This window comes from Chelatococcus sp. KU-N122 (assembly GCF_055391085.1).
This window is the reverse complement of record NZ_AP043981.1, coordinates 2,562,501-3,023,873: the sequence shown is the minus strand read 5'-3', so window position 1 is coordinate 3,023,873 and position 461,373 is coordinate 2,562,501. Positions and strand designations below refer to the sequence as shown.

Annotated in this window: 387 protein-coding genes, 3 tRNA genes, 1 rRNA gene, 4 pseudogenes and 2 riboswitches (1 of these 397 cut by a window edge); of the genes and pseudogenes, 191 read left to right on the top strand and 204 right to left on the bottom strand. The window is 68.0% G+C overall.

Features of this window, described 5'->3' with window-relative positions; genetic code table 11:
• A protein-coding gene (locus tag ACZ5PO_RS13570) for an inorganic phosphate transporter (RefSeq protein WP_464194234.1) crosses the window boundary here: on the bottom strand, nt 1-32 show its 5' end (the start). It extends 1,579 nt beyond the left edge of the window; the window shows 32 of its 1,611 coding nt (coding positions 1-32); it begins with the start codon at nt 30-32; its stop codon lies beyond the left edge, outside the window.
• 175 nt (nt 33-207) lie between these two features.
• Between ACZ5PO_RS13570 and ACZ5PO_RS13565 the strand changes: the two genes are divergently transcribed.
• Together ACZ5PO_RS13565 and ACZ5PO_RS13560 are read left to right on the top strand one after the other, a co-directional pair.
• Entirely contained in the window at nt 208-699 is a 492-nt protein-coding gene (locus ACZ5PO_RS13565) for a hypothetical protein (protein WP_464194232.1), read from the top strand.
• Nucleotides 700-967: 268 nt separating this feature from the next.
• Nucleotides 968-2,632, top strand: coding sequence for an AMP-binding protein (locus ACZ5PO_RS13560; RefSeq protein WP_464194230.1), 1,665 nt, complete (start codon nt 968-970; stop codon nt 2,630-2,632).
• 74 nt (nt 2,633-2,706) lie between these two features.
• Here ACZ5PO_RS13560 and ACZ5PO_RS13555 read toward each other — a convergent pair whose 3' ends face one another.
• Nucleotides 2,707-3,945 carry an aspartate kinase gene (locus ACZ5PO_RS13555; protein WP_464194228.1) on the bottom strand — a complete coding sequence of 413 codons (1,239 nt, stop codon included), beginning with the start codon at nt 3,943-3,945 and terminating at the stop codon, nt 2,707-2,709.
• Nucleotides 3,946-4,522: 577 nt separating this feature from the next.
• Here ACZ5PO_RS13555 and rplS point away from each other — a divergent pair.
• On the top strand, nt 4,523-4,930 hold the full coding sequence (gene rplS, locus ACZ5PO_RS13550) for a 50S ribosomal protein L19 (protein ID WP_464194226.1): 408 nt from the start codon (nt 4,523-4,525) through the stop codon (nt 4,928-4,930).
• Nucleotides 4,931-5,227: 297 nt separating this feature from the next.
• The gene (locus ACZ5PO_RS13545; protein ID WP_464194224.1) at nt 5,228-6,769 is read left to right on the top strand and encodes a N,N-dimethylformamidase beta subunit family domain-containing protein; all 1,542 of its coding nucleotides are present in this window, start codon (nt 5,228-5,230) and stop codon (nt 6,767-6,769) included.
• An 8-nt stretch (nt 6,770-6,777) separates the two neighbouring features.
• On the opposite strand, the gene ACZ5PO_RS13540 is transcribed toward ACZ5PO_RS13545, so the two are convergent.
• Complete coding sequence (locus ACZ5PO_RS13540) at nt 6,778-7,176, bottom strand: hypothetical protein (protein ID WP_464194222.1); 399 nt, start codon at nt 7,174-7,176, stop codon at nt 6,778-6,780.
• A 398-nt stretch (nt 7,177-7,574) separates the two neighbouring features.
• On the opposite strand from ACZ5PO_RS13540, the gene leuC reads away from it, so the two are divergent.
• The 4 genes from leuC (at nt 7,575) to ACZ5PO_RS13520 (ending at nt 12,402) form a co-directional block, all read left to right on the top strand.
• Entirely contained in the window at nt 7,575-8,990 is a 1,416-nt protein-coding gene (leuC, locus tag ACZ5PO_RS13535) for a 3-isopropylmalate dehydratase large subunit (protein WP_464194220.1), read from the top strand.
• Nucleotides 8,991-8,994: 4 nt separating this feature from the next.
• Complete coding sequence (locus tag ACZ5PO_RS13530; protein ID WP_464194218.1) at nt 8,995-9,423, top strand: metallopeptidase family protein; 429 nt, start codon at nt 8,995-8,997, stop codon at nt 9,421-9,423.
• Nucleotides 9,424-9,500: 77 nt separating this feature from the next.
• Nucleotides 9,501-10,109: a 3-isopropylmalate dehydratase small subunit gene (leuD, locus tag ACZ5PO_RS13525; RefSeq protein ID WP_464194216.1), complete on the top strand. Its 609-nt coding sequence runs from the start codon at nt 9,501-9,503 to the stop codon at nt 10,107-10,109.
• Nucleotides 10,110-10,236: 127 nt separating this feature from the next.
• The gene (locus tag ACZ5PO_RS13520; protein WP_464194214.1) at nt 10,237-12,402 is read left to right on the top strand and encodes a hypothetical protein; all 2,166 of its coding nucleotides are present in this window, start codon (nt 10,237-10,239) and stop codon (nt 12,400-12,402) included.
• A 32-nt stretch (nt 12,403-12,434) separates the two neighbouring features.
• Here the strand turns inward: ACZ5PO_RS13520 and ACZ5PO_RS13515 are convergent, their stop codons facing one another.
• Nucleotides 12,435-13,628, bottom strand: a complete 1,194-nt coding sequence (locus ACZ5PO_RS13515; RefSeq protein ID WP_464194212.1) for a polysaccharide biosynthesis/export family protein — start codon at nt 13,626-13,628, stop codon at nt 12,435-12,437.
• A gap of 100 nt (nt 13,629-13,728) precedes the next feature.
• On the opposite strand from ACZ5PO_RS13515, the gene ACZ5PO_RS13510 reads away from it, so the two are divergent.
• Both ACZ5PO_RS13510 and ACZ5PO_RS13505 read left to right on the top strand, forming a co-directional pair.
• Entirely contained in the window at nt 13,729-15,060 is a 1,332-nt protein-coding gene (locus ACZ5PO_RS13510) for an alpha-amylase family glycosyl hydrolase (RefSeq protein WP_464194210.1), read from the top strand.
• 95 nt (nt 15,061-15,155) lie between these two features.
• Nucleotides 15,156-16,958 carry a glucan ABC transporter ATP-binding protein/ permease gene (locus ACZ5PO_RS13505; protein WP_464194207.1) on the top strand — a complete coding sequence of 601 codons (1,803 nt, stop codon included), beginning with the start codon at nt 15,156-15,158 and terminating at the stop codon, nt 16,956-16,958.
• Nucleotides 16,959-17,054: 96 nt separating this feature from the next.
• On the opposite strand, the gene ACZ5PO_RS13500 is transcribed toward ACZ5PO_RS13505, so the two are convergent.
• Genes ACZ5PO_RS13500 through ACZ5PO_RS13490 form a run of 3 tightly spaced genes read right to left on the bottom strand, consistent with a single transcriptional unit; the run spans nt 17,055 to nt 20,113 of the window.
• Nucleotides 17,055-18,344, bottom strand: a complete 1,290-nt coding sequence (locus tag ACZ5PO_RS13500) for an HlyC/CorC family transporter (RefSeq protein WP_464194205.1) — start codon at nt 18,342-18,344, stop codon at nt 17,055-17,057.
• Nucleotides 18,345-18,347: 3 nt separating this feature from the next.
• Complete coding sequence (aroB, locus tag ACZ5PO_RS13495) at nt 18,348-19,496, bottom strand: 3-dehydroquinate synthase (protein ID WP_464194203.1); 1,149 nt, start codon at nt 19,494-19,496, stop codon at nt 18,348-18,350.
• Nucleotides 19,493-20,113, bottom strand: a complete 621-nt coding sequence (locus tag ACZ5PO_RS13490; RefSeq protein WP_464194201.1) for a shikimate kinase — start codon at nt 20,111-20,113, stop codon at nt 19,493-19,495. The genes aroB and ACZ5PO_RS13490 overlap by 4 nt, the downstream gene beginning before the upstream one ends.
• 126 nt (nt 20,114-20,239) lie before the next feature.
• On the opposite strand from ACZ5PO_RS13490, the gene ACZ5PO_RS13485 reads away from it, so the two are divergent.
• The 8 genes from ACZ5PO_RS13485 (at nt 20,240) to ACZ5PO_RS13450 (ending at nt 30,655) form a co-directional block, all read left to right on the top strand.
• Nucleotides 20,240-20,383, top strand: coding sequence for a hypothetical protein (locus ACZ5PO_RS13485; RefSeq protein WP_464194199.1), 144 nt, complete (start codon nt 20,240-20,242; stop codon nt 20,381-20,383).
• A 35-nt stretch (nt 20,384-20,418) separates the two neighbouring features.
• Nucleotides 20,419-21,345: a site-specific tyrosine recombinase XerD gene (gene xerD, locus ACZ5PO_RS13480; RefSeq protein ID WP_464194197.1), complete on the top strand. Its 927-nt coding sequence runs from the start codon at nt 20,419-20,421 to the stop codon at nt 21,343-21,345.
• A gap of 162 nt (nt 21,346-21,507) precedes the next feature.
• The gene (locus ACZ5PO_RS13475) at nt 21,508-22,143 is read left to right on the top strand and encodes a TetR/AcrR family transcriptional regulator (protein WP_464194195.1); all 636 of its coding nucleotides are present in this window, start codon (nt 21,508-21,510) and stop codon (nt 22,141-22,143) included.
• Nucleotides 22,144-22,160: 17 nt separating this feature from the next.
• Nucleotides 22,161-23,426: an efflux RND transporter periplasmic adaptor subunit gene (locus tag ACZ5PO_RS13470; protein ID WP_464194193.1), complete on the top strand. Its 1,266-nt coding sequence runs from the start codon at nt 22,161-22,163 to the stop codon at nt 23,424-23,426.
• A 23-nt stretch (nt 23,427-23,449) separates the two neighbouring features.
• Nucleotides 23,450-26,599, top strand: a complete 3,150-nt coding sequence (locus tag ACZ5PO_RS13465; protein ID WP_464194191.1) for an efflux RND transporter permease subunit — start codon at nt 23,450-23,452, stop codon at nt 26,597-26,599.
• Between the two features lie 222 nt (nt 26,600-26,821).
• On the top strand, nt 26,822-29,428 hold the full coding sequence (locus ACZ5PO_RS13460; RefSeq protein WP_464194189.1) for a DUF3772 domain-containing protein: 2,607 nt from the start codon (nt 26,822-26,824) through the stop codon (nt 29,426-29,428).
• A gap of 69 nt (nt 29,429-29,497) precedes the next feature.
• Nucleotides 29,498-30,004, top strand: a complete 507-nt coding sequence (locus tag ACZ5PO_RS13455; RefSeq protein ID WP_464194187.1) for a CAP domain-containing protein — start codon at nt 29,498-29,500, stop codon at nt 30,002-30,004.
• Nucleotides 30,005-30,364: 360 nt separating this feature from the next.
• Nucleotides 30,365-30,655, top strand: a complete 291-nt coding sequence (locus ACZ5PO_RS13450) for a hypothetical protein (protein WP_464194185.1) — start codon at nt 30,365-30,367, stop codon at nt 30,653-30,655.
• An 18-nt stretch (nt 30,656-30,673) separates the two neighbouring features.
• On the opposite strand, the gene ACZ5PO_RS13445 is transcribed toward ACZ5PO_RS13450, so the two are convergent.
• Nucleotides 30,674-30,943 carry a BolA family protein gene (locus ACZ5PO_RS13445; protein ID WP_464194183.1) on the bottom strand — a complete coding sequence of 90 codons (270 nt, stop codon included), beginning with the start codon at nt 30,941-30,943 and terminating at the stop codon, nt 30,674-30,676.
• 72 nt (nt 30,944-31,015) lie between these two features.
• Between ACZ5PO_RS13445 and ACZ5PO_RS13440 the strand changes: the two genes are divergently transcribed.
• From ACZ5PO_RS13440 to ACZ5PO_RS13425, 4 genes are all read left to right on the top strand, one after another.
• Nucleotides 31,016-31,624, top strand: a complete 609-nt coding sequence (locus ACZ5PO_RS13440; RefSeq protein ID WP_464194181.1) for a J domain-containing protein — start codon at nt 31,016-31,018, stop codon at nt 31,622-31,624.
• Between the two features lie 173 nt (nt 31,625-31,797).
• Nucleotides 31,798-32,787, top strand: coding sequence for a cobaltochelatase subunit CobS (cobS, locus tag ACZ5PO_RS13435; RefSeq protein WP_464194179.1), 990 nt, complete (start codon nt 31,798-31,800; stop codon nt 32,785-32,787).
• Between the two features lie 145 nt (nt 32,788-32,932).
• On the top strand, nt 32,933-34,837 hold the full coding sequence (gene cobT / locus ACZ5PO_RS13430; protein ID WP_464194177.1) for a cobaltochelatase subunit CobT: 1,905 nt from the start codon (nt 32,933-32,935) through the stop codon (nt 34,835-34,837).
• A 328-nt stretch (nt 34,838-35,165) separates the two neighbouring features.
• Entirely contained in the window at nt 35,166-36,113 is a 948-nt protein-coding gene (locus ACZ5PO_RS13425; protein WP_464194175.1) for an esterase-like activity of phytase family protein, read from the top strand.
• Between the two features lie 176 nt (nt 36,114-36,289).
• On the opposite strand, the gene rpmB is transcribed toward ACZ5PO_RS13425, so the two are convergent.
• Nucleotides 36,290-36,583 (bottom strand): 50S ribosomal protein L28, encoded by a 294-nt coding sequence (rpmB, locus tag ACZ5PO_RS13420; RefSeq protein WP_464194173.1) that lies wholly within the window; start codon nt 36,581-36,583, stop codon nt 36,290-36,292.
• A 249-nt stretch (nt 36,584-36,832) separates the two neighbouring features.
• Between rpmB and ACZ5PO_RS13415 the strand changes: the two genes are divergently transcribed.
• Complete coding sequence (locus tag ACZ5PO_RS13415) at nt 36,833-39,121, top strand: NADP-dependent malic enzyme (protein ID WP_464194171.1); 2,289 nt, start codon at nt 36,833-36,835, stop codon at nt 39,119-39,121.
• Nucleotides 39,122-39,123: 2 nt separating this feature from the next.
• Complete coding sequence (locus ACZ5PO_RS13410) at nt 39,124-39,639, top strand: hypothetical protein (RefSeq protein WP_464194169.1); 516 nt, start codon at nt 39,124-39,126, stop codon at nt 39,637-39,639.
• A 107-nt stretch (nt 39,640-39,746) separates the two neighbouring features.
• On the opposite strand, the gene ACZ5PO_RS13405 is transcribed toward ACZ5PO_RS13410, so the two are convergent.
• From ACZ5PO_RS13405 to ACZ5PO_RS13375, 7 genes are all read right to left on the bottom strand, one after another.
• Complete coding sequence (locus ACZ5PO_RS13405; RefSeq protein WP_464194167.1) at nt 39,747-42,851, bottom strand: caspase family protein; 3,105 nt, start codon at nt 42,849-42,851, stop codon at nt 39,747-39,749.
• 254 nt (nt 42,852-43,105) lie between these two features.
• Entirely contained in the window at nt 43,106-43,444 is a 339-nt protein-coding gene (locus ACZ5PO_RS13400) for a hypothetical protein (RefSeq protein ID WP_464194165.1), read from the bottom strand.
• A 24-nt stretch (nt 43,445-43,468) separates the two neighbouring features.
• Complete coding sequence (locus ACZ5PO_RS13395) at nt 43,469-43,672, bottom strand: Trm112 family protein (protein WP_464194163.1); 204 nt, start codon at nt 43,670-43,672, stop codon at nt 43,469-43,471.
• A 73-nt stretch (nt 43,673-43,745) separates the two neighbouring features.
• Entirely contained in the window at nt 43,746-44,414 is a 669-nt protein-coding gene (locus tag ACZ5PO_RS13390; RefSeq protein ID WP_464196826.1) for an LON peptidase substrate-binding domain-containing protein, read from the bottom strand.
• Nucleotides 44,415-44,493: 79 nt separating this feature from the next.
• Nucleotides 44,494-45,390 carry a thioredoxin gene (trxA, locus tag ACZ5PO_RS13385; protein ID WP_464194161.1) on the bottom strand — a complete coding sequence of 299 codons (897 nt, stop codon included), beginning with the start codon at nt 45,388-45,390 and terminating at the stop codon, nt 44,494-44,496.
• Nucleotides 45,391-45,685: 295 nt separating this feature from the next.
• Entirely contained in the window at nt 45,686-47,362 is a 1,677-nt protein-coding gene (locus tag ACZ5PO_RS13380) for an acyl-CoA dehydrogenase family protein (protein ID WP_464194159.1), read from the bottom strand.
• A 106-nt stretch (nt 47,363-47,468) separates the two neighbouring features.
• Nucleotides 47,469-48,077 carry a TetR/AcrR family transcriptional regulator gene (locus ACZ5PO_RS13375; RefSeq protein WP_464194157.1) on the bottom strand — a complete coding sequence of 203 codons (609 nt, stop codon included), beginning with the start codon at nt 48,075-48,077 and terminating at the stop codon, nt 47,469-47,471.
• Between the two features lie 123 nt (nt 48,078-48,200).
• Here ACZ5PO_RS13375 and ACZ5PO_RS13370 point away from each other — a divergent pair, with 123 nt between their 5' ends.
• The 4 genes from ACZ5PO_RS13370 (at nt 48,201) to ACZ5PO_RS13355 (ending at nt 51,806) form a co-directional block, all read left to right on the top strand.
• A complete protein-coding gene (locus tag ACZ5PO_RS13370) occupies nt 48,201-49,001 on the top strand; it encodes an SDR family NAD(P)-dependent oxidoreductase (RefSeq protein WP_464194155.1) in 801 nt (266 codons plus the stop codon).
• A 197-nt stretch (nt 49,002-49,198) separates the two neighbouring features.
• Nucleotides 49,199-49,273, top strand: a tRNA-Gly gene (locus tag ACZ5PO_RS13365).
• 1,040 nt (nt 49,274-50,313) lie between these two features.
• The gene (locus ACZ5PO_RS13360; protein WP_464194153.1) at nt 50,314-50,982 is read left to right on the top strand and encodes a DUF1326 domain-containing protein; all 669 of its coding nucleotides are present in this window, start codon (nt 50,314-50,316) and stop codon (nt 50,980-50,982) included.
• Nucleotides 50,979-51,806 (top strand): DUF2182 domain-containing protein, encoded by an 828-nt coding sequence (locus tag ACZ5PO_RS13355; RefSeq protein ID WP_464194151.1) that lies wholly within the window; start codon nt 50,979-50,981, stop codon nt 51,804-51,806. The genes ACZ5PO_RS13360 and ACZ5PO_RS13355 overlap by 4 nt, the downstream gene beginning before the upstream one ends.
• A 64-nt stretch (nt 51,807-51,870) precedes the next feature.
• On the opposite strand, the gene ACZ5PO_RS13350 is transcribed toward ACZ5PO_RS13355, so the two are convergent.
• The 6 genes from ACZ5PO_RS13350 to ACZ5PO_RS13325 form a co-directional block, all read right to left on the bottom strand.
• Nucleotides 51,871-52,581, bottom strand: a complete 711-nt coding sequence (locus ACZ5PO_RS13350; RefSeq protein ID WP_464194149.1) for an HD domain-containing protein — start codon at nt 52,579-52,581, stop codon at nt 51,871-51,873.
• Nucleotides 52,582-52,732: 151 nt separating this feature from the next.
• Complete coding sequence (locus tag ACZ5PO_RS13345) at nt 52,733-53,569, bottom strand: SDR family oxidoreductase (protein WP_464194147.1); 837 nt, start codon at nt 53,567-53,569, stop codon at nt 52,733-52,735.
• Nucleotides 53,570-53,791: 222 nt separating this feature from the next.
• Nucleotides 53,792-54,673, bottom strand: a complete 882-nt coding sequence (locus ACZ5PO_RS13340; protein ID WP_464194145.1) for an NmrA family NAD(P)-binding protein — start codon at nt 54,671-54,673, stop codon at nt 53,792-53,794.
• 115 nt (nt 54,674-54,788) lie between these two features.
• A complete protein-coding gene (locus tag ACZ5PO_RS13335) occupies nt 54,789-55,385 on the bottom strand; it encodes a carbonic anhydrase (protein ID WP_464194143.1) in 597 nt (198 codons plus the stop codon).
• Between the two features lie 312 nt (nt 55,386-55,697).
• Nucleotides 55,698-56,648 (bottom strand): alpha/beta fold hydrolase, encoded by a 951-nt coding sequence (locus ACZ5PO_RS13330; RefSeq protein ID WP_464194141.1) that lies wholly within the window; start codon nt 56,646-56,648, stop codon nt 55,698-55,700.
• Nucleotides 56,608-57,231, bottom strand: coding sequence for an HD domain-containing protein (locus tag ACZ5PO_RS13325; RefSeq protein WP_464194139.1), 624 nt, complete (start codon nt 57,229-57,231; stop codon nt 56,608-56,610). The genes ACZ5PO_RS13330 and ACZ5PO_RS13325 overlap by 41 nt, the downstream gene beginning before the upstream one ends.
• A gap of 179 nt (nt 57,232-57,410) precedes the next feature.
• On the opposite strand from ACZ5PO_RS13325, the gene ACZ5PO_RS13320 reads away from it, so the two are divergent.
• The 3 genes and pseudogenes from ACZ5PO_RS13320 to ACZ5PO_RS13310 all read left to right on the top strand — a co-directional run bounded on the left by ACZ5PO_RS13320 (nt 57,411) and on the right by ACZ5PO_RS13310 (nt 60,049).
• Nucleotides 57,411-58,412, top strand: coding sequence for a GlxA family transcriptional regulator (locus ACZ5PO_RS13320; protein ID WP_464194137.1), 1,002 nt, complete (start codon nt 57,411-57,413; stop codon nt 58,410-58,412).
• Nucleotides 58,413-58,469: 57 nt separating this feature from the next.
• Nucleotides 58,470-58,874: pseudogene (locus tag ACZ5PO_RS13315) on the top strand (zinc-binding dehydrogenase); the annotation flags it as partial.
• A 362-nt stretch (nt 58,875-59,236) separates the two neighbouring features.
• Nucleotides 59,237-60,049, top strand: a pseudogene (locus ACZ5PO_RS13310) (alpha/beta fold hydrolase).
• Between the two features lie 184 nt (nt 60,050-60,233).
• On the opposite strand, the gene ACZ5PO_RS13305 reads toward ACZ5PO_RS13310, so the two are convergent.
• Nucleotides 60,234-61,157 (bottom strand): LysR family transcriptional regulator, encoded by a 924-nt coding sequence (locus tag ACZ5PO_RS13305; protein ID WP_464194135.1) that lies wholly within the window; start codon nt 61,155-61,157, stop codon nt 60,234-60,236.
• 236 nt (nt 61,158-61,393) lie between these two features.
• Here ACZ5PO_RS13305 and ACZ5PO_RS13300 point away from each other — a divergent pair, with 236 nt between their 5' ends.
• On the top strand, nt 61,394-62,272 hold the full coding sequence (locus tag ACZ5PO_RS13300) for an NmrA family NAD(P)-binding protein (protein ID WP_464194133.1): 879 nt from the start codon (nt 61,394-61,396) through the stop codon (nt 62,270-62,272).
• 564 nt (nt 62,273-62,836) lie between these two features.
• Here the strand turns inward: ACZ5PO_RS13300 and ACZ5PO_RS13295 are convergent.
• Nucleotides 62,837-63,859 carry a zinc-binding alcohol dehydrogenase family protein gene (locus tag ACZ5PO_RS13295; protein WP_464194131.1) on the bottom strand — a complete coding sequence of 341 codons (1,023 nt, stop codon included), beginning with the start codon at nt 63,857-63,859 and terminating at the stop codon, nt 62,837-62,839.
• A 104-nt stretch (nt 63,860-63,963) separates the two neighbouring features.
• Between ACZ5PO_RS13295 and ACZ5PO_RS13290 the strand changes: the two genes are divergently transcribed.
• Nucleotides 63,964-64,854: a LysR family transcriptional regulator gene (locus ACZ5PO_RS13290; protein WP_464194129.1), complete on the top strand. Its 891-nt coding sequence runs from the start codon at nt 63,964-63,966 to the stop codon at nt 64,852-64,854.
• Between the two features lie 372 nt (nt 64,855-65,226).
• On the opposite strand, the gene ACZ5PO_RS13285 is transcribed toward ACZ5PO_RS13290, so the two are convergent.
• A complete protein-coding gene (locus ACZ5PO_RS13285; RefSeq protein WP_464194127.1) occupies nt 65,227-65,658 on the bottom strand; it encodes a winged helix-turn-helix transcriptional regulator in 432 nt (143 codons plus the stop codon).
• 98 nt (nt 65,659-65,756) lie between these two features.
• Here ACZ5PO_RS13285 and ACZ5PO_RS13280 point away from each other — a divergent pair, with 98 nt between their 5' ends.
• Nucleotides 65,757-66,647, top strand: a complete 891-nt coding sequence (locus ACZ5PO_RS13280) for an NmrA/HSCARG family protein (RefSeq protein WP_464194125.1) — start codon at nt 65,757-65,759, stop codon at nt 66,645-66,647.
• A 30-nt stretch (nt 66,648-66,677) separates the two neighbouring features.
• Here the strand turns inward: ACZ5PO_RS13280 and ACZ5PO_RS13275 are convergent, their stop codons facing one another.
• Together ACZ5PO_RS13275 and ACZ5PO_RS13270 are read right to left on the bottom strand one after the other, a co-directional pair.
• The gene (locus ACZ5PO_RS13275) at nt 66,678-67,100 is read right to left on the bottom strand and encodes a DoxX family protein (RefSeq protein ID WP_464194123.1); all 423 of its coding nucleotides are present in this window, start codon (nt 67,098-67,100) and stop codon (nt 66,678-66,680) included.
• A gap of 2 nt (nt 67,101-67,102) precedes the next feature.
• The gene (locus ACZ5PO_RS13270; RefSeq protein WP_464194121.1) at nt 67,103-67,588 is read right to left on the bottom strand and encodes an SRPBCC family protein; all 486 of its coding nucleotides are present in this window, start codon (nt 67,586-67,588) and stop codon (nt 67,103-67,105) included.
• 125 nt (nt 67,589-67,713) lie between these two features.
• Between ACZ5PO_RS13270 and ACZ5PO_RS13265 the strand changes: the two genes are divergently transcribed.
• Nucleotides 67,714-68,196, top strand: coding sequence for a MarR family winged helix-turn-helix transcriptional regulator (locus ACZ5PO_RS13265; protein ID WP_464194119.1), 483 nt, complete (start codon nt 67,714-67,716; stop codon nt 68,194-68,196).
• Nucleotides 68,197-68,347: 151 nt separating this feature from the next.
• Here the strand turns inward: ACZ5PO_RS13265 and ACZ5PO_RS13260 are convergent, their stop codons facing one another.
• On the bottom strand, nt 68,348-68,929 hold the full coding sequence (locus ACZ5PO_RS13260; protein WP_464194117.1) for a TetR/AcrR family transcriptional regulator: 582 nt from the start codon (nt 68,927-68,929) through the stop codon (nt 68,348-68,350).
• Between the two features lie 195 nt (nt 68,930-69,124).
• Here ACZ5PO_RS13260 and ACZ5PO_RS13255 point away from each other — a divergent pair, with 195 nt between their 5' ends.
• Both ACZ5PO_RS13255 and ACZ5PO_RS13250 read left to right on the top strand, forming a co-directional pair.
• Nucleotides 69,125-69,523: a RidA family protein gene (locus ACZ5PO_RS13255; protein ID WP_464194115.1), complete on the top strand. Its 399-nt coding sequence runs from the start codon at nt 69,125-69,127 to the stop codon at nt 69,521-69,523.
• Between the two features lie 165 nt (nt 69,524-69,688).
• Nucleotides 69,689-70,312 carry a lysostaphin resistance A-like protein gene (locus ACZ5PO_RS13250; RefSeq protein WP_464194113.1) on the top strand — a complete coding sequence of 208 codons (624 nt, stop codon included), beginning with the start codon at nt 69,689-69,691 and terminating at the stop codon, nt 70,310-70,312.
• Here the strand turns inward: ACZ5PO_RS13250 and ACZ5PO_RS13245 are convergent.
• On the bottom strand, nt 70,197-70,529 hold the full coding sequence (locus ACZ5PO_RS13245; RefSeq protein WP_464196824.1) for an Rrf2 family transcriptional regulator: 333 nt from the start codon (nt 70,527-70,529) through the stop codon (nt 70,197-70,199). The two genes, ACZ5PO_RS13250 and ACZ5PO_RS13245, sit on opposite strands and share 116 nt — an antisense overlap.
• A gap of 223 nt (nt 70,530-70,752) precedes the next feature.
• Here ACZ5PO_RS13245 and ACZ5PO_RS13240 point away from each other — a divergent pair, with 223 nt between their 5' ends.
• Nucleotides 70,753-71,439 (top strand): class I SAM-dependent methyltransferase, encoded by a 687-nt coding sequence (locus ACZ5PO_RS13240; RefSeq protein ID WP_464194111.1) that lies wholly within the window; start codon nt 70,753-70,755, stop codon nt 71,437-71,439.
• A 259-nt stretch (nt 71,440-71,698) separates the two neighbouring features.
• On the opposite strand, the gene ACZ5PO_RS13235 is transcribed toward ACZ5PO_RS13240, so the two are convergent.
• On the bottom strand, nt 71,699-72,451 hold the full coding sequence (locus ACZ5PO_RS13235) for an MBL fold metallo-hydrolase (protein WP_464194109.1): 753 nt from the start codon (nt 72,449-72,451) through the stop codon (nt 71,699-71,701).
• Between the two features lie 85 nt (nt 72,452-72,536).
• The gene (locus ACZ5PO_RS13230; RefSeq protein ID WP_464194107.1) at nt 72,537-73,553 is read right to left on the bottom strand and encodes a DMT family transporter; all 1,017 of its coding nucleotides are present in this window, start codon (nt 73,551-73,553) and stop codon (nt 72,537-72,539) included.
• Between the two features lie 96 nt (nt 73,554-73,649).
• On the opposite strand from ACZ5PO_RS13230, the gene ftrA reads away from it, so the two are divergent.
• The 3 genes from ftrA (at nt 73,650) to ACZ5PO_RS13215 (ending at nt 82,498) form a co-directional block, all read left to right on the top strand.
• Complete coding sequence (gene ftrA, locus ACZ5PO_RS13225) at nt 73,650-74,633, top strand: transcriptional regulator FtrA (RefSeq protein ID WP_464194105.1); 984 nt, start codon at nt 73,650-73,652, stop codon at nt 74,631-74,633.
• 317 nt (nt 74,634-74,950) lie between these two features.
• Nucleotides 74,951-76,510, top strand: a complete 1,560-nt coding sequence (locus tag ACZ5PO_RS13220) for a hypothetical protein (protein ID WP_464194103.1) — start codon at nt 74,951-74,953, stop codon at nt 76,508-76,510.
• A gap of 9 nt (nt 76,511-76,519) precedes the next feature.
• Nucleotides 76,520-82,498 (top strand): RHS repeat-associated core domain-containing protein, encoded by a 5,979-nt coding sequence (locus ACZ5PO_RS13215; RefSeq protein WP_464194101.1) that lies wholly within the window; start codon nt 76,520-76,522, stop codon nt 82,496-82,498.
• Between the two features lie 105 nt (nt 82,499-82,603).
• Here the strand turns inward: ACZ5PO_RS13215 and ACZ5PO_RS13210 are convergent, their stop codons facing one another.
• Nucleotides 82,604-83,515, bottom strand: coding sequence for a LysR family transcriptional regulator (locus ACZ5PO_RS13210; protein WP_464194099.1), 912 nt, complete (start codon nt 83,513-83,515; stop codon nt 82,604-82,606).
• A 184-nt stretch (nt 83,516-83,699) separates the two neighbouring features.
• On the opposite strand from ACZ5PO_RS13210, the gene ACZ5PO_RS13205 reads away from it, so the two are divergent.
• Complete coding sequence (locus ACZ5PO_RS13205) at nt 83,700-84,446, top strand: SDR family NAD(P)-dependent oxidoreductase (protein ID WP_464194097.1); 747 nt, start codon at nt 83,700-83,702, stop codon at nt 84,444-84,446.
• Nucleotides 84,447-84,614: 168 nt separating this feature from the next.
• On the opposite strand, the gene ACZ5PO_RS13200 is transcribed toward ACZ5PO_RS13205, so the two are convergent.
• Nucleotides 84,615-86,405, bottom strand: a complete 1,791-nt coding sequence (locus tag ACZ5PO_RS13200; RefSeq protein WP_464194095.1) for a thiamine pyrophosphate-binding protein — start codon at nt 86,403-86,405, stop codon at nt 84,615-84,617.
• Between the two features lie 42 nt (nt 86,406-86,447).
• Nucleotides 86,448-88,079: a class I adenylate-forming enzyme family protein gene (locus ACZ5PO_RS13195; protein ID WP_464194093.1), complete on the bottom strand. Its 1,632-nt coding sequence runs from the start codon at nt 88,077-88,079 to the stop codon at nt 86,448-86,450.
• Nucleotides 88,080-88,106: 27 nt separating this feature from the next.
• Here ACZ5PO_RS13195 and ACZ5PO_RS13190 point away from each other — a divergent pair, with 27 nt between their 5' ends.
• Together ACZ5PO_RS13190 and ACZ5PO_RS13185 are read left to right on the top strand one after the other, a co-directional pair.
• Complete coding sequence (locus ACZ5PO_RS13190; RefSeq protein ID WP_464194091.1) at nt 88,107-88,862, top strand: TetR/AcrR family transcriptional regulator; 756 nt, start codon at nt 88,107-88,109, stop codon at nt 88,860-88,862.
• Between the two features lie 38 nt (nt 88,863-88,900).
• A complete protein-coding gene (locus ACZ5PO_RS13185) occupies nt 88,901-90,112 on the top strand; it encodes an ABC transporter substrate-binding protein (RefSeq protein ID WP_464194089.1) in 1,212 nt (403 codons plus the stop codon).
• Nucleotides 90,113-90,341: 229 nt separating this feature from the next.
• Here ACZ5PO_RS13185 and ACZ5PO_RS13180 read toward each other — a convergent pair whose 3' ends face one another.
• The 4 genes from ACZ5PO_RS13180 to ACZ5PO_RS13165 all read right to left on the bottom strand — a co-directional run bounded on the left by ACZ5PO_RS13180 (nt 90,342) and on the right by ACZ5PO_RS13165 (nt 93,986).
• Nucleotides 90,342-91,451: a serine hydrolase gene (locus tag ACZ5PO_RS13180; RefSeq protein WP_464194087.1), complete on the bottom strand. Its 1,110-nt coding sequence runs from the start codon at nt 91,449-91,451 to the stop codon at nt 90,342-90,344.
• A 133-nt stretch (nt 91,452-91,584) separates the two neighbouring features.
• On the bottom strand, nt 91,585-92,787 hold the full coding sequence (locus tag ACZ5PO_RS13175) for a low temperature requirement protein A (protein ID WP_464194085.1): 1,203 nt from the start codon (nt 92,785-92,787) through the stop codon (nt 91,585-91,587).
• Nucleotides 92,788-92,831: 44 nt separating this feature from the next.
• The gene (locus tag ACZ5PO_RS13170) at nt 92,832-93,110 is read right to left on the bottom strand and encodes a hypothetical protein (RefSeq protein ID WP_464194083.1); all 279 of its coding nucleotides are present in this window, start codon (nt 93,108-93,110) and stop codon (nt 92,832-92,834) included.
• Nucleotides 93,111-93,212: 102 nt separating this feature from the next.
• Complete coding sequence (locus ACZ5PO_RS13165; protein ID WP_464194081.1) at nt 93,213-93,986, bottom strand: SDR family oxidoreductase; 774 nt, start codon at nt 93,984-93,986, stop codon at nt 93,213-93,215.
• A gap of 143 nt (nt 93,987-94,129) precedes the next feature.
• Between ACZ5PO_RS13165 and ACZ5PO_RS13160 the strand changes: the two genes are divergently transcribed.
• The 3 genes from ACZ5PO_RS13160 to ACZ5PO_RS13150 all read left to right on the top strand — a co-directional run bounded on the left by ACZ5PO_RS13160 (nt 94,130) and on the right by ACZ5PO_RS13150 (nt 97,510).
• Nucleotides 94,130-95,041 (top strand): LysR family transcriptional regulator, encoded by a 912-nt coding sequence (locus ACZ5PO_RS13160; protein WP_464194079.1) that lies wholly within the window; start codon nt 94,130-94,132, stop codon nt 95,039-95,041.
• Nucleotides 95,042-95,344: 303 nt separating this feature from the next.
• On the top strand, nt 95,345-96,394 hold the full coding sequence (locus ACZ5PO_RS13155) for a linear amide C-N hydrolase (protein ID WP_464194076.1): 1,050 nt from the start codon (nt 95,345-95,347) through the stop codon (nt 96,392-96,394).
• A gap of 114 nt (nt 96,395-96,508) precedes the next feature.
• Nucleotides 96,509-97,510 carry a helix-turn-helix domain-containing protein gene (locus tag ACZ5PO_RS13150; RefSeq protein ID WP_464194075.1) on the top strand — a complete coding sequence of 334 codons (1,002 nt, stop codon included), beginning with the start codon at nt 96,509-96,511 and terminating at the stop codon, nt 97,508-97,510.
• A gap of 40 nt (nt 97,511-97,550) precedes the next feature.
• Here ACZ5PO_RS13150 and fhuB (ACZ5PO_RS13145) read toward each other — a convergent pair whose 3' ends face one another.
• From fhuB (ACZ5PO_RS13145) to ACZ5PO_RS13100, 10 genes are all read right to left on the bottom strand, one after another.
• Complete coding sequence (fhuB, locus tag ACZ5PO_RS13145) at nt 97,551-99,539, bottom strand: Fe(3+)-hydroxamate ABC transporter permease FhuB (protein WP_464194073.1); 1,989 nt, start codon at nt 99,537-99,539, stop codon at nt 97,551-97,553.
• Nucleotides 99,526-100,371 (bottom strand): ABC transporter substrate-binding protein, encoded by an 846-nt coding sequence (locus tag ACZ5PO_RS13140; protein ID WP_464194071.1) that lies wholly within the window; start codon nt 100,369-100,371, stop codon nt 99,526-99,528. Before ACZ5PO_RS13140 ends, fhuB (ACZ5PO_RS13145) begins: the two co-directional genes overlap by 14 nt.
• Before the next feature lie 39 nt (nt 100,372-100,410).
• Complete coding sequence (locus ACZ5PO_RS13135) at nt 100,411-102,813, bottom strand: TonB-dependent siderophore receptor (protein WP_464194069.1); 2,403 nt, start codon at nt 102,811-102,813, stop codon at nt 100,411-100,413.
• A gap of 167 nt (nt 102,814-102,980) precedes the next feature.
• Nucleotides 102,981-103,934, bottom strand: a complete 954-nt coding sequence (locus tag ACZ5PO_RS13130) for a FecR family protein (protein WP_464194067.1) — start codon at nt 103,932-103,934, stop codon at nt 102,981-102,983.
• Between the two features lie 197 nt (nt 103,935-104,131).
• Nucleotides 104,132-104,638: a sigma-70 family RNA polymerase sigma factor gene (locus ACZ5PO_RS13125; RefSeq protein ID WP_464194065.1), complete on the bottom strand. Its 507-nt coding sequence runs from the start codon at nt 104,636-104,638 to the stop codon at nt 104,132-104,134.
• Nucleotides 104,639-104,950: 312 nt separating this feature from the next.
• Nucleotides 104,951-106,957, bottom strand: a complete 2,007-nt coding sequence (fhuB, locus tag ACZ5PO_RS13120; RefSeq protein ID WP_464194063.1) for a Fe(3+)-hydroxamate ABC transporter permease FhuB — start codon at nt 106,955-106,957, stop codon at nt 104,951-104,953.
• Nucleotides 106,954-107,730: an ABC transporter substrate-binding protein gene (locus tag ACZ5PO_RS13115; protein WP_464194061.1), complete on the bottom strand. Its 777-nt coding sequence runs from the start codon at nt 107,728-107,730 to the stop codon at nt 106,954-106,956. The genes fhuB (ACZ5PO_RS13120) and ACZ5PO_RS13115 overlap by 4 nt, the downstream gene beginning before the upstream one ends.
• A gap of 167 nt (nt 107,731-107,897) precedes the next feature.
• Nucleotides 107,898-110,414 (bottom strand): TonB-dependent siderophore receptor, encoded by a 2,517-nt coding sequence (locus ACZ5PO_RS13110; protein ID WP_464194059.1) that lies wholly within the window; start codon nt 110,412-110,414, stop codon nt 107,898-107,900.
• A gap of 101 nt (nt 110,415-110,515) precedes the next feature.
• Nucleotides 110,516-111,508: a FecR family protein gene (locus tag ACZ5PO_RS13105; protein WP_464194057.1), complete on the bottom strand. Its 993-nt coding sequence runs from the start codon at nt 111,506-111,508 to the stop codon at nt 110,516-110,518.
• A 134-nt stretch (nt 111,509-111,642) separates the two neighbouring features.
• Complete coding sequence (locus ACZ5PO_RS13100; protein WP_464194055.1) at nt 111,643-112,161, bottom strand: RNA polymerase sigma factor; 519 nt, start codon at nt 112,159-112,161, stop codon at nt 111,643-111,645.
• A gap of 329 nt (nt 112,162-112,490) precedes the next feature.
• Here ACZ5PO_RS13100 and ACZ5PO_RS13095 point away from each other — a divergent pair, with 329 nt between their 5' ends.
• From ACZ5PO_RS13095 to ACZ5PO_RS13080, 4 genes are all read left to right on the top strand, one after another.
• Entirely contained in the window at nt 112,491-112,892 is a 402-nt protein-coding gene (locus ACZ5PO_RS13095) for a hypothetical protein (RefSeq protein ID WP_464194053.1), read from the top strand.
• A 37-nt stretch (nt 112,893-112,929) separates the two neighbouring features.
• A complete protein-coding gene (gene tolA, locus ACZ5PO_RS13090; RefSeq protein WP_464194051.1) occupies nt 112,930-113,730 on the top strand; it encodes a cell envelope integrity protein TolA in 801 nt (266 codons plus the stop codon).
• A 487-nt stretch (nt 113,731-114,217) separates the two neighbouring features.
• Entirely contained in the window at nt 114,218-115,084 is an 867-nt protein-coding gene (locus ACZ5PO_RS13085) for a MetQ/NlpA family ABC transporter substrate-binding protein (protein WP_464194049.1), read from the top strand.
• 2 nt (nt 115,085-115,086) lie between these two features.
• The gene (locus tag ACZ5PO_RS13080; protein ID WP_464194047.1) at nt 115,087-116,520 is read left to right on the top strand and encodes an amidohydrolase family protein; all 1,434 of its coding nucleotides are present in this window, start codon (nt 115,087-115,089) and stop codon (nt 116,518-116,520) included.
• A gap of 26 nt (nt 116,521-116,546) precedes the next feature.
• Here the strand turns inward: ACZ5PO_RS13080 and ACZ5PO_RS13075 are convergent, their stop codons facing one another.
• The 9 genes from ACZ5PO_RS13075 to ACZ5PO_RS13035 all read right to left on the bottom strand — a co-directional run bounded on the left by ACZ5PO_RS13075 (nt 116,547) and on the right by ACZ5PO_RS13035 (nt 126,087).
• Nucleotides 116,547-117,380 carry a nitroreductase family protein gene (locus ACZ5PO_RS13075; protein ID WP_464194045.1) on the bottom strand — a complete coding sequence of 278 codons (834 nt, stop codon included), beginning with the start codon at nt 117,378-117,380 and terminating at the stop codon, nt 116,547-116,549.
• 100 nt (nt 117,381-117,480) lie between these two features.
• Complete coding sequence (locus ACZ5PO_RS13070) at nt 117,481-117,750, bottom strand: hypothetical protein (protein ID WP_464194043.1); 270 nt, start codon at nt 117,748-117,750, stop codon at nt 117,481-117,483.
• A 7-nt stretch (nt 117,751-117,757) separates the two neighbouring features.
• Nucleotides 117,758-118,567: an ABC transporter ATP-binding protein gene (locus ACZ5PO_RS13065; RefSeq protein ID WP_464194041.1), complete on the bottom strand. Its 810-nt coding sequence runs from the start codon at nt 118,565-118,567 to the stop codon at nt 117,758-117,760.
• Nucleotides 118,567-119,565 (bottom strand): ABC transporter permease, encoded by a 999-nt coding sequence (locus ACZ5PO_RS13060; protein WP_464194039.1) that lies wholly within the window; start codon nt 119,563-119,565, stop codon nt 118,567-118,569. Before ACZ5PO_RS13060 ends, ACZ5PO_RS13065 begins: the two co-directional genes overlap by 1 nt.
• Nucleotides 119,566-119,574: 9 nt before the next feature.
• Nucleotides 119,575-120,603, bottom strand: coding sequence for an ABC transporter substrate-binding protein (locus ACZ5PO_RS13055; protein WP_464194037.1), 1,029 nt, complete (start codon nt 120,601-120,603; stop codon nt 119,575-119,577).
• Between the two features lie 327 nt (nt 120,604-120,930).
• Complete coding sequence (locus tag ACZ5PO_RS13050) at nt 120,931-121,593, bottom strand: TetR/AcrR family transcriptional regulator (RefSeq protein ID WP_464194035.1); 663 nt, start codon at nt 121,591-121,593, stop codon at nt 120,931-120,933.
• A 66-nt stretch (nt 121,594-121,659) separates the two neighbouring features.
• A complete protein-coding gene (locus ACZ5PO_RS13045) occupies nt 121,660-123,288 on the bottom strand; it encodes an AMP-binding protein (protein WP_464196822.1) in 1,629 nt (542 codons plus the stop codon).
• 280 nt (nt 123,289-123,568) lie between these two features.
• On the bottom strand, nt 123,569-124,789 hold the full coding sequence (locus ACZ5PO_RS13040; protein WP_464194033.1) for an acyl-CoA dehydrogenase family protein: 1,221 nt from the start codon (nt 124,787-124,789) through the stop codon (nt 123,569-123,571).
• A gap of 287 nt (nt 124,790-125,076) precedes the next feature.
• Nucleotides 125,077-126,087 (bottom strand): phosphotransferase family protein, encoded by a 1,011-nt coding sequence (locus ACZ5PO_RS13035; RefSeq protein ID WP_464194031.1) that lies wholly within the window; start codon nt 126,085-126,087, stop codon nt 125,077-125,079.
• 427 nt (nt 126,088-126,514) lie between these two features.
• Here ACZ5PO_RS13035 and ACZ5PO_RS13030 point away from each other — a divergent pair, with 427 nt between their 5' ends.
• The 5 genes from ACZ5PO_RS13030 to ACZ5PO_RS13010 all read left to right on the top strand — a co-directional run bounded on the left by ACZ5PO_RS13030 (nt 126,515) and on the right by ACZ5PO_RS13010 (nt 133,420).
• Nucleotides 126,515-127,486, top strand: coding sequence for an ABC transporter permease (locus ACZ5PO_RS13030; protein WP_464194029.1), 972 nt, complete (start codon nt 126,515-126,517; stop codon nt 127,484-127,486).
• A 53-nt stretch (nt 127,487-127,539) separates the two neighbouring features.
• Nucleotides 127,540-128,586 carry a sugar ABC transporter substrate-binding protein gene (locus ACZ5PO_RS13025; RefSeq protein ID WP_464194027.1) on the top strand — a complete coding sequence of 349 codons (1,047 nt, stop codon included), beginning with the start codon at nt 127,540-127,542 and terminating at the stop codon, nt 128,584-128,586.
• Between the two features lie 120 nt (nt 128,587-128,706).
• Complete coding sequence (locus tag ACZ5PO_RS13020; protein ID WP_464194025.1) at nt 128,707-130,830, top strand: ABC transporter permease; 2,124 nt, start codon at nt 128,707-128,709, stop codon at nt 130,828-130,830.
• Nucleotides 130,831-130,835: 5 nt separating this feature from the next.
• Complete coding sequence (locus ACZ5PO_RS13015; RefSeq protein WP_464194023.1) at nt 130,836-131,927, top strand: hypothetical protein; 1,092 nt, start codon at nt 130,836-130,838, stop codon at nt 131,925-131,927.
• On the top strand, nt 131,924-133,420 hold the full coding sequence (locus ACZ5PO_RS13010; protein ID WP_464194022.1) for a sugar ABC transporter ATP-binding protein: 1,497 nt from the start codon (nt 131,924-131,926) through the stop codon (nt 133,418-133,420). Before ACZ5PO_RS13015 ends, ACZ5PO_RS13010 begins: the two co-directional genes overlap by 4 nt.
• A gap of 360 nt (nt 133,421-133,780) precedes the next feature.
• Here ACZ5PO_RS13010 and ACZ5PO_RS13005 read toward each other — a convergent pair whose 3' ends face one another.
• Nucleotides 133,781-133,960: a hypothetical protein gene (locus tag ACZ5PO_RS13005; RefSeq protein WP_464194020.1), complete on the bottom strand. Its 180-nt coding sequence runs from the start codon at nt 133,958-133,960 to the stop codon at nt 133,781-133,783.
• 332 nt (nt 133,961-134,292) lie between these two features.
• Here ACZ5PO_RS13005 and ACZ5PO_RS13000 point away from each other — a divergent pair, with 332 nt between their 5' ends.
• From ACZ5PO_RS13000 to ACZ5PO_RS12970, 7 genes are all read left to right on the top strand, one after another.
• Nucleotides 134,293-135,636, top strand: coding sequence for an ABC transporter substrate-binding protein (locus tag ACZ5PO_RS13000; protein WP_464194018.1), 1,344 nt, complete (start codon nt 134,293-134,295; stop codon nt 135,634-135,636).
• Between the two features lie 9 nt (nt 135,637-135,645).
• Entirely contained in the window at nt 135,646-136,608 is a 963-nt protein-coding gene (locus ACZ5PO_RS12995; RefSeq protein ID WP_464194016.1) for an ABC transporter permease, read from the top strand.
• Nucleotides 136,608-137,456, top strand: coding sequence for an ABC transporter permease (locus ACZ5PO_RS12990; protein WP_464194014.1), 849 nt, complete (start codon nt 136,608-136,610; stop codon nt 137,454-137,456). The genes ACZ5PO_RS12995 and ACZ5PO_RS12990 overlap by 1 nt, the downstream gene beginning before the upstream one ends.
• An 8-nt stretch (nt 137,457-137,464) precedes the next feature.
• Entirely contained in the window at nt 137,465-138,469 is a 1,005-nt protein-coding gene (locus ACZ5PO_RS12985; RefSeq protein WP_464194012.1) for an ABC transporter ATP-binding protein, read from the top strand.
• Nucleotides 138,470-138,500: 31 nt separating this feature from the next.
• The gene (locus ACZ5PO_RS12980; RefSeq protein WP_464194010.1) at nt 138,501-139,334 is read left to right on the top strand and encodes an ABC transporter ATP-binding protein; all 834 of its coding nucleotides are present in this window, start codon (nt 138,501-138,503) and stop codon (nt 139,332-139,334) included.
• The gene (locus ACZ5PO_RS12975) at nt 139,324-140,745 is read left to right on the top strand and encodes an amidase (RefSeq protein WP_464194008.1); all 1,422 of its coding nucleotides are present in this window, start codon (nt 139,324-139,326) and stop codon (nt 140,743-140,745) included. The genes ACZ5PO_RS12980 and ACZ5PO_RS12975 overlap by 11 nt, the downstream gene beginning before the upstream one ends.
• Before the next feature lie 71 nt (nt 140,746-140,816).
• Nucleotides 140,817-142,088, top strand: a complete 1,272-nt coding sequence (locus ACZ5PO_RS12970; protein WP_464194006.1) for a P1 family peptidase — start codon at nt 140,817-140,819, stop codon at nt 142,086-142,088.
• A 33-nt stretch (nt 142,089-142,121) separates the two neighbouring features.
• Here ACZ5PO_RS12970 and ACZ5PO_RS12965 read toward each other — a convergent pair whose 3' ends face one another.
• Both ACZ5PO_RS12965 and ACZ5PO_RS12960 read right to left on the bottom strand, forming a co-directional pair.
• On the bottom strand, nt 142,122-142,631 hold the full coding sequence (locus tag ACZ5PO_RS12965) for a hypothetical protein (protein WP_464194004.1): 510 nt from the start codon (nt 142,629-142,631) through the stop codon (nt 142,122-142,124).
• Between the two features lie 106 nt (nt 142,632-142,737).
• Nucleotides 142,738-143,793, bottom strand: coding sequence for an aldo/keto reductase (locus ACZ5PO_RS12960; protein WP_464194002.1), 1,056 nt, complete (start codon nt 143,791-143,793; stop codon nt 142,738-142,740).
• 361 nt (nt 143,794-144,154) lie between these two features.
• Between ACZ5PO_RS12960 and ACZ5PO_RS12955 the strand changes: the two genes are divergently transcribed.
• Nucleotides 144,155-144,649 (top strand): Hsp20/alpha crystallin family protein, encoded by a 495-nt coding sequence (locus ACZ5PO_RS12955; protein WP_464194000.1) that lies wholly within the window; start codon nt 144,155-144,157, stop codon nt 144,647-144,649.
• A 52-nt stretch (nt 144,650-144,701) separates the two neighbouring features.
• Here the strand turns inward: ACZ5PO_RS12955 and ACZ5PO_RS12950 are convergent, their stop codons facing one another.
• A complete protein-coding gene (locus ACZ5PO_RS12950; protein WP_464193998.1) occupies nt 144,702-146,030 on the bottom strand; it encodes an adenylate/guanylate cyclase domain-containing protein in 1,329 nt (442 codons plus the stop codon).
• A gap of 172 nt (nt 146,031-146,202) precedes the next feature.
• Between ACZ5PO_RS12950 and ACZ5PO_RS12945 the strand changes: the two genes are divergently transcribed.
• Nucleotides 146,203-146,922, top strand: a complete 720-nt coding sequence (locus tag ACZ5PO_RS12945) for an SDR family NAD(P)-dependent oxidoreductase (protein WP_464193996.1) — start codon at nt 146,203-146,205, stop codon at nt 146,920-146,922.
• 47 nt (nt 146,923-146,969) lie between these two features.
• On the opposite strand, the gene ACZ5PO_RS12940 is transcribed toward ACZ5PO_RS12945, so the two are convergent.
• The 12 genes from ACZ5PO_RS12940 to ACZ5PO_RS12885 form a co-directional block, all read right to left on the bottom strand.
• Nucleotides 146,970-147,716: a maleate cis-trans isomerase family protein gene (locus tag ACZ5PO_RS12940; protein WP_464193994.1), complete on the bottom strand. Its 747-nt coding sequence runs from the start codon at nt 147,714-147,716 to the stop codon at nt 146,970-146,972.
• Nucleotides 147,713-148,645 (bottom strand): ABC transporter substrate-binding protein, encoded by a 933-nt coding sequence (locus ACZ5PO_RS12935; protein WP_464193992.1) that lies wholly within the window; start codon nt 148,643-148,645, stop codon nt 147,713-147,715. The genes ACZ5PO_RS12940 and ACZ5PO_RS12935 overlap by 4 nt, the downstream gene beginning before the upstream one ends.
• Before the next feature lie 9 nt (nt 148,646-148,654).
• Nucleotides 148,655-149,968, bottom strand: coding sequence for an MFS transporter (locus tag ACZ5PO_RS12930; RefSeq protein ID WP_464193989.1), 1,314 nt, complete (start codon nt 149,966-149,968; stop codon nt 148,655-148,657).
• 123 nt (nt 149,969-150,091) lie between these two features.
• Nucleotides 150,092-151,003 carry a LysR family transcriptional regulator gene (locus ACZ5PO_RS12925; RefSeq protein WP_464193987.1) on the bottom strand — a complete coding sequence of 304 codons (912 nt, stop codon included), beginning with the start codon at nt 151,001-151,003 and terminating at the stop codon, nt 150,092-150,094.
• Between the two features lie 127 nt (nt 151,004-151,130).
• The gene (locus ACZ5PO_RS12920) at nt 151,131-151,733 is read right to left on the bottom strand and encodes an SRPBCC family protein (protein WP_464193985.1); all 603 of its coding nucleotides are present in this window, start codon (nt 151,731-151,733) and stop codon (nt 151,131-151,133) included.
• Nucleotides 151,723-152,556, bottom strand: coding sequence for an XdhC family protein (locus ACZ5PO_RS12915; RefSeq protein WP_464193983.1), 834 nt, complete (start codon nt 152,554-152,556; stop codon nt 151,723-151,725). The genes ACZ5PO_RS12920 and ACZ5PO_RS12915 overlap by 11 nt, the downstream gene beginning before the upstream one ends.
• 3 nt (nt 152,557-152,559) lie before the next feature.
• On the bottom strand, nt 152,560-153,753 hold the full coding sequence (locus ACZ5PO_RS12910) for a vWA domain-containing protein (protein WP_464193981.1): 1,194 nt from the start codon (nt 153,751-153,753) through the stop codon (nt 152,560-152,562).
• Entirely contained in the window at nt 153,750-154,628 is an 879-nt protein-coding gene (locus tag ACZ5PO_RS12905) for an AAA family ATPase (protein WP_464193979.1), read from the bottom strand. The genes ACZ5PO_RS12910 and ACZ5PO_RS12905 overlap by 4 nt, the downstream gene beginning before the upstream one ends.
• Nucleotides 154,629-155,040: 412 nt before the next feature.
• Nucleotides 155,041-157,479 (bottom strand): aerobic carbon-monoxide dehydrogenase large subunit, encoded by a 2,439-nt coding sequence (locus ACZ5PO_RS12900; protein ID WP_464193977.1) that lies wholly within the window; start codon nt 157,477-157,479, stop codon nt 155,041-155,043.
• On the bottom strand, nt 157,476-157,976 hold the full coding sequence (locus ACZ5PO_RS12895) for a 2Fe-2S iron-sulfur cluster-binding protein (RefSeq protein WP_464193975.1): 501 nt from the start codon (nt 157,974-157,976) through the stop codon (nt 157,476-157,478). The genes ACZ5PO_RS12900 and ACZ5PO_RS12895 overlap by 4 nt, the downstream gene beginning before the upstream one ends.
• Nucleotides 157,977-157,985: 9 nt before the next feature.
• On the bottom strand, nt 157,986-158,849 hold the full coding sequence (locus ACZ5PO_RS12890) for an FAD binding domain-containing protein (RefSeq protein ID WP_464193973.1): 864 nt from the start codon (nt 158,847-158,849) through the stop codon (nt 157,986-157,988).
• Nucleotides 158,850-159,091: 242 nt separating this feature from the next.
• Nucleotides 159,092-160,276 (bottom strand): MHYT domain-containing protein, encoded by a 1,185-nt coding sequence (locus tag ACZ5PO_RS12885; protein ID WP_464193971.1) that lies wholly within the window; start codon nt 160,274-160,276, stop codon nt 159,092-159,094.
• 216 nt (nt 160,277-160,492) lie between these two features.
• Between ACZ5PO_RS12885 and ACZ5PO_RS12880 the strand changes: the two genes are divergently transcribed.
• Nucleotides 160,493-161,758 carry an FAD-dependent oxidoreductase gene (locus ACZ5PO_RS12880; RefSeq protein ID WP_464193969.1) on the top strand — a complete coding sequence of 422 codons (1,266 nt, stop codon included), beginning with the start codon at nt 160,493-160,495 and terminating at the stop codon, nt 161,756-161,758.
• 24 nt (nt 161,759-161,782) lie between these two features.
• Here ACZ5PO_RS12880 and ACZ5PO_RS12875 read toward each other — a convergent pair whose 3' ends face one another.
• Nucleotides 161,783-162,235: a nuclear transport factor 2 family protein gene (locus ACZ5PO_RS12875; protein WP_464193967.1), complete on the bottom strand. Its 453-nt coding sequence runs from the start codon at nt 162,233-162,235 to the stop codon at nt 161,783-161,785.
• A gap of 98 nt (nt 162,236-162,333) precedes the next feature.
• Between ACZ5PO_RS12875 and ACZ5PO_RS12870 the strand changes: the two genes are divergently transcribed.
• Both ACZ5PO_RS12870 and ACZ5PO_RS12865 read left to right on the top strand, forming a co-directional pair.
• A complete protein-coding gene (locus ACZ5PO_RS12870; protein ID WP_464193965.1) occupies nt 162,334-162,840 on the top strand; it encodes a winged helix-turn-helix transcriptional regulator in 507 nt (168 codons plus the stop codon).
• Nucleotides 162,841-162,915: 75 nt separating this feature from the next.
• On the top strand, nt 162,916-163,116 hold the full coding sequence (locus ACZ5PO_RS12865; RefSeq protein ID WP_464193963.1) for a hypothetical protein: 201 nt from the start codon (nt 162,916-162,918) through the stop codon (nt 163,114-163,116).
• 274 nt (nt 163,117-163,390) lie between these two features.
• On the opposite strand, the gene ACZ5PO_RS12860 is transcribed toward ACZ5PO_RS12865, so the two are convergent.
• Together ACZ5PO_RS12860 and ACZ5PO_RS12855 are read right to left on the bottom strand one after the other, a co-directional pair.
• Nucleotides 163,391-164,473 (bottom strand): zinc-binding dehydrogenase, encoded by a 1,083-nt coding sequence (locus tag ACZ5PO_RS12860; RefSeq protein WP_464193961.1) that lies wholly within the window; start codon nt 164,471-164,473, stop codon nt 163,391-163,393.
• A gap of 126 nt (nt 164,474-164,599) precedes the next feature.
• The gene (locus tag ACZ5PO_RS12855) at nt 164,600-165,388 is read right to left on the bottom strand and encodes a crotonase/enoyl-CoA hydratase family protein (protein ID WP_464193959.1); all 789 of its coding nucleotides are present in this window, start codon (nt 165,386-165,388) and stop codon (nt 164,600-164,602) included.
• Nucleotides 165,389-165,540: 152 nt separating this feature from the next.
• Between ACZ5PO_RS12855 and ACZ5PO_RS12850 the strand changes: the two genes are divergently transcribed.
• Nucleotides 165,541-166,116 carry a TetR/AcrR family transcriptional regulator gene (locus ACZ5PO_RS12850; RefSeq protein WP_464193957.1) on the top strand — a complete coding sequence of 192 codons (576 nt, stop codon included), beginning with the start codon at nt 165,541-165,543 and terminating at the stop codon, nt 166,114-166,116.
• An 87-nt stretch (nt 166,117-166,203) separates the two neighbouring features.
• Here ACZ5PO_RS12850 and ACZ5PO_RS12845 read toward each other — a convergent pair whose 3' ends face one another.
• The 6 genes from ACZ5PO_RS12845 to ACZ5PO_RS12820 form a co-directional block, all read right to left on the bottom strand.
• Nucleotides 166,204-167,250: a sulfate/molybdate ABC transporter ATP-binding protein gene (locus ACZ5PO_RS12845; RefSeq protein ID WP_464193955.1), complete on the bottom strand. Its 1,047-nt coding sequence runs from the start codon at nt 167,248-167,250 to the stop codon at nt 166,204-166,206.
• Nucleotides 167,251-167,254: 4 nt separating this feature from the next.
• Entirely contained in the window at nt 167,255-168,154 is a 900-nt protein-coding gene (cysW, locus tag ACZ5PO_RS12840; protein ID WP_464193953.1) for a sulfate ABC transporter permease subunit CysW, read from the bottom strand.
• The gene (cysT, locus tag ACZ5PO_RS12835; RefSeq protein ID WP_464193951.1) at nt 168,147-169,001 is read right to left on the bottom strand and encodes a sulfate ABC transporter permease subunit CysT; all 855 of its coding nucleotides are present in this window, start codon (nt 168,999-169,001) and stop codon (nt 168,147-168,149) included. Before cysT ends, cysW begins: the two co-directional genes overlap by 8 nt.
• A gap of 6 nt (nt 169,002-169,007) precedes the next feature.
• Entirely contained in the window at nt 169,008-170,003 is a 996-nt protein-coding gene (locus ACZ5PO_RS12830) for a sulfate ABC transporter substrate-binding protein (protein WP_464196820.1), read from the bottom strand.
• Between the two features lie 637 nt (nt 170,004-170,640).
• Entirely contained in the window at nt 170,641-171,054 is a 414-nt protein-coding gene (locus ACZ5PO_RS12825; RefSeq protein WP_464193949.1) for a hypothetical protein, read from the bottom strand.
• Nucleotides 171,055-171,250: 196 nt separating this feature from the next.
• Nucleotides 171,251-172,594 carry an APC family permease gene (locus tag ACZ5PO_RS12820; RefSeq protein ID WP_464193947.1) on the bottom strand — a complete coding sequence of 448 codons (1,344 nt, stop codon included), beginning with the start codon at nt 172,592-172,594 and terminating at the stop codon, nt 171,251-171,253.
• Nucleotides 172,595-173,440: 846 nt separating this feature from the next.
• Here ACZ5PO_RS12820 and ACZ5PO_RS12815 point away from each other — a divergent pair.
• The 3 genes from ACZ5PO_RS12815 (at nt 173,441) to ACZ5PO_RS12805 (ending at nt 175,344) form a co-directional block, all read left to right on the top strand.
• Nucleotides 173,441-174,412, top strand: a complete 972-nt coding sequence (locus ACZ5PO_RS12815) for an exopolysaccharide biosynthesis protein (protein WP_464193945.1) — start codon at nt 173,441-173,443, stop codon at nt 174,410-174,412.
• Nucleotides 174,409-174,843, top strand: a complete 435-nt coding sequence (locus tag ACZ5PO_RS12810) for a hypothetical protein (RefSeq protein ID WP_464193943.1) — start codon at nt 174,409-174,411, stop codon at nt 174,841-174,843. Before ACZ5PO_RS12815 ends, ACZ5PO_RS12810 begins: the two co-directional genes overlap by 4 nt.
• 210 nt (nt 174,844-175,053) lie before the next feature.
• The gene (locus tag ACZ5PO_RS12805) at nt 175,054-175,344 is read left to right on the top strand and encodes a DUF3592 domain-containing protein (RefSeq protein WP_464193941.1); all 291 of its coding nucleotides are present in this window, start codon (nt 175,054-175,056) and stop codon (nt 175,342-175,344) included.
• Nucleotides 175,345-175,411: 67 nt separating this feature from the next.
• Here ACZ5PO_RS12805 and ACZ5PO_RS12800 read toward each other — a convergent pair whose 3' ends face one another.
• Nucleotides 175,412-178,027: a P-type ATPase actuator domain-containing protein gene (locus tag ACZ5PO_RS12800; protein ID WP_464193939.1), complete on the bottom strand. Its 2,616-nt coding sequence runs from the start codon at nt 178,025-178,027 to the stop codon at nt 175,412-175,414.
• Nucleotides 178,028-178,366: 339 nt separating this feature from the next.
• On the opposite strand from ACZ5PO_RS12800, the gene ACZ5PO_RS12795 reads away from it, so the two are divergent.
• The 4 genes from ACZ5PO_RS12795 to ACZ5PO_RS12780 all read left to right on the top strand — a co-directional run bounded on the left by ACZ5PO_RS12795 (nt 178,367) and on the right by ACZ5PO_RS12780 (nt 184,898).
• Nucleotides 178,367-178,714 (top strand): hypothetical protein, encoded by a 348-nt coding sequence (locus ACZ5PO_RS12795; protein ID WP_464193937.1) that lies wholly within the window; start codon nt 178,367-178,369, stop codon nt 178,712-178,714.
• A 5-nt stretch (nt 178,715-178,719) separates the two neighbouring features.
• On the top strand, nt 178,720-181,335 hold the full coding sequence (locus tag ACZ5PO_RS12790; protein WP_464193935.1) for a heavy metal translocating P-type ATPase: 2,616 nt from the start codon (nt 178,720-178,722) through the stop codon (nt 181,333-181,335).
• 570 nt (nt 181,336-181,905) lie between these two features.
• Nucleotides 181,906-182,937: a sulfate ABC transporter substrate-binding protein gene (locus tag ACZ5PO_RS12785; RefSeq protein WP_464193933.1), complete on the top strand. Its 1,032-nt coding sequence runs from the start codon at nt 181,906-181,908 to the stop codon at nt 182,935-182,937.
• A gap of 122 nt (nt 182,938-183,059) precedes the next feature.
• Nucleotides 183,060-184,898, top strand: a complete 1,839-nt coding sequence (locus ACZ5PO_RS12780) for a SulP family inorganic anion transporter (RefSeq protein ID WP_464193931.1) — start codon at nt 183,060-183,062, stop codon at nt 184,896-184,898.
• 52 nt (nt 184,899-184,950) lie between these two features.
• Here the strand turns inward: ACZ5PO_RS12780 and ACZ5PO_RS12775 are convergent, their stop codons facing one another.
• From ACZ5PO_RS12775 to ACZ5PO_RS12765, 3 genes are all read right to left on the bottom strand, one after another.
• Entirely contained in the window at nt 184,951-185,718 is a 768-nt protein-coding gene (locus ACZ5PO_RS12775) for an SDR family NAD(P)-dependent oxidoreductase (RefSeq protein ID WP_464193929.1), read from the bottom strand.
• A 43-nt stretch (nt 185,719-185,761) separates the two neighbouring features.
• A complete protein-coding gene (locus ACZ5PO_RS12770) occupies nt 185,762-186,577 on the bottom strand; it encodes a glutathione S-transferase family protein (protein ID WP_464193927.1) in 816 nt (271 codons plus the stop codon).
• Nucleotides 186,578-187,046: 469 nt separating this feature from the next.
• Nucleotides 187,047-187,688, bottom strand: coding sequence for a TetR/AcrR family transcriptional regulator (locus ACZ5PO_RS12765; protein WP_464193925.1), 642 nt, complete (start codon nt 187,686-187,688; stop codon nt 187,047-187,049).
• A 104-nt stretch (nt 187,689-187,792) separates the two neighbouring features.
• Between ACZ5PO_RS12765 and ACZ5PO_RS12760 the strand changes: the two genes are divergently transcribed.
• The 9 genes from ACZ5PO_RS12760 to ACZ5PO_RS12720 all read left to right on the top strand — a co-directional run bounded on the left by ACZ5PO_RS12760 (nt 187,793) and on the right by ACZ5PO_RS12720 (nt 197,821).
• A complete protein-coding gene (locus ACZ5PO_RS12760; protein ID WP_464193923.1) occupies nt 187,793-189,301 on the top strand; it encodes an AMP-binding protein in 1,509 nt (502 codons plus the stop codon).
• The gene (locus ACZ5PO_RS12755) at nt 189,298-190,461 is read left to right on the top strand and encodes a thiolase C-terminal domain-containing protein (protein WP_464193921.1); all 1,164 of its coding nucleotides are present in this window, start codon (nt 189,298-189,300) and stop codon (nt 190,459-190,461) included. Before ACZ5PO_RS12760 ends, ACZ5PO_RS12755 begins: the two co-directional genes overlap by 4 nt.
• Before the next feature lie 4 nt (nt 190,462-190,465).
• Nucleotides 190,466-190,783 (top strand): Zn-ribbon domain-containing OB-fold protein, encoded by a 318-nt coding sequence (locus ACZ5PO_RS12750; protein ID WP_464193919.1) that lies wholly within the window; start codon nt 190,466-190,468, stop codon nt 190,781-190,783.
• Between the two features lie 81 nt (nt 190,784-190,864).
• Nucleotides 190,865-192,094, top strand: coding sequence for an ABC transporter substrate-binding protein (locus ACZ5PO_RS12745; protein WP_464193917.1), 1,230 nt, complete (start codon nt 190,865-190,867; stop codon nt 192,092-192,094).
• Nucleotides 192,095-192,132: 38 nt separating this feature from the next.
• The gene (locus tag ACZ5PO_RS12740) at nt 192,133-192,930 is read left to right on the top strand and encodes an enoyl-CoA hydratase/isomerase family protein (RefSeq protein WP_464193915.1); all 798 of its coding nucleotides are present in this window, start codon (nt 192,133-192,135) and stop codon (nt 192,928-192,930) included.
• Nucleotides 192,931-193,064: 134 nt separating this feature from the next.
• Complete coding sequence (locus ACZ5PO_RS12735) at nt 193,065-193,454, top strand: VOC family protein (RefSeq protein ID WP_464193913.1); 390 nt, start codon at nt 193,065-193,067, stop codon at nt 193,452-193,454.
• A 248-nt stretch (nt 193,455-193,702) separates the two neighbouring features.
• Nucleotides 193,703-194,038 (top strand): hypothetical protein, encoded by a 336-nt coding sequence (locus tag ACZ5PO_RS12730; protein WP_464193911.1) that lies wholly within the window; start codon nt 193,703-193,705, stop codon nt 194,036-194,038.
• A 139-nt stretch (nt 194,039-194,177) separates the two neighbouring features.
• Nucleotides 194,178-196,367: a TonB-dependent receptor gene (locus ACZ5PO_RS12725; RefSeq protein ID WP_464193909.1), complete on the top strand. Its 2,190-nt coding sequence runs from the start codon at nt 194,178-194,180 to the stop codon at nt 196,365-196,367.
• A 68-nt stretch (nt 196,368-196,435) separates the two neighbouring features.
• Nucleotides 196,436-197,821 (top strand): PepSY-associated TM helix domain-containing protein, encoded by a 1,386-nt coding sequence (locus tag ACZ5PO_RS12720; protein WP_464193907.1) that lies wholly within the window; start codon nt 196,436-196,438, stop codon nt 197,819-197,821.
• Nucleotides 197,822-197,844: 23 nt separating this feature from the next.
• Here ACZ5PO_RS12720 and ACZ5PO_RS12715 read toward each other — a convergent pair whose 3' ends face one another.
• Complete coding sequence (locus ACZ5PO_RS12715) at nt 197,845-198,726, bottom strand: MurR/RpiR family transcriptional regulator (RefSeq protein ID WP_464193905.1); 882 nt, start codon at nt 198,724-198,726, stop codon at nt 197,845-197,847.
• A gap of 114 nt (nt 198,727-198,840) precedes the next feature.
• On the opposite strand from ACZ5PO_RS12715, the gene ACZ5PO_RS12710 reads away from it, so the two are divergent.
• Together ACZ5PO_RS12710 and ACZ5PO_RS12705 are read left to right on the top strand one after the other, a co-directional pair.
• The gene (locus tag ACZ5PO_RS12710) at nt 198,841-199,620 is read left to right on the top strand and encodes a COG4280 domain-containing protein (RefSeq protein WP_464196818.1); all 780 of its coding nucleotides are present in this window, start codon (nt 198,841-198,843) and stop codon (nt 199,618-199,620) included.
• Between the two features lie 110 nt (nt 199,621-199,730).
• Entirely contained in the window at nt 199,731-199,949 is a 219-nt protein-coding gene (locus tag ACZ5PO_RS12705; protein WP_464193903.1) for a hypothetical protein, read from the top strand.
• Between the two features lie 30 nt (nt 199,950-199,979).
• Here the strand turns inward: ACZ5PO_RS12705 and ACZ5PO_RS12700 are convergent, their stop codons facing one another.
• Entirely contained in the window at nt 199,980-201,149 is a 1,170-nt protein-coding gene (locus ACZ5PO_RS12700) for a class I SAM-dependent methyltransferase (protein WP_464193901.1), read from the bottom strand.
• 406 nt (nt 201,150-201,555) lie between these two features.
• On the opposite strand from ACZ5PO_RS12700, the gene ACZ5PO_RS12695 reads away from it, so the two are divergent.
• The 12 genes from ACZ5PO_RS12695 to ACZ5PO_RS12640 are packed head-to-tail and all read left to right on the top strand — an operon-like array spanning nt 201,556 to nt 213,185.
• Nucleotides 201,556-202,272 (top strand): HAD-IB family phosphatase, encoded by a 717-nt coding sequence (locus ACZ5PO_RS12695; RefSeq protein ID WP_464193899.1) that lies wholly within the window; start codon nt 201,556-201,558, stop codon nt 202,270-202,272.
• On the top strand, nt 202,262-203,674 hold the full coding sequence (locus ACZ5PO_RS12690) for an aspartate aminotransferase family protein (protein WP_464193897.1): 1,413 nt from the start codon (nt 202,262-202,264) through the stop codon (nt 203,672-203,674). The genes ACZ5PO_RS12695 and ACZ5PO_RS12690 overlap by 11 nt, the downstream gene beginning before the upstream one ends.
• 7 nt (nt 203,675-203,681) lie before the next feature.
• Nucleotides 203,682-204,617: an arginase gene (locus ACZ5PO_RS12685; RefSeq protein ID WP_464193895.1), complete on the top strand. Its 936-nt coding sequence runs from the start codon at nt 203,682-203,684 to the stop codon at nt 204,615-204,617.
• 2 nt (nt 204,618-204,619) lie between these two features.
• Nucleotides 204,620-205,564: an alpha/beta hydrolase gene (locus tag ACZ5PO_RS12680; protein ID WP_464193893.1), complete on the top strand. Its 945-nt coding sequence runs from the start codon at nt 204,620-204,622 to the stop codon at nt 205,562-205,564.
• On the top strand, nt 205,554-206,720 hold the full coding sequence (locus tag ACZ5PO_RS12675; protein WP_464193891.1) for a GNAT family N-acetyltransferase: 1,167 nt from the start codon (nt 205,554-205,556) through the stop codon (nt 206,718-206,720). Before ACZ5PO_RS12680 ends, ACZ5PO_RS12675 begins: the two co-directional genes overlap by 11 nt.
• Complete coding sequence (locus tag ACZ5PO_RS12670) at nt 206,717-207,205, top strand: DUF2147 domain-containing protein (RefSeq protein ID WP_464193889.1); 489 nt, start codon at nt 206,717-206,719, stop codon at nt 207,203-207,205. Before ACZ5PO_RS12675 ends, ACZ5PO_RS12670 begins: the two co-directional genes overlap by 4 nt.
• Nucleotides 207,202-208,941, top strand: coding sequence for a sensor histidine kinase (locus tag ACZ5PO_RS12665; protein WP_464193887.1), 1,740 nt, complete (start codon nt 207,202-207,204; stop codon nt 208,939-208,941). The genes ACZ5PO_RS12670 and ACZ5PO_RS12665 overlap by 4 nt, the downstream gene beginning before the upstream one ends.
• Complete coding sequence (locus ACZ5PO_RS12660) at nt 208,916-210,292, top strand: sigma-54-dependent transcriptional regulator (RefSeq protein ID WP_464193885.1); 1,377 nt, start codon at nt 208,916-208,918, stop codon at nt 210,290-210,292. The genes ACZ5PO_RS12665 and ACZ5PO_RS12660 overlap by 26 nt, the downstream gene beginning before the upstream one ends.
• 8 nt (nt 210,293-210,300) lie before the next feature.
• Nucleotides 210,301-211,185 (top strand): MipA/OmpV family protein, encoded by an 885-nt coding sequence (locus tag ACZ5PO_RS12655; protein ID WP_464193883.1) that lies wholly within the window; start codon nt 210,301-210,303, stop codon nt 211,183-211,185.
• On the top strand, nt 211,182-211,541 hold the full coding sequence (locus tag ACZ5PO_RS12650) for a hypothetical protein (protein ID WP_464193881.1): 360 nt from the start codon (nt 211,182-211,184) through the stop codon (nt 211,539-211,541). Before ACZ5PO_RS12655 ends, ACZ5PO_RS12650 begins: the two co-directional genes overlap by 4 nt.
• The gene (locus tag ACZ5PO_RS12645; protein ID WP_464193879.1) at nt 211,538-211,924 is read left to right on the top strand and encodes an EamA family transporter; all 387 of its coding nucleotides are present in this window, start codon (nt 211,538-211,540) and stop codon (nt 211,922-211,924) included. The genes ACZ5PO_RS12650 and ACZ5PO_RS12645 overlap by 4 nt, the downstream gene beginning before the upstream one ends.
• Nucleotides 211,917-213,185 carry a DegT/DnrJ/EryC1/StrS family aminotransferase gene (locus tag ACZ5PO_RS12640; RefSeq protein ID WP_464193877.1) on the top strand — a complete coding sequence of 423 codons (1,269 nt, stop codon included), beginning with the start codon at nt 211,917-211,919 and terminating at the stop codon, nt 213,183-213,185. Before ACZ5PO_RS12645 ends, ACZ5PO_RS12640 begins: the two co-directional genes overlap by 8 nt.
• An 8-nt stretch (nt 213,186-213,193) precedes the next feature.
• On the opposite strand, the gene ACZ5PO_RS12635 is transcribed toward ACZ5PO_RS12640, so the two are convergent.
• The 5 genes from ACZ5PO_RS12635 to ACZ5PO_RS12615 are packed head-to-tail and all read right to left on the bottom strand — an operon-like array spanning nt 213,194 to nt 217,769.
• The gene (locus ACZ5PO_RS12635; protein ID WP_464193875.1) at nt 213,194-213,655 is read right to left on the bottom strand and encodes an OsmC family protein; all 462 of its coding nucleotides are present in this window, start codon (nt 213,653-213,655) and stop codon (nt 213,194-213,196) included.
• Nucleotides 213,652-215,025 carry an LLM class flavin-dependent oxidoreductase gene (locus ACZ5PO_RS12630; protein ID WP_464193873.1) on the bottom strand — a complete coding sequence of 458 codons (1,374 nt, stop codon included), beginning with the start codon at nt 215,023-215,025 and terminating at the stop codon, nt 213,652-213,654. Before ACZ5PO_RS12630 ends, ACZ5PO_RS12635 begins: the two co-directional genes overlap by 4 nt.
• A gap of 5 nt (nt 215,026-215,030) precedes the next feature.
• On the bottom strand, nt 215,031-216,110 hold the full coding sequence (locus ACZ5PO_RS12625; RefSeq protein ID WP_464193871.1) for an ABC transporter substrate-binding protein: 1,080 nt from the start codon (nt 216,108-216,110) through the stop codon (nt 215,031-215,033).
• Nucleotides 216,088-216,864: an ABC transporter ATP-binding protein gene (locus ACZ5PO_RS12620; protein WP_464193869.1), complete on the bottom strand. Its 777-nt coding sequence runs from the start codon at nt 216,862-216,864 to the stop codon at nt 216,088-216,090. Before ACZ5PO_RS12620 ends, ACZ5PO_RS12625 begins: the two co-directional genes overlap by 23 nt.
• The gene (locus ACZ5PO_RS12615; RefSeq protein WP_464193867.1) at nt 216,861-217,769 is read right to left on the bottom strand and encodes an ABC transporter permease subunit; all 909 of its coding nucleotides are present in this window, start codon (nt 217,767-217,769) and stop codon (nt 216,861-216,863) included. The genes ACZ5PO_RS12620 and ACZ5PO_RS12615 overlap by 4 nt, the downstream gene beginning before the upstream one ends.
• A 399-nt stretch (nt 217,770-218,168) precedes the next feature.
• On the opposite strand from ACZ5PO_RS12615, the gene ACZ5PO_RS12610 reads away from it, so the two are divergent.
• Entirely contained in the window at nt 218,169-219,443 is a 1,275-nt protein-coding gene (locus ACZ5PO_RS12610; RefSeq protein ID WP_464193865.1) for an FAD-dependent oxidoreductase, read from the top strand.
• 29 nt (nt 219,444-219,472) lie between these two features.
• Here ACZ5PO_RS12610 and ACZ5PO_RS12605 read toward each other — a convergent pair whose 3' ends face one another.
• On the bottom strand, nt 219,473-220,075 hold the full coding sequence (locus tag ACZ5PO_RS12605; protein WP_464193863.1) for a TetR/AcrR family transcriptional regulator: 603 nt from the start codon (nt 220,073-220,075) through the stop codon (nt 219,473-219,475).
• 224 nt (nt 220,076-220,299) lie between these two features.
• Here ACZ5PO_RS12605 and ACZ5PO_RS12600 point away from each other — a divergent pair, with 224 nt between their 5' ends.
• From ACZ5PO_RS12600 to ACZ5PO_RS12580, 5 genes are all read left to right on the top strand, one after another.
• Nucleotides 220,300-220,686: a DUF1330 domain-containing protein gene (locus ACZ5PO_RS12600; RefSeq protein ID WP_464193861.1), complete on the top strand. Its 387-nt coding sequence runs from the start codon at nt 220,300-220,302 to the stop codon at nt 220,684-220,686.
• A 67-nt stretch (nt 220,687-220,753) separates the two neighbouring features.
• Complete coding sequence (locus tag ACZ5PO_RS12595) at nt 220,754-222,238, top strand: amidase family protein (protein WP_464193859.1); 1,485 nt, start codon at nt 220,754-220,756, stop codon at nt 222,236-222,238.
• A 24-nt stretch (nt 222,239-222,262) separates the two neighbouring features.
• Nucleotides 222,263-223,105 carry a VOC family protein gene (locus ACZ5PO_RS12590; protein WP_464193857.1) on the top strand — a complete coding sequence of 281 codons (843 nt, stop codon included), beginning with the start codon at nt 222,263-222,265 and terminating at the stop codon, nt 223,103-223,105.
• A gap of 10 nt (nt 223,106-223,115) precedes the next feature.
• A complete protein-coding gene (locus ACZ5PO_RS12585) occupies nt 223,116-223,970 on the top strand; it encodes a fumarylacetoacetate hydrolase family protein (protein WP_464193855.1) in 855 nt (284 codons plus the stop codon).
• Between the two features lie 57 nt (nt 223,971-224,027).
• Complete coding sequence (locus tag ACZ5PO_RS12580; protein WP_464193853.1) at nt 224,028-225,680, top strand: bifunctional 3-(3-hydroxy-phenyl)propionate/3-hydroxycinnamic acid hydroxylase; 1,653 nt, start codon at nt 224,028-224,030, stop codon at nt 225,678-225,680.
• Here ACZ5PO_RS12580 and ACZ5PO_RS12575 read toward each other — a convergent pair.
• A complete protein-coding gene (locus ACZ5PO_RS12575) occupies nt 225,675-226,610 on the bottom strand; it encodes a LysR family transcriptional regulator (protein ID WP_464193851.1) in 936 nt (311 codons plus the stop codon). The two genes, ACZ5PO_RS12580 and ACZ5PO_RS12575, sit on opposite strands and share 6 nt — an antisense overlap.
• 154 nt (nt 226,611-226,764) lie before the next feature.
• Between ACZ5PO_RS12575 and ggt the strand changes: the two genes are divergently transcribed.
• On the top strand, nt 226,765-228,378 hold the full coding sequence (ggt, locus tag ACZ5PO_RS12570; RefSeq protein ID WP_464193849.1) for a gamma-glutamyltransferase: 1,614 nt from the start codon (nt 226,765-226,767) through the stop codon (nt 228,376-228,378).
• 152 nt (nt 228,379-228,530) lie between these two features.
• On the top strand, nt 228,531-229,739 hold the full coding sequence (locus tag ACZ5PO_RS12565) for an ABC transporter substrate-binding protein (protein ID WP_464193847.1): 1,209 nt from the start codon (nt 228,531-228,533) through the stop codon (nt 229,737-229,739).
• Nucleotides 229,740-229,745: 6 nt separating this feature from the next.
• Here the strand turns inward: ACZ5PO_RS12565 and ACZ5PO_RS12560 are convergent, their stop codons facing one another.
• A complete protein-coding gene (locus ACZ5PO_RS12560; protein WP_464193845.1) occupies nt 229,746-231,428 on the bottom strand; it encodes a porin in 1,683 nt (560 codons plus the stop codon).
• Nucleotides 231,429-231,888: 460 nt separating this feature from the next.
• Between ACZ5PO_RS12560 and ACZ5PO_RS12555 the strand changes: the two genes are divergently transcribed.
• From ACZ5PO_RS12555 to ACZ5PO_RS12545, 3 genes are read left to right on the top strand one after another with little or no spacing between them, the layout of a single operon-like run.
• Nucleotides 231,889-233,547, top strand: coding sequence for an MFS transporter (locus ACZ5PO_RS12555; RefSeq protein WP_464193843.1), 1,659 nt, complete (start codon nt 231,889-231,891; stop codon nt 233,545-233,547).
• A 47-nt stretch (nt 233,548-233,594) separates the two neighbouring features.
• Nucleotides 233,595-235,220: an AMP-binding protein gene (locus tag ACZ5PO_RS12550; protein ID WP_464193841.1), complete on the top strand. Its 1,626-nt coding sequence runs from the start codon at nt 233,595-233,597 to the stop codon at nt 235,218-235,220.
• A gap of 45 nt (nt 235,221-235,265) precedes the next feature.
• Nucleotides 235,266-236,069, top strand: a complete 804-nt coding sequence (locus tag ACZ5PO_RS12545; RefSeq protein ID WP_464193839.1) for an SDR family NAD(P)-dependent oxidoreductase — start codon at nt 235,266-235,268, stop codon at nt 236,067-236,069.
• Nucleotides 236,070-236,367: 298 nt separating this feature from the next.
• Here ACZ5PO_RS12545 and ACZ5PO_RS12540 read toward each other — a convergent pair whose 3' ends face one another.
• Nucleotides 236,368-237,999, bottom strand: a complete 1,632-nt coding sequence (locus tag ACZ5PO_RS12540) for an amidohydrolase (RefSeq protein ID WP_464193837.1) — start codon at nt 237,997-237,999, stop codon at nt 236,368-236,370.
• A 105-nt stretch (nt 238,000-238,104) separates the two neighbouring features.
• Here ACZ5PO_RS12540 and ACZ5PO_RS12535 point away from each other — a divergent pair, with 105 nt between their 5' ends.
• Nucleotides 238,105-238,908 (top strand): alpha/beta fold hydrolase, encoded by an 804-nt coding sequence (locus ACZ5PO_RS12535; protein ID WP_464193835.1) that lies wholly within the window; start codon nt 238,105-238,107, stop codon nt 238,906-238,908.
• A 19-nt stretch (nt 238,909-238,927) separates the two neighbouring features.
• Here ACZ5PO_RS12535 and ACZ5PO_RS12530 read toward each other — a convergent pair whose 3' ends face one another.
• Together ACZ5PO_RS12530 and ACZ5PO_RS12525 are read right to left on the bottom strand one after the other, a co-directional pair.
• Nucleotides 238,928-239,332, bottom strand: a complete 405-nt coding sequence (locus tag ACZ5PO_RS12530; RefSeq protein WP_464193833.1) for a RidA family protein — start codon at nt 239,330-239,332, stop codon at nt 238,928-238,930.
• 65 nt (nt 239,333-239,397) lie between these two features.
• Nucleotides 239,398-239,898 (bottom strand): 3-hydroxyanthranilate 3,4-dioxygenase, encoded by a 501-nt coding sequence (locus ACZ5PO_RS12525; protein ID WP_464193831.1) that lies wholly within the window; start codon nt 239,896-239,898, stop codon nt 239,398-239,400.
• Nucleotides 239,899-239,985: 87 nt separating this feature from the next.
• Here ACZ5PO_RS12525 and ACZ5PO_RS12520 point away from each other — a divergent pair, with 87 nt between their 5' ends.
• Nucleotides 239,986-241,077, top strand: coding sequence for a GntR family transcriptional regulator (locus tag ACZ5PO_RS12520; protein WP_464193829.1), 1,092 nt, complete (start codon nt 239,986-239,988; stop codon nt 241,075-241,077).
• 31 nt (nt 241,078-241,108) lie between these two features.
• Here ACZ5PO_RS12520 and ACZ5PO_RS12515 read toward each other — a convergent pair whose 3' ends face one another.
• A complete protein-coding gene (locus ACZ5PO_RS12515) occupies nt 241,109-242,665 on the bottom strand; it encodes an amino acid permease (RefSeq protein WP_464193827.1) in 1,557 nt (518 codons plus the stop codon).
• Between ACZ5PO_RS12515 and ACZ5PO_RS12510 the strand changes: the two genes are divergently transcribed.
• The 3 genes from ACZ5PO_RS12510 (at nt 242,664) to ACZ5PO_RS12500 (ending at nt 245,020) form a co-directional block, all read left to right on the top strand.
• Nucleotides 242,664-243,374: a hypothetical protein gene (locus tag ACZ5PO_RS12510; protein WP_464193825.1), complete on the top strand. Its 711-nt coding sequence runs from the start codon at nt 242,664-242,666 to the stop codon at nt 243,372-243,374. The two genes, ACZ5PO_RS12515 and ACZ5PO_RS12510, sit on opposite strands and share 2 nt — an antisense overlap.
• Nucleotides 243,371-244,066, top strand: coding sequence for a KTSC domain-containing protein (locus ACZ5PO_RS12505; protein WP_464193823.1), 696 nt, complete (start codon nt 243,371-243,373; stop codon nt 244,064-244,066). Before ACZ5PO_RS12510 ends, ACZ5PO_RS12505 begins: the two co-directional genes overlap by 4 nt.
• Before the next feature lie 153 nt (nt 244,067-244,219).
• Nucleotides 244,220-245,020: a phosphodiesterase gene (locus ACZ5PO_RS12500; protein ID WP_464193821.1), complete on the top strand. Its 801-nt coding sequence runs from the start codon at nt 244,220-244,222 to the stop codon at nt 245,018-245,020.
• Between the two features lie 18 nt (nt 245,021-245,038).
• Here the strand turns inward: ACZ5PO_RS12500 and ACZ5PO_RS12495 are convergent, their stop codons facing one another.
• The gene (locus ACZ5PO_RS12495) at nt 245,039-246,262 is read right to left on the bottom strand and encodes an LLM class flavin-dependent oxidoreductase (protein WP_464193819.1); all 1,224 of its coding nucleotides are present in this window, start codon (nt 246,260-246,262) and stop codon (nt 245,039-245,041) included.
• Nucleotides 246,263-246,502: 240 nt separating this feature from the next.
• Between ACZ5PO_RS12495 and ACZ5PO_RS12490 the strand changes: the two genes are divergently transcribed.
• A complete protein-coding gene (locus tag ACZ5PO_RS12490; RefSeq protein WP_464193817.1) occupies nt 246,503-246,889 on the top strand; it encodes a nuclear transport factor 2 family protein in 387 nt (128 codons plus the stop codon).
• 202 nt (nt 246,890-247,091) lie between these two features.
• Here ACZ5PO_RS12490 and ACZ5PO_RS12485 read toward each other — a convergent pair whose 3' ends face one another.
• Nucleotides 247,092-248,039 (bottom strand): NAD(P)H-dependent flavin oxidoreductase, encoded by a 948-nt coding sequence (locus tag ACZ5PO_RS12485; protein WP_464193815.1) that lies wholly within the window; start codon nt 248,037-248,039, stop codon nt 247,092-247,094.
• A gap of 81 nt (nt 248,040-248,120) precedes the next feature.
• On the opposite strand from ACZ5PO_RS12485, the gene ACZ5PO_RS12480 reads away from it, so the two are divergent.
• Nucleotides 248,121-248,519, top strand: a complete 399-nt coding sequence (locus ACZ5PO_RS12480) for a GFA family protein (protein WP_464193813.1) — start codon at nt 248,121-248,123, stop codon at nt 248,517-248,519.
• On the opposite strand, the gene ACZ5PO_RS12475 is transcribed toward ACZ5PO_RS12480, so the two are convergent.
• The 4 genes from ACZ5PO_RS12475 to xth all read right to left on the bottom strand — a co-directional run bounded on the left by ACZ5PO_RS12475 (nt 248,516) and on the right by xth (nt 252,792).
• Nucleotides 248,516-249,457 (bottom strand): alpha/beta hydrolase family protein, encoded by a 942-nt coding sequence (locus ACZ5PO_RS12475; RefSeq protein WP_464193811.1) that lies wholly within the window; start codon nt 249,455-249,457, stop codon nt 248,516-248,518. The genes ACZ5PO_RS12480 and ACZ5PO_RS12475 overlap by 4 nt on opposite strands.
• Before the next feature lie 5 nt (nt 249,458-249,462).
• Nucleotides 249,463-250,725 carry an MFS transporter gene (locus tag ACZ5PO_RS12470; protein ID WP_464193809.1) on the bottom strand — a complete coding sequence of 421 codons (1,263 nt, stop codon included), beginning with the start codon at nt 250,723-250,725 and terminating at the stop codon, nt 249,463-249,465.
• A 107-nt stretch (nt 250,726-250,832) separates the two neighbouring features.
• Nucleotides 250,833-251,759: a LysR substrate-binding domain-containing protein gene (locus ACZ5PO_RS12465; RefSeq protein WP_464193807.1), complete on the bottom strand. Its 927-nt coding sequence runs from the start codon at nt 251,757-251,759 to the stop codon at nt 250,833-250,835.
• 214 nt (nt 251,760-251,973) lie between these two features.
• Nucleotides 251,974-252,792 (bottom strand): exodeoxyribonuclease III, encoded by an 819-nt coding sequence (xth, locus tag ACZ5PO_RS12460; RefSeq protein WP_464196816.1) that lies wholly within the window; start codon nt 252,790-252,792, stop codon nt 251,974-251,976.
• A gap of 170 nt (nt 252,793-252,962) precedes the next feature.
• Here xth and ACZ5PO_RS12455 point away from each other — a divergent pair, with 170 nt between their 5' ends.
• Entirely contained in the window at nt 252,963-254,105 is a 1,143-nt protein-coding gene (locus tag ACZ5PO_RS12455; RefSeq protein ID WP_464193805.1) for a thiolase family protein, read from the top strand.
• A gap of 112 nt (nt 254,106-254,217) precedes the next feature.
• On the opposite strand, the gene ACZ5PO_RS12450 is transcribed toward ACZ5PO_RS12455, so the two are convergent.
• The 4 genes from ACZ5PO_RS12450 to ACZ5PO_RS12435 all read right to left on the bottom strand — a co-directional run bounded on the left by ACZ5PO_RS12450 (nt 254,218) and on the right by ACZ5PO_RS12435 (nt 258,794).
• Nucleotides 254,218-255,084, bottom strand: coding sequence for a sigma-70 family RNA polymerase sigma factor (locus ACZ5PO_RS12450; protein WP_464193803.1), 867 nt, complete (start codon nt 255,082-255,084; stop codon nt 254,218-254,220).
• A gap of 129 nt (nt 255,085-255,213) precedes the next feature.
• A complete protein-coding gene (locus tag ACZ5PO_RS12445; protein WP_464193801.1) occupies nt 255,214-256,434 on the bottom strand; it encodes an ABC transporter substrate-binding protein in 1,221 nt (406 codons plus the stop codon).
• 118 nt (nt 256,435-256,552) lie between these two features.
• Nucleotides 256,553-258,109, bottom strand: a complete 1,557-nt coding sequence (locus ACZ5PO_RS12440; RefSeq protein ID WP_464193799.1) for a sensor histidine kinase — start codon at nt 258,107-258,109, stop codon at nt 256,553-256,555.
• A 13-nt stretch (nt 258,110-258,122) separates the two neighbouring features.
• A complete protein-coding gene (locus ACZ5PO_RS12435) occupies nt 258,123-258,794 on the bottom strand; it encodes a response regulator (protein ID WP_464193797.1) in 672 nt (223 codons plus the stop codon).
• 433 nt (nt 258,795-259,227) lie between these two features.
• On the opposite strand from ACZ5PO_RS12435, the gene ACZ5PO_RS12430 reads away from it, so the two are divergent.
• The 8 genes from ACZ5PO_RS12430 to ACZ5PO_RS12395 all read left to right on the top strand — a co-directional run bounded on the left by ACZ5PO_RS12430 (nt 259,228) and on the right by ACZ5PO_RS12395 (nt 269,243).
• Nucleotides 259,228-260,514 (top strand): ABC transporter substrate-binding protein, encoded by a 1,287-nt coding sequence (locus tag ACZ5PO_RS12430; protein ID WP_464193795.1) that lies wholly within the window; start codon nt 259,228-259,230, stop codon nt 260,512-260,514.
• Complete coding sequence (locus ACZ5PO_RS12425; RefSeq protein ID WP_464193793.1) at nt 260,514-261,272, top strand: ABC transporter ATP-binding protein; 759 nt, start codon at nt 260,514-260,516, stop codon at nt 261,270-261,272. The genes ACZ5PO_RS12430 and ACZ5PO_RS12425 overlap by 1 nt, the downstream gene beginning before the upstream one ends.
• A 3-nt stretch (nt 261,273-261,275) precedes the next feature.
• Nucleotides 261,276-262,034 carry an ABC transporter ATP-binding protein gene (locus ACZ5PO_RS12420; protein ID WP_464193791.1) on the top strand — a complete coding sequence of 253 codons (759 nt, stop codon included), beginning with the start codon at nt 261,276-261,278 and terminating at the stop codon, nt 262,032-262,034.
• Between the two features lie 4 nt (nt 262,035-262,038).
• Nucleotides 262,039-262,920: a branched-chain amino acid ABC transporter permease gene (locus ACZ5PO_RS12415; RefSeq protein WP_464193789.1), complete on the top strand. Its 882-nt coding sequence runs from the start codon at nt 262,039-262,041 to the stop codon at nt 262,918-262,920.
• A gap of 3 nt (nt 262,921-262,923) precedes the next feature.
• Nucleotides 262,924-264,621, top strand: a complete 1,698-nt coding sequence (locus ACZ5PO_RS12410; RefSeq protein ID WP_464193787.1) for a branched-chain amino acid ABC transporter permease — start codon at nt 262,924-262,926, stop codon at nt 264,619-264,621.
• A gap of 126 nt (nt 264,622-264,747) precedes the next feature.
• The gene (locus ACZ5PO_RS12405; protein ID WP_464193785.1) at nt 264,748-267,069 is read left to right on the top strand and encodes a N,N-dimethylformamidase beta subunit family domain-containing protein; all 2,322 of its coding nucleotides are present in this window, start codon (nt 264,748-264,750) and stop codon (nt 267,067-267,069) included.
• Nucleotides 267,070-267,342: 273 nt separating this feature from the next.
• On the top strand, nt 267,343-267,876 hold the full coding sequence (locus ACZ5PO_RS12400; protein ID WP_464193783.1) for an N-acetyltransferase family protein: 534 nt from the start codon (nt 267,343-267,345) through the stop codon (nt 267,874-267,876).
• A 200-nt stretch (nt 267,877-268,076) separates the two neighbouring features.
• Nucleotides 268,077-269,243: an acetyl-CoA acetyltransferase gene (locus ACZ5PO_RS12395; RefSeq protein ID WP_464193781.1), complete on the top strand. Its 1,167-nt coding sequence runs from the start codon at nt 268,077-268,079 to the stop codon at nt 269,241-269,243.
• A 129-nt stretch (nt 269,244-269,372) separates the two neighbouring features.
• Here ACZ5PO_RS12395 and ACZ5PO_RS12390 read toward each other — a convergent pair whose 3' ends face one another.
• Nucleotides 269,373-269,603 (bottom strand): hypothetical protein, encoded by a 231-nt coding sequence (locus tag ACZ5PO_RS12390; RefSeq protein ID WP_464193779.1) that lies wholly within the window; start codon nt 269,601-269,603, stop codon nt 269,373-269,375.
• Between the two features lie 34 nt (nt 269,604-269,637).
• The gene (locus ACZ5PO_RS12385) at nt 269,638-269,871 is read right to left on the bottom strand and encodes a hypothetical protein (RefSeq protein WP_464193777.1); all 234 of its coding nucleotides are present in this window, start codon (nt 269,869-269,871) and stop codon (nt 269,638-269,640) included.
• 351 nt (nt 269,872-270,222) lie between these two features.
• On the opposite strand from ACZ5PO_RS12385, the gene ACZ5PO_RS12380 reads away from it, so the two are divergent.
• Nucleotides 270,223-271,890, top strand: coding sequence for an AMP-binding protein (locus tag ACZ5PO_RS12380; RefSeq protein WP_464193774.1), 1,668 nt, complete (start codon nt 270,223-270,225; stop codon nt 271,888-271,890).
• Between the two features lie 25 nt (nt 271,891-271,915).
• Here ACZ5PO_RS12380 and ACZ5PO_RS12375 read toward each other — a convergent pair whose 3' ends face one another.
• The 4 genes from ACZ5PO_RS12375 to ACZ5PO_RS12360 are packed head-to-tail and all read right to left on the bottom strand — an operon-like array spanning nt 271,916 to nt 276,606.
• On the bottom strand, nt 271,916-273,055 hold the full coding sequence (locus ACZ5PO_RS12375; RefSeq protein ID WP_464193772.1) for an epoxide hydrolase family protein: 1,140 nt from the start codon (nt 273,053-273,055) through the stop codon (nt 271,916-271,918).
• A gap of 19 nt (nt 273,056-273,074) precedes the next feature.
• Nucleotides 273,075-274,544 (bottom strand): AMP nucleosidase, encoded by a 1,470-nt coding sequence (locus ACZ5PO_RS12370; protein ID WP_464193770.1) that lies wholly within the window; start codon nt 274,542-274,544, stop codon nt 273,075-273,077.
• Between the two features lie 4 nt (nt 274,545-274,548).
• A complete protein-coding gene (locus ACZ5PO_RS12365) occupies nt 274,549-275,166 on the bottom strand; it encodes a hypothetical protein (RefSeq protein ID WP_464193768.1) in 618 nt (205 codons plus the stop codon).
• 45 nt (nt 275,167-275,211) lie between these two features.
• Nucleotides 275,212-276,606, bottom strand: coding sequence for a selenium-binding family protein (locus ACZ5PO_RS12360; RefSeq protein WP_464193766.1), 1,395 nt, complete (start codon nt 276,604-276,606; stop codon nt 275,212-275,214).
• A gap of 232 nt (nt 276,607-276,838) precedes the next feature.
• On the opposite strand from ACZ5PO_RS12360, the gene ACZ5PO_RS12355 reads away from it, so the two are divergent.
• The 6 genes from ACZ5PO_RS12355 to ACZ5PO_RS12330 all read left to right on the top strand — a co-directional run bounded on the left by ACZ5PO_RS12355 (nt 276,839) and on the right by ACZ5PO_RS12330 (nt 285,418).
• The gene (locus ACZ5PO_RS12355; RefSeq protein WP_464193764.1) at nt 276,839-279,211 is read left to right on the top strand and encodes a molybdopterin-dependent oxidoreductase; all 2,373 of its coding nucleotides are present in this window, start codon (nt 276,839-276,841) and stop codon (nt 279,209-279,211) included.
• 124 nt (nt 279,212-279,335) lie between these two features.
• Nucleotides 279,336-279,530: riboswitch (cobalamin riboswitch) on the top strand.
• Nucleotides 279,531-279,857: 327 nt separating this feature from the next.
• Nucleotides 279,858-280,601, top strand: a complete 744-nt coding sequence (locus ACZ5PO_RS12350; protein ID WP_464193762.1) for a class I SAM-dependent methyltransferase — start codon at nt 279,858-279,860, stop codon at nt 280,599-280,601.
• On the top strand, nt 280,598-282,760 hold the full coding sequence (locus ACZ5PO_RS12345) for a TonB-dependent receptor (RefSeq protein ID WP_464193760.1): 2,163 nt from the start codon (nt 280,598-280,600) through the stop codon (nt 282,758-282,760). The genes ACZ5PO_RS12350 and ACZ5PO_RS12345 overlap by 4 nt, the downstream gene beginning before the upstream one ends.
• Nucleotides 282,757-283,662: an ABC transporter substrate-binding protein gene (locus ACZ5PO_RS12340; protein WP_464193758.1), complete on the top strand. Its 906-nt coding sequence runs from the start codon at nt 282,757-282,759 to the stop codon at nt 283,660-283,662. Before ACZ5PO_RS12345 ends, ACZ5PO_RS12340 begins: the two co-directional genes overlap by 4 nt.
• Entirely contained in the window at nt 283,659-284,666 is a 1,008-nt protein-coding gene (locus tag ACZ5PO_RS12335) for a FecCD family ABC transporter permease (RefSeq protein WP_464193756.1), read from the top strand. Before ACZ5PO_RS12340 ends, ACZ5PO_RS12335 begins: the two co-directional genes overlap by 4 nt.
• Nucleotides 284,663-285,418: an ABC transporter ATP-binding protein gene (locus tag ACZ5PO_RS12330; RefSeq protein WP_464193754.1), complete on the top strand. Its 756-nt coding sequence runs from the start codon at nt 284,663-284,665 to the stop codon at nt 285,416-285,418. The genes ACZ5PO_RS12335 and ACZ5PO_RS12330 overlap by 4 nt, the downstream gene beginning before the upstream one ends.
• A gap of 74 nt (nt 285,419-285,492) precedes the next feature.
• On the opposite strand, the gene ACZ5PO_RS12325 is transcribed toward ACZ5PO_RS12330, so the two are convergent.
• The gene (locus ACZ5PO_RS12325; RefSeq protein ID WP_464193752.1) at nt 285,493-286,890 is read right to left on the bottom strand and encodes a carbohydrate porin; all 1,398 of its coding nucleotides are present in this window, start codon (nt 286,888-286,890) and stop codon (nt 285,493-285,495) included.
• Nucleotides 286,891-287,245: 355 nt separating this feature from the next.
• Here ACZ5PO_RS12325 and ACZ5PO_RS12320 point away from each other — a divergent pair, with 355 nt between their 5' ends.
• From ACZ5PO_RS12320 to ACZ5PO_RS12305, 4 genes are read left to right on the top strand one after another with little or no spacing between them, the layout of a single operon-like run.
• On the top strand, nt 287,246-288,154 hold the full coding sequence (locus ACZ5PO_RS12320; RefSeq protein ID WP_464193750.1) for a metal ABC transporter substrate-binding protein: 909 nt from the start codon (nt 287,246-287,248) through the stop codon (nt 288,152-288,154).
• Nucleotides 288,141-289,004, top strand: coding sequence for a metal ABC transporter ATP-binding protein (locus ACZ5PO_RS12315; RefSeq protein ID WP_464193748.1), 864 nt, complete (start codon nt 288,141-288,143; stop codon nt 289,002-289,004). The genes ACZ5PO_RS12320 and ACZ5PO_RS12315 overlap by 14 nt, the downstream gene beginning before the upstream one ends.
• Nucleotides 289,004-289,885: a metal ABC transporter permease gene (locus tag ACZ5PO_RS12310; protein WP_464193746.1), complete on the top strand. Its 882-nt coding sequence runs from the start codon at nt 289,004-289,006 to the stop codon at nt 289,883-289,885. The genes ACZ5PO_RS12315 and ACZ5PO_RS12310 overlap by 1 nt, the downstream gene beginning before the upstream one ends.
• Nucleotides 289,882-290,745, top strand: coding sequence for a metal ABC transporter permease (locus tag ACZ5PO_RS12305; RefSeq protein ID WP_464193744.1), 864 nt, complete (start codon nt 289,882-289,884; stop codon nt 290,743-290,745). Before ACZ5PO_RS12310 ends, ACZ5PO_RS12305 begins: the two co-directional genes overlap by 4 nt.
• 137 nt (nt 290,746-290,882) lie before the next feature.
• On the opposite strand, the gene metE is transcribed toward ACZ5PO_RS12305, so the two are convergent.
• The 7 genes from metE to ACZ5PO_RS12270 all read right to left on the bottom strand — a co-directional run bounded on the left by metE (nt 290,883) and on the right by ACZ5PO_RS12270 (nt 299,399).
• Nucleotides 290,883-293,240, bottom strand: a complete 2,358-nt coding sequence (gene metE, locus ACZ5PO_RS12300; RefSeq protein ID WP_464193742.1) for a 5-methyltetrahydropteroyltriglutamate--homocysteine S-methyltransferase — start codon at nt 293,238-293,240, stop codon at nt 290,883-290,885.
• Nucleotides 293,241-293,390: 150 nt separating this feature from the next.
• The gene (prpB, locus tag ACZ5PO_RS12295; protein WP_464193740.1) at nt 293,391-294,308 is read right to left on the bottom strand and encodes a methylisocitrate lyase; all 918 of its coding nucleotides are present in this window, start codon (nt 294,306-294,308) and stop codon (nt 293,391-293,393) included.
• A gap of 10 nt (nt 294,309-294,318) precedes the next feature.
• A complete protein-coding gene (gene prpC, locus ACZ5PO_RS12290; protein ID WP_464193738.1) occupies nt 294,319-295,506 on the bottom strand; it encodes a bifunctional 2-methylcitrate synthase/citrate synthase in 1,188 nt (395 codons plus the stop codon).
• Nucleotides 295,507-295,518: 12 nt separating this feature from the next.
• Complete coding sequence (locus ACZ5PO_RS12285; RefSeq protein WP_464193736.1) at nt 295,519-297,078, bottom strand: MmgE/PrpD family protein; 1,560 nt, start codon at nt 297,076-297,078, stop codon at nt 295,519-295,521.
• Between the two features lie 14 nt (nt 297,079-297,092).
• Complete coding sequence (locus ACZ5PO_RS12280) at nt 297,093-297,515, bottom strand: acyl-CoA thioesterase (protein ID WP_464193734.1); 423 nt, start codon at nt 297,513-297,515, stop codon at nt 297,093-297,095.
• A 1-nt stretch (nt 297,516) separates the two neighbouring features.
• Complete coding sequence (locus ACZ5PO_RS12275; protein ID WP_464193732.1) at nt 297,517-297,747, bottom strand: hypothetical protein; 231 nt, start codon at nt 297,745-297,747, stop codon at nt 297,517-297,519.
• 32 nt (nt 297,748-297,779) lie between these two features.
• The gene (locus ACZ5PO_RS12270; protein WP_464193730.1) at nt 297,780-299,399 is read right to left on the bottom strand and encodes an isocitrate lyase; all 1,620 of its coding nucleotides are present in this window, start codon (nt 299,397-299,399) and stop codon (nt 297,780-297,782) included.
• A gap of 183 nt (nt 299,400-299,582) precedes the next feature.
• On the opposite strand from ACZ5PO_RS12270, the gene ACZ5PO_RS12265 reads away from it, so the two are divergent.
• From ACZ5PO_RS12265 to ACZ5PO_RS12255, 3 genes are all read left to right on the top strand, one after another.
• Entirely contained in the window at nt 299,583-301,004 is a 1,422-nt protein-coding gene (locus ACZ5PO_RS12265) for a short-chain fatty acyl-CoA regulator family protein (protein WP_464193728.1), read from the top strand.
• A gap of 86 nt (nt 301,005-301,090) precedes the next feature.
• Nucleotides 301,091-301,292, top strand: a riboswitch (cobalamin riboswitch).
• A gap of 111 nt (nt 301,293-301,403) precedes the next feature.
• Nucleotides 301,404-304,283 carry a ribonucleoside-diphosphate reductase subunit alpha gene (locus ACZ5PO_RS12260; protein WP_464193726.1) on the top strand — a complete coding sequence of 960 codons (2,880 nt, stop codon included), beginning with the start codon at nt 301,404-301,406 and terminating at the stop codon, nt 304,281-304,283.
• Between the two features lie 23 nt (nt 304,284-304,306).
• Nucleotides 304,307-305,440: a ribonucleotide-diphosphate reductase subunit beta gene (locus tag ACZ5PO_RS12255; protein WP_464193724.1), complete on the top strand. Its 1,134-nt coding sequence runs from the start codon at nt 304,307-304,309 to the stop codon at nt 305,438-305,440.
• Nucleotides 305,441-305,700: 260 nt separating this feature from the next.
• On the opposite strand, the gene ACZ5PO_RS12250 is transcribed toward ACZ5PO_RS12255, so the two are convergent.
• The 7 genes from ACZ5PO_RS12250 to ACZ5PO_RS12220 all read right to left on the bottom strand — a co-directional run bounded on the left by ACZ5PO_RS12250 (nt 305,701) and on the right by ACZ5PO_RS12220 (nt 313,383).
• Nucleotides 305,701-305,988 (bottom strand): BMC domain-containing protein, encoded by a 288-nt coding sequence (locus ACZ5PO_RS12250; RefSeq protein ID WP_464193722.1) that lies wholly within the window; start codon nt 305,986-305,988, stop codon nt 305,701-305,703.
• The gene (locus ACZ5PO_RS12245; protein WP_464193720.1) at nt 305,985-308,474 is read right to left on the bottom strand and encodes a pyruvate, phosphate dikinase; all 2,490 of its coding nucleotides are present in this window, start codon (nt 308,472-308,474) and stop codon (nt 305,985-305,987) included. Before ACZ5PO_RS12245 ends, ACZ5PO_RS12250 begins: the two co-directional genes overlap by 4 nt.
• A gap of 75 nt (nt 308,475-308,549) precedes the next feature.
• Complete coding sequence (locus ACZ5PO_RS12240; RefSeq protein WP_464193718.1) at nt 308,550-309,110, bottom strand: hypothetical protein; 561 nt, start codon at nt 309,108-309,110, stop codon at nt 308,550-308,552.
• Between the two features lie 250 nt (nt 309,111-309,360).
• A complete protein-coding gene (locus tag ACZ5PO_RS12235; protein WP_464193716.1) occupies nt 309,361-310,770 on the bottom strand; it encodes a hypothetical protein in 1,410 nt (469 codons plus the stop codon).
• A 57-nt stretch (nt 310,771-310,827) separates the two neighbouring features.
• Complete coding sequence (locus ACZ5PO_RS12230; protein WP_464193714.1) at nt 310,828-311,241, bottom strand: PEP-utilizing enzyme; 414 nt, start codon at nt 311,239-311,241, stop codon at nt 310,828-310,830.
• A gap of 42 nt (nt 311,242-311,283) precedes the next feature.
• Complete coding sequence (locus tag ACZ5PO_RS12225) at nt 311,284-312,363, bottom strand: HAD family hydrolase (protein WP_464193712.1); 1,080 nt, start codon at nt 312,361-312,363, stop codon at nt 311,284-311,286.
• 3 nt (nt 312,364-312,366) lie between these two features.
• Nucleotides 312,367-313,383 (bottom strand): DUF7064 domain-containing protein, encoded by a 1,017-nt coding sequence (locus ACZ5PO_RS12220; protein ID WP_464193710.1) that lies wholly within the window; start codon nt 313,381-313,383, stop codon nt 312,367-312,369.
• A gap of 223 nt (nt 313,384-313,606) precedes the next feature.
• Between ACZ5PO_RS12220 and ACZ5PO_RS12215 the strand changes: the two genes are divergently transcribed.
• The 8 genes from ACZ5PO_RS12215 (at nt 313,607) to ACZ5PO_RS12180 (ending at nt 322,122) form a co-directional block, all read left to right on the top strand.
• Nucleotides 313,607-313,909 (top strand): EutN/CcmL family microcompartment protein, encoded by a 303-nt coding sequence (locus ACZ5PO_RS12215; RefSeq protein ID WP_464193708.1) that lies wholly within the window; start codon nt 313,607-313,609, stop codon nt 313,907-313,909.
• A gap of 73 nt (nt 313,910-313,982) precedes the next feature.
• Entirely contained in the window at nt 313,983-314,258 is a 276-nt protein-coding gene (locus ACZ5PO_RS12210) for a BMC domain-containing protein (protein ID WP_464196814.1), read from the top strand.
• Between the two features lie 67 nt (nt 314,259-314,325).
• Nucleotides 314,326-315,726 carry an aldehyde dehydrogenase family protein gene (locus tag ACZ5PO_RS12205; RefSeq protein WP_464193706.1) on the top strand — a complete coding sequence of 467 codons (1,401 nt, stop codon included), beginning with the start codon at nt 314,326-314,328 and terminating at the stop codon, nt 315,724-315,726.
• 15 nt (nt 315,727-315,741) lie between these two features.
• Nucleotides 315,742-316,563 carry an ethanolamine utilization protein EutJ gene (gene eutJ, locus ACZ5PO_RS12200; protein WP_464193704.1) on the top strand — a complete coding sequence of 274 codons (822 nt, stop codon included), beginning with the start codon at nt 315,742-315,744 and terminating at the stop codon, nt 316,561-316,563.
• Nucleotides 316,564-317,181 (top strand): hypothetical protein, encoded by a 618-nt coding sequence (locus ACZ5PO_RS12195; protein WP_464193702.1) that lies wholly within the window; start codon nt 316,564-316,566, stop codon nt 317,179-317,181. It begins immediately after the preceding gene.
• Nucleotides 317,178-318,446: a malate dehydrogenase gene (locus ACZ5PO_RS12190; protein ID WP_464193700.1), complete on the top strand. Its 1,269-nt coding sequence runs from the start codon at nt 317,178-317,180 to the stop codon at nt 318,444-318,446. Before ACZ5PO_RS12195 ends, ACZ5PO_RS12190 begins: the two co-directional genes overlap by 4 nt.
• A 5-nt stretch (nt 318,447-318,451) precedes the next feature.
• Nucleotides 318,452-319,495, top strand: a complete 1,044-nt coding sequence (locus ACZ5PO_RS12185) for an alcohol dehydrogenase catalytic domain-containing protein (protein WP_464193698.1) — start codon at nt 318,452-318,454, stop codon at nt 319,493-319,495.
• Nucleotides 319,496-319,890: 395 nt separating this feature from the next.
• Nucleotides 319,891-322,122 (top strand): helix-turn-helix domain-containing protein, encoded by a 2,232-nt coding sequence (locus ACZ5PO_RS12180; protein ID WP_464193696.1) that lies wholly within the window; start codon nt 319,891-319,893, stop codon nt 322,120-322,122.
• A 16-nt stretch (nt 322,123-322,138) separates the two neighbouring features.
• On the opposite strand, the gene mctP is transcribed toward ACZ5PO_RS12180, so the two are convergent.
• From mctP to ACZ5PO_RS12105, 15 genes are all read right to left on the bottom strand, one after another.
• A complete protein-coding gene (mctP, locus tag ACZ5PO_RS12175; RefSeq protein ID WP_464193694.1) occupies nt 322,139-323,614 on the bottom strand; it encodes a monocarboxylate uptake permease MctP in 1,476 nt (491 codons plus the stop codon).
• Nucleotides 323,604-323,798: a DUF3311 domain-containing protein gene (locus ACZ5PO_RS12170; RefSeq protein ID WP_464193692.1), complete on the bottom strand. Its 195-nt coding sequence runs from the start codon at nt 323,796-323,798 to the stop codon at nt 323,604-323,606. The genes mctP and ACZ5PO_RS12170 overlap by 11 nt, the downstream gene beginning before the upstream one ends.
• A gap of 257 nt (nt 323,799-324,055) precedes the next feature.
• On the bottom strand, nt 324,056-324,259 hold the full coding sequence (locus tag ACZ5PO_RS12165; RefSeq protein WP_464193690.1) for a hypothetical protein: 204 nt from the start codon (nt 324,257-324,259) through the stop codon (nt 324,056-324,058).
• 170 nt (nt 324,260-324,429) lie between these two features.
• Nucleotides 324,430-326,109 (bottom strand): GMC family oxidoreductase, encoded by a 1,680-nt coding sequence (locus ACZ5PO_RS12160; protein WP_464193688.1) that lies wholly within the window; start codon nt 326,107-326,109, stop codon nt 324,430-324,432.
• Between the two features lie 338 nt (nt 326,110-326,447).
• Nucleotides 326,448-327,434, bottom strand: a complete 987-nt coding sequence (locus ACZ5PO_RS12155) for a carbohydrate kinase family protein (RefSeq protein WP_464193686.1) — start codon at nt 327,432-327,434, stop codon at nt 326,448-326,450.
• Between the two features lie 13 nt (nt 327,435-327,447).
• Nucleotides 327,448-329,103 carry an FGGY-family carbohydrate kinase gene (locus tag ACZ5PO_RS12150; RefSeq protein ID WP_464193684.1) on the bottom strand — a complete coding sequence of 552 codons (1,656 nt, stop codon included), beginning with the start codon at nt 329,101-329,103 and terminating at the stop codon, nt 327,448-327,450.
• Nucleotides 329,104-329,113: 10 nt separating this feature from the next.
• Nucleotides 329,114-329,887 (bottom strand): SDR family NAD(P)-dependent oxidoreductase, encoded by a 774-nt coding sequence (locus tag ACZ5PO_RS12145; RefSeq protein WP_464193682.1) that lies wholly within the window; start codon nt 329,885-329,887, stop codon nt 329,114-329,116.
• A gap of 27 nt (nt 329,888-329,914) precedes the next feature.
• Nucleotides 329,915-330,685 carry an L-iditol 2-dehydrogenase gene (locus ACZ5PO_RS12140; protein WP_464193680.1) on the bottom strand — a complete coding sequence of 257 codons (771 nt, stop codon included), beginning with the start codon at nt 330,683-330,685 and terminating at the stop codon, nt 329,915-329,917.
• Complete coding sequence (locus ACZ5PO_RS12135) at nt 330,682-331,686, bottom strand: ABC transporter ATP-binding protein (RefSeq protein ID WP_464193678.1); 1,005 nt, start codon at nt 331,684-331,686, stop codon at nt 330,682-330,684. The genes ACZ5PO_RS12140 and ACZ5PO_RS12135 overlap by 4 nt, the downstream gene beginning before the upstream one ends.
• 20 nt (nt 331,687-331,706) lie before the next feature.
• Complete coding sequence (locus tag ACZ5PO_RS12130) at nt 331,707-332,537, bottom strand: carbohydrate ABC transporter permease (protein ID WP_464193676.1); 831 nt, start codon at nt 332,535-332,537, stop codon at nt 331,707-331,709.
• Nucleotides 332,538-332,540: 3 nt separating this feature from the next.
• Nucleotides 332,541-333,413, bottom strand: a complete 873-nt coding sequence (locus ACZ5PO_RS12125) for a carbohydrate ABC transporter permease (RefSeq protein WP_464193674.1) — start codon at nt 333,411-333,413, stop codon at nt 332,541-332,543.
• Nucleotides 333,414-333,525: 112 nt separating this feature from the next.
• Nucleotides 333,526-334,839: an ABC transporter substrate-binding protein gene (locus ACZ5PO_RS12120; protein ID WP_464193672.1), complete on the bottom strand. Its 1,314-nt coding sequence runs from the start codon at nt 334,837-334,839 to the stop codon at nt 333,526-333,528.
• A gap of 267 nt (nt 334,840-335,106) precedes the next feature.
• On the bottom strand, nt 335,107-336,054 hold the full coding sequence (locus tag ACZ5PO_RS12115; protein ID WP_464193670.1) for a sugar-binding transcriptional regulator: 948 nt from the start codon (nt 336,052-336,054) through the stop codon (nt 335,107-335,109).
• The gene (locus ACZ5PO_RS12110) at nt 336,055-336,714 is read right to left on the bottom strand and encodes an HAD family hydrolase (RefSeq protein ID WP_464193668.1); all 660 of its coding nucleotides are present in this window, start codon (nt 336,712-336,714) and stop codon (nt 336,055-336,057) included.
• A gap of 148 nt (nt 336,715-336,862) precedes the next feature.
• Nucleotides 336,863-338,074 carry an MFS transporter gene (locus tag ACZ5PO_RS12105; RefSeq protein WP_464193666.1) on the bottom strand — a complete coding sequence of 404 codons (1,212 nt, stop codon included), beginning with the start codon at nt 338,072-338,074 and terminating at the stop codon, nt 336,863-336,865.
• 137 nt (nt 338,075-338,211) lie between these two features.
• On the opposite strand from ACZ5PO_RS12105, the gene ACZ5PO_RS12100 reads away from it, so the two are divergent.
• The 3 genes from ACZ5PO_RS12100 (at nt 338,212) to ACZ5PO_RS12090 (ending at nt 341,570) form a co-directional block, all read left to right on the top strand.
• Complete coding sequence (locus ACZ5PO_RS12100; protein ID WP_464193664.1) at nt 338,212-339,003, top strand: AraC family transcriptional regulator; 792 nt, start codon at nt 338,212-338,214, stop codon at nt 339,001-339,003.
• 208 nt (nt 339,004-339,211) lie between these two features.
• On the top strand, nt 339,212-340,243 hold the full coding sequence (locus ACZ5PO_RS12095) for a MaoC family dehydratase (RefSeq protein ID WP_464193662.1): 1,032 nt from the start codon (nt 339,212-339,214) through the stop codon (nt 340,241-340,243).
• Nucleotides 340,244-340,463: 220 nt separating this feature from the next.
• Nucleotides 340,464-341,570, top strand: coding sequence for an alpha/beta hydrolase (locus tag ACZ5PO_RS12090; RefSeq protein ID WP_464193660.1), 1,107 nt, complete (start codon nt 340,464-340,466; stop codon nt 341,568-341,570).
• A gap of 157 nt (nt 341,571-341,727) precedes the next feature.
• On the opposite strand, the gene ACZ5PO_RS12085 is transcribed toward ACZ5PO_RS12090, so the two are convergent.
• Complete coding sequence (locus ACZ5PO_RS12085; RefSeq protein ID WP_464193658.1) at nt 341,728-341,919, bottom strand: hypothetical protein; 192 nt, start codon at nt 341,917-341,919, stop codon at nt 341,728-341,730.
• A gap of 359 nt (nt 341,920-342,278) precedes the next feature.
• Nucleotides 342,279-343,319 (bottom strand): helix-turn-helix domain-containing protein, encoded by a 1,041-nt coding sequence (locus ACZ5PO_RS12080; RefSeq protein WP_464193656.1) that lies wholly within the window; start codon nt 343,317-343,319, stop codon nt 342,279-342,281.
• A 431-nt stretch (nt 343,320-343,750) separates the two neighbouring features.
• Here ACZ5PO_RS12080 and ACZ5PO_RS12075 point away from each other — a divergent pair, with 431 nt between their 5' ends.
• Nucleotides 343,751-345,166 carry an MFS transporter gene (locus ACZ5PO_RS12075; protein WP_464193654.1) on the top strand — a complete coding sequence of 472 codons (1,416 nt, stop codon included), beginning with the start codon at nt 343,751-343,753 and terminating at the stop codon, nt 345,164-345,166.
• Here ACZ5PO_RS12075 and ACZ5PO_RS12070 read toward each other — a convergent pair.
• Entirely contained in the window at nt 345,163-346,125 is a 963-nt protein-coding gene (locus tag ACZ5PO_RS12070) for a helix-turn-helix transcriptional regulator (protein ID WP_464193652.1), read from the bottom strand. The genes ACZ5PO_RS12075 and ACZ5PO_RS12070 overlap by 4 nt on opposite strands.
• A 331-nt stretch (nt 346,126-346,456) precedes the next feature.
• Between ACZ5PO_RS12070 and ACZ5PO_RS12065 the strand changes: the two are divergent.
• Nucleotides 346,457-347,934: pseudogene (locus tag ACZ5PO_RS12065) on the top strand (alpha/beta hydrolase).
• 18 nt (nt 347,935-347,952) lie between these two features.
• Here the strand turns inward: ACZ5PO_RS12065 and ACZ5PO_RS12060 are convergent.
• Nucleotides 347,953-348,087, bottom strand: a complete 135-nt coding sequence (locus tag ACZ5PO_RS12060; RefSeq protein WP_464193650.1) for a hypothetical protein — start codon at nt 348,085-348,087, stop codon at nt 347,953-347,955.
• Between the two features lie 819 nt (nt 348,088-348,906).
• On the opposite strand from ACZ5PO_RS12060, the gene ACZ5PO_RS12055 reads away from it, so the two are divergent.
• From ACZ5PO_RS12055 to ACZ5PO_RS12035, 5 genes are all read left to right on the top strand, one after another.
• Entirely contained in the window at nt 348,907-349,497 is a 591-nt protein-coding gene (locus tag ACZ5PO_RS12055; protein ID WP_464193648.1) for a hypothetical protein, read from the top strand.
• A 71-nt stretch (nt 349,498-349,568) separates the two neighbouring features.
• Complete coding sequence (locus ACZ5PO_RS12050) at nt 349,569-349,787, top strand: hypothetical protein (protein WP_464193646.1); 219 nt, start codon at nt 349,569-349,571, stop codon at nt 349,785-349,787.
• Nucleotides 349,788-349,851: 64 nt separating this feature from the next.
• Nucleotides 349,852-350,229, top strand: a complete 378-nt coding sequence (locus ACZ5PO_RS12045; protein WP_464193644.1) for a PLDc N-terminal domain-containing protein — start codon at nt 349,852-349,854, stop codon at nt 350,227-350,229.
• 986 nt (nt 350,230-351,215) lie between these two features.
• A complete protein-coding gene (locus ACZ5PO_RS12040) occupies nt 351,216-352,346 on the top strand; it encodes an acyltransferase family protein (protein ID WP_464193642.1) in 1,131 nt (376 codons plus the stop codon).
• A gap of 19 nt (nt 352,347-352,365) precedes the next feature.
• A complete protein-coding gene (locus ACZ5PO_RS12035) occupies nt 352,366-352,692 on the top strand; it encodes a DUF5662 family protein (RefSeq protein WP_464196812.1) in 327 nt (108 codons plus the stop codon).
• Here ACZ5PO_RS12035 and ACZ5PO_RS12030 read toward each other — a convergent pair.
• From ACZ5PO_RS12030 to ACZ5PO_RS11970, 13 genes are all read right to left on the bottom strand, one after another.
• Nucleotides 352,664-354,118 (bottom strand): GntP family permease, encoded by a 1,455-nt coding sequence (locus tag ACZ5PO_RS12030; protein WP_464193640.1) that lies wholly within the window; start codon nt 354,116-354,118, stop codon nt 352,664-352,666. The genes ACZ5PO_RS12035 and ACZ5PO_RS12030 overlap by 29 nt on opposite strands.
• Before the next feature lie 3 nt (nt 354,119-354,121).
• Nucleotides 354,122-355,162 carry a patatin-like phospholipase family protein gene (locus ACZ5PO_RS12025; protein ID WP_464193638.1) on the bottom strand — a complete coding sequence of 347 codons (1,041 nt, stop codon included), beginning with the start codon at nt 355,160-355,162 and terminating at the stop codon, nt 354,122-354,124.
• A 37-nt stretch (nt 355,163-355,199) separates the two neighbouring features.
• The gene (locus tag ACZ5PO_RS12020) at nt 355,200-358,316 is read right to left on the bottom strand and encodes an efflux RND transporter permease subunit (RefSeq protein WP_464193636.1); all 3,117 of its coding nucleotides are present in this window, start codon (nt 358,314-358,316) and stop codon (nt 355,200-355,202) included.
• Nucleotides 358,313-359,374, bottom strand: coding sequence for an efflux RND transporter periplasmic adaptor subunit (locus tag ACZ5PO_RS12015; RefSeq protein WP_464193634.1), 1,062 nt, complete (start codon nt 359,372-359,374; stop codon nt 358,313-358,315). Before ACZ5PO_RS12015 ends, ACZ5PO_RS12020 begins: the two co-directional genes overlap by 4 nt.
• Before the next feature lie 315 nt (nt 359,375-359,689).
• Nucleotides 359,690-360,151 carry a phasin family protein gene (locus ACZ5PO_RS12010; protein ID WP_464193632.1) on the bottom strand — a complete coding sequence of 154 codons (462 nt, stop codon included), beginning with the start codon at nt 360,149-360,151 and terminating at the stop codon, nt 359,690-359,692.
• Nucleotides 360,152-360,285: 134 nt separating this feature from the next.
• The gene (locus ACZ5PO_RS12005; protein ID WP_464193630.1) at nt 360,286-361,914 is read right to left on the bottom strand and encodes a complex I subunit 5 family protein; all 1,629 of its coding nucleotides are present in this window, start codon (nt 361,912-361,914) and stop codon (nt 360,286-360,288) included.
• Nucleotides 361,911-363,401 (bottom strand): complex I subunit 5 family protein, encoded by a 1,491-nt coding sequence (locus tag ACZ5PO_RS12000; protein WP_464193628.1) that lies wholly within the window; start codon nt 363,399-363,401, stop codon nt 361,911-361,913. Before ACZ5PO_RS12000 ends, ACZ5PO_RS12005 begins: the two co-directional genes overlap by 4 nt.
• Entirely contained in the window at nt 363,398-363,748 is a 351-nt protein-coding gene (locus ACZ5PO_RS11995) for an NADH-quinone oxidoreductase subunit K (RefSeq protein WP_464193626.1), read from the bottom strand. The genes ACZ5PO_RS12000 and ACZ5PO_RS11995 overlap by 4 nt, the downstream gene beginning before the upstream one ends.
• Nucleotides 363,745-364,674, bottom strand: a complete 930-nt coding sequence (locus ACZ5PO_RS11990) for an MnhB domain-containing protein (RefSeq protein WP_464193624.1) — start codon at nt 364,672-364,674, stop codon at nt 363,745-363,747. The genes ACZ5PO_RS11995 and ACZ5PO_RS11990 overlap by 4 nt, the downstream gene beginning before the upstream one ends.
• Nucleotides 364,671-364,976: a monovalent cation/H(+) antiporter subunit G gene (locus ACZ5PO_RS11985; protein ID WP_464193622.1), complete on the bottom strand. Its 306-nt coding sequence runs from the start codon at nt 364,974-364,976 to the stop codon at nt 364,671-364,673. Before ACZ5PO_RS11985 ends, ACZ5PO_RS11990 begins: the two co-directional genes overlap by 4 nt.
• Nucleotides 364,973-365,269 carry a monovalent cation/H+ antiporter complex subunit F gene (locus ACZ5PO_RS11980; protein ID WP_464193620.1) on the bottom strand — a complete coding sequence of 99 codons (297 nt, stop codon included), beginning with the start codon at nt 365,267-365,269 and terminating at the stop codon, nt 364,973-364,975. Before ACZ5PO_RS11980 ends, ACZ5PO_RS11985 begins: the two co-directional genes overlap by 4 nt.
• Entirely contained in the window at nt 365,262-365,762 is a 501-nt protein-coding gene (locus ACZ5PO_RS11975; RefSeq protein ID WP_464193618.1) for a Na+/H+ antiporter subunit E, read from the bottom strand. The genes ACZ5PO_RS11980 and ACZ5PO_RS11975 overlap by 8 nt, the downstream gene beginning before the upstream one ends.
• Nucleotides 365,762-365,962 (bottom strand): hypothetical protein, encoded by a 201-nt coding sequence (locus ACZ5PO_RS11970; RefSeq protein WP_464193616.1) that lies wholly within the window; start codon nt 365,960-365,962, stop codon nt 365,762-365,764. Before ACZ5PO_RS11970 ends, ACZ5PO_RS11975 begins: the two co-directional genes overlap by 1 nt.
• A 336-nt stretch (nt 365,963-366,298) precedes the next feature.
• On the opposite strand from ACZ5PO_RS11970, the gene ACZ5PO_RS11965 reads away from it, so the two are divergent.
• Complete coding sequence (locus ACZ5PO_RS11965) at nt 366,299-367,210, top strand: polyphosphate kinase 2 family protein (RefSeq protein WP_464193614.1); 912 nt, start codon at nt 366,299-366,301, stop codon at nt 367,208-367,210.
• 191 nt (nt 367,211-367,401) lie between these two features.
• Complete coding sequence (locus ACZ5PO_RS11960) at nt 367,402-369,054, top strand: Na/Pi cotransporter family protein (protein ID WP_464193612.1); 1,653 nt, start codon at nt 367,402-367,404, stop codon at nt 369,052-369,054.
• A gap of 25 nt (nt 369,055-369,079) precedes the next feature.
• Here ACZ5PO_RS11960 and hisC read toward each other — a convergent pair whose 3' ends face one another.
• Together hisC and ACZ5PO_RS11950 are read right to left on the bottom strand one after the other, a co-directional pair.
• Nucleotides 369,080-370,138 carry a histidinol-phosphate transaminase gene (hisC, locus tag ACZ5PO_RS11955; protein WP_464193610.1) on the bottom strand — a complete coding sequence of 353 codons (1,059 nt, stop codon included), beginning with the start codon at nt 370,136-370,138 and terminating at the stop codon, nt 369,080-369,082.
• Between the two features lie 141 nt (nt 370,139-370,279).
• Nucleotides 370,280-373,027: a cation-translocating P-type ATPase gene (locus tag ACZ5PO_RS11950; protein ID WP_464193608.1), complete on the bottom strand. Its 2,748-nt coding sequence runs from the start codon at nt 373,025-373,027 to the stop codon at nt 370,280-370,282.
• 686 nt (nt 373,028-373,713) lie between these two features.
• Between ACZ5PO_RS11950 and ACZ5PO_RS11945 the strand changes: the two genes are divergently transcribed.
• From ACZ5PO_RS11945 to ACZ5PO_RS11935, 3 genes are all read left to right on the top strand, one after another.
• Nucleotides 373,714-373,938 (top strand): glycine zipper domain-containing protein, encoded by a 225-nt coding sequence (locus tag ACZ5PO_RS11945; RefSeq protein WP_464193606.1) that lies wholly within the window; start codon nt 373,714-373,716, stop codon nt 373,936-373,938.
• Nucleotides 373,939-374,214: 276 nt separating this feature from the next.
• Entirely contained in the window at nt 374,215-374,433 is a 219-nt protein-coding gene (locus ACZ5PO_RS11940; RefSeq protein ID WP_464193604.1) for a hypothetical protein, read from the top strand.
• Between the two features lie 173 nt (nt 374,434-374,606).
• Nucleotides 374,607-375,632 carry an AI-2E family transporter gene (locus tag ACZ5PO_RS11935; RefSeq protein ID WP_464193602.1) on the top strand — a complete coding sequence of 342 codons (1,026 nt, stop codon included), beginning with the start codon at nt 374,607-374,609 and terminating at the stop codon, nt 375,630-375,632.
• A 36-nt stretch (nt 375,633-375,668) separates the two neighbouring features.
• Here the strand turns inward: ACZ5PO_RS11935 and ACZ5PO_RS11930 are convergent, their stop codons facing one another.
• From ACZ5PO_RS11930 to ACZ5PO_RS11915, 4 genes are all read right to left on the bottom strand, one after another.
• Nucleotides 375,669-377,450 (bottom strand): PQQ-dependent sugar dehydrogenase, encoded by a 1,782-nt coding sequence (locus tag ACZ5PO_RS11930; protein WP_464193600.1) that lies wholly within the window; start codon nt 377,448-377,450, stop codon nt 375,669-375,671.
• Between the two features lie 255 nt (nt 377,451-377,705).
• Nucleotides 377,706-378,017: a hypothetical protein gene (locus tag ACZ5PO_RS11925; RefSeq protein ID WP_464193598.1), complete on the bottom strand. Its 312-nt coding sequence runs from the start codon at nt 378,015-378,017 to the stop codon at nt 377,706-377,708.
• A 511-nt stretch (nt 378,018-378,528) separates the two neighbouring features.
• The gene (locus tag ACZ5PO_RS11920; RefSeq protein WP_464193596.1) at nt 378,529-379,443 is read right to left on the bottom strand and encodes an SDR family NAD(P)-dependent oxidoreductase; all 915 of its coding nucleotides are present in this window, start codon (nt 379,441-379,443) and stop codon (nt 378,529-378,531) included.
• A gap of 330 nt (nt 379,444-379,773) precedes the next feature.
• Complete coding sequence (locus ACZ5PO_RS11915) at nt 379,774-380,661, bottom strand: LysR family transcriptional regulator (protein WP_464193594.1); 888 nt, start codon at nt 380,659-380,661, stop codon at nt 379,774-379,776.
• A gap of 124 nt (nt 380,662-380,785) precedes the next feature.
• Here ACZ5PO_RS11915 and ACZ5PO_RS11910 point away from each other — a divergent pair, with 124 nt between their 5' ends.
• Both ACZ5PO_RS11910 and rnk read left to right on the top strand, forming a co-directional pair.
• On the top strand, nt 380,786-381,256 hold the full coding sequence (locus ACZ5PO_RS11910) for a PAS domain-containing protein (RefSeq protein WP_464193592.1): 471 nt from the start codon (nt 380,786-380,788) through the stop codon (nt 381,254-381,256).
• 373 nt (nt 381,257-381,629) lie between these two features.
• On the top strand, nt 381,630-382,025 hold the full coding sequence (rnk, locus tag ACZ5PO_RS11905) for a nucleoside diphosphate kinase regulator (protein WP_464193590.1): 396 nt from the start codon (nt 381,630-381,632) through the stop codon (nt 382,023-382,025).
• A 218-nt stretch (nt 382,026-382,243) separates the two neighbouring features.
• Here the strand turns inward: rnk and ACZ5PO_RS11900 are convergent, their stop codons facing one another.
• The 9 genes and pseudogenes from ACZ5PO_RS11900 to ACZ5PO_RS11860 all read right to left on the bottom strand — a co-directional run bounded on the left by ACZ5PO_RS11900 (nt 382,244) and on the right by ACZ5PO_RS11860 (nt 396,125).
• A complete protein-coding gene (locus tag ACZ5PO_RS11900) occupies nt 382,244-383,446 on the bottom strand; it encodes an ABC transporter substrate-binding protein (RefSeq protein ID WP_464193588.1) in 1,203 nt (400 codons plus the stop codon).
• A 285-nt stretch (nt 383,447-383,731) separates the two neighbouring features.
• Nucleotides 383,732-385,372 (bottom strand): GMC family oxidoreductase, encoded by a 1,641-nt coding sequence (locus ACZ5PO_RS11895; protein WP_464193586.1) that lies wholly within the window; start codon nt 385,370-385,372, stop codon nt 383,732-383,734.
• Between the two features lie 194 nt (nt 385,373-385,566).
• Complete coding sequence (locus ACZ5PO_RS11890) at nt 385,567-386,832, bottom strand: alpha/beta fold hydrolase (protein ID WP_464193584.1); 1,266 nt, start codon at nt 386,830-386,832, stop codon at nt 385,567-385,569.
• 181 nt (nt 386,833-387,013) lie between these two features.
• Nucleotides 387,014-388,450, bottom strand: a complete 1,437-nt coding sequence (locus ACZ5PO_RS11885) for an aldehyde dehydrogenase family protein (protein WP_464193582.1) — start codon at nt 388,448-388,450, stop codon at nt 387,014-387,016.
• A 403-nt stretch (nt 388,451-388,853) separates the two neighbouring features.
• Nucleotides 388,854-392,015: pseudogene (locus ACZ5PO_RS11880) on the bottom strand (multidrug efflux RND transporter permease subunit); the annotation flags it as partial.
• Nucleotides 392,016-392,132: 117 nt separating this feature from the next.
• Entirely contained in the window at nt 392,133-393,314 is a 1,182-nt protein-coding gene (locus ACZ5PO_RS11875; RefSeq protein WP_464193580.1) for an efflux RND transporter periplasmic adaptor subunit, read from the bottom strand.
• A gap of 154 nt (nt 393,315-393,468) precedes the next feature.
• Nucleotides 393,469-394,098: a TetR/AcrR family transcriptional regulator gene (locus ACZ5PO_RS11870; RefSeq protein WP_464193578.1), complete on the bottom strand. Its 630-nt coding sequence runs from the start codon at nt 394,096-394,098 to the stop codon at nt 393,469-393,471.
• 406 nt (nt 394,099-394,504) lie between these two features.
• Nucleotides 394,505-395,443 carry an alpha/beta fold hydrolase gene (locus tag ACZ5PO_RS11865; RefSeq protein WP_464193576.1) on the bottom strand — a complete coding sequence of 313 codons (939 nt, stop codon included), beginning with the start codon at nt 395,441-395,443 and terminating at the stop codon, nt 394,505-394,507.
• 61 nt (nt 395,444-395,504) lie between these two features.
• Nucleotides 395,505-396,125, bottom strand: a complete 621-nt coding sequence (locus ACZ5PO_RS11860; RefSeq protein WP_464193574.1) for a TetR/AcrR family transcriptional regulator — start codon at nt 396,123-396,125, stop codon at nt 395,505-395,507.
• Nucleotides 396,126-396,272: 147 nt separating this feature from the next.
• Between ACZ5PO_RS11860 and ACZ5PO_RS11855 the strand changes: the two genes are divergently transcribed.
• Nucleotides 396,273-397,298, top strand: coding sequence for a DUF4424 domain-containing protein (locus tag ACZ5PO_RS11855; protein ID WP_464193572.1), 1,026 nt, complete (start codon nt 396,273-396,275; stop codon nt 397,296-397,298).
• Between the two features lie 16 nt (nt 397,299-397,314).
• Here the strand turns inward: ACZ5PO_RS11855 and ACZ5PO_RS11850 are convergent, their stop codons facing one another.
• Together ACZ5PO_RS11850 and ACZ5PO_RS11845 are read right to left on the bottom strand one after the other, a co-directional pair.
• Nucleotides 397,315-398,847, bottom strand: a complete 1,533-nt coding sequence (locus ACZ5PO_RS11850; protein WP_464193570.1) for a GMC family oxidoreductase — start codon at nt 398,845-398,847, stop codon at nt 397,315-397,317.
• 93 nt (nt 398,848-398,940) lie between these two features.
• Entirely contained in the window at nt 398,941-400,503 is a 1,563-nt protein-coding gene (locus tag ACZ5PO_RS11845) for an MFS transporter (protein ID WP_464193569.1), read from the bottom strand.
• A 174-nt stretch (nt 400,504-400,677) separates the two neighbouring features.
• Here ACZ5PO_RS11845 and ACZ5PO_RS11840 point away from each other — a divergent pair, with 174 nt between their 5' ends.
• The gene (locus ACZ5PO_RS11840; RefSeq protein WP_464193567.1) at nt 400,678-401,601 is read left to right on the top strand and encodes a LysR substrate-binding domain-containing protein; all 924 of its coding nucleotides are present in this window, start codon (nt 400,678-400,680) and stop codon (nt 401,599-401,601) included.
• 110 nt (nt 401,602-401,711) lie between these two features.
• On the opposite strand, the gene ACZ5PO_RS11835 is transcribed toward ACZ5PO_RS11840, so the two are convergent.
• A complete protein-coding gene (locus tag ACZ5PO_RS11835) occupies nt 401,712-402,797 on the bottom strand; it encodes a Hint domain-containing protein (protein ID WP_464193565.1) in 1,086 nt (361 codons plus the stop codon).
• 937 nt (nt 402,798-403,734) lie between these two features.
• Between ACZ5PO_RS11835 and ACZ5PO_RS11830 the strand changes: the two genes are divergently transcribed.
• From ACZ5PO_RS11830 to ACZ5PO_RS11820, 3 genes are all read left to right on the top strand, one after another.
• Entirely contained in the window at nt 403,735-404,163 is a 429-nt protein-coding gene (locus tag ACZ5PO_RS11830) for a hypothetical protein (RefSeq protein ID WP_464193563.1), read from the top strand.
• Nucleotides 404,164-404,849: 686 nt separating this feature from the next.
• Complete coding sequence (locus tag ACZ5PO_RS11825) at nt 404,850-407,963, top strand: autotransporter family protein (protein ID WP_464193561.1); 3,114 nt, start codon at nt 404,850-404,852, stop codon at nt 407,961-407,963.
• 839 nt (nt 407,964-408,802) lie between these two features.
• Nucleotides 408,803-409,111: a hypothetical protein gene (locus ACZ5PO_RS11820; protein ID WP_464193559.1), complete on the top strand. Its 309-nt coding sequence runs from the start codon at nt 408,803-408,805 to the stop codon at nt 409,109-409,111.
• A 188-nt stretch (nt 409,112-409,299) separates the two neighbouring features.
• Here the strand turns inward: ACZ5PO_RS11820 and ACZ5PO_RS11815 are convergent, their stop codons facing one another.
• The 6 genes from ACZ5PO_RS11815 to ACZ5PO_RS11790 form a co-directional block, all read right to left on the bottom strand.
• The gene (locus ACZ5PO_RS11815) at nt 409,300-410,889 is read right to left on the bottom strand and encodes a porin (RefSeq protein ID WP_464193557.1); all 1,590 of its coding nucleotides are present in this window, start codon (nt 410,887-410,889) and stop codon (nt 409,300-409,302) included.
• 428 nt (nt 410,890-411,317) lie between these two features.
• Nucleotides 411,318-411,926, bottom strand: a complete 609-nt coding sequence (locus ACZ5PO_RS11810) for a hypothetical protein (RefSeq protein WP_464193555.1) — start codon at nt 411,924-411,926, stop codon at nt 411,318-411,320.
• Nucleotides 411,927-412,436: 510 nt separating this feature from the next.
• On the bottom strand, nt 412,437-413,732 hold the full coding sequence (locus ACZ5PO_RS11805; protein ID WP_464196810.1) for a spinster family MFS transporter: 1,296 nt from the start codon (nt 413,730-413,732) through the stop codon (nt 412,437-412,439).
• Nucleotides 413,733-413,993: 261 nt separating this feature from the next.
• Nucleotides 413,994-414,821 (bottom strand): SDR family oxidoreductase, encoded by an 828-nt coding sequence (locus ACZ5PO_RS11800; protein WP_464193553.1) that lies wholly within the window; start codon nt 414,819-414,821, stop codon nt 413,994-413,996.
• A gap of 298 nt (nt 414,822-415,119) precedes the next feature.
• Nucleotides 415,120-416,016 (bottom strand): enoyl-CoA hydratase, encoded by an 897-nt coding sequence (locus ACZ5PO_RS11795; protein ID WP_464193551.1) that lies wholly within the window; start codon nt 416,014-416,016, stop codon nt 415,120-415,122.
• 257 nt (nt 416,017-416,273) lie between these two features.
• Nucleotides 416,274-417,068: an enoyl-CoA hydratase/isomerase family protein gene (locus ACZ5PO_RS11790; RefSeq protein ID WP_464193549.1), complete on the bottom strand. Its 795-nt coding sequence runs from the start codon at nt 417,066-417,068 to the stop codon at nt 416,274-416,276.
• Between the two features lie 381 nt (nt 417,069-417,449).
• Here ACZ5PO_RS11790 and ACZ5PO_RS11785 point away from each other — a divergent pair, with 381 nt between their 5' ends.
• Entirely contained in the window at nt 417,450-418,361 is a 912-nt protein-coding gene (locus tag ACZ5PO_RS11785; RefSeq protein ID WP_464193547.1) for a LysR family transcriptional regulator, read from the top strand.
• 131 nt (nt 418,362-418,492) lie between these two features.
• Here ACZ5PO_RS11785 and ACZ5PO_RS11780 read toward each other — a convergent pair whose 3' ends face one another.
• Nucleotides 418,493-419,719 (bottom strand): ABC transporter substrate-binding protein, encoded by a 1,227-nt coding sequence (locus ACZ5PO_RS11780; protein WP_464193545.1) that lies wholly within the window; start codon nt 419,717-419,719, stop codon nt 418,493-418,495.
• Between the two features lie 461 nt (nt 419,720-420,180).
• Here ACZ5PO_RS11780 and ACZ5PO_RS11775 point away from each other — a divergent pair, with 461 nt between their 5' ends.
• Nucleotides 420,181-420,978: an SDR family NAD(P)-dependent oxidoreductase gene (locus ACZ5PO_RS11775; RefSeq protein WP_464193543.1), complete on the top strand. Its 798-nt coding sequence runs from the start codon at nt 420,181-420,183 to the stop codon at nt 420,976-420,978.
• Between the two features lie 54 nt (nt 420,979-421,032).
• A complete protein-coding gene (locus tag ACZ5PO_RS11770) occupies nt 421,033-422,625 on the top strand; it encodes an AMP-binding protein (protein WP_464193541.1) in 1,593 nt (530 codons plus the stop codon).
• Between the two features lie 113 nt (nt 422,626-422,738).
• Here ACZ5PO_RS11770 and ACZ5PO_RS11765 read toward each other — a convergent pair whose 3' ends face one another.
• The 3 genes from ACZ5PO_RS11765 to ACZ5PO_RS11755 all read right to left on the bottom strand — a co-directional run bounded on the left by ACZ5PO_RS11765 (nt 422,739) and on the right by ACZ5PO_RS11755 (nt 427,484).
• Nucleotides 422,739-424,583 carry a flavin-containing monooxygenase gene (locus ACZ5PO_RS11765; RefSeq protein WP_464193539.1) on the bottom strand — a complete coding sequence of 615 codons (1,845 nt, stop codon included), beginning with the start codon at nt 424,581-424,583 and terminating at the stop codon, nt 422,739-422,741.
• 15 nt (nt 424,584-424,598) lie between these two features.
• The gene (locus ACZ5PO_RS11760) at nt 424,599-425,750 is read right to left on the bottom strand and encodes a serine hydrolase domain-containing protein (RefSeq protein WP_464193537.1); all 1,152 of its coding nucleotides are present in this window, start codon (nt 425,748-425,750) and stop codon (nt 424,599-424,601) included.
• A gap of 279 nt (nt 425,751-426,029) precedes the next feature.
• Nucleotides 426,030-427,484, bottom strand: coding sequence for an AMP-binding protein (locus ACZ5PO_RS11755; RefSeq protein WP_464193535.1), 1,455 nt, complete (start codon nt 427,482-427,484; stop codon nt 426,030-426,032).
• A gap of 536 nt (nt 427,485-428,020) precedes the next feature.
• On the opposite strand from ACZ5PO_RS11755, the gene ACZ5PO_RS11750 reads away from it, so the two are divergent.
• Both ACZ5PO_RS11750 and ACZ5PO_RS11745 read left to right on the top strand, forming a co-directional pair.
• The gene (locus tag ACZ5PO_RS11750; RefSeq protein ID WP_464193533.1) at nt 428,021-428,761 is read left to right on the top strand and encodes a spermine/spermidine synthase domain-containing protein; all 741 of its coding nucleotides are present in this window, start codon (nt 428,021-428,023) and stop codon (nt 428,759-428,761) included.
• 621 nt (nt 428,762-429,382) lie between these two features.
• On the top strand, nt 429,383-430,204 hold the full coding sequence (locus tag ACZ5PO_RS11745) for an SDR family oxidoreductase (protein WP_464193531.1): 822 nt from the start codon (nt 429,383-429,385) through the stop codon (nt 430,202-430,204).
• Between the two features lie 130 nt (nt 430,205-430,334).
• Here ACZ5PO_RS11745 and ACZ5PO_RS11740 read toward each other — a convergent pair whose 3' ends face one another.
• Nucleotides 430,335-432,059 carry a sigma 54-interacting transcriptional regulator gene (locus ACZ5PO_RS11740; RefSeq protein WP_464193529.1) on the bottom strand — a complete coding sequence of 575 codons (1,725 nt, stop codon included), beginning with the start codon at nt 432,057-432,059 and terminating at the stop codon, nt 430,335-430,337.
• A gap of 263 nt (nt 432,060-432,322) precedes the next feature.
• Between ACZ5PO_RS11740 and ACZ5PO_RS11735 the strand changes: the two genes are divergently transcribed.
• Both ACZ5PO_RS11735 and ACZ5PO_RS11730 read left to right on the top strand, forming a co-directional pair.
• On the top strand, nt 432,323-433,573 hold the full coding sequence (locus ACZ5PO_RS11735; protein WP_464193527.1) for an acyl-CoA dehydrogenase family protein: 1,251 nt from the start codon (nt 432,323-432,325) through the stop codon (nt 433,571-433,573).
• A 93-nt stretch (nt 433,574-433,666) separates the two neighbouring features.
• Complete coding sequence (locus ACZ5PO_RS11730) at nt 433,667-434,005, top strand: EthD family reductase (protein WP_464193525.1); 339 nt, start codon at nt 433,667-433,669, stop codon at nt 434,003-434,005.
• 165 nt (nt 434,006-434,170) lie between these two features.
• On the opposite strand, the gene ACZ5PO_RS11725 is transcribed toward ACZ5PO_RS11730, so the two are convergent.
• From ACZ5PO_RS11725 to ACZ5PO_RS11715, 3 genes are read right to left on the bottom strand one after another with little or no spacing between them, the layout of a single operon-like run.
• Nucleotides 434,171-435,055: an intradiol ring-cleavage dioxygenase gene (locus ACZ5PO_RS11725; protein WP_464193523.1), complete on the bottom strand. Its 885-nt coding sequence runs from the start codon at nt 435,053-435,055 to the stop codon at nt 434,171-434,173.
• 27 nt (nt 435,056-435,082) lie between these two features.
• Nucleotides 435,083-436,267 (bottom strand): maleylacetate reductase, encoded by a 1,185-nt coding sequence (locus ACZ5PO_RS11720; protein ID WP_464193521.1) that lies wholly within the window; start codon nt 436,265-436,267, stop codon nt 435,083-435,085.
• Nucleotides 436,264-436,587, bottom strand: a complete 324-nt coding sequence (locus ACZ5PO_RS11715; protein ID WP_464193519.1) for a Dabb family protein — start codon at nt 436,585-436,587, stop codon at nt 436,264-436,266. The genes ACZ5PO_RS11720 and ACZ5PO_RS11715 overlap by 4 nt, the downstream gene beginning before the upstream one ends.
• 108 nt (nt 436,588-436,695) lie before the next feature.
• Here ACZ5PO_RS11715 and ACZ5PO_RS11710 point away from each other — a divergent pair, with 108 nt between their 5' ends.
• Nucleotides 436,696-437,607: a LysR family transcriptional regulator gene (locus ACZ5PO_RS11710; protein ID WP_464193517.1), complete on the top strand. Its 912-nt coding sequence runs from the start codon at nt 436,696-436,698 to the stop codon at nt 437,605-437,607.
• A gap of 224 nt (nt 437,608-437,831) precedes the next feature.
• Here the strand turns inward: ACZ5PO_RS11710 and ACZ5PO_RS11705 are convergent, their stop codons facing one another.
• Nucleotides 437,832-438,467, bottom strand: a complete 636-nt coding sequence (locus ACZ5PO_RS11705; protein WP_464193515.1) for a TetR/AcrR family transcriptional regulator — start codon at nt 438,465-438,467, stop codon at nt 437,832-437,834.
• A 154-nt stretch (nt 438,468-438,621) separates the two neighbouring features.
• On the opposite strand from ACZ5PO_RS11705, the gene ACZ5PO_RS11700 reads away from it, so the two are divergent.
• The 7 genes from ACZ5PO_RS11700 (at nt 438,622) to ACZ5PO_RS11670 (ending at nt 445,286) form a co-directional block, all read left to right on the top strand.
• The gene (locus ACZ5PO_RS11700) at nt 438,622-439,818 is read left to right on the top strand and encodes an acyl-CoA dehydrogenase family protein (protein WP_464193513.1); all 1,197 of its coding nucleotides are present in this window, start codon (nt 438,622-438,624) and stop codon (nt 439,816-439,818) included.
• A 9-nt stretch (nt 439,819-439,827) separates the two neighbouring features.
• Nucleotides 439,828-440,376, top strand: a complete 549-nt coding sequence (locus ACZ5PO_RS11695) for a flavin reductase family protein (RefSeq protein ID WP_464193511.1) — start codon at nt 439,828-439,830, stop codon at nt 440,374-440,376.
• Nucleotides 440,377-440,572: 196 nt separating this feature from the next.
• The gene (locus ACZ5PO_RS11690; RefSeq protein ID WP_464193509.1) at nt 440,573-441,853 is read left to right on the top strand and encodes an ABC transporter substrate-binding protein; all 1,281 of its coding nucleotides are present in this window, start codon (nt 440,573-440,575) and stop codon (nt 441,851-441,853) included.
• Nucleotides 441,854-441,948: 95 nt separating this feature from the next.
• Nucleotides 441,949-442,668 carry an ABC transporter ATP-binding protein gene (locus ACZ5PO_RS11685; RefSeq protein ID WP_464193507.1) on the top strand — a complete coding sequence of 240 codons (720 nt, stop codon included), beginning with the start codon at nt 441,949-441,951 and terminating at the stop codon, nt 442,666-442,668.
• The gene (locus ACZ5PO_RS11680; RefSeq protein ID WP_464193505.1) at nt 442,661-443,365 is read left to right on the top strand and encodes an ABC transporter ATP-binding protein; all 705 of its coding nucleotides are present in this window, start codon (nt 442,661-442,663) and stop codon (nt 443,363-443,365) included. The genes ACZ5PO_RS11685 and ACZ5PO_RS11680 overlap by 8 nt, the downstream gene beginning before the upstream one ends.
• A gap of 5 nt (nt 443,366-443,370) precedes the next feature.
• Nucleotides 443,371-444,234: a branched-chain amino acid ABC transporter permease gene (locus ACZ5PO_RS11675; RefSeq protein WP_464193503.1), complete on the top strand. Its 864-nt coding sequence runs from the start codon at nt 443,371-443,373 to the stop codon at nt 444,232-444,234.
• On the top strand, nt 444,234-445,286 hold the full coding sequence (locus ACZ5PO_RS11670) for a branched-chain amino acid ABC transporter permease (protein ID WP_464193501.1): 1,053 nt from the start codon (nt 444,234-444,236) through the stop codon (nt 445,284-445,286). The genes ACZ5PO_RS11675 and ACZ5PO_RS11670 overlap by 1 nt, the downstream gene beginning before the upstream one ends.
• A 121-nt stretch (nt 445,287-445,407) precedes the next feature.
• Here ACZ5PO_RS11670 and ACZ5PO_RS11665 read toward each other — a convergent pair whose 3' ends face one another.
• Both ACZ5PO_RS11665 and alr read right to left on the bottom strand, forming a co-directional pair.
• Nucleotides 445,408-446,682: a D-amino acid dehydrogenase gene (locus ACZ5PO_RS11665; protein ID WP_464193499.1), complete on the bottom strand. Its 1,275-nt coding sequence runs from the start codon at nt 446,680-446,682 to the stop codon at nt 445,408-445,410.
• 40 nt (nt 446,683-446,722) lie between these two features.
• A complete protein-coding gene (gene alr / locus ACZ5PO_RS11660; protein WP_464193497.1) occupies nt 446,723-447,841 on the bottom strand; it encodes an alanine racemase in 1,119 nt (372 codons plus the stop codon).
• A gap of 128 nt (nt 447,842-447,969) precedes the next feature.
• On the opposite strand from alr, the gene ACZ5PO_RS11655 reads away from it, so the two are divergent.
• Nucleotides 447,970-448,434, top strand: coding sequence for an Lrp/AsnC family transcriptional regulator (locus ACZ5PO_RS11655; protein ID WP_464193495.1), 465 nt, complete (start codon nt 447,970-447,972; stop codon nt 448,432-448,434).
• Between the two features lie 18 nt (nt 448,435-448,452).
• On the opposite strand, the gene ACZ5PO_RS11650 is transcribed toward ACZ5PO_RS11655, so the two are convergent.
• The 6 genes from ACZ5PO_RS11650 to ACZ5PO_RS11625 are packed head-to-tail and all read right to left on the bottom strand — an operon-like array spanning nt 448,453 to nt 457,123.
• Nucleotides 448,453-449,169, bottom strand: coding sequence for a peptidylprolyl isomerase (locus ACZ5PO_RS11650; protein ID WP_464193493.1), 717 nt, complete (start codon nt 449,167-449,169; stop codon nt 448,453-448,455).
• Nucleotides 449,166-449,885 (bottom strand): respiratory nitrate reductase subunit gamma, encoded by a 720-nt coding sequence (gene narI / locus ACZ5PO_RS11645; protein ID WP_464193491.1) that lies wholly within the window; start codon nt 449,883-449,885, stop codon nt 449,166-449,168. The genes ACZ5PO_RS11650 and narI overlap by 4 nt, the downstream gene beginning before the upstream one ends.
• Nucleotides 449,886-449,910: 25 nt before the next feature.
• A complete protein-coding gene (gene narJ, locus ACZ5PO_RS11640; RefSeq protein ID WP_464193489.1) occupies nt 449,911-450,537 on the bottom strand; it encodes a nitrate reductase molybdenum cofactor assembly chaperone in 627 nt (208 codons plus the stop codon).
• Nucleotides 450,538-450,547: 10 nt separating this feature from the next.
• Nucleotides 450,548-452,080 (bottom strand): nitrate reductase subunit beta, encoded by a 1,533-nt coding sequence (gene narH, locus ACZ5PO_RS11635; protein WP_464193487.1) that lies wholly within the window; start codon nt 452,078-452,080, stop codon nt 450,548-450,550.
• Nucleotides 452,077-455,835, bottom strand: a complete 3,759-nt coding sequence (locus tag ACZ5PO_RS11630; RefSeq protein WP_464193485.1) for a nitrate reductase subunit alpha — start codon at nt 455,833-455,835, stop codon at nt 452,077-452,079. The genes narH and ACZ5PO_RS11630 overlap by 4 nt, the downstream gene beginning before the upstream one ends.
• A 22-nt stretch (nt 455,836-455,857) precedes the next feature.
• A complete protein-coding gene (locus ACZ5PO_RS11625) occupies nt 455,858-457,123 on the bottom strand; it encodes an MFS transporter (RefSeq protein ID WP_464193483.1) in 1,266 nt (421 codons plus the stop codon).
• 232 nt (nt 457,124-457,355) lie between these two features.
• Between ACZ5PO_RS11625 and ACZ5PO_RS11620 the strand changes: the two genes are divergently transcribed.
• From ACZ5PO_RS11620 to ACZ5PO_RS11600, 5 genes are all read left to right on the top strand, one after another.
• Nucleotides 457,356-458,063, top strand: a complete 708-nt coding sequence (locus ACZ5PO_RS11620; RefSeq protein WP_464193481.1) for a helix-turn-helix domain-containing protein — start codon at nt 457,356-457,358, stop codon at nt 458,061-458,063.
• 39 nt (nt 458,064-458,102) lie between these two features.
• On the top strand, nt 458,103-458,492 hold the full coding sequence (locus ACZ5PO_RS11615) for a hypothetical protein (RefSeq protein WP_464193479.1): 390 nt from the start codon (nt 458,103-458,105) through the stop codon (nt 458,490-458,492).
• Between the two features lie 793 nt (nt 458,493-459,285).
• Nucleotides 459,286-460,770 (top strand): 16S ribosomal RNA (locus tag ACZ5PO_RS11610).
• A gap of 175 nt (nt 460,771-460,945) precedes the next feature.
• Nucleotides 460,946-461,022, top strand: a tRNA-Ile gene (locus tag ACZ5PO_RS11605).
• A 35-nt stretch (nt 461,023-461,057) separates the two neighbouring features.
• Nucleotides 461,058-461,133 (top strand) — tRNA-Ala (locus ACZ5PO_RS11600).
• Nucleotides 461,134-461,373 lie beyond the last annotated feature (240 nt).

Here is a 461,373-nt window from a genome sequence, read left to right as displayed (position 1 = left end):
GCAGCGACGGACGGCGCAGTGATATCGCTCATGAGAGTGGCTCCCCTGCTTCTCGCCGCTTTGAAAACCTCTCGTGTTACATCCATGTGACCGGCCGCCGCTGGGCTGTTGAGCCGTGGTGCAACGGCCTCCTTTTGCAGCTACATTCTGCCGTCGATATCGCAGGCAGGCGATTCCTGTTGGAGAGGAGCTGCGGCGGAGATGGTGTTGACGCGTTGGCTTCCCCGCACATCACATACGCTGCTGCGCCAAGGCGCCAGCGTCTTCACGGGCCCTCTCGTCTGCCTGGCGGCGCTGGCCGCTATGGCCTTGGGGGCCGGTGGCGCGCTCGCGGGCCCGGCGGCGGCCGGGCCGCCACGCATCGTCGCCCCGTCGCAGGTGACGGTGGTGACCGGCTCGATCTTCCGGATCGGCACCCAGACCTATCAGATCTCGGGCATGCGGACGGCGCGCATCGTGCGTGCCCAATGCTTCTACGAGAAGCGCGTCGGCCGGACGGCGCAGCGGGCGCTCAGGCGGCTGCTGTCGCGCGGCCCGATCGAAGTGACGCCCGCCGGCGGCACCAACCTGATGGGCTTCCCCTTCGTCAACGTGAAGGCCAAGGGGCAGGACGTCCGCCAGCGCATGATCGCTCGCGGCTATGCGATTCCGCGTGCCGCCCTCAACGACCGCCGCAATCCCTGGTGCGTGCAGCCGTAGGCTGCGGCAGCCGCATCAATGGGCGGCCGGGCTGAGCCCTGCCCTGGCGAGGCATGGAGGCGCGTCCTCCTGCAGCGTGGCGGCCGGGCTCGACGCGGCTGCCCGACCACTAGAGCATTTCGCCATTCGATGCGGTCATCCAATGGCAGAGAAATGCTCATGACTTTTTGAATCTGGAGCGCTTCTCTCGCGGTTGGGTGAGTCCACCCATTCGCGACGCGCTCCAGACCAAAACGAGCCCGACGGGCCTTTCAGGGGAGAACAGCCGATGTCCACCTCACATCCGGCGTCGACTGCAGACTACGCCGGCTTCACGGCCGGCTTCCGCGCCGAGGACCTATGGGCCGAGATCGCGAGCCCCGGCCCGGTGCTCAACGCCTGCATCGCCTGCTGCGATCGCCACCCGGCCGATCGACTGGCGCTGATCTACGACGGCAAGGGCGGCGTCACCCGCGAGGTCACGTTCGGCGAGCTGAAGGAGCGGGCCGAGCGCTTCGCCCATGTGCTCGTGCGCCTCGGCGTGAAGCCGGGAGACCGCATCGCCGCCATGCTGCCACGCATCCCCGAGCTCCTGGTGGTCATGCTGGGCGCGTGGCGCGCCGGCGCCGTCTACGTGCCGCTATTCACCGCCTTCGGCCCCAAGGCGATCGAGACCCGCGTCAAGGGCAGCGACGCCAAGGTGGTCGTTACCGACGCCGCCAACCGGCCCAAGCTCGACGAGGTCGACGGCTGTCCGCCGGTCATCCTGGTCAACCGTGGCGGCGGCGCGGCCGGTGCCGGCGACCGCGATTTCGACGCCGAGCTCGCCCAGTCGACGGGCAGCTTCGCGCCGGTGGCACGCCAGCCGGGCGACCTCTTCCTCATGCTGTTCACCTCCGGCACGACAGGCTCGCCCAAGGGCGTCGGCGTGCCGCTCACGGCGCTCGCCGCATTCCTCGCCTACATGCGCTATGCCGTCGACCTGAGGCCCGAGGACCGCTTCTGGAACATCGCCGACCCGGGCTGGGCCTACGGCCTCTACTACGCCGCGACCGGGCCGCTGCTGATGGGCCACGCCACGCTGTTCTGCGAGGACGCGTTCTCGGTCGACACCTTCTATCGTGTGGTCAAGCAGTACGGCATCACCAACCTCGCCGGCGCGCCGACCGCCTATCGCCTGCTGATGGCCGCCGGCGACGGCCCGGCCGCCCAGATCAAGGGACAGCTTCGCGTCGTCTCCAGCGCCGGCGAGCCGCTGAATGCCGAAGTGATTCGCTGGTTCGCCCGCGCGCTCGAAGCGCCGATCCACGACCACTATGGGCAGACCGAGATGGGCATGGTGCTGTGCAACCACCACGCCCTGCCTCACCCCGTGCACGAGGGCGCCGCCGGACTGGCGCTGCCCGGCTACCGGATCGTCGTCGTCGACGACGACGGCCGCGAGCTCGGCGCCGGCGCGCAGGGCCAGCTGGCGATCGACCGCGAGAGCTCGCCGCTGATGACGTTCGCCGGCTATTGGCAGCGCGATCCCCTGCCCGCCTCCGACCGCTATTACCTCACCGGCGACACCGCCGAGCAGAACGACGACGGCACCATCAGCTTCTTCGGCCGCGCCGACGACGTCATCACCTCGTCCGGCTACCGCATCGGCCCGTTCGACGTGGAGAGCGCGCTGATCGAGCATCCGGCGGTGGCCGAGACGGCGGTCATCGGCAAGCCGGACCCGGAGCGCACCGAGGTGGTCAAGGCCTTCGTCATCCTGAGACCCGGCCACGAGGGCACGGCGGCGCTGGCCGAGGAGTTGCGCCAGCACGTCCGCCATCGGCTCTCGGCGCACGCCTATCCGCGCGAGATCGACTTCGTCGCCGAGCTGCCCAAGACGCCGTCAGGCAAGATCCAGCGCTTCATCCTGCGCCACGCGGAGGTGGCGCGCGGCGCGGGCGGGGCCTCCTGACGCCGAGGCCTCCTGACGCGCTGCGGCCGGGCTTGCCCGGCCGCGCCATCCGCTCTCGGCGGCGGCCGTCGCGCTCAGACCTTGTCCAGCCCGTAGAGCGAGTGCAGCGTGCGCACGGCAAGCTCGGTGTAGGCGGCATCGATCAGCACCGAGAACTTGATCTCGGAGGTGGTGATCGCCCGGATGTTGATGCCCTTCTCGGCGAGCGCCCGGAAGGCCTTGGCGGCGACGCCGGCATGGCTGCGCATGCCGATGCCGATGGCCGAGACCTTCACCACGTCGGTGGCGCCCTGCAAGGTGGCGTAGCCGACGGCGCCGTGCGCTTCCTCCAGGATGGAGCGCGAGCGCTCATAGTCGGCGCGCGGCACGGTGAAGGTGATGTCCGTCGTGGTGGTGTCGTCGGAGACCACCTGGATGATCATGTCGACGTTGATGTTGGCATCGGCGAGCGGCCCGAAGATGGCGGCGGCGACGCCCGGCTTGTCCGCCACGCGGCGTAGCGTGAGCTGGGCCTCGTCCTTGGAATAGGCGATGCCGGTGACGACCTGCTGTTCCACGATCTCCTCCTCGGCGCAGATGAGCGTACCGGACTTGGGGTCGGCCGGATCGTCGAAGGACGAGCGCACGTAGGTGCGCACCCCATGCACCATGGCGAGCTCGACCGAGCGCACCTGCAAGACCTTGGCCCCGAGCGAGGCCATCTCCAGCATCTCCTCGAACGAGATGCGGTCAAGCCGGCGGGCGCGATCGTCGATGCGCGGATCGGTGGTGTAGACGCCGTCCACGTCCGTATAGATGTCGCAGCGGTCCGCCTTGATGGCGGCGGCAAGCGCCACGGCACTGGTGTCGGAGCCGCCGCGGCCCAGCGTGGTGACACGGCCGGTGGCCTTGTGCAGCCCCTGGAAGCCCGCGACCACGGCGACCTCGTGGCGCTCCTTGAAGCGGGCGACGAGCTCCGAGCCGTCGACGCCCTGGATGCGGGCCGAGCCGTGCGCGCCGTCGGTGAGGATGGGGATCTGCCACCCCTGCCACGAGCGGGCCTGGATGCCCATCTCCTGCAGCACGATGGCGAGCAGGCCCGCGGTCACCAGCTCGCCCGACGCGACGACGGCGTCGTACTCGCGCGCATCATGCATGAGCGAGGCGTCCCGGCACCAGCCCACGAGCTCGTTGGTCTTGCCGGACATGGCCGAGACGACCACCGCCACCTCGTGACCGGCGTCCACCTCGCGCTTCACGTGGCGGGCGACGTTGCGGATGCGCGCGACGTCCGCGACGGACGTGCCGCCGAACTTCATCACCAGCCGGGCCATGGCACAACACAACGACTTTACGCCGCGGAACGGTCGCGGACTTGCGAAAGGAACCGCGCGTATATGGAGCGGGCCTGCCGGTGTCAACGTGGGCCGCCCGGCGCTGCCAACGACGACCGGAGCGCGGGCCTATCGCTGCGGCGCTGACGGGGAGCCGCCTGGCCGTCTTGCCTGCCGCGGCGCCAGCCCGGGCGCCGCAGGGGTGGAAGGGCCACCTCGCAGCGGCCCTCCCGGGGTCAGAATGCAAATCGCGTCACACGGCAACGACGTGTCAGGCGAAGCGGATCCCGGTCGAGGTCGAGACCCAGTTCACACAAGCGCGCGATTGCAGCTCTTGACGATCAGACACTGGATCACCTCCTTTCGGTTCGTTGACGACAGTGCGAGGATGGCAGCGTTGGCTCCATCTCGCAAGCGCAGCAGGACAGCGGTCTTTTCGCTGCGCTGCGCCGAAACGCCCCGGGACGGATACCTCGACAATGGGGCCGCGCTCGTGTATTGGCGCAGCTCCAACTCACAACAGCGTCGCCGAAACGCTTGTGGTTCCGCATGGACCGCACCGGCAGGAGTCATGGCCATGAACATCATCGAAGAGCTCGACCGCGAGCAGATCACCAAGCTCGCCGCCGCTCGCAGCGTCCCCGATTTCCAGCCGGGCGACACGGTGCAGGTCAACGTCAAGGTTCGCGAAGGCGAGCGCTCGCGCGTGCAGGCCTATGAAGGCGTGTGCATCGCCCGCGCCGGCGGCGGCATCAACGAGAGCTTCACCGTCCGCAAGATCTCCTACGGCGAAGGCGTCGAGCGTGTGTTCCCGCTCTATTCGCCGATGATCGACTCGATCAAGGTGGTCCGGCGCGGCAAGGTGCGGCGCGCCAAGCTCTATTATCTGCGCGATCGCCGCGGCAAGTCGGCCCGCATCGCCGAGCGCACCGACCGGCCGGCCAAGGCCGAGCGCGCTGCGGCCACGCCTCCCGCCGCCGAGTAAGGCCGACGGAAGCGTAAGCTTTCTTCTAAAGGCGTAACGCAAGCTGGACAGGCGCGCCGATCGGCCGGGCCGCCCGGCAGGGCAGAGCGCTGCGCGGTTCGGTGGCCGGATGAACCTTCCGGGGCGCCAATCTGCGCGGCGGCTCGTACTTCGGCGAGGTCGGCCTCGCCCCGGACGGCTTCGGCGCCGCCATCCTCTGCGGCACCACACTGCCGGACGGCCAGGTCGCCAACCGCGACTGCCCGCGCTAGGTTTTGCCCCGGCCGGGCCCTCCTCTCGCCCGGCGGGAGGTCATTCATGCTCGCCTGCTACGTCGACCGTCCGAGCGTGCAGCCGGGCGAGCGCTTCGCCATCCACGCCAGTGGCCACGGCCGTCCTTGCGGTCTCCGCATCAGCCGCGTCGGCGTCGCCGAAGAGCTCGTCCTCGAGCGGAGCGGCCTCGTGCCGCCGGCGGTCGACGTGCCCGCGGAGGCCGACCGCAACGGCTGCGGCTGGCCGGTGCTCACCGAGGTCGAGGCGGGCGCGGACTGGCGCCCGGGCTACTACGACATCGCCCTGGTGGCGGAGGATCGGACGGTCGCGCGGCACTTCGTCTGCGTGCGCTCGCATCCCGAGCGGCGTGCCGGCGCGGCGCTGCTCGTGCTCAACACCAACACCTACAACGCCTACAACTACTTCGGCGGCCGTTCGGCCTATTGCGACGTCGGCGCCTTGCTGGAGCGCCGACTGCCGCTGGCCGAGGCGATGGAAGGCGCCATCGGCGTGCTGTCGACCCAGCGTCCGTTCCCGCCCATGCTGCTGACACCGCCGGCCGACGTGCCCCGGCTGGTCACGCCGCACAAGCGCGGCCTCAATGAGCGCCCCCGGGGGCTGGACCCGGAGTGGGCCAGGGCGCACCGCACCTCGCCATACGATTTTTCGGCCGGGTTCATCCACAAATGGGAGCACGCCTTCGTCGCCTGGTGCGAGGCGAAGGGCATCGCGCTCGATTATGCGACCGACTACGACCTCGACGTCGACCCGCATGCCGTCGACGGCTTCCGCTGCGTCGTGCTGGCCGGCCACAGCGAATACTGGTCGGAGCCGCAGCGCGACCGGCTGGAGGCCTTCGTCGACGGTGGCGGCGGGCTCGCCATCTTTTCCGGCAACACCGCCTTCTGGAAAGTGCGCCACGAGAACGACGGCCGCACCATGGTCTGCCACAAATGGCGGGGCTTCGAGGCCGACCCGCGGGCGCTCGAGGACCCTGGGGCCGCGACGCACCTCTGGTCTCACCGGCGCTTCGGCCGGCCCGAAGCCGAGATCACCGGCCTCAGCTTCATCTTCGGCGGCTATCACCGCCTCGGCAACTGCATCTCGCGCGGCGCCGGCGGCTATACCGTCTACGACGAGCGGCATTGGGCGCTCGCCGGCGCCGACCTCGGCTATGGCGACGTGGTCGGCGCGGAGGTGCCGCTGCTGGGCTACGAGAACGATGGCTGCCGCTTCGCCTTCGGCAGCGACGGACGCCTGATCCCCCGGCCCGGGCTCGGCGTGCCGGCGTCGCTCGAGATCATCGCGGTCGCGCCGACCGCCTTCGGCGAGGATCCGGCGTCGCCCTATCGGCCCCTGATCCCGCCCGAGCGGACCGACGTCGTGCTCCGCGACGCCCTCGACGAGCACGATGCCGACGCCGAGCGCCGACTGCTGCGTGGCCATGCGGTGATGGCCTCGTTCCGCCGCGGCCGCGGCGAGGTGTTCAACGGGGGCACGACCGAATGGGCCCACGCCCTGGCGGCGCACGACCCGTTCATCGAGCGGATCACGGCGAATGTGCTGCGGCGCTTCGGGGCGCTCTGACCCGATGCCTACGCAGGCGCCACGGCGCCCTCGCGGCTGGCGGTACGCCGCGAGATCAGGTAGCCGGCGAGCACGTCGACGAGAATGATCACCGTGAGCAGCAGGAACACGCTCGTGCCGCACTTGGGCACGAGCAGGAACTCGGCGATGCAGACGATGAGCAGCACCAGCGACAGCGCATGGTTGACCATGGTGGCGGCCCGGGAGCCGATCGAGACCATTTCGACGAACAGCAGCGCCAGCGCGACGATGAGGATGGTGTCGCCGGTGGTGATGTTCCAGGCTACACCCGAGGGCAGCGGCAGATGGCCGACGATGGTGCCGAGCGTGCCCGTACCGAAGACGATCAGGACGTTGTACGCAATGACGACCAGCACCAGGAACGGGAAGGCAAGAAGAAGGCTCATGGCGTAGGCTCCCTTCGACCGCGGTCATGCCGTGTCGGGATGCGAAGCACAAGGGGCCCTTCACCCGATGGTGAGCCGCGGCGTTCAACGGTTTTGGCCGCAACGGGATTGATTGTCTGCGCCGTTTGGAGCGGCTATAAAGAATTGATGACGATCGTTGCAAATTCGCACGGACTGTTGCCGCATGCCGCCTCCATGGGCGCGGGCACGCCGGCGCGCGTCATTCTGCACGATCACACCCGGCTGCCGGGACGCTTCTTCGGACGGCTGACGGCGTCGGTACAGGCGGAGCTTAGGCGCTAGCGCGCGATCCCGCGCCGGCGCAGGTCGACGGCAGCTGCCGAGCCCGCCCTCGTTCCGCCCATCCCGCCTTCTCGGCCCACCTTTCTTTTCCATCCATGAGACCGGCCATGCCTCCCCGTACGCTCTACGACAAGATCTGGGACGACCACGTCGTCGACACGCAGCCCGACGGCACCAGCCTGCTGTACATCGACCGCCACCTCGTGCACGAGGTCACCTCACCGCAAGCCTTCGAAGGCCTGCGCGTCGCCGGCCGCAAGGTGCGCGCCCCGGCCAAGACGCTCGCCGTCGTCGACCACAACGTGCCCACCAGCGACCGCAGCAAGGGCATCGACGATCCCGAGGCGGCGACGCAGATCGAGACCCTGGCGCAGAACGCCAAGGATTTCGGCATCCTGTATTTCAACGAGCGCGACGTCCGTCAGGGCATCGTCCACATCATCGGGCCCGAGCAGGGCTTCACCCTGCCCGGCACCACCATCGTCTGCGGCGACAGCCATACCTCGACGCACGGCGCCTTCGGCGCGCTGGCCCACGGCATCGGCACCTCGGAAGTCGAGCACGTGCTCGCCACACAGACGCTGGTGCAGAAGAAGGCCAAGAACATGCGCGTCACGGTGGACGGCGCGCTGCCGCCGGGCGTGACCGCCAAGGACATCATCCTCGCCATCATCGGCGAGATCGGCACCGCCGGCGGCACCGGCCATGTCATCGAATACGCCGGCGAGGCGATCCGCGCGCTGTCGATCGAAGGCCGCATGACCGTGTGCAACATGTCGATCGAGGGCGGCGCCCGGGCCGGCCTGGTGGCCCCGGACGAGAAGACCTATGCCTACCTCGAGGGCCGGCCGATGGCGCCAAAGGGCGAGGCTCTCGCCGCCGCGCGCCGCTTCTGGGAGACGCTGCGCTCCGACGATGGCGCCCATTTCGACGCCGAGATCCGGCTCGACGCGGCGGCGTTGCCGCCGATCGTGACCTGGGGCACGAGCCCGGAGGACGTGATCTCGGTGACCGGCCGCGTGCCCGATCCGGAGCAGATCGCGGACGAGGCCAAGCGCCTCTCCAAGCACCGGGCGCTGGAGTACATGGGCCTCGCCGCCGGCACGAAGATCACCGACATCGCGCTCGACCGGGTGTTCATCGGCTCGTGCACCAACGGCCGCATCGAGGACCTGCGCGAGGTCGCCCGGCTGGTCGAGGGCAAGACGGTGAATGCCAACGTCAACGCCATGGTGGTGCCGGGCTCGGGCCTGGTGAAGGTGCAGGCCGAGGCGGAAGGGCTCGACAAGATCCTGATCGCCGCCGGCTTCGACTGGCGCGAGCCCGGCTGCTCCATGTGCCTCGCCATGAACGCCGACCGGCTGTCGCCGCACGAGCGCTGCGCCTCCACCTCGAACCGCAACTTCGAGGGCCGCCAGGGCTTCAAGGGCCGCACCCATCTGGTGTCGCCCGCCATGGCGGCGGCGGCGGCCATCGAGGGCCACTTCGTCGACATCCGCACCTGGGGCTGAGACCTTGGGCCGGGCGCAACCTCCGAGCATCGGCGCCGATGCTCTCGCGCCCGGTCTCGAGGATCTGGAGCGCCTCGCCGACGAGGCCTTCGCCGCGCTACCGGAGCAGTTCCAGGCGCTCTGCGAGGGCCTGGTGATCCGCATCGAGGACTTTCCGGACGACGAGACCCTGGATCAGATGAAGTGCGAGACCGCCTTCGACCTCCTGGGCCTCTTCCGCGGCCACGGGCTCGCCCAGCAGGGCGCCGGGCCGCAGACCGGGCAGTTCCCGAACATGGTGTTCCTCTACCGCCGCCCGATCCTGGACTACTGGGCGGAGAACGAGGAGACCCTGGGATCGATCGTGACGCACGTGCTGGTGCACGAGATCGGCCACCACTTCGGCCTGTCGGACGCCGACATGGAGGCCATCGAGGCGGCGGCGGGAAGCTAGAGCGTCCGCCGCTCTGGAGCATCCGCCCCGGAGCGCGCACCGGGTTTCGCTATCAACCTATCGATGGACCAACGGACATGGACAAGTTCACGACGCTGACCGGGGTCGCGGCCCCGCTGGAGATCATCAATGTCGACACCGACATGATCATCCCCAAGCAATACCTGAAGACGATCAAGCGCACCGGCCTCGGCAAGGGCCTGTTCTCCGAGATGCGCTACAAGGACGACGGCTCGGAGAACCCGGACTTCGTGCTGAATCAGCCGGCCTATCGCAAGGCCCAGATCATCGTGGCCGGCGACAATTTCGGCTGCGGCTCGTCGCGCGAGCACGCCCCCTGGGCGCTGCTCGACTTCGGCATCCGTTGCGTCATCTCCACGTCGTTCGCCGACATCTTCTACAACAACTGCTTCAACAACGGCATCCTGCCGATCGCCGTGTCGCAGGACGACCTCTACAAGCTGTTCGACGATGCCAAGCGCGGCGCCAACGCCACCCTGACCATCGACCTGGAGGCCCAGGAGATCCACGGGCCGGACGGCGGCGTGGTGCATTTCGACATCGACCCGCAGCGCAAGGCCAAGCTGCTCTCCGGGCTCGACGACATCGGCGTGACCACCAAGGAGAAGGGGCCGGCGATCGATGCCTACGAGCACAAGGCGGCCGAGCGGCGTCCCTGGCTGTGACGGCGTGCCGGGCCGACGGATGGATGGCCTGCCCCGGCTGTGATGAGGGCTGGAGTTAATTCCACGGATCCTTAACGTCCAGGTGGGACAAACCTCGATCTGCGTCCGCCGGATGGTGAGCTGAGCCGTGGCCCTCGTGGTCGACCAAACCGACGCCGCGCCGCAGCGCGCACCGCCGGCGCGTCGTTCGGTCGGCGAGTGGCTGCGGCGTTGCGCCTTCCATTGGCGTGCCTTCCTGTTCTGGCTGCTGCTGCCGATCCTGGCGGCGCTGCTGCTGGCATCCCTCCTCCCCACCACCTACGAGGCCGAAGCACGCCTGCTGGTCCGCGTCGGCAGTGACTATGCGGCCGCCGCCGGATCCAGCGGGACCGTCGATCCCGCCCGGATCGCGCGGACCGAGACCGGCATCCTGGCGGGCGACGCGGCGCGTCGTGCGGCGCTGCAAGCGGTCGGCCCGCGGACGGTCTATCCGCAGTTGGCGCTGGCGACGCCTGCCCCGGCGGGGGGGGTGCTCGACGAGGCGGTGCGCCTGCTGGGCGAGCAGCTGCGGGTGGAGAGCGAGCCGAACTCGTTCATCTTCCGCATCGCGTTCCGCCACGCCGACCCGGCCGTCGCCGCCGCTGTCGTGGACGGCGTCGTCAAGGCCTTCATCGACCAGCGGCGCCTCCTCTTCTTGCAGGACCAGAGCAAGGCGCTGGCCGAGGCGCGCGACCAGGTGAAGGCCGAGCTCGACGCTGCCGAGCGCGGCATCGCCGCCGTGCGCAAGACGAACGGCAGCTTGGAGCTCGGCGCCCGGCGCGCGGATCTGGCCGATCGCCGGCAAGAGCAGGAGGAGCTGTTGCGCCGGCTGGAGGCGCGTCGCGCCGGCCTGGACGGCGCCGCTGCGGCGAGCCGCGCGGCCCAGCCGGCCCCCAGCCCGCCGAAGCCCCCGTCCGCCGCAGAGCGGGCACGCTCGTGGGAGTCGGAGCAGCTCCGGCAGCGCCTGAACGAGGCGCAGGCCGACCGGGCGCGATTGATCAGCATCTTCGGACCGCAATCGACGGCCATTCTCGACCGCCAGATCGCCGTCCTGAGGAAGCAGCTGGACACTGAGCCGGCGCCCGCCGGCGTGCCGGACCGGCGCCCCCCGCCCCCGCCGCGCGACCCGCTCGCTGCCGACCGCAGCAGGCTCGATGGCGACATCGCCACGGCGACCGAGCAGCTCAGGGAGATCAGGGCGCAGTTGCGGGCCGCCGACGAGCGGCTCAGCGCGCTCGCGCAGTCGGACGAGCTCGCGCCGTTGCTGCGTCGCCAGGCGGCACTGGCCGAGCTCTACGGCGACTATGCGCGGCGGGCGGAGCAGGCGGCGCTCGACGACAGGACGCGCCCGGACCAATCCGCCAACGTCATTGTGATCGAGCCGGCGCGGGTCCCGACCCACCGGCACGACGGGCGGACCCTGCTTCTCGCCGGCGGGCTGGCGCTCGGCTTGCTGCTGGGGCCCGTCGCTGCCCTGGTGATGGCAGCGACCCGGCGCGCCCTGCTGACGCCCGGCGATGCGGCGCGCCTGGGCGTTCCCTGCCTCGGCACGACGGCGCCGCCCGGCCGTGGACGTCGGCCGCGGAACGGCACGGCTGGCCCTCGCGCTGCGGACCATCTGCCGCGTCTCAACGAGGTCCTGCCGATCGTGCACGCGCTGCGCGCTGCACAGGCGCCGAACGGGACGGCGCCCCATACGATCCTCTTCGTGTCCCTGCCGCCCGAGACCGGGAGCGGCCACGTCCTGGTTCGCGACGTGGCGACGGCGCTGGCCGAGGACGAGGGCAAGCCTGTGCTCCTCGTCGACGCGGCGAGCAACGTCCACAACAGCTATTTCGCCGCCGGGAAGCTGATCGCCGAGCCGATGGCGGAGGCGTTCATGGGGCCCGCCCAGCCCGACCCCGGCGAGACGCGCCTGCCGCCGCAGGCGGCGGCCACCGGCGCCCGGGCCGTGGTGCTGCGCGCCCGCCGGGTGGTCGGCGCGCCGCTCTTCGTCGCCCGCGCCGAGGATGCCCTGCCCGCGCTGGCTGCGCTGCGGGCGGCCAAGGGCGGGGTCGGCGACGACGAGCTGAGCCGCCGCTTCGTCCGCATCGTCATCGACGGCTCGGCGGCACTGAACGACTTCCGCATCCTGCGCGAGACGGCGAGCGCCGACGGCACCGTCGTCATGCTGACCGCGGCAGCCACGACCGAGGGCGAGGCGCGCCGCCTCGTCGACCGGATCGGCGCCCTGGGCGGGCACGTGCTCGGCACCGTGCTCCTGGACCAGCGTTAGAGCGCGGCGCGATCGGGGGGAATCAAGGACGCTCAGCCGGGCGTGCAGGGCACGGGTGCCGGTGGCGCGGCAGGCGAGGTCTGCTCCGGTGGCGCCATGCTCCGGCCGGCCGTCGTGACGACCTGCCAGATATCCGCGAACCGCGCCGGCGCCGGCGCGTAGGCGACGTAGATGAGATCGCGATCCCGCACCAGGGCCTTTCCGGCGTAGAAGAAGCCCAACGCGCTGCGCATGTCGAAACGGTAGACCGTCGCCGACGAGGGCGCCGCCGCCTCGAAGCGGTACAGGTAGACAGCGGCCGCATCGCCGCGCCCCTCGCCCAGGCCGCCGGCCCGCGCCAGCGCGTCCGCAACGGTCACGGTGGGCGCGTCGAAAACGAATCGGCCCGCCTGGCCCGACGCGCCGATGACGTTGTAGCTGCGCTGGCGGCGGTGCACGTAGACGGTGTCGCCGGGCTCGAGGGCGATATTGGTCGAGGGCTTGGCCACGAGCTCGTCGAGGCTCGTCGTGGTCGAGCGGCCGTGCCGCTGCAACGTCACGTAGGTCTCGAAGCCCTCGGCTTTCGGGCCGCCGGCCCGCGTGATGCCGTCGAGGATGCGCGTGGGCGCATTGCTCAGGGCAAAGCGCGCGGGCGCATTCACCTGGCCCAGCACGCTGACGTCGGCCGCCCGCCTGTCCTGCACGGTCACGATCACCTGCGGCTCGATCGAACGGGGCTTGAGCTTCTCGACGATGACGTCCTGCAGCTCGCCGACGGTGAGGCCCGCCGCCTTCACCGTGCCCGCATAGGGAACGGAGAGCCCGCCGTCGCCGTCGATGGCCTGGCGAGGCAGCTCGACGAAATTGCCGGGCCGCGCGCCCGCCTGGAGCGGGATGAACAGGCCGCCGGCGGCCGCCTCGAACACGGTGATGCTGACCACGTCGCCCTTGCCCAGGCGGAGACCCGGCGGCCGGCCCGCATCGGCGAAGCCTGCGGCAGGCTCCGGCGCCGACCGCGCGAGCCGCGGCAGGGTTTCGGCGTTGACGTCGACGAGGCAATAGCTCAACCCGTCCGGCGGCGCTGCCGGCACCCCGAGAGCGGGGCCGTTGCGCGGCGGGAAGCAGCCGGAGAGGCCGAGACCGATGACGGCGACGGCCGCGAACCGCGGCCAGCGAGGGCCTGCGGCACGACAAGCCGCGCGGGCGTCGCCCGCGTCCTCGTCTCGGCGCTGCGTGATTCGTGCCATGGTCCCTACCCGGAACCCAGGGCATCCATTTACGGTTAAGGGCCGGTTAACCGGACGGCGAAGACGCTGTTTCTCAACGTTTTAGCAAGGACGAGGCGACATGCCCGATTGGGTCAAGCATGCGGTGTTCTGGCACGTCTATCCGCTCGGCTTCGTCGGCGCCGAGGCGAAGGCGCCAGCCGCGGAGGGCGTCGTCCACCGTCTGGGGCATCTGGAAGCCTGGCTCGACTACGCTGTCGAGCTCGGCGCCAGCGGCCTGATGCTGGCGCCGATCTTCCGCTCGGCGACGCACGGCTACGACACCGTCGACTACTTCCGGATCGACCCGCGGCTCGGCGACGATAAGGATTTCGACCGGCTCGTCGCCGCCGCCCATGGGCGCGGGCTTAAGCTGGTGCTCGACGGCGTCTTCAACCACGTCGGCCGCGACTTCCCGGCGTTTCGCGCGGCGCTGGCGCACGGGCCCGGCGCGCCGGAGGGAGCCTGGTTCCGGCTCACCTGGCCCGTGGACGCGGCCGCCGGCGCCGAACCGGATTACGCGACGTTCGAGGGCCACCGGCAGCTGGTCGCGCTCGACCATGGCGAGGCGGCCGTGGCCGATCACGTGAGCCGGGTGATGATGCACTGGCTCGGCCGCGGCGCCGACGGCTGGCGGCTCGATGCCGCCTATGCGGTGCCGCCGGCCTTCTGGTCCCAGGTGCTGCCGCCCGTGCGCGCCGCCTTCCCGCACGCCTACGTGTTCGGCGAGGTGATCCACGGCGACTATGCCGCGATCGTGCGGGCCAGCGGCGTCGATGCGGTGACCCAGTACGAGCTGTGGAAGGCGATCTGGAGCGCGCTCAACGATCGCAATTTCTTCGAGCTCGCCTGGGCGCTCGATCGCCACAACGGCCTTCTCGACACCTTCGTGCCCCTCACCTTCGTCGGTAACCACGACGTCACGCGCCTGGCCAGCCGGCTCACCGACGACAGGAACCTGCCGCTGGCCCTGGCGATCCTCATGACGGTAGGCGGCACCCCGACGATCTACGCGGGCGACGAGCAGGCGTTTCGCGGCGTCAAGGAGAACCGCGTCGGCGGCGACGATGCGGTCCGCCCCACCTTTCCGGCCACACCGGCGGATCTGGCGCCCTACGGCTGGCCGACGTACCGCCTGCATCAAAACCTGATCGGGTTGCGCCGGCGCCATCCGTGGCTGGCCGAGGCCAGGACGACGGCCGTCCACCTGGCCAACGGCCAGCTCACCTACGAAACCCGCCGCGGCAGTGAGGCGCTGATCGTCGCGCTCAACCTCGCGGATACGCCCGCCGCGCAGCCGGCGCCTCACGCCGGCGCCGTGCTCGCCGGCGCGGCCCAGCTGCGCGATCCGCGGGGCCCGGCTTGTCGGGTGGAGCTGCCGGCCCACGGCTGGGCGGTCCTGAGCCGGGCTTGATCGCGCGGCTCGATTAAAACACTTGCTTGAGCCCGACGGACAAGGCAGAGCATGCGCGCCTGCGGCGGCTCGCCGCGGATCGCTGACGCTGCGCCATGAGCCTTCTGCGCCTCTATATCCGCATCCTATCCGAGTTGCGCGACGAGCGCGGATTGGTGCTGCTGCTCGCCTTCGCCAACATCCTGCTGGCGGTGGCGCAGTTCGCCGAGCCGGTGCTGTTCGGCCGCATCGTCGACGTCCTGACCAAGGCTCAGGCGGCCCAGGCACCCCCGACCTTCGCCACGCTGGCGCCGCTGATCGGCGCCTGGGTCGGCTTCGGCCTGTTCACCATCGCCGCCGGTGCGCTGGTGGCGCTCCACGCCGACCGGCTGTCGCACCGGCGCCGGCTCGCCATGGTCGCGACCTACTTCAACCACGTGCTGTCGCTGCCGCTCTCGTTCCATGGCTCCACCCATTCGGGCCGTGTGCTCAAGGTGATGATCGAGGGCAGCAACGGCATGGCGTCGCTGTGGCTGTCGTTCTTCCGCGAGCACTGCGCCTCCTTCGTCACCCTCGGCGTGCTGCTGCCGGCGAGCCTGATCCTCAACTGGCAGCTCGGGCTGCTGCTCGTGGTGCTGGTTTGTGTCTTCGCGGTCGTCACCTTCGTCGTGCTGCGCAAGACCGAGAGCCTGCAGGGCTCGGTGGAGCGCTACCACACGGATCTCGCCGAACGGGCCTCCGACGCGCTCGGCAACGTGCCGGTGATCCAGAGCTTCACCCGGGTCGAGGCGGAGGTGAGCGCCATGCGCGCCACCATCGACCGGCTGCTGGCGGCGCAGAAGCCGGTGCTGTCCTGGTGGGCGCTGGCCAGCATCGCCAGCCGCGCCTCGGCGACGCTCACCGTGCTCGCCGTGTTCCTGATGGGCACCTGGCTCAACCTCAACGGCCAGGCCACCGTGGGCCAGGTGGTGACGTTCATGAACCTGGCGACGCTGCTGATCTCGCGCCTGGAGCAGACGGTCGGCTTCGTCAACTTCATCTTCATGCAAGGCCCCAAGATCGGCGAGTTCTTCGAGGTGCTCGACACCACCGCCACGGTGGCCGACCGGCCCGGCGCGCGTCCGCTCGGCAAGGTCGTCGGCGAGGTGAGCTTCGACGACGTGAGCTTCTCCTACGACGGCCGCAAGCCCGCGGTGCTCGACGTCTCCTTCACCGCCAGGCCCGGCGAGACGATCGCGCTGGTGGGCTCCACCGGCTCCGGCAAGTCGACGACACTCGCCCTGCTGCACCGGACCTTCGATCCGCAGTCCGGCCGCATCCTCATCGACGGCACCGACCTGCGCGACACGACGCTGACCTCGCTGCGCCACGCCATCGGCGTGGTCTTCCAGGAGCCCATGCTGTTCGCCCGCTCGATCCGCGAGAACATGCAGGCCGGCAAGCCGGACGCGACGGACGCCGAGATCTACGACGCCCTCGAACGGGCCCAGGCGAGCGATTTCATCGCCCGCCAGCCGGACGGCATCGACACCATCGTGGGCGAGCGCGGCCGCTCACTGTCGGGCGGCGAGCGCCAGCGGCTGTCGATCGCCCGCGCGCTGCTCAAGAACCCGCCGATCCTGATCCTCGACGAGGCGACCAGCGCGCTCGACGCCACGACGGAAAGCAAGCTGCAGAAGGCGCTGGCCGAAGTCATGAAGGGGCGGACCACCTTCGTCATCGCCCACCGGCTGGCGACGATCCGCGAAGCCGACCGCATCGTCGTCTTCAACAAGGGCTCCATCATCGAGGCCGGCTCGTTCGACGAGTTGGTGGCCAAGGGCGGCGTCTTCGCCGGGCTCGCCAAGGCGCAGTTCATGGCGGGAGCGGCGCAAGAGCAGGCCCCCGAGGCCCGGCATGCCGCGGCTGCTGGCGGGTAGTCGCTCTGCGGACTGATTTGAGTTTTGAGTGGATGGATGGCCGGGTCAAGCCCGGCCATCCATCCACTTGGAAACTAAGTCCTGTGACCGCCCAGCTCAGGCCTGCCGGGCCAACGGCGTGACCCGCAGCAGGGTGATGCGGTTGCGGGCGCGGCGCATCACCTGGAAGCGGAAGCCGTGGAAGGTGAAGGCCTGGCCGGGCTCCGGGATCGTCTGTGCCTCGTGGATGACGAGGCCGGCGATCGTCGTCGCCTCATCGTCCGGCAGATGCCAGTCCATGGCGCGGTTGAGATCGCGGATCGGCACGCTGCCCTCGATGAAGACGGCGCCGTCCGGCTGCGGCCGCACGCCCTGCATGGCGATATCGTGCTCGTCCTTGATGTCGCCGACGATCTCCTCGAGGATGTCCTCGAGCGTGACCAAGCCCATCACCTCGCCGTACTCGTCGACCACCAGCGCGAAGTGGTTCTTCTTGGCGAGAAAGGCCTTGAGCTGGTCCTCCACCGGGTTGGTATCCGGCACGAACCAGGGCTCCGAGGCGATGGCGGCGATATCGAGCCTCGCCGCATCGCCATCGGCGGCATAGAGGGCGCGCAGCAGGTCCTTGGCGTGGACCACGCCGATGATGTTCTCCGGCGTGCCGCGCCAGACCGGCAGGCGCGTGTGGGGCGAGGCCAGCACCTCGCGCACCAGCTCCACCGGCGGCAGATCCGCGTTGAGTGTGCGCATCTTGGTGCGGTGGACCATGAGGTCGGAGACCTCCAGATCACCCAGGTCGAGCAGCCCGCCCAGCATGTCGCGCGTGTCCTTGACCACGCCGCCCTCGCGGTGGAACAGGTCGACCTGGCCGCGTAGCTCCTCGGAGGCGGACAGCACCGCCTTGTTCTCGCCCATGCGCAGGCCGAAGGGCCGCAGCGCGACGCGCACGAACCATTCAATGGCGAGCGTCACCGGGCCGAACAGCGCGACGAAGAATGCGACCGGCCGCGCCAGGATCAGCGCTGCACGCTCGGGCGAGTTGATCGCCACGGTCTTCGGCATGATCTCGGCGAAGATGATGACGAGCACCGACACGACGGCGGTGGCGTAGATGACGCCCGCATCGCCGAAGATCGCCACCATCACGCTGGTGGTCAAAGCCGAGGCGCCGATGTTGACGATGCTATTGCCGATCAGCATGGCGCCGATCAGCCGCTCCTTGATGTTCAGCAACCGGTTGACGATCGCCGCGCGCGCGTCGCCGCCCATCTCCAGAGCGTGCATCCGCGCCCGTGACGCGGCCGTCAGCGCCGTCTCCGAGCCGGAGAAGAAGGCCGACATGACCAGGCACAGCGCGACGATGCAGACGGCGATCCACAGATCCGGGGTCAGATCGATGTCGGCCATCGTCTACGCGGTCGCAAGCTCACCGGCGAGAAAGCCCTGCACCTCGGCCGGATCAATGCCCTTGGCGATGAAGCTCTGGCCGATGCCGCGGGCCAGGATGAAGGTCAGCGCCCCGCGCGCCACCTTCTTGTCCTGGGCCATGGCGTCCATGAGCTGGTCCACGCTGCCGGCACCGCCGGGCACGTCCTGCAAGCGCGTCGGCAGGCCGACCCGGGCCAGGTGCCGGGCGACCCGGTCGGCATCCTGCCCGGGACAGAGGCCGAGCCTGGCCGAGAAGCGGAACGCCAGCGCCATGCCGATCGCCACCCCCTCGCCGTGCACCAGCCGCGCCGGCGTATAGCCCGTCAGCCGCTCGAGCGCGTGACCGAAGGTGTGGCCAAGGTTGAGCAGCGCCCGGTCGCCGGTCTCGGTCTCGTCGCGCGCCACGACCGCAGCCTTGGCCGCGCAGCTCTTGGCCACCGCATATTCGCGCGCCTCGGTGCCCTCGATAATGCCGGCCCAGTGCGCCTCGCACCAGTTGAAGAAGTCCTCGTCGTCGATCAGGCCGTACTTGACCACCTCGGCATAGCCCGCCTTGAACTCGCGCTGGCTCAGGGTGTCGAGCAGCCTAGTGTCGGCGATGACGAGCGACGGCTGGTGGAAGGCGCCGATCAGGTTCTTGCCGTGGGGCGAGTTGATCCCGGTCTTGCCGCCGATCGAGGAATCGACCTGCGCCAGCAGCGTCGTCGGCATCTGCACCAGGCGCACGCCGCGGCGCAGGATGGCGGCGGCGAAGCCGGTGAGGTCGCCGACCACCCCGCCGCCGAGCGCCAGCACGAGGTCGCCGCGCTCGATCTTGGCCGCGAGCAACGCCTCGGTGATGCGCTCGAGCTCGCGCCAGCCCTTGGCGCCCTCGCCGGCCGGCACCGCAACGAGAGTGCTGTGCAGGCCCGCCTGGGCCAGGGAGCTCTGCACCGCCGCGCCGTAGAGCCTCTCGACCGTCGTATCGGTGACGATGGCGACGGTGCCGCCGGGGGCGAGCGCCGCAAGCTCGGTGCCGGCAGCGGCGCCGAGACCGCGGCCGATGCGGATGTCGTAGGCACGCTCGCCCAAGGCGACGGTGACGGTGCGAACTTCGCCGGCTGCGGCCGGCCGCGCTGGAGCGGTACTCATGAATGGGTCTCGTCGGCGGGAATGACTGCGGCACGCTCAGCCAGGGCCGCAAGGACGCTCTCGACCACGGTCTCGTGCGGCGCCTCGTGGGAGGCCACGGTCAGATCGGCCAGCGCGTAGACGGGATAGCGCTCCGCCATCAGGCGCCGCAGCGTGTCTTCCGGATCGGCGGTCTGCAGCAGCGGCCGGTGCCCACGCTTGCGGACCCGCCGCATCAGCACGTCGAGCTCGGCCTTGAGCCACACCGAGAGGCCGCGCGTGGTGATCTCGGCCCGCGTGGTCGGATCCATGTAGGCGCCGCCGCCGGTCGCCAGAACGCGTCCGCCGTCGCGCAGCAGGCGGGCGATGACGCGCCGCTCGCCGTCGCGGAAGTAAGCCTCGCCGTGCTGGGCGAAAATCTCGGGAATCGTCTTGCCGGCAGCGCTCTCGATCTCCGCGTCGGCATCGACGAAGGGCAGGTCGAGCCGCGCCGCCAGCCGCCGGCCGACCGTGCTCTTGCCGCAGCCCATGAGCCCGACGAGGACGAGCGAACGGCTACCGAGGTACCGGCGAATGAGAGCCGCGCGGGGGTCGCTCCTGTCCTTCCCCTCGTGAGCCGCCAGCTGATGCGTATCCATGCGGTGTCGATATCACGACTGAGCCGGCCATGTAATGCAGGGCTTGCCTTGGCAGCCCAGCATGGAAGATATGCTCGACCCAACACCGCGTGGACTGTTTAGGCGTGGACTGTTTAGGAAGGTGTCGTGCCGACGCTGTTTCGGTTCCTCGTCATCGTCGGCCTGATCCTCGCGCTCGTGTACGGCGCGATGATCGCCCTGGCGACGCTCGTCCAGCCCGATCTGCGCGAGATCGTCGTCACCATTCCGGCCGACAAGCTCGGCAAGTGAGCGGCGCCCCGCCGGGTGCTGCCGATGGAGCCACCATGGGCAACCAGGCGCTCGTCGACCTGTTCCTGGACATGCTGGCATCGGAGCGGGGCGCCGCCCGCAACACGCTGGAGGCATACGCCCGCGATCTCGGCGACTACGTCGCGTTCCTCGCCGGCCAAGGGCGCGATCCCCTCGACGCCGACGCGGCCACGGTCCGCGCCTATCTGGCCGACGTGCACGCCCGCGGGCTCAAGGCGTCCTCGGCGGCGCGCCGGCTCTCCGCGGTGCGCCAGCTGCACAAGTTCCTGTTCGCCGAAGGCGAGCGGGCCGACGATCCCACCAACGCGATCGAAGGCCCCAAGCTCGGCCGGCCGCTGCCGAAGATCCTCTCCATCGCCGAGGTCGACCGGCTGCTCGCGGTCGCCCGCGAGGGCATCGACGACGCGACGCGGCCACGCGGCGAGCGGTTGCGGGCGTCGCGGCTGAGCTGCCTGCTCGAACTGCTCTACGCGACGGGGCTGCGGGTGTCCGAGCTGGTCTCGCTGCCGCGGACGGCGGCCCGGACCCGCGACCGTTTCCTGGTGGTGGCCGGCAAGGGCGGCAAGGAGCGCCTGGTGCCGCTGACCGAGGTGGCGAAGGACGCCATGAACAGCTACCTCGCCCTGCGCGAGGCCGTCAGCCCCGACAGCGGGCCGCACCTGTTCCCGGCCGACAGCGAGAGCGGCCACCTGACGCGCCAGGCCTTCGCCCGCGATCTCAAGGCCGCGGCAGCGGCGGCGGGCATCGCCGGCCACAAGGTCAGCCCGCACGTGCTGCGCCACGCCTTCGCCAGCCACCTGCTGCACAACGGCGCCGATCTGCGCATCGTGCAGGAGCTGCTCGGCCACGCCGATATCGCCACCACGCAGATCTACACCCACGTCCTCGACGAGCGACTGAAGGCGATGGTGCGCGACCTGCACCCGCTGAGCGAGGATTGAGCCCCGAGCCGCCGACGCGCAGACCGGCGGTTGCGGCGACCTCATGCACCAGCGACACGCGACCTTACAAAATCCTCATTTGACACGGACTGAACTCATCAGTTCAATTCGGCCCGTAATTGTTGCAATTGCTACGATTAATGGGTCTCGAGGGCGCTGGGCATGGCCGCGGATTCACTTCGGCACGCAAGCGAGGATCGCCGCCGGCGCATCGTGGCGGCCGCCGTGCGGCTGTTCTCGTCCCGGCTCTACCATGACGTGCAGGTCGACGACGTGGCCCGCGAGGCCGGCGTCGCCAAGCCGACGCTCTATCGCTACTTCGCCACCAAGGAAGACCTGTTCATCCTGGCCATGGGCGAGCGCCTCGATGCGGTCGAAAGCTCGGTTCGCCAGCAGGCCGCGGCGGGCACCGCCGCCGCCGACACCCTGCGCGCCGCCATCGCGACGGTTCTCGACGCCTTCGGCCGCGATGCAGCGGCGCTCTCGGTCGCCGACGGCACCGACAACCGGATCGGCGAGCGCGCGCGCAGCGTGGTGCGGCGCAAGGTCCGTAGCCTGCGCAGCTGCTTCGCCCAGATCATCCGGGCCGGCATCGACGAGGGCTGCTTCGCCCCGCTCGACGCGGACGTGGCGGCCGACGCGGTGCTCGGCGCGATTCGCCTGCTGGCGGTCACCAGCCAACCCGACCGCCGCGGCGAGGCCGCCGCCGTCGTCGCCCATATCTTCACGAGCGGCCTCGCCCATCAGCCGGGAGCCATGCAACCGCCCTCGGCCGCCCGCCCGCCAGCCGCCGCCTGAAAGGACGACGACGTTCCATGCGCACGCGCACCCTCGTCTTCACCGTGATCGTCCTTGCGGCCGCGGCCGCCGGCACGATCTACCGGGATCAGCTCACCCCGGTGCTGCACACGGCGGTCGCGCGGCTGACGGGCCAGGCCGGGGCGCCGCCGCAGACGACCGCGGCCACCGCCGGCGACGCCGCCAACGGCGGCCCGCGCCGCGGCAACGGCGGCGGGGTCGCGGTGATGACGGCATCGTCAGAGAACGTCACCTTCCCGATTCGCCGCCGCACCATCGGCATCGTCGAGACGCCGGCGTCGGTGGTGGTGAAATCGCGCATCGACAGCCAGATTCTCGAGCAGCACGTCACCGACGGGCAAATGGTGAAGGCGGGCGATCCGCTGTTCACCCTCGACGACAAGGAGGTCAAGGCGGCCATCGCCCGCGACGAGGCGACGCTGGCGCGTGACCAGGCGCTGGCCGACCGCGCCCGCGCCGCCCTGGCGCGCACCAAGGAGCTGCTGGCGCGCAGCGCCGCCGCGCAATCGGCGCTCGACCAGGCGGTGGCCGATGCGAAGAGCGCCGACGCCAACGTCGCCGCCGACCAGGCGACGCTGGCCAACGACAGGATCCGGCTCTCCTATACCAAGATCGCGGCCCCCATGGCCGGTCGGATCGGCGCCGTCCGGGTGGCGCCGGGCAACCTCGTCAGCGCCACCGACCCCAACGGCACGGGCCTCGTCACCATCACCCAGGTCAAGCCGATCCGAGCCGCTTTCACGCTGCCGGAGCGGGAGCTGCCGCGGGTGCGCGCCGCGATGCTGCGCAAGCCGCCGCCGGCCGTCCGCGTGCTGCTGCCCGGCACCCAGACGGTGCTGGCGACCGGCCAGATCGACTTTCTCGACAGCTCGGTCGACACCGCCTCGGGCACCATCGTGGCCAAATCCAACTTTGCCAACGAGGACCTGCGGCTCTGGCCCGGCATGTACGTCGACGTGCAGGTCGACCTCGACATGAGGCCCGACACGGTCACGGTGCCCTCGCCGGCGGTGCAGATCGGCCAGAACGGCTCCTACGTCTACGTGGTCAAGGCGGACAAGACCGTCGAGGCGCGGCAGGTGACCGTGCTGGGCGCCGAGGGCGACCGCACCGCCATCGAGACGGGGCTGAAGGCGGGCGAGCACGTGGTCGTCGAGGGCCAGCTCCGCATCGGCCCGGGCAGCCGTGTCACCGAGACCGTGCGCAGCAACGCGGCGGGGTCGCAGAACGAAGCCGCGGTCCATGCCGACGACCACTCGTGATATGATGCCGCCGAGGAACGCCCGTGAACGTCTCTGAATTCTGCATACGGCATCCGGTCGCGACCATCCTGATGTCGGCGGCGATGGTCATCGGCGGCCTGTTCGCCTACCGCTTCCTGCCGGTCGCCGCTCTGCCGAACACGGATTTCCCGGTCATCAGCGTGACGGCGCAGCTGCCCGGCGCCTCGCCCGACACCATGGCCAACTCGATCGCGACACCGCTGATCAAGCAGTTCGCCACCATTCCCGCCATCGATTCCATGTCGGCGTCGAGCACCCAGGGCAACACCGTCATCAACATCCAGTTCGCGCTGAGCCGCAACATCGACGCGGCGGCGGCGGACGTGCAGTCGGCGATCACGCGGACGCAGAAGCAGCTGCCGATCGAGATGACGACGCCGCCGAGCTTCCGCAAGGCCAATCCGGCCGACGCGCCGGTGCTGCTGCTGACGCTGACCAGCGACGTGCTGCCGCTCTCGACGCTGGACGCCTTCGCTCAGCAGGTCATCTCGCCGGCCATTTCGACCATCGACGGCGTCGCCCAGCTGCTGATCTACGGCAGCCAGAAGTTCGCCGTCCGGGTGCAGGCCGACCCCAACGCGCTCGCCGTGCGCGGCATCGGCGTCGACCAGCTGCAGAGCGCCGTGGCCCAGGCCAATTCCTCGACCCCGGTCGGCACGCTGCAGAACCCCAACCAGAACCTGACCATCCAGGCCGATACGCAGATGCAGAAGGCGGCGCAGTTTCGCGACGTCATCGTCGCGTACAGCAACGGCCGCCCGGTCCGCCTGAGGGACGTCGCCAACGTCATCGATTCCGTCGAGAACAACCAGACCGCCAGCTGGTACGATGGCTCGCGCGCCATCATCCTGGCCGTGCAGCGCCAGCCCGACGCCAACACCGTCGACGTCGTCGACAAGGTGAAGGCGATGCTCCCCGCCTTCCAGGCGCAATTGCCGCCGTCCGCCAAGATTCAGACGCTGATCGACCGTTCGACCTCGATCCGCCATGCGGTGGAGGACGTCCAGCTCACGCTGCTGCTCACCATCGGGCTGGTGATCCTGGTGATCTTCCTGTTCCTGCGCCGGCTCTCAGCCACCATCATCCCGAGCCTCGCGGTGCCGATCTCGATCATCGCCACGCTCGGCGCCATGTATCTGCTGGGCTTCTCCATCGACAACATCTCGCTGCTCGGCCTCACGCTGTCGGTGGGCCTCGTCGTCGACGACGCCATCGTCATGGTCGAGAACATCTACCGGCACATGGAAGAGGAGGGCAAAAGCGCCTTCCAGGCGGCGCTCGACGGCAGCCGTGAGATCGGCTTCACCATCGTCTCGATCACCGTGTCGCTGGTCGCCGTGTTCATCCCGGTGCTGCTGATGGGCGGCGTGGTCGGGCGCGTCTTCCACGAGTTCGCCATCGTCGTCACCTGCTCGCTCGCCGCCTCGGCCTTCGTGTCGCTGACGCTGACCCCGATGCTCGCCTCGCGCATGCTGCCCAAGCCGCTGAGCCACGAGGAGGCCCGGCGCGGCATCGGCGGCCTGCTCGAGCGCGGCTTCGACGGCATGCTCGGCGCCTACGATTTCGTGCTGAAGGGGGCGCTCCGGTTCAAGATCGTGACCTTCGTGGTCTTCCTGGCGACCATCGGCGTGACGGCCTACCTATTCGTCACCATTCCGAAGGGCTTCTTCCCGATCGAGGATATCGATCAGCTGTCGATCTCGACGGAAGCGCGCCAGGACATCTCGTTCGACGACATGGCCAGGCTGCAAGGCGAGGTGGAGGCGACGTTCCGGCGCTCACCCTACGTGAAGCACGCGTCGTCGATCATCGGCGCCACCAACAGCACGGTCAATCAGGGCCGCGGCTTCGTGGAGCTCAAGCCCAAGACGGAGCGGCCGGAGCTCAACGTGGTGCTGGCCGAGCTCCGGCGGGAGCTGGCACGCATCCCCGGCATCCAGACCTTCATGATCCCCAACCAGAACCTGCGCTTCGGCACCACCCGCTCGAAGAGCCAGTACCAGCTGGTGCTGCAGGGCCTGGAGCAGAAGTCGCTCTACGACTGGGCCGTCAAGATGACGGACGCGATGCGCGCCGCCCCCACCTTCGTCGACGTCTCGTCCGACCTGCAGGCCAACGCGCTGCAGTCCACCGTGGTCGTCGACCGCGACAAGGCCACGGCGCTCGGCATCTCTGCCGACCAGATCCGCTCGACGCTCTACTCCGGCTTCGGCGTCCGGCAGATCTCGACGATCTACACCACGGGCGACAGCTACCAGGTGATCATCGAGTTCGATCCGCGCTACGGCTGGAGCAACAACCTGCTCGACACGGTGCGGATCCGCTCGGCCAACGGCACGCTGGTGCCGATCAGTGCCTTCGCCCGCATCGAGCGCACCAGCGGCACGCTGTCGGTCAACCAGCTCGGCCAGCTGCCGGCGGTGACGCTGTCCTTCAACCTGCCGGCCGGCAAATCGCTCAGCGACGCGACGGCCGGCATCGACGCGCTGAAGCTCAAGCTCGGCATGCCGCCGTCGATCACCACGACCTATTCCGGCGATGCCAACATCTTCCAGCAGTCGCTCGCCAACCAGGGCATCCTGCTGCTCGCCGCGGTCATCACGATCTACATCGTGCTGGGCATTCTCTACGAAAGCTTCGTGCATCCGTTCACCATCCTGACCGGCCTGCCGGCCGCGGCGCTCGGCGCGCTCGCCACGTTGCAGCTGTTCGGCCTGGATCTCAGCGTCATCGCCATCATCGGCATCCTGATGCTGATCGGCATCGTGAAGAAGAACGCCATCATGATGATCGACGTCGCGCTGCAGCTGCTGCGCGACGGCGCCGACCCGGAAAGCGCCATCTACCGCGCCTGCATCATGCGCTTCCGCCCCATCATGATGACCACGTTCGCGGCACTTATGGGCACCATCCCCATCGCCATGGGTGCCGGCGCGAGCTCTGAGCTGCGTCAGCCGCTCGGCGTCGCCGTCGTCGGCGGTCTGGTGGTGTCGCAGTTGCTCACCCTGTTCATCACGCCGGTGCTGTTCCTCTACATGGACCGGCTGAGCAAGGCACTGCTCGGCCTCGGGCGGCGTAAGCCGCAAGCCGTCGCCAAGCCCGCGCACGACGGCGCGCCGCCGCTGGTGCCGCAGGTCAACCCCGCCGAATAGCGCGCCGCACGGGCGCGCCGGCCGGCACGGACCGGCACGCCGGAGCGATTTCCGCGGTCGCGCAGGCCCCGCCCGGTCTGGAGGGGCTTTACGCCGTCGCGCCGCGACGGGCATGTTCTCGCCGCTTTTGCGCGCTCGAAGGCGTGTGCTTCCCTATCCTGGCTCGAATCGCGCCGCGGCCGCCCGATGTAAGCGGTGATGAGACGCCCCACAGGATCGCGCATGACCGGCTTCCCCGCCCGCCCCGCCGCCCGCATCGCCGCAACCGCCGTCCGGTGGCTGGCGGCCCTGACGATCGGGGTGGGCGTGGCCGCATACGCCCGCCAGGCTGCCGCCCAGACCCTGCCCGCGCCCGCCCTGCCGGCGCCGCCCGCCGCTGCGGCCACGCCCGCGGGCGAGGACGCGACCGCCGATGCCATGAAGGGCATGCGCGAGCGCTTCGATCAGCTGAAGTTTCGCTTGAACGAGGCCGAGGCAGCCCTCGCCAGGCCGGGCCTCACGGACGCCCAGCTCGTCGACCTGCGGGGCCAGGTGGATCCGGCCACGCAGGCCATCCAGGACGTCCTGAACCAGCTGACGCCGCGGGTCGCGGCCGCCAAGGCACGCCTCGACCAGCTCGGCCCCAAGCCCGAGGCCAGCGCGCCGCAGGAGAGCCCCGAGGCCGCCCGCGACCGCCAGGAACGGGAGCGCGAGTTCGCCGAGCTCAACGAGGTGAGCCGCGCCGGCAATGCCCTGCTCGTGCAGGCCAACCAGGTCAGCAGCCGCATCACCAATCGCCGGCGGACGCTGTTCACCAACACGCTGTTCCACCGCAACTGGAGCATCGTCAGCCCCGACCTGTGGCTGTCGGTGATGCAGTCGGCGCCGGGCGACCTCAAGGCGATCACGACGATCACGTCGGACTGGCTCTCGGCGCTCGCCGCACGCGTGGCGCAGGGCCGGGTGCTGACGCTGCTGGCCGCCCTGGTCGCCGCCCTCGCCACCTACATGGGCCGCCGGAGGCTGGCGCCGCGCCTGACCGCCCGCGACGACCGCATCACCGCGCCGACGCGCCTGCGCCGCGCGCTCGCCGCCGTCTGGCGCACCATCTTCGCCGCCCTGCCGGCCGCACTATCGGCGTACTTCATCTACATCGGCCTCGACGCAGCCGGCCTGCTGCCGCCCGGTATCGAGCCGATCATCCGCGCCGTCCTGATCGGTGTCCTCTTCGTGGTCTCCGCGCGCGCGCTCGCCGAGGCGATCCTGGCGCCCACCGCCCCCACCTGGCGCGTGGTCGACGTGCAAGATTCCGCGGCAGAGCCGATCTACCGCCTGATCTTCGTCGGCTCGACGGTCGTCGCAGTCAGCCGTGTCCTCGAGGTCGTGCTGCAAACCATCGGCGCGGCCCTCGCCACGTCCGCGGCGCTCAAGGGCCTGATTGCCATCGTGGTGGCGCTGCTGCTCGCCCAAACCCTGCAGCGCATCCGCAGCAACGACGATTGCGACGAAGCGAGCCTCGGGCCCTACGTGCCGACCGAGCCGACCTTCGCCGGTCCGCTGCGCGTCGTGGGATGGGCCGTGGTCGCCGTCCTGCTGTTCTCCGTTCTCGGCGGCTTCATCGCGCTGGCCTCGTTCACCATCCAGCAATGCATCTGGATCGCCATCGTCGGCACGCTGCTCGGCCTCGCCCTGACCATCGTCGACGAGACCATCGGCCGAACGCTCGTCGGCGACGGCCGCGTGGCGGTGGCGCTGCAGACCAGCGTCGGCCTGCGCAAACGCTCGCTCGATCAGCTCGCCGTCCTCGCCTCCGGCCTGCTCAGGGTGCTGCTGATCGTCATCGCCCTGCTACTGATCCTGGCGCCGTGGGGCATCGACTCCGCCGATTTCACCTCGTCGCTCGACGCGGTCCTGTTCGGGCTGCAAATCGCCGGCATCCGCATCTCGCTCGCGACGGTGATCGGCGCCGCCGGACTGTTCATCCTCGCGGTGCTGGCGACACGGGCGCTGCAGCGCTGGCTCGACGCCAAGTATCTGCCCGTGACCGGCCTGGATTCCGGCCTCAGGAACTCGATCACCACGGCGGTCGGCTATCTCGGCGCCTTCGTCGCTGTGGCCCTGGCGCTCGCCCAGCTCGGCCTCAGCCTGGACAAGATCGCCATCGTCGCCGGCGCCCTGTCGGTCGGCATCGGCTTCGGCCTGCAGTCGATCGTCAACAACTTCGTCTCCGGGCTGATCCTGCTCTGGGAGCGCTCGATCAGCGTCGGCGACTGGATCGTCGTCGGCGCCGAACAGGGCTACGTGCGCCGCATCAGCGTGCGCGCCACCGAGATCCAGACCTTCGAGCGCGCCTCCGTCATCGTGCCGAACTCCAATCTGGTGTCCGGCGTGGTGAAGAACTGGCTGCGCAACAACCGCACCGGCCGCATCTCGATCGTCATCACGGTGCCGTTCCAGCCGTCGCCGAGCCGCGTCGCCGACCTGCTGCTCGCCTGCGCCGCCGGCCATCCCGACGTGCTGCGCGACCCGAAGCCGACGGCCCTGTTCAACAAGTTCACCGACACCTCGCAGGAGTTCGAGCTGCGCTGCTTCGCCGACGTGGAAGCGAGCCTGCGCATCAAGAGCGAGCTCAATTTCAAGATCTTCGAACGGCTGACGGCGGAAAAGATCTACGTCGCTCCGGGAGTGCCGTTAAGCGAAGTGAAACTGCAGCTGCCGCAACAGTTCGAAGACCTGATCACGCGGTCGGGCCCCCGCGCCGGGGGCAACGGCGGACCAGGCGAAGCGGCGACCAGCGGCGCCCGGTCCGACGCCGCACGGCCGGACGGCGAGCCGGACGACCGGGATTGAGCGCCGGACGAGATTCGTCCGGCGCGAAGCACGCTGGGGCGCCGAGCCCAGCCGATGGGAACGGGGGCGATGGCGAGCACTCTGGAGCGTCTGTGCGTGCTGGCGCTGATGGCCATGATGCCCGGCTGCGCGAGCGAGCCGCGAGGCGGCGGGCAGGCGCCGCTGTTCTACGCCAGCCTGGCCGCGCCCGAGGCGCAGGTCGATCCGCAGACCGCCGCCGGCATGATCAACCTCTACCGGCGCAACAACGGCCTGGGACCGCTGACGGTCGATCCGGCGCTCGGGCGCGAGGCCCGCACCGCCGCCGCCGCGATGGCGGCGAACGACAAGCCCGCTTCGGCCGAGGCGCTGAAGCGGACGCTGAGCGCGGCCGGCGTCGCCTCGCCGGCCGTCAATGTCTCGGCCGGCTACCACACGCTGGCGGAGGCATTCTCGGGCTGGCGCGAATCGCCGGTGCACAACAGGACCATGCTCGACGCGGGCGGCACCCGCCTCGGCATCGCCACGGCCTATGCGCCGGGATCCAAGTACAAGGTGTACTGGGTGCTGATCGTGGCGGCCCCGGACGGGCGCTGACGCCGCTGCCGGCCTTAGAGCATTTCGCCATTGGATGAGCACACCCAATGGCGGAGAAATGCTCATAACCTTTTGAATCTGGAGCACTTTTGTGCTCGAGCACCTCGGCGAAATGCGACGCCGGGACAAGGACATAGGCCACGACGGCGGCCGCCGGGCGGTGACACGCCCCCCTCGGCAACGGGCTCGCAACCATGCACATGACGCATGGCTGCCCTTCCGCGGTCAGTGGGAAACGAAAGCATTTCCATCCCACATCGATCGCTATAGCGTGGCTGTTTGCTCCAGGCTCAAAAAGGTGGAGCAATTCTATCCGATCTGATGACCCCATCCGATCGGGACACGCTCTAGGATGGACGCATGTTCGACCTCTTCAACTCCTGGGTATCCCTGAGCTGCGATGCAGCCCGCATGGCGATCAGCGCGCAGAGCGTGATCGGCATGCGTATGGTCAAGATGGCCGCCGGCGGCACCCAGGCCGAGGTCGAGATGCAGCGCATGGTGGCGGAGAAATCGTCGGCCTTCGTCGAGGCCCAGCTCGCCATGATGCAGGCCGTCGCCACCGGCCAATCCCACCGCGTGCCGGCCGTGGCGCTCAAGGCTTACTCGCGCCGCGTCCGCGCCAACCATGCGCGCTTGAGCCGCACCTGAGCGGCGCGGCCGGCCGGCTCACTCGGCCGGCGTTCGCGCGGTGATCGCCAGGGCGTGGATGCGCTCCGGCACGAGCTCGTCGGCCAGCGCGGCGTTGACCATGCGGTGGCGCTCCAGCCGGCTCTTGCCGGCGAAGGCATCCGACACGATGTCTACGCTGAAATGAGTCTCGCCTTCCGGTCGCGCTCCCCGGTGCCCCGCGTGGCGGTGGGAGTCGTCGGTGACCGTAAGATCGACCGGGCCGAACGCCGTCCGCAGCCGGCTCTCGATCAGCTCTTTCCTCGACATGCGCGATCCTCGACGGCCCTGTGACCGATAAACCCTTGCCGGTACGGGCCAAGCAAACATAATCTGGCTGCAATGGATCTCAACTCGCCCCTTTTTGACCGTATCCGCGTCCGCAAGCCTGCGGCCGAGCCGCAGCCACAGCAGGTGCGCGCGTGCGATCATCCCGGTTGCGACGTGGCGGCCGGCCATCGCGCGCCGAAAGGACGCGGCAAGGAGGGCCAGTACTGGCACTTCTGCCTGGAGCACGTGCGGGCCTACAACCATTCCTACAATTATTTCGCGGGAATGGACGACGAAGCGGTGATGCAGCACCAGAAGGCCGATGCCGTCGGCCACCGGCCGACCTGGACCATGGGCGTCAAAGCGGGGTCGCGGACCAACTGGCGGCGGGGCGACGCCGTCCATGCCTCGTTCGATCCCTTCAATCTGTTCGGGCAGTCGGCCAGCGCCGCCCACACGGCCGCCGAGGAACGCAAGCCGCGCCTCAGCGTTTCCGCCGTGAAGGCGCTGGAAACGCTCGGGCTGGAGGAAGGCGCCGATACCGCAGCGATCAAGGCGCGCTACAAGGCGCTGGTCAAGCGCTTCCATCCCGACGCCAACGGCGGCGACCGCAGCTACGAGACGCGGTTCCAGGAGATCGTCCGCGCCTACGGCGTCCTGCGATCGCTCAATCTCTGCTGATCTGGCGCAGTTCGTGCTTCGGCCGGGAGACGCACGGACACCACGATCCGGCGGCGCGATCGCGCCGGCTGAAATTGCCGGCCGAGGCGGGCCGCTTTAAGGAAGAACAGGAGGCAGGCGCGCCGACAGCCGCGGATCGGCCCGGCACCGCAGGCTTCCGATAGCGAGGACCCATGCAAGGCCATAGCGAGACGACAGCCGCCCTCCCGGACATGAAGGTGTCCCTGCGCCAGGTATTCGGCATCGATTCCGATCTCGAGGTCCCGGCCTATTCCGAGCCCGATGAGCACGTGCCGGAGATCGACCCCGACTACCTGTTCGACCACGACACCACGCTCGCCATCGTCGCCGGCTTCGCGCGCAACCGCCGCGTGATGGTGACGGGCTACCACGGCACCGGCAAATCGACGCACATCGAGCAGGTTGCGGCGCGTCTCAACTGGCCGTGCGTGCGCATCAACCTGGACAGCCACGTGTCGCGCGTCGACCTGGTCGGCAAGGATGCGATCGTCCTCCAGGACGGCAAGCAGGTCACCGAGTTCCGCGACGGCATCCTGCCGTGGGCTCTGCAGAACAACGTGGCGCTCGTCTTCGACGAGTACGACGCGGGCCGCGCCGACGTGATGTTCGTGATCCAGCGCGTGCTGGAGGTGTCCGGCCGGCTGACGCTGCTCGACCAGAAGCGGGTGATCAGGCCGCATCCGGCCTTCCGCCTGTTCGCCACCGCCAACACCATCGGCCTCGGCGACACGTCCGGCCTCTATCACGGGACGCAGCAGATCAACCAAGGCCAGATGGACCGCTGGTCGATCGTGGTGACCCTCAACTACCTGCCGCACGACAAGGAAGTGGATATCGTGCTGGCCAAGGCGCACCACTACCGCGACAGCGAGCAGGGCCGCGACACGGTGAACCGCATGGTTCGCCTGGCGGATCTCACCCGCAACGCCTTCATGAATGGCGACCTGTCGACGGTGATGAGCCCGCGCACGGTGATCACCTGGGCGGAGAATGCCGAGATCTTCCGCGATGTCGGCTTCGCCTTCCGGCTCACCTTCCTCAACAAGTGCGACGAGCTGGAGCGGCCGCTGGTGGCCGAGTTCTACCAGCGCTGCTTCGGCCGCGAGCTGCCGGAAAGCGCCGCCAACATCGCCCTGAGCTAGCCGGGAGCATGTCCCGATCGGATGTCCTCATCCGATCGGGGCGAGCACTCCGGTTCCTTGAAGGCTGGAGCGCCTCGCCATCGGGAGGCGGTCCATGCGATCGGCGGCCGGTCCGTCCGCCGCCCAACCCGTGGATCGGACGTCCGTGACGATCTCAAACATCAAACCGCCCACCTCCAAGCCCTCGCCGACCGAGCCGTTGAAGCGCGCCGTGACCGGCTGCATGCGCGCGCTCGCCGGCCGCGCCGATCTGGAGGTCAGCTTCGCCTCCGACAAGCCGTCGCTGGTGGGCGAGCGCGCCCGGCTGCCGGAGCCGCCGAGGCGGGTGGCGGCCGCCGACATCGCCGTGCTGCGCGGCCATGCCGATTCCATGGCGCTCAGGCTCGCATGCCACGACATCGGCCTGCACCGTAAGTTCGCGCCGGAGGGCCAGCAGGCGCGGGCCGTCTACGATGCGGTGGAGCAGTCGCGGATCGAGGCCATCGGCTCCACGCGCATGCGCGGCACCGCCGCCAACATCACCGCGATGCTGGAGGACCGCTACCACCGCGGCAACTACCACGAGATCACCGACCGCGCCGACGCGCCGATCGCCGATGCGCTGGCCATGCTGGTGCGCGAGCGCCTGACCGGGCTCAAGCCGCCGCCGGCGGCGCAGAAGATCGTCGATCTGTGGCGCGACTTCATCGAGGAGCGCGCCGGCGCCGACCTGGACGGGTTGGCCAAGTCCATCGGCAACCAGCGCAGCTTCGCCCGCAGCGTCCGCGACCTGCTGTCCAGCCTCGACATGGCCGACGAGTCGGACATGGAGTCCGAGGAGGACGAGGACGACAGCCAGGACAACGCGCCCGACACCAGCCAGGACCAGAACCAGGGCGACGGCGAGGAGCAGGACAGCACCGAGCGCGGCGACGCCGAAGTGTCCGACGACGCCACCGACGACCTCGAAGAGGGCGCGACCGAGGCGGCGGACGCGCCCTCGGGCGAGATGCCGGACGACGCCGAGACCGGCGATTCCGAGAATTCCGGCGAGATGACGCGGCCGCCGACGTCCCGCTCCAACGAGCCGCGAGGCCCCGATTACAAGCCGTTCGCGGCCAAGTTCGACGAGGTGGTGGCGGCCGAGGACCTGTGCGATGCGGAGGAACTGGCGCGGCTGCGCGGCTACCTCGACAAGCAGCTCGCCAATCTGCAAGGCGTGGTCGCCCGTCTTGCCAACCGCCTCCAGCGCAAGCTGCTGGCCCAGCAGAACCGCGCCTGGGAGTTCGACCAGGACGAGGGCATGCTCGACCCGGCGCGCCTGCCGCGGGTGATCATCGACCCCTTCCAGCCGCTCTCGTTCAAGCACGAGAAGGATACCGACTTCCGCGACACGGTCGTCACCCTGCTGCTCGACAATTCGGGCTCGATGCGCGGCCGCCCCATCACGGTGGCCGCCACCTGCGCCGACATCCTGGCCCGCACGCTCGAGCGCTGCGGCGTCAAGGTCGAGATCCTGGGCTTCACCACGCGGGCCTGGAAGGGCGGCCAGTCGCGCGAGCTGTGGCTGCAATCGGGCAAGCCGCCCAATCCGGGCCGGCTGAACGACCTGCGCCACATCATCTACAAATCGGCCGATGCGCCGTGGCGGCGGGCCCGCAAGAACCTCGGCCTGATGATGCGCGAGGGCTTGCTCAAGGAGAACATCGACGGCGAGGCGCTCGACTGGGCCCACAAGCGCCTGCTCGGGCGACCCGAGCAGCGCAAGATCCTGATGGTGATCTCCGACGGCGCCCCGGTCGACGATTCCACCCTCTCGGTCAATCCGGGCAACTACCTGGAGCGCCACCTGCGCCACATCATCTCCGAGGTGGAGGAGCGCTCGCCGGTGGAGCTGATCGCCATCGGCATCGGCCACGACGTCACGCGCTACTACAAGCGCGCCGTCACCATCGTCGACGCCGAGGAACTGGGCGGAGCGATGACCGACAAGCTGGCCGAGCTGTTCGACGACAAGGCGCCGCCGTCCTTCGGCGGCAACTTGCGGCGCGCGGCCGGCGGTCGGCGTTGAGAGACGCTGCAACCGCCGCCAGCGTCATGGCCGGGCTTGACCCGGCCATCCATCAAAGAGCGAAGCATCAGCCCACCAGGGCCGGCCGAATGCCGTTGTTTTTCCAAGTAGATGGATGGCCCGGTCAAGCCCGGCCATGACGCGGCAGGCGATGCGCGCATTCGATCACCAGTTGCGGGGAGGGTTCGGTTTGCGCCTTGCGCAAGCCGGATAAGGGGCGATGCGGGTAACAGCTCGACACCATGCGGCGAGGCCCCCACACTCCGCTGCTCTCTTAGCCCTCGCCGCAGCAGCGGCCCTGCTGCTTGGCCTGCTAAGCAGCGCCGCGTTGCGGGCCGATGCTGGCCCACGCGCCGTCGAGGTCGCCGCACAACCGACCCGAGGCTTCGACCGGGCCGCGCCCGAGGCGACGCGGTTCGGCGCGCTCGAATTTCGCGGCGGCCTGGTGCTCACCGCCAAGGATCCGGATTTCGGCGGCTGGTCGGGGTTGTGGCGCAGCGCCGATGGGCGCGAGTTGGTCGCTATCAGCGACAAAGGCACCTGGATGACCGCGACGCCACGCTACGCCGACGGCAGAATCGCGGGGCTCGACGCGGTCCGGCTGGCGCCGGCCCTGTCTGCCAACGGCACGCCGCTGGGCGACACCGCCTCCTACGACACCGAGGGCCTGGCGATCGTCGACGGCACCGCCTACGTCAGCATCGAGCGCACGCACGAAGTCATGCGCTTCGCCTTCGGCAGCGAGGGCTTTGCCGCCCGGGGAGAGACCGTCCCGGTGCCGGCGGCGGTGAAGCGGCTGCCGTCGAACTCCAGCCTGGAGGCGATCGGCGTGGCGCCGCCCGCCAGCCCGATCGCCGGTGCCCTCGTCACCATCGCCGAACAATCCGACGGCGACGGGCCGACGCGCGGCTGGATCCTGACCGGGCCGGGTGCGGGAGAGTTCCGCGTGGCGCGCCACGACGGCTTCGACATCACCGACCTGGCATTCCTGCCCGGCGGCGACATGCTGCTCTTGGAGCGCTTCTACACGCGCGCCACGGGCGTGAAGCTGCGCCTACGGCGCATCGCGGCGGCGGAGGTGAAGGCCGGCGCGCTGCTCGACGGCCCGGTGCTCGTCACCGCGGACAAGGGCTTCGAGATCGACAATATGGAAGGGCTGGCGCTGCATCGCGGGCCGTCGGGCGAGACGATCCTTACGATCATCTCCGACGACAACTTCTCGTCCGAGCAGCGTACCATCCTGCTCGAGTTCGCGCTCGTCGACGACGGCGCGTAGCAAAGGCCGGGCGCAACCGCGGTATCTCGCCACCTCGTCCCCGTTGCGAGGAGAGGCCGGCTTGCGCGAAGCGCAAGCCGGGTGAGGGGCGCTTCAGGTGAGGCTCCAGGCCGGTCGCGCCGCGCGGCCAGCCCCCTCACCCCAACCCTCTCCCCGCAAGCGGGGCCAGGGAGAATTCAGCTGGCGGCGGCCGCGGCCTTCTTCTCGATCTCGCGCTTCAGCGCCAGCGCGCCGGGCGATAGATCGTCCGCCGCGGCCTTGACGAGGAAGCCATCCAGGCCGCCACGGTGCTCGACGCTGCGGATCGCCGCCGCGGTGACGCGCAGCCGCACGGAGCGCTGCAGGATATCCGACTGCAGCGTCACATTGCACAGGTTCGGCAAGAACCGGCGCTTGGTCTTACGGTTTGAATGGCTCACGAGATGGCCGGTCAACACCGCCTTCCCCGTCAGCTCGCAACGGCGGGCCATGATCTGAACGTCCTGCTGAACGGCGAAGCCGAGCGAGCCCGAAAGCACGGGCAGCGGGCTTCAACCAACGATGCCATGAAGGGACCGGTGTATAGGGTCGACGGCCGCGCCCGTCAAGGCGCAAGAGCACCGGTGCGCCGCGGCCACGGGACACCACGGCGTCAAAAGGTCCGCAAGCAATTCTGGACATCGGCCCTGCCGCCAGTCACCTTCCGGCCGCGAACAAGCGGGCGATGGCGGAGCGAAGCGGTGGACGACAACCTCTCCCAGGATCTGAAATCCGGTGCGCTGGTCTACCACAGCCATCCAAAGCCCGGGAAGCTGGAGATCCAGGCCACCAAGCCGCTCGGCAACCAGCGCGATCTGGCGCTGGCCTACTCGCCGGGGGTGGCCGCCGCCTGCGAGGCCATCGCCGCCGACACCAGCACCGCGGCCTTGTACACGGTCCGGCAGAACCTGGTCGCGGTGGTCAGCAACGGCACCGCCGTGCTCGGCCTCGGCGACATCGGCCCCCTCGCCGCCAAGCCGGTGATGGAAGGCAAGGCGGTACTGTTCAAGAAGTTCGCCGGCATCGACGTCTTCGACATCGAGCTCGCCGAGAAGAACGTCGACAAGCTGGTCGACATCGTTGCGGCGCTGGAGCCCACCTTCGGCGGCATCAACCTGGAGGACATCAAGGCGCCCGAGTGCTTCGAGCTGGAGGAGCGCCTGCGGGCCCGCATGGGCATCCCCGTGTTCCATGACGACCAGCACGGCACGGCGATCATCGTCGCCGCCGCGGTCACCAACGGGCTGGCGCTGGCGGGCAAGTCCATCGGCGAGGTGAAGATCGTCACCTCCGGCGCCGGCGCCGCGGCGCTCGCCTGCCTCAACCTGCTGGTCTCGATCGGCGCCAAGCGTGAGAACATCTGGGTCAGCGATATCGACGGGGTGGTCTACGAGGGCCGGCCGACGCTCATGGACCGCTGGAAGGCCGTCTACGCCCAGCGGACCGAGCTGCGCACCCTGGCCGAAATCATCTCGGGCGCCGACATCTTCCTGGGGCTGTCCGCCGGCGGCGTGCTCAAGCCCGAGATGCTGCAGGCGATGGCCCCCCGCCCGCTGATCATGGCGCTGGCCAACCCCTATCCGGAGATCATGCCCGACGTGGCGGAGACGGCCCGGCCCGACGCCATGATCTGCACCGGCCGTTCGGACTTCCCCAACCAGGTCAACAACGTCCTCTGCTTTCCCTACATCTTCCGAGGCGCGCTCGACGTGGGTGCGACCACCATCAATGAGCCGATGAAGGCGGCGGCCGCGAGCGCTATCGCCGCGCTGGCGCGCGAGACGCCGTCCGACGTCGTCGCCCGCGCCTACGGCGGCGAAGCCAGGCTGTTCGGGCCACGCTCGCTTATTCCCAGCCCCTTCGATCCCCGCCTGATCCTGCGGATCGCGCCGGCCGTGGCCCAGGCCGCAATCGAGACCGGCGTGGCGACACGGCCGCTGGGCGATCTCAAGGCCTATGCGGACGGGCTCGGCAGCTTCGTCTTCCGCTCCGGCTTCGTCATGAAGCCACTATTCAACCAGGCGAAGAGCGACCCCAAGCGCGTGATCTATGCCGAGGGCGAGGACGAGCGGGTGCTGCGCGCCGCCCAGGCGATCATCGAGGAGGGCATCGCCCGGCCGATCCTGGTGGGCCGCCCCTCGGTGATCGAGACCCGGCTCAAGCGCTTCGGCCTGTCGATCCGCCCGAAGGCCGATTTCGACATCACCAACCCCGAGGACGATCCACGCTACCGCGACTACGTCGCCACCTATGTGGAGGTGGCGGGGCGCCGCGGCATCACGCCGGACGCCGCCAAGACGCTGGTGCGCACCAACTCCACCGTCATCGCCGCGCTCGCGGTGAAGCGCGGCGACGCCGATGCCATGATCTGCGGGCTGGAGGGGCGCTTCCAGTCCCGGCTCAAGAACATCCGCGACATCATCGGCCTGGCCCCCGGCTCCCAGGACATGGCGGCGCTGTCGCTGGTCATCTCCCAGAAGGGCGCCTTCTTCCTGGCCGACACGCACGTGCGGCCCGATCCCAGCGCCGAGGAGATCGCCGACATGACGATCGCCTGCGCCCATCACGTCGAGCGCTTCGGCATGACGCCGCAGATCGCGCTGGTGTCGCATTCGGATTTCGGCTCGTCGGACTCGCCTTCGGCGCTGAAGATGCGGGCGGCGCTGGCGCTGGTGCGGCAGCGGGCGCCCGAGCTCGACGTGGACGGCGAGATGGCGGCCGACACGGCGCTGTCGCAGGCGGTGCGGGAGCGGGTCTATCCGGCCTCCCGCCTCGAGGGCGTCGCCAACGTGCTGATCATGCCGAACCTCGACGCGGCCAACATCGCCTTCCAGTTCACCAAGGCGCTGGCCGACGCCTTGCCGGTGGGGCCGATCCTGATCGGCCCGGCGCAGCCCGCGCACGTGCTCACCCACTCGGTGACGGCGCGCGGCATCGTCAACATCACCGCCATTGCCGTGGTCGAGGCGCAGGCGCTGCCGGGAGGGTGAGCATGACGGCCGCAGCCCAACCCCGCGCCTGCGGGACATGCGCCCTGTGCTGCAAGGTGATGGGGATCGTGGAGCTCGACAAGCCGCGCGGGCGCTGGTGCCCCAACTGCCGGCCGGGCCAGGGCTGCACCGTCTACGACACCCGGCCGCAGGAGTGCCGAACCTTCTCCTGCCTGTGGCTGACCCAGGATTTCCTCGGCGAGGAGTGGAAGCCGGACCGCAGCAAGCTGGTGCTCTACACCGAGCACGGCGCCAACCGGCTGGTCGTGCAGGTCGACACGGGGGCGGCCCAGGCCTGGCGGCGCGAGCCGTTCTTCAGTCAGATCAAGGCCTGGGCCCAGGCCGGTGCGGCCAGCCGCCGGCAGGTCCTGGTGGTCACCGGGGAGCTCACGACCCTGGTCCTGCCGGACCGGGAGGTGGCGCTCGGCAAGCTCGCCGAGGGCGACATGATCATCGTTCGGCCGCGGCTGGAGGCAGGCCGGCAAGCTTACGACGTGGACGTCGAGCGCAGCGGATAAGGCTGGCCTCCGCTGCGGCCTAAGCAGAGCGTTAGCGGAGTTTCGCGGACCGGAACCGTGTTCCGGTCCGCGTAACTCTGCTGAGCCGCAACGGGCCGCCACGCGGCTCAGCGGCAGGGCGGCTCGCCGGGATGGCCGCAGCTCGGCCGCCGCGGCCCGTGCTGAGCCTGCTGTGCCGCCCTTTGCTGCTGAGCCCGCTGCTGGCCCGCCATCTGCCGGGCCGCCTGCTGCTGTGCCGCCTGCTGGGCCCGCTGCTGCTGGACCTGGACGGCCCGCTGCTGGGCCGCCTGCTGCTGCATCACGGCACGCTGTGCCTGTTGCTGCGCCGCCTGCTGAGCCCGTTGCTGCTGGACCTGGACGGCTCGTTGCTGGGCCGCCTGCTGTTGCATGGCGGCGCGCTGCGCCTGCTGTTGCGCCGCCTGCTGAGCCCGTTGCTGCTGGACCTGGACGGCCCGCTGCTGAGCCGCCTGCTGCGCTTGTTGCCGGGCAGCTTGTTGGGCCGCCGCGGCTTGCGCGGCGTTGCGCTGCTGCTGCTGCGCGCCAGCCGCCGGCGGCGGGGGAGCGCCGGGCGTCACGCGGGGAGCGGAGCCGACGGCCGCAGGCGGGTGTGGCGCAGCGGCCGGAAGCGCTGCCGGCGACGGCGCCGGTCGAGCCCCCGGGGGACGTGCAGCCTCGGTGCTGGCCGGGGCGGGCGGCGCGGCCACCGTCGGCAGCGGCCGGCCGCCGGCGACCGGCGGCACGCCGGGCGTTCCGGAGGGCGGGAGCGAGCCGACGGTCGGTGGGGCCGGTCGAGCGCCGGCCGTCGCCGGCTGGTGTGACGCACCGCCGGGAACGGCCGGGAGGGCTGCGGGAGAGGGTTGAGGGCCCTGCGGCTGGCTGGCGGAGGGGAGGCCCTGTGGCCGTGCGGCCTGGGCATTGCCGGGGGCGCCCGGCGGCGTGGCTATCGTCGGTAGCGGTTGGCCGCCCGCGACCGGCGGCACGCCGGGCGCGCCGGCGGGCGGGAGCGAACCGACGGCCGGCGTGGCCGGTCGCGCGCCGGCCGCCGCAGGCTGGCGTGGGGCACCGCCGGGAACGGCCGTAACAGCTGCCGGAGCGGGCTGGGGCCCCTGCGGCAGGCTGGTGGACGGAGCCCCCGGTGGCCGCGCGGCCTGAGCATTGCCCGGGGCGCCCGGCTGCACGGGTATCGTCGGCAGCGGCCGGCCGCCCGCGGCCGGCGACGGCACGGCGGGCGCGCCGGCAGCCGCAGGCAGGCGCACGACGCCGTCGGCCGCGGCGGGCAGTCCGGCCGGCGCATTCAGCGGCCGCAAGCTCGGCGGCAGGCTGGCGGGCGACGGCCCCCGCGGCGGCGCGCCCTGAACGTTGCCGGGCGCGCCCGGCAACGGCACGCCCGGCAACGGCTGCGGGCCATGCGGCGGCAGCGGCTGCCCTGCGGGCTGATTCAGATTGGCCACCGGCGCCTGGACGGAGGGCAAGGGCTGGGCCGGCGGGCTCGCGTGCGGGCCCGGCGCGAGCTGATTGGGCGCCAGCGCCGCGGGAGCCACCGTCGGGCCGGGGGCCACCGGCGCCCCCTGCAGGCCGGCCGGGTTGGCCCGCTGCCTGGCGCGCAGGGCAGCCGCGGCCGGCAGCGCCACGGCAGCGGCCGCGATGGCTGCACTCGCGGCCGGATGCGCCTGAATGAACCCCGGTGCTCCCGGTGCCGGCCCAGGAGCCGGAGCGATCGGACCCGGTGCCGCGGCGGCCGGCGGCAGGCCGGCGGCGCCGGGCCCGACCTGCTGGCCGGCAGGATTGATGATGACGGTGCGCTGCGTCCGCTCGTCGATCATCACCGTGTTGTGGATGTTCACGCTGACGACGTTGACCGGGGGCGGAGCCACGTAGGCCGGGCGCTCGACCCACTGCGGGACGGGATGGTAGACCGGGACGGGCAGGATGAACGCCTCGACCGGCGGGGGCGGCGGCGGCAGGTCGACGAAATAGGCCGGGCGCGGCGGCAGGAAGACCACGGGCACCGGAGGCGGCGGGGGCAACGCGTAGATCGGATCGGCGAAGTAGACGACCGGGCGTTCGACGTAGACGACCTCTTGCGGCGGCGGCGGCGGTACGTCGTAGGCGATCGCGGCGAAGGCGGGCGGCGGCTCGAGCGCCACCGAGAAATAGCGCAGTCGGCGTCGCGCGTCGTAGACATGCGGGCCGTGCGGATAGCGCTGCAGATAGGACCAATAGGCGTCGGGCGTATCGATGACCGTGGTTTCCCGCCACGTCGTCGCTTCGCGCCGGGCGGCGACGATGGCGCGCACCCGCTGCGCCAGTGGATCGTCCGGATAGGCGGCGAGGAAATCGAGATAGCCGGCCAGCGTGTCACGCACCAGCGCCGCCGTGTAGGCGTCCCGCGCGTCGAAAGCGCGGATCGGCCTGGAGCGCAGCTCGGAGAACCGCTCCGGCGGCGCGGACGGCGGTGCGCTCGTCCGCTCGAAGAACAGGAACGACGCCTTGACGCGCGACGCATGCCAAGCGACTTCGGCGCCGTTCGTCAGCTCGCTGACGCGTAGCCGAACCCGCTCGAACAGCTCGTCGAGCTGGAGGCCGCCTTCCTTGATCATCTCGGACAAGGCGGTGGCATAGGCACCATAGGCCGTCTTGCTCTCCACCCCGATCGTTCCCGGCGCCGCATTGAAAGCGATCAGCATGCCGTCGTCGGGTTGCACCAGCGCCAGGCCGCCGGCCAGCGGCTGGCCGCCCGTCGCGAAGGGGTTGGCGCGGGCGGCGTCGACCACCACGACGCGGGCCTTCAGCGGCAGGGCGGCGAGCGGCTTGGTGAGATCGCTCAAACGGATCGCGGCCAGCGGCACGTCGCCATCACGCGCGATTCGGGCATCGACGGGCACGAGATAGTTCTCGCCGTCGACCTGCAGGCCATAGCCGGCGAAGTAGACGACGGCGACGGTGTCCGGCCCGGCGGCACTCGCCTTGTCGGCGAACTCGCGGACGGACGAGCGCAGCGTCGCGGCATCCAGATCGCGCGCGCCGACCACGTCAAAGCCGGCGGCCTGCAACGTCTGGGCGATCAGGCCGGCGTCGTTCGCCGGCGTCGACAGCGGCTCGGCCTGATAAGCGCCGTTGCCGATGACGAGCGCGATGCGCTTTTCCAGCTGCTGCGCGCGGCTCGCGCCGACGCCGGCGAGCATGCACAGCGCGATGACGGCCAGTCGCAAGGTTTGACATCCAGGCATCGGGCGCCCCCAGGCTAGACTCTGTCACTCAGCCGGATCATCACCTAGCGTTATGAACGACTGTTGAATGAACTGTGGCGCGAATCCGGCAGACGGATGCCGCCAATACTCCAGAGTCTAAAGCATCCGACCCAGATGCGGCGCACGGGTCCTGGGGCTCATCCGACGCCAAGACGAGAGCGATGGGGTGCGAGCTCCGATTTGCCCGGAGCGCTCGCCACGTGGCGCGGCCGACCTCAGGGGCAGCGCTGCAGCGGCCCGTTCCAGCCGTCGCGGTTGACCCGGTAGCTCAGCATGCCCTTGGCGAGGCGTGCGGTGACGGTGGCCTGTTCGCGATCGGCGCCGAAGGTGCACGGGCCGCGCCAGCGCACGGTGTTGCCTCGGCGCTCGACACTCCTGAAATCGCAGAAGAAATCCTCGCCGGAGAAGCCCATCGGCCGCACCTCCACGGTCGACAGCGGCCGGCCGCACCGGCCGGGCGTCGCCCAGGTGCCGACGAGGCTCTCGGCCGCATCGACCGGCGAGCAGATGGCGAGCGCGACCGTCACTGCCGACGCCCTCAGCGGTCGCACCATACCCCCTCCCCCCTGCGACGCCGCTCAATCGAGCGGGCGCGCCTCGTCCGGCAGCATGATCGGAATGCCGTCACGAATCGGATAGGCGAGCTTGGCCGGGTAGCTGATCAGCTCCTGCCGCTCGGCGTCGTACTCCAACGTCGCCTTGGTGAGCGGACAGACCAGCAGCTCCAGCAGCTTGGGATCGAGCCGCGTCGCTTCGGGCTGGGCGGAGGAGGTGTCGGCCATCGGGTGCTCGCTTTCGAAGGAAGTCCAACCTACGGGACCGCCGGCGGCCGGTGCGCGCCGGCGGCCGCCGAGGTCATTGCAGGGACGAGTCGGAATTGCCGGCGTCGCGCGCCAGCTCGATCTCGGTGATGGCGATCAGCATGTCGGCGCGGGCCTTCAGGTCCGGCGCCTCCAGCAACGCCTGCTTCTCCTTGGCGCCGTAGGGGCTCATCATCGACAGCGCGTTGACGAGGGCCTCGTTGGGCGCGTTCTGCACGCCGCGCCAGTCGATCCTGAGCTCGTTGGCCTTGACGAAGGCGGCGAGCGCCGCGATCACCCCCTCGCGGTCGACCTCGTCCTCGCCGGCGCGCGCGGAAAAATCGATGGTGAACGGGTAGTCCACCTTGGCCTGGCGATAGAGCGTGGTGACGGCGATCTCCTCGGCGAGGCTGAAGCGCGCCACCCCGGTGAGCGTGATGAGATAGCGCCCGTCGCCGGTTTCCGCCCACTGGGTGATCCGCCCGGCGCAGCCGACCTGGTACAACGCCGGCGGCGGCGCGTCCGGTGCCGCCTCCTCCGTCGGCTGGATGATGCCGATGAGGCGCCGGCCGGCGAGCGCGTCGTCGACCATGGCGAGGTAGCGCGGCTCGAAGACGTTGAGCGGCATCTCGCCCCGGGGCAGCAGCAGGGCGCCCGACAGGGGAAACAGCGGGATGGTCCTCGGGCAATCCTGAGGGCCCCGGTAGACGGCGTTCATCACCACGGCAGCCTCACCTTTCACAAACGCTCGGCCCGGAACCGGTCAAGCCGGCGGCGCGGCCCGCGCGGGGCCTGTGCCCGCCTCACGAGAACATCAGCGACGACAGCTTGCGGCGCCCGGCCACCGACAGCGGATCCATGGGGCCCCAGGCTTCGAACATCTGCACCATCTGCTTGCGCGCCGCATCCTCGTTCCACGACCGGTCGGCCTTGAAGATGGCCAGCAGGTGATCGAGCGCCGCCTCGCGCTTGCCCTTGGCGGCGAGCGCCAGCGCCAGGTCGAAGCGCGCCTGATGGTCGTTCGGGTCGGCCGCCACCTTGGCCTCCAGCTCGCCGCTGGAGCCGAGGTCGGCCGCCTGCTCGGCGAGCTCGACGGCCGAACGGGCGGAGGCGACGGCCGGGTGGTCCGCCTTGTCGGCCGGCGCCATAGCCAGGAAGCGCTTGGCGCCCTCCAGATCGTCCAGATCGAGGTGCAGCTTGGCCATGGCGGCGATGGCGTCCGGGTTTTCCGGCTCGGCGGTGAGGATCTCGGCATAGACCTGGGCCGCGCCGGTGGCATCGCCGTTGGCCACCAGCGCTTCCGCCTCCGCCAGCAGCTCCTCGATGGCCGTCGGCCCCAGCGGCCCCACCAGCCGCTCGATGAAGCCGCGGATCTGGGTTTCCGGCACGGCGCCCATGAAGCCGTCGACCGGCTGGCCGCGCTGGAAGGCGATGACCGCGGGGATCGACTGGATGCCGAGCTGGCCGGCGACCTGGGGATGGTCGTCGATGTTCATCTTGACCAGCTTGACCTTGCCCTGGGTCGACTCGACGACCTTCTCGAGCACCGGCGCCAGCTGCTTGCAGGGACCGCACCAGGGCGCCCAGAAGTCGACCAGCACCGGCTGCCGCATCGAATCGGCGATGACGTCCTGGGTGAACGACGCCGTGGTGACGTCCTTGACGGCGCTCGGCGGCGCGGTGGTCGTTTGTTCGAGCATCTTGGCAACCCTTGGGACCGCCCCTGGCGGCGGCGCATCTCGACCGGAATTGCGATCAAGATGGTGCGCGGCAAGGGCCCTGGCAATCAGCTTCTAAAGCAGGACGGGCCAAGTCGCACCCGGTTTTGCAGGGTGCGCCGCACGAGAGCCGGATCGAGCGGACGGCGGGCGGGCGAGGCCCCGAGCCCGCCGCATGGTTCAGCTTCGAAACCGGTTGCTTCGCGGCCGCGCGGGCGAAGCGGGCTTCGCGTATCGGCCGGACGGGGATGGGACCAACCGACGATGCCGGCGCGGGTCAGGCGACCTCGGTCCAAGCGCGGGCCAGGATCGCCGGCACGCGCGCGCCGGGCGGGAGAACGCCGTAGACGCCGGTCCGGTCCGCGTCGAGGCGCGAGCCGCAGAAGGCGTCCGCCACGTGGTGTGGCGAAAAGCGGACCAGCAGCGCCGCCTGCACCGCGAGGGCCATCATCTCGGCCACCCGCCGGGCGCGCACGTCGGCACCGCGGATCGCCTCCCGTGCCTCGTCGATCAGCTTGCCGACGAAGCGATCGAGGCGCGGATCGCCGCCGCGCGCGAGCGCGACCTCGTCGCATACGGCCTCGAGCGTGCCCGGCTCCTTGCGCAGCGCGCGCAGCACGTCCAGCGCGATGAGGTTGCCGGAGCCTTCCCAGATGCCGTTCAGCGGCGCCTCGCGATAGAGGCGCGCCATCGGGTGCTCCTCGACGAAGCCGTTGCCGCCATGGCATTCCAGCGCCTCGTGCACGAAGGCCGGCGCGCGCTTGCAGTTCCAGTATTTGGCGACCGGCGTCATGGCGCGCTCGAACGGCCGCGCCGCCGCGTTGCCGCGCATGGCTTCGTCCGTCGCCCGCGCCACGCGGAACGCGAGCGCCATGTCCGCCTCGCTCTCCAGCGCCAGATCCGCAAGCACGCTGGCCATCACGGGCTGATCGATCAAGGCCTTCTGGAAGGCTCGACGATGCCGTGCATGATTGAGCGCCAGGCTCAGGGCATGCCGCATCAAGCCGGCGCTGCCGACGGCAAAGTCCAGCCGCGTCAGATGCGCCATCTCGATGGCGGTCCGCACCCCCCGGCCCTCCTCGCAGAGAGCCCAGGCGAAGGTGCCGCGGAATTCGACCTCGGAGCTGGCGTTGCTCTTGTTGCCGCACTTGTCCTTCAGCCGCTGGATGAGGAAGGTGTTGCGGGTGCCGTCCGGACGCGAACGGGGAACGAGGAAGCAGGTCGGCCCAGCCTCCGTGTAGGCGGTGACATAGAACGCGTCGCTCATCGGGGCGGAGCAGAACCACTTGTGACCGGTGATCTCGTATGCGGCGCCCGGCCCGGTTCCGGCCGCCATCGGCCGCGCCCGGGTGCTGTTGGCCCGCAGGTCGGATCCGCCCTGCTTCTCGGTCAGGGTCATGCCGATCGTCGCCCCCGCCTTCTGGTCGATCGGCAGCGGCCGGGGATCGTACCGCGTCGAGTTGATGGCCGGGTTCCAGACGTCGCCGAGCGACGGGGTCTTGGCCAGGACGGGGATGGCGGAATAGGCCATGCCGGTGGGGCAGCCGACGCCGTTCTCCGCCTGGTTCCACAGGTAGCTCAGGGCCGCCCGGGCGACGTGCGCGCCCGGCTGCGGGTTGGTCCAGGCGAACGAATGGACGCCGGCGCCGAACGCGACGCGCATGAGCTCATGGTAGCTCGGATGGAAATCGACCCGGTCGACCCGATTGCCCCAGCGATCGTGCGTCCGCAGGACCGGCAGATTGGCGTTGGCCTGGTGGGCCCATTCCTGAACCTGCTCGCTCGCCACGGTGCCGCCGAGCGCGACAAGGGCGGGCTCGGCCCAACCGGCGCCTTCGCGCGCCACCGCCTCCTGCAAGGCCTGATCCGCGCGGTAGGCGTTGTGCCCATGCAGCGCGGGGGCCTGGTTGGTGACCTCGTGCGTCGCTACGGCAGCGATCGGAATGTCCAGCATGATCGTTCCCCTTGCGCGCCGACGCCACAAGCCGTCCGCGCGGCTAGGAATGAGCCGCCGTTCATATCTTCATGTCAAGCGGAAAGCGCGCCCGCCGCCGCTCAGGTCATGCCGAATCGCTCCGGCCGACGGCCCGCAGGCAGAATCGCTCAACGGCCTCGAGCAGCACCTCGGCACCCTCTCCCTCATCCGCGAGCGGCCCGATGAGCGCTTCCATGATGGCGCCGACGATGCAGGTTCCGGCCAGTCCCGCATGCTGCGGCGGGAAGCGGCCGGCCGCCACGCCGGCCTCGACGATGGCCGCGAACGCTTCGGCCAGGCTGCGCCGGTAGCGGATGCGAACCCCCTCGACGTCGGGATCGCTGGGCTCGACGATCAGCGCATAGGCGAGGCGGCGATTGGCGAGCGCGCGCTGGGCAAACAGCCGCACCGCCTGCCGAAGCCGGCCTTCCGCCTCACCCGGGCGCCCCGCGATGGCCGCCACCGTGCCGACCTCGCGCTCGCTTGCCCGGCTGACGACTTCGACGAACAGCGCCGACTTGCTGGGGAAGTAGCGATAGACCGTCCCGGTCGCGACCCCGGCCTCGGCCGCCACCGCGTCGATCGCGGTCTCGCGGAAGCCGCCGCGCGAGACCAGCCGGCGCGCCGCGTCGAGGATGCGGATCCGCTTGTCGGCCAGCTGCTCACGGACGCGTGTGGTTTTTCGATAGGCCATGGGGGCGATCTTCCGCGAAGCGGCCGCTCGCGTCACCATCACGCGGGGCTTGACAGCGCCGTATGAGCCTGTGTTCACTTCTTCAAGCCGAAATCGGCCGGATTCAGCGGGAGCACGACGTCGATGCAGGCAACCTCGAGCGACGCGGCGGGACCGTCAGCCGGGGCGAACAGGCGGCTGGAGGGCCGAGTCGCCCTCGTCACCGGCGGCGGCTCCGGCATCGGCGCGGCAACGGCATTGGCCATGGCGGAGGCGGGGGCCGCAGCGGTCGTCATCGCCGGACGCCGCGCGGACGAGGGGGAGCAGGTGGCCGACGCGGTGAAGCGCCGCGGCGCGCGCAGCCTGTTCGTGCGGACCGACGTGGCCGAGCCCGGCCAGCAGGAAGCCCTCGTCGGCACCGTGGTCAGAGAATTCGGCCGCCTCGACATCGCCTTCAACAACGCTGGCTATCAGGAGCCGCGCACGGCGCTGGCCGAGCAGGACGACGCCACCTACCAGCGCGTCTTCGACACCAACGTGCGTGCGGTCTTCCACGGCATGCGGCTGCAGATCCAGGCGATGCTGTCGTCCGGCGGCGGCGCCATCGTCAACAACGCCTCGGTCAGCGGCTTGCGCAACCCCAATCCCGGCCTCTCCCTCTATTCGGCGTCGAAGGCGGCGGTGATCTCGCTGACGCGCTCGGCGGCGCTCGAATATGCAGGACAGGGCATCCGCGTGAACGCGGTGGCGCCGGGGCGGGTGGTCACGGACATGATGCTGCGCTCGCAGATCGCCGATATGAGCGCGGTCGCGGCCGGGTTGCCGCTCAAGCGGATGGGCCAGGCGGCGGAGGTGGCCGAGGCGGTCGTCTGGCTCGCCTCGGACGCCTCGTCCTATGTCGTCGGCCACGTTCTGTGCGCCGACGGCGGCTTCATGGCCGGCTGAAGCCCGGTGCGCCGGATACCCTGCGGACGGCACGCCGGGACGGCCCGTCTACACCGCCCTCGCCTGCGCACCCACCGCCGCCGAGGGCAAGACGGCAGGATTTATGCACAGCCGCCTTGCAAAGACCTCTTGCGCCCGCCGCCCATTTGCGGCATGAAGCGCGCCTCGGTCGCGGCGACAGCCGGTGCCGAACGGATGCGGGTGTAGCTCAGGGGTAGAGCACAACCTTGCCAAGGTTGGGGTCGAGGGTTCGAATCCCTTCGCCCGCTCCAAATTCTCCTTCGGGAAATCAGCGCGTTATGAACGGGCCACCGCAAGGTGGCCCTTTGCTTTTGGTGCTTACATTTCTCGTCCTGAAAAATGTAAGCACCATGTAGGCGGTCGAGGGAAAACGTGGGGTCGCTCCAGCGTGCTGGGGCCGGCCGAACTCACCCTCCGACGCGCCCGTCATGTCCAGCGTGCGAAGGCCGCAACGCCTGTACGCGATGGTCAGATCGACCATCGCCCTCCGAAGGTAAGGGCCATAGTTCGGTCGTGTCGGGCGCCATCTATCGCAGCAGCTCAGCGCCGGTTACGCGACCCAGCGTCCGACGCGGTGCATAGACGCCTATCGTCGGCTTCCCTCGACAACGAATCGGGCTGCTCGATCGAGCCGCCCGCTCGGTCGGCCGTCATGGAGCCATGGTCCGGACAGGCCTGATGAACTCCTCGGGCCGTTTCTGATGCTTTCGCATCTGACGGACGGTCGCCGCACCGGTCACTTATCTGTTCGCATCGCCCGCTTCTCCCCGTGAACCAGGCGGCGCTCATAATGTCATTACGGCGATGACGCAGGGCAGGACGACGTTGGCAGAATCCGAGGGCTTAATGTCATTGCTGCCGACAGTTCGGGTTTCCTAATCTAATCACGAGTAATTTCGACGAGCTTCGTTGGGGGAAGTCTCGCGATCGCAGATATCAAAGCTCCCGGCAGTGCCGTTGTCCGCCACGCCGAGGAACTCGCGCGCTCAGTGTCGAGTGAAACGCTCTTCAATCACGTCATGCGCTGCTACTGCTTGGCGGCTCCGCCGTCCGGAGAGCGCTGCGGCCAAGCCGGTCGTTCTTCCGGAGCTTCGCTCCCCAACGGGGTTACCGTTGTAGAGGACGTGCAGGACTCACACTTGGGCGAGACCAGCACGGCACGGGCATCCTCGGCGCTCGATGGGCGGAAAGATCGCCCAGATCCCATCCGTGTCGGCGACGAGCGATCGGCTGCCGCTCGGCTTTCCTGTGCCCGCTGCGGCCACCTCCACATTTCGAAGGAGTAGAATTCATGACCGATCAAGTGAGCGCGGTCGCAATCCCCGAGTGGCACATCAAGGGCGATTGGTTCGACGAATGCACATGTAATTCGCCATGCCCGTGCACCTTTGCTCAGCCGCCGACCGGGAATCATTGCGAGGTATTGTGGGCCTACAGGATCACCGAGGGCCATTACGGCAAGACGCCAATGGCGGGTCTCAACGTAGTCGTGCTCTCCGGCTTCGACGGCAACCTCTGGGCCGACACCAAGATCGACTGCGGCTTCTTCTTCGATGCCGCCGCCGATGACGACCAGCGGGATGCGCTCGTTAAGATCTTCACCGGGCAGGTGGGTGGCTGGATGTCCCAGTTCGTGCCGGCCCACGTGAAGGGTGTCACCGGTATCGAGTTTGCCAAGATCGAGCTCGAGATCGAGGACAACCTTGAACGCTGGAACGTTCGGGTGGACGACCGGGTCGAAGCGGGCGGCGCGCCCATGAGCGGTCCGACCTCCGATCCGACGAAGCTGCTCCAAAGTTTCAATCCGCCCGGAAGCGAGGTCGGCCCGACCGAGGCGCCGGTAACGTGGGGCAAGGGCAAGGGCGGGCGCTGGTCGGCGCTGGGCTTTCAAGCGGCGATCCCGGCCGGCCAGGCGAGTAAGCATATCCCCTTCGATTGGCATGGGCCCAGCCGATCATGAGAGGCGAATTCGCCGCCTCGCGGTCGGTGGTGACAGCGCTCGGCCGAGGCTCGTCGACGCCGGGCTGGGCGATCATTGTGGTGGCACTCAGCCTTGCAGCTTGGCTCGCCGTGCTGGTTCTTATGGCCGGCATGGATCATGGCCCCGGCACACCACTTCACGACCTGCCAATGTTTCTCGCCGGGTGGGTGATCATGCTGACGGCGATGATGCTTCCGTCGGAGCTCAACTACATAGGGGCTTTTAACGTGTTGCTTCGAGGGCGAGGCAAGCTGGCCATCGAGCGGCAAAGGAGGATGCTATCCTTCATCGCCGGCTACGGCGTCGCCTGGATCGCTTATGGCCTGGCCGCCTATCTCCTGGACTCAGTCATTCGAGCGGCTGATCTGGAGATGATGGCCTGGAATCGCGCCGGGCCTTACTTCGCCGGCATGGTGCTGGTCGGCGCAGCCTTATACCAGCTATCTCCCCTGAAGCACGCATGCCTGAAGGGCTGCCGCTCGCCCCTTTCCTTCTTCGCCCGCCATTGGCGAGAAGGTGATCGGGGATCGGTAGCGATGGGATTCCGACATGGATTGGCGTGCGTCGGCTGCTGCTGGGCACTGATGGCTGTGATGTTCGCTGTCGGCGCGATGAGCTTGAGCTGGATGGCGTTGCTGACCCTGTTCATGTTCGCCGAGAAGATGCTGCCGAAAGGACAAAAGCTCACCACGCCGATCGCGACTTTTCTCGGGGCGATGGGGCTGTGGAGCGCCGTCTCACCCGAGACGGCCCCTCTCCTCAAGGATCCGATGATGTTCGCCAGCATCTGCACGGGGTTCTGAGGGATCGAGGCTCGCGCCGCCTGGCGCGAGCCGACCGGGTTGGGCTGCTCCCCCGAGCCGATCCCTACCCGTTGAACGGCGCGGGCGCCTTGAGATCGCAGAAGTTGGGCGGACTGAACCCGGGGACGGTCCGCTCCGCGATGTCCTTCTCAAAGGCGAGGTAGGCGGTATGCGGCTTCTTGCGGAGCACCGCGCCGATCGCCTGGATCATGTGGGCTGACGAGTTCAGACGAGGAAGCGCTTCGAAGACGTCCTGGAAGACGGTGGCGGGCAGCTTATCTGCGTTGAAGCCGGCGTCCATGAACGTGCCGATGTGGACGAGGGCCACCTCCGGGCATCGGCGTGCGGCAATCTCCATGCTCGCGTGGAGCGCAATCGCCTCCCAGACGATGTCGATCTTTGCCTCGGGGTAGCCACGGGCCCTGAGGATGCGGGCGGCGGCGTCGGCACCGTCGATCTCAAAGCGCGCGTCGGCCATGTATTGCTCGGTGAGACCGAGGTCGTGCATCATGGCGGCGACGAACAGCAGTTCCGGATCGAACTTCAACCCCTTGGCGGTTCCCAGCCTGCTCCCGAAGAGGAAGCTGCGGGCCACATGGTTGAACAGGGGGACGGGGCTGACCTCGCGGACGAGCGAGGTGACGGCCTTCGCCAGCTCGCTGTCCGGTATGCGTACGCCACCGACCTCGCTGGGCAGCTGGAATTCCGGCTGCGGCGAGCGGTCGTCTCCGGCGGGGGACCCATGAGCCGGGCGTTGGCAATGCAGACCAGACATCGTCGCTCTCCCATCGCGTCCGCCAGCCTGGAAGGCCCTGCGCTGGCGGGACGGCCGGAAGTGTGCCTCAGCGCGATATTGGCATAAATGACAATGAACCCTCGATTTTTGCCGAATTCGCGTAGGCGGCGATATCGCCACCACTGCCGAGCTAGGCATCTACGTCCGTAGAGTGCGCCAACTCCCGTTGGGCTTCGAGGGAGGCAAGCCGTTCCACAAGGGCTTCGTGGACGAGCGCATAGGCGTCGCTGCCTAAGGTTAGCCGCTTCGGTGCAGGGCTCAGCTCCGATGACGCGATTATTTCTGAGGCAACCTTGCGCGGGTCGCCGCGGAACATAGCGAGGCCGGCCGTCGCTGTCATGCGGCGAAAGTCCCCGGCAGGCGTCTGATCGTAGACGTCGAGGATCTGGCCGGCGTCCGCGCTCGATGAGGCGAAATTCGTGCGGGAGGCACCCGGTTCGACAAGCGTCACTTCGATACCGAACGGCGCTATTTCCGGGATCGTGCCTTCGTAGAAGCCCTCGATGCCCCATTTCGTCGCGGCATAGACCCCCATCGTCGGGTACGCCGCCTGGCCGACGGAGGATGAGATCTGAATGATCCTTCCACCGCCTTGCTGTCGAAGATAAGGGATTGCGGCCCGCGCCACCTGGATCGAACCGATCAGGTTGGTGTCGATCTGGCGCTTGATCTGGGCGTCCGACACTTCCTCCGCGGCGCCGAACAGGGCATAGCCCGCGTTACTGACAACGACGTCGATCCGCTGCAAGGCGGCGAATGCCCGGCCGATGACCTCGCATACGGCCGCGCTGTCCGTGATGTCAAGAATGCCGACCCAAAGACGTTCGCCGTATTTCTCCGTCAGGTCTCGGAGAGCATCGGGCTTGCGAACCGTGGCGGCGACCCGATCCCCCCGCTCAAGGAGAAGCGTGGCGAGCTCACGCCCAAACCCGCTGCTCGCACCGGTGATGAGCCAAGCCTTCGACATCGTATCCTCTCCGTTGTCCAACCCGCTCAAGGCCGTCCTGATCGGATATTGGGTGATACACAGGTTCGACGGTTCAATACTGGCAGCGCAAAGGCCGACGACCGCTCTGACAGCTGTCCTCCGGACAAAGCCATTGGCATTGATCGATCGTCAGCGGCTTATCGATCCGCGTCATTCGCCTCTCACGCCTCCGCCAAACGGCTCGGCCCCCGGGCGCCCCCGTTAAACGAAGGCGCTCCGGTACTTATCAATGAAGGCCGGCACCGACAGCGCGGGCGTCCCGGTGATCGTCTCGACGATGTCGTTCGTGCCCGCGAAAATGCCCTCTCGGTAGTCCTGAGCTACTTCGACGAGGTGCTGCACGAGGAACGGCGGAAACTTGTAGAGCTGCTCCATTTTCCGTTTGAACTCCTCGATCGACGTCGGCGCATACGCGATCTGCACGCCGAGCACCTGGCTCATCGCTGCGGCTATCTCCGTGTGGCTCATCTCGAGCGGGCCGTGCAGGGTGTAGATTTTCCCCTCGTGGCCTTTGGGCTTGGCGAGGATATGAGCGATGACCCGGCCCTGATCGTCGGTGGAGATCGGCGCGTGACGCCCGTCCTCAAAGGGAAATTCGATCTTCCTCTTCGCCCAGATCTCTTTCGCGAAGTGCGGGTAGACAAGCCAGTCAGCGAAGAAGGTTGGACGCAGATGCGTCGTTGCGACGCCGGACCAGTCGAAGACGCGTTCAGAAATCCAGTGGTCCTGCGCGGCGTGGCTCGTCGATTCTCGGCGCGCCGAGATTTGGGACATGTTCACGATTGCGGTAACACCGGCTTCCTTCGCGGCTTGGGCGAAATAGGCGGCGGCGCCGATGATCCCCGGCGCGATCGGATGGAGAAAATAGGCCGCGCCGACCCCTTCCATGGCCGCACGGATGTCGTCGATGTCGGTGAAATCGCCAACCGCGATGTCGACCCCGCGCGCCCGGAGATTCACCGCTCGCTCGTCGTCCGAGCGCACGTATCCCCGCACACGCTTGCCCATCTTCAGCAGCTCGTTGATAGCGGCTCCCCCGGTCCGTCCAGTAGCCCCGCTTATTAGGATGGGATTTTCGCTCACGGTGCCCCTCCTGTGCAGCCCGTCGCCATCGTTCGGCTGATTGCTAAACGGGCGAGCACGACCATGCGACCGCGCCGTTGCAATGCATGGACGCGCTCACCGATCCGCATCCGACCTACGCAGGAATATCCGTCACCACTTCGGTCAATTTCCCAGAATTGATCTCGTAGAAGAAGCCGTAGAGCTTTATGTTCTTCGGAACTGCCGGGCTTGCACGAAGCAGCGCGACGTCATGCTTGATCGATTCCTCGAAGTGTGTAATTGCAAGGCTGTCATGATCGAACATCGTCGAGATATCGGCGTGATGGTGATCGTGAAAGTCGCCGACGAGGGTATCGGGCGTAAATGCCGTCGCGCCGCAGAACGAGTGGTGCACCACGGCGACTTTCTGTACTTGGAAGAGATAGTCCATGGTGGCAACCGATTGCAACGCTGAAAGCGCGCGCCCACCCGCGTTTGATACAGCAAACAGCGTCCGCGTGTTGCCGATCCGATAGCCGTCCTCGTTGAGAATATTCTCGCCGGGATAAACCTCATCGCCGAAATAGTCGGCGACAGCCTGCGGGATCTCGGACGCCCGAGGGTCGAAGCAGTGAACCACGATGGTCTTCATCGGGATGAAGTGACTAAATCCCTGGAAGTTCGCCCGGTCAAACCATGCCGGGTCAAACCAGGGTTGCGTTCTGAACTCGAACTCGCTGTACTTCGTCACTTCCTTGCTCCACTGTTCGCTGCTTGCTGTCTGGAGACGGCGCCAGGAGCGCTGCGATCACCTCCAAGCCTAAGCTCATAGAGCAGCGGCTCAAATGACATTGTACCCTCGAATTCTGCCACAAGAGGTGGGCCGTCCCGTGCGGGACAACGGATGGCGGTCGATCCGACGTCACGTCCGCTCAATAAAGGCAGCGCCGCGAAACCGCGAGGCGTAACCGTCTAATCGTCCCGCGTTATCGGCGGCGAACGTTCCGTCCCATGCGCCGGCTACCCACTTGATGGCGCGGTGCGCCCTCTCGCTCCGGAGAAGTCACCCGCGAACGAACGCCAAAAGATCAGGATTGATCGTCTCGGCGTAGGTGGTGAGCATCCCGTGCGGAAAGCCAGGGTAGAGCTTCAGAGTCGCGTTCTTGAGGAGCTTGACTTGCAGTTCGGCGGCTCCCTTGTACGGAACGATCTGATCATCCTCACCCTGCATGCACAAGGTTGGCACTTCGATACTCTTCAGATCCTCGGTGAGGTCCGTCTCGGAAAACGCTTTAATACCGTCGTAGTGGGCCTTAGCGCCTCCCATCATCCCTTGGCGCCACCAGTTAGCGACGACGCCATCGACGGGCGGCGACCCCGGCCTGTTGAATCCGTAGAATGGCTTGGAAGCTATCTCGCGAAAAAATTGAGCGCGGTTGGCGGCCAAGCTTTTCCGAAATCCGTCGAACACTGCGATTGCAAGGCCGTCCGGATTATTCGGCGACTTGACCATGATAGGCGGTACGGCTGCGACCAGAACCAGCTTCGCAACACGCCCCTTGCCATAACGCGCTACGAAACGCGTCGCCTCACCACCGCCAGTGGAATGGCCGATGTGGATGGTATTATGAAGATCGAGATGCTCGACAACGGCGGCGGCATCCGACGCGTAATGGTCCATGTCGTGACCTTCGGATACCTGACTGGAGCGGCCATGCCCACGGCGATCGATACCGATCACACGATAGCCATTCTGGACGAAGAAAAGCATCTGGGTGTCCCAGTCATCCGAGCTGAGCGGCCATCCGTGATGGAACACGATCGGTTGCCCCTGCCCCCAATCCTTGTAGAAGATCTCGACGCCATCTTCAGTGGTCACCATACCCATCGTCATATCTCCGTTGGGATAGCAGCGGTGCCGCCATGTCCGAACGACGCACGGAGATGCGGTACCCATCACAAATTTCCGTCTCTTACTCGTCGAATGGAGCCATATCCAAGACAACCGGCGCATCCACGATTGTGAGCGCCGATCTATTGTGAGCAATGCGGGAGCAGATGTGGAACCAGTGCGGATATGGCTCCTTGCAGTCCAGCTCATGGTTCAGCATTTCGTTGAACGCACGCTTGAAATTCAGCCTCGGATACCGACGGACCACTTCGGCCACATCAGCGGGGTCGAGCTGTGCGCCCGGTACGCCGGCGACGTCGTAGGCGAGCCCACGCTGCATCAAGCGGCTTGTATCGCCCCTGAATTGATTCATGTCCCAGGTGTGCAGCGCGATGTTGTCCCAGACTCTCTGGGCCCGATCCTCCGACACGCCCCGGTCCACGAGAAATGACCGCGCCGCTGCTGCGCCTTCAATCTCGAAGCGGTGCGGCCCGGAAGCATGGGCGGTCAGACCGAGATCGTGCAGCACGGCCGAAAGAAACATCAGCTCGCTGTCGACTTTCTTTCCTTCCTGCTGTGCGAAGAGCTCGCCGAACCAGTAGCATCGCATCACGTGGTTGAAGAGGGTGTCATTGGACACGGAGCGTGCAAGCTCTTCGGCCTGGCGGGCGATGCTGGAGTCCGGAACCTTGATATCTGCGATCATCACAATGCCTTACAAGGACGCCCGTCCGACTTGCGCGCGCCGAGCATAGGAACCACCGCCTATCGGCGGCAATGACATTCAGACCTCCTATTCTGCCAAGCGGCGGTCCGCCTTTCCCCCAGAGCAAACCTCCCCCGCTCTCGGCTGGACGAGTTGCCGCCGGCCGCATAGGTTGGGGTATGCCCTCAAAAACTGCCAGGCCTGCCCGGGACGGCCAACGCAAGATCGTCATAGTCGCTTACGAGCGCGCAAAGCTGCTGGATGTATGCGGTGCGGTGCAGGCCTTCAGCGACGCCCGCCGGGAGGATGGTCACCCCGCCTATCAGGTAACTGTGGTGTCCGAGGCGGGCGGCCTCGTCGCTACCGATACCGGTCTGATGCTGGAAACCGCGCGGCTCGATGAAACCGCGCTCCGATCCGCCGACACGCTGCTTGTCGTAGGCTTCGACCCGGCACTGCCGCCCGTCACCACGGCTTCACTGCGAGATCGTCTCGCGAACTATCTGGACCGGCCGCGTCGGCTGGGCTCTATCTGCACCGGCGCGTTCATCCTTGCCGAGCTCGGTGTTCTGGACGGTCTTGAGGCAACGACGCACTGGATCGTTTGCAACCGGCTCAAGCAGGAGCACCCGGCGATAAAAGTTAACCCCGACGCGATTTTTGTGACCTCGGGCCGCATCTGGACGTCGGCCGGGGTTTCTGCCGGAATAGACATGGCGTTAGCGATGATCGAGGACGATCTGGGCCACCTCGCAGCGCTCCACGTAGCCCGTGGGATGGTTCTTTTTCTCAAGCGGCCGGGCGGCCAGTCGCAGTTCAGCGTCGAGTTGCGTCAACAGATGCGCGATGCGCGTGGCCGGTTCGAGGACCTTCATGACTGGATTCGAAACAATCTCGAAGCGGACCTGTCCGTCCCGGCACTGGCGGAAGTGGCCCGGATGAGCCCGCGCAATTTCGCTCGCGTCTATCTTCGCGAGACCGGGGAGAGCCCCGCACGGGCCGTTGAGAAGCTCCGCACCGAAGCGGCCAGACGCCTTCTCGAATCTGCACATGATCCAATCCACGTCGTCGCGCGTCGAACCGGCTTTGGCGACGACGAGCGCATGCGTCGCGCATTCGTCAAAGCCTACGGTGTGTCTCCACAGGATTATCGCAGTCGTTTCGGGCGCCTGCAGGATTGAGGCGCGATCTGCCGGAGATAGCCGCTCGACGCTCATCGAGCGACGGCGGACAAGGGTCGTCTCGCCGAGGAGCTCGGCGCTCACCACTATGTCGACGGCGCGGCGGTCGCGATCGCACCCGCATTACAGGAGCTGGGTGGCGCGCATCTCGTCGTCGCGACGGCATCGGGCGGGACCACGGCCGCGGACGCAGTGAAAGGGCTTCGTCCTCGCGGCCGAATCATCGAGCTCGGCGCTACCCCCGAGCCGGTCGAGGTCGCGACGGCGGACCTGCTGTTCGGCGGACGGTCGATCGAGGATGCGCTGACGGGCGACCCCGCATCGGCGGATGCCACGTTACGCTTCAGCGCGCTTGCCGGCGTCGCCGCCATGATCGAGACGATGCCGTTGGACCGCGCGCCGGAAGGCTATCGCAAGATGATGGCAGGCGAAGCCCGCTCCCGCATCGTCCTCACCATGTAGATGCGCGGCCAATCATCCGCGTCGGCTCCGTATAGGGCGCCCAAGAAAGAACGACCATATCGATCGAAACCGCAAGAGCGGAATACCTGAACGTCGGCGGTGTAAGCTTTACTCATCGCCGGTTTGGACCGGCGACCGGAACAGCTGATCGTCGGCGCCGATCTCTCAGATTATCGCTTCCAACGACACGGCCGCGCTCGCGGCCGACATCATCCGACGCATCCGGAAAATGGAGTTCCTGGCATGGGCATCATCAAGGTCGCCGACGACACCGAGATCTCCTACAAAGACTGGGGCCCTAGAGCGGATGATTTTCTTTGAATTATCATCTCGCTCTAAGTCTTTGTTTTGAGCATGATCTTATCCAAAAACCGAAATCCACTTTTTTGGGATCATGCTCTAGGGACGTACGGCCGATCGTCTTCCGCCGCGGCTGGCCGCTCAGCGCGGACGACTGAGACGCGCAAATGCTGTTCTTCCTTTCGCACGGCTATCGCGTGATCGCACACGATCGGCGCGGGCACGGCCGTTCGACTCAGACCGACACCGGCAACGACATGGATACTTATGTCGCGGACGTGATGAAGCTGGCCGACCGTTTGGACCTCGAGAACGCCGTTCATATCGGCCATTCGACCGGCGACGGCGAGGCGGCGCGCTATGTCGCCCGCGCGAAGCCCGGCCGCGTCGCCAAGGCGGTGCTCGTCGGCGCAGTGCCGCCGATCATGGTGAAGTCCGAGACGAATCCGGACGGCACGCCGATATCGGTATTCGACGGTTTCCGCGAGGCGCTCGCCGCCAGCCGCGCACAATTCTACCTCGATGTAGCGAGCGGCCCCTTCTACGGCTTCAACCGTCCTGGCGCGAAGATCTCCCAGGGCACGATCCAGAACTGGTGGCGGCAAGGCATGATCGGCGGCGCCAAGGCCCAATACGACTGCATTGCGGCCTTCTCAGAGACCGACTTCACCGAGGATCTCAAGGCGATCGACGTGCCCGCGCTGGTGATGCACGGCGACGACGATCAGGTCGTGCCGATTGCGGATTCCGCGGGGCTGTCGATCAAGCTGCTCAGGCACGGGCAGCTCAAAGTCTACAAGGGCTATCCGCACGGCATGCTGACCACGCATGCCGACGTGCTCAATCCCGACTTGCTCGTCTTCATCAAGGACTGACAGATCGTCCCTCCACGCTAAGGATGGAGAAAGCTCACGGCGAATTCCAGCTGCGTCGCCTCGTCAAGAGGGCGACGGCCGGCATCTTTGCGGACTGTGCTGCTTCGTGATCTTTTCCACATAAGCACAGTCGCTTACGTTGATTGCGCTGGCATTTTCTTATCATGGCCCGCCGTCGTCGATCCTACCGCTTTGAGGCGTTTCCAACCGCGTCGCGCCCGAGCTCCTGCACGAAGTCGAGGAAGGCGCGCACCTTGGCCGGCGGCAAGTGACGCGAGGGATGATAGGCGTAGAGCGGGAACGTTTCGTCAGACCAGTCCGCAAGAACCTCGACGAGCTCGCCGCCGATGAGCCACCGGTCGAGCCCGATTGCCAGGCTCTGGAAAATGCCCTGTCCCGACAGGCAAGCTTCCACAGCCGTCGAGGGGTCGTCGGTCGTCACCCGCCCACGCACATCCACCTCGAATTCGTCCCCATCCCTCCCGAAGCCCCAGGCGAACGGCAGGCCGGTGCGAGGGTCGCGGAACAGTATGGTTTCGTGATCGACCAGTTCGTGCGGGTTCGCCGGAACACCTTGACGCTCGATATATGAGGGCGACGCGCACGTGATCACGCGGGTGTCGAGAATCTTGCGGCTGATCAGCGAGGAGCCGTCTGCTGGGCCAAAGCGAACGGCAACGTCCACGCCAACCATCATCTCCTCGCGGTGATTGCTGACGATCAGGTCCAGCGAGAGCCTTGGATAACGTCCCAGAAAATCCTGAAGGCGGGGCGCCAGCACCATGCGGGCGAACCAGGGATCGACATTGACCCTCAACTTGCCGCCGACCGCAGCGGCCGCTCCCGCAGCTTCGCCGGCCGCCTCCTCGATGCCGGCGAGCAGCGGCATGACCTGCGTGTAAAAGCGCCGGCCTTCTTCCGTCAGTGTCGCCGTGCGCGACGTACGGTCGAACAGGCGCACGCCTATGCGCACCTCAATACGCGCCACGGCCCGGCTGACGCCTGACGCCGTGAGCCCGAGCGTCTCGCCCGCACGCGCGAAGTTGCCAGCCTCGACCACCGCGGCCAGCACGCCCACACCGGTCAAAATACGCGCATCAAAGCCCATTCGAATCCCGCACTGTGATTCCTTGGCACAGTAACAGTGACCTTTGTGCGCTCAAGTCATTCTCTGGGTCGGCTTATACGGATGTTCGTGCGCGACGCCCCTCACCCGCTCACGCTGGAGGGGACGGATCCCGGCCTCCGGCAGGGCTGATCCGGCATTATTTGCCGGCTCACCCCAGACCGCGTGCGTCAGTTGGCGACGCGCCCGGCCCAACCTCTGACATAAGGAACCGCCCCATGTATGCCATCACTGGAATTACCGGAAAGGTCGGCGGCGCGCTCGCCGATGCACTGCTGGACGCGGGCCTGCCGGTCCGCGCCGTTCTGCGCAACCTGGCCAAGGCTGGCCCTTGGATCGCGCGCGGCTGCGATATCGCCATCGCGGCGATGGACGATGCCGACGCGCTCGCCGTCGCCTTCGACGGCGCAAGCGGCGTATTTATCCTGCCGCCGGCCGATTTCGATCCCGAGCCGGGTTATCCCGAGGCGCGCCGCGTCATCGCGGCGGTGCGGCAGGCGCTGCAAAGGGCGCGTCCCCAGCGCGTGGTCTGCCTCTCCACCGTCGGCGCGGACGCCGAAGAGGACAATCTGCTCACCCAGCGCACGCTGATGGAGGAGGCGCTGGGGAGCCTGCCGGTGCCCATCGCCTTCCTGCGTGCGGCCTGGTTTCTCGACAATGCGGCCTGGGACGTCGCCTCGGCGCGCGACGAGGGCGTGATCCGCAGTTTCCTTGCCCCACGCGACAGGCGCATCGCCATGGTCGCGGCGAAGGATGTCGGCCGCACCGCAGCAGCCCTGATGCGCGAGCGCTGGACGGGCGTGCGCGTCGTGCGGCTGGAAGGGCCGGCTCGGGTGTCCCCCGATGATCTCGCCAAGGCCTTCGCGAGCGCCCTCGGCCATCCCGTCCATGCGGACATCGTGCCGCGCGAAGACTGGGAGGCGCTCTTCCGAGCCCAGGGCATGCGCTACCCGCAGCCGCGCATTCGAATGATCGACCGCTTCAATGAGGGCTGGATCGACTTCCCAAGCAACGACCCAGGCGTCCTCAAGGGCAAGACCCATCCAGTCGAGATGATCGCCGACCTCGTAAAAGCTGCAGCGCACACCGCTGAATAAATGTCATTTCCTCAAAAAGGATATGACCATCCGCAACGGCGAAATAGTGGCCTGAACATCGCATCGGGAGAAACGACATGGGGAAAGACAGTCCTTGTCACCGGTGCAGCCTCCGGGTGCGGCCGTGGTGTTGCCGTCGGCCTGGCTCGGCGAGACCATAAGGTGATCGCCGGCTGCCAGCTCTGGCCGCAGGTCTGGGAGTTGCGCAACGCGACCGAGGCCGACGGAGTAGAGATGCAGGTCATCAAGCTCGATGAACGAGTTCGACCGCGCTAAGGCGCTGGATCTGGACACGGACGATGCTTCATCATTGGATCGAGCCATTCTCCGCCATTGGTCCGAGGACAGTGGCGAGGCGGCCTTGCCTGAAGGTACTGCCGACATCTTCGAGCGAGAAGGCCGCCATCGGCCGATGGCTCGCTTTCTACGACCACCGGCGACCCCACACTCCTCACGGCAGCAGCCGCCGCCGTGAGTATCGGGAAAGCATCGAAGCCGATCAGCAGAGACAGAGAGCAGCTTAAATCAGCCGGAAACCTGTTCAGGAATCGGGGAGCAACTCACTCAAGAGAGCGTAACCACGATTTTTCTCCCTGAAACCCCGCCCTTCAGAGTTTCCAGCGCTTCTTGAAAGGCGCCGAGTCCGTTGCCAACGACCCTGGCCGGAGGGGCCGCGCGATAGCATTGGCTGGCGAGAGCTGCGGGCAGGAAGCCGCGATAGATCATATCGCCGATTTCATCGTCTTTGAGGCTGGTGCCATGAATATGCGTGGCGACAACCGATTCCGGCAGAACCTCACTAGTCCGCAGCGTCATTGCGACGACCCGTCGTCCTTCGCTGCGGCTCACAACGGCAACGCAGTCGGCGAGGTTTCCTGTCGCGTGCAAGGCGCCTGCGAGAGTCTTCCCCTGAAGGGCCTGCGAGACTTTGTCCACGACGGCCGGATCGCGGTAATCGATTACCTCGACAGCACCGAGCTGCCTCAACATGGCAGTATGGCGCGGTGAGGCAACCGCGATGCATTCATATCCGGATGCCACGGCGAGCTGGATGGCGTTGCAGCCAACACTGGACGCCGCACCCCAGACGAGGACAAATTCGCCCGTCGGCGACGGCGCGGCTGACGGATGCACCAGGCCGAGATGAGAATCCTGATAGAGGCCGCAGGCCGCAGTGCCGAGTCCTAGCGGCAGGACCGCAGCATCGACAAAGGACATGGTATCCGGGATTGGGGCCGTCATATGCTCAAAGACCGCCGTATATGTCTGAAAGGCGCCTTGTGACGGACGATTGATCGTCGTGCCGACGGCCTGGCCCAGTACGCGATCGCCGGGCTGAAAGCGTGTTACGTTGCGACCGACCGCGACGACTTCACCAGCTATATCGCTTCCGGTGATGGCTGGATATTCGAGCCAGGGCAGTATCGCAGCCTCCTGAAGCAGCCAATCAAGGGGGTTTATAGCAACAGCAGCGTTTCGGACGAGTATTTCGTTATCGGCAAGTTGCGGAACAGCGATAGGTTCTATGGTCAGCGGCTGCCCTGGCGCCTTTTGCCACGCCGCCTGGCCTTGTTTCAAGTTAGACATTCTAAACGTTCCTTGGCTCTGTTCAAGCCAAGGGTAGGCTCTTGGATTGTGCTCCACAATGCACCATATCTACAATGTGGTGTTGCTCTAGGAACAACAATCAAATGGATGCCGGCGAATTCAAAGAACTCACTGTGTTCATGGCAATCTTCAACGCCCGCGGCTTCCGCGGAGCCGCGAATAAACTTGGGATGACTCCATCTGCAGTGAGCCGAGCGCTAAACCGATTGGAACAGCGTCTGGGCATGCGATTGCTCAACCGCACGACGCGCAGTGTGAGTCCGACAGAAGCCGGTGAGTTGCTGCACAATCGGCTGTCCCCAGTGCTGTTGAACCTTGATGATGTCATTGAGCAGACCATCTCGGTCCAGGGCGCACCGGTCGGAACCGTGAGACTTAATTTGCCAAGACTTGCAGCGGAGCAAATTCTTGCTCCTCGTCTGGCCCAATTTGCCGCGGCCTATCCTGGGGTACGGCTCAACCTCGTGGTCGACGACGATTTGACGGACGTGATCGCGGCAGGGTTCGACGCTGGCATCCGCATCGGCGAACTCGTGGAGCAGGACATGGTCGCTATCAATCTGACCGGACCTTATCGCGTGGCGGTGGTTGGCTCTCCAGATTATTTTGCTCGACGTACCCGCCCCGAGACGCCACGCGACCTTCGTAATCATGCGTGCCTGAATTATCGTTGGGTTACATCTGGTAAGTTGTGCCGATGGCGGTTTGATGGGCCGAACGGCTCGCTGTATGTGGATGTTGACGGGCCACTGGTCGTCAACGACACAGGAATCATCCGTCAGGCGGCAATCGCTGGTGCGGGACTGGCGTATCTGCCCGAGGCGAGCGTCTCCGAAGAGCTTGCTACTGGCAGGCTGGTGCGGGTGCTGGAGTGCTGGTGCAAGCCGTTCCCAGGCTTCTATCTGTACCATCCCAGTCGTAAACAAACGCCGCCCGGACTGCGGGCTCTCATAACGCACCTCAAGAAAGCATAGTCCGTCCAATCGAAATATACATCCGGCGATGAGAGATTGTTGCTTGAGAAAAGACATCCTCCGGTGCGGCTAGTGTGGTGAATCTGAAGTTCCTGCTCCCCACATGGCATCCACGTTCAGGACCTTCAGATCCATTAAACCACACTCGAATCATAGAGTTGCTAGTGTGGCTTAGGAATCCGAAATTCGCTCCCAGCGCTGCCCCGAGGTGGTGCGAATTTCGGATTCGCCACACTAGAGCGGGCTTCGATCAGACGGAATCGGCCATGATCGAAAAGACGCGTCAAAATAAGAAATCAGCGTGGATCAGCGATCATGGCAAAAGCGAATCTGCTCTAGAAAAACGTCGATTCAAGTTTCATGCCCGATGCTTCAGGTCGCCTGTGGCAATAGCGGATTTTGCGGCTTGGTCTCGTCGTAAACGCGACGGCTCTCTTTAATGGAGTGCAGATTATCCCGAACCCAAAGGTTAAACCTCTCAAGGGCGAGCAACGCGCCGCCGCCCATCTCGGTCAGCTCATACTCGACACGCGGCGGCACTTCAGGGAAGTAGTGACGCGCAACGAGCCCGTCACGCTCGAGATTGCGCAGTGTGAGCGTCAGCATCCGCTGGGTGACTCCATCGACCTCCTTTCTCAGTGCTGAAAAGCGGAGCCGATTATCCTCCGCGAGCGAAAGACGCCAAAGGACCGGGACGGTCCACTTGTCGCTCAGCAGGGTGCAGACCCCGTTTGACGGGATCGGTCTGAACGACCGGTTACCCACCGATCCTCGCAGCGTGTCGCCATGGATCTGTTTGTCCAAGGGTATCCTCCTTGTGCCTGATGCTCAAAAATGTGCCGTCTTCCGGCGGTTTTCCAAAAGTATATATGGTCGCCCCGTGTTTAACACGAGGGTTTCCAATGGCTACTGACAAACACCCTACTCTGGTTTTCGGCGCCACAGGGCGACAAGGAGGGTCTGTTGCCAAGGCCTTGTTGAAGGCAGGATGGCCTGTTCGCGCGCTTGTGTCAAAGTCCGCTGATACCGCGTCGTTGCAACTGCGGAATGCAGGCGTAGAGCTGGTACAGGGCTCTTTCGACGACACGGATGCGATCCGTGCAGCCATGAAAGACACCTACGGTGTTTTCAGTGTACTGCCCGCCAACTTGGCGGCAGAGGACGAAATCCGATATGGGATGTCGATTGCGGACATCTCGGCAGAGACCAGTGTCGATCATTTCGTGTATTCTTCGGGCGCCAGCGTCGGAGATGAACTGACCGGCGTCCCGCGTTTCGATGCCAAGCCGCGCATCGAAGCGCACGTTCGCGAACTCCCGATCACCGCCACCATTATCCGGCCGACAATCTTCATGGAAATGCTCGTGCGACCTGGTTTCGGTTTGGATCAGGGTCGGTTGGTGTCTCTGATCAGGCCGGATCACTCAATTCAGTTGACCGCCGTGGAAGACATCGGCAAATTTGTTGCTGCGGTGTATGCCGACAAGACCCGCTTCGGCGGCATGACGTTGAAGATCGCCAGCGACCGCTTGACAGGCCATGAGCTTCAGTCCGCCTTTACCGAAGTCGCCGGACGTCCAATCACCTACGACCGCTTTTCCGATGACGTTCTCGCGGCAAACGTGGACCTTGCACACATGGCGAAGAGCCTGGAGGACGGTCCGCTTGCAGAGCGAATCGACCTGGATGCCATGCGTGAAATCAACCCGGAGCTGCTCTCGTTTCGCTCCTGGCTCGCAAGCAACGGACGCGCGGCGCTGTATGAAGCGTTGGTCGCAACCACCGCGCTGTGACCCAAACGCCGCCGCGCCTACGCCGGGTTTTCAGCTGGTCGCCTGGCCCCGAAGCAGCGAGACGAGACGGCGATCGCAGAGGAGCAAGGTGGCCCAAACAAGCAGGCCCAGATAAACGCCGAAGAGGGTGTGGGTGAAGAGGGGGCTCTCGACGCGCAGGTGGGTCGCGATGGCGCCGCCCAAATAGGCCGTGAGCAGCAGGCCGCCGAGCAGCGAGGTTCGCGGCACGGCGTAAAGCAGCGTCGAGACCAGCAGGACGAGGCCGAGGATCGGTGCCTGAGCCGCATCCCATCCCAGGCCCTTCGCCGCCTCAGGCATATCAGGCAAAACGAAGATCTTCACGAGCGCATCGAAGACGAGGAACAGCACGACGACCGTTTTCAGGACGATGCCGATGCGCCGAGCGCGCCGCCCCACCACCCGGGACGCCAGCAGCGGATTGGCAGCCTGCACACTCATTGTGTTTCTCCCTGCTTCGCGAGGAGCGCCGTGAGCTGGTCCGCGCACTGGTTCCAGCCGGCCTCGAATCCCATGCTCTCATGCGCAGTACGGTCTTCGGCCGACCAGTGCCGGGCCCGCGCAGTGTATCGCGTCTGCCCACCGCAGTCCTCGAATGTCACAATGATGGTCGCAAACGGCTTGGGTGAAGGCACCCAGGCCTCGGTATAGGCGTCGGTGAAGACGATCCGCTCATTCTCGATGACCTCGAGATAGACGCCGCGCGACGGAAAATCATTTCCGTCGCCATCGCTCATAACGATCAGCGACCTACCCCCGGGCCTCACATCGAGCTCAGCATTCGCTATGGTCCAAGGCGCGGGCGCGAACCATTGTCTGAGCAACTCGGGCCGTGTCCAAGCCTGGAAAACGCGCTTGGGTGACGCGTCCAACATGCGCGTGATCAGCAGCTCCTCCGGCGAACTCATATTGTGGCCGTTCATTTTTCTCTCCCTTCCGTGACGAGAAGTCCCTCATGCATGGACATCGCCAACCACCCTGTTATATTAGGCAATAAGAAACTTAATGAAATGTATCTTAGTGTCAAGATATTTTCGTGAGGACGAAGATGGATCGTGCTGCGATGGCCGTTGAGCAGTGGAGACGCGAACGCCCCGACCTTCCGTCGCTGCCGATGGCCGTGTTCGGACGGCTCTCCGAAGCCTCCGAAAAGGTGCTCCGCGACCATATGAACCCGCTATTCAGTCGAGCGGGGCTCCAGCCTGGCGAGTTTGATGTTCTGGCGACGCTTCGGCGCTCGGGCGCGCCCTTCATGCTGTCTCCGACGCGTCTTTACGAGGCCACGATGATTTCCTCGGGCGGCATGACCAACCGCCTCGATCGCCTCGAACGGGCCGGACTCGTCGAACGGCGCCCCGATCCCAATGACCGACGCGGAAAGCTCATTGCGCTCACCGACCGCGGACGCCAACTCATTGACGAGACGATCGGACAGCATGTCGCCAACGAGGAGCGGCTCCTCGGAGCGCTGACGCCGGCGGAACAGGAGAAACTCAACGATTTGCTGACCAAGCTGATCGCTGCACTCTGAGCGGAAACGCACGCTGCGGAAGCTGCAGATTCGATGGGCGGTGAGCGTGCCCCTTCCGGTCGGATGCAGGCGTCCCAACCAGGCTGCTCATCTGCCCACTGCGGCGGGAATTGAACGCATCACCCCCTGGAGCCGTCATCCGCCCGCCCTGTCATCGGCGCCGTGCGCGACGGCTCGCCAGCAAGCCTGCCGCCATCAGCTGGAATGCCTCGATGGCTTTGGGCAAAGCAGACCGCGGCTCTTTGCTGGCCGCCACCCACAGGGCTGCGTTCAAGGCCGCGCCGCTGAGAAGGCGAGCCGTGGCCTCGACGTCGACGGGCTTCATGATGCCTTCGGAGATCAGCTTGGCGACGGCCTGCTTCGTCATGTCCAGGCACGCGTTCTGGCTTGGCCATTGAGTCGGATCGCCCAGGACGGCGGGGCCGTCCAGCAACACGATCCGCTGCACTTCCGGGTCGACAGCCATCTCGATATAGGCCGCCCCCTCCGCAAGGAGCCCCTCCCAATCGTCGCCTGCTGCGGCGCCGGCCTCTCGCGCCCGGCTCGCCATCTCGCCATCGACCTGAGCGACAACGGCGGCCAGCAGCCCCTTCTTGCTGCCGAAGTTGTGGTAGAGCGCCCCGCGCGTCAGTCCGACATCCGCGGTCAACTCGTCCATCGACGCCGCGGCAAAGCCCTTCTCGGCGAAAGCCTTACGCGCTGCCGCGATCAGCTTGGCCCGGTTTTCCTCCATTGTCTCGATGCGGCGTCTTGCGGTCATGGCTCACCCTGATTTCAAATACGAGGCGTATCTGGGTTGACATTCGACTCGTATGTGAGATTATTCCACATACGTGACGTATATCAACCAACACCCCTTCCCGTGAGGCCTGAGCCGTCATTCATCGGCCGGCTTCACGCAGGACAGCGACATCTGAAGGACCACGACATGACGCAGCGCGATGCCGTCTTTCCCGCAAACCGCCACGCTCTTTACGAGGCGCATGGCTATTCGGCCGCAATTCGCTCGGGCGATCTGCTGTTTGTGTCCGGTCAGGTCGGTAGCCGGTCCGACGGCTCGCCCGAACCGGATTTTGCAGGCCAGGTCCGGCAGGCCTTCGCCAATCTGAAGGCGGTGCTCGCGGCCGGGGGCTGCACCTTGGACGATATCGTCGATGTGACGACCTTCCACACGGACCCCGAGAACCAGTTCGAAACCATCATGGCGGTGAAGAACGAAGTGTTCCCGCAGGCGCCCTATCCGAACTGGACCGCCATCGGCGTCAATTGGCTTGCCGGCTTCGACTTCGAAATCAAGGTCATCGCTCGCATTCCCGGCAACGTGTAGTTTGCAAGGCTCGACAGAGCCTGTAGGAACACTGGTGCGCAAGGGCTCTGCCTGTTCACAGGGATAATGATGGCAACATCTGCTCCGAAAAGCCCTTCAAATACCGACCACGATTTGCCTTTATCCACAGAGGCAGTCGCCCGACCAGGTTGGCCCGAAGTCGCGGTGGCGCTGATCACCTATCTGATCCTGATTGCCGCACTCGCCCTGTGGATGGTGCGGGTATCCGACGAACAGGCCGCCTTGCGGGGCATCGTTGGCATGGCAGTCAACGGCGTTGCCGGCACCATCGCCCTGCTCGCGGCATTCGCCCTGCGCATTCGTGATTTTCACGCCTTCGGCTTTCGCGCGACCGAACGGACATGGCTGCTCGCCGGAGCGGCGCTGGGCGTCCTCGCGTTCGGTCTGAGCTTCATTGTCGAGGGGATATACTTCCTGTTCATCACCGAGGCGAACACGCAGGCTGACTTCCAGGCCGCGGCATCCGGCCGTGCGCTTCCGCTGCTTGCTCTACTGGTCACGGGCGCCTTCTTCACACCGTTTGGCGAAGAGGTCGTGTTCCGAGGCGTCATCGCCAATGCGCTCAACCGATATGGAATGTGGGCCGGAGTGGTCGGCAGCGCCGCCATATTTGCCGTCGTTCACGGCCCGAGCGTTATCCTTCTGGATGCATTCATGGTCGGCATCCTGACGGGCATGCTGTTCCGCAAAACGAGCTCCCTGTGGCCCTCCTTGATGGTTCATATTGTGTATAATGGGCTTCACCTCCTGTATTACGCGACGCTTTGAACAGCCACTGCGAACGACCTTGAGATCTCCGCGCGAGTGTCCAGCGCGCCGCCGCGCCCTTTCCTGGTTGCACGTAACCCGCATTCCTCAGGCCGGCCATGGCGCGCTGGAACACTGCGGGGGTCGCTCCCACGCTGCGGGCCAGGACATCGGAGGGCATCGGCCCCTCTGCATGGTCGAGATGCAAGAGCACGTGCAGGACGTCCGAGAGTCGCATGTCCCTGTTCATGGCAGCCTTCGGGTTTGATGGGGCGGCGAACGTCGGATCGCTCAGACCCAGCGATTGACATGGGAAGCACCGATCACGTATCTTCAATTGATACGTGATACGCACTCCCTTTCGTATCGTCGTCAGATACAAACCCGGGGTTCAGGACGGTCGCTGATGGCGATTCTGCCCGAACTGCCGCACGCCACCCCTTCGTGTTCGGATGAAGAGCATGGCTTCATTCCAACCTTTTACCGATCCCGCGATGGTTGGCGGCTATGCCGATGTCACGCCACAGCGCGTGCCAGGCTTTGCCGATCTCCATCGAATGGCCCTGATCCTGCTTTCGGAGCGGGCACCAGCGGCCGCGGACATGCTCGTTCTCGGCGCCGGCGGCGGACTGGAGCTGAAGGCCTTCGCCGCAGCGCGGCCAAACTGGTCGTTCGTGGGCGTGGATCCGTCGCAGCCCATGCTTGATCTGGCGAGGCACGTTCTCGGCCCGCTCGGCTCACAGGTCCAGTGGGTGCATGGCTATGTCGAAGATGCTCCCCCGGGACCTTTCGATGGCGCCACCTGCCTGCTCACGCTTCATTTTCTGCCGCGGCCGGAGCGGCTACGCGTGCTGCAGGCGCTGCGCGAGCGGCTGAAACCCCGAGCGCCTCTCGTCGTCGCCCATCACAGCATCCCGGAGGGGGACGAGCCCGAACACTGGTTGACGCGATCGGCAGCCTTTGCAGCGGGCGCGCAACCCGATCTTGCGCAAGCAGCGGCGTCTGCTGCGGGCATGGCGCAACATCTGCCCCTTCTGTCCACCGGCGACGAGGAGGCGCTCCTGCGGGACGCCGGCTTTTCCGATCCCGCTCTTTTCTACGCCGGCTTCTCCTTCCGCGGCTGGGTCGCCTTTGCAGAGGCGGCTTGATCCTGGCGCACTTCGATCCGATCAGGAAGCGCTCGAGCCGCGGGCCGCCTCGCGCTATTCCGCAGCTCGCTGGTTACCCCTGCCGTTATGGTCGATCGATCCGCATGCATGGCCTTGATCGCGGCGCCAACCTTGCTCGGCGATGCTGGACGGAGCTCGCAGGAAGCTCTGGTCACGCCCGTCAAGGCCTGCGCTGGGCCGAGCGGAACGGAGCTTACGAACAGATATTCGCAGCGCTCAGCGGCGATCGATACTGTTTCTACACACCGAACTCCAGAACGTCTCCATCGTCCGGGATCCGAAGCCTCTCGGCGACGATGCCGTGTGACTGCGCATACTGCCGCAGGTCGGCTCGGCTCACCGTCGCATGATCGAGCGCATCGAGATGCGTCGCGACGACGATCGCACGGGGCGCAGCCTCGCACACAGCCACGGCCTGCCTGGCATCCATAGCGATAGGTTCGCCCTCCCAAAGCGCGCCGCAGGGATGAATGACGATGATATCGGGATCGGTGCTGCGGATTGTCTCTTCGACCGGCGGATAAAGCACGGTATCCCCTGACCAGTACAGCGTCGGCTCGCCCGGTGCTACTATGCTGAAGCCCATGACGGGGCCCATCTTATCGACGACAGGACCGAAACCGTGCTGTCCCTCGCGCCGCGTCAGACCTATGCCGCGCCAGTCCGTTCGGTCCACAAGCGGCGTCACATTCTCGAAACCGAATGAACGGATCTTGCTCTCATCTCCGTGTCGGCAGATCAGCGGCAGATGTTTGGGCACGAGCGACTGCGCAACGAGATCGAAATGGTCCGTATGCAGATGCGAGACCATAACAAGCTCGACACCATGAAGAATCTCATCCAGGCCGACGGTAAGATCGACGAGCGGGTTGGGCGAACGCCCCGCATAAGACGGCCTGCTATGTTTTGGCGCTAAGAACGGATCGATCAGGATCGTCCGGCCGCCGACATCCAGCTTCAGGGTCGCGTTGCGCAATAACCTCAGTTTCACGGGCGGGCTCCTGTCTCTGCCTGTCAGGATTGCTTGGCTCAATTGCTTGGCTCAATTGCTTGGCGTAGTGGACCTGGTGTTCCCATCAGGGCGGCGAGCCGCGCCGGGCTCGGTACTGCAGATGAAGGTTGTTCAGGATCAACGCACTGCCGGTGATACAGGCGCCGATGATCTGGGCAGGTGTCGCCAGGACACCGGTGATCGCCGAGACGATGAAGGCCGTGATCGGCACCACGTCCATGAACAGCACAGCGTTCAGCGGCGTGAGGATCTTGTTCCCGAGATTCCAGCACAGCACACCGGCCAGGCTTGCGATCAGGCTCATGTAGAGGACGTGAGGGACGATGAAGATAAAGTCTGCGGGCTGCGGCAAGACGATCGCATGTGCTGCCAGGAGGCTCAGGTTGATCGCCACGATCGTCGTCAGGCCGAGGCACATCGTCAGCGTGGTGTATTTGAGCGGGGACCATGTCGTGAACCGCGCCGCGCCGAACGTGTAAATCAGCCAGCAGATCATCCCGAGCACGATCAGCCCATTGGCGGAATAGTTCTGCGGCTCTTGCAGCAATCCGCCGATGTCTCCCTTGGTGACGACAAGCCCGACACCGAGCAACGACAGCAGGACGAGCGAGAGCGTATAGCGCGGCGGCAGGACACGGCGAGCGACGGAGTTGATCAGAACGCCCAGCAAGGGCTGGGTGGCTGCCATGATCGAAGCCGTCAAAGCCCCTTCGCCGCCGGCCAGCTGCTGACCCAGAAACACAAGGAAGCCGAAGCCGGCGAAGCCGATCGAGCCCAGGAACCAGGCGAGCATGATCGACTCCCCCCTTGGCCGCAGAGTGCCCGGTCCTTCCCTGACCCGGAGCAGGACGAGCGATGCGCCAGCCGCGATCAGGTAGCGCAGCGAGGTGAAGGTGAAGGGGTCGATGCGCGTGAGCGCACTCGCCATGACCGGGAACATGAGACCGAACGAGACCGTTGCGGCAAGGCAATACAGAACTCCCCTGGCACGGCCGCCCTGGCCGCGATCGTGCGACGCGCCCTGGACGGAGGCGCCGCTTGGAGAGGGCTGTACCAGCGTTGGCGGCGCGACTTCGCTCATGAACACTCCCCAAACGTGACGGTCGCCTCTGTCTACGATCGTCAGCGCCGCGGGCGTTCTTGACCAGTGGCACAGATGCCAGTTATCGTGAAAATCATGCCAAAGCAGTCCAACAGCAGGGGGCGGCAGAACCGGCCTGACAACAAGGCGGTCGCACTGCTGGCCTATGACGGGGTCAACGCGTTCGAGCTCGGCATCGCCCTCGAGGTCTTCGGCCTGCCCAACATGGGTCGCGACTGGTACTGCGTCGCCGTGTGCGCCGAGCACCCCGGCGTGCCGCTCGCCGCCAGTGGCGGTGTCAAGATCGTCGCGGACCTTGGCTTCCCGTTCTTGCGGCAGGCGGGCACGATCATCGTGCCGGGGTGGCATGACATCGACGCGACGCCGCCCGAGCCGGTGATGGACGAGCTTCGCCGCGCCCACGCGCGCGGCGTCCGGATCGCATCGATCTGTTCCGGCGTCTTTGTCCTGGCTGCCGCTGGGCTGCTCGAGGGACGGCGAGTTGCAGCGCACTGGGCCCATGCGGATGCCCTCATGCGGAGGCATCCCTCGCTGCATGTCGATGCCAAGGTCCTTTATGTCGATGAAGGCGACATCATGAGTTCGGCCGGTCGTGCCGCCGGCCTGGATCTCTGCGTCCACATCGTCCGCCACGATTTTGGGCCGGACGTCGCCAATGACGTCGCCCGCCGCCTCGTCATTCCGGCGCACCGCGAAGGGGGACAGGCGCAGTTCATCCCCAGTCCCGTCCTGGCCGAAGGCGATCCTCTTGCCGAGTTGCGGGCCTGGATGCGCGAACATCTCGCTCATGACCTGACCATCGACACTTTGGCTGACAGGGTCCGCATGAGCCGGCGGACGTTCATCCGACGGTTCGGGGAGGCAACCGGCGTGTCGCCCGGCGAATGGATCGTGCAGGAGCGCGTGGCGCGTGCGCGCAGCTTGCTGGAAGCGACTGCCATGTCGGTCGAGGACGTCGCGACGGCCGTTGGATTTGGATCGGCTGATGCCTTGCGCCATCATTTTCGGGCACGCTTCGTGACAAGCCCTGCTCGCTATCGCATGGGGTTTCGCGCTTAGCGGAACCAATGTCCGAACACGCCGGCGATGCGGTGGCGTGGTGCTCTGGCAGCGCGACGACGACCAACTCAACGACTGGAAAGGGACCTTCGTCGGGGCAGCGGGCAACGACGAGGACGCGCCCAAAGCTGTCGGCCAGCAATTCGGCAGAAGCCATGCCCACAAGCCTTACCGTGGCAGTGGCAATTCGCGAACCCTCCCCCAACCTGCCAAGCTCTGGGTTGCCGGCCTCACCGTTTCGCACGCAACCATCTTGCATGTGAAGAATAAATTACTTAGCCTCGACGCGACGCCTCTGGTTTTGGATTGGGTTTGCTATGCCAATTCAATCGCTCATGCCGCCGCAGGACATCACCTGGACGCGGATGGCGTTCGCGCCAGACATGATCGACACGAACTTCGGCGACATGGCGTTCAGTCCCAAGTGGCGTTCGTCGCTCGCTGTCTATTATTACGTCGTGCCGGACGAGGAGATTGCCGACACCTATCCCAACTCCCGGATCGTCTATCTGCGACTGACCTGCAGCCTCACGGGCTGGAACCCATCGGAGGCTCTGCGTGGGGCCCAGGTGCAGGCCCAGCAGGCCGGCAACTGGGACGACCTGCAGCGCACGCTGTGGCAGACGATCATCGCCAGCGGCTGGGCGGCGCAGTACTGGCCTTGCCTCGGCGCCATCATGCAGATCGCCGTTTATCCGCATAACGCCACCGGCGTGGCGCCCGACGACTATCCTTATTTCCTCGACTTCGAGCCCAAGAAGCGCGAGCTCTACGAGAGCGTCACCCAAGGGTCGGAGACGCTGTCGGCCTCGGCCGACACCACCAGCATCACCAAGGGCAACAGCTCGACCAACAGCCTCGAGGTCGGCGCCAGTGCAGGGTTCAGCATCGGGCCTTTCGGCGCATCCGGGAACGTCACGCAATCGTGGAGCGACACGACCGTGAACCAGAACACGACCGACACGTCGCGCGAAGCGCGCGAAACGCTCAGCCGCACCACCTCGACCAGCCAGATGTATCAGCTCTTCAATGGCTATCATCTTGGCACGAACAGGGCGCTATTCGTGGTGGCGCCGCGGCCGCACACCGTGTCGAGCTCGGCGCAGACGGAATTCAACCTGATCGACGGCGAGCGCAATCTCGAAGGCATCCAGGACGTGTTCCTGGTGGTGCACATGCCGCGCTCGCTCGATGGGCTTTGCATCCAGGCCGGCCTCGATACCGGCCATCAGGCGCCCGCGGTGGTGCCACACTACCTCGTGGCGGCCATGCAGAGGCAGCCCAACGGCAACGGCGACTGGCCGCCGCCCGATCCGCTGCCGCCTCCGCCGCCCCAGCCGCCGACGCCGACGACGCCCACCAAGCAGCTCGTGGTGACCCGCCGCGTGATTCAGAGCTGCGGGACCTTCGACGACAGCGGCAACCTGGTGCTGATCAAGCTGCGCGAGCCCGTGCGCCCGCCGATCGTTGCGGGCGAGCTCTCCCTGCCCGATCGCGCCACGGCCGCCTTGGCGCGCACGCAGGCCGGCGGCACCTCGCCCGAGGCGCGCGCTCAGACCCAGCGCGATCTGAACGTCGCGCAGAGTCAAGTGAGGCGCCTGATGCTCAACAATATCTCGGCAGGCACTTACCAGCCGCGGCCGTTCGAGCAGACGGGCGTCTTCCGCGCGCTCGTGGCCAATATCGCGACCGAGGCGAACATATCGCTGACCGACCTGGCCGCGAAGGGATTCATCGACCGGGCGCATTTGCCCGCGCTGCGGCGGACGAAGATCACGACGGTGGGCCAGCTCTTCGCCGCGACCGCCACCGACGCCGCGGCCGGCCAGGCCCAGAAGGATGTGCTCGACCGGCTTTTGAAGACCACCAAAGGGTGAGCCCCGGCCGTGCCCGACCCCGACACCACGACGCCCGATACCACCCCGGACGCGGGCGGCGCCGGGTCGGTGGCCACCGTCACCCCCGCCATGAGCGACGACCAGATCAAGGACGCGATCCGCAAGCGCTATATGGATCTGGCGGAGGATGCGGCCACGGTGCTGGCCGAGAATCCGCAATCGCAGCAGACGCTCGACGACTTCAAGAAGCTGCTGAAGTCGGCGCCGCTTCAACTCGACGTGCCACCGGATATGGCCGACCGGTTCGCTCGCCTCAAGGCGCAGGTGATCGACGAGGTCGCGCCAGCCATCATGCCGGCCGGCGACAGCAACGGCCTGTACGTGGTCAAGAGCCTCGACCCCGCCCCGACGAAAGACAACGTCGCCAAGGCCGCCGATCCGGTGAAGATGTTCAACGGCGAGTTCACCTACGCCGTCGCCGACTTCGAGCTGAACGGCGCCGGCCAGAATTTCGTCTTTCAGCGCACCTACTCTCAGTTGGTGGTCTACCAGGGCCCCCTGGGGTGCAACTGGGACCACAATTATAATCTCTGGCTCACCGTGCCGCCCGACCAGCTGGCCATCGTGCGGTCGAACGGTGCGCTCGGCATCGACGTCTTCACGCGCCATGAGATCCACGGCTATTGGGTCCCGCCGGATGGCGTGGATGCGATCCTCGAGGCCGACGGGAATTCGTTCACGCTGCGCCAGCCGGACGGCACACGCATCCACTACCAGCAGCATCCGACGCTGGGCCCGAGCATCCACGTGGTGGCGCGCATCGACGACCGCTATGGCAACTCTCTCTCCTTCGCCTACCAGAACGGACTGCTGGCGCATGCCGAGATCAACAGCAGCCAGCGCCGGGTCGATTTCAGCTATGACGACCAGAGCCGGATCGTCGCCATCGCTGATTTCACCGGCCGCACCTGGAGATACGGCTACGACGACATCGGCAATCTGGCGACGGTCACCTTGCCCGCCACGGAACCGCACCGCAGCGGACCGACGTCGTTCTACGATTACATCGGCGCGGCGAACGCGGACGAGAGCCTGCAACACGCACTGATCGGCATCTTCGACGGCAACGGCCGCCCGTTCCTGGAGAACGAGTACGGCACGCAACCGGGGCTGGTAAGCTACCGCCGGGTCGTCCGGCAGCGTCAAGCCGGCGGCGACACTCTGTTCGACTATGCCGATATCATCGAGGACTTCAATCAGCCCTACGACGACCACGAACGGCCCGACCGTCAGACCATCGTGACCGAGCGCGACGGCCGGCAGCTGCGCTACCTCTTCAACCGCTTCGGCAACGCCCTCTACAAGGAGGAGTACGCCTTCCTCGGCGGCCTGCCGAAGCTCATCGGCGCGCATTATCGCTACAACCGCGACGGCAAGCAGGTCGCGGCCGTCACCCCGATGGGCGTGACCACCCAGACCCTGTTCGGACGCGACTGGTACGAGCGCGTGCATCCGCGGACCGAAGACTACCGGCCCGAGGCGGATGCCGACCTCACCGCCGAGGCCCGCCTACAGTTCGCCAACGTCCTGGCGGTCGTGAGGCGCGGCCGCTTTCTCGCTTTCGCGCCGACAGGGCTCGCGCCCAGCCTGTGGTCGGCGACAGCGCTCCCTGACATTTTCGCGACCGACGCGTCCGACGCCATCCAGAAATTCACCTACGAGCCGGACTTCAACCAGGCGCTCACCGTGTCCGACCCGCGTTTCACAAGAAGCGCCAACCCGGCCTTTGCCGAGGACGCCGCCTACACCGGCGCCCTCACCCGCTACACCTACGCGCCCGGCAACGGCTTCCAGAATTTCTTTCTGCGGTCGGTGCAACGGCCGACGCCGACCTTGCCCGACGGCTCCGCCGGTGACCCGGTGGTCGTCTCCTTCAACCAGTACGACGCCAATGGCCGCCTGCTGGAAGCCGCCAACGCAGCGGGGCTGGGAACGCGCCATGCCTATTTCGGCGCGGCCGACGGCCCGCTCGACGGCCTGCTCAAATCCACCACCATCGATCCGACGGGCGCCGCGCTCACCACCGCGATGGACCGCGATCCTCTCGGCCGCGTGACCCGGCTCTATGGCCCGAAATTCACGGCGGGCGACGACCGCTTCGTGTCCGAGGCCGACTACAATGCGCTGGATCAGGTGGTGCGTCGCGTCAGCTCGCTGCCGGTCGGCGCCACAACCACCTTCGCCTATGACCGCGCCGGCAACCTCGTGCGCACCGAGCTCGGCCTGAAGGACGAAGCCAATACGCCCGCGGGCGTCTTCGTGACGCTGAGCCGGTACGGCGAGGAGCAGAATCTTGTTCGGCAAACCATCGGCGACGGCACGTTGGCGAAAGTCACCAAGGTCGTGCACGACCGGGCGGGACGGCCGGCGCTCACCATCGAGCCGTCGGGACGCCTGCGCAAGCTGACCTACAACGAACGGGCGCTGGTCGCCACGACGATCGACGACTATGCGCATACGCGCGCCGTCGTCCGCTACGCCTACGATGCCGACGGCCGCGCCATCCGCATCGTCAACCCGCGCGGCTACGCTACGCGCTTCACCTTCGACGCGTTCGGGCGGGCGGTGCGGACCGAGGATGCGCTGGGCAACGTCACGATCCGCCGCTTCGACAAGCTCGGCAATCTCCTCGTCGAATGCAGCCACGAGAAGCAGGCCGACGGCAGCTTCCTGCTGCTCGCCCGGCGACAGTTCACCTACGATGAGATCGGACGGCGCATCACGGCGTCGGCAAGCCGGTTCGATCATGCGCCGCCCGTCGCCGCGGCCGACCTTGCGACCGCCTTTCTCGACAGCGGTCCCGGTACGCTGCTCACGCTTCAGTACTTCTACGACAGCCTGAACAATCTCGTGCGCGAGATCGATCAGGACGGCCGCGCGTTTGTCACGCAGTTCGACATCCTGGGCCGCGCGGTCCGCCGGGTTGATCCCTACGGCAACGAGTGGCGCCTGGAGTGGGACAAGGAAGCCAATCTCGTCCGGCTCGACCGGCAGGAGCTGGTGAAGGACACGAACGGTACGACGCTCCGGACCCAGCACTACGCCGAGACCTGGACCTACGACGAGCTGAACCGCAGGATCGCCCATGCGACGCCCGGCGGCATCACGCGTTGCGCCTACAACAGCCGCGGCGACTGCGTGGCGATCACCGACCCGCTCGGCAACGTCATCCGCAACGACTATGACGTCTTCCGCCGCCTGACCCGCAACCGGCAGTTCCTGCCGCCCGCCTCGCCCGGCGGTACGCCGCAGGCGGTGGATGTGAGCTTTGCCTGGAATCTCGACGACCAGAAGGTCTCGCAGACCGACGCGCTGGGGCGCGTCACGGGCTTCACCTACGATACGGCCGGACGCCTCGCGTCGACCCTCCTTCCGGACGGCAGCGCGGATCTCGCCGAATACGATCGCGGCGGCAACATGATCGCCTACCGCGATCGCAATGGCGCCGTCCGGCGGCTCGCCTGGGATGCGCTCGGCCGCAACACGTCGCTGGAGGTCGACCGCTCCGGGCTGATGCCCGGCGTGACGCTCGGCGGCACGACCAGCCAGCACGCCGCCTATGATGGGCTCGGCCGCCTGCAGCGGGCCACGAACGACTTCATCGACATCGGCCTGCGCCACGACTCGCTCGATCACGTGATCGAGGAGAGCATCACCTTCGCGGGGGTGCCCGGTGCCGATGCGACACACGCCTTCGTCATCGGACGCCAGTTCTCCAACACCGGCGCGATCGACCGGTTGAGCTACCCGGCCGGCCGCGCGCTCAGCTACCAGCGCGACATCCTCGACCGCGTCACTGCCATCGCGCAGGACCAAGGGGGCGCGGCGTGGCCGGGCGACCCGGCGAGCGCGGGCGCCACGCCGCTGGCATCCTTCGCCTATGCGGGCCTGAGCCCGTCGCAGCTCAGTCGGGACGGGGGGCCGACCACCGACTTCCGCACCGACGCGGTGGCCCGCATCGACGAGGTCCGCCACTCGATCGGCGGCACCCCGGTGCTGACGGTGCAATACCTGCACGACGCGCTGGGCAACGTGCGCAACTGCGTCGAGACCGGCCAGGACTTCGCCATGCGGCTGGCGTTCAAGTACGATACGCTGTCGCGGCTGTTCGCGTGGGATGTTGCCAGGCCCGCGACCGCCCTCGACATGAGCGCAATCGCGCAGCCGGCGCAGCCGCTGCCCGACCCGCTGCCCAACTTGCAGGCGCAGATCGATGCGCGCTTCTTCGACCTGCCGAGCACACCGGATGGCAGCAGCTGGGCCTATGACGAGGCGGGGAACCGGACGAGCAGCACGGTCGGCAACGTCGTCACCTCCTATGCGGTGAACGAGCTCGACCAGCACGTGCAAGTCGGTGGCGCGACCCGCCGCTACGACCGCAACGGCAATCTGGTCGAGGACGAAGTCTGGTCCTACGTCTACGATTTCCGCAACCAGCTCGTGGCCGCGACGCGCAAAGCCGACAACCGGACCGTCGAGCGCCTCTACGACTGGCTCGGTCGTCTCCACGCCGAGCGCCAGGCCGGCGCGCTACGCCTGTTCATCCGCGACGGCCAGCAACCGATCGAGGAGTACGAGGCGGGCCAGCTCGTGCGCAGCACGGTGTGGGACACGCCCCGTTCCGACGCGCTGATCACCTCGGGCGGCGGGCACGACAATTTTCCGATGTGCGATGCGCGCCACTCGGTTCGTTACCTGTTCGACAGATCGGGCAAGCGCAACTTCTACGTCTACGATCCGTTCGGCGGGCTGGTGCAAGCCATGGTGCCGTCGGACGACAACCCGTATCGGTTCGCTGGCAAGCGCCCGATCGACGAGACCGGCAAGCTCGACTTCGTGTTCCGCGCCTACGACCCCGGCACCGGCCGCTTCCTGCAGCGCGACCCCAAGGGCCACACCGACGGGCCGAATCTCTACACCTTCGTGCGCAACAACCCGCTCGCCTTCGCCGATCCGCTGGGCCTCGAAAGCCGGCACGAGTTTGCCGGGCCGACCGCCACCCTCGGCGCCGAATGGATGTTTCGCAATCCCTCGGGCTTCACCCTGGCCGTCCCCAACAATTTCGACCGGGTCAAGATTCGCGCCTACAAGCAGCGCATCCGCGACCCGCTCGATCGCGGCATCGGCCTGCGCTCGCCGCTCGAGGGCCTGAGGAGCAAGACCGACGACATCCGCGCCGCCAACGAAACGCTCGCCGATCTCGCCGAAGTGAGGCTGCGGGACGAACAGGGCATGCGGCCGCGCAACGTCAATCTCGACCATACCGTCGAGCTGCAGCACATCATCCGCACGGGGGCGCCCGGCGCCGAGACCGTGCGTCCGCAAGATCACCGCTGGCAGGACGCCAGTCTCAACAAGTCACAGGGCTCGAGCGGAATGTGGGCCGACAGACGCTCGCGGGCGCGTGGCGACCCCTTCGACGTCTCGGCCGGCGGCGTCGCACGCGAGCGCGACCTCAACAAGTTCTGGAACCGGCCGGGCTGGCGCGGCCTCAACCGGGCCTGGGGCGCCTACAATCTGGTCGGCGGCACCTATGCGTCGATCTCGTCCTTGGGGGACGACATCCGCGACGGCAACTGGTTCGCCGCCGGCCTCGACGCCAGCGGCTTCGCCGCCGGTGGCCTGGAGATCGGCGGCATGCTGGCGGGCTCCAGCACGCTGCTGACCGCGGGGCGCTGGCTCGGTGCGCCGGGCGCCGTCATCAGCTCCGGCGTGATCGGCGTCCGCATCGGCACGAACCTCTACAACAACTACGTCGACAAGGAGAACGCGATGGACGCCGGCTCCTGGGTCGAAGAGCACACCGGCTCGCGCGTGCTCGGTGCCACCGCCGCGGCCGGTTGGGCCGTAGGCAGCGCGGTGTATCACGCGCCCGAAGCCGCCTACGACTATGCCAAGGAGACCTGGACGGTCGATCCCGACGAGATCGACTGGGACCGCACCCTCAAGCCCTGGAAATGGCTGTAAGCGGATGCGTCGGCGTGCGGCCGACGGACGTTCGGCGACATGCCGAGCGGCCCGCCTGGCACCAATACAGCCCTATGGCGAACGGGCGTCGTAGCTGTCCAGATCCTACGGCCCAGCAGAAGCGTATTTCGTGGCGAGTTTGAGATCGCCGATCCTCGATACGATCGCCTTGAGAAGCGGTGACGTGTTGGCGTCGTTATAGCCGAGCGACAGGTCGATCGTCGGCGGCACGCCGGCGAGCGGCCTGCTGACGACGGTCGGGGGCAACAGGTTGCGGGCATAGAGCGGCATCAGCGCGATGCCTCGGGTCGAAGCAACCAGCGACATGGCCATCGAGAGATTGTCGACATAATGGTGGGGCGTGAGATCGATGCCGAGCCTGGCGCCGTAGGCATCGGTCACCGCCCTGAGCGCCGGGGACTTGTCGTGGGGAACGCCGACGAGCTGCTCTGCGGCAATGTCCTCGGCAGTAATGGCGCCGCGCGCCGTCAGCTGGTGATCGGCCGGCATGAGCACGATCAGCGGTTCGTCGATCAGCCGTGAGAAAACGATCCCCGGCGCGTTGCGTTCATGCCGAAGGAAGGCGAGGTCGATCCTGCCGCGCATCAGCCCGTCAGCGAGATCGGGCGATGACAGGCTGAGAATGACGACCTCCGTGTTGGGCAGTTCGTCGCGCATGATGCGCATGACCGCCGGCAGCCAATCGAATTCGTAGCCGGTCAGGAAGCCGAGCACGAACGAAGCCTTGGCGGGTGCCGCCGCGCGCCGCGTCGCCTCCACCGTCGCCTCGACCTGCACGAGCACCGCACGCGCATGGTCGAGAAACACGCGGCCGGCGGCGGTCAGCTCGACGCCCTTGGCCCCGCGGACCATCAACTGGCAGCCGAGCTCCGCCTCGAGGTCCCGCATCTGCCGACTGAGGGAGGGCTGCGCCGTGTGCAACCGCTTTTCGGCGGCGACGGTCAGGCTGCCCTCTTCGGCGACGGCGATGAAGTAACGAAGGTGACGCAAGTCCACGAGCCATACCTTACAGGCATGGAAACCGACCAACAAAGTCTTTTTCGTGAGAGGCCGCGAAGCCTATTTCTCGTGCGGCGGCCAAGATATTCAGCCGGACTTGCTCGGATCGGGACGCTCCTCGCGTCGCCCGGCCAGACAAGTCAGGCATGAGCAGCAAGGCGCCGCACCGAAAGGAAATCACATGAATACGCCCGTGGTCCTGATCACCGGCGCCCTGACCGGCATCGCTCGCGCCACCGCGTTCGCCTTTGCCCGGACGGGGGCGAAGATCGTCGCGTCCGGTCGCCACGACGACGCTGGCGCCGCTCTCGTCGCCGAGCTGCGCGCCGCCGGCGCGCAAGCCGAGTTCGTTCGCGCCGACGTGCGCCACGAGGACAATGTCCGCGCGCTCGTCGATGAGACCGTCAAGCGCTTCGGCCGGCTCGACATCGCCGTCAACGCCGCCGGCACCGAGGGCAAGCCGGGCCCGGCCATCGAGCAGAGCGCGGAAAGCTATGCCGCGACCTTCGACACCAACGTCCTCGGCACGATCCTCAGCATGAAGCACGAGCTGCGTGTCATGCAGGCCCAGGGCAGCGGCAGCATCGTCAACATCTCGTCGACCTTCGGGCACGAGGGCGGGGCCAATGCCTCGATCTATGCCGCCAGCAAGCATGCGGTCGAAGGCCTGACCAAGTCGGTCGCGCTCGAGGTCGGGAGCCTCGGCATCCGCGTCAACGCGGTGGCGCCGGGGCCGATCCAGACCGGCATGCTCGACCGCTTCACCGGCAGTGAGGACAACAAGGCGCATCTCGCCACGCTCAACGCCCAAAAGCGGATCGGCCAGCCCGACGAGATCGCCAGCGCCATCCTCTATGTGGCCTCGGACGCCGCGAGCTTCGTCACCGGCCACATCCTCACCGTCGACGGCGGCAAGTCGGCGGGCTGACCACGGGCCAGGGCCGGAGACGGGCCGAAGCCCGGCCCCAAGGACGAGGCGCTGGTGACGCCGCATCGATAGCGCATCGCCGCGTTCTGCGCCGAACCTCCGTCCCGGCTGGACGGCATGTTCGGGCTTGCTCGATCGCATGAGGGACGGTCGCCGCTATTCCTTCGCCTAAGGCGCAACGGGATCCCGCGGGTGGAAGTAGGGATAGAACTTCTCGTGGTGAGTTCGTCGGGCAGGAGCCTCCACCTCATCTTTCGGAAGATGCCAGTTCATCTCCTTCACGTTGGACGAGTCGTACAGCGGATGCACCACGTCCCTCGTTGCCAGGACGTCGATGACGGCGGTCCGCCCCGAAGCGAAGGCGCGCCGGATTGCACCCTCGATCTGGTCGGGCTGCTCCACCCGCTCCACATGGCACCCGAGCGGCGCGTACATCAGATCGTATCTGACGTCCGTGAGGTGGAACCCGGATCGCGCATTGGGGCCGAGCACCCGGAAGTTCTTGCCGAGCGCATAACGCTCCACGCCCGCGCACAACGTGCTGTCGTTGTAGACCATGTAGACGACAGGCTGATTGTAGCGCACGGCCGTTTCGATATCGCCACCGCCAAGACCCATGCCACCGTCGCCCATCATGACGAAAACAGGCTTGCCCGGGCGCCCGAGCTGGGCGCCGATTCCCATGCCTACGCCATGGCCGAACGCTGCCGAGAGTCCCGCATCGAGGATGTGGGCCGGATGGGTGGCAAGCATCTGATCCGCAAGAAAGCTCGAGCCGGTAAATGAATCGAGCACCACGGTGGTGTCGGGATCCAAAGTCTCCGATACCACCTTGCCGAGCCAGCGCGGGTGGATCGGGCTCATGCCCGAGAGGGAGATCGCTTCGCTATCGACGGCAGCGGCATACGCGCGCTGCGCCGCCCGCGCCCGCTCGACCCACCGGTTCCGCGCATCGGTCTGCGGCTCGCCCTCTCCCCAGGCATCGACAAGCTGCTGCAGAACGGCGCCGGGCGGCGCCACGACCTCGACCTCGGTCCGCAGCATCGGCGAGATATGCTCCGCCACCTCGTTGATCTGAACGAAGGCCGCGTTGGCGCGCCATTTCCCGAAGCTCTCATAATAGCCAAGGTGGAGCCCCACGACGACGATGAGATCCGCATCCTCGAGCAGATCCTTCCGCGCGCCGGCGCTGACCGACAACGGATGGCGTTCGGACGCGGCCCCGCGCCCCAGGCGCCGGAGGTTGAAGGGGACATGCGCCCGCTCGGCAAGGGTCTCCAGGGCGCCTCCGCCGGATGACCAGTAGAGGCCTTCACCGGCGATGATGAGCGGCCGTTCGGCCTTCTTCAGCAGCCCGACGATGGCATCGATCGAGGCCGCGTCGGCCGAAACGCCGGCCCGGTGCTTGCGCCAGGCGCCCGGCAGGTAGCCGACCTGGTCTTTTTCCTCGATCGGCTCCCAGTTGAACTGATCGATGGGAAACTCGATGCCGACAGGTCCGTATGGTGGTGTCATCGCATCCCGGAACGCCTTGCGGATGAAATGCGAGGTCATGTCCGGATCGGTGCAGCGCACCGTCCACTTCGTGATGCTGCCGCAGACCTTCTCCGCGTAGGCTTCCTGCAGCGAGCCGCGGTGCGACTCCACCTCCTTGTGGCCTCCGAACAGACAGACCATGGGGGTGCGCGACAGATAGGCCATATGAATGCCGGTGACCATATTCAGCATCCCGGGTCCTGCCGTGGCGAAACAGACCCCCGGGCGGCCGGTGACGCGTGCGTAGCCGTCCGCGGCGTAGGCCGCGGCCTGCTCATGGCGCACCTGATAGACATTGATGCCGGCGCGGTAGGCATGATCCTGGATAGGCGAGATATGCCCGCCGAGAAGGCCGAACATCGTGTCGACCCCCTCCTCCTGGAGCGCCCTGACCGCAAGTTGTCCGGCCCAGAATTTAGCCATCAGATCCTCTCAAAATAGCGCTGGTGGATATTCGATTGAAACTCAGTGCCCGGGAGACAGGCGCTCCCGGATGATCCGCCGAAGTATCTTGCCGGTCGGGTTCCGCGGAATCTGATCCCAGAACTCCACGCGCCGCGGCCTCTTGTAGCCGGCCAGCCTGCCTTTGCTCCAATCCATCAGGGCTGCATCGCTCAGATCGCTTCCAGCGGCACGGCGAATGACGGCGCAGACCTTGTCGCCCCAGATCGGGTCCGGCACCCCGACCACGGCCACTTCCGCGACCTCGGGGTGGGCCAGCAGCACGGTCTCGACTTCAGTCGGATAGATGTTCTCACCACCGGAGATGATGAGATCCTTCTTCCGGTCCACCAGGTAGACGAAGCCTTCCTCATCCTGCCGCGCCATGTCGCCAGCGGAGAACCAGCCATCCTCCGTGAACCCGGACTCCGCGCCCTCCTCCGGCTTGAAATATCCCTCGTAGCCGACGAACACGCCGCGCGAGTAGATCTCTCCGACCTCCCCCGGTGCGCAGAGCGACCCGTCGGCCTTGCGCAGCGCCACCTCCGTGCCGGCGAACGTGTTGCCGACACAGCCGATCTTTCTCAGCTGATCGGCGGGCTTGAGGTGCGTGACGAACCCGCCCTCCGTCGAACCGTAGAATTCATGGAGCTGCGCGCCGTGCCAGAACGCCAGCATGTCGTCCTTGGTCTGCGGGAGCAGCGGGGCCGACGACGAAATCAGCGTCGTCCACGACGACAGATCAAACTTCCGCCGTGCCGCTTCGGGCAGTTCCAGGATCATCGCGTACATCGTCGGAATGAGCGACGCGGCCGTGATGCGACGCGTTTGAACGATCTGCAGCACCGCCTCGGGATCGAAGCCATCCATGATGACGATCGTCCCGCCGAGGGAGAGCTGCATCATCTGGAAGAAAATGCCATTCGAATGAAAGAGCGGCATGACGATAAGACTGGTATCGGCCTGGCCGATACCGAACTCGAGCCCGGCGTAGACTGCGCCGATCGCCGTCCGATACTGGGTCTTGATCGCTGCCTTGGGACGGCCGGTCGTCCCGGAGGTGTAACCCAGATACCACCAGTCGTTATCGCGGATGCGGGCCTCAGGCGTGCCGTCCGACGCTCTCGCCAGCCACGCCTCGTAGCCGCTTGCAGCCTGCGATGTGGCCGCCCCGCCGACGATATACGTCCGCAGGCCTCGGTTGACCTCGCCGTCCCGGTCGCCAAGGCGGCTCAAGAGCGCTTCCTCGACGATCAGGCCGGCGGCATCGCTGTGCGCCAGCACATAGGCAACCTCGCTGTCGACGAAGCGGGCATTGACGGGCACACAGACGACGCCGGCACGGGCGCACGCGAAGAGAATCTCGATCCACTCGATCCGATTGGTCATGAAGACCGCGAGCCGGTCACCGTGCCGGAAACCCGAGCCGAGCAACGCATTGGCCACCCGATTGACGCGACGGTCCAGCTCTTCGAAGGACAGGCTCCGATCCCGGTCGACGACGGCAACCTTTGACGGCGTCCGCCTCGCGGCCAGCCGCAGATTCCGATCCACATTGAGGCATGCACCCGGATCCAGCACTTGACGAACCTCCCCTGCTTCTTTCGGCTTTGACGCCTTCGCGCCGCCGCGGGCGCGTTTGCGATGGCTTGACACTCTGCCCATCTCCGGTCTTGAGTGTCAATGACACTGACGTCAGTTTCATTATCTGCGGAGGCGGCTCTGCCCAGACAACGCAAGGACGCGACAGGTCAGCGGAAGCGCGATCCGGAATCCTCTCGCAAGGCCATTCTCGACGCCGCCCGGGTGGTGTTTTCCCGGCGCGGCTTCTTCGACGCGACGATATCGGAGATCGTCGCGGAGTCGGGCCTCGCGCGCGGAACATTCTACCTGTACTACGCCGACAGGGATGCCGTCTTCGAAGATCTGTTCAAGGCGGTCATGACCGAGATGCATCTGGTCGTAAACCGCAAGGAGAGCGGCACGCACCGCGAACGGGTCGAGGCGGCGGTCCGCAGCTATCTGACCTTCTTCTCGGAGCACCGCGGAATCCTCGGCTGCATTCTGCAAACGGTTCGGTTCAAGCCAGAATTTGCAAAGCTTCACAATGAGATACGGTCGCTCAGTCTATACCGCATCGAGGCGCATCTTATCGGGAACATCGAGCGGGGCTTCTGCAACCCGGTCGATCCGAGAATAACCGCCTATGCCCTCGGCGGCCTTTTGGAATGGATGGCCTATTCGCAAATGTCGGTGGAGTTTCACCCTTGGGGCAGGCCGTTCAAGCTCGAAGACATGGTCCGGGAGATCACCGACCTCTGGTGCCGCGCCGTCTATAGCGGCGACGCCGCGGCGCTGGACCCCGACAGGCTCAGGCAGGAGCCGGAAGCGGCCCTGAACGCGAAGAAGCCGGGAACGACCGGGAAGCGCCTGAAGTAACGTTAAAACAACAAGCAATTGGAGTGGAGGGAACCTCAATGAAGATGAGAGCTCGCCGTGCGTGGGCCCTATGGGCAATGGGCGGCGCACTTGCCTGGAGCGTCGCGGCCGGCGCGGAGCAGGCGACGCCTGGTGTCACCGCCTCGTCGGTCAGGATCGGTCAGACGGTGCCCTACAGTGGACCTCTGTCCACGTTCGGCACGCACGGCCGGGCGAGCGCGGCCTACTTTCGCATGATCAATGAGAAGGGTGGCGTCAACGGCAGGAAGATCGAGCTGATCTCGCTCGACGACAGCTTCAGCCCGCCCAAGGCGGTGGAGCAGGTGCGGCGCCTGGTCGAGCAGGACGACGTGTTCGTGCTGTTTTCTCCTTTCGGCACGCCGACCAATGCTGCGACTCAGAAATACATCAACGCCAAAGAAGTACCGGCGCTTTTCGTAGCATCCGGAGCCGCGCGATTCTACGACCCGCAACACTTCCCGTGGACGCTTGCTTTTGTTCCGAACACGAAATCGGAAGCGACGATATACGGAAAGTATATCAAGAATAACGTGGGCGATGCCAAGATCGGGATCCTGTACCAGAACGACGACTTCGGTAGAGACTTTATCGCGGGGCTGAAACAGGGATTGGGCCCTGACGCTGACAAATTGATCGTCAAGCAGGCGAGCTATGAGCCGACCGATGCGACGGTGGACTCCCAGGTGATCCTGCTTCGATCGAGCGGTGCGAACGTGCTCGTAAATGTGGCGGGGCCGAAGTTTGCGGCGCAGATCATCAAGAAGGTTGCCGAGATCGGTTGGAAGCCGGTCCACATCGTCAGCAGCAGCGGCAGCTCGATCGCCGGAGTGCTGATCCCGGCCGGCCCCGAGAATGCGCTGGGGGTCATCTCGGCACGCTACCTGAAGGACCCGAGCGACCCGCGCTGGAAGGACGATGCCGGCATGAAGGCCTATATGGACTTCATGAAGACCTATTATCCCGAGGGTGATGTCAATGACATCAGCAATGTGCTTGCCGTCACGCTGTCGGATCTCTTTGTCCGGGTGCTCGAAAGGTCGGGACCCGAGCTGAGCCGCAAAGGCATCATGAAGGTTGCAACGTCGCTCCGCGACGTCGAGCTGCCGCTGCTGCTGCCCGGCATCAAGATCAATACGGGGCCGTCGGACTACAAGCCCGTGGAACAGCAGCAGCTCGTTCGCTTCAACGGCAAGGCATGGGAGCTCTTTGGGGATCTGATCGGCGAATAAAGTCGGAAGAACCCGCGAAGCCCGAAAGTGAGAATGCCGCAACCCTGCGGCATCCTCGATACCGGTTGCACAGAGAGGGACCGTTTGGGCCACGGCGACGGCTTGGCTTTTCAAGTGGGATGGATGGCCGGGTCAAGCCCGGCCATCCATCCACTCAAACGCCGGCGTCCATTTTGGGGATCGTGCTCTGGTCGCCGTGTCTCCCGCCAGGCAACGGCGCGCGACGCCGTCAGTCCTTGCGCATAGCCAGGCGCGCCACGATCCCGCGATAGGGCGCGAAGAGCTTGTTCTCATCCAGCGCGCCGTCGCCGTTCCAGGTCGCGATCACGCAGTGGACCCGCCCGTCCCGATCGGTGAGCCGGCTCGACAGATTGAGCACACCGACGTCCGAGCCGCCCTTGTAGGCGACGCTCCGCCAGTCCTTGCGCTCGACCGGTCCGCCATTGATGCCGACGCTCGGCAGGCCGGCGGTCGCGTCGAGCAGGCCGCACAGCTCCTCGGCCGTCATGAACCACTCGACATCCGGCGTGGGCGTCGGGCTGAGCGTGTGGGGCGGTGGCAGCGGGGCATCGGCGATACGCGCGAGGATCGCCCGGCGCCGGACGGCGTCGCCATCGCGCCACTGTGCACGAAGCTCGACGCTCTCCCCGGCCTTCAGGATGAAAAGCTCACGGGTCGTCAGGAACGGCGTATTGCGGGGCGAGAGAGCCTCCACGGCTTCGCGCCCGACAAGACGGATGAGCGCGTCGGTCGCGGTGTTGTCGCTCACCGAGATCATCAGATGCGCGAGCGTGGCGATGGTCAGCGGCGCGCCGTCCGGCCAGTCCTGCAGCTGGCCGCTCGCCAGCGATTTCCAGGTCGGATCGAGCGTCACCACCGTGTCCCAGGCGAAGCGCGATTGCTCCACGGCGCGCTTGACGCCGAGAAGAACGGCAAGCTTGGCGGCCGAGCCGACGGCGAGCGGCGTTGCCGCCTCATGGGCCACAAGCGGATGGCCGTCCCTCGTGACCAGGATCGAGGTGCGGCCGGGCAGCGCCTTGATCGCCGCCACATGAGTGTCGATGTCGCCCTCCGCCTCGGCCAGGCCGAACCAGAGGCCGATGATGCGCTCGTCCGCGTCGAAGGTGATGCGGGCCGGAATGCGGGCGTGCTCGAAGCGCAGCGAGAAACCATCGCCCGCGGCATCGACGCCGCCGAGCGGCCCGTGCTGCCGCCGCAAGCCGGAGACGATCTGCGTGACCTGCGTCGCCGGAGCCCGGGCCAGAAAGCTCGGCGCGAAACGGTCCGCGTCGACCGCCTCGGCCGCGAACAGCGCAGTAAGAATCGTCTCCGCCGTCATCTTCTCAGCTCTCACCGGCCGGCTCGGAAGGAGGATTATGGCCACTATCATCGCGCATGCGGCAGGTCACACCGCCCGCATCCATATCCTCAGCCTTGCGAACAGCCGCCCCGCCGCCACGCTGCTCGCGCGCTCAGTGCGCTGCCGGATGCGCACCGGTCGAGAACCGCCGCTTGCGCAGCATGCGCCCCTCCCAGAGGCTGACCGCGAGCATGACGATCGTCGTCAGCCAGCCCATGGCCAGGAGGTCGACGGCGAAAGCGACAGGGATCAGCACCAGCAGCGCGACGATGCCGACGAGGTGGGACGTCGGGACGACGCCATAGACGACCTTCTTGTAGACCGCGCTGCCGAGCAGGTAGATGGCCGGCCCAGCGGACAGGATGAGCGCATAGGGCGTCTTCAGCGCATCGTGCGGGTGCGCCAGCACCAGGTCGTTGCCGACGGCCGTGGCGATCATGCCGGCGACCAGGATGGCGTGGATGTAGTGGAAGTAGGCGCCGATGCGGCCGGGATCGTCGGAATGGGTGATGGTCTCGGTGGCGTCCTTGCTCGACGTGCCGAAATAGAGCCACCACATGGCGAGCGTGCCGAGGAAGGTGGCGAGCAGCGCCGACAGGATGGCGACGTCCCAACTGGCAGCTGCGGCCAAGGTGGCGCCGGTGGCGAGCAGGGTCTCGCCCAGCGCCACGATGACGAACAGCTGGCAGCGCTCGGCGAGATGGCCGCCTTCGATGGTCCAATCGCTGGTCTGCGAACGGCCGAGGCGAGGCAGCGGGAAGCCGAACATGGGCGAGACGTACTCGCAGGCGACGGCGATGATCCAGAGGATCGCCCGCCATTCATGCTGGGCGAAGCCGCCGGCGATCCAGAACACCGCCGAGATCGAGACCCAGCCGAGCATGCGCCGATAGTTGGCCGACAGCGGATGGTCGGAGCCGAGCTCCCAGACGATATAGGCCGTGCGCCCGACCTGGATCGCCACATAGGCGGCGGCGAAGACGAGGCCCCGCTCGCCGAAGGCGCCGGGAATGGCCGAGGCCATGACCAGGCCGAGCAGCATGATGGCGAAGATCAGCCCGCGGATGCGCGGCGTCTCGGGGTCGAACCAGTTGGTGACCCAGCAGGTGTATTGCCAGCCGAGCCAGACCGCGAACCACAGGATCAGCGTCTCGACCACGCCGGCGAGGGTGAGGTTGTGCAGCAGCTCGTGGCTGAGCTGGGTGACGGCGAAGACGTAGACCAGATCGAAGAACAACTCCTCGAAGGTCACCCGGGCATGATGGCCGTCGCGACGGCGCAGCAGCGGATGATGGTCGGCGGCCTGATCGGTCATGTCGGTCCCTTCACCGCGCTCGAGCGCTTCCCGATTAGCTGATTTCATCTGATCGGGACATGCCCCAGGCGCCAGATGGCGACACCGGCGATCGCCGCCGGCACGGCGAAGACGATGAAGAGTATCGGCAGTTCGTCGCGCACCGAATAGCCGGCCCGGTTCACCCCCACCCACATGTTGGTGAGCGACACCGTGAGCCAGACCGGAATGAAGGCCTTGGCGGCGAGGGCCAGGTCCGGATCGGCCCCGCCCCAGAGCTTGCCGAACAGGAGAAACAGGCCGAGCAGCACGATGCCGCCGCCAATCACCATGGCCATGTGCATGCCGAGCCCCTCCCGTGGACCACTTCCCTTTGCGATCGGGTAGGTCCACCCGATCGCGACGCGCTCGAGCGGCGGCCGGGGTCTCGCCCGGCCGCCCGTCGCTCACTTGGTGGTGTAGCCGCCGTTGACGAGGATGGTCTGGCCGGTCATCCACCAGCCGTCCGAGACCAGCAGGCGGATCCAGGGCACGATGTCCTCGATATCGGTGAGGCCGGTCTTGGACGACGGCGACAGGGCCGCCGCCGTCTTGTGGTAGGCGACGGCGTCCGCCCCTTCGGCCGGATAGAAGAAGGGCGTGTCCATCGGGCCGGGGCCGATCGCCGTCACCGAGATGCCGCGCTCGCCGAGCTCCTTGGAGGCCGCCCGGGTGAAATGCTCCACCGGCGCCTTGGTGCCGGCATAGGAGGAATAGAACGGCGTATAGGCGCCGAGCAGCGAGGTGACCAGCGTCACGATCTTGCCGTTGTCGTTGAGGTGCCGACCCGCCTCCTTGAGGAAGAAGAAGGCGGCCTTGGAGTTGACCGCGGTCATATCGTCGTACTCGGCCTCGGAGATCTCGGCCATCGGCTTCTTCAGCACCTTGCCGACGGTGTTGATCGCGATGTCCGGACGGCCGACCGCGGCCACCGCATCGGCGAACAGCTTCTCCATGGCGCCGGCGCTGGTCAGGTTCGCCTGGAAGGCCACGGCGTTCGCGCCGGCGGCCTTGACGGCGGCCACGGTCGCATCGGCATCCGCCTTCGTCGCGGCGCTGTTGTAGTGGATCACGACCGCCTTGGCCCCGTGCGCGGCGAGGTCGCGGGCGATGAGCCCGCCCAGGTTTTTCGCGCCGCCGGCGATGATCGCGGTCTTGCCCTTGATGCTATGGTCGGCCATGGCGTGAGCCTCCTGTCCAGAGATGCGGCCGCGCCGTGCGGTCGCTTGCGTGGCCCTTCCATATCGTCTGGAATTGGCTGATAAAGACGAACATTCTGACATCACCTGTCAGAAACCGCGCACAATCGAGATGGCTGTTCGCTTTGGATCGGGTCGACCTGTTCCGCATCTTCGCCCGCGTCGTCGAATGCGCGAGCTTCACCCGGGCGGCCGATACGCTCGGCCTGCCCCGCTCTTCGGTGTCGGCGGCCGTGCAGGAGCTGGAGGGCCGGGTCGGGGCGCGGCTGCTGCACCGCACGACCCGCAAGGTCTCGCCCACCCGGGACGGCGCCGCCTTCTACGAGCGCTGCCTTCGCCTCGTCGCCGACGTGGAGGAGGCGGAAAGCCTGTTCCGTCAGACGGCGGCCAAACCCTCCGGCCGGCTGCGCATCGACGTCCCCGGCCGCATCGGCCGGTTGATCGTCGCGCCGGCGCTGCCGGCGTTCTTCGATCTCTATCCTGAGATCGACATCGATCTCGGCGTCACCGACCGGGCGATCAATCTTGTCGAAGACAGCGTCGACTGCGTCCTGCGGGTCGGCACCCTCAGCGATTCCGGCCTGATCGGCCGCCCCGTCGGCCAGCTGCCGCTCGTCAACGTGGCGAGCCCCGCCTATCTGGAGCGCCACGGCGTTCCCCACACGCCTGGCGACCTCGCCGACCACTGGGCCGTCAACTATGCCTCGCCGTCGAGCGGCCGCGTCGAGGACTGGGAGTGGATCGAGGACGGCGCGCTACGCGCCGTCGCGGTGCGCAGCCGCGTCACCGTCAACGGCGCCGAGGCCTATATCGCCTGCTGCCTCGCCGGGCTCGGGCTCATCCAGATTCCGGCCTACGACGTCAGAGGACACCTGGAGGCGGGCGAGCTCGTCGAGGTGATGCCGGGCCACCGCGCCGCGCCGATGCCGATGACCTTGCTGTATCCCCACCGCCAGCACCTGTCCCGCCGTCTTCAGGTCTTCGCCGACTGGCTCGAGCAGATGCTGAAGCGAGAGCTCCTCACCGTCGAAACGTGAACGTGCGAAGGCTCGGCTCCGGTGCGCCCGCAACCACGCTCATCTCGGTCGATGGGTCCCGGATAAAGGCCCGGACAGCGTGCGCAGGGATCCGGCGTCCGCCCCGTAAACCGCGAAGGCATCAACCACAATTCAGCGTGATCCGGATAGTGTCCGGCGGCTCCGCCCGATATGGTCGCGCGGCCGGACGCCAGCTTGGCAACGGCAGGTGGACGTATGCCGTGATGTGGGGATCGCGGCCGGCTTGGCTTTGGGGCGACGAGCGCCAACGGCGCGAGCCTCGCGCATGACCTGGGGGGTGAAATGCGAGCAGATTCGGTGTGGGCCAAGGCGGTGGCCGCGGCCGTGGTCGCTTGTTTCGGATCCATCGAAACAGCGTCTGCGTGCACCCGCATTCTCTGGAACGACAACAAGCTTGCCGTGGTCGTCGGCCGGACGATGGATTGGCCGGAGAGCACCGAGCCCGTGCTCACCGTGCTGCCGCGCGGCATGCAGCGCGACGGCGGCCGGCTGGGACCGGACGTCCTCGTCAAGGACAACCCGGCCAAGTGGACGTCCAAGTACGGCAGCATGGTCACGACGATCTACGGCATCGGCACCGCCGACGGCTTCAACGAGAAGGGCCTCGGGGCCCATATGCTGTATCTCAACGAGACGGACCTCGGGCCGCGCGCTCCGGGCAAGCCGGGGCTGCAGATCGGCCTGTGGGCCCAGTACGTCCTCGACAACGCGGCGACCGTGAGCGAGGCGCTGGCGGAGCTCGAGAAGGTGCAGCTGGTGATGGCCGAGGCGCGGGGCCATAAGGCCAACGTCCACCTGATCCTCGAGGACGCCGGCGGCGACTCCGCCGTCATCGAGTACATCGGCGGCAAGCCCGTTATCCACCACGGCAAGGACTACCAGGTCGTCACCAACGATCCGGCCTACGACCAGCAGCTGGCGCTGCTGAGCAAGATGGATTTCAGCAAGCCGAGCAGCACCACGCCGGTGCCCGGCAACGTCAGCCCCGTGGATCGCTTCCAGCGCGCCTCCTACTTCAAGCGCATGCTGCCCCAGCCCGCCAGCGAGCGCGAGGCGATCGCCGGGATCCTGGCGATCGCCCGCAACGTCTCGGTTCCCTTCGGGGCTCCGTACAAGTCGTTCGGGATCTACAACACCGAATATCGTACGGCGATGAACCTCACCGACAGGCGCTACTTCTTCGAGCTGACCACCAGCCCGAACGTGATCTGGGCCGATCTGTCGGCGTTCGATCTGGCGCCGGGCGCGCCGGTGATGGTCCTGAACCCGGACAACATCGCGCTGTCCGGGAATGTGGACAAGGCGTTCCAGAAGGCCAAGGCTCCGTTCTGAGGCGCGCAGCGCAGGCTACGGCGCGCCGAGGACATTGCGGCGGGCCGAAGCGGATCGCCGCGGCCGCCGCGGCGGGCCGGTTTGCAGCCAAGCAAGCCGCACGTGGATAGCGGAATGCCGGACGATCCCTATGCACCCGCCCATTCGTTCGTCCGTCGTTTCGACGACCCCGATGCGTTTGCGACGACGATTCCGGGTGGAAGCTTTGGCGTGCTCCCGGTCGTGGGCGAGACGTTCGAGGCGACCGTCCGGATCACCAATCTCGGCGACGGTGTTGCCATCCGAGGCGTTGCGGTATCGAGCCCCGTCGTGTTCCGATCCGAGTTCATCGGAGCCGAAACATCGATCACCTACATGCTGCCATCGATCGGCGGCGCAACCGCGGTGTTCGACGGACACGAGGTGGACGGGCGGTCCCTGGTGTCACGGACGGCGGGCCAGACACCGCAGTTGCGGACCTTCGGCGCGCATGAGCTCGGCGGGCTGGTGTTGCTCCAGGAGCCTCTCCTGGAGGCTTCCGAGGCCATCACGGGCCGGCAGCGCCGCAAGCTGCTGCTCACGCCGACATCGCTCGCGCGCGCGAATCCGGTGGCGCTGGCACGGCTGCAGCAGGCCTACCTGAAGGCGAGCCGGCTGCTCGACGGCCATAGTGCCGAGGACATCGCCGATGCCGGCCAGCAGGGCTTCCGGGTGCTGCGGGACGAGGTGCTGGCCGCCCTGCTCTCGACCCTGGTCAGCGGTGAGGTGAAGCGCGACCATCTCGCGCGGCAGCGGCAGACCGCCTCCATGGCACGGATCGAACGCTTCCTCGATGATCATCGCGACGATCACGTCGGCCTCCAGCAGCTCTGCGAGGCCACGGGCATGGCGCTTCGCACGATCGAGGCGATCATCCGCAGCCGCACCGGCCTGTCCGCCCTCGCCTATCTTCAGCGCCGGCGCCTGGACACGGTCCGCCAAGCCCTCCTTCAGGCCGCCGACGGCACGACGGTGACGCGCGTCGCCATGCAGCACGGCTTCTTTCACCTCGGCCGGTTCTCGGTCTTCTATCGCCAGATCTACGGCGAATCTCCGTCGACGACGCTGCGGCGAACGCTGGGCTCGGCCTCCGCCTGAGCCGCACGGCTCCTCGCACGAGGCAGCGGCGGCGAGCGCCTCAGCGTGCGCGTCGCGCCATCGACAACAGGACATACGGCGCCCCGACGAAGGCGGCGAGCAGGCCTGCCGGGACCTGATAGGGAAACAGAATGTTGCGGCCGAGCCAGTCGGCGCAGACCATGACCAGCGCCCCGATCACCGCTGCGCCGTAGAGGTGCGGCATGGGCCGCTGCAGGCCCATGGTGCGGGCCATGTGCGGCGCCATCAGCCCGACGAAGCTGAGCGGCCCGACGATCAGCGTCGCGGCGGCGCTCGCGGCAGCGCTGACGGCGAGGATCGGCAGCCGGCTTCGCGGGATGCTCAGGCCGAGGCTGGTCGCGGTGGCCGTCCCGAGCGGCAGCAGCTCCAACGGCCGCGCCAGCGGTGCCGCCGCCATCATCAGCACCATCGCGACGATGGCGGCGAGCGCGGCGTCCGCCCCAGTGACACGATAGGTGGAGCCGGCCATCCACGCCATCAGGCCGGTGAAGGCTCGATCGCCGCTGGCGAGGAGCAGGGAGACGACACCGCTCATGAGCGCCGTCGCGGCCAGACCGGCGAGCAGAATATGCTGCGGATCGAGCGCAGATCGCCGGCCCAGGGCATAGGCGGCCGCCAGGACGACAGCCGCTCCGCCGGACGCGGCGGCGAATTGCATCGGACGATCCAGCGCCCCGAGGGCGAGCGTCGCGGCGATCACGCCCAGCACGGCCCCGGCCGAGACGCCGAGGAGCTCGGGCGAGGCCAGCGCATTTCCGGACAGACGCTGGATCGTCGCTCCGGCCAGCCCCAGCAGCGCGCCCGATGCCGCTGCGGCGACGACTCGCGGCCAGCGCAGCTGCAACAAGCCGCTCGGCCAGGCCGTCGGGTCGAAGAGCCATCCCTGCGTCCCGCGGCCGATGCTCACGGCGAAGCAGACCGCGATGAGCAGCGCGGCGAGCGCCAGGATGGCGAGCTTGGGCGACGTCGCGGCGCGTGGGACCGGCCGGCCGCCGGCGTCTTGCCGTGGCCGCGACGGCGGCAGCCGCTCGCGCCGGACCACGCCCAGCAGGAGCGGAGCACCGAGGACGACCGTGACCGCGCCGACGGGGATCTGCTCCACCCCCGACAGCAGTAGAGTGGCCTGATCGGCAATGCACAGCAGGCCGCCGCCGACCAGCGCCGCCCACCCCAGCTGGCTGCGGAACCGGCGAGCACCACAGGCCGCGACGATCGCGTTGGCGGCGAGCCCGACGAAGGCGATCACGCCGACCACCGACACCACCAGCGCCGCCAGCACCACGGCCGCCAGCACGACCGCGCTACGGGCCGGAAGCACCTTCAATCCGACGCCGCGAGCGACGCCATCGCCCAGATCGAGAATCTCGACGACGCGCGCCAGCGCGACGATGGCGAGGCCGAGACCGGATGTGGCTGCGGCAAGCGACGCGACTGCCTCCCACCCGGCATCGTTCAGTCGCCCTGCGGACCAGATGAAGACCGATCCGAGGCGATCCCTGTAGATGAGGGACAGCAACGCGCCGAGCGTCCCGCTGTAGAGACCGATCGTCATGCCGGCGAGGATGATCTCCAGCGGCGCGAAGCGCGAACGGCCGGCCAGCAGCAGAACGAAGCCGCCGGCAACGAGGCCGCCGACGATCGAGACCACGGGCCGAAGCTCTGCCGTGACGGCGGGGATCAGGATCATCCCGAGAAGCAGCGCGAGATGGGATCCCGCCGTCACGCCGATCGTCGTCGGGTCCGCCAGCGGATTGCGAAGGACCCGGCGGATCGCCGCCGCGGCCAAGGCCAGAGCGGCCCCGGCGACCAGTGCGAGCAGCACCCTCGGCAACCAGCTGTTGATCAGGAGGAACCAGCCCAGATCGAAGCCGGCGTCTCCGGCCGGAGCGGCCGGCGGGCGCGCGTGAAGGACGGCCCGGGCATTCCAGGCGCCGAGGCCGAGCGCGGCCGCCACGCACAGGCTGCCGACGACAGCGGCCGGCTTGCGGGCCGCGTCAGTCGCCCGCATGGGGCGCCTCGGCGAACGCCGCCACGAACCGGAGCGCGGAGGGGATCGTCCCAAACGCCCAGACCGGTGGAAGCTCGGTCATGCGTTGGCCCGCGTGCGGAAGCGCGCGCCAGAACGAGCTCCGCTCCAGCCTGCGCACGACGGCGCGTTCGGAGCCGATCGACACGAGGTGGGCCTCCGGGAACGCGGCCAGCGCCTCGACGCCGACGATGGCGTATCCCCAGGCGTTCGCCGGTCCGGTCCAGACGCAGTCCAGGCCAAGACGACGCAGCAGGCTCGAAAACAGGCTGTTGGCACCGAATACGATGGCGTGGCGTTCATCCAGGAACCGCAGCGGAATGACGCCTCGTCCGTCGCGCATGCCGGTCAAGCGCCGGGCGTCGGCGAGCGCCGCGGGGAGCCGGTCGACCAGTTGACGCGCCCGGCCTTCCGCACCGACCAGCTCGCCGAGCCGGCCCGTCGACCTGCTGATGCGCTCGATCGGATCGCCTTCGCCGCCATAGACGTCGACGATGTGCGTCGTTCCGAGTCGCCCGAACACGTCCACCATCGCCCGGTAGCCGAGAGGGAGCAGAATCAGCCGCGGCTTGAGCTGCAGCAGCACCTCGAGGTTGGGCTCCAGCCGTGCGCCGATGTCGATCGTATCGACCGGCAGCGCCGGCTCGACGACCTGGTCGCGATACTCCGACAGCTCCGGCGATGCCACCGGGCCCACCGACAGCGCGACGAGCGTCTGGACGATGCCCCAGTCGATCGCAGCGACCGGAGCGGCCGGTGCCGCGCTGGACAAGGCGGTGCCCGGCCGCCCGAGCGCTGCGGCGGCGGCAGCCATGAAATGACGCCTGCTCCACGGGACCACGGCGGCGCTCCGCTACCAATCGTACCTGACCTTCGCGAGCACGGTGCGTCCCAGACCGTAGTAGCAGCCACCGGCGTAGGTGCAGCCGGAGACATAGGTCTTGTCGAGCAAGTTCGTCGCATTGATGCTGACGCTCCAGCCCTTGAGATCCGGACGGGAGGCTCCGAGATCATAGCGGATCACCGCGTCGACAAGTGTATATGCGGGGACTTTGAACGTATTCAGGGCGTCGCCGAAGGTGGATCCGACGTAACGAACGCCGACACCAAGATCGAGGCCGCGCAGCGCCTTATCACTGAACGTATAGCTCGCCCAGGCCGACGCCATGTTGTGCGGGATCAGCACCGGCTCCTTGCCCTCAAGGCCACCATTCGCCTTCGTGTTCTCAGGATTGAGATAGGTGTACGAGGCGATGAGGTTCCAGCCGTCGGCCAGGCTGGCCTTGAATTCCGCTTCAAAGCCGGTCGTCCTCACCTCGCCGGTCTGCACCCTGAACAGGGAGCTGGTCGGATCGGCGGTCACGACGTTGCGCTGCGTGATGTCGAAGGCTGCCAAGGTGATGAACGCATTCCAGCCGAGGGGCTGGAACTTGACGCCGGCCTCGTACTGATCGGCTGTGGTCGGCCTGAAGGCCACGCCGAAGCGGTCGGTGCCGGGAACGGGCGAAAACGATTCCGTGTAGCTCGCGTAGGGCGCTATCCCGTTGTCGAACAGGTAGACCGCACCGGCGCGCCAGGTGAACGCGCGGTCGAACTGCGACGCCGTCGTCGAATTCATCCGGTTGCGGGTGTCGGTGCTCGCCCAATCCTCGCGCGCGCCGGCCACCAGCGACAGGCGGCCGAGCTTGATCTGATCCTGGGCGTACGTGCCGATCTGCTCCTGGGTCTGAATGATGCTCTGGTAGAGCGGCGGCCGCGGAATGAGCTGGTAGTAGACGGGATTGACGATATCCAGCGATTTCGTGGCGCCATAGTAGCGGACCTGGTCGAGCCGGCTTTGCGTGTAGTCGAAGCCCACCAGCGCCTCGTGTTGAAGAGGGCCGGTGCCGAACGAGACCTGCATGTTGTTGTCGGTGGTGAGAGCGCCGAAGGATTCGTAGGAATCCATCACGCTGCGCATCAGTGTGCGCTTGTTGGCGGCGAGCCCCTGTCCGAACACGCTCTCGTAGACCGAGTCGATATGCTGATAGCGAAGCGCGCTGTGGACGCGCACTGCGTCGTTGAACTGGTGGTCGAAGATGTATCCGATCTGGTATTGGCGGCGGGTGAACTTGTCGTGCGACGGGTCGCCATCGAAGAAGGTGCGGGGGATCCTGCCGTAGGGGTTGGCCTGCACGGTGCCCGATGCCGGCAGAAAGCCGAAATAGCCTCCGTAGGGATCGTTCTGATAGCCCGACAGGATCGTGAGCGTGGTGTCGGCGCTGGGCCGCCAGGTCAGGGACGGCCCGATATCGATCCGCTCCTGCTTGGTGAAGTCGATCTGGCCGTCGGCGCGGGAAGCCAGCCCGGTCAAGCGGTAGAAGAAGCGGCCTTCATCGTCGATCGGACCGCCGACGTCGAAGGCCGCCTGCGCCGCCCCGCGCGAGCCCGCTTCGATCTCGACGGTCCGCTGGGTCGTCAGCGGCGGCCGCTTGCTGACGAGGTTGATGAGCCCGCCCGGCAGGTTCTGGCCGTACAGGACCGAGGCGGGCCCGCGCAGCACCTCGATCCGCTCCAGGTTGTTCTGGCTGATCTGCGGCATGGCGAAGCTGCCGACCGGCATTCGCATGCCGTCCAGATATTGGGTCGGGCTCAGACCGCCGTAGCCGCGGATGTAGGGAAGATCGTAGCGCGAGACCGTGCCGCGGTATTCGGACATGACGCCCGGCGTGTACCGCAGCGCCTCCGCGACGGACTGCGTATTCTGCTCGTCCATCTGCGCCCGCGTGACCACCGAGATCGACTGCGGCGTCTCGATGAGCGGCGTGTTGGTCTTCGTACCGACGGAGCTGGAGCGGGCGACGAAGCCCTGGGTACCGCCGCCCTGCACGTCGATCGTGTCGAGCACGACGGCCCCCTCCGGGGCCGGGCCGACGGCAGCAGCGGCGGCCGTTGCGCCGTCGAATATGCGCACCGTGTTGGCGCCGGTGAACGTGTACCGCAGCCCCGTGCCGGCCAGGAGGCGGCCGACGGCCTCGTGCGGCGAGAGCCGGCCGCTGACGCCCCCGGTCTGCCGACCGCGGGTCAGCGTGCTCGGATAGAGCAGGCGCAGATTGGCCTGGCGACCGAGGGAGAGCAGGCCGCCCTCCAGCGAACCGGCCGGCACCGAAACGGCGACGGTCCGGGCCGGCGCCGAGGAGGCCTGCGCCGCGGCGGGCCGGATCTCGAGGGCGGCCGCACAGGCCAAGAGCGAGACGCCGGCGAGCGCCGCGCGCATCGACCGCTGCCATCGACTTCCGCTGACGTGCGCGACTCTCATCCAGTCCCCCGTGCCTTCCCGCTCCAGCCGGGGCGTGCGCCGCGCGCGCCCCTGTTGATCTAGAGTCGAAAGGCCGGGTGCCTCCTGACGTCGCGGCCGAAAGATTTTCGACGGCGACCGGCTGGTCAGCGCGAACGGACCACGACCACGAGATCCGTGAGCCGCGTCACGCGCACGGGCAGATTGTCCTCGATCACCCGCAGCGCCTGGTCGGTGTCGGCGAGATCGAAGACGCCCGAGACGGACTGGTCGCCCGCCGCCTGGTCGAGCACGACGATGCGCCCGCGGCGATAGCGCTCCAGCGTCGCCAGCACGTCGCGCAGCGGCCGGCCCGAGAACACCAGCTTGCCACTTCGCCAGGCCGTCGCGCTGCCGACGTCGGCGGCCGCGACCACAAGCCGGCCCTGCGGCGTCAGCGTGGCGACCTCGCCCGGACCGAGCTGCACCTGTCCGCCGGCCCCGGTCACCTCGACGCGCCCCTCCTCGACCTGCACGTCGCCGGGCCACGCACCCGAGGCGGTCCGCATGCTGTAGCGCGTGCCGATATCCCTGGCCTCGAGCGCCCCGTCGTCGACGACGAAGGGACGCGCCGGGTCGGGCGCGACGTCGAAGAAGGCCTCGCCGCGCAGCAGCTCGATGCGGCGCTCGCCGGCCGCATAGCGGACGGCGAGCGCGGTGTCGGTATTGAGGTCGACGCGCGTGCCGTCGGCGAGCGTCACTACGCGCACCTCACCGACTCCGGTGGAATAGTCGGCCCGCCAGCGGTCGAAGGTGCCCGTCCGGTCGAGCGCGAACGGCAGGGCTGCGAGCGCGGCGAGCACGACGATGCCGGTGGTCGTTCGCCGCCGTGACGTCCTGAGCTTGCCGAGCCGGCCCGGCGCGACGGGCACGTCCTTGAGCTCCGTCCAGAGGCTGCGGAACTCGTCATAGGCGGCCTGATGCGAGGGGTCCTTCTGCAACCAGGCCCGAAAGGCTTGCTGGTCGGACTCCGTCGCGTCCCGCGACTGCAGCCGCGCAACCCAGCCCGCCGCCTCCTCGGCGACCCGCTCCTCGACGCTCCGCTCCCGTTTGCCCGCCATGCCGACCAGCCACGCCTCAACCGCATCCCAGGCCTCGCTCGGCCAAGGATGGCTATACCGTCTTAGAGTCGAGCAAGGGGAGATGTCCTGACGTCGGGCTGGAGCTGTCGCGATCTAGTGCGCACGCCGGATCGCATGGCGGCTCGATAACCCTTTGAGCCTGAGCCACTTCTCTGCCGCTGCGCGCAAGGAGAGCGCTAAGGAAGGATATCGGCGCGCACGGTCCGGCAGTGGATCAGCGCCCGGATGATGTGCTTCTCGACCATGTTGCGGGAGATGCCGAGCCGCTGGGCGATCTCGCCGTTCGCCATGCCGTGCAGGCGGCTGAGGATGAACACCTCCTGGCAGCGGTTCGGCAGTTTCTCGATCGCCTTGGCCATCAGCAGCAGACACTGCCGGCCGTCGACGACGCGTTCCGGGCTCGGCGCGTCGTCCGCCCGATCGATGTCCGCGAGGTCGGGAAGGAACAGCTTTGCCTCGGCGGCGAGGCGCGCCGACGTCACCCGCGCCACCGACTTGGCGACCTGGAACAGATAGGCCTGCGGGTTCTCGATCACCGTCCGCTGCGGCGCCGCCAGCATGCGCAGAAAGGTCTCCTGGGTGGCGTCGGCGGCGTCCGCGGCGTTGCGCAGGCGCCGCAGGAAGAAGCGCCGGAGCCGGCCTTCCTCCGTCCGCTGCAGATCGTGGACCAGGACCCCAAGCATGCGAGCGCTCCTCGCGGCCTCGCGGGCGGCCCTGCCGCCCAACCGCCAGCACCCCATCCGCGGGGCGCTTCGCCAGAAAACCGCGAAATCCGTAGCCGACGCGGAATTCCTACGCAAACGCAATAGTTTAGATCTTGTCTAAGGTGGGCGGACCGCATCCGGTAAGTGCTTGATTTCCGGCCCGGCGTCCGGGCGCGTGGCGCAGGGGCGGGAGCCGATCCGCCAGCGCTGTGGCGCATCTGCCGCACGCGCGCGAGCGGCAGATTGTCCCAAAGCCGGCGTCCATTTCCGGGTCCGATGCTCCAGATCGCTTCAGCGCGCGCGTCGCGCCATCGACAGCAGGAAGTACGGCGCCCCGACGAAGGTCGCGAGCAGGCCTGCGGGCACCTGGTAGGGAAACAGGATGTTGCGGCCGAGCCAGTCGGCGCAGACCATGACCAGCGCGCCGATCACCGCCCCACCGTAGAGGTGGGGCATGGGCCGCAGCAGCCCCATGGTGCGGGCCATGTGCGGGGCCATCAGGCCGACGAAGCTGAGCGGCCCGACGATCAGCGTCGCGGCTCCGGTGAGCACGCCGGTGACGGCGAGGAGCTGAAGGCGGCTCGCCGTCGGCCCGAGGCCGAGCGCGCGGCTCTGGGCCCCGCCCAGCGGCAGGATCGCCAGCCAGCGGGCGAACAGGGGCAGAAGCGGCAGCAGCGCCGCGGCTGCGATCCCGGCGGCTGCGGCGTCCCAGGCGGTGACCTGATAGGTCGAGCCGGCGAGCCACGCGAGCAGCATGCCCATGCGCGGATCACCGGACGCGGTCAGGAGGGCGACGAGCCCGCCGAAGGCCGTGCCGACGGCAACGCCCGCGAGCAGCATGCGCTCAGGATCGAACGCGGCTCTGCGGCCCATGGCGAGCAGCGCCGCGAGCGTGAGCAGCGCGCCCGCCGAGGCCGCGGCGGTCTGCTGGGCCCTGTCGGGCGCCGCAACGAGAAGGGCGAGCAGGATCACGCCGCAGGCGGCGCCGGAGGATATGCCGAGGCTCTCCGGGCTCGCCATCGCATTGGCGGTCAGCCGCTGCATCAGGCCGCCCGCCGCGCCGAGCATGGCGCCGGCGGCGGCAGCCGCGGCCACGCGCGGCCAACGCCAATGACCGTAGCGCCATAGCTCGTCGCGGCTCCACCACCGCCAGCCGTCGACGCCCTGGCCGAGATCGAGCGCCGGCCATAGCACCAGCAGCAGCGCGAGCGCGATGGCCGCGACCAGCAGCCAGGGCCGCGAATGGCGGCGCTCGGAGGCCCCGGCCACGGCACGTGGCGCAACGGCTGCCGCCTTGAGCGCAAGCTGCATCCATAACAGGAGCGGCGCGCCGAGGATGGCCGTGCCGATGCCGGCCGGGACGTCCCGCGCGAAGGGCAGCACCTGGACCAGCTGGTCGGTGAGCCAGAGCAGCAGGCCGCCGACGACGGGGGCCCAGACGAGCTGCTGCCGGACGGAGCGTGCGCCGGACAGGCGGGCGATGGCCGGGGCGGCAAGGCCGACGAAGCCGATGACGCCGACGGCGCTGACCACGAAGGCGGAGAGCGCCACGGCCAGGGCAAGCGCCAGGAGGCGGATGCTGCGCCGGGACAATCCGAGGCTCCTGCCGCTCTCGTCGCCGAGCGAGAGAATGGCGAGCGGCCGGGCGATCGCGCACGCCAGCCCGAAGCCGAGGGCGAGCCGGGGCGACAGATAGGCCACGGCGCTCCAGTCGCTCTGGCGCAGCGTGCCGGCGTTCCACAGGAACACGCTCCGCAGCGCCTCGTGGTTGAACAGCGCCAGCGTGGCGCCGAGCGAGCCGATGGAGAGCCCGACGACGAGACCGGTCAGGATGAGCGCTTGCGGCGCGAGCTGGTGCCGCCAGGCCAGCCCGAAGACCAGGATCGTGGCAATGGCCGCTCCAAGCATCGCCACGCCCTCGCGTTCGAGGCCCGGCAGATCGGGAAGCCAGAGGGCGGAGACGGCCAGCGCCAGCGAGGCGCCGGCAGAGACGCCGAGCGTGCCGGGCTCGGCCAGCGGGTTGCGGAGCACGAGCTGGAAGATGGCTGCGGCAAGGGCCAGCGCTGCGCCCGCCAGCATGCTCACGCACAGCCGCGGCAGATAGCTGTAGTAGGCGACCCACAACGCCAGCTCGGAGCCGCCGGCGCCGCCCGTCACCATGGGCCAGCTGTGCAAGGGCGCCTGCTCGAGGAGGCCGCGCAACGACAGCGCGGCGGCCGCGAGCGCCAGCCCGAGAGCGAGGCGGCCGGGGGTCGCGGTGGGGCCGCTCGCCGCCTGCCGCGGCGCGGCCCCGTTCAACCGGCGGCCTCCTTTGGCAGGCGCTCGGCCAGCGCCTCGGCGAACCGCTTCGCCGTCGGCAGCGCCCCCCAGCTGTAGAGCTCGGGGATGGCCGTCGTCAGCCCCTTCCGCACGGCAGGCAGGTGCGACCAGAGCGACGGAGCCAGGAGCAGACGGCGGGCCTCCTTCGGCACGGGATCGACGTAGAGGATCCGCGCATCCGGGACGGCCGCCAGCGCCTCGATCCCCGTCGTCAGAAACCCCCAGTCGTTCGAGTTGGAGGCCGCCGGCGTCAACCCGAGACGGATCAGCACGTCATGGAAGATGCTGCCGTGGCAATGGATCATGACATTGCGCGCATCGATGAGGCGGACGACGAAGACGGGCCGGCTGCGGCGATCGGCGAGGCTGGCGTGAGCGCGCTCCAGCGCAGCCTCGCAGCCCTCCAGGTAGGCATCGGCGCGCACCGGCGCCGTCAAGCGATCTCCGAGACGAAGCGTCTCCCGAGCTGCAAGCGCGTACGGGCGCCGCTCCGGCGTATAGATCGCGGCGGCGAGCACCGGGGCGATCTGCTGCAGCCGGGCGATCCAGCTCGCCTGCAGGCGACGGTCGACCAGGATGAGATCGACGCGCAACTGATCGAGGAGCTCGAGGTTGGGTTCCCCGGCCAGGCCGAGGTCACGGATGCCGTCCGGGAGCCGCGCCGCCTTGCGGAGCGCCGGCCGCGCCAGCTCCGGCAGCGCCGTGGGCACGAGCCCCAGCGCGAGCACCGTCTCCTCGAGCCACCACGCCATCACCGCCACCGACGGAGGTCGCCGCGCCCCCGTGTTGCCGTCACCGGTGATCTGCGCCGCGGCCGGCCGCGGCCATGCGGTCGCGGCGGCCGCGGCGCCCCCCTGAAGGAAGGCGCGCCGGGACGTTGGCGGCGGACGGGACCGGCTTGGAGCCGACCGCAGGCTCATCACCATCTATACTTCAGGTTCGCCAGGATCGTCCGGCGGATACCATAAGAACAGTTGAGCTCGCTGCACCGCGCCAGGTACACCTCGTCGGTGAGGTTGTTGGCGTTGACCGAGACCTCCCAGCCGCGCAGGGCGCGGTCCGCGGCGCCGAGATCGTAGGTGATGGCCGCGTCGATCAAGGTGTAGCTCGGAACCGTGTATTGCTGCTTTGGTCCGTTGTAGGCGGAGCCCACGTAGCGGACGCCGCCGCCCACCCTCAGGCCCGTGAGCAGGCCGGTCTGGAAGGTGTAGTCGGCCCACGCCGACGCCAGCTGCCGTGGATAGTACCAGGGCACGCGGCCGGTCGGATCGAAGCCCGTCCCGTCCGGATTCGCCCTCGTCGTCTCCACGTCGTTGTACGTGTACGAGGCGATGAGATTGAAATTGTCCGTCAGAGCCAGGGTCGTGCTCAGCTCCACGCCCTTGACCCGCACTTCGCCCGTCTGCACGCTGAAGCCGAAGTGCGCCGGGTCGGTCGACAGGACGTTCTGTTGCGTCAGGTCGAACAGTGATACCTGCACGAAGCTCAGGAGACCGGCAGGCTGATACTTCAGGCCGACCTCGTACTGCTGCGCTGTCGTGGGCTGGAACATCGCGCCACTGAAGTCGGTCCCGCCTTGAGGCTGGAACGACGTGGAGTAGCTCGCGTAAGGCGCCAGACCGTTATCGAACAGATAGACGGCACCTGCGCGCCACGTGAAGGCGTCGCTGTCTTGCGTCGTCGTCGGGTTGACCTTGACCATCAGGTTCTTGGTCGAGTTCTCGGCCCAGTCCTGGCGCCCGCCGATCAGGAAGCGCCAGTTGCCCAGCGCGATCTGATCCTGTGCGTAGAGGCCCGTCTGCTCCAGGCGCCCATCCGTGTTGGCGAACATCGGGGGAAACGACACCGGGACGCCGTAGACCGGATTCACGACGTTGAGCGGCGGCTGGCCGACGCGGCTCCAATAATTGGCGTTGTGGGTCCATTGCGACCTGTAGTCGAGCCCGAACAGGACGGTGTGCCTGAGCAGACCGGTGGCGAACTGCGCCTGGGCCTGGTTGTCGACGGCAACCGCGTCGAGGCGCCCGTCGGTCGCCCAGTTCGAGCGGTTCATGACGGTATTGGCCGCACTCGCCCACCCGGTCGGCTGGAGCTCATGGTACGTGCCGTCGGCGTGAAGATATCGAAAATTCTGCCGGACCGTCCAAACGGCGTCGATGCGGTGCTCGAACTCGTAGCCCGCCGACACCCACCGGCGATCCAGGTTGGCATAGCTCGGCTCGCTGAAGTTGAGCCGCGTCGGAATCGGGCCGGTACGGCTGGGCAGCAGCGTTCCGACCAGCGGCAGCGATTGAAAGCCGATGCCGTCCGGATCGCGCTGATAGGTCGTCAGAATGGTGAGCCGCGTGTCGGCCGACGGGCGCCACGTCAGGGACGGGGCGATCGAGATCCGCTCATAGGCGGTGTCGTCGATCTGCGTGCCGGTGCGATAGCCGACGCCGCTGACGCGATAGAGCCATTGCCCACTGCCGTCGACGGGGCCGCCGATATCGAAGGCGCCATAGGCCCGGCCGTAATTGCCCGTCCCGACGATGACCTCGCGGATGGGGGTCGCCGACGGAAGCTTGGAGCGTGCATTGATGATGCCGCCGGGGCTTGCCTGGCCGTAGAGAACGGAGGCCGGCCCGCGCAAGACTTCGATACGCTCGAGATTATAGGGTTCGAGCGCCGGTGAATTGACGTACAGGTCTGACGGGAGATAGAGCCCGTCCCAATAGAGCGGGCTCGTCGCGTCGTCACCGAAGCCCCGGATGTAGACTTGGCCCTTCGTCAGTCGATTGTCGGCGCCGAAGAAGCCCGTCGCCACGCCGGGCGTGTAGCGCAGGGCATCGGGGAGAGATTGCGGGTTCTGGATCTCGAGCTGCTTGCGATTGACGACCGACACGGAAAACGGTGTCTCGATGATCGGGGTATTCGTCTTGCTTCCGGCAACGGCATCTTGCGAGATGAAGCCATTCGTCGGTCCGTATTCGCCGTCGCCCTGCACGTCGATCGTATCGAGCACGATGGCGCCGGGCGCGGCCCCGGCGGACACCGAAGCCTGGGCGCCCATCAGCGTGGCGACGCTCGCGCCGGTCATCCGCACGCTGATGCCGGAGCCGGCCAGAAGCGCCTGCAAGGCCTGCTCGGGCGTCATTGCCGCCGACACCGGCCGGGAGAGAACGCCGTCGGCGAGGCGGCTGGAATAGCCCACCTGCCACCCCGACTGCCGGACGAAGGCGTCGACCGCGTTGGTCAGCGGTTGGGCCGGAATCGAGAACTGAACGGGCCGGCCGGGCTCGTCGGCGGCCTGCTGCGCCTCGGCGAACGGCACCCGCAGCATCGTCGCGCCCGAGAGAAACGTCGTCGCCAGCAGGAGACGCGACAGCCGTCGGCGCGTCCTCCCGGCGGTCCGCCCCGTCTGTCGCACATCGCCTGTCGCCACCCCACTCGCCATCCGCGGCTCCCATCCTCTCCTCGGGGGCGCGGCGGCATGGCCGTCCGCGCCCTTGTTGTTGAGGACGGAGCAGGCCGGCCGATCTCACAAAAAAAGTCGTATCAGCGCACGACGAGGATGCCGCCGGGCAGCGTGGTGACGGTGGCGCCGGCGGCCTCCGCCAGCGAGCGGATCGCGACCTCCGGCCGGTCGAGCTTGTAGTTGCCGCTGACGGACACCTGGCCGACGGTGCCGTTCGCCACGAAGATGCGGCCGGGATAGTAGCGGCGCAGGTCGTCGATCACCTGGCTCAGCGGCCGGTCGACGAAGCTGATGCGGCCGTCCACCCAGGCCAGGGCCGTCGCCGTATCGATGCGGCGCACCGGCAGGAGCATGGACGCCGTCACGCTCACCGCCTCGCCCGGATGAAGGTCGGCATGGTCCGACAGGCGCGCCAGGCGGGCGACATCGACCAGGCCGCGGCCGAGCACGACGGTGTCGGCGTCGCCGTCCTGCCCGACGGAGAAGGCGGTGCCCTTGACCGTGACGCGGCCGTATTGCGCGGTCACCTCGAACGGATGGTCGGCGTCTGGGCGCACGTCGAAATAGGCCTCGCCCTCCAGCAGCCTCACCACGCGCCGCCCCTCGGCGAAGTCGAGCGCCACCGCCGAGGCCGTGTTGAGCATCAGGGTCGAGCCATCGGGCAGCCGGATCACCCGCTGCTCGCCGGTCGCCGTCACGTAGTCCGCCCGCAGGCGGACGAGAACCTGCGGGAGCTTCGCCACGACGAGCGCGAGCAGCACGACCGCCGCCGAACCTCCCACCTTCTTCGCCAGGGAGCCGCGCCGGCGTTTGGCGCGCGGCGGCTTGACCCCGGTCGCCTCGGCGACTTGCTTCGTCGCCAGCAGGAACTCCGGCTCCCCCCACACGGCGGCGACCTTGGCGAAGGCCGCGGCATGTTTGGGATCGCTCTCGCACCAGGCGCGAAACGCACGCACCGGCTCGGGGTCGCCGTCGGCGGCCTGGAGACGGACGAACCAGTCCAGGGCGTCCTGATCGATCGAGCCCGGTGACGGGTCGTCGGGGCTCGCGCCGTCTTCGGTATCGCGTTTCAAGCAGATCGTCCGATTCTCGCCCGCCGGGTCCCGTCGCATTATGACGTCGGGCGTGGGCCGACCTCACAAATTCAGCGTGCGCGACGGCCCGCCGCGGCCCGGCCATCGGGGCGCGGCTGGCGACACCCGTCCGGTCAGCCTCGCTCGAGGCGCGCGATCGCGTCCATGCAATGCGCCATGGCGAGCCGCAGGTCATTGTAGACCGTATTGGGCGAGACCCCCAGGTGCCGGGCGATAGCGGGATAGGACATGCCCTCCTGCCGGTTGAGCAGCAGCACCAGGCGGGCCCGCTCGGGCAGGGCGAGCAGCGCCTGCTCGAACATGCGCAACCGCTGGCGATCGATCACCTCCGTCTCCGGCGACGGAGCGCTCGACGGCACGTTCAGGAGGGCGTCCGGATCCGCAATCGGGCATTCGACCTGCGCGCGCCGCCGCCGCTGCCGCTCCTGGTCGACGGCGATGTTGCGGGCCGCACGAAAGAGATAGGCGTGCGGGTTCTCGACCAGGCTGGTCGGCGTGGCCGACAGCAGCCGCAGAAACGTCTCCTGCGTCGCATCGGCGGCATCGGCGGCGTTGCGGAGGCGGCGCAGAAAGAAACGCCGGAGCCGGCCTTCCTCCTGCCGCTGAAGGTCGTGGACCAACGTGCCGAGCATGCGGCTCTCCTGGCGCCGGCAGGGAAAACGAGATTTCGTGGGGCCGATGCGGCCGGGCTCCGCCCGCTGCCGCCGGGCCGGTCGGTGCCGACCGTGCGGCACGAAGGCTGGAGCGCGGCGGAGCGAACGGCAGCATAGCTAGCGCCGAGCCATTTCCCTCGCAATCTCAATAGTTTATATCGATTCTAAGATATACGGCCGACGATGCTCGATATCGTCGCAGGCGCGCCCCATGCCATTGAAATGATGGTCGTTTTCACAACTCGTTGCATTTTTGCGACTCGAGCGGCCGAACGCGGACAGCGGTCGCATCCACCTCCGCGACGTGCATGGCCGCCGGCGCGGCCGCACGGTCAAGCCGGAACAATTCGCGTAGTTTCGAACCGTTCTATTTATCTAATCGGGACAACGACTTGTGGCGTGCGGGCGAGGAGCGTATCTGTGCTTGCGGATCGGCCGCGATCGACGGTCACGAGGCATTGCCGATGGGCGAGATTTTCGAACGCGAGGTGATGGCGGCCATCGGCCCCGTGAACGATCTGATCGTACGGGAGGCGTTGCGCACGGGAGCCAGCCATGTCGAGCTGCGCGACGCCATGGCGTTCGCCGAAGGGCCGCTGAACGCCGACGCCGCGGCGTACCGGGCGCTCACCGGACGCATGCAGCGGCTGGTCGACCTCCTGAGCGTCGCGATCCACTTGCGGGGGCCCCGGGCCGCGGGTCGCGCGTGAGGCCGAGGTGGGCGGCAGAGCCGGCGGCGGAGGCCGCGTGCTGAGACTGGCGTCGTGGTGCGTGGCGGCCCTGGTCGTCCTGGGCGCGCACATCGCGCTGGCACTGGTCTTCGTCACACCGGAGCGGTTCAAGCCCTCATCGGGCGAGCCGCCCGCCGCCGTCATGGTCGATCTCGCCCCGATGCCTGCCTCGGCCGAGACGAAGGCCGAGCTTGCGGCCGAGGACAGCCGCTCGCAGAGCGCTGCCGACCGCCGCCCGGCCGAGTCCGCGACCGTGGCGGTGGACACGGCCCGCTCAAAGGTGGAGGCCGGCGGCGAGCCGGTGGCCGCGCTCCGTTCGACGGCGAGCGCCCCGCTGACCGCACCGCTGCCCGCCAAGCAGGCCAAGCGCCGCGCGGCCCAGCCGGCGCGCGCAGCGGCGACGGCACCCCAGGCTCACCGCACGGCCCGCAAGCCCATGCCGGCGCCGGTGCGCGACCTCGCGAGCACCTCCGACCTGCCGGCGCGGGGGGCACCCGCCGCGACCTTCGGGGCGGGCGTGGCCGCGGCGGACATTCCGTCGACCTGGAAGAGCCGGCTGCTCGCCCATCTCAACCGGCACAAGCGCTATCCGACCAATGCGGCCGGCGCCGAGGGCACCTCGCAACTGACCTTCACCATGGACCGTGACGGACGCCTGCTCGGCTTCTTCATCGCCCACTCCTCCGGCTCCGCGGCGCTCGACGACGAGGCGCTGGCCATGATCCGCCGCGCCGCGCCGCTTCCGGCGGTGCCTGCCGAAGTCCCCGGCAGCGTGCTGCGCCTGACCGTGCCGGTGCGCTTCAGCCTGCGGGGCTAAATCACCGGCGTGGTCCGCGGGACCAGAAGAGGCCGGGGCCATTGCGGCTCGACGCCCAGGGCATTCGTCGCTCCCCCGTTCATGCGGCAAGGTATGCTGCGAGGCGCCTCTAAAAGACGAAATCCATCTTATTGACGCTCAGCCGTAAAGGGTAAAAATTAGGTCTGCGAATATGCTTCGCCCACAATATATTACATGATTCACCGACCCCATCTCGGGATCTTATCCGCCCTCCACGAATCTCCTGCCGGTGGATCTGCGAGCAGCCCGACGGGTGTTGCTGCCACCCGTGCCGTGTCGCCGATGCCGATCGGTACTCCCCCGATCAGCCTTAGTTGCGCGGCCTCGCGGTTTCCGCCGGCGGGAGAGCCGCCATAAGCGGTTCTCCCGGCCGCGATGACCCACCGGGGAGGAGACCTGGCCCAACGGCACGAGGTGGGGTGCAAGGCGCAGCGGGGCGTACGCGGTTGACCACGCGACCGGCTGCTTGGCCCACGCCGACGCATCGTACCGAGTTCGTCGAGGAGCGTATGTCATGTTCAAACGCCGTTTAAGCCGCCAGGTCGCAGAGGCGGTCGCGGCCGGCATTGTCACCGCACTGTTCGCGCTGAGCCCCGCCATTGCCGAGACGGCGCCATTGAAGATCGGGCTCGCGGCCTCCGCCAACAACAGAGCGATCGAGGCCGTGGTGGAGCGCGCCAAGGCGCAGGGCCTCGATGTCAAGCTGGTCGAATTCACGGACTGGAACGCGCCCAACGTGGCGCTGGCGGAAGGGGCCGTGGACGTCAATTTCTATCAGCACATTCCCTTTCTGGAAGCGGCCAAGAAAGGCAGCGGCTATGACTTCGTTCCCGCCGGGATCGGCTTCATCTCGGTCGCCGGCATCTATTCGAAAAAGATCAAGGATCTCGCCGAGCTGAAGGACGGCGCGACGGTGACCGTGTCCAACGACCCGACGAACCTCGGCCGCGCGCTGCTGCTGCTCCAGGCCGCCAAGCTCATCAGGCTGCGGGACGGCGCCGACTACACCGCGACGCCGAACGACATCGTCGAGAACCCGAAGCAGCTGAAGATCGTGCCGCTCGAAGCGCAGCAGGTGGTGCGCTCGATCGACGATGCCGACATCGCCGTGACGTTTCCGAGCTTTCTCCGGCTGGTCGGCGTCGATCCGAACGGCGCTCTCCTTTACGAAAAGCCTCAGAAGATCTGGGCCATCCGCTTTGTGACGCGCCCGCAACAGCAGAACGACGAGCGGATCCAGACGTTCATCCGCGTCTATCAGGAAGCGCCGGAAACCAAAGCCGTGCTCAAGGGCCTCTACGGCGATCTCGTGAGCTTCGGCTGGGAGCAGTGAGCGTGGAGCCGCGGAGCGGCGCCCCCGATCCCGAGAGGCGCGCGATCGCGCTTCTCATCCGCAACGCCGACTGGCTCGTCACACTCGACGCCGAGCGGCGGATCATACGGGACGGCGCAGTCGCCATCGACGGCGACGAGATCATCGCCGTCGGCAAGACCGACGATCTCGCCGGATCCTATCGTCCCCGCAAGGTCATCGACGCGCGTGACAAGCTCGTCCTGCCGGGTCTCATCGACACGCACGTGCACAATTCGCAGCAGCTCGGCCGCGGCCTGGCCGACGGATGCGATATTCCCGTCCATCTCCTCCAGCGGCTTTACGGCTACGAGGCGCAACTGGCGCGAGAGGACGCCTATTGGGCCGCCACGAATTGCCATCTGGAGATGATCCGCGCGGGAACGACATGTTTCCTCGACCCCGGCAACTACTTCCCCGATGAAATGGCGCTGGCGCTGGGCGAGAGCGGCCTGCGGGGCGTCATTGCCCGGATCGCCTTCGACGTCCACGCGACCTCCATCGGCGAACTGTCCAGGAACGTGGTCAGAGAGACCGCCGATGAGGCGCTCGCCAAGGCCCAGGAGACGATCGATGCCTATCATGGCGCCCATGACGGACGCGTCCGGGTGTGGATCGGCCTGCGGATACCTGCGGTCTGCTCCGACGAGCTGATCCGCAAGGCCAAGCAGACGGCGGACGCGAACGGCGTCGGCCTCGTGCTGCACGCGTCCGAGGCGCGAGACGAGGTCGTTGCCTCGCGCGTCAAGTTCGGGATGCCCGACGTGGAGCGGTTGGCCGAGCTCGGCGCTCTGGGACCGAACGTGCTGCTGATCCACATGGGATGGGCGAGCCCTCGCGAGCTGGCGCTGACGCTGCGGCATGGCGCATGCGTCTGCTGCACGCCGTCGACGGGCTTCCGTGCGGGGATGGGCAGCATGGAGTTCGGACGGTTTCCGGAGTTGCTCGAGCTGGGCGCGACCGTGGCGCTGGGTTCCGATAGCGCCATGTCGAGCAACTACGTCGACATCGTCAGACAGATGTCTCTGGCGTCCGGAGCCGCGAAGTCGCAGCGGCTGGACCCCACCGTCCTTCCCCCGGAGACGGTGCTCGAGATGGCGACGCTGCACGGCGCAAGAGCCTTGCTGTGGGACAGGCAGATCGGATCGATCGAAAAGGGCAAGAAAGCCGACATCAGCCTATTCGATCTGTTCAAGCCGGAGTGGCAACCCGTGCTCAATCCCCTGGCAAATCTTGTCTACTCATCTCGCGGCGGCGCCGACACGGTTGTCTGCAACGGCACGGTCCTGATGGAGAACGGCATCGTGCTGACGATCGACGAAGAGCGGGCCCTCCACGAGGCCAAGACGCGCGGCCAGCGCATCGCGGAACGATCCGGCCTGTTGGAGGTGATCCAGCCGCGCTGGCCGATTCTCTGACACCATATTCGGACGCGGATCGATCGTCAGCGCAGGCCGAAGCCGAGCCTGGTCAGCGCCTCCCTGAGGCGGTCGCGGCCGCTGAGCGATTGCGGCCCCTGCACCCGCTGCAGCGCCGCTTCGGTCCAGCCTGCCACCGGCACGTTCTGTCCGCGTTGGAAGGCCGCCAGGGTGGTGTCGTAGCCATCGATCTCCTCCTGCGGCAGGCTGGCGTCGTAGCGCTCCCGGTGCAGCACCAGGCGCTGCGGCAACCGCGGCTTGACCTCCGCGGGGCGGGCGGCGTCCGGGTGGCCGACGACGAGTCCGACAACGGCAACCACGTTGGAAGGCAGATGCAGCAGCTCGGCGACCTCCACCGGCCGGTTTCTGATAGCGCCGAGGTAGACCGTGCCGAGGCCGAGCGATTCGAGCGCGACCACGGCGTTCTGCGCCGCCAGGGCCGCATCGATGAAGCCGACCAGCATCGTCTCGAGAAAGGCGAGGGCTTCGGTGGGGCGCTCGTTGCGGCGGCCCACCTCCTCCAGCCGCGCCAGGTCCGCCAGGAACACCAGCACCAGCGGCGCCTCCGCCACGTGCTTCTGGCCGTTGGCGTAGGCGGCGAGCGTGGCCTTGGTGGCGGCATCCTCGACGGCGATCACACTCCAGGTCTGCAGGTTGGACGACGAGGGGGCCGACTGCGCCGCCGCGACCGCGGCCTCGATCGTGCCCTCGGGCAGCGGGTCGGGCAGGAAGGCGCGCACCGAGCGATGGGACAGCAGCGCCGCGATCGTGTCGTTCCAGCGCGGCGCGAGGCCGGCGGCCGCGTCCCCGTAGCGTGAGGTCAGGGCTGCCTCGATGGGCTGGGCCACGTAGTGGGTCATGGATTGAGCTCGGTGACTTGGAGGGTGGCGAACGATAGTCCGATGCGCCCTCGGATCCCTGCGCATTTTTTACGCTCGACAGCGGACCGTGGTGCAGGCCTCAGGGCCGAGCCACCGTCAGGCTGAGCGACGTCATGGCCAGGCCGATCCAGAAAGTTCCCCACCAGTAGTTCGCGACGGCCAGCGGATGCGAGCCTCGGCACAGCGCGCGGGCAAGGGAGCAGACGTCGGTCTGGCCGACGAGGCAGACAGCTGCGTCGCGGGCCGGGAGATAGGCGTACTGGATGACGTCGCGATAGGTGAGCCACCACCAGAGCACGGCGGCGGCGAGGATCAGCAGCCCGAGCGACAGGAGATGGACCGCACGCATCGCTACCTCACGTGGCGAAGCCCAGCGCGCCCAGGATGCGGCGGCGCAGCGCCACCAGATCCGGATCGTCGCGGTGACGGGGATAGGGCTTGTCGAAGCGGAACTCCGCCTTGATGTGCGCCGGCCGGTCGCTGAACACGATGATGCGCGAGGCCAGCAGCAGCGCCTCCTCCACGTCGTGGGTCACCAGCAGAGCGGTGAAGCCGTTGCGCTGCCAGAGCCCCACCAGCTCGGTCTGCAAGGTCAGCCGCGTCAGCGAATCCAGCTTGCCCAGCGGCTCGTCGAGCAGCAGCAGGGCCGGATCGTTGACCAGCGCGCGCGCCAGCGCCACCCGCTGCGCCATGCCGCCGGAGAGCTGGTGGGGATAGGCGTCGGCGAAGCCGGCCAGGCCGACCAGGGCCAGCGCCTCGTTCACGCGACCGCGCTCCTGCTTCAGCACGCCGCGCGCCTCCAGGCCCGTCGCCACGTTCTGGCGCACCGTCGCCCACGGAAACAGCGTGGGATCCTGGAACACCAGGATGCGCGACGGGTCCGGCCGATCGACCGGAAGGCCGCCGACCGCGATCCGTCCGGCCGTGGGCTGCTCCAGCCCGGCGACGAGACGCAGCAGCGTCGACTTCCCGCACCCGGACGGGCCCAGCAGCGCCACGAACTCGCCGGGGGCGGCGCTGAGCTCGACCCCGTCGAGCACCGGCAGCCGCGCGCCCGAGAGGCGGAACTGATGACTGACCGCGCGGACCTCGACCGCCGTGCCGCCATCCGCGACGGGAGCTGGAGCCGGGTCCGCGGGCCGTGCCGCCAGCGCCGTCTCGGCCATCAGATGAACCCTTCCTGCCAGCGGAGAAGACGGCCCCGCGCCACGAACAGCAGCCGGATGATGCCGGCGCACAGCACCGCCATGATGATGATGGCCGCATAGACGTTGGCGTAGCCGGAATAGGCCGTCTGGAACTGGATGTACCAGCCGAGCCCATACTTGGCGCCGAGCATCTCGGCGACCACCAGCACCGCGAACGAGTAGTACAGCGCCATGAACAGGCCGACGAAGACATGCGGCATGGCGGCCGGGATCGCGACGCGGCGGATCAGGTACCAGCTCCTCGCCCCCAGGATGCGACCGACGTCGTAGTAGGCGCGGCTGACCGAGCCGACCCCCGACGCGGTGAGGATGGCGACCGGGATGCCCGAAGCCAGCGCGACGATGAAGATGCTGGCGCCGAACGTGGTCGGGAAGAAATAGAAGGTGACGGGGATCCAGGCGGTCGCCGGCACCGGCCCGATCAGCTTCAGGAACGGCATGCCCCAGTAGGCGAACGGCTTCGACCAGCCGAGCGCCACGCCCGCGACGTAGCCCACCGCGATGCCCGACAGGAAGCCGAGGGACCACAGGCGCAGCGTGTAGACGATGCACAGCAGCAGACGCGAGCCGTCCGTCACGTAGACATTGAGGAGCCCGTGCGGCGGCGAGAAGAAGGGCTTGGGCAGCCAGCCGAACTTCGCCGTGGTGAGCTCCCACAACGCAAGCCAGATGCCGACGACGACGAACCACGGGCCGTAGTGGTGGAGGACCTCGCCCAGGCGGCCCAGACGCTGCACGGCGAAGGCCAGGACGAGGAAGACGAGCGCCGCGCCCGCAGTCAGCGCCGCGAACAGGTTGGCGCTGCCCCACGGCACCACGTCCGGCAGGCTCACGGTGATCAGCGCGGCGGCGGCCCAGGACAACGCGGCGAGGACGCCGCTGAGCCAGACGCCGCCGAACGTCACGGACGGTTCGGCGACGGCCGCGTCGTCGAACGTCTGGGTCGCATCGGCCATGGTGCGGTCTCAGCCGAGCAGGTTGACCGTGACGCGCTCCGCGAACGCCTTGGGATCCGTGGTGGGCTCGAGCACCTTCACGAGCCGCAGGTCGTCGGCCGTCTTCTGGATCTGGTCGACGAGGGGCTGGCCGATCGGATGGTTGTGATAAACCAGCGTGCCGAGGATCTCGGTCAGCTCGGCCTGGGTGAGGCCCGCCGGCTTGAGCGTCTCGAAGTACCACTGCGCCACCTCGTCGGGATGGTCCGCCGTGTAGTCGTGCACCTCGATGTTCGCTTCGGCGAGGCGGCGCAGCGCGTCCTTGTTGGCGGCGAGGAACGGGCCGTTGGCGCCGAGCACGCAGCAGGTGTGGCCCTCGTAGACGCCGGTCTGCGTATCGGCGAGCTTGAGGAAGCCGAACTTCTTCTCGATGGAATAGGCCCACGGATCGAGGTGGGCGGCGACATCGGCGTCACCGCGATTGACGGCTTCCCCCACCAGGTCGAAGGGCACCACCTTCCACGTCACGTCGGTTTCCGGATCGATGCCGGCCTTGGCCAGCGTCACCTGGAACGCCACCTTGGGCGGCGACACCACGTCGTAGCTCGCGATCGTCTTGCCCTTGAGGCCGGCGACGTCCTTGATGCCCGAGGCCTGGGAGGCGAGCAGGCGCTGGCAGCCGCCGTGCGAGCCGACGAACAGCTTGACGTCGAAGCCCTGCTCCAGCGGTTTCAGCCAGTCGCCGATGAGGCCGGCGCCGGCGTCGGCCTTGCCGGTGGCCAGCGCCTGGATCAGGGTCTGGCCGCTGGCGCCCTGGTAGAACAGCTCGACGTCGAGGTTGTGCTTGGCGTAGATGCCCTTGGCGACGCCGAAGCCCAGCGGCGAATGGCACGCCGCGACCTCGGTCCAGGCGAGGCGGATCTTGGGCGCCGGCCCGGCGATGGCGGGGGCATAGATGTTGCCGGCCAGCACGCCGGCCGAAGCCGCCAGGCCCGTGGCGCCGGCCGCCTTCAGGAGCGTGCGACGGGAAACCCCGTTGGACGAGACGGATCGCGGCATCGAATACTCCTGCGTCGTCGGCCAGGCGCTGTGGTCGCGGCGATGTGCGAGAGACAACATGAGACGTGAATGACTTGCCGGCCGGGTCGTTCGTACCGGACGGTTACTCCGATTAAGTGCAAAATAGGATAGATGACGGGAAATTTGCTTCCATATTTTGCCCGCGGGCAAAGCAAATTTTATTGACGCCAGAGAGAAGCCTCGCCATTGCCGGGATCCGGCGATCATCGCCCAGGCGACGTCAGCCGGTCGCGGCCGCCACGCTCCTGCAAATGGAGGATGGCCGCGTCAGGCGCGGCGTTGACGCACGGCAGGCTCGACGGCGCCTCAACCCGCTGCCGCCCGCCGCGGCCGCAGGCCGTCGAAGGCGAAGCGCAGAAAAATCTCAGTCAGCTCGGCGGCGGTATATCCGAGGTCGGGCTTGTACCAGCGGGGCAGCCAATTGATCGACCCCATGAGGAAAAACTCGGTGATCCGCGGGTCGGTGGCGGCAATGCTGCCGTCGTCGATACCCTCCTGGATGAAGGCCCGCACCAGGCCGTCGACGACGCGCGAGCGCTTCTTCACCTCGTCGCGTTGCTCGGCGCTCAGCACCGACAGGTCGCTGAGGATCCACGCCGCGCCCTCCTTCCGGACGAGAGCGTCGAACTGACTCCGGATGTAGGTCTCGAGCTTCTGCAAGCCGGTCCCGCCGTTGGCGGCCGCAGCTTCGGCCAGCAGTTGCCCATTGTCGACGGCATGCAGGTAGCAGTTGAATAGAAGGTCGGTCTTGTCCACGAAGTAATAATAGAGTGCGGCCTTCGAAACCCCAAGCTCTTTGACGATATCGCCGATCGACGTGCCGTGAAATCCGCCCCTATTGAAGAGATAGACGGCCGTCTGCACCATCGCCAGGCGCCGGCGCTGATACTCCTCGGAGCGGTCGAAGGCGGGATGCGTCTGCTTTCCAGCCGGGCTGTCAGCTTTCGACGCGGATTTCCTCTGCAACATGTCACCGTCTGCTCGTGCGTGCCGGCGGATGTCTGCCTGCGGTTTCCGCGGCAGGCAAGCGCGGCTTCACGCCCTCGCCGCAGCCTCCCGTTCGCGCAGGGCGCGCCGGATGACCTTGCCGTTGGTGGTCATCGGCAGCTCGTCGACGAATTCGATCTGCCGCGGGCATTCGTGGCGGGCCAGCCGCTCGCCGACGAAGGCCCGGATCTCCTCCGCCAGGCCGGCGGAGGGCACGGCACCGGCCTTCAGCACGACGAACGCCTTGATGATCTCGGTCCGCGTGGCATCGGGCACGCCGATGGCGGCAGCCATCACCACCGCAGGGTGGCGCGTCATCGCATCCTCGATCTCCGACGGCCCGATGCGGTAGCCGGAGCTGGTGATGACGTCGTCGGCGCGGCCCTGGAACCAGACATAGCCGTCCTCGTCCATATGGCCGAGGTCGCCGGTGATGAGCCAGTCGCCGGCGAACTTGTCCCGCGTCGCCTCCGGCTTGCGCCAGTATTCCAGCAGCATCACCGGGTCGGGACGGCGCAGCGCGATGTTGCCGACCGCGCCGGACGCGAGCGGCGTGCCGGCGTCGTCGACGATGGCCGCCACGTGGCCCGGGATGGCGCGCCCGAGCGAGCCGGGCTTGACGGGCATGACGCTGGCGCAATTGCCGAGCACCAGATTGCATTCGGTCTGGCCGTAGGCCTCGTTCACCTGCGCCCGCAGCTCGCGCCCGGCCCAGTCCAGCAGCTCGGCGCCGACCGACTCGCCGCCGCTCAGCACGCAGCGCAGTTGCGTGCCGCTGCGGGCCATGCCGTCCGGGACCTGGCGCATGAGCTTCAGGGCGGTCGGGGTCAGCAGCGCGGTGCGGACGCCGTGCCGGCCCATCAGCGCGAAGGCCTGCTCAGGATCGAACTTCCTCTGACGGGAGGCGACGACCGGCACGCCGTGGAACCAGGCCGGCATCAACACGTCCATGAGGCCGGCCAGCCACGACCAGTCCGCCGGCGACCACATGCAGTCCCCCGGCTGCGGGAAGAAGTGGAAGCCGAACTCGGCCCCGGGCATGTGCCCGAGCATGGCACGGTGGGCGTGCAGCGCGCCCTTCGGCCAGCCGGTGGTGCCTGACGTGTAGTTGATGAACGCCGGCTCCTCCGCCCGTGTCGTCACGGTGGTGAAGGCATCCGAGGCCTGCGCCATGGCCGCTTCTATCGACGACGCCTCGGACAGCGCGCCATCGATCAGGAAGATCGTGGAGGGGCGCCCGGCCTGGGCCCGGGCGTCCGCGAGCTTGGGATAGTTTTCCAGGTCCGTGATCGCGATGAGCGCTTCGCTGTCCGTCAGCCGGTAGGCCACGGCATCGACGCCGAACAGCACCGAGGTCGGCAGCGACACCAGGCCCGCCTTCCAGCACGCCACGTGGGCGACGGCGGCCAGCGGATCCTGGCCGAGCACGATCATGACCCGGTCGCCGCGCTTGGCCCCTGCTGCGAGAAAGACGTTGGCCATGCGGTTGGCCAGGCGCTGGACCTGGCTGAAGCTGAAACGCTGGACGGCGCCGTCGGGGCTCTCGGTGATTAGGGCCGTGCCGTCGGCGCCGGCGGCGTGCCGATCGCAGACATCATGGGCGATGTTGTAGTATTCTGGGATATTCCAGCGGAACCGGCGATAGATCTCATCGTAGGAAGCAGCGCGCTCGATCAGCATGAAGACGCCTCCCATTGCCTGTGACGCACCTGCGATTGGACCGGTCGCACCCGCGACTTACAGCGGGGTGGTTTGTCCTCGAATCATCATTCCGCTCCAGGTCCTTTGCTTTCGAGCATGAGCTCATCCCAAGACCGGTGGGCACTTTTGGGGACCATGCTCTGGAGCGCTTTCTCGCGATTGGGTGTGTCCACCCAATCGCGAGAAAGCGCTCCAGATTCAAAAGACTATGAGCATTTCTCTGCCATTGGATGGGTCCATCCAATGGCGAAATGCTCTAGGCTGCGCCGACCGTGGCCTCCGTGCCGAATGTCCAGCTCTGAGCGTTCTTGAGAGCCTCCCGCGCCAGGACGTGCCGGTGCACTTCGGACGGGCCATCGTAGATGCGGAAGCAGCGGATGTCGCGGTAGGTCCGCTCGACCACCGTATCGCCGGTGATGCCGAGTCCGCCGAGCACCTGCATGGACCGGTCGACGACACGCCCCAGCGCCTCCGAGCAGAAGACCTTGCAGCGGCTGGTCTCGTTGCGCGCGCGCTCGCCCTGGTCCAGGAGCCAGGCGCAATGCTGGATCGCCAGGCGGGCGAGGTGCAGGTCGATCTCGTTGTCGGCCAACTGAAAGCCCACGCCCTGGTGCTCGCCGATCGCCTTGCCGAAGGACTGCCGCCGGCCGGCATAGGCGGCCGCGATGTCGTGGCAGCGCCGGGCCTGGCCCAGCCAGCGCATGCAGTGGGTCAACCGGGCCGGGCCGAGGCGCACCTGAGCGTGGCGGAAGCCGTGGCCGACCTGGCCGAGGACGTCCTCGGCGGCGACGCGCAGGCCTTCCAAGGCCATCACCGCATGGCCGCCCGGCGAGTTGCTGTCGATGGAATCGAGCATGCGCACCATGCGGATGCCGGGGGTGCCCGTGGGCACCAGGAACATGGTGGCGCCGAGATCCGCGCCCTGCTCGTCGAGCGCTTTCGCCAGGATGATGGTGAGCGCCGAGTCGGGATAGCCGGTGATCAACCACTTCAGGCCGTCGATGACGAAATGATCGCCCTGCCGCCGCGCCACGGTGGACAGCAGCGACGGATCCGAGCCCGCGCCGTTGTTCGGCTCGGTCATCATGAAGACGGTGCGGATGTCGCCGGCCACCAGGGGCCGCAGCCACCTCTCCTTCTGCGCGGGCGTGGCCACGACGTTGAGGAGGTTGACGTTGCCTTCGTCCGGCGCCTGGATGTTGAGCGCCAGCGGCCCGAGCGGCGAATAGCCGGCCTGCTCGAAGGCGAGGGCCATGCCCACGTGGTCGAGGCCGAGCCCGCCCCACTCCGCGGGACCGTGCGGCGACAGCAGGCCGGCGCGGCGCGCCCGGCCGACAAGCTCCCGGCGCAGGTCCTCGCTCGGCCCGTGCGGTCCCTGCCGCGGATCGTTTTCGAACGGGATCACCTCGTCGCGGATGAAGGCGCCGATCCGATCGCCGAGGGCTGAGAGCTCTGGAGGTACCGAGAAGTCGATCATCGCCGCTGCCCTTTCTCCGAATGATTGTGACGAGCCGTCTTGCCGGCTGCGCGCGTCAGCTCTTGTTCTGAAAGCGCAGAGCGGCGGTACCGCCCCCCACCCCTACCCCTCCCCGCCACTTCGTGGGGGAGGGAGGAGCATTTGCTTGCAGCGCTCGAGGGTAAGCGAGCCGGCTATACGAACGGCCTCCCCCTCGTGGGGAGGCCGTCCCGAGCGAAGCGGAGGGACTGTTGGGGGGCGGGTCCCACCGCCGCTACGCCAGCAGATCGGATCGACACCGCGCAGCATCAGCGGTCCGCCTCCGCAAGCTCGAGGCCGCGTTCGAACAGCGTGTCGATGCTGGAGACGAAGCGCTCCCACAGGTCGTCGACGCGCCGCCCGGTCCGATGCAGCCTCACGTTGAGACAGGTGATCGAGCCCAGGCGGTAGCAGGCGAGCGCCTGGAACCAGGCGAGGTCCTTCGCCTCGAAGCCCCCCGCAGCCGCGTAGGTCTCGGCCACGTCCTCGCGGTCGATCGTCGACACGGGTTGCCAGTCGGCATGCCAGCAGGCCCGATCGGCCATCATCGCCAGCCAGCCGAGATCGAGCATCTGCGCGCCGATGCTCGCGAGCTCCCAGTCGATCACGCCGGTCAGGCGGCCGTCGTCATAGAGGACGTTGCCCGGCTGATAGTCGCCGTGGACGATGCCGATGGGCCCCGGCGGCGGGACGCTGCGAGCCAGCCGCTCGCCGAGCCGCCGTCCCTTGGCCCGCCACGCCTCCTCCTGCGCCTTCTCCAGGATCGGCGCCCAGTAGCCGACCTCGTCGGCCAGCGGCCGCGGCGTCTCCCAGCCGGCCAAGCCGGTGCGCCAGTCGAAGGCATGCAGTTGGGCAAGGGCTGCGACCGCCGTGCGCCAGACTCGGTCGACGGCGGCGGGCTCGCGAGAAAAGCTCGCATGCGGCTCCCACACGACGAAGCTGCGTCCGGGCAGCCGCTCCATGACGATGTAGGGCGTGCCGAGCTCATCCTCGGCGGCAGAGGCGAGCGGTACGGCCGGAACGGGCAGGCCCACGCCGTGCAGCGCGCGCAGCAGCGGGGCCTGGCGATAGACGTCGGTGTTGCCGCGCCGGGTCACGCCGATGGGCGCGATCTTCAGCACGTAGTGGCGCTCGGCGCCCGTCGGATTCGTGACACCGTATTCGAAGGTGAGCCCGGCATGGCCGTCGGCCAGCACGCCGAAATAGCTCAGCGCATCGGCGCCGCCGCTGTCGCGGCCAATCTTCTCTCTCAGCCGTCCTTCGATGGCCGCTGCGGTCATTGCATCCTCCCTTATGACAAGCATGGAAAGCGGCGAATCAAATGTCAATTCACTTAACTGATTTTCAGTTCGGTACGCTTGACACCGCTCGGTAGATGCGAACATGCTGCAAAAAAGCGGGGTCGCTCGGCGTTGCCCGGTGGGCGTGACGGTGCCGCCTGGTCGCTTGCAAGGAAGCCTTCGATCGGGCTGCCGCGAATAACGCCGCACGACGGCGATGAGAGCGTCTCCCGTGCCGGGCCATCACCCGACCGGACATGCTCGAGGGAGGCGACGTGGATGCTTGCGCCATTCGCATACGCCGGGCGGTACGCGCCCCCTGCATGGCCAGGGACGGGCGTGCTCGGTCACGCGCCGCGCGCCCAACCCCTCGCCCCCGTGATCCATACGTGACCTTCTTCGGCCGCACGGCGACGCGCACGAGGCGATGATGAAGATCAGGTTCTCCCAGCAGGTCATCGTCTTCGTCCTGTTCGTCGTCCTGTTCGTCGGGTTCTCCCTGTTCCTGCCGGGCTTCTTCAGATCCAACAATTTGCTGACGTTGCTCCAGAACGTCGCGATCCTCGGCATTCTGGGCCTGGCCATGTCGATCGTGGTCATCGGCCGCGGCGTCGATCTCTCGCTCGTCGCCTCGCTTTCAGTCCCGGCGGGGCTCGTGCTGCAGATGGTGCAATACGGGCACTCCGTCCCGGCGGCGCTCGCGGCCGGCATCGCGCTGGCGCTGGTATTCGGGCTCATCAACGGCTGGCTGATCGCCTACGCCGACGTGCCGTCCCTGTTCACGACGCTCGCCTCGGGGCTGTTTCTGGCGGGCCTCGGGCAGGTTGCCTTCTTCAAGATCGATGTCGTCCAGTGGAGCCCGGCGCTCGACAGCCTCGCAGTCCTTGGGCGGGGCACGATCCTCGGTATCCCGGCGCCGGTGATCATGTTCGGGCTGGCGAGCCTGGCGGTCGCGCTGTTCCTCAAGTCGACCCGCCTCGGCGCCTACATCTATGCGGTGGGCGACAACCCCTATGCGGCCCGCGTCAGCGGCCTGCCGGTGCGCCCGCTCATCGTGCTGCAATATGTGCTGGCAGCACTGATCGGCGCCTTCGCGGGCCTAGTGCTTGCCGCCTCCATCAACAGCATGCCGACGCGCATCTTCAACTCGACCCTGATCTACGACGTCATCCTCGTCGTCGTGCTGGGCGGCATCGGCCTCTCCGGCGGGCGCGGCGGCGTCCTCAACACCATCGTCGGCACGCTGCTCATCGGCACCATGCTCAACGCCATGACGATCCTCAACCTGTCCTACTCGGCGCAGAACCTGGTGAAGGGGCTGGTGCTGCTCGTCGCCATCCTCGCCGATTCCTTTGTCAACCCACGCAACGAGGAAACGGCCCAGCAAGGCGACATCTGAACACCGCGCCGCGCGTATCGGCCGGTCGAAAGCCAACAAGACGGGAGGATCACATGTATCTGAGGATGTCGGGTCTCAGGATGTTGTTGCCGCGGCTTGCGGGCGCGGCTGCCGGATTGGCCTTCGCCGGCCTCATGGCCGCACCGGCCCTGGCGCAGAAAGGTCTCGACGAGCCCTTCCAGGGGCCCTTCAGGCAGGCGCTCGAGGGCAAGGTGGTGGCCGTCGTGCCCGTGGCCATGAACTTCGACCTCGCCCAGGGCTGGGTCGCCGGCATCCGGAAGGAGCTCGAGCCGTGGGGCGTCAAGGTCGAGGTTCGCGACCCCAACTGGAGCACGACCGCCGGCGCCCAGGCGGTCACGACGCTCCTGTCGGAAAAGCCTGCAGCGATCATCGTCCATAATCCGGACGTACAGACCTATGCCAAGCTGCTGCAGCGAGCCGAGACCAGCGGCATCTACATCATCCAGATCAACATGGGGTCGGCCTACCGCACCACCGGCTTCGTCGGCGCCAACTGGGTCGAGATCGGCGAGCGCGGCGCCCAGGCCGTCGTCGACGCCTGCAAGGGCAAGTCCAACAAGATCGCCATCGTCCAGGGCGCGCTCTCGGCGGCGGCCAGCGCCTATACGCTGAAGGGCGTCGAGAACATCCTCGCCAAGCATCCCGAGATCAAGGTGGTGTCGAGCCAGGCGGCGGACTGGGATGCGACCAAGGCCAAGGCCATCACCCAGACGGTGCTCCAGCAGAACCCCGACCTGTGCGGCATCGTCGGCTTCTGGGACGGCATGGACATCGGCACCGCCGCCGCGGTGAAGGAAGCAGGCCTCACCGGCAAGGTGTTCGTCGCCACCTCCGGCGGCGGCGAGCAGAAGGGCGCCTGCGACCAGGTCAAGGCCGGCGCCTTCGACCTCGACCTGAGCTACGACGTGCCCACCCAGGCCTCCAACATGGCCAGCATGATCAAGTGGCTGCTCGCCAGCGACCTGAAGGCGGGCTCGGCCAAGAGCTCCGTCTATACGACGCTGATCCCGATCACCAAGGCCAATGCCTCGACCGACGGCACCTGCTGGAGCCTCGACAAGATCACCAGCGCCCGTTGATCGCGCCGCACGGCAGGCCGGCATCGGCCCGCCGCGCACCCTCGGCGCCTGACGCGGGGACGATGGCCGCAGGCCTCGTCGCCCGCTCCAGGCGGACTTCCTCCTGTCCTTTTCCGCCGGATGCCGATGAGCGACACCCTCCTCAAGCTGCGCTACCGCTACTGGCCCGACCACCTGCTCGGCGAGATCCTCTCCAAGCGCTGGACGGAAACGGCCATCCCGGTCTTCGTCCTCATCGTCGTCGCGCTGGCGCTGAGCCGCGCCATCCCGGGCTTCCTGGCTCCGGCCAGCCTCGGTGACACGGCGCGGCAGTTCGGCGAGATCGGCTTCGTCGTCTTCGGCATGGCGCTGGTCATCCTCGTCGGCGGCATCGACCTCTCCGTCGGCTCCATGTTCGCGCTGACCGACTTCTGCGCGCTCTACTGCCTCAACATCCTCAACTGGCCGGTGCCGCTGGTGATCGTCACCACGCTCGTGGTCGGCGGCCTGCTCGGCGCGGTGAACGGCATCCTGATCGGCTATTTCCGCCTGCGCGCCTTCATCACCACGCTGATCACCCTGATCATCTACCGGGCGCTCTACGACATCCTCATCCTGGAGCACTCCAACCAGATCGCCGCCGCCTTTCCCGACACACCGCTGTGGAACTTCATGGGCGGCGGCGACGTGCTGGGCATTCCGAGCGACGCTCTGCTCTATGCCGCCCTCGCCGTCTTCGGCCACGTCTTCCTGACCCGGTTGCGGCCCGGCTGGCACATCACGGCCATCGGCGGCTCGCGCCGCTCGGCCTACAATTCCGGCATCGCGGTGCGGTCCGTGATCGCCCGCTGCTACATCGCGAGCGGCGTGCTGACCGCCATCGGCGCGCTCTTCTTCGCCGCCCGCCTCGGCACCGTCGGCGGCGACATCGGCGTCGGGCTGGAGGTCACCGTGCTCACCGCCGCCATCCTCGGCGGCATCAGCCTGGGCGGCGGCAAGGGCTCGGTGGTCAAGGCCGCGGTCGGCACCCTGATCGTGCTGCTGATCACCAACGGATTGACCACGCTCTCGGCGCCGGGCGGCGTCACCCGCATGGTGCTCGCCGCCATCCTCGTCCTGGCTGCCGTCATCGACATCCGCTGGCTCAAGAACCGCCACCGCATCATCAGCAAGGTCTACGTCAGCCCCACCTACCACGCCATGCCGGCGCTGCCGTCGACCGCGCCGGACAGCGGCACGCCGTTCGCCCAGAACGACAAGCTGCGCAACGTCACCGAGATCGGCCTCGGCCGCATCGAGGCGCCCGAGGACGTCATTCTCGACCGCAACGACTATCTCTATGCGGGCTCGCGCCAGGGTGACATCATCCGCTTCTTCCCGCCGGACTACGAACGCATGGAGGTCTACGCCCACATCGGCGGCAGCCCGCTCGGCATGGCCTTCGACCGGCAGGACAATCTCTACGTCTGCGTCGGCGGCATGGGGCTCTACCGGATCACCCCGGACCGGCACGTCGAGAAGGCGACGGACGAGACCAACCGTAGCCTGACCTCGGTCACCGACGACAGCCGCCTGCGGCTCGCCGACGACCTCGACATCGCCGACGACGGCCGCATCTTCTTCTCGGAGGCCACGGTGCGCTACGAGATGCACGAATGGCCGGTCGACGGCCTGGAGGCGCGCGGCAACGGTCGCATCATCTGCTACGACCCCGCCACCAAGACCACGCACACGGCCGTGAAGGGACTGAAGTTCCCCAACGGCATCTGCATGGCGAAAGACGGCCAGTCGCTGTTCTTCGCCGAGACGTGGGGCTGCACCGTCAAGCGGTACTGGTTCGCCGGTCCCAAGACGGGGCAGGTCGAGATGGTGCTCGACAACCTGCCCGGCTACCCCGACAACATCAATCTCGCCTCGGATGGGCACTATTGGCTGGCCATGGTGGGCATGCGCTGCCCGGCCCTCGACCTCGCCTGGCGCATGCCCAGCTTCCGCCGCCGGATGGCCAAGCGCCTGCCCGTCGACGAATGGCTGTTCCCCAACATCAACACCGGTTGCGTCATCAAATTCGATGAACAAGGCCGCGTGCTCGAATCGCTGTGGGACCTTGGCGGCGTCAACCATCCGATGATCACCTCGATGCGCGAGCATCGCGGCAACCTCTACCTGGGCGGCATCCTGAACAACCGCATCGGCCGCTATGCGCTGCCCGACGCCGACAAGACCTTCGTGCAATACGACGTGCGCTGGGGCAAACAGCATTGACCGGCATGCTCGCAAGGATCACCGATCGCCTGCTCGGACGCGGCGACGCGGCGGTCACCGTACCGCCCTTCGACGGTGCGCTGAAACCCAACCAGTATCTGGAGGACGCCACCGTCTTCGCCGAGCTCGCCGAGCTCGAGGATCTGGCCAGCAACGGCCGGGAGCTGTTCGCCGCGCAGGGACCGACGATCCTGCGCTTCGTCGACGGGGTGGCGCGCGAGCACGCGCGCTTCGACGGGCGCGTCACGGCGTTCTGTCTGCTGGCGGACGGCGGCCTAGCGGTGGCGCTCGACGGCCGGCGCGTCCACATCGCCGGCGGGGCGCGCGACGGCCGTGCCTTCGAGGCGGCAGGCGGCGTCAAATTCAACGCGGTCAACGCCTTGGCGGCGACGGCTGCGGGCACCTTGCTCGCCACCGATGGATCGCAGACCCAGCCGTACGCCAACTGGTGCCATGACCTGATGCTGCGGGGCGACAGCGGGCGCGTCCTCGCGCTCGACCCGGCGACCGGCGAGGCGCGACAGCTGGCGAGCGGGCTCGCCTATGCCTTCGGCGCCGGTCAGGCCGCCGGCGGCGAGATCTGGGCGTCCGAGAGCTGGCGCCATCGCATCCTCTCCGTCCAAGGCGGGACGATCGGCCGGCCCATCCTCGACGGCCTGCCGGTCTACCCCTCGCGCCTGGCGCCCGCGGCGGGCGGCGGCTTCTGGCTGACGGCCTTCACCGCCCGCACCCAACTCGTCGAGTTCGTGCTGCGCGAGACGGCCTATCGGCGCCGCATGATGAAGGAGATCGAGCCGCAGTTCTGGGTCGCCCCCAAACTGAGCTCCGGTCACACCTTCCTGGAGCCGATGCAGGGCGCGCACATCAAGACCATGGGCATCCTCAAGCCGTGGGCGCCACCGGTCTCCTATGGGCTGGTCATCCGCCTCGCCGCGGATGGCGCCCCGGTCTTTTCGCTACACAGCCGCACCGGCGGCCGCAATCACGGCGTCGTCGCCGCTGTCGAATGCGGCGGCGACCTCTACGTCCTCGCCAAGGGCAACGGGCGCATCCTGCGGCTGCCCATCGCCCAGATCGAAGCGGAGCTCAGCCAGTGACCGGACCCGTCCTCGAGCTGCGCAAGGCCACCAAGACCTACGCGGGCGTCCCGGCGATCGAGGACGTCGACTTCACCCTGGAGAAAGGCGAGATCCACGCCCTCGTCGGCGAGAACGGCGCCGGCAAATCCACCCTGACCAAGGTCATGGCCGGCGTGGTGGCGCTGACGTCCGGCCAGATGCTCGTGGACGGCCGCGAGGTGCAGCCCAGGACGCCGCTCGAGGCGCGCCATCTCGGCGTCGCCATGGTGTTCCAGGAGAACAGCCTGGTGCCATCGATGACGGTCGCGCAGAATCTCTTCCTCGGCCAGGAAAAATACTTCAACCGGCTGCGCGGCATCTACATCGCCGCACAGCAGTTCCTGCAATCGCTGAACTTCGACGTGTCGCCCACGGCGACGGTCAGCCTGCTCGGCGCCGCCAAGAAGCAGATGGTCGAGATCGCCCGCGCCGTCCTGCACAACGCCCGGGTCATCATCTTCGACGAGCCGACCGCCAGCCTCACGCCCGAGGAGAAGAAGTACTTCTTCGACCTCGTGCTCGAGCTCAAGCGCCGCGGCGTCTCGGTCATCTTCATCTCGCATGCGCTGGAGGAGGCGCTTCAGATCTCCGACCGCATCACCGTGCTGCGCGACGGCAAGCACGTGGTGACCGATGCGACCGCCAACTTCGACCGGGCCCGCATCGTGCAGGCCATGGTGGGCCGCGACCTGTCGCAGACCGTCTACGGCCGGCGCAAGGAGACCGTGCGGCCGCGCGGGCCGCGTGTCCTGTCGGTGCAGAACCTGCGCATGGCGCCGATGGTCAAGAACAACTCCTTCTCGGTCTTCGCCGGCCAGATCACCGGTGTCTTCGGCCTCGTCGGCGCCGGCCGGACGGAGACCTTCAAGGTCGTGTCCGGCGTGCTGAAGCGCGATTTCTTCCACGGCGGCGAGATCGTGCTCAACGGCCGCCGGGTGAGGTTCGCCGTGCCGGCGCCGGCGGTGCATTCAGGCGTCGCCTACGTCACCGAGGACCGCAAGGTCGAGGGCTTCTTCGAGACCATGTCGATCGCCCGCAACGTCTACATGGGCTTCCTCGCCAAGATGGCGGCGAAGCGGCCGTTCGTGCTGCGCCGGGAAGCCGCCAGCGTCGGCGAGACGTGGATCAAGAATCTCAACGTCCGGGCGATCAGCAAGGACGTCAAGGTCATCGAGCTCTCCGGCGGCAACCAGCAGAAGGTGGTGGTCGCCAAGTCCCTGGTGCAGGAGCCGGAGCTGATCATCTTCGACGAGCCGACCCGCGGCGTCGACGTCGGCGCCATCGCCGAGATCCACCAGCTCCTGAACAAGCTCGCCGACGAAGGCAAGGCCGTCGTGATGATCTCGTCCTATCTGCCTGAGATCCTGGCACTCTCGGACCGCGTCCTGGTGAGCCGGCAGGGGAAGGTGGTCGAGGAGTTCTCGGCGCTCGAAGCAACCGAAGAAAAGATCATGTACGCGGCGATTCACTGATCAGCCGATCGCGATCGACGTCTCGTGATGGTGACGCAAGCCACGCGGCGGCGGCTTGCATCGGGCGGATTCGGCATGGGCCGCGACGGATGAGCGCCAGCAGCCGATTGGCCTTGATCCGGCTGAAACCGGGCTGTTCGGGGTCGTGGTCAGCTCCTCCTCGCGCCCACTGAAAGTGCGTGCTCAATCGCCGCGCATGGCAAGGCAACAGAATGCCTAATATGACATCCCCAGTGTGAATAGATAAGCAATCCATACACATGATCGGCAGTCGCCAACGCCTGCGGCAGCATGATCTCTGTTCAGAATTTTGCCTTGACCCGACGATAGACATAGGAAACGTTATTTCCTGTCGGGAAATCATTCAGACACACCGGAGAGATCGAACACCAGCGCCGATGCAATCGCCAACCATCGCGCCACGTCGAGCGGCGCGGTTGGTGCCGCGGCCATGCGGCTTGGCGTCGGCGGACCGGCGAGCGTGCGCGCGCCAAGTTTAACACCTACCTCGTCGGTCCTATCGCGCGCGCTGATCGCCATGGCCAGCGGCGGCGTGATCGAGAACGTGCCGTTGGATCAGCCTCCTCACAGCAAGAGTCCTGGAACGCATGACAATGAGTTCTGATTCCGAAGCGAAACGACCGATGTCGCTGACGCGGCGCGACACGGTGAAGGTTATGCTCATCGGCGGTCTCGGCGCTGCCGCGGGCGTTGATCTCCGCTCAGGCGCGGCGCGGGCTCAATCGTCTACGTCGGTGGTTTGGGCGAAACCGCTCGAGACGGCTCTCTACGATCCGCATACGTCGATTCTGGGCAGTTCCTGGGAGCTGCTCCATCTTGTCTACGACGGTCTGACGGCGCTCGACGCGAGTATGAACCCCGTGCCCGCGATCGCCGAGTCCTGGGAGAAGCCGTCGCCGACGACCTATGTCTTCAAGCTCCGGGCCAACGCCAAGTTCTCGAACGGACGGCAAGTGACCGCCGACGATGTCGTGGGAAGCCTCAAGCGCCTGACCGATCCCAAGACCGGTTCATTTTTCGCCCTCGAGATGGGCAAGCTGAAGTCGGTGTCGTCGACGGGCCCCGATACGGTCACGGTCGAGCTCGAAGAGCCCTATGCGCCGTTCCTGTCATCGCTCGCCTCGACGATGGCCTCGATCCTGCCGATGAAGGAGCTCGCCGAAGGCTCCTTCGATCCCATGAAGCAGATGCTCGGCAGCGGTCCTTTCAAGGTTGTCGACCATGTCCAGGACGACCACTGGATGCTCCAGCGTAACGAGCACTATTGGCAGCCCGGCCGCCCGACCATCTCGCAATTGACCGTCAAGATCATGCCCGCCGACCAGGCCCGCATCGCAGGATTGCGGGACGGCTCGATCGATATCGCTTCGTTCGAAGCGAGCCCCGACATCGCGACCTTGCTGAGCGGCGTCAAGGAGATCGAGATCGTCCAGAACCCCAGCACGAACGTCTTCCATCTGGTCCTCAACGCGATCTGGAACGAATCTCCGTTCCGGAACGAGAAGCTTCGCCAGGCGGTCGCCTTGTGTCTCGACCGTCAGAAAATCGTCGAGGTCGCGCTCGGCGGCATCGGCGAGCCCGCAACGGTCATGGCGCCCCTGTTCAAGGCCTGCGATCCGCAAAAGCTCCCGCTCTATGCCCGTGATCTGGACAAGGCCAAGAAACTGATGGCTGAATCAGGCGCGGGCCCCGTCAAGTTCACGATCGCCATCGGGCCGACGCCGGTCTATGCGGTCATCGCGCAGGTGATCAAGGAGAACGTCGCCGAACTCGGCCTCGACGCCGACATCGCCGTCTCCGACGAGGGGTCCTGGATCAAGAAGATCTGGGTGGAGAATCCCAGCACCGTGCAGGCGTCCATCATCTGGTATGCGGGATACTCCGACCCGGCCATGGTGCCGTTGTGGTGGAATCCGAAGCTGGCCGGTTTCACGGCCGGTCATATTCCCGACAATCCGGAGCTCAATCGCGATCTGGACGAAGCCCGCCGGCTCGACGGCGGCGATCCGGGCCGCGCCGCGGCGCTTCAGACGCTCTGCGCCAAGATCGATGAGGTCGCCAACGTGATCCCTCTCGTCAGCCGCATCGATACGGTCGCCTACCGCAAGGGCAAGTTCAAATCGTTCAATACGGCCCACCTCGACGGCTATGCCAACACCCTGTTCGGGATAGAAGACAGCGTGCTCGCATCCTAGGCATTGGCGATGCGCGCTCTCGGAGCTCTGCTTCTCGCGCGATTGTTCAGCGCGTGCGTGACGCTTCTCGGCGTCACGCTCGTCGTCTTTGCGGCCATCCACCTGATTCCCGGAAAATTCGAGGAAGTCATGGTGCCGCGCGGCACGCCGGAGTTCCGCCAGTTGCTGGCGGCGAGGCTTGGCTTGGACCAGCCGCTCTACAGCCAGTATCTGCTGTGGGTCAAAAACCTGCTGTCGGGCGATCTGGGAACGTCTCTCATCACCAGCCAGCCCGTCTGGCGCGAATTTGCAAGCCGAATCCCGGTGACTCTCGAGCTCGCCACGCTCTCGGTCCTGACCGCCGTCGCGATCGGGGCGCCACTCGGCCTGCTCTCGGGCATCGCCGGGAAGGGCCGGCGCGTCGCCAATACAAGCCGTCTGCTGTGCGGCGCCACGGTGTCGGTGCCCGATTTCGTCCTGGGCACATTGTTTCTCTTCATCTTCTCGAAATATGCATTGGGCCTGCCGGTGGGCCGCTTCGTGCCGATGTCGGTCGATACCGGCGCCCACTTTCGGGGCATGGTCCTGCCGGTGCTGACCTTGGCCATGTTCGGCATCGGCACGGTTGCCGCGGTCACGCGCCAGACGGTCCTGGTTCTTTCGGATCAGGACTTCGTCTTCGCCGCCATTGCGCGCGGGCGAAGCCGCGCGCAGGTGGTTCGCCGGCACATTCTGAGAAATGCCGGCGTGCCGGTTCTCACCGTCGTTACGATCTACCTGGGCTACCTGCTCGGGGGCTCCATCCTCATCGAGCAGCTCTTCTCCATCCCGGGCATCGGGCGCTATGTCTTTCAGGCGGTGCAGAGCCGCGACTATCCGGTCGTGCAAGCCGGCGTCGTGATGATTGCTGCAGCGTTCGTGCTGACGAACATGCTGACGGACGTCGCCTACGGCGTGCTCGACCCCCGGCTGCGGACCGCGGACGCGCATTGATGGCGATGCTGCAGCCGCTCCATCGCCTGCGCAAGGCTTTATTCAGCGACTGGATCTCGTCGGCGGCGGTGGCCGTGATCGTCGTTGCGCTGATACTGAGCGTGGTCGGTCCCTTCCTTCCGATCGGCAGGCCGGACCAGATCGGCTTCGGCCCGCGCTTGTCCGGGCTGAGCTGGCGAGCGTGGCTCGGCACCGACCAACTCGGACGCCCCGTGCTGGCGCGCGTTCTGCAAGGTGTGCAGGTGACCTTTCTGCTGTCGACCGGAGCGGTCATCGTCGCGGGCAGCCTCGGTGCCCTGGTCGGTATCGCTGCCCCGTATTTCCATCGCTCGACGGACGAAATCGCCAGCCGGTTTGCCGACGTGATGTTCTCGTTCCCTCCGGTCCTGCTCGGCTTTCTTGTCGTCGCAGTGCTCAAGCCAGGCGTCATGAGCGCCATGGCCGTGATCTTCCTGATCACGTTTCCCACCATGCTCCGGGTCGTCAGAGCCGCAACATTGACGGTCATGAACCGCGATTTCATGACCGTCGCCGAGGTCAGCGGCGTGCCGTTTCATGAGCGCGTATTTCGCCATCTTCTGCCGAATGTTGCCGGCGCGATCGTCGTCCAGGCGGTCTACTCCATATCCTTCGGCATGCTGGTCGAGAGCAGCCTCAGCTTTCTCGGGCTCGGCGTTCAGCCACCGGTCGCCTCGCTCGGGTCTCTGCTGCGCGACGGCGCCACCTATCTGGAGATCGCGCCGTGGCTGTCCGTCGGGCCAGGCCTCGTGCTGGCCCTCACCATCATGTCGATCAACATGATCGGAGACGCGATGCGCAGCTTCGTCGATCCGACCTACCGGTCCTAGGCGTGAAGATGACGGCGCGGTCCGGCCAGCCCCTCGTCGACGTCAGCGATCTCGTCATCGAGTTCGCGACGCGCGAGCTGCCGGTGCGCGCGCTCGACGGCGTCAGCTTCGCGGCCTGGCGGAACGAGAGCATCGGACTCGTGGGAGAGAGCGGCAGCGGCAAGAGCACGCTGGCCATGGCTCTCGGCGGGCTCAATCGCGCCGGGGCAACGCCCAAGCAGGGCAGCGTGAAAGCCTTCGGCCGTGATGTATTCGAGCTCGACGGCGCGGAGCGTCGCCAATTTCTCTCCGCCGACGTCGGCTTCGTCTTTCAGAATCCGATCGGCTCGCTCGACCCGACCCGGCGCATCGGCAGGCAGTTCTTCTCGTCGGAAGGTCGGCCATTGCTTCGGCCCCGCATGGAGCAGCTGTTGCGATCCGTTGGCCTCAACGAGACGGACCGGATACTGGCCAGCTTTCCCCATGAGCTGTCGGGCGGCATGGCCCAGCGGGTCTGCATCGCAATGGCCATTGCGCCCAGCCCCTCCGTGCTGATCGCCGACGAGCCGACCGCGGCCCTCGATGCATCGCTGCGCACGCAGGTTCTCGATCTTCTCACGGAGCTCAGGGCGCAAAGCCGCGCGACCCTGATCCTCGTCAGTCATGACCTGCACGCCGTTCGCAAATACTGCGAACGCATCTGCGTCATGTATGCCGGCCGGATCGTCGAATCCGGACCGACGCAGGATGTCCTGGATGCGCCCCGGCATCCCTATACGGCAGCGCTTCTGCGCTCGATCCCAGGCCCGGAGGGACGGCACGGGCGGATCGACCCCATTCCGGGTTATCCTCCCGCCCTCCATGGACGGGCCGAGGACTGCGCCTTCGCGCCGCGCTGCGCCGTTGCGCTGCCTGTATGTGCCGATCGGCGTCCAGAGCCCCTGTCGTCAAGCGGCCGTTCGACCTGCTGTTGGCTGCATGCGGCGGCCGCGACGAGCCTGGGGCAGCCCGCGCTGTCGGATGCCCATGGCTGACGATCCTGTCATATCCCTCGACGGCGTCCGCGTGCGCTTTGCCGCGGGACCCGCGTGGTCCCGCACGTTCCACGAGGCCGTGCGCGGCGTGACCTTCGCGATCGGGCCCGGCCAGACGCTCGGCCTCGTCGGCGAGTCCGGGTCCGGCAAATCGACGATCGGCAGGGTCTGTCTCGGTCTGCTGAGACAAACGGCGGGGATCGCGCGGTTTGAAGGCGAGGATATTTTCGGGGTCGGCCGCCGCCGCCCGGGCCTGCTCGGCGCCGTCCTTCAGCATCCCGAGTGGTCGCTCGATCCGTTCATGACGATCGCGGCCTCGATCGAGGAGCCGCTCAGGCGGCGCGCCGGCCTGGCCAAGGCGGAGCGGCGGGAGCGGGTCGAGACGATATTGGACCGGGTCGGCCTGCGGCCCAGCATGGGCTCCCGGTATCCGCGCGAGCTCTCCGGCGGCCAGCGTCAGCGCGCCTCGATCGCGCGAGCCCTCGTGACCGACCCGCGCTTCATCCTGTTCGACGAGGCCGTGAGCGCGCTCGATGTGTCGGTCCAGGCGCAGATACTCAATCTGATCAAGGAGCTGCAGGCTGCGACCGGGTTCGCGGCGCTGTTCATTTCGCACGATATTGCGGCCGTCCGCTACGTGGCGAGCGAGATCGCCGTGCTCTATGCAGGCGAAATCGTGGAGCAGGCCGACGCGAAGGATTTCTACGATCCGATGGGGCACCCCTACACGCGCCGTCTCCAATGGGCGAGCGGATTGATCGACGACGCCGTGCAGGAGCCCCAGCCAGCCCGCACGACACAACTTCGCCAAATGTCATCAGAGCACGACAAACCGCCAGCAAGGGAGGTCACGAATGTCCGGTGACAGCGACATCTGCTATCTAACCGCGTCGGAAGCGACCGAACTTTTCAGGAAGAAGGCTCTTTCGCCGGTCGACCTCATGAAGGCGATCATCGCCCGGTCGGAAGCGGTCAATCCGAAGGTCAACGCCTTCACCGCGACGTTCTACGACCGCGCACTCGATCAAGCCCGCCAAGCCGAAGCTGCGTTTGCGCGGGGCGACGACTCGGTCCGGCCACTCGAAGGCCTTCCGGTCGCGATCAAGGACTTCCATCCGGTCGCAGGCGAAATCACGACCTTCGGCTCGAAGGTGTTCGACGATAACCGTCCCGCCGCGTCGGCGCCGACCGTCCAGCGGTTGTTCGATGCCGGCGCCATCATGCACTGCCGCACCACGACGCCGGAATTTGCCATCGGCATCATCACGCACAGCAGCCGCTGGGGCGTGACCCGCAATCCCTGGAACCTCGACTACTCGCCCTGCGGCTCGTCCGGCGGTGCGGGTGCCGCGCTGGCGACCGGTATGACGGTCCTGGCGGACGGCACCGATTCAGGCGGCTCGATCCGGGCACCCGCCTCGGCCTGCGGAATCGTCGGCTACCTTCCGCCCTATGGCCGCAGCCCGGTCGATCGCAGCTTCATCTACGAAGGCCTGCTGCGCTACGGGCCGATGGCGCGCAGCGTCGCAGACGCAGCGTTGATGCAGAACGTCATGTCGGGGTTCCATCCCGAAGATCCTGCGACGCTGCGCGAGACCTTGAAGATCCCGTCGAGCCATGCGCCGGCAAAGGGATTGCGGATCGCGCTCAGCATCGATCTCGGCTTCTACGAAATCGACACGGAGGTCGCGGCCGCGGTCCGACAGGCCGCTCGTGTCTTTTCCGACCTGGGCTGCCACGTCGAAGAGGTCGCGCTTCCCTGGACCAGCGCCGTGGCCGACGCCATGAACCGCTACATCGAGTACCTGATCCATGCCGCTTATGCCGGACTATTGCCGGAACACGAGGACGTGCTGAGCGAGCACATCAAGTTCCTGATCGGACGGGGCGCGGAGCTGAAGGGGTCCGATGTGGCCAGCTTCTTCTCGACGCGGGCCGCGATGTACGAGGGGATCGCGCCGGTCCTCGACCAATTCGACATCCTGATCTGTCCGACGCTCGCCGTGCCCGGCGTGGCGGCCGAGCACAGCAGCATGGACCCGAACTTCACGATCAACGGCAAGCCACACGGCCCCTATCTGGAATGGGGGCTCACCTATCCTTTCAACATGCTGTGCTATTTGCCGGTGATGTCGATTCCCTGCGGTGTGGCGAGCAACAACCTTCCCATCGGAATGCAGATCGTCGGGCGCACGTACGATGACTTGAGTGTTTTTCGCGCGGCCGCTGCTTTTGAAGCGGCGCAGCCCTGGCGGGATCGCCGGCCACCGCTTTAGGGTGCGCCAAGCACTGGAGGGCTCACGTGAATCTGCTCCCGCCGACGCCCGTCACGGCCGTTCCCAATCGGTTGCTCGAGTTCGAGTTTCCCTCCTTGCGCATCGGCTGTGCCGAATACGCGGAAGGGCCGACAGGCACGACCGTCTTTCACTTTCCGGATCGCGCCGTCGGTGCGGTCGACGTGCGCGGCGGGGCGCCGGGAACCTACAACGTCGACATGCTGAGGCTGGGGTATGACGATCGCCACCTCGATGCGGTCGTCTTCTCCGGCGGGTCCTGGTATGGCCTCGCCGCCGCCTCCGGCGTCGCGGCGGCGCTGAAGGACATCGGCCATCGGTCCGGCGATTGGCGCAATCTGGCCAATGTCGCGGGCGCGATCGTCTACGATCTCGGCGCACGGCGGCCGACCGAGATTCATCCCGACGCCACCCTGGGCAAAGCCGCGCTGCTGGCGGCTCAGACGGGCAGGTTTCCTCTGGGCCCGTGCGGCGCCGGGCGTTGCACGATGCAGGGAGCCTATTTCGGCCTCAACCTCCATTCGGGACAGGGCGGCGCCTTTCGCCAGATCGGCGCCACCAGCATTGCGGCCTTCGTGGTCGCCAATCCCGTGGGCGTGATCACACGGCGCGACGGATCGTTGTTGGCCAACGGCGAGCCCCTTCCGCCCGGGATCGCGCATGTCGGAGATCTTCTCGGCCGGCTGCCGCTCGAGCGGGATGCGGACGGCATGCTGTCGGGCAAGAATTGGGGCGGCCGCGGCCCCAATCCCGCCAACACGACCATCTCGTTAGTGGTCACCAATCGCAGGCTCACCTTCGCGCAGGTACAGCGTCTCGCGGTTCAGGTCCACGCCTCCATGGGACGCGCGATCCAGCCCTATTCGACGCAATGGGACGGCGACGTGTTGTTCGCGGCGTCGACCTCCGAAGTCGATGATCCCGCTTTGCACGTGACCGATCTCGGGACGATCGCGGGCGAGGTGATGTGGGATGCGTTGGAAAGCGTGTTCACCCAACGTCCGGTCGCCGCGCTCGAAGCGGGCGAGATCGGAAGCGTTGGAGGCTTCGATGGCCTTTACGCGTTCGCGCCGGGGGTGGCTCTGGACGTCCAGACGTCAGGCGCAACGATTCGCATGAAAGTGCTGGGAGATCGCGGCCTGTTCGGAGTACCGGCAGGCGCCCTCGTCGCCGCCGAAACAGCCGCCGACGGCTCGTTTCAACTCTTTTCGTCCGAGACGGGCATGCTGTCGGGCGGCAGGTTCTTCCGCACTGCTGCCGGCGAGGCTTCTCTCGTGCTCAATCCGGGCCAATGGCAGCAGATCGCAAGGAAGGCCGACGCTTGACCACAGCGGCGCGGCGAGACACGCCGGATGTGACTACCCCTCCGCAGCCGGTGCCCTGCCGCAATAGATGCGGGCGAAACCGGGGCCGAAATCGGACTCGTTGTCCCAGACGATCTCCTTCTCCGCATGGCGGCTCCGCCAGCGCGCGATGAGCGCGTCGCTGGACGACGTCACCACGCCGAAGACGCGGCCCGGCGAAGCACCCTGGCCCCTGTCCTCGTGGCCGAAGACGCCGACGACCCTCAGGCCTCCGACCATCAGCGGGCGCTTCAGCTTGAAATAGCTGAGGCGGTTCACCACCCACACCGGCTTGGCGCCGATCAGGTTGGCGCGCTGAAGGTCGAGCAGCGCGGCAGCCGGCGATGGCGGAGCGGCACATGCCACCTGCTGGGAGATCAGCTCTTCCACGCTCGGTGCCGCCGCGGCGTCGTGCGAACCGGCCGTCGCCAGTGCCATGGCGACGGCGAAGACGACACGGCTGGTGGCGCCCAGCGCCGCGCGAGCCCGGCGGTGGCCGTCGTGATTGCAAGGCTTGGGCGTCATGAAGGTCCGTAGTCGATGGCAATCGGGCGCCACGTCATAGCTCATGGAGCAGACTTTGGAACCCGCAACGGCCACGGACACGTTGCGTCGTGGGCGGGACAGCCCGTCACGCGCCGAGATGCGGCCCGATCAGGCTGAGGTCCGCCGGGCCGAGACGCGCCGCCGCCGTATTGCGCTGGTGCCAGTACGGATAGAGAAGCCGCTGCTGACTCACCGCATCGAGCCGCCCGCGCTCCTCGGGCGTGAGGACCAACTCGGCGGCCGCGAGGTTCTGCCGGAGCTGCTCCTCGGTGCGCGCGCCGATGATCACCGAGGTCACCCCCGGCCGGCCGAGCAGCCAGGCGAGGGCGACGGCCGCCGCCGTCGTCCCCCGCGCCTCGGCGATGGCCACCAGCACCTCGACGGTGTCGTAGAGCTTCTCCTCGTCGGCCACCGGCGGCTCGTGCCAGTCGCGCAGGTGGCGGCCGCCCTCGGCCGGCGTCTGGCCGCGGCGGTACTTGCCGGAGAGCAGGCCGCCGGCGAGCGGACTCCAGACCAGTACGCCGAGCCCTTGGTCGAGGGTGATGGGGATGAGCTCGTATTCGGCGTCGCGGGATTCGAGGGAGTAGTAGATCTGCTGGCAGACGAGCGGAACGAAGCGGTTGATGCGCGCCGTCTCCATGGCCTTCATGAGGTGCCAGCCGGAGAAGTTGGAGGCGCCGATGTAGCGGACCTTGCCGGCCTGCACGAGCGTATGCAGGGCTTCGAGCGTCTCCTCCAGCGGCGTCGAGCCGTCCCATTGGTGCATCTGGTAGAGGTCGATGTGGTCGAGCTTCAGCCGGCGCAGGCTCGCCTCGCACTGGGCGATGATGTGGTGACGCGACAGGCCCTGATCGTTCGGCCCCTCACCCATCGGGAAGCGCACCTTGGTCGCGACGACGAGATCGCCACGGCGGCCTTGCAGCGCTTCGCCCAGGATCTCCTCCGAGCGTCCGAGGGAATAGATGTTGGCCGTATCGACCAGGTTCACGCCGGCGTCGATGCAGATGTCGAGCAGCCGTCTGGCCTCGGCCACGTCGGTCGAGCCCCACTTCGCCAGTTGTCCGACGCCGCCGAAGGTCGCGGTGCCGAACGAGAGGCTGGAAACCTTGAGGCCGGAGCGTCCGAGAAGTCGGTAATCCATGCATGCTCTCCAGGGTGTGGCCGTCGCAGCCAGGTGAGACGGGCTCGCCGCGCTAGGGTCTGCGCGGCGGCTCGGAGCCGGAGATAGTCGCTGCCGGCACGCGATCCCAGCCTGAGGAGGCAGGTATGTCGGGTGCGAATGGCCGAGGCATAGCCCGCAAGATTTGACCCGCGACCTCTTGAACCGGTCAGGCCTGATCTAAATCAACGATAGCCGGTCGCCTCGCGGGGCAACATCCGGCGGCGTCGCGGCGGGCTTCCCGCCAGGGGGGCTCGAGGCGCCTCTCGCGGCCACGCCGCTCGAACGGTCGAGGGTGTGGCGACGAGGATCACTCCCGATTTCTCTCCCGAGGAGGAGGAACATGAGTGTCCGTGATCTGATTCCGTGGAATCGCAACAATCCGTCCCTGTTTCGCGACGATGATCGCAATCCGTTCTTCTCGCTCCACCGCGAGATGAACCGGCTGTTCGATGACGCCTTCCGCGGCTTCGACAACCGTCTTCCGGCCGCCTTCACGTCATCCCTCGGCGCCGGCTGGCCGAGCGTCGAGATCGCCGAGACCGATAAGGAGGTGAAGGTGACCGCCGAGGTCCCCGGCCTCGAGGAGAAGGACATCGAGGTCCTGCTCGACAACGGCGTGCTCACCCTCAAGGGCGAGAAGCGTTCCGAGACGGAGAACAAAGAAAAGCAGTTCTCCGAGCGCTATTACGGCCGCTTCGAGCGTCGCATTCAGGTCGGCCCCGACGTCGAGGAGGACAAGGTCGACGCCCGCTTCAAGAATGGGGTGCTGACCGTAACGCTGCCGAAGTCGGCGAAGGCGCAATCGCAGGTCAAGCGCATCGCCATCCAGCACTGAGTGCCGGAACGTGCCCGGTCGGGCGCCGACGCCCGACCGGGCCGGCGGCGCCTTACGACGGGAGGGCGCGAGCTCGATCGTCGCTCGCGCGCTCCGGCGCGAACAGCGGCAGGCTGGCATGCCTGCCCCGCAGCGGCTCGTCGCTGACCAGGCGCCAGCTGCCGCCGAGCCCCGCCGCCCGCACCGTCGGTTCCGAGGCGAGCAGCGGCAAGCCGAGCAGCTTCGTCGCCTGCTCGATCCTGGCCGCAACGTTGACCGCATCGCCCAGGACCGTGAACTCCAGACGGTCCTCGGTGCCGACCAGGCCGCAGAACGCCTCGTCGCTGTGCAGCCCGATGCCGACGCGCACCGGCGGGCTGAAGCGGCGCTTGGTGTTCCAGCGCTCCACCAGCCGCAGGATGTCCTCGGCGCAGCGGATCGCCCGCGCCGCGTCGTCCGGCGCGGGCGCCGGCACGCCGAAGACGAGCAGCGCACCATCGCCGATGAACTTGTCGATCACGCCGCCATGGGCTGCGGCAGCGCGCATGAGGCGGCGCCGGAAGGCGGTGACGAACAGCGACAGCCGTTCCGGCTCCATATCCTCGGCCAGGGCCGTGGAGCCGCGGATATCGACGAACATGATGGTCATGAGTTGGCGCCGCCCGCGCCGCCACGCCGCCTGCTCGTCGCCGCCGAGCAGCGGCGCCATCTCCGCAGGCAGGAAGCGCGCGAGATGCGCGCGTTGCGTCGCTTCGCGGATGGCGCGCAGCAGCAGGGCGCGCGAGCGCACGGCCACGAACGCAACGGTCGCCCCCGTCATCAGGAACAGAGCGAGGCGAACCGCGGTGGGCGGCAGGCCGAACAGGGCGACGGCCTGGTCGATGTCCGGGACATCCGCGGCGTCGGCCAGGGACGACTGAAAGCCGAATACCGCGGCCAGGGCCGTCAGCCCGAGCACGATCAGCGCCAAGCTCCACAGCACGACCTCAGCCCGGCCGCGCAGCGCGCCGACCGTCAACACCAGCGGCGCCGCCCACACGGCCGGCGAAGCAGCGACCCAGTTGCCGTCGAGCCCGCCGAGCCGCAGCGACGTCCAGGCGCCGAAGACGATGATGGCGGCATCCCCGACCGCGAAGGCGAGGGCCATCCAGCGCGCATACCGACCTGGCCGCGCCACGAGGAAGGAGGCCACGCCGAGCGCCGTGAAGCCGGCGAGCACCAGCGCCCCGTAGACGACCCGATCGCGCCATTCCTGGCCGGCCGACGCCGTCAGCGCGGCCCCGACGAACAGCGCCGCCCCGAGCGCCACGGCCAGGACGAGGCGGACCAGGCCGGTCGTCCGCTCGGCCTCGATTTCCGCGTCCGTCAGCAGGGCCTGAAGCGGGGAACCTGGATCACGCATGTCTGCACTTGGGTCGATCGGGTGGGAAAGCGTCGAATCGGCCGATGATGCGCCGGCCTCGCCGGAGGCTCAACGAGACGCATGGCGCCGCCGCGCCGCGTCGACGCCCGATTCGCTCGGCCAAATGGTGCCACCCGGCCGGACGAGACGGCTGCGACAGGGGAGGCCCGTGGTGAGGATCGCCTACGATTTCTCAGGCCGGACAGCCATCGTGACCGGCGGCGCCCGCGGCATCGGCCGCGCCATCGCCGAGCAACTGGCCGTCAGCGGCGCCGAGGTCTGGATCTGGGATATCGATCCCGTCGAGCTCGCCGGCGCACGGTCCGTCGCCGTCGACGTCACCCGGCGCGACGACATCGGGCAGGCGCTCGCCCTCATGGCGAGCCCGCGCATCGACATCCTGGTGAACGACGCCGGATATCTGGGGAGCTACGCGCCCTTCGAGCAGTTCGAGCCGGCGGAGTGGCACCGCATCTTTCAGGTGAACCTGATCGGCATGATCGAGGTGACCCATCAGGTGCTGCCGCTGATGCGGCGGGCCGGCAGCGGGCGCATCGTGAATCTGGGGTCGCTCGCCGGCAAGGAGGGGCTGCCCAACCTCGCCGCCTATTCCGCCGCCAGCGCCGGCGTCATCGCCTTCACCAAGGCGCTATCGCGCGAGGTGTGCGACACCGACATCCGCGTCAACTGCATCGCGCCCGGCCCGATCGACACGCGCATGATCAGGGACCTGGGCAACGAGGTCGTCGACGCCATGATCGAGGCGAGCCCCCTCCGGCGCCTGGGTGACCCGCGGGAGGTCGCGGAGCTGGTGACGTGGCTGTGCTCGGACGCCAGCGCCTTCAACACCGGGGCCGTGTTCGACATGTCGGGCGGCCGCGCCCGGTACTGAGCGGCGTCCTCCGGGCCATCACGTCGGCTGCCGGAGCGCTGGCAGCGTCACCGCACCTCGAACAGGCGACCAAAGCCCGGGCGGCGCTCGGTGATCCCGGTGGGGCGCAGCAGGTGCCAGACCATGGCCTGGTTGCTGGTGAGCACCGGCCGGCCGGTCAGCGCCTCGAGGTCGTGGATGATGCCGGCCGAACGTAGTGCCGTGCAGCTGACGAAGATCGCATCGGCGACATCGCCAGCCGATCGGACCGCCCAGGCGAGCAACTCGGCCGGCGCCAGGCGCGCCATCTCCGCGTTGGTCTCGAGCCCCATGTGGGCGTCGGTGACCACGTCCGTGCCGAGCGCGGCGAGGAAGGCGATCTCGCGCCGGTGAACGGCCTCGTTGTAGGGGGTCAGGAGGGCGACACGCCGCGCGCCGAGCGCATGCAGGGCTGCGGCAATGGCGTCGGAGGTGGCGAATGCCGGGACGCCGCAGGCCCGCTCGATCCGCGCCCGGATGTCCCGGCCGAGATGCGGCGCGAAGGTGGACACCGCCGTGCAATGGAACACGACCGCGCTCACGTCCGCGTCGGCCAGCAGGCGCGTGGCATCCTCGAGCCGGTCGAGCATGGCCAGCAGCTCGGCGGCGGAGCTGCCCCGGAGTGGCAGCCGGGTGACGAGCGCCGACGCGCCGGGCGGCAGCATCGCCTTGACTTCGGGTTCCGCGACGACGTTTCCCGACGGAACGATGAGGCCCGCGCGCAGCCGATCACCGTAGTCGATGGACGGCGCGCCGCTGCGGACGGCCTGGTTCACGAGGCGCTCCTCGTCGCCTGCACGCCCGCCGGATCCTGCGCAGCGGCGCGCAGATAGCTGCGGTTGATGTAGTCGTCGGCCGTGGACTTGCTGCGGTTCGGCACGGCGCGGATGAGGGCGCTGATGTCGATCAGCGCCTGCACCGCGGCGGTCGAGGCGTCGCCGTCGCGGGGGAAGATGGCCTCGCGGGTGTATTCATCCCAGGCGCGGAGCAGGTAGCGCGTCTCGACGCCGGTCTCCTTGGCAGCGATGGCGGTGGCACCGTCGCGGTTATCGAAGAACCAGCGGTGGGCGCGGACGAAGGCGCGCATGAAGCGCAGCAGCAGCGCTTCGTTCGCCGCCGCCCACCGCGCATCGACGTTGAGCGAGGTGAACTGGAAATCCGGAACCTCCTCGCGCGGATTGCAGATGGAGGGAAAGCCCGCGTCCCTGGCGATATAGTCGAGCGGCGCGCCCTGCAGACCGGCGTCGATCTCTCCCGACTTGAGCATCTCCCAGCGTGTCAGGATCGGCCCGACCGCGCGGATGTCGTAGTCGTTCGGGTAGCTCAGACCGCGCGCCTCCAGGAGCTTCATGACCAGCGACGAGCTGCCGGCATCCACCGACGACACGCCGACGACCTTGCCGCGCAGATCCTCGGCCGAACGGATCGACTTGCCGGCGATGAACGAGAACGGCAGCTTGTTGACGTTGCCGCCGATGATCTCCAGCCGGCCACCCGCCTCGCTGTCGAGGATGACGTGCTCGGTGATGCCGTAGGCGAGCTCGACGCGGCCGTCACGCAGCCGGTTGGTCACCTCGTCGACGCTCTCGTGCAGCTCGATCTCGACGTTGAGCCCCTCGGCGCCGAAGTGGCCGGCGTGCTTGGCGATCCAGACCGGCAGGTTGAAGTAGTTGCGCGAGACGGCGGCGAATCGAATGCTCTGCATGGGCTGTCCTCAGGGCGACGCGGCTTCGAGCAGGCCCGCCTCAGCGGCGCCGGGCTCGGGAGCGGTGTGGATGGGCCGGCGCGCGCCGGCGGTGATGATGACCGCGCCCGCGAGCAGCAGGACGCCGGCGATCAGGAAGGCGCCGGAGAAGCCGCTGGTGGCGCCGACGACGTAGCCGGTGACGATAGGGGCGGCGAGGCCGAAGATGTTGCCGCCCATGATGAGCAGGCTCACCGCCACGCCGTTGTGCCGGCCGTCCGTGAGCAGGTCGGTGGTGAGCGCGATGTTCATGGCCATGGCCGTGGCGACGCAGGCGAGCGAAATGCTGAACAGCCCGAGGATCAGCCAGATCGAATCGACGAACGGCGCCGCGAGGATGACCGACGAGACCAGCAGCATGAGCGCGATCAGCTTGCGCCGGTCCGCCGGCTCGGCACCGGCGCGTTTCAGCAGCCGGTCGCTCAGCCAGCCCAGCACGATGCCGAGCAGGGCGGCCACGCCGTAGGGCACGGCGGTGAACAGGCCGCTCTTCAGCACGTCCATGCCTCGCGTGGTCACCAGGTAGTTCGGCAGCCAGGTCATGAACAGGTAGAGCGTGTAGCCGGCGCAGCCCTGTGTCAGCGCCAGCGCCCACATGGACGGGCTGCGCAGCAGCCCGAGCAGCGCCGGCCACTGCGCCACCGGCCCCGCCTGCGACGACTGGCTGTCGCCGCGGCCTTTGAGAATGAAGGCGCGCTCCTCCTCCGAGATCCAGGAGGCCTCCTCCGGGCGCCGGTACCAGATGAACCAGGCGCCGGCGAGCAGCAGGCCCAACACTCCGGTGACGTAGAAGGATTCGCGCCAGCCGAAGCTGACGATGAGCCAGCCGACCAGGATGGCGCCTACACAGAGCCCGGCGTGCGCGCCGCTGTTGAGGAATGCGGTGGCGACGCCACGTTCGTGCTGCGGCGCCCATTCCCGGGCGATCTTGCCACCGGCCGGATAGCTTGCGGCCTCGCCGATGCCGAGCACCAGCCGCGACGCGAACATCGAGCCGAACGACGTCGCCAAGCCGGTCCACACGCCGGCGACCGACCAGAGCCCGAGGCTGCCGTAGGTGATGGCGCGCCCGCCGAAGCGGTCCGCCGCGAGCCCCATGGGGATGAGCAGAACGAGGTATGTCCAGAGGAAAGCCGAGAAGACGTAGCCCATCTGGACCGGAGACAAATGGTAATATTCCGATAAATGCTTCGCCGCTACCGACAGGTTCATTCTGTCGAGGTAATTGACGAACATGATCAGGAACAGGCCGGTATAGACCACATACCTCCTTGAATTTTGCACGGCGTTTCTCCCTGGCAGGCTTGTCCGCCGATAGGTAAGCCAAGGGAACTATTTGTACAGCTCACATTTGTCATATTTATCATGAACACGGTTCATGTGATCGTGGCGGCGAGGCCCGCGCGCTCACGCGTCGCCGTCGCTGCCGAGCTGCTCGACGATGGCGCGCCGCAGCCAGGCGTGGCCGGGCTCGCGGTCGTAGCGCGGATGCCAGACCAGATCGACGGCGAAGGTGACGTCGTCGAGCGGACAGGGCGCCGTCGCGCAGAAGCGCCGGTTGCTGCTGTCGAGCGCCCAGCGGGCGGGAATGGTCGCGATCAGGTCGCAGTGCTCGACGAGATAGCGCGCGTCGCGCCAGCTCGGCACCTGGAAGCGGATGTCGCGCGCCAGGCCGTGCCGCGCCAGCGCGTCGTCGATCATGTTGGTGCCCACCGTTGCCACCACTTTTACGTGCGGCAGCGAGGCGTAATGCTGCAAGCTCATCGGCTGCGCCGCCGCCGCCCCGCCTTTGCGGAACAGCACGACGAACTTCTCGGCGAGCAGCGGCTGGCGTCGATAGGGATCGTCGGCGCGCGGCAGCGCCGGCAGGCGGACGTGGATCTCGTCGCCCACCAGTTCCTCTTCGCGCGGGCTGCCGGTGAACTGCTGCACCCGCAGCCGCACGCCGGGCGCCGCCTCGCGCAGGTACGGGCAGAGGCGCTGGAGCACGTAGCTCGACACATATTCCGTGATGCGCAGCACGAAGTCGCGGCTCTCGGTGCGCGCGTCGAAGTCGTGGTGCTCGCCGACGCTCCGCTCGATCTGATCCAGGGCAGCGAGGATGGCCGGGGCTGCCGCCAGCGCCCGCGCCGTCGGCTCGAGGCGGTTGTTGGCGCGGATGAAGAGGTCGTCCGCGAAGGTCTCCCGCAGCCGGCGCAGGGCGTGGCTGACAGCCGATTGCGTGAGCCCCACCCGCAGCGCCGCATTGGAGACGCTGCGCTCGGTCATCAGGGCCGCGAACACCACCATGAGGTTGAGGTCGATATTGCGAAGCCGCATCGCGGACCCCCATCGCGATGAACCAGGTTCATATCGAGCGCGATCGATATGAGCTGCTTTGGCAGACGCGGCGGGCGGGCGCAATCGCGGGGGGCGTGCTCTCGCACCAATCGGCGGCGGCGGACGCTCAGGTCGCCCGTCTTCGCCCCGGCCACAGGCCGGCGACGAACGACTTGAGCACGGCCCAGATGAAGGCGAAGCCGTCCAGGCTTCGGGGCGCCGGTGACGGCACGTCGGTAGCCGCGGCCGGTGCCGCCTGCGCGGCGGGTGCCGGCTCGGCGGTGATGGCCTTCAGCAGGTTGGCGAAGAACTCCTTGATGAGCTGCTCGGAGACGCTGTTCATCAGCCGGGCGCCCATGGCGGCCGCCTTGCCGCTGATGGTGACGGTCGATTGGCCGGCGAGGCGCGAGGTCTCGGCCCCGGTGGCGGCGACCGTCGCCGTGAGCTCCATATCGGCGACCGAGGTGCCGCCCTTGTCGGACCCCTTGCCGGTGAGCTTGAGCGTGCGCGTCGCTGGATCGCGCGCCAGCACGGCGACCATGCCCTGGAAGCTCATATGCACGGGGCCGAGGCGCACCGAGACGGTGCCGCGGTAATGGTCGGCGTCGACCTGCTCGGTGATGGCGGCGCCGGGCAGGCAGGCCGCCACATCCTCGACCCGCTCCAGGAAGGCCCAGGCGCGGTCGGCCGCGACCGGCAGGTCCAGGCTGCGGTTGACGTCAAGCTTCATCGGGCTGCTCCGGCTGCTGGGAGGCACGCCGCCGCGCCACGATCTCGGCGACGATCGACAGTGCGATCTCTTCGGGGGTGATGGCGCCGAGATCGAGCCCCGCCGGCGCCTTCAGCCGCTCGACGCGCTCGGGCGGCAGGCCGAGCTCGAGGAGCCGCGCCTTCAGCGTCTCGGCCTTGCGGCGGCTGCCGACGAAGGCGACGTAGTCGGCCTCGACGGCCAACGCTGCCTGGAGCGCCGCCTCGTCGCCCCTGCCCTGCGTCGAGACCACGATGTAGCGCCGGCCCGCGCGGTTGACCGTGAGCGCGTAACCTTCGATGCGGCGCTCCACATCGGCGAAGGCGGCCTGCTCGGCGGCCGGCGCGCACGCGGTCACGGCGAAGCCGAAGCGCCCGGCCAGATCCGCCACCGCCACGGCCACCGGGCTCGAGCCGCAGACGATGATCTCCGGCGGCGGCAGCATGGGCTCCACGAAGATGTCCATGGTGCCCTGGCTCGGGCAGGAGTTCTTGGCGAAGCGCACGCCCTCGCGCTCCTCGCCCGGGCCGACGCCGAGGCCGGCGAGGAGGTCGCCCGGCTGGACGGAGATCAGGCGAGACTTGCCGTCGGCCAGGGCGTCCATGGCCGCCCGCAGCACGGCGGCGCGGGCGCAGCCGCCGCCGATCCAGCCCTCGCTGATGGTGCCGTTGGGCAGGATCACCGCCTTGGCACCGGCCTTGGCGGCCGTGGCCGCCACCGTGCGGACCACCGTCGCCAGCACGAAGGGGGCGCCGCGCTCCTTCATGGCGGAGGCCAGGGTGAGGATGTCGTGCGCATAGCTCATGCTTCAGATCCTCGCGAGATAGGGCTCCAGCGCGGCCAGGCTCTCCAGGTTGTGGGCGGGCGCGAAGAGATCGATGTAGGGCAGCGCCGCCTTCATGCCGCGCGCCTCCGGTACGTAGTCGCGCCAGCCCAGCAGCGGGTTGAGCCAGACGATGCGGCGGCAGCGGCGGCGCAGCTGGCGCATCTGGGCGGCAAGCGCCTCGGGCGGGCCGGTGTCGTAGCCGTCGGAAACGACGAGCACGGCGGTGCGCGAATGGAGCATGCGCTTGGCATGCCACCGGTTGAAGTCGGCCAGACTGTCGCCGATGCGGGTGCCGCCGCCGATGCCCTGCGCCAGCAGCGACAGCCGGTCCACCGCGCGGGCGACGTTGCGGTCCTTCAGCGACGGCGACACGTGCACCAGGCGCGTGTGGAACAGGAACACGTCGGCCTCGCGGAAGCTGCTCACGATGCCGTGCAGGAAGCGGACGAAGAAGGTGGTGTAGAGGCTCATGGAGCCCGAGGCGTCGAGCAGCGCCACGATGCGCAGCGGCTTGCGCTTGCGCTTGCGCCAGATCAGCTCGACCGGCGTGCCGCCGCGCGGGACGCTGCGGCGGATGGTGCGCCGGAGGTCGAGGCGCTGCCCCTTGGCCCGCGCCCGGGCGCGGCGTACGAGCCGGGCATGCATGCGCCGGGCGAGCCGCGTGGTCAGCGCGTGGACGCGGGCGACCTCGGCGGGATCGGCGATGTGGCGGATGTCGGTCGCCGCGAGCAGCTCCGCGCGGGAGGCGCCTTCGCGGCGGCTGCCGCCCTGCGCGCTCGCCCCCTCGACGCCCTCGCGACGTTCGACATGATCGGCCAATCCGCCGGCGGCCTGCGCATCGGCCCGGGGCGCGAGCGTCCGCTGCGGCGCCGTGCGGGTGGGCGCGCCGGCCGAGGCCCGCTGCACGCTGCGCACCCCGCGCCCGGTCCAATAGGCGGCAAAGAGGTCGTCGAACCGCTCCCAGTCCGACCGGTTGGCACAGAACAGCGCCCGCAGGCCCGGCTGCAGCCAGCTGCGCCGCCGCGCCGCCGGCGACGCCAGGATGGCCAGCGCATCGCGGCTTTCGGCGAACCCCACGGCAAAGCCGTTGTCACGCAGCGTGCGCACGAAGCCGGCCAGCCGCCGGCGCAGGGCGCCGCCGACGTCGTCGGGGCTGCTGGCCAAGGCGGCCGTCATCCCGTCACCTTGGCCAGCAGTCGATCACTCACCGCCCGCGTGAGGCTCGCCCGGTCCTCCTGGGTCTTCAGCACGCAGACCAGGGTGTCGTAGACCGCCTCGGGCTCCTGCCCGAGGTCGGCCACGCCGAGGCCCGCCAAGGCGGCAGCCCAGTCCAGCGTCTCGGCGACGCCCGGCACCTTGCGCAGGTCCTCGCGGCGGATGGCGGCGATCAGGCGTGCCACCTGGAGTGCCAGCGCCGCGTCGATGTCGGGGATCCGCGCCAGCACGATGCGGGCCTCGCGGTCCACGTCGGGGAAGTCGAGGTAGTGGTAGAGGCAGCGCCGGCGCAGCGCGTCGGAGAGCTCGCGCGTGCCGTTGGAGGTGAGCACCACGCGCGGGATCGAGATGGCCGTGACGGTGCCGAGCTCGGGGATGGAGACCTGGAAGTCCGAGAGCAGCTCCAGCAGGAACGCCTCGAACTCCTCGTCGGCGCGGTCCACCTCGTCGATCAGCAGCACCGGCGGCCGCAGCCGGCGGATGGCCGCGAGCAGCGGCCGCTCCAGCAGGTATTTTTCAGAGAAGATGCGGTCCTCGACCGTCTCCGCGTCCTCGCCTTCGTGCGCCTTGATGGCCAGGAGCTGGCGCTGGTAGTTCCACTCGTAGAGGGCGCTGTTCTGGTCCAGGCCCTCGTAGCACTGCAGCCGGATCAGCTCGGCCCCGTGCAGGGCGGCGAGGGCCTTGCCCACCTCGGTCTTGCCGACCCCCGCCTCACCCTCCAGCAGCAGCGGCCGCTTCAGCAGGTCCATCAGCCACAGCGCGGTCGCAAGGTCGCGGTCCGCCACGTAGCCGACGTCGGCAAGCTTTCGCGCGATGGCATCGCGATCATGGAGCATGGCGGGGCTCAAGGCATCGCACCCGAGAACGCATCGGTGCGTCACAGGAGAGATCGCCGGCGGTTCGGTTGCGCACCTCGCCCCGCTTGCGGCAGTCGGATGCACCCATCGCGAGGAGGCAGGTTCTGCGGGCGTCGAGGCAACACCCCCACCAGTCCCTTCCGCTTCGCACGGGACAGCCTCCCCACAAGGGGGAGGCCGTTCGTTCCGCCGCCCCGCCTACTCTCCCCGCTAACAAGCAGAGGCTCCTCCCTCCCCCTTGTGGGGAGGGGTAGGGGTGGGGGTGAACCGCGACGTTTGCAGAACAAGTGCTTAGGCTGAACGCCTCAGATATGTGCCCTCTCCCCGCAGGCGGGGAGAGGGGTGCCCGGCGGCTCCGTCTGTGCCAATCCTTCGCGTTCATGGGGTGCGGCTACGCGGCCGCCGCCTCCTCGTGCAGGCCGAGCTTCTCGGCCGCCATCCACGTGCGCCAGTGGTCGTGCGGCATGGGGATGTGGGTCGAGCCGAGGAACTTGAAGGCGTCGTTGACGGCGTTGGCGAAGCAGGGAACGCCGCCGACGTTGGGGCTTTCGCCCACCCCCTTGGCGCCGATGGGATGGTGCGGCGACGGCGTCGTGGTCCAGTCCGTCTCCCACCGGGGCGTCTCGACCGCGGTGGGGATGAAGTAGTCCTGGAACGAGGCGGTGACGACGTTGCCGTCCTCGTCGTAACGGATCTCCTGGCCCATGGCGATGCCGAACGCCTCGGTCAGGCCGCCGTGCACCTGGCCCTCGATGATCATCGGGTTGATGCGGGTGCCGCAGTCGTCCAGCGCGTAGAAGCGGCGGATCTTCGTCTCGCCGGTGTCCACGTCCACGTCGGCGACGCAGATGTAGGCACCGAAGGGATAGGTCATGTTGGGCGGGTCGTAGTAGCTCACCGCCTCCAGGCCCGGCTCCAGGCCGGGCGGGGGCGCGTTGTAGGCGGCCCAGGCCAGCTCCGTCATGGTCTTGAAGCGCTCGGGCGTGCCCTTCACGCGGAAGCGGTCGACGTCCCATTCCAGGTCGTCGTCATGGACCTCGAGCAGGTGGGCCGCGATCATCTGCGCCTTCGCCTTGATCTTGCGCGCGGCGACGGCGGTCGCAGCACCCGACACCGGCGTCGAGCGCGAGCCGTAGGTGCCGAGGCCGTAGGGGGCGGTGTCGGTGTTGCCCTCCTCCACCGTGATCAGGTCCGCGGGGATGCCGATCTCGCTGGCGATGATCTGGGCGTAGGTGGTCTCGTGCCCCTGCCCTTGCGACTTGGTGCCGAGGCGGGCGATCACCGACCCGGTCGGATGGATGCGGATCTCGGCGGAATCGAACATGGCGATGCCGAGGATGTCGCAATTGCGCGACGGGCCGGCACCGACGATCTCGGTGAAGAAGGACACGCCGATGCCCATCAGCTCGCGCGTCTCGCCGCGCCGGAATGCCTCCTGCCGTGCCGTCTGCTCGGCGCGAAGCTCCTTGTAGCCGACCGCGTCCATCACCTTCTGCATGGCCACGTGATAGTCGCCGGAATCGTATTCCCAGCCGAGCGCCGACTGGTAGGGGAACTGCTCGCGCCTGATGAAATTGCGCAGGCGCAGCTCGGCCGGATCGAGGCCCAGCTTCTGCGCCAGGATGTCCATGGCGCGCTCGACGCAATAGGCCGCTTCCGTCACGCGGAAGGAGCAGCGGTAGGCGACGCCGCCGGGCGCCTTGTTGGTGTAGACGCCGTCGACCACGCAATGGGCCACCGGGATGTCGTAGGAGCCGGTGACGATGTTGAAGAAGCCGGCGGGCCATTTGGACGGATCGGCGCAGGCGTCGAAGGCGCCGTGGTCGGCGAGCACGTGCACCCGGAGGCCGGTGATGCGACCGTCCTTGGTCGCCGCCAGCTCGGTCGTCATGTGGTAGTCGCGTGCGAACGAGGTGCTGGACAGGTTCTCGATACGGTCCTCCACCCACTTCACCGGCAGCCCGGTGACGATGGAGGCGACGATCGAGCAGATGTAGCCCGCATAGGCGCCGACCTTGTTGCCGAAGCCGCCGCCGATGTCGGGGGCGATGACGTGGATCTTGTGCTCGGGGATCTTGGAGAGCAGCGAGGCCACGGTGCGGATGACGTGCGGCGCCTGGAAGGTGCCCCACAAGGTCAGCTCGCCCTTCACCTTGTCGAACGATGCGACGCACTGACAGGTCTCCAGCGGCGAGGGGTGGACGCGCTGGTAGCTGATCAGCTCCTTGATGGTCACGTCGGCCTTCTGGAAGGCGATCGTCGTGCCGTCGCGGTCGCCGACCTCCCAGGTGAAGATGTGGTTGTAGTGCTTGCGGGCGCCGTGCGCGCCCTCGGTCTTGTCCTTGATGTCGTCGCGCAGCAGCGGCGCATCCGGCGCCATCGCCTTGAACGGATCGACGAGGGCGGGCAGCTGCTCGTACTCCACCGTGACCAGCTCCACCGCGTCCGCCGCCGCATGGCGATCGGTGGCGACGACGAAGGCGACCTCCTGGTTCTGGAACAGCACCTTCTCGTCGGCGAGCACGGCCTGCACGTCGCCCGCCAGGGTCGGCATGTAGTGCAGGCCGAGGGGCTTCAGCTCGGCGGCCGTGAGCACGGCGACGACGCCCGGCACCGCTTTCGCCTGCGCGGTATCGATGGACTTGATCCGCGCATGGGGGAAGGGCGAGCGCACGAAGTCGCCGAACAGCATGCCCGGCAGCTTCAGGTCGTCCACATACTGGCCCTTGCCTTGCGTGAAGCGGATGTCCTCGACGCGCTTGCGCTTGCAACCGAGGCCTTCGAGCTTGGCGGCGCGCTCCGCCGCCGACGGCACGACCATCTCGTTCATTCGGCGGCCTCCTTCACGGCGCCCGCCGCCAGCCGTTCGGCCGCGTACTGGATGGCGCTGACGATGTTCTGATAGCCGGTGCAGCGGCAGAGATTGCCGGCGATGCCGAAGCGGATCTCCTCCTCGCTGGGGTGCGGGTTGTCCTGCAGCAGCCGCCAGGCACGGGTGATCATGCCGGGCGTGCAGAAGCCGCACTGGAGCCCGTGCATCTCGCGAAAGCCCTCCTGCAAGGGATGCAACGCGCCGTCGGCGGCGGCGATGCCCTCGATGGTGACGATGTCGCCGCCCTCCGCCTGGACGGCAAAGACGGTGCAGGATTTCACCGAGCGGCCGTTGAGATCTACGGTGCAGGCGCCGCAATGGCTGGTGTCGCAGCCGATGTGGGGACCGGTGAGGCCCTGCTCGTCGCGCAGGAAGTGGATGAGCAGCGTGCGCGGCTCCACCAGCGCCTCGACGGGCTTGCCATTGATGGTGAGCTGGATGTGGGTCTTGGCCATGGCGTTGTCCTATCGGGCCCGGTCGCGGGCGCGGGCGAGCGCCCGTTCGAGCATCACGCCGGCCATCTTGGTGCGGTACTCAGCCGGCCCGTGGTTGTCGGAAGCGGGCGACGTGATGGCTTCGGCAGCAGCGCGGGCCCGGCGTACCGTGGCAGGATCGAGGGACGAGCCGACGAGCAGCCGGCAGGCGTCCTCGGCGAGCAGCGCCGTATCACCGACGTTGGAGAGCGCCGCCGCGCAGGTCGCGACGGTGCCGCCAGCCATGGTGAGCACGACCGCGGCGGCGGCGGTGGCATAGTCGCCGACCTTGCGCTTCAGCTTGTTGTAGGCGTAGCCGTGCCCTTGCGGCGGCGGGACGATGCGGACGGCGGTGAGCACCTCGCCGGGCTCGAGCGCGGTGACGTAGAGGCCCTTGTAGAAGGCGCGCGCCGCCACCTCGCGCTCCCCGGCCGGGCCGGCGAGCACATAGGTGGCGCCGAGCACCATCATCACGGCCGGCAGGTCGTTGCCGGGATCGCCGTTGGCGACGTTGCCGCCGACGGTGCCCATGGCGCGCACCTGCGGATCGGCGATGAGCAGGGATGTTTCGCGCAGGATCGGGATCCGCTCGGCGAGCAGGCCGGAGCCGATGATGTCCTGCTGCGTGGTCATGGCGCCGATGACGACGGCGTCGCCCGTGCTGCGGATGCCCTTCAGCTCGGCGATGCCCGCGAGGTCGACGAGGTCGCTCGGTTGGCCGAGCCGCAGCTTCATGACCGGGATCAGGCTGTGCCCGCCGGCGAGCGGCCGCGCGTCGCCGCCGAGGTCGGCCAGCAGCGCGACAGCCTCCTTGACCGATGCCGGACGGTGATAGGCGAAGGGCCCTGGGATCACGTCGCGTCCTCCGTCGGCGCAGCGGCCAGGGAAGTCGTATCCCGCGCCGCAGCGTGCCTTGTTGTGTTGGCGGAATCTGGCGAGCGGCGCGGCGCAGCGGCAAGCGCCGTTGCACGAACGGCGGGCCGCTGCACGAGTTGCGGAACGCCTGCACGAACGGCGGCGCCGCCGCCATGGTCGCGATTGAACGGCCTGTGGTTGCGGGGGACGGGCGCGGGCTCGGACGAGCTCCCGCTCGCGGCTCAGGGCAGCGCGTGGCGGCTCTTCAGGCCGAACTGCGATCTGAGCCAGGCCGTCCGGCTGCGGCTCACCGGCACCACGTAGGTCTCGCCGCTCGATGCCAGCTCGATCTGGCAGTTGTCGCCGCTATTCTTCAGGGCGACGACGCGGTCCAGGTTGATGATGTGGCTGCGGTGCACGCGCACGAAGCGGCTGTCGCCGAGACGGCCCTCCACGTCGCTGATCGGCAGCGAGCAGAAGTATGTGGCGCGGCCGTCGAACACGGTGGTGTAGTGGGCGTTGGCGCGGACGGCCACGATGTCGTCGACCGGCAGGAGGTAGACGGCGCGGTCGCGCTCCACCGGCAGGTGCTGGCCGCGGCGCGGGGGCGGGCCGCCGGGCGCCTGGTCCTCATCCGCGGCGACCGGCTCGGCCGGGCCGCCATCGGCGCCGGCAGGCGCAGCCGGTACTGCTGCAATCGGCACCTCCGGCTGCGGCGCCACGGCCTCTCGCGGCCCCGGCTGGTCGGGCACGAGCACCAGCAGGAACAGCCCGGAGACCAGGAAGGCCACGACGGCGACCACGATGGCCAGGAGGTCGGGCGACAGCGCCGGGGCCAGTGAATGGGGATCCGGGTGCGGCACCATGGTCATCCCGGCCATGGCCGTATAGTGCATGCCGGAGATGGCGAGGCCCAGCGCCGCCGCCGAGAGGAACAGCGGCGGTCGTCCGGAGCTGGCCGCCAGGCGTAGCGCCAGGCCCGAGGCGGCGATGGCGATGACCACGCTGGCGGCCACGAACGGCGGCGCGTGCATCATATGGGCGCTGGCATGCAGCGCCTGCATGCCGATGTAGTGCATGGTGACGATGCCGAGGCCCATGAACACGGCCGAGGCGGCAAGGGCGGGCAGCGTCAGGCGGCCGGCGGTGGCCGCGAAGACGCCGACGCCGACCACCAGCACGCAGACCAGCACCGAGAGCAGGGTCGGGAAGACGAGATAGTCGACCGGAAACGGCAGCCGCGCCGCCAGCATGCCGACGAAGTGCATGGACCAGATGGCAACGGCCAGGCAGATGGACGAGCCGGCCAGCAGCGCTCGGCGCCGGGAGCCATCGGCGTCCTTGATGCGGACCGCCAGGTTCAGCCCGACGTAGGCGCCTTGAATCGCCACCAGAACCGACAGCGCCACGAGCCACGGTTCGTGCACCACATGCACCGCTCGATCCTCCCATGACGGCGCGCTGTTTCGAATTTTTCTTATTGTCCCTTTCTACCCTCAAAGCCGGTGCGATCACAATTCGCACGCCGCGACCGCGGGGCTTGATCCCGGCCTCCATCGACTAAAGTAACAAGGCTACGGAGGGCCGATTCGGGTCCGCCCGAAGGCGGCCGGGCCGCGCGGCGGTGGTGGAGGCGGAGGGCCATGGTCGGTCAAGCGGCGAGTGAACCCGGCCGGGGCGGCGAGGCGGCGCTGCCGACCTCGAGCAGCCTTGCGACCGGCTGCGCCATCGTCGGCGCCGGTCCCGCCGGCCTGATGCTCGGCCTGCTGCTCGCCCGCGCCGGCGTCGACGTCACCGTCGTCGAGAAGCACGGCGATTTCCTGCGCGACTTTCGCGGCGACACCATCCATCCCTCGACGCTGGAGGTGATGCACGAGCTCGGGCTGCTGGACGGATTGCTCGCCCTGCCGCACACCGAGGCGCCCCGGCTGCACGCCGAGATCGGCGGCGCCGACGTCACCATCGCCGATTTTTCGCGGCTGCCGACCCGGTGCCGCTTCATCGCCTTCATGCCGCAGTGGGAATTCCTCGACTACGTGGCACGGCAGGCCGAACGGTATGCGAACTTCCGTCTCGTCCTCGAGGCGGAGGTGACGGCGCTGATCGAGGATGCGGGCCGGGTCGTCGGGCTCAAGGCGCGCACGCGCGACGGCGAGCTCGGGCTGCGCAGCGCCCTCGTGATCGGGGCGGACGGCCGCAATTCCGTCGTCCGCGAGAAGGCCGGCCTCGCGGTCCAGAGCTTCGGCAGCCCGAGCGACGTGCTGTGGATGAAACTCTCCCACGCGCCCGCCGATCCCCCCTACACCATGGGCCACGGCGGGCCGCGCCAGGGCTTCGTCATGATCGACCGCGGCGACACCTGGCAATGCGGCTATGTCGTGCGCAAGGGCAGCTTCGCCGACGTGAAGGACCAGGGCCTGGAGGCCTTCCGCGCCGCCGTCGCAGCGGTGTCGCCGCTGCCGGCCGAGCGGATGCAGGAGGTCCGCTCCTGGGACGACGTGCACCTGCTCAGCGTGCGCATCGACCGGCTGACGCGCTGGTGGAAGCCCGGCCTGCTCTGCATCGGCGATGCGGCGCATGCCATGTCGCCGATCGGCGGCGTCGGCGTGAACCTCGCCATCCAGGATGCAGTGGCGGCCGCCAACATCCTGGCCCGGCCGCTGAAGGACGGAACGCTGGCCGACCGGCACCTCGCTGCCGTCGAGGCACGGCGGACGTTTCCGACCAAGGCCACGCAGAAGCTGCAGCTGATGATGCGCCGGGACCGGCGCCAGCGCGAGAGCGACAACGCCAAGCGGGCCGGCCCGCCCGCCTTCATGGGCGCCATCGCCCGGAGGCCCTGGCTCGCCCATCTCGCCGGCCGGCTGATCGGCCTCGGCTTCCGCCCGGAGCACGTGCGCCCCTCGTGAGTGCCGGGCACCACGGCTGATTGATTAGTCAACCAACGGCGCGGCCAGCGCCTCGCTGTTGCCGGCGCGGGCAAGGCGCTCGAGCGTCGCCGCCAGCCCGGCCGTATCCGGGCAGATGACGAGGCGCGTGGCGCGGCCCCAGCGCAGATGCAGCACGTGGATGCCGCGGTTGTCCGTGCGCACGCCGTCCGTGCCCGAGTTCGTCTCGTCCCAGTCGATCACGACGACCGTATTCCAGGGCCAGCCGGTCACGGCGATGGAGCAGACGTCGAAGTGGATGTCGGGCAGCAGCCGGTAGAGACGGTCGTACCAGGCGCGCGTGGCGGCCAGCGTGTGCCTGGCGCCGCCGAGCGCGCTGTCGCCGAGGAAGGCGTGCTCGAACGCCGGCGCGAAGGCGGCCAGCACGGGCTCCGCGTCGCCGCGGTTCACCGCCTCGAACAGCACCCGAACCCGCTGTCGAACCGTCGCGTGGTACATGACGAACCCGCGTTCACTGATTGAACTGATCTTATCCAGTTGAGTTCAATGATGCAACTCTCTAGTCTCGCTGCATGGAACGGACGAGCTTTGCCGAGATGCGCTGCTCCCTGGCGCGGAGCCTGGAGCTGATCGGCGACTGGTGGTCGCCGCTGATCCTGCGCGACCTGTTCCTCGGCGTCGGCCGCTTCGATGACCTGGTCGAGGACCTCGGCATCTCGCGCAACCTGCTGACGCGCCGGCTCAAGGCACTCATCGGCCACGGCGTGGTCGAACGGGCCGCCTACCAGCAACGGCCGACGCGCTACGAGTACCGCCTCACGGAGGCAGGCCGCGATCTCGTGCCCGTCCTCCTGGCGCTGACCGCGTGGGGCGACCGCTGGGCACGGCCCGGCGAAGGCGTTCCGATGTATTTCGTCCATCGGGACTGCGGTCATCGTTTCGAGCCGCAGGTGTGCTGTTCCCGGTGCGGCGGCGCCATCCGCGCCGAGGCCGTGACCGCGGCACCTGGCCCGGGCGGGGCGGCCGAGCCCGGCACACGGGTCGTGGCGGAGCTCCTGCGTGCAGCCGCCGCGGCCCCCGCCCGCCGCCCTCCCCCTGGCTGAAAGGACTATGTTGACACCCGCTGCGGCCCCGCGGACCGTCAGCTCGAATGTCGGTCGAGACGCGGAGGATCGGCGATGCGGTTTGGTCTGCTGTGCATTGCGCTCGCGCTCGCTCCGCCCGCCGCGCTGGCGCAGGTCAGTCCCAAGGCCGCCGCCTGCCAGGCGGAGGCGAGCCGCATCGTCAGGCCCCAGCGCAACCCGGTCTGCCAGCGCAATCCGGCCGCCTGCCAGGCGCAAGCCCGCGGCATCTTCCGGGACTGCATGGCCCGCACGTAACCGCCAGGCGCACGTGCCTCGGTCCGCCGACAACGGCTCGCCCAGTGGCACCGTCGCCCTTGTCTCTACGGACGGGACGCTGCTTGCGGCGCGGGGCGTGCAATGCCGGCGAGGCCGCGCCGGCGGCGTGAACGGTGTCGCTCTGTCCAGGCATTCCCTGGCGCAGATGGATCGTCGAAGCGCCGCCTGGCGGCGATGCTCATGCCGAAGTCCTGGCGGATGCAGTCGAACGTGGGCCGCAGGTCGCGCTTGGCGACCCAGTCGTCGATGCCCCTCAGCGCCAAGGTTCGACGATGATCTTCGCGTGTGCGTCGGGATTGGCCAGGTCGCTGAAGGCCTGCTTGACGCCGTCGACGCCGACCTTGCCGGTGATCAGGGGCGCGCCGTCGATCTTGCCCTCGGCCAGATGATGCAGCGCCAGGGCGAACTCCTCCGGCGTGTAGCCCAGCACGAACTGGAGGTCGATCTCCTTGCTGATGCCGAAGAACGGCTCGATGGTGTCGCTCTCCATGTTGACGCCCACCACCACGACGCGGGTGTGGCGCATGGCGCCCTCGAGGATCTGCTGGATGATGCCGGGAACACCGACGCATTCGAAGACGACGCCCGGGCGGCGCTGCGGCCCGACGCCCATCCTGGCGAGGGGGTTCTCGGGATCGAAGCCCTCCGGCGTCGCCTCGTCCTGCCAGCGCTTGTAGGGGGAGTGCTCGGCCGGATCGAGGACGATGTCGGCGCCCATGGCCTCGGCCAGCCGCCGCCGCGCCGGCGAGAAATCCGCCGCCAGGATCGGATGCACGCCCTTGATCCGCAGCCCGGCGATGACGGCCAGCCCGACCGGGCCGCAACCGATGACGAGGGGCACATCGTCCGGCCCGAGACGCGCGCGCTCGACCGCATGCCAGCCCACCGCCATCGGCTCGGTCAGCGCCGCCTGCTCGTCCGGCAAGCCGTTCGGCACCTCGATCAGCAGCCCTTCGCTCAGCACCATCCGCTCGGCGTAGCCGCCCGGCACGTGGTTTGAATAGCCGACCGTCGCCGCGCCCGTCGCCGTGAAGGTCACCGGCACCGAGCACACGCGCGTGCCGACCTTGTGCCGCCGCTCCGAGCCGGGCCCATGCTCCAGCACCTCGGCGCAGAACTCATGGCCGAACACGATGTCCTGCGAGAGGTCCATGGCGAAGCTGCCGCCGGTGCGGCGGGAGGCCTCGACCATGCGCGGCGCATAGTGCAGCGCATGCAGGTCGGAGCCACAGATGCCGCAGGCGAGCGTCTTGACCAGCACCTGGCCGGTGCCGGGGACAGGCTCCGCCACATCGTCGACGACCAGGTCGCCGCCGCGGAAAACCGCTGCACGCATCGTTTCCTCCCAGCGCCCTTCCGTGGGGCGCCTTTTCCGATTCAACCGGCGGAGATGATGACGTGAACGGCTTGGCCGCGTCGAGCCCATGCCGGCGCAAATCTGCGCCGGCATGGAAGCGCCGCGTCAGCGGCCCTGGAAGTTGGCCGCCCTTCGCTCCATGAAGGAGCGGATCCCCTCCGCCGCATCGGCGCTCTGCATCACCCGGTCGCGGATGGTGGGGATGGCGGCGATGGCCGCCTGCTCGCCGGCCGCAATGAACTTGCGGCCAGCCTCCTTGGTGACCTGGATGCCGAGGGGCGCGTTGGCGTTGATGAGCCGCGCGATCTCCATGGCGCGCTCCACCTGCGCTCCCGCCGGCACCACCTCCTGCACCAGGCCGATGCGATAGGCCTCGGCGGCGCCGAACTCGTCGCACAGCATCAGGTGGTACATGGCGTTGCCCCAGCCGGCGCGGCTGAGGAAGCGGAAGTGGGCGCCGCCCAGGGGGGCGATGCCGCGCTTGGCCTCCATCTGGCAGAAGCGGCAATCGTCGGCGGCCACCACGATGTCGCCGGCCAGCATGATCTCGATGCCGACGGTGAAGCAGATGCCCTGCACCGCCGTCACGATCGGCTTGCGGCACTGGTTGCGCAGGCCGAAGGGATCGATGCTGTCAGGCGGGCTGTCGATCCGCTTCGCCGTCGGGCCGAAGAATTTTGGCATGTCGAGGCCGGCCGTAAAATTGTCGCCGGCGGCGCAGAGCACGCCGATCCACAGCTCGTCGTCCCTGTCGAGCAGGGTCAGCGCATCCGACAACTGGGCCATCATCTCGGGCTGGAAGGAGTTCTTCTTCGCCGGGTTGTCGATGATGATCTTCAGGATGTGGTCGTGGCGCTCGTGGCGGACGCGGCCCTCGGCGGTCGTCTCGGACATGGTCGTTCCTCTCCCGGTTCCGGTGCGGTGGCGGCCGAATGGCGGCGCCTCTGCGCCGGGCATGCCGCGCCATCTGAATGACGTTCGTCATCCAGAAAGATGATGGATATAATGCTGTCGGTCAAGCGACCGAACCGGAGGGGATAGCGACCATGGGTCATTCGCAGGCGGAGAAGGCGCAGAACCGCGAGCGCATCCTGGCGGCGGCCGCCGAGCAGATCCGCGCCGGCGGCCTGGAATCGGTCAGCGTCGGCAAGCTGATGCAGGCCGTGAACCTCACCCATGGCGGCTTCTACGGGCATTTCGAGTCCCGCTCCGAGCTCCTCGCCCAGGCGCTCGAGCGGGCACTGGCCGATGGCCAGCACAGGGCCCACGCCGCGGTAGCGCCGTCCAGCCGGCCGGGGCGTCTCTCCGGCTTCGTGCGCAGCTATCTGAGCCGCGCCCATCGCGACTCGCGCGAGACGGGATGTGCGATCGGCGCCTTGGCGTCCGACGTCGGCCGCGCCGACACCCGCTCACGCGCCGTCATGACCGACTACATCGAGCGCTATATCGCCAGCGTCGCCGACGATCTCGGCGGCGACGACGCCAAGGCCATCGCCGCGGTGAGCGCCATGGTCGGCGCACTGGCGCTGTCACGCGTGGTCAGCGATCCCAAGCGCTCCGACGCGATCCTGAAGGCCGTCCGCGAGCACGTCATGGCCATGGAGCCAGACGGGCAGGTGTAGCGACCCGCCCCATGCAAGGGCCACGCAAATCTCACATCGGAGAACCGCGCTGACGGTCAGCGCGGCTCCCGGCGCGGCCACACGGCCTCAACCGGCAAAGACGAATCCGTTGAGGACCTGCAGACCCACGGCGCGTCCCGGCGCGAGACGCGCCGTGTCGGATGCCTCGACGACCACGACTTGTTGGCCCGGCCGTTCGACCTCTATGCGCTGACGGCCCTGCGTCCGATAGGACGAGCGGACGAAGCCCTCCAGGTGCGCATGCTCGGGCTCGGCAAACTGCAGCTGCCACGGCCGCGCATAGAGCTTCACCGGCCCGGTCAGTCCGCTCGGCGGGACGACGGACGTCGGACGGCCGTTGACGAGCACCTGACGGTCCTGCACCAGCGCGTCGACCTCGATGGTGTCGCCGAGGAACTTCAAGACGGTCGAGGACGCCGGATGCTCCTGCACCTCGTCCGGCGTGCCGATCTGCGCCAGCCGTCCCTTGTCGAGCACCGCGACCCGGTCGGCGAGCTCCAGGGCTTCGTCCTGGTCGTGGGTGACGAAGATCGTCGTCTGGCCCGTGCGATCATGGATCTCGCGGAGCCAGCGGCGCAGATCCTTCCTCACCTGGGCGTCCAGCGCGCCGAACGGCTCGTCGAGGAGCAGCACGCGCGGCTCGACGGCGAGGGCACGAGCGAGCGCGATGCGCTGGCGTTGGCCGCCCGACAGCTGCGACGGATAGCGGTCGGCGAACCCCGACAGCTTGATGAGATCAAGGAGATCGCCGACCCGCTTCTTGATCTCCTCCTTGGGCGGTTGCGCCGATCGCTTCCGCGCCTCGAGGCCGTAGGCGATGTTGCCGGCCACCGTCAGATGCTTGAACAGCGCGTAATGCTGGAAGACGAAGCCGACGGCGCGCTCCTGCACGGGCAGCCGGGTTGCGTCGTCCGCCCCGAAGATGATGCGGCCCTGGTCGGGAAAATCGAGCCCGGCGATGATGCGCAGCAGCGTCGTCTTGCCGGAGCCGGAGGGGCCGAGCAGAGCGACCAGCTCGCCGGCATGCACGTCGAGCGACAGATCGTGCAGGACGGCCGCCGTCTCGAATGTCTTCGACAGGTTCTCGACGCGAATCGCCGTGGAGCCGCCCAACGGGTTAGTGACGTCGTGCCGCTGCCGCGATGTCGTCGGCGTAGCGCCATTCGAGGAAGGACTTGATGACGAGGGTGACAAGAGCGAGGCCGGCAAGGAGGGATGCGACGGCGAACGAGGCAACGAAGTTGTACTCATTGTAAAGAATCTCCACGTGGAGTGGGAGCGTGTTGGTCAGGCCGCGGATATGGCCCGACACGACCGAGACCGCACCGAATTCGCCCATGGCTCGGGCATTGCAGAGCAGGACGCTGTAAAGCAGGCCCCAGCGGATATTGGGCAGCGTGACGGTTCGGAACGTGTGCCAGCCGGAGGCTCCGAGCGTCAGCGCCGCCTCTTCCTCGGACACGCCCTGTTCCTGCATGAGCGGGATCAGCTGGCGGGCGACGAACGGAAAGGTCACGAATATCGTGGCCAGAACGATGCCGGGGACCGCAAAGATGATTTCGATATTGTGGTCCGTCAGCCAGGGACCGATCAGCCCGCGCGAGCCAAAGACGAGCACGTAGATCAATCCCGACACCACCGGCGAGACCGAGAACGGCAGGTCGATCAGGGTCACCAGGAGGTTCTTGCCCTTGAACTCGAACTTGGCGATGGCCCAGGCGGCGCATACGCCGAAGACCAGGTTGAACGGGACGGCGATGGCGGCCACGAGCAGGGTCAGCCGGATTGCAGCTTGAGCATCCGGTTCGGCGAAGGCGGCGAAGTAGGCCCCCACGCCCTTGGCGAATGCCTGGACGAAGACCGTGATGAGCGGCAGCAGGAGGAACAGGGCCAGAAAGATCACGGCGATGGCGACGAGCAGCCAGCGCACCCAGGCTCGTTCCGTCGTGACGCTGGCCGGCGGCGCGAGCGGGGCCAGTTCCGGCGAGAAAGCACCGTCGAGGGCGGAATCAGACATAGCCAAACCTCCGCCGGCTCCAGGCCTGGATCAAATTGATGAGCAGGAGCGTCGCGAACGAGATCGCCAGCATGATGGTGGCGATGGCGCAGGCGCCCGCGTAGTCGAACTCGGACAGCTTGATGACGATCAGGAGCGGCGCGATTTCCGAAACGAAAGGAATATTGCCGGCGATGAAGATGATCGAGCCGTACTCCCCCACGCCGCGCGCGAACGCCAGCGCGAAGCCGGTCAGCACGGCGGGAATAAGCGGCGGCAGCACCACCTTGGTGAGCGTCCGCCACCGGGTTGCGCCGAGCACGGCCGATGCCTCCTCGATCTCCTTGTCGATTTCGGCGATCAGCGGCTGGACCGTCCGCACGGTGAACGGCAGCCCGATGAACAGCATCGCGATGAAGATGCCGACCGGGGTGTAGGCCGCCTCGATTCCCAGCTTGGCCAGTTGCTGGCCGACGAGGCCGTTCGGCGCGTAGAGCGACGCGAGCGCGATGCCGGCAACGGCCGTCGGCAGCGCGAACGGCAGATCGACCACCGCGTCGATGAGCTTGCGGCCCGGGAAATCATAGCGGGTGAGGACCCAGGCCACGATGCCGCCGAACACCGAAGCGGTGAATGCGGCCAGCAGAGACACGCCGAAGCTGACGCGCAGCGCGCTGAAGACGCGCGGATCGGAGGCCACGCTCCATATTCCGGAGATGCCGAGGCCCGACGCTCGCGCCACCAGGGCGGCGAGCGGAAGCAGCACAACCAGCCCGAGGCAGGTCAGCGCGTATCCCAGCGTGAGCCCGAAGCCCGGGATCACGCTCGGCTGGCGGAAGCGACGTGCGGGAGGAGTGAACGCGACCATGGCTTCCTAGCGTCCGTTTCTGCTCAGTTGGTCGAATAGGCCTCCGTTGTCGAAGTTCTTCTTCTGAATATCGTCCCATGACCCTTGGAGGTCCTCGATCTTGAACAGCTTCAGGTTCGGCAGCAGCGCAAGGTCCTCCTTGGCGGCGGCCTCCGGCTTGATCGGGCGATAATGATGCTTGGCGAAGATGGCCTGTGCTTTGTCCGAATACAGGAACTGAAGATACGCCTCCGCCGCCTTTCGCGTTCCTTTCCTGTCGACGTTCGCGTCGACAAGCGCCACCGGCGGTTCGGCGTAGATCGACACCGGCGGCACGACGATATCGAACTTGTCGCGGCCGAACTCGTCGAGCACCAGGTAGGCCTCGTTCTCCCACGTCGGCAGCACGTCGCCCAGGCCCCGTTGGGCGAAGGTCACGGTCGAGCCGCGCGCCCCGGTATCGAGAACCGGGACGTTCCGGTAGAGCTGCCCGACAAACGCGTTGGCCTTCTCGGCAGCCTTGCCTTCCTTCTCATAGGCATAGCCCCAGGCCGCGAGGAAATTCCAACGCCCGCCGGCCGACGTCTTGGGATTGGGGGTGATGACCTTCACATCGGGCTTCACGAGGTCATCCCAGTCCTTGATCGCTTTGGGATTCCCCTTCCGCACCAGAAAGACGACGGTCGACGTATAAGGCAGCCCGGCGTTGGGCAGCTTCTGGCGCCAGTCGGGGCTGATCTTCTGCGACAGGTTCACGATCGCGTCGATGTCCGATGGAATGCCCAGCGTCACCACGTCGGCCGGAATGCCGTCGATGACCGTGCGGGCCTGGGCGCCGGAGCCGCCGTGAGAGGCGCGCACCGTGATGCTCTCGCCCGTCTTCGCCTTCCAGTCCTCGGCGAAGGCCGCGTTGATGTCCTTATAGAGCTCGCGCGTCGGATCATAGGATACATTCAGCAGCTGCACCTCGGCCTGCGCCGCCAAGGGGAGCAGCATCGCCGACGTCAGGCAGGCAGCTTTCAGGAGCTTCCGCCATCCGTGACGCAGGAAATCATGGCTGGAGACATCGCGCTCGCTCACTTCATCTCTCCGAATATACGGCCGATACCGTAGATACATGTAATTCCTGCCGCTCGACGTCGAGCCAGCTGACTTCCGGCGCGCGGGCCTCGCGAAACCGAAGCGTCGAGCGGCAGCGGGCTCAGACCCAAATCATGCCGCCGTCCTGGGCGACAACCGCGACCTGGGAGAATGATTGCAGATAAATCGAGAACTGTTTCACTTTTTTGAGGTATTAATTAACAACTATATTCCAAAATGACGGCATAACGGGGCTTTTTATCAGCTTGCCGGCCGCTCGGTAGTGCCGTTGCAGCGCGGCGTAAATAGTGTGCGCCTGAACCTGGCGAAAGGGGCGCGCGCCAGCACCGTACGACGCGGTCGCGGCAAGAGGCGCCGCTGCCGATTCATGCGGACATGGCGCGCGCGGGCCGTCCAATTCGGAAGAGGTCGGGCGCTTCTGTTCGATCAGATCGTCAACATCGGCTCGGGACGCGCTCTGGAGCGCGCCCCGATTGGGCGGCCTCGTCCGATCGCAACAGAAGCGCTCCAGATTCAAAGAACTCGGGCATTTCTCTGCAATTGGACGATGTTCGAAACGCTACTGGGTGCGCGCCTTCACCTGCCGCGGCTTGGCCGGCGCCTTGGCGGCTCGCGGGCCGGGCTTTGCCCGGGTCTTGACGGGCTCAGCCGGAACCAGCGCCGCGTCCTCCCGCTTGGCCGCCGCCGCATCCAGGGCGGCCTCGGCGCCCTCGGCAAAGCCGCGGCGCACGGGGTTTTCCTCCGGCAGGAGCTCGGTCAGGAATACCGCACTGAAGACGATCCCGTAGGACACCCCATAAGCGGTGTTGTAGATGCCCGAGCCAAAGGATCTGCGGACCTTCTTGGCGGCGACCTTAGCCGACTCGCGGGCGTTCGACGTCGCTTCTCCGAATGTCTCCGCAGCAGCTTCCAGCGCCTCGCCCAGCGCGGACAGCGGATTTGTTTCGGAGGCTTCCGATACTTTCGTGCTCATAGGTTCACCTCATCGCAATGTTGGAATTGTGCGGATCCAAGACGCTCGCCTCCCGCCGTCGTCATCTTGGAGATCGTACAGGTGCTCTGGCGGACGACGGCGTTGGGGGCTTGATCTTGACCATCATCCGACGCCGGCCGAGCGGTGCCAGCCATCGGCGCGCCAGGTGCGGCATGCTCTCGAGGCGAGCGCGCCCTCATCGTGCCGACCTTTCGGCGAGGCTGGCCCCATCTAAGAACTGCAGTTCGACATTTTCAACCGCGCTCGTCATCGTCGAGATCATTTTCGGGCGGCGGGCGCGCCGCAGCAGCAGCCACCCCAGCCCCAAGGCCATGTACGCGACGAAGATCCAGAGCAGCAGGTTGCTCGGAAATGTCGGCGCCGGAAACAGATCGGTGCCGGGGACGCCGACGGTGCCGAGGAAGGGCAGCAGCATGAAGCCGGTGCCGAAGACCGAGAAGAGCACGGCCGATTTGCTCAGCGCATTGATACGGCGGAGATACATCGGCGCCGCGACCGAGATCAGGATGTACACGACCAGGAAGCCGAAGCTGCAGAGCGTGCCGAAGTACCCCTGGCTGTCGAAGGCGCTGACGCCGAGAAGATAGGCGGCGGTGGGGACGAGAAACGTCGTCAGCGCCGAGAAGCAGACGGCGATGTAGGGCGTTTCGTTCTTCACATGGGCTTCGCCGAGGGCGTCGTTGAACAGGCCGTGCCGCGCCATCGAGAAGACGATGCGGGCCGTCGAATTGATGGCGGCCAGCGTGCAGGAGAAGAAGCTCAGCAGGATGCCGATGTTGATCAGCACCCCGAGAAAGCCCAGCCCCAGCGCATCCGCCAGGAAATTCAGCGGCGCCTCGGTCGTCTCGAGGGAGGCGGGGGAGCCACGGAAGCCCAGGATGACGACGTAGGCCATGAAGATGAAGACGAGGCCCGATACGATGACGCTCGAGGTGACGGAGCGTGGAATCGTGCGCAGCGGGTTCTTGGCTTCTTGCCCCAGGGACGTCGAGCTCTCGAACCCCGAGAAGCCGAAGACGACCAGGACGACGCCCAGCAGCACCCCACCGGGCGTCGTGCCCGTCAAGGTCAGTTGCTCGGTATCGATGGCGAAGCCCTTGCTCCGCCAGATCAGCACGCCGAGCACCAGGATCGCCAGCAGGGCGAACGCTTCGAACAGCAGCATCATCTTGGCGGAGAGCTGAACGTCCTTGTAAGCGATCCAGCACGCGCCGATCGCGCCCAGCGCGTACAGGGCCAGCGTGTGCACGTGGAAGCCGATCTGGCCGAGCAGCACGCCGGCGATGATCGCGAAGCCGCACAGCGTCGACATTCCGGTCACGATGTAGCCGAGCAACAGGGCCCATCCGCCGAGCACGCCCGCCGTGGGGCCTAGGCCCCGGACAATATAACTGTAGAGGGAGCCGGGGGAGGCCGAACGCCTGGCAAACTGGTTGATGTTGAAGCTGACAAGTATAAGCCCGATCATTCCGAGCAGGAAGCTCAGCGACGTGCCGTTGCCCGCCGACGCAAAGATCAACCCAAGAATAGCCGCGGGAACAGTCGACGGCGCAATGACGGAAATCGACTGAGCCAAAACCTCGGTCGCGGATAGGCAGGAAGATCTTAGATCCCGACGGGCATACGAAACCTCGACATCGCGAGCCGATATGGCGGCATCGTCCTCATTCATCTTTAAAAATCCGCCGCAAACAAGATGTAAGTCAGGGGAAGCCGCTCACGCGGCGCCGTCCACGACAGCTGTCGTCGACTGCACAAGTTGGCAAGCAAGCGAGTGAGGGATGAGACCGCCCCCGGGTCTCAGGGCGTCGATCGACAGATGGGATGATTGAGCTTCGGGTTGGGATGATCCACCAGCATTCGCGAATGCTATCGAGTCGTTTCATGTATGTCAAACACATGACTACGGCACGTCACATCATTGACAAATTGGCAAGCCATATGTCATTCGTTTTAGACCGGTGATTTGCATAAACGCAGCCGCGACTTCGAAGAAAATACTGCATGGAGGCGGCGATGCGCAATAATATTTCGACCCGAGAGGATGGACGAAAGAATAATTCTTTTTTGGCGTGTGGGCGAGCTGCCGCCCAGCGCTTTGCCTTCGGGGGCTTCGCCTCCCGCGAGATCTCCGCGGCCGCTGCGAGCGCGGGCTCGGCCAGGCGCCTCCGGTCGACTGCAAGCCCCGATCAGCCCTCCAATTCCCGAGCTCGAGCCCATGGACGCATCTGAGTCTCCGCCGCGCGCTCGCGGCATCCGGCAGCGTTCGGCGACCGTCAAGACGGGGAGGTCGGCGCCGACCGGCCGAAAGGCGGCGGCAGCGGAGGCGCTGGGCCGCATCCACCTCGATGACGGCGGCGGAGCGATGCCGCCGGCCGGCAAGCCCGAGCGCGCAGTTGCCTTGGCCCGGGCAAGATACGCCAACGCCGTGACGAGGGAGGCTGCGCCGCCACCACCGGTGCGGGCCTCACAGACGCTTCGCGAGATTCTGACGAAGAATCCCACGCTGGGAACCTTCACCGTAAGGCAGATCGTCGACTCGATCGGCGAAGGCCAGATCGCCACCTCGCTGATGGCCTTCTCGGTACCCGCCGTCGTCGCGCTTCCGGATACGTACCGATTGGCAGGACTTCCAGCGGGGATGATCGCAGGGCAAATGATCGGCGGTAGCAGCCGAATCAAGCTGCCCAAATTCATCCTCGAACGGTCTGTGCCGCGCCGGACGCTTGCCGTTGCGATCCATGCGATCGTTCCCATCCTGGAGCGGGTCGAAACGGTGGCCAAGCCGCGCTGGCGATGGGCCAGCCACCCGCTGGTCCACCGGCTCCTCGGCGTCCTCCTCTTCCTTCTGGCGCTTGCCATCGCCGCACCTATGCTCGGCTTCAACGCGCCCCACGCCGCCGCGATCTTCATCATTTCCTTCGGCATGGTCGAACAGGACGGCCTGGCCATTCTGATCGGCGTCGTCGCGGGGCTCGCCTCGCTCCTGCTCGTGATCGCGGCCGGCTTTTCCGGCAAGGCCATGCGATCCAAGGCGGGCAAATGGCTGCGAAACGTCTCGAGGAAGTTCGCGTTGAGGCTGGCTGCGGCGTTCTTCAAGAAGCTCGGCTACAAATGGGCCAAGCTGTTGGAGTTCGAATGGGGACAGTTGCCCCTGCTATGGGACCCGGAGGCCGCCGGGGCACGTCAGTCGGCGGGGCCCCGGGCCGAGAGCGCGCCGTCGGCCGTCGCCCGCAGGCCCAAGCAACCCGCTCGGCAACGCTCGCTGGCACAGCCCGGCAGGCTCCCTGAGCCCGCATCCCGTGCCGCCCGCACGAAGGTCTCGGTGAGCCGATGAAACGAGAGAAGATCTACGAATTTCCCATCGACAATCCGCTGACGCCGGCCAAACGCAAAGCCGTCGAGAAATACGTCGAGCAGAGCGCCGAGCAGCTCGAAAAGCCGCTCGCCTACAGCTGGGACGAGGATGACCGCTCGATTCTGCATATCGCCGCCGAGCCCGTCCTGGTCGAGGTGAGGTTCGAGGGCAAGAAGGTCGAGCTGTATGGTTCGGCGCCGTTATGGGCACGGCTCCTGTTCACGGAGAAGAGGAAGACCGCGCTCAAGGAGCAGATCGAGTCCATCCTCGTCAAAGCGAAATTCATCGCCGTCAAGAAGCCCAAGCGCGAGGACGACAACGCGCGGCGCGGTGCCGTCGACATTGCAGCGGAGACCGCGGCCGCCGCGGGTGGGCGGCGCCGTCGCGCTGCGCAACGAAGCGATGGGTGACCGGCGGCAAGCCGCAGATCATCGTTCGCCCGAAGAGCCCGCATGACAGAGGCGCCATCGTCAGCCCCTGTGGCAGTATAGGCGGGCATTCCGGCAAACGATAACGCCTTGTGCCGTCGGAGCGACGGAGCACAGGCCGTCGGGGGGCGCGACGGTCCCAGGCGAGCTGAGCGCCTCCGGCGGCGGTGGCGAGCGAACGGTGTTTGGACCATGCTGCTGATCATCGCTCTTGTGGCCTTCGCGCTGCTCGTCGCCTACTACTATGCGCTGTCCAAATCCCGGGCACGAAACTGGCCGCGCGTCGCGGCGACGGTTCGGGACATCCAGGACGTTTTTCAAGGCGATGTCGTATATCACAAGGTTACTGTCGCATTCGACGTCGACGGGACGCCATACGTCTCGACGTTGCCGAAGGGACTGCAATACAGGGATGTCAAAATCGGAGATCCCATTGCTATAATCTACGATCCGAAGAACCCGGCCGACTGCGATTTGCCGTAGACGCCTCTGCTGACGCCCGCGGCGGCAGCCAGCGACGGAAGCAGAGCTGCCGCTTTCTGCCGGGCGTTCAAATGCCGCCGTGCTGCGCGGCCTGCGGCGTCTCCGGGTCGAGATCCTGATATTCGACGAATTCGTCCGCACCGGCGCCGGTCGACGCCTCCGCCAGAGGCTCGCTCTCGTCGCGAACCGGCGACACGAGCTTGGCTCGCCGCGTCTCCACACGCGAGGTCAGCTCGTGAAGATCCTTCCAGTGCCTGGCGTAGATGAACCCTGAAGCGGCGTTCGACGTCAGTCCCGACTCGAGGCTGCCGAATCCAGCCAGGAGCCCGCCGGCGGCGCCGAGGAGGTTGGCCGCATAGAGCGCGCGATAGTCGTTCGCGAGGCGGGCGCGGTGAGCCCGCCCAATACGCCGCAACGTCAGGAGATGCTGCAAGCCCGGTTGCAGAAGGACGATGTCCGCCCTGTCCAACGGCGCGGTGGCCGCTCCCGCCGCGGAAATGCTGACGGTACTGGCGGCGATGATCGAGCGGGCCTCGGGCGAAGCGCCGTCGCCGATCCACATGGTGCGCCGATCCAGGCTTCGCAGCGCATTGACCTTGCCGGCCAGGTCGAGGCTGCCGACGACCGTGGCAATCCCGACGCGCTCGGCAATGGCCTCCGCCTCGGCCTGGGGCCGGCTCGAGATGTAGACGAAACGAGCCCGCTTGTTTCGAGCCTTGAGGCTGGCGATGATCTCACGCGCCTCGGGCCGCGCTCCTCTGCCGAACGTGATGACGCCGAGGATCTGACGATCCCGCAGAACCCAGAGCGGACGCAGCAGAGGCTCGTCCTCGCCGCCGTCGAGCTCCAAGGACGCCACCTCTCGCGCGAGCCGGAGAGGGACTTGGCTTCCAACCGCCTCGAGATAGGCGGGCGCCGCGATCTCCACCAGATGGCCATCGGTGCCGTCCCGGTAGCGGACGGCGCCCGCGTGGCGCTGGCGCTGCACGACCTTCGGGAGCGGAGCACGCCGCGCGGCGCCGTATACCTGCAAGGCACGCGCCCGCGCGTTCTGGGCGCGAGGGAAAGCGGCGGCGGCGTAGCCGAGCACCACGTCGGCTTGCGCCGGGTCCGCGCTGATCACGCCGGTGACCTCGATCTGTCCGCGCTCGAGGCCGGGCGTATCGTCGAAAACGTAGATATCCGTGGCCGGCAGCCGATCCAGGACGGCGGGGTCACGGAAGAAGATGCCGCGGTGCAGCCCGTCGGCGTAATCGTAGAGCGCCGTCATCTGCGCGGCGATGCGCGGCGCCGTCGCGTAGTCGGGGCGAATGATGGCCTGCGACGGGCGCAGCAGCCGCGTCGCCGCCAGGTTGAGGGCCGCCAAGGCGAGTGCCGGCTTGGCATTGCGATTGGCAATCCGTTCCACTTCGGCGGCGGAGGGAAGGTGGTCGATGCGCGAATGCGGCAGCAGTGCCGCAATACTCCCGGCGGCCGTGTCGGTCCCGATGCGTTCGACGCGGACCACGAGGCGGCCGTCGCGAACGACCGTGCTTGCGTAGACCGGATCGCCGGGCGTCTTGTCCAGAGCCCCCGCCACGCCGGTCAACGTCTCTTCATCTACCGCCGCGAGGCCATGCGCGACCACCCCATCGACCGGAAGCGTCTCGCCGCCGCGAACGACGATCAGCTCGCCGACCTTCAGTGTCTCGATATCGACCTCGACCTCGCCGCCGCCGTCCAGCAGCACGCTCGCCCACGTGGGGCGCTGGCGGTGAAACGCGAACAGACGCCGCTGGTGCCTGGTGATGGTCCCGAACGCCAGGCGCGGCCAGAGCTGCATCAGCACCGCCATGACGGTCGAGCTGAACGGCATGCCGGTGAACAGCATGAACATCAGCCCGGCCGAGTAGAGCGCGGGAAGCCCGACCTGCCGGCGAGCCAGTTGCTTGCTGCCATTGATCACATTCGGGAGGCTGTACAGCGCCGCGCCGGCGACCGCCAGGGGTCTCACCGCCGGCACGAGGTATTGCCCGGTGAAGGACAGGCCGAGCAGCCCGCTCGCCACCACCAGCCGCTTGCCGGATGGCGGCCCGTCCAGGCCGTCGAGGAGCCGGGGCCAGGATTTCTCCAGCTCGTGGATCAGCCGTTCGGCATTGATCCGGTTGGGATCGAAGCGGATGGCGACCGTCGACGTCCAGACATTCGTGCGAAAAGCGGTGACGCCCAGAATGGCTGCAAGCTCTTCTTCCAGACGATAGGCGACATCACGCCGGTAGCGCAGCGCCGGATGGCTGAGGCGCAACCGGTGCCTGTCCTGAAAGTTCAGCTGCCAGGTCGACACGGCGGAACCGACGCGGTTGATCCGGATGGGCGCGCGCACGGGGCCGGCGAGGTTGAGGGCTTCGACGCCGAGCGGCCTGCGGCGGGCGCCGGCGCGGCCGTCCGCATGCGGGGGCTCCCCCTTCAGGGCCTCGCCGATCTTGCGCCACAGGGCTCGAACGTTTGTCGACGACGCCTCGTAGGTCACGCGTCCGAACGACGTCGCGCGGCGAATTTCGACAGTGGAGACCTCCTCGACACTGAAGGCCCGCGCGAGGAACTCGCGAAGGCTCCCGGTCGAAGACGAGCCGAACACCGCCGGGCTCCAGATCGAGACCCCGTCGATCCCCGGCACGATCCGTACGAAGGGCTGGTTGCTCATGGGGCACCACTGTGTTGCAAGGCGCCTTCCAACATTATCTGTGTGTTAGTCGGGAAAACTGCCTCGAAGCGAAGTAAATTCGTAACATCGCCGATTCGACCGGGTCAAGCAGATCGAAAGGCCCCGCGCGGCACCAAAAGCCGGCCCATTGGCGTATCATCCCGAGGGATACGGCGCCTCGCACGCGTCCGGATGACTTGATGTGAAATAATCTGCACCTCGGCGGCGAATATTTGAAAAATGTGTCTACAGCTTGATGGTTCTGTTTCCGTCGCAAGAATGTCATTCTCCGCCACGGGGCTTGCTTGAACCCCGAGCTTTTGCCGCACCGGTGCATCCATGGCGAACCAGCCCGCAGCCATACCGACCAGGAAGCCGCACGGAACGAAGCAACGACCTTCGACGTCGTCGTACGACATCGCGGTAGACCGCGCAGGTCGATCGACCTGGGCGAAACTGCACAAAGGTATCGAGTCGGCTCTCAAGATCGGCGGCGGTGCGCTCGGCAACGTCTACGCCTCGATCGCGCAAGTGTTGCTGGAGGAGGCGGAAGAGCTGGACGACCGCCGTGCCGAGCGGCGAGCTCGCCGACGCGGTGCTGCGGCCCGGGCGCGACGCGTCAGCTCCGCGCCGGACACGGGTTTGCTCGAGAGCCGCGCCGCACCCTCTTCAAAGAAAAGCGTTTGATCATCATGAGCATTCCAAAGGCATCCCACGTCTCGCAGGTGTCGCCGCGGGCACGATCGCGCTCTGCGACGCGGGCCAAGAGCTTCGACCATGCTGCGAGAGCCGCGCGCCCGGCATCGCGCGGCCGGGCGCGCCCTCCCCGCCCGGCGCTCGCCGGCGCGGACCTGCACATCTCATTTCCCCAGGCCGACCGCATTCGCTTTCACAGCGCCACGCTGTTTTCCGATCCGCGCAGCGATATCGCCCGCCAATTCTTCGAGCGCGCCTTCCTCGCGCCGGAAGTTGCGCACGTGGAGATCGACGCGGGCCGGCAGCAGGCGGACATCTCGCTACAGGCAGGAGACGCGGCGGGCCCGGCGCTGATCCGGCGGATCTCGCATGTCCTGTCGCACGGCAAGCCGCCGTCGGACACCTCCGAGCCACTGGTGTTCCCGTCAAGTTTCGCGCAGTCGACGGATGACGTGGTCCGGCTCAGCCGCTACGGCCAGAAGCTGTCGAGCTGGTCGGTCAAGCATGAGATCGAGGGGCGCATCCGCTTCCGCCATCCCGCGCTGCTGCGCAGGCGTGAGCTGTGCCAGGCGATCGAACGGGAGCTGATGAAGGTCTTCGGTGTCGACCGCTACTCGACCAACGAGCTCACCAGCAGCGTTCTCATCCATTACGATCCCCGGCACATTCAGAAGCGTCAGCTCGTCGACATCCTTGACGACGTGCTGGACAGGTCGACGGATATCCCGACGACTCCGATCGACCTGGACCTGCCGATCGCCACGGCGTCGGTCGGCCTCGCCGCCATCTCCAGGTTCCTTGTGCCTGCCTTGTCGCCGCTCAGCGCGGCCGTGTTCCTGTACTCGGTCATCCCGAGCTTCAAGAACGCCTACAAGGTGGTCTTCGAGGAGAAGCGGCTCGGCGTCGACGTGCTCGATGCCATCGTCGTCATCGTCTGCCTCGCCACGAACCAGGTGCTCGCTGGCACCATTCTGGCGTGGAGCCTGAGCGTCGCGCGCAAGCTCGTCCAGAAGACGGAAGACGATTCCAAGAAGATGCTGCTCAACGTCTTCGGCAAGCAGCCGCGCTTCGTCTGGCTCGCCGTCGACGGCGTCGAAGTCGAGACGCCCCTCGAGAAGCTCAAGGTCAACGACATCATCGTCGTGCATACGGGGGAGACCGTGCCGGTCGACGGCGAAGTCGTCGACGGCATGGCCATGATCGACCAGCATACCCTGACCGGGGAATCCGCGCCGGCCGAGAAGGTGAAGGGCGACAAGGTGTTCGCGTCGACGACCGTGCTCGCCGGCAAGGTCAGCGTCGCCGTGACGAGTGCCGGCGACGAGACCACCTCCGCCAAGCTGACACGGATTCTCAACGATACCGCCGGCTACAAGCTGCGCTCCCAGTCCCGCGGCGAGGAGCTGGCCGACAAGGCCGTGGTGCCGACCTTGGCGCTGGGGGCCCTGGGCATCGCCACCACCGGGATCAACGGTGCGGCAGCCATCGTCAATTGCGACCTGGGAACCGGCATCCGCGTGGCGGCGCCCATCGGCATGCTCACCTCGCTGACGCTCTGCGCCGAGCACGGCATCCTGGTCAAGGACGGGCGCGCGCTGGAGCTGATGAGCAGCGTCGATACGTTCCTGTTCGACAAGACCGGCACGCTGACGCGCGAGCGTCCGGAGGTGGCGAGCGTGCTGACGTACGGCGTCCACGCCGAAGAGCAGATCCTGCAATGGGCGGCGGCGGCCGAAAACAAGTTCAGCCATCCCATCGCCAAGGCGATTCTGGACAAGTTTGGCTCTCTCGGCCTGCCCATGCCCGAGACGGACGATTCGAAGTACCAGGTGGGCTACGGCATTTCCGTCGGCGTCGACGGGCACATCGTGCGCGTCGGCAGCGCCCGCTTCATGAAGCACGAGGGTATCCGCCTGCCGGCCGCGCTCGAAGGCGAGATGGAGCGGGTCCACGGGCTTGGTCATTCACTGATCATGGTGGGGGTGGACGATGCCCTGGGCGGCGCCATTGAAATGCGCGCGGCCGACCGGCCCGAGGCGGAAGCGGTCATCGCCGGTCTGCGCGCGCGGGGCGCCAAGCACCTCGCCATTATTTCGGGGGATCATGACCAACCCACGCGCAAGCTCGCCGACAAGCTGGGCATGGACCGCTACTTTGCCGAGGTCCTGCCTCAGGACAAAGCGAAGTATGTCGAGCTGCTGCAGAAGGAGGGGCGGACGGTGTGCTTCATCGGCGACGGCGTCAACGACTCCATCGCCCTGAAGAAGGCCAATGTCTCCATCTCGCTGCGCGGCGCCTCCAGCATCGCGACGGACACGGCACAGGTCGTGTTCATGGAAGAGAGCCTGACCAAGCTGCTTCAACTGCGCGACGTGTCCACGGATCTGCGGCGCAACATCAACCGCAGCTGGGGCCTCATTCTGGTTCCCAATCTCATCTGCATCGGCGGCGCTTTCCTCGGCGGCTTCGGCGTGATGCATTCGATGGTGTTCAACCAGATCGGCGGTCTTCTCGCGCTTGGCAACGGGCTCTTGCCGCTTCGCAAGGCGGCCGCCGTGCGGCGGGAGAAGGACAAATTGGCCGAATATCTCGCGGCTCACTCGGCCACCTAGAGCCGAATGACTTTTCTTTGAATTATCATCCTGCTCTCAGTATTTGTCGTGAGGATGATCTTGCCCAAAAACCGGTGTCCACTTTTGGGGATCATGCTCTAGCCCCGTCGGAGCCCTCAGGCGAAGCCGCTCCGACACGACGACGAGGAGCCCGGCGTCGAGGACCTGGCTCGTACACGTCCGTTTCGCGGCTTGCCGGCGGAGAGCGGCCGGGGGATTCGCAACATCGCGGACGGGCCCGCCGGTAAGGATGCAATGACTTAGCCGTTCGACCGCGATGAATGTGCGGCCGCCGACGCATAGCATGATAGTTTCGCGAGACTCCGATAATTTAGATTCGATTTATGTATATTCGATTGATATTGAAATATTTCTGCGAGATCAAATCAAATATGATGAGAATCTCGACCACAAACGACTCGACTAGGTGAGACGTCTATTTCAGTGCTATTGACATGCGACAGCACCGCCATAATATCGATAAGGTAAGGCAGCTAAGCGATTTGTCTCATTCTTGCAGACCGTCGGCGCTGTCGAAGCTGAGCAGCTCTGTTGCCGGCGAGGGCGAATATGGGAATCCCGTGGATCAACGTCGGCGCCGTCGCCGCGGTCTTCGTGGCCGGAGCGCTGCTGGCCATCGAAAACAGTGAAGGGCACGCCGCCCGCTATCTGCTCAACGTCTCCTATGATCCGACGCGGGAGCTCTACGAGCGCCTCAATGCGCGCTTCGCCGAGACCTACGAGAAGGAGACGGGATCGAGCATCGGCATCAAGCAATCGCACGCGGGCTCATCCTATCAGGCGAGGCTCGTCATTGCCGGCCAACTGCCGGCCGATGTCGTCACGCTCGGCCTGCCCTCGGACGTGGAAGCCCTGCACAACAAGGGTCTCATCGCGGACGGCTGGGAGGCGCGGCTGCCCAACCGTTCGCAGCCGTATCGTTCGACGATCGTCTTCGTGGTGCGGCGCGGCAATCCCCACGCCATCCGCGATTGGCCGGACCTCGTGAAGAATGGTGTCGAGGTTATCGTTCCCGACCCCAAGACCTCCGGCAACGGCAAGCTCGCAGCGCTGGCGGCCTGGGGGGCGGTCGTCACGCGCGGCGGCAGCGAGAGCCAGGCGCGCGACTACCTCAAGGCGCTCTACGCCCACACACCGTTTCTCGACCCCGCGGCGCGCTCGACGGGCGTCGCCTTCGCGGTCGAGAAGAAGGGCGACGTGCATCTGGCCTGGGAGAACGAGGCGTTGCGCGAAGCGGGCGATCCGAAGGCGCAGCTCGAGATCGTCTATCCGCCGGTCAGCATTCTCGCCGAACCGGCCGTGGCCTGGGTCGACGCCAATGTCGCCAAGCACAATAGTGCCGCTGCCTCCCGGGCCTACCTGGAGTTTCTGTTCACCGATGAGGCGCAGGACATCATCGCGCGTGAAGGCTACCGTCCGATCAACCCAAAAATACTGGAAAAGCACTCGGACCGTCTCAAGAAGATCGAGCTGTTTTCCATAACGGCCATCGCACGTGACTGGTCCGACGCACAGCGCCGCTTCTTCGGGGACAACGGGATCATCGATGCCGTCTATACGCCGAAACCGCGCACCGAGTAGCACTGCACGGCCTATCCGGCGGCGATGGACATGAACGCCGCGCCGACCTTCGATCGAGCTTCCGCGCCGCGCGGCCATGCCTCCGCCGAGGCCGTCGCCGCCCCCCCATGCGAGGATCAGACATGGCTGACATCTCCGTCTCCGACGCGGTCCCCGCCGGACAAGAGCCGACGCCGGCAAGGCGATGGCTGGCCGCCGGCACGCTGGACATCGTGCGGAAGGATGCCCTTGCCGGCTTGACCGTGGCCGCGCTCTCGCTGCCGCAGAGCATGGCCTACGCCCTCGTTGCGGGCGTCGATCCACGCTTCGGGCTCTATACCGCGGTCGTGTTCACCGCCGTGGCTGCGATCTTCGGCTCGTCGCGCCATCTCATCAACGGCCCGACCGGGGCGGTGTCGCTGGTCGTGTTCAGTGCCCTCGCCATCTTCGACCCGCAGGCGCGGCTCGACTCCTACGAGGCCATGTTCCTGCTGGCGATCATGATCGGCGTGGTGCAGATCGTCGTCGCCGTCACCAAGCTCGGCGATCTCACCCGCTATATCTCGGAATCCGTGGTCACCGGCTTCATCATCGGCGCGGCGACGCTGACGATCATCGGGCAGGTCGCCAGCGCGCTCGGGGTCAAGGCCCAGGGCACCGGGCATCAGCACGTGTTGGAGCGCCTCTATCTGACCCTCGTTCAGGATGCACCGATCAACCTCAAGGCGGTGGTGATCAGCGGCAGCGCCATCGTGCTCGCCATCCTGTCCCGCAAGGCCGTCCGGCGTTTCAACCTGCCGCAGCTCGACATGCTGTTCGTCTTCATCGCGGTGTCGGTCTTCGCCTATCTGGCCGGCTGGTCCACCTCTGCGCCGGGCTCGAAGCCGGCCATTGCGCTCATCGAAGCCGTACCGTCGAGCCTGCCGCAGTTCCATGTTCCGGAGATCAATGGCTCCTGGCTGATCGACCTCAGCTCCAGCGCCGCCGCCATCGCCTTGCTCGGCCTCCTGGAAGCTCTGGCCATCGCCAAGGCGATCGCCCATAAGTCCGGCCAACAACTGGACTATAATCGCCAGATCCTGGCGACGGGGCTCGGCAATCTCGTCGGCGGATTCTTCCGCTGCATGCCAGGCGCAGGCTCGCTGTCGCGGACAGCCATCAACTATCAGGCGGGGGCCGTCACGCGCTTCTCGGGCCTCTTCACCGCCGCCTTCGTCGCCGTCACCGTGCTCATCCTGGCGCCGCTCGCCTCCTACGTTCCCAAGGCCTTGTTGGCAGGACTGCTGGTCGTGGCGGCGGCGCGGCTGTTCGACGTCGAGCGTCTACGCTACATCCTGCGCGGATCGCGCTATGACGCGGCGTTGCTGATCGCGACCGCGTTCGCCGCCGTCGCGATCAACATCGAATTCGCCATCCTGATCGGCGCGGCGGTGTCGGTGGCGTGGTACGTGACGCGCGCGTCGAAGCTGAAGGCCGCGGAACTGGTGGTCACGCCCGAGCGTGTGGTGCGGGCTCGCGTTCCCAGCGACCCGCCGAGCCAGGGTGTCCTGATCTACGATTTCGAGGGCGAGTTCTTCTTTGGCGCTGCTCCGGACATCGAGCGCTTTCTTGGAGCGGCGGCGGCGGAGGCCGAGCGGCAGCACATCAAGTTCATCGTGCTGCGCCTCAAACGCGTTCGCAATCCCGACGTCGTGGCGCTCGAAACCCTGGATATCTTCCTGAAAGACGCGGAGCGACGGGGCTTGACCGTGCTGCTGGCGGGCATTCGTCCCGATCTGCTCGCCGCCCTTACGCGCATCGGCATAACCGGGCATCTGCCGTCAGACCGCATCTTCACGGAAGAGCAGGAGGACTATTCAGCGACGTTGAAGGCCATCCGGCGCGCCTACGCGCTTGCTGCCGTCGAAGCGCGCTCCACCGGGGCTGCACCTGCCGACTGGGAAGACGTCGGCGCGACCAAGCTCGCCTACTACCTCGTTTGACCGGAACGCGTCTTGGCGATCAGCGCGTCGCCATCACACAGCGCCGCAAGCTCTAGAACGGCTCGGCCCAGGGTCGCAGATCCAGCTCGAGCGTCCAGGCGCTGCGGTGCTGGTGGTGCAAGGTCCAGTACGCCTCGGCGATGGCGGCGATGTTGAGCAGGCCGTCGGGGCCGCGCTGGTCCTTGACGTCCGGGCGGACCGACAGCAGCCGGTCGCCGTCGATGCCGCCGTCGACCACGACGTGGCCGACGTGCACGCCCTGCGGCCCGAACTCGCGGGCGATGCTCTGCGCCATGGCCCGCAGCGCGGCCTTGGCGGCAGCGAACGGCGCATAGCCCGCCTTGCCGCGCAGGCTGCCGCTGGCGCCGGTGAAGATGAGGCTGCCGCCGCCGCGCCCGACTAGGGCCGGCAGCACCGCCTGCGCCACGTGGAAGCCGCCGAGCGCATGCTCGCGCCAGTGGCCCTCGAACCGCTGCTCGCTGATGTCCAGGAACGGCGCCGGGCGGTTGCTGCCCGCGTTGTGAACGGCGATGGCCAGCGGGGCGAGCTCCTGGGCCGCCGCCACGAAGCGGCGGGCGTCGCCGGCGGCTGACGCATCGCCAACCACGCTGACGACACGGGCACCCGCCTCGCGCAGCTCCGCGGCCGTCGCCTCGAGCTTCGGCGCGTTGCGGCCGGCGATGGCGACCGGATAGCCGCCGGCCGCGAACCGCCGGGCGATGGCCGCGCCGAGGCCGTTGGAGGCCCCCACGCCGACGACGAGCAGGCTGCCCCTGGGCGCGGGCGGATCGAGCGGCGGAAGGTCTAACGATTGGGTCATGAGGCGCTCCGAAGGGCTGAGATGAGGGCAGCGCGACCGGCAATCAAGCCGGATCGGCCGCTGAACGGCGCTCGAGCTTCTCCAGGTAGCCCGCCATATCCGGTGCGAAGGCCGGGTGACGGCAGAGCCGGGCGAAGTGCGCGGTGGCGCGCGGGTACGCCGCGCCGACCTCGCCGTCCCAGACCGACGTCAGGCCTTGCGGCGCAAGGACGTCCTGGCGGGCCCGCTCGTTGGAGAACAGACAAAGCTCGGTCGCAAAGCAGATGTCGGCGAGCGTCAGCGCGTCGCCCACGATGAACGCCCGCGCCGGTGCCAGCGCCCGGTCGATACCGGCCATGTAGACCTGGAAGGCGTCGCGGGCCCGCCCGTGCGTCTCCGCCGAGACGGTCTTGGCCATGAGCGCCAGCAGGTAGTGCTGGCCATCGCGGCCGAAGGCGAGGCTGGCGTCGAGGAAGCTGTCGATGCGCGAGGCCTCGTAGGGGTCGCGGCCGTAGAGCGTGCTCTGCGGGCCGCCGAGCCGCGCCACGGCGCGCATGATGCTGTTCGACTCGAAGATGCCGACGCCGCCGTCCGGGCCGAAGGCGGCCGGCACGGTGCCGAACGGATGGGCGTCGAGGAAGGCGTCGGTCTTGAGGATGGACGTGCCGCGGAAGCCGACCCGGCCGACGCGCGCCAGATCGCCGTGCGCCGCCCGCTCCTGCTCGGTCAGCGGATGGGCATCGAAATCCCAGAGCCATTGCGCCAGGTCCGTCGACTTGGCGCCGCGCACCTCGACCTCGACGCCAACGAGGCGGGCTGCGATCGTCGCCTTCCAGATCCGCGGATTGGGCAGGTAGGAGAAAATCCTGAGCACCGCCATCAGCGCCTCCCGATCCCAGCCTCGGGCCGTCCATGACGACGCCCTTCACGTCGGGCGCCATCCGCCCGCCGGCAATCTGCATGATAATCATCATCCAGATGGGTGACGTCAAGCAGGGCTTCGGACTCCATCTGGCCGCCTGGCCCGTAAGTTATTGTTCTGAAAGTGCTCAGCAGCTGGAGCGCCCCCCAACCATACCCCTCCCCCCACTTCGTGGGGGGAGGAAGGAGCCTCATTTTATGAGCGTGGAGAGTTGGCAAGGCGGCTGGACGACCGGCCTCCCCCTTGTGGGGGCTGTCAAGAGCATGTCCCTCGGGACATGCTCCTGTTTTTTGAATCAGGAGCGCGCAGCGCTCTTGGGCGCAGCGGAGGGACTGGTGGGGGTCGGGTCCAACTGCCGCCACGGCTGCAGAATCGGCCGCCGCGTGATGTGTGCATGCGAGAGCCGCCAGCGGGGCGCGGCCGTCCGCTACTCGCAGGCTGGAGGCCGGATCGCCATGCCCGACGTGAGCAGCCGGGTGAACGTCTCGATGATCTCGTCCGGGGACCGGGCGCCGGTCGGCCGGTACCAGACCGACATCCAGTTCACGACGCCGAAGGCGAAGAAGGTGGCCAGCGTGGGATCGCAGTCGACGATGCTGCCGTCGGCGATGCCGGTCTCGATGAACTCCTTGACCGCCTGCGTCACACCGTCCCGGCGCCGGACGATCTCGTCCACATGGTCACCGGAGAGCGAATAGACGTCGAGCAGAACCGCGCAGCTGCCGAGGTCGTCGAAATAACCGCGCAGATATCGGCGCACATAGGTCAGGAACTTGTCCAGGCCGGAGCCGGCGATCGACCTGGCCTCGGCGACACCAGCCTCGCCATGCTCGACCGCGAGCAGATGGCACTGGTAGAGAATCTCCTGCTTGCTCTTGAAATACTGGTACAGCGACGGCTTCGAGATGCCGAGCGCCGCGGCCACCTCGTCCATCGACGTATTGGCGAAGCCCCGCCGGTTGAACGCCGTCGCCGCCGCCTTGAGCACCGCCGCCTGCTTGCGGAGACGCTGCTGCGTGCGATCGAACGGGTCGGTGCCGGCCGCCCGCATGTCCTCGGTCAGGCTCATCCTGTCTCCATACACGATTCCCCGACAGGCCCTTGCGTGCGACCACGGAGGCGGATAGGTTACTTGAAAATCAGCCTACCCTACTCGTGAGTAAAGGTCTAGGGATGAATCTCGCATCGTTGCTGTTCGCGGTGGCCAGGACGCTGCCCGATCGGCCTGCCGTCACCGACGGGCGCGGCACCCTCACCTACGGCCAGTGGATCGATCGCGTGGCCCGCATCGCCTTCACCATGGCCAAACGCGGCGCCCGGCCGGGCGACCGGGTGGCGCTCTACATGGAGAACTGCGGCGAGTTCCTCGAAGTGCTCGTCGCGGCATGGACGGCGAGGCTGGTCGCCGTGCCGATCAACGCCAAGCTGCACGCGCGCGAGGTTGCCTTCATCGTCCAGAATTGCGCCGCCAGGCTGCTCTTCACGACGCCCGGGCTGCTCGACGATCCTGCCCCCGTGACCGACAGCGTCGAAGGCCTGCGCATCATCCAGACGGGGACGGACGACTACCGGGCGCTGCTGGGCTCCGACCGCCTGACGCCGCAGGAGCGCGCCAGCGACGACCCTGCCTGGGTCTTTTACACCAGCGGCACCACCGGCCGGCCCAAGGGCGCCGTGCTCACCCACCGCAACCTCATCTTCATGAGCAACGTCTATTACGCGGATATCGACCAGGTCGACGACCGCGATACCAAGCTGCACGCGGCGCCGATGTCGCACGGCTCGGGCCTCTACGGCCTGCCGCACCTGCTCAAGGGCAGCCACCAGGTCATCCAGGCGGGGTTCGAGGTCGAGCAGATCCTGGAGGCCTTGCAGCAGTACCGGAACGTGACGTTCTTCGCCGCGCCGACCATGCTGACGCGGCTCATCAATCATGCCGATATCGGCCGCGCCAAGATCGAGAACCTGAAGACGATCTATTACGGCGGCGGCCCCACCTATCAATCCGATCTGCGCAAGGCGGTCGAGATCTTCGGCCCGCGGCTGTTCCAGCTCTTCGGCCAGGGCGAGTCGCCCATGACCATCACCGGCCTGGCCAAATCCCTGCACGGCGATGACGAGCTGCTCGCGACCTGCGGCGTGGCGCGGTCCGGCGTCGAGGTGCGCATTGCCGACGACGAGGGCGTCGACTTGGCCGTGGGCGAAGTCGGCGAGGTGCTGACCCGCAGCGACTGCGTGATGAAGGAATACCTCGGCAATGCCGAGGCCACCGCATCGGCCTTGCAGGGGGGCTGGCTGCGCACCGGCGATCTCGGCTCGCTCGACGAGCGCGGCTTTCTCACCCTGCGCGACCGCTCGAAGGACATGATCATTTCCGGCGGCACCAACATCTATCCGCGCGAGGTCGAGGAGGTGCTGCTGCTCCACCCGGCCGTCCTCGAGGTCTCGGTCATCGGCCGGCCGCACACCGACTGGGGCGAGGAGGTCGTCGCCTTCGTCGCCTGCAAGCCCGGGCAGGCGGTGGCCGAGGGCGAGCTCGACGCACTGTGCCTGGCGCACATCGCCCGGTTCAAGCGGCCCAAGCTCTACCGCTTCGTCGCCCAGCTGCCCAAGAACAACTACGGCAAGGTCCTCAAGACCGAGCTCAGGCAGCAGCTTCTCGCAGAGGAGTCGACACCATGAGACGCGTCCTCGTCGCCGGCATCGGCTCCACCCCCTTCGGCCGCCATGGCGACGCCACGATCACCTCGCTCGCCGTGCGCGCCGCCGGCCAGGCGCTCGCGGAGGCCGGGCTCGAGCGCGCTCGCGTCGGCGCGCTCTACCTCGGCAACTTCATCGCCGGGCCGCTGACCGGCCAGGAGGTGCTGGCGGGTCTCGTCGCCGACGGGCTCGGCCTGGCGCAGATCCCATGCACCAAGGTGGAAGGCGCCTGCGCCTCCGGCGGCATCGCCTTCCGCCACGCCTACCTCGCGGTCGCCACGGGCTTGTGCGACGTCGCCATCGCCGTCGGCGCCGAGAAGATGTCCCACGCCGACACGGCCAGCGTCACCGCCGCCCTGAACTGCGCCATGGACAACGCCGCCGACGGCGTGAGCGGCCTCACCTTCCCCGGCCTGTTCGGGCTTGCCGCGCGCCTCTACGGCGAGCGGCACGGGGTGGGCCGGGCCGAGCTGTCGGCCGTCGTGCGCAAGAACAAGGGCAACGGCCTCGGCAACCCGCTGGCGCAGATGGGCGCCGCGCTCCAGGACGAGGAGATCACGGCCTCGCCGCTGATCTGCGACCCGCTGCGGCTGTTCGACTGCTGCCCGGTCAGCGACGGCGCGGCCGCGGTGGTGCTCGCCGCCGCCGACCTCAGCGCCGAGCTGGCGGCCGAGCCGGTGGAGATCGCCGCATCGGTGCAGACGCGCGGCAGCCCGCGCATTGCCGGCCACCGCGACCTCTGCAGCTTCGATGCCACGGTGAGCGCGGCCCGACAGGCGTTCGATACGGCGGGGATCGAGCCGCGGATGATCGACCTGGTCGAGCTGCACGACTGCTTCTCCATCGCCGAGATCATCGACTCGGAGGACCTGGGCATCATCCCGCGCGGCCAAGGCGCCGCCTGGGCGCGCGAGGGGCGGACCGGTATCGGCGGCGACCGGCCGATCAACCCGAGCGGCGGGCTGCTGGCCAAGGGCCACCCGGTCGGCGCGACCGGCATCGGGCAGATCTACGAGACGGTGCTGCAGCTGCGCGGCGCCCATCCCAACCAGGTCCGCGACGCCGCCTTCGGCCTGACCCACAACCTGGGCGGCACCGGCGTCGCCTGCACCGTCAACATCCTGAAGCGCCTGGACGCCTGACCCGATGGCTTCGCTCGACATCCTGAAGTGCAGCGCCTGCGGCCGCCTCGACCCGGGCCCACGGGACGTGTGCCCCGCCTGCGCCGGCGCGCTGGAGCCGCTGCCGGTGGACGGTGCCGGCACGCTGGTCTCGTGGACCGTGATCCGGCGCCCGCCCAAGAGCTTTCGCGAGCACGGCGCCTATTGCGTCGCCATCGTCGACCTGGACGCCGGCGTCCGCATCACCGGCCGGCTACGAGAGGTTCCCGAGCACGCTCCTCTCGGCGGGCGCGTGAGCCTGGTCGGGTGCCAGGAGCAGATCCCGGTGTTTGCGCTCGCATGACCGGCGGAAGCCGGTCAATCGGCAGCAAATAGCCATCGGGTGATTGTCGTCACAAGCATAAGCGGAGTGGGAGGCAAGACAATGAGCATGAACAAGCAGCGACGGCTCGGCTGGGCAACGGCGGCACTGGGCCTGGCGCTTCTGCAAGGAGCCGGGACCGCCGTCGCCGGCCCCGACGGCATCACCATCGGCGTCCTCAACGATCAGTCGGGCCCCTACGCCGACATCACCGGCCAGGGCTCCGTGGTCGCCGCGCGCATGGCGGTCGAGGATTTCGGCGGCCAGGTGCTGGGCAAGCCGGTCAAGCTCATCTTCGCCGACCACCAGCAGAAGCCGGACGTGGCCAACACCATCGCCCGCAAGTGGCTCGACGCGGACAAGGTCGATCTCATCGTCGACGTGCCCAACTCGGGCATTCTGCTGGCGGTGCAGGAGATCGTGCGCAACACGTCCGGCATCCTCATCGCCGCCGGCGGCGGCACCTCCCGCTTCACCGCCGAGGCGTGCTCGCCCTACGGCTTCATGTGGGTCTACGACAGCTACGCGCTCGCCAACAGCATGGGCCGGGCGGTGACGGAGCAGGGCGGCAAGAGCTGGTTCTTCCTGCCGGTCGACTACGCCTGGGGCGAGGCCCTGTCCGCGGACCTCTCCGCCGCCGTCAAGGCGAGCGGCGGCACGGTGGTCGGCTCGGTCAAGACGCCGCTGAACACCGCCGACTTCTCGTCGTTCCTGTTGCAAGCCCAGGCCTCCAAGGCCAATGTCGTGGCGCTGCTGAACGCCGGCGCCGACACCATCAACTCGGTCAAGCAGGCCAACGAGTTCGGCATCGTCGGCGGCGGCCAGCGGCTGGCGACCGGGCTGTTCTACCTGAACGACGCTCATTCGGTCGGCCTCAAGACGGCGCAGGGCCTGCTCGTCGCCGACGGCTACTACTGGGACCAGACGCCCCGGACGCGGGCCTGGGCCGAGCGGTTCCAGAAGCGCCACAACGGCCGCATGCCGAGCTCCATCCAGATGGGCGTCTATTCCGCCGTTTCGCATTACCTGAAGAGCGTCGCGGCGGCCGGATCCGACAATCGCGACGACATCGCCCGGAAGATCCGCGAGTTGCCGGTCGAGGATGCCATCGTGCCGGACGGGCGGGTGCGCGAGGACGGCGTCATGCTGCACGACATCCTCCTGCTGCAGGTCAAGACGCCCGCCGAGTCCACGGGCGAATGGGACCTGTTCAAGATCGTCAAGACGACGCCCGGGCCGCAGGCGTTCCGTCCGCTCGAGCAGAGCAAATGCCCGCTGATCAAGCGCCCGTGACCTGGGCCAGCACCCCACAGACAACAAAGGTTTCGAGAATGAGCTCGGATATTCTCTACGAAAACCACGGCGCCGTTCGTCTGATCACGATCAACCGGCCCGACAAGATGAACTCGCTCGATTTCGCCGCCAACGATGCCCTGGTCGAGGCGTTCCGCGCCTTTGCCGACGACGCAGACGCGCGGGTGGCGGTGGTGACGGGCGCCGGCAGCACGAGCTTCTGCGCCGGAGCCGACCTCAAGACCTATACGGTGGACTTCGCCAACCGTCCGGCGCCGGAGTTCAGGCGCCGCTACACCGACGGGCCGGGATTCGGCGGCATCACCCGCAACATGGACGTCCCAAAGCCCATCGTCGCGGCCGTGAACGGCTACGCCATCTCCGGCGGCTTCGAGCTGGCGCTGGCCTGTGACATCCGCTTCTGCGCGCCCAACGCGGAGTTCGCCCTTCAGGACGTGCGATGGGGCTTCCACGCCTGCGACGGCGGGTTGATCCGGCTGCCGCAGATCGTCGGCCTCGGCCACGCCATGGAGATCGTTCTGTCGGGCGAGCGGGTCGACGCCGAGCATGCGCTGCGTATCGGCCTGGTCAACCGCATCCACGCCGAGGCCGAGCTGCTGGAGCGGACGCTCGCCTATGCGCAGATGCTGGCCAAGCGCTCGCCGCTGGCCCAGGGCTTCGCCAAGGACGTCATGAAGCGGGCGGTCGGCCTGCCGATGGACGAGGCGCTCCGCCTCGAATCCCGCTCGTTCTACGATCTGGGCCGGACGGACGACCTGAGGGAAGGCACCGCCTCCTTCCGCGAGAAGCGCGAGGCGCGCTTCGTCGGGCGGTAGCGCCCGACGTCCGGCGTGGGCGCGGCCACACCCATGCCAAGCGTGGACGCCGGCGAATGAGCGCTGTCGAATTGAGGAGGGATTGGACTAACAAGGTTCGGCTTGAACAAGACGTTCGAAGCCGAGGGGTCGCTGTGACGAACGTTGTCGCCGCCGTTTTGGTGCACGTCTCCGACGTGCACGAGGGCCTCGTATGGTATCAACGCGCGTTTCCCCATGCCGTGCTGGAGACGAGCCAGCCTTCCGGCTTCGAATTCCTCAGGATCGGCGAAACACAGCTGGAGATCGTTCCGGCCGACGAGAAGGTGCCCAGCGGCGCCGCCGGCTCCGTGGTCTATTGGCGGGTCGGCGATTTCGAACGATCGCTTGCCGAGCTGAGGTCGGTGGGGGCTTCGCTCTACAGAGGGCCATTGGAAATCGACGGCGGCGTCTGGATGTGCCAGGTGCGCGCCCCCTGGGGCAACTGCATCGGCATCAGAGGCCCGCTTGCCCAACCTCAAACGCCTGAGCCTGGAGGGAGATGATCGTTTCGAATCATCGCTCCGCCGACGGCGGGCGTGACGTGGCCAGCGCCGAGCTACGGCGACGGATAACAGCAGCCCCGGCCCCAGAGTCCTGGCGCGCAAATCGGGCCTATTGAGCAGCGGCAAGCCACCCATCGCGCGTGACTTGCGCCATTTGCCACCTTGACCTTGCCCTGAGCGCATTTTTAACAGGACGCATGAGGGGGCGGCGTAGCAACGACAGGCGGGCATGGAGCATTGTTGCGCTCGTGGCGCTCTACGCGTTCATCGCGCAGACGCTGCTCGCGACGGCGATGCCCGCCCGTTCGATGCTGGATGCGCGGCTCGCGGGCGAGATCATCTGCGGCCACGATGCGGCCAAAGCTCCCGGCCTACCCTCAGACGGCAACGCCGATCACCTTGCGCATAAATCCTGCTGCACCGCCGCCTGCACGCTCGGCAGCGCACTGCCGCCGCCGGATCCGCATGCCGCGACCATCGCGTTTGCCCGCTCCACCGCGACCGTCGGCTGGCAGGCCGTAGACATACGGGCCGCCGGCCCGGCTGCACGGGGTCACGTCTCCGCCCGCGGACCACCGGCCTGAAACGACGCAAAGCGCCGCGCTTCGCACGACGGCGTCGCTGACGCCGTCGCTCATCGTCTCACGTCCTGTCCATGCACGTCTGCGACGCCTGCAATCCTGGCCATGTTCTGGCCCCGGACAGGCGCGTCCGGAGCTATTCATGCGTACCTACTTGCTTTCCAGCGCTGCGCTTGTCGCGGCTGCTTTGCCCGGCCATGACGCCGCTGCCCAGCAGGAACGCCAACACGTCGAGCTGTCGACCATAACCGTCCAAGGGGGAGGCCAGCCGAACGGGCCCCTTGGCGACGACGTGGCCAAGCTCGGCATCAAGAACGACACCGGCAGCTTCGTCGGGCTCACCCCGCTCGAGACCCCCGGCGTGGTCGACATCGTCTCGCAGCGGGACATCGAAGAGAAGGGGCTGCGCACGCTCACGGAGGCCTACAACTCCGTGCCGGGCGTCTACGCCGGCAACCTGCCGGGAGAGCCTGGCGTCACGTCCATCCGCGGGTTCTCACGGGGCGCGACCGGATATTCCATCGATGGGGTCCAGGCAGCGGATCCGCTGCTGACCTCGCGCAACTCCGATACGTTCAATTTCGAGCGTGTGGAGGTGCTCAAAGGACCGGCCTCCGTCATCTACGGCACCGGCGCGCTGGCCGGCGCCATCAACCTGGTCACCAAGCAGCCCACGCTTGGCGAGACGAGCGCCGAAGGGCTCGCCAGCTATGGCAGCTTCAACACCGTCCGGGTCGGGACCGGCTTCAATGCGCCGGTCAGCCCCGATGCCGCCGTGCGCACGACGCTGAGCTACGGGCAAGGCGCGGGCTATATCGTGGATACGAATTCGCGAACCTTCGGATTGACCACCGCTGCCACGTTCACGCCGACCGACCGGCTCACGCTGACCGCCTCCGCCAATATCTTCCACGACAATTACAGCACCCCCTATCAGGGCCTCCCGCTCGTGCCGTTCTCATCGGCGCTTGCCCCCAGCAAGCTCGTGACCACGCAGAACGGATACGTCGTCGACAAGGCGATGCGGGACATGAACTACAACGTCTACAACGGCCTGATGCGGTCTGACGCGGTGTGGCTGCGGGCCGGCGCCGAATACCGGCTGACCGACGACTGGACGATCAAGAATGAGCTGAACGCCTACAAGGCCTTTCGCGACTGGGCGAACTCCGAGGACTTCACCTTCAATCCCGCGACCGGGCTGCTCGATCGAACGACGTCCAAGATCAACCACGATCAGCGATTTTGGTCGGACCGCCTGAGCGCCAATTTCGACGGCGACGTGGTGGGCTTCCGCCACAGGTTCGGCGTTGGCGCCGAATACATCGACACGCTGCTGGATTCCGAGCGCCGCTTCGGCACGACGACGCCGGTGTCGCCCTATGTCCCGGCAAGAGGCTTCTTCCCGGCCGACACCGCGCAGAATTTTCCGACACGACAGAATTTCGGCAGCCGGATCGAAACGCTCGCCGTCTTCGGCGAGGACGCCGTCAACCTGACCCCGGATTGGCTGGCCGTCGGTGGCGTCCGTTACGAGAGCATCCGCCTCGACCGCACGATCGACGATCTCAACGCCGGCGTTCTATCGCGCTTCGACAAGACGTTCGACAGCGTCTCCTGGCGTGTGGGCACGGTCTACAACCTGACGCCCGGCACCGCGCTGTTCGCTCAGTACAACGAGGCGACGGTGCCGGTCGCCTCGCTTTTGCTCAGCAACCTCGCCAACTACGACTTCGAGCTCTCGACAGGCCGCTCCGTGGAAGCCGGACTCAAGTCGGCGTTCTGGAACGACCGCGTCGTGACCACCGCCTCCGTCTACCAGATCGACCAGGACAACATTCTCACGCGCGATCCCGTGAATCCGTCCCTGACCATACAAGGCGGCAGCCAGCGGTCACGAGGCGTGGAGATCGAGGTTGCCCTCGCCGTGACGGAACAGTGGACGGTGAAGGGCAACGCCACGTGGATCGATGCTGAGTTCACGGAGCTGCGCAATGCGTCCGGCAACCTCGCCGGCAAGCGGCCGCCCAACGTCCCCACTCACGCGATGTATGCGATGAGCACGTATCGCTTCGAAGCCATTCCGCTCACCCTCGGCGCTTCGCTGCAGTACGTCGGCCCCTTCTACACCGACAACGCAAATACCATCCAGGTCGGTAGCCGCGCCATCCTCGACGCCTGGCTCGCCTATGACGTCGGCGGCGGCACCTTGCGCTTGCGCGGTCGCAATCTCACCGATGCGCTCTATGCGGATTGGTCGGGTTACAGCTCGACCCAGGTTTATCTAGGCGCCCCTCGCAGTGTCGAGCTGTCTTACAACATCAAATTCTGAGCGAAGCAAATTTCGGTCGGGTTCCGTGCTCGACAGAATGGCTCGTGTCAAGTTGAAGCAGGTCCATCATGTCCTCGCAACGCTCTCCCTATACGGCGCTTTACCGCACCATCTGGCGATGGCACTTCTACGCTGGGCTGGTTGTCGCGCCATTCACACTCGTTCTGGCCATAACCGGGGCAATCTATCTATTCAATGACGAGATCAACGACATCTTGCACCGTGACTTGCGGATTGTGTCCCCCTACACACAGGCCAAGCCGGCCAGCCGGCTTGTCGCCGCCGCGCTCGAGCACGCGCCCGGCGGGACGGCGACGCGGATCGATATGCCCAAGACGCCCAATCGATCGGCCGAAGTCTTCGTGACGCCTGCCGGCGGAGCTCCCATCCGTGTCTTCGTCGATCCGGGCACGGCAGCGGTCCTCGGCTCCTACGTCTACAGCCGTACGCTCGTCGGCTTCGCCGATATTGCTCATGGCTCCCTGATGCTCGGCAGCTACGGCGACAACATCGTCGAACTCGCCGCCTGCTGGGCGTTCATCCTCATGGTCACGGGGCTCTATCTGTGGTGGCCCCGGCCGAAGGCATCTCAGGTCGAGACGAAAGCGCGCGGCGGCGTGTTCGTGCCGCGACTGGCCGCACGTGGCCGTGTCCTCTGGCGGGACCTGCATGCCGTGACCGGCCTATGGACCGCCGCGCTGGCCATGTTCCTGATCCTCACGGGGCTGCCCTGGGCGTCGTTGTGGGGCGACCTGTTCCGCCGGGGCACGGACATGGCCGGTATCGGCTATCCGGATAGCCATCGGGGCCACGGCACGGCCCCCGTCGCAAGCCCCGCGGCGGCGACCGCCGAGGCCGGGCCCTGGACATTGGCAAAGGAGCCGGTGCCGGGATCCGACGTGCACGCGCACCATCATGATGGCCATGGCAACCCGGGCAAATCGGCGCTGCGCCCCGTGAGCATCGATGCCGCGGTCGGCATCCTCGCCGACCATGGCATGACGGGGGCCTACCGCCTCACGCTGCCGGCGGGGCCAGCCGGCACCTTCACCGCCTTCACCTATCCGGATCGGCCCCAAGGACAGCGCACGCTCTATATCGATCAGTATTCCGGCAAGGTGCTGCGGGACGTCGGCTTTTCGGACTACGGCTGGGCGGCTCAGGCCGTGGAGCTGGGCGTTCAGCTGCACATGGGCAACTATTTCGGCCGCCTCAACCAGCTCGTCATGCTGATCCCCTGCATCGGCATCGTCGTGCTGTCCATGACCGGGCCCTACATGTGGTGGCGCCGGCGCCCTCGGGGACGCCTCGGCGCACCGCGAGCGATCGCCGAGCCGCAGCTGAAATGGCTCGCCGTCATCGTCCTGTGCCTCGCGATCGTATTCCCGCTGGCCGGCGCGTCGCTCCTCGCGGTTCTCGTGGTCGACGGCCTCTACAGGTACGCCGTATCTTAGCAGATCGCCGGCCCAGGCCGGCTCTATCCGGGCTGCGGCAGCCCGGTCTCCTCGCCGGAGAGCCCCGTCCTGAGACGGTTGAGGGACGCCAGCGCCTCGAGGGTCGGCCCGGGGCGCGCCGCGGCGATACCCACCAGCAGGGTCTCGAGCAGCGCCAGCGTGCCGGCGTGCATGCTCAGCATGTCCGCCCGCCCGCGCGCCACCGCCAGGGCGATGTCGACGCGCAGCCCGAGGACCGGACCGAGCGTGTCGGTGATCAGGACCGTGTTGAGCGCCAGCCGTTCGGCCTCCTCCAGCAGCGCGTCGAGCTCCGGATAGACACGGCTGTAGGCCAGGATGACGACGACGTCGCCCCGGCGCAGCCGATGCAGGTCATCGGCGAACAGCAGGCCAGACCGCGTCAAGCTCAGCATGTCGAAGCCGAAGCGTCCGAGCTGGATGGCGAAATACTCGGCCAGGGCGCCGGACGGGCCGAGCCCGAAGGCGACGACACGGGGCGCGCCGCAGATCAGCTCGACGATCGCCCGGAACTGGTTGAGCGGCACGTCGCGGCGCAGCGCGTCGACGGCCTCGCGATGGATATCGAGGGTGACGGCGAAAGCCGCATCGAGATCGCCGCCGACCGTCCGCAACGTCTCCTGCATGCGGCCGGCGGGCGAGAGAGACTGCTTCAGCTCCGCCGCCAGGGCGCGTCGCAGCTCGTCCAGCCCGGAATAGCCGAGCGCCCGCGTCGTGCGCACGACCGTGGCGTCGCTGGTCTGCGCCTTTGCCGCCAGCGTCGCCGCCGACGCGTACAACACCTCCTCGCGATGCTCCCGGAAGACGCGGACGACGCGCTGCGCGGCCGGGCTCAGCTCATGGAGCCTGCTGGCGACGCGCTCGCTGAACGATGCCCCTGGTGCCATGGCACTTCCTCGCGGTCGGGATGTCGATGTCGTATTTACTACATAATTTGGGCGACAATGTAGTGACGACGACGGGATCCAACCGGTGGCCCGTCGGGAGCAAAGGACATGGGCATGGTCCCCTGGAGCGTTGCAGCGCCGGCGATATCCGCCGCCTTCCTGGCATCGCTGGTGGAGGTGGTCGAAGCCTTCACCATCGTGCTCGCCGTCGGCACGTTGCGCGGCTGGCGCCCGGCGCTGCTGGGCACGGCGGCGGCGCTGGCGGTGCTTGCCCTGGTGGTGCTGCTGCTCGGCCCGCTGCTCGACCGCGTGCCCATCCATGCCCTGCAATTGGTGATCGGCGTCCTGCTGCTGCTGTTCGGCCTTGGGTGGCTGCGCAAGGCGATCCTGCGCGCGGCTGGCGTCATCCCGCTCCATGACGAGGACGCCATCTTCGCCGCCGAGGCGGCCCAGCTGGCGGCGGACGCCCCCAGGCGCCCGGCCTCCCAGGACTGGATCGCCGGCCTCGCCGCCTTCAAGGCCGTCTTGCTGGAGGGGCTCGAGGTCGTCTTCATCGTGATCGCCGTCGGCGCCGGGCGCGGGCTGATTGCACCCGCCGCGGCGGGCGCCCTGGTGGCCTGCTTCGCCGTCCTCACAGTCGGCATGATCGTGCACCGGCCGCTGTCGCGCGTGCCCGAAAACACGCTGAAGTTCGGCGTCGGCGTGATGCTGTCGGCATTCGGCGTGTTCTGGACGGGCGAAGGCCTCGGCGTGGATTGGCCCGGCCACGACCTCGTGCTGCTGGGCTTCGCCGCGCTGTTCCTCGGCGTAGGCGTCGCGGCGGCCGCGGCGCTGGGCCGGCTCTCGTCCCGACGCTCCGGGCCCACCGGGGCCGAGCCGTTCCTCGATTCCTAGAGCGGGATGGTTTTTCTTCGAATCACCATCCCGCTCCAAGTCTTTGTCTTGCGCATGATCTTGCCCCCAAACCGGTGTCCACTTTTGGGATCACGCTCTAGGAGCCAGCCATGACCATCCTGAAAGACGTGCTGGCCGAACTCGTCGGCATGTTCCTCGCCGACGCGCGGCTGAGCCTGGCCACGCTCGTGCTCGTGGCGGCCGTGGCGGCCCTGATCCACGGGCTGCACGTGAGCCCGCTGATCGGCGGAGCCGTCCTGCTCGTCGGTTGCGTGGCCATCCTCCTCGAGGCGACGGTCCGGGACACCCTGCGGCGGTCGCGCCGCTGACCGTGCCGGACGGCCGGCCGCGCCAGGTGTTCATCCCGGGCGGGTGAGCTGGATCTGGAACACGGCGATGTCCTGGTAGCGAAAGGCCGCCTCGGACATGGCGAGATAGAACTCCCACATGCGGCAGAAGCGCTCGTCGTAGAGCCGGGCGGCCTCCTGCCGCCGGGCGAGGAAGCGGTTGCGCCAGGCACGCAATGTCTTCGCGTAGTGAAGGCGCAAGACCTCGACGTCGGTCACGACGAGACCGGAGCGCTCGATGGCCGGCAGCACCTCGGACAAGGAGGGGATATGGCCGCCGGGAAAAATGTAGCGTTCGATCCAGGGGTTGGTGAAATCCGGCGCATCGGAATTGCCGATGTAGTGGAGCAGCATCACCCCGTCTTTGGCCAGCAGCCGATGGCATGTATCGAAGAACGTATCATAGAACCCGACGCCGACGTGCTCGAACATGCCCACGGACACGATCCGATCGAAGCTGCCGTCGACCTCGCGGTAGTCCTGCAACGCAAACCGCACCCGCTCGTCCAAGCCGCGGGCGGCGGCGGTCGTCCGGGCGGCGGCGAGTTGCTCGCGCGACAGGGTCACGCCCAAGACCGCAGCGGCACCGGCGGTGCCGGCGAGGTAGAGCGACAGCCCGCCCCAGCCGCAACCGATGTCCAGGACACGGTCGGCCGGCCCGATGCGCAGCTTGCGGGCGATGTGCCGCTTCTTGGCCAGCTGGGCTGAATCGAGATCCTCGTCGTCATGCTCGAAGTAAGCGCACGAATACTGCCGGTCCGTGTCCAGGAACAGGTCGTAGAGACGTCCGTCGAGATCGTAGTGATGGGCGACGTTGCGGCGCGCCCGGACCAGTCCGTTGCGCTGCAGGAAGCGCCGACCCGCGTAGCGCCAACGGTCGAGGATGCGGACCGAGAGCGGCACCGGCGCGTCGCGCGCGCCGCGCAGGACGAGCTCGAGAAAGTCGTAGATCGTCCCCTCCTCGACGACGAGCCGGCCGTCGGTGAACAGCTCGCCGGTACGCAGATCGGGATCGAGCAGCAGCTCGCGCGCCGCCGAGGGGTCGGTGAGCCGCACGACGGCGCGGGGACTGCCACCATCGCCGATGACATGGCGCGCGCCGCTCGGCGTCAGCAGGACCAGGTCGCCCCGACGCACGCATCTTGTCATGGCGCCGACGAGCAGGCGCTCGGATATGCTCACGGACTCGGTCTCGGGATCAGCTGTCGCGGGCCGCAATGGTGGGCGGGTGCCGGCACCACGCAATCCCCATGCCGCCGACCGCCACCGGACACCGCGGCGAAACGACGGAGACGCACGCGATCCGGACGCCGGCCGCAAGCTCTTGAGCTGCCTGGATCTAGCCGGGACCGGGACGGCCAGGGCCTGGTGTCGTGGCGCCGACCGGGGGGCGGCGGAGCCGGCGCCGCGTGGATCGCACGGCAACGGCGGAGCCCCCGCATCACGGGGGAAGCTCCAAATTTTGGAGCTTTCACCTCGTGCGGCCGCAGCCGCCATGCCTTGGTTTGCAACGACTTTTCCCTTGGCACGTCGCTTGCGCAAGGCCCCGCACCGGCGTCATGGCCGGATGACAACATCAAGGAGCGGGATGCATCCACACCTGCGCGTGCTCGTCGATTTCGACGGCACCATCTCCACGGACGACACCACCGACCGAGTCCTTCAGCGTTTTGCACTCCCGTCCTGGACCGAGCTGGAAACCCTCTGGGAACAGGGGCTGATCGGTTCGCGCGAATGCATGGCCCGGCAGATCGACCTTGTTCGGGCGACGCGCTCGTCCCTCGAGGCCTTCCTCGAGACGCTGCCGCTCGATTCGGGCTTCACCCGTTTCGCCGCCTTTTGCGCCCACCGGCGCATCGACCTCGTCGTCGTATCCGACGGATTGGATCTCTCCGTCCGCTCCGGCCTCGACAGGCTCGGCGTGAGGGCGCCGGCGCTCGCCAACGCGCTCGTTCAGACCGGCTCCGATCGCTGGCGGCTCGCCTTCCCGCATGGCAGCCCGGCCTGCCGCTCGGCTGCGGGACACTGCAAGTGCCGGAGCGCGGCAGCCGGACGGAGCGGCCTGGCCGGCACCATCAACGTCCTCATCGGCGACGGGCGATCGGATTTCTGTGCCGCCGGCGAGGCCGCCATGGTCTTCGCCAAGGCCAGGCTCGCCGACCACTGCCGGTCGGCGGGCTTTCCGCATGAGCGCTTCACCGACTTTGCCGATCTGCTGCCGCGCTTCGAGCGATGGCTGGCGGGACAGCCGCCGGCCCTCATCCGCCCGCAAACCGGTTCACGGAATCTCGCCCATGTCGACTAAAGCCGCCCTGCGTCTCGCCGATACCGCCCTAGACGAAGCCGAACTGCTGGCGCTCGAAGCCCAGTATTGCTCCTGGGGCGACACGGTCCACTACACCGATGTGCCGAAGATCTTCGACCGCTGCGAAGGCTCGTTCCTGTACGATGCCGCCGGCCAGGCCTTCCTCGACCTCCAGATGTGGTACTCGGCGGTCAACTTCGGCTACGGCAACAAGCGGCTCAACGGCGCGCTGAAGCGGCAGATCGATCGTCTGCCCCAGGTCGCCAGCCAATATCTGCACCGCGAGAAGATCGAGCTCGCGACGTTGATCGCCCGGGATGCCGAAGCCAAGTTCGGGCACAAGGGCCGCGTGCATTTCAACGTCGGCGGCGCCCAGGCGGTCGAGGACTCGCTCAAGCTCGTCCGCAACGCCTCGGGCGGAAAGAGCCTGATGTTCGCCTTCGAGGGCGGCTATCACGGCCGCACCCTGGGCGCCTCGGCCATCACGTCGTCGTACCGGTACCGCCGCCGTTACGGCCACTTCGGCGACCGGGCCCAGTTCATTCCCTTCCCCTACCATTTTCGCGGCCCGAAGGGGATGAGCAAGGAGGAGTACGGCAGCCACTGCGTCAAGCAGTTCGAGCGCCTGTTCGAGTCCGAATACAACGGCATCTGGGATCCGAAGGCCGGCCAGTGCGAATACGCCGCCTTCTACGTCGAGCCCCTGCAGGGCACCGGCGGCTACATCATTCCGCCCAGGAATTTCTTCAAGGAGCTCAAGACGGTCCTCGACCGCTACGGCATCCTGCTGGTCGTCGACGAGATCCAGATGGGCTTCTTTCGCACCGGCAAGCTCTGGTCGATCGAGCATTTCGGCGTCGAGCCCGACGTCATCGTCTTCGGCAAGGCGTTGACCAACGGTCTCAATCCCCTCTCGGGCATCTGGGCCCGCGAAGACCTGATCAACCCGACCGTGTTTCCCGCCGGCTCGACGCACTCGACGTTCAACGCCAATCCGCTCGGGACCGCCGTGGCGCTCGAGGCCATGCGGATGATGCACGAGGACGACTATGCGACGAGCGTGCCGGCCAAGGGCCGGTACTTCCTGGCCGGGCTCGAGGAGCTCAAGCGCCGCCACCGCATCGTCGGCGACGTCGACGGGCTGGGCCTGGCGCTGCGCATCGAGATCTGCGAGCCGCACGACAGCTTCACCCCGTCCAAGGCGCTGGTCGACCGCATGGTGGACGAGGCGCTCAAGGGCGACCTGGAGCATAACGGCCGCCGCTACGGCCTGGTGCTCGACATCGGCGGCTACCACAAGAACGTCATTACGCTGGCGCCGTCACTGGCCATCAGCAAGGAGGAGATCGACCTCGCCCTGGCGCTGCTCGATCAGCTCTTTGTCCGCGTGGCCAGGGACTGAGGGCGCGATGCGGGTGCGCCTCATCGATCTCGACGGTTCGCTGCCCGCGCAACCCGCCCTGGCGGAGCTGGCCCGGGACGGCGTTGCCGACGTGGTCGAGGCGCGCGACCTGGCGCCCCGCCTGCGCCTCGTCGCCAGCCGCGCGGCGCTGGCCGCGCTGCTGCGGCGGCTACCGTCCGCCGCGGCGCCGGAACCGGCGGTCACCTTCCTCGGTTCCGGCGACTTCCACCACCTGGCCTACGCCCTGCTGAGCCAGGTGCGGGAGCGGTTCACGATCCTGCATTTCGACAACCATCCCGACTGGGTCCGCTTCCCGGCCACGCTGAACTGCGGCTCGTGGGTCAACCGGGCGCTCGAGCTGGCCGAGGTGGCGCGCGTCGTCACCATCGGCCCGTGCAGCGCCGATCTGTCCCATCCGGAGTGGAAGACCGCCAACCTGCAGGCCATCCGCGACGGACGCCTCGAGGTCTACGCCTGGGCTGCGCCGGCGACGGCGCTCTGGGGCCGCGCGGTCCACGGGCCGGGCGCCTGCACCACGGCGGGCCGGCTCACGTGGCGCAATCTGGCGCAGGAATCCTTCTCCGCCTTCCTCGACGAATTGTGCCGCCGGCTTCCCGACCTGCCGGTGTGGATCTCGCTCGACAAGGACGTGCTGGGCCAAGCTGAAGCGGCGACCAATTGGGATCAGGGCGCCATGCGGCTCGACCACGTTCTGGAGGCCGTGACCCGGGTTGCCGCCTGCCGCCGGATCCTCGGCCTCGACGTGTGCGGGGACTATTCGCCGCCCCGCTTCCGCGATCCGTTCAGGGCGTTCCTGTCCATCACCGACCGCCCCCGCCCCGCGGCGACCGGGCTGCGCGCGACCGCGATCAACGACAACACCAATCGCCGCCTGCTCGACGGGCTGCGTCGGGCCTTATCCGCATCGGGCTGGAGTTCATGATCGTGGCACGGATACAGTCGCTGGACCACACCGTCGGCTTCGCCCCCCATGCGGCCGCGGCCGACGCAAGCCCGCGGCGCGCGGCCGGGCTCCGGCAACTCCGACCGGCCGGCGACCGCAGCCTCGCCTTCGACGGCGGCCCCGTCGGCGTGCTGCTCATTCATGGGCTCGGCGGAACGCCCGTCGAGATGAAGCCGGTCGGCCGCAAGCTCGCCGAGGCCGGCGCGACGGTCCTGTGCTGCCAGCTCGCCGGGCATTGCGGCAGCGAAGCGGATCTCACCGCCACGACATGGCGAGACTGGTACGCCAGCGTCGAGAACGCCCTGCTGCTGCTCGAGCGGCGCTGCAGCACGGTCATCGTCGGGGGCCTGTCGATGGGCGCGCTGCTCGCCGCGCTGCTCGCCGCGCGGGAGCCGGCCCGGGTGCACGGGCTGATGATGATGGCGCCCACCCTCTGGTACGACGGCTGGTCGACCCCGTGGTACCGCAGCTTCCTGAAGCTCTTCCTGCTCACACCGCTCGGGGGGCGCTGGCGCTTCGAGGAGACCGAGCCCTTCGGCATCAAGGACGAACGGACGCGAGCCGTGGTCCAGCGGGCGATGTTCGGCGGCGATTCGGCGGCCGCCGGCCTGGCGGCGACGCCGGGCGTGTCGGTGCGCGAGCTCACGGGGCTGATCAAGGCGCTGAAGCCTCAGCTGCCCTCGGTGCGCCAGCGCGCGCTGATCATCCATGCCCGCGATGACGACATGGCGAGCCTCACCAACGCGTTCTACCTGCAGCGCAAGCTGGGGGGCATCGTCGAGTCCCTGATTCTGGACGACTGCTATCACATCATCACCGTCGACCGGCAGCGCGACGTCGTCACCGATCGGGCGCTCCGCTTCGTGTCGTCGTTCATGGAGACCGCCGAGACACCCCGTGCAAGGGACGGCATGCGTGTCGCCTGATGCGCCCGCGCTGACCGCGGAGATCTTGCCGGGCGTCAGCGCACTCCCGGAAGCGGATTGGACCGCTCTCTATCCGGACGAGGCCGAGGGGTGGGCCTACTATCGCGCCTGCGAGGAGCGGCCGCCGGCCGGCGTGTCCCTGTCGGCCGCCTGCCTGAGCGACGGCAGCGGCGTCGTCGCCGCCTGTCCCTTGTTCACGCTCTCGTATCGGCTCGACACGCCGCTTCAGGGGCAGTTGCGCCACCTCGCGGAGCTGCTGCGCCAACGCTTCCCGGGGCTGGTCGAATGGCGCCTGCTCGGCATCGGCTCGCCGTTCACCGACCGCTGCCATGTCGGGCTGAGGCCCGGCCTCGGCGACGGCGAGCGAGACCTCGTGCTGCGCGCGCTCATCGCGGCCGTCGAGCAGGAGGCAGCGAGAACCGGCGCGCAGCTCATCGCGTTCAAGGACCTGGTCGGAGCGGAGCATACGCAGTTGCGGCCAGCCGCGATGGCGGCTGGCTTTGTCGAGCTGCGGAGCCTGCCGATCGCGACGCTCGGCGTTCCCGACGGAGATATCGACGCCTATGTCGCGACGCTCACGCGCGGCATGCGCAAGGACGTCCGCCGCAAGCTGAGGGGCGGAGCCGCGGTCCGCGTCGAGCGGAGGCACGACATTCGGGACCTCGCGCCGTCGATCGGCGCGCTCTACGAATCGACGAGAGCCCATAGCGCGCTCGCGTACGGCGCTTTCGAGGAGCTTCCAGGAAATTACTTCGACTTCGTGTCACGATGGCTCAGTGACCGCGTTGTGTTCATGCTCTATTGGATCGGCGGAGAGCTTGCCGCATTCAACATGTTGCTCCTCGAGCCCGATCGCGTGATCGACAAATTCCTGGGCATGCGCTACCCACTCGCCCGCCAGCATGACCTCTACGTGCGCAGCTGGATCGAGAATGTGCGGCTGTGCCAGGAGACGGGGCGTCACTGGCTGCAATCGGGCCAGACCGCATACGCGTCCAAGGTCCGGCTGGGAAGCGTCCTGACGCCGGCCTGGATCGCCGTCAAGCACCGCAACCGGGCCCTCAACGGGCTCGTGCGGCTCGCGGCCCCCCTGTTGTCCTTCGACCGCTGGGACCCGGATCTACGGCGGATCAGAGCCGGCGAGATGAGGCCATGACCGAAAGCAGAATCGCGCTTACGATCGTCACCGGGGCGGTGCTGGCGGCCCTGTGGGCGGGGCCGGCGGCGGCAGCGGAGATCGCGGGCATGTGGCGCACGGACGATGGCGAGGCTATCGTCGATATCCACCCCTGCGGGACGGCGCGCTGCGGCCGCGTCGTGTGGCTCAAGGAGCCCACCGACGACGCCGGCCGGCCGTTGGCGGACGAAAACAATCCGGACAGCTCGTTGCGCACGCGGCCCGTCTGCGGCATCGACGTCATCACCGGCCTCGAAGCGCAGCCCGACGGCGGCTGGGGCGGCGGGCGGATCTATGATCCAGACGACGGCAAGTCCTATTCCGCGCAAGCCCGCGTGAGCACGCCCGACACGCTGGAGGTGACGGCCTATCTGGGCACGCCCGCCTTCGGGCGGGGCCTGAGCTGGGCACGGGTCGCCAAGCCGCCCGGGAGCTGTCAGGCGCCGGCGAAGCCGCTCCGATGACGATGCTGCGCAGCCTCTCCCTGCGGTGGCGGCTCGTGCTCGCCTTCTTCCTCGTCAGCGCCCTTCCGGTGCTGGGCGCCAGCTACCTGGTGGCGGAGGCCATCTCCAGCTCGTTCCAGCGCAACATCGATCGCTGGCTGGAGGAGGGCGTCCGCTTCCTCGCCGGCGAGGTCGACGAGGGCCTCGACGAAGCCGACCGCGCCGCCACGATCATCGCTGCGGCCCTGTCGAGCAGCCAGCCGGCCGACATGGGCAGCAGCGCGGTGCTGGGAACCACGGCGGAGCTCCTGTCGTCGGTCGGCTACGACGCCATTCGCATCTATTCGGCCGAGGGCAAGATCGAGTTCTCGACCGGCATCATCGACGTCGGGCTCGAGGGGCGCAACAGCCCGCGGCGGTCCATCACGAAGGTCTACAAGAACGACGTGCCCGCATTGGCGATCGCCGCCGTCCGCTCGGTCGAGGTCGCCGGGCAGACCCATTTCGTCTACGTGGCCAACCTGATCGACGAGCGCTTCTTCAGTAGCGCGCACGCCATGCATTCCTTCGAGATCGACACGTACCGGCTGGACTCGCGGGCGGCCGAGCCGCAGCCCGGCAACCCCAGGGTGCCGACCAAGGTGTTGCAGCAGCTCTTGAAGGACCCCCGCTCCGTCATCGTGGAGCAGCCGCCCGGCGAGCAGGCGACGACCGGCTTCACCGGGCTGCTCGACGACAAGGGCAACCTGATCGGCGTCCTGACCGTGCGCCTGGCGGGCTCGGCCCGAGACTTCGAGAGCCTGTCCACGTGGCAGCTGTTCGCCACGCTGGCCGCGCTCGCAGGCTTGCTATCCACGGCCGTGGCGCTGGTCCTGTCGCGGCGCGTGACCAATCCCATCCGCTCGCTGACGGTCGGCGTCCGCGCGGTGTCGGCGGGCGAGTACCATGCCAAGGTGGCGGAGGAAGGCGGCCCCGAGCTGGAAGAGCTCGCCCGCGGGTTCAACACGATGACCCAGCAGCTCGATCGCCTGCGCAGCATGGAGGACGAGATGCGCCGGCGCCAGCAGTTCGCCGCGCTGGGCGAGGCGGCCGCGGTGATCGCGCATGAGATCCGCAATCCGCTCGGCATCATCAAAACGTCGAGCGAGGTGGTGCGGCAGCGGTCGAGGCTGCGGTGGAGCGAAGACCAGATGATCGGCTTCGTCCTAGACGAGGTGTCGCGCATCGACCGCCTGGTGCGCGAGCTGCTCGACTATGTCCGTCCGCACGAGCTTGCGCTGGCACCCCTGAACCTGCGCGAGCTCGTCGACCGGGCGGTATGCCAGTTCCGTCCGGAGTTCGAGCGGCGCAAGGTCACCTGCGCCGTCACGGGCGCAAGCGCGGGGCTGATCATCCTGGGCGATCGGGACCGGCTCTACCAGGTTCTGCTCAACCTGATCCTGAATGCGCTCGACGCCATGCCCGCGGGCGGCCTCCTGAGCATCACCTGCCGGACGAGCCGGGATCGGGTCAGCCTCGACCTGGAGGACACCGGCGTGGGCTTCGCCCCCGCGGTCGGGGACCGCATCTTCGATCCGTTCTTCACGACGAAGGCGAAGGGCACGGGCCTGGGCCTCGCCAAGGTCCGCTCGATCATCACGAACCACGGCGGCACCGTGTCCGGCGGCAATCGTCCGGAAGGCGGCGCCGTCTTTCACCTGTCCCTGCCGCTCCATCGCGCGGAGGTGGGCCATGAGACCGCCTATTCTGATCATTGACGACGAGCAGCGCCTGGCCCAGGTCCTGGCCGCGGCGCTGGCCGATCGACGTTTCGGGACCGAGGTCGCGACGTCCGTAGCGGACGCCGAGGAGATTCTGGCATCGCGCCCGGTTGCTCTGATCATCAGCGACCTGCGCATGCCCGGCCTGACCGGACGCGACCTGCTGCACCGTGTCCGCAAGGCGCGTCCGGACATTCCGGTCGTCATCATGACGGCCTACGCGTCCGTGCGGGATGCGGTGGAGCTCGTCCGGGAAGGAGCCTTCGACTACATCTCCAAACCGTTCGACATGGATGACGTCGTCACCACCATCGAGCGGGCTCTGAAGCTGCGCGACGTCGTCGAGGACAACAAGCGGCTGCGCGGCGAAATCGAGGCGAAGTATCGCTTCGACCAGCTGATCGGAGAAAGCGCCGCGTTTCAACAAATGCTCCAGCAGGTCGCCGAAGTGTGCCAGAGCCGGGCCACCGTCCTGCTCGAAGGCGAGAGCGGCACGGGCAAGGAACGCGTCGCCCACGCCATCCACTACAACAGTCCGCGCGGCGCTCAGCCGTTCGTCGCCGTCAATTGCGCAGCTATCCCGGAAGGGCTGCTGGAGAGCGAGCTGTTCGGCCACGTCAAGGGCGCCTTCACCGGGGCCACCATTTCGCGCGAGGGCCGCTTCGCCCTGGCGGATCAGGGGACCCTGTTCCTCGATGAAATCGGCGACATGCCGCTGGCGACCCAGGCCAAGGTGCTGCGCGCCCTGCAGGAGCAGTCCTTCGAGCCGGTGGGCGGCAATGCGACGATCAAGGTGGACGTGCGGGTCATCGCGGCCACGCACAAGGATCTGCGCCGGATGACCGCCGAGCGCACGTTTCGCGAGGACCTTTACTATCGCCTCAACGTCTTTCCCATGCGCCTGCCGGCGCTGCGCGAGAGGCCCGGCGATATTGCGCTCTTCGCCCGACACTTCCTCAAGCTGTTCTCCGAGGCGACGGCCAAGCGCATCGTGGGCTTTACGCCGGCGGCCGAGAGCGCCATGAACGTCTATGCTTGGCCCGGCAATATTCGCGAGCTGCAGAACTGCGTCGAGCGCGCCGTCATCGTCTGCCGGGAATCCGTAGTCGATGTGCCCGACCTGCCGCGCTACGTGCTCGAGGGAGCCGCCCGTCCGCACGCCATGGAGACACTGCCCAGCGATCTCGACGCGGAGCTCGCCCGGCTCGAGCGAAACTTCCTGCTCGAGGCGCTGCGGGAAGCCGGTGGCGTGCAGGTCCGCGCCGCCGAGCGTCTGGGCATTTCGGAGAGAAGCTTCTGGCACCGGGTCAAGAAGCTGGGCATCCGCATCGATCGAAGCCCGGCCTGAGGACACAGATGATCCGCTCCCGCCATCGGCTCCGCTTTGCTTTGCCGATCGCTCGCCGCCTCGTCGCCGTGGCGCTCGCCGCCGCAGCCGCGGCCGGCAGCCTCGGGCACGCCTACGCCGAGGACGGCGGCACGTCCGCGGCAGCAGCCGACAGCGGCTGGGTCGTCAGCATCGGCGGCACGAGCCAGCTCAGCCCGAACTACACGGGCGCCGGCAAGTACGGCTTGTCGGCCATGCCGTCCATGAGCTTCCGCCGGCCCGGCGAGCCGATCGAGTTCTCGGCCCCCGACGACGGCATCGACTACACCCTGTTCTCGACCCCGTATTTCAAGCTCGGCCCGGTCGCCAATCTCCAGTTCGGCCGGAGCAGCGGCGACGACCCGCGGCTGGTGGGCCTCGGGCCGATCCCGTGGACCTTGGAGGCCGGATTGTTCGCGGAGGTGTGGCCGGTTCCCGGGTCCCTGCGCACACGGCTCGAGGTGCGGCATGGCCTCGGCAGCCGGGATGGCCTGGTCGCCGACCTGTCGGCCGACCTGGTGCGGACGTTCGGTGCCTTCACCCTGTCGGGCGGGCCGCGCTTCTCCTTCGCCAGCGCCCAGGCCATGCAGCAGCAGTTCGGCGTGACGACGCTGCAATCGCTGAGCAACGGCCTGGTGGCTCCCTATTATCCCAAGGGCGGCCCGGTCTCCGTCGGCGCCGCGGCGGCGCTGAGCTACGACTGGTCACCGCAGTGGCGCACCACCGTGTTCACGCGCTACGACCGTCTGGTCGATCAGGCGGCGGCGAGCCCGATCACGCGGCAATTCGGCACCCCCAATCAGTTCACCGTCGGCCTGGGCGTCACCTACTCGTTCACCCTGTCGGGCGCCGACCTGCCGGCGGTGCTCCGGTGACGCCGCTGCTGGCCATGTTCTGGGCCGCCAATCTGGCCTGCGACACGCTGGGGCAGCTCGCCTTCAAAGGCGCCTCGCTCCAGTCGGAGGCGGCGGCGCCCACGGCGTGGTGGGCCATCCTGGCAAAGCCGCTGCTGTGGATCGGCGTGGTCGCCTTCGCCTTCGAGGCGTTCTTCTGGCTAGGCTTCCTCTCGCTGATCCCGCTCGCGCAAGGCGTCATGCTCGGCAGCCTCAACATCCTGGCGGTGGCGCTCGGCGGGCGCCTCCTCTTCGGCGAGGTGATCAGCGTCGGCCGGGCCGTCGGGATGGGGCTGGTGGCGGTCGGCATCCTTCTGGTGGGCCTGGGCATGCCATGATGCGCTGGCTCTTCTACGTGGGCTTCGTCGCCCTGCTCGGGTTCGACACGCTTGGCCAGATCGCGTTCAAGCTGACGGCGATGGCCACCGAGCCGGTCGAGCCCAGCCTGGGCTTCGTCGGCAGGCTGCTGCGGGAGCCGTGGGCCTGGGGGATCGCCGTCGCCTACGGCGGCGCCTTCCTCACCTATGTCATGCTCATGCGCAGCACGGCGATCGGGCCGCTGTTCGCGGCCTCCCACCTGGAGATCCTGACGGTCGCCGCCGCGTCGTTCTACCTGTTCGGCGAGCGCCTGGCGCCGATCCAGATCGTCGGCTGCGTGACCATCCTGGCCGGGGCCGTCGTTCTGGCGCATGTCGAAGGCAAGGCCGGCGCGCGTGGCTAGCTGGCGGGAGGTGCCGCCGACCGCCGGCCTGCCGCCCCGCTGGCGCGATCTGATCGGCCCGCCGGGCGACGGCGACGCGTTCGAAGCGGCCGTCGCCGCCTTTCTCGACCGGCCGGCCGTGCAGATCGAGTGCTCGGGAACGGCCTGCCTCGTCATCGCCTTCGAAACCCTGAAGGCGCGCAGCCCGCGCCGGACGGTGATCGTTCCCGGCTACACCTGCCCCCTCGTCGTGCACGCGGCCGACCGGGCCGGCCTCACCAGCGTCGCCTGCGACCTGGCGCCGGGCAGCCTCGACCTCGACCTGGCGCATCTGGCCCGTCTGCTCGACGACGATACGCTGTGCGTCGTGCCGGCCCACTATGGCGGCGCGCTTACCGACGTCGCCGCGGTCAGGCGGACGGCTGAGGCGGCCTCTGACGAGATCATCGTGATCGAGGATGCAGCGCAGGCCTTCGGCGCGACCGTCGGCGGCCGCAGCGTCGGCCGTGCCGGCCATCTGGCCGTGTTCAGCTTCGCGGTCGGCAAGGGGCTGACGCTGTTCGAAGGCGGCTGCCTGGTGACGGACGATGCGGAGCTGCGGGCGGAGCTGCGGCGCGTCGCCCGCCGCCTCGTGCGCCCTTCACCCGGCCTGGAGCTGCGCCGCGCGGTGGAGCTGGCCGGCTACCATGCCGTCTACAATCCGCTCGGGGTGCGCCTGACCTACGGCCGGACGCTGCGGCGCTGGCTCGATCGCGACGATCCGATCCGCGCCGTCGGCGACGCCTTCAGCGGGGCTATCCCGATGCACCCGGTCGGGCGGTGGCGCCGCAGCGTCGGCACCCGTGCGCTGGCGCGCCTGCCCGACCATCTGCAACAGACATCGCAGCGTTTCCAGGCGATCGCCACGACCTTGCAGGCGCTCGACCCGCGCCTTGCCGTGCACCAGCCGCGACGCGGCGAACGGCCGACGGGCACGTTCTGCCTGGTGACGCTGCCGTCGAGCGAGGGCGCCGACGCGGCCCTGCAACGGCTCTGGCGCCGCGGCATCGGCGTGTCCAAGCTGTTCGCCCGCGCCCTGGCCGACTACCCGGACCTCTCCAGGCCCACGCTGACGGCGACAGGCCATGCGCGGGATCTGGCGGGGCGGACGATCATGGTATCGACGAGTTGCGCGCTGTCGCCGGCCGATCTCGAGGTCATCGGCGAGGTCCTGGCCGAATGCGCCGGCGGCCCCGCCCCCGCGCCTCGGCGATCTGCATCGCGATCGCCGCACGGCGCATAGATCGCCGGCTATCTTCGCGCTGCTACCGCCTCGACCTCGGCCTCGATCGGCCCGCCGCGGCGCAGCGTGTTGTAGATCGGGCAGGTGCCGGTGAAGTGGCCGACGAGCTCGCGGGCGGTCGCCGCGTCGACGCCGCCCAGCCGGAAGCGCAGGCGGATGTGCTCGTAGCGTGTCGGGTCGGCCGGGTCGCGCTTGAACGAGACGGCGACGTCGGACGAGCTGAGCGCGACGCCCAGCACCCCGGCATGCTTGTGGACGAGCGCCAGGCCGCAGGAGGCGAGCGCGCCGAGCAGCAGCTCACCGGCCTGGAGCGCCTCGCCCGGCCCGCCCGCCGAGACGCGGGCGTCGGAGACGATGTGATTGCGGCCGGCGCTGATGAGGTAGCGGCCGGGAAGGCCGATGGACTGGCCGGTGACGGTGACGAGATCCTCGCTCGCCACCGGTGCCGGCTCGATCGGGGCCTCGGTCATGCGCTCTTCCTCTGCTCGCGGCGGGTGGCCCGCCCCTGCCATGCCCCGGCCTGCGGCCGCTCGAGCCCGAGGTTCTGGCGCAGCGTCGTGCCCTCGTAGGTGGTGCGGTAGAGGCCGCGCCGCTGCAGCTCCGGCACGACGAGGCGGACGAACTCCTCGAAGCCGCCGGGCTGGTAGGGCGCGCTGATGGTGAAGCCGTCGGCCGCGCCCTCGCGGAACCAGTGCTCGATGCCGTCGGCGACGGCCGAGGGCGTGCCGCGGAAGTCGCCCTCGTAGCGGTTGCCGTAGCGCCGGCCGAGGTCGCGCAGGGTGAGCCCGTCCCGCTCGGTCGCCTCGCGCACCTCCTGGTAGTGCCCTTGCACCCCCGGCACGTCCACGTCCGGCAGCGGCGCATCGAGCGGGAAGGCGCCGAGGTCGACGTCGAGGTGGTAGGACAGGGTCGATAGGCCGGCGTGCGGGTCGACCAGGTCCCGCAGCAGCCGGGCCTTCTCGTCGACGACGGCCTGGGTCTCGCCGATCAGCGGCGTCGCCGCCGGCAGGATCTTGAGCGAGCTGGGATCGCGCCCGTAGGCCTTGGTGCGTGCCTTCATCTCGGCGTAGAAGGCCTTGGCGCTGTCGAAGGAATCGTGGCTGACGAAGATCACGTCGGCCCATTGCGCGGCGAAGTCCCGGCCGCGCTCGGAGGCGCCGGCCTGGATGATCACCGGATAGCCCTGGGGCGGCCGGGCCACGTTGAGCGGCCCCTGCACATGGAACCATTCGCCGGCGTGGGCGATGGCGTGCACCTTCTCGGGATCGGCGAACAGCGGTGCGGCGCGGTCGAGCACCAGCGCGTCGTCGTCCCAGCTGTCCCACAGCTTGAACACCACCTCCAGAAACTCGTCGGCCCGGTCGTAGCGGCGGTGGCGCGGGATTTGCTCGGCCTTGGAGAAGTTGCGGGCCTCGGCGTCCTGGAACGAGGTCACCACGTTCCAGGCGGCACGGCCGGCGCTCAGATGATCCAGCGTGGCGAAAGCGCGCGCCACGTCGAAGGGTTCATAGTGGCTGGTGGAGCGGGTCGAGGCCAGCCCCAAGTGCCGGGTCGCCGAAGCCATCGCCGTCAGCACCAGCAGCGGATCGAGCCGCAACGAGCCCAGCGCGCCGAAGCGCAGCTGCGTGTCGCGGCTGGCCTGGTAGCGGTCGGGCACCGCCAGGATGTCGGCGAAGAAGGCCATGTCGAACAGGCCGTTCTCCAGCACGCGCGCGATGTGCTGGTAGTAGCCGATGTCGAGCCAGCCGGATTCCGAGCTCGGGTAGCGCCAGCCGCCCGGCCGGCCCGGCCCCGCCGTGACGAAGGCCGCCAGATTGAGGTGTCGTGCGTCTGCTGTCATGGCGCTCAGGCTCCCAATTCGCCGGCGACGATGGCCTTGATGCCGTCGAACTTCGGCGCCAGCAGAAAGGCGCGAACGTCCACCTTGCGCGGCAGCACGCCCAACGCCTGAAAATTATCGGCGAGATCCTGCGTCGACGCGATGGCCGCCTCGTCCACCGGCTTCAAGCCGACGGCGCCGGAATCGGACAGCCGCTTGTCGATGATCAGCCGCTCGTAGACCTTCTGGTCGACGCTGTTCGCCTCGAAGCCGCCCAGCCCCGCCCAGGCGGCGACGGTCTCGGCCGGATGGGTGTCGATGTAGCCCTGGGTGTCGCGGATGATCTTCACCAGCTTGGCCGCGACCTCCGGGCGCTTTTCCGCCGCCTCGGCGCGCGCGACGTAGAAGGCGTAGTCGTAGGTCTTCACGCCCGGCAGGGTGCGGGCCTTGTCGCCCAGGCGGGCGAGCGCCAGGCCGATGGCCGGCTGCCAATGGATCCAGGCGTCGACGCTGCCGCGCCCGAAGGCGGTGAAGGCGTCGGCGCCGCTCAGGCTGACCGCCTCCACGTCGCTCAGGCGCAGGCCGGCGCCTTCCAGGAACTTGATCAGGCTGTAGGTGCCGGTGGTGCCGTTCTGGTGGGCGATCTTCTTGCCCTTGAGATCGGCCGCCGTGGCGATCGACGAATTCGCCGGCACGATGACGTCGACCTCGTCGGCCGGCAGCGGATAGGCGGCGAGCGGCACGATCGGCACCCGCGCCGGGATGGCGTTGACCACCGCGGTGGCGGTGGCGAAGGTGAAGTCGACACCGCCCGCCTTGATCGCCTCCATCACCGGCAGCGATGCGGTGAAGCCTGGCTGCCACACCACCTTGGCTCCGAGCGCCTCTTCGAGCTTGACCCCGCCGGCGCCGGCCCGCAGCGACGCCCACACCCCGGTGCGCCCATCGCCGATGACGGCAATGGTGAGCGGCGCTGCGTCATCCGTCGCCGCCAGCGCCGGGCGACCGCATGCGGCGCCCACGAGCGCCAGGGCCGACGCGCCCAGCAGGCGGCGGCGCGACCAGCGCGGCGCCGCGATCAGGTCAGGCATGGGCGGGAGCGGCATGGCGGAGATCCTTGTCGGGGCTGGCGGGTGGGGCGGGAGCGAGGGTTTCGGCTGCGACCAGCGCGTCGAGCAGCTCTTCCTTGAGCGCCGCGATGGCGGGATCGCCGCGGTGGCGCGGCCGGGGCTTGTCGATGGCGAGGTCACGGGCGATGCCGCCGGGGCCGAGCAGCAGCACGCGGTCGGACAGGATCAGCGCCTCCTCGACGTCGTGGGTGACCAGCACGACGGTGCGGGGCTGCTCGGCCAGGAGCTTCTCCAGCAAGAGCTGCATGGCCGCGCGCGTGATCGCGTCGAGGGCGCCGAAGGGCTCGTCGAGCAGCAGCAGCTCGGGCTCGTGCACCAGCGCCCGGGCCAGCGCCACGCGCTGGCGCTGGCCGCCGGAGAGCACGACGGGAAACTCGTCGTCGCGCCCGGCGAGGCCGACCGCGGCCAGCATCGCCCTGGCGTCCGCGTCGCGGCCCGCGAGGCCGAGGGTGACGTTGCGCAGCACCGTGCGCCACGGCAGCAGGCGGTCCTCCTGGAACATCATGCGCACGTCCGGCGCTGGTGTCTTCGACCACAGCTCCACCCGGCCGGTGCTCGGCGGCTCCAGCCCGGCGATGATGCGCAGCAGGGTCGACTTGCCGACGCCGCTCGGGCCGATGATCGAGACGAAATGGCCGGCGCGCACGTCGAGATCGAGCGAGCGCAGCACGGTGCGGGCGCCGAACGACTTGCCGACCGAGCGCAGGGCGAGGGCGGCGCCGGCGCTCACGGCTCGGCCCCCCGGGCAAAGCTCGGGTGCCAGCGCAGCAGGCGCCGCTCGATCAGCCGCGTCAGGAGATCCGACAGCCAGCCGGCGATGGCGTAGAGAACGATGGCGACGACGATGATGTCGATGCGCAGCAGCTCGCGCGCGTTCTGCACGAGGTAGCCGATGCCGTCGCGCGAGGCGATGGTCTCGCCGACCACGAGCGTCAGCCAGGCGACGCCGAGCGCGTAGCGGATGCCGGTGAGGATCGACGGCAACGCTCCCGGCAGCAGCACCGACCAGATCACGCCGGCGCTGCTCAGGCCATAGGAGCGGCCGAGCTCGACCAGCTTGGGGTCGACGGTGCGGATGCCGCTCGCGGTGTTGAGGTAGACCGGGAACATGGAGCCCATCGCCACCAGGATGATGCGCGGCTCCTCGCCGATGCCGAACCAGAGGATCATCAGCGGCACGAGCGCCAGGTGCGGGATGGTGCGCACCATCTGCAGCGACCGGTCGAGCAGCCCGCGCGCCAGTGCCGACAGGCCGACGATGACGCCGAGGACGAGCCCGGTGCTGGCGCCAATGGCAAAGCCGATGGCGACACGGCGCAGGCTGACCAGGATGTCCCGCAGGAGCGTGCCGTGCGTGGCGAGATCCACCACCGTCGCCCACACGTCGGTCGGCGACGGCATGATGTCCGCGGGCAGCGCGCCGACGACCGAGGCATATTGCCAGGCGCCGATGAGCGCCGCCGGCGCGAGCCAGGGGGCCAGGTGACGCAGGGCCGACAGCCGCCCGCGGCCGCGCCGGGTGCGGGCCGCCTGGGCGGCGGCGTCGGCGACGACCGTCCGCCGCAGCGAGCCGTCCGCGGTCGTCTCCGTCTCGATCGGAGCGGATGCCGGGGCGTCCCAGGATATCGAGCTCATCGGAACGCCAGCTGCCTCTCGAGACGGGCCACCGATGTGCAGCTCGTCGATCTGAACGGCCATGATCACGCAGATTCACGCCAGGTCCGGCCGATGAATACCGCAGGACCTATTGCGCGCATTCAACTCTACATCGGAGTCGATTACTGTTTGTATGCGCTACCGTAGCGCGGCCGGGCAAGCGAATATTATTCCTAAATCGTCGAATAGGAAGAAAGATAATCCTATATTTGCGCCAGCCATGAGATATTCCGTCTGCGCAGTCATGCGCGCCGGCAAGGCGATCGCACTTCGCCGAGGCGGCAGCGCAGGCCGAATTGACAGACATCCGCAGCGGCGCCTATTTAGGACCGATTAGTCATAAATTAGCTCATCCCGATGAGCTGCGAGGAATGCACGATGCGGGCAAGCGAAGAGTTCGACGTGGCGGTCGTCGGCGGCGGCAGCGCCGGCGTCGCCGCGGCGGTGGCGGCGGCCCGGTGCGGCGCGCGGACGGCCTTGATCGAGCAGGCCGGCTGCCTGGGCGGCGCCTCGACCATGCGCAACGTGGTGACCTATTGCGGCCTCTACACCCTGGGCGAGGAATCGCGATTGGCCGTGGCGGGCGTCGCCGGTGAGGTGATCGACAGGCTCGGCCAGCTCGGTGCCGTCACGCCGCCCCAGCGCCATCGCGGCGTTTTCGTCGTCTTCGATCCGGAGGCGGCCAAGCGGGTGCTCGACGAGCTCTGCCTGGAGGCAGGCGTCGCGGTTTACCTGCACGCCTTCGTCAGCGACGCCCAGCGCGGAGACGCGGGGATCACCGCAATCGCCTATCAGGACCACGCCGGCCGGCACACGCTCAAGGCCAAGGCCTTCGTCGACGCCAGCGGCGACGGCGATCTCGCCTGGTTTGCCGGCGCATCGACGCGCTACGGCAACGACGGGGCGGTCAATCTGGCCACGCTCGGCACCAGGTTTGGCGGCATCGGCCGCGACGTTCCGGTGACCGCCGACATGATCGGGGCAGCCGTCAAGGCCGCCCGTGCGCGCGGCGTGGGGCCGCTGAGCAAGGACAGGAGCGTCGTCGCCCGCCTGCCGCTGTCGGGCGACCTGGTCTGCTATCTGGCCTCGGAGGACTACGACCCGCGCGACACCCTGAGCCTGAGCGCCGCGGAAGCGCGCGGCCGGCGGCAGGCCTGGGTGTACCTCGACATCATCCGCAGCATCCCGGGCTGCGAGACCGCCTATCTCGTCTCGACGGGACCGGACTTCGGCACGCGGGAATCGCGCCACATCGATGCCGTCTACCAGTTGAGCTGGCAGGACGTCGTCGATGGGCGGCGGATGGACGACAGCATCGCGCTCGGCGCCTGGGGAGCCGAGTGGCACGACCGCAAGAGCTTCGAGAGCAGCTTCGTCTACCCGCCCGACGGCGGCGTCTACGAGATCCCGCTGCGCAGCCTGGTCAGCATCGACACGGCCAACCTGTTCGCAGCCGGGCGCACGGTGGACGCCGACCGCAAGGCCGGCGCGAGCCTGCGCGTGATGGGAACCGCCTTTGCGACCGGCGAGGCGGCCGGCACGGCCGCCGCCGTCCACGCAGCGCGGGCGACGGTCGAGCCGGACGAGGTCCGGTCCATCCTCCTGCGCCAGGGGGCGTTGATCGAGGCCAGCCAGGTCTTTCCGGCCGGCTAATTCGCACGCGGTCGCCGGCACGGCTCCGCTCAGGTGCGCGCCTCCGCCGGTGCGAGGCCCATCAGCGCGAGGTCCAGGGTCGGGGTGAGGTCGGCCATGCTGGCGACGCGTCCGACGACGCGCAGCCCCTGCCCGAAGGTATAGAGGTACAGAGCGACGGAGCGTGCATCGAGATCGGCGGCGATGTCGCCGGCCTCCTGCCCGCGCCGGACGGTGGCCTCCATCAGCGCCAGCATGCCCTTGAACCCCTTGCGGATGCGCGATGCGACCTCGCGATCCCCGGGCAGCAGCTCGATCGTCGTGTTGGTCACGAAGCAGCCGCGCGGTCCGGCGGGCGTGGCGACGATGCGGGCGTAGTGGATCAGCGCGTCGCGCAGCGCCTTGAGGGCCGGGCGAGGCGCCGCCAACTGCTCTTCGAAGCGCTGCATGGCGCCGTCGATGTAGCTGTCGAGAGCGGCCAGAAACAGCGTCTTCTTATCGCCGAAGGTCGCGTACAGGCTGTTTCTGTGAACGCCCGTGGCGTCGACCAACTCGGCGATCGAGGTGGCGTGATAGCCCTGATCCCAGAAGGCGCGCATCGCTGCGTCGAGCGCCTTCGCCTCGTCGAAATCCCTCGGCCGACCCACTTTCATCACCACGACTCCAGACCATTCTGGCGGTCCTATATCATTTGGGATCGGATATTCCAAAATCCAAGACGCGATGCGCGGGCGAGCGCGAGGCGCGCCCAGACCGGCGAAATAAGTGATTGGTTTGCATGACCGATCGGGTTGACTCGGCATGGCGTCGTGGCTATCGATAATTAGGAACAATCATTCCTAAAAAGCGATCGAACGGCAATCAGGAGGACCAGCCGATGCCCGCCTATTTCGTGATCGAGCTCGACGTCGCCGACGGCCCCAAGCTGGCCGAGTACGAACGGGAGGTGACGCAGCACGTCATCGCCGCCGGCGGACGGTTCATCGTCCGCGGCAACAACTACCGCCCGATCGAAGGGGACTGGCATCCCAAGCGCATCATCATCGTCGAGTTCCCCGACATCGACGCCATCGAGCGCTACTACCACTCCGAGCCCAACCAGCGCCTGAAGAAGACCCGCATCGCCGGCACGGCCGGCAATCCGGCCAAGGCGATCGCCATCGAGGGCCTGGCTTCGGCAGGCGCCGCGCCGCTGGCTACGAGCGAAGGCCCCCTGCCCCGCGAGGCCGGCGTCGACGCCAACGGCGCGGTGATCTGGAGCTGAGCCGTCCGATGCGCGCCCGGAGCCGCCCCGCGCCGCACCTGATCGGGCACGCCGGGCCGTGGCCGTCATGGTGACGGAGCTGACGCTCGTGCAGGCCGCCCGGTGCCTGCGCCGCGGCGACGTGACCGCGGAGGCGTACGCCGGCGCCCTGCTGGACCGCTGCGCCGCGCAGGCCCGGCTCGGGGCCTTCATCGCCCAGGACGGCGCCGCCGTGCTGGACGCGGCCCGGGCCGCCGACCGGCGGCGGCGCGCCGGCGAAAGCCTCGGCCGGCTGCACGGCATTCCTCTGGCGATCAAGGACAACATCAACGCGGCCGGTTTGCCGACGACGGGCGGGACGGCGGCCCTGCGGGCGCTGCGTCCGGGTGCGGACGCGCCCGTCGTGTCGCGCCTGCGGACCGAGGGCGCCCTCGTCCTCGGCAAGACCAATCTCCACGAATTGTCCATGGGCTGGACCGGCAACAATCCCCACTTCGGGCCGGCACGGAACCCCTACGATCCGCGCCGCATCGCCGGCGGCAGCAGCAGCGGCACCGCCGTCGCGGTCGCCGCCGGGCTTGCGCCTGCGGGCCTCGGCACCGACACCAACGGCTCGCTGCGGGTGCCCGCCGCCCTGTGCGGCACGGCGAGCCTGCGGCCGACGGTGGGGCGCTATCCGTCGGCGGGGCTGGTGCCGCTGTCGCGCACGCTCGACACGGTGGGGCCGATGGCGCGGACGGTCGCCGATCTCGCCCTCGTCGACTCCGTCCTGGCAGCGCAGCCCGAGGCGCGGCCACGGCATGACCTGACCGGCGTCCGCATCGGCGTCGTCCCGAACTACTTCTTCTCCGCGCTGCCGCCGGAGATCGCCGCGGCCAGCGCCGACGTGCTCGATCGGCTGCGCGGCGCCGGCGCCGAGATCTGCCCGATCGCCCTGCCGGAGCTGGACGATCTGGTGCCCCGCATCAGCCTGAGCCTGATCTACTACGAGGCGGCGCGGCTGCTGCCGTCCTATCTCGCTGCGTTCGCGCCCGGCGTCTCCCTGCGGCATGTGGCTGATGCCGCCGGGCCGGACGTGCGCCACCTGATCGAGACCCTGCTCCTGCCGGATGGAGCGCAGCGCATCGACGACGAGCGCTACCGCCAGGCGCTGACGGCGCGGGCGGAGCTGCAGGCGCTGCTGCGGCGCGGCTTCCGCGACAACGGGCTCGCCGTCATCGCCTTTCCGACGACGCGAACGGCCGCGCCGCCCATCGCGGCCGAGTTCGTGTCGCCGGCCCCCGACATCGATGGGCCCGGCGGCCGCCTCAGCGCGCGCGACGCCTTCGGCAAGAACATCGCTCCGGCCGCGGCCGCCGGCCTGCCGGGCCTCGTCCTGCCCGCCGCGCTCTCCGGCGACGGCCTGCCGATCGGCTTCGAGTTCGATGCCGCGCCGGGCGACGACGAGGCGCTGCTCGGCCTCGGCTTCGCGCTGGAGGCGGCGCTCGGCCCCCTTCCACCGCCGGGGCCGGCGCACCGTTCCGCCCGGACGGCGGCGTGCACCGAACAGCCCACGCAGACCGCTGACGTCTAACCACAGGCGAAAAGGATAAACGACATGACGACGGTATTGGAGGCGAGCGCCTATCTCCACCACCTCCACCTGGCCAGCCCCGACCCGGCCCGGCTCGCGGCGTTCTACGCCGACGCCATGGACATGGTCGTCGTCGACGGGAAGCATGGCGGGCCGCTGCTGGTCCACGGGCCGGCCCGCCGCCTCCTGATCAGCGAAGGGCCGGCCGGCAAGCTCCTCCACGCCGGCTTTGCCGTGCGCGACGCGGATGCGCTGGCGAAGCTCCAGGCCCGGGCGGAGTCCGAGGATCTGACGCCCACCGACTTTGCCGCGCCAGGCTTCAGGCCCGGTGGCTTCCGCGTGCTCGATCCCGACGGCAATGTCGTTGTCTTCGGCCTGGCCGCGGACGAGCGGCCGCCGGCGGGACGGCGCATCCGCGGCCCGCTCCAGCACCTGACGCTGGCCACGCGCGATGTCGAGGCCGTGGAGCGCTTCTATGCCGGCAAGCTCGGCTTCGGCATTTCCGACCGGGTGCTGCGGGACGACGGCGCGGTGATGACCTCGTTCATGCGCGGCAACCACGAGCACCACAACCTCGCCTGCTTCCGCCAGGACAGGACGGGCATCGACCACCACTCCTACGAGGCGGGAGAGTGGGACACGATCCGCGACTGGTCCGACCATCTCGCCGCCCGCGACATCCCGCTGATGTGGGGCCCGGGCCGGCACGGGCCCGGCAACAACCTCTTCATCTTCATCGAGGATCCGGACGGCAACTGGATCGAGATCTCGGCCGAGCTGGAGGTGATCCACGACCGGCCGGTGCAGACCTGGCCGCACGCCGAGCGCACGCTCAACCGGTGGGGCCCGGCGATCATGCGCGCGTGAGGGCAAAACCATGAGCTTCGTATCTTTCGTAGCCGGCCGTCGGGCGAGCTTCGGTATCGCGGTCGACGGCGGCGTGTTCGACCTGGGGGCGCGGATCGGCACCGTCGTCCCCGATCTGAAATCGTGCCTGGCCGCGACGGCGCTCGGCCTCCAGCTGCCGAAGGCCGGCGACGCGGACTATGCGCCCGGCGAGTTCAGCTACGCACCGGTGATCCCCAACCCCGGCAAGATCCTCTGCGTCGGCCTCAACTACGAGGAGCACCGCAAGGAAACCGGCCGCCCGGAGGCCGTGCATCCGGCCATCTTCACGCGGTTCGCCGATACGCTCGTGGGGCACGGCGCATCGATCGTGCGGCCGCCCATCTCCACAGCGCTCGACTACGAGGGCGAGCTGGCGGTGGTGATCGGCAAGCCCGCTTATCGGATCGACGAGGCGGATGCGCTCGATGTCGTCGCCGGCTATGCCTGCTTCAACGACGCGACGCTGCGCGACTGGCAGCGCCACACGCATCAGTTCACGCCGGGCAAGAACTTCGTCGGCACCGGCGCCTTCGGACCGACGCTGGTAAGCCCCGAGGACGTGGGCCCGCTCGCCGATCTGCCGATCGAGACGCTCCTCAACGGCCACGTGGTGCAATCGGCCCGGCTCGGCGACATGATCTTTTCGGTGCCGCGCATCATCGCCTATGTCGCCGCCTTCACGCCCTTGCACCCAGGCGACGTCATCGCCACGGGAACGCCCGGCGGCGTCGGCTTCAAGCGTGAGCCGCAGCTCTTCATGCAGGAGGGCGACACCGTCGAGGTCGTGATCGGCCAGGTCGGCCGGCTGACCAACCCCATCGCCGCCGACGATGCACGGCGCTGAGCCACATGCGGCCGGCGTTCGACCGGCGGGCGACGGCGATCCCGCGCCAGGTGTCCGATGATGCAGCCCACGTATGATGTCGCCATCGTCGGCGCGGGACCGACCGGCCTGACCCTGGCCAATTTTCTCGGGCAGGCCGGCTGCCGCGTGGCCCTGATCGAACGGCATGACGGCACGGTTGAGAAGCCGCGCGCCGTCTCCATCGACGATGAATCGCTGCGCACCCTGCAAGCGCTCGGCCTGGCGGACGCGGTCGTGCGCGACGTGGCGCTCGACTACGGCTCCCATTACGTCACACGGTCCGGCGCGTGCTTTGCCCGCGTCGAGCCGACCACGCGGGAGTACGGCTTTCCCCGCCGCAATGCCTTCACGCAGCCGAAGCTCGAGGCGGCCTTGCGCGACGGGCTCGACCGCTTTGCCAATGTGACGGCGATGTTCGGGCACGCCTGCGCGGCGATCTCCGACGGCGGCGAGAGCGTCACGGCGACCCTGCACGACCGAGCGGGACAGACCTTCGACCTCTCCGCCAGCTACCTCGTCGGCTGCGACGGCGCGCGCAGCGATGTGCGCAAGACCATCGGTGCAACGCTGGGCGGCTCGACCTATCGTCAGCGCTGGCTGATCGTCGACCTGGCCTCGACGCGGGAGCGGCTGCGGCAGACGCGCGTCGTCTGCGATCCCGGACGGCCGCTGATCACCCTGCCCGGGCCGGGCGGCATCCGCCGTTACGAGTTCATGCTGCACGAGGGCGAGGACGAGGCGATGGCGGTCGACCCGCAGTTCGTCCGGTCGCTGCTCGCCGCCCATGGCCCCGATGCCGACGCCCCGCTCGTGCGGCGGCAGGTCTATGCCTTTCATGCCCGCATCGCCGACCGCTGGTCGAGGGGGCGCATCCTGCTTGCCGGCGACGCCGCCCATCTGTCGCCGCCCTTCGCCGGCCAAGGCATGAACAGCGGCCTGCGCGACGCGCACAATCTCGGCTGGAAGCTGGCGCACGTGGTCGCCGGCCGTCTCGGCCCTGCCCTGCTCGACACCTACGAGGCCGAGCGCGCGCCCCATGCCTGGGCCCTGATCCAACTCGCGATCAACATGGGCCGGGTGATGATGCCGACCTCGCGCCTGCAGGCCTTGCTGGTGCGGACGGGCTTTCGCCTGGCCGGCCTGGCGCCGGGCGTCCAGGCCTATGTCGCGCAGATGAAGTACAAGCCCAAGCCGTTCTATCGCGACGGCTTCGTCGTGCCGGCGCCGGACGGGCCCGCAGTGGTGGGGCGCATGCTGCCGCAGCCACTGGTCGAGCGCGACGACCGCAGCCGGGTCATGCTCGACGATCTCCTCGGCAACGGCTTCAGCATCGTGGCCTACGGGACGGATGCGCAGGAGGCGGCCGCCATGGCCGCGCGCCTCGACTTCGGGGTCGAGCCGGGCGGCATGCTCGCCATCCTGCCGCAGATCGTCACCCCCGGGCCGCGCCCGCCGGGTCCCGTGCGGACGGTGCGGGACGTGAACGGCACGCTGGCGCCGTTCGTGCCGGCGGCGGCGACCATCGTCATGCTGGTGCGGCCGGACCGCTACGTCGCCGCGGCGGCTCGCGCCGAGCCGGCGGCCCTGAACGATCTGGCCGAGGCCAGCCGCGCCCTCGTCGGCCGCACGTTCGCGGGCGGGACGGACCGGGCGCCGCCGGTCTCGGAGCCGCTCCGACGCACTTCATAGGGACGGCGTGACCGTCTTGCGCCGGCTGGATGCTTGAGCCGGACGGGGTGACCTCGCCACCTCGACGAAGCGGGCGACGAGCGGCGACGGCGTGTCCTCGCGCCAGGCCAGCACGATGTCGAGGCGCGCGTCGCTGTCCGCGATGTCCAACGCCTTGATGCCCGGCGGCAGCGTGGGGATGAACGAGGCGTCGAGGATCGTGCAGCCGAAGCCGGACCGCACCAGCTGCAACAGCACGGGCAGGTCGTCGGCCTCCTCGACGATGCTCAGCGACAGCCCGGGGGCCGCGGTCATGCCGTCAACCAGCATGCGGAAGCCCCGCCATCGGCTGGCCGAGCCGATGACGATCGGCGCCGTGGCCAGCCGCTCCGGCGTGACCGACCGCCGTCGCGCCCATGCGTGATCGGCAGGCACCAGCGCGATGAGCCGCTCGCTCGAGATCGGCATGCTGCGCTGCGGCGGCCCGGCGACGTTGGCCATCATGAAGCCGAGATCGAGCGCGCCCTCGTCGAAGGCCGCGGCCTGTTCGGACGAGGCCAGGAGACGCAACGCGACCTGCGCGTCCGGATAGCGTTTGCGAAAGGCGATGATGATGTCCGACATGGGGCCCGCGGTCGCGAAGGTCGAATAGCCGACCCGCAGCGTGCCGCTCAGGCCCTGCGCCACCTGCGCGGCGCGGGTGCAGGCGCGCGCCAGCCGCTGCACCGCGTCGGCGGCCTCACGGTAGAGCGTCTCGCCCGCCGGCGTCAGCGCGACATGCCGCGTCGACCGTTCGAACAGCGGAAAGCCGAGCTGCTGTTCCAGCTGACGAATGCTGCGGCTCAGAGCGGGCTGGGCGATGCCGAGCACCTGCGCCGCCTGGCGGAAGCTCAGCGCTTCGGCCACGGCGAGAAAATGCTGGATCTTGGCGTGAAGCGGGACGCGGATCACGGTGGCTCTCGATTATGAACGATCCGGTATCAATAAGCTCAGTATTGGTATTGGACAGGCATGAATGTCGTCTGTCAAATCGCCGGCGGGTGCCGACGGGCTGTCGTCGGCACCGCCGCCGCGGCCCAGACCCGCGCGCCGAGGGGAGAGAGCCATGCCCGAAGCAAAGGCCATGATCGTCGCGGCGCAGGCGGAAGCGGCGGAAGCGGGCGCGTCCATGCTGCAAGCCGGCGGCAACGCCGTGGATGCGGCGATCGCCTGCGCCCTGGTGCAGGGCGTCGTTGATCCGCTGATGACCGGCATCGCCGGGTTCGGCAGCGCCGGCATCTACTTTCCGGCCCGGGGCTTTCACAAGTATCTGGATTTTCACGCGCCGGCACCGGCGGCCGCGCGCCCGGACATGTGGGAGCACCTGATCGAAGGCGAGGCGCGCGACGGCTACGGCTTCATCCTCGCGGGCAAGGTCAACGACCTCGGCTATCAGTCGGCCTGCGTTCCGGCCTCGCTGAAGGCCTACTTCGAGGCGCACGCTCAACTGGGCGCATTGCCGTGGCGCGATGTCGTGGCGCCGGCGATCGACTGGGCGGAGCGCGGCTGGATGGTGCGCCCGCACGTCGAACTGTTCTGGTCCGATCCCGGCACCATGGGGCGGGCCTCCGGCGCCGAGCGGCTGGCCTTCTCCGCGTCGGGGCGCCGCCTGTACTGCCGCGCGGACGGCACGCCCAAGCGCGTCGGCGATCTGGTCCGCAATCCCGACTATGCCGGCACGCTACGCCTGATCGCCGAAGGCGGCTCGGACATCGTCTACAAGGGCGAGCTCGGCCAACGGATTGCCCGCGACATGCGGGAGCATGGCGGCCTCGTCACGGCCGAGGACCTGGCGGCCTACCAGCCGCAATGGCGCGAGCCCTTGCGCGGCAGCTACCGCGGCTATGCCGTCACCACCAATCAGCCGCCGGGCGGCGGCCTCATGCTGCTCGAGATGCTCAACATCCTCGAGCGCTTCGATCTCGCCGGGATCGGCCACAACAGCGCCGAATACTTGCGCGTGGTGTGCGAGGCAATGAAGCGCGCGACCGTCGACAAGGACCGCAGCATCGGCGATCCCGCCTTCGTCGACGTCCCCGTCGCACGCCTTGCGGCGAAGGATTACGCGGCGGCCATGGCGCGGGACATCGCGGCGCGGGTCAAGGCCGACGTGCCGCGCTTCAACTCCGGATTTCCGTCGGAGGATACGACCCACGTCTCGGTGATCGACCGCGACGGCAATTGCGTGACCATGACCCATTCGCTGGGCATGCCGTCGGGCGTCATCACCGACGGCCTCGGCTTCTTCTACAACGGCTGCATGGGCGTGTTCGATCCGCGGCCCGGGCGCGTCGGCAGCATCGCTCCCGGCAAGGCGCGCTTCACCTCGGTGTGCCCGTCGATCGTCTTCCGCGACGGCAGGCCCTGCCTGGTGATCGGCGCGCCGGGCGCGACGCAGATCGCCATGGGCGTGCTGCAGGCCATCCTCAACGTCGTCGATTTCGGCATGACCATGACCGAAGCGGTCAGCGCGCCGCGCTTTTCGGCCACCAGCAACGCCATCGACGTGTCGAACCGGATCATCCACGCCACCACGCGGCAGCTGGAGGCCGACGGCTACGAGGTGATCCGCAGCCCCTACACGTTCGGGTTCGCGGCGGTTCACGGCATCCGCGTCGACGGCGATAGGCTCGATGGCGCCGCCGATCCCGGCCACGACGGCATCGCGCTCGCCGTTTGACCGCAAGGCCCGAGCATCTGGCCATTGGGTGAATAGCATCCAATTGCAGGCCGACGCTCCAACTCTTTGAATCTGAAGCGCTTCTCTTGCGATCGGGTGATTTCGCCCAACCGCGACGCGCTTGAGCACCGACAAGCACCGGAGGAGAACGAATGAAGGTGGGAGCATTGGCCCTGGCGGCCATGATGACGGCGTGCGTCTCCGCGCATGCCCAGGTATCCGACGACATGGTCAAGATCGGCGTGCTCACCGATCACTCCGGCGGCTTTGCCTATCTGGTCGGCAAGCACTCGGTGGAAGCCACGCAGATGGCGGTCGACGATTTCGGCGGCAAGGTGCTGGGCAAGCCGATCGTCGTCGTCACCGCCGATCACCAGAACAAGGCCGACATCGCCTCGTCGGTGAGCCGCAAGTGGTTCGACGCAGACGGCGTCGATGCCATCACCGACGTCGCGGGCTCGGCCGTGGCTCTGGCCACCCAGGAGGTGGCGCGGCCGCGCAACAAGGTCCTGCTGATCTCGGGCGCTGCCACCACCGAGCTGACCGGCAAGGCCTGCTCGGCGACCACGACCCAATGGAGTTACGACACGTATGCGTTCGCCAAGGGCACCGCGAGCCAGCTGACGCGACAGGGCAACGATTCCTGGTTCTTCCTCACCAGCGACTATGCCTTCGGCCATTCGCTGCAGAGCGAGGCCAGCCGCTTCGCCGAAGCCAACGGCGGCAAGGTGGTCGGCAGCGTGCGGTTTCCGTTCGGCTCGGCCGACTTCTCCTCGTTCCTGCTGCAGGCGCAGGCCTCGAAGGCCAAGGTGATCGGGCTTGCGATGTCCGGTGCCGATCTGCTGAACACCGTCAAGCAAGCTCGCGAATTCGGTATTGTCCAATCCGGCCAGACTTTGGCGAGCCTGGTGATCTATATCAACGACATCGAGGGGCTGGGCCTCGACGTCGCGCAGGGACTGACGCTGACGACCTCGTTCTACTGGGACAGCAACGACGAGACCCGGGCCTGGGCCAAGCGCTTCATGGAGCGCTCGGGCGGCTTCATCCCCAATCTGATCACTGCCGGCACCTACGCCGCCGTGCTGCATTACCTGAAGGCGGTAGAGGCGGCGGGGACCGACGAGGGCAAGGCCGTCGCCGCCAAGATGCGCGAGATGCCGGTCAACGACTTCTACAACAAGAACGTCGCAATCCGCCCGGACGGCCGCGTCATGCACAAGACCTACCTGATGAAGGTGAAGTCGCCATCGGAGTCGAAGTACCGCGGTGACTTCTATCAGATGCTCGCCGAGATGTCCGGCGAGCAGTCCTTCCGCCCCCTGTCCGAGAGCCCGTGCCCGATGGTGCAGGGACGATGATCGAGCTCAGAAATCGCGCTGGATGCGCAGGCGCGTGAGGAAGGTGTCGGAGCTCGCCACGGTGATGCCGGAGTTCGGCCGGCTGGCATCGTAGACGCGGCCCTGGATGCCGAGGCGGGCATAGTAGATCTCGAGCCCGATATCCAAGCTCTTGACCGGCGAATACACGAGATTGGCCGACGTCGTCAGGATGCTCTGGTCCTTGAAGGCCACGTTGTAGGCCGGATTGTTGAACGGCGTCAGCGGCGTCGGCAGCACGCTCAGGTTCCCGGCCGGGCCTGTGACGCGGGCGCTGGCGGGATAGTCGAGCCGGCCGAGGCCGAGCACGAAGCCCGAGCGCCACTGCGGCGCCCAATAATGCAGAAAGGCCACCGTCGCCGAGTAGGCGGTGCTCAGCTTCATCCGGCCGAAGACGTCGACGTAGCCGTCGACGTTGGTGGTGGCGATCAGCGAGCCGACGCCGACGCTCTGCGCGTAGCCGCCTAGGATGTTGTTGATGCCCGTGTAGCTCATGGCGCCGTGGGCGTAGGCGGCCTGCAGCCACAGCGCGTCGCCCGGCGCGAGCATCGGCAGATTGAGCTTCACACCCGCCTGGACGGCGTAGCCGACCTGCAGGCCGGGACGCCGGCCCGTAAGACCGTTGTCGACGGCGAAGGCCGAGGTCGTCCCGGCCGGAAGGCCCGCCACGGCGCCCGCAGGCAGACCCGCGTAGGTGCTCGGGCCGATGACGGCGCCGCTCGGGCTCACCGTCGCTCCCGGAAGATAAGTCGAGGCGAAGTTACCGATGCCGATCGTGTGCATGGCAGCGGACAGCTGGGCCGAACCCCAGCTCTGATCCACGCGCAGGTTGCCGACCACATCGGGCATGGTGTTGCGCTGGGCCACGTCGACATAGGCGGACGAGGTGGGGAGCCCGCCGGCGCCGTAGGTCAGGCCGACGGCGGAGCCGAAGGTCGAGCCCGAAGTGGGCAGCGCCGTGAGGCTTGTCGGCACCAGGGAGCCGGGCGGCTGATTGGGATAGAATTGCAGGGAGCTGTAGATCGGCTGGCGCCGGATGGTACCGTCCTCGGCCGAGATCGTCGCGCTGAAGCCGTTGCCGAGCCTGGCCGTATAGCCGATCGCGTTGGTCGTCGCCCCGGCGGCGATGTTGAGATTGATGAGCTCGATATCCGTTGCATAGAAATCGTAGAACGATTGCAGGCGACCGGCCGACAGGCCCGCGAACTGGATGAACGCCTTGTCGGCGTCGACCCATTTGTAGGCGCGGTTGTAGGTGTCGATGCCGGTCGCCATGAAGGCGACGCCGGCCCGCACGTTGGTGGGGGCGACCTCGACGGGGGCGCCGCTGTGACTCGCGATATCGAAGCGCACGAAGGTGCGCAGCGTGCCCCAGCCGGTCGCGGTGCGGGCATCCACCTCCAGCCGACCGAAGCCGCGAAAGCCGTAGCGATCGTTGACCGGGCCGAGCGTCGTGACCTTCGTGTAGTGCAGGTCGAAGCGTGCGCGCCCGCCGATCCTGATGCAGGTGTCGGTGCCCGGAATATAGAAGAAGCCGACGCCGTGGCTGGAGCAGACCTTCACGTATGCGGCGGGCGCCGCCTTCGCCATCGGTAGATCGGCGGCGCCGGCGGCGCGGACGACCCCCAGCCCGCAAACCGATCCATAAAGGACGGCCTTCGTCAGCTTCACACCCGTTCGCATGCAGTTCATTGCGCCGCCCCCGGTCGTCGATTGTACTTGTGGAAGAAGGGCGCCCAGACGCCCGGCCGGAGCGCGAGGACACATAACATCTAAATTTTACGTAATTTCGATATTGTCAATGGACAAAAGAGCGGCAACCGACGCCACCATTTAGGCAGCTGCGGCGGGCTCGGAGGCGGCGACGGGCGTCACGTCGGCCTCGATGTCAGCGGCCCCTTATTATTTCGAAATTATGTTGACACAGGAAAATTATGTCATTCTTATTATCGACATCCGCCGCGCTGTGCTCCCCGAAGGGCGCCCGAGTGCGGAAAACATCTCGACAGGCGGCCGCTTCCGTTTAATAAGGAACGATTGGTCATTAATGACGCGGTGTCAAGCGGGAGAGAGGCCGACGACCGATCGCCCTGGACATGCCCAGGCCGCGCCAACGATAGGAAACGGGACCATGTCCACGCTCGACATCTCGCAATCAGCAGCCGCCGCCAGGCCGATGACGCCGGAGGAGCGGAAGGTCATCGTCGCCTCGGGCGTCGGCACGGTCTTCGAGTGGTACGACTTCTTCCTCTACGGCTCGCTGGCGGCGACCATCGGCGCCAAGTTCTTCAGCCCCTTCGACGAATCCACCCGTAACATCCTGGCGCTGCTGACCTTCGCGCTGGGCTTCCTGGTGCGCCCGTTCGGCGCCCTGCTCTTCGGCCGCTTCGGCGACCTGGTCGGACGCAAGTACATCTTCCTGGCGACCATCACCATCATGGGTGCCTCCACGGTGCTGGTCGGCCTGCTGCCCACGTCGGACCAGATCGGCCTCGCCGCGCCCATCCTCCTGCTCGTCCTGCGCATCCTCCAGGGCCTGGCGATCAGCGGCGAGTTCGGCGGCGCCGCCGTCTACGTCGCCGAGCACGCTCCGGCCGAGCGCCGGGGCTTCTATGCCGGATGGATCCCCGCCTGCATCGCCTTCAGCCTGCTGCTCACCCTGGGCGTGATCCTGCTGACGCAGACGCTGCTCACCGAAGCCCAGTTCAGCGCCTGGGGCTGGCGCGTGCCGTTCCTGGCGTCGGCCGGTCTGCTGCTGCTGTCGCTGTGGATCCGGCTGCGGCTCAAGGAGAGCCCGGCGTTCCTGAAGATGAAGGCGGAGGGCCGCCAATCCAAGGCCCCGATCACGGAGGCGTTCGGCAACTGGCGCAACGGCCGCCTGGCGCTGCTTGCCCTGTTCGGCATCACTGCCGGCAACGCCGTGCTCGGCTATACCGGAACATTCTTCATCCTCGTCTTCATGACCACGGCGCTCAAGGTCGATCCATACTCGGCCAATCTGCTGTTTACGATCCCGATGATCTTCGGCGCCGGGCTGTGCGTCTTCTTCTCCTGGCTGTCCGACAAGATCGGGCGCAAGCCGCTCATCCTGACCTCCTGCTGCCTCGCCGCGCTGTCCTTCGTGCCGGTCTTCGGCGCCATCACGCAGCGGGCTAACCCGGCCCTCTACGAGGCGCAGCGGTCGGTGGCGATCACCGTCAACGCCGATCCCGCCACCTGCGCCTTCCAGTTCAATCCGGCCGGAACGGCGAAGTTCACGAGCCCCTGCGACGTGGCGAAATCGACCCTGGCCCGCGCCTCGGCCGCCTACAGCAACGTGCCCCAGCCGGCGGGCAGCCCGACGACGGTGACGATCGGGCAGACCGTGGTAGCCGCGGGGCCGAATTTCGCCGGCGACATCGCCCGCCGGCTGCATGAGGCCGGATATCCGGCGGCCGGCGATGCGGGCATCGTGCGGCTGAGCTCATTCGGCGACGTGTTCCAGCCCCGCTCCCTGCAACTGATAGGGCTGATCCTGGTCCTCGTGATGTTCGCCCAGATGATCCAGGGCCCGGCCGCCGCCGCGATCGTCGAGCTGTTCCCGACCAACATCCGCTACACCGGCATGTCGCTGCCCTACCAGATCGGCACCGGCTGGATCGGCGGGCTGCTGCCGGCGACGATGTTCGCGATGAACGCCGCCTCCGGAAACATGTTCTTCGGCCTCTGGTATCCCATCGTCTTCGCCGCGATCAACTTCGTCGTCTGCCTGCTCTTCCTGCCGGAGACCAAGGGCAGGGACATCAGCTGATCTCTGGTCGTGAGATCTGGCCGCGCATTGTTCTGGAGGCGATCGAAATGAATGCAGCAGTGGATGCGCGCGGGCGCGACAGCGAGACCCTGACGCGGGTCGGTCCCGGAAGCGCCATCGGCGCTCCGATCGATCCGCGGGTGTTCAACGGGGGCGGCACGGTGGGCGATCTCATCATCGCCGCCCTGAACCGCTACGCCACGCGCACGGCCTTCATCGCGGGTCCGCGGCGCGTCAGCTACGGCGATGGCGCCCAGGCGATCAGCCGCCTGATCCAGCTGTTCGATGCCCTGGGCCTGAAGCGGGGGGACACCATCGTCCAGGTGGCCGGCAACAGCCCCGAGCAATGGTTCGTGACGGCGGCCTGTTATATCGCGGCGCTGCGCTCGGTGACCATGCATCCCAACGTCACCGAGGTCGAAGACCAGGCGTCCTTGATCTCGTTCAGCGACGCAACCATCGTCATCAGCGACGCTGCCGCCGACCGCCTCGCGCCTCTCCAGGCCCGCTGCCCCGAGGTCCGCTTCTGGTATGGCCACGATCGCGGCACGACGGATGTGCCGCATCTATGGACCGAGGCAGCAGCCTTCGACGGCCGGCCGCTGCGCCACCGGGCCGATCCGGAGGACATCGTGCGGCTAGGCTTCACCAGCGGCACCACCGGCCCGCGCAAGGGCGTGCTGCTCTCGAGCCGGTCGCTCGCCGCCATGACGCTGATCAGCCTGGTCGACGGCGAGTGGCCGCTCGATCCGCTGGTCCTATGCGCCGAGCCGATCGCCGGCGGGTTTGGCAACATGATCATCCCGACCCTGGTGCGTGGCGGCACCTTCATCCTCGAGGCCGCCTTCGATTGCGACCGCTATCTCGACGCAGTCGCCCGCCACCGGCCGAGCGTGCTGCTGTTCATGCCGATGGCGCTCCATGCCCTGCTGGACCATCCGCGCACGCGCGCCACCGACTGGTCCCGCCTGCAGCTGCTGATCTACAGCGGCGCCAACCTCTCTCCGGCGCGCGCCAAGGAGGCCCTGGACGTCTTCGGGCCGGTGCTATGTCAGGTCTACGGCCAGACCGAGTGCCCGAAGGCGCTCGCCGTCCTGCGCAGGTCCGACCATGTGGACGACGAACGGCTGATCGGCGCGCTCGGCATGCCGTGCGCCGGCCTCCGCGTCGCCCTGCTGGACGACCGCCTCGACGAGGTGAAGCCCGGCGAGGTCGGTGAGCTGTGCGTGCGCGGGCCGCTCGTGACGAGCGGCTATCTCAAGGCGCCGGAGCTGACCGCGGCGGCGTTCCGCGGCGGCTGGTGGCACACGGGCGATCTCTGCCGCGCCGACGAGCGCGGCTACCTCTACTTCGTCGAACGCACGGTCGACACCATCGTGCAGGATGGCGCCAGGATCTATCCCAAGCTCGTGGAGGACCGGCTCGCGAGCCATCCGGCGGTGGAGAGCGCGGCCGTGCTCGGAGGGCCCGGCGCGCCCGCGGCGAGCATCCAGGCCATCGTCGTGCCGCGACCGGGTGCGGCCGTCGATGTGGACGCGCTGAAAGCCTTCGTGCTGGCCCACGATGGCATCCGCTTGACCGACGTCCACGTCGTCGACGCGCTGCCGCGCATGCCCATCGGCCGCATCGACAAGCCGGCGCTGCGGCGCCGGTTAGGTCACGGGGCACCGTAGCCAATTCGATCACCAGGGATCTGCGAGCGAGATGGAGGACGCCGCGTGAGCGAGGCGTTGCAGGGCATGAACGACGAAGCAGCACGGCAATTGGACGGCAAGATCGCCGTGGTGACGGGAGCCGGCTCGGGCATCGGCCGGGCGACGGCGCTGCTGTTCGCGCGCCGCGGGGCGCGGGTTCTCGGCGTCGACATCAACGAGGCCGGCGTTCAGGCCCTGGCGGCGGAGGCCGCCGCCGCGGGGCTCCACCTCCTGCCGTTGGCGGCGGACCTGTCGCAGGCCAGCGCGCCGGCGGCCGTGTTCCGTGCCTGCCAGGACAAGCTCGGCCAAGCCAACGTGCTCGCCAACATCGCCGGCCGCGGCAACGACCGGTCGATCCACGAAAGCAGCGACGACGATCTGGAGCGCTTCTTCGATCTCAACCTGAAGACCACCTTCCGCATGTCGCGCGAAGCCATCGCCGCGTTCGGCCCGGAGGGCGGCGCCATCGTCAACACGTCGTCTGCGGTCGCCATCGTCGGCATCCGCGGCAGCGCCCCCTATTCGGCGGCCAAGGCGGCCGTGAGCGGCCTGACCCGCCAGATGGCGGCCGACTACGGCCGCCGCAACATTCGCGTCAACGCGGTAGCGCCGGGGCTGATCGAGACGCCGGCGACGGCCGCGCGCATTCACGACCATGTCTTCGACGAGGTGGTGACCAAGGCACGGCCGCTGCCGCGGGTCGGGCAGCCGCTCGACATCGCCGGGGCTTTCGCCTTCCTTGCCTCCGACGATGCCGCCTTCATCACCGGCGTGGTGCTGCCGGTCTGCGGCGGCTGGAGCACGACGCGCTTCCGCGCCAGCGAGTAGTGGTGCACGGCGTCCCCTCTCCCCGCGTGCGTGGAGAGGGTTAGGGGGCTGGCCGCGTGGCGTGACCGGCCCTGCCTCTCTTCGACGCCCCCCTCACCCGCCTTGCGCTGGCGCGCAAGGCGACCTCTCCCCGCAAGCGGGGCGAGGTACGCAGTTGGACCCGTAGTGCCCCGTGCTGCGCTGGCTCGAACCGTCGAGTTTCGGCGCAGAGCCGCGCGAGCATTTCCGCGTTACTGCGCGATTGCGTCCGAGCCCGAAGAAGTTCGTAGCTCAGCCGCTGCCTTCGACAACGCGCAGATCAGAGGTTGTCGTGACCGAAGACGATACGTCCGCCCACGATCGTCGCGACCGCCGAGATATCCTTCACCTCCGCTTCGGGCACGGTGAGGATATCGTCGGACAACACCGCGAGATCTGCCAGCTTGCCGACCTCGATCGACCCCTTGACCTGCTCGGCAAAGGCGTAGCGCGCCGCCGCGCTGGTATAGAGGCGGATGGCCTCTTCCCGGGAGATCCGCTCGCCCGCTCCATAGGTCTCGCCGCGCGCGTCGGCGCGCGTGATCATGATGGCGATGTTGATGAAGGGATTGAGCGGGTTGATGGGGTAGTCCGTCCCCGCCCCGACGCTGTCGGGCCCCATGATGTCGAGCATTGCGCGCGCCGGCATGACGCTGTCCGCATTCTCCTGCCCCAGGAAGCGGGCGATCGTGGCCGCCTTGGTCCACAGGAAGGGCGCCTGGATGTCGGCGCGGACGCCGAGCCGTCGCGCCCGCCGCATCTGGTCGGGCCGCATCAGGCTGGCGTGGATGATGGTGAAGCGCTTGCCGCCGATGCTGCGCGCTCGATCGGCCGCCTCGTAGGCATCCAGCACCTGATCGATGGCGGCGTCGCCGACCGCGTGGATGCCGACGCGCCAGCCGTGGCGATGGGCGGCGATGACGAAGGCCTCGAGCTGCGCGGGTGCGATGACGCATTCGCCCCGATAGGCTGGATCATCCGGATAGGGCACCCGCATCGCCGCGGTGCGCAGCGTCATGCCGCCGTCGACCTGAAGCTTCGCGCCGGCGTAGGCGAGCCACTCGTCGTTGAACGCCGCCACCTCGCCCACCGCTTGCAGGGCGCGCTCCCAGTCCGCGACCGGGATCGACGGGCTCAGCTCGCCCGTGGGTGTGAACATGACGCCGACGCGCAGCGTCGCCTCGCCGCGGGCGCGGACCTGATCGTAGGCGTCCACGTCGGCGGGCGACACGGCCCCGCTGATCGCGCTGGTGATGCCGAAGCCGTTGAAATAGCGCATGGCCTCCCGGAGCTGCGCGATCCGTGTCTCGCGCGACCAGGACGGCACCACCTGCTCGATCAACCGCTCCGCCGCCTCCGCGAATACGCCGTCGGGCTCCCGGGTGGCGTCGATGCGGTGGATGGTCCCGCCCGGCGGGTCGGGCGTCTCCTCGCCGATCCCGGCCAGCCGCATGGCGGCGCTGTTGGCCATGGTGAAGTGGCCCGCCGGCAGATAGACGGGATGATCGGGCGCGACGGCATCGATCTCCCGGGCGGTGAGAAAGCGCTTCTCCGCGAGCTGCGACGGCGGATGCCAGAGCTGGCCTCGCACCCAGTCGCCACGCGCCGTCCGCGCCGCCATGTCGGCGATCCGCTGCAAGGCGTCGGCGACATCGCGGACGCCGTCGAAGGACACCGTGTAGGCGGCGAGGCCGGCCGCTTCCACGTGGCAATGCGTGTCGAACAGGCCGGGCAGGACCGTCCGGCCACGAAGATCGATCTCGCGGGTCCCTTCCGTCCGCAGCGCGCGGATCGCGCCCGTCGCGCCGACGGCGCTGAAGACCCCCGCCTCGATCGCAACCGCCTCGGCGATCGAGAATGCGTCGTCGGCGGTAACGACCTTGCCGTTGGTGAGGATCAGATCGGGTTGCATGGTTGAGCCTCGGCCTGTTCGATGGGTCAGCACAAAGCGGCTTGCACTGCAGTTCATGTCACGCAATAATTTCGACTGTCAATCAAAGTTTCGAAATTATTGCAGATGACTCAGTTTCGCCACCGGACCGTCGTCGTTGACCGCTGCCGCACCAGCGTGTGGGAGGGCGGGCACGGCCGGCCGCTGCTGTTCCTGCACGGCTCGCAGGGCGTGCCGAAGCCGGCAGCCGCGCTCGAGGCGCTCTGCCGCCGCTTTCGGGTGCTCGCACCGGAACATCCCGGCTTCGGCCTCAGCGAGACGCCGGCGTGGCTCGCCAACATCCACGACGCCGCCTATTTCTACCTGGATCTCCTGGCGCACTTCGACCTCGTCGGCGTGCACGTGGTGGGACAGGCGCTGGGCGGCTGGATCGCCGTCGAAGCGGCCGTTCGCAGCACTGAGCGCATGGCGAGCCTGACGATCGTCGGCGCGCCGGGCCTGCGGCCGCCGGAGGCTGCGCCGATCGACGTGTTTTCCATGTCGGATGAAGAGCTCGTGCCGTATCTGTTCCAGGTGCGTGGGCTGGTATCGGCCGCCCTGGCCGGCATCCGCGAGGCCGATGCCGGCCAGCGCAAGCTTCAGGACAAGAACAGGCGCACGCTGGCTCGCCTGGCCCGGCGGCCGTTCTTCCACGACCCGCACCTGCACAAGTGGCTGCACCGCATCACGCTGCCGACGCTGGTCATGTGGGGCGCGCAGGACCGGGCCGTGCCGGTGGAGATCGGCCGCGCCTATCACGCTGCCATCGCCGGTTCGAAGATGGTGCTGCTCGACGCGTGCGGGCATCTTCCCCACGTCGAGCAGCCCGCCGCCTATCTCGATGCGCTGACGGGCTTCATCGACAATGTTGCGGCGGGCGAGTCCGGCTGATCGGCACCGCCATCGCCGTTCAGTCGATCACGGCGATGCAGTCGATTTCGATATTCACGCCCGCCCGGTGCGGCGTGGCGCCGACGCAGGTGCGCGTGACCTTCTCCCCGTCGAGCACCTCCCTGAACACCTCGTTGAACCGCGGGAAGTCGGCCACGTCGCGCAGGATGACGCGCATGTTCACGACATCGGCGAGGGTCGCGCCGCCGGCCTCCAGGACATTGATCAGGTTCTGCAAGGTCCGGCGGGTCTGCACCTCGATGTCGCCGACCACCACGGCCTTCGTGTCCGGATCCAGAGGCCCCTGGCCGGACACGAAGAGGACATTGCCGGCGCGGATGGCCTGGACGATCGGCGGCGGCTTCCGCGCGTCCGTGAACCCGGTCGTCGGCGCCGACTTGGAGGTAATGATCTGCTTTGGCACGGTGGGTCCTCCCCTTTGCACGAGCGAAACGAACAGGTCTGCCGCGGATCCGCCCCGAATGGCTCTCAGGGCCTGGGCATGATGTGTCCGCAAGACTTGCAGGTGCGGAACTCTTCGCTGTCAAAGAACCGCTGGTAGGCGGCGGACACATGATCCTTGCCGTAATCGGCGATCACCGCCCGCTCTTCGTGCAGGAAGGCGTCGCACGCCGGGCAGAACCATTGGAAACGGTCCACCTCTCCCTCGCGGCGGCCGCGCTCGACGATCAGCGCAAAGGCGTCGGGCGGGAACCGCGGCGAGTGAGGGACGTTGCCCGGCATGTAGTTGGTCGAGCCTTCCGGAATGACGATGACGTCTTCCTTGCCCTCCGGCGTACGGTAATGGAGGTGCATGGTGCCCTTGATCATATAGGTCAGTTCGTCGCTTTCGTTGATGTGGAACTCACTGCGATATTCGCGGCCGCGGGCCACGAAGGCGAGCGATTCCGGTTGCTGCCAGAGCACCTTGACCCGCTTGCCGCTCTCGCCGAGCTCGGCCGCGACGTGGAGCAGGTCGACCACAGGCATGTCTTTCATGGATCATAACCTCCATTGAATCCGGCCCGGCGGCCAGGGGCTGTCGCCGTGAGCCCCGTCATTTGAAACCTTCACAGCATGAAGTCAATTTCGAAATTTTTACACATCTCTACGCCGGCGAGCGGCGCCCCGCCGAACCGCGCGGCGGGTCTGCCAATCGATGGCGGCGAGCGAGCCGCGCGAGCGCCGACAGCGACGCCTCTCCCGTCGCCCGAAAATGAGAAATTCCGCCGATTTGCGAATTTTTCGGGCAACGTGCATACCTCCGTCGTTGCTGCCGCGGGTGGAGTTGCCATATGGTCGCACGCCTGGACGCAGCCGGTCGAATGCGGGTGGACAATAATGAAGACGATGGATTGGGGCCCGGTGCTGCGTGTCGGCCGCGACAAGACCCCCAAGACCCTGACCGAGGAAACGCTCGAGCGTTTGCGGCACGACATCATCTCTGGAGTGTTCACGGCCGGCGAGAAGGTCAAGTCCGAGGATCTCAAGCAGCGCTATCAGGTCGGCACCAGCCCCATCCGCGAGGCCCTGTTCCAGCTCGTCAGCGACGGGCTGGTCCGTTCCGACGGGCAGCGGGGCTTTCGCGTGGCCGAGCTGCGGGAGGATGAGCTGCTGGATATCGCCGACTGGCGCGCCCGGCTTGAATCGGAAGCACTGCGCCGCTCGATCGCCGCCGGCGGCGTGGACTGGGAAGCCCATGTCGTCGCCGCCTTCCACAAGCTGAAGCGGGTGGAGCGGAATGCCCAGCTCAGCGCGGCGGAGGCCGCCGACCTGTGGGAGGATTGCCACCGCGAATTCCACTTCGCGCTCTACGGCGCCTGCGAGTCGCCGTGGCTGCTGCGATTTTGCGAGCTGCTCATCGAGCACGGCGAACGGTATCGCCGCGCCTACATCAAGTACCCGCGCATATCCCGGTCGATCACCCTGGAGCACCAGCGCATTTTCGACGCCGCGATCGCCCGGGACGCGCCGCTCGCCGTGCGCGTGCTGGAGGAGCACATCCGCCATGCGGCCGAGCTCGCCCTGAAGCACGCGACCCGACGCAGTGCGGCTGAGCCCGCTGCGCCCGCAACACCGCGACGGCGCAAGACGCCGGAGGCAGCCGCGCCGCAACCGCGCAAGGCCGCCGCGCCGGCGCGCCGCGGGCCGCGGCGTCCGTCCGCCTGACCGGCCACGTCGGGAAGCGGCCGCGGCGACGTCAGACGCCTGGCGCCGGCGGCACGACCGTGCGAAGCCCATCGTGGCTGCCGCCGCCCATGCCACGGCCGACGTGGCTGCGGGAGCGGCCGTAGAGCGCGTAGGCCACCAGGCCCGCCGCCCCCCAGCCCGGCAGCACCAGGATCGAGACCCAGTCGAGCGAGGCATAGAGGTAGACGCAGCCCGCGATGGCGAGCGGCGCCACCAGCCAGGCCGCCGGCGTCCGGAACGGGCGACGGCGGCCTGGATCGCGACGGCGCAGCACGAGCACGGCGACCGCCACCAGGGCAAAGGCGAACAGGGTGCCCGAGTTGGAGAAGTTGGCGAGCTGGCCGACCGGGGCCAAGGCCGCGAAGGCGGTGCAGAACAGGCCGGTGACCAGGGTCACCACGTGCGGCGTGCGGTAGCTCGGATGCACCGCGGCGAACCGCCGGGGCAGCAGCCCGTCCCGCGCCATCACGAAGAAGATGCGGGTCTGGCCGTAGATCATCATGAGCACGACCGACGGCAGCGCGACGGTCGCCGCAAGGGCCAGCACATTGCCGGCGCCGGGCCAGCCGGCGACGCGCAGGATGTGCGCCAGGGCTTCGTTCGAGCAGGCCAGCGGTTCCAGCCCGCCGGCGGCAACGAGCGCCTTGCAGCGGGCGGCAAGCTCCGGCGTGCCCGGCTCCAGCAGGTGGCCGGCGCCGTCCAGCACCGGCTGGGCGCCGAGCGGCGAGCCGATGGTGGCCACGGCGACCAGCAGGTAGAACAGCGTGCAGACGGCGAGCGAGCCGATCAGCCCGATCGGCACGTTGCGCTGCGGATCGCGCGTCTCCTCGGCGGCGGTCGAGACGGCGTCGAAGCCCACATAGGCGAAGAAGATCGACGCGGCGGCACCCGCGACGCCGGGAACGCCCGCCGGCATGAACGGCACGAAGTTCGCCCGCTGCGCCGCCGGCAGCGCGATGAGGAGGAACAGGATCAGCGCGGCGACCTTGATGGCGACGAGGACGGCATTCACCCGCGCGCTTTCCCGCGTGCCGACGATCAGCAGCCAGGTGATGGCGAGCGACAGGCCCGCCGCGGGCAGGTTGACGATGCCGCCGTCGGCCGGACCCGCCGCGAGCGCCTCGGGCAGAACGATGTCGGGCAGACCGGGCACGAAGCTGGAGAGGTGGGCCAGCAGCCCGGTGAAATAGCCGGCCCAGCCGACCGCCACTGCGCTCGCGCCCAGGGCGTATTCGAGGATCAGCGCCCAGCCGACCATCCAGGCGAGCGGCTCTCCCAGCACCGCATAGGTATAGGTGTAGGCGGAGCCCGCCACCGGCACCATGGCGGCAAACTCGGCGTAGCAGAGCGCGGCGACGCCGCAGACGAAGGCGGCGATGACGAAGCTCAGCATCATGCCCGGACCAGCCCGCTGCGCCGCCTCCGCGGTGAGCACGAAGATGCCGGTGCCGATGATGGCGCCGATGCCGAGCAAAGTGAGCTGGACGGCGCCGAGGGAGCGGTGCAGCGCGTGCCGCTCCGCCGTTGCCAGGATCGCGCTCAGCGGCTTCACGCGGTCGAAGATCATGGGCAAGCCCCCGTCGTGCCGCGACCTGGCCGTTGAGAAGGCCACACGCCATGTCCCGGCGGCAATTGGCGTGCCACCGCGCCCTCCGCGAGCGGCAGCCGTACGCCTGGGAGGATTCGACGGGCAGATCTTGCCGGCGGGCGCGAAGGTGGCCGTCGTCTCCTCAAAGCCCGAAGCGGTGCGCAAGATCGCCGACGCCGTCGGCAAGCGCTTCCAGCACGCCACGCGGGTCGTCGCCGGAGAGCCGGCTGTGGCGCGCCGCCGGCGAGCCGCAAAAGCGGTCATCAACGAGGCAGCGTTCGAACCTGATGCGCGGGGCCGCGCCCTGCTTGCCGGTGTCCGCATCGCCCAGCAGGACCTGCAGGACGCCGGCGGCGCCTACAACCTGGACGAGATCAGGACTCTGATGCATGGCGTGTCGCGTCAGGCGGTGGACAAGCGGGTGCAGGAGGGCAGCCTGCTGGCGGTTCCCGGCCCGAGCAATCGCCGCAGCTATCCGACACTCCAGTTCAATCGCGATGGCTCGATCGTGTCCGGCCTGAAGGAGGTCCGCGAGGCGCTGCCGACGCGCAATGCGTGGGCCATCCTCAATTTCCTCGCCCGCCCGGACGCACGGCTCGGCGGCCGCCATCTGATCGACCTGTTGAAGTCGGGCGACGTCGACCTCGTGGTCGAGGCCGCACGCCGCTACGGCGAGCAGGGTGCGTGACGGCACTCCTGCCGCCCGGCGATCTCCACCATCGCGAGCCCGAGCTGACGCCGATCCCCTCGGGTGCCGATCTGCACCGCTTCTACACGGCGGCGTACGATCCGATCCATTTCGACCGATCGCCGAGCGGGCGCTTCAACGCGCCTGACGGTTCATACGGCGTCCTCTATGCCGCGCGCACGATCGCTGGCGCCTTCGCCGAGACCTTCCTCCGCGCGCCCGGGCGCACCCTGATCGATACGGATTTCCGGAGCCGGTGCGGTCGCGGCACTATCCTGACCAGAAGCCTCTCCGGCCTATATGATCGTCGACGCCCATGTCCCCGGACCGGATCGATGCCGATCTTCAATTCATCAGCCGTCAGGCGCGCCGAGTACGACCCCGACACCCGTATCCTCAAGATCTGGTTTGCCGGATCGGGCGGGCCATACGACTATTTCGACGTGCCTCAACACATCTTCGACGAGCTGTGCCAGGCGCCGTCCAAAGGCCGCTACGTCAACGAGCACATCCGGGACCTGTATAGCACCGAACGACAGGCGGGCCGCGAGACGCGGGACCGCGCGCCCGGCCCGCCGGCCCCTTCGCTGATGAGCCAGCTGCGCGACTCGATCGGCGCGAGCGAAGGAGCAGCGAACGCGCCCTCCCAAGGACCGCCCTTCCCTCGGCGGTCCCTGCCCCGGCGACGGTGAGAACGGCGGCCGGTCGAGCATCGATCGGGCGGGGCCTCACCGCAGGTGGTCATTGAGACTAGACCTGGGCCGAAATCTGCATATCAACCCGATCATGACGGACATCGCCGAGCTGGGATCGAAGCGCGTGGCCAGGATATCCGCGGAGGGCCGATGCCCATGCTGATCGCGCAACTGTCGGACCTGCACCTCTGCGACGAGGGTGCGCTCTACAACGGCGTCGTGTCGACCAACGACATGGCCCGCAGCGCCGTGGCCCACGTCAACGCCCTCGCACCCGCTCCCGATCTGGTGGTGCTCACGGGCGATATCACCGAGCACGGCACAGCGTCGGAGTACGCCGTAGCCCATCAGGTCCTGGGCGGGCTTCGGGCGCCGCTCTACATGATCCCCGGCAATCACGACGACCGCGACACGCTGCGCGCCTGCTTCCCGTCGCACCGCTACATGCCGTCGGAGGGGCCCATCAACTTCGCGCTCGGCGGCGGCGCGGTCCGCATCGTCGCCATCGACGTCACCGTGCCCGGGGCTCACCACGGCTATGCCGACGCCTGGACCCTCGCATGGCTGGCGGCGGCGTTGGCCGACGATCCGGTCACGCCGACCATCGTCGCCATGCATCAGCCGCCGTTCGCCTGCGGCATTCCCTATCTCGATCCGTATCGGTGCATGGACACGGACGGTCTGGCGGCGGTGATTCAACGACACGCCAACGTCGAGCGCGTGGTCTGCGGGCACGTCCATCGCAGCATGCACCGGCTGTGGGCCGGCACCCTCGCCGTCACCAGCCCGAGCACAGCCACGCAGATCGCGCTCGATCTCCGCGGCGACGCCGCACCGGCATCCTTTCTCGAGCCGCCCGGCTACCTGCTGCATCATTGGTCGGTGCAGACGGGCCTGATCACGCACCTGGTGCCGATCGGAGACTTCGCCGGCCCGTTCCCGTTTGCCTGAGCAGGCCGGCCGGTTGGCTCACGAAATCAGGAACGCGCCCTTGCCCTCGTCCGTAGCGCGGGGCTCGGCGGCGCCGTCGCCCTTGGCGGCCCGCGCCGCGCTGCGCTCGCGCTCGTGCTTCTCCACCATCAGCCGGGCGGCTTCGGTGCGTAGCTCGGAAAAGGTCTGCGTGTTGCGGCTGACCCAGGCGTAGGAGTCGCGGCGGGCCTGATTGCTGCGGTTGAAGTGCGGGACGACGTAGCGCCGGTAGAGCTCGAAGGATTTCTTCAGCGGCTCGAAGTCGACCATGTTCGAGACGACGGTGAGCATCACGCCGAACTCGCCCTGCTGGGCCTGCAGCTTCTCGATCAGCGCGATGGCGTCGTCGGGCGTGCCGATCACGCCCATGTTGGTCTCGGTCCACCAGTCCACGACGTCCTTGCCCGGCGGCACGTGGAAGCGCGGCATGTTGTTGTTCATGTAGTCGATGTACTTCTGCAGGCCCCAGCGGGCATTGGCGCGCGCCTGCTCGCGGGTCTCGGCGATATGGATCGGCGCCACCAGCCGCAGTCGCTGCGGGTCCATGGTGCGGCCGTGCTCGGCGGCGATCTCGCAGGCCGCCTCCCAATTGCTCCTGAGCACCTTGAAGCCCGGCCCTTCGGCGGCGGCCACGCACAGCATGCCGAGATCGTACTTGCCGGCGAGCCGGCCGCCCGACGGCGTCACCGCGCTCGCCACCACCACCTCCGGATAGGGCTCGGTGAACGGCGCCAGGTGGGCGCGCGCCTCCTTGAGGGAATACCAGTCGGTCTTCTCGGTGACGACCTCGCCCTTGAACAGGCGCAGGATGACGTCGAGGCTCTGCTCCATGCGGTCGCGCTGCACGCGCGGATCGATGTCGAGCATGATGGCGTCGGAGGCGAGCAGGCCCGGCCCTGCGCCGAACATGATGCGGCCGCGCGTCTGGTGATCGAGCTGGATGATGCGGTTCGCCGCCATCAGCGGGTTGTGGTAGGGCAGCGAGATCACACCGGTACCGAAACGGATGTGCTTGGTGCGCTCCGCCGCCGTGGCGATGAACAGCTCGGGCGAGGCGATCGTCTCGAAGCCGGCCGAGTGGTGCTCGCCGATCCAGGCTTCTTCGAAGCCGAGCTTGTCGAGGAACTCCATCAGCGCGAAATCGCGGTCGAGGGCTGCCGCCGGGTTCTCCTCCACCGCGTGGAAGGGGGGCAGAAAGATCCCATGCCTCAACGACCGCGCCATCGACCGACCTCCCGTTCAGCGCCCGCGCAACCGGACCGCGCAGGCCTTTGCAAGGCGGGTAGGGCATTCCGCCAGGGGAGACAAGGTACGGGGCCGCGGGCCGGGCCTGTCGGGACGTCATGCTTCGGCGGCGTCGGGCCCGGCCGTGTCGTCGCGATCGTTGACGCGAACAGGCCGGCCGGACGACAACCGTCGTGGACCGGCCGGGCGGGATGCTTCGGCGCGGCAGGGAGATCGGCCATGAAGCCCGAAACGCTCGACCGCTGGTACGCTTACGTCGCCGACCCCGCTCCGGCAAAGCTCGACGCGCTGCTGGCCGACGACGCGGTGTTCCAGTCCCCGGCCGTCCACGCGCCGCAGGCGGGCAAGGCGCTGGTGGCCAAATACCTCGAAGCCGCGATGGTCGTGCTCAACAACCCCAGCTTCATCTATATCGGCGAATGGGTGGGCGACCGCTCCGCCGTGCTGGAGTTCGAGCTGACGCTCGACGGCATCTACGTCAACGGCGTCGACCTGATCCATTGGAACGACGAGGGGCGCATCACCCTCTTCAAGGTGATGCTGCGGCCGCTGAAGGCGATGAACACGGTGATCCCGCTGATGGCGAAGGAGCTCACCGGGGGGTAGTGCGCTCGCCGCTCCCGCGTCATGGCCGGACTTGATCCGGCCATCCATCCCCTTGAAAAGAAACAAGCAATGGCGTCCGGCCGCCAGGAGTCATTGGCTTCGATGGATGGCCGGGTCAAGCCCGGCCATGACGGCTGACATCGCCGTGTGCATCCATGGGCCGTCGATCCGTCACCACGCCGCGACCGGCCGCCCGCCCGCCTCAGCGGCGGAGCGCCGCCAGCCTGTCGATCTCGCGCCAGAAGCCGGCGACCGTGTCCTCGACGATGTCGCGGACCGACTTGATCTCGTGGATCAGGCCGGCGCTCTCGCCGGCGGCGCCCGAGGTGTTCTCCACGTCGCCCCCGACGTAGAGCTTCTCGAGGACGGACATCGGCGGCAGGGACTCGCGCGTGCCCTCGCTCACGCCTTCCGCATAGGGCGTGCGCAGGCCGCGGGCCCGGGCGCGCGGCGGATTGTCGAGCATGATGGTGCCGGTGATCGGCGCCGCCACGATGGCGTTCTTGTAGTTGACGTGCACCGGGCTTTCCGTCGAGGCGACGAAGCGCGTGCCCATGGTGACGCCCTCGGCCCCCAGCGCGAAGGCCGCCGCCATGCCGCGCCCGTCGACGACGCCACCGGCGGCGACGAGCGGCACCGTCGTCTTCTCCCGCACCGCCTGCAGCAGGGCGAAGCTGTGCACCTCGTCCGGGTTGCGCACGCCGGCGCTCTCCGCCCCCTCGACGATCAGGCCGTCGACGCCGACGTCGACCGCCTTGAGCGCGCCGTAGAGCGTCGCGGTCGCATGGTAGACGGTGACGCCGGCGTCCTTGAGCGTGCGCACGTAACGCCCCGGATCGCCGGCCGACGTGGTGACGAAGTGGATGTTCTGGGCGAGCAGCCAGTCGATGATCGCCTTCTCCTCCTTGGGGTCGTCCTTGAGGTAGCGAACGGGCAGGTTGACGCCGAAGGGCTGGTTGGTGGCGGCGCGGATGGCGTTGAACTCCCGCGTGGTCATGGCGAGGTTGCGCGAGGTGCTTTCCAGCAGCCCGAAGGCCCCCGCCGCCGAGACGGCCGACACCAGCGGCGCCCGTGCGATCCACGTCATCGGCGACTGGAAGATCGGATAGCGGGCGCGCGTATGCGCCACGACGCGGTTACCCTCGAACATGTCGGCGTCCACCCTTGTTGTCTCGCTTGCTGCTGCCTCCCACATTCCGCGGTGCAGCGCCAGCAACAATGGGAAAACGTCATGCTGACCGGTGGCTGTTATTGCGGGCAGGTGCGCTACCAGGCGGACGCGCGCCCGTTTCACGGGACAGTCTGCCATTGCGCCGATTGCCGCCGCATCGTCGGGGCGGCGTCCGTCGCCTGGTTCAGCGTTCCGCGCGCCGCCTTCCGGCTGAGCGGAGCGGAACCGGCGAGCTTCCGCTCGAGCCCGCCGGTGACGCGGCGCTTCTGCGGCGGCTGCGGCACGGCGCTCACCTATGAGCGCGACGACCTGCCGGACGAGATCGACGTGACCACCGCAAGCCTCGACGATCCGGATTTGGCGGCGCCCGCGGACCACACATGGACGGCGGAGAAATTGCGCTGGGTTGCGCTGGGCGACGGCCTACCGGTCTTCCCGGGGCCGCGCACCACGGGCTAACCGACCGCTGCCGCGAGACCGCCCTCGGCCGCCGCTCCGCGCTCCGGTAGCAGAGCGGTCGCGACCGGCCACGGAACGATGCCGTTGCGGAGCCACAGCAGCGTCTCACGCCAGAAGCCGTCGCGATGGCGCGAATGGAACAGGCTGAAGTGGCCGATCGTCTCGAAGCCGAGGTCTGAAGGCTTCAGCACCACCAGCTTGCGGTCGCTGCCGCGGTAATAGGCGAGCGTGCGGGCGATGGCCTGCGGCGTGCCGAACTCGTCGTCGGTCAGGCCGACGGCGAGGATCGGCGCCGTCACCGCTGCGAAGCGGTCCAGGATCGTCTGGCGCTCCCGGGACGGGTAGCTCCATTCGAAGCGCATGCGGCGCCGGCACCATTCGAAGGCCACGCCGGCGGGCAGGTCCTCGAGCCATCCCAGGCGCTTGCCCGGCAGGTAGCCGAGCGCCGCGGTGATCGCCGGCATGGCCAGGTGCCACTTGAGCAGCAGCCGGGTGCGATCGGCGGCGGCGTAGTCACGCCAATAGGCGTACTGCGCGCCCATCGTCAGCATGCGGTCGACGTGGACCGCCGCAGGGGCGAAGCCCACCAGCATGCCGCCGATGCTGTGACCTACCACCAGCAGCCGGCCGTGCGGATCACGCTCCTTGGCCCAGGTCGCCACCGCATCGAAATCCAGCTCGCCCCAGTCGCGCCAGCGGATGCCGCTGCCCCGCAGCCGCGGCGGCCGCGATGCGCCGATGCCGCGGTAGTCGTAGGTGATCACGGCGAAGCCATGCTCGGCGAGGAAGCGCGCGTAGGGGTGATAGTAGCGGGCGAGCACGCCGGTGGCCGCGTTGACGATGACGGTGCCCGAGGCGCTCCGCGGCTCCCCGCCCCAGAGCTGGCCGCCGAGCCGATAGCCGTCGCGGCAGGTGATGGTGATGGTCTGCTGGTCCATGGGCGTCAGGCGCTCGCGGGCACGGCTTGCGGCGGCGCGCGCCAGGACGAGCCGTCGCCCGGCTGGTCCTTGATGGCGAAGTGAAGCAGCGCCGCCACCAGCCCGGCCGCCGCCGTCGCCGCCCAGATCCAGGTGTACGACCCGGTCGCATCGAAGACGACGCCGCCGAGCCAGGCGCCGAGGAACGAGCCGACCTGATGGCTGAGGAAGCAGACGCCGAATAGGGTGCCCAGGTGGCGCAGGCCGAAGAACTTGGCCACCAGCCCGCTGGTCAGCGGTACGGTGCCGAGCCAGGTCAGCCCCATGACGGCGGCGAAGACGACCACCGACGCTGGCGACGTGGGCAGGAGCAGGAAGACCGCGATGGCGCCGCCCCGGATCAGGTAGAGCCAGCCCAGCACGTACTGCTGGCGGAAGCGGCCGCCAAGCCAGCCGCAGGCCCAACTGCCGGCCATGTTGAACAGGCCGATCAGCGCCAGCGCGGTGGCGCCGAGCGCCGGCGGCATGTGGCAGAGCGTCAGGTAACCCGGCAGGTAGGTGGCGATGAAGGCGAGCTGGAAGCCGCAGGTGAAGAAGCCGAGCGTCAGCAGCCGGAAGCCCGGATGCCGGGCCGCATCGGCCAGCGCCTCGCCGAGCGGCACGGCGGCAGGCCCCTCCCCTGAGGCGGAGGCATCGCGGCGGTCGAGCAGCAGGCCGAAGGGGGCGGCCAGCAGCACGATGACCGCGAGGACGAGCAATGACGCGGTGAGCCCGGCCAGCTGGTTGGCGGTCTGGGCGACGGGCACCATCAGCACCTGGCCGAGCGAGCCGCCGGCGCTGGCGATCCCCATGGCCATGCTGCGCTTCTCGACAGAGATGGCCCGCCCGACCGCGGCCAGCACCACGCCGAAGCTGGTGCAGCTGATACCGATGCCGACGAGCACGCCGATGCCCGCGATCAGCATCGCGCCCGACCCCGCAACGGCCGCGAGGGCGAGGCCGGCGGCGAGGGCGACGGCGCCGAAGCCAACGACGGGCGCCGCGCCGTAGCGGTCGGCGGCCGCCCCGGCGAAGGGCTGTGCCAGGCCCCAGACCAGATTGTGCAGGGCGATCGCCAGCGCGAACTGGGTGACCGGGATGGCGCGCTCGAGCGCGAACGGCGCGAGGTAGAGCCCGAACGTCTGACGCACGCCCATGGCGGCGCTGAGAATCAGTGCGCCGGCGACCATCACGAGGGTCGCGTTGCTCACCATGGGCGCGGAGCGTCTGGTCGTGGATGCCAAGGCCATCGGGCCCTCCTTTGCCGGCGACCATGGCAGAGCCGCGCCGGCGACGGCAAAGGAGAAGGTTTTGACGATGGATGAAGGATCTTCATCCGAGCGCGCGCCGCAGCCGCTCATGGCCGGCCCGCACCGGCCGCCGCGGCGTCCGCGTCGGAGACCTGCGCCTCCTTCAGCAGCCAGGCCTTGAACGCCCGCAGGTCGGCACGCTGGTCGGCGCCGTCGGCGCACACCAGCCAGTAGGCCGTCTCGCCGCCGATCGGCGCCGCCGCCGCCTCGACCAGGGCGCCGCTGGCGAGCTCCCGATCGACCAGCGGCCGGCGGCCGAGCGCCACGCCGAGGCCGGCGGCGGCGGCCTCGAAGGCCAGGTGGAATTCGTCGAAGCGCAGGCCTCCGGCCGTTCCGGCCTCGCCCATCCCATGGGCGTCGAACCAGGCCTGCCAGTCCTCGCTCGCGGTCACGACATGGATCAGCGTAGCGCGGCCGAGGTCGACCTGCCCGGCCGCATCGATCAGCCGGTCCCGGTAGGCCGGGCTGCACACCGGCACGAGCCGTTGATCGAGCAGCCGTGTCCAGCGCGCGCCGGTGGCCGGCGCCCGGCTCAGGCGGATGGCGAAGTCGAAGCCGTCCACGGGAAAGCCCACCTGCCGGTGCGAGGTGTCGACCGTCACGCCGACCTGCGGCCAGCGGCTCTGGAAGCGATGCAGACGCGGCAGCAGCCAGCGCGAGGCGAGCGTCGGCGCGCAGCTCACCGCCACGGTGCGGTTGCCGCGGCCGGCCGGCAGGCGCTGCGTGCCGATGGCGATCAGCGACAGGGCTTCCGAGACGTAGGGCAGATAGTCCGCGCCCGCCGCGGTGAGCGACAGCGTGCGGCCGTTGCGCGCAAACAAGGTGACGCCGAGCGCCTGCTCCAGGCCGACGATGCCGTGGCTCACGGCGCTCGGCGTTACGTTGAGCTCGGCTGCGGCGAGCTTGAAGCTCTCGTGACGCCCCGCGGCTTCGAAGAAGCGCAGGGCCGGCAGCGGGGGAAGACGAAGCGCCATCGTAGACCTGTCGGTCGAGCATGTCGCCATGGGATGGCACCATCCAATGGCGGAGACATGCTCACAACTCTTTGAATCTGGAATGCTCGCGTGCAGCCCCGGCTCGACTCCCCTTCGTCTTGGCTGGGCTCCCTCTCATCTACCCGGAATATCGGGTGAAGGGACACCCCCTCGGGCTACGTGGGCCCAGCTCGTGAATCGCAGGCCGCGCCAATCATGGCGCGGGGCGCCGGGCCCGCCGTGCTGTCCGGGGCTTGGCGCCCCCGTCGAGCTCGATCCAGGCCGGCGCGTGGTCGCTGGCCTTCTCCCAGCCGCGCACCTCGCGATCGACGCCGGCCGCCGCAAGGCGATCGGCAAGCGCCGGGCTGAGCAGCAGGTGGTCGAGGCGCAGCCCGGCATCGCGGCCCCAGGCGTTCCGAAAGTAGTCCCAGAAGGTGTAGACGCGCTCGCCCGGATGCAGCGCGCGTATCGCGTCGGTCCAGCCTTGCGCAAGGAGGCGCCGGTAGGCGGCGCGCACCTCGGGCCGGTACAGCGCGTCACCCTCCCAGCGCTCCGGCTTGTAGACGTCGAGATCGGTCGGCATGACGTTGAAGTCGCCAACGAGGGCGACAGGCGCGCCCGTGGCCAGAAGGTCGGCAGCGTGGGCGATGAGGCGCTCGAACCAGCCGAGCTTGTAGGCGAACTTGGGGCCCGGCGCCGGATTGCCGTTCGGCAGATAGAGGCAGGCGACGAGGACGCCGCGCACCGCCGCCTCGATGTAGCGGCCGTGCGCGTCCTCGGCATCGCCGGGCAGCTCGCGACGCGTCTCCAGCGGCTGGGTACCGCGCGCCAGGATGGCGACGCCGTTCCAGCTCTTCTCGCCCTGCCAGACGGCGCCGTAGCCGGCCGCCTCCAGCGCCCGGTGCGGAAACTTGTCCTGGGAGGCCTTCAGCTCCTGCAGGCAGACCACATCCGGCTCTGCCTCGGCGAGCCAGCGCAGCAACACCGGCAGGCGCCCGTTGATGCCGTTGACGTTGAAGGTCGCGATTTTCATCGGGAGAGGAATGCGGCGGGTTGGCGGATTGAGGTTGCCGTCGACGCCTACGATCACTCAGCGGTCGCTGTTCTTGCAATAGTGTATATACACTATTATGTCGCTGTTGGGCCGTGAGCCCGGCCTCGGCCGCGACGGCGTCACGCCCTGCAACAGGAGAGGTCACGCTGATGAGCCAAGCCGTCATTGCGGGTTATGCCCGCACCCCGTTCCACTTCGCCCGAAAGGGCGCGCTGATCGGCGTGCGGCCGGACGATCTGGCGGCGACTGCCATCAAGGGCCTGGTCGAGCGCACCGGCGTCGATCCCCGCGCCATCGACGACGTCATTCTGGGCTGCGCCTATCCGGAGGCCGAGCAGGGCAGCAACGTCGCCCGCATCGCGCTGCTGCTGGCCGGCCTGCCGATCGAGGTGCCCGGCATGACCATCAACCGCTTCTGCGGCTCGTCCATGTCGGCCATCCACGTGGCGGCCGGGCAGATCGCCATCGGAGCGGGCGAGGCCTTCATCTGCGGCGGCTTGGAATCCATGACGCGGGTGCCGCAGGGCGGCTTCAACGCCTCGCCCAATCCCCGCTTCAGCGGGCCCGACCCGGTGATCGACGCCTACATCTCCATGGGCGAGACCGCCGAGAACGTGGCCGAGCGCTACGGCGTCACCCGCGCCGAGCAGGAGCAACTGGCCTTCGCCTCGCAGCAGAAGGCGGCCGAGGCCCAGGCGACGGGGCGCCTGACCGATGAGATCGTGCCCGTGGCCACCCCCGACGGCGTGGTCGACGCCGACGGCTGCCTGCGCCCGCAGACCACGCTGGAGGGGCTCGCCGGTCTCAAGCCCGCCTTCCGCCCCAACGGCAGCGTCACGGCCGGCACCGCCTCGCCGCTCACCGACGGCGCCTCGGCGGTGCTGGTGTGCAGCGAGGCCTATGCCCGCGCCCACGGCCTCGACATCCTGGCCCGCATCCGTTCCGTCGCTTCGGCCGGCTGCCCGCCGGAGATCATGGGCATGGGCCCGGTGCCGGCAACCCTGAAGGCGCTGGAGCGCGCCGGCCTCACCATCGACGACATCGACGTGGTCGAGATCAACGAGGCGTTCGGCAGCCAGGCCGTGGCCTGCCTGCGCGAGCTGAATATCCCGGACGACAAGGTCAACCTCGACGGCGGCGGCATCGCCATCGGCCATCCTTTGGGCGCGACCGGCGCCCGCATCACGGCCAAGGCGGCGCAGATCATGAAGCGCCAGGGCAAGCGGCTCGCCCTGTCCACCCAGTGCGTCGGCGGCGGCCAGGGCGTGGCGACCGTCCTGGAAGCGGTGTGACCTCGGGCCTCTCAGAGCGCAGCCTACGATTGCGGTGTGGCGACGCCGCGGCCGCGCACCTCGCCCCGCCTGCGGGGAGAGGGTACGCGCCGGCCCGCCGCCGCACACTCCGTCAGTGCACCGCGTCGGCGAGATGGCGCAGCTTGTCCGGGTTGCGCACCACGTAGACGGCCTTGATCCGGCCGTCCTCGATGGCCAGGGCGGTCGTCTGCAGGGTGTCGCCCTCGATGGTGATGAAGCCCGGCAGGCCGTTGATGGTGGCGTAGCGCACCATCCGCGACATCGTCCGGGCAAACGCATGGGCCAACGTCGCGTGGAAGGCCATGACGTCGTCGAGGCCCTCGATCGGCCTGTTCGCCGCCGGCTTCTTGCCGCCGCCATCGGCCTGGATCACCACGTCGGCGGCGAGCAGCGCGCGCAGGCCGTCCATGTCGCCGCTGCGCGACGCCGCGAAGAAGGCCGCGGCGATCTCCAGCCCGCGCTGCTTGGGCACCTCGAAGCGCGGGCGGGCGGCACGCACATGGGTGCGCGCCCGGCTGGCGAGCTGGCGGCAGGCCGCCGGCTCGCGCCCGATGGTCTCGGCGATCTCGTCGAAGCCGATGCCGAAGACGTCGTGCAGCAGGAAGGCGGCGCGCTCCAGTGGCGTCAGCCGCTCCAGGGCCAGCAGCAGCGGCAGGGTCACGTCCTCGTCGACCTCTTCCTCGGTCGCCTCGACTACCGGCTCGGGCAGCCAGGGCCCGACATAGGTCTCCCGCCGCCGCCGCGCCGACTTCAGCTGGTCGAGGCAGAGCCGCGTCACCACCCGGCGCAGGAAGCCCTCCGGCTCCCGCACCGCGGCGCGATCGGCGGCGAACCAGCGGATGAACGCCTCCTGCACCACGTCCTCCGCATCGGCGACCGAGCCCAGCATGCGGTAGGCGATGCGCGTCAGCTTCGGCCGCAGTGGATCGAAGGTCGCGACGGCGTCCGTACTCGACATCCCCGTCACACCCGGCATCCGGCGCAGGCGAACGGTCTCGGTCGTGTCGGCATCGTCTCTTTCCTCCTGCCTGCGGCCGATCCCAACAACAGGACGAGACAGGTGCGCCGGATGTGACATGGCGCCGGGTCAGCGCGCCTTGATCCACGGCGGGCTGACGAAGGTCTCCGTGTTGTAAGGCTCAGGCGCGATCAGCGCGAGGTCCCGGCGCAGGTCGCGGACCTGGTAGAACAGGTGCGGCAGGCCGAGCGAGGGGTCGTGGGCGACGTCCGGGTAGGGCACCGCCGCCTGCCACTCCGGGTGGTAGCGGATGATGCCGGCGACGCCGCGATAAATGGTCTGGCGCAGGGCCTGCGCCACCTTGCGGTTCTGGACGAAGTCCCCCGGCGCGCCGGAGCCGCCGGCGATGGAGGCGGCGATGGCGTAGTGGTGCATCGCCCCATAGGGCTGGCAGCCGACCTGCGGCGTCGAGCCGTCGCCGAAGCGGGCGAAATAGCGGTGAGCGAAGCGCTGGCCCATGTCGTCGCGCAACAGCCCGATGACGGTGCTGACGATGACGCCGACGCCCTTCTCCTGCGCGATGTCGATGAACGACTGGTGCATGGCGCCGTACTGCAGGTAGACGACGGCGTCGATCGGGCTCTCCATGAACTGCAGCTGGAAGTGCGCCAGGTCGCCGGCGTAGAAATGGGTGTTGACGACCACGGCCGGGTTGACGGCCCGCACCTCGGCCAGCACCGCGCGCCAGTCGGTGGTGGGCGTCTCCACGATCCGCGGCCCCAGCGCCACGCGCCAGCCGAACTGCGAGGCGACGCTCGCCATCGCGTTGGCGATGACGATGCTGTAGGGCTTCGAGCCCGACACGATGGCCATGCGGTCCGACGCGGGCCGCCACTGCCCGCTGTCCCTGAGCCACGAGATGAACTTGATGAAGCCCTGGCCGTACCAGTAATCGGCCGGGTCGCCCATGAAGCAGCCGAAGTAGCGCTCGGGATCGCTCGTCACCGTGTCGTGGTGCTGCAAGAGCGTGTTGTGGTGGATGTAGATGATGCCGGCATCGGCGATCGGCTCGTACTCGGAGTTCTGCGGGCCGATGTTGTAGCCGTTGATGATGGCATGGACGCCGTGCGTCTCGATCAGCCGCCGCGTCGCCGCCACCACCTCCTCGGCCGACTGGCTGCCCGTGTCGGCGAACACCGGCCGGAGCGGCCGGCCCAGCAGGCCGCCGCGCGCGTTGATCTCCTCGATGGCGAGCACGATGCCCTTGCGGAACTCCGCCCCATCAGCCGCCGACGGCCCCGTGAGCGGCACCATGCTGCCGATCGGGATGGGGGATGCGCCCTCCGACATGGTCGAGCCCCTTGCGGTCAGAGCATGATCCCAAACCGTGGATACCGGTCTTGGACAAGATCATGCGGACAATAAAGACGTGGAACAGGATGATGCTTCGAAGAGACATCACCCTGTTCTAGAGCGGTGAGCTGGGCGGCGGCACCGCCGCCAGCCGCGGTTCGAACAGCAGATTGTGCATCAGCACGCGCAGCCGCGGCGGGCTGACCGGCTTGATCAGGATAGGCAGGCCGGCCTCGCGGACGTGGGCGACCACGCGCGGCTCGGTGTCCGCCGTCACCACGATGGCCGGGATGGCGAGCCCCGCCTTGCGCCGGATCGCCGCGACGATGTCGACGCCGGTGCGCCGCTTCAAGGTGTAGTCGGCGATGATGAGCCGGGGCGGCCGCCCCTCGGGCAGCTCGCGCAGGGCCGTCGCCTCGTCCGTGGCGGTGTGGACCTCGATGCCCCACCGCTCCAGCAGTTGCTTCATGGTCTGGCGCAGGACGTCGTCGTCCTCGATCAGCAGCACGCTGGTGCCGACGAACTCGCCGCCGATGGTCTCGCTGATCTCCGGCTCACCCATGTCGCTCAACCAAACATTGCCGATGGGCACCGTGACGGTGAACGCCGAGCCGTGGCCCGGGGCCGAGCGCAGCGCGATCGGATGGCCGAGCAGGTCGCCGAGGCGCCTGACGATGTTGAGGCCGAGGCCGAGCCCGGTCTTCTGGCGGCGCGCGCCGTCGGGGATGCGGTAGAACTCGTCGAAGATGCGCGCCTGGTGCTCGGGCTCGATGCCGCGGCCGGTATCGACCACCTCGATGCGCAGGGCGCGGCCGGCGCGACGGCAGCCCACCAGGACGCCGCCCACCTCGGTGTAGCGGATCGCGTTGGCCAGCAGGTTGCTCAGGATGCGCTCGAGCAGCGCCCGGTCGGTGGTGACTGTGCTGCGGGTCGCGGCGAAGCGCAGCTCGAGGCCCTTCTCCTGTGCCTGGTGGCGGAATTGGATGGCGAGCCGCTCGAACACCTGGGCGAGCTGGAACGTGGTCACCCGTGGCTGGATACGGCCGGCGTCGAGCTGGCCGATCTGCAGCAGCGCCCCGAGCAGGTCCTCCATGACCGAGGCGGCGATGTCCATGGCGTGCAGCATGTCGGCCCGGTGCTCCGGATCCTGCTCCGCCATGCAGCCGTAGATGAGGATCTTCAGGGTGGCGAGCGGCTGCCGGAGATCGTGGTTGGCGGCCCGCAGGAAGCGGGACTTGGCCTCATCCGTCGCTTCCGCCGCCTCCTTGGCGCGGCGCAACGCGTTCTCGCTGCGCTTCACCGCCGTGACGTCGTTGAGCGTGGTGACCATGCCGCCGGCATCGATGGCGCGCTGGACGACGTCGACGGTGCGGCCGTCGGCAAGCACGAACTCGCTGCTCTTGTCGGTGCCGAAGTCCGCGTCCTCCTGGGCGATCCAGTCGTCGACGCCGCCGGGCAGCATCCACTCGTTGGAGCGCCCGACGAGGCGCAGGAAGTCCACGAACGGCATGCCGTCCCGGATGGCGACACCGGACGGGTTCAGCGCCTCGCGGAAGGCCCGGTTGCAGTAGGCGAGCCGCCGTTCGCCGGTCCAGATCGCAATCCCGGCCGGAATCGCGTCGAGGCCGGTTCCGACCGTCCTGAACAGATCGTCGGCGCCTCGGTCCGTCACACGGTTCGATCCTTCACTGCCGGCCGCCCGGCGCGGCCTCGTTGGCCAGGCTGATCGCGTAGTGGATGGCGGCGGAGCGGTCGCGCAGGCCGAGCCGCTTCATCAAATTGCTCAAATGGACCCGGACGGTCTGGCTGCTCAGGTCGAGATCTTCGGCGATCCGCTTCACCGAATAGCCGCGCCCGAGCAGCGACAGCACATCGCGCTCGCGGGCAGTCAGGCTGTCGTAGGCGCCGGCCGGGGGCGTCGGCGGCTCGACCGCCGGGCGCGGGCCGCCGGCGCCGGCCGAGCGTTCGATGATACGCCGCGGGAACGACACCTCGCCCGCCAGCACCCGTTCCAGGGCCCGCTCGATCTCGGGGCCGGCGGCCGATTTGGGGATGTAGCCGATGACGCCCTGCTCGACCGAGCGCAGCACGTGCTCGAGGTCCTCGTGCACGGACACGACGACCACCGGCACGTTGGGGAACTGCTCGCGTATGCGTTGGAGGCCGGCGAACTCGTCGAAGCCGGGCATGACCAGATCGACCAGCACCAGGTCGATGTCGGGATGGGCGAGCAGGGTCGCGATCGCCTCGCCGAAGGTCTCGGCCTCGTAGGCGTCGAGCGTCTGTCGGAGCCGCCGCATCACCTGCTTGAGCGACTCGCGAACCATCCAGTGGTCATCGGCGATCAATATCTTCATCGCGTTTAGCTCGAATGGCGCCTGTGGGCGGACGCTGGCGGTCCTCTGCCTCGGGCGCGTCTTTTCGCTTGCCGCCGCTGGTGACGCAACCCGCCGGCCTCGGACCCCTGCGAAGGCACCAGCCAAGCCTGCAAATCGTCTAGACACATCAGCTATATCCGAGCGCGAACACCGCGCACAGCCTTACTTTAAGGCGATATTTCAATACTGACGCCTCATTGTCGTGCAGCGTTGTGCGCTGCAAACGCGCAGGCAACCGCCTAAAATAGTCTCGCATCGCCTTCTAAACACCCTTGACCGTCGCGGCAGCGCCGCTTTAGCGTATCAACAATACATCTAGATAAAAACGCTAGTCAAAATGCTCAAGCGGCCACGCGAATCGCCAGCGCGGAGGGCCGCGACTCCCAGACGTCGGCTCAAGGGGATCGAGATCATGAAGATCAGTCGCCGTTCGCTCGTGAAGGCCGCTGCCGCCGGCAGCGCCGCCGCCGCCTTCCCAAGCCCGTTCCTGATGCGGTCCGCCTGGGCCGCCGACCCCATCGTGCTGGGCGTGCCGACCAGCCAGACCGCGGCCGCCGGCGTCGCCGACGACCTCGATCACCTGAACGGCACGACGCTCGCCATGGAGGAGATCAACGCCGCCGGCGGCATCAACGGCCGGCCCCTGAAGCTGTTCGTCACCGACGTCGACAAGCTCTCGCCGGAGAGCTGCCAGCAGGCCATCGCCGCCTGCGTCGACGCCAAGGTGCACGCCATCTCCAACGCCTTCCTGTTCGTGCCGATCCCGGCCATGGACGCCTCGGCCAAGTACAAGTGCCCCTACGTGCAGGGCAACACCCAGCGCGCCGCCACCGAGGCCTTCAAGAAGAACCCGGACAAGTACAGCCACGTGTTCCAGACCGATCCGTCGGAGGTGCACTACGGCTATACCTATCCGATCTGGCTCAAGGCCATGGAGGACAGCGGCAACTGGAAGCCGAAGAACCGCAAGGTCCATATCGTCCAGGAGCAGGTCGCCTACTGCCAGACGATCTCGCGCGCCGCCCAGGAGGCGCTGAAGAAGAGCAGCTTCGAGGTCGCCAAGGTGACCGACATCCAGTTCCCGGTGCAGGACTGGGCGCCGGTGATCCAGGAGCTCAAGGCGGTCGACGCCGGCGCCATCATGATCGACCACTGGGTCGCAGCCGAATACGCCGCCTTCTGCAAGCAGTTTCAGGCCGATCCGGTGCCGAACTCGCTGGTCTACCTGCAGTACGGCCCGTCGCAGCCGGAGTTCCTGACGCTCGCCGGCTCGGCCGCCAACGGCTTCTGCTGGAGCACGGTGCTCGGCGTCTACGCCGACGAGAAGGGCAACGCCTTCCGCAAGAAATACAAGGCGCGCTTCCCCGGCATCATGGGGCTCGTCTACACCGGCAACGGCTACGACATCGCCTACTACCTGAAGGCCGCCTGGGAAGCGACCGGCGACCCCGGCAACTTCAAGGCCGTATGCGACTGGATCCGCACCCATCCGTTCCGCGGCGTATGCGGCTACATGGACATGAACAACGAGTACCAGGAAGCCGCCCACTTCCCGGACAACGGCTTCGCCGTCACCGCGACCGAGCTCGAGAAGGGCATGAGCCAGCTCTACGTCCAGGTGCAGGACGCCGAGCACAAGATCATCTACCCCTACGAGATCAAGGAATCGACGCTCAAGCCGGCACCCTGGTGGAGCTGATGCTGGCCCCCTCGGCGGCGCCCGCCGTCCCCGCAGCGCCGCTGTTCGCCTGCGAGGACATCAGGCTCGACCTGGGCGGCCGCTCCATCCTGCACGGTATCGGCCTCGAGGTTCGCCGCGGCGAGGTGCTCGGCATCATCGGCCCCAACGGCGCCGGCAAGACCAGCCTGTTCGAGGTGCTCTCCGGCCGCCTGAGGCCGAAGAGCGGCCGCGTGCTGTTCGACGGCCGCGACGTCACCGCTCTGCCGCTGCACGCCCGCGCCCGGCTCGGCATCGGCCGCACCTATCAGACGCCGGTGGTGCCGGACGAGCTCACCGTGGGCGAGACCTTCAAGGCCACGCGCCAGGCCTACCGGCCCTACCTCACCCGCTTCGACGCCGAATACGGCGCCGAGCTGGTCGGCCTCCACGTGCGCGACGAGGAGCCGACGGCGCGGCTGGAAACCATGAACCGGCGCAAGCTGCTGCTCGCCTGCCTGCTCATGCGCCGGCCGCCGCTGCTGCTCATGGATGAGCCGGCAGCCGGCCTGATCAACTCGGAGGTGGACGAGATCGACCACCTGATCCGCATGCTCTCCAAGGAAATGAACGTGGCGATCATCATCGTCGAGCATCGCATCGAGCTGCTGGCGCAGATCGCCGACCGGGTCATGGTCATGGACGCGGGCGAGGTCATCGCCCAGGGCTCGCTCAAGCAGATCCTGGCCGATCCTAAGGTGCACGCCGCCTATTTCGAGATGGCGGACGAGGAGGCCTGAGCGATGCACGCTGCGGCCGCAGCCGTGCCGGCGGGCGCCCCCGCCAAGCACGAGATCCTCAACGTCAAGGGCCTCTCCGCCGGCTACGGGCCGATGCGGGTGATCCACGACCTCGATTTCATCGTCTATTCGGGCGAGCGCGTCGGGCTGGTCGGCCTCAACGGCCACGGCAAGTCGACGCTGTTCTATGCCATCGCCGGGCTCACCGGCTGGCAGCGCGGCTCGATCCGCCTCAACGGCACCGAGGTGGGCCGGACCCGCAGCCAGGGCCCCGGCCGCTTCACCCATCTGGTGGTGCGCCAAGGGCTGGCGCTGATCCCCCAGGGCGACGAGATCTTCCACGGGCTCACCGTGGAAGAGCACCTGGATTCCGGCGCCTTCACGCCGCGCGCCTGGCGCGAGCGCAAGGAGCGGAAGGAACGGGTGCTGGCGATCTTTCCGCCGCTGGTGAAGCTGCTGCGGACCCCGGTCGGCCGGCTCTCCGGCGGTGAGCGGCGCATGGTCTCCATCGGCCGCGGGCTGATGGCGGAGGCCTCCCTGTTCCTCGTCGACGAGCCGTCGCTCGGCCTGGCGCCCAAGGTCGGCAAGAGCGTCATGGCGGCGCTGATGAGCGTCGAGCTCGGTCAATCGGCCATGGTCATCGCCGAGCAGAACGTGGCCCTGCTCGAGGGCAAGGTCGACCGCATCATCGGCATGCACGTGGGCAAGCTCAAGGGCGAGGCATCGGCCGCACTCGCCTTCCAGACACGGCGGGAGCTGTAAAGCGATGGATGTGGGTTTCATCGTCACCAATGCCATCGTGCTCGCCTGCATCTACGGCACGCTGGCCATCGGGCTGTCGATCACCTGGTCGAGCGTCGGCCTGATCAACCTGGCCTACGGCTTCATCTTCGCGCTGTCCGGTTACGGCGCCTGGCTCGGCGCCCAGCACATCTCCACCAACGGCGTCGTCGTGCTCGCCTGCGGCGTGCTGACGGGCGCGCTCGGCGGCCTGCTGGTCTGTGCGCTGGCCTTCATCCCCATCCACGACAAGCCGAACTTCACCGTGCGCGGGCTGATCGCGACGCTCGCCATCAGCCTCATCGGCGGCCAGACCTTGCTCGCCATCTTCGGCCCCCGGGCCAAGAACCTTCCAGAGATCTTCGGCAGCTGGAAGATCAACCTGGCCGGGGTGGTGCTCACCGCCGACAAGGTCGGCAACGTCGTCGTCTCCATCGCCGTCGTCACCGCCGTGCTGATGTGGATGCGCTCCAGCCGCCGCGGCCTGGAGATCCGCGCCATGATGATGAACCCGCACGCCGCCTCCATCGTCGGCATCGGCGTGCGGCGCACCGGCTTCTACGTCATGGCCATCACCGGCGGGCTCGCCGGGCTCGCCGCCGTGCTGCTGTCGCAGACCTACTACATCTCGCCGTTCGGCGGCCTGGCGCCGATGATCAAGGGTGTCAGCATCGCGCTCTGCGGCGGCCTGGGCAGCGTGCGCGGCGCCGTCATCGCCGCCGTGCTGCTCGGCCTCAACGAGGCGCTCACGGCGCGGCTGATGGGCGGCCAATACGTGCTCATCACCCAGTTCGTGCTGATCATCCTGATCCTGCTGGTGCGCCCGCGCGGCATCGCCGGCATCCTCGACCGCGCCCGGGAGGCCTGAGCCATGGCCGACGTGGAGCACAGCCTGCCGCCCGACACCGCACCCACTGCTGCGCCGGACGCTCCGGCGAGCACCTGGCGCAATCCGCTCTATCCCTGGGCGGCCAAGGGCGCCGAGGAGGAGATCCCCTCCAATCCGCATCGCGATCCCCAGGAAGTCTGGGCGCGGACACGGGAGTCGAAGACGCCGCTGCTGCCGGTGGGGCGGCTGCGCTACTATTACAAATGGCCTGGCCACGGCGGCCGCCTGTGGCAGCGCCTGCGCTACTGGCCGACCCGCCGGCGTGTGCTCCACATCCGCGGCGAGTACAATCCCAAGACGCTCCGGCGCGAGAAGACCATCGTCGACAAGCGCCCGATCTGGTGGGCGCTCGGCCTGCTCGCTTTGCTGCTCGCCCCCGCCATCATGCCTGCGGATTTCCAGAACACGCTGATGACAGCGGGCGCCACCTTCGCCATCTACGCGGCGATCAACCTGTGCTGGATGCTGATCATCGGCACCGCCGGCATCTATTCGCTGGCGAGCTACGCGGTCGTCGGCGCCGCCGCCTTCGGCACCGCGTGGCTGTCGATCCACATGGGGTTGCCGTGGTGGACGCTGCCCTTGATCGGATCGGTGATCGGCCTCGTCTTCGGGCTGATCATCGCCATCCCCGCGATCCGCCTCGACGGCTTCTACTACGCCCTGCTCACCATCGGCCTCAACGAGCTCTGCCGCGTCTATACGCTGCAATCCAAGCAGTTCGGCTCCTCCACCGGCGGCCTTTACGGCGCCGACACCTACATTCCGCAGAGCTGGGGCCAGGCGAGCCAGTCGCTGCTCGCCTATTACGCCTGCTTCGCGCTGATGATCCTGGCGCTCATCCTCTACCGTCTCGTCGACGGGCGCCGGCTCGGGCGCATCCTCAAGATGGCGCCGGAGAAGCGCGAGGCCTTCGCCGAGGCGACGGGGGTCAATTTCCGCCAGGCCCGCATCTGGGTGTTCATCATCTCGTCGATCGGGCTCGGCTTCATCGGCGGCTTCTACAGCGCCCACTACCGCGGCGTATCGTTCTCCATCTTCGGCTTCGACACCGTGCTGCTGGGGCTCGCCATGCTGGTCATCGGCGGCATCGGCCGGGCCGAGGGCGCCGTGGTCGGCACGGCGATCGTCATCTTCCTCGACAAGGTGCTGATCGCCACCGGCCCGATGCGGCTGATCCTCATCGGTCTCATCATGCTCGGCGTGGTGCTGTTCCTGAAGGGCGGCCTGTTCGGCATCAAGGCCCAGTTCGGCGCCTGGCGCGACAAGAAGAAGAGCGAACGACGGTCCCGACGGGCCGAGAAAGGAGGCGAGATGCTCCCCGAAGAAGCCACCGAGACCAAGGACAAGGACATCATCTACTGGCGGCGCTACGACAAGATGCAGCGCGACTACCTCAAGACCCTGATCTCGCCCGAGATCATCGAGGAGCACCGCAAGAACCCGCTGGGGCAGCACAGCGAGGCGCTGGAGCGGCTGCTGCTCTACTTCCGCCGCGCGCCGCTCGCCGACAAGTACGCGATCACCGTGGTGAAGCCGTTCCAGGCCTACCGCATCGTCGCCTTGTCCGGCCACCGCGGCGTCGCGCCCCGTATCGTCGAAGACAAGATCTATCCGTCCCAGGACGAGGCTTATCACGGCGTGTTCCTGCGCCGCGTCCAGGATCTCCTGGAGACCTGATCACTCAAAGCGTTCTCGAGCGAAACGGATACCGGTTCGCATAAAGACAACGCGTCAACACAAGAACCTGGAGCATCTTGCCGATTCCGGGAACGGTGAGATGCGCCAGGGCCGCCGGAGTACGCAATGGCAGAGGTTAAGATCTTCGGCTACACCGACAAGATCTCGGTGAAGCCGGGCCAGTCGATCGACGTCTTCGTCTCGGCCGACGGGGTCAGCGAAGCTGAGGCCAAGCTCGTCCGCCTGATCCACGGCGACGAGCATCCGGACGGGCCGGGCTTCGTCGAGGAGGAGGTGGCCTGCGAGGCCGACGGCACCTGGGCGGTGCGCAAGCAATACACCCAGGTGGGCTCGTTCCTGGAGGTCGCGGACGCCCAGGCCGTGCTGGCGCTGGAGGGCGCGCTCACGCTCTACGCCTTCATCTACCCCGGCCTGCCCGACGTCGGCCTGCGCCAGGGCCTGCTCGGCCGCTGGGACAACGACAAGAACATGGGCTACGCCCTCGGCATCAACCAGAAGGGCCACCTGGAGTTCTGGGTCGGCCGCGGCGACGAGGTCGACTACGTCCAGGCCGAGGTGCCGCTGATCGCCAAGACCTGGTACTTCGTGGCCGCCACCTTCGACCCGGCGACCGGCCATGCCGCCGTGCACCAGGAGAGCGTGGCCAACCGCTACAACAGCCTGCTCGGCCGCGTCGCACCGATCGACTTCCGCTCCCACGTCGCCGAGACCTTCCGCTTCCGGCCCAAGCACCTGGCGGACACGCCCTTCCTGATCGCCGGCACCCGGGATTTCCACGAGACGCGCGGCCACTTCGTCTCGCAGACCTATTGCGGCAAGATCGACCGGCCGGGCGTGCACGGCCGCGTGCTCAGCGAGGCCGAGCTCGGCGCCATCAAGGGCGGTGCGCCACCCCCGCCCGACGGCATGGTGGCCTACTGGGACACCACCGCCGGCTATACTGACCGCGGCATCGGCGACGTGGTGGTCGACACCGGCCCCCACAGGCTCGACGCCAAAGGCTACAACCGCCCGGTGCGGGCCCAGACCGGTTGGAACTGGGGCGGCCACAACGACTGCTTCCGACTGGCCCCCGAGGAATACGGCGGCGTCGAGTTCCACTACGACGCGATGATCGATTCCAACTGGGCGCTGACGCGCACGGTGCGCCTGCCGGACGACCTGAAGAGCGGCGTCTACGCGGTCCGCCTGCGCGCCGGCGACGGCGTCGGACTGGGCGAGGAATACGTCGTCTTCTTCGTCCGCCCCAAGGCGCCGACGGGCAAGGTGGCGCTGCTGTTCCCGACGGCGAGCTACCTCGCCTACGCCAACGAGCACCTGAGCTTCGATGCCCAGATCATCCAGCCGATGACCGGCCAGCCGCCGATCGTCTCGGAGATCGACATCGAAATGTACAAGAACTGGGAGTTCGGCCTCTCCACCTACGACGCCTGGGCCGACGGCAACGGCGTCTGCTATTCGTCCTATCGCCGGCCGATCCTCAACATGCGGCCCAAGTACCGCATCTCCAGCATGGGCGTGACCTGGGGCTTCGCCGCCGACCTCTCCATCCTCGCCTGGCTGGAGCACAAGGGCTACGCCTACGACGTGCTCACCGACGAAGACTTGCACGTCGAAGGGCTCGACGCGGTCAAGAGCTACGCCTGCGTGCTGTCGGGCACGCACCCGGAATATTACTCGGAGCGGATGCTGGACGCCACGGAAGACTACATCGCCGGCGGCGGGCGCTACATCTACATGGGCGGCAACGGCTATTACTGGAACGTCGCGTTTCGCGACGACGAGCCGTGGATCATGGAGGTGCGCAAGCTCGATTCCGGCATGCGCGCCTGGGCGGCGCGGCCGGGCGAGCACTACCTCGCCACGACGGGGCAGAAGAGCGGCCTGTGGAAGAACCTGGGACGGCCGCCGCAGAAGGTCGTCGGCGTCGGCTTCATCGCCGAGGGCTTCGAGACCAGCCGGCCCTACCGGCGCATGCCCGACAGTTACCACCGCACGGTATCGTGGATGATGAAGGGGATCGAAGGCGAGATGCTGGGGGAAGCGGGCCTCGCCTACGGGGGCGCCGCCGGCCTGGAGCTCGACCGCTACGACCTGAACTACGGCACGCCGCCGCACGCCCGCATCGTCGCCTCCTCCGGCGGCCACAGCGACAACTACATGCTGTCGATCGAGGAGATCCTCTACCCCTACCCCGGGCTCGCCGGCTCGCAGGACTACCGCATCCGCTCCGACATGGTCTACTTCACCGCGCCCAACGACGGCGCGGTGTTCAGCACGGGCTCGATCGCCTTCGGCCAGGCGCTGCCTGCGAACGGCTTCGCCAACAACATCTCGACCCTGCTCGGCAACCTCGTCGACGCCTTCATCACCCCCGGACGGCTGCCCGGCTCGCTGTGGGTGAACGACGAGAAGCAGTGGAAGTAAAGGCTCCGCGCGGCGCCCCTGCCTCCCGCGGGGCCCGCGGGCCTCAGCCGCGGCGCATCTTAAGAGGGATGGCCGCCTGCCCCGGCCATCACCATCTACAGCCGTTGTGTGGGCTTGACCCGATCGGCCATCGCGGCAATCAACGTCACATCAACTGGGCTGGCCGAGAGGCGCATTTCTCAGCAGATGGATGACCGGGTGGACCCGGCCCACGACGCGGAGGGAGGCGGAGAGGATTTGACCAGCCTCCCGCACGGCGCCGGAGCTTTCGCCATGTCGTCCCTGCTGATTCGCGACGCGCTCCTCACCGACGCGCGCGCCATCCTGCTGATCTACAATCATAGCGTCCTGGAGACGACTGCCGTGTGGACCGAGGAGCCGTCCACGCTCGCCGGTCGGGAGGCCTGGCTCAGGGAGCGGCAGGGACGCGGCTATCCAGTGCTCGTGGCCGAGATCGACGGCGCGGTGGTGGGCTTTGCCACGTTCGGCGACTTCCGCGTCTGGCCCGGCTACCGCCACACGGTCGAGAATTCCATCTATGTGGCGGCTGGCCAGCACCGGCGCGGCATCGGCCGCGGCCTGATGGCGGCGCTGATCGCCCGCGCGCGGCAGGCGCGCAAGCACGTGATGGTCGCCGGCATCGAGGCCGGCAACGCGGCTTCCATCGCGCTCCACACCGACGTGGGCTTTCGCGAGGTCGCCTACATGCCCGAGGTGGGCACCAAGTTCGGCCGCTGGCTCGACCTCGTGCTGATGCAGATCGTCTTGAACCGGGATCCGCCGGGATCCTTGCCCGATCGGACGTGATCAGCCGATCGGGACATGCGCCGGCTCGCTCGGGCAGCGTCCAGCCGGTCGATGCGCTCTCCAGGGGTTTGACCCGGCCATGGCGAAACCGGTAGCCAGCCTTGCCGCGCATGCATTAACGTGCGCTTGAACTCTCGACCGTGTATCCACACAAAGAGTCCAGGGCCGTCGTCCGGGCGGCAGCTAGCGAGGAGCAGACGATGACCGCAGCGATCGTAGGATGGGCGCATACGCCCTTCGGCAAGTTCGACACCGAGACCGTCGAGAGCCTGGTCGTGCGGGTGGCGAACGAGGCCATGGAGCACGCCGGCATCGGCCCCAAGGAGGTCGACGAGATCGTGCTCGGCCACTTCAACGCCGGCTTCTCGGCCCAGGATTTCACCGCCTCGCTGGTGCTGCAGGCCGATGACCGGCTGCGCTTCAAGCCGGCGCTGCGGGTGGAGAACGCCTGCGCCACCGGCTCCGCCGCCGTGCACCAGGCGATCAAGACCATCGAGGCCAAGGCCGGCCGCATCGTCCTGGTCGTCGGCGTCGAGCAGATGACCACCACCCCGGGCCCGCAGATCGGCCAGAACCTGCTGCGCGCCTCCTACCTGAAGGAGGACAGCGAGATCCAGGGCGGCTTCGCCGGGGTGTTCGGCAAGATCGCCGACGCCTACTTCCAGCGCCACGGCGACCAGTCCGACGCGCTCGCCATGATCGCCGCCAAGAACCACAAGAACGGCGTCGACAACCCCTACGCCCAGATGCGCAAGGATTTCGGCTACGAGTTCTGCCGCCAGGAGAGCGACAAGAACCCCTTCGTCGCCGGCCCGCTGAAGCGCACCGACTGCTCGCTGGTGTCGGACGGCGCCGCCGCGGTCGTGCTCGCCGACGTGGACACGGCGCTCAAGATGCCCCGCGCCGTGGTCTTCCGCGGCACCGGCCACGCCCAGGATTTCCTGCCGATGTCGAAGCGCGACATCCTGAAGTTCGAAGGCTGCACCGAGGCCTGGCAGCAGGCGCTGGCCAAGGCGGGCATCAGCCTCAGCGACCTGTCGTTCGTCGAGACCCACGACTGCTTCACCATCGCCGAGCTGATCGAGTACGAGGCCATGGGCCTGACGCCGGAAGGCCAGGGCGCCCGCGCCATCGCCGAGGGCTGGACGCAGAAGGACGGCAAGCTGCCGGTGAACCCCTCCGGCGGCCTCAAGGCCAAGGGCCATCCCATCGGCGCCACCGGCGTCTCCATGCACGCGCTCTGCGCCATGCAGCTGATGGGCGAAGCCGGCGGCATCCAGATCCCCAACGCCAAGCTCGCCGGCATCTTCAACATGGGCGGCGCGGCCGTCGCCAACTACGTGAGCGTGCTCGAGCGCCTGCGCTGAGCATCTCGCGCTCCAGAATCAAAGAGCTGGAGCATCTCTGACGGGCGAACAAGATTGCAGTCGGCGGGGCCGCTCGCGGCCCCGTTTTTTTTCGATCGACACGCGCGTTGCCTCCGCGCCCGGCAGCACCTACGGCCCGGTGTAGGCCATGGGGTTGCAGCGGCCGTCAGCAATCTTGAAGCTGATCGGATCGCACGGGGTGGTGTCGTGGGGGCAGATGCGCGCACAGATCTCGCCGTTACCCCGTGCCTGCCGGTAGCTGTCGGGCTGGCGCTGGCGCGAGGAGGCCGGCTGGGCGGTGGCCGCTTGCGCGGTGAGGGCGAGCGCCACGGCGGCGATCGAGAGGACTTTGATGGTCATGACGGGGCTCCCTGCCGCTCAGATATAGGAGCCGTCAGTCCGCTTGCCATGCGGTCGTCGCGGTGGTCCCGGTGATCAGGCGGGCGAGGAGCGACGGCCGCCCGCGGCTGCGGGCGATGCTGTCGGCGAGGGAGCTGTCCGCCAGCGGCCGCCCCAGACCATTGCCAGCCGGCGGCTGGCCGGCCGAGCGGGAGCCCAGCGCCATCAGGAAGGGCACGACCAGGAGCGCGAGTGCGGCCGCGACGACGATCGCACGCCGGTTCGACAAGACGGATCTCTTCGAGAAGACGGATCTCTTGGCAAGCACGGGCACGCGCGGCGGGCTCCATCAGTCAGCCCGCGCTCATTCGGCACCAAGGCGGGCCTGCGCATGGCGCTTGTGTTCCACTGCATGACGATTTGTGTCTGAACATGAACGGCATCGTCGTCCGAGGCGCTGCCGGCCACATCTCCGCCGTGCGAGCCCTCGCGGCCCGGCCGCTCGTGCATGCGCCGACGAACGCTTTCCTGTATCCTGTGGCTCAAGCCGCAGGAACGCCGTCGGGCTTCCGGTCCATGGGCAGCCCCGTCAACGTGGGTTGCCGAATCCAGAGCATGTCGCGGCCACGGGGAGGTAAGCGTGTCGGATCAGCCGTCCAGCGCCCAGGGCGCCACAACCCCGCCGCTGATCGAACAGACCATCGGCGACTTCTTCGACAGCATGGTGACGCGGCAGCCGGACCAAGCGGCGCTGGTGAGCCGGCATGAAGGCCGGCGGCTCACCTACCGCCAATTGCAGGCGGCATCGAACCAGCTGGCCAGCGCCCTGTTGCGAACGGGGCTGGAGCCGGGCGACCGGATCGGCATCTGGTCGCACAACAACGTCGCCTGGGTGCTGATGCAGATCGCCACCGCCAAGACGGGACTGATCCTGGTGAACATCAACCCGGCCTACCGCACGGCCGAGGTGGAGTACGCGCTCAACAAGGCCGGCTGCAAAGCCCTGGTGACCATGCCGCGCTTCAAGACCAGCGAGTATCTGGCGATGCTGCGCGAGCTCGGGGCGGAGCGGCTGCCGGGGCTGCGCCGCATCTGGTGGCTCGACGACGCCGGCGAGGGCCCCGAGGAAGCAGGCGCGCACCGCTTCTCGCAGCTGCTCGCCAGCGGCGATGCCGCGGATGCCCGCGTGGCGGAGGTTCAGCGCTCGCTCTCCGCCACCGATCCCATCAACATCCAGTTCACCAGCGGCACCACGGGCTTTCCCAAGGGAGCGACGCTCACCCACCGCAACATCCTGAACAACGGCTTCTTCATCGGCGAGTGCATGAAGCTCACGCCCGACGACAGGCTCTGCATCCCCGTGCCGATGTACCACTGCTTCGGCATGGTGCTGGGCAGCCTGGCGTGCCTGACCCATGGCAGCACCATCGTCTATCCCAACGACGGGTTTGAGCCGCTGACGGTGCTCGAGGCCGTGCAGGCCGAGCGCTGCACCGCGCTGCACGGCGTGCCGACCATGTTCATCGCGGAGCTCAATCACCCGCGCTTCGCCGAATTCGATCTCAGCAGCCTGCGCACCGGCATCATGGCCGGCGCCTCGTGTCCGATCGAGGTGATGCGGCGCGTCGTCGACCAGATGCACCTCTCCGAGATCACCATCGCCTACGGGATGACGGAGACCAGCCCGGTGAGCTGCCAGAGCACGACCGAAACGCCGCTGGCCCGGCGCGTCACCACGGTCGGCCAGGTGCAGCCGCACCTCGAGATCAAGGTCATCGACCCGGAAACCGGCGCCACCGTGCCGCGGGGAGCGCCGGGCGAGTTCTGCACCCGGGGCTACTCGGTGATGCAGGGCTACTGGGGCGACGAGGAGAAAACCCGGGAGGCGATCGATGCGGAAGGCTGGATGCACACCGGCGACCTCGCCACGATGGACGCCGAAGGCTACGTCAACATCGTCGGCCGCATCAAGGACATGGTGATCCGCGGCGGCGAGAACATCTATCCGCGCGAGATCGAGGAATTCCTCTACCGCCACCCCAAGGTCCAGGATGTGCAGGTCGTCGGGCTGCCCGACACGCGCTACGGCGAAGAGCTTTGCGCCTGGATCATCGCCAAGCCCGGCACGAGCCTCGTGGATGAGGAGATCCGCAGCTTTTGCAAGGATCAGATCGCGCACTACAAGGTGCCGAAGTACATCCGAGTCGTCGATGGCTTTCCGACGACCGTCACCGGCAAGATCCAGAAGTTCAAGATCCGCGAAACGATGATCGCGGATCTTGGCTTGATCGAGGAGAAGACCGCGTGACGGATCGCTCCGCTCTTGGCGTCGGTCAGCCGATGTCGCGGGCCCAGGCGCGCAGGTCGTCGACGAAGAAGGCCGGCGCCTCCATGGCGGCGAAATGGCCGCCACGGACGGGCTCGGTCCAGCGCGTCAGCGCGTAGCCGCGCTCGACCCAACTGCGCGGCGGGCTCGGCGAACGCGGGTCGGGATAGGCGGCGAACGCCGTTGGCACCTCCACGCGCCGGCCTTCCGGGATCTGGCGTACGCCCTCCGTGAGTGCGGCGGCATAGTAGTAGGAGGCGCTCGTGAAGGCGTCGTTCATGACGTAGATCATCACGTTGGTGAGCAGTTGGTCCTTCGAGAAGATCGCCTCGAAGGGCCGCTCGCGCCGGTCGCTCCAGTCGTAGAATCGCTCGACGATCCAGGCCGCCTGCGCCACCGGATTGTCCGCCATGGCGTAGGCCAGCGACCGCGGCCTGGTGGCCTGCAGCGCCGAATAGGCGCCGAGCTGCTGTTGCACCGCGTCGCGGGATCGCTGCCAGGCCTTTTCCTCGTCCGTCACCGGGCCGCCGGGCGGCTGGACGAGCAGGAAGTTGAGGTGGATCGCGCGGATCGATGGCGCATGCTCGAGCGCCAGCCAGGCGCTGACGGCCGATCCCCAGTCGCCGCCCTGGGCGAAGTAACGCGCATAGCCGAGCTGCTCGCGCATCAGCGCGTCGAACAGCCTGGCCGTCGTGCGCGCGCCGACCGGTGCCGCAGGCTTGCCCGAGAAGCCGAAGCCCGGCAGCGACGGGATCACCAGGTCGAACGCGTCCTCGGCCCGGCCGCCGTGGCGCGTGGGAAAGGCGAGCGGCTCGATCACCTGCCAGAACTCGTAGATCGAGCCGGGCCAGCCATGGGACAGGAGGAGCGGCCGCCGCCCCCCGGCTTCGCCGACGACGTGCACGGCGTGGATGTCGATATCCTCGACGCGCGCCAGAACCTGCGGATAGCGGTTGAGCTCCGCCGCTGCCGCGTCGGCGTCGAAGCCGTCGGCCCAGTACTCGCAAAGACGCTTCAGGAATCCGGGATCGCAGCCGTAGGTCCAATCGGCTCCGTCCGGCATGGCGGGGATGCGAAAGCCACGCACCCGAGCGCGCAACTCCTCCACCCTGGCCTTGTCCCATGCGACCGTGAACGATCTCGGCATCTGCGCCTCCACGGTGGTCCTACCTGAACGGCGGTTCGTCGAAGCTCCTGAGCTTGCGCGAGTGCATCTGGTCGAGGCGGCTGCGCAGCAGGTTGAGCGCCGCAAGCCCGATCGTCATGTGCTCCTCCACCGCCCGCTCGTAGAAGGCGCTGGCGGAGCCCGGGAGCTTGATCTCGCCGTGCAGGGGCTTGTCGGAGACGCAGAGCAGCGTGCCGTAGGGCACCCTGAGCCGGTAGCCCTGGGCGGCGATGGTGCCGCTCTCCATGTCGACGGCGATGGCGCGCGACAGGTTGATGCGCCGCCGCTCCTGGCTCCAGCGCAGCTCCCAGTTGCGGTCGTCATAGGTGAGCACCGTGCCGGTCCGCAGCCGGCGCTTCAGCGACACGCCCTGCTCGCCGGTGACCTCGGCCGCCGCCTCCTGCAAGGCCACCTGCACCTCGGCCAGCGCAGGGATGGGAATGTCGGTCGGCACCGCGCTGTCGAGCACGCCGTCGCGCCTGAGATAGGCGTGGGCGAGCACGTAGTCGCCGATGGTCTGCGACTGCCGCAGGCCGCCGCAATGGCCGATCATCAGCCAGCAGTGCGGCCTGAGCACCGCCAGGTGGTCGGTGATGTTCTTGGCGTTGGCCGGACCGACGCCGATGTTGACTAGCGTGACGCCGTGCCCGTCCTCCGCGGTCAGGTGGTAGGCTGGCATCTGGAAGCGGTGCCAGGCGACGCCGGCGATGCGCTGCATGCCCTCCGCTTCCGACATGGAGCGGTCGATCACCGTGTTGCCGGGCAGCACGAGGCTGGTGAACCGCCCGCCCCTTTGCAACTCGTCCAGCCCATGGCGCACGAACTGGTCGACGTAGCGGTGATAGTTGGTGAGCATGATCCAGGGCTGCACGAAGCGCCAGTCGCTGCCGGTGTAGTGGAGCAGGCGCTTGAGCGAGAAATCGACGCGTACGGCATCGAACAGGGCCAGCGGCAAGGGCCGGCCGGGGATGATGTCCCAATAGCCGTCGGCGATCTCGTCGCCCACCTCCGCCAGCAACGGGGTCGGGAAATAGCGGGCGAGCTCGGCCGCCGTGACGCCTGTGCCGCCGAGCTCGTCGCCGCGCTCGACCACGTAGGGGTAGGGAATATCCTGCTGCGACAGCCCGACCTCGACGGTGGCGCCGTAGTCGCCCATGAGCAGGCCCAGCTGCTCCTCCAGGTAGGGCCGGAAGGTCCGCGGGTGCGTGACGGTCGTCACGTAGACGCCCGGCCCCTGGAACTTGGCGTAGGAGCGCGGCGACGACGGCATCAGCCCCTGGGGATGATAGGTGACGCGCAGCGCGGGATAGCGGAACAGGGCCTGCTCTTGCGGGCTCGGCAGGCGGCGCGTCGCCAAATAGCCGTCGAGGGCCTGGCGCAGCGTGCCGGTCGCCTGCGCATAGAGCGCCGCCAGCCGGTCGACCGCCTCTCGCGCCGTGGCGGTGGGGACGAAGTCCGTGTCGTGTGTCATGCCTTCATACAATGAGGATCAGGCCGCTCGCCGCCAAGGCGGCGATCCAGAGATAGTCGAGGTTGATCCAGCCGCGCCGCAGGAAGGCGAGCCCCAGCCATTCGTAGACGACCGTCGACACCGCCGCGATGGTCACCAGCATCGCCGCCGTATGCACGCCGACGGCGGCCAGCGCCACCGGCAGCGAGCCCTGCGCGGTCAGCTCCGCCGCCGGCGCGGCCGCCAGGCACAGGGGGATGACCACCGGGATCAGCATCAGCCCGGCGCCGTGTCCGGTCGCCATCAGGAAGGACCAGAGGCCGAGCCCGGCCAGCCCCGTCTGCATGCCGACGCGCACGCGATGCCGATGCCCGCGCACCGCCTGGTAGACGGCCCAGGCGATGAGCAGCATGCCCGCCGCCACGTTCAGCCAGCGCAGCTCGACGACGAAGCCGAGGGCCACGACGGCGACCACCACGGCCGCCACCGACGCCGCGTGGCCCAGCGCGATCGGCATCAGCGACAGCCACAGGGCACGCCGGCTATGGCGGTGCAGGCCGAGCGCCACCGCGAACAGCCAGCCCATGGCGGGGTTGAGCCCGTGAAAGGCGCCGAGGCCGGCCAGCACCAGCCAGGGCGACATCTCAGGCCGCCATCGGGCGCGAACGTTCGGCCGGCGGCGCGCGCATCACGGGTAGCAGTAGGAATCGGACGAGCAGTCGCCCCCTTCCAGCCGCACCTGGTGCGGGCGATGGCCCTTGGGCCAGTCGACGAAGAACTTGTCGTCGAAGCTGATGCCGCCGTTGTCGCCCACGTCGAGCTTCACCATCCAGCCGTCGATGCCCTCGGGATAGAACTGCGGGTCGATGGCCCCGTAGAGCGAGTTGGTGAAGTAGACCCGCTTACCGTCGCGGCTGATCTCGACCATCTGCGGCCCGCCGTTGAGCGCCGCCGCCTTGGCGCCGGGATGGCCGGCGCGCGAGACGATGCCGCCGATGCGCACGCGCCCTGTCTCCTTCGGCGCGAACGGGTCGGACACGTCGTACTGGATCATGTCGCCGGTGCCCCAGCAGGAGACGTAGAGGAAGCGATCGTCCATCGACAGGTCGATGTCGGTGACCAGCGGCGCGACCGCCTTGAAGCCCTGCAGCACCGGCGGCAGCAGGCTCGGGTCGGCGGGCTCGGCCGGGATCTCGATGACCTTCTTGACGGCCCATTTGTCGCCGTCCCGGTACCAGGTCCAGATCGAGGCCGACAGGTCCTTCAGGCTGATGACGCAGCCGACGAAGCCGTAGGCCTTGGTCGGGTCGTGCGCCGGCCTGAGCTCGAAGACGAGCTGGTGCTCCTCGCCGAAGTCGATCTCCTGGAGATGCTTTCGCTTGTGCAGGTCCCAGAAGTGCAGGCGGCGGCCATACTTGCTGCCGAGCAGCACCTCCGGCACCAGCCCGTTCTCGAAGGTATCGGGCGTCCCCCACTCGCTGGTGATCATGGTGTCGTGGCCGAGATGCCACCAGAAGTCGTAGGCGAGCTGCTGCGGGCCGCGGTCCATCTCCCATTGGCCGAGCACGTCGAAGCTCTCGGGATCGAGCAGGAAGATGCCGCCGGGCGCCTTGCCCTCGGCGTTGCCGAGCGCGTTGACGTAGATGCCCTCGGGGCCGCAGTGGGTGGTGTGCAGCCGCGTGTAGCCGGCCTTCTCGGCGATCTCCTCCGGCTCGATGACCTTCGCGATCGTGGGTTTGCGCGGATCGGGCTTGGTGTCGACGATGTGCAGGCGCGACGAGCGCAGGCCCGGCACGACGAGATAGCGGCGCTCCATGTGCGGATGCGGTGCGTTCGGGCAGAGACACGACGAGCACGCGTTCCAGCCGAAGTGATGCAGCTCGTCGCCGGCGTGGGGCATGTCGACCTGGCCGACGATCTGCGCATAGGTGGACGAGGCCGGATCGACGTCGACGACGGCGATCGCATCGGGCTTGGCACGCTCGGGGTCGAAGGAGGCCACGTAGGCCAGGCTCTCACGCGGTGCCTTGGCCGCCATCCGCGGCGAAGGATAGAACGAGGGGTCGGGTCGCCAGCTTGCCATGATGATCCTCCCGAAGACGCCGGCGTTTTCGCCAGCGATTAAATGTACGCGCTGAGGCGTGACATGTCGTCCGCATTCGGATTCGACGCCACGCAGGCGATCGGCGCTGCATGGGAGCGCATCCGCCGATTCCCGCGTATGCTGAAGCGATCGGTGCCGGCGGCCGATGAGCTTGCCGGCGCTCCGCCGCACGAAGGCCCTGCGTTGCGCCATGACGAACGTCGATACGAGCATGACCGAAACACGCACGCCCGGGTTCTGCGCGCTGTGCAAGTCGCGCTGCGGCGCGATCTTCGTCACGCGGGACGGCCGCTTCATCGCGCAGGAGCCGAACCCCGAGCATCCGACCGGCCAGTCGCTCTGCATCAAGGGGCGGGCGGCGCCGGAAATCATCTACAATCCGCAGCGCCAGCTGTACCCGTTGAAGCGGACCCGGCCGAAGGGCGATCCGGATCCCGGCTGGCAGCGCATATCCTGGGACGAGGCCCTGGCGCGCGTCGCGACCGAGCTCGGCCGCATCCGCGACGAGTCCGGCGCCGAGGCCGTGGCGTTCGGGCTCACCACGCCCAGCGCCACGCCGATCTCCGACGACCTGCGCTGGATCGAGCGCTTCATCAATGCCTTCGGCAGCCCGAACACGGCCTACGGCACGGAGATCTGCAACTGGCACAAGGACTATGCCCACGCCTACACGTTCGGCCGGTCGATCGCCTCGCCCGACTTCGAACAGTCGGGCTGCGTCGTGCTGTGGGGCCATAATCCGAGCGCCACCTGGCTCGACCATGCCAAGGCGACGGGCGCGGCCCGCACGCGCGGCGCCCGTCTCGTCGTCGTCGATCCCCGGCGCGCCGGCTTTGCTGCCCGCGCCGACCAATGGCTGCGTGTGCGTCCCGGGGCCGACGGTGCGCTGGCGCTCGGCATCGCCCGGGAGATGATCCGCCACGGCTGGTACGACGTCGGCTTCATGCGGGACTGGACGAACGGCCCGCTGCTGGTGCGGGCCGATACCAAGCGCTTCCTGCGCGCCGGCGATCTGGCGGTCCGGCCCGCGGGTGCGGAAGCCGACGATCTGATGGCGTGGGACGGCGCCAGGGGCGAGCCCGTCGCCTATTCGCCGTCGCAGCGCGCCTACGCGGACGGCCGCGCGCCGGCCCTCGACGCCACTGTCACGCTTGCCGCCGTTGGCGGCGCGCCCCTGACCTGCCGGTCCGCCTTCAGCCTCTATCGGGAGCTCTGCGAGCCCTATTCGCCCGAGCGCGTCGAGGAGCTGACCTGGGTCCGCAAGGAGCAGGTGACGGAAACGGCCCAGTTGCTCTTCGCCGCCCGTCCCGTCAGCTACTACGCGTGGTCCGGCGTCGGCCAGCACACCAACGCCACGCAGATGGACCGGGCCATCGCCTTGCTGATGGCCCTGACCGGCAGCTTCGATGCGCCGGGCGGCAACGTTGAGTTCTCCCGGCCGCCCGCTCGCGACGTCAGCGGCCATGAGCTCATGCCGGCCGAGCAGCGGGCCAAATGCATCGAGCTGGCGCGTTCGCCCCTCGGGCCGGGCCGCAACAATTGGGTGGGAGCGGACGCCCTCTACGACGCCATCCTCGACGGTAAGCCCTACCCGATCAGGGCCGTGGTCGGCTTCGGGCGCAATTTCATCGTCAACCACGCGGACGGCGCCCGCGCCGCACAAGCCCTCGCGAAGCTCGAGTTCCACGTTCACGCCGACGTCGTCATGTCGCCGACGGCGGCGTTCGCCGATATCTTCCTGCCCATCAATACGGCGTGGGAGCGCGAGACGCTCCGCGTCGGCTTCGAGGGAAGCCAGCGGGCGGAGAACCTCGTCCAGTTCCGGCAGGCTGCGGTGGCGAGCGCGGGGGAATCGCGGTCCGATGGACAAGTCGTCTTCGAGCTCGCAAAGCGGCTCGGCCTTGGCCATCTGTTCTGGGAGGGGGACATGCGGGCGGGCTTCGCCGCGATCCTGGAACCGCTGGGCCTCGCGCTCGATGACCTGCTCGCCCGGCCCGGCGGCATCAGCGTGGCCGGCGAGCCGCACTATTTTCGCTACAAGACCGGCGGCTTCAACACGCCGACCGGCAAGATCGAGGTCTTTTCCGAGCGGTTCCGCGATGCCGGACAGGACCCATTGCCCCATTTCGTCGAGCCGGCACGCTCGCCTTATGCCGCGCCCGGCAGCCCCTATCCGCTGGTGCTCACCTCGGCCAAGGTCGTCCACTACTGCCACGGCCAGCACCGCCACATCCCGTCCCTGCGCCGCCGCGCGCCCGATCCCGAGATCAGCCTGCACCCGGACACCGCCGGCGCGCGCGGCATCGGCGACGGCGATTGGGTGGAGATCCGCACCGGCACGGCGCGGGCGCGCATGCGCGCCAGGTTCGACGCCAGCCTGGACGCGCGCGTCGTCAGCGCGCAGTACGGCTGGTGGCAAGGCAACGACGAGCTGGGACGGCCCGGCTACGATGCGCTCTCCGACGGCGGCGCCAACTACAACCGGCTCATTGCCGGCGACCAGACGGATCCGATCAGCGGCTCGATGGGTCTGCGCTCGTCGCTCTGCGAGGTGGTGCCGGTCGACGATATCAGCCGGCCGTAATCGACGGCCCGGCGCGCACCGGCCGCCGCGGCCGCCGTCCGTGACGCAAGTGTCACACCTTCGCCGTGCTGCCGCCGATCCGGCGGATCTCTCGCCGCCGGCCGTTTGACCTCGGACGCTTCCCCTTTATGGTGACGGTGACGGTTCCCCTCGGGGATTGAAAGGGAACGCGGTGAGGGCTTGGGCCCGATGCCGCGGCTGCCCCCGCAACTGTAAGCGGTGATTCGTCCGCATCGTGCCACTGGTCCCCTGGGGCCGGGAAGGCAGCGGAGGAGCGAGACCCGCGAGCCAGGAGACCTGCCGTCAGTCGTGGTCACACGCGAGCACGCGTCGGGCGGGGTGCACCGATCCGTTGCCGAACCGAGCGCAGCCAGGCGCCCGGGGAGGCTTCGTTCGCGGTGACGTGCCACTGACGTTGCCGCCGAGGCCCGATCCCGTGACCACCATCCCCATCGTCCGCGTCCCCCAGCATGCTGGCGCGTGCCCGCGCGCCGTGGGCGGAACTCTGCGCTCGGCGGCGGACCGGAACGGCGCGAACGCCAGACATGGGCCTGCTCATCGGCGTTGCATCGTGTGTGCTGGCGCCGGGTTGCCTCAGGCGAGTATTTGAGTAACGTTATAACATTGCATATTGGAATCCACGCTCATGTCTGACCCGCCCGCCCGGCGTCCTGTCGATCCGCTCGGCCTCTACGCATCCGGCATCGATACGTCCGACTACGCGGCCAAGGTCGCGCCGCTGCTGCGCCAGGCCGTCGGCCGCTTCGGCCACTTCCTCGACGTCGGCGCCGGCGGCGGCCAGCTCGGGCGCGCGCTGCGCGACCCCGGCTGCCACTGGACGGCGATCGAGCCGGCGCCCGTCATGCGAGCGCGGCTCGCTGTGCCCGACGGGCCGTCGCGAATCGTCGCCTGCGACTGGCAGGAGGCGACCGGTATCGGCCGCTTCGACACCGTGCTCGCCGCCAACATGCCGGCGCCGCTCCAGGCCCCGCTGCCCTTCCTCGCCCGCTGCCGGGAGTGGAGCGCCGGCCCCGTCGCCTGGGTCGTGCCGGCGCAGAACGGCCCGCGCGGGCTGTGCCTGGCCGGCTGCCTGCCCGCCGAGTGGCATGGCGAGGACGAGACGCCCGGCGTCGACATCGTGCTCGCGGCGCTCGGCGACGCGCACCGGCCGGACGGCATCCGGCTGGCCGACTGGACGTTTTCTCTGGTGGTCGCCGACATCGGCGCCGTCGCCGCGTACCTGGCCGACCGGCTGGGCTGGAGCGACGCGGACGCGCGCAGGCCAACTCTCGCGGCGCGCCTGGAGCGGCTCGCCGTGAACGAGGCCGGCGGCCACCGGCTCGACGTGCCGAGGCGATCGGCGATTCTCACCTGGGGGTGCAAAGCGTGATCTCGAGAACAGTCCGACATGGCCTGGCGGCAGCCGTCGCGAGCGGCTTCGCCGCATGTCCCGCCGCAGCCGAGGACGTCACACGGCTCGACGAGATCGTCGTGACGGCGACCGGCCTGCCGGAGGAGCGCAGCCGCATTCCCGGCACGGTGCAGGTCATCGACCAGCAGAAGATCGAGCATTCGACGGCCAAGTCGGTGACCGACCTGCTCGCCGAGAACGCGGTCGGCTTCTTCAGCGAGTGGACCCCCGGCCAGACCTCGATCAACATCCGCGGCGGCTCCACCGACGGCCAGGGCAAGGACTTCCGCAGCCAGGTGCTGGTGCTGATCAACGGCCACCGCGCCGGCACAGCCAACCTCTCCAAGCTGTCGCTGGCGCACGTGGAGCGCATCGAGATCGTGCGCGGCCCGTCCTCGGTGATCTACGGCAGCCAGAACATCGGCGGCGTCATCAACATCATCCTGAAGACCGGCCGCACCGCGCCCGGCAACACGGTCGAGACCTCGGGCGGCAGCTGGGGGCTGATCCAGGGCCGTGCCGCCACCGGCGGCGTCTACGATGCGGTGGACTGGTACTTCGGCCTCAACGGCGGCCGCAGCGACGACTACGATGCGGGCACCGGCGGCGGCCGCCAGATCAACACCGACTGGGCGCGCAAGGGCTGGGCCGGCGCCATCGGGCTGCAGATCAACCCGGACCACCGCGTCGATGTCAGCGTGCGCTCGGACGGCATCTACGATGCGGGCTTCCGCGGCTCGGGCGCCAACTATCTCAGCCGCGACGACCGCTACAACCAGGGCGCCGACGTCACCTACAAAGGCCAGTCGCCTGACGGCCGCGTCGGCCTGATGGCGCAGGCCTATTACGACAACGACGTGGACCGCTTCAAATGGGCCTCCCCCGTGCAGCGAGGCTCCAACAACCTGCCGGCGAAAGGCACCGCCGCCGATTTCAACCGACGCCGGCTCGAGGTCTACGGCACCCGCATCCAGCCCTGGGTCAACCTTTGGGAAGGCAACAAGCTCATCCTCGGCTGGGACTGGGAGACGAGCCCGCTGCGCTCGGACCGCTATCGCCAGGGCGTGCCCGGCAACAGCCTGTCGCAGATCGCCCCCATCGACAACAATCAGACCGACACCGCCAACGGCTTCTATGCGGAGGATTCGCAAACCTTCTTCAATGAGAAGGTGACCGTGCGCGGCGGCATCCGCCAGACCTACGGCACGACGAGCTTCGATTGGACGCCCAACCTCGCCAACCAGCGGCCACGCACCATCCCCTACAGCGCCACCACCTACGCCACCGGCGCCACCTACCAGGCCCTCGACTGGCTGGGCTTCCGCGTCGGCGCGTCCTCCGGCTTCCGGGCGCCGACGGCGAGCGAGCTCGCCGCGGACTTCACCGCGCTGGGCGGCGGCCGCACCTTCGGCAACCCCGACCTCAAGCCGGAGACGGCGGAGCAGATCGAGGCGGGCATGACGCTGACCGGCCCTGGCTGGCGCCTGGACACTGCGGTGTTCCAGAACGTCATCTCCGACCGCATCATCACCAGGCTCAGGCCCGGCGTGGCCAACACCTCCGACTACGCCAACAACGCGGCGGACGTGGTGGTGCGCGGCATCGAGATGCAGTTCGACACCGACGTCTTCCGCATGCTCGGCCAGGATGCCGGCACCTGGCGTTGGACGGCCTATGCCAACGGCTTCTATAATTTCGAGATGACCGACAAGGGCGCGGCCGTCACCGCCAACACCAACAACGTCGAGCGCATGTACAAGTACGAGGCGGCGATCGGCACACGCTTCGGCCAGAAGCTCGACCGCTACGACTGGTCGTTGCAGATCCAGGGCGTGCTGCGCGGCCCCATGTGGTACAACACCGAAGAAAATCTGCTGGTACCGTTCGCCGAGCCCAATCGCGAATACATCCACCGCAAGGACCCGTTCTGGGTCTGGAACGTGCTGGCGGAGGTCGAGGTCTTCAAGGGCGTCAAGGTCTTCGCCGGCGTCAACAACGTCTTCAACGTCAACGAGCATCCGATCTTCATCGGGCTGGACAAGGCGCCGATCCTCGCCGACGTGCGCTTCTACAACGGCGGCTACGGCACCTCCATGCCGGGTCGTCAGCTGCTCGCCGGCGTGAAGGCGCGCTTTTGAGCCGGGCGCGCATCGCACAGTGCGTTGTCGCCGTCGCGGCCGTGCTCGCCGCTGCGACGCCCGCACGGGCCGAGGCGGTCGCCCTGCGCGACGCCATGGGGCGGGATGTCGTGCTGCCGCGTCCCGCCCGGCGGCTCGTCACCATCTTCGCCTCCAACACGGAGCTGGTGGCGGCCCTGGGCCTCGCCGATCGCATCGTCGGTATCGAGAGCTACACGCGCTACCCGCCCGACGTGGCCGGGCATCGCCCGCTGGTCGGCGGCAGGCTCGGCTTCTCGGTCGACCGCATCGTCGCGCTGGCGCCGGACCTCGTGGTGCTGACACCGTCGCGGCAGGCGATGCACCAGGTGCTCGACCCCATGTCCCGGGTCCGCATTCCCGTGCTGGTCCTGCTCGCCCGCTCGGTGGACGAGGTGCTGTCCAACATCCGCCTGCTGGCGCGGGCGACGGGTGTTCCCGAGCGCGGCGAGGCGGTTGTGAGTCAGCTGTCCGACCGCATGGCGGCCGTCGCAGCGCACATCGGCCGACGGGCGCGGCCCAAGGCCCTGCTCATCACCGGCCAGCTCGGCAACGGCCTCATCCTCGTGGTGCGCGAGGCCACCTACACCGCCGACGCCCTGCGTCTCGCCGGGGCCGATCTGGCGCTCACGAGCGCCTCGGGCCTGCCCCAGGTCTCGCCCGAAGCGGCGATCGCCGCCGATCCGGACGTGCTGCTGCTCGCCGGCCGCCAGGACGAGCTCGACGCTCTCGTCGCCCGGCCGGGCTGGCGCAGCCTGCGCGCGGTCAGGAACGGCCGCGCGCATATCGTGCCGCGGGCCGAGTTCCTGATCCCGGGCCCCCGCACCGTCGACGGCATCGAGCGCCTGGCGCGGCTGCTGCATCCCGGCGAGCGAGCCCCATGATGCGTGCACCGCGCTTTGCCCCCCGCCCCTGGCCGCTGGCCCTTCCCGCCGCGCTCGCCCTCGGGGTCGGGCTCGGCGTGTGCGCCGGCCACGACTGGGCGAGCCCTGTCGACGTGGCGGCGGCGTTCGCCGATCCGGACACCATGCGCGCCCGGCTGCTCCTGGACTGGCGGCTGCCGCGCGTGCTGGCGGCCGGCCTCGTCGGCGCGCTGCTCGGCCTCGGCGGCGCCATCTTCCAGGGCGTGTTCCGCAACCCGCTGGCCGAGCCCTACCTGCTCGGCAGCGCCGGCGGCGCGGCCGTCGGCGCCACTATCGCCCTCCTGGTGCCGCTCGGCCTGCCGGCGGCGCCGGTGCTCGCGGCCCTGTCGTTCCTCGGCGCCTGGGGCGCGACCTGGCTCGTGGTGCTGTTCGCCCGCATCGCCGGCCATCTCGACGCCGCCGGGCTGCTGCTCGCTGGCGTCGCCGTGGCCGCGATCCTCGCCGCCATCCGCTCGTTCCTGATGTTCGCGCTGTCCGACGAGACGGTCAGCCTGCAGGTGGTGCTGAGCTGGGTGCTGGGCGGCGTGCAGACGCCGACCTGGCCGGGCCTGGCCCTGCTCGCGGCGCTGACGGCGGGCGTCTTCGCCCTGGCACAGCGGCTGGCGCACGGCCTCGACCTGCTCGGGCTCGACGAGGACCAGGCGCAGGCGTTCGGCCTCGACACCGTCCGCTTCGTCTCGCGCGCGATCCTCGTCGGCGCGCTGATCGTCGCCGTGGCCGTCGCCTACGGCGGGCTGGTCGCCTTCGTCGGGCTCGTCGCGCCCCACGTGGCGCGCTGGTGGGTGGGGCCGCGTCACGGCGCGCTCCTGCCCGCTACCGCCGGCATCGGTGCGGCCATCGTCCTGGTGTGCGATGCGCTGGCGCGCGCCGCCCTGCCCCCCGCGGAGATCCCGCTCGGGCTGATCACCGCCCTGGTCGGCGGCCCATTCTTTCTCCTGGTGCTGGCGCGGAGGCTCCGCGCATGAGCGCGCTCGGCGCCGACGGCGTCGAGGTCCGGCGCGCCGGCCGGGCCATCGTCGCGGATGCCAGACTCACTCTCGAGCCCGGCACCCTGGTCGGATTGATCGGCCCCAACGGCGCCGGCAAGTCGACGCTGCTGCGGGTGCTCGCCGGTCTCACCGCGCCGACGGCCGGCCGCGTCACCTGCGCCGGCCGGGACGTGGCGACGATGACTACGGCGGAGCGCGGCCGCGCCATCGCCTACGTGCCGCAGCATTTCGCGCCGGCCTGGGACTATTCGGTGCGTGACCTGCTGGAGCTCGGGGCCGCGCGAGCCGAGCGGCGGCCCTCCGTTACGAGCCTGCTGCGCGACCACGACCTGACGGCGCTCGCGGCGCGCCGCTGGTCGCAGCTGTCCGGCGGCGAGCGCGCCCGCACCCTGCTCGCCGCGGTGCTGGCTGCCCCCTGCCCCGTCCTGCTCGCCGACGAGCCCGGCGCCGCCCTCGACGTCGGCCACCGCCTGGCATTGCTGCGCCGGCTCAAGACCGAAGCCGGGCGCCGGACGGTGGTCGTCGTGCTCCACGATCTCGATCTCGCCGGCCGCTTCTGCGACCGGCTGGTGCTGATGGCGGGCGGCGAGATCGTGCTCGACGGGCCGGCCGGCACGGTCATCCGCGACGAGGCGCTCGACCGCAGCTTCGGCCTGCGCTTCCGCCGCGTCGCGCTGGCGAGCGGCGCCCTCCATCTGTTTCCCGTCGAGCCCTCCGCGCAGGCCTGACCGGCACCGGCCGCGTCGACAGCCTCGCGGCGCTGGAACCGAAGCGCGCCCGCGCGAGCCGGGCCGCCGCCCGCTCAATAGCGGATATTCGTTCTCAGGCCGAGGACGAGGGCATTCTTGACCAGCGTCGTGCCGGTGGGATCGTTGGGGTTGAGCACGCGACCGCCCGGATTGAAGATGTACTGGATGTCCGGCTGGATCGTCCAACCGGGCACGATCTGGGCCTGATACGTGGCCTCGATCACCGCCTCGTAGCGGCGCGTCGGCGTGTAGGTGCCGGTGAAATAGAAGGCGTCGCGATCGGCCGAGCTCGCGTCGGCGGAAATGCCGGCGTAGGCGAAGGCGACGCCGAAGGTGTCGTTCGGGCGCGAGGCGATGAGGCCGTTGATGCTCACGCCCGCGTCGGCGTAGAAGCTGATCAGGTTGCGGTTGCCCGGCGACACGCCGCCCCGGGCGAAGATGCCGATGCCGCCGCTGTCGGAGCCCGGCAGCCGATAGATGGTCTGGTCGAGCACGCCGTAGACGCCCCAGTCGCCGCGATAGCGCCGCGGGATGCCGGCGCTGTCCGGGTTGGCGAGCAGCAGCCCGTCGGCGCCGACGCGCAGGCTGTCGAAGCGGTTGGAATTGTACCACGCCCCGAGCTTGAGCGTTCCCGGCAGGCTCGACGGGTCCTTGACCTCGCCGTAGTTGTAGGTGGCCTCCGTGATGGCCAGCGTGCCGGCGAAGCGCGGCATGCCGTAGCGGTCGCAGTGCTGGGCGTTGTCCTGCAAGCAGGAATTGCCCGCCGGATCGCCGGTATAGACGCCTGCGCGCACGGTGAGGTTGTCGGTCGCCGACCATCTCAAGAGCGCCGCGGGGCCCGCCAGCGGATAGGCCGGGCCGCCCGCCGGCATGTCGATGCCGTTGATGCCCGGCCAGCCGAACGTGCCGCTCACGAACAGGCCGGCGTTCTGGCTGATCCAGAACACCGAATCGATGGCGAGCTGGCCCACGCGCAGCGACATCTTCTGGTCGAGGAACGACTGCTCGACCCAGAACTCGAACATGCGCCACGTCGGCGTGGCCTCAGCATTGCTGATCGTCAACAGGCTGCCGAGATATTTGCTCGAGAGTCCCTTGCCTTGAATGTTGAAGGCGCTGGCGCGGAAGGTGGCGCCGTCCCACCCCGCCAGCTTGCCGAGGTCCGCGTCGAGCGAGAACTGGATACTACCGTCGTAGACGGTTCCCTGCTTGATGCCGCCCGTCGGATTGCCGAAGACCTCGCCGATATACGATATGTTGTAGTTGATGCCGCGGCTCCACAGCCAGCTGCGCGAGCCGCCGATATCGCCCCACGGGCCGAGTGACGGCCCGATCGTCGGCGGGTCCTGCGGGTAGCCCGGCTGCGGCGCCTCGCTCGTCGTCTGGGCAGACGCCGGGCTACCGGCGCACGCGAGCAGGCCGGACAGTATCAGGGCAGCGACGGCGCGCATGGGGATCTCCTTCAGCTTCGAGACGATGCAATCGCGCGCCGCAGTGCGCAAACAAAAAACGGGCAACAGCCCATCTAGCGGAAGCAATGATGTGCCCATGTCGCAGTTACTTCGTCCGACCAGCTGCGGCGGGTTGGAAGTTCGGATCGATACGACTGCCCAAGGCCACTCTAGATGATCATTTTTGTCTAAGGCTAATTCGACTGAGCACGCGTAGCTTGTGAGCGTGCGGTTGTCCCATCGGCGTTGCAACGGTCGTATTGCAATTGCAAATGATTTGCAATAAGCATGAGCCTCGTTTTTCGAACGTCCCCTCGACGCCAGACGACGCGACCAAGAACTGGAGCCGCCGAACATGTGCTATTTGAAGGCTGTCCGGGCCCTCGGCCTGGGCCTCGTCCTTGCTGCGGGCGTGTCGGCCGCGCACGCCGACGATGGCAAGCCGAAGCGGATCGTGACGACGTTCACGATCCTCCAGGACATCGCGCAGAATATCGCCGGCGACAAAGCGATCGTGGAATCGATCACCAAGCCGGGGGCCGAGATCCACGACTATCAGCCGACGCCGCTCGATATCGTGAAGGCGCAGTCCGCCGACCTCGTGCTGTGGAACGGCTTCGGCCTGGAGCGCTGGTTCGAGAAGTTCTTCCGCAACGTCGGTGGCGTGCCGAGCGCCGTCGTGACGGCGGGCATCGAGCCCATGGGCATCGCCGACGGGGCCTATTCGGGCAAGCCGAATCCGCATTCGTGGATGTCGCCCGCCAATGCGGTGGTCTACGTGGAGAACATCCGCAAGGCGCTGGGCCAGCTCGATCCGGCCAATGCCGCCACTTACGACGCCAATGCGGCGGCCTATACGAAGGAGCTGGAAGCTCTGAACGCGCCGATCTCCGCGGCGTTGGCGAAGATACCCGCCAATGCGAGAACGCTGGTGAGCTGCGAGGGGGCTTTCTCCTATCTGACGCGGAACTATGACCTCAAGGAGCTCTATCTCTGGGCCGTCAACGCTGACGAAGAGGGGACGCCGCAGCAGGTGCGCAAGGTGGTGGATGCCGTGCGCAAGAACCGCGTGCCGGTGGTCTTCTGCGAAAGCACGGTCAACGACAAGGCGATGCGCCAGGTGGCGTCGGAGACCGGCGCCCGCTTCGGCGGCACGCTCTATGTCGACAGCCTCACGACCGACGACGGGCCGGCCCCGACCTACCTGAAGCTTCTCGACTACAACGCCAAGACCATCCTGCGGGGCTTCAATGTCGGCAACTAGCGCGATGCCGGCGGCCCTGTCTCTGCCTGCAAACGACATCCGCCCCGCGGTCGCGGTCCGCAGCCTCACGGTCGCCTATCGCGGCGGCAACATCGCGCTGTCGGACGTGAGCCTCGACCTGGCGGAGCCCACCATCTGCGGCCTGATCGGCATGAACGGCGCCGGCAAGTCGACGCTGTTCAAGGCGATCATGGGCTTCGTTCCGCCGACCCGCGGCTCTGTGGCGGTCTGCGGCCGGCCGGTGGCCTGGGCGCAGAAGCAGAACGTGATCGCCTACGTGCCGCAGACCGAGGAAGTGGACTGGACCTTCCCGGTCTCGGTCCGCGACGTGGTGATGATGGGCCGGCAGGGGCGCATGGGCTTCCTGCGCATTCCGTCGCGCGAGGATGCCCGCATCGTCGAGGAGAGCCTGGCACGCGTCGCCATGGAGCGCCTTGCCGATCGGCAGATCGGCGAGCTCTCGGGCGGCCAGCGCAAGCGCGTCTTCCTCGCCCGCGCCCTGGCGCAGAGGAGCACCATCATGCTGCTCGACGAGCCGTTCACCGGCGTCGACGTCAACACCGAGCATGCCATCATCGGCATCCTGCGCGAGCTCAAGGCATGCGGCCACATCATCATCGTCTCGACCCATAACCTGTCGAGCGTGCCGGCCTTCTGCGATCAGGTGATGATGATCAACCGGAGCCTCGTCGCGTTCGGCCCGGTCGCCGAGGTCTATACCACGGACAATCTCGGGCAGACCTTCGGTGGAGCCATCCATCAGCTGCCGGTCGGGGCGGTCGTGTCCTCACCTCGGCCGAGCGAGGCAAGCCCCATCGGGCGTCTCGTGGCGAAGGGAGCGTCGGCCTGATGGACGGCTCCCTCCTGGCTCTGCTCGCGGAGCCGTTCGGCTACGGGTTCATGCTGAAGGCCATGTTCGGCGGGGCGGCGGTCGGGGCGCTCTGCGGCCTGCTGTCGTGCTTCGTGACCCTGAAGGGCTGGTCGCTGCTCGGCGATGCGCTCTCCCACTCGGTCGTCCCCGGCGTCGCCGTCGCGGCCATCGTCGGCGCGCCGTTCGCCCTCGGCGCCTTTCTCACGGGGCTGTTGGCCGTGCTCGGCATCGGCCTCGTCGAGCGCAATACCGCGCTCAAGAACGACGCGGTGATCGGCGTCGTGTTCACCGCCTTCTTCGCCGCCGGCCTGTTCCTCATCTCGGTCGTCCCCACCAACGTCCGCGTCCAGACGATCCTGTTCGGCAACCTGCTCGGCATCTCCGACGGAGACCTCCTGCAGGTCGCCGGGGTCGGGGCGCTCTGCCTCGTCGTCGTCGCGCTCAAATGGAAGGACCTGCTGCTCTACTGCTTCGACCCGAGCCATGCTCGGGCGATCGGCTTGAACACCAACGCCATCCACCTCGTCCTGCTGGCGCTGCTGTCGCTCGCGGCGGTCGCGGCGCTTCAGGCCGTGGGCGCTCTCCTCGTCGTCGCCATGCTGATCACGCCCGGCGCCACCGCGCTGCTGCTGACGGACCGCTTCAGCCATACCCTGATCATCTCGCCACTGCTCGCCGCGACGGCGGCGATGGCGGGCGCCTATGCCAGCTTCTACCTGGACGGCTCGGCCGGCGGCGCCATCGTCGTGCTGCAGACGGCCATGTTCGGCCTGGCTCTCGCCTTCGCGCCCAAGCACGGGATCGTGGCGGCGCGCCGTCGGCGGGCACGCGAGATCATCGCCACGGAGCGGGCCACATGAGCGTTCTCGTCGATTGTCTCGACGCCATCGTCGAGCCGCTGCGGCACGCCTTCATGCTGAGGGCGCTGGCGGTCGGCATGTTCGTCTGCGCCGTCTGCGCCGTGCTGTCATGCTTCATTGTCCTGAAGGGATGGGCGCTGATCGGCGACGCGCTGTCCCACGCCGTGCTGCCCGGCATCATCGTCGCCCACATCGTCGGCCTGCCGATGGCGCTGGGCGCGGTCGCCAGCGGCGTCGCCTGCGTGCTGGCCGCCGGTGCGGCCCGCAACGTGACGCGCATCAAGCCCGATGCCCTGCTCGGCATCTCGTTCACCGGCTTCCTGGCCGTGGGGCTCATTCTGCTGGTCGCCACGCCGAGCGACATTCACTTCGTCCACGTGCTGTTCGGCAACCTGCTCGGCATCGAGGCGGGCGACCTCGTCCAGACCCTGATCGTGGGTACGGCGGCCCTTGCCGCGGCCATCGTCATGCGCAAGGACCTCATCCTGTTCTGCTTCGATCCCGGGCAGGCGCGGGTGCTCGGACTGTCGCCGGCGCGGCTCGAGCTGATCCTGCTCGTGCTGGTCGCCGCAACGGCGGTCGCGGCCTTGCAGGCCACCGGCGTCTGCCTGGTCGTCGCCATGCTGATCGCGCCCGGCTGCATCGGGTTCCTCCTGACGCAGGACTTCGGCCGCATGACGCTGATCGCGGTCGCCTCCGCCTTGCTGGCCAGCGTCATCGGGACCATGGCGAGCTTCTGGCTGAACGGCGAGACGGGCGCGACGATCGTGCTGGTGCAAACCGCGCTCTTCGCCCTGGCGTTCCTGTTCGCTCCACGCCGGGGCCTTCTGCGGCGCCGGCTGCATCCCCAGGCCGGCTAGACTCGTCAAATAGCGCTATCCGCTCAGATGATCATCTGAGCGGATAGCGATGCTGCAACTCTCTGAGTCAGCAGCGCTTCGCGACTTGCGGCCGCTTACGCGCCCTGGCGAGCGATAGCTTCAACGGGAAGATCCGTTCATCCGCCCGAGGCGCGAACCTGCCGCGCCGCCGCGACCATGTTCACGAGCGCCGGCCGCACCTCCTCCCATTTGCGCGTCTTCAGCCCGCAGTCCGGATTGACCCATAGCTGGCTATCGGCGAGCCGGCCGCGGGCGAGCGTCAGCAGGCTCGTCATCTCGTCGGTCTCCGGGACACGCGGGGAGTGGATGTCGTAGACGCCGGGGCCGATCTCGTTGGGGTATTTGAACGACCTGAAGGCGTCGAGGAGCTCCATCTTGGAGCGGGATGTCTCGATGGAGATCACGTCCGCGTCCATCGCGGCGATGGCATCGATGATGTCGTTGAACTCCGAATAGCACATGTGGGTGTGGATCTGGGTCTCGTCGGCGACACCGGACGAGCAGAGCCTGAAGCTGTCCACGGCCCAGTCGAGATAGGCCCCCCACTCCGACGTCCGCAGCGGCAGGCCTTCGCGAAGCGCCGCTTCGTCGATCTGGATCATCGCGGCGCCCGCCGCCTCCAAATCGGCGACCTCGTCACGAATGGCCAAGGCGATCTGCCGGCATGAGATGCTGCGCGGAACGTCGTCGCGAACGAAGGACCAGTTCAGGATGGTGACCGGTCCGGTCAGCATGCCTTTCAGGGGCTTGCGGGTTTGCGCCTGGGCGTACTGCCACCAGCCGACGGTCATCGGCGCGGGGCGTGAGACGTCGCCGAAGAGGATCGGCGGTCGTACGCAGCGCGAGCCATAGGATTGCACCCAGCCGTGCTTGGTGAAGACGAACCCCGACAATTGCTCGCCGAAGTATTGCACCATGTCGTTGCGCTCGAATTCGCCGTGCACCAGGACGTCGAGGCCGATCTCCTCCTGCCAGCGGATGGTGCGCGCGGTTTCCTCGCGCAGGAACGCGTCGTACGCGGCGTCCGTCAGGGCGCCCTTTGCGTGGGCGGCACGCGCTTTGCGCACCTCGTCGGTCTGGGGGAAGGAGCCGATGGTCGTCGTCGGAAAGGCCGGCAGGCCAAACCGCCGCCGTTGCACCTCGGCGCGAGCCGGAAAGCCGCTCTTGCGCCGGGTCATGTCCGGCGTGATCGCGGCCATCCGGGCCCGGACGGCCGCATCGTGCACCTTCGGCGAGGCCCGGCGGGCGGCCGCGGCGGCGGTGGACGCGGCCAACGCGTCGCGGACGGTGCCGCGGCCGGACGCGAGCGCCGCGCCCAGCGTCGCCAGCTCGCCCATCTTCTGGACGGAAAAGGCGAGCCAGCTGCTCACGTCCGCGTCGAGCCCGGCTTCGAGCTCGAGATCGATCGGCACGTGCAGCAGGGAGCACGACGGAGCGATCTGGACGTGGTCGATGCCGCGTCTCGCGACGACGGGCTCCAGACGGTCCAGGAGCGGCTCCAGGTCGGCGCGCCAGACGTTGCGGCCATCGATGATGCCGAGCGAAAGGACGCGCCCGCGCGGCAGTCTGGGCAGCACGGTGTCGAGCTGGTGCGGCGCACGCACCAGGTCCAGATGCAGGCCGGCGACGGGCAGCTCCAGCGCCAGGTCGAGATTGTCGCCGAGGCCACCGAAATACGTGGCCAGCATGATGTTCAGCTGCGGCAGTGCATCCGCGATGTTTGCATAAGCCTTCCGCAGGGCCTCACGCGTCGGCTCGTCGAGATCGAGCACCAGGCAGGGCTCATCGAGCTGGACCCAGTCGGCGCCGCTTGCCGCCAGCCGCCGCAAGACATCGATGTAGACCGGCAGCAGCTCGCCGATCAGCGACACCGGATCGAGAGTCGGGTCCTTGCTCTTGCCGAGCTTCAGGAAGGTGACGGGCCCGAGCAGCACGGGACGCGTCTGATAGCCGAGCGCCCTCGCCTCACGATATTCGTCGACGGGCTTCAGCGACGCCAGCTCGAAGCGCTGCCCGCGGCTGAACTCCGGCACCATGTAGTGGTAGTTGGTGTCGAACCACTTGGTCATCTCCTGGGCCGGCGCCCCGCCGCCATGGTCATCCTGGCCGTGATCATCGCCGCCATGGCCATGGGCGCAGGCCGCACCGTGCCCCTGCGCGCCACGGGCCATGGCGAAGTAGGTCGCCAGGGAGACCGGGCCGCCCGCCCAGCCGTAGCCGGCGGGAATGGCGCCGACCATGACGCTGGTATCGAGCACCTGATCGTAGAGCGAGAAATCGTTGGACGGGATGATGCTCACGCCGAGCGCCCGCTGCCGGGCCCAGCCCGCAGCCCTCAGGGCGGCAGCGGCCTCGAGCAGTGCTGCCTCGCTGGACGTGCCGGACCAGTAGGATTCCAAGGCGAACTTGAGCTCACGGCGCGGGCCGATGCGCGGCGTGCCGAGCGTTGCGATTGGAAGAGAAGAGATAGACACGGCTCAACCCCAAAAATGGGGGCAAAGGCCGAGTGGACGCGGGATCGGCCGATCGAACGGCCCGATCCTGAGCGCACCACCGGGGCACCCCGCCCGAGGACGTTCATGGTGTCGCGACTTGCATGGTGTCGCGACTTGCCGACCGATCGCCTATTCGGCGGCGAGCGTTGGCAGGACGGTTTCGACGATCGATGCGTCCAGCGCCTCGTAGGCGTGGAGGCCGATCAGCTCGTACAGTTCCGCGCGCGTCTGCATCTCGTCCAGCATCGCCCGGGTGCTGCCGTCGCGGCGAATGGCGGCGTAGAGCTTCTGCTGGGCCTTGTTGGCCACCCGCAGCGACGACACCGGCCAGATGATCATGCGGAAGCCCATCGCCTCGCACTCGGCGGCGGCGAGCTCCGGCGAACGGCCGAACTCCGTCATGTTGGCCAGCAGCGGCACGCCGGGCAGGCGGCGCGCGAACTCGCGGAACATCTCGGCGTTGGTCAAGGCCTCCGGGAAGATCGCGTCGGCGCCGGCCTCGACGTACAGCCTGGCCCGGGCGACCGCCCCGTCGAGGCCTTCGCTGGCCGCGGCATCGGTCCGCGCGATGAGGTAGAGATGGCGGCGCGCCTTCGCCGCGGCGGCGACCTTGGCGGCCATGTCGCGGGCATCGGCAAGCCTCTTGTCGTTCAGGTGGCCGCACTTCTTAGGCAGCAGCTGGTCTTCGATATGAACGGCCGCCGCACCGGCATCCTCGAAGGCGCGCACCATGTGCATGACGTTGAGCGCCTCGCCGTAGCCGGTATCGCCGTCGACCAGCACCGGCAGGCCGCTGGCGCGCACCACCTGGCGGATGAAGAAGGCCACCTCGTCGACCGTGATGATCCCCAGATCCGGCAGGCCCATCGACGCCGTCATGGCGGCGCCGGACAGGTACAGGGCTTCGAAGCCGGCCGCCTTGGCCTGGAGGGCGGCCATGCCGTTGTGGGCGCCGGGCATGCGCAGGATGATCCCGCGCTCGACCAGGGCGCGGAAGCGCCGGCCGGGCGCCTCCGACGGCAGATCCGCCGCGACGAGATAGGGCATCGACATCTCCTCAGGCCGCACGGGCGGCCGACGGCTCGCGGCCCCGCGCCTCGATCGGCACGAACGAGCGGTTCTCGGGGCCGATGTAGTTGGCCGACGGCCGGATGATCTTGTTGTCCTGCCGCTGCTCGATCACGTGCGCGCTCCAGCCCGAGGTGCGGGCGACGACGAACAACGGTGTGAACATGGATGTCGGCACGCCCATCATATGATAGGAGACGGCGCTGAACCAATCGAGGTTGGCGAACATCTTCTTTGTCTCGCCCATCACCGCCTCGATACGATCGGCGATCTCGAACATCTTCATGGAGCCCGCCGCCGCGGAGAGGCGCCGTGCGACGTCCTTGATCACGGCGTTGCGTGGATCGGCGACGGTGTAGACCGGGTGGCCGAAGCCGATCACCACCTCGCGTGCGGCGATACGGCTGCGGATGTCCGCCTCCGCCTCGTCCGGGTCGGCGTAGCGCTTCTGGATCTCGAACGCGACCTCGTTGGCGCCGCCATGCTTCGGTCCGCGCAAGGCGCCGATGGCGCCGGTCATGGCCGAATAGAAGTCGGCTCCCGTTCCAGCAATCGAGCGCGCCGTAAAGGTCGACGCATTGAATTCATGCTCGGCATACAGGATCAACGACGTGTGCATGGCGCGCACGTGCGCGTCCGACGGCGGCCGGCCGTGCAGCAGATGCAGGAAATGCCCGCCGATCGTGTCGTCATCGGTCTCCACCTCGATGCGCCGGCCATTCTGCGCGAAGTGATGCCAATAGAGCAGCATGGAGCCGAGCGATGCCATCAGCCGATCGGCAATGTCCCGTGCCCCGGGATGATTGTGGTCGGCGGCTTCCGGCAGCACGCAGCCGAGCGCCGAGACCCCGGAGCGCAGCACGTCCATGGGGTGGGCCGCCGCGGGAAGCTCCTCGAGCGTGCGGCGCACCGCCGTGGGCAGGCCGCGCAGGCTCGTCAGCTTGGCCTTGTAGGCGGCGAGCTCCGCCGACGTCGGCAAGGTGCCGTGGACGAGAAGGTGCGCGATTTCCTCGAAGCTGCAAGTTTCGGCGACGTCGAGGATGTCATAGCCGCGATAGTGAAGGTCGTTGCCGCTGCGGCCGACGGTGCACAGCGCCGTATTGCCTGCAACGACGCCCGACAGCGCCACCGATTTCTTCGGCGCGGGCCGCGGCTGTTCTGGTGCCTGGCGGATCATGCGTCCCTCCCTCTACGCCGTGACGACGGAGAGCCCGCGGGCTGCGCCGGGGGCCTTGCCGCGCCAATCGAAGATTCCCGATGTCTTGAACGTGCCCAGCCTCGCCGGCTCGACGGTGAAGGTGAGCCCGGTGAGATCACTCGGCCTGAGCTTGGCCAGTCGATCGACGGTCGACAGGAAGCGGTCCTGTTCGCTCTGGGCGAGGACTCCGTCGGCCAGCGTCCGGAACTTGGCGATGTACTGCTCGCGTCCGAATGGCCGTGCGCCCCACGGATGCGCGTCGGCGATGGCGATGTCGTCGGTGATCGTCGCGCCGTCGGCGAGGGTGACGACGACGCGACCGCCGAACGCCTTCTCCCGCGGATCGTGGCTATGGTAGCGCCGGGTCCATTCGGGATCCTCGACGGTCGAGATCTTGTGCCAGAGCGCCACCGTCGCCGGGCGATTGGCGCGCTCGGGCGCGTAGGAGCGCTCGTGATGCCAGCCGCCGTCCTCCAGCGCGACGGCGAAGATGTACATGATCGAATGGTCCAGCGTCTCGCGGCTGGCGCAGGGGTCCAGCTTCTGCGGATCGTTGGCGCCCGTGCCGATCACGTAGTGGGTGTGGTGGCTGGTGTGGATGACGATGCTGCGCACCGTCGACAGGTCGCCGATCCGAGGCCCCATGCGGCGGGCGAGGTCGATCAGCGCCTGGCTCTGATATTCGGCCGAATGCTCCTTGGTGTAACTCTCGAGGATGGCGCGCTTGGGCTCTCCGGCCTCGGGCAGCGGCACGTGATACTGAGCCATGGGGCCGCCGAGCAGCCAGGCGATGAAGCCGTCCTCGCCCTCCCACGCCGGCGACGGCGCGCCCTGCCCGCGCATGACGCGGTCGACGGCTTCGATGGCCATCTTGCCGGCGAAGGCCGGCGCGTAGGCTTTCCAGCTGGAGATCTCGCCCTTGCGGGACTGGCGCGTCGTCGTGGTGACGTGCAGCGCCTGCTGCACCGCCTGGTAGATCGCCTCCGTGGGCAAGGTCAGGGCCGTGCCGATGCCGGCCGCGGCCGCCGGACCGAGATGGGCGATGTGGTCGATCTTGTGCTCGTGCAGGCAGATGCCCTTCACCAGATCGATCTGGATCTCGTAGGCGGTGGCGAGCCCGCGCACCAGCGCTTCGCCGTCGAGGCCGCAGTGCTGGGCAACGGCGAGCACCGGCGGAATGTTGTCGCCCGGATGCGAATAGTCCGCGGCCAGGAAGGTGTCGTGGAAGTCGAGCTCGCGGACGGCGACGCCATTGGCCCACGCCGCCCATTCGGGCGACAGCCGCCGGTGCGGCGAGAGCCCGAAGACCGTGGCGCCGCCGGGCTGGAAGGGATGGCAGTTGGCCTGCGCACGCGCCGCAGCGACCGGCGGGCGAGCCAGCGAGGCCGCGGCCACCGCCGCGTTGTCGATGATGCGGTTGCCGATCATCTCCACGACGGTAGCGTCGACCGGGACCGGATCCGCCGCGACCTCCGCGATCTTCCAGGCGAGCTGCGCGGCGCGCGGCAGGTTTTCGGCGGACTTGTGGGTGCGGACGGAGTGCAGCTTCACGGGCGGGGTCCCTCCTAGGATTGAGCGGAAGCGGGATGCGGGCTGTCGATGGCGATCGGTCGACCGCCGGCGTCGACCGCGACCATCTCGAACGAGCCGCGCACGGCGAGCACGCGCTGGCCCGACATCAGTGTCTCGGCGTAGACATCCACGACCACGGTCATGGACGAGCGGCCGACGCGTTCGACGCGCGCCGACAGCTCCACCAGCTCGCCGACCCGGACCGGCGTGTGGAAGGCGATCTTGTCGGAGGCGGCCATGACGACCGGGCAGCGAGCCCGGCGCGTCGCGGCGATGAATGCGGCCTTGCCCATCAGGCTGAGCGCGTGGCCGCCGAACAGCGTGCCGTAGTGGTTCGCCTGCTCGGGGAAGACCATGTCCACCAGGCGGGTGTCGGCCGGCCTGCAACTCTCCGTCGACGACGGGTGCGCGGTCATGTCAGCGGCCTTCGGGCGCCGCGGTGTCGCGCACCAGCGGGATCATCTGGTCGCCCCAGTTGCCGGTGCCGTCGTGGTGACGGGAGACCCGCACCAGTTCCACCGACACCCCGGCGGCCACGGCGCGGACGATCGCCTCGTTCATTCTGTGGACCGCGTCGGCCACGCGATGGATGGCGCGGTCGCGCTCGGTCAGCTCCGGTTTGTCGATGGCCTTGAACTCCACACCCATGGTGTCCTCCCGGCTCTGTTGCGATGGCCCGGCTATTCCGCCGCGAACTGGCTCATGGTGTTGGCGCCGCCGCCGGCCTTGAGCGCCCTGCTGCCGCCGACCATTTCCTTGAAGGCATCGCCAAGATCCGAGCCGACCTCGTGCTGGTGCTTGACCGCCGAGATGCCCCGCCGGATCTCCGCGCGCTGCACCGTGTTGACGTAGGCTTTCATCCGCTCCGGCCCGAAATAGCCGCACGACAGCTCGTCGACGCTCTTGGCCGTCAGGTGGAACGTCGGCAGCGTGATCAGGTTGTGGAACACGCCCGCCTTGGTGGAGATGTCAGCCTGGAAGCGGGCGAGGCGAGCATCCGCCTCCCGCCCGAGCTCGCTGTCGTCCAGCTCGGCCGCCATGAGGCCCGCGCCGTCCGGATACGTGTCCGGGGTGATGCGCCCTTCGGCAATCCATTGGGCGCGCACCTGCTTGCGGATGTTGAGCGTCCAGTTGAACGAAGGCGAGTTGTTGTAGGCCAGCTTGGCGCTGGGAACGGCCTTGCGGATCTCGCCCACCATCGAGGCGATCTCCTCGACATCGGGCGCGTCCGTCTCGATCCACAGCAGGTCGGCGCCGCCTTCGGTCAGCGACGCGATGCAATCCTCGATCACGCGGGCGCGGCCGGTGCCTTCCCGAAACGCGAACAGGCCGTTGGGCATGCGGACCGGCTTGACGAAGGAGCCGTCCAGGTAAAGCGCGATGTCCCCGTCGCGGATCGGGTTGGCAGGGCTGATCGGCTCGGTCTTGAGCCATTTGATGTAGCTCGACGCCAGGTCGCCCGGCTGCTGGCTCACCGGCACCTTCTGCGTCAGCCCGGCGCCGAGGCTGTCGGTGCGGGCGACGATGACGCCGTCCTCGACGCCGAGGTCCTCGAAGGCGAGCCGGCAGGCGCGCAGCTTCTCGATGAAGTCCTCGCGCGGCACCGTGACCTTGCCGTCCTGGTGGCCGCACTGCTTGGCGTCGGAGACCTGGTTCTCGATCTGCAGGCAGCAGGCGCCCGCCTTGATCATCTCCTTGGCCAGAAGGTAGGTGGCGTGCTCGTTGCCGAAGCCGGCGTCGATGTCGGCGATGATCGGCACCACGTGGCTTTCGAAGCCGTCGATGGCGGCGATGGCAGCCGCCTCCGCTGCCGGATTGCCGCCAACCCGCGCGTCGCGCAGCGCCTTGAACAAATCGTTGAGCGCCACCTCGTCGGCCTGCCGCAGCGAGGTGTAGATCTCCTGGATCAGGTCGACGACGGCCGTCTTCTCATGCATCGACTGGTCGGGCAGATGGCCGAAGCGGTTGCGCAGGCCCGCGACCATCCAGCCGGACAGATAGACGTAGGCGCCCTTCGCGGTGCCGCGCAGACGCTTGACCGCCTTGATCATCTGCTGGGCATGGAAGCCCGACCAGCAGCCGAGCGACTGGGTGAATTGCGACGGGTCGGCGTCGTAGGCGGCCATGTCGGCGCGCATTACCTTCGCCATGGACCGCGCGATGTCGAGATGCGTGTCGAAGGTATTCTGCTGCCGAAGCTGGACGATGTCGTCGATGCCGATGCCGCCCGGAGCGACGCCGCTCGGAAAGCGCGCCAGCAACTCGCCACGGAGTTCCGCATAGCTCTTGCGCTGCTGCATGAAGCCGGTCCTTCCACACTCGGAATCTTGGGTTGCTGCGCTGGGGCGCTGCCCGCGGCCCCTTGCGAGCGATCATCCTTCTCGCAATATTCGCTTCAACGTGTCGGCAAAAGAGCTGAAAATGCGAGGATTTGTGGAGACTTCACCTCGAATTTGCGAAGCTTGCAAAGTCGCGGCCGATCGATGAGGAAGGCCTATGTCGGTGTCCGGCTGAGGCGCTTGCGGGAGGAGCGGAGGCTCACGCAAGCCGCCCTCGCCCATGCACTCGGCCTCTCCGCGAGCTACCTCAACCAGCTCGAGAAGAACCAGCGTCCGCTGACGGTGCCGGTGCTGCTGAAGATCAACGAGGTCTTCGGCGTCGACGTGCAGCTGTTCTCGGAAGGGGACGAGGCGCGGCTCATCTCGGACCTGCGCGAAGCGTTTTCCGATCCCGCCAACCCGGAAGCCGTCAGCGTGAGCGAGGTCAAGGAGATCGCGGCGGCCATGCCGGCGCTGGGGCGCGCCGTGGTGGCGCTGCATCGGCGCTATCGCCACGCGCTCGAGCGGGCGGACGCCATGGCGGCCGAGCTTGGCCTGGGTGCCGGCGGCGTCACCACGCTGACGGCGCCGATGCCCTACGAGCAGGTGCGCGACTTCTTCTACGCCCACCACAATCACTTCGCCGAGCTGGACGAGGCCGCCGAACGTCTGTCCGATGCCGAGGAGCTCGGCGCGTCGGGGGAGATTGCAGCGAGCCTGGCCGCGTGCCTGGAGCGGCGCCATAGCGTGCGGGTCGGCGTGGAGACGCGGGACGTCGCGACCGTTCAACGCCACTATCAGGCCGCCGAGCGGGTGCTGTGGCTGTCACCCCGCCTCGACCCGGGCCAGCGCGCCTTTCAGATCGCGACGCAGCTCGCGCTGCTCGAGATGCACGGCGTCATCGAGCGTCTGGCGTCGGAGGCCGCGGCGGGCTCGCGCGAGACGCACGCGCTAGCCCGTCTCGGCCTAGCCAACTATGTCGCCGGAGCCCTCCTCATGCCGTATCGGAGCTTTCTCGCGGCGGCGGAGGCGGAACGTTACGATATCGACATCCTGAGCCAGCGCTTCGGCGTGGGCTTCGAGACCGTCTGCCATCGGCTGAGCTCGCTGCAGCGCCCGGGCGCCACGGGCGTGCCGTTCTTCTTCGTGCGGGTCGACCGGGCCGGCAACATCTCCAAGCGGCAATCGGCGACCGACTTCCATTTTTCCCGCGTCGGCGGCACCTGCCCCCTGTGGAACGTCTACGAAGCGTTCGCACAGCCCGGACGCATCTTGACGCAGGTCGCGCAGATGCCGGATGGGCGCACCTATCTCTGGATCGCGCGGACCGTGCATCACGCGACCGGCGGCTACGGCCATCCGGGAAAGACCTTCGCCATCGGGCTCGGCTGCGACATCCGCCATGGCGGGCGACTGGTCTACTCCAAGGGGCTCGACCTCGACGATCCGATCGCCGCCACGCCGATCGGCGCAGGCTGCAAGGTTTGCGAGCGCCCCGCCTGCCCGCAGCGCGCCTTCCCGGCGATCGGCCGGGCGCTCGACGTCGACGAGAACCGCAGCGCATTCACCCCCTATGCGGCGAGCTGACGGAGCCCGGCGGGAGGCGGACGGAGCGCCTGTGGACGGACTCGCGCGGACACACGCCAGCAGTTGACATCACCGCGGGCCAGACCGCTACATGTAGCGGTCACGGTCTCTCGAATCGAGAGCTAAGAGGGAAGCCGGTGCGCCGCATGGCAAAGCCGGAGCTGCCCCCGCAACTGTAAGCGGCGAGCCCACGTCCATCCTATGCCACTGAGGCCGAAGGCCTCGGGAAGGCCGGACCGAAGGCGTCGACCCGCGAGCCAGGAGACCTGCCGCGACACCATGAACGTCCTCGGGCGGGGTGTCCCGGCGGATCGCTTGCGCGGATCGGGCCGTGGCCCGATGTGGCGTTACGCACGCGATTGCCCGGCCCAAGCCCCCATGCAGCTGGGGTCCTCGGCAATGTCAGTTTCCCTGTCCACCGAAAGTGCGGCGCCGGCGTCCGGCGCGATCGGCATCGTCGAGCGCGCTCCGCCGACCGAGCCCGGCTATCAGCTCATCCGCCGCAACGGCGCCGTCACGCCCTTCGACCCGACCAAGATCAGCATCGCCGTGACGAAGGCGTTCCTCGCCGTCGAAGGCAGCGGCGCGGCCGCCTCGCGGCGCGTCCACGATGTCGTCGCGGCCCTCACCGACCAGGTCGTCGCCAGCCTGAAGCGCAGGGTCGACGCCGGCCGCACCTTCCACATCGAGGACGTGCAGGATCAGGTCGAGCTCGCGCTGATGCGCGGCGAGCACCACAAGGTCGCCCGGGCCTATGTGCTGTATCGCGAAGAGCGCGCCCGGGAGCGCAAGGCCGGCGCCGAGACCGCGGCAGCGGCCGAGCCCGCCGCTGCGCCGCGCATGCGCCTGGCGGACGGCACGCTCGTACCGCTCGATGCGGCGCGGCTCGCGGCCGTCGTCGGCGAGGCTTGCATGCAGCTCGACGGCACCTCGGTCGAGTCCATTCTGCGCGAGACCAGGCGCAATCTCTACGACGGCATCTCGGTCGGCGAGCTCGAGCTGGCGCCGATCCTGGCCGCGCGCACGCTGATCGAGACCGAGCCGAACTATGCCAAGGTCAGCGCACGGCTGTTGCTCGACAAGCTGCGCCGGGAGGCTCTGTCGTTCCTGGCCGGGCGCGCCGACCAGGCCACGCATGGCGAGATGACGTCCCGTTACGGCGACTATTTTCGAGCGTACGTGCGCGCCGGCGTCGGCGCGGAGCTGCTCGACCCGGAGCTCGCCCGCTTCGACCTCGCCCGCCTCGCGGCAGCGCTGAAGCCGGAGCGCGACCTCCAGTTCGACTATCTCGGCCTCCAGACGCTTTACGACCGCTATTTTCTGCACGTGCGCGGCGCGCGCTTCGAGCTGCCGCAGGCCTTCTTCATGCGTGTCGCCTGCGGCCTGGCGATGCGCGAGATCGACCGCGAGGCGAAGGCGGTCGAATTCTACGACCTGCTCTCCTCGTTCGCCTTCATGGCGTCGACGCCGACCCTGTTCAACGCCGGGACCCTGCGGCCGCAGCTGTCGTCGTGCTTCCTCACGACGGTACCGGACGATCTGGACGGCATCTTCAAGTCGGTCAGGGACAACGCGCTCCTCGCCAAGTATTCCGGCGGCCTCGGCAACGACTGGACACGGGTGCGGGGCCTCGGCGCCCACATCAAGGGCACCAACGGCGACAGCCAGGGCGTCGTGCCCTTCCTCAAGGTCGCCAACGACGCCGCCATCGCCGTCAACCAGGGCGGCAAGCGCAAGGGCGCCGTCTGCGCCTACCTCGAAACCTGGCATGTGGATATCGAGGAATTCCTCGACCTCCGGAAGAATACCGGCGACGAGCGCCGCCGCACCCACGACATGAACACCGCCAACTGGGTGCCGGACCTGTTCATGCAGCGCGTTGCGGAGGACGGCCCCTGGACCTTGTTCTCGCCGGACGAGACACTGGACCTGCACGACCTCTACGGCCCGGCCTTCAGGCAAGCCTACGAGGCCTACGAGGCCAAGGCGGCGCGCGGCGAGATCAAGGTGTTCAAGCAAGTCCGCGCCATCGATCTGTGGCGGCGCATGCTGACCATGCTGTTCGAGACCGGCCATCCCTGGATCACCTTCAAGGACCCCTGCAACATCCGCTCGCCGCAACGCCACGTCGGCGTGGTTCACTCGTCCAACCTCTGCACCGAGATCACCTTGAACACCTCCGACGACGAGGTCGCCGTGTGCAACCTGGGCTCGGTCAACCTGGCCGCTCATGTCACGGTGCAGGGCCTCGACAGCGCCCGGCTCGCCCGCACCGTGGCGACGGCCATGCGCATGCTCGATAACGTCGTCGACATCAATTTCTACACGATCCCCGAGGCGCGCCGCTCCAATCTGCGGCACCGCCCGGTCGGCCTCGGCCTGATGGGCTTTCACGACGCGCTGCAAGCGCTACGCCTGCCCTACGGCTCGGCGGCGGCGGTCGAATTCGCCGACCGTTGCATGGAAGCCATCTCGTTCCATGCCATCTCGGCGTCGGTCGAGCTTGCAGCCGAGCGCGGGCGCTATCCCAGCTTCGAGGGATCGCTGTGGGCGCAGGGGATCCTGCCGATCGACTCGCTGGAGCTGCTGGCCGAGGCGCGCGGCGAGCTCGACCTGGATCGCTCGACGACCCTCGACTGGGAGAGCCTGCGGGCGCGGGTGAAGAGCGTCGGCATGCGCAACTCTAACACCATGGCGATCGCCCCCACTGCGACGATCTCCAATATCTGCGGGGTCTCGCAATCGATCGAGCCCGCCTATCAGAACCTCTTCGTCAAATCCAACATGTCCGGCGACTTCACCGTGGTGAACGCGGCGCTGGTGCACGACCTCAAGCGCCTCGGCCTCTGGGACGAGGTCATGGTCTCGGACCTGAAGTATTTCGACGGCAGCGTGGGCCAGATCGATCGCATCCCGGACGATCTGAAGGCGCTCTATGCCACCGCCTTCGAGATCGACGCCGCCCGTCTGATCGAGGCGGCGGCCCGGCGGCAGAAATGGATCGACCAGGCCCAGTCGCTCAACCTCTACATCGCCCATCCCTCCGGCAAGATGCTGGATGGGTTGTATCGGCTGGCCTGGCGGCGCGGGCTGAAGACCACGTATTACCTGCGGTCGCGATCGGCGACGCATGTCGAGAAGTCGACGCTGCGGGGCACCGACGGCAAGCTCAATGCCGTGCCTGCCGGCCTCGCCGCGGCCGCGCCGATCGAGATCGACACCACGTCGATGGATCGCGCCTGCCTGATCGATGATCCCACCTGCGAAGCCTGCCAATGAGCAACGGACCTGGAGACATGTCGATGCTGGACTGGTCCGATGCGAGGACGCCCCCCGTCCTGCCCCTTCATCCGGCGCTCGCGCGGCCCGCTCAATCGTCGGCGGACGCCACCGGCCTCGGCGTGATCGACCGTCGCGGCGGGCGCGTCTCCGTCGACGACAAGGCGATGATCAATTGCCGGGCCGACGTGAACCAGCTGCTGCCGCTCAAGTACAAATGGGCCTGGGACAAGTATCTGTCGGCATGCAACAACCATTGGATGCCCAACGAAGTCTCGATGCAGGCCGACATCGCCCTATGGAAGTCGCGTGACGGCCTGACCGACGAGGAGCGGCACATGATCAGGCGCAACCTCGGCTTCTTCGCCGCGTCGGAGAGCCTGGTCGCCAACAATATCGTGCTGGCCATCTATCGCCACCTCACCAACCCCGAGTGCCGGCAGTATCTGCTGCGGCAGGCCTTCGAGGAGGCCGTCCACACCCACACGTTCCAGTACATCGTGGAGAGCCTGGGCCTCGACGAGGGCGAGCTGTTCAACATGTATCGCGAGGTTCCCTCGATCACCGACAAGGCGGCGTGGGCGATCGAGCATACGCGCCATCTGGATGACCCGGATTTCAAGACGGGCACGCCCGCCGCCGACCAGGCGTTCCTGCGCGATCTCGTCGCCTTCTACGTCGTCTTCGAAGGCATGTGGTTCTACACCGGATTTGCCCAGATCCTGTCGCTCGGCCGGCGCAACCGCATGGTCGGCATTGCCGAGCAATACCAGTATATCCTGCGCGACGAGAGCATCCATTTGAACTTCGGTATCGACGTGATCAACCAGATCAAGATCGAGAACCCTCATTTGTGGACGAGGACGTTTCAGGAGGAGCTTCGCACCATGATCCGCGACGCGGCCGAGCTCGAGGCGGCCTACGGCCGGGACACCATGCCGCGCGGCTTTCTCGGCCTGAACCCGGCGCTGTGCGAGCAGTACATGCGCTTCATCGGCAACCGCCGCTGCGCGCAGCTCGGCCTGGAGCAGGTTTTCGACGCTGCCGACAATCCGTTCCCCTGGATGTCCGAAGCGATGGATCTCAAGAAGGAGAAGAACTTCTTCGAGACCCGGGTCATCGAATACCAGAACGGCGGCGCGCTCAGCTGGGAATGAGCGGAAAGGCTCTCGTGGTGCTGCGCGGCAATTTTGAAGCTTTGGCGCCAACGGAGCTGCTGGGGCCCCTCTCCCGCGTGCGGGGAGAGGGCAGGGTGAGGGGGCCCGCCGCGTGGCATGACCGGCCCCGTGCACCCTCCTGAACGCCCCCTCACCCGCCTTGCGCTGCCGCGCAAGGCGACCTCTCCCCGCAAGCGGGGCGAGGTTCGCGGCTGGGCCGCTCTCGGCCTCTGTCCGACGAACCAAACTGTCCAGAGCGACTAGCGGACCGGTGGTCGCTCGAGGATGGCGGCGATGTCCTCGTGTGGCCGGGCGATGATGTGGGCGGAGGCGACCCGGCCCAGCGGCCGCGCCGCGGCGGCGCCGGCGTCGACGGCCGCCTTCACCGCGCCCACGTCGCCGCGCACCAGGATGGCGATCAGCCCGCCGCCGGGCTGCTGCCTGGTGACGATCCTGACGTTGGCCGCCTTGACCATCGCGTCGGCGGCCTGCGTTGCGGCCACGAGACCGACGGTCTCGACGAGTCCCAGTGCTTCACCGTTGCTCATGGGCGGGCCCTCGCTGCGGCCTGACCGAGGTGGAGGCGAGCCTCGTCGCGGCGGCCAGGTGGAATGGAAAAGGTTCTGAAACCGGTGTCGAAAAGCTCGGCCAGGAGCGCTCCGGTGACGTTGGCGCCGTCGATGCCGATGGCGCCATGGCCGCCGTCGCCGAGGGCGGCCACGAGCCCGGCCAGCAGCGGTCCGAGCCCGGCCAGCGGGTCGGCCGGGATGTTGCCGTCCGCCACATAGTCGTGCACGGCATTGCGGGCGTCGAGCGCCTCCATCGGGAAGCCGTAGGCGCCGCGGGTGACCTCCGCCATGTCGAGCCACAGCGGCAGGTTCAGCGCCGCCATGGCGCGGCCGGCGTTCAGCGCCGCCACGTTCTGGATGACGGCGCCGGCGCCGAGATGGCCCGATGCGGCCACGGCGACCTGAAAGCGCTCGAGCTCGCGCGGGTCGGTGATGCCGCCGAGCAGTGCGGTGACGGCCTCATGGCCGGCGGTGCGCGCCGCCGCGCTGAGCCCGGCCAGCAGCGAGCGGTGATAGGCCGGCGCGCCGAGCGGCAGGAACAGGCGGGCCGGCAACTCGCCCCAGTTCTCGACCAGGCGCCGGGCGCGATCGGAGCTGACGCGCGGCAGCCGCACATGCAGCGGCGCACCGCGCGCCGCGGCGAAGGCCGCGGCGCAGGCCCGCTGCACCATGGCCGCGATCTCGGCTTCGTCGGTCGCGGCCGGCTTGTCCTGGCCGAGCGCCGCGAGCAGCGTGACGAAGCGGTCGATATCGCCGCTGGCGATCAGCAGATCGGTGAGCCCGATGATGCCGATACCGGCGGGCGCGAGCCGGGCTGCCTCGTCGATCTCGCCGGCGCTGCGCGGCGCCGGCCAGATCGCGGCACCCGAGAACCGGTCCGCCCAGCCGAGCAGCCGCTCCACGTGGGCGGCGGCCTGGCTCGACGTCTGCATCGGGATGGCGCCGGCGTAGAGCTTGCCGGTCGTGCCATCGATCGAGATCGGCGTGCCCTCGGCAAAGTCGGTGCCGTCGACGCTGAAGCGGCGGGCGTCGGGATCGACCACGAGCCCTTGGCAGCCGACGACGCAGGGCTTGTCGAGCGCTCGCGAGACGACCGCCGCATGGCTGAGCGCGCCGCCGGCGGCGGTGACGATCCCGGCCGCCGCCAGCATGCCGCGAATGTCCTGCGGGCTGGTGGTGGGGCGCATCAGCACCACCGCCTCGCCGTCGGCCGCCCGGCTGCTCGCCCGGTCGGCATCGAGGACGGCGACGCCGTGCACCTGGCCGGGCGACGAGCCGAGGCCCTGGGCCAGCTGCTGCGCCCGGGGCAGCGCGGCTTCGTCGAACACGGGCCGCAGCAGCTTGCGCAATTGCTCGCCCGACACGCGGCCGAGCGCCTCGCCGGGCGTGGCCAGCCCCTCGGCGACCGCATCGACGGCGATGCGCACGGCAGCCGCCGCCGTGCGCTTGGCCGGCCGCACCTGCAGGAGATAGAGCCGCGACGCCTCCACGGTGAACTCGATGTCGACCGCATCGCGGTACATCTCTTCGAGGCGCCGGCCGGCGGCGGTGAGCGCATCACGCAGGTCGGCGGGCATGGCGGCCGGATCGGCGAGGTCGATGGGCGTGTGCGTGCCGGAGACCAGGTCCTCGCCCTGGCGGCCGGTCAGGTACTCGCCGTAGAGCGCCGGCGTGCCGGTGTTGGGATTGCGCGTGAAGGCTACACCCGAGCCCGAAGAGGCGTCGAGATTGCCGAACACCATGGCCTGCACGGTCACGGCCGTGCCGAGATCGTCCGGGATGCTGTGGTGCCGGCGATAGGCCTTGGCCCGCGGACTGTCCCAGGATTGGAAGACCGCGCCGATGGCGCGCTCGAGCTGGCGCACCGGCTCGTGCTCCGCCTCCTCCCCTTCCGCGCGCACCGCCTCGAGGATCGCCTGCTCGAGCGTGCGGAAGGCGCCCTCGTCGCCCCCCGCGCGCGCCGCCTGCGCGGCGGCCTCGACACGCTCGGCCAGGATGATCGGATCTAGGCCGAGCACGGTGTCGGCGTACATGCGCCAGAACCGTGTCCAGGTGTCCACCACGAAGCCGGCGCCTGCGGGGCAGCGGGCGAGCTCGGCCGCGCAGACGGGCTCCAGGCCGAGGTTGAGCACCGTATCCATCATCCCGGGCATGCTGACGGCGGCGCCCGAGCGCACCGAGACCAGCAGCGGGTTGGTGCCGGAGGCGAAGCGCTTGCCCGACGAGATCTCGAGCCGGCTCATGGCCGCGTGCACCTCCTCGATCAGGGACGGGGGCAGCTTCCCGCCAGCGGCGCGAAAGGCGCGGAAGCCCTCGGTGCTGACGACGAAGGCCGGCGGGATCGGCAGGCCGGCGGCCGCGATGCGCGCCAGCCCCGCCGCCTTGCCGCCGTAGCGGCGCGCGTCGTCCGGATCGACGTCGGAGATGTCGCGCACGAAGGTCGTGCCGCTGGCGCCTGACCGCATGAACTCGCCTCTTGCAATAGCCTCGACGGGCTGACGGCTTCCCTCTCGCACCGTCACCGGGCTCGACCCGACCATTCACGTATCCCGCGGCCGGCCCAGCACCGACAGGATGTCCTCGTGGAACTCGAACCAGACGTTGTGGACGGAATCCATGGTCGGGTTGGCCACGTAGTCGCGCCGCCCCTGGTCGATCAGCGCCAGGCCCTCGCCGAAGCGGCGCACGTAGCCCTCGTAGCGCGGGATGGCCGGAACGACCTCGCCCAGCGACTTGATCAGCCGCTCGGCGGTGCGCATCAGCCGGTCGAGCGCGCGCTCGTCGCCGCCCTGCCACTCGCTCACGTATTTGATGAACTGGGCGTTGACGGTCTCGAAGCGGCGATACCAGGCCTCCAGAGCGGGATCGGCCCGCTGCGTCCGGTAGGCCTCACGGTAGTAGGCAAGCACGGCCGCCGTGCCGTCGGGCACCAGCAGGTATTGGCCCTGCATCGCCATCACCCAGCCGCGCCCCACCGCATCGGCGAGGACGGCGGCCACCTCGCCGGGGGCGACGCCGGCAATCGCCGCGACCTGCTCCGCCGTCGCCAGCTTCTTGAGGTGAACGGCGTTGAGAACCAGGAAGGCTCGTTCATCGATCATCGGCATCTCTCGGTGGCGCGGCTATCGTATGCACACATTTCGACGAGGCAGATTCTGTTGGCGTCGCGGCGGTTGGACCCCACCCCCACCAGTCCCTCCCCTTCGGTCGGGACAGCCTCCCCACAAGGGGGAGGCCGTTCGTAAGCCGGCTCGCCTACTCTCCAAGGCTGCAAGCGAAGGCTCCTCCCTCCCCCCACGAAGTGGCGGGAAGGGGTAGGAGTGGGGGGCGGTCCAGCCGCTCTGCGCCTTATCAGCTCCAGAAATACTTCGACCGGCGGCGATCGACCCCGTCGGGGAACGGCAGGTAGCCCTCACCCGAGAAGATTTTTTGGGGCACCGTCGCCTGGGCGAAGCCGCGCTTGACGATGTCGTAGTAGTAATTGGAGATACGCTGATCGATCTCCCACAGATCATAATCGACGCAGGCCTTCTCGTAGGTTCCGGCCAGGCGCAGGTGCGGCAGGATCATGTCGATATAGTAGACGTACATGCCGTTGGTGATGAGCTGCCGCCGCGACATGCGCGAGAACTTCGAGTAGAGCTTGAGGGTGGCCTGCTGGATGCCTTCGAGGCGCTTATCCAAATCGGCGACCTTGACGGGATAGATCTCGCTCATCGGCGTGTTCCACGTCTCGCGCACGAAGACGGCGCCGCCGACGATGTGCTCGATGTAGTTCTTCGGCCGCGTGAAGGTGGTGGAGATGTCGTTCACGCGGATCTCGTCCAGGCCCATCTTCTCGGGGTCGATGACGATGAGCAGGCTGTAGCAGTGGGGCACCTTCTCGTGATCGCAGACATCGCTCCAGTGGAAGGCCTCCTCGTTGGTGAAGAGATCCCGGATGATCAGCAGCTTGCCGTCCGGCAGGCGGTACGGGCCGGTGTCGCCGAGCCCCAGCCGGCAATCGTAGTGGTCGAGGAACGACAAGAGCTCCGCTGCCGCATTGAAGCGCACGAAGGTGTCGTGGGCCGGGCTGCCGGGCTCCAGCGGCTCGACCTGGGAGACGAGGCCGTCGATGACGTCCTGCTCATGGATCTGGCAGCGGTAACGGTCCTGCGAGTTGAGGATGTAGCCGTCCTGGCGCTTGCCCCACAGCACGCGCTGCATGAACTTCAGGATGATGTTGCTCTCCTCGACGAAGTCCTGCGGCTTGATCGCTTCGAGGGCGAGCAGGCCGCAGCGGCCCATGCCGAAGCCGACGGCGCCGATGCACCAGTCGTGCACGCAATTGACCTTGATGCCGATCTCGCGCCTGGCTCGCGCGCCGATGTCCATGATGCCCTGGGCGCCCACCTCGTCAGTGGTCATGCGCAGGATCTCGGGCCAGCGATAGAACTCGTGCATGAACGCCAGGATCTCGTACTCCTGGCGCGGGATCATGCCGGAGACGCCTTCGGTGGCGCGCATCACCAGCACGTCCCAGATGTTCCAGGCGAGGTAGTTGTTGAGGTCGTTGAGCTCGTCGACGGTGAAGTCGTCCCTGAGGACGTCGTCCTTGCCGACCCTCTCCAGCACCTTGCTCTTGGCCCGCGCGCGCATGACCTTGTCGCCCAGGATGCCGTCGGGCACCGGCGGCAGGCCCTTGAAGTTGCCCTGGTAAGTCAGGTCCTGAAACCGCAGGCCATCGTCGTGCGCGTCGTAACGAGCCTCGTAGGTCGACATCGTCTACCTCCCCGAATGGTGTGATTGTTGTGCGGTCTTGATCAGATGCGGTCTTGATCAGATGATGGTGATGCGGCCGATCTCGCGATCCTGACAGTCGAGCCGCACGTTCTTGTCGGCGAGCGCCGCGATGATTTCCTTGAAGTGAGCGTCGTTGTCGCCGCCGGTGACGTAGCGGGACTCGCTGCCGGTCAGATAGGCGGTCATCACGCACGGCATCTGGAACTCGCGCGAGAGGATGCCGAGGTGCGATTCCGGCGCGCCCGACAGCGTGATGACGCCGATCGCGCCCATGCTGAGAGCCGGCGCCAGGAAGGTCGTCGTGCCGCCCTGCACCAGCAGGATATGCTCCTTGAGCTTGCCGCTCTGGATGAGGCTGATCACCGATTTCGGATCCGGCAGATACTTGATCACGCCGCTCGGGGCCTTCTTCGTCTCGAAGCTGTTGTAGCCTTCAGCTATCACCGTCATCTCAGGTCCTCCCTCCCATCAGCGGGCCTGACCGGCCCATCGTCATGTGCCGCCGGCCATACGCCGTACGGGTTCCGTGCCCGGGCGCAGACGCCCGAGGATGCGGACGAGCGCCGCATCGGGCGCTGCAACCGTCGCTGTAACCATCTTGGCCTGCACGGCAGGCGCGATCCCTGGCGCGGGGCTCGGCCCGCCGGGACGGGCCCCGATGCGGCGCAGCGCCTGGCGCACCTCCGCGTCGGTCTGCGGCGCGGGCGCCGCGGGCCGGTCGGCGAAGGCCGCCGCAAGCCGCCCCGCGACGGTCACGGCGCGCTCGCGGCGGACCGCCGCGGCGGCCCGCTCGGGGCTGTCGGTGCAGGAGCACGAACCGGCGCAGGCGCAGGCCGCCTCCGCGGCGCTCACCGGCACGGCGCACCCGCAGGCGGCCGCGGCAAAGCCGCCGGGCGCCAGGTGGGCGACGATCTCCTGCGGCCACAGCGCCACCATCTCGGCGCCGGCGGCGAGCAGCTTCTCCTCGGAGTGCATGCCCCAGGAGACACCGATCGCCCGGATGCCGCACTCCCTGGCATGCCTCACGTCGCCGACCGTGTCGGTGACGAGCACGACCTCCTCGCCGGTCGGCACCGCCGGCCTCACGCCCTCGCGATAGGCCGGGGCGCAGGCGCGGCTGATGGCGTAGGACTGGTCGGTCAGGAAGCGTCGCACACTGGCGCGCTTGTCGGGCTCGACGTCGCCGGCGAACACATGCGCGAAGCAATGGGCAATCTTCGCGTCCGTCAGGATGCGCCGGATCGCCGCCATGGAGTTGGACGACAGCACCGCCAGCGAGTGGACGCCGGCGAGCGCCCGGACCACGTCGCTCATCCCCGGCACCAGCTCGGGAAAATAGGCGGTCTGCAGCAGCCCCAGGAAGTGATTTGCAGCCGCATCGCCGCGCTCGTCGTCCTTGCAGAGGCGTCGCAGCGAGGTGAACAGATTGTCCTCGAGCAGCTCGAAGTAATCCTGCTGATCGTCGACGCCGAGCCCGAAGGCGCGGTTCGTCTCGCAGAACACCTTCCACGACGCGTCGCGCGTCTGCACGAGCGTGCCATCGAAGTCGAACAGGATGGCGCGCGCCTGCATCGCTCACCTCGCCGGGGCCGAGGGCGCCCGCGTCGCGGGCTCGGCGTTGAGGGCGGTAAGCTGCGGCAGCTCGAAGAAGTCCTGGATCTCGCCGAAGCCGGCGAGCGAGCCGCAGGTCCAGCGCGCCAGCGCGTTGAACGACACCATGTTGGGCCAGCACTGCCACGGGAAGGTGGTCAACCCCTGGCCGGTGAGCTGCCAGGTCCGGTCGGCGCTGTCGGTGACGACGAGCTCGACGACGTCGGGGAAGCGGTCATGCCGGCGCGTCGTACGGCCGGTGCCGCTCTTCAGGCCGAACACCTGGCCGGCGTGCACGACGTAGCCGTGGGCGAGCGAAAGGTCCTGCCCGTTCGTGGCCGGATCGAAGCTGAAGATGGCGTGCACGGCGAAGTCCTTGGAGAAGTGCGCGTGCAGCCAGCTCATGTTGGGGGCGCCGCGCTCCGGCCGCGGGCCCCAGCTGTGGTCCATGGTCGAGATGCAGTCGATGGGGTAGTCCCGGCCGCGCACCGATACGCGGCCCTGGAAATGCCCGGTCTGGTCGAAATGGCCGTTGTAGGCGGTGCCCCAGGCGAACTGCCCGCCCGCCGCGGCGCTGGCCAGCGCCGCCGCCTTCATCGGGTCCATGGCGGGATCATGAATGTCGAAGGGCGGCATGACGGCCGTATAGCGCACGTCGATCTCGGTGCCCTCGCCGTCGTCGTAGGTGATCTCCCAGGCCATGTTCGGCTCGGTGCAGCGGATGGCGAGGCCGTTGGCCAGGCGAAAGTGGGAGAGGCGGCGCGGCTCGGGTATCGGCATCGATGCGCGCAGGTCGCAGAAATCGGCCTGCCACGGCGTCCGCGCGAACCCAGAGTTCATGCAGATGGTCGAGCTGACGATACCCAGGTTGGTCCTGAATAGAGCGTAGACACCGACATTGAGACGCGCCTCCGCATTGTAGAAGCCGAAGAAATTCGTCTCCGCCCAGGTCGGCTCGTTCGCATCCGGGGTGTGGAATTCAACATCTTCAGGATTGATCACAGGCGTTTCCTCGCACGGCTTCATCGTGGGCCGATTGCGACCGGTGGCATTATGCGGGCCGGCCGAACGGCGACGCTATGGCCGCCCGGGATAAATTGAAACCTTCACTTTTATCTCGCGGGGAGAATGACGGCCGGACGGACGCAAACCTACGATCGTGCTGTCGAGATCGCCGAGGCTCGACTGGCGAGCCTCGGACCTGGTGCGTCAGCGGAGCGTGGACATGCGTCTGGGACGGATCGTCGGAACGGCCGTCTGCACCATCAAGGCGCCCGGCCTGAACGCCTACAAGCTGCTGCTCGTCACCGACATCGACGCGAACGACCCGGAGGCGGCCGCGGCGGCCTCCGCCATCTACGTGGCGGTCGATCTCACCGGCGCCGGCGAGGGCGACGTCGTGCTGGTGACGCACGGCAGCGCTGCCCGCGTCGGCGCGGAGCACGCAGCCATTCCGACCGACGCGAGCGTCGTCGCCATCGTCGACACCATCCAGTCCGGCGCGACGACGACCTATGCCAAACGCTGAGCGCATCGGCCCGGGCCCCGGCCCGCAGGCCAAGAGCAGGGAGAGCAGAATGACCACGACACCCACCCCGGCCGTGCCGCGCGGCGCGCTGGGACTGATCGAGACGAAGGGCCTGGTGGGCGCCATCGAGGCGGCCGATGCGATGGTGAAGGCCGCCAACGTCCGCCTGGTCGGGCGCGAGCAGATCGGCGGCGGCCTCGTCACCGTGATGGTCCGCGGCGACGTCGGCGCGGTCAAGGCCGCGACCGACGCCGGGGCGGCGGCGGCCGGCAAGATCGGCGAGGTCATCTCGGTGCACGTCATCCCGCGCCCGCACGAGGACGTCGAGGCCATCCTCGGCAAGGCCTAGGGCCTGGCTGCAAGCGATCAGCGCCGGTCCGCCGCCCGTTCCGTCCCTCAACGGATGAAGATCCCCCGTGACACAAGCAGCCACCACCGCTTATGCGCCCGAGGCGGACCTCGTCGCCCTGGCCGACGCCAGGACCAAGGCGCGCCAGGCCCGCGCCGCCTTCGAGCGCTTCGAGGGCGCCGACCAGGGCCGCGTCGACGCCATCGTCCGGGCCATGGCCGAGGCCGGCACCGCCGCCGCCCGGGAGCTGGCCCGGCTCGCGGTCGACGAGACGGGCTACGGGGTCTACGAGGATAAGATCCTCAAGAACCTCTACAATACCAAGTTCGTCGCCGCCGCGATGCTGCCGCAGCGGACCGTCGGCGTGCTGTGGGTCGACGAGGTGAACCGCATGACCGCCATCGGGGCGCCCATGGGCGTGATCGCCGGCATCATTCCGGTCACCAATCCCACGTCGACGGTGCTGTTCAAGTGCCTCGCCGCGGTCAAGTCCGGCAACGCCATCGTCTGCGCGCCGCACCCGCGCGCCGTCCGCTGCTGCACGCGGGCGGCGCAGGTCATGGCCGAGGCCGCCGTCCGCGCCGGCGCGCCGCCCGGGCTGGTGTCCTGCCTCGAGCACGTCACGCTGGAGGCGACGCAGGAGCTGATGCGGCATCCGGACGTATCGCTGATCATGGCGACCGGCGGCGCCGGCATGGTGCGCGCCGCCTATTCGTGCGGCAAGCCGACCCTTGCCGTCGGCGCCGGCAACGTCCCCGTCTACATCCACCGCTCGGTCCGCGACGTGGGCGAGGCGGCGCTCATGGTGGTCACGTCGAAGTCGTTCGACAACGGCACCGCCTGCGTGGCGGAGCAGTCGGTGATCCTCGACGAGCCGATCGCCGACGCGGCCCTGGCGGCCTTCGCGGCCCACGGCACCCTGTTCCTGGAGCCGGCGGACCAGGACAAGCTCGCCCGCCTCGTCTTCACCGAGCGCGGCGATCTGCGGCCGGAGGCGGTCGGGCTGTCGGCGGTCGAGCTCGCCCGCCGCATCGGCATCTCGGCGCCGGCCAACTGCCGCGCCCTCGGGGCGGTGCTGACGGCGGTCGGGCGCCACGCACCGCTGTCGGCGGAGATCCTCGGCCCGGTGCTGTCCTTCTACCGCACCGCCGATCTCGATCGCGGCAGCGAGCGCTGCAGCGAGATCCTCGCCTTCGGCGGCGCCGGCCACACGCTCGGCATCCACGCGGAGGACGACGGCGTCATCGCCCGCCTGTCGGCGCTGCCGGCGTCGCGCATCGTCATCAACACCCCCACGCTGTTCGGCGGCATGGGCTACAGCTGCGCCACCGATCCGTCGTTCATGCTGGGCACCGGCACCTGGAGCGGCTCGATCGTCTCCGACAACGTCACGCCGCTGCACCTCATCAACATCAAGCGCATCGCCCACGAGGTCCGCCCCTGGCGTTCGCTCTACGAGAGTCTCTGAGAGATGCCCGCGGCCATGGCACGGCAGCCGATACGGACGGCATCCACGGGCCCCGAGGCTTTTCTCCAGGCGGCCGCCAGGCGCCTGCGCGCCCCCCGGCCGGCCACCGGCCCGCTGCGCTTCGGCGTCGACCTGGGGACGGCGACGGTGGTGCTGACCGCGGTCGACCAGCGCGGCCGCCCCGTCTATTGGGACGCCCTGCCTTGCGAAGCGATCCGCGACGGCGTGGTGGTCAACTTCGGCGATGCGGTCGCCGCCGTGCGGCAGCTGAAGCAGGCGGCCGAGCGCGCGCTGGCCTGCCCGGTCACCGAGGCCGCCACCGCCCATCCGCCGGCGGTGCCGGCCGCCGACTGCCGGGCCTGCCGCTACGTCCTGGAGCAGGCCGACATCGGCTGCCGCGCCCTGGTCGACGAGGTCTCGGCGGCGCAGGCGCTGCTCGCCGTGGAGGACGGCGCCATCGCCGACGTCGGCGGCGGCTCGACCGGCGTCGGGGTCATCCGCGGCGGCCGCCTCGTCGACCTGAGCGATCGGCCCGGCGGCGGCCACCATCTGGACCTCATCCTGGCCGGCGCCCTGCGCATCCCGCTCGAGGAGGCCGAGCACCGCAAGCGCCTCGGCGAAGCCGATTATTCCCCCGTGCTGCGCCCCGGGCTGGAGCGCATCGCGACCTCCATCGCGCAGCAGCTGGGCGGTGCGACGGTCAGCGCCATCCACCTGGTCGGCGGCGCGATCCGCCTGCCCGAAGCGGGCGCCGTCGTCGCCCGTGTCACCGGCGTGCCCACGCGGACCTACCCCCACGCCGACCTCGTCACTCCATTTGGCATCGCGGTGAGCTGAATGAGCTTCCAGCTTCGAACCTTCGCCTTCATCGACAGCATGCAGCCGCAGGCCGCGGCGCACGTGGCGGCGACCTGCCAGGGCGACGTCCCCGTCGCCGGCATGTCGGAGCTGTTCATCGAGGTGGCGCCGGGCAACGAGATCTTCCGCTGCGCCGACATCGCCCTCAAGGCGGCCGACGTGCGGCCGGCACTGCAGATCATCGAGCGCGAGTTCGGCCTGCTCGAGATCCATTCGCGCACGCAGTCCGAGGTGCTCGCCGCGGGCGAGGCCGTGCTGGAGCACCTCGGCCTCAAGGAAAGCGACCGGTTGCGCCCGACGATCGCCTCGTCGCAGCTGGTCACCAACGTCAATCCCTACCAGGCGCAGCTGATCAACAAATGGCGCAAGGGCAACCTGCTGCTGCCGCGGTCGAGCCTGTTCGTGCTCGAGGCGACGCCGGCCGCCTACGTCACCCTGGCGGCCAACGAGGCGGAGAAGGCGGCCAGCATCAGCCTGATCGAGATCCGCGCCGTCGGCCGCTTCGGCCGCATGTTCATCTCCGGCACCGAGAGCGAGGTGGACGCAGCCAGCAAGGCGGCGATCGGCTGCCTCACGGAACTGGGAGGCCGCGAATGAGCGTGATCTCCGTGGCGGAGGTGGAGCGGGCGGGAGGCGTCCTTCGCGTCGGCGCGCGCGACATCCTCACCCCGCTGGCGCTGGACCGGGCCAAGGAGCTGGGCGTCAGCATCGAGCGCGAGGCGGCCGCCCCGGCGGCGCCGGGACGAGCCGCGACAGCCCAGGCCGTGCCAGCGCCGCCCGCCGCTCGCAGCCCCGCCGGCCCAGCTCCGGCCCTGCCGTCCGCCACGGGCGCCGAACCGCTGTCGGGCGCCCTCTACCGGCGCGGCGCCCCGGTGCCGCTCGGCCTCCGGCCGGACCCGGCATCGCCGGCGGCCGCCAACGTGCCCGGCGCCGACGCGCGACCGCGGGCGGCGGTGGTCGGCGCCGGGCACGTGGGCGCCATGACGGCGTTGCGCCTGGCCGAGCCGTCGCTCTTCGCCTCGGTGACGCTGATCGACATCGTGCCCGGCCTTGCCGCCGGACTCGCGCTGGACATGTGGCACAGCGCCGGCTTGCGCCGCTTCACCACGCGCATCGAGGGCAGCACCGACATCGCGGCACTGGCCGGCGCGGACTTCGTCGTGGTCACCGCCGGCAAGCCGCGCCAGCCCGGCATGAGCCGCACCGACCTGACCGGCGTCAACGCCGCCATCGTCGGCAGCGTGGCGGACGCCATCCGCCTGCATGCGCGGCGCGCCATCGTGGTGGTGATCACCAACCCGCTGGAGGAGATGACCCATCTGACGGCGGCTCGCACCGGCTTTCCGCCGGAGCGCGTCATCGGCATGGCCGGCGTGCTCGACACCGCTCGTTTCCGCGCCCTGGTCGGCCTGACCGGCGTGGCACGGCCCGAGGACGTGGAGGCCGTCGCGCTGGGCAGCCACGGCGCCGAGATGGTGATCCCGCTGAGCCAGGCGCGGGCCGGCGGCCGGCCGCTGGCGGAACAGCTGGACCGCGGCACGCTCGCGGCAATCGTCGAGCGGACGCGCGATTCCGGCGCCGAGGTGGTCAAGCTCTTGCAGACCGGCAGCGCCTACTTCTCGCCCGCCGAATCCGCCGCCGCCATGGTCGCCGCCATGGCCGCCGGGCGCAGCGAGGTGATGCCGGCGTGCGTGCAGTCGCGCGGCGCCTACGGCACCGTGGACACCCGCGTCGGCCTTCCGGCCCGGCTCGGCCGCGGCGGCGTCGAGGAGATCGTCGCGCTGCCGCTCGCGCCCGACGAAGTGGCGGCCCTGCGCGACGCCGCCGCCCGCATCGCCGAGCGGATCAAAGAGCTGGGCTGACGGCCATGCGGGCGATCGTCTATGCCGCCCCCAACGTCGTCGAGGTGCGGGAGGTGCCGCCCCCGACGCTGCAAGCGCCGACGGATGCGCTGGTGCGTGTGACCATGGCCGGCATCTGCGGCACCGATCTGCACGCCATCGCCGGCGACTTCCCCGGCCTCGCGCCCGGCGCCGTGATGGGGCACGAGTTCGTCGGCGACATCGTGGAGATCGGCCCAGCGGTGCAGCGCCTGCGCACGGGCGACCATGTGATGGCCTCGGATTTCACCGCCTGCGGCCATTGCCGGGCGTGCGGCCGCGGCGATCACTGGCACTGCGGCGACAGGGCCTTCTTCGGTACCGGCACCTCGTTCGGGCCGGCGCTGGCGGGCGCCCAGGCCGAGCTGGTGCGTGTGCCGCTCGCCGACACCACCCTGTGCCGGGTGCCTGCCGGCTGCTCGGACGAGGCGGCGATCCTGATCGGCGACAACCTCGCCACCGGCTGGGCGGCGGTCGAGCGCGGGCGGGTCGAGCCCGGCCATGTGGTCGCCGTCCTCGGCGGCGGCGCCGTCGGCCAGCTCGCCAGCCTCAGCGCCCAGGCGGCCGGTGCTGCGGCAGTGGTCCTGGTGGAGCCGAACCCGGCCCGCCGCGCCTTCGCCACCGGCCAGGGCGCCGTGGCGGCCGCTCCCGAAGCGGCCCGCGCCCTGCTGCTTCAGCTGACCGACGGCGAGGGGGCCGACGTCGTCATCGAGGCAGTCGGCAGCGCCGAGCCGCTGCGCGGCGCCTACGATCTCGTGCGCCGGCGCGGCACCATCGTCTCCGTCGGCGCCCATGCCGCCCCGTCGTGGCCGCTGCCGCTGGCGCAGAGCTTCGCCGACGAGCTGACGCTCACCTTCGCGATCGGCGACTCGATCCGCCTCAGGCAGCGCCTGTTCCCGCTGATCCGCAGCGGCATCCTGGCGCCGGACGTCATCGTCGATGCGCGCCTGCCGCTCGAGGCCGCGCCGGACGCCTACCGCCGGCTCAAGGCTCAGCAGATCATGAAGGCAGTCGTCATCCCCGGCCGGTAGCGGGTCGGCGAGGCGGCGCTTTCGTTTGCCGGCGCCGTGGTGATGTGTGAACATAGCGCCTGGCGATGTTGCACAGTGATTTTGAATTTTTGGCATTGGCGGGGCCGCTGGGCGCCCCTCTCCCCGCCTGCGGGGAGGGCAGGGTGAGGGGGCCTTGCCGCATGGCGCGACGGCCTTGACCGGCCGCGGGCCTTCTCTTGGACGCCCCCTCACCCGGCTCGCGCTTCGCGCGATCCGACCTCTCCCCGCAAGCGGGGCGAGGTAGGCGGCGGAGCCGCTGAGATCTCTGTGCGCACACGCAGGCCCACAAGGGCCTCGAGAAGCAGGACGACCTGCTCGACAAGGGACGGACAACGCAAATCCGACAGCAGCGGCCTGCATGTCGGGAGGGCACCATGAATCTGCTCGACGTGCCGACCTGGCGCGTGCGCGGCGACGCAGCGTCGGCGCCGCGCACTGCCATCGACGACGCCATCGCGCGCCTCGACGCGGCCGCGAACGAGAGCCAGCTCGTCCTGTTCGCCGAGGCCTCAGTGGTGCTGAAAGGCCTGCTCGGCGCCCAGCACGTGGGCATCGTGGTCCATTCCGGCGGCAGCTGGCACGCCTGGGACAGGCTCGACGCCACCGACAGCCGCACGGTGGACGAACTGCCGCCGGCCTCGCTGGCCTGGGAGACGATCGTGCCGCTCACGGCTGGCAAGTTGTTCGTGCCGGTCCGCGTCGGTGGCGTCGCGCTGATCCTCAAGGGCGTAGAGGCCGACGGGGCCTCTCCCAGCCTGATCCAGACGGCGTCGACACTGCTGCGACTGGCGCTCGCCTCCTGCGAGGGGACGCATGGCAATCCCGACAAGCTGGAAGCCATCCAGGTGTTCCAGCGCGTGGCGAGCCGCATCCTCAAGAGCCAGGACCTGCAGGAGGTGTTCCTGCTGATCACCCACGAAGCCAAGAACCGCCTGTCGTCCGACATCTGCGGCGTCATGCTGTGCGAGGACGACGAGCTCGTCATGCAGCGCTGCGTCGGCAACCTGTCGATCGACACCGCCACCTTGCGGATGCGCCAGGGCCAGGGCGTCGGCGGGCGCGTGCTGGAGACGCGCCAGCCCTGCGTCATCGAAGACTATCTGCGCAGCGACGTCATCAGCCGCGACTTCTTCGGCCTGGCGCGCGCCGAGCGCGTGCGCTCGGCGCTGGCGGCTCCGCTCATCGCGCACGACGCGGTGATCGGCGTGCTCGAGGTGTGGCGGCGGCGCCCTTCGACGTTCACGCCGCAGCACACTGCCGAGCTCGCCACGCTCGCCAACCTCGCGTCGATCGCCATCGAAAACGTCAGGCTGTCGCAGGGCCGCGAGCGGATGGTGCAGGAGCTGGCCGAGGCCAACCGCGCGCTGCGCGCCCGCTACGAGGTGATCCAGCAATCGGCCTCGCTGCAGGAAGGCCTCGCTGGCGCGCTGCTGGAGGGCCACGAGCTCCCGGGCATCGCCGCCAAGGCCTTCGAGCACCTCGGCGCCCCCGTGATCTTCCTCGATGCCCACCTGAACGTGGAGGCCGCCTGTCCCGCCGATCGATGCGGCCCCGACCTCCACCGGCGCGTCCGCAGCGTCGTCAGCCGCAGCGTCGGCGCCGAGGCGCGCCTCACGGTGCAGCGCGGCGAGGCCGGCACGATCGCCTTCCAGGCGGTCACGGCCGGCGCCGATCGCTTCGGCTGGGTCGTCGCCGTGATCGACGGCGAACAAGAGCCGGACGAGTCGCTGCAGCTCTCCCTCTCGCAAGTCTGCGTCATGGCGGCGCTCTGCAACGTCAAGAAGCGGGCAGCGGCGCGGGCGCGCTCCGACAAGCTCGCCTCGGTGCTCTGGGACCTCCTCGACGCACCGGACAATATCAGGCGCCTGGCCGTCGAACGGGCGCGCGATCTCGACCTCGTGCTGACCGAGGACCTCCACGTGATGTGCTGCGTGCTGGAGGGGCTGGACAGCGCCGACGGCACGACCGCCTGCACGGCGGCGGAGGTCGAGCGACGACGACGCCTCGTCGGCGAGGCGCCACTGCAGATCCCGGGCGTCGGCTGCACCGTGCGCCTGGCCGCTCTGCGCGGCGATACCATCGGCATCCTCTGCACCGATCGCAGCAGCGACGGCCTGAAGCGGTTCGCCTCGGCTTTGACCAGCTATCTGGCCGACAGCCTGCCGCGGCTCGGCGTGCACATCGGCATCGGCACCGCGACCGCCGATCCCATGGCCATCAACGTCGCCTATCGGGAGGCGCGGATCGCGGCGGCGGTGGCGCGCCAGCGCGGCCGCGTCGGCGTCGTCTCCTACGCCGACGTCGGCGTCGCTGGGCTGCTGATGGGCGCGCGCGATGACGAGGATTTTCGCAAGTTCGTGCGCGAGACGCTCGGACCGATCCTGGCGGAACGGGCCTCCCACCGCGCCCTGCTGCTGAAGACCTTGCAGGCCTTCTTCGCGGCCAACTGTTCCCGCCATACGGCCGCGAAGCAGCTGCGCATCCACCAGAAGACGATGTGCTACCGCCTCGACAAGTTCTCGCGAATGACGGGTCTCGACCTCGGCCGCCACGAAGACCGCGTGCTGACCGACCTTGCCCTGCGCATGCACGACATCGTCGCGTGAGCCCGCAGCGCCGCGGTCAGGCCGTGCGCGCGGCGCGCCCGACGGGGACGGCGTTGACGATCACGGCGACGGCCACGTTGGCGGCGAGCGCCAGCAAGCCGATGTAGACGGTGAAGGTGCTGCCGCCCAGGCTGATGGCGTGCAACGGCTTCAAACCGTTGATCCAGACGAGGTAGGTGCCGCCGCAGAAGCCGACGAGCCACCCCGCGAGCAGCCCCGGCGCCCGGAACCAGCTGGTGTAGAGGCCGAAGACGAGGGCCGGCAGCGTCTGCATGATCCAGATGCCGCCGAGCAGCTGCAGGTCGAGCGCGAACTGCGTCGGCAGGAACAGGATGAACAGCAGCGCGCCGATCTTGACGATGAGCGACGTGATCTTGGCCACGGCCGCCTCGCCCGCGGGGGTGACCTGGGGATTGACGTAGGCCTTCCAGAAATTGCGCGTGAAGAGATTCGCCGCGCCGATGCTCATCACCGCGGCGGGCACCAGGGCGCCGATGGCCACGGCGGCAAAGGCGAAACCGGCGAACCAGGCCGGGAACAAGGTCTGGAACAGCGCCGGGACGACGTCGTTCGGGCTCGAGATCTGCAGGTGCGCGGCATGGCCCATGTAGCCGAGCAGGGCGAGCAACCCCAGCAGCAGCGTGTAGGCCGGCAGGAAGACCGCGTTCTTCCGGATGGTGTCGGCGCCGCTGGAGGCGAAGACCCCGGTCAGCGTATGCGGGTACATGAAGGCGGCCAGCGCCGAGCCCAGCGCCAGCGTGGCATAGGCGACGTACTGGTCTTGGCCGAGCAGCAGGCCGCCGGAGCCCTTCGCCTGGAACGCCTGGTCAGCCGCCGCGAACACGGCGGCGTAGCCGCCGAGCTTGTACGGGATCAGGGCGATGGCGGCGATCACCACGATGTAGATCATGGTGTCCTTGACGAAGGCGATCAGCGCCGGCGCCCTGAGCCCCGAGGAGTAGGTGTAGACGGCGAGGATGACGAAGGCGACGGCGAGCGGCAGCTCGCCGGTCAGGCCGAGCGCCTTGAACACCACCGTCATGCCGACGAGCTGGAGGGCGATGTAAGGCATCGTGGCGATGACGCCGGTGATGGCGACGGCCAGTTCCAGCGGCCGCGACTGGTACTGGCCGTGCACGACGTCGCCGGCGGTCACGTAGCCGAAGTGCTTGGCCCGCCGCCACAGCAGCGGCATGACCATGAAGACGAAGGGATAGACGATGATCGTATAGGGCAGCGCGAAGAAGCCGTAGGCGCCGACCGCATAGACCAGCGCCGGCACCGCGATGACCGTGTAGGCCGTGTAGAAGTCGCCGCCGATCAGGAACCAGGTGATCCAGGCGCCGAAGTTGCGCCCGCCGAGCCCCCACTCGTCGATGTGGGCGAGCGTCCGCGGCCGGCGCCAATAGGCGGCGACGAACCCCATGACGGTGACGAGGGCGAAGAACGCCACGAAGACGGCAAGGGCCGTGCCGTTTCCTTCACTCGTCATGACCGAGGCTCCGATAGACGATCCACGTGAGGAACGCGGTCACCGGAACCCAGGCGAGCTGATACCAGTAGAAGAATGGGAAGCCGAACAGCGCAGGCTCACGGAAATTGTAGAAGGGCACCCAGAGCAGCCCGATGAAGGGCGCCACGAGCAACCACGCCGCCGATCGACCCAAGCCGCGCAATGGCCTTCTCCCAAATCGCCTTCTCCCGAGCCGTCGATTCGTTGAATCGCCGGTCCGTTGGGATGTGGCGGCTGCGCCCGGCGGCGCCAAGACGTGGCGCATGCTCCGGACGCCGGGCAGCCCGGCGCAGCCCACGCCTGTCCGCCCCCGGCGCGCCGTGGCTAGAGCATTTCGTCATTGGATGGGATCATCCAATGACAGAGAAATGCTCATAACCTTTTGAATCTATAGCGCTTCCCTCGGCGCGAGACGGGGGCTCAGGTCTTCGATTGAGCGAGCTCGTCACGCTGCTTGATCAGCAATTCGAGCTGTTCCTCCTGGTGGGCGATGCGGCGCGACATCAGGTCTTCGTCCGCGGCGCCCGAGAACGCTGCGGCCTGCTCGACCAGCTCGCGAAGGTTTTCCCTCAGGACTCTGATGCGCCGGTCGAGTTCCTCAACCGTCAACGAGCTGTGAGGCATGGGTGAACCTCCTGGGCAAACCGTGCAGCCCCGGGACATACCCTATAAATAGCGCACTTTTGGCAATCGTGGCGACGAGGCGTAAGCCTTTGTTTTGATAGGGGCGAAGAGGCGGAAGCGCTCCCTACCCCCACCCCTGCGGCGCTGTTGTCGGTACCCGAGCTTGGCTGTCAGGCCGCGATCGCCGCGGCTGGCGCGCTGCCCAGGATCAGATCGGCCGCCTTCTCGGCGATCATGATCGTCGGGGCGTTGGTGTTGCCGCTGACCAGGCGCGGCATCACCGAGGCATCGACCACCCGCAAGCCGTCGACCCCTCTGACGCGCAGCTCCGGGTCCACCACGGCCATGGGGTCCTCGCCCATCTTGCAGGTGCCCACCGGGTGGTAGATGGTCGTGCCCGCGGCTTGCGCGAAGGCGAGCAGCGCCTCGCGCCCGGCAACCTCGCCGGGCAGCAGACCGTGATCGATGTAGGGGGCAAGCGCCGGCTGGCCCGCGATGCGCTGCCCCCACTCCAGCGACGCGACGGCGACCTCCCGATCGAGCGGATCGGACAGATAATTGGCGAAGATCGACGGATAGACCGCCGGATCGGCCGATTTGATGCGGATCCAGCCGCGGCTCTCCGGCCTCAGCTGGCAGGGGGCAATCGTCAATCCTGGCTTCTGCTCCAGCGCCATCTTGCCCTCACCCAGTTTGTCCACGTCGATGCTGGCCGGCAGGATGTGAAACTGGATGTCGGGACCGGCGAGATCCGGGCGCGACTTGACGAAGGCGGCGATGTGAGCCGCCGACAGCGTCAGAAGCCCCTTGCGGTGGACCAGGTACTTGATCGCCTCGCCGACGAGGCGCGCCCCGCGCGACAGCTCGTTGACGCTGACGACGTGCGGCTTCAGCCGGTACAGCATCGGGATGACGTAGTGGTCCTGCAGATTCTCGCCGACGCCCGGCCGGTCGGCGACCACCGCGATGCCATGCTGTTGGAGGAGCGCTGCGGCGCCTATGCCCGAGAGCTGCAAAAGCTGGGGCGAGTTCACCGCCCCACCCGACAGGATCACCTCGCGTCGCGCCCGCGCGACGCGCCGGACGCCGTTCTGCATGAACTCGACGCCGACCGCCCGTCGTCCCTCGAAGACGACACGGCTCGCCAGCGCCCGCGTCTCGACCCGGAGGTTCGCGCGCGTCATGGCCGGGTGCAGGTAGGCGACCGCCGCCGAACAGCGCCGGCCGTTCTTGACCGTGAGCTGGTAGTAGCAGACCCCCTCCTGCTCGGCGGCATTGACGTCCCGGTGCGTGAGCCCGGCCTGCTCGCAAGCGGCAAGGGCGGCGTCCGAGACCTCGTGGGTCATGGTTGCGTCGGAGACGTTGAGCGGGCCGCCGACCGCGTGGTGCTCGCACTCGCCCCGCTCCTGATGTTCGGCGCGCCGGAAGTAGGGGCGCACGTCGTCCCAACCCCATCCGGTGCAGCCGAGCTGACGCCAGCCGTCGTAATCGGCGTGCTGGCCGCGGATGTAGATGAGCCCGTTGATGGACGAGGAGCCGCCCAGCACCTTGCCGCGCGGCCAGACGTGGGCGCGCCCGCCGGTGCCGGGATCCGGCTCGGTGGTGTAGAGCCAGTTCACCTTGGGATCCTTGAGGGTCTGCGCGTAGCCGACCGGCACGTGGATCATCAGGTTCGACCAGAACTGGCCAGGCTCCTTGGTGGGGCGGTCATCGCCGCCGGCTTCCAGCAGCACCACCTTCGTCGTCCCGTCTGCAGAGAGGCGGTCGGCCAGCACGCAGCCGGCCGAGCCCGCACCCACAATGACGTAGTCGGCTTCGAACGCGTCCCGTGCGCCTGCTTGAGGGGCCATGTTTCCTCCGTCGTGCGCTGCCTCGTTTTTGAGGTCTGCGCGCTGCCTTATGCTCGTTCGTATGTGGCGCCCGCTCGGGCGTCAGACCGATCCGCAGTCGATCAATCTAGAGCATGATCCCAAAAAGTAGACACCGGTCTAGCGTTCCCGCCTTCGGCCATCGGGATCACACGAGTTGCATGTCGTCCGCCAGCGTCATGGCCGGGCTTGACCCGGCCATCCATCCACTTGGAAAACAACAGAATTCGGGCAGCCCTACCGGGTTGACGCTGTTCGCTTTGATGGATGGCCGGGTCAAGCCCGGCCATGACGGCGAGAGACGTGGAACGAGGCGCCGCTCAGGCCGGCAATTGCAAGCTCGCCTCGACATCGGCTGCGGTCGGCAGGTCCGCGCCCCGGCGGGTGACGGTGATGGCGGCGGCGGCGGTCGCGTACGCAAGCAATTCGGCGATGGCCGGGAGCTCGAGCGCAGCGATCGCATCGGGATGGAGCCGGTCCGTCTTCGCAAGCTGCGCCAATAGGGCGGCGTGGAACGTATCGCCGGCGCCCACCGTATCGCGCACGCGGACCGAGCGGCCGGGCACGGAGACGTTGCCGGCCGCGGTGAAGGCGGTCGCCCCTTGCATTCCTTCGGTCACCACCACCAACCGGGCGCCGCAGGCGAGCCAGTACGCAGCCGCCTCGGCGATCGAGAGGCTGCCGCCCCAGGCGATGCGCACGTCCTCGTCGCTCGCCTTGATCACCGTCGCGGTGCGGTAGAAGCGCTCGGCCGCCTTCGCCCAGCGGGCCATGTCACTCACGACCGTCGGGCGCAGGTTGGGGTCGACGCTGATGACGCGCCGCCCGCGCTCGCGCTCGGCCAGGGCGGCGAAGGCGGAGCCGACCGGCTCGACCACCATGGTGTAGGAGCCGAAGGTCAGCGCCAGGATGTCTGGCGGCAGCTCGGCCGGCAGGTTGGCGAGGGTCAACGAGCGGTCGGCGGCGCCATCGCCATGGAAGGAATAGCTCGGCTGGCCGTCGGGGCCGGTCGCCACCGCCGAGATCGTGGACAGCCGGTCGGTGCGGTGCAGGAAGCGGCCGTCCACGCCCTCCTGCACGAGGGTGTCGGCGAGCAGCGCGCCGAACCGGTCCCGCGAGACGCCGCCCAGGAAGGCCGCCCGCACCCCGAGCCGGGCAAGGCCGATGGCGACGTTGAAGGGCGAGCCGCCAGCGACGGCCCGCGCCGGCATCTCGGTCCCTTCCGGCTGGCCGACGAAGAGGTCGATCAGCGCCTCGCCGCAGACGAGGATCGTGGGGTCGGCTCCGGGCCCTGCCATGTCTGCCATGGGCCTTTGCGCCTCAGCTTGCGCCGTGGAGGTCGGCCACGCCGCCCATGATGGCCCGGCTCTCCTGATCCACGTTCCGCAGCAGGGCACAGACCCGCCGCTTGGCGGCGTGGAAATCCGTCATCTCAGGCCGCATCGGCAGCGTCAGCTCGCCGATGCGGGACATGGCGCCCATGGCGTCGGCAATGGAGCCATGGGCCTGGCCGGCGACGGCGCCGAGCATGGCGGCGCCGAGCAGCACCGGCTCCGGCGAGACCGGCAGCGCGACGGTGAGGCCGGTGGTGTCGGCCATGATCTGCCGCACCAGCCGGCTGCGGCTGGCGCCGCCGCTCATCACCATCATCTCGCAAGTGACGCCGCGCGCCCGCATGGCGTCGATGACGTCGGCCAGACCATAGGCGAGCCCGCACAGGCCGGCCACGAACAGCTGCTCCAGGCTGTCGATGCCCTCGCCCAGATCGAGCCCGGCGATGACGGCGCGCGCCTGCGGATCGGCATGAGGCGAGCGGTTGCCCAGGAACTCCGGCAGCACGTGGATCGACCGGGCGAGCCGCGCGGCCTGGCCGGGGCTGCCGAAGCGGGCAACGGCACGGTGCTCGAGGAAATCCAGGAGCTCCAGGCCTGCTGCCCTGGCCGCCGCGGTCGCCTCGGCGAAGGCCGGGTGCGAGCGGACGAGATGGTCGATGCCGGCGCCGGCGGCGGACTGGCCGCCCTCGTTCAGCCAGAGCCCCGGCACCATGGCGGAAAAATAGGGGCCCCAGATGCCGGGCAGGAAATGCGGCTCGGCGGTCGTCGCCATGATGCAGGCGGAGGTGCCCATGATGTAGGCGAGGCGGTCCGTCAGCCGAACCGGCTCGCCGTCCCGGCCGCGCCCGCCGATGGTGCCGATGCCGCCGGCATGGGCGTCGATCAGCGCGGCGCCGACCGGCGTGCCGGGCCGCAGGCCGAGCTCGGCCGCGGCCTCCGCGGTCAGGCCCGCGCCCAGCGGCGTGCCCGGCTCGACGATCTCGGCGCCGATGCGGGCATGCCCGTCGGCGACGAGACGCCCAAGCCCGACGCGCTCGAAATAGGCGTCGCTCCAGCGCCGCTCGTGGCCGAGGTAGGTCCATTTGCAGGTGACGGTGCAGATGGAGCGCGCCGCGCTGCCGGTGGCGCGGAACGACAGGAAATCGGCGAGGTCGAAGGCGTGGCCGATGCCGCCGTAGGTCGCCGGCTCGTTCTCCTTGAGCCAAAGCAGCTTCGGCGTCTGCATCTCCGGCGAGATGACGCCGCCGACGTAGCGCAGCACCTCGTCCCCGGTCGCGTTGATGCGCTCGGCCTGCGGCGTCGCCCGGTGGTCCATCCAGACGATGACGTTGCGAGCGGGATCGCCGGAGCCGCTGACCGAGATCGGATTAGCCTCGGCATCGAGGACGACGAGCGAGCAGGTGGCGTCGAAGCCGATGCCGCCGATGGCCGCCGCCGGCAGATCGGCCAGCTTCATCGCCTCGCGGACCGCGCGGGCGCAGGCCGTCCAGATGTCGGCGGAGGACTGCTCCACCACGTCGCCGGCCTCGTGCCAAACGGCGATCGGATGGCGGGCTGTCGCCAGCAGCGTGCCGTGCGCGTCGAAGACACCGGCGCGCGCGCTCGCCGTCCCGACGTCGACCCCGATGAACGCCTGCCGCATGTCCATCCGTCTACCAGCAGGTGTAGCCGCCGTCCGCGAGCACGATGCTGCCGGTCATCAGGCTCGCGGCGTCCGAGGCCAGGAACAGCACGACGGAGGCGATCTCCTCGACCTCGCCGAGACGTCCCATCGGGGTCCCGCCGATCCAGGCATCGTACATGGCCGGATTGCTTTTGACGAAGGCGTTGAGCGGCGTGTTGATGTAGGTCGGCGCCACCGCGTTGACGCGCACGCCGCGCGGCCCCCACTCGGCCGCGAGCGACTTGGTCAGGTGATGCACGGCCGCCTTGGAGGCGTTGTAGTAGCACTGCTCCTGCGGCCTGTTGACGATGAAGCCGGACATGGAGCCGATATTGACGATGGCGCCGGAGCGCGCCTTCAGCATGTGGGCGCCGAAGGCGCGGCAGCACCAGAAGGTGCCGTTGAGGTTGACGTCGATGACGTTCAGCCAGTGCTCGTCGCTGACGGTCTCGGCCGGCGTCTCGCTGCGGGCTATGCCGGCGTTGTTGACCAGGATATCGACTCTCCCGAAGCGGCCTGCGAGCTCGTCGGCCACCGCCGTCACACGCGTCGGGTCCGTCACGTCCATGAGCACGATCTCGGGGTCGTAGCCCTTGGCGCGCAGGGCGTCGCGGCCCTCCTCGGCGACGCCCATGTCCCGGTCGGCGATGACCACCCGGGCGCCGGCCTCGGCCAGCGCCTCGACGCAGGCGAGGCCGATGGCGCGGCCGCCGCCGGTCACCAGCGCGGTACGGCCGCCCAGCTTGAACATGTCGAGATACATGGCTCTTCCCTTCGGCTTTGAAGCGGCTCAGCTCATCCAGTTGCCGCCGTCGACGTTGAGCGTCTGGGCGACGATGAAATCGGCATCGGCGGAGGCAAGGAACACGGCCGCGCCCGCATGGTCGGCGGGCTCGCCCATGCGGCCGTAGGGCACGGCCTCACCGACGAGCCGCTTCTTCTCGCCGAGCGGGCGGTGCTCGTGGCGGGCGAACAGGGCGTCGACCTGCGTCCACATCGGCGTGTCGACGACGCCGGGCGAAATGCCGTTCACGTTGATGCCGTGCTTGATCAGGTCGAGCCCGGCCGATTGGGTGAGGCTGATGACCGACGCCTTGGTGGCGCAATAGACCGAGACGAGAGCTTCGCCTCGCCGCCCCGCCTGCGAGGCCATGTTGATGATCTTGCCGCCGTGGCCCTGCGCGATCATGCGGCGGGCCACGGCCTGGAGCATGAAGAACAGGCCCTTCACGTTGACGGCGAACAGGGTGTCGAAGCTCGCCTCCGTCACCTCGACGACCGGCGCCAGGTCGAACACCGCCGCGTTGTTGACGAGGATGTCGATGTCGCCGCAGCGCGCACACGTGGTCTCCACCGCCGCCGCGATCGAGGCTTGGCGCGTCACGTCGAGCGGCACGGCGAAAGCCCGGCTGCCGAGCCGCGCGGCCAGCGCTTCGGCCTCGGCCAGCGCGATGTCGGCGATCGCCACCCGGGCGCCTTCGGCCACGTAGCGCTCGACGATGGCGGCACCGATGCCGTTGGCGCCCCCCGTCACGATGGCGGTCTTGTCCTCGAGCTTCATGGCCGCAATGCCTGTCCTGCACGATCGAAGCGGTAGATCCGGTCGGGGGCGGGGCTGAGCCGCACCGCGTCGCCCTCCCCGACACCCACGTCGCCGGGACAGCGCGCCGTGACCGCGCCGATCTCGGGCACGTCGACATAGAGGAAGGTGTCGCTGCCGAGGTGCTCGGCGACGGTCACCCGGCCGGCCCAGCCCTCGCCGTCACGGCTCGCCCTGAAGTGCTCCGGCCGCACGCCGATGGTGGCCGCGCCATAGTGCTCCGCCGTCGCCCCGTTGATCAGGTTCATGCGCGGCGAGCCGATGAAACCCGCGACGAACAGGTTCGCCGGACGCTCGTAGAGCTCGAGCGGCGAGCCGTACTGCTCGATGCGCCCACCATTCAGCACCACGATGCGGTCGGCCATGGTCATGGCCTCCACCTGGTCGTGGGTGACGTAGATCGCCGTGGTGGCGAGCTGGCGCTGCAGCCGGGTGACCTCGAGGCGCATCTGCACCCGCAGCGCGGCGTCGAGGTTGGACAGCGGCTCGTCGAACAGGAAGGCCTTGGGCTCGCGCACGATGGCCCGGCCGATCGCCACGCGCTGGCGCTGGCCGCCGGAGAGCTCGCGCGGCTTGCGGTCGAGATAGGGCGTCAGGTTCAGGATCTCGGCCGCCTCGGCCACCTTGCGCTCGATCTCGGCCCGTGGCCGGCCCGCCATCTTGAGGCCGAAGGCGATATTGCCGCGCACGCTCATGTGCGGATAGAGCGCATAGGACTGGAACACCATGGAGAGGCCACGCTTGGCGGGCGGGGCGTCGGTGACGTCGGCGCCGTCGATCAGCACACGCCCGCCGGAGACATCCTCGAGCCCGGCGATGAGGCGCAGCAGCGTCGTCTTCCCGCAGCCCGACGGCCCGACGAAGACGACGAAGGAGCCGTCCTCGACCTCCAGATCGGCGCCCTTGATGATCTCGTGCGTGCCGAAGGACTTCTTGACGCCTTCGAGGGTGATGCTGCCCATGGTCGACCTGCCTTTGAGTTCTACTTGACGGCGCCGAAGGTCAGGCCGCGGACGAGCTGCCGCTGGCTGAACCAGCCGAGGACCAGGATGGGGGCGATGGCGAGCGTGGAGGCGGCTGACAGCTTGGCCCAGAACAGCCCCTCGGGGCTGGAATAGGAGGCGATGAATACGGTGAGGGGGGCCGCCTGCGAGGTCGACAGGTTGAGCGTCCAGAACGCCTCGTTCCAGGCCAGGATGAAATTGAGCAGCAGGGTGGAGGCGATGCCGGGCAGCGCCATCGGCGCCAGCACGTAGACGAGCTCCTTGCCGATGGTGGCGCCGTCCATGCGGGCGGCCTCCAGGATGTCCTTGGGGATCTCCTTGAAGTAGCTGAACAGCATCCATACGACGATCGGCAGGTTGCCGAGGCAGAGCACGAGGATGAGGCCGCTGCGGCTGTCGAGCAGGCCGGTATCCCGGAAGATCAGGTAGATCGGCACCAGCACGCCCACCGGCGGCATCATCTTGGTGGACAGCATCCACAGCAGCGTATCGCGCGTGCGCTTGGTGGGCGCGAACGCCATCGACCAGGCGGCCGGGACGGCGATGAGCAGGGCGATCAGGGTCGAGCCGCCGGCGATGACCAGCGAATTCATGGCGTGCAGCAGGTAATCGCTGCGCTCCTGCACGGTCGCGTAGTTTTCCGTCGTCCAATGGAAGAACAGGAAGGAGGGCGGCGTCGAGAACGCCTCGAGCTCCGTCTTGAAGCTGGCGAGCCCCATCCACAGCAGCGGAAAGAAGATCACGAGGCCGACAGCCCAGGCGGCGATCGTAGTGACGATGGTGCGTGTGGTGGAGACCCGCCTTGCCATCGCTCAGGCCTCCAGGTTGCGACCGACGATGCGCATCAGGAAGAACGCGGCGATGTTGGCGATCACCACCGCAACGAGGCCGCCGGCGGAGGCGGCGCCGACGTCGTACTGGATCAGCGCCTGCGAGTAGATCAGGAAGGCGATGTTGGTGGTTTGCAGGCCCGGTCCGCCGCCGGTGGTGACGAAGATTTCGGCGAACACGGTGAGCAGGAAGATCGTCTCGATCAGGATCACCACCGTGATCGGCCGTGCGAGGTGCGGCAGGGTGATGTAGGCGAAGCTGGAGAAGGCCCCGGCCCCGTCCATGCGCGCCGCCTCCTTCTGCTCCTCGTCGAGCGATTGCAGCGCCGTCAGCAGGATCAGCGCGGCGAAGGGCAGCCATTGCCAGGCCACGATCAGGATGATCGCAAACAGCGGCATCTCGGCGAACCAGTCGATCGGCGTGAGGCCCACCGAGGTCGCGATCCAGGCGAAGAGGCCGGACACCGGATGCATCAGCAGGTTCTTCCACACCAGCGCACTGACGGTCGGCATGACGAAGAACGGCGCGATCACCATCAGGCGCACGATGCTGCGCCCGACAATGGCCTGGTCGAGCAGCAGGGCGATGAGCACGCCGAGCACGACCGTGATGGCGAGCACGGAACCCACAAGGACGATGGTGTTGCGGAACGAGGCGAGGAAGGCGGGATCGGTGAGGAAGTAGTGAAAGTTATCCAGCCCGACGAAACGCTCCGTGCCCGGGTTGAGCAGGTTATAGCTCAACAGCGAGAAGTAGATCGTCATCGCGAGCGGGACGATCATCCAGATGAAGAGCAGGCCCACGGCCGGCGCAACGAGCAGGCGGCCGAGCGCTTGAGTCTGCTGGGTTGCCATGGCTGCCCCTGTGCGTGCTGGACGACGGCGCCACCCGCGGGCCGCAGCGTGCGCGATGGCCAAGGTTTCGCGGCCGCCGCCGAGAGGAGCGCGGCGGCCGCCGAGGGGCGGGCTACTTGATGTAGCCGGCGCGCTTCATCTCGCGCTCGGTCGCCGTCTGCGCCGCCGCCAGCGCCGCATCGACCGTGGTGGCGCCGGACAGCGCCGCGGCGAACTGCTGGCCGACGGCGGTGCCGATGCCCTGGAACTCGGGGATCGCCGCATACTGCACGCCCACATACGGCACCGGCTTCACCGTCGGGTGGTTGGGATCGGCCGTGTCGATCGAGGCGAGCGTCAGCTTGGCGAAGGGCGCCGCCTTCAGGTACTCCGGGTTCTGGTAGAGCGAGGTGCGCGTGCCGGGCGGCACGTTGGCCCAGCCCTCCTTGGCGGCGACGAGGTCGGTGTAGCCCTTGCTGGTCGCCCAGGCGATGAATCTCTGGGCCGCGTCGACCTTCTTGGAGCCGGCGGGAATGGCGAGGTTCCAGGCCCACAGCCAGTTGGCGCTCTTGCCGAGGCCGGTGTTCGGAGCCAGCGCGAAGCCGACCTTGTCGGCGACCTGGGATTCCTTGGGATTGGTGACGAACGAGGCGGCGACGGTGGCGTCGATCCACATGGCGCACTTGCCGGAATTGAACAGCGCCAGGTTCTCGTTGAAGCCGTTGGAGCTGGCGCCCGGTGGGCCGGCCTCCTTCATCAGGTTGACGTAGCTGGTCAGCGTCGCCTTCCACTCGGGGCCGTTGAACTGCGGCTGCCACTTCTCGTCGAACCAGCGCGCGCCGTAGGAATTGGCCATGGCGGTGAGGAAGGCCATGTTCTCGCCCCAGCCGGCCTTGCCGCGCAGGCAGATGCCGTAGACGCCGGCCGACTTGTCGGTGAGCTTCTTGGCCGCGTCGATGACGAAGTCCCAGGTGGGCGCCTCGGGCATGGTGAGCCCGGCCTTCTGGAACAGGTCGGTCCGGTACATCGTCATCGAGCTCTCGCCGTAGAAGGGCGCGGCGTAGAGCTTGCCGTCCACCGAGACGGCATCGGCGATCTTCGGCAGCAGATCCTTGGCGTCGTAGTCGGCGCCCAGCTTGTCGAGCGGCAGCAGCCACTTCTGCTTGGCCCAGATCGGCACCTCGTAGGTGCCGATGGTGAGGACGTCGAACTGCCCGCCCTTGGTGGCGATGTCGGTGGTCACGCGCTGGCGCAGCACGTTCTCTTCGAGCGTCACCCACTTCACCGCGATGTCCGGGTTCTTGGCGGTGAAATCGCCGGTCAGCCCCTGCATGCGGATCATGTCGCCGTTGTTCACGGTGGCGATGGTCAGCGTGGTCTGGGCACTCGCCGGACAGGCGACGACCACGCACGAAGCCGCCAGCAGGGCTCCGATCACCCTCTTCATAGGCTCCCTCCCATATTTTTCGAGCATATGCTCGACAATTGAGCATATGCTCACACTCCGCCGTGGAGTTGTCAATGCCCCTTTGGTCGGCCCGCCGCGCCTTCGTCACGGGCAGGCCCACCCACGCGCCGCGTCATGGCCGGGCTCGACCGGCCATCCATCGTGGCGTGGACGTCAGCCCGACAGGGCTGTCCCAACGGTGCATTCCCGCGTGGATGGATGGCCGGGTCGAGCCCGGCATGGCCGCGACTGCGGGCGCTTCCCCGGTCAGCGGTCGAGCAGGGCCTTGGCGGTCGCTTCGTCGGTGATCAGGCCGTTCAGGGCGCCCCCCTTTAGGGCGGCGCGGATCGCCGGCACCTTGGCCGCGCCGATGGCGACGCCGACCGCCAGGCTGTCGGCCGGCACGCGGTGCGGCACGCTGGTGACGCGCTCGTTGGTGCCGCCCGCGATGATCCGGCCGTCCCCATCGAAGGCCCAGCCGGTGAGCTCGCCGACGGCGCCGAGCCGCATCAGCTCGAGCAGCTCCTCACGGCTGATGAAGCCGTCGATATGGAGCTGCGCGCCCTGGTCGAGCTGCCCGATGCCCATCAGCCGCAGGTCCGCCTTCTCGGCGATCCCCCGGATGCGGGCGACGGCATGGATGGCAAGCAGCTGCTTGCGCTCGGCCGCCGACGCGACGAAGACCGGCAGCGGCATGGGATAATGGCGCGCCTTGGTGAGATCGGCGAGGCGCGCCACCGAGTCGAAGAAGCTGGCCGAGCCATCCGGCGAGATGTTGCCGACCAGCGACACCAGCTGATGGTTCGGGCAGTCCATCGACCGCACCTGCTCCACGGCGGCGCGCATGGCCCGGCCGGTGCCGACGGCGACGATGGCCGGCTTGGCCGCGCCGAGCACGGATTCGAGCAGCCCGGCCGCACGCTCGGCGATGCCGGCCAGCGCGGCCGGCGCGGCGGGATCGGTCGGCGCGACCTCGCAGTGGCGCAGGCCGAAGCGATCGCTGAGGCGGGCCGCCAGCTCCATGCAGGCCGCGATCGGATGCTCGAGGCGAAAAGTGATCAGCCGCTCCGACAGGCACAACGACACGAGGCGCTGGGCCGTCGCCCGCGACACGCTCAGCTTGCGCGCGATCTCGTCCTGGGTGTTGCCGGCGATGAAGTAGAGCCAGCCGGCGCGCGCCGCGGCGTCGAGGCGCGAAGGATCGCCGTCGGCCATTCAGCCGATCGCCCGGGGATGGGTGAAGTCGGCCATCCGTTCGAAAACCCGATCCGCGCCTGCGTCCATCAACAGCCTGTTCCCGTCCCGGGCCGCGTAATGGCTGCCGCCCGTGAAGCCCCAGACGGTCATACCAGCGGCCTTGGCTGCCTGCACCCCGCTGACGCTGTCCTCGATCACCAGCGCGCAAGCCGGCGACACCTGCATCCTGTCGGCGGCGTAGAGAAAGAGGTCGGGAGCGGGCTTGCCGTTCGCCACCATCTGGGCGGTGAAGATGCGGCCGGCGAACAGCTCGGACAATCCTGTCAGGGAGAGCGAGAGCTCGACGCGGTCGAGGTCGCTCGACGACGCCACGCAATAGGTCGCCGCGAGCTGGCGCAGCACGGCTTCGATATCGTCGACCGGCTGCAGCTCGACGGCGAAGGCCTGCCTGACGCGGGCGCGCAGCTCGGCCGGAAAGTCGTCCGGCAGCACGCGCCCCGCGGCGCGGTAGTGTGCGACGATGGCGCCGGTGCTGCGCCCGAGAAAGCGGCCGAGCACCTCGTCCGGCGTCGCCTCGATGCCGTAGCCCCGGAGCGTCTCGATCAGGCAGCGGCAGCTGATCAGCTCACTGTCGACCAGCACGCCGTCGCAATCGAAGATGACGAGATCGAAGGCCATATCACCTGAGCGTCCACCGGAGCCGCACGACAGCCCCCAACGGCGATGGGCGGCTGCAGAGCCGATCGCGCCAGTTAGATCATATGCCCAACCCACGAGCAACTGCTCATGGACCTGATAGCCGAAACGACAGGCCCCCTGGGATCCGTCAGGCGGCGCCCTGTGCCTCGTTCCGCAGGTTCGGCAGCAGCGCGGTCGCCAGACCGATGAGGGGTAGGAACGAGCAGACGTGGTAGACGAAATCGATGCCCATGCGGTCGGCAAGCCCGCCCAGCACGGCTGCGCCGATGCCGCCGACGCCGAAGATCAGACCGAAGAACAGGCCCGAGATCATCCCGGTGCGGCCCGGGACCAGCTCCTGCGCATAGACGACGATCGCCGGAAACGCCGAGGCGAGCACGATGCCGATCACCACGCTGAGGCCGATGGTCGCCGCCAGCCCGACGTGGGGCAGCGCCAGGGTGAACGGCAGCACGCCCAGAATGGAGGCCCAGATGACGGTCTTGCGGCCGATCCTGTCGCCGACGGGGCCGCCGATCACCGTCCCCGCCGCCACGGCGGCGAAGAAGGCGAACTGGCAGAGCTGGGCCGACTGCGTCGACAGGCCGAAGCGATGCATCATGTAGAAGGTGTAGTAATTGGTGATGCTCGCCAGGTAGATGTATTTGGAGAAGATCAGCACCACCAGTATCGCCATCGCCTGCCGGACCTGCCGGCTCGACAGCGTCGGATGCCGCGTCATGGCCTGACGGGCCGGCGGGCGCGCGTGGCCGTTGCTTATGTACCAGTGGCTGAGGCCGGTCATGATCACCGCGCCGCCGACGGCGGCGATGGCGAACCAGGCGAGGCCGTGCTGCCCGCGCGGCAGGACGACGTAGGCGGCCAGCAGCGGACCGAGCGCCGTGCCGAAATTGCCGCCCACCTGGAACAGCGACTGCGCCAGGCCGTGGGCGCCCCCCGAGGCCAGCCGGGCGATGCGCGACGACTCCGGATGGAAGATGGACGAGCCGAGCCCGAGCAGCGACGCCCCCGCCAGCAGCGCGGCGTAGCTCGGCGCGAAGGCCAGGGTGACGAGCCCGAGCAACGACGCGACCATGGCGAACGGCAGCGAATAGGGCTGCGGCCGCTTGTCGGTGTAGAAGCCGATCGCCGGCTGCAGGATCGAGCCCGTGAGCTGGTAGACCAGCGTCAGCAGTCCCACCTGGGCAAAGCTGAGATCGAACCCGCCGCGCAGGATCGGATAGACCGCCGGCAGCAGCGCCTGCATCATATCGTTCAGCAGATGACAGAAGCTGATCGCTCCCAGGATGGGAAACGCGGTCGCGCCGGCCTTGCGCCGGCCGATGAGGGCCTCGCTCACGCAGATACGTCCTCCCAGGCCCTCCCCGCCATCGCCAGTCCGGACGGGAGTGGGTTGCTGACCTCTGCCTGCAAGGTTAGGAGGATCGGGCCCCGGCCCGCCACCTTGGCCAGGCCGATTTCCTACGAGAGTGGGCCATGGTCCGGAACGTCACCGTCGATGTCGTCGACACCGTGCGCCGGCCGGTCGTCGCCCTGGGCAACGACTACCCGGACGGCCATACCATCGCACCCCACCAGCACCAGCGAGGTCAGCTGATCTTCGGGGCCTCCGGCCTGCTTGTGCTGACCAATCCGCTGGGGACGTGGGTGATGCCGCCGCAGCGGGGGATGTGGATACCGCCCGGTGTCGTTCACGACGTGCGCATGGTCGGCACCGTCAGCCTCCAGAGCATCTTCCTGGAGCCGCATGCCCTCGGCGGCATGCCGGGCCATTGCCAGGTCGTCGGCATCTCGCCGTTCGTGCGCAGCCTGATCGCCAAGGCGCTGGATCTGCCGGCGGAGTACGATCCGGACGGGCACGCGGGCGCGCTGATGGCGCTGCTTCAGCACGAGATGCGACAGCTGCCGACCTTGCCGTTGTCGCTCGCCTTCCCGACGCACGCGGCCCTGGCCGAGCGCTGCCGCGCCTTCCTGATGCGCCCGGCAGCGCATGAAAGCATCGAGGACTGGTGCGAGCCCCTCGGCATGAGCCGGCGCAACTTCACGCGGCTGTTCCGGCGGGAGACCGGGCTCAGCTTCATGAGCTGGCGCCAGCAGGCCTGCCTGGTCGTGGCGCTGCCCCGCCTGGTTGCGGGCCGTGCCGTCACCGACGTGGCGGTGGAGCTCGGCTACGACAACCCCGCCGCCTTCACGGCGATGTTCAAGCGGGTGCTCGGGGCATCACCCCGCGCCTATCTCAAGCACGGCGGCCAGGCAGACGCGGTGTGAGGGCTCCGCGCCCGGTGCCGCACGAGCCGCGGCAGAGGCGCCCGTCCCCGCTTCCGCGCCGTTATCGCGATGGCGCCGACGACGGGCCGGCGGGAGACGCGCGGCCGGCCGACAGCCGCACGAGGGCGGCCCCGCCATGCGTGACGCGGCGCGACAAGAGGCGGCCCCCATGATACGCGGGGTTGACGCTCACAGGCAGCCGAGACCCATGCCTCGCCTCTATTTCGAAGACTTCATCCCCGGCACGACGACGACCTACGGCTCGCGGACCCTCAGCCAGGACGAGATCGTCGCCTTCGCCCGCGAATTCGACCCGCAGCCCATGCATGTGGACGCGGAGGGCGCCGGCCGCTCCTTCTACGGCACGCTGATCGCGTCGGGCTGGCATCTCTGTTCTGCGGCGATGCGCATGCTCTACGATGGCTACATCCACGAGTCCGCCTCCATGGGCTCGCCCGGCATCGACGAGACACGCTGGCAGAAGCCGGTGAAGCCGGGCGACACGCTCACCCTGCACCAGAGCGTGCTCGAACGGCGCGAATCCAAGTCACGGCCGAACATGGGGCTCGTCCTCTCCCGCTCCGAGCTGGTGAACCAGCACGGCGAGATCTGCATGACCCAGACGAGCTGGGGCATGATGGGCCGCCGCGAAGCCACACCGGGCGCCGGAGCCGCCGGGCCGCGCGAGCCGAAGCCGGCGAAAGGGGCCGGCAAGAGCGTGGCCAGCCATGCCCCCGGCGACGGTCCGGGCCAGCGTGCGCCGCTCTTCGACGACCTCGTGGTCGGCCGCGTGATGAGCATCGGCTCCTTCGCCTTCACCGCCGAGGCCATCAAGCGCTTCGCCCGCGACTGGGACCCGCAGCCCTTCCACATGGACGAGGCGGCGGCGAAAGAGAGCCATTTCGCCGCGCTATGCGCCTCCGGCTGGCACACCGCGTCGGTCTGGATGAAGCTGATGATCGCCCATCGCCGGCGCCAGATGGAGGCCGCCGCGGCCGACGGCGAGCGCATGGCGAAGCTCGGACCGTCGCCGGGCTTCCGCAACCTGCGCTGGCTGAAGCCGGTCTATGCGGGTGACACGATCAGCTATTACTCCGTCCTCGCCGACAAGCGGCCGTCCGCGTCGCGCCCCCAGTGGGGCCTCGTCTTCAGCCAGAACGTCGGCGAGAACCAGCACGGCGAGCGCGTCTTCGAGTTCATGGGCTCCGTGCTGTGGGAGCGGCGTGAAAGCGGCAGCTGACGAGCGGTGGTCCGGTATCGAGGCGCCGGAGCATTTGGCCATCGGGTGTGCTCATCCATCACGGCATCCTAAGGCTGAGCACGATGTCCCAATTGTCCGGGCGCGCACGCGAGGCGGTGGCGCAATCGGGCCGCAAGAGGCATAAGTGGCCCCCGACGTAACCCGGATAGGCCTCGAGGGGAGCGCAGCCACCTTGTTGCTCCGAGTCTTGCGATGGGCGTTGGCAGCGAGCCTGCTCGGCGGGGTGTGCGGATGCGCGCGCACCGAAGGCGCGCTCCTTCCGGTGGCGGCGGCACCGGGTGTCGGCGAAAAGGTCGACATGCTGGCCGCGACCACGCGGGCGCCGTCCGACCAGCCGGGCGTCGTCTTCGGCGGCGAGCGCGGGGACGGATTGGCGCTCGCCAACATCGTCGTCTCGGTTCCGCCCGACCGGCAGGTCGGCTCGATTCAGTGGCCTGGCCCCGGCCCCGCCGACCCGCGGCGGGAGTTTGCCGTGACGAGCCTCACCAATGTCCCGGGCGCCGACGTGCGCTCCTGGTTCAAGACCGCCGCCCACGGCCGGCGTCGCGCGCTGATCTTCATCCACGGCTTCAACACGCGCTTCGATGCCGCGGTGTTCCGCTTCGCTCAGCTGGTGCACGACAGCAATGCCGGCCTGGCGCCGATCCTGTTCTCCTGGCCCTCCCGGGGCCGGGTGCTCGACTACATCTACGATCGGGAAAGCACGAATTTCTCCCGCTCGGATCTCGTCAAGCTGCTGAATATGGTGGCCGCCAGCCCCGACGTGGACGACATCGTGATCATGGCCCACTCCATGGGCGCATGGCTGACCGTCGAGGCGCTCCGCCAGGAGGCGCTGCAGCGCGGGCGGATTCCAGCCAAGATCTCCGACGTGATCCTCGCCTCGCCCGATCTCGACGTCGACGTCTTCGAGCGGCAGGTGGCGGAGATGGGCCCCAAGCGCCCGCGCATCACCATCTTCGTCTCGCGCAACGACCGCGCGCTCGGCCTGTCGCGCCTGATCGCCGGCCGGGTGACGCGCGTGGGCGCGGTCGACCTGACGAACGCCGCCTATCGGGACCGGCTGGAGGCGGCGAGCGGTGTCGTCGTCGTGGACCTCACGGGCCTGTCGGATGGCGACCCGCTCAGCCACAGCAAGTTCGCCACCAGCCCGGCCGTGGTGCAACTGCTCGGTGAGCAGATACTGAAAGGGCGGCTCGGCGACGGCTCCGACAGCCGCGCCGCCGATGCCGCGCAAACCATTGGCGCCGCGCTCGGCACCGCCGTCGCGGCGCCCATCCTGGTGTTCACCGGCGGTCAGAACTGACAAAGCGAGGCCTTTGCGGCGACGCAGGGCCTCGAGCGCGATAGCGGCGCGTTCCTGAAATTGCGCAACGGGGCCAGTATCTCGCCTTCAGGGTCTACAGTCTGCTCAGCGGCCGCCACCCTGCCGAACGACACTTAGTCCGACCTCGCCGCAGGCGTCATCGACCCTCGCTGCTCTGCGCCATCAACCCACGGCTCGTCAGCCACTCGTGCAGAGCGATCCAGGCCGCGTCGTCCCGGGACAGCGGCCATGATTGGCTGGCAATGAACCTGTCCAGAGCCTCGACCATCGACGGCGTGAGCTTGATCTCGATGCGCACGATCCGGCGCTCTTCGCGCCGATCAGCCACGCCATCCCCGCATCTGCTCGTACCGTTCGACCGCGTGCCGGCCCGCAGCATCGAACGGCCCGTCGAACCCCATCGACTCTCGTGCCTCCAACCCGTCAAACCCTCCGTGCAGAGTGACCGACGCGCTTCGCTATTGGGTCGGCTCATCCAATAGCTGAATGAGGCTCACCCTATTGCGAAACGCTCAATATTTAGATTATTTTTCTCTTAATCATGTTCAGATCCAAATATTTACTCCGACTATCATCTCGCCAAAATGCCAGCATCCACTTATTCGATCGTGCTCTGGTGAATGCGTGCAAGCGCCGCGGCGGGGCAGCCGCGGCGCTTGCTTTCATGGGCGGCGGGGGGACGCCGTCCTATGAACGCAGGCTCAGCATGAGGTCATTGAAGCTTGCCTCCGCCGGCTCGCCGTCGCGAGCGACGCGGAACGGAAGGGAGTGCCCACCCATGGCCGCCCGCCGCGTATCGCTCGGGCTGTAGCCGAACTCGGTATAGTAGGCCCGGCTGAAGCTCGAGGCGTCCTCGAAGCCGCAACTTTCCGCGATCAGACGGATGTGGCGCGTGTTGCGGAAATCCGACAGGGCGGCGTGCGCCTGGAGCAGCCGCTGGCGCCGGATATAGTTCGATACGCCGCCGAGCGGCTCGAACAGCCGGTACAGCCGCGAGCGTGATACGCCCATGAGCCGGCATAGCTCGTCCGGCCCGAGCTCCTGCGAGCGCAGATTGTGCCGGATGATCTTTCTCGCCCGTTCGAGCAGGGTGCCCGACGTCGCGCTTTTTCCGGCGACCGCAACGGTGAGGCCGCGATTGGCCACGAGGCAGGCGGCGACGACGGCGCGGGTCGCCTCCACCAGCTTCGGCAAGTCCTGCTCCTCGGTCGCCGACAGGTTGCGATCCAGGCTCATCATGTATTCGGCGAGCAGCGCGCCGAGCCCCCGGTCGGGGATATGCTCGGGCACCGCATCGAGCACCGGCGCCACGTCGGCGAACTGATCGCGCGGGATGAACAAGCTCAGCACATACGAGCCAGCAGTAGTTCCTTGGCCCGGGCGCCCGAGGCACCGGAAGGCGATATCCCTGCGCTCCGGATGCTGGCGGCCATAGCAGTCCGTCGGCCCCTCCTCGCCGCTGTCCACGGTGAGCTCGAGACACCAATGATCCATGATGGGCTTGTCGAGGTGCCGCCAGAAGCGCGGAGCGCCGGGCCGCGGCATGACCATGCGCGCAAAGAGCAGGCCGCAGAGGTCCCACGCGAAGAGATCGGCGGGGAAGGCAGGGGCCACCCCGGGCGCCCGGCTGAGCTCGATGGACGACGACATGAAGTCGCGCCACGCCCCGAACTGCGCGTGCTCAGGCAGTTCCCGGGTTGAAAAATGATGAGGTTTCAGCAGATTCATCAACCGGATCCGTCGCCCTGGAGCGTTTCCCGATCGGGTGGGACCACCCGATCGGGAAGCGTTCCAGATGAAAAGACCTGGCTCATGTCTATCCGATCAGATGAGTCCATCGGATCGGGCAATGCTCCAGGCGCGCCAGCCACAATTCTCGTCGTGACGAGCGGCATTCCGCTACGGGAAGGTCGCCCAGCCATGCGTCTTGCTGCGCCGAGCGGCTCCAATCGGGCTTTCTATTGACCGGGAGCGCTGGCGATTGACTTGTATCATGCCGAATACCGACGTGCCGTTCTGCTATCGCGGGGGCTGCCGAAATCGCATGATCTAGATCAATTCTTCTATGCAGGCGCCGATCTAGGCATCAACGACCGAGGCGAGCGGCGTTTGTCCTTCGACGCGCCGCCATCCTAAGCTTCAAGCGCACCGCTGCCGTTATGGCATTTCATCACGACAATATAACTTGTCCGCATGGCACGCTCGTTGCTGCCGTCGGCCGACGTGTCGGCGCCGGGGGATTACTTGAGATGGAAACAGCAGGCGAGCACCCGCTCCCCGCGAGACCAGTCGCCACGGGGCGTGTGCGGGCCGCCGTCGGCGCCATGCTCGGCGGGACCCTCGAATGGTATGACTTTACCATTTACGGCATCCTCGCCCTCTATATCTCCGGCGCGATCTTCCCCGCCGAGGAGCGCGACGCAGCGCTCTTCGGGACCTTCGTCCTGTTCGGCGTCAGCTTCATCTCGCGCCCATTCGGCGGGATCCTCCTCGGCGGCTACAGCGACAGGCACGGACGCAAGCCTGCCCTGCTCGCCTCGATCGCGCTGATGGCGGCAGCCACCTTCGCCATCGCTTTCATCCCGCCCTATGCCGTGATCGGCGTCGCCGCGCCCGTGGTGCTGCTGCTGGCGCGCCTGGTGCAGGGGCTGTCGGCAGGCGGCGAATTCGGCACCGCCAACTCGTTCCTCGTCGAATGGTCCACGCCCGGCCGGCGCGGCCTGTGGGGTAGTCTGCTCTCGACGACCGTCGCACTGGGCAGCGTGCTGGCCAATGCCGTCGCAGCCATGGTCATCGTCACGCTATCACCCGAGCAGATGTCGTCGTGGGGATGGCGCATCCCATTCGTGGTCGGCGGCGTGCTCGGCCTGATCGTCCTGTGGATGCGCGTTGGCCTGGATGAAACGCCGATCTTTCGGGACGCGAAACAGCAGCGGAGCAACACACCGGTGGTTGCGCTGAGGGACAACCTCAGGCGCGGCGCGATCATCTTCGGCCTCACCATCTACTGGACCGTGTGCTTCTACATATTCATGATCTATATGCCGACCTACACGCGCATCCACGGGGAGCTGACGTCCGCGCAGGCGGTCGTCTCGAACATGCTCGCAGCCTCGTTGATCGCGGTCCTGAACCCGCTGTTCGGGGGGCTCTCCGATCGCTATGGCCGGCGGCCGTTCCTGCTCGCCTCCTGCGCCCTCGTCATCGTGCTGACGCTTCCGGCATTCTGGCTGATCGCGGCGGTCAAGAGCTTCGCGCTGGTCATCCTCGTCCAGGCCGGCTTCGGCATCGCCATCGCGCTCTATTCGGGCCCCTGCCCCGCCCTGTTCGCCGAGCTGTTTCCGACGCAGAGCCGTTCCAGCTGGCCGTCCACGGCCTATGCGCTGGGCGTCGCGGTGTTCGGCGGCTTCGCGCCGTCGATCGCCGTCTGGCTGACCCACGCCTTCGACAGCCCGGTCGCGCCGGCGGCCTACGTTCTCTCGGCCGCCGCCGTCAGCCTGGCCGTGCTGCTGTCGATCCGTGAGACGGCTCATGCGCCGATCGCCGACGGCATGAAGGCAGCCAGACCGCTCTAGCAGTCCCCGCTCGCCGGCGGATGGTCGAAATAGGCCAGGAAAGCCCGCGAAAAGCTCGAATAGCCTTCATAGCCGACGCGCCGTGCCACCTCGCTGATGGAGAGCGTCCCGCTCCGAAGCAACGTCTGCGCGTGCTCCATGCGGATCATGTGGCCGTAGGCGCGCGGCGTGCTGCCGTAGAGCTCACGGAAGCCGCTGGTGAGCTCGTTGCGGTTGAGGCCGACCCGCGCCGCCAGCTGGTCGATGGCCGGAGGCTTGTCGATTTCCCGCCTGTAGATCGATGCGGCGATCTCGATGGCCTGCTCCCTGCGCCGCGCCGGCGGCGGAGAGCTCGCCGGCCGCGACGGCAGAATGTTGATCTGCGCGGTCACCTCGCAGATGATCTCCATGGCCTTCGCCCGCGAATAGATCGTCCTGAGCGGCTCCTGGTAGGAGCAGGCCAGCACCTGGTCGGTGGTGGCGGCCAGGGACGGCGACAGGGGCAGGCGCATCGGCTCGATGGACCCCAGCTTCGACGTGAAAATCGGCCGATACTTCTGTGGCACGTTGTCCACGTTGAGTTTGAACGTGTCCACGAAATGCTGGCGGTCGCAGACGATCAGCAGCCCGCGCAGCTTGGCCCCCTGCCTGGCGTCCGATGTCGAATGCGGAAAATTCGATATCTCGACGGCCGTGGAGTCGACGCGCTCGATACGGTCCACCGCCCGCCTCAGATAGGCCCCTTTGATCACGATCTGGATGCAGACCAGATCCGGGCGGCTCAGGGTAAGGCTGTAGGGGCGGACCGCCTCGAAATTCAGCACATGCAAAAACGAATGGTCGTCGATACGACGGTATCCGTGCTCTTTTGTCTTGAACACCGCGCTCGCTACGGGCAGAGGCTCGTTGCTGGGGATGAAGTCCCTGTTCAGGAGCTCGGTCTGGACTGCCCTGAAATCGAGATCCAACAACGTCTGCATGGCGATGCCTCGAAGCCGGGGGATCCGGTCCGGCCCGTCTCGACTAGGTAACATCGAAGCGGCCGGGGAGAAAGAACATCACATAGCCACCCCGCGCGCGCTTCGTGCAGTTCGCTACGCGCGCGGCGTCGCCGCCATCACGTCGCCCCGGCCCCTTCGCACCCGCTCGGATGGAGATGATCAGGCCTTTGATCCGGAGTATTTCTTCACAGTGGAACGATTTCACCCCGAATATTAGACCGCCCTAACCCGCGAGGCCGGGCGTCGGCGATCCCCGGATATTCAGTTTGCGCCGTGTTCCTGCTACGGGGCGCCAGGGTAAGGAGGAGCAATGCTCACCCGTGGACTGAAGCTCATGAAATATGCGGCCGTGTTCGCCGCTCTCGCCGTGGTCGTGCTGCTCGGCGTCCGCATCCACTTCTCGCAGAGCGGCGCGCCGCTGGAACTCTGGCACACCTACGTGCCGTCGGAGCTCGAGGCCCACGAGCTCGACCGGGCCGACTGGGCGCAATACCTCGCTGCGGAAGAGCGCATCGTCAAGGACGTCTGGCGCGAGGTCGTGCAGAAGGTCGACGAGGAGGAGCGCGTCCCGTCCAACCGCTATTTCGCCGGCAGCGCCGTCTACCCGCCGGCCTTGAGCCACGACTGGAACCGATCTTACGAGCTGCAGCCGTCCGGCCCGCCGGCTGGTGCCGTCGTCCTGCTGCACGGCCTGACGGACTCCCCCTACAGCCTTCGCCATGTCGCCCGCCTGTATGCCGACGCGGGCTATCTCGTCGTGGCTATCCGCTTGCCGGGCCACGGCACCGTGCCCGCCGGGCTCACACAGGTGGAATGGGCCGACTGGCTGGCGGCGACCCGTCTGGCGGTCCGCGAGGCCCGCCGGCTTGTCGCGGACAAGCCGCTCCACATCGTCGGGTTCTCGAATGGCGGTGCGCTCGCCCTCAAGTATGCGCTCGACGCGCTGGACGACCCCAAGCTGCCGCGGGTGGACCGGCTCGTCCTGATCTCGCCGATGATCGGCATCACGCAGTTTGCCCGGTTCGCCGGCCTGGCGGCCCTGCCAGCGATCCTGCCGTCGTTCGCCAAGGCGGCCTGGCTCAGCGTGCTGCCCGAATTCAACCCGTTCAAATACAACTCCTTCCCCGTAAACGGGGCGGTGCAGTCGCATCGGCTGACGCAGGCGCTCCAGCAGAGCATCGCCAGCCATGCCAGGGCCGGGACGCTCGGCCAGCTGCCCCCACCCTGACATTTCAATCGGTGATGGACTTCACGGTCTCGACACGCGCGGTCGTCTCCGCCTTCTACGACCTGCTCCCGGCAAACGGCAGCGAGCTCGTGCTGTTCGACATCAACCACAACACCAAGCTCGGACCGCTGCTGCGCCCGACCTCGCAATCCGCCGTGGAGCGCCTGCTGTCGCCCGCGCCGCGACGGTTCCGCACCGCAATCGTCACCAACGAGCGCCCCGGCAGCGATCAGGCGGTGGAACGCAGCGTCGCCGCGGGCGACACCACAGAGGCGACGCGGCCGCTGGGCGTCGCCTACCCGCGGGACGTGTACTCGCTGTCGCACGTCGCCTTGCCGTTTCCGCCGAGCGACGGACTGTACGGTTCGGACCCGGATCCGAACGAGAATTTCGGGCTGCAGCTGGGCGCCGTGGCCGTCCGCGGCGAGCGCGGCGCGCTGATCGTCGGCCTCGACGCGCTGGTACGGATGTCATCGAACCCGTTCTACATCGAGATGGCCGATCGCATCACGCAAGGCATCGCCCCGCTGGCCACCCAAGCGGGCGCCGCGGCGCGCTGAAGGCCCGATGCGTTAGATCTAAAGCAGTTCGTAGGCACAGACACCCGCGATGGCGAGCAGGATCGCCACCGCGATGATCGCGAACATCAGCTTGCCGGTGATCGCCATCCAAGACCGCGCAGGTCTCTCGTAATTGTCGAAGACCTTGCGCATCCGCTTGCTCCAGCAGGCTCGGCGGGGTGCCGCCGCTAACGGATCCAGCCGCCGGGGACGAACAACCACTCGCCGTCGCGATCGATCCAGCGGGGCTGCCGATAGCGGAACCCCCGCCGGGCGGGAACCCACCGCCCTCGCACCCATATATAAGTGTGCTGGCGCGAACTCCAGACCCAGTGGCCGGCGATCCAGACATACCAGCGCCTGGGCGCCGGGCGTTGCTCGGCCTTCGGCGGCGGTGGCGGCTCATTGGGCCGGCCCGACGGGGCGATGCCGGGATGCCGTGGGCTGCGCGCCTCGGCGTCCTGCCCCGCCACGACCAGGAGCGGCGCCGCGGCGACCGCCAAGAGCCCATTCAACAAAGCGCGCCGGGAATACATCAGAGCCTCTCCGCCAGATCCATAAGGCAAGATCGTCGGGGACATTACGCGCCGCGCCGCCGGCCGTGATGAGCACGACGTTCCAAGCCTGTGCAGCGCGGCCCAAAATGCAACCGGGGCGGCGCCATCGGCGCCGCTCAGAGCGCTTAGCCCTCGCTGCGGCGTCCCATCACGCAGGCGCCGGTGGCCGACATTTTGGGACCGGTTGCACAGTGCGGGGATTTTCAGCTCATCTCAGGCAGCCTCCCACGCGTTAGGTTCTGCATCCGGGGCGAGGCATCCGCGCCATTGGGCCGATGGCCCCTCGCCACCCAAGGCCTTGACACGCGGACCGCAGGGTCGATGCGGCGACTGCGCTCTTCCAATCTGGGACGCAAGCCCAGGCCGTGCGGCTCCCCTCATCCCTCGACATGCTCTTACTGAGGACTAGATAATGTTGTTCTGGCGCAGACTCGTCCTTGCCGCAGTGGCTGCTTTCGTCCTGCCGCTCGGCGCCTCGGTCCAGCCCGCTCTGGCCCAGGGCATATCGATACGAGGCCTCGGGCCGGCCGTCGTGCAGACGGACCGGGTTCGCGTCGTCTCGGTGGATCGCGGATCGCGAAATGTCGTGGTCGAAAGGAGCGGCCGGCAATGGCGGATCACGGTGCCCGAGGCCTTCGGCAGCCTCGCCGCGCTTCGACGCCGCGACCGGCTGGAGATCAGCCGCGTGGAGGGCGCGTTGGCATCGGTCGCGCGCGCCGGCACCAATGCGCGGCCGGATATCACCGTCGCGGAGACGAGAGACGACGGCACCTTCAACAATCTTCCGGCGCGGTGGGTGACGCGCAGCGTCACGGTAACGGCCCGTTTCACCAGCTTCGACGCGGCACGAGGGATCGCGAGCTTCGTCGGCCCGGATGGGCCGCGCACCATCCGCGCCATCGACCCGGCCATCGTCGAGACCCTGAGAAGCCTTCGCCAGGGCGACATGATCAACGTCGTCTTCGCCGAGGCGACGCAGATCGTGCTGACGCCGCGCAGGCTTTGACGCCGATCGTTCACGCCACCGCCGCCTGCGGTGGCACTTGGTGGCCGGGGAGCAACCCCAAGGAGGATGCAATGGTCTTTTTGCGTGGAACGACATTGGCGCTCGCCATGCTCGGCGGGGCCCTGTGGGCGGGTGCGGCCACGGCGGCGCCGGCGGCACCGGGCGGCATTACCGCCCCGGGCGAAACGATCCAGTTCGCGCAGTGGCATCGCCGCTGCTGGTGGGAAACGAGGCGCTTTCGCCATCGCGGCCGCTGGGTGAGCCGCCGCGTTCAGGTTTGCAGGCGCTGAGACGGACGGCCCCGCCCGCACGAGCGGCGGGCGGGGCCACGCAATTGGAGGCGAGGAGGACAAGGTGCTGTTCGACGGCGGATTCACATTCACCAATTTCCTGGTCGATGTCCTGGCCATATTTGTATTCATCATGTGGTTCTGGCTGCTGGTGACGGTCATCGGTGACCTGTTCCGGCGCAGCGACGTGTCCGGCATCACCAAGATACTTTGGATCATCGTCCTGATCGTTCTGCCCTACATCGGCATATTCGCCTACCTGCTGCTGCAGGGGCGCAACATGGCGGAGCGGGCCGAAGCGCGCGCTCAGCACGCGCGGGACGAGCTGCGCCAGATCGTCGGCTTCAGCGTCGCGGATGAGATCGGCAAGCTGGACAAGCTGAAGTCCCAGGGCTCGATCTCCGCCGACGAATACCAGCGCCTGAGAGCCAGACTGGTCTAGCGCGCACGTCGGGCGCCTGGAGCACTTCTGCTGCGCTTGGGTGAGGTCACCCATGCGCAAAGCGCCCTGCACGGGCCGGCCATGCCGTGAGACGATACGCAGCGTCGTGATCTGCGCCGATTGACCTTTGGTTCGAACCTGCTGTTCTCCCCGGCCCCAGGGCACGATGCTAACGCATCTCACCCGCTGGTGCCCGGCCTCCGAATTGCTCAGGATGGCGACCGCCACCAACGACGGGCTCATACCTGTCAAGCCGGCGCAATGCCTATCCCGGCAAACTCGGCGTGCTCGAGGCGGGCGCGCTGGAGAATGTCCTTCTCCTCGAGCCTCCGACAAGAACCTCCTCGTCATCGTCAAGGACGGCGACATCTACGAGAACACGCGCGCCTGAGCGCCGGGATGGCCCGCCAGAGCTAGAGCATTTCGCAATTGGATGAGATCATCCAATTGCAGAGAAATGCTCATAATTTTTTGAGTCTGGAGCGCTTTTCTGCGATTGGGTGATTCTACCCAATCGCAAGGCGCTTTAGTGTGGCGAATCCGAAATTCGCACCACCTCGAGGCAGCGCTGGGAACGAATTTCGGATTCCTAAGCCACACTAGCAACTCTATGATTCGAGTGTGGTTTAATGGATCTGAAGGTCCTGAATGTGGATGCCATGTGGGGAGCAGGAACTTCAGATCCACCGATGGCGAAGAGCGCGGCGACCGCGCCGATCATCGTGACGATGTCGAGGTAGCTCTTCGCTCGCGTCGAGCCGCACATCCCGGCGGACATGTGCTCGCTGCGCTCCGTCGGCGCGCCGGCAGGATCGCGCGAGTTGCTGAGCGCGTTTCGCCTCAGCGTGCGGGACCCGGCAACGATCGTCGCTCGCGCCAAGGAGCGCGACCACGAAACCACTCCAGGAGCGCCGCCGATGGCGCTGGACGCGGCTCCCATAAGAGGCTAGATGGCTCAACGTTAAATCAGCCGCAATGGGGCCGCAATGAATAGGCTGGGCTATCTGGACAGCTTACGCGGTATTGCCGCCCTCTACGTTCTTGTATTCCACATGGCTCTTGTTCCGGTCTTCAAGCCGGTGTTGCCCGAATGGTGCAAGCCGTTCGTCTTGTTTGGCGGCTCAGGCGTCATGTTGTTTTTTGTCCTGAGCGCCTTCTCTCTATCCATGACGATGCCGCGGCATGAAAAGAGTGGAGGGCTTTTGAGCTATTACGGGAGTCGATTCTTTCGTATCGCTCCGCTTTTTTACTTATTGATTGTCGTGAGTTGTGCGCGAGATGCGCTGATGTTTGGCGTTTATCATACTCCGCGTGAGATAATGGCCAGCTTTATTTTTATATTTAATCTCATCCCCGGTTGGCAAGAAGGCATCGTATGGGCCAGCTGGACGATTGGCGTGGAGATGATGTTTTATGCCTTGTTCCCTGTGATCTACCATCTTGCGCCAACGTTGACTCGCAAGCTGACGATCTTGTTCGCAGTGCTGGGCGGTCATTTTCTGCTACCTCATGTCTTATCTCTCTTTGCCCTGCCGCTCGATCAAATTGCGATCTATAAACAGTACTCCATCGTGCAGATTCTGCCCGTCTTTGTTATTGGCACAATAGCTTTTGATATGCAAAGGCGCCTCGGTGCTGAGCAAAACGCCGAGGAGCTTGGCTGGGCCTTGATCGGCTTCGGCTTGATGGGGCTTCTGGGGGTCGCGCTCGGGCAAATTAATGTTGGCTTTATCGACGCTCGGCACATTCAGGCCGCATTATATTCATGTCTTCTTCTCGGTCTTTCCGTTCAGCCGTGGCGATTATTCGTAAATCGCGTAACGCGGTTTTATGGCGCCCTCAGCTATTCCGTGTATCTCTGGCATGCTCCGATCATCTACATATCTAGCCCGGTCTATCGCGCGATCTACAGCCTTCCCATGCCCAAGACGATTGCTCTCGTCGTCGCCCTTGCCGCGACGCTCGCATTCGTGACGCCGATCGCTTATCTCACCTACCGATGGGTGGAATTGCCTGGCATGCGCGCCGGCAAGAGGCTCCTTGCGGCGATGACGTCGGGACGGGCTCCCGACGCGATGACTTCGCCGAGGACACCCGGCGACACATCCTTCAGGTAGCCGCCAGGTTGAACGCGGTCTGGTCCGCCGAGCCGAGCTTCATGACCGGTCAAAGTTCGGCGATGTCGAGAGCACCCGGTTCAGCGAGGTGATACCGCGCCTTGCGGGCCTCGCCTGGGGCTTGGAGCGGCACCAGGAGGAGATCCAGGCGCTCAGGCCGGCGCTGGATCGCCATTATGCCCATAACAGCCATCACCCGGAGCACCACGACGGCGGTGTCAATGGGCTGGATCGGATAGACGTCGTCGAGATGTACCGTGACTGGGCAGCGGCGACATTGCGGCACGAGGACCATAACCTTCGCCGAAGCATCAAGGTCAGAACGAGCCGACGGCGCTGCCGATGACGATGACCGCGACGAGCGCGACGATGGCTCCGACCACGGCGACCATGACGATGTCGAGGTAGCTCTTCGCGTGCGTCGAGCCGCAGACGGCGAGCAAGGTCACGACGGCACCGTTGTGGGGCAGGCTGTCGAGCGTGCCGGCGCCGATGACCGCCACCCGGTGCATCAGGGCGGGATCGAGCCCGGTCTCGGCGGCGAGCTTCATGTAGGCGGGTCCCAGCGCGTCGAGTGCGATGGTCAGGCCGCCGGAGGCCGAGCCGGTGAGCGCGGCCAGGATGTTGGTGGCGATGGCCAGCGACACCAGGGGGCCGCCGTTGATGCCCAGCACCCAGTCGCGGACGGCCTCGAACGCCGGCAGCGCGGCGACCACCGCGCCGAAGCCGACGAGGCTGGCGACGCTGAGCGCAGGCAGGACGGACGCATTGGCGCCGGCGTCCATGGTCGCCTTGAGGGCCGGCAGGCGCCGGGCATTGAGCGCGATGAGGACGACGATGGCGGCCGCGAGCGCCGTCGCCACTGCCCACACGCCGCCGACGGCGGCGAGCGTCGTCGAGCCCCAACGCGCCTCCGCCAGGAAGCTCGCGTCGAGGCGCGGCAGCACCACGATGGACATGAAGAGATTGACCAGCACGACGACGACGAGCGGCAGCGCGGCGACCCAAACCTGCGGCCTGTCGGTGCTGTGGCCACCGTGGATCAGCTCCGCGGTATCGAACTCGTGGGAGGCGGTGGCGCGCTCGCGGATGAACTGATCGTCGGCCAGTACCTGAATGGGCGGCGTGTCGCCGTCGCCAAACCCCTCGCCGCGCGCGCGGGCCTTGCCCTCGGCGCGGGCCAGCCACCAGAGGCCGAAGCCGAGCATGATGGCGGAGGCGATGATGCCGAGGCCGGGCGCGGCGAACGGCGTCGTGCCGAAGAAGGGCATGGGAATGGCGTTCTGGATGGCCGGCGTGCCCGGCATCGCCGACATGGTGAAGGTCGAGGTGCCGAGCGCGATCGCCGCCGGCATCAGCCGCCGCGGCACGCCGGCCGAGCGGAACAACGCCGTCGCCATGGGCGCCAGCACGAAGAAGGCCACGAACAGGCTGACGCCGCCATAGGTGACGATGGCACCGGCCAGCACCACGGCCAGGACGGCGCGCCGCTCGCCGAGGCGACGGGTCATCTCGTCGGCGATGACAGTCACCGAGCCGCTGTCGTCCATCAGCTTGCCGAACAAGGCACCGAGGAGGAACAGGGGAAAGAACTGCGCGACGAAGGTCGCCGCGTTCGGCATGAAGGTCTGCGTCCAATGGGCCAGCAACGGCTCGCGGGCGAAGGCCGCAGCGACGAGGCCCGCCGCGGGCGCGAGCAGCAGGATGCTCCAGCCGCGATAAGCGAGGAAGAGAAGCAGCCCGAGGGCGACGAGGATGCCGAGAAAACCCATGGCTCACACGTCCTCGAGCAGGACGCTGATGTCGAGCGTGGAGCGGACGCCGAGATCGCCCCCGTCCTTGGTCAGGAAGGCCTCGGCGGCGCGCCGCCCCTCGTCGCGCAGCATGGTGAGGAAGGCCCACTCGGCGTTCAACTTGGAGGAATAGCCGAGATCGAGCATGAGGTCGCTCTTGATGCGGTGGATGCGCATCTGCGCCCAATGGGCACCTTCGGCGTGACCGGGATCGGCGACCTGCTGCAGCAGGGCGCACATGCGCAGCTCCTTCAGCGTCGCCGAGTTGAACGAGATCTCGTTGAGCCGGTCGAGAATGTCCCGGGCCGAACGCGGGACCTTGTCGCGCGCGACGGGATTGATCTGCACCAGGATGGTGTCGTCCGATTTGCACTCGCGCACGAGCGGCGTGAGCGTGGGATTGCCCATGTAGCCGCCATCCCAATAGGCCTGCCCGTCGATGTCCACGGCCTGGAACAGAAACGGCAGGCAGGCGCTGGCGAGCAGCACCGAGGGCGAGACCTCGGCGTTGCGAAAGACGCGGACGCGGCCGCTCTGCACGTTGGTGGCACTGACGAACAGCTTGATCGGGCTCTTCGACAGGCGTTCGAAGTCGATCGTCTCGTCGAGGATCTTGGCCAGCGGATTGATGCCGTGCGGATTCAGGTCGTAGGGCGAGAACAGCCGCGACATGAAATCCATGGTCACGAAGGCGGGCGAGTAATCCAGGCTCCAGCGGCCGAACAAGATATCCAGCGGGCCGCGCTGGAGGGGGCTGATCTGGGCAGCCTTGGAGACGGCGGTCCAGAAGCGCTCGAGCGCCGCCCGGGCGCCGGCGCGGCCGCCCGCCTGGAAGCCGTCGATCATCACCGCAGCGTTCATGGCCCCCGCCGAGGTGCCGGAGATGGCTTCGATCTCGAGCCAGGTCTCCTCGAGCAGGCGGTCGAGTACCCCCCAGGTGAAGGCCCCGTGCGCGCCGCCGCCCTGCAAGGCGAGGTCAACGAGAAGAGGCGCGCGATCGCGCGCAGGTGCTCCTGCCGGCATCTCATCTTCCTCTATGCGTTCGATTCATCGCCGCGGCCTATGCCGCGCCGGCTTTCGCTGCGACCTCGGCGTCCGGCGCGACTCCGGCCGGAGCGCGAGCTCCCTCCGGCGGCGCGTCCGGCCCGAACCAGGTGACGTAGAGCGCCGGCAGGAAGACCAGCGTCAGAAGCGTGCCCACCAGGAGGCCGCCCATGATGGCGAAGGCCATCGGCCCCCAGAACACGGTCGGCGCGATGGGGATCATGCCCAGCACGGTGGAGATGGCGGTGAGCATGATCGGGCGGAAGCGGCCGCAGGACGCCGCGATGACGGCCTCCCTGACCGTCTTGCCCGCGGCCCGGTCGGCCTCGATCTGGCCGATCAGGATCACCGCGTTCTTGGTGATCATGCCGATCAGCGCGAGCACGCCGAGGATGGCGACGAAGCCGAGCGGGCGGCCCGAGACCAGCAGCGCGCCGACGACGCCGATCAGGCCCAGCGGCGCCACCGACAGCACGATGACGAGCCGCTGAAAGCTCTTCAGCTCGAACATCAGCACCGTGAACATGATCAGCAGCATCACCGGCACCACGGCGATCACCGAGGCCTGCGAGCTGGCGCTCTCCTCCACCGTGCCGCCCACCACGACCTGGTAGCCGCTGGGCAGGGTCTTGCGGAACGCCTCGATCTTGGGGGCAAGGTCGCGAACCACGCTTTCGGGCAGCGCGGTGCCGACGACGTCGGCCTGAACCGTGAGCGTGGGGATGCGGTCGCGCCGCCAGATGACCGGATAGTCCTGACTGGTCTCGAAGGTGGCGAACTGGCTGAGCGGCACCGTCCGGCCGCCGGGCAAGGGCACCTGCAGCGTCGGCAAGGTGCGCAGCGAAACGCGTTCTTCGTCGGTGGCGCGGGCGACGACGTCGACGAGATAGATGTCGTCGCGCACCTGGGTGACCGGCGACCCCGACAGGACGGTGTTGAGGACGCCGGCCAGCGCCTGGGTGGAGAGGCCGAGGAGGCGCGCCTGGTCCTGGTCCACCCTGATACGCACCTGGCGGGCCGGCTCCATCCAGTCGTAGTTGACCTTCTCCGCCAGCGGCGTGCTGGCGACGATGGCGGCGAGATCCAGCGCGATGGCGCGCACCTTCTCGATGTCGGGACCGGACACCCGGTATTGGATCGGCCAGCCGACGGGAGGGCCGAGCTCCAGGGGATAAACGCGCGCGATGAGCTGGGGGAACTGGTCCGCCAGGAGCCTCTCGAGCTTCGCCCGCAGACGCTCCCGCGCCGGCACGTCCTTGGCGACGATCACCGACTGGGCGAAGAAGTCGTTCGGCAGCTGCACGTTGAGGGGCAGGTAGAAGCGGATGGCGCCGCGCCCGACGTAGGTGCTCCAGCGGGCGACGTCCGGATCGCCCTTGAGCGCTTCGTCGAAGGTCTGGGCCACGGTCTCGCTGGCGTAGATCGACGCGTTCTGCGGCGAGGCGAGATCCACCATCAGCTCGGGGCGATCGGACGATGGAAAGAACTGCGAGGGGATGAGCGGCAGCGCCAGCACCGACAGGGCGAACAGGGCGAGCGTCGCCGCGAGCGTGCCCCAGCGCAGCTTCAGGGCGAGAACCAAAAACCTGCGATAGAGGCCGAGCAGGCCGCCCGGCGGCCGGTCCGGATCGACAGCCTCCTTCCGCTGCGGCGCCTTCAGGATGAGCACCTGGAGCAGCGGCGCGAACAGCACGGCGATGAACCAGGACACGATGAGGGCGATCGACACCACCGCGAAGAGCGTGAAGGTGTATTCGCCGGCGCTGCTGGCGGCGAAGCCGACGGGCACGAACCCGGCGACCGTCACCAGCGTGCCGGCCAGCATCGCCGGCGCGTAGGCCTTGAACGCATAGGCCGCCGCCGTCGGCTTGTCGTCGCCGGCCGCCAGCCGGTTGAGGGTGGCGTCGGTGGTGGTCATGGCGTCGTCCACCATCAGCGCCAGCGCGATGATGAGCGCCCCGAGCGAGATGCGCTGCATGTCGATGTGCGCGAGCTGCATGATCGCGAACACCACCGCGAGCGTGAGCGGGATGGCGAGGGCGACGATGGCGCCGGCGCGCACGCCGAGGCTGATGAACGACACCACCAGGATGATGCCCACCGCCTGCCACAGGGATTCCATGAACTCGGCGATGGCGTTGTCCACGGTGACCGCCTGATCGGCGACGAGGTGGGGCTCGATGCCGATCGGCAGGCCGGCCGTGATCTCCGCCATGGTCCGCTTGATCTGGGCGCCCATGGCGAGGATGTCGCCGCCGTCGCGCATGGCGATGGCGAGGCCGATGGCCGGCTGGCCGTTGACGCGGAACATGGGCTGCGGCGGATCGGCATAGCCGCGGCGCACGGTGGCGATGTCGGCGAGCCGCAGCAGACGGCCGTTGACGACCAGGTTGATGTTGGCGATGTCCTGCTCGGAGCTGAAGGAGCCGGACACGCGGACGGACAGGTTCTCGTCCGCGGTCTGGATCTCGCCTGCCGGGCGCACGATGTTCTGGCTTTGCAGCGCCGTGAGCACGGCGGTGCGGTCGATGCCGAGGCGGGCCAGCTCCTGCATCGAGAACTCGAGGAAGATGCGCTCGTCCTGGGCGCCCAGGATCTCGATCTTCGACACGTCCTTCACGCCGAGCAGCTTGGAGCGGATGCCCTCGACCTGGTCGCGCAGCTCCCGGTGCGTGAAGCCGTCGGCGGTGAAGCCATAGATGATGCCGAAGGTGTCGCCGAACTCGTCGTTGAAGCCGGGACCGACCACGCCCTGGGGCAGGGTGTGGCGCATGTCGCCGACGCTCTTGCGCACGTGGTACCAGATATCCGGGACCTCGCGGGCGGTGGCGCTGCCCAGGAGGTGGACGAAGATGGTGGTGACGCCGGCCTTGGTGTAGCTCTCCAGGTGATCGAGCTGCGGGGTCTCCTGGAGCGTGCGCTCGAGCCGCTCGGTGACCTGCTTGAAGGTGTCCTCGATGGTCGCGCCGGGCCACGCGGCCTGCACCACCATGGTCTTGATGACGAAGACCGGATCCTCGGCGCGGCCGAGGCGCTGGAACGCGAACACGCCGGCGGCCACCGCCACCGCCATGAGATAGATGATGACGGAGCGGTGCTTGAGCGCCCACTCCGAGAGGTTGAAGCCGCTCACCGGTCGGTCCCCAGGAGGCGAACCTGCTGTCCGGGATGCAGCGCCTGAACGCCGGCGGTCACCACGGTCTCCGCCGGCGCAAGCCCGCTCGACACGGTCACGGAGGCGGGCGTGAAGCGCTCCACCGTCACCTGTCGCAAAGCGACGGTCTTCTTGTCGGGATCGACGACCCACACCGCCGGCTGGCCATCGACCCGCGTCAGCGCGCTCGCCGGGATCTCGATCACCGGGCCGGTCTCCACGACCACGCGTCCGATCACGGTGGAGCCCAGCCGCATCGCAGCGGGCGGATCGTTGAGGCCGACGCGGACGGCGAAGGTCCGCGTCACCGGATCGGCCTGCGGCGCGATCTCGCGGACCCGTCCCGCCGCCGTCACCGTCGGATCGTCGCTCAGGCTGACCCGAATTTCAGGATCGCCCGGCGCCGTGCGCAGCACCTGCGCGGGGACGTCGAACACCGCGTCGCGGCCGTTCTGGCGAGCCACGATGACGACGGGCTGGCCCGGCTGGACCACCTCGCCCGACTGCGCCCGCGTCTGGGTCACCGTGCCCGCGGCATCGGCCTTGAGCTCGGTGAAGCCGACGCCGTCCTGGGCGATGCGCAACTGCGCCTCGGCATCCTCCACCTGGGATTGGGCGGTCAGGTGAGCCTGCTCGGCCTGCTCGTATTGGGCGCGCGTGGTGAAGCCGCGGGAGAGGAGCTGGCGCTGGCGGTCGTAGGCGTTGCGTGTCTGGCTGAGCTGGGCGCGGGCGGCCGAGAGGGCGGCCTGGGCCGAGCGCAGGGCATTCTGCTCGTTCTGCGGGTCGAGGCGCGCCAGGACCTGGCCCTGGCGGACGCGGTCGCCCACGTTGGCCCGCCGCTCGATGATGCGGCCGCCGACCCGGAAGCCGTAGGACGCCTCGTTCTGGGCCTCGACGTGCCCGGTCAGGACAATGTCGTCGCCCGCAACCCGGCTCTCGGTCGTCACCGTGCGCACCGGCCGGCTCTCGGTCTTCACCGTCTCGGGCTCGGCATTGCAGCCGGCGAGGGCGAGCGCCGCCGCCGTCAGCACGACCACCGGCAGGACGCGTCGCAGGATCGTCCCATCCCGACAATATGGGGGAAGGCCTTGATGAGCGGGCACTGACGGGTCCCTCTGCTGTCGCTGCTGCGGCACCTCGCCCCGGCGGTCGCGACGCGGCGCCGTCAGGGAGACGCGCTCCAGGCCCAAGGCATCAGGCCCAAGACATATGGAGCTGCCTAGACCTTGGATGATCGAACCGCTCGGGACAAGCTCCCGCGTGTGGCGCCGGATGCGCCGCGCTGCTCAAGTACAGCTCACGCTGCCGGCGTTGCGCGTCGTATGCGGGCGGGAGCGATCCCGACCGGAGCTTCAGCCCGGCATGCCCGGCGCCTTCTCCGCCGTCTTGCCTGCCGACTGAAGACTCTCCAGTCCCGTCTTCTGCGCCAGGGCGGACAGGGTCCTTGCTTGCGCCGACACGGCTTCGAGCTGGCTGCGGACGTGGCTGGACGAGACCTCCACCACTTCCGCCAACGTCTTCGCCCGCGTCAGGGCATTGCAATAGTCGAAGGCTGCCGCGACATTCGTGTGCAACGCATCCAGCAGACTTGCATTGTATTCGTTCAAGTTCTTCTGCGCCGTCGCGCAGCTTCTCGCCAGCGTGGCGTTGGCCTGCTCGGCCATGCCCGACATGCGGTCGTAGCCCTCCCGGTAGCCGAGCAGGCCCTTTTCCGCCATCTCGCGCACGGCCGGCGGGATGCCGACGGGAAAGCCGTTGGCGATCAAGGCTTTCTTTGCTGCCTCGAGCTGATCCTGAATGGGTCCGCCGGTCATAGTCACCTCGATTGCCGTTGCACGCCCCTGGCAGCGACCATAGCAGCCCCGACTTCGGGAAAAAGCGCGTAGAATCCCACGTCTGTTCGCGACATCCCAATATTGTGCGACGCGGCATTATGCGCCGCCGCTCGCTACCGGCTGCCGACCATCGCCCAGGCAAAGGCGACGACCAGCCCCGCGAGCAGCAGGCCCGCCGCCGGCCCCTGCAGCAGCGCCCGATCCAGCCGGCCGGCGAGGTCGCCGCTCCGGTGCAGGACGGGCCCCAGGCGCTCCGCCAGCACGACGATATCGCCCGACGGCACGTGCGGCGGACGCACCCGGAACCGGAGCAGCGCCGTCCCCAGCATCATGCCCAGAGCGGCAGGCCAGAGCGCCTTGACCAGATTGTCCGGGCTCACCGCGCTGGCCAGCGTGTCGCCGGCGACTGCCGGATAGAGCGCGAAGGGCGCCACGAGCGCCGCAGCGGCCAGCAGCACCCAGGGGAGCCGCATGCCGGCGGGCGCCCGTGCGCCGGGATCGGCGGCGGCATGGTCGCGCAGCAGGAGCAGGAAGCGCAGCATGACCAGCGTCGTGCCGGCGGCCGACAGGGTCAGGAGGGCAGCGGCGTTGCCGGCGACGGCATCCTTGGCGGCGAGCTTGGCCAGCGCGCCTCCGGTGAACGGCAGCCCGGCAAGGCTCGCCCCGAGAACGCCGGTGATCGCCAGAACGGGCCACAGCCGGCTCCGGGCCGTGGCCGCCACGATGCCGACGGCCAGGAACAGGCCGCCCTTCAGCAGGATGTGGTTGGCCGCGTAGAAGGCGGCGATCGCCGTCGCCCGATCGTTGCCGGCGGCGAGCCCGCCGCCGAGCACCGCGGCGACGACGCCCATCTGGCTCACGGTCGAATAAGCCAGCACGGTCTTGGGGTGGCTCTGCGTGAGGCCGACGGCGATGCCGTAGTAGGCCGTGACGAGGCCGGCCGCGATCAGCGCCACGCCCCAGCCGGGCATGGCCGCCGCGAACGGCAGGAAGCGGATCAGGCCGATCACGCCGGCCTTGACCACGATGCCGCTCAGCACCGCCGAGCCTGGCACCGGTGCCACGGAATGAGCCAGCGGCATCCAGACATGCAGCGGCACGAGGCCCATCTTCAGCCCGAAGCCCACCACGAGGAGGGCTATGATCGCATCCCGCCCCGCCGCGTGCGGCAACGCCGCGACGGCCTCCCTGATCAGCGGATTGGCTTGCGGGCTCTCCTGCGCCAGCATGACGAAGGCCATCAGCAAGACGGCCTCGCCGAACAGGGTGAGGACGAGATAGACGACGCCGGCGCGCCGGGCCGGCGGCGTGTCGAGGTGCGAGGCGAGCCCGTAGGCGGACAGGCTGACGAGGGCGAAGGCCAGATAGAAGCTCGCGATGTCGCCGACCACGAACACGCCGAGGCTGCCGGCGAGGGTCAGCAGCCACCAGACGGAAAAGCCGCAGAGGTCGTCGTCGTCTGCCATGTACCGGACCGCGAAGCGGCCTGCCGCGATCCACAGGACGGCCGCGGCGCCGAGCAGGATGGCGCCGGGGGGATCGAGATACAGCGTCACCCGCATAGGCGCCGGCGCCAGGACGAGGAGGCCGTCCGGCGCGAGCAGCGCGGCCGCGAGGCCCGGAATGGGCGCGACGGCGAGGAGGTGCGGCACCCGCCGCCGAAAGGCCGGAAAGACGCTCAGCCCGGCAAGCGCGAGCGGCACGAGAACCGTGGCGGCGAGCAGGGCGTGGCCCGTGATCATGGCGTCGCCGCCGCGTAGGCGCCGGGCCGCCCTATGGCGAGCAGCCCGAACGGCTGGAGCGGGACGAAGCCGAGCGCCACCGCGCACAGGGCGAGTGCCAGCGCGACCGCCTCGCGATGGCGCGCCACGGGGGCGAACACGGCCGCCGGATCGGGCTTCGACAGCGCCGGCAGGATAAGGCGCAGCACGTAGGCGCCGGCGAGCAGCCCGCCGGCCAGGATCACGGCCGCCAGCAGCCAGGCCCCTTCCCGCGTGGCGACCGTCAGCAGCATGACCTTGGCGACGAAGCCGCCGCTCGGCGGCAGGCCCATCAGCGACAGGCCGCCGAGCCCGAAGGCGAACACGCTCATGGGCACGGCGCGGCCAATGCCGCCGAGGCCGGCGATGCGGTCATGTCCCACGGCTTCGGCGATCAGCCCGGCGGCCATGAACATGGCCGCCTTCGACAGCGCGTGGGCGATGAGATGCAGGGTCCCGCCGCTCCAGGCGAGGCCCGACCACGGCTCGCCCGTCTCGGCCGAGGCGAGCGGGAACATCAGGAAGATGTAGCCGATCTGCGCCGCGGTGGAATACGCGATGAGCAGCTTGAGCCGCGCCTGACACAGCGCGAACACGCCGCAGATGACGATCGCGCACGCCCCGAGCGCGGCCAGGATCCAGGCCGGGGCCGACCCTGCCTGTGACGGCGCCAGGTCGCTCCAGACCCGGATGACGAGGAAGATCGGCGCCTTGATGACGACCGCCGACAGCAGCGCGCTCGCCGCCGCCGGCGCGCCGGCGTGGGCCGGCGGCAGCCACAGATGGAGGGGAAACAGGGCCGCCTTGGCCAGCAGGCCCACCGTCATCAGCGCCAGGGCGAGAATGGTGGGCAGGTCCGCCCGCGCGGCCTTGGCGAGGAGCACGAAGTCGAGCGCGCCGTAGTTGCCGTAGAGCAGCACCGCACCCAGCAGATAAAGCATCGAGCCGATGAGCGCGAACAGCAGATAGCGCAGCGCTGCCGCGAGCGTCTCGGCCTTGCCCTCCAGGCACACCAGCGGCACCGCACCGAAGGTGAGCAGCTCGAGCGCCACGTAGAGCGTGAACAGGTCCTGGGCCAGAAAGCACAGGTTGAGCGCGCTCCAGACGCTGAGCAGCAGCACCCAGAACGAGAACGGCGCGCGGCGCGCCGGCGCGCCGGCAGGGGTGCCGAACGGCGCGAGCGCGAACAAGGCGACCGCGCCTGCGATGACCGCGGTCATCATGACCAGGGAGGCGGAGAGACCGTCGGCCCGAAGCGCGACGCCCAGGGGCGGCCGCCAACCGCCGAGCATATAAGTGATGGCCGCGCCGGTCTCGATCACGGTGGCGAGGAGCAGCCCGGCGACGGCAAAGCCGCCGGCAAGCACGGCGAGAGCGATGCGCTCGGCGCTGCGGCCACCGACGAGCAGCATGGGGACGAGGCCGGCCAGCGGCAGCATGACGGCGAGGACCAGGAGGGAGGCGGTCATTGCCGTCCGCCTTCGGGCTCCGGCACGGACGGCTCACCGGGCTGCGAGGCGGCTGCCTCCTTCTCCGGCAGCCGCATGAGCAGCGCCACGGCCAGCGCCGTGGCGGCGAAGGCGACGACGATGCCGGTGATGATCAGCGCCTGCGGCACGGGATCGCCGCCGAAGCCCGCCGCGGCGCCGCGGCGCGCGATGGTGCCGAACACGAGGAAGATGCCGCCGCCGAGGATGTTGAAGGCGAGGATGCGACGCAGCGGCGCGACGTGGACGATCAGACCGTAGAGGCCGATGCCCACCAGCACGCTGCCGGCAAGGCCGTAGAGCGTCGGCTCCGGCACGAGTGCGGTCACGGCGCGGGGCTCCGCTGCGGTGCTCCGGCCACCAGCAAGGCCAGCGTGACCGCGATGGAAAGCGTCAGGCCGGCCTCGATGAGCAGGATGAGGGGCTTCGCGCCGGTCGGGGCAAAGCCGAGGAAGCTGCCCGCCGTCACCCATCCGAGCACACCGGCTGCCATGAACAACGCAGGGCCGGCGACGAGCAGCGCGCGCATCCAGCGCCGTCCGGTGGCCGGCATCGGCACCAGCCCCGCCATCGTGGCGAGTAGCCACACCGCCGCCAGCACGGTGCCGCCCTGGAAGGCGCCGCCCGGCTCGTCCGCTCCTGCCCAGACCAGATGGATGCCGAACAGAATGCCGATCGGCGGCAGCACGCGCGCCACGAGCGTGAGCGCCCCGGACGGCTCGCCTGCAACGAGCGACGGCGGAGTGCCCGCCCACGAACGATCGGGGGCAAGAGACCAGACGCCGAGGAGGGCGAGCAGCAGCACGACCGTCTCGAGCAACGTGTCGAGGCCGCGATAGACGACGAGCACCGCCGTGACCGGGTTGCCCAGCTCCGTCTGGGGCAGATGTCTCGCCGCCTCCGGCGCCAGCGTCGGAGCGGCCGCCGGCAGGAGGAGCACGGCCAGGGCCAGGCCCGCGGCGATGAGCGCGCCGAGCAACGCCGCAGCCAGCCTGAACGGCTTGCCCGGCATGGCACCGGGCGAGGGCGGCGGGGAGGCGACGGCGCGCAGCAGCAGCAGACCGGTGGCGCCGCCGCCGATGGCGGCTTCGGTCAGCGCAATGTCGACGGACGCCAGCCGCACCCACGCCAACGACAGCAGCAGCCCATAGCCGATGAAGCCGACGACGGCGGACCAGGCGTCGCGCGCCGCCACGACCCAGGCCGCGAGGGCGATGCCGAGGGCGACGATCAGTCCATCGAGGGCCAGCGTCATCGCGGTTCCTCGTCGCGCCGCTCGGCCGCCGGCAGCACCTCGACCATCAGTTGCGCCACCGTTGCCGCCGCAAGCTGCACCAGTAGCCAGACGCCCACCAGCTTGGCGGCGTCGATGAGGCTCGCGGCGTGCGGCAGCAGGCCGACGACGATCAGGCCGAGGCCGAGGTTGTCCGCCTTGGCAAGGGCGTGGAGGCGCGTCAGGGCGTCCGGCAGGCGCAGCAGGCCGATGCTTCCCGCCAGGAAGAACACGCAGCCGGCCACGAGGCAGGCGACGGTGAAGAGGTTGACGGCGAGGCTCATGGGTCGGTGTCGTCCGTCGCCGCGCGGGCCGGACGGGACGACCGGCCCGCGAGGCCGGCGCACAACGCGGTGGCGGCGAAGGCCGCAAGCAGCGCCAGCGTGATGGCGGCGTCGACGACGGCCGGCTGCTGCATGGCGGCGGCGAGCAGGATCAGGACCGCGACGCCGCCGCTGCCCAGGAGCTGGATCGCCATGAGGTGATCGGCCGGCGCTTGCCGGCGCCACAGCGCCAGCAACCCGAGACCGACACAGGCGAGCACGGCCACCGCCGCCGCTGTGAACACGTCAGCCATGGCTCCCCCGCTCTCCCAGCGCCTCGAGGAACAGGGCCTCGTCCCGCCCGATCTGAACGGCCACCGGGGCGGCGGCATCGAGGCAATGGATGACGAGCGCGCCATCGCCGCCGCCGACCGGCAGCGTGCCGGGCTGGAGGCTCGCCACGGCACGGAACGCATCGCGCACGGTGCCGGCGGGGCAGGCCGTGGCGACGCGCACGAAGCCCGGATTCAGCGGCAGCCGGGGATCGAGCACCCGCCGCGCCACGTCCGCGCCGGCGAGCACCGACTGCACCAGAAAGCGGCCGGCGAAACGGGCGAGCGCCGGGAGCGAGGCGCGCCGCCGTCGCGGCGCCAGGAGACGCAGGCTGACCGCGGCGGCACATGCCGCCGCGGCGGCCGCCACGGCCCAATCCGCCGGCGTGAGAGCAGCCAGCCCCTTGCCGGCCAGCACGAGCCAGACGAGCATGAAGCCGAGCCAGCGGGTCGCGGCCGCCGTGGGCGTCGTCATCACCGCACCTGCTGCCGGTCGACGGGGAGCGAGCAGCTGGCGTCGCGATGCGTCAGCCGAGCACCGGCGGCCGCGGCGCGATCACCCGGGGCCGAGGCGCACGCCAGGGCCGCCGCAAGCGGAGGCGCGAGCGTCGCGGCTCCGTGGCGCAGCGCCGAGGGCTCGTGCCCCGCTCTGCGGACGAACAGCAGGTTGGACATCGACGGGACACCCCTGTCGCCGCGCGTCATCCGCGTCCGGACGGACTCTCGCACTCATGCTAGAGCATTTCGCAACTGGAGCGCTTCTTTTGCGATTGGGTGCTTCCACCCCATCGCAAAGCGCTCTAGCGCGTGATTATCATCGAACTCAACTGCCAGGCAACAAGAAATGGTGCCCCTGAAATCTCTCCAAGATTGAGACATCAAGCATAAATCCGGGACTCTCCGCCAATTCTCCCAATGGACGTTTCGGTGTAACGTTGCTCTCATGCGGATGCCGTGCCGATTGCGAACACCGATCGAGCCGCACTAAAATCGCCGACGGGAGGTTGCGTCATGGCTAGACAAGAGATCCTGGATCGCATCCAGAAGTACACGCGCCCATTCCGTATTGCGGACGGCGGCGGGTTCCGCCTGAACGACTTCGATCCCGGCGACACCTGCGGCCTGAAGATGGACAAGGGCGACGCCGCCGACCTGCTGCAGCGCGGGACCGAATGGTTGGCCGAGGAGCAGGACATGCTCTACGCCCAGAATCGCTGGTCGCTGCTGCTCGTCTTCCAGGCGATGGACGCGGCCGGCAAGGACGGGACCATCAAGCACGTGATGTCGGGGATCAATCCCCAGGGCTGCCAGGTGTTCTCCTTCAAGCAACCGTCGCGCGAGGACCTCGACCACGACTTCCTGTGGCGCTACGTCAGGTGCCTGCCCGAGCGCGGGCGGATCGGCATCTTCAACCGCTCCTACTACGAGGAGGTTCTCGTCGTGCGCGTGCACGAGGAGATTCTGAAGCGCCAGCAACTGCCGCCGACATTGGTCGGCAAGCGCATCTGGGATGAGCGGCTGGCCGACATCGCCCATTTCGAGGACTACCTCACCCGGCAGGGCGTGGTCGTCCTCAAGTTCTTCCTGAACCTGTCGCGCGACGAGCAGAAGAAGCGCTTCCTCAAGCGCCTCGACCGGCCGGAGAAGAACTGGAAGTTCTCTGCCTCGGACGTGCACGAGCGCAAGTTCTGGCCGCACTACATGCACGCGTTCGAGGAGACCATCCGCGCCACGGCGACGAAGAGCGCGCCCTGGTACGTCGTGCCGGCCGACAACAAGTGGTTCACCAGGCTGGTGGTGGCCGCCGCGATCGTCGAGGCCGTCGAGCACCTCGATCTCGCCTACCCCAAGGTCGATGCCGCCAAGAAGAAGGAATTCGCGGCCATCCGCGCCGATCTCGTCGGCGAGGACCAGACCTCCTGACGCCCAGGTTGCATTGCCCGCTCGAAGCGGTCGGCATGCGAAGGCGCGGAGCATTCCAACCGTTCAGATGACCCTGACCGATCCGCAGACGATCGAGCCAGGACGCTGCACGACCGGCGGCAACACGCGATTGCCGAAACGCCCTTCAGGCTCGAAGAGCTGAAGACCGGTCGAGGCCCGGAGGAGCACTGATGGACACGGCGATCTCGGTTCTCGGCGGCGTAGGCCTGTTCCTGCTCGGCATGACCGTCATGACCGGCGGGCTCAAGGCGCTGGCCGGCTCGTCGCTGCGCACCGTGCTCGGCAAGGCGGCGGCGAACCCGGTGTCCGGCGCGTTCTGGGGCGCCATCGTCACGCTCATCGTGCAATCGTCGAGCGCCACGACCATGACCACGATCGGCCTGGTGAGCGCCGGCCTGCTCACCTTCCCCCAGGGACTGGGCCTCGTATTCGGCGCCAACATCGGCACCACAGGCACCGGCTGGCTGGTGGCGCTCATCGGCGTGCGCGTCTCGCTCACGGCCGCTGCCCTGCCGATGATCTTCGTCGGGGCCTTGATCAATCTTCTCGGCCGCGGACGCATCGCCGCCGCCGGCGCAGCCCTCGCCGGATTTGCCCTCGTGCTGTTCGGGCTCACCACCCTGCAGCAGGGCATGGGAGGGCTGGCCGAGCGGCTGCATCCCGCCGACCTGCCCGCCGTCCTCGGTGCCGTGGGCGTACCCTGGTGGTCGGGGCTGATTGGCTTGCTGAGCCTGGTCGTCGCCGGGCTGGCGATGACCGCGGTCATGCAATCGTCGACCGCGGCCATCGCGGTCACGCTGTCCGCGCACTACGCCGGCGCCGTCGGTCTCGATCAGGCCTGCGCCCTGATCATCGGGCAGAACATCGGCACAGCAACCAGCTCCGCCCTGGCCGCCATCGGCGCCAGCAGCACCGCCAAGCGGCTGGCGCTGGCCTACATCCTGTTCAAGCTGATCGCCGCCGTGATCGCGCTGGTGCTGTTTCCGCTCACCATTCCCCTGCTCGTGCGCGCGTCGAGCAGCATCGACGGCGTGACCCTGCTCGCGGGCTATCACACCGCCTACAACGTCGTCGGCGTCCTGGTGCTGCTGCCGCTGATCAACCAGTTCACGCGCTTCGTCGAGCGTCTCCTGCCCGAACGCGGCTCGCCGCTGACCCGCTGCCTCGATCCGGCAGCGCTCGAGACGCCCGTCGCAGCGGTCGAGGCGGTGCGGCGAACGGTGGCGCGGGCGCTTGCAGCCGCGTGCCGATCGGTCGACGCGACGCTGCCTGGCGCGAGCCCGGCCGGCTCCGGCCACGGCGGCAAAGATGCCGCCTCCGTTGCCGAGGCCGCCGCAGCGTTGAACCAGGCGCAGGAGTTCATGTCCGAGGTGAAGCATCCGCCGGAATCGAGGGACGAGCAGCAGCGGCTCACAGGCACGCTGCATGCGCTCGATCACGCCTCCCGCCTCGCCGAGCTCGCCGATGGCAAGCCCGACTTCGTCCGCGCACCGGGGACGGACGACATGCGCGCGGCCGAGCTGTGCGCAACGGCCATGCAAACGGCTGCGGCACTGGCCGACGATATCGCCGCAGTGCCGGGCGCCGAGCCCGTCCCCACCGTCGAAGCAAGCCCGGCGGGGGCTCTCGCCCGTCTCGAACGCTGCGTGCAGGAGCTGGGAGAGCTGGGACGGGCCCACCGCGACGTGACGCTGAAATCGGTGGCCGAAGGGGCGGCAACGGCCGGCGACGCCATCGCGCGCGTCGACACCATGCGCCGCCTCGAGGCGCTCGCCCACCACGCCTGGCGCTCGGCGGCGCATCTGACCGGCCAGGGCAGCTAGATCGGCAGACGACGCCTGCCCTCGGTTACGCGAGGAACTCGGACAGCGCTTCAATGAGACGATCGAGCTCGGCCATCGATCCGACGGTGATCCGAACGAAGTCGGAGATGCGGGGTGCGGAGAAATGCCGGACGAGGACGGCACGTTCGCGCAGCGCCGCTGCCAATGCATCACCGCGATGACGCGGATGGCGGGCGAAGACAAAGTTGGCGCTGGATGGCAGGACATCGAAGCCGAGCCGGATCAGCGCCGCAACCAGCTTTTCACGGTTGGCTATGATGATCGATCGCGTTCGCTGAAAGTACGCTTCGTCTTCGATTGCCGCGATGGCGCCTGCCTGGGCAGGCCGACCGAGCGGATAGGAATTGAAGCTGTCCTTCACCCGCGTCAGCGCTTCGACCAGGCCTTGATTGCCGATCGCATAACCGACCCGCAGACCGGCGAGCGCACGGGACTTCGACAAGGTCTGAACGACGAGCAGGTTGGGGTAGTCGTGTATCAAGGGGATGGCGCTGTCCGCACCGAAATCCACATAGGCTTCGTCGACGACCACCGGCACGTCGGCCCGCGCGCGCACCAACTCCTCGATCGCCGCGCGTGGCAGCGCGATTCCGGTAGGTGCGTTGGGATTCGGCAAGATGATGGCGCCGCCGTTTGAAAAATAATCGGCTATGCGAATGCACATCGCCTCATCGAGCGGAACAACCTGGTGCTCAATGCCCAGCAGCTTGCAATAGACGGGATAGAAGCTGTAGGTGATGTCGGGAAACAGTAATGGTCCGGATTGCTTCAGCAGCCCGGCGAAGGCATGAGCGAGCACCTCGTCGGAACCATTGCCGACGAAGACCTGCTCAGGCGATACGCCGTGATACGCCGCAAGCACCTCGCGCAGGCGTGTCGACTGCGGATCGGGATAGAGGCGCAGCGTATCGGCGGCGGCGGAGCGTATGGCTTCGATCGCCATGGGTGACGGCGCGAACGGATTCTCATTCGTGTTGAGCTTCACCAGGCCCGGAATACGCGGCTGCTCACCAGGCACGTAAGGCGACAAGCTTCCGGCAAGCTCCGACCAGTAACGGTTCACGCTTTTCCCCCTGAACGATGGCCGGAGCTATGGGCGCTGGACGGCGCACAGGTCAAGGCCAAGGGTTTGAGCCACTGATGTGTCCCCCGGTAGCCGGCGGCCCCCTCGCCCCGAGCGGTCTGACGCCGCCTGGCGCGGCCGTCAGGCGCCGGCCTCCACGGCGGTCACGGCTCGCCGCAGCCCAGCGGACGAACGGATGATCAGCTTCTCCGCCTCGACGACCAGGAAGAACGCCAGACCACCTGCAAGAAGCCAGGGCCAGACCCACAGCGGGATCGCCTCGTTGCCGAACATGGCCTGGAGCGGCGGCGCGTAGGTGAAGGCGAGCTGGAGGACGACGACGGCGGCAATGCCGAGCGGCAGATATCTGTTGCCCAGATGCGCCGTGAGCGACAGCGACGAGTCGAGCAGGTAGCGGCTGTTCAGCAGGTAGAAGACCTGGCCGATGGTGATGGCGTTGACCGCGACGGTGCGCGCCAGCCCGTCCGAGGCGCCGTACGCCTTCATCCAGAAGAACGCCACCAGCGTGTAGGCGAGCAGCGCCAGGCCGACGAAGACGATGCGCCAGATACCGAAGCCGGTGACGATCGGCCGGTCCACGGCGCGCGGCGGCCGGCTCATCACGTCGATCTCGTGCGGCTCGAACGAGATCACCAGGCCCAGCGCCACCGACGTCACCATGTTGACCCAGAGCACCTGCGGGGCGGTGATCGGCATGGTGAAGCCCAGGAAGATGGCGACCGCGATGACCAGCGCCTGCGCCACGTTGGTCGGCAGCAGGAACAGCATGGCCTTCTCGATATTGTTGTAGACGGTGCGGCCCTCCTTCACCGCCGCGGTGATCGAGGCAAAGTTGTCGTCGGCCAGGATCATGCCGGCCGCCTCCTTGGTCACCTCGGTGCCCTTGATGCCCATGGCGACCCCGATGTCCGCCTTCTTGAGCGAGGGCGCGTCGTTGACGCCGTCGCCGGTCATCGCCACCACCTGCCCGTTGGCCTGAATCGCCTTGACCAGGCGGAGCTTGTGCTCGGGGCTGGCGCGGGCGAACACGTCGACGGTGCGCACCTGCTCCTGGAGCGCTGCGGTGTCCATCGCCTCGATCTCCGTGCCCGTCAGCGCCGTCCTGCCGTCGCCGATGCCCAGCATCTTGGCGATGGCGGCGGCGGTGATCTTGTGGTCGCCGGTGATCATGGTGACGCGGATGCCGCCGCCATGGCATTCCCTGACGGCCTCGATGGCCTCCTTGCGCGGCGGATCGAGCAGACCGATCAGGCCCAGCAGAACGAGGTTTCTGGGCAGGTCGGCCGGGCTGAGGCCGCCGGCCGGCACCTGCGGATCCTCGAGCCAGGCGAAGCCCAGCACGCGCTCGCCCTGGGCGGCCAGCCGGTCGGACGCCGTGAGGAAATGCGGGCGGTCGAGGGGAGCCGCCTCGCCGGCGGTCTGCTGCCGGTCGCAATGCTCGAGGATCACCTCCGGTGCCCCCTTGACCAGCAGCATGGTGCGGCCGTCGGCCGTGCGATGCAGCGTGGCCATGAACTTGTGCTCGGATTCGAACGGGATGGCGTCGATACGCGGCGCCGCCGTCTGCTCGGCGCCGCGCTCCATGCCGAGCTTGGTGGCGAAGGGATAGAGCGCGCCCTCGGTCGGGTCGCCCTCCACGCGCCAGGCGCCGTCCTTCTGGAACAGCTCCGCATCGTTGCACAGCAGCGAGACCCGCCCCATGAGCGCCAGCACCGGCGCCGCGCCGATGGGCGATCCGTCGCGGGTGACCTCGCCGGCCGGGGCATAGCCGTCGCCGGACACCTGGAAGTCGTCCTCGGCGGTGACGGCCGACACCACCATCATCTCCATCAGGGTCAGCGTGCCGGTCTTGTCGGAGCAGATGCGCGACACCGAACCCAGGGTCTCGACCGCGGGCAGGCGACGGATGATGGCGTTGCGCTGGGCCATGCGCTGCACGCCGATGGCCAGCGTGATGGTGATGAGCGCCGGCAGCCCTTCCGGGATCAACGACACGGCGATGCCGGTGACGGCCTGGAACAGCTCGACGAAGTCCATGCCCTTCACCCACCTGCCATAGGCGAAGATGAGCACGCTGAGCACACCGATGACCGCGGTGATGGCGTAGCCGAAGCGCTTGATCTGACGCAGCAGCGGCGTCTCGAGCGCGCTCACGCTCGCGAGCAGCTGGTTGATGCGACCGAGCTCGGTGTCGTTGCCGGTGGCGACCACCACCCCCGTCGCGCGGCCCGACACCACCATGGTGCCGGAGAACGCCATGCCATGGCGGTCGCCCACGGTGGCGTTCGCCGACACCGGGTCGACGGATTTTTCCGCCGGAACGGATTCGCCGGTGAGCGCCGCCTCCTCGGTGCGCAGGTTCTTCGCCTCGACGAGCCGCAGGTCGGCGGGAATCTTGTCGCCGGACTCGAGCTGCACGATGTCGCCGGGCACCAGCGTCTCGGCGGCGAGCATGCGCGTCTCGCCGCTGCGGACGGCCCGCGCCTCGGCCGAGAGCATGTTGCGGATCGAATCGAGCGCCTTCTCGGCCCTGCCCTCCTGGATGAAGCCGAGCAGCGCGTTGAGAACGACGACGGCGAGGATGATGGCCGCATCCACCCACAGGCCCAGCATCAGCTTGGTGAAGCCGGCGCCGAGCAGCACGAGCACGAGGACGTTGTTGAACTGCGTCGCAAACCGCGCAAGCGGGCCGCGCTTGCGGCCTTCGGGCAGACGGTTCGGCCCGTAGCTGCGGAGCCGGGCCTCGGCCTCGGTCGCGTCGAGCCCGGTCTCGCGGTTGCTGGCGAGGCGCGTCAGGGCCTCCTGCGGAGACACTGCATGCCAGGCCACGACGTCGCGCGCCGTGGCCGCATCTGCTCCTGCGCTCATGCCCGTTCTCCGTTTCCTCCAGTCCCGCCGCTCATGCCGGCGCGCTGCGGCCGGACGATACGACGGGCGTCTGACGGGTTGGCCGGCAGACGATGTTGCCCCCAGGCGGCGTCGCATCGGCCTATCGTAGACCTGAAGGCGCACCGAGGTGGGGCAAGAACGGTATCTACCCGGCTCAGCTTCAACAACCGAGCAAATCGAAGATGGGGACGCGCAGGCAAGAACCGGGACGCCTCGCCAACTCGACCCGAAAATGGAAGGCAAGTTCAGCGCATGGGGCAACGCTGCGCCCTGCTGATCACCTCGGCCGGCGCTGGCGGAACCTGTTCGCCGGACCCGCTCGGCGCCCAGGCCCGTGACCGTGGACCGGCGGGATTCAGTTGGGACGGTTCGCACACGTGCGGGACGTCGTGCCGATGCCCGGCACCGTTGCGCCGCATATAATGCCGACGAGCGCCGGGCCGCTTCGATCCATTGGGGGGATGAGGCGGCTCGGCTCGGAATGGAGGCGGGGCATCGGCTGCTCCACCGCCTGTCCGTCGCCGCGGGCCGGGGCCGCCTGGATGGACAGGCTCCACCCGTTTGATCTAGAGCACGGCTGTCGCGAGCGGGCAATTCCGCCCCCGCGGCGCGCATCCAGCCCCATCGGCCCGATGCACCCCATCAATCTGGAGAAGGAATTCCGCATGAGGCAGATGCTGGTGTTTGGACTGCTGACCGTCACCTTGGCCGCCTGCAACCCCTATAACCGCACCGATCGCACCATCGGGGGCGCGGCCATCGGCGCCGGCACCGGCGCCATCATCGGCGGCCTGGCAAGCGGAACCGCCGGCGGTGCCCTCGCCGGAGCGGCGATCGGCGGCGTCGGCGGCGCCATCGTCGGCAACGCCACGACGCCGCGCGGCCGCTGACTCGACACGCCGGAGACGGCCGGTTACCCGGAGGCGCATGTTCTCGGTCGGGCGGAATCGCCCGGCCGGCGAGGATGCGCTTCAGGTGGGGTGCTCACGTGCGTGGGCAGGACATGCGCACGGACACGACGAGCGCCAATGCGATTGGCATAGAATCCCACTTCTACTCAGAACGTCTCTATCTTCCGGCATCACAACGATTGCCGTTGTCCAAATGAATACTTTATTTATGGTGCAAACCGCCATCGGCACCATCCTTCATTTGGGAGTCTAGCTATGAAAATCGCAAGTATTGCGGCCCTCGGCCTTGGTCTCGGGATCGCCGCCATGGCCATACCGGTCGACACCGCCCAGGCGGCCTCGCGCAACAGCGCGATGAAGGCGTGCAATGCCCGCGCGGCGCACGCCTACCCGCGCGCTCACGCCCACGGCGCCAGCCGCAATCGCGCCCACGTCTATGCCGCCTGCATGCGGACCAAGGGGTTCCGGCCCTGACGTTTGCGGCACTCCGCCGGCGGCCCCGCCTTGCGGCTTGAAGAAAGGGGCTCCGCGCGCCGGAGCCCCCGTCCGCGCGGCTTGACGGGCGAGGCCGCGCCGTCGATGTATCGGTCGGCGGCGAGATTCACCGGCTCGCGCAACGCCCCCCTGGCTGACGAGAGCGAGACGTGATGGGCGCGCGCGAAATCCGCATCATGCTTGGCATATGCACCGCCATCCTGGCCACGGCGGCGTTGCATCTGGCGCGCCCGGTCACGGTGCCCGTGACCTTCGCGCTGTTCGTCATCGCCCTGGTCTGGCCGCTGCAGGCGGCGCTGCAGGTGCGCATGCCCAAGCTGTCGGCGATGGTGATCACGCTGGCCGTGACCATCGCCACGGTGGGCGCCCTCGGCTACCTCGTTCTCTGGGGGTTCAGCCAGGCCGGCCAATGGCTGGTCGCCAACGGCGGACGCTTCCAGGCACTCTACACCGAGGTGGCGGCCTGGCTCGAAGGCCATGGCCTCTACGCCGCCGGCATGCTGGCCGAGAGCTTCAACGTCAGCTGGCTGCTGCGCATCTTCCAGGGCCTCGCGACGCGGCTGAACGGCATCATCGCCTTCGCCGTGGTGACCCTGATCTTCGTCATGCTGGGCCTGCTGGAGGTCGACATCATGCAGCGCAAGCTGGCGAGCGCAGCGCCCGGGACAGCCGGCGAGCGCCTGCTCGCGGCCAGTACCAGCATCGCCCGCAAGCTGCGCAAGTACATGGCGGTGCGCACCGTCATGAGCGTGCTGACCGGCGTCGCCGTCTGGGCGCTGACGGCGCTCCTGGGGCTCGAGCTGGCGCTGGCCTGGGGCGTCATGGCGTTTGCGCTGAACTACATCCCCTTCGTCGGCCCGCTGCTGGCGACCTTGCTGCCCACCATCTTCGCCCTGGCCCAGTTCGGCTCGTGGCAGCTGGCCGCGACGGTGTTCGTCGGCATGAACCTCGTCCAGTTCTTCAGCGGCAGCTACATCGAGCCGCGCGTCGCCGGCAATGCTCTCGCCATCTCGCCGTTCATCGTCCTGCTGGCGGTGTTCTTCTGGAGCTTCATGTGGGGCATCGCCGGCGCCTTCATCGGCATTCCCGTGACCATCGCCATCCTCACGGTCTGCGAGCAGATCCCGTCGAGCCGGTGGGCCGCGGATCTCCTCTCCGGCCGCGCGGACCCGGCCTGACCGCCGCATCGGCCGTGCTGGCGCATAAGCCGGCGCTCAGTTGTGCCTGTCATGGCTGATGGCCCAGACGTAGGCCGACACCGCCGCCAGATCCTGCGCCGAGAGCGGCGATCCGCCGAGCGGCGGCATCACGCCCTGGTACCGCTTCGGCTGCGGCACGCCCCGCTCGATGATCGCGCGCAGCCCGGCGAGGCTGCCGTCGCTCCACAGCCAGCGGCCGCTATTGAGCGCCGGGCCTTGCGGGCTGCCGCCGGCGTCGGAGCCGTGGCAGCCGGAGCAGGTGCCGTCGCCCGCCTCGCCGTGGAAGATCCGATCGCCCAGGGCGACCTGCTCCGCCGTGGCGCCGGGCGGCGGCGGCAGCGTGCGTAGCCTACGGCCCGCATCGGCATGCACGCCCTCCGGCGGCAGCGCTGAGGGCGCAGCGTTGGCGGTTACGACGGCCGGCGCGGGCGCCGGCGCGACCACGTCCCCTCCGTCGCCGGCGTAGGTGATGCGCCAGATCCGGCCATGGACGTCGTCGGCGACATAAAGAGCGCCGTCCGGCGCCTCGGCGAGGCCCGTCGGCCGGAAGGCCGCCCGGCCCGGACTCTTGTCCGCCCCGGCGAAGCCGTCGGCGAACACGACATAAGGCCCGGTGGCCCGCCCGTCCGCCAGCGGCTGGAAGACGACGTTGTAGCCGCCCTGGGGGAGCGGCGCCCGGTTCCACGATCCGTGGAAGGCGATGAAGGCGCCGCCGCGATAGCCGGCCAGGAACCTGTCACCATGATAGATGGCCAGGTCGTTCGGTGCCCAGTGGCCCGGGAAGGCCGCGATCGGCGCTCGCCGTTGCGCGCAGGCGCCGACGGCCTGGCCGCCGTCACCGCCGTATTCCGGCGCGAGCACCAGCTTCCCTTGCCGCTGGTCGTAGTAGCATTGCGGCCAGCCATAATCCGCCCCGGGCTCGACGAGCAGCAGCTCCTCGGCGGGCAGCTCCGCGCTCTGCTCGGCGGTATAGAGCCGCGGCCAATTCTGGAAGAGCTGGTCGCGGCCGTGCTGGGTGGCGTACAGCCGGCCGTCGCCGTCGAAGGCGAAGCCCTCGCCGTTGCGGATGCCGCCGGCGTAGCGCTCCGTCGGCGAGAACACCTGGCCGGTCTTGTTGGCATCGTAGCGCCAGATGCCGCCTCGGGTCTCCGTCTCCCGGCACGGCGCGAGCCCGCGCGAGCCGGCGATCCGGTTCTGCTGCTGGCAGGCATTGGTGGCCGAGCCCAGGTCGACGAAGAGCGCGCCGCTCTGGTCGATCACGAAGGGGTGCATGGGATGGTCGCCGGTCAGGGGCAGGCCGGAGAGCACCACCCGCGGCCGCCCGGCCGGGCGCGGCGATCCGGGCACGAGCTCGTAGCGCAGGATGCGGTCGCGCTCCTCGGCGTAGAGGGCTCCCCCGTACAGCGCGATGCCGCTGCCCCCGGCTCCGCCTTCAGCCGCCATCACGCCGAAACGCTCGACGGCATCGGCCCGGCCGGTGCCGTGGCTGTCCTTCAGGGCGAGCAGGAAGCCTCCGGGTGGCGGCGGCGAACCGGGAAAGTACCGGCCACTCCAAGTGTTCGCATAGACGGTGCCGTCCGCGGCGACGACCAGATGCCGGACGTGGCCGAGATTGTCGGCGAAGACGGTGGCGCAGAAGCCCGGGGACAGGGTGAGCCCGCCGTTGTCGCCCGGGCACCGCGCCGCCGCCTGGGCCACCGCGCGACGTGCATCGAGCCCTGCCATCAGGGCCGACAGGACGAGCCCGCACGCCGCCATGGCGACGGCGCGGGCGAACGCACGACCATCATTCGTCATGCTCGTCTCCCGACACTTCGACGACGTCTCGGGTGGCGCGCCGCGTCACGTCGCACCGACGCACCGGGGTGCTTCGCCTATGCCACGCCCGGGCGCGCATACTTGGCAAGCCCTGCGCGAGCGGGCCTCCCATGCCGTGGCCGTCGACACGGCTCCTTCAGCCATTCCGCCTCAGGCGAATTGCGCCGCAGCGGCGGCGGAGGCGATCCGCGGGATGGCCGCCGCGCCGCCGGCCGATGGAACACCGTGACCGCGTCACCGGACCACGGAGTGACCGGGCTCGTCACGGACGGGATCGGAGGCGACCTGCGGGCCATAGCGAACATAATCGGCGACGAGCAGACCGCCGATCAGCAGGTACAGGACGATCGAAAACGCGATGTGGGCGGCGTTGGGGGACCTCGCGCGCGCGCCGCCGCGTCGCGGCAGCAGAAACGTGGCCGGCAGCAGCAAGATGAACCAGGCCAGCGCCTTGAGAGCCGCACCGACGATGGCGAATGCCCGCGGATCGAACGCGTTGTGCCGCATACTCACCCCAAGAATTGACGCGGCCGCCCCGGCCGCCAAAGGGCGGAACCATGGCCGCCTGAGACCGGCGAGTGGTGAGATTATGCCGTCCACGACCAGGATTGAAGAGCATCCGGCGCGGTCGACGTTCCGGTGATTTCGGAGCTGCCGCGCTATGTCGTTGCCGCAGCAGCGGATTCATCCGCAGATCGGCGCCCGCTTTTGGGTTCGGCGTCCCATGAGCCGTACCCCCCGCTCAGGCTCCCACGCCCACGGGCTCCAATGCTCACAGGCCGAATGCCCACAGGCCGAATGCTCAAGAGCAAAGCCGGCGCCATCCGAAGGACGACGCCGGCCCACCCTGCGCTCATCGCTTTCGCGGGGGGCTGCTCGGCAGATGAGCGCCGGATCCCCCTGACATATGATCGAGATCCGCCGGCGCAAGAGCGGCGCAGGCGCCCATCGCTCGATCCGCGCCGGGCTGTTCCGAGACGAGAAGCTGAATGGCGTCAACGCGGTGGATCGCCGTCAGGCGCGGCCGCTCACGGCCTGCCGCCGTCACCCGTGCCGATCACAGCAGGCCATGCTGCTTCAGCTGGTTCTCGAGATTCGTCAGGTTCGCGGCATAGCGCGTCGCGCCGGTCATTTGCGAGATCTCCGCGAAGCGCTCGTCATATGTCTCGGGCGTGATCTCCCCGGTCGGATCGACGAGGGCGCCGGGCGAGCGCATGAGCTCGACTTGAGCGAAGAAGCCGCCGCCCGCCACGAGGATGCGGCCGTTCACATCGCAGCGGTCGCTGCTCAGCCACAGCACCGCCGGAGCCACGGCCTCCGGCCCGAGGAACCGCGTCAGATGGCCGGGCAGGATGCCGTCGCTCATCTTGCTCGTCGCGGTGGGAACGATGGTATTGAAGCGGACGGCCTCGTTCTCCGCCTCAAGGACCAGGCAGTGCATCAGACCGACCATGGCCGTCTTGGCGGCGCCATAGGCGGCCTGGCCGGCAAAGCCCACGAGCCCCGAGCCGGAGCTGGTGAAGACGACCCGCCCGTACCGGCCGGCCTGCATGTGCGGCAGCGCCGCGCGGGTCATGAAGATCGCGCCGAGCAGGTGCACCTCGACGATGGACCGGCACTGGTCCACCGGCATCTCGGTCAACGGCGCCTGGAACAGGTTGCCGGCGTTGTTGATCAGGATGTCGAGCCGCCCGAAGCCGTCGACCGCCGCGGCGACGATCCGGGCCGCCCCGTCCGGATCGGAGACCGAGTCGTAGCTGGCGATGGCCTCGCCGCCGCGGCTGCGGATCTCCGCCACCACCTCGTCCGCCGAGCGCGTCCGGCGGCCGTCGGCGGCGACGGCGACGGCGCTGCCGAGATCGTTGACGACGACACGGGCGCCGCGCTCCGCCAGCTTCAGGGCGTAGCTGCGGCCAAGCCCGCCGCCTGCCCCGGTCACGATCGCGACGCGCCCGTCAAAGCCGATATGCATGTGCTCATCCTCGCCCAAACCGCTGACCTGCGGCATCAACGAATATAAGGATCATTTACCTGTCAATAGATCTATTGGAAGGCTGCCTCCGCGGCAGCCGCAGGGCCGGCGGCCCGGCCGATCGCTTCGGCACGGAGAGCATGACGAGCCGCTTTGCGCGGAGATTTTGACGCTTTGCCTCGGTCGCAGCAAAAGCTGCACCGAGGCGCAACTGCGTATCTCGCCTCATAGCAAGACTTTTAATCCTCGAGTCACACCAATGGCGCAGCCCGCCGCCCGAGCTTGCCGCAGCGCATCCGGCGAGGCGCGCCGAGGGCGGACACGTCACCTTCAGCGTGAGGCGCGCGGGGCGATCGACGCGGGCAGGCCGGGCATCTCTCCGGCGGCCGCGACGCTGCGCAGCCCCTGGCGCGCGCGGTGAACGGCGTCATTGTCACTATGCCCGGCATAGACGGCGTAGGCCGAATGAGAGAATTCCGGCCCGTCCTTCACGCGATGCAGCCGGCCGTCGCTCAGAAACGGCCGTGCGGTGCCGAGCCGGAAATAGCCGCAGCCGCCCACGGTCAACACATAGGTCAGCGCCAGCGGGCCCAGCGAGATCGAGACCGGCGGGCTGCTGGATTGCGGAAAGGCCGCCTGATGGTTGGCCGCGAAGGCCGCGCCCCAGTCGACGTAGACGTAGTCCTCGGGGACGAGTTCGCCGTCCGGCGAGGTCGTGACCAGGACGAGCTTTTCCTCGAACAGCAGCTCCGCCACCAGGTTCGGCCAGGGGGCGGGATTGTAGAGGACAGCCAGGTCGAGCGAGCCGTCCTGGACACGGGCGAGGAGGCTCCCGGGACTGTCGACGTCCGCCCGCAGCGCGATCTCGGGGCATTCCCGATGCATCCATATCAGCCAATCCGCCAGCAGCGGATGCCACAGGCTCAATTCGCCGCCGACGCTGACGCCGTCCTTGCGGCCGGGGGGAAGCGCGACCTGCTGCCTCGCCCGTTCCCACACCTGGACCATCGTCGTCGCGGGACGGACCAGGCGCTCGCCGGCGGGCGTCAGGCGGGCGCCGGCCTTGTTGCGGACGAACAGACGGCGCCCGAGCAACTCCTCCAGGGCCCGGACGCGGGCGCTGACGGCGGTTTGGGTGACGTGAAGCCGCTCGGCCGCGGCGATGAAGCTGCCGCAGCGGGCAATCTCCAGGAACGTGCGCGCCTGATTGATATCCATGCACTAATATGCATATTTTTGCATTTAAATTCAATCAAATGAATTTTTGAAATTCAAAGACTGGTGCCATCTTAGCTGGGACATGCGCGGCGGCACTCCGTGTCGCCGGCAGCGGCTTTCAGCGATGGATCCTCCCGTGACGGCGTCCGCCTCGTCCAATGTCCCCGTCCGCATCGCGCAGGCCCTGCTCGCGACGCGCTCCGACGCGATTCTGGCGACCGACCCGCGTGGCGTCATCCAGCTCTGGAACCCCGGAGCGGAGCGCATCTTCGGCTTTCCCGCCGAGCAGGCGGTGGGCCGGTCGCTGGACATCATTATTCCGGCCAATCTCCGGGCCCGGCACTGGGAGGGATGGTCGCGCGCGATCGAGACCGGCCGAAGCCGCTACGGCGCGGGCGAGCTGCTGTCGGTCCCGGCGCTGACTGCGGACGGGCGGCGCATCTCCGTCGAGTTCACCATCGTCATGCTGCACGGGGCAGACGGACGCGTGGACAGCGTCGCGGCGATCCTGCGCGACGTCACCCCGCGCTTCGAGGAGCTGCGCAACCTCCGGAGGCAGCTGGCGTCGCAGGCCGCGCCCGCGCGCTCGCCCTGAGCCGGCGGCAGGCCGGCGCACGGCCTGACAGTCTCGATGCCGGGACCGGCGCATGATCTCCAAGGCCGACGCCAACTCCTGAAAATGGTCGTTCCGGACACGTACCGAGATCGGCGCGCTGCCTTGACACGGCAGAAGAACCTGCCAGATTATATGTATGTGTAAGATCTGCGCCGTCGTTTTCCGGATTCATCCGATCGCGGAATCTTAGCCCCGGGCTCGGCCATATGCGCCCCGAGCTCCGGGGACGCAATCGGGCTGCCCGCGGCAGCGCCGGCCATCCAGGCGCCTTTCACCAAGCACCAGAGCGGACTCGGTCAGCGCGGCAATCCGCTGGTCGCGTTCATGCGCCGTCAACCGGACATCGGCCATCATGACAGAACTCGCGCACACCGGCGGCAAGCCGCGAATCGTCGTTAGCGATATCGACTATAAGCGCCTGACCGATCTTGCAGCAGCCGCGCACGGCCCGTTTCGCGAGGTCGCCGAGGAACTCCTGGCCGAGATGGACCGGGCCCAGGTGGTCTCCGCCGCGGCCGTGCCGGCGAACGCTGTCCGCATGGGCTCGACCGTCGCCTTTCAGTCCGATACCGGACAACACAGGCGGGTGACGTTGGTGTTTCCCGGCGAGGCGGATATCGCGGAGAACAAGATCTCCGTCCTCACGCCGATCGGCGCAGCCCTCATCGGCCTTTCGACAGGCCAGTCGATCACCTGGATCGCGCGCGACGGCCGACAGCATGAGCTGACGGTCCTGAGTGTCGAATAGCTTCGCACGGTGATCGCGACACGCTAGAGCATGATCCCAAAAAGTGGATACCGGTTTTTGGATAAGATCATGCTCAAAACAATGACTTAGAGCGGGATGATTCGAAGATAAATCATCCCGCTCGAGCCCTGCGGCAAAGGCCGCGCCGTCATGGCCGGGCTTGGACCCGGCCATCCATCCCCTTGAAAAGCAACATCGTCGAGCGTCCGGATTGGCGCTCACTTGTCGATCGGAACCCAGCCCTTTCCGTCGAACTGCTCGATGATCAACGATTTGAACATGTCGTAGTCCTGTGCATCCGCTTTCAGGTTGATGCCGGGCATGACCATAGGAAAGCTTGTCTCGTCGATGTTCGTCGCGACCTTGAGGATATTGTCGCGCGTGAGCCGATTGCCCGCCGCCTCGAGGATCCGGCGGAGCATGACGGCCGCGGCGTAGCCATAGGCGGCGCTGGCATCGTCGGCGCGCCCCTCGAGCCCCGCCCTGCGCATGAAGGCCAGGTACTCCTGGACGTCGGGCGCGCCGGACCAGACCGGGTCGAGCGGCGCCTTGAACGCCAGCGCCGATACGACGCCCTTCGCCAGGTCGAAGCCGGCCGGTTGGAAGACCCCGGCGATCGATGTGGCCGGGCTCCAGAAGAACCGCAGCGGCTGCCAGTCGATCTCATGAGCCCGGCGGATGGCCTGAATCGCGAACTTCGGCGGACCCGCGAAGACAAGGACGTCGCTGCCGGCCGCCTTCATGCTCAGCAGTTGCGAATCGACGCTGGTATCGGCGACCTCGAAGGCGCGCTGCATGACGATGCTGCCCTTGAAGCCGTCGCCGAGGCTCTTTTTCAGGTCCGTCAGAAAATCGCGTCCCGAATCGTCGTTCTGGTAGAGCACCGCGATTTTGGCGTCCGGCCTGTTCTTGCGGATGTAGGCGGCATATGCCTGCGCCTCGCGCCGATACGACGGATAGAACGTCATGCTCCAGCGAAATTTGTCGGGATTATGCCACTTCGAGCTGCCGCTGCCGATCAGCAGGTGGGGAATGTGCTTCGCGTTCAGATAAGCCTGGATCGCCGAGTTCGTCGGCGTGCCGAGGGAGCCCGCGATGAACAGCACCTCCTCGCCCTCGACGAGCTTCCGCGTCTGCTCCACAGTCTTGGGAGGACTGTAGCCGTCGTCGAGCGAGATGAGATCGACTTTTCGTCCGTTGATGCCGCCTTTTGCATTAAGATCATTGAAGTAGGCCGTCATCACCGTGCCTTGCAGCGACAGCACCGACTGCGGCCCGCTGTAGGGCATGGTTTGGCCGATCTTGATGGCCGTATCGCTGGCGCCGGGGTCGTACGTCGCATCTTCGGCGATCGCGCCTCCCGATGAAGCAAATCCGAACGCAAGCGCAGTCGCAAGCGCGCTTAAGACCCCAGCTTTCATGTTCATCACTCCGATATATCTGTCTTTGTGCGACGCCCTGCCGAATGACTATACTCGACGACGGACCAGCGCAGCGGATACTTGCTTAAAAGAACATCGTTCGATCAGATCGGCTCATCTGATCGGGACAGACTTTCGAGTGATGAACTTGAAGGCTCTGAACGCGAGGGTCATGCAAATGGCAGGACCCTTCAAATCCGCTAAACTACACTGGTATCGTAGAGTTCCCAGTGTGGCTCAGGAATCCGGAACTCGCTTCCAGCGTCGCCCCAAGGTTTCGCCACACTAAACGCGCATGTCCTGAAGCACCATGTCCGCCGCCTTCTCGCCGATCATGATGGCGGGTGCGTTGGTGTTGCCTGAGACGATCGTCGGCATGATCGACGCATCGGCGACGCGCAGGCCACCGACTCCGCGCACGCGCAGCCGCTCGTCGACGACCGCATCCGCGCCCGGGCCCATGGCGCAGGTTCCGACCGGATGGTACATGGTGTTGGCGCAGCCCCGGACGTAGGCCTCGAGCTGGGCGTCGTCGTTGACGTCGATGCCGTCCGCCGGCGAGAGCCGCTTGACCAGGACCTCGCGGATCTTGGGCGAGGCGTAGATCTTGTCGACCAGCCGCAGGGCGCTCATCAGGGCAGCGAGATCGCTGTGGTGCGACAGATAGTTGGCGTGGATGGCGGGCGCCGTCGTGGGCGCCGCCCCCTTGAGCCGGATCTCGCCGCGCGACTTCGGCCGCAGATAGGACACCGATGCCGACCAGCCCGGGAACGCGTGGTCGCCCGGCGTGCCCGAGACCATCGCCTCGGTGCTGTAGGCGCGAAAGCCGATCTGCGTGTCGGGCGTGTCGGCGCCGGGCAACGACCGGCAGAAAATGTAGGCGCTGCTGGAGCCGGTGGTCAGCAGGCCGCTGCCCCGCGCGTAGTAACGCAGGATGTGCGGCAGCAGCCGCAGGCCCCGTGTCTCGGCGTTGAAGCTGAACCCGGGCTTCACCTCGTGCACCCAGTGCACGTACATGTGGTCCTGCAAGTTGCGGCCGACACGCGGGTTATGGCGGGCGACCTCGATCCCCCACTCGTTGAGGTGCTCGCCCGGCCCGATGCCGGACAGCATCAGGATCTGCGGTGAATTGACGGCCCCGGCCGACAGGATGATCTCACCGGCGCAGCCGACGCGGGTGGTCTGCCCGCCGCGCTGCACGTCGACCGCGGTCGCCCGCCCGCCCTCCGTGACGATGCGCTCGACCAGCGCCTCGGTCCATATGGCGAGGTTGGGCCGCGCGCCGATGGTGCGCAGGTAGGCGGTCGCCGTGGTGTGCCGGCGGCCTCGGTTGTCGATGGTGTGGTCGATCCAGCCGATGCCGTCCTGCGTCGGCCCGTTGAAGTCCGGGTTCAGGGGCAGCCCGGCGGCCAGGCCGGCGTCGATGAAGGCGCGCGTCGCCCGATGGATGGACGAGCCGGCGGGCTGGCGCTGCTCGGTGTTGGTCACACGCACGTTGCCGTCGCCGCCGTGCAGCTGGCTCTCGCCGCGCCAATAGCTCTCGCTCTTCCTGAAGTATGGCAGGACGTCGTCCCACGACCAGCCGCTCGCCCCCGACTGCGCCCATTGATCGTAGTCTTCGGGCTGCCCGCGCACATAGGCCATGCCGTTGATGGCACTGGAGCCGCCGAGCGTCTTGCCCCGCGGCCAGTAGACCGTGCGGCCGTTGAGGTTCGGTTCCGGCTCGGTGGAATAGGCCCAGTTGATGCGGGTGTCGAGGAAGACCCGCTGCATGCCGGCCGGGATATGGATCCACATGCTCTTGTCGCGGGGGCCCGCCTCCAGCAGGAGCACGCGGTTGCGCGGGTCCGCCGACAGCCGGTTTGCCAGAACACATCCGGCCGAGCCGGCGCCTATGACAATGAAGTCGAAAATCTCGGCCGTCATCGAATTGGGCTCATCTGTTCAGATCGGAGTGCTTAGACGTCTTGGAGCCGGGGAGCCTCGCGCGGATCTGACCTGTCCGCCGAGCGGGAGACGCTTTGGAGCAGGATGATGGGCTTTGCGCCATCATCCCGCTCTCAGCCATGGCTCGATCCTGAGCTTCGGACGCCAACGCCGCGTTCGAGAATCCCGCCGAGCTAGGCGGCGCGCTGCGCCCGGATCTGCTCGAGCACCGGGAGCAGATACCTGATGAAGACCTCGGGGTTCTCCGACATGGGGAAATGGCCGATGTCGCTCATCGCGGTCCACGTGGAGCCCGGAATAGCCGCGTGAGCGGCCTGGCCGTGCTCCATCGTTCCGCTGGCGTCGTACTCGCCCGTCAGGATGTGGACGGGGACCTTGCCGGTGTCGATGCCGGCCGCGGCTTCGCGCAGATCGTAATCGACCAGGTAATAGTAGAGATCGCCGAGAAAGGCCGGCGGCCAGCCGGCCGCGTAAACCTGACTCGTCTCCTTGCGATAGGCCTCCGGCGAGGTCGGGCTCATCAGGGCGTTCATCAGCCGCGCCTTGTACTCGTTGCTGACCTGGGGATGCCAGAGCGCCTCCAGCTCGTTGATGTCGGTCTCGATCTTCAGGGCGCCCTCCAGCGAGATCACCGCGCTGAACGCCTCCGGGTTGTGGCGCGCCAGATCGAGCGCCAGGAGGCCGCCCACGGAGCACCCCATGAAGACCGGGCGATCGAGCCGGAGGGTGCCGGCGAGCGCCACCGGCAGGGCACGCGCGAAGCTGCCGGTCAGGCGGTACTCGTCAGCCCACCACTGCGGGCCGACCGGCGGCAGCGACTTGCCGTGAAACGGCATGTCGTAGGCGATCAGCCGGAAGTGGTCGGTGATCGGCTTGCACTCGAAGAGGTGGCGCCACTGCGAGCCATGGCAGCCCGCCGTGTGCTGCAGCAGCAGCGGAATGCCGGAGCCCGCCTCCTCGAAGTAGACGCGATAGCTGCCGCCTTCGATGTCCAGATGGATGTAGCGGCCGACCGGGCTGTCGAACGTGCCCTGGCGAGCAGCACCGGAACGGGCTGTGGGCGCCGCCGTGGCCGGCCGCAACAGCTCGATGGCGCGCATGACGGCCGGATAGTATTGCGCGAATTGAACCGGGTCCGCCTCGAGCGTCATCTCGCCGAGGGCCATGACGCCGAAGATGTCGTTGTAGAAGCGCGGCGGCTTGGCCGCGAGCAGCTTCTCCCAGACGGCGTCGGCCGCCGCCAAGGTGATGACGCCGGCCGCGCCCTTGGCCGGCTCGCCGGGCACGACGCGGCCGGCCGCAAGCGCGACCCCGGCCGTGCGCCCGGGCGCCTCCAGCCGCAGCCCGCCCGACCAGTGGCGGGCAGCCAGGCGGAACTCGCCGTCGTCGCCGCACGCGGACGCCAGCGCGGCAGACGTCAGGTTATCGATCGATGGCATGGCAACCTCCCTCAGCTTTCAAGGCGGGCGCCGGTACCGCCGGCTTGTCGTGCTTCGTCCCGCTACGTCGTTCCCGACAGCTGCTGCTTCATCAGCGATTTATGAGAGCACTAGATATAATTTGTAATTCATCTCATCTGGCATGCTATCGGCAGATATTCTGCTTACGACCTATATAACGCTATAGCTTGATCGTAACGCACTTGAGCTGCGTATAGTGATGCAGGGCTTCGATGCCCTTCTCCCGGCCGTAGCCGCTGTTCTTGTAACCGCCGAGCGGCGTCTCCACGCCGCCCGCCTGATACTCGTTGACATAGATCTGGCCGGCCTCGACCGCCGCGGCCACGCGGTGGGCGCGTGAGACATTTTGCGTCCAGATGCCGGCCGCGAGGCCGTAGGCGGTGTCGTTGGCGATGCGGATCGCCTCGGCCTCGTCCTCGAACGGGATGACGACCAGCACCGGCCCGAAGATCTCCTCGCGGGCGATGCGCATGTCGTTGCGCACGCCGGCGTAGATCGTCGGCGGGACGAACCAGCCCTCATGCCAGGCCTCGTCCTTCGCCAGCTGTCCGCCGACGACGGCCTGAGCGCCCTCCTGTCGGGCGATGTCGAAATAGCTTCTCACGCGCTGGTATTGCGCCTCGGTCGTGATGGGGCCGACCATGGCATCGGCGGCGGGGCCGACCCGCAGCCCGCCGACCGCTTCGGCAAGGGCGGCGACGACGCGGTCGTGGATGGACGCCTGCACCAGCAATCGGCTTCCGGCCAGACAGACCTGTCCGGCATTGAGCGTGAAGGCGCGCACCGCCCCCGGTATGGCCAGCGCCAGGTCGGCGTCGTCGAAGACGATGTTGGGCGACTTGCCACCCAGCTCCAGCGTCAGCGGAATGATGCGCTCCGCGGCGATCCGCCCGATCTCGCGCCCCGCCCGCACGCTGCCGGTGAAGGCGACCTTGCGGACCAGCGGGTGGGAGACGAGCGCCGTGCCGCACAGGTCACCGGCGCCGAGCACTACGTTGAACACGCCGGGCGGCAGGCCGCACGCCTCGCAGGCCATCCGGGCCAGCGCCACGGTGGTGCCGGAGGTGAATTCCGAGGGCTTGGCCACCACCGTGTTGCCGGCCGCCAGAGCCGGCGCGATGGCGCGGGCGGCCTGGTTGAGCGGTGCATTCCACGGGGTGATCACACCGACGACGCCGTACGGCTCGCGCGTCGTGTAGGAGTGATAGCCCGCGCCGAGATTGATCGTCTCGCCCTGAAAGATGTTGGTCAGGCCGCCGTAGAATTCGAAGTACTGCGCGGCCATCTCGATCTCGAAGGGCGCCTGCCACGCGGGCTTGCCCGTCTCCAGCCGCTCCAGGCCGGCGAGATCGGCTGCGTTCTCCCGGATGCCCTGCGCGATGGCGAGCAGGATGCGGCCGCGCTCGATCGGCCGGCGGCTGCGCCAGGCCGAAGCTGCCGCGGCCGCCGCATCGACCGCCCGCCCCACGTCAGCCTCGTTACCCGCGGCAACGCGGGCGGCGGCCTGCCCGGCGCACGGATCAAACGAGCGCATGTACTGGCCCGACGACGGCGCCTGGCTCTGCCCATCAATGTAATGATGCCATTGATCCGCCATCGGCGCGCGTCCCTCCGGTTTCGTAGTTGAGATTCAACTATCCAAACCAGGAGCCAGGCGAAAGCCACCGAGATGACAAATCATATACGTGATGAACCGTGGGGCGCGACACAGCATCGGCCTCCGCCGAGAAGCGATCGACGCGAGCATTCAGCCATGAATGCCTCGGCCTAGCGTGCTTCGCGATTGGGTGGACTCACCCAATCGCAAAAGAAGCGCTCCAGATTCAGAAGGATGGAGATTTCTCTGCAATTGGATGATGCTCATCCAATTGCGAAATGCTCTAGGGCCCGGTTATCGGGACTGCGCCGGGCTTTTGCTGTCCGGAGGGGGCTCGCCGGGTGTCAGCGCTCTCCATGGCCGCAGGCGTTCCCATAGGCTCGGGCTGCCTATCGTCGCTCGGGGCCGGATGGGCCGCGGTGGCGGATGCCTTGGACGCGGCATGGGAGAGGTCGTCGTCGCCACGACCGGGCCGCTTCGTCCCGAGACCTTTCAGAACGAAGACGAAGAAGGCCGGAACGAAGAAGACGGCGAGGATCGTCGCCGAGATCATGCCGCCGAGCACGCCGGTGCCGATCGCGTTCTGGCTGGCCGCGCTGGGCCCGGTCGCGATGGCGAGCGGCACGACACCCAGCGCGAAGGCGAGCGAGGTCATGACGATCGGCCGAAACCTGATGCGTGCCGCCTCGACGGCGGACTCGTGCAGCGATCGGCCTTGGGCGTAATAGTCCTTGGCGAACTCGACGATGAGGATCGCGTTCTTGGCCGACAGGCCGATGATCGCGATCAGTCCCACCTTGAAGTAGAGGTCGTTCGGCATATCCCGGAGCATGACCGCCGCGACGGAGCCGATGACGCCGAGCGGAACGACGAGGATCACCGCGAGCGGGATCGACCAGCTTTCGTAGAGCCCCGACAGCAGCAGGAACACGAACAGGATGCTGAGCGCCAGCAGGAAGGGGGCCTGCGAGCCGGACTTGATCTCCTCCAGCGACTGGCCGGTCCATTCGAAGCCGAAGCCCTCCGGCAACTGCGAGGCGAGGCGTTCCATCTCCGCGATCGCTGCACCCGACGAATAGCCTGGAGCCGGCGAGCCGGCGATGCGGACCGACGGATAGCCGTTGTAGCCGACGATCTGGGACGGCCCCTTCCGCCACTCGACGAGGGCGAAGGAGGAGAGCGGCACCATGCCCCCGCCGGCGTTCCGCACGTTGAGCTTCAGCAGGTCCTCCGCCTGGAGGCGGCTGCGGTCCTGCGCCTGGATGACGACGCGCTGCATGCGGCCGGTGTTCGGATAGTCGTTGATATAGGACGAGCCGAGGTTGGCGGTGATCGTGGTGTTGATGTCCGCGAAGGTCACGCCGAAGGTGTTCGCCTTCTCGCGGTCGATGGTGAGCACCACCTGGGCCGAATCCGGCATGCCCTCGGGCCTGATGCCGACGATGATGCCGCTCTGCGCCGCCTTTGCCGCCAGCTCGCCGGCGGCGGCATTGAGCGCCGCCTGTCCCTTGCCGCCGCGGTCCTGCAGGCGGAAGCTGAAGCCGTTGGTCGTGCCGAAGCCTTCGATCGGCGGCGGCGAGAGCGCGAAGGCGGTTGCATCCTTCAGCGCGAAGAGCTGCATGTTGGCGCGATCGGCGATCTCCTTGGCGGAGCTGCCGGGGCCGCGTTCAGCCCAGTCCTTCAGCGTGACGAACGTGATGGCGGCGTTCGGCCCGTTGCCGGAGAAGCTGAACCCTTGAATCGCGATCACGTCGGCGACGGCCGACTCCGCCTTGAGCATGGCTTCGATCTGCTCCAGCGAGGCGACCGTGCGATTGCGGCTTGCCTCCGGCGGTCCCTGGACATCGATGATGACGAAGCCCTGGTCCTCGTCGGGCACGAAGGCGCCCGGCAGGTTGAGGAACAGGTAGCCGAGCCCGACGACGAGGGCGAGATAGACGACCATCATCCGGCCCGCCCGCCGCACCATGCCGGTCACCGTACGCGCGTAGCCGGCGGTGAGGCGCTCGAAGCCGCGATTGAACCAGCCGCCGAGGCCCTTCTTCTCGTGGTGATGGCCCTTGGCGATGGGCTTCAGGAAGGTGGCGCAGAGCGCGGGCGTCAGCGACAGCGCCAGGAAGGCGGAGAACAGGATCGACACCACCATGGTCAGGCTGAACTGGCGGTAGATGATCCCGGTCGAGCCGGGGAAGAACGCCATCGGCACGAACACCGACGCCAGGACCAGCGTGATGCCGAGGATGGCGCCGGTGATCTGGCCCATCGCCTTCCTGGTCGCGGCCTTCGGTGACAGGCCCTCCTCGGCCATGATGCGCTCGACGTTCTCGACGACGACGATGGCGTCGTCGACCAGGATGCCGATGGCGAGCACCATGGCGAACATCGTCAGCACATTGATCGAGAAGCCCGTCGCGAACATGACCGCGAGCGTGCCGAGCAGCGCGACGGGAACGACGAGGGTCGGAATGATGGTGTAGCGGATGTTCTGGAGGAAGACGAACATCACGACGAAGACCAGCACCATCGCCTCGACAAGCGTATGAACGACCTTGTTGATCGAGGCGGATACGAACGGGCTCGTGTCGTAGGGGACCGAATACGCGACGCCGCGCGGGAAGTAGCGCGACAGCTCCTTCAGTTTCGCCTTGACGGCTTGCGACGTCGCCACGGCATTGCCCGTCGACGAGAGCTGGACGCCGACGGCCGCGCTCGGCTGGCCGTTGAGGCGGCTGGAGAAATTGTAGTTCTCGGCGCCGACCTCGAGCCGGGCGACATCGCGCAGCCGAACGGCCGATCCGTCCGGATTGGCGCGCAGGATGATCTCGCCGAACTCCTTGGGATCGCTCAACTGGCCCTTGACCAGCACGGTGGCCGTCAGGTCCTGGCTGACCGGATTGGGGGCGGCGCCGATCTGGCCGGCGGCCACCTGGGCATTCTGTGCCGCAATGGCCGTGCCGACATCGCCGACGGACAGATTGTAGCCAACTAATTTGTCCGGATCGATCCAGACGCGCATGGCGCGCTGCGCCGAGAACAGCTGCGCGCGGCCGACGCCGTCGAGGCGCCGCAGCTCGCCGAGGATGTTGCGGCTGACGTAGTCGCCGAGCGCCGCTTCATCCAGTTTGCCGTCCGTCGAGGTCAGCGAGACGAAGAGGAGAAAGCCGGTGCCGGCCTCCTCCACGGTGATGCCTTGCGACTTGACCGTCTGCGGCAGGCGCGGCTCGACGCGGCGAATCCGGTTCTGCACATCGACGGAGGCCTGATCGATATTCGTGCCCGGCTTGAACGTCGTCGTGATGCTCACCGAGCCCGAGGTGTCCGACGTCGATTCGAAATAGAGAAGATTGTCGACGCCGTTGAGCTCTTCCTCGATCTGCCGCGTGACGCCCTGATAGACATCCTGCGGCGAGGCGCCGGGATAAAAGGTCGAGATCGTCAACTGCGGCGGGGCGACCTTCGGATACTGGGCGATCGGCAGGAACGGCAGGGCGATCACGCCCGCGATCGAGATGAAAAGCGCGAACACCCAGGCCAGGATCGGCCTGTCGATGAAGAACTGAGCCATAGAATTGCCTATTCCCTCGCCCGGGCGGAGGTGCGGTCGGTCCCGGAGCAGGCTCCTGATCCGATGGGCTCATCCGATCGGAGAGACCGCTCCAGCTCCTTGAATCTGGGTCGCGTCTCAGCGGCCTGCTTCGGCCCGATCGCCGGGCGCTCGCGCCGGCTGCCAGCGTTCGGCGACGACCTTGCCGCCCGGCTGCACTTTCTGGACGCCGTCGACGACGATCTGCTCACCGGCTTGCAGGCCCGCGTCGACGATCCAGTCCGCCCCCGATGCCTGGCCGAGCCGGATCTCGCGGGTCTGCGCGACGCCATCCTGCGAGACGACGTAGACCTGCGCCGTCCCCTCGGGGGTGCGGACCACCGCGCGCTGCGGGATGGTGATGGCGCCTTGACGGACGGCCTGCTCGATACGGATGCGCACGTAGAGGCCCGGCAGCAGCTCCCCGCGCGGATTGGGAAATTCTGCGCGCAGGGTCACCTGCCCGGTCGTGGCGTCGACCGTGGCGCTCGCGAACAGCAGCTTGCCGGGCTGGCGATAGAGGCTGCCATCGTCGAGGACGAGGTCGACCCGGGCCTGCCCCGGCGCCGGGCTTTCAAGCTTGCCGTCCTCGACCGCGCGCCTGAGGGCGAGCAGGTTCGAGGACGACTGCGTGAAATCGGCATAGACCGGATCGATCTGCTGGATGAGCGCGAGGTTCTGGGTGCCGTCGGCCGTCACCAGCGTGCCCTCGGTGACGAGGGCGCCGCCGATGATGCCGGTGATCGGCGCGCGCACGTCGGTGTAGCCGAGATTGATCCGGGCCTCGTCCAGCGTGGCCTTGGCCAGCGCGACGTCGGCATCGGCCTGGGCCAGTGCGGCGGCGGCCGAATCGTAGGCGGCGGCGCTGGCGAAGTCGCGCTCACGCAGCCTCTTCTGGCGCTCGTGCTGCTGGCGGGCATAGGCCTGGGTGGCTTGCGCCTTCTGCAACGTCGCTTCGGCGCTGGCGACCCGCACGCGAAAAAGCGCCGGATCGATGCGGTAGAGAACATCGCCCGCCTTGACGAGGCTGCCCTGCGTGAAGACGCGCTGCTGGAGGATGCCCGAGACGCGCGCCCGCACCTCCGACACGCGGGTCGCGGCGATGCGGCCGGGCAGCTCGCTCGTCACCGGCACAGCGGCGGGCCGAAGCGTCAGGACGCCGACGGCGGGCGGAGGCGTTTCGGCCGCCCCCTGCGCAAAGGCGATCGCCGGCGCCAGCGAGAGCGCCGCGGCGAGGACAAGCGCAGGCGAGTTCAAGAGCGGCTTTGCACGATTGGTCATGTTGCTTTCCAGCAGGCGCCGACGTCCGAGCCAAAGCGGCCTGGAGGATCGTGGCTGTTTGGTCCCGACGACCTCGGCATCTCCGGGCCGGGGCACCATCCTGAGCGGTGGGAGGCGGCGGCAGCCCCGGTGGAGGGAAGGCTCCGCCGGCATGTCATCGCTCCCGGGTCATGGCGATGAGGCGCCCGCGCAGGGCCGGCAAGTCCGTCGGGAGCTTGCCGTCGGCCGCGAGCATGTAGGCCAGCCAGATGCCGTCGGCGGCGAGCCTGACGATATCGAACATGGGCCCGTCATCCGTGTCGCGATGCCGCTCGAGCCGCGCCTCCAGCCACTGCGACCAGAGCCGGCGCAGGGCCGGATCGGTGATCGAGGAGACCGACAGGGCCGCCCAGATCTCCCGCTGCTCCTCGGCACGCACATGATCGAGGAAGGAGACGTCCAGATAGGCTCTCGTGAAGCGTCCGCGCGGCTCCTCGTCCGCCGCCATCCGGGCGTCGATGTCGCGATCGAGCTGCTGCAGCAGGTCCGAGAACACCGCCTCGACCAGGGCCTGCTTGTTGGGGAAGTGATGCATCAGCCCCCCCTTGGTGACGCCGGCCGCGTCGGAGACGGCCTGGATGGTCACGCCGGCGAGGCCCTGCTCGGCCGCCAGCCGCGCCGCGCAATCCAGGAGATTGCGCCGGACGAGGTCCGGCTGCTTCTTGCGCTTGTGAAGGTTCTCCACGGTTCGATGCACCACTGAGTTCGAGCAGCCGTCCAAGACGGCGACGCCGGCGACGATCATCAACCCTGATCACCGCCCCTTCGGCAGAGGCGAGCAGCCAGATCGGCAAACCATATGTATGGTATGTTTGACGACAATCAAGGCCCGAGGGCGACGAGCGCTCCCGCCTGCGGAGGCTATTGGATTCACGCATCTCGAGCGTGCCCACTACGGGATGGTGCGAGGGCGCTTCGCTCTGCCGGCTTGGCCGCGTGAGCTTCTGGAAGCGCAAAGCAGCTGGGCCGGCCCCACCCCTACCCCTCCTCGCCACTTCGTGGGGGAGGGAGGAGCACTTGCTTGCAGCAGCGGGAGAGTTAGAGAGCCGGCTAGGCGAACGGCCTCGGATCAGCGGGGCAACACCGTCGTGCCCCCGCTGGTCGCGCCCCGGGGCCGCGGCCCGGCGGGCCTCACCGGCCGCCGCACCGGATCATGCGCCCATGAACCGCTTGATCTGCTCGGCCACGGCAAGGGGCGCTTCCTCGGGCATGTAATGACCGCACCCTTCGAACACGCCGCCGCGCACATCGGTCGCGACCAGACGCATGGTCTCGATCAGGGCGGTGCCGGTACCGGTCTCGGCGCCGAAGGCCAGCACCGGCATGGCGAGCTTTCGCTCGGCGCGCTCGCGGCTGTGCGCGAGCCCCTCGGGACAAAGCACGTGCCGGTAATAGGAGAGCGCCGAGCGGGTGGCGCCCGGGGCGGCATTGACCCGCACATATTCGTCGAGGTCGGCGGGCGTGATGGTCCAGGGCCGGACGGCCTTGGCGCGGAACAGCCAGGTCAGGAACTCCCGCTCGCGCCCCTGCAGCAGGATCTCCGGCAGGTCGTCGAGGCGGTTGAAGGCGAAGTGCCACGTCTTCACGTTCGCCTCGGCCGAGGGAACGCCGGCCGCAGGTGGCGGGGTGATGCCGGGAATCCCCGCGTCGAACACGGCGAGCCGCCGCACGTCGCCCGGCCACTCGGCCGCATAGGCGTAGCCGATCCAGGCGCCGACATCGTGGCCGACGACGTCGATCGGTCCGCTCGCCATCAGGGCCAGCGCGTCCACGACGCCGTAGATGTCGGCGGCCACGGTCCGCAGATCGTAGCCGGCGGCGGGCCGGCCGGAATCGCCCATGCCGCGCGGGTCGAGGGCGACGACACGCCGTCCGGCGGCGGCGAGCAGCGGCATCACCTGCCGCCACGTGTACCAGCTCTGCGGCCAGCCGGGCAGCAGCAGAATCGGCGCGCCGCTGCCGCCGTCCACGATGTGCAGGCGCACGCCGTTGACCGTCACGGCCCCATGGCGGAACCGGGTCCAGAACGTCGCGGGATCGAAGGGCGGCAGCGTGTCCGCGGCGGAGGTCTTAACGATGTCGTGTGTCATGGCGAGCTCCTGATCCAGTCTCGATGATTAAGAGAGCGATCGCTTCCAAATCGACCAAAACTCAGTCGAGCAGCTTCAGCGCGCTGTCGACGAGGCTCGTCATGTCCCCGCGGTTGCGGCCGGTCTTGCCCAGGACGCGCATCCCCTGCACCACGCACAGGAGCAGACGCGCGATGACGGCGGCATCGATCTGCGCGGAAATCGAGCCATCCGCCTGCCCTTGCCGGATGAAGTCGAGGAGCCGCCTTTCGTGCGCCACGAGCACGCCCGCGACGCGCTTGGCCATCTCCGGATCGGAGCTGGCGAGATCGACGGCGCTGCCGACGACGAGGCAGCCGCGCCGGCCGAGCTTGCCATGGCTGCTCTCCGCATAGACGGCGAGCACGGCCCTGACCTTCTCCCGGCCGGTCCGTGCGACGTCGAGCTCCTGTGTCAGCCGCTCGTTGCGCAGCAGGAGATAGCGCTCGAAGGCGGCGAGGAAGACACCGCGCTTATCCTTGAACGCCTTGTAGAGGCTGCCTTCGGCGATCTCCATCGCCGATGTCAGCTTGCCGAGCGACGTGGCGTGGTAGCCATGCTCGCTGAACGCGCCGATCGCCTTGTCCAGCGTCGCGTCGAGATCGAACTCGCGGGGCCGGCCGGGACCGCGCGGCTCCATGGGCTGTACGACGGGTGGGCTCATGGACGCCTATTTAGAAAGAGAACGCTTCCTAATCAAGTGACCTGTGCGACGATCGGCGCGACGCGTCCGGGCGAGGTCGGCACTTGCCGCGCAGTTCGCGATTTGAGACATCGACCGACAAGCCGGACCGACACGAGGACCGAAGCGATGCGCTTGCCTGCCGCCGTCTGTCTCGCCGCGTCCGCCGCGGCCATGCCTGCCCTCGCCAACGACAGCCTCGCCGTCCTCGGCGCCGGCGGCCTGGAGCTGACGGTGTCGCATGACATCGTGATGGAGAGCGAGGAGCTGTATCTGTCCCCTCGTCAGGTTCGCGTCCGCTACATCTTTCGCAACGAGAGCGACCGGGACATCACGGAGCGCGTCGCCTTTCCTCTGCCCGACGTGCCCTTCGGGCCGATGGACAACGTGGCCTTGCCCGAAGCCGACAAGGACAATTTCGTGAGGTTTTCCGTCACGGCCGACGGGCGGTCCATAGAGCCGGCCCTGGAGCAGCGGGCCATCAGCGCGCCCGCCGTGGCGGACGACCGGCAGCCCAAGCACAAGCAAGGCACCGACATCACCGCGGAGGTGCTGAAGGCCGGCCTCCCCATCAATGCCAATCTTCCGTCATGGAAGGACAAGCTCAGCTCCCTGCCGCTCGACGCCCGTCGACGGCTCGTTCAGCAGGATCTTCTTTACGGCTCGCCCGAACAGGCCGCCGATCTCTCGGCGCAGTGGTCGCTTCGGGCCACCTATCATTGGGAGCAGACCTTCCCGGCGCATGGGCGGATCGTGCTGGAACACAGCTATCAGCCGATCGCGGGAGGAGCTTATGTCGACGCCGCGGCCAAGGAGCCAATCGATCTATCGAGATACAAGAAAGACTACTGTCTCGACAGCGCCGGGGAGGCTGGCATCCGGCGCCTCGCCAAGGAAGCGGCCAAGGCCCACCCCGACAACGCTTTGGTGCCCGGCGACGAGGTGAGCTACATCCTGACGACCGGAGCGAACTGGAAAGGGCCGATCGGCAATTTCGACCTGACGATCGACAAGCTCCGTCCGGACGCTGTTCTGTCGCTGTGCATCGACGGCATCGCCAGGACAGGCCCGACGACGTTCAAGGTGCAACGGAGCAATTTTACGCCGAAGGAGGATATCCGCTTCGTCGTCTTCAACGCCAAGAACGGCGAATGACGGGAGGCCGCAGCACTCAGGATTGACCGGCCAACACCCGGCCGATCGCCTCCGCCATCATGATCGTCGTGAGGTTCGTCGCCGCGGACGGGATGTCCGGCATGATCGATGCGTCGACCACATGCAGGCCCTCCACCTCGCGCACCGCGCCACGCGCATCGACCACGGCGGCAGGGTCGCCGCCGCCCCCCATCGGCACGGTCGACGTCGGATGGCAATAGCTGTCGACGGTGGCCCTCACCGCCTGCTCCAGCGCCTCGCCGTCGTTGACGTCTGGGCCAGGCGTCAGCTCGCGCTCGACCATCTCGCTGAAGGGCGCCGTGCGCCCGATCCGACGCGACAGCCGAACCACCTCCACCATGCGCCGCAGGTCGCCCGGCTCCTGGAAGAAGTTATAGCGGATGAGGGGCATGTCCCGGGGATTGCGGCTGGCGAGCCGGAACGATCCGATGGATTGCGGGAGCGTCACGGCGCTGGCGAGAACGATCGCGGCGCCGGTCGGACTGTCCGCCGGGTCGAAGATGTGCGTCGCCGCGATGTGCAAGTCGAGCTCGCCTTCCGCCGCTTCGCTCGACCGCGTCCAGATCAGCGCGCCCGCGGTCGGCTCCATGGCCTTCACGCCGGCTTTGAGCGCGTAGACGTTGTAGGAGAAGGGATGCTCCTTGAGCCGTTCGCCGACGGGCGCATCGGCCAGAACGGGAATGCCGAGCTCGGCGAGATGCGCCGCCGGCCCGATGCCGGACCGCATCAGGATCGCCGGGCTGCCGAAGGCGCCGCCCGACAGCACCACCTGGCCGGCGGCGATGGTCTCCCCATCGATCAGGCGCACGCCCACCGCCCGGCGACCGTGGAAGATCACGCTGTCGACCTCGGCGCCGCCGCGGATCGACAGGTTGGAGCGGCTGCGGACCTCGTCCGTGAGATAGGCCATGCCCGTGTTGATGCGCCGGCGGTCGACCACGTTCAGGGGAAAGGGAGAGACGCCATGCTGCTCCGCGCCGTTGAGATCGTCGATGCGTGGCAGGCCGAGCGCTTCCGCGGCGAGCACGAACGCACGCATGGACGGGGTGAGCTCCTCCAGCGCCGTTTGCCGGATCGGAAACGGCCCCGATCGGCCGTGCCACGCCTCGTCGCCGGTCGGCGTGTTCTCCAGCTCCCGATAGATCGGCAGGACATCCGGGAAGGACCAGCCCTCGATCCCCCGCGCCGTCCAGCGCGCGAAATCCGACGGCCTGGCGCGCACGGCGACGCCCACGTTCACGGCCGAGCTGCCGCCGAGCACCTTGCCCCGAAGCGCCGTCACGTCGTGGCCGAGCGTGAGACGGTCCTGCGTGTGATAGCCCCAATCGTGCGCCTCGTCGCCGCCGACGCGATCGGCATTCGCGAGCACGTCGGGATATGAGGCGGCCGCATAGGCAGGCCCGGCCTCGAGCAGAAGAACGCGCCGTGCGCCATCCCGGCTGAGCCGGTTGGCCATCACCGCGCCCGCCGACCCTCCGCCCACGACGATCACGTCGAACGCGGATGACGACGTGGTCCGGATTGCCATGGCGTACGTGCTCCTGCGGTCGCCGGTCGGCGGATCGTCCGCCGCGGCGCCCCCCACATCGAACGGCCGGCAACGGCCAAGTCAACCCGGGCGTCAGGCCCGCTCATGTCCGCGCGCTGCGCCGAGCCTCGAGCGATCGTCCATCAACAGATGCACGGCAAGGGCCGATGCGCCGGCAGCGAGAGCGGCGGCCAACAGCGCCGCCGCGAAGCCGCTCGAATACGCGAGCTGGGCCTGCGCCGTCGCGATCGCTCGGCCGCCGCCCGTCACACCGGCCAGCGCCTGGCGAAAGTCACCGGCCACGACGGCATCGGCCAGGGCGCGCGAGTGATCACAGGCGCCTTCGCCCGGGCAGATGGCCTGCATCAGCAGGTTCCGCGTCACGGTCGCGAGCACGCCGCTGAGCATCGCGAAACCGAGCAGGATGCCGGTGAAGCGGGAGGTGGTGCTGATGCCCGAGGCCATGCCGGCGCGCTCGTGCGGCACGGCGGTCATGATCGCCTTCTGGGTCTCGCCGTTCAGCAGGCCGGCACCGGCGCCGAGCACCAGCATGCCCGCCATCGCGACGGACGATGCGCCGAGATAGGCGCCCCAGCCCGTCAGGGCGTTCCCGATCGCGACCACCGACAGGCCGAGGCCGAGGACCCGGCGCGGCGCCAGACGGCGGTTCAGGCGCCGCCCGATGGAGGGAAACACGAGCATGGCCAGCGCGAAGGGCAGCATCGCGAAGCCGGCCTCGACGGGCGTGCGGCCGAGCCCGTTCTGGAGGAAGAGCGGCAGCAGCGAGGCCATGACCTGGGCGCAGCCGGCATAGGCGACCATCGCCCACACCGCACCGACGAAACGGGGCCGGCGAAACAGCGCGAGGTCGAGCATCGGCCGCGCTTGAAGGCGCTCGGTCACGACGAAGATCGCCAGCCCCAGGGCGCCGGCGCCGAAGCCGGCAACGGCCCTTGGTGAGGCCCAGCCGTGCGCCTGCCCATCGATGAGCCCCCAGGTCAGGCCGAATATCGACGCGGCGAACGAGAGAATGCCGGCGGGATCGAGCCGGCCTGCGCCGGCATCGCTGGAGTCCTCCACGAGCAGCACGACGGCACCGGCGAGCAGAAGGCAGATCGGCACGTTGACGTTGAAGGCCCATCGCCAACCGAGCGCGGTGGCGATGACGCCGCCGGCGACGGGCGCGAGCACCATGGTGAGCCCCATCATCCCGCCCCAGATGGCCCAGGCCCGGTCGCGCTCCGCGCCCGCGTGGAAGGCGTGGCCGATGATGGCCAGGGCGGGTGCCAGGAGGAAGGCCGCGCCGGCGCCTTGGAGCGCGCGGGAGAGGTAGAGCGCCGTCGCCGAGGCGGCCATGCCGCACAGCAGCGATGCGAGGGCGAACGCGCCGATGCCGATCAGGAAGACCTTGCGGCGTCCGAAGCGGTCGGCGATCGCGCCGGCCGGCAGCAGCAGCGCGGCAAAGCACAGGACATAGGCGCTGACGACCCACTCGACCTCCGCGAAACTGGCGCCGAGATCGCGTGCGATGGTCGGCAGCACGATGGCGACGATGTTGGTGTCGAGGACCGTCATGGCGCAGCCCGTCGATGCCGTGAGCAGGATCGGCAGCCCGCCGCCGTCGGCGCGCTGTTCGATCAGCCGGTCCGGCGTCATCGCTCGCGCGCGGCGGCGGAGGGCGGGACGGCGACGCGGACCGTGTGAGCGAGCATGGGTCGTTCCTTCCAGGGAGGGCGGCCCGCTCGATTAGCCCCGGCGCTGACTTCATCGCATTGCCGGCGTTTGCCTAAATTATTAGGTTGCAGCTAATTCACCCCGCGCGAGGCCAAGGTGGAACTGAGGCATCTTCGGTACTTCGTGACCCTGGCCGAGGAGCTGCATTTCGCACGCGCGGCCGAGCGGCTGAACATCGCCCCGCCCACCCTCACGGTGCAGATCCAGGAGATCGAGCGCACGCTTTCGGCAAGGCTGTTCGCGCGGACGAAGCGTTCGGTCGCCCTGACGCCCGCGGGGCAGATCTTCCTGGCGGAAGCACGCGCCGTGCTCGACGCCTTTGCCAAGGCCGAGACGGTCGGCCGGCGCGCGGGGCGGGGCGAGATCGGGCGCGTCGAGATCGGCTATGTGGGCTCCGCCGCCTATGCCGGCGTGCTCCAGGAGCAGACGAACCGGTTCCGGGAGGCCTGGCCGGGGGTCGACGTCGCTGCGCGCGAGCTGCCGATGGACAAGCTCCCCGGCCTCGTCGCGGAGGGCCAGGTCGACGTCGGCTTCGTCCGCCTGCCCATGACGCTGCCGCGCAACGTGCGCCGCCACATCCTGGCCCGCGACCATTTCTGCATTGCATTGCCGGCGAGCCACGCGCTGGCGGCAGACGGGCCCGTACGCGCGAGCCGGATGCGCGCCGAGGCTTTCATCACGCCCGAGCAAGAGGCGGGAACCTACGAGGTCGCGCGCCGCGGACGGTTCATGCCGCGGATCGTGTCCGCGCCCGGAAGCCTGCTCGCCGTGGTGACGCAGGTGTCCCTCGGCGCCGGGATCGCCGTCGTGCCGAGCGTTCTGCACGACGTCATCCGGATGCCGAACGTCGCCTTTCGGCCCCTCGCCGGCAAGCCGATCACGTCCGAGGTCGCGGCCATCTTCCGCGCCAACGAGGGCTCCCCCGCGGCGCTCGGGCTGATCCGGCAGATCGAGCGGTCGCCTGCCGTTCAGCTGCCTCTTCCAGACGAAGGGATATCGGGGACGACGGACGGGCGGTGACGTCATGGCCGCGGCGCCCTGGCGCTCCGGCGCGAGAGCGGACCGGACGCCAAGGCCGCAGGCCCGCAGCCGGACGGTCGGCGCCGTCCGGCCACGCCCCGCAGGCGACCCTACGCGGCCAGCTGGTCCATCGAGCCCAGCAGTGCCTCGGCCCGCGCCGCCAGGCGCTCGCGGACCACGCGCGGCAACTGCCGGGCCGACTTCACGCGTGGCAGCTCCAGCTCGGGGATGTGTGCGCCGTCCTCGCCGAACAACGCTTCATACTCCGCGTAGTTGTCGAAGCGGCGCCGGGTGACGTTGTCGACGAAGGTCTCCGCCGGCGCGCCCTCGGCCAGGATCAGGGCGTGATCCTCGAGCTCGACGTGGAAATAGGTGAAGCGCGCCTCCGGCCGTTCGACCCGGGTGATGCTGCTGCCGTTCACCATGGCACCGGCCTGCACCAGCACCCCGTCGACCAACAGCGCATGGTCCGGTGAGAGGAAGAGATCGCGGGCGGGCAGACCGTCCCCGAGCGCCCCGGCGGCAACGCGCACCGGATAGGCCAGCAGCGGATCGGCGAACATGGCAACGACGCTCTGGCGGCCAATCCAACGCACTGCGCGCGGCCGGCCATCGGCACCGAGGACCAGATCGCCGATGGCGAGCTCTTCGACCGCGACCTCGCCGTCAGGCGTGGCGATCATGGTGCCGGCGAGGAAGCACGCATAGCCGACGGTGCCGGTCGTGGGATCGAAGATGAAATCGCTTGGGTTGAAGCTGCCTGACAGAGTGATCGAGGACAGGATCTGCGTGTACCACTCGCTCTGAACGTCGACGGCCTGGATGGTGATGGTGCCGTCGCCGTTGTCGATGGTCCGGAACTCGGTGATGTTGTCGTCGCCGAACCGCAGCAGGTCACCCGCGCTAAAGCCCTGGACAGTCAGGCCGGACGTGTTCCCCGCGCCCAAGATGCCGCCCGGCAGATTCACGGTTCCATCGCCGGTCCCGCTGAAGATGACCGTCTCGCCGACGATGCCGCCGCCACCGGCCGTCGCCGCCGAAAAATCCAGCGTCGACGCACCGACGATCTCGTAGGTGGCGCCCGAGCCGCCGGTCCAGCCGGTATTGATCAGAGTCGCCCCATTGGTGACCCTGATCAGTGAATTCGTTCCCGTATCAAGGTAACCCGTCGATACTGACGCCCCATCGATGATCAAGGTCGAATTCGTACCGAGGAAAATGCTTCCGTAGGTCGTATTTGCATTTACCGTCGTCGTCGCATCAGTTCCAACGCCCAAATCCGCCATCGGTCTCGCTCGCCTCCAAATGAAAATTCAATGTCTCGCCGAGCTGCTCGCAGCCCGCGGATCATCTGCGCCGGACACGCCAACGCGCCTCCCGCCGATGCGCGATCGTTCGGGATGACTACGCCTGATGTCGTCTTGTCTTCGACGTCGCTCGTCGCAGCAGGTACTCGTGCGCTTAATTCTAATTTAGTATATATGTTTTTAACCGATAATGCTTATATCGAAAAGGAAGTAGCCTCGCGCTCACCCGATTGAGGTATATCTATTGACGCGAGCCCGACGCCGACTGCAACGCCCATGTTGGAACGGGTCGCCGGTCCGTTGCGAAGACGCGGGCGCCCAACCATCGGACCGCCGCGCGAGGGCGTCACCGCAGGGCCGGTTCTCCATGCTCGGTCTTTGGGCAAGGACCTCGGCGCCGTCTGGATCGTCAAGAGCGCGACGGGCGTCCTGAAGGCCAGGCCCCCGGCGAGCTGGGCATGACGCCCCTGCCGCGCGGCGCCGGCGAGGGCCAGCGGCCATGCTCCCCGGGGGCGGCCGATCGATCTGCCTTATCGACCTCAGACAGCCAGCATGGGCGGAACAATAGGTCCCTGCGCCGCGTATGTAGCCATGGCAAAACGACAACTCGCCCCCGCCGCCCCCGTGCTTCGCGTCGTACGCGCGGAAGGCGGCCCCCCATATGAAGCCCGACGGGACCGCTTCGCGCCGCCGCTGAAGGCCGGCCAAGCCGTCCTCACCGAGCAGATGGCGAGCCTCCCGCCGATCTGACGCGTCCCTTCGAACAGGAACAGCCCGCGGCGGTCGAAAGGCCGCCGCCGGGTGTCATCAGCTCAGGGGGGGCGGAATGGAGTGGCACGAGCCGCCAAGGCAGAAAATTCGTCTGGACAAGAGAAGCCGCCAGAACGCCGATCGGCTGGCCGGAATCGAGCTGTTGATCCTCATCCCGCGGCGTCCGCCGCCCGAGCCCCGCCTCCGGCGGACCGGCGACGAGCGGCCGACGGACCCACGCGAGCACCGGCGCGCTCTTGCCATGCTCGACCTGGCCGACCTGCGCGAGAGCGGGCTGAGGGTGCGCCGGACCAAGGTCGTGCTGGCCCGGCGACCGACCGCCCCCTCGTTCCGCCGACCCGGCGAGCTGGCGCTGCACTATGGTATCGAGATCGCCGGTGAAAGGTGGTTTCACGCGCACCTGAGGCCTGACCCCATCGTCACGTGGCACCGCGACGCTCAGCCCCTTTTTTGGGGACTCTCGACGCCACCGCCTCGCTCATGAGGCGCGGCGCCGCGGCCCGAGCGGCGATCGAATCGCCCGCGGCGGCTCGCGGAGCCACATAGCCGGCGGCAGACCAGCTCCGCGATGAGCGCGAAACGCCGCGCCGAACGGCGCTTCCGCACCCCGCATGGCCCTCGAAGCGGCGAAAGTGTCGAACCGGTGCGTCTCTCGGTGCCCGCGACTCACCCCGCCGCACATCGACCGGCATCGAGCTGGCCGCGCGTCCAGGCGCGCGAGAGTTTCCCGACGGGCGCCCGGTGAGATACCCAGACGAGCCGGGGATAGTGACCCAGACGTACGCTGGATTGATAGCGTATGACACGGGGCATCCAACGCAAAAACCACATACGTCAGCGATATTATGAGCGTTTTCTGGCAAGATTGCGCAATATGTGCAAGGCAACCCTCGCAACAACTATGCGATGGCCGTCCGGGCGGGTGCTGAACAGAATTAATTATGTAATATATCCGTCATGCCGAGCTGGTAGGCCCCGGACCGGGGGCTGACTGCGGGGCTATTTCAAATGCGTTTGCTTGGTAGAACTTCATCGATTGCAATCATCGCCGTTCTTTCATCGAGTCCCACCTTCGGCCAAAGCGCGGCCAATATCGATGCGATCAATCTGCTTCGCGGCTTCAGCCTGCTTCCCGCCACGGGCGCCGGGCAGTCCGTTCTTTACAATAATTTGGAAACATCGATCGGCATCAACAACAATTCCAGTGCAGCCCAGCGTGCTCGCGCCGTCAGCGACAACACCATAGCGGCCCTCATCGGCTCGATGAGCAACGGCCTGCTCGTGTCGGACGCTTTGGGCTCCAAGATGGGCTCGGCCTACGCGACGATCAACAGCATCAACCCGCAGACCTTCTCGGCGAAGACATTCTCGCCGAATTTCGAGAAGTTCTTCTCGCAGGTCAACGCGTTGATCCAGTCGGATTCGAGCATCGCGAAGAACTTCTATGCCAATGGCAGCCGGACCGGGAATCCGGCACAGCCCGCCGTGGGTCTGTCCCTGCCGCCCGGCGGCGTCTTCAACGTCTACGACCTGGCCTACAATCCGCCGGCCGCGACGAAAAACACGGTCGGCAACTCGCGGCCCGTCCAGATTGCGCCAAACCGTATCCAGACCTTCACCGCGCCCGACTTCTTCGGCGCCAGCACCAACACCGCGACCGCGGTCGTGCCCACCCTGATCAGCAACGCAGCCTTTCCCAGCGGACACTCCGCCTTCGGATTTGCCAGCACGCTGATGCTGGCCCAGATGGTGCCCGAGCGGTTCCAGGAGCTGCTGACCCGCGGATCGGAATACGGCAACAGCCGTATCGTGCTGGGTGCGCACCATACGCTCGACGTGATCGGCGCCCGTATCATGACGACCTACACGCTGGCGCAGATCCTCAACAACAATCCGGCCTATCTGAACCAGCAGACCACGAGCATCCTGGGCAGCCCGCTCACGACGACCGGCGACTTCCAGAGCCTTTTCGGCGCCGCTCAAGCCGATCTGCGCACCGCTCTGACGGCGGGCTGCGGCGCCTCCATCCAGAGCTGCGCCGCCACCAGCAGCGCGGATCGCTTCAGCAACAAGGCCCAGAACAAGGCCGACTACACCTACCGCCTGACGTACGGCCTGCCGGCGGTCGGCCCCACCAATCTCGCCCCGGTGGTTCCCGTCGGGGCTGAGGTGTTGATTGCGACCCGCTTTCCTTATCTCAATGCCGAGCAACGGCGCGACATCCTGGCCACGACGGAAATCGCGTCGGGTGCCGCGCTCGATGACGGATCGGGCTGGGCGCGTCTCAACCTCTACGCCGCGGCTGACGGCTACGGCGCCTTCAACAGCAACGTCACCGTCGCGATGGATGCCAGCAAGGGCGGCTTCAACGCCTTCGACAGCTGGGGCAACGACATCGGAGGCGCCGGCAGCCTGACCAAGACCGGCACCGGCGCGCTGGCGCTGACCGGCAACAACAGCTTCTCCGGCGGCATCCGAATCGAAGGGGGCACGCTGATCGGCCATGCCGGCAGCCTCGGCACCGGCCATATCGTCGACAACGCCAGCCTGGTGGTCGAGCAGGCCAGCGACGCGAAGCTCGGCACCGCCATCTCCGGGCGCGGCGATCTGTTCAAGACGGGCCGCGGCGCGCTCGAGCTCACCGGCACGAGCACGCTGACCGGCACCACGTCGGTGATGGAGGGGCGGCTCTCGGTCAACGGCAGCCTCGCCAATTCGATCGTGAACGTCGACAACGGCGCTGCGCTCGGCGGCAACGGCACGGTCGGCGGCATCATCGCGCGGACCGGCGCCAATATCGCCCCCGGCAATTCGATCGGCACCCTGAAAGTTGCCGGCAACGTCGCCTTCCAGACCGGCTCGGTGTTCACCGTCGAGGCCAACGCCGCCGGTCAGTCCGACCGCATCGAGGCGGCGGGCTCGGCCTGGCTCTCGGGCGGCAACGTCCGGGTCCTCGCTGACAACGGACTCTACAACTGGCAGACGGTCTACCCGATCCTGACCGCGGCCGGAGGGGTGAACGGACGATTCGACGGGGTTTCGAGCAACCTCGCCTTCCTCATGCCGAGCCTGTCGTACGGGTCGACGAGCGTTACGCTGGCGCTGACCCGCAACGACGTCAACTTCACCGACGTGGCGCTGACCCGAAACCAGTTCGGCGTCGCCAACGCCCTCACGGTCGCCGGCTACAACGGCCCGCTTTACGGCGCCGTCGTGCAGACCAGCCGGGAGGGTGCCCGCACCGCCTTCGACGCATTGTCCGGTGAGGCCCATGCCACGGCCGGCAGCGTCATGATCGAGCGCAGCGGAGACGTTCGCCGGGCCGTGCTGGACCGGTTGCGCCAGAGCGAGATCGGGGGCACGGCCCTGCCGCCCGCCGCGCCCTATTCCGTCAGCAGGGGACCGAGCAAGTCCGGCGACCAGTACGCGCTGCCGGCGGAGCCGGCGCCCATCGCCCCGTCGCCGGCGCTCTGGGGACAGGCCTTCGGCTCCTGGGGCAAGATGGAAGCCAACGGCAGGCCGGCCGGCGTCGACACCTCGACGGGCGGCTTCGTCCTGGGCGCCGACTCGCCCGTCACCGAAGTCTGGCGGCTCGGCGTCGCCGGCGGCTACAGCCGGACCAACGTGGACGGCAAGGCCAATTCGGCCTCGGGCACGATCGACAGCTACACGGCCGCTCTCTACGGCAGCGGCCAGTGGGGCGCCGCCGCGCTTCGCTTCGGCGGGGCCTATACACTGAACAAGGTCGATACGACCCGCCGGGTCGCCTTCGGCACGTTCTACGACCAGCCGACCGCGAGCTATGACGCGCGGACGGCGCAGATCTTCGGCGACCTCGGCTATGGCTTCAAGTTCGGCGCGGTCTCGTTCGAGCCCTTCGTCGGTCTCGCCTACGTCAATCTCGACACCGACTCCTTCGCCGAGCGGGGCGGTGTGGCGGCTCTCTATGGTCGCGGCGGCAGCCACAACGTCACCTTCTCCACCGTCGGCCTGCGGCTTGCCGACACCTTCGACCTCGGTGGCACGGCGCTCATCGCCCGCGGCATGGTGGGCTGGCGTCACGCCTTCGGCGACGTCGACCCGAGCGTCACCATGAACTTCCTCAATGCCAGCACGCCATTCTCGGTCACCGGCCTGCCGGTTGCCCGCAATGCCGTGGTGCTCGAGGGCGGTCTCGATGTTCTCCTCGCCAAGAACATCACGCTGGGAGTCAGCTACTCCGGCCAGTATGGCAGCAAGGTCCAGGACAACGCGCTCAAGGGCAACTTCGTCTGGAATTTCTGACGCGACGTAGGAAGCTCTGCTTCGCTAGAGCGCTTTGCGATTGGGTGGACTCACCCAATCGCAAAAAAGCGCTCCAGATTCAAAAGACTATGAGCATGATCCCAAAAAGTGGACACCGGCTTTTGGGTAAGATCATGCTCAAAACAAAGACTTAGAGCGGCGAACGCTCCGGCGCCGTGGCTCTAGCTAGCTCTCCATCTTGGAGCGCCACGGCCGCCGCCCGCGTATCAACGGGGCGGCGGCATCTCCGTGTCGTCACCTTGCCTCGTCCACGCGGCAAGGGCTCATCGAATAGCTCGACCCGATGCCGCTTGGAGCTAGAGCGCTTTTCTGCAATTGGATGATCTCATCCAATTGCGAAATGCTCTAGCGCGACGCGTCCGTCGCGACTTCTCCATGCCGCGTCCTCGGCGGATGCGGCGCTGGGCAGGACGGGCTCTGGCAGCGATCGCGCGATCGCGCGATCGCCAAGCCATGGCGCAGGCGAATTGAGGCCGCCTATTTTCGGCCCGACGCAGGCTCGTTGCATCAAGGCGGTCTCGCACGCTTCGCTGAGCCTGGTCATCTTCCGCAACCACGGCGAGTGCTGGTCCGCCAAGCGGAACAATAAGCCCCCAAGGCGCGTATGTAGCCATGGCAAGGCGACAGCTCAGCTCCACCGGCCTCGCGCCTGTACGCGCAGACGGCGGCTACCGATATGAAATCCGGAGCACGAAGCGCCGGGCGAGAGAGCTTGGACGGGCAAAGCCCAGCCTGGTCCATGCGCCGAGTCTCGGAGCCGGCGAAGTTCAAGCCGGAGATCGAAGAGCTCCAACCGGCGGCCCACAGACGGAGGGCCGATGCGTTCCCCGGCGCCGGTCGCCACGATGAGTCTGGCGGATAGGCGGTCGAACCGCGACCCTTGGATCGCAGCGGAGCGGCACGGGCAAAGCGGGGATGGCTTGGCTGATCAGTGTGAAGAGAGCCGGATCACGTGCATCGAGATCAAGCTGACGCCGTCGATGATCGCGGCTCTGGACAAGTTCATTGCCAGCCAACCAAGTCCGCTGTCCCGCGACGACGCGGCCTGGATCGCTCTGCACGAGTGGCTGACGAGCCAAGGGCTGATGGAGGATGTCGGAACGGCGGAAAGCGGTGAGCGGCGATGACCTCAGCGGCAAGCTGGGCCGCTGCTGTCGCCGCGAAGCCCAGTGCCTTCGCCCTGCGGCCTTTTGCAGACACTGACTGCATGGATGTCCTGCGCGCGCAGACCGATCCTCCTCCCGGTCGTTGAGCCGGGCGGCCTCCTTGCGATTGCGCGATGCGCCCCAATCGCAAGGCGCTTCCGCCCCTGCCCTCAGAAGGTGCGATCGAAGCGGAGGCGGGTCAGCCAGTTGTCGTCGAAGCTGACCGTCTTGCCCGTCAGGGCACCGTACTTGTTGTTGTCGACCACCCGGCCCTTCGGGTCGACGCGCTGGTACACCACCTCCACGCCGATATCGAGGTCCTTGACCGGCGACCAGACCAGGTTGGCCAGGGTGACGATTTCGTTGAAGCTCTTGAAGGCGATATTGGTGGAGCCCGCCGCCAGCGACGCCGGGGTCACGACGCCGGCCGAGTTGGCATAGAGGTTGCCCAGTGGACCGGCGGTGCGGGCCGAACCGGGATATTGCAGCTCGCCGTAGGTGAACACGAAGCCGGACCGCCATTGCGGCGCCCAGTAGTGCAGGAAGGCCGCTGCCATGGACCACGACCGGCTCAGCTTGATGTCGCCGCTGTTGGGGTCGACATAGCCTTCCGACTTGTACGCGAAGAAGCGACCGCCGCCGCCGGGCCCGGCTTGGATTTGGCTCTCGGTGCCGATCGGCACGGAGACGCCGGTGTATGACATCGCGCCGCGGGCGTAGGCCGCCTGTAGCCACAGCGCATCACCCGGCGCCAGGAACGGCAGGTTGAACTTCACGCCGCCCTGCACCGCATAGCCATAGGCCGCGTCCGGCCGCTGCGGGTAGACGCCTGCCGCGGCAACCGCTGCCGGCGTCGCCGCGACGCCCGCGTTGTTGTAGACGCTGAGGTTGTTGTAGCCGCCGATGGAGACCTGGTGGACGGCGGCCGAGATCTGGGCCGAGCCCCAGCCCTGGTCGACGCGCAGGTTGGCGACGAAGTCGGGCAGCTGCTGACGCTGGGCGATGTCGACGAAGGCGTAGCCCGTCCGCTGGCCGGCTGCGTTGAACAGGTAGACCGGCGAGCCGTAGGTGCAGCCGTTGACGCCGGCGGCGCACAGGCCTTGGAGAACCGGGTCGATCGAGCCGGCATTCGGCTGGCTGAAGGTCAGGTTGGCGCCCGGGACGGCGCTCTGCGGGTTGGCCGAGAACAGCGGGTTGCGGCGGAACGACGGGTCTTCCGCCGACACCGTCGCGCTCCAGCCATTGCCGAACCGGTGGGAGTAGGCGAGCAGGTTGGTGGCGAACGTATTCGAGGTGATCGAGAAGTTCGTCAGCTCGATATCCGTCACATAGAAATCATAGAATGACGAAGCACGACCGGCGGTGAGACCCGCGAGTTGGATAAACGCTGTGGTGACGTCCACAGACTTATAGGAGCGGTTGTAGGTGTCGATGCCCGTGGCGTTGAAGGCAAACGGGCCCAAGGCGCGCAGGGTGCCGGAGGCGCCATGCTGCTGGCCGGTGCGGCTGGCGATGTCGAAGCGGATGAAGGTGCGCAGGGTGCCCCACGCGGTGGAGGTACGCCCGTCCAGCTGGATACGGCCCATTCCGACGAAATTCGACCGATCGGCGAGATTCAGCGAGCGATATTGGGCAAACTCGTACTGGAACTGGGCGCGGCCACCAATCTTGATGCAGGTGTCGGTGCCCGGGATGTAGAAGAAGCCGAGACCATGGACGGAGCAGACCTTCACGTACTCGACCGGCGCGGCCTTCGTCATGGGAAGATCGGCCGCGAACGCCGCCGGCATCGACATCAGGGCCGCACATGACCCAAGCAGCAGACTCCTGGAAGGCTTCATCTTTTCCTCCGAATACATATTTGGCGTGGCTCAACCGCGCGGCGTGAACGCTGTATTCGCCGACTTATTTTGAGTGGCGTTTATCGAACTAATCGATCCGCAACGCCCATGTGGCCAATGTCTTATGGCCGCGCCGCGAGGTCAAATGTTCCAATTTGCCAGATATTTTTGAAACGACAGGCGTTACCTTCGCGACACATTTGACGTTACCGCAACGCCAGAAACTCAGTTGCGATCCGTATCGCTACGCTATTCTGCACTTCGTAGCGACGTAGCCGTTCGCCCTATACTCGAGATCGATCGATGATCGACCCTTTTTCTTGGCAGATCGAGGCGCCACGTGTGGCTCAGGCCTCGCCGGCGGCAGAGCCGATCGACAGCCGCGCCGGGTCGACGCCGCCGTTCGGCGCGCCGTGCTGGCGGAGGCAGCGCCATACGGTTGATTTGCTGAGCCCCACGGCCCTGGAGACCTCTGCAAGCGAGTTGGACTGGCTGAGGACCAGGATCTTGTACAGCAGCTCCGCCGTCAGCTTTGCCGGACGCCCCTGCTTTGCGCGGGGCCTGATCCCCGCCCTCGCGCCGCTTCCGTTCACCGCGGCAGACGAGTCGATGGTCACTCTGCTCAATTTCAGGCAGAACCGACCGATGCTGGCGGACGACACGTTGTCTTCCACCGCGGTAAATTGGATCGAGTCCCGGTAAAGTCGCGATATCAGCCGCACAATACCCTCGGCATCGAGGCCGAGCGACCCCAGGCTCGGGACCACCAGCCTGTCGCCCGGCTGGAGCTCGTTGACGAGCTTGCTCAGATCGACGCAACTGGTCCCTAAGCCCAGTGAGAAGACGATGTCCGTGCAGCCCTCGGCGCCGAGGCACTGCATTTTCTCGGCTGCTTGCGCCTTGGTCTCTACCGCCAGGTAGCCGACCGTGCGCCCTTTACGTCCGGGGCTGTGCATGGCCGCCGGACCTTGGAGAGCTCCGTCGGGCACACGGCTTGGAGAAGGAGGCCTTTCCTCCCGCACGGCGCCCCCGCACCAAAGCGCTTCGCCATGGGATGGCATCACCCAATGGCATGGACATGCTTATCCATCGTCGGACCGGAAGCGCTTCTTTTGCGATCGGGCGATTCTGCCCAATCGCGACATGCTCCAGGCTTTTGCCTCGTGGCAGGCTCTTCGAACGGCACGGACGCCCCATGATCACCCCCTCGCATCGCATCTGCGCCGAAGCTTTTCAGCTACGTTTCCCCTAGAGCGCTTTGCGATTGGGTGGACTCACCCAATCGCGAGAAAGCGCTCCAGATTCAAAACACTATGAGCATTTCTCTGCCGTTGGATGGGTCCATCCAATGGCGAAATGCTCTAGCAGCCTGCCCACCGCCCCGTGGCGGCGGGCGGCAGCCGACAGAACACTTCTATTCTTTGATTTTTGCTTGCACGTTACTGCTCTTTGAACGTCCTCCGTCGTTACGACGAGAGGCTCCAGCGTTTGCTCGAGCGGGCCGCCAGCCAGAAATGGATTGCGGCCCAAATCGGCATGCAGGTCGTTGCCATCAGCGCGTAACGCAAGCTCTCGGCCCCAAGGCTCGGCTTGAGATAATCGCTGATCACGCCCACCGCGACCGGTCCTAGTCCGAGGCCCAGAAGCGATGACGTCAGCAACACGATGGCGACCGCGGTCGCACGCCGGTGCGGCTCGGCGTAGGTCTGCAGCGCCGACAGTGCGACGCCTCCGCCCGAGGCACCGATGAAGAATGCGATCAGCTGAAGCCCGAGCGCGGCTTTCCAGTCGGCGACCCAAAAGGACGGCAGCATGAACAGCGGAAACAGCCCGAACACGAGCATCGGCCACCACAGCTCCCAGCGCACGTCGCGAGGCCCGAGGCGGGTCAGAACATAGCCGCCGAATACTGTTCCCAGCACGCCGCCGATAGCGCCCGTCGCCCCGCTATACAGCCCCACCTGGGTCAAGCTCAGGCCGTGGAGGCGGATGAAGAACGCCGGTATCCATTGGACCATGCCGTAGCTTCCGAACGCGGCAACGGCGACACCCAGGACGAGATGGACGAGCGGTGGCCGCACGAAAAGCGCCTTCAGCGTCGCCAGCATGGATTCGGCTGACGCCCGGGCATGGTCTTCGCCGCGCGGCGGCTCACGCACCGTGAAGAACATCAGGAGCGCCAGTGGAATGCCGAGCAGTCCCACGGTCACCAGGGCGGCCCGCCAGCCCCAGAGTTGCGCGACCACGCCCGCGAGCGCCAGCCCGGCGCTTTGGCCCAATACCCCACCCGCCTGGAAAATGCTGATGGCGAACGCTCGGCGCTCGCGCGGAAAAAGGTCACCCAGAAGCGAGTGGGCGGCCGGAACGCAACCTGCCTCGCCCACGCCCACGGCCATGCGTGCGACGAACAGCTCGAGGAAGTTGCGCACGAGCCCGGTCAGGGCCGTCATGGCGCTCCATATGGCCAGGCAGATCGACACAAGCGTAATGCGGGAGCGACGATCCGCGATGCGCGCCAGCGGCAGCCCCAGCGCCGCGTAGAGCGTCGCGAATGCGAAGCCGGCGATCAGCCCCATTTGTGCATCGGACAAGCCGAGCTCCAGCTTGATCGGCTGGAGCAGGATCGCGATGACCATGCGATCGAGGTAGTTGAAGAAGCTCACTGCGGTCAGGAGGCCTAGTGCGTAGGCCGGCGTGCTGATGCGCATCGGCGTGGAGGCGCCTGCCGCCAGGCCGATGAGCGGGCGATCTTGACTGCTCATGATCGCCAAGACCCGGTCACATGTAGTGCGATGGGTTCGCCCGCACCAACGACTGCGCGGCTAGACGTGTGAACACGAATTAGACCGATTGATGCTGAAATTTTATGATTTTGAGCCACAGCTTTCCTCCCGACGATTTTTTATTCGGAATGCGCCTATCCGACGCAGAGCGGTCCAGCGGCACCGCTGACAGAGCGGTCGCCAGTTCTTGATCGGACCATGGGTCCGGCCGGGGCCACCCGGCCGGCGCCTGGGTTCAGCTCACGCCGCAGGCGGCATCGCGGCGAGCAGGGCCTCGGTCCGCGCGGCAATCCTGTCCGCGGACGACCGATCCGTGTGAACGTAGAGGCGGTTCTCGCGGATTGCGGCCAGCACCATGTCACCGACCGCGTCGGGCGGCGTGCCATGCGCAAGGTAATCCCGCATCACCTGTTGTTGCGCAAAGGCAGAACTCCGCTGCGTTGCGGACATCGACTTGGTGACCTTCGGCTGAGCCGCGCGCGTCCGCTCGATGATGTCCGTGGCGACCGGGCCGGGGCACAAGACGGTCACCCCGATCCCCTGGCGTTCGAGCTCGACGCCGAGCGCCTCGCTCATGCCGACGACGGCGAACTTGGCCGTACAGTAGAGCACCCCTCCGCTCGTGGCGGACAGTCCCGCGCCGGAGGACGTATTGACGATGTGGCCGCCGGCGCCGCGCTCGACGATGCGTGGCAGGAAGGTCTGGACCCCGTTGATCACACCCTCCAGGTTGATCCCCATGCCCCAGTCCCACAGCTCATAGGTGAGCCTGTCGGCGGGAGCGCCCCCTGCAACGCCTGCGTTGTTCACCAGGATCGAGACCGGCCCGAGCTTCGCCTCCACGGCGTCCGCCACACGCGCGTAGGCGGAGCGGTCGCGGACATCCAGCACGGCAACGCAAACCTCCGTCGCCCGACCCAGCTCGGCCTCCGCCCGTTCGAGCGCGCCCGCGTCGAGATCGATCAGCGCCAGCTTCGCACCGGCTCGCGCAAGTGACCGAGCGATGCCGAGGCCGATTCCATTGGCGCCTCCCGTAATAAAGGCGGTGCGATGAGCGATGTCAGTCATGTCATTCCAATCGTAGCTCGGCACAGAAGGGGGTGGGGGCTAGAGCGATTTGCGATTGGGTGGAATCACCCAATCGCGGAAAAACGCTCCAGATTCAAAAAGTTATGAGCATTTCTCTGCAATTGGATGATCTCATCCAATTGCGAAATGCTCTAGCCGAGTGCCGTGAGCAGAGCGGAGCTTTCTCCGGGAGCCCCCTCACCCGGCCTGCGCTTGCGCGCAATCCGACCTCTCCCCGCAGGCGGGGCGAGGTATGCAGTTGCACCGCCGCCAGTCTTTTGCTGCGACGGCGTCAAAGCTACTTGTCGCCGGCCGCAGCCTTGCGCGCGGCCATCAGCCGCTCGACGTTGGCGCGCATGGCCGGCGGCAGGCTGTCGATGTCGATCGGCATTCCGTTGGTGAGCAGCGCCTGCATGTGGCCGATCTGATGCATCTGGAAGGCGTGGTCCATCGCCGCCTTGCGCCCCATCTGATCCTGCGCGAAGTTGATCGCCTGCTTCACCAGCTTCATCGTAAAGGGGTTCTTAGCGGCGATGGTCTCCGCCAGGGCGAGCGCTCGCGCGGTCAGCTGCTCCCGCGGCACGACGTGGTTGACCATGCCTCGCCGCTCCGCTTCCTGCGCGGTCATCCAGTTGCCGGTCATCAGCCATTCCTTGGCCTGCCGAACACTCATCTCATAGGGATGCTGGAAGAGCTCCGCGCCGGGGACACCCATCTCCGCCGCCGTGGCGTCGCGGAACTGGGCATCGTCCGAACAGACGATGAGGTCGCACATCCACGTGAGCATGATCCCACCCGAAATCACCGACCCCTGGATTTCGGCGATCGTCGGCTTCGGCGCGTTGCGCCAACGCTCGGTGATCTCGAGATAGATTTCCTTCTCGCGAGCATAGGCGCCGGCCCAGCCCTTGCCTCCGAACCCGCCCCAAAGCCCGACGATCTGTTCAGGCGATGGATTGTTCGGCCCCTCCCCGCTGATATCGTGGCCTGCGCTGAAATGATCGCCGGCGGCGGCAAGGATGATCACGTTGATGCTGTCGTCGTGACAGGCGCGCTTGAACGCGTCGTCGAGCTCATACGTCATGGTTATGCCCTGCGCATTGCGCCGGCCGGGCCGGTTCATGACGATCCGCGCCACCTTGGGAGCGGGCTCCTCGTAGATCAGCTGTTCGTAATCGCGACCTTCTGCGGTCATGCCCGCCTTTCCTCCCTTACACGCGCTGATCGGTCACCGAACAACCGCCGCGTCGATTGATGTCGAACCTTTCCGAGCCCGGACCGCAGCGTCAAATTCCAACGCGGGGCCAAGCATGAACTGCGGGAATGCTCCGCTTTAGAGCAACAGACGCCGAAGTGGATGCAGGTCTTGGGGAAATCCGATGCCGAAGACAGCGAGCGAGAGCGGCCGCCCCGATTCCGTCGGCGCGCCCGCAGCTCCAGTCCACGGCGCGCTCAGGCCCGGTCAGCTCTCGTCTCGCCGAACGCGGCGACCGTTCGTGCGAAGGAGCTCGCTTGCATGCAGGCCATCTGGGTGTGCTCCTCCAAGGCGATGACCGCCGCCAAGTCGTCGATACCGGCCGCACGACCCATCGTCTCCTTGGTCTTGCGAAGTCCCATGGGCGATGCGGCGAGCAAGTCGGTGACCAGCGAACGGGCGGCAGCTTCGAGTTGATCGTCGTCGACGACCTCCGACACGAGGCCCGCGGCGAGCGCACGATCGGCATGAATAAACCGGCCGGTCATCATCAGCTCGGCAGCAAGGGACGTACCGACAGTGCGCGGTAGGAAGTAGCTGGTTCCGAGCTCGCAGCCGGAGAGCCCGAGCTTGACGAACGCCGCATTCATCTTGGCGCTGCGGCCCGCGATGCGAATGTCCGAGGCCAACACGACGTTGAACCCACCGCCGCATGCCGCGCCGTGAACCAGCGATATGATGGCCTGCGGACAGGAGCGCATCTTGAGGACGATGTCGGCCAGCGACGGTCCGGGCCCCTGATCGGTCGCCCCCTTCGGCATGCTTGCTGGCGAACTCTTGAACCAGATGAGGTCGAGTCCGGCGCAGAATGCCTTTCCGGCGCCGCGCATGACCACGATCCGGCGTGCGTAATCGGACTGCAGCCCGTCGAAATAGTCCCACAGCTCGCGCACCATCGTCGCATCCAGGGCGTTGAGACGATCCGGCCGATTGAGGGTCAACCAGTCGACGGCACCTTCATGGACAACGTTGATCGTGGAATAGTCGGTCATCGCTCACCTTCTTCGCTGGTCATCTTCGGCAAGGCGCAGGGCACGAGAGCCCCTCGATGTTCGCGCGCCGGCCTGTAGATCTTGGCTCGAACGCCCTTCCGACACGGCCGGCGCTTGCCTCGATCGGCGCCGGCGGCCTTATGAAACGGAGAATAGAGGGACGGGAGCGACAGCAGAAATTCCTATGCTGCGAGAGGAATGCCCGACAGGCATGGCCGGGCGATTTTTCCGCGCCGGTAACCTGCTCACAGTTCATTGCTGATCAAACGGCTCATGGGGCGCGTTTAGCCGCGTACTTGCGAGTAGACGGCCGCCGAACATCGGAGAAGAGCCACCGCTCCCCACTTGCCACTGATGGCCATTCCCAGTAGGAATGGCTCCATGATCGATCGACGCCTTCAGTACGTTGTCGCCACCGCACGTTTCGGCTCCTTCACCGCTGCGGCAGAGCGCGTCGGGGTGACCCAGTCGGCCGTCACCAAGAGTGTGGCCGATCTGGAGCGGCAGCTCGGTTATTCGATCTTCAACCGGACCGCCCGTGGCGTTCTCCTGACGGAAGAAGGCCGCACGTTCGTGGAGCGCGCGGCCCGCCTCCTCGACGAGGCCCAGGATCTGCTGCGCGGGGCGTCGGCGGGATCGGATCCCTACGCGGGCGTGCTCAGGATCGGCGTATGCCCGGCTTCGCTGGAATGGATTCTGGTGGAGCCACTATCGACGTTGTTGGCCCGGCATCCCAAGATTCGATTCGATATTGTCGGAGGCAGCTTCGATCGAGCCGTGCAACAGTTACGTGGTGGCGCAATCGATCTGGCCATTGGCTATGACGCGGCATTCGAAGAGCATCCTGACTTCCGACGTGAGCCGCTGCCGCCTATGCCAACGACGTTCTTTGTCAGGCATGGGCACCCGATTCTCGATTGCAACGAGGTCACGACGGCGGAGATCGCCAAATACGACCTGATTTCACCTTCGGGATCGTCGCCCTACGATTACTTCTGGCGCCAGATCTACGAAGAAGCTGGCGTCGACGCCCATGAGAGGCTGCATATCATCGACTACTTTCCAATTGTCGCCCGGCTCGTGCATAAAACCAACGCTATCGGCATCGTGTCGATTCATTACACGGAGACGCGCACCTTCAAGAGCCGCTTCGCCCGCGTGCCGTTTCTCGAGTCACGTCCGTTGGCACCGCTCTGTTGCGCGACCCGTCTCCGGTGGAGCCCGCGCCCTGCCGTGCGCGCCTTCATCAAGGCCTGTCGCGAGCGGCGCCTCCGGTCGGCCGAGCCATCATGAGCGGCCGCTCTCGGCTCACGTCGATGATCGATAGGGGGGCCGCGCGGATGGTCGACAGCCGCCCGGCATCGTCACCCGGCAGGACGCTGCGGCGGCGCCTCTGCCGGAGAGCGTCAGCCCGACGCCGTCCTTCAGCCCTTTATCTCGCGGCTGACGACCGGTCCGAACATCTCCCAGCGATCATCCTTGAACCGCATCATCTGCATCTGCTTGATCGGATAGAAGTCGCTCGGGCTGGTATTGACCGTTATGCCGGGCAACAGCATACCGGTATCGAAATCCTTCAGGCTGGCGGCCTGCTGCATGATGTTCTCTCGCGTGAGATCATCGCCGGCCTGCCTCAGCACCTGAACCAGCGTCCTCGCAATACTGTAGCTGGCGACATGGACGCCATTGTTTTTGTCGGCGCCCGGCATGTACTTATCCATGAATGCGTCCCACTCCTTGACGCTCGCATCGTCCTTCCACTTGGGGTCTTCCGGATCCTTGCTATAGTTCACGCTCAAGACGCCCTGGGCGTTCTCGAGCCCGGCGGGCTTCAGGACCGTGCTCACCGACACGGAGACGACGGAGAGCAGGTGCAAAGGCTTCCACTTGATCTCCGCCATCTTGCGGATGGCCTGGGCTGCAAATTTGGGCGTGGACACGTCGAGGAAAACGTCGGCGCCGCTCGACTTCAACCTGAGAATTTCGGCGTCGATGGTTGGTGATGTGATCTCATAGGGTATTTCGGCGACGATCATGCTCCTGGCTTTGTCGCCCAGTCCGTCCTTGAAGTTTTGGAGATAGTCCTTCCCGAAGTCGTCGTTCTGATAGAGGATGCCGACCCTGGCCCCGGGGTGGTTCTCCAGGATGTACTTCGCATAGATCTCGCTTTCCACCTGGTAGGTCGGCTGCCAGCCCATGGTCCACGGGTAGCCCTTCGGATCGCCCCACTTCGTCGCGCCGCTGGTTACGAACAGTTGCGGCACGCGCTTGGCATTCAGGTATTTCTGAATGGCCGTATTCGACGGCGTTCCCACGGAACCGAATATGAAGAGAACGTTGTCGCCCTCGACGAGCTTGCGAGTTTGTTCTACCGCCTTTGGTGGGCTATAGCTGTCATCGTAGGAGATGAATTTGATCTTGCGGCCGTTGATGCCGCCCTGATCGTTGATCATTCTGAGATAAGCCGCGTAGGTCGCCCCGATCGCCCCATAGGAGGACGCGGGCCCGCTATAGGGCGTGATGTTGCCTATCTTGATTTCGGTATCGCTGGCCCCGGGATCGTACTTCGACTGGGCGAGGCTTGGGCCGGCGGTAAGGCCGAGGCCCGCGAGCGCTATGGCGATCGACGTGACCGGTAATCGGTTGAACATTTGTCTCCCCCTGGCGTATTAGCAGACGCTTGATTGTCTTTGATTGCAGCGCAATAAGCTTCGAGAGTATTACGCGGCTGGGCGCGACCCCATTGATATGCGCGGAAATAAGGGGCGGCGTGGTCACTCGGCGGCACCCCCCAATGAAACCGGACTGGTGCGTCGACCGCCCTGCCGGCTTCGGCGTCGGTGCCCCGCGTTACAGGTCTGCTCCGAACAGACCGCGGGGATATTGGGCTCCCCACGTCACCGGCATCAAATTCATTCTGGGGTCGAGCCATGCCTCACAGGAAGACGAGCGCGGGCTCGCGCCGCCCGCCGGCGATGCCTGCTCGGCGAAACATGACCGGTCCTGCCGTGCCATTCCTCCAATTCATGGTTTCGCCCGCGATCGCGGTGGTAGGCCGGGCTCGGGTGTGGTGCATTGCCGTCGAAAGAACTGGGGAGGATGCATGAGCAGCTTGGATGGCCGCACGGTGGTCGTGGTCGGGGCCGGCGCGATCGCGCCCGGATGGAGCAACGGCCGGGCCTGCTCCGTCACCTACGCCGAACGCGGCGCGACGGTCGCCTGCATCGATTACGTCCTGGCGCGCGCCGAGGAGACCGCGCACCTCGTTGCCGAGGCCGGCGGCAAGGCGATCGCATTGCGGGCCGACGCCACCAACGAGGGCGACCTTCATGCGGCGGTCGCGGCGACGCTGGCCGAGACGGGACGCCTCGATGTCATGCACAACAACGTCGGGGTTGGCGGGTCGGCCGGGGCGCCCGACCAGGTCGCGCTCGAAGACTTCCACCGCGAGGTCGCGCAGAACCTGACCACGGCCTACCTGGGCATCCGCCTGGCCGCCCCGGTCATGCGGGAGCGCGGTGGCGGCGTGATCCTGAACACCTCGTCGCTCCTGGCCGTGCGTTTCCTGTCGCGCCCCACGGTCGCCTACGGCGCGGCCAAGGCCGGGGTGGAGGCGCTCACCCGCTCCTGCGCCGCCGCCTACGGGCGGGACAACATCCGCGTGAACTGCCTGCGCATCGGCTTTTCCGAGACGCCGCTCGCCGTTCGCTCCATCGATGCGCGCGGTCTGAGCGGGGAGGAGCGCGAAAGCGCATTGGATACGACCCGCCGCAAGGTGCCACTGCGCCGCGAGCACGGGTCGGCATTCGACGTGGCCCGCGCGGCGGCGTTCCTCGCCTCCGATGAGGCCCGGCATCTCAGCGGCGTAATCCTGAACATCGACGGCGCGCTCGAGTGCGCGCCGATCTGACAGAGGCGACCGTGTGCAGCCGGAGCAGCGGCGCCGCGATCTAGAGGTGTGGATATGACGGCTCCGTCCGCGCGACGCCCCACGGGCTTTCACCTGTTCACCGGCCGGGATGTGCCCTGGCTGGTCGACGAACGGGCACGGACCCATTCGGACAAGGTCTTCCTGGTCTGGGAGCCGTTCGACGGGCCGTCCCGTTCATGGACCTTCGCGGAGTTCGCGCGGGAGACATCCGCCTATGCCGCAGGATTGGCCGCCTGGGGCATCCGCAAGGGCGACTTCGTCGCCATCCACCTCGACAATTGCCCCGAGTTCCTGTTCGCCTGGTATGGCTGCTCTCGCCTGGGCGCGGTGGCCGTGACGACCAACACACGGTCGACCGAGGACGAGCTCCGCTATTTCCTGGAGCACAGCCGTGCGGCCGCGGCCATCACCCAGCCCCGCTACCTCGACCTGGTGCGCGCGTCGGCGCCGCAGATCGAGCGGGTGGCCTGTATCGGCGACGACGCCGGCGAGGCGGCGGCCACGCCACCGGACGCGAGCGCCGTCCCCTTTGCGAGCCTGCGCGGCGCCCCCGAGACCGCTCCGCGGCGCGCGCCCGAGCCCCTGCTCCCCAACAGCGTCCAATACACCTCGGGCACCACGTCGCGGCCCAAGGGGGTCGTGTGGACGCACGCCAACGCGCTGTGGAGCGGCCGCACCACCACGGCCCATGCGGGGCTGACGGAGCGGGACATCCACCTCGTCCACCTGCCGTTGTTCCACACCGCCGCACTCGGCTACTCGAATCTGGGCACGCTATGGTCCGGCGGCACAGTCGTGCTGATGCCGCGCTTCTCCGCCTCGCGCTTCTGGGACGTGGCCGTGCGGCACCGCTGCACGTGGACGTTCGTGTTGGGCTTTCACCTGCGTGTCCTTGGTGCCCTGCCCGCGCCGGAGACCCATTGGTTCCAGTTCTGGCTGGCCGGGGGCGACCTGCGGCTGGTGCGCGAGCGCTGGGGCATCAAGACGATCGGCTGGTACGGCATGACCGAAACCATCGCCCAGACGATCACCTACACGCGCACGCTCGTCGGCCCCGAGTTCTCCATGGGGCGGCCCGCTGCCGAGTATGAGAACGCGATCCGCCGTTCGGACGGGTCGGAGGTGGCCTTCGGCGAGACCGGCCATCTCTGGGTCCGCGGCATCGCCGGCATCTCGCTCTTCCAGGAGTATCTTCACAACCCCGAGGCAACGGCGGCGGCGTTCGATCCGGACGGCTGGTTTAGCACCGGCGACCTGGTGACGCCACGAGACGACGGCTTCGTGTTCTTCGCCTCGCGCGACAAGGACATGCTCAAGGTGGGCGGTGAGAACGTCGCGGCCATCGAGATCGAAAGCGTGATTGCCCAGGTCTCGGGGGTCATCGAGATCGCGGTCGTCGGCCGGCCCGATCCGGTCTATGACGAGGTGCCGGTGGCGTGCGTCGTCGCCGCCGAGCCGGGCGCCGCGCTGGAGCGCGAGATCATGGACACGTGCCGGCTGAAACTGTCGAAGTTCAAGCAGCCGCGCCAGGTGGTGTTCCTGGCCGAGCTCCCGAAGGGGCTGCTCGACAAGGTCTTGAAGCGCGAGCTGCGCGAACATGTGCTGGCGATCACGTCGACGGCTTAGTTTTCAAAGCGGATGGATGGCCGGGTCAAGCCCGGCCATCCATCCGCCCAAAGACCCAAAGCCTCCGTGCAGCGCTCCCGCAAGCAAGCTCAAGCGGCCGACGAGTGTGCGGATCAGGCCGCAGCGGTGCGCGGCAGCGTGTCGATGCCTGGCATCTCCAGCTGAAGCCCCTTCATCGTGCCCTCCTCCCGCCACGCCTTCAGCAGCCGGTTGAAGGCGTTGAGGCCCGGACCGTACACTTCCCCGAGCGCGCGCCCCTTGCCGTCGCCGATCTGCCCTTCGTTGTTGTAGTAGCCGGGCGTGCAGGCGGAGTAGGCGTCGATGGCGGCGGTGGCAAGGGCCCGGATCGTCCGCACCCATTTCGTCTCGGCTTCGAGCGTCGGCTCGACGGCGACCGCGCCCCTGGCGCGCACCTGCTGCACGATATAGGCGAGATGCTCGGCCTGCGCGGCCAGCACCGAGGTGTAGTTGGCCGAAAGCCCGTTCTGGCCGCCGCCGAGGAAGAGCCAGTTGGGAAACCCATGCACGGAATGGCCGTGAAAGGTGCTGAGATCAGGCGCCCACCGCTCGGCGATCGTTGATCCGCCCCGTCCGACGATGTTGATCGGCAGCTTGCGGTGCGCGCCCGTCGTGATCTCGAACCCCGTCGCGAAGATGATGCAATCGACCTCATACTCCGTGCCGTCGACCACGACGCCACGGGGCGTGATGCGCTCGACGCCCCGCGAACCGCTGGTGTCGACGAGCTCGACGTTCGGCCGATTGAATGTCGGCAGGTAGTCGTCGTGGAATGTCGGCCGCTTGCAATAACGCGGATACCACGGCTTGAGCGCCTCGGCGGTGGCCCGGTCGGCGACGACCGCATCGACCCTGCCGCGGATCTCATGCATCTTGCGCATGTCGCCCAGTTCCGCCGTCAAAGCTGCCTGCTGATCGAGAGGCTTTGCCGCGTCGCGCCGGGGCATGTATTTGATCAGGTCCGTCCACATGTCCTGGACGAGATCGGCCTCCACCGGCTCGCGGTTCATGATGGCGTTGAAGTTGTCCTGGCGCTCGCGCTGCCAGCCCGGCTTCAGGCTCGCAGCCCATTCGGGATCGGTCGGTCCGTTGCCGCGAACATCCACCGAGGATGGCGTGCGCTGAAAGACGTAGAGTTGCTTCGCGGTCTTGCCGACATGGGGCACGACCTGGATCGCGGTCGCGCCCGTGCCGATGACGGCGACGCGCTTGTCCGCCAGCTTGTGGAGCCCGCCCGAGGTATCGCCGCCCGTATAGTCATAGTCCCAGCGCGACGTGTGAAACATCTTGCCAGAGAACGATTCGATGCCGGGGATGCCGGGAAGCTTCGGCCGGTTGGCCGGACCGGTTGCGTTGATCACGAACCGGGCGCTGAACACGTCGCCTCGATCGGTCGCCACCTGCCAGCGCCTGATCTCTTCGTCCCAGCGCACCTCGGTGATGCGCGTGCGGAAGATCGCCCGGTCGCGCAGCCCGAAATGCGCGGCCAGGCGCTGCGCGTGCGCGTAGATCTCGGGCTGGTAGGAATACTTCTCCTTCGGGATGTAGCCGGTCTCTTCCAGCATGGGCAGGTAAATGTAGGATTCGATGTCGCATTGGGCGCCCGGATACCGGTTCCAGTACCATGTCCCGCCGAAATCGGAGCCCGCCTCGATGATCCGCACGTCCTCGACGCCGTGTTTTCTCAGCTCTGCGGAGACCATCAAACCGCTGAAGCCGCCACCGACGACAAGGACTTCGACGTCCTCTTGCCAGGGCTCGCGCTTATCGTCTCCCTGCGCGTGGGGATCGTCGTCCCCGTAGTGAGCGAATGCGCCCGCGGCTTCGATGTATTGGTCCGCCCCCTCGGCACGAACCCGGCGGTCACGTTCGAACTTATATTTGGCGCGGACCGCTTCAGGATCGAATCCAAGGTCCTGGATGTCTTGCGGATATGTCATCGGGCAGCTCTCCGATCAGGATTCCAATGCGTTCCACGTGGCTTTCAGGAGATCGTGCGGGCGGGGATTGACCAGCAAACCGCGCCCCATCCGGTTCATCGCGTAGCCGAAGCTCAGGCGCGAGGTCATGTCAATGACGGTGAGAGCTCCCCCCGCGCCCGGCCAAAAGATGCAGTCCGCGTGCGGCGTTTTCAGCCAGTCACCCGGCAGACCAAAACCCATTCCGTACCGGGCAGGCATCGACAGGACGAGATCCTGACCCTCGATCTGAAGCTCAAGGGCTCTGCGACACCCCGCCTCAGACATCAGACGCTTGCCGTTGATCTCGCCGCCATTGGCCATCATCGCGTGAATTGTCGCGATCGATCGCCCGTTACCTTGGCCGCCCGCCGCATAGATCTGCGCCGCTCGCCACGCGCGCGTGCGGGTGGCTTGCACCAGGAGCGGCGGATTGGTCGCGATGTTCTTCATGAGCTCGCTCGGCTCGGGCAAGCCCTCGATCATCGGCGCGTCCTTCAGGTCCGCCACGCGATGATCGTCACGGGCGTCGAGGGTCAGGTGAAAGTCAGCCCCCAACGGCTCAGCGATCTCGCGCCGGAACACCTCGCTGAGGGTCTGCCCCGTGACCCGCCGGACAACCTCGCCGACGAGATAGCCTTGCGTGATGCCGTGATAACCGCACGCCGTTCCCGGCCGCCAGAACGGCTCCTGCCGGGCCAGAAGAGTCGTCGCCTTGTCCCAGTCGTACAGATCGCTCGAAGCCATCGGCTCCCGCCAGCCGGACAGCCCCGCGGAGTGGGCCATCAGCTGGCTGACCTTGACGTCGCCCTTGCCGCCCTGGGCGAATTCCGGCCAGTAGGACGCAACTGGCGCATCGAAGTCGATCGCGCCGTGATCGGCCAGAAACAGCGCTGTGACCGCCGTCATGGTCTTGTTGACCGAGTAGACGTTGACGATGGTGTCCGTCGTCCAGGGGCGGGTGTGCTCCTCATCCGCCCAGCCGCCCCAAAGGTCGACCACCATCTCGCCGCCGATCGACACCGCGACCGAGGCGCCGATCTCGGTCCCGTCGGAGATCCGCCGTTCGAACAGGCGCTGCACCTCGGCGAATTGATCGTGGGCGAACCCGCCCGAGGGCGCTGCCGCCGCCGCACTATCGTCGCTCACGCGCTTCTCCTCCCGCTGTCGTTGTTCTGATGTATCGTCAATGGCCGACAAGGATCGCCATGCCAACGCGGCATGCCGAACTCCTTATTATTTCTAGATATTCACCATCTGTATGGAATTCATACGGGCGACGACCTGCCGTCAGCGTCGCTGACGGCGCCTGTATCGGCATTTTCACATATACCAAACTACTATTATTCTATATCCAGAGCTGACAACTGATAGATCAGTCATCGAGCTTCTTTGAAGACTCGCTCAAGGCCGCCCCACTGGGACCTATCAGGCATTGGCAATCCGCTCGTCGCGCAATTTCGACCGGCGGGCTTTGCCCGCGTCGTCGCGCAGGCTCTCGTCGGTGAATTCGAAGGTTCGCGGAATCTTGTATCGCACCAGTCTCTCGGACAGGAACAGGCGCAAGGCGTCAGCGTCGGTGCGGTCCCGAGCGCCCTCCGCCAGCTGCACGATGGCATGGGTGCGCTGGCCCAGGTCGGCATCAGGCAGGCCGATCACGATGGAGGACTGGACATCCGGGTGGTGATCGAGGGCGGCTTCGATCTCCGCCGGAAAGATGTTGGCGCCACCCGAGACGATCATGTCGGTCCGCCTGTCCACGATATAGAGGTAGTTGTCCTCGTCCACATAGCCGAGGTCGCCATAGGACTCCCACTCGCCTACGGCCTTGGCTTCCGCTCCGATATACTCATAGGTCGAACGACGCCCCCCGTCCGGCAGGAAGTAAATCTCGCCAACCTCGCCCGGCTTGCACTCGTTGCGCTGCTCATCCAGCACGCGCATCGTGGATCCCGGCTGAATCTTGCCGACGGACCCTTTATGAGAAAGCCATTCACGTCCCGTGATGACCGTCACGCCGAGCAGCTCGGTCCCCCCGTACATTTCGAAGATCCGGTCCGGCCCGAGCCAATCGATCCAGGCCTGCTTGAGCCACTGGGGACAGACCGAGGCCATGTGCCATACGACCCTCAAGGAGGACAGATCGAAGGCGTTCCGCTGTTCAGGCGGCAATCGCCAAATCCGGTGCATCATCGTCGGCACCAAGTTCACCCAGTTGACCCGGTAGCGCTCGATCAATTGAAGCGCGTGCAAGGGGTCGAACTTCCCCATCTCGACGACATGGCCGCCCGAAAAGAGGCACTGCGACGACATCGCGAACGGCGCGTTGTGATACAACGGGCCCGGGTTGAGCATCGTCTCACCGAGCATCTGGTTTCCCGGAGCTTTGCTCGGATCGTACACACCGGGCATCCGGTCCACGATCAGCTTCGGCCGTCCGGTCGATCCACCGCTGGTCATGACCTTCCAGCGCGGCGGGATCTTCGACGGGAGCGGAGCACTGGACAGATCCTCGCTCGGGCGCGTGCCCACGGCCAGACAATCCCAGCCCGCCACCTGCGCATGCTCGTCGCTGATAATCAGGCGCGGCCTGGCGAGCTCGACGATCGCCCGCAACTCCGCCGTGGGCAGCTTCGAGGACACATTGTTCGGGGTTGCGCCCAGCTTCCAGACCGCAAAGGCGGTCTCGTAGAATTCGAGACTGTTCGGCACGGCGAGGGTCACCACGTCTCCCTCGCCGACGCCCAGCTCCGCCAGCTGGCGCGCCTTGCGATTGGCACGCGCATCGAGCTCGGCATAACTCACGCTCACGTCGTCGTATGTCACCGCCGGACGCGCCGGATCCCTGCTGGCATGATAGGCGAGCAGATCGCCCATCGGCATCGACGAGGGTCCCGCAGTCGCAATATTTAACTGGTCGCTCTCCAACTCGACGCTCCTCTCCCGGATGCTGCGAACATTCTGAGAGGCAGCCAGAAACCGCCTTGTTCGCTCAGTCTTCGGCGACCTTAACAGAGGGCAGTGCCAGTTGAGGTCGGATAAAACGGCGCCGGCCATGCCTGCCATTCATGGCTGAGTGCCTTCCGCGGGCCACGTGTCCGCACACCTCATCCCTCTCGGCGCGAGCGGGCGACCCTCCTCATGCCAGCAGCTTGGAATTATCTGCGATCTCTATTGTCCTGCCCGCTTCCCAGGTAACGCGTGTTGCTTGCCAAGCTCGGCGATAGATGCGCAAGCTGTTCGCCGCAATGGCAAAGCGAACGGAAAACCATCCGGCCATCCATCCGTTGACGGCCGGAACCAGAGCCGACGATGCTCATGGATTGCTGCGGCCGCAGGGCTGAGCGCCCCAAGATCATTCGATGCCACGTGTGGAATGTCAGGCTGCCGACAGCCCGACGGCGACTTTTGGGGACGGCATGAACATCTGGATCGAATTGGCGAGAGCCAGGACCATCGCCGGCGACGAAATCAGCTTGAGACAGAGGAGCGATCTCTACGAAATCCGATACAACGGCATGGAGCTGATGAGCAGCTCCACTCATCACTCCGAAGATCTGCTGGCGGAAAGGGCGTTACGTCTGCTTGCTCGTCCGGCTAGGCGGGTGCTGATTGGCGGCTTGGGCCTCGGTTTCACACTCCGTACCGCACTCAGCTTCCTCGACCACAGAGCAGAGGTCGTCGTCTGCGAAATTATCCCGGAGGTCGTGGACTGGAACCGGCGCTACCTGGGCGGCCTGGCCGGCCATCCACTGGACGATCCGCGAGTCGAGGTTCGCGTCGAGGACGTCATGGAAACGCTCGGAAACGAACGAGGCACCTACGACGTGATCCTCATGGACACCGACAATGGGCCCGACAACACCGTGCGGGCGCCAAACGGGCTGATCTACGAGACGCGCGGCATCATCGCAGTCAAGCACTCCCTCAGACCGGACGGCCTCGCCGCATTCTGGTCCGCGACTCGGTCGCCGGCGTTCGAGGAGCGGCTGAGCGCCCTTCGATGGAACTGGCTCTGCGACTGCGTTTCCCTCCCCGGGGCCAGCGCCGAGGCGTTCCACTGTATCTATCTGGCGCGCCGGGATGCTGTGGGTCTCGACCAGCCGCTCGCGAGGGGCGAATCAGAAAAGACTGTTGACCCGTCGCCCCGCGCAGGCTGACGGGGGCGCGTCGATGACACCGTCGATATACAGCATTGTTATGGTGAGAGTTTTCGGCCGAAGCGACGTCGACCTGGAGGCCGCCCGACAGATCCTTGGCGGTGAGGATGTCATGCCGCTAGTGTGGTGGATCTGAAGTTCCTGCTCCAACACGGCATCAATGTTCAGGACCTTCAGATCCATTAAACCACACTAGAATCGTAGAGTTGCTAGCGTGGCTTAGGAATCCGAAATTCGCTCCGAGCGATGCCCGAGGTGGTGCGAATTTCGGATTCGCCACACTAGAGCATTTCGCCATTGGATGAGATCATCCAATGGCAGAGAAATGCTCATAACTTTCTGAATTTGGAGCGCAACGGCCGGCCCACGCGTCCGCACACCTCATCCCGCTCGCATTTATCGCGTCATCCGGGCATTCCCCCGAGGCATTGCCTGTCCCGGCTTTGCATTTCGCCAATGGGAGGCCCTGTCCTAGCTTCGAAGCAGGCGACCTCGAGCCGTGCCGCTGGCCGGCGTCCATGGCGCCCGGAAAGCCGGCCGCGCGTCGAAGGCGACGCCATGCCCCGCTGCGACAGAATCAGCGGCAAAATTGGTTGAGAAGACAAAGGGAGGAGAGACTGCATGACGGACGTGCAAGGGCGGACCGCCTTCATCACCGGCGGTGGCAACGGCATCGGATTGGGCATCGCCCGAAGCTTTGCGCGGGCTGGCGCCAAGCTGGCCCTGGCCGACGTGGATGCCGCTGCCCTGGCGCGCGCCAAGGCGGAGTTGCAGGACGTTGCTCCGGTCGAGACGTTCCAGCTCGACGTGCGTGATCGCGATGCCTATGCGTCGGCGGCAGACGCTGCGGAACGGGCTCTGGGACCAGTATCGCTCCTGTTCAACAACGCCGGCGTCGCCGGTGGCGCCCCCGCGGAAAAACTCACCTACGCGCTTTGGGACTGGTCGATCGGCATCAATCTCTACGGCGTCATCAACGGCGTGCAGACGTTTCTGCCGAAGATGGTCGGCCGCGGCCAGGGCGGCCATATCGTCAACACGGCCTCGGGCGCCGGCCTTGCGGCAACGAGCTCCGGGGTCCTGTACTGCACGGCCAAGTACGGGGTGGTGGGGCTGTCGGAGGCCCTCGATGCCGAACTGAGATCCGCGGGCATCGGCGTCAGCGTGCTGTGCCCTGGTCCCGTCGCCACCGACATCGTGCAGCGCTCGGCGAGTACCGCACCCAAGACCGGGTTGTCGTTGTCGGACGAACAGGAACGGCGGGGCGCAGAGCGCAGAGCGCAGATGACCGAGCTCCTGAAGCAAGGCGTCGGCATCGACGACGTCGGCGAGATGGTTCTCCAAGCCGTGCAGGACGACCGCTTGTACATCCATACGGATCGCATCATGGCGGAGGCGATTGCGGCCCGCGCCAAGGCGCTGCTCGACGCCATGCCGAGCTAGCAGCTCTGCACACAAAGTCTTGACGCTTTGCACCGCCGTACGCCCTTTGCTGCGACGGAAGCAAAGCGTCAAAATCGCTGTGCAAAGCGCCTGGTGCCGAGACGCTCCCACCTCGCCACGCGAGCCCGCCTCATGGCGATGACTGCTCCGATTGCCTCGCCAGACGGTGCCGCAGCTGGGCCCGCGTGAGCCCCAGAATGCGCGCGGCATGGGAGACGTTGCCGCTCGTCGCCTGGAGCGCCTCGCGGATCGCGCGGTGCTCCATTTGCTTGAGCGACACCCACGAAGCCGCCGCTGCCGTATCGGCCGTCGCGACAGCCGGCTCCGGCTCGACGGTTCGCCTGGCCAGAGCACCACTCCGGTCAAGACTGAGAAACGTCTTGTGCAGACCGCTGTGCTTGTTGAACAGATGGAATGTCTCGATCGGCTCCCCATCGGGGGTGAGGATTGCTGCGCGCTCGATCATGTTTTCGAGCTCACGGATGTTCCCCGGAAAGTCATAGAGCAGCAGCGCGTCGAGCGCAGAGAACGTAAACCCGCCGACACGTCGACCGTTGCGCTCATTGAATCGTTTCAGAAAGTAATCGACCAGGGGAGGAATGTCGTCCCGCCGCTCGCGAAGTGGCGGGATCGCGATCTGAAAGGTATTGAGGCGATGGAAGAGGTCGGCCCGGAAGCGCCCGTGTCTGACCTCGGCCTCAAGGTCGACATTCGTCGCGCAGATGATGCGCGCGTCGCTGCGCCGAACCGTCGTGCCGCCGACGCGGCTGAACTCGCCATCCTGAAGGACGCGCAGGAGCTTGGCCTGCGCCGTGAGGCTCAGGGTGCCGATTTCGTCGAGGAACAGCGTGCTGCCTCTGGCAGCCTCGAACCAACCCTCGCGAGCCTGGCTGGCGCCCGTGTAGGCGCCCTTTTCCACGCCGAAGAGCTCGGCGTCGACGAGGTTCTCCGGGATGGCCGCGCAGTTGACACTGAACATCTGGCGCCTTCCCCGGGGGCTGGCGTTGTGAATGGCGCGCGCGAAGATGTCCTTGCCTACGCCGGTCTCGCCACAGAGCTGGACCGTGGTTGCAAGGGGAGCCACCTTGCCCAGCAGGTGCCAGGCCGCGAGGAAGCTCGGCGAGGCGCCGACGATCCCGCGCTCCACGATGCTGCCGGCGGCAGGGCCGTTGCCGTCGACCGAGCGGAAGTTGGCGCGCGGCATGAACGCACGCTCACGTGCGTCCACGCTCTCGGCGGGCCGTCCGACAATGCGACAGTGGGCGGATCCGCAAGCGATGCACTCCACCTCGCGAAAAATAATGGGGCGCCCCATCACCGCGCTGGTGTAGCCGGAGGCGTAGCCGATCTGCATCCAGCAGACGGGTTCGGAGCTGTTGCCGAAAGCCGCGACGTGCGTTTCGGCCTCCGCCGAGTTCGTCCAGGTCAGCTCGCTGTAATAGGCGCCGGTTTCCACATCGCCCTCGAGGATGTCGGGCTCCACGTAGACCTCTCCCCTCAACGCGTGCAGTTGCGGCCCCACGAGAAAGGCGTTGAGCTGCGGCTGGTTCGACCGCACCTTCATCGCCAGGATCGCCTCTCGGGCGCCCGCGGCATGGCCGGTCCGGAACAGGATCTCTTGCGCCTTGCGCGGCCCGAGCGCTTCGATAAGCTCCCGCCGGAGAACCGCTTGGCCGGTCAGGTTCAACATGACCACCCGCTGGTCGTCCAGCCAGATGCGTCCTTCCTCCGGCTGGAAGCGGATCCGCGCGCTCAGGTCGGAAATGTCCGGCAGAATCGAATGGCCGATGCGCTCCGGATCGATTTGATGATCGCCGGGCCCGACGCTCAGCTTCAGACCGGAAATGCGTGACACGCGATCCTCCCCGAGCGCGATCCGCCTGACGGATGTGCGTGGCTGGATCTAGCCACCCACATGGCTTGGCTGGCTATTATTGGCCAGCGCGCGTAGGCCCGCAACGGCGCGCTCTTCGCCTGCCGAATAAGAAATCGATCGGGAAAACAATTACATAACGATTGCCGTCGAAGGCGAAGAAGATCTGGCATGGGATCTGCCGATGGCCGCGTGCGGTCGGCGCGAAACCGCCGCTGATCGCATGTCAGAGGGAGGAGATACCTATGCTTGACACGAGCCATCCAAGATCCCTGCACGACGAGAGCACGAGCATCTCGCAGCCGCTGGACGCCTTCTTCGATGCCCCGCAACCGGACTTCGCGCTCGTCTCTCGCGCGCGAGCGCTCCAGGGCCTCGTGAGGGCCCATGCCCAAGCCGGCGACGACGATCGCCGAGTCTCCCAGGAGGTTGTCGACGCGCTCCAGCAGGCCGGGCTTTTTCACATTTCCGTCCCCCGGCGGCTGGGCGGCAGCGGCGCCAATTTCCGGACGTTCATCGACGCCGTCGCGGAAATCGGCCGGGCCGATGGCGGAACCGCGTGGGCGATGGCCCTTCTCAACGTCTGCACATGGTTTGCCTCGCTGTTCTCGCCGCAGGCGCAGGAGGATTCGTTCGGAACGACCCCGGGGGCCAGGATCTGCGGCATCTTCACCCCGCCGACGAAGACGACGATCGTCGACGGCGGCGTGCGACTGACGGGCGAGTGGTGGTATGCGTCGGGCTCTTCGCATGCCCATTGGGCAACCCTCGGCGTGCGCCTTGGCGACAATCCCGACGGCTCGCCGAGCATGGGGCTCGCGCTGGTGCCGCTGACCGATCTGACGCTGCGCGATACCTGGCACGTCGCCGGCATGCGGGCATCGGGAAGCAACACGCTGGTGGCGAACGACGTGTTCGTGCCGAGCCATCGACTCCAGTCCTTCGCCGACCTCGCCGGCGAGGACTATGCGCGCGACGAATCCGATGAGCCGAACGACTACGCCTCGTTCGTTCCGGTGGCGGAAATCGTTCTGGTCGCAGCGCAGATCGGTCTGGCGCGAGGCGCCATCGACCTGACGCTGCAGAAATCGCCAGGTAAGCCGGTCGCCTACACGGTTTTCTCCGAAGCGCGCCATTCGCCGGCGCACCAGATCGAGCTGGCAGAGGCCGTCTCCGACGCCGACCAAGCCTACATGCTCGTGGCGCGGGCCTGCGCGGACATCGACCGGGCCGCATTGCAGCGGCGCAAGCTCGATCCGCTCACCCGCGCGCGCATCCGCATGGATACGGGCCGAGCCGCAAAGCTGTGCCGGGCGTCGATCAACCGGCTGCTGAGCGTCAACGGCGCGAGCAGCTTCGCGCTCACCAACCCGCTTCAGCGCATGTGGCGCGACAGCGAGATCGCGAGCCGCCACGCCTTCGTCCTGCCGGAGATCGCCAACCTCCTCTACGGCCGCGTGCTGTACGGCGTCGAGGACGTGATCCAGCTGTACTGAGCCATCGGCATCGACGACCTGCCGCGCCGGGATGGGAGCGCTCGCCGCCATCATCCCGGCGCCCCGCTATACTCGCGAAAACGGGTTGAGACCATGCACAAGCTGATTGCCATCTACAACGAGCCCATCGACGTCGCGCAGTTTCGCAAGCACCTGGAAGAGGTCCACCTGCCGCTCGTGGCCCGGTTCCCCGGGCTACGAGCGATGCGACATGGGTTCGACGTCTCGTCTGCCACCTCGGGCCAATTCCATGCGGTGGTCGAATGCGAGTTCGACGACGAAGCCGCCTTGCAGGGCGCGCTCGCCTCGCCGGAAGGCCAGGCCGCCGCGGCCGACGTCCCGAACTATGCCGCTGCGGGCGTCACGATCCTGACCTTTGCCGTGGCTCCCGCCTTGCCTTGCGAAGCAGATCTCGGCGGGCGCCGCGGATGAGCTCGGTCCGGATTCAGTAAATCATGAGCATGTCCGTGCCATTGGATGGTCTCATCCAATGGCGAAAGGCTCCAGCGCTTTTCATCTGGAGCGCTTCTCTCTGATTGGACGGTTCCCCCCCGATCAGGAAACGCTCCAGCCATGACGTGGGCGACAGGCGTCCGGTCAGGCCGCCCGGGCGTCGCTCGCGGCCCGCTTGAGGCCGAAGTCGTAGTTCAGATGAAAATAGTCGCTCGCGATCGCGCGCCCGTCCGGCGCCACGCCGGGCGGACGGCGGACGAACTCGCGGATCAGGCTGTCCTTGACGCCGAAGACGACGTCGGAGTCCAGGTATTCGTCGCCGGCCACGAAGACATGGGTCACCAGTTGCTCGAAGCCGGGCGCGGCAATCAGGAAATGCACGTGGGCTGGGCGCCAGGGGTGGCGGCCCTGCGCCTCCAGCATCTCGCCGACCGGGCCGTCGTGGGGGATCGGGTAAGCCGCCGGCTTGATCGACCAGAAATGGAAACGGCCGTTCTGGTCGGTGTGGAAGCGGGCGCGCATGGCGAGATCGCCGATCTTGTCGAGCTGCTGGACGTCGTAATAGCCGTCGTCGTCGGAGTGCCAGACGTCGACAACGGCGCCGGCCAGCGGTCGGCCGTCGACGGTCGAGACCGAGCCGGTGACGAGCAGCGGCGCGCCCTCCAGGCCACCGGAGATGTCGTCGCCGCTTTGCTTCTCGGGTGCGGCCTGAACGAAGAACGGCCCGAGCACCGTGGTTTCGGTCGCGCCCTCCGGCACGGGATGATTGATCGCATCCACCAGCATGGAAACGCCGAGCGTATCCGACAGCAGGATGAACTCCTGGCGCTTGTCGTCGCACATATGACCGGTGCGGGTGAGGAAATCGATGCCGTAGTCCCACTCCTTCATGGTCGGGCGAACCTCGCGCACGAAGGCATGCAGGTGGCGCACCAGGGCCTCGCTGACCTCCTTGATGCGCGGATCGGTGGCTCCCTTGACCCGCTCGAGCACCGCGTCCGTGATGGTGGTTTCGCTGAAGTTGCGCACAATGGCCTCCGTTGTCCGTCGATCTCCTCAGGGGAGAGCCGCTCGATCGATGCCGGGTGCTTCGCCGTGCCAGGCGCGGGCGATCAGGTCGCGGATGGCGTTGCGTTCCAGCGCCCGCGGATTCCAGTAGGCATTGGTCACCGCGAGGTCGGCGGCGGTGTCGATGCCGCTTTCGGGCATGCCGATGTCGCGCAGCGCCAGGGGCGCGTTCAGTCGTCTGGCGAGATCATACAGTCCCTGGGCCGCATCGGCGGTGCCGAGTGCGCGTGCGATGCGCATCGCCGCGTCGGGCACCGCCGGTGCGTTGTAGGCGAGCGCATGGGGCAGGACGATGGCGTGCGTCTCGGAATGCGGCAGGTCGAAGGTGCCGCCGAGCGTGTGGCAGAGCTTGTGATGCAGCGCCATGCCGACCGTGCCCAGGCACACGCCGCACAGCCACGCGCCGTAGAGCGCCTCGGTGCGCGCCTCTAGAACGGGATGACTTGTCTTCGAATCATCATCCCGCTCTAAGTCTTTGCTTTGAGCATGATCTTGTCCAAAAACCGGTGTCCACTTTTTGGGATCCTGCTCCAGATCGCCGGCCTTCGCCGCGATCACCGGCAGCGCACGCGCCAACGCGCGGATGCCTTCCTCGGCCATGAGCGCCGTGACGGGATTACGGTCGCGCGCGTAGAGCGCCTCGACCGCATGCGCCATGGCGTTGATGCCGGAGGTCACGGTCAGCCCCGGCGGCAGCGACAGCGTCAGCTCCACGTCGTAGATCACGGTCTCCGGCAGCACGGCCTTGTCGCGCACCGTGGTCTTCAGCCCGTCCCGGGTCTCGCCGAGGATCGGGGTCATCTCCGACCCGGCGTAGGTGGTGGGGATGCAGAGCTGATCGACGCCGGTGCGCAGCGCCAGCGCCTTGCCCAGACCCGTGGTCGATCCCCCGCCGAGCGAGACCACGCAGTCCGCCTCGCACGCCCTCATCGCCGCGAGCGCCCGCTCGGTCACCTCCACCGGCGTATGCATGGCGGCGCCGGCGAAGCTGCCGGCATGGAGCGGCCCGAGCGTCGCTCCGAGCCGGGCGCCCTCCGCCTCCTGCTGCGGCGTCGTCAGCACCAGCGCGCGCTTGCCGCCGAGGCGCTCGATCTCGGCCCGCGCCGCGCTCAGCGTGCCGCTGCCGAACACCACGCGGCAGGGCAGAGCCTCGAAGGTGAACGCCCCGATCACGCGCCCGCCTCGGGAACAGGATAGTCGACCTGGAAGCGGCCGACGCGCAGGTCGCCCAGTTCCTCGCGCACGCGCAGGTGCTCGGGATGGGTGGCATAGGCGCTCAGCGCGGCGCGATCGACGAATTCCGAGAACAGGACGACGTCGCAGGCATAATCGACATCGCTGATATCGAGGCCGACCTCGATGTGGGTGAGGCCGTCGATGCGGCCCCTCAGGCCCTCGAAGAGGGCCTTGACCTTGCGCCGGGCCGCCGCACGCTCCTCGGCGGTCTCCCCGCGCAGCCGCCACATCACGATGTGCCTGATCGGGCCGGACATGTCTCGCGCTTCCTCGCCTGCCGGTTTTTGGTTCGCCCCGCATTCTGCCTTGCGGAGATCGGAATTAAAGGCCAGAATTCGAAAGGGTCTTTTCCGCTATCCGTAAAAATGGACCGACTGCTGCAACTGGAGGTATTCGCCAAGACGGCCGAGCTCGGCAGCCTCTCCAAGGCCGCCGAGACGCTCAGGATGTCGAACGCGGCGGCGAGCCGGCATCTCAGCGCGCTCGAGGAGCGGCTTGCGGTCCGGCTGATCGAGCGCAACACGCGGCGGCTGTGGCTGACGGACGCCGGCCAGGAGCTCCTGCAACGCTGCAGCACGCTGCTGAGCGAGCTGGCCGAAGCCGAGGACGCCGTCAGCGACCGGGCGCTGTCGCCGACGGGCATGCTGCACGTCACGAGCTCGCTGTCCTTTGCGATGATCTATCTCGCGCCGATGCTGCCGGCCTTCCGCGCGCTCTATCCCAAGCTCAACGTGCAGATCATCACCGCCAACCGCTATCCCGATTTCATCGAGGCGGGCATCGACGTCGCCATCCGCACCCGCGAGAACGAGCCCGACTCCACCATCATCGTGCGCCGCATCGGGCAGATGCGACGGGTGCTGGCGGCTGCGCCATCCTATCTCGCAAGCCACGGGCGGCCGGAGACGCCTGCGGATCTCGCCCGCCACAACATGCTGATCTACAACCTCGCCAACGATCCCTATTCGTTGCGCCTGCGCAAGGGCGACACGGCGCAGACCATCCGGACGTCTCCGACGCTCGACAGCAACGACGGCCAAGTGATCCGAGGTGCGGCGCTCGCCGGCTTGGGCATTCTGATCCAGCCGCTCTACATCGTGCAGGGCGACATCCTCGCCGGCAGGCTCGTTTCGGTCCTGATGGACTGGGAGCTGCCGCTGCTGACCATGAACATCGCCTACCAGAACCGCGTCAGGCTGCCGGCCAAGATCCGGGTGTTCTCGGATTTCCTGCTGGAGCACATCCGCGCGCAGTCGGACGCAGGGATCTGGATGTAGATCAAAGGCTGGTCGCCTGCTTCAGCGTATTTGCCGGGAGCGTTGCACCGACGTTTTGAGTCTTTCGGCGGATGGATGGCCGGGTCGAGCCCGGCCATGACGCTGGAAGCTTGCGCCCGACCTTCATGCCGTCATGGCCGGGCTCGACCCGGCCATCCATCCCACTTGAAAACCAGGCCGTCGCCACCAGTGGCGACGGTCCACCCCAAGGGGTGGCGCGCCGATCAGGCGGGCGGCAGGGGCGGACGAGGCCGAAGAGCGAGGTCGCGGGCTTCCTCACGGCCGATGCCGTTCATGCACAGGAGCCGGATCACGCATTCCTCGATCACCGTTTCGGGCATGGCTTCCGTGGTCACCGCCAGCGCCACGCCGACGATGGCGTAGGTGGCCATTTTCCAGGTGAGCGTCGCGTCGTCCACCTTGAAGCGACCCGCGCGCGAGGCGTTCTGGAGGTCACGGATGGCGAAGGGGCCCATCTGCCGGAACATGGCGTCGGCGATCACCTCCGAGCGATTGAGCAGCTGCTTCCAGCGCACGTCGCCCGTCGCCGTGTCGATGACGGTGCGTATGCCGAAGGCATAGACCTGCGCCGGGTCGCTGAACGTGTCGGTGACCGTCTCGATCCGGATCGCGAGCTCGTACATCAGCCGCTCGAGCACCGCGATCGCCAGCTCGTCCTTCGATTTGAAGTAGCTGTAGACCGTGCCGGCGCCCACATCGGCCCGCTCGGCAATCTCGAGCATGGTGGCGGCATCAATGCCCCTCTCCGCCATGACGTCCTGGCCAGCGCGGATCAGGGCCTCGAGATTGCGTTTCCGCCGGCGGGCGACACGCCCCAGGTTTTGCTCGCTCGCAACCATCTTGCTTCGGTTCAATGGCTCGATTCCGGCCGGAGTTCAAGTTCGGACCGGCGGCTCGGTCATGTTCGACGATGCGCCTTATGCGAACATAAATCGATATTGACTCAATTTCAAAAATGAACAACGCTCGAAAACAATACAGGGAGGAGCCGCCATGAATTTCCATGCGCCGCGCGCCATCAAGGAAGCCGACGTCAAGCGTATCGCCTGGGAGCTCGTTCCCGCGTTGCGCAGCCGCGAATTTCAAACCGAGACGGAGCGCAAGGTCCCCGCCGAGAACATCCGGCTGCTCAACGACAGCGGGCTGCTCGGCATATTCCGGGCCCACAAATGGGGCGGCTCGGAACTCTCCATGCGCGCCCACGTGGATGCCGTATCGACCATCGCCGAAGGTTGCGCGGCCACCGCCTGGGTGCTCGGCGTCTATCACGCCCACGACTTCATCGTCGCCCACATGGACGAGCGCGTGCAGGAGGAGATCTACGGGACGGGCGAGATACAGGCCGTCGCCGCCGTCATCGGCCCCCGCGGCCGGGCGGTCCGCCAGGCCGACGGCAGCTATACGCTCAACGGCTTCTGGCCGTTCGCCTCGGGCAACGCCGCTTCCCATTGGGTGCTCCTGGGCGCCGAAGTCTTCGACGAGGCCGGCGACAAGCTCGACGAGGGCGATTTCGCCGTGCCGGCGGGCGACCTCGAGCGCCTGGACGATTGGCACGTATCGGGCCTGCAGGGCACCGGCTCGAACTCGCTCCGGGCCGTCGATGTGCGGGTGCCCTCCCATCGCTTCGTCTCGCTGCCGGCCCTGCTGGAGAACCAGACGGCGGCCTTCGCGCGACCGGAGACCCCCGCCGTGCACCGGTGCCAGGGCGGCCCGGCGCTCGGCATGTTCATCGCCACGTCAGCGCTGGGCGCCGCGCGGCGCTCGCTAGACGAGTTCCGTCGCTCCGTGCCCGGCAAGAAGGTGATGTACACGAGCCACATCGCCCACGAATGGTCGGCGCTGCAGATCGCGCTGGGCCAGGCCGCGGCGATGATCCATGCCGCCGAGCTCGTCTTCTACAAGGCGGCGGACGACGTGGACGCCTATGCCCGCCGCGGCGAGAAGATGCCGATGGAGCTGCGCGGGCGCATCCGCATGGACATCGCGGAGGTGCCCCGGCTCTGCCGCGACGCCGTCCACCGGCTCTTCACCATCGGCGGCGCGTCGGGCCTGTCGCTGCGGAGCCCGATCCAGCTCAACGCCCGCAATCTCCAGGCCACCACCATGCACGGCTTCCTGCTGCACGACTCGGGCGCCGAGATCTACGGGCGCGTGCTGCTCGGCGTCGATCCCGGAACCGGCGTGATCTGAGCCGGGACGATGAGCACGCTCGTGGATGCCAGGACATGTGTTCCGGCGGCCGAGTATGTGAGCGCCATCGCCCAGCACGTCTCGTCCGTGTGTGTGATCACCACCGAGCTGGGCGGGAGGCGATTTGGCCTCACGGCCACGGCGGTGGCGTCGGTCACGGCCGATCCGCCGCGACTGCTGGTCTGCGTCAACCGCTCCGGCCGCACCTACGCCAAGGTCATCGAAGCCCGGCGCTTCTGCGTCAACGTGCTGAGCGAGGACCAGGACAGGATCGCCATGGTCTTTGCCGGCATGGCGGGCGAGAGCGTGGACCGATTTGCCGGCGCCGAGTGGACGGCGCTCGTCACGGGCGCGCCGGTCCTGACGGCGGCGGCGGCCGCCTTCGATTGCGCGCTGAGCGGGACCAGCGAGCAATCCACCCATACGGTTCTCTTCGGCGACGTGGTGGCGACGCGGCACCGGGCCGGGACGGACACGCTGCTCTACGGCGCCCGCCGGTTCCGGCAGTTGCGGAAGGTCTTCGCGGCCCATGGCGACGCCGGCGCGGACTATCTGTGACGGCGCCCTGAACGACGGGGCCGCTCGGCCTCTGGCCGCAGGCGGCTGAGGACGACGCGCACCCGGGGACGGAAGCGTCCCGACGCGAACGGCGAGCGGCGGATTCGAGGCCGAAGACGTCGTCCATGTGGCCACGCCGCGATCGCATCGGGCAGGGCTTCAGTGAACGGCGAAACAACATCGAGGGAGGAACACGATGGGAGACTCTCAGACCATCAGCCGCCGCGGCCTGCTGCGGGGCGGCGCGGCCATGCTGGCGGCGCCGGCCGTCCTGACGGCCGGTCGCGCCTCGGCCCAGTCCGCCGCCTTCAAGATCGGCTATGTCTCGCCGCAGACCGGGCCGCTCGCCGGCTTCGGCGAGGCCGACCGCTTCATCGTCGAGGACGCCAAGGCCGCCTTCGCCACGCTCCAGAACCATGGCAGGCCGGTCAAGGTCGACGTCGTCGTCAAGGATTCCCAATCGAGCTCCAACCGGGCCGCCGAGGTCACGGTGGACCTGATCGAGCGGGAGCGGGTCAACCTCGTGGTAGCGTCCTCGGCGCCCGACACCACCAACCCGGTGGCCGATCAGTGCGAACTGAGCGAGATGCCCTGCATCACGACGGTCGCCCCCTGGCAGCCCTATTTCTTCGGCCGCAAGGGCAACTCGGCGAAGGGCTTCGAGTACACCTATCACTTCTTCTGGGGCCTCGAGGACGTCATCGCCAATTTCATGGATCTTTGGGATGCATCCGGCGTCCCGTCCAAGACGATCGCCGGCCTGTTTCCCAATGACGCGGATGGCAATGCCTGGGGCGACGCGCAGCTCGGCTTTCCCAAGCCCTTGGCGGCTCACGGCTACAAGATCGTCGATCCAGGCCGTTATCAGGTCATCAACAACGACTTCTCGGCCCAGATCGCCGCGTTCAAGCAGGCGGGCTGCGAGATCGTCACCGGCAACATGATCCCGCCGGATTTCGCGACCTTCTGGAGCCAGGCGGCGCAGCAGGGCTTTCGCCCCAAGGTCGTCACCATCGGCAAGGCCCTGCTCTTCCCGTCGACCATCGCGGCGCTCGGGCCGCGCGGCGACGGCCTCACCAGCGAAATCTGGTGGACACCCTCCCACCCCTTCGCCTCAAGCCTCACCGGCCAATCAGCGAAGGACCTGGCAGGCGCCTACGCGACGGCGACCGGCCGCAGCTGGACACAGCAGATCGGCTTCATCCATGCGCTCTTCGAGCTCGCCGCCGATATCATCAAGCGGTGCGAACAGCTCGACGACAGCGCCGCGGTCCTCGCGGCGCTCAGGGCGACCGACCTCAACACCGTGGTCGGTCCGGTCAACTGGAAGGGCCAGGGGCCGTTCAGGAACGTCAAGCGGACGCCCCTCGTGGCCGGCCAGTGGCAGTTGAAGGATGGCAAGCCGGACCTGGTGATCACCAGCAACAGGCAGTATCCGGACATTCCGGTCGGGGGCCGGATGAAGTTGATCGGTTGATTTATGCAACGGATCGCAACTGGGTCATTGCATTCAATCGCAAACGACTTTCGCGCGGAGCGCGTTCCTGCCCGCTTCCCGTCGCCGGGGCCGCCATGACCCTTCTGAAGCTTCGGAATCTCAACAAGGCGTACGGCGCGCTGGCCGTCACCAATGACCTGTCGCTCGATGTTCAGCCCGGCGAGCTGACGGGCATCCTGGGACCGAACGGCGCCGGCAAGACGACCCTCTTCAACCTCGTCACCGGGACGGTGTGCCCCGGCTCGGGCAGTATCATCTTCGACGGGCGCGACGTGACGGCTCTCGACGCCTCGCAGCGATGTCGCCTCGGCATCGCCCGTTCGTTCCAGGTGCCGCAGCCGTTCGCGGGCATGAGCGTGTTCGAGAACATTCTCGTCGGCGCAACCTTCGGGCATGGCCGGGGCGACCCGGAAGGGCGTGCGCTCGAAGCGCTCCGGCGGACCGGCATGGCGAGCCGGGCCAACCAGCGGGCCGGCGCCTTGACACTGCTCGACCGCAAGCGGCTGGAGCTGGCCCGGGCGCTGGCCGCCGATCCCAAGCTGCTGCTACTGGACGAGATCGCCGGCGGCCTGACCGACAGCGAGTGCGACGCGCTGCTGGCGACGGTGCGGGACGTGCATGCGGCGGGCCTCACGATCATCTGGATCGAGCATGTGGTCCACGCCCTGCTGGCGGTGGCCAGGCGCCTCGTCGTGATCGACTTCGGCCGCAAGGTCATCGAGGGGGAACCTCACGCCGTGATGGCCAGCCACACGGTCAGGTCGATCTACATGGGGGAGGACGCCATTGGCTGACCCCCTGCTGGAGATCCGCGATCTGAGCGTCTTCTACGACAGCGCGCAGGTGATTCACGGCCTCGATCTCTCGCTCGGCCGGGGCGAGCTCATGGCCCTCATCGGCGCCAACGGCGCGGGCAAGAGCACCCTGTTCAAGGCCATCTGCGGGCTCGTGCCGCCGCGCCATGGCGACATCCGCTTCAAGGGCCGGCGCCTCGGCGGCTTGAGCCCGGCGCGCATCACGGCGCTCGGCGTCGCCATGGTGCCGGAGGGGCGCCGCCTGTTCCGGTCGCTCTCCGTCGAGGAGAACCTGGTTCTGGGGGGCCACGTGCGCCGCCCGGGGCCCTGGACGCTCGAACGGGTCCTGTCGATCTTCCCCGCGCTACGCGACAGGCGCCGGCAACCGGCGACCCAGCTGTCCGGCGGCCAGCAGCAGATGGTCGCCATCGGGCGAGCGCTGATGTCGAACCCGGAGCTGCTTCTCCTGGACGAGCTGAGCCTCGGCCTCGCTCCCGCCGTCATCAAGGACATCTACGCCATGATGCCCGAGTTTCTGGGCGAGGGGCTCGCCACCATCCTCGTCGAGCAGGATGTGACGCGCGCTCTCGCGGTGTCGCAACGCTGCACCTGCATGCTCGAGGGACAGATCTCGCTCGCCGGCCCCTCGTCCGCCTTCAGCCATGCCGAGATCTCGGCCGCCTATTTCGGGACCTGAGCGCCATGGAATGGCTCAACGCCATCGTGCAGGGCGTGCTGATCGGCGGCCTCTATGCGCTGTTTGCCGCCGGGCTGTCCCTGATCTTCGGGGTCATGCGCCTCGTCAACATCGCCCATGGCGATCTCATCGTCGCCGCCGCCTACCTGGTCTATGTCATCGTGGCGGCGACAGGCCTGAACCCGCTGACGAGCCTGGCGCTGATCGTGCCGATCATGGCCGCGGCGGGCTATGGCCTGCAGCGCGGCCTGTTCAACCGCGTCCTCGGCGACGATCTGCTCTCGCCGCTCGTCGTCACCATCGGCCTGTCGCTGATCATTCAGAACGGACTGCTGGCGCTGTTCAGCGCCGACAGCCGCAGGCTCGACGCCGGGGCCATCGAGCTGCAAAGCCTCAACCTGCTGCCAGGCCTCGCGATCGGCTACATGCCGCTGCTGACCTTCCTGGTGGCCGTCGCGATCATCGGCGGCCTGCAGCTCCTGCTCTACAGGACGGCCCTCGGCCGGGCCTTCCGCGCCGTGTCCGACGACGGCGAGACCGCCCAGCTCATGGGGCTCGAGAACCGGCATGTCTTTGCCTGGGCCATGGCCCTCTCGCTCGCCGTAGTCGCCGTAGCCGGCGTGTTCCTCGCCGTCCGCTCCAGTTTCGACCCGTTTCTCGGCCCGTCGCGCCTCATCTTCGGCTTCGAAGCGGTGATCATCGGGGGGCTGGGCAATCTCTGGGGCACGCTGGCCGGTGGCGTCGTCCTCGGCGTGGCCCAGGGATTGGGGGCGCAGATCGACCCCGGCTACCAGCTGCTCGCCGGCCACATCATGTTCCTGCTCATCCTTGCGGCGCGCCCGCGCGGCCTGTTTCCGAGGATCGACTAGTGCCGCCCACCGAGATCTCCCGCTCCACGCGGGTCAGCCGCATCGCCCTGGCCGTATCGGCTCTGATCGTCCTCGGCCTGATCGCGGCGCCCTGGTGGGCCAAGCCGGCGGAGCTGCGGCTCATCACGGAGTTCATGTTCTTCCTGGCCCTAGCGAGCCTGTGGAACCTGCTCGCCGGCTACGCCGGCATGCTCTCCATCGGCCAGCACGCCTACGTGGGGCTGGGCGGCTATATCCTGTTCTCGGCCACCATTTTCGGCGGGCTCAATCCGCTCTGGTCGGTGCCCGTCGCCGGCGTGACCGGAGCCGCGATTGCATTGCCGATCGCGTGGCTCGTCTTCCGGCTCAAGGGGCCCTACTTCGCCATCGGCACGTGGGTGGTGGCCGAGGTCTGCCGCCTCACGGCGGCACAGGTGGGGGCGCTCGGCGGCGGCTCCGGGCTCAGCCTGCCGACGGAGGCGATGCGGGCGATCGGCTCCAAGAGCGAGCGCGAGATGCTCATCTACCTCTGCGCGCTGCTGGTCTGCCTCGGCGCGATCGGGCTCGTCTACCTGGTGCTGCGCTCGCGCATCGGGCTTGCGCTCACGGCCATCCGCGACAACGAGGTCGCCGCCTTGAGCCTGGGCATCCGCATCGGGCCGGCCAAGCTCTTCACCTATGTGATCGCCGCGGCCGCCACCGCCATGGTCGGATCGCTCATCTTCATCACCAAGCTGCGCATCACGCCCGATGCAGCGTTCAGCATCAACGACTGGACCGTCTTCGTGCTGCTCATCGTGGTGATCGGCGGCATCGGCACCATCGAGGGGCCGATCATCGGCACGCTCCTGTATTTCCTCCTGCGCGAATTCCTTGCCGACCTGGGCACCATCTACCTGATGATACTCGGTGCCGCCGCGGTCGCCATCATGCTCTGCGCGCCCAAGGGACTCTGGGGCTTCGTGCACCGCGCCTTCGGCCTTTCACTCTTCCCGCTCGGCTATCATGTGTCCGCGCCGGGTCCGATGCCCAAGAGCCCGATCGTTCAGCCTCGGATCCACATCGCGGAGTAGGTCGACGGCAGCAGCGGCTCCCCGATGCCGGCGCATCACTTTCCTGAAGCTTTTCCGTCGTCACGGCGAGAAAAAGGAGGCGCAGGCCAAGAGGAATCGACGCCGGTGGCGCACCGCCCTCTTAAGCCGCGGTCGCCGCTCCGGCGCCATAGCGGCCGAGCGCCAGATCGGCCGTGTCGATGTCCGGCCGGGTGCCGCTGAGCAGATCCGCCAGGACCCGTCCCGAGCCGCAGGCCATGGTCCAGCCGAGCGTTCCGTGGCCGGTATTGAGATAGAGGTTGTCGAACCCCGCCCGCCCGATCACCGGCGTCCCGTCCGGCGTCATCGGGCGCAGACCGGCCCAGAAGGTGGCCTGCGCCTGATCGCCGGCGCCGCCGAACAGGTCCTCCACGGAGTGGACGAGGGTGGCGCGGCGGGCCGGCGGCAGGTCGAGCTTGAAGCCGGCGATCTCGGCCATGCCGCCGACCCGGATGCGGTCCCCCAGCCGGGTGATAGCGATCTTGTAGGTTTCGTCCATCACCGTCGAGACGGGCGCGCGCGCCTCGTCGACGATCGGAACGGTGATCGAATAGCCCTTCACCGGGTAGACCGGCAGGCTGAGACCGAGCCCCGCGAGCAGGGCCGGCGAGTAGCTGCCGAGGGCGACGACGAAGGCATCGGCCGCGATGGCCTGTGCCCCGGTCTCCACGGCCGCGATGCGTCCGTTCTCCCGCCGCAAGCCGCGAATGTCGACGCCGAAGCGGAAGGTGACGCCCAGCGCCTCGCATAGCCCGTGCAGGGCGTTGGTGAACTTGTAGCAGTCCCCGGTCTCGTCGTTGGGCAGGCGCAGGCCGCCGGCGATCTTGCCGCGCACGGGCGCCAGGCCGGGCTCGGCCGCAATGCAGCCGGCGGCGTCGAGCACCTCGAACGGCACCCCGTCACGGCGCAGCACCTCGACGTCCTTGCCGACGCCGTCGATCTGCTTCTGCGTGCGGAAGAGCTGCAGCGTGCCCTGGCTGCGATGATCGTAGGCGATGCCGGTGTCCGCCCGCAGCGCCACCAGGCAGTCGCGGCTGTATTCGGCGAGGCGGACCATCCGCCCCTTGTTCACGGCGTAGCGCGCGCTGGTGCAGTTGCGCAGCATGGCGGCCATCCAACGCCAGGCGGCCGGATCGACGGTCGGCCGGATGATCAGCGGCGCATGCTCCATGAACAGCCACTTGAGCGCCTTCAGCGGAATGCCGGGCGCCGCCCAGGGCGAGGCGTAGCCCGGCGAGATCTCGCCGGCGTTGGCGAAGCTCGTCTCCAGCGCCGGGCCCGCCTGGCGGTCGAGCACGGTCACCTCATGGCCGGCCTTGGCCAGGTAATAGGCTGACGTGACGCCGATCACGCCGGCGCCGAGAACAACGATCTTCATGATGCCCGTTCGATTGTGCTGGAGGGCGCCCGTGCCGGCCTCAGCGGTAGTGCCGCTGGTAGCGGCGGCCGAGGCGGGTCAGGATTTCGTAGGAGATGGTTCCGGCGGCCGCGGCGACCTCGTCGAGGGTCTGGTGCGGGCCGATGATCTCGACCAGGCTGCCGAGCCCGAGCGTTCCCGGCGGCAGCGCCGACACGTCCACGGTGATGCTGTCCATGGACACCCGCCCGACGATCGGCAGGCGCGTCGCACCGCAATAGGCGGCGCCGCGATCGCTCAGATGGCGAGGCAGCCCGTCGGCGTAGCCGGCCGCCAGGGTCGCAAGCCGCGTCTCGTGCGCGGTGACGTGGGTGCCGCCGTAGCCGACGCGCGTTCCGGCAGGGACCGTGCGCGTCTGGATGACACGCACATCCAGACGCACCACCGGCGCCGTCACGCCGGCCGCCGCCGGCGTCGGCACGCCGCCGTAGAGCGCAATACCGGGCCGCGCCAGCGCCCCGTGATAATTCTCGCCGAGCAGGATGCCGGCGGAGTTGGCGAAGCAAAGTGCGAGTCCCGGAAACGCCGCCGCGGCGCGGCGCCAGGCGCCGAGCTGGTCGGCGTTCTGGGGGCTCTCCGGCTCGTCGGCGGAGGCCAGGTGGCTGATCAGGAACAGCAGGCGAATGCCGCGCAACAGGGCAGGATCGGCGGCGAGCGCCGCGAGCTCCGCCTCGGCGAGGCCGAGCCGCGACATGCCCGTGTCGACCTGAAGCGCCGCCGGAAGCTCCTCGCCGCGGGTGCGCGCCGCGGCGGACCAGGCGGCGACCTGCTCGAGCGAATTCAGGACGGGCACCACGCCGGCCGCCGCACAGGCCGCCTCGCCCCCCGGCAGCAGGCCGTTGAGCACGATGAGCCGCGCATCCGCCGCCAGAACGGGCTTCAGCGCCAGGGCTTCGCCGAGATGGGCGACGAAGAAATCCCGGCAGCCGGCCCCATAGAGCGCCGGCGCCACGCGCGCTGCGCCGAGCCCGTAACCATCGGCCTTGACCACGGCCCCGGCCTGCGCGGGCGCGACGCGCTCGCGCAGCGCGCGATAGTTGCCGGCAAGCGCTGCGAGATCGATGATCAGCACGCCGGGCGCCGCAACGTCACCCACGAAGTCGAACCCTGAGCCGTCCATGCGCCGCCCCATCAAGGATGAGTGGAAGCCTAGCGCAACAAGCGCGCAATCTCCGTGCTATGAGATCGCGAAAATTCCACTCGCGCCGCCTTGACGCAACGATCTGCCGGGACGTCGAATAATCTGCCATGCACGGTCTGGATGCCATCGATCGCAACATCGTCCGCCTGCTGCGGCTCAATGCGCGCATGAGCAACGCCAAGCTGGCGGAGGAGGTCGGGCTCTCTCCGTCCGCCTGCCTGCGGCGCATCCGCCTGCTGGAGCACAGCGGCGTGATCCGCGGCTACACCGCCCTCGTCGACCACGCCTCCGGCGAGGCGGCGATCGCCGTGATCATCAACATCACGCTCGAGCGGCAGACGGAGGATTACCTCAAGCGCTTCGAGGCGGCCGTCCGCAGGCACCCGGAGATCCGGGAGTGCTATCTGATGACCGGCGGCGCCGATTATCTATTGCGGGTCGAGGTGGAGAACGCGGCGGAGTTCGAGCGCATCCACACCGACATCCTGTCGACCCTGCCGGGCGTCCTGCGCATCCACTCCAGCTTCTCGATCCGCAACGTCCTCGCCACGCGCCGGCGTGGGGCGGACTGAGGCGCGGCGACGGCCGGCTCACTGCACGAGGGGCGACGACGCTGCTGCGAGCTCGGCCCCGTCGATCGCGGCCTGCCCGGCCAGGATGGCGACATACTGGCGAACCGCCTGCTCCTCGACGACGGCGCTCAACCGTTGGCCGATCCCGGCGCGGACCGCCTCGAACGGCAGCCTGTCGCCAAAAATGCGCTGGTCGACCGTCACGATGTGGAAGCCGTAGCGGGTCTTGACCAGCTCGCGCAGCAGCCCGGGCGGCTCCAGCCGGAACAGCGCCGCCTCGAACTCCGGCACCGTATCACCGCGGCCGATCTGCCCGAGGTTGCCGCCATGCTGGCCGGAGGGGCAGTTCGACAATTCCGCCGCCACAGCGGCGAAGCGCTCGGGCTGCTGCAACAGCTCGTGCAGCGTCCGCTCCGCCCGGGCGCGGATCTCGTGAAGAGGAACGGCGGCCGTCACCTGGAACAGGATGTGCCGGGCATGCACGAGATCGCCGCTCTCGAACTCCTGCGGATGCGCGTCGTAGTAGCGCCGGCACTCCTCGTCCGTCGGCGTCGGCACCGTGACCTCGCGCGCCAGCAGCTCCTCGATCGCCTCGTCGGTGGCCTCGGCGTCGGCCCGCTCGTCGAGAAGGCCGAGCGTCAGGGCGCGCTGGCGCAGCAGCTCGCGCGCCGCGGCGAGCTCGGGGCTGGCGTCCGCCGCGACGCTGACGTCGACACCGTTGACCGAGACGCTCATGACCGTACCGGCTCCTTGGCGCGCGTGTGCGGCGTGCGCACGATCTGATAGGGACGAATGAGATAGGCCAATGCGCCGACGCCGCTCCAGATGTGGATCATGCGGGTGAACGGCGAGATCAGAAACAGCGTGAAGCCGAGCAGGACGTGCAGCTTGTAGGGCAGCGGCACGTCGGCCATCAGCGCCGCGGCCCCGCCGTCGAGCGTCACGATGCCCTTCACGTAGCTGGTCAGCGTCTCGAACAGGACGCCGTCCATGTGGAAGGCGGACAGCGGCACCGTGAGCAGGCCCAGCGCAAGCTGCAGCCACAGCATCAGCACCACCGCGATATCCCATTTGCGGCTGTTGAGCCGGATGCGCGGGTCGCCCAGCCGCCGCGCGATCAGGATGGTGAGCCCGATGATGGCGACCACGCCGGCGATGCCGCCGATCACCATGGCGAGCAACTGGTGGGCGACCGGCGTGAGCGCCCAGTCGACCGCCCAGTGGGGCGCCAGGAAGCCGGCGAAGTGGCCGAGGATCACGACGATCACGCCGTAGTGGAACAGATTGGAGCCGAGTCGCAGCGACCGCTTGCGCAGCATCTGCGACGAGTCGCTCTTCCACGTGTAGGGCTCGCGGTCGAAGCGGAGCAGGCTGCCGATCAGCAGCACGGCAAGGCAGACGTAAGGATAGACCCCGAAGAGGAGCGTGTTCACGTAGGCATTCGACAGCATGACCGCGTCTCCCTTCCAGAGGGTCTCAGAGGGTGGAGGCCCGCCCGCCCGGCGCCGGCGCACCGGCGAAGGCCGGCTGCTCCGCCCAGTCGTCGTCGAGCGCCGCCCGGCCCGTTTTCACCGGCGGGATGGCCGCCGCATCGATCGGCTTCTCGCCGGCGATCACGAGCAGGGCCTGAACGACCGCCGCATAGGGGCTGCGCCGGGCGATCAGGGAGCGGCCGATCGACGTCAGGATGTGCGCGCAGTCGGCCAGCATCGCTTGCGCCTCGCCCAGATCGCGGCAGCTCAGATATTCCAGCACCACCGGCAGATAGTCCGGCAGCTCGCTGGTGGAGAGGTCGAAGCCGGCCCGCTCGTAGACCTGCTTGAGGTCGACCATGGCAGCGCCACGGTCGCGGCCGTCGCCGTGAAGGTGCTCGAACAGGTTGAGCGACAGGGCCCGGCCGCGGTCGAACAGATCGACGTAGCGCGCCTCGCACGCCAGCAGGTCGCCGCGGCCGAGCTCGTCCACCAGCGCCAGCAGCTCCTGCCGCTCGCGGGCGCGGACGAGCGACGTGGCGCGGATCACCTCGGCGATCTCGGGCAGCGCCGCGCGCATCTCCGCCGACGGGTAGGACAGGAGGGCACTCAGCGCCCGGAACAGGAGCATGGCCGCCTCCTCAGGTGTCGAGGTGGCGGATGGGCGTCAGCTTGCGCCGCCCCATCTTGCCGCCGAACAGCGTCGAATGCGGCGGGCCGAAATCGCAGCCGTTGCCGAAGGTGAAGCCGCACGAGCCCTTGAGGCCGTAGGCATCCTCGGCCTGCTCGCGGTGGCTGGTGGGGATGACGAAGCGGTCCTCGTAGTTGGCGATGGAGAGGTAGCGATGCATCTCCTCCACCTGCGCGACCGTGAGGCCGACCTGGGCCAGGACGCCCTGGCCATCGCCCTCGCCGAGCTGGCGCTGCCGGTAGTAGGCGCGCATGGCGAGCATGCGCTCCAACGCGCTCACGATCGGCGGCTCGGCGCCGGCGGTCAGCAGGTTGGCGAGGTAGCGCACGGGGATGCGCAGCGAGCGCACGTCCGGGATCTCGCCGGCGCTCTCGATGCCACCGGCATTGGCGTGCGACTGGATCGGCGACAGCGGCGGCACGTACCAGACCATGGGCAGCGTGCGGTATTCCGGGTGGAGCGGGAAGGCGATGCGCCAGTCCACCGCCATCTTGTAGGTGGGGGAGGCCTTCGCCGCCTCGATCCAGGCATCGGGCACGCCGTCGGCGCGGGCCTGGGCCACGACCGCGGGGTCGTGCGGGTCGAGAAACAGCTTCAGCTGCTCCTCGTAGAGGTCCTGCTCGTCGGCGGTCGCGGCGGCGCGCTCGATGCCGTCGGCGTCATAGAGCAGGACGCCGAGGTAGCGGATGCGGCCGACGCAGGTCTCCGAGCATACCGTCGGCTGCCCCGCCTCGATGCGCGGATAGCAGAAGATGCACTTCTCGGCCTTCCCCGAGGTCCAGTTGTAGTAGATCTTCTTGTAGGGGCAGCCCGAGACGCACATGCGCCAGCCCCGGCACTTGTCCTGGTCGACGAGGACGATGCCGTCCTCCTCGCGCTTGTAGATCGAGCCGGACGGGCAGGAGGCGACGCAGCTGGGATTGAGACAGTGCTCGCACAGCCGCGGCAGGTACATCATGAAGGTGTTTTCGAACTGGCCGTAGATGTCCTTCTGGACGGCCTCGAAATTGTAGTCCTGCGAGCGCTTGTCGAACTCGCCGCCGAGGATCTCCTCCCAGTTCGGGCCCCACTCGATCTTGTCCATGGGCCGTCCGGTGACGAGCGACAGCGGCCGCGCCACCGGCGCCGTCGGCAGCTCCGGCGCCGTCTGCAGATGCGCGTAGTCGTAGGTGAACGGCTCGTAGTAATCGTCGATCTCGGGCAGGTGGGGATTGGCGAAGATCTTCGCCAGCACGGCCAGGCGGCCGCCCTGCTTGGGGACGATCCGCCCGCTCCGCTTGCGCTCCCAGCCGCCCTTCCAGCGAGTCTGGTTCTCCCAGTCCTTGGGATAGCCGATGCCGGGCTTGGTCTCGACGTTGTTGAACCAGGCGTATTCCATGCCCTGGCGCGAGGTCCACACCTGCTTGCAGGTGACCGAGCAGGTATGGCAGCCGATGCACTTGTCGAGGTTGAGCACCATGGCGACTTGAGCACGGATCTTCATGCGACGGCTCCCCTGGACACGGGATCGACGGGGTTCGAGTGGTCGAGCCAGTCGATCCGGCTGAGCTTGCGGACGATGACGAATTCGTCGCGGTTGGATCCCACGGTGCCGTAGTAGTTGAAGCCGTAGGAGAGCTGGGCGTAGCCGCCGACCATGTGCGTCGGCTTCAGCACCGTCCGCGTCACCGAATTGTGGATGCCGCCGCGCAGGCCGGTGATCTCCGAGCCCGGCACGTTCACGATCTTCTCCTGCGCATGGTACATCATGCACATGCCGGGCTTGATCCGCTGGCTGACCACCGCGCGCGCGGCGATGGCGCCGTTGAGGTTGAACAGCTCGATCCAGTCGTTGTCGACGATGCCGGCGGACTTGGCGTCGGCCTCGGAGAGCCAGACGATCGGGCCGCCGCGCGACAAGGTCAGCATCAGCAGGTTGTCGGTATAGGTGGAATGGATGCCCCACTTCTGGTGGGGCGTGATGAAGTTGAGCGCGATCTCCGTCTCGCCGTTGGGGCGCGTGCCCATCATCTCGGCGACCGAGCGCGTGTCGATCGGCGGTCTGTAGACGGCAAAACTCTCCCCGAAATCGCGGAACCAGCGGTGGTCCTGATAGAACTGCTGTCGGCCGGTCAGGGTCCGCCAGGGGATCAGCTCGTTCACGTTGGTGTAGCCAGCCGTGTAGCTGACGTGCTCGCTCTCGATGCCCGACCAGGTCGGCGACGAGATGATCTTGCGCGGCTGGGCCTGGATGTCGCGGAAGCGGATCTTCTCGTCCTCGCGCATCAGGGCCAGATGCCGGTGGTCGCGCCCGGTCACCTTGCCGAGCGCCTCCCAGGCCTTGACGGCGACTTGGCCGTTGGTCTCCGGCGCGAGGTAGAGGATCACCTCAGCCGCATCAATGTCGGTCTCGATGCGCGGTCGCCCCGCCGTCGGCCCCGGCTCCTCCACGCGATAGTTCAGCGCGCCCAGGCCCCTGACCTCGTCTTCGGTGTTCCAGGCGATGCCCTTGCCGCCGTTGCCGAGCTTGTCCGCCAGCGGCCCCAGCGCCGTGAAGCGGCGGTAGGTGTTGGGGTAGTCGCGCTCCACCACCATGATCTGCGGCGCGGTGACGCCGGGGACGAGCTCGCACTCCCCGTGCCGCCAGTCCTTCACGTCGAAGGGCTGGGCGAGCTCGGCGGCGCTGTCGTGCTGGATGGGGACGAGCACCACGTCGCGTTCGACGCCGAGATGGCCCGGAGCGAGCTCGGCGAAGCGGCGGGCGATCCCCTTGTAGGTCTCCCAGTCGCTGCGGGCCTCCCACACCGGGTCCACCGCCGTGGACAGCGGATGGATGAAGGGGTGCATGTCGGAGGTGTTGAGGTCGTTCTTCTCGTACCAGGTGGCCGTCGGCAGCACGACGTCGGAGTAGAGGCAGCTCGTCGACATGCGGAAGTCGAGCGTCACGACGAGATCGAGCTTGCCCTCCGGCGCCGGATCGCGCCAGGCGACGTCCAGCGGCTTGGCGCCGCCCGCTTCGCCCAGGTCCTTGCCCTGGAGGCCGTGCCGCGTGCCGAGGAAATGGCGCAGGAAATATTCGTGGCCCTTGCCGGACGAGCCGAACAGGTTGGAGCGCCAGATGAACAGGTTGCGCGGGAAGTTCGCGGGACTGTCCGGGTCCTCGCAGGCCATGGTGAGCGCACCGGACTTGAGCCCGGCGACCACGTGCTCCTTGACGCCGACGCCCGCACGGTCGGCCTCGGTGGCGATGGTCAGGGGGTTGACGGCGAGCTGGGGCGCCGAGGGCAACCAGCCCATGCGCTCGGCCTTGACGTTGAGGTCGATCATGCTGCCGCGGTAGGGCGTGGGATCCGCCAATGGCGACAGCAGCTCGGTGACGTCGAGCTTCTCGTAGCGCCACTGGTCGCTGTGGGCATAGAAGAACGAGGTGCCGTTCATGTGCCGCGGCGGCCGCGCCCAGTCGAGCGCGAAGGCGAGCATGGTCCAGCCGGTCTGCGGCCGGAGCTTCTCCTGGCCGACGTAGTGGGCCCAGCCGCCGCCGGAGACGCCGACGGTGCCGCACATCATCAGCATGTTGATGATCGAGCGGTAGCCCATGTCCTGGTGGTACCAGTGGTTCATGCCGGCGCCGATGATCACCATGGCGCGGCCCCTGGTCTTCTCGGCGGTCTCAGCGAAGCCGCGAGCGACGGCGATCGCCTTGTCGGCGGCCACCCCGGTGATCGCCTCCTGCCAGGCGGGCGTATAGGGCACGTCGTCGCCGAAATTCGCAGCGCAGGCGCCGCCGAGCCCGCGGTCGATCCCGTAGTTGGCGCAGAGCAGGTCGAAGACGGTGGCGACGTAAGTCTCGCCGTCGGCGAGCTTCAGCGTGCGGACCGGGACGTTGCGCATGAGCACGCCGTCGCCCTGGTCGTTGCCGGCGAAATGCGCGTGCGGCTGACCGCCGAAATAAGGAAAGGCGACGGCGGCCACGGCGTCGCGCCGGTCGATCAGGCTCAGCTCCAGCTTGACGTCGCCGCCCGTCTCACCGTCCTTGCCCTCGAGGTTCCAGCGCCCGGCCGGCTCCCCCTCCTGCGGCCAGCGAAAGCCGATGGATCCCTGCGGGATCACCAGCGCATCGCCGCCCTCGGCCACCGCCACCGTCTTCCAGGCGGCACGCGCCGACGCCGGCGCCCCGGGCAGATCGCTCTGGCGCAGGTAGCGTTCCGGCACGAAGCGCTCACCGTCGCGGCGCAGCCGCACCAGCATCGGCAGATCCGTGTAGCGGCGGCAATAGTCCTGGAAATAGGGAACCTGCCGGTCGATGAAGAACTCGCGCAGGATGACATGGCCCAGGGCCATGGCGAGCGCCGCGTCCGTGCCCTGCTTGGGGTGCAGCCACAGGTCGGAAAGCTTGGCGACCTCGGCATAGTCGGGGGTGACGGCCACCACCTTCGTGCCGTTGTAGCGCGCCTCGACGAAGAAATGGGCGTCAGGCGTGCGCGTCTGCGGCACGTTCGAGCCCCAGGCGATGATGTAGGCCGAATTGTACCAGTCGGCCGATTCCGGCACGTCGGTCTGCTCGCCCCAGGTCTGGGGGCTCGACGGCGGCAGGTCGCAGTACCAGTCATAGAAGGAGAGCAGCGTGCCGCCGATCAGGCTGAGGTAGCGGGCGCCGGCGGCGTAGGAGACCATCGACATGGCCGGGATGGGCGAGAAGCCGATGACCCGGTCGGGCCCAAAAGTCCTGATCGTGTGGACGTTGGCGGCGGCGATGATCTCGGTGGCCTCGTCCCAGGCGACGCGGACGAAGCCGCCCCGCCCCCTGACCGCCTTGTAGGACTTGGCGGTGTCGGGATTGCCTGCGATCGCCGCCCACGCCTCGACCGGCCCGAGCGTCTTGCGCGCCTCGCGCCAGGCCTCGACCAGGCGGCCGCGCACCAGCGGATATTTGATGCGGCTGGCGCTGTAGAGGTACCAGCTGTAGGAGGCGCCACGCGAGCAGCCGCGCGGCTCGTGGTTCGGCATGCCCGGCCGGGTGCGCGGATAATCGGTCTGCTGCGTCTCCCAGGTGACGACGCCGCTCTTGACGTAGATCTTCCAGGAGCAGGAGCCGGTGCAGTTCACGCCATGGGTGGAGCGGACGATCTTGTCGTGCTGCCAGCGCTGCCGGTAGCCCTCCTCCCACATGCGGTCCTCGTCGCGCAGCTCGCCGTGGCCGTCGGCGAAAGGCTCCCGACGGCGGGAGAGATACGTCAGACGCTCCAGAAAATGGCTCATGCGGCCACCCCTTTTCGCAAGCTCAGCGCGACGGCTCGACGATCGCCTGGGGCGCGAGCGGGCCCATCACCGGCGTGCGGCGGACCTCCGTGAGGTAGTTCAGGATCAGCGAGACCCAGACGATGCCGTAGAGCAGCATGAAGCAGCTCGAGTTCACGCCGAGCCGGTCGAGCAGAGCGCCGAACATGATCGGCAGCAGGAAGCCGCCGAGGCCGCCGGCCATGCCGACGATGCCCGAGACGGCCCCCATGTTGTCCGGAAAGTCGTCGGCGATATACTTGAAGGTCGACGCCATGCCGCAGGCGAAGGCGACGCCGAGCACCATCAGGAGCGCGGTGAACAGCCAGGGCGGCAGCGCGATGCCGAAGCTGACCGGCCCGTTGACCGTGTGCACGATCAGATCGGTGCGCGGATAGGACAGCAGGAACAGGGCGATCCAGGCTGCCCACAGCACCCACCAGGTGACGCTGTGGGCGCCGAACCGGTCCGACAGCCATCCGCCGACGGCGCGGAAGGCGCCGCCGGGCAGGGAGAAGCAGGCCGCGAGCAGCGACGCCTGGGCGATCGAGAAGCCGTACTCGTTCTTGAAATATTGCGGCGCCCAGATCGACAGGGCCGTGAAGCCGCCGAAGACGATGGAATAGTACTGGCAATATTTCCAGACGCGCGGATCGCGCAGGACCCGGAGCTGGTGCATCATCGACGGCGCCGGACCGCTACCCGCGGCGACGCCGGGATCCGGCGCCGAGAACAGCCAGAACAGGACCGCCGTCACCAGCAGGGCCACCGCATAGACCTTGGGCACGACTTCCCAGCCGTAGCTGCCCACCAGCACCGGCGCCACGAACATGTTCAGCGCCGCGCCCACCGTGCCGGCGCCGAAGAAGCCCATGGCGAAGCCGCGGCTCTCCTTCGGGAAGAAGCGCGCCACATAGGGCGTGCCGACGGAGAAGGAGGCGCCGACGAGGCCCAGCGCCAGGCCGAGCAGCAGGAACTGCCAGAGCGCCGTGGCGTAGGACGAGATCCAGAGCGGGACGGCGCAGCCGACCAGCAGCAGCAGCATGATGATCCGGCCGCCGAACCGGTCCGTCCAGATGCCCAGCGGCAGGCGGAACAGCGCCCCGGTCAGGATCGGGGTGGCCGTGAGGAGGCCGAACTGGGTCGAGTCCAGATTGAGCTGGGCCCGGATCGGGATCCCCGTCACGCCGAACATGGTCCACACCGCGAAGCAGGCGGTGAAGGCCCAGGTGGTGACGAGCAGCACGGCGACGCTTCGGGACTTCGGCATGGTTGCCTCGGTATCCACCGGCCGGTCGATGAGGTCTCCACGGTCATGGCGTCGGAAATGGGGCGGCGGGCCATCCGGCCTCGTCGGTCCGCCCATTCGCCTGCCTCAGCCGCAGCCTCCATCGCTTCGAGCGGCAATCTGCATCAACTCGAATTATTCCAATTTGATACAAGTCAAATGACGATTTGACAAACATCAAATGGCTGCGGCGGACTCCAACCGTGATAGGCCTATGGCGATGGACCCCACCCAGAGCGATATGATCACCCGCCTGCCGATGTTCTCGGGGCTCTCGGCCGACGGCGCGCGGGCGCTGTGCGACGCATCCGTCATTCAACAGGCGCCGCGCGGCCTCGTTCTGTTCGAGCAGGGAGCCGAGCCCAACTTCCTCGCGGTCGTCCTGGAGGGGGCGGTGCACCTGCTCGGCCACTCGGCGCAGGGGCAGGAGATGGTGATCGACACGGTCGAGGCCCCGGGCGTTCTTCTCCCTGCGGCCGTCGTCTCCGGCGCGCCCTATCTGATGAGCGCGCGATGCATCGAGGATGCCCGCATCCTGATGATCAAGGCCGACGTCTTCCGCCAGCTCATGACCACCGAACCGTCGCTCGCCCTGGCGCTCGTCGGCTGCCTGGCCGAACAGTTCCGGGCCATGGTCCGGCAGATCAAGACGCTGAAGCTGCGGCCCGGCCCCCAGCGGGTCGCGGCCTACCTTCTGGCCCTCGCCCGGCGCCAGGGCGACACCGGCGACATCGTCCTGCCCTACGAAAAGGGCCTGATCGCCTCGCAACTCGGCATGACACGCGAGAGCTTCTCCCGCATCCTCTCCACGCTGCAGCGCGACATGATCCATGTGGAGGGGCAGGAGATCCGCATTCGCGATCGCAGCAAGCTGCTGGCGTTGAGCCGACCCGACCCGCTGATCGACGGACCGGATGCTTAGGCCGCTTGCTCCATCTCACCGCCATCCGTGGTCCGGTGCATGAGCACGCCCGTCGTCCGCCTGGCGCGCAGCAGCCTCACCCATGTCGCTTTCGCCTTCCTCGCCATGGGCAGCTGGGCGGCCTTCGCCAACCGGACCCATCCGATGCCGGCGCCGCTTTACGCCGGGCTGGTCCAGGGCGCGATCTCGGCCTCGATCACCCTCGTCCTGAAGCGGGCCATCGAGGGTCTCGCCAGCCGCTTCCGCGGCCTTGCCACGCTCCTCGTCCCGCCCGTCGTCGCCGGCCTCGTCTCCGCGAGCCTGCTGACGGCCCTCCATACGATCAGCGGCACGCCCGAGGTCGCCGCGACGATCGCCGTCCCGCTGACGGTCGCGACCAGCTATGCCGCCATCTACAATGTCACGCTCTGGCGGACCGGACGACGCTGAGCTGTGCGGCGGCAGACGTGAACCACGCCCGGCGGAACGACGACCGGCGAGGCCGTGCGTGTCGTCCAGCGCGGGCAACCGGCTTTCTGGAGGGGTGATGCCCCTGGCCGGGAACGAACCAGCACGCCTCGCGAAACTCGATCTTGAGCGAGCGCATCCGTGACCGTGTGCCCACCTCCGGCGCGAGCATGCACCGTCCTCATGGCTGCGCCCGCCGAGGTCGCTTCGATACAATTTGGTTAACGGTCACCGTCGTTCCCGCTCCCCCTTTGCTGGCCGGCACTTTGAGCATGAGGCGAGGGCGCTGACGGCGATCGAACCGGCGGCTTGTTTGGCCCGCCGACGCGCCGCCGACTCCGGTCGGCGACAAAAACTTTGCCGTCACTGTTGACAGCGAACGGCGGTCCTCCATATAAGCAGCTCATCGACGGCCTGCGTTGACCGCGGGTTGTTTGCTCTTCCGCCGCAGAATGAGGGTCTGGGCCCGATACGGATCGGGGCTAAGGCCTGTTTTCGGTGTGAAGGGATTTTTCATCGGCGGGTGCTTTTTGCATTGTTCGATGAAGGCTGTTTGACAATTGAATCGGAAAGAGAAGCGTAGACGGCGTTGTCCTTGCGGACGGCCTGGCGCATGACCCTCGGGTCCATGGGTTTAGGTTGTCGAGAAGGATATCGGCGGTACTACGTTTCGGAGCTCACATTGATCTTTATTGGCGTCGCGAGGCGTTGATGGGGATTGGATGTTGAGGCTCCGTCAATTCGCGTAGAGACCAAGCCGAGACAAATTCTCATCCAATCTGAGAGTTTGATCCTGGCTCAGAGCGAACGCTGGCGGCAGGCCTAACACATGCAAGTCGAACGCCCCTTCGGGGGAGTGGCAGACGGGTGAGTAACACGTGGGAACGTACCCTTTGGTTCGGAATAACTCAGGGAAACTTGAGCTAATACCGGATACGCCCTTCGGGGGAAAGATTTATCGCTGAAGGATCGGCCCGCGTCTGATTAGCTAGTTGGTGAGGTAATGGCTCACCAAGGCGACGATCAGTAGCTGGTCTGAGAGGATGATCAGCCACACTGGGACTGAGACACGGCCCAGACTCCTACGGGAGGCAGCAGTGGGGAATATTGGACAATGGGCGCAAGCCTGATCCAGCCATGCCGCGTGAGTGATGACGGCCTTAGGGTTGTAAAGCTCTTTCGGCGGGGACGATAATGACGGTACCCGCAGAAGAAGCCCCGGCTAACTTCGTGCCAGCAGCCGCGGTAATACGAAGGGGGCAAGCGTTGCTCGGAATCACTGGGCGTAAAGGGCGCGTAGGCGGACATTTAAGTCAGGGGTGAAAGCCCGGGGCTCAACCTCGGAATAGCCTTTGATACTGGATGTCTTGAGACCGGAAGAGGTAAGTGGAACTGCGAGTGTAGAGGTGAAATTCGTAGATATTCGCAAGAACACCAGTGGCGAAGGCGGCTTACTGGTCCGGTTCTGACGCTGAGGCGCGAAAGCGTGGGGAGCAAACAGGATTAGATACCCTGGTAGTCCACGCCGTAAACGATGGATGCTAGCCGTTGGGCAGCTTGCTGTTCAGTGGCGCAGTTAACGCGTTAAGCATCCCGCCTGGGGAGTACGGTCGCAAGATTAAAACTCAAAGGAATTGACGGGGGCCCGCACAAGCGGTGGAGCATGTGGTTTAATTCGAAGCAACGCGCAGAACCTTACCAGCTCTTGACATGTCTCGTATGGTTACCGGAGACGGTATCCTTCAGTTCGGCTGGCGAGAACACAGGTGCTGCATGGCTGTCGTCAGCTCGTGTCGTGAGATGTTGGGTTAAGTCCCGCAACGAGCGCAACCCTCGCCCTTAGTTGCCATCATTCAGTTGGGCACTCTAGGGGGACTGCCGGTGATAAGCCGAGAGGAAGGTGGGGATGACGTCAAGTCCTCATGGCCCTTACGGGCTGGGCTACACACGTGCTACAATGGCGGTGACAGTGGGCAGCGAAGGGGCGACCTGGAGCTAATCCCAAAAAACCGTCTCAGTTCGGATTGCACTCTGCAACTCGGGTGCATGAAGGTGGAATCGCTAGTAATCGTAGATCAGCATGCTACGGTGAATACGTTCCCGGGCCTTGTACACACCGCCCGTCACACCATGGGAGTTGGCTTTACCCGAAGGCGTCGCGCTAACCGCAAGGAGGCAGGCGACCACGGTAGGGTCAGCGACTGGGGTGAAGTCGTAACAAGGTAGCCGTAGGGGAACCTGCGGCTGGATCACCTCCTTTCTAAGGATTGTCCTTCACGGACGGCCATTCTGGCCCGATGTATCGGACATCTTGGAAACATCAGGGGTTCGTCAGAACCCCATAGGCGGGGCAGCGCCGTCTTCGTTTCTCTTTCCTCGGATGAACACGTGCCGGAGACGGCGGGCCCCTGGGGCTCGGCGGGCTTCGGCGCAACGGGCTTGTAGCTCAGTTGGTTAGAGCGCGCGCTTGATAAGCGTGAGGTCGGAGGTTCAAGTCCTCCCAGGCCCACCATTGATGCGCGTGCCAGCTCGGGCTCACCCCGGTCAGGGGCCATAGCTCAGTTGGGAGAGCGCGTGCTTTGCAAGCATGAGGTCGTCGGTTCGATCCCGTCTGGCTCCACCAGATTTTTTGGTTCGATCGAAGGGACGGTACTCCGCTCCCCTCCCCTGCTGTTCATCCGTTTCAAGATTCGCTGGGCGTGAGAGCCCCGGATGTCCCGCTTGGACATTCGGCGAGGCCGCGCCGGCGTGTTGTTGATCATCGTGAAGAGGGAATGCATCCCGAGGGCCGTGTGACGGCCCGCCAGCAACGTGAACGTCCGCGAGGAGGTTTGCGAAAACGGGATGTGTTCGGCAAGCATAT

Coding starts and splice junctions, on each gene's coding strand:
- ACZ5PO_RS11910 (WP_464193592.1), top strand. CDS start 380,786: ATGGATCCTCCCGTGACGGCGTCCGCCTCGTCCAATGTCCCCGTCCGC.
- ACZ5PO_RS12625 (WP_464193871.1), bottom strand. CDS start 216,110: ATGCCGCTCCCGCCCATGCCTGACCTGATCGCGGCGCCGCGCTGGTCG.
- ACZ5PO_RS11700 (WP_464193513.1), top strand. CDS start 438,622: ATGAATTTCCATGCGCCGCGCGCCATCAAGGAAGCCGACGTCAAGCGT.
- ACZ5PO_RS12975 (WP_464194008.1), top strand. CDS start 139,324: ATGTCCGGTGACAGCGACATCTGCTATCTAACCGCGTCGGAAGCGACC.
- ACZ5PO_RS13360 (WP_464194153.1), top strand. CDS start 50,314: ATGACCGATCAAGTGAGCGCGGTCGCAATCCCCGAGTGGCACATCAAG.
- ACZ5PO_RS12755 (WP_464193921.1), top strand. CDS start 189,298: ATGAGACGCGTCCTCGTCGCCGGCATCGGCTCCACCCCCTTCGGCCGC.
- ACZ5PO_RS11945 (WP_464193606.1), top strand. CDS start 373,714: ATGAGGCAGATGCTGGTGTTTGGACTGCTGACCGTCACCTTGGCCGCC.
- ACZ5PO_RS12400 (WP_464193783.1), top strand. CDS start 267,343: ATGTCGTCCCTGCTGATTCGCGACGCGCTCCTCACCGACGCGCGCGCC.
- ACZ5PO_RS12750 (WP_464193919.1), top strand. CDS start 190,466: ATGGCTTCGCTCGACATCCTGAAGTGCAGCGCCTGCGGCCGCCTCGAC.
- ACZ5PO_RS12415 (WP_464193789.1), top strand. CDS start 262,039: ATGGATGTGGGTTTCATCGTCACCAATGCCATCGTGCTCGCCTGCATC.
- ACZ5PO_RS13075 (WP_464194045.1), bottom strand. CDS start 117,380: ATGACCCACTACGTGGCCCAGCCCATCGAGGCAGCCCTGACCTCACGC.
- ACZ5PO_RS11965 (WP_464193614.1), top strand. CDS start 366,299: ATGGCTAGACAAGAGATCCTGGATCGCATCCAGAAGTACACGCGCCCA.
- ACZ5PO_RS13380 (WP_464194159.1), bottom strand. CDS start 47,362: ATGCTGGACATTCCGATCGCTGCCGTAGCGACGCACGAGGTCACCAAC.
- ACZ5PO_RS12695 (WP_464193899.1), top strand. CDS start 201,556: ATGCATCCACACCTGCGCGTGCTCGTCGATTTCGACGGCACCATCTCC.
- ACZ5PO_RS12615 (WP_464193867.1), bottom strand. CDS start 217,769: ATGAGCTCGATATCCTGGGACGCCCCGGCATCCGCTCCGATCGAGACG.
- ACZ5PO_RS13540 (WP_464194222.1), bottom strand. CDS start 7,176: ATGAGCCTTCTTCTTGCCTTCCCGTTCCTGGTGCTGGTCGTCATTGCG.
- ACZ5PO_RS12965 (WP_464194004.1), bottom strand. CDS start 142,631: ATGACGCCCAAGCCTTGCAATCACGACGGCCACCGCCGGGCTCGCGCG.
- ACZ5PO_RS13180 (WP_464194087.1), bottom strand. CDS start 91,451: ATGACGGCGGAGACGATTCTTACTGCGCTGTTCGCGGCCGAGGCGGTC.
- ACZ5PO_RS13125 (WP_464194065.1), bottom strand. CDS start 104,638: ATGCTTGGGGTCCTGGTCCACGATCTGCAGCGGACGGAGGAAGGCCGG.
- rpmB (WP_464194173.1), bottom strand. CDS start 36,583: ATGGCCCGCCGTTGCGAGCTGACGGGGAAGGCGGTGTTGACCGGCCAT.
- ACZ5PO_RS11785 (WP_464193547.1), top strand. CDS start 417,450: ATGATCGATCGACGCCTTCAGTACGTTGTCGCCACCGCACGTTTCGGC.
- ACZ5PO_RS13400 (WP_464194165.1), bottom strand. CDS start 43,444: ATGGTGCGACCGCTGAGGGCGTCGGCAGTGACGGTCGCGCTCGCCATC.
- ACZ5PO_RS12860 (WP_464193961.1), bottom strand. CDS start 164,473: ATGCGTGCAGCGGTTTTCCGCGGCGGCGACCTGGTCGTCGACGATGTG.
- ACZ5PO_RS11810 (WP_464193555.1), bottom strand. CDS start 411,926: ATGCACAGCCCCGGACGTAAAGGGCGCACGGTCGGCTACCTGGCGGTA.
- ACZ5PO_RS11970 (WP_464193616.1), bottom strand. CDS start 365,962: ATGTCCAACCTGCTGTTCGTCCGCAGAGCGGGGCACGAGCCCTCGGCG.
- ACZ5PO_RS12050 (WP_464193646.1), top strand. CDS start 349,569: ATGGTCTTTTTGCGTGGAACGACATTGGCGCTCGCCATGCTCGGCGGG.
- ACZ5PO_RS11875 (WP_464193580.1), bottom strand. CDS start 393,314: ATGACCAATCGTGCAAAGCCGCTCTTGAACTCGCCTGCGCTTGTCCTC.
- ACZ5PO_RS13185 (WP_464194089.1), top strand. CDS start 88,901: ATGAAGATGAGAGCTCGCCGTGCGTGGGCCCTATGGGCAATGGGCGGC.
- xth (WP_464196816.1), bottom strand. CDS start 252,792: ATGAAAATCGCGACCTTCAACGTCAACGGCATCAACGGGCGCCTGCCG.
- narJ (WP_464193489.1), bottom strand. CDS start 450,537: ATGCTCCTGTTCCGGGCGCTGAGTGCCCTCCTGTCCTACCCGTCGGCG.
- ACZ5PO_RS13375 (WP_464194157.1), bottom strand. CDS start 48,077: ATGGCCTATCGAAAAACCACACGCGTCCGTGAGCAGCTGGCCGACAAG.
- ACZ5PO_RS12510 (WP_464193825.1), top strand. CDS start 242,664: ATGGGCAAGCCCCCGTCGTGCCGCGACCTGGCCGTTGAGAAGGCCACA.
- ACZ5PO_RS12815 (WP_464193945.1), top strand. CDS start 173,441: ATGCCGCCGGCCGGCAAGCCCGAGCGCGCAGTTGCCTTGGCCCGGGCA.
- ACZ5PO_RS12455 (WP_464193805.1), top strand. CDS start 252,963: ATGAGCCAAGCCGTCATTGCGGGTTATGCCCGCACCCCGTTCCACTTC.
- ACZ5PO_RS13440 (WP_464194181.1), top strand. CDS start 31,016: ATGGATCTCAACTCGCCCCTTTTTGACCGTATCCGCGTCCGCAAGCCT.
- ACZ5PO_RS11790 (WP_464193549.1), bottom strand. CDS start 417,068: ATGACCGACTATTCCACGATCAACGTTGTCCATGAAGGTGCCGTCGAC.
- ACZ5PO_RS11870 (WP_464193578.1), bottom strand. CDS start 394,098: ATGATCGTCGCCGGCGTCGCCGTCTTGGACGGCTGCTCGAACTCAGTG.
- ACZ5PO_RS13475 (WP_464194195.1), top strand. CDS start 21,508: ATGGCCGCGGATTCACTTCGGCACGCAAGCGAGGATCGCCGCCGGCGC.
- ACZ5PO_RS12540 (WP_464193837.1), bottom strand. CDS start 237,999: ATGCAACCCGATCTGATCCTCACCAACGGCAAGGTCGTTACCGCCGAC.
- ACZ5PO_RS12405 (WP_464193785.1), top strand. CDS start 264,748: ATGGCAGAGGTTAAGATCTTCGGCTACACCGACAAGATCTCGGTGAAG.
- ACZ5PO_RS12280 (WP_464193734.1), bottom strand. CDS start 297,515: ATGACCGCGCACCCGTCGTCGACGGAGAGTTGCAGGCCGGCCGACACC.
- ACZ5PO_RS12425 (WP_464193793.1), top strand. CDS start 260,514: ATGCTGGCCCCCTCGGCGGCGCCCGCCGTCCCCGCAGCGCCGCTGTTC.
- ACZ5PO_RS12670 (WP_464193889.1), top strand. CDS start 206,717: ATGACCGAAAGCAGAATCGCGCTTACGATCGTCACCGGGGCGGTGCTG.
- ACZ5PO_RS13025 (WP_464194027.1), top strand. CDS start 127,540: ATGTATCTGAGGATGTCGGGTCTCAGGATGTTGTTGCCGCGGCTTGCG.
- leuD (WP_464194216.1), top strand. CDS start 9,501: ATGGACAAGTTCACGACGCTGACCGGGGTCGCGGCCCCGCTGGAGATC.
- prpC (WP_464193738.1), bottom strand. CDS start 295,506: ATGATCCGCCAGGCACCAGAACAGCCGCGGCCCGCGCCGAAGAAATCG.
- ACZ5PO_RS12185 (WP_464193698.1), top strand. CDS start 318,452: ATGCGGGCGATCGTCTATGCCGCCCCCAACGTCGTCGAGGTGCGGGAG.
- ACZ5PO_RS12630 (WP_464193873.1), bottom strand. CDS start 215,025: ATGACAGCAGACGCACGACACCTCAATCTGGCGGCCTTCGTCACGGCG.
- ACZ5PO_RS13300 (WP_464194133.1), top strand. CDS start 61,394: ATGTATGCCATCACTGGAATTACCGGAAAGGTCGGCGGCGCGCTCGCC.
- ACZ5PO_RS11820 (WP_464193559.1), top strand. CDS start 408,803: ATGCGTTCCCCGGCGCCGGTCGCCACGATGAGTCTGGCGGATAGGCGG.
- ACZ5PO_RS11845 (WP_464193569.1), bottom strand. CDS start 400,503: ATGACGCCGGACCGGCTGATCGAACAGCGCGCCGACGGCGGCGGGCTG.
- ACZ5PO_RS12240 (WP_464193718.1), bottom strand. CDS start 309,110: ATGATCGATGAACGAGCCTTCCTGGTTCTCAACGCCGTTCACCTCAAG.
- ACZ5PO_RS13260 (WP_464194117.1), bottom strand. CDS start 68,929: ATGGAGGAAAACCGGGCCAAGCTGATCGCGGCAGCGCGTAAGGCTTTC.
- ACZ5PO_RS12120 (WP_464193672.1), bottom strand. CDS start 334,839: ATGAAGAGGGTGATCGGAGCCCTGCTGGCGGCTTCGTGCGTGGTCGTC.
- ACZ5PO_RS11960 (WP_464193612.1), top strand. CDS start 367,402: ATGGACACGGCGATCTCGGTTCTCGGCGGCGTAGGCCTGTTCCTGCTC.
- ACZ5PO_RS11935 (WP_464193602.1), top strand. CDS start 374,607: ATGGGCGCGCGCGAAATCCGCATCATGCTTGGCATATGCACCGCCATC.
- ACZ5PO_RS11685 (WP_464193507.1), top strand. CDS start 441,949: ATGACCCTTCTGAAGCTTCGGAATCTCAACAAGGCGTACGGCGCGCTG.
- ACZ5PO_RS12805 (WP_464193941.1), top strand. CDS start 175,054: ATGCTGCTGATCATCGCTCTTGTGGCCTTCGCGCTGCTCGTCGCCTAC.
- ACZ5PO_RS12525 (WP_464193831.1), bottom strand. CDS start 239,898: ATGCCTGTGGTCGACCTGCTCCACGTCGCGGCCGAGCTCGGCGAGAGC.
- ACZ5PO_RS13000 (WP_464194018.1), top strand. CDS start 134,293: ATGAACCCCGTGCCCGCGATCGCCGAGTCCTGGGAGAAGCCGTCGCCG.
- ACZ5PO_RS13035 (WP_464194031.1), bottom strand. CDS start 126,087: ATGACCGCAGCGGCCATCGAAGGACGGCTGAGAGAGAAGATTGGCCGC.
- ACZ5PO_RS12310 (WP_464193746.1), top strand. CDS start 289,004: ATGGACGGCTCCCTCCTGGCTCTGCTCGCGGAGCCGTTCGGCTACGGG.
- ACZ5PO_RS12645 (WP_464193879.1), top strand. CDS start 211,538: ATGATGCGCTGGCTCTTCTACGTGGGCTTCGTCGCCCTGCTCGGGTTC.
- ACZ5PO_RS12390 (WP_464193779.1), bottom strand. CDS start 269,603: ATGACCATCAAAGTCCTCTCGATCGCCGCCGTGGCGCTCGCCCTCACC.
- ACZ5PO_RS11615 (WP_464193479.1), top strand. CDS start 458,103: ATGAGCACGCCCGTCGTCCGCCTGGCGCGCAGCAGCCTCACCCATGTC.
- ACZ5PO_RS13265 (WP_464194119.1), top strand. CDS start 67,714: ATGGATCGTGCTGCGATGGCCGTTGAGCAGTGGAGACGCGAACGCCCC.
- ACZ5PO_RS13115 (WP_464194061.1), bottom strand. CDS start 107,730: ATGGCGTGGTGGCTCGAGGAGACGGTGCTCGCGCTGGGGCTCGTGCCC.
- ACZ5PO_RS12920 (WP_464193985.1), bottom strand. CDS start 151,733: ATGAAGCTTGACGTCAACCGCAGCCTGGACCTGCCGGTCGCGGCCGAC.
- ACZ5PO_RS11990 (WP_464193624.1), bottom strand. CDS start 364,674: ATGACGCTGGCCCTCGATGGACTGATCGTCGCCCTCGGCATCGCCCTC.
- ACZ5PO_RS11805 (WP_464196810.1), bottom strand. CDS start 413,732: ATGAGCAGTCAAGATCGCCCGCTCATCGGCCTGGCGGCAGGCGCCTCC.
- ACZ5PO_RS12110 (WP_464193668.1), bottom strand. CDS start 336,714: ATGGCCTTCGATCTCGTCATCTTCGATTGCGACGGCGTGCTGGTCGAC.
- ACZ5PO_RS12515 (WP_464193827.1), bottom strand. CDS start 242,665: ATGATCTTCGACCGCGTGAAGCCGCTGAGCGCGATCCTGGCAACGGCG.
- ACZ5PO_RS13345 (WP_464194147.1), bottom strand. CDS start 53,569: ATGTCGAAGGCTTGGCTCATCACCGGTGCGAGCAGCGGGTTTGGGCGT.
- ACZ5PO_RS11915 (WP_464193594.1), bottom strand. CDS start 380,661: ATGGATATCAATCAGGCGCGCACGTTCCTGGAGATTGCCCGCTGCGGC.
- ACZ5PO_RS11930 (WP_464193600.1), bottom strand. CDS start 377,450: ATGACGAATGATGGTCGTGCGTTCGCCCGCGCCGTCGCCATGGCGGCG.
- ACZ5PO_RS11950 (WP_464193608.1), bottom strand. CDS start 373,027: ATGAGCGCAGGAGCAGATGCGGCCACGGCGCGCGACGTCGTGGCCTGG.
- ACZ5PO_RS12990 (WP_464194014.1), top strand. CDS start 136,608: ATGGCGATGCTGCAGCCGCTCCATCGCCTGCGCAAGGCTTTATTCAGC.
- ACZ5PO_RS13355 (WP_464194151.1), top strand. CDS start 50,979: ATGAGAGGCGAATTCGCCGCCTCGCGGTCGGTGGTGACAGCGCTCGGC.
- ACZ5PO_RS13490 (WP_464194201.1), bottom strand. CDS start 20,113: ATGGATACGCATCAGCTGGCGGCTCACGAGGGGAAGGACAGGAGCGAC.
- ACZ5PO_RS12485 (WP_464193815.1), bottom strand. CDS start 248,039: ATGTTCGAGGGTAACCGCGTCGTGGCGCATACGCGCGCCCGCTATCCG.
- ACZ5PO_RS13545 (WP_464194224.1), top strand. CDS start 5,228: ATGCTCGCCTGCTACGTCGACCGTCCGAGCGTGCAGCCGGGCGAGCGC.
- ACZ5PO_RS13280 (WP_464194125.1), top strand. CDS start 65,757: ATGGCTACTGACAAACACCCTACTCTGGTTTTCGGCGCCACAGGGCGA.
- ACZ5PO_RS12320 (WP_464193750.1), top strand. CDS start 287,246: ATGTGCTATTTGAAGGCTGTCCGGGCCCTCGGCCTGGGCCTCGTCCTT.
- ACZ5PO_RS12180 (WP_464193696.1), top strand. CDS start 319,891: ATGAATCTGCTCGACGTGCCGACCTGGCGCGTGCGCGGCGACGCAGCG.
- ACZ5PO_RS12740 (WP_464193915.1), top strand. CDS start 192,133: ATGAGCTCGGATATTCTCTACGAAAACCACGGCGCCGTTCGTCTGATC.
- ACZ5PO_RS13130 (WP_464194067.1), bottom strand. CDS start 103,934: ATGGCGGGCAAACGGGAGCGGAGCGTCGAGGAGCGGGTCGCCGAGGAG.
- ACZ5PO_RS12725 (WP_464193909.1), top strand. CDS start 194,178: ATGCGTACCTACTTGCTTTCCAGCGCTGCGCTTGTCGCGGCTGCTTTG.
- ACZ5PO_RS12315 (WP_464193748.1), top strand. CDS start 288,141: ATGTCGGCAACTAGCGCGATGCCGGCGGCCCTGTCTCTGCCTGCAAAC.
- ACZ5PO_RS12715 (WP_464193905.1), bottom strand. CDS start 198,726: ATGGCACCAGGGGCATCGTTCAGCGAGCGCGTCGCCAGCAGGCTCCAT.
- ACZ5PO_RS11770 (WP_464193541.1), top strand. CDS start 421,033: ATGACGGCTCCGTCCGCGCGACGCCCCACGGGCTTTCACCTGTTCACC.
- ACZ5PO_RS12490 (WP_464193817.1), top strand. CDS start 246,503: ATGAAGCCCGAAACGCTCGACCGCTGGTACGCTTACGTCGCCGACCCC.
- mctP (WP_464193694.1), bottom strand. CDS start 323,614: ATGACGAGTGAAGGAAACGGCACGGCCCTTGCCGTCTTCGTGGCGTTC.
- ACZ5PO_RS12235 (WP_464193716.1), bottom strand. CDS start 310,770: ATGTCGACCTACGAGGCTCGTTACGACGCGCACGACGATGGCCTGCGG.
- ACZ5PO_RS12565 (WP_464193847.1), top strand. CDS start 228,531: ATGAAGGTGGGAGCATTGGCCCTGGCGGCCATGATGACGGCGTGCGTC.
- ACZ5PO_RS13510 (WP_464194210.1), top strand. CDS start 13,729: ATGCCCGATTGGGTCAAGCATGCGGTGTTCTGGCACGTCTATCCGCTC.
- ACZ5PO_RS12275 (WP_464193732.1), bottom strand. CDS start 297,747: ATGGGTGTGGAGTTCAAGGCCATCGACAAACCGGAGCTGACCGAGCGC.
- ACZ5PO_RS13050 (WP_464194035.1), bottom strand. CDS start 121,593: ATGTTGCAGAGGAAATCCGCGTCGAAAGCTGACAGCCCGGCTGGAAAG.
- ACZ5PO_RS12810 (WP_464193943.1), top strand. CDS start 174,409: ATGAAACGAGAGAAGATCTACGAATTTCCCATCGACAATCCGCTGACG.
- ACZ5PO_RS13555 (WP_464194228.1), bottom strand. CDS start 3,945: ATGGCCCGGCTGGTGATGAAGTTCGGCGGCACGTCCGTCGCGGACGTC.
- ACZ5PO_RS12585 (WP_464193855.1), top strand. CDS start 223,116: ATGAGCTTCGTATCTTTCGTAGCCGGCCGTCGGGCGAGCTTCGGTATC.
- ACZ5PO_RS13350 (WP_464194149.1), bottom strand. CDS start 52,581: ATGTCTGGTCTGCATTGCCAACGCCCGGCTCATGGGTCCCCCGCCGGA.
- ACZ5PO_RS12685 (WP_464193895.1), top strand. CDS start 203,682: ATGCGGGTGCGCCTCATCGATCTCGACGGTTCGCTGCCCGCGCAACCC.
- ACZ5PO_RS12420 (WP_464193791.1), top strand. CDS start 261,276: ATGCACGCTGCGGCCGCAGCCGTGCCGGCGGGCGCCCCCGCCAAGCAC.
- ACZ5PO_RS12165 (WP_464193690.1), bottom strand. CDS start 324,259: ATGCCTCACAGCTCGTTGACGGTTGAGGAACTCGACCGGCGCATCAGA.
- ACZ5PO_RS11980 (WP_464193620.1), bottom strand. CDS start 365,269: ATGGCTGACGTGTTCACAGCGGCGGCGGTGGCCGTGCTCGCCTGTGTC.
- ACZ5PO_RS12765 (WP_464193925.1), bottom strand. CDS start 187,688: ATGAGCCTGACCGAGGACATGCGGGCGGCCGGCACCGACCCGTTCGAT.
- ACZ5PO_RS13395 (WP_464194163.1), bottom strand. CDS start 43,672: ATGGCCGACACCTCCTCCGCCCAGCCCGAAGCGACGCGGCTCGATCCC.
- ACZ5PO_RS11885 (WP_464193582.1), bottom strand. CDS start 388,450: ATGGCGGATCAATGGCATCATTACATTGATGGGCAGAGCCAGGCGCCG.
- ACZ5PO_RS12140 (WP_464193680.1), bottom strand. CDS start 330,685: ATGAAGCTCGAGGACAAGACCGCCATCGTGACGGGGGGCGCCAACGGC.
- ACZ5PO_RS12095 (WP_464193662.1), top strand. CDS start 339,212: ATGCCTCGCCTCTATTTCGAAGACTTCATCCCCGGCACGACGACGACC.
- ACZ5PO_RS12125 (WP_464193674.1), bottom strand. CDS start 333,413: ATGGCAACCCAGCAGACTCAAGCGCTCGGCCGCCTGCTCGTTGCGCCG.
- alr (WP_464193497.1), bottom strand. CDS start 447,841: ATGGACGGCTCAGGGTTCGACTTCGTGGGTGACGTTGCGGCGCCCGGC.
- ACZ5PO_RS13110 (WP_464194059.1), bottom strand. CDS start 110,414: ATGGCGAGTGGGGTGGCGACAGGCGATGTGCGACAGACGGGGCGGACC.
- leuC (WP_464194220.1), top strand. CDS start 7,575: ATGAGACCGGCCATGCCTCCCCGTACGCTCTACGACAAGATCTGGGAC.
- ACZ5PO_RS13060 (WP_464194039.1), bottom strand. CDS start 119,565: ATGGCCGATGCGACCCAGACGTTCGACGACGCGGCCGTCGCCGAACCG.
- ACZ5PO_RS12265 (WP_464193728.1), top strand. CDS start 299,583: ATGAGGAAGGCCTATGTCGGTGTCCGGCTGAGGCGCTTGCGGGAGGAG.
- ACZ5PO_RS11920 (WP_464193596.1), bottom strand. CDS start 379,443: ATGCATATCGGCTTTGACGGGCGCGTCGCGATCGTGACCGGGGCAGGC.
- ACZ5PO_RS13410 (WP_464194169.1), top strand. CDS start 39,124: ATGACGGCCGCAGCCCAACCCCGCGCCTGCGGGACATGCGCCCTGTGC.
- ACZ5PO_RS12780 (WP_464193931.1), top strand. CDS start 183,060: ATGGCTGACATCTCCGTCTCCGACGCGGTCCCCGCCGGACAAGAGCCG.
- ggt (WP_464193849.1), top strand. CDS start 226,765: ATGCCCGAAGCAAAGGCCATGATCGTCGCGGCGCAGGCGGAAGCGGCG.
- ACZ5PO_RS13030 (WP_464194029.1), top strand. CDS start 126,515: ATGATGAAGATCAGGTTCTCCCAGCAGGTCATCGTCTTCGTCCTGTTC.
- ACZ5PO_RS12760 (WP_464193923.1), top strand. CDS start 187,793: ATGAATCTCGCATCGTTGCTGTTCGCGGTGGCCAGGACGCTGCCCGAT.
- ACZ5PO_RS12865 (WP_464193963.1), top strand. CDS start 162,916: ATGCGGTTTGGTCTGCTGTGCATTGCGCTCGCGCTCGCTCCGCCCGCC.
- ACZ5PO_RS12985 (WP_464194012.1), top strand. CDS start 137,465: ATGACGGCGCGGTCCGGCCAGCCCCTCGTCGACGTCAGCGATCTCGTC.
- ACZ5PO_RS13320 (WP_464194137.1), top strand. CDS start 57,411: ATGCCCTCAAAAACTGCCAGGCCTGCCCGGGACGGCCAACGCAAGATC.
- trxA (WP_464194161.1), bottom strand. CDS start 45,390: ATGCTCGAACAAACGACCACCGCGCCGCCGAGCGCCGTCAAGGACGTC.
- ACZ5PO_RS13460 (WP_464194189.1), top strand. CDS start 26,822: ATGACCGGCTTCCCCGCCCGCCCCGCCGCCCGCATCGCCGCAACCGCC.
- ACZ5PO_RS12250 (WP_464193722.1), bottom strand. CDS start 305,988: ATGAGCAACGGTGAAGCACTGGGACTCGTCGAGACCGTCGGTCTCGTG.
- ACZ5PO_RS13140 (WP_464194071.1), bottom strand. CDS start 100,371: ATGGCTGCCGCCGCCGCAGCGCTCGGGCGGCCGGGCACCGCCTTGTCC.
- ACZ5PO_RS12255 (WP_464193724.1), top strand. CDS start 304,307: ATGCTGGACTGGTCCGATGCGAGGACGCCCCCCGTCCTGCCCCTTCAT.
- ACZ5PO_RS12855 (WP_464193959.1), bottom strand. CDS start 165,388: ATGTCCGAGACGACCGCCGAGGGCCGCGTCCGCCACGAGCGCCACGAC.
- ACZ5PO_RS11865 (WP_464193576.1), bottom strand. CDS start 395,443: ATGACACACGACATCGTTAAGACCTCCGCCGCGGACACGCTGCCGCCC.
- ACZ5PO_RS12880 (WP_464193969.1), top strand. CDS start 160,493: ATGGTCGGTCAAGCGGCGAGTGAACCCGGCCGGGGCGGCGAGGCGGCG.
- ACZ5PO_RS12225 (WP_464193712.1), bottom strand. CDS start 312,363: ATGCAGGCGCGCGCCATCCTGTTCGACTTCGATGGCACGCTCGTGCAG.
- ACZ5PO_RS13070 (WP_464194043.1), bottom strand. CDS start 117,750: ATGCGTGCGGTCCATCTCCTGTCGCTCGGGCTGCTGATCCTCGCCGCC.
- ACZ5PO_RS12600 (WP_464193861.1), top strand. CDS start 220,300: ATGCCCGCCTATTTCGTGATCGAGCTCGACGTCGCCGACGGCCCCAAG.
- ACZ5PO_RS12775 (WP_464193929.1), bottom strand. CDS start 185,718: ATGACCCAATCGTTAGACCTTCCGCCGCTCGATCCGCCCGCGCCCAGG.
- ACZ5PO_RS12720 (WP_464193907.1), top strand. CDS start 196,436: ATGTCCTCGCAACGCTCTCCCTATACGGCGCTTTACCGCACCATCTGG.
- ACZ5PO_RS12025 (WP_464193638.1), bottom strand. CDS start 355,162: ATGCCGGCAGGAGCACCTGCGCGCGATCGCGCGCCTCTTCTCGTTGAC.
- ACZ5PO_RS12190 (WP_464193700.1), top strand. CDS start 317,178: ATGAGCGTGATCTCCGTGGCGGAGGTGGAGCGGGCGGGAGGCGTCCTT.
- ACZ5PO_RS12070 (WP_464193652.1), bottom strand. CDS start 346,125: ATGCAGACGTTGTTGGATCTCGATTTCAGGGCAGTCCAGACCGAGCTC.
- ACZ5PO_RS13370 (WP_464194155.1), top strand. CDS start 48,201: ATGCAGGCAACCTCGAGCGACGCGGCGGGACCGTCAGCCGGGGCGAAC.
- ACZ5PO_RS12370 (WP_464193770.1), bottom strand. CDS start 274,544: ATGACACACGACACGGACTTCGTCCCCACCGCCACGGCGCGAGAGGCG.
- eutJ (WP_464193704.1), top strand. CDS start 315,742: ATGGCACGGCAGCCGATACGGACGGCATCCACGGGCCCCGAGGCTTTT.
- ACZ5PO_RS13515 (WP_464194212.1), bottom strand. CDS start 13,628: ATGGCACGAATCACGCAGCGCCGAGACGAGGACGCGGGCGACGCCCGC.
- ACZ5PO_RS12960 (WP_464194002.1), bottom strand. CDS start 143,793: ATGGATTACCGACTTCTCGGACGCTCCGGCCTCAAGGTTTCCAGCCTC.
- ACZ5PO_RS12260 (WP_464193726.1), top strand. CDS start 301,404: ATGTCAGTTTCCCTGTCCACCGAAAGTGCGGCGCCGGCGTCCGGCGCG.
- ACZ5PO_RS13020 (WP_464194025.1), top strand. CDS start 128,707: ATGCCGATGAGCGACACCCTCCTCAAGCTGCGCTACCGCTACTGGCCC.
- ACZ5PO_RS13095 (WP_464194053.1), top strand. CDS start 112,491: ATGGCCGCCGGCGCGGCCGCACGGTCAAGCCGGAACAATTCGCGTAGT.
- ACZ5PO_RS11625 (WP_464193483.1), bottom strand. CDS start 457,123: ATGCCGAAGTCCCGAAGCGTCGCCGTGCTGCTCGTCACCACCTGGGCC.
- ACZ5PO_RS13305 (WP_464194135.1), bottom strand. CDS start 61,157: ATGGGCTTTGATGCGCGTATTTTGACCGGTGTGGGCGTGCTGGCCGCG.
- ACZ5PO_RS13445 (WP_464194183.1), bottom strand. CDS start 30,943: ATGTCGAGGAAAGAGCTGATCGAGAGCCGGCTGCGGACGGCGTTCGGC.
- ACZ5PO_RS11895 (WP_464193586.1), bottom strand. CDS start 385,372: ATGACGGCCGAGATTTTCGACTTCATTGTCATAGGCGCCGGCTCGGCC.
- ACZ5PO_RS13290 (WP_464194129.1), top strand. CDS start 63,964: ATGGATGCCGGCGAATTCAAAGAACTCACTGTGTTCATGGCAATCTTC.
- ACZ5PO_RS13005 (WP_464194020.1), bottom strand. CDS start 133,960: ATGGCGATCAGCGCGCGCGATAGGACCGACGAGGTAGGTGTTAAACTT.
- ACZ5PO_RS12480 (WP_464193813.1), top strand. CDS start 248,121: ATGCTGACCGGTGGCTGTTATTGCGGGCAGGTGCGCTACCAGGCGGAC.
- ACZ5PO_RS12350 (WP_464193762.1), top strand. CDS start 279,858: ATGTCTGACCCGCCCGCCCGGCGTCCTGTCGATCCGCTCGGCCTCTAC.
- ACZ5PO_RS12080 (WP_464193656.1), bottom strand. CDS start 343,319: ATGAATCTGCTGAAACCTCATCATTTTTCAACCCGGGAACTGCCTGAG.
- cysW (WP_464193953.1), bottom strand. CDS start 168,154: ATGTCTGATTCCGCCCTCGACGGTGCTTTCTCGCCGGAACTGGCCCCG.
- ACZ5PO_RS12410 (WP_464193787.1), top strand. CDS start 262,924: ATGGCCGACGTGGAGCACAGCCTGCCGCCCGACACCGCACCCACTGCT.
- ACZ5PO_RS12955 (WP_464194000.1), top strand. CDS start 144,155: ATGAGTGTCCGTGATCTGATTCCGTGGAATCGCAACAATCCGTCCCTG.
- ACZ5PO_RS12550 (WP_464193841.1), top strand. CDS start 233,595: ATGAATGCAGCAGTGGATGCGCGCGGGCGCGACAGCGAGACCCTGACG.
- ACZ5PO_RS11735 (WP_464193527.1), top strand. CDS start 432,323: ATGCTTGACACGAGCCATCCAAGATCCCTGCACGACGAGAGCACGAGC.
- ACZ5PO_RS13500 (WP_464194205.1), bottom strand. CDS start 18,344: ATGGCCGACATCGATCTGACCCCGGATCTGTGGATCGCCGTCTGCATC.
- ACZ5PO_RS12395 (WP_464193781.1), top strand. CDS start 268,077: ATGACCGCAGCGATCGTAGGATGGGCGCATACGCCCTTCGGCAAGTTC.
- ACZ5PO_RS12040 (WP_464193642.1), top strand. CDS start 351,216: ATGAATAGGCTGGGCTATCTGGACAGCTTACGCGGTATTGCCGCCCTC.
- ACZ5PO_RS12605 (WP_464193863.1), bottom strand. CDS start 220,075: ATGAAAGTGGGTCGGCCGAGGGATTTCGACGAGGCGAAGGCGCTCGAC.
- ACZ5PO_RS12375 (WP_464193772.1), bottom strand. CDS start 273,055: ATGCCGAGATCGTTCACGGTCGCATGGGACAAGGCCAGGGTGGAGGAG.
- ACZ5PO_RS11890 (WP_464193584.1), bottom strand. CDS start 386,832: ATGCCATCGATCGATAACCTGACGTCTGCCGCGCTGGCGTCCGCGTGC.
- ACZ5PO_RS11815 (WP_464193557.1), bottom strand. CDS start 410,889: ATGACGAAGGCCGCGCCGGTCGAGTACGTGAAGGTCTGCTCCGTCCAT.
- ACZ5PO_RS13155 (WP_464194076.1), top strand. CDS start 95,345: ATGCGAGCAGATTCGGTGTGGGCCAAGGCGGTGGCCGCGGCCGTGGTC.
- ACZ5PO_RS12115 (WP_464193670.1), bottom strand. CDS start 336,054: ATGGCCGACGGCGATCCTTCGCGCCTCGACGCCGCGGCGCGCGCCGGC.
- ACZ5PO_RS12195 (WP_464193702.1), top strand. CDS start 316,564: ATGAGCTTCCAGCTTCGAACCTTCGCCTTCATCGACAGCATGCAGCCG.
- ACZ5PO_RS13055 (WP_464194037.1), bottom strand. CDS start 120,603: ATGCCGCGATCCGTCTCGTCCAACGGGGTTTCCCGTCGCACGCTCCTG.
- ACZ5PO_RS11650 (WP_464193493.1), bottom strand. CDS start 449,169: ATGAGCGTCTCGGTCAACGGTGTCGACGTCAGCGTCGCGGCGGACGCC.
- ACZ5PO_RS13245 (WP_464196824.1), bottom strand. CDS start 70,529: ATGCGACTCTCGGACGTCCTGCACGTGCTCTTGCATCTCGACCATGCA.
- ACZ5PO_RS12230 (WP_464193714.1), bottom strand. CDS start 311,241: ATGACGGTGATAGCTGAAGGCTACAACAGCTTCGAGACGAAGAAGGCC.
- ACZ5PO_RS11800 (WP_464193553.1), bottom strand. CDS start 414,821: ATGACTGACATCGCTCATCGCACCGCCTTTATTACGGGAGGCGCCAAT.
- ACZ5PO_RS12160 (WP_464193688.1), bottom strand. CDS start 326,109: ATGGCCCCTCAAGCAGGCGCACGGGACGCGTTCGAAGCCGACTACGTC.
- ACZ5PO_RS12790 (WP_464193935.1), top strand. CDS start 178,720: ATGAGCATTCCAAAGGCATCCCACGTCTCGCAGGTGTCGCCGCGGGCA.
- ACZ5PO_RS12325 (WP_464193752.1), bottom strand. CDS start 286,890: ATGCGCGCCGTCGCTGCCCTGATACTGTCCGGCCTGCTCGCGTGCGCC.
- ACZ5PO_RS11755 (WP_464193535.1), bottom strand. CDS start 427,484: ATGCCGATGGGCGATCTGCTCGCCTATCATGCCAGCAGGGATCCGGCG.
- ACZ5PO_RS12305 (WP_464193744.1), top strand. CDS start 289,882: ATGAGCGTTCTCGTCGATTGTCTCGACGCCATCGTCGAGCCGCTGCGG.
- ACZ5PO_RS13150 (WP_464194075.1), top strand. CDS start 96,509: ATGCCGGACGATCCCTATGCACCCGCCCATTCGTTCGTCCGTCGTTTC.
- ACZ5PO_RS13455 (WP_464194187.1), top strand. CDS start 29,498: ATGGCGAGCACTCTGGAGCGTCTGTGCGTGCTGGCGCTGATGGCCATG.
- ACZ5PO_RS13330 (WP_464194141.1), bottom strand. CDS start 56,648: ATGCGCCGGTTGTCTTGGATATGGCTCCATTCGACGAGTAAGAGACGG.
- ACZ5PO_RS13295 (WP_464194131.1), bottom strand. CDS start 63,859: ATGTCTAACTTGAAACAAGGCCAGGCGGCGTGGCAAAAGGCGCCAGGG.
- ACZ5PO_RS12360 (WP_464193766.1), bottom strand. CDS start 276,606: ATGGCAAGCTGGCGACCCGACCCCTCGTTCTATCCTTCGCCGCGGATG.
- ACZ5PO_RS12075 (WP_464193654.1), top strand. CDS start 343,751: ATGGCATTTCATCACGACAATATAACTTGTCCGCATGGCACGCTCGTT.
- ACZ5PO_RS12915 (WP_464193983.1), bottom strand. CDS start 152,556: ATGAGCTATGCGCACGACATCCTCACCCTGGCCTCCGCCATGAAGGAG.
- ACZ5PO_RS13205 (WP_464194097.1), top strand. CDS start 83,700: ATGAATACGCCCGTGGTCCTGATCACCGGCGCCCTGACCGGCATCGCT.
- ACZ5PO_RS12995 (WP_464194016.1), top strand. CDS start 135,646: ATGCGCGCTCTCGGAGCTCTGCTTCTCGCGCGATTGTTCAGCGCGTGC.
- ACZ5PO_RS12935 (WP_464193992.1), bottom strand. CDS start 148,645: ATGCAGAGCATTCGATTCGCCGCCGTCTCGCGCAACTACTTCAACCTG.
- ACZ5PO_RS12690 (WP_464193897.1), top strand. CDS start 202,262: ATGTCGACTAAAGCCGCCCTGCGTCTCGCCGATACCGCCCTAGACGAA.
- ACZ5PO_RS12060 (WP_464193650.1), bottom strand. CDS start 348,087: ATGCGCAAGGTCTTCGACAATTACGAGAGACCTGCGCGGTCTTGGATG.
- ACZ5PO_RS12535 (WP_464193835.1), top strand. CDS start 238,105: ATGACTCAGTTTCGCCACCGGACCGTCGTCGTTGACCGCTGCCGCACC.
- ACZ5PO_RS12430 (WP_464193795.1), top strand. CDS start 259,228: ATGAAGATCAGTCGCCGTTCGCTCGTGAAGGCCGCTGCCGCCGGCAGC.
- ACZ5PO_RS12445 (WP_464193801.1), bottom strand. CDS start 256,434: ATGTCGGAGGGCGCATCCCCCATCCCGATCGGCAGCATGGTGCCGCTC.
- ACZ5PO_RS13220 (WP_464194103.1), top strand. CDS start 74,951: ATGCCAATTCAATCGCTCATGCCGCCGCAGGACATCACCTGGACGCGG.
- ACZ5PO_RS11630 (WP_464193485.1), bottom strand. CDS start 455,835: ATGAGCCATTTTCTGGAGCGTCTGACGTATCTCTCCCGCCGTCGGGAG.
- ACZ5PO_RS12465 (WP_464193807.1), bottom strand. CDS start 251,759: ATGGCGCTTCGTCTTCCCCCGCTGCCGGCCCTGCGCTTCTTCGAAGCC.
- ACZ5PO_RS12665 (WP_464193887.1), top strand. CDS start 207,202: ATGACGATGCTGCGCAGCCTCTCCCTGCGGTGGCGGCTCGTGCTCGCC.
- ACZ5PO_RS12895 (WP_464193975.1), bottom strand. CDS start 157,976: ATGGCCAAGACCCACATCCAGCTCACCATCAATGGCAAGCCCGTCGAG.
- ACZ5PO_RS11745 (WP_464193531.1), top strand. CDS start 429,383: ATGACGGACGTGCAAGGGCGGACCGCCTTCATCACCGGCGGTGGCAAC.
- ACZ5PO_RS13255 (WP_464194115.1), top strand. CDS start 69,125: ATGACGCAGCGCGATGCCGTCTTTCCCGCAAACCGCCACGCTCTTTAC.
- ACZ5PO_RS12495 (WP_464193819.1), bottom strand. CDS start 246,262: ATGGCGCGGTCGTTGAGGCATGGGATCTTTCTGCCCCCCTTCCACGCG.
- rnk (WP_464193590.1), top strand. CDS start 381,630: ATGACAGAACTCGCGCACACCGGCGGCAAGCCGCGAATCGTCGTTAGC.
- ACZ5PO_RS13240 (WP_464194111.1), top strand. CDS start 70,753: ATGGCTTCATTCCAACCTTTTACCGATCCCGCGATGGTTGGCGGCTAT.
- ACZ5PO_RS13470 (WP_464194193.1), top strand. CDS start 22,161: ATGCGCACGCGCACCCTCGTCTTCACCGTGATCGTCCTTGCGGCCGCG.
- ACZ5PO_RS12800 (WP_464193939.1), bottom strand. CDS start 178,027: ATGAGCAACCAGCCCTTCGTACGGATCGTGCCGGGGATCGACGGGGTC.
- ACZ5PO_RS13015 (WP_464194023.1), top strand. CDS start 130,836: ATGCTCGCAAGGATCACCGATCGCCTGCTCGGACGCGGCGACGCGGCG.
- narH (WP_464193487.1), bottom strand. CDS start 452,080: ATGAAGATCCGTGCTCAAGTCGCCATGGTGCTCAACCTCGACAAGTGC.
- ACZ5PO_RS11765 (WP_464193539.1), bottom strand. CDS start 424,583: ATGACATATCCGCAAGACATCCAGGACCTTGGATTCGATCCTGAAGCG.
- ACZ5PO_RS12555 (WP_464193843.1), top strand. CDS start 231,889: ATGTCCACGCTCGACATCTCGCAATCAGCAGCCGCCGCCAGGCCGATG.
- ACZ5PO_RS11730 (WP_464193525.1), top strand. CDS start 433,667: ATGCACAAGCTGATTGCCATCTACAACGAGCCCATCGACGTCGCGCAG.
- ACZ5PO_RS13505 (WP_464194207.1), top strand. CDS start 15,156: ATGAGCCTTCTGCGCCTCTATATCCGCATCCTATCCGAGTTGCGCGAC.
- ACZ5PO_RS11710 (WP_464193517.1), top strand. CDS start 436,696: ATGGACCGACTGCTGCAACTGGAGGTATTCGCCAAGACGGCCGAGCTC.
- ACZ5PO_RS12590 (WP_464193857.1), top strand. CDS start 222,263: ATGACGACGGTATTGGAGGCGAGCGCCTATCTCCACCACCTCCACCTG.
- ACZ5PO_RS12710 (WP_464196818.1), top strand. CDS start 198,841: ATGGTCCCCTGGAGCGTTGCAGCGCCGGCGATATCCGCCGCCTTCCTG.
- ACZ5PO_RS12145 (WP_464193682.1), bottom strand. CDS start 329,887: ATGTATCTCGACATGTTCAAGCTGGGCGGCCGTACCGCGCTGGTGACC.
- ACZ5PO_RS12610 (WP_464193865.1), top strand. CDS start 218,169: ATGCGGGCAAGCGAAGAGTTCGACGTGGCGGTCGTCGGCGGCGGCAGC.
- fhuB (WP_464194073.1), bottom strand. CDS start 99,539: ATGCGGGCGACTGACGCGGCCCGCAAGCCGGCCGCTGTCGTCGGCAGC.
- ACZ5PO_RS13135 (WP_464194069.1), bottom strand. CDS start 102,813: ATGCGCGCGGCGCTCGCCGGCGTCTCGCTCTTGGCCTGTGCGGCCGCC.
- ACZ5PO_RS11795 (WP_464193551.1), bottom strand. CDS start 416,016: ATGACCGCAGAAGGTCGCGATTACGAACAGCTGATCTACGAGGAGCCC.
- ACZ5PO_RS12435 (WP_464193797.1), bottom strand. CDS start 258,794: ATGAAGATATTGATCGCCGATGACCACTGGATGGTTCGCGAGTCGCTC.
- ACZ5PO_RS12910 (WP_464193981.1), bottom strand. CDS start 153,753: ATGACGGCCGCCTTGGCCAGCAGCCCCGACGACGTCGGCGGCGCCCTG.
- ACZ5PO_RS12100 (WP_464193664.1), top strand. CDS start 338,212: ATGGTCCGGAACGTCACCGTCGATGTCGTCGACACCGTGCGCCGGCCG.
- ACZ5PO_RS12135 (WP_464193678.1), bottom strand. CDS start 331,686: ATGGGCAGCATCACCCTCGAAGGCGTCAAGAAGTCCTTCGGCACGCAC.
- ACZ5PO_RS12030 (WP_464193640.1), bottom strand. CDS start 354,118: ATGGGTTTTCTCGGCATCCTCGTCGCCCTCGGGCTGCTTCTCTTCCTC.
- ACZ5PO_RS11690 (WP_464193509.1), top strand. CDS start 440,573: ATGGGAGACTCTCAGACCATCAGCCGCCGCGGCCTGCTGCGGGGCGGC.
- ACZ5PO_RS12705 (WP_464193903.1), top strand. CDS start 199,731: ATGACCATCCTGAAAGACGTGCTGGCCGAACTCGTCGGCATGTTCCTC.
- rplS (WP_464194226.1), top strand. CDS start 4,523: ATGAACATCATCGAAGAGCTCGACCGCGAGCAGATCACCAAGCTCGCC.
- ACZ5PO_RS11900 (WP_464193588.1), bottom strand. CDS start 383,446: ATGAAAGCTGGGGTCTTAAGCGCGCTTGCGACTGCGCTTGCGTTCGGA.
- ACZ5PO_RS12520 (WP_464193829.1), top strand. CDS start 239,986: ATGAAGTCAATTTCGAAATTTTTACACATCTCTACGCCGGCGAGCGGC.
- ACZ5PO_RS13165 (WP_464194081.1), bottom strand. CDS start 93,986: ATGGCCGACCATAGCATCAAGGGCAAGACCGCGATCATCGCCGGCGGC.
- ACZ5PO_RS12330 (WP_464193754.1), top strand. CDS start 284,663: ATGAGCGCGCTCGGCGCCGACGGCGTCGAGGTCCGGCGCGCCGGCCGG.
- ACZ5PO_RS13175 (WP_464194085.1), bottom strand. CDS start 92,787: ATGACCGATCAGGCCGCCGACCATCATCCGCTGCTGCGCCGTCGCGAC.
- ACZ5PO_RS12660 (WP_464193885.1), top strand. CDS start 208,916: ATGAGACCGCCTATTCTGATCATTGACGACGAGCAGCGCCTGGCCCAG.
- ACZ5PO_RS13270 (WP_464194121.1), bottom strand. CDS start 67,588: ATGAACGGCCACAATATGAGTTCGCCGGAGGAGCTGCTGATCACGCGC.
- ACZ5PO_RS11860 (WP_464193574.1), bottom strand. CDS start 396,125: ATGAGCCCACCCGTCGTACAGCCCATGGAGCCGCGCGGTCCCGGCCGG.
- ACZ5PO_RS12655 (WP_464193883.1), top strand. CDS start 210,301: ATGATCCGCTCCCGCCATCGGCTCCGCTTTGCTTTGCCGATCGCTCGC.
- ACZ5PO_RS12635 (WP_464193875.1), bottom strand. CDS start 213,655: ATGACCGAGGCCCCGATCGAGCCGGCACCGGTGGCGAGCGAGGATCTC.
- ACZ5PO_RS12850 (WP_464193957.1), top strand. CDS start 165,541: ATGGGTCATTCGCAGGCGGAGAAGGCGCAGAACCGCGAGCGCATCCTG.
- ACZ5PO_RS13450 (WP_464194185.1), top strand. CDS start 30,365: ATGTTCGACCTCTTCAACTCCTGGGTATCCCTGAGCTGCGATGCAGCC.
- ACZ5PO_RS12215 (WP_464193708.1), top strand. CDS start 313,607: ATGCGTCTGGGACGGATCGTCGGAACGGCCGTCTGCACCATCAAGGCG.
- ACZ5PO_RS12825 (WP_464193949.1), bottom strand. CDS start 171,054: ATGAGCACGAAAGTATCGGAAGCCTCCGAAACAAATCCGCTGTCCGCG.
- ACZ5PO_RS11975 (WP_464193618.1), bottom strand. CDS start 365,762: ATGACGACGCCCACGGCGGCCGCGACCCGCTGGCTCGGCTTCATGCTC.
- ACZ5PO_RS12000 (WP_464193628.1), bottom strand. CDS start 363,401: ATGACCGCCTCCCTCCTGGTCCTCGCCGTCATGCTGCCGCTGGCCGGC.
- ACZ5PO_RS12245 (WP_464193720.1), bottom strand. CDS start 308,474: ATGCGGTCAGGCGCCAGCGGCACGACCTTCGTGCGCGACATCTCCGAC.
- ACZ5PO_RS13230 (WP_464194107.1), bottom strand. CDS start 73,553: ATGAGCGAAGTCGCGCCGCCAACGCTGGTACAGCCCTCTCCAAGCGGC.
- ACZ5PO_RS12470 (WP_464193809.1), bottom strand. CDS start 250,725: ATGGCCTTGGCATCCACGACCAGACGCTCCGCGCCCATGGTGAGCAAC.
- ACZ5PO_RS12580 (WP_464193853.1), top strand. CDS start 224,028: ATGATGCAGCCCACGTATGATGTCGCCATCGTCGGCGCGGGACCGACC.
- ACZ5PO_RS13170 (WP_464194083.1), bottom strand. CDS start 93,110: ATGCACATGGCCATGGTGATTGGCGGCGGCATCGTGCTGCTCGGCCTG.
- ftrA (WP_464194105.1), top strand. CDS start 73,650: ATGCCAAAGCAGTCCAACAGCAGGGGGCGGCAGAACCGGCCTGACAAC.
- ACZ5PO_RS11655 (WP_464193495.1), top strand. CDS start 447,970: ATGCACGGTCTGGATGCCATCGATCGCAACATCGTCCGCCTGCTGCGG.
- ACZ5PO_RS13200 (WP_464194095.1), bottom strand. CDS start 86,405: ATGGCTAAATTCTGGGCCGGACAACTTGCGGTCAGGGCGCTCCAGGAG.
- ACZ5PO_RS12005 (WP_464193630.1), bottom strand. CDS start 361,914: ATGATCACGGGCCACGCCCTGCTCGCCGCCACGGTTCTCGTGCCGCTC.
- ACZ5PO_RS12870 (WP_464193965.1), top strand. CDS start 162,334: ATGCGCTGCTCCCTGGCGCGGAGCCTGGAGCTGATCGGCGACTGGTGG.
- ACZ5PO_RS12745 (WP_464193917.1), top strand. CDS start 190,865: ATGAGCATGAACAAGCAGCGACGGCTCGGCTGGGCAACGGCGGCACTG.
- ACZ5PO_RS12010 (WP_464193632.1), bottom strand. CDS start 360,151: ATGACCGGCGGACCCATTCAGGATCAGCTCGAGGCAGCAAAGAAAGCC.
- ACZ5PO_RS12355 (WP_464193764.1), top strand. CDS start 276,839: ATGACCGAAACACGCACGCCCGGGTTCTGCGCGCTGTGCAAGTCGCGC.
- xerD (WP_464194197.1), top strand. CDS start 20,419: ATGGGCAACCAGGCGCTCGTCGACCTGTTCCTGGACATGCTGGCATCG.
- ACZ5PO_RS11855 (WP_464193572.1), top strand. CDS start 396,273: ATGCGCTTGCCTGCCGCCGTCTGTCTCGCCGCGTCCGCCGCGGCCATG.
- narI (WP_464193491.1), bottom strand. CDS start 449,885: ATGCTGTCGAATGCCTACGTGAACACGCTCCTCTTCGGGGTCTATCCT.
- ACZ5PO_RS13560 (WP_464194230.1), top strand. CDS start 968: ATGTCCACCTCACATCCGGCGTCGACTGCAGACTACGCCGGCTTCACG.
- ACZ5PO_RS12925 (WP_464193987.1), bottom strand. CDS start 151,003: ATGCGGCTTCGCAATATCGACCTCAACCTCATGGTGGTGTTCGCGGCC.
- ACZ5PO_RS11985 (WP_464193622.1), bottom strand. CDS start 364,976: ATGAGCCTCGCCGTCAACCTCTTCACCGTCGCCTGCCTCGTGGCCGGC.
- ACZ5PO_RS12785 (WP_464193933.1), top strand. CDS start 181,906: ATGGGAATCCCGTGGATCAACGTCGGCGCCGTCGCCGCGGTCTTCGTG.
- ACZ5PO_RS12770 (WP_464193927.1), bottom strand. CDS start 186,577: ATGGCGGTGCTCAGGATTTTCTCCTACCTGCCCAATCCGCGGATCTGG.
- ACZ5PO_RS13100 (WP_464194055.1), bottom strand. CDS start 112,161: ATGCTCGGCACGTTGGTCCACGACCTTCAGCGGCAGGAGGAAGGCCGG.
- ACZ5PO_RS13065 (WP_464194041.1), bottom strand. CDS start 118,567: ATGGCCGAGACGGCGCTGGCGGCACGGCCCGCGGACCCGGCTCCAGCT.
- ACZ5PO_RS11695 (WP_464193511.1), top strand. CDS start 439,828: ATGAGCACGCTCGTGGATGCCAGGACATGTGTTCCGGCGGCCGAGTAT.
- ACZ5PO_RS12155 (WP_464193686.1), bottom strand. CDS start 327,434: ATGGCAGACATGGCAGGGCCCGGAGCCGACCCCACGATCCTCGTCTGC.
- ACZ5PO_RS12875 (WP_464193967.1), bottom strand. CDS start 162,235: ATGTACCACGCGACGGTTCGACAGCGGGTTCGGGTGCTGTTCGAGGCG.
- ACZ5PO_RS11705 (WP_464193515.1), bottom strand. CDS start 438,467: ATGGTTGCGAGCGAGCAAAACCTGGGGCGTGTCGCCCGCCGGCGGAAA.
- ACZ5PO_RS12595 (WP_464193859.1), top strand. CDS start 220,754: ATGGTGACGGAGCTGACGCTCGTGCAGGCCGCCCGGTGCCTGCGCCGC.
- ACZ5PO_RS13325 (WP_464194139.1), bottom strand. CDS start 57,231: ATGATCGCAGATATCAAGGTTCCGGACTCCAGCATCGCCCGCCAGGCC.
- ACZ5PO_RS11750 (WP_464193533.1), top strand. CDS start 428,021: ATGAACATCTGGATCGAATTGGCGAGAGCCAGGACCATCGCCGGCGAC.
- ACZ5PO_RS12450 (WP_464193803.1), bottom strand. CDS start 255,084: ATGTCGAGTACGGACGCCGTCGCGACCTTCGATCCACTGCGGCCGAAG.
- cobS (WP_464194179.1), top strand. CDS start 31,798: ATGCAAGGCCATAGCGAGACGACAGCCGCCCTCCCGGACATGAAGGTG.
- cysT (WP_464193951.1), bottom strand. CDS start 169,001: ATGGTCGCGTTCACTCCTCCCGCACGTCGCTTCCGCCAGCCGAGCGTG.
- ACZ5PO_RS11830 (WP_464193563.1), top strand. CDS start 403,735: ATGGAGTGGCACGAGCCGCCAAGGCAGAAAATTCGTCTGGACAAGAGA.
- ACZ5PO_RS11940 (WP_464193604.1), top strand. CDS start 374,215: ATGAAAATCGCAAGTATTGCGGCCCTCGGCCTTGGTCTCGGGATCGCC.
- ACZ5PO_RS12795 (WP_464193937.1), top strand. CDS start 178,367: ATGGCGAACCAGCCCGCAGCCATACCGACCAGGAAGCCGCACGGAACG.
- aroB (WP_464194203.1), bottom strand. CDS start 19,496: ATGAGTACCGCTCCAGCGCGGCCGGCCGCAGCCGGCGAAGTTCGCACC.
- ACZ5PO_RS11675 (WP_464193503.1), top strand. CDS start 443,371: ATGGAATGGCTCAACGCCATCGTGCAGGGCGTGCTGATCGGCGGCCTC.
- ACZ5PO_RS12150 (WP_464193684.1), bottom strand. CDS start 329,103: ATGCGGCAGGCGTTCATCGGGGTCGACGTCGGGACGGCGAGCGCGCGC.
- ACZ5PO_RS11850 (WP_464193570.1), bottom strand. CDS start 398,847: ATGGCAATCCGGACCACGTCGTCATCCGCGTTCGACGTGATCGTCGTG.
- ACZ5PO_RS13040 (WP_464194033.1), bottom strand. CDS start 124,789: ATGATCGACTTCTCGGTACCTCCAGAGCTCTCAGCCCTCGGCGATCGG.
- ACZ5PO_RS11665 (WP_464193499.1), bottom strand. CDS start 446,682: ATGAAGATCGTTGTTCTCGGCGCCGGCGTGATCGGCGTCACGTCAGCC.
- ACZ5PO_RS11780 (WP_464193545.1), bottom strand. CDS start 419,719: ATGTTCAACCGATTACCGGTCACGTCGATCGCCATAGCGCTCGCGGGC.
- ACZ5PO_RS11715 (WP_464193519.1), bottom strand. CDS start 436,587: ATGTCCGGCCCGATCAGGCACATCGTGATGTGGCGGCTGCGCGGGGAG.
- ACZ5PO_RS12900 (WP_464193977.1), bottom strand. CDS start 157,479: ATGAACGAGATGGTCGTGCCGTCGGCGGCGGAGCGCGCCGCCAAGCTC.
- ACZ5PO_RS12365 (WP_464193768.1), bottom strand. CDS start 275,166: ATGTCGCCCTGGCTGGTGCTGGCCGGCCTCGGCGCCTTTCACGGGCTC.
- ACZ5PO_RS12950 (WP_464193998.1), bottom strand. CDS start 146,030: ATGCGTGATCCAGGTTCCCCGCTTCAGGCCCTGCTGACGGACGCGGAA.
- ACZ5PO_RS12130 (WP_464193676.1), bottom strand. CDS start 332,537: ATGGCAAGGCGGGTCTCCACCACACGCACCATCGTCACTACGATCGCC.
- ACZ5PO_RS12475 (WP_464193811.1), bottom strand. CDS start 249,457: ATGGACCAGCAGACCATCACCATCACCTGCCGCGACGGCTATCGGCTC.
- prpB (WP_464193740.1), bottom strand. CDS start 294,308: ATGCCCTATCTCGTCGCGGCGGATCTGCCGTCGGAGGCGCCCGGCCGG.
- ACZ5PO_RS11620 (WP_464193481.1), top strand. CDS start 457,356: ATGGCGATGGACCCCACCCAGAGCGATATGATCACCCGCCTGCCGATG.
- ACZ5PO_RS12270 (WP_464193730.1), bottom strand. CDS start 299,399: ATGCAGCAGCGCAAGAGCTATGCGGAACTCCGTGGCGAGTTGCTGGCG.
- ACZ5PO_RS12500 (WP_464193821.1), top strand. CDS start 244,220: ATGCCCATGCTGATCGCGCAACTGTCGGACCTGCACCTCTGCGACGAG.
- ACZ5PO_RS12905 (WP_464193979.1), bottom strand. CDS start 154,628: ATGCTCCATGATCGCGATGCCATCGCGCGAAAGCTTGCCGACGTCGGC.
- ACZ5PO_RS12335 (WP_464193756.1), top strand. CDS start 283,659: ATGATGCGTGCACCGCGCTTTGCCCCCCGCCCCTGGCCGCTGGCCCTT.
- ACZ5PO_RS13190 (WP_464194091.1), top strand. CDS start 88,107: ATGACACTGACGTCAGTTTCATTATCTGCGGAGGCGGCTCTGCCCAGA.